This is a genomic window from Hahella chejuensis KCTC 2396, assembly GCF_000012985.1.
Lineage (GTDB): Bacteria > Pseudomonadota > Gammaproteobacteria > Pseudomonadales > Oleiphilaceae > Hahella > Hahella chejuensis.
Window position 1 is genome coordinate 6,890,740 of record NC_007645.1, and the last position, 324,528, is coordinate 7,215,267.

At 53.4% G+C, this 324,528-nt stretch carries 270 protein-coding genes, 1 tRNA gene, 2 pseudogenes and 2 riboswitches (1 of these 275 only partly in view); of the genes and pseudogenes, 116 read left to right on the forward strand and 157 right to left on the reverse strand.

Annotated features, from left to right (window positions below; genetic code table 11):
• The 10 genes in view from HCH_RS30590 to HCH_RS30635 are tightly spaced (at most 14 nt apart) and all read left to right on the forward strand, a layout consistent with a single transcriptional unit that may run on beyond the window.
• A protein-coding gene (locus HCH_RS30590; RefSeq protein ID WP_011400452.1) for a phage tail tape measure protein crosses the window boundary here: on the forward strand, positions 1-257 show its final stretch. Its footprint begins 1,768 nt before the window's first position; 257 of the gene's 2,025 nt are visible here — the last part of the coding sequence; the start codon falls outside the window, past its left edge; it ends in the stop codon at positions 255-257.
• Between the two features lie 3 nt (positions 258-260).
• A complete protein-coding gene (locus HCH_RS30595) occupies positions 261-578 on the forward strand; it encodes a DUF2590 family protein (RefSeq protein WP_011400453.1) in 318 nt (105 codons plus the stop codon).
• Positions 575-1,744 carry a baseplate J/gp47 family protein gene (locus HCH_RS30600; RefSeq protein WP_011400454.1) on the forward strand — a complete coding sequence of 390 codons (1,170 nt, stop codon included), beginning with the start codon at positions 575-577 and terminating at the stop codon, positions 1,742-1,744. The genes HCH_RS30595 and HCH_RS30600 overlap by 4 nt, the downstream gene beginning before the upstream one ends.
• Complete coding sequence (locus tag HCH_RS30605; protein WP_011400455.1) at positions 1,741-2,265, forward strand: phage tail protein; 525 nt, start codon at positions 1,741-1,743, stop codon at positions 2,263-2,265. The genes HCH_RS30600 and HCH_RS30605 overlap by 4 nt, the downstream gene beginning before the upstream one ends.
• A 9-nt stretch (positions 2,266-2,274) precedes the next feature.
• Positions 2,275-3,972, forward strand: a complete 1,698-nt coding sequence (locus HCH_RS32855; protein WP_011400456.1) for a phage tail protein — start codon at positions 2,275-2,277, stop codon at positions 3,970-3,972.
• Between the two features lie 14 nt (positions 3,973-3,986).
• Positions 3,987-4,583, forward strand: coding sequence for a hypothetical protein (locus tag HCH_RS32860; RefSeq protein ID WP_011400457.1), 597 nt, complete (start codon positions 3,987-3,989; stop codon positions 4,581-4,583).
• Entirely contained in the window at positions 4,580-5,482 is a 903-nt protein-coding gene (locus tag HCH_RS30620; RefSeq protein ID WP_011400458.1) for a hypothetical protein, read from the forward strand. The genes HCH_RS32860 and HCH_RS30620 overlap by 4 nt, the downstream gene beginning before the upstream one ends.
• The gene (locus tag HCH_RS30625; RefSeq protein ID WP_011400459.1) at positions 5,479-6,000 is read left to right on the forward strand and encodes a hypothetical protein; all 522 of its coding nucleotides are present in this window, start codon (positions 5,479-5,481) and stop codon (positions 5,998-6,000) included. Before HCH_RS30620 ends, HCH_RS30625 begins: the two co-directional genes overlap by 4 nt.
• Positions 5,997-6,710 carry a hypothetical protein gene (locus tag HCH_RS30630; protein WP_011400460.1) on the forward strand — a complete coding sequence of 238 codons (714 nt, stop codon included), beginning with the start codon at positions 5,997-5,999 and terminating at the stop codon, positions 6,708-6,710. The genes HCH_RS30625 and HCH_RS30630 overlap by 4 nt, the downstream gene beginning before the upstream one ends.
• Complete coding sequence (locus tag HCH_RS30635; protein ID WP_011400461.1) at positions 6,686-7,777, forward strand: hypothetical protein; 1,092 nt, start codon at positions 6,686-6,688, stop codon at positions 7,775-7,777. Before HCH_RS30630 ends, HCH_RS30635 begins: the two co-directional genes overlap by 25 nt.
• A gap of 252 nt (positions 7,778-8,029) precedes the next feature.
• Here the strand turns inward: HCH_RS30635 and HCH_RS30640 are convergent, their stop codons facing one another.
• The 3 genes from HCH_RS30640 to HCH_RS30650 form a co-directional block, all read right to left on the reverse strand.
• The gene (locus tag HCH_RS30640; protein ID WP_011400462.1) at positions 8,030-8,644 is read right to left on the reverse strand and encodes a DUF4124 domain-containing protein; all 615 of its coding nucleotides are present in this window, start codon (positions 8,642-8,644) and stop codon (positions 8,030-8,032) included.
• 83 nt (positions 8,645-8,727) lie between these two features.
• Complete coding sequence (locus HCH_RS30645; RefSeq protein ID WP_011400463.1) at positions 8,728-9,327, reverse strand: hypothetical protein; 600 nt, start codon at positions 9,325-9,327, stop codon at positions 8,728-8,730.
• A gap of 102 nt (positions 9,328-9,429) precedes the next feature.
• The gene (locus HCH_RS30650) at positions 9,430-9,735 is read right to left on the reverse strand and encodes a DUF6804 family protein (RefSeq protein ID WP_049781168.1); all 306 of its coding nucleotides are present in this window, start codon (positions 9,733-9,735) and stop codon (positions 9,430-9,432) included.
• Between the two features lie 805 nt (positions 9,736-10,540).
• Between HCH_RS30650 and HCH_RS30655 the strand changes: the two genes are divergently transcribed.
• Positions 10,541-13,564, forward strand: a complete 3,024-nt coding sequence (locus HCH_RS30655; RefSeq protein WP_202945283.1) for a transglycosylase domain-containing protein — start codon at positions 10,541-10,543, stop codon at positions 13,562-13,564.
• Positions 13,565-13,579: 15 nt separating this feature from the next.
• On the opposite strand, the gene HCH_RS30660 is transcribed toward HCH_RS30655, so the two are convergent.
• Positions 13,580-15,247 carry a glycosyl hydrolase family 8 gene (locus tag HCH_RS30660; protein WP_011400465.1) on the reverse strand — a complete coding sequence of 556 codons (1,668 nt, stop codon included), beginning with the start codon at positions 15,245-15,247 and terminating at the stop codon, positions 13,580-13,582.
• Positions 15,248-15,421: 174 nt separating this feature from the next.
• Positions 15,422-16,216 carry a DUF4349 domain-containing protein gene (locus HCH_RS30665; protein WP_011400466.1) on the reverse strand — a complete coding sequence of 265 codons (795 nt, stop codon included), beginning with the start codon at positions 16,214-16,216 and terminating at the stop codon, positions 15,422-15,424.
• 372 nt (positions 16,217-16,588) lie between these two features.
• On the opposite strand from HCH_RS30665, the gene HCH_RS30675 reads away from it, so the two are divergent.
• Entirely contained in the window at positions 16,589-17,515 is a 927-nt protein-coding gene (locus tag HCH_RS30675; RefSeq protein WP_011400468.1) for an isopenicillin N synthase family dioxygenase, read from the forward strand.
• 3 nt (positions 17,516-17,518) lie between these two features.
• On the opposite strand, the gene HCH_RS30680 is transcribed toward HCH_RS30675, so the two are convergent.
• The gene (locus HCH_RS30680; RefSeq protein WP_011400469.1) at positions 17,519-17,959 is read right to left on the reverse strand and encodes a nuclear transport factor 2 family protein; all 441 of its coding nucleotides are present in this window, start codon (positions 17,957-17,959) and stop codon (positions 17,519-17,521) included.
• A 131-nt stretch (positions 17,960-18,090) separates the two neighbouring features.
• On the opposite strand from HCH_RS30680, the gene HCH_RS30685 reads away from it, so the two are divergent.
• A complete protein-coding gene (locus tag HCH_RS30685) occupies positions 18,091-18,642 on the forward strand; it encodes a TetR/AcrR family transcriptional regulator (RefSeq protein WP_011400470.1) in 552 nt (183 codons plus the stop codon).
• A 19-nt stretch (positions 18,643-18,661) separates the two neighbouring features.
• Here the strand turns inward: HCH_RS30685 and HCH_RS32865 are convergent, their stop codons facing one another.
• From HCH_RS32865 to HCH_RS30700, 3 genes are all read right to left on the reverse strand, one after another.
• Entirely contained in the window at positions 18,662-20,290 is a 1,629-nt protein-coding gene (locus HCH_RS32865) for an NINE protein (protein WP_011400471.1), read from the reverse strand.
• Positions 20,291-20,468: 178 nt separating this feature from the next.
• Positions 20,469-22,241 carry a gamma-glutamyltransferase gene (gene ggt, locus HCH_RS30695; RefSeq protein WP_011400472.1) on the reverse strand — a complete coding sequence of 591 codons (1,773 nt, stop codon included), beginning with the start codon at positions 22,239-22,241 and terminating at the stop codon, positions 20,469-20,471.
• A 72-nt stretch (positions 22,242-22,313) separates the two neighbouring features.
• Complete coding sequence (locus tag HCH_RS30700; protein WP_011400473.1) at positions 22,314-23,297, reverse strand: AraC family transcriptional regulator; 984 nt, start codon at positions 23,295-23,297, stop codon at positions 22,314-22,316.
• A 163-nt stretch (positions 23,298-23,460) separates the two neighbouring features.
• Between HCH_RS30700 and HCH_RS30705 the strand changes: the two genes are divergently transcribed.
• The 3 genes from HCH_RS30705 (at position 23,461) to HCH_RS30715 (ending at position 25,328) form a co-directional block, all read left to right on the forward strand.
• Positions 23,461-24,339 carry a metal-dependent hydrolase gene (locus HCH_RS30705; RefSeq protein ID WP_011400474.1) on the forward strand — a complete coding sequence of 293 codons (879 nt, stop codon included), beginning with the start codon at positions 23,461-23,463 and terminating at the stop codon, positions 24,337-24,339.
• Between the two features lie 68 nt (positions 24,340-24,407).
• Positions 24,408-24,827: a MarR family winged helix-turn-helix transcriptional regulator gene (locus HCH_RS30710; RefSeq protein WP_011400475.1), complete on the forward strand. Its 420-nt coding sequence runs from the start codon at positions 24,408-24,410 to the stop codon at positions 24,825-24,827.
• A 45-nt stretch (positions 24,828-24,872) separates the two neighbouring features.
• On the forward strand, positions 24,873-25,328 hold the full coding sequence (locus HCH_RS30715; RefSeq protein WP_041599043.1) for a hypothetical protein: 456 nt from the start codon (positions 24,873-24,875) through the stop codon (positions 25,326-25,328).
• Here HCH_RS30715 and HCH_RS30720 read toward each other — a convergent pair whose 3' ends face one another.
• Positions 25,329-26,885, reverse strand: a complete 1,557-nt coding sequence (locus HCH_RS30720; RefSeq protein WP_011400477.1) for a cryptochrome/photolyase family protein — start codon at positions 26,883-26,885, stop codon at positions 25,329-25,331.
• A 143-nt stretch (positions 26,886-27,028) separates the two neighbouring features.
• Between HCH_RS30720 and HCH_RS30725 the strand changes: the two genes are divergently transcribed.
• Positions 27,029-27,793: a hypothetical protein gene (locus HCH_RS30725; protein WP_011400478.1), complete on the forward strand. Its 765-nt coding sequence runs from the start codon at positions 27,029-27,031 to the stop codon at positions 27,791-27,793.
• An 8-nt stretch (positions 27,794-27,801) separates the two neighbouring features.
• Here HCH_RS30725 and HCH_RS30730 read toward each other — a convergent pair whose 3' ends face one another.
• Entirely contained in the window at positions 27,802-28,257 is a 456-nt protein-coding gene (locus HCH_RS30730; protein WP_011400479.1) for a GNAT family N-acetyltransferase, read from the reverse strand.
• A gap of 168 nt (positions 28,258-28,425) precedes the next feature.
• On the opposite strand from HCH_RS30730, the gene HCH_RS30735 reads away from it, so the two are divergent.
• Positions 28,426-29,304 carry a substrate-binding periplasmic protein gene (locus HCH_RS30735; protein ID WP_011400480.1) on the forward strand — a complete coding sequence of 293 codons (879 nt, stop codon included), beginning with the start codon at positions 28,426-28,428 and terminating at the stop codon, positions 29,302-29,304.
• Here HCH_RS30735 and HCH_RS30740 read toward each other — a convergent pair.
• Both HCH_RS30740 and HCH_RS30745 read right to left on the reverse strand, forming a co-directional pair.
• Positions 29,298-29,768, reverse strand: a complete 471-nt coding sequence (locus HCH_RS30740) for a hypothetical protein (protein ID WP_011400481.1) — start codon at positions 29,766-29,768, stop codon at positions 29,298-29,300. The two genes, HCH_RS30735 and HCH_RS30740, sit on opposite strands and share 7 nt — an antisense overlap.
• A 34-nt stretch (positions 29,769-29,802) precedes the next feature.
• Entirely contained in the window at positions 29,803-30,723 is a 921-nt protein-coding gene (locus HCH_RS30745) for a LysR substrate-binding domain-containing protein (protein ID WP_011400482.1), read from the reverse strand.
• Positions 30,724-30,827: 104 nt separating this feature from the next.
• Between HCH_RS30745 and HCH_RS30750 the strand changes: the two genes are divergently transcribed.
• The 3 genes from HCH_RS30750 to HCH_RS30760 all read left to right on the forward strand — a co-directional run bounded on the left by HCH_RS30750 (position 30,828) and on the right by HCH_RS30760 (position 33,546).
• Positions 30,828-31,241: a VOC family protein gene (locus HCH_RS30750; RefSeq protein WP_011400483.1), complete on the forward strand. Its 414-nt coding sequence runs from the start codon at positions 30,828-30,830 to the stop codon at positions 31,239-31,241.
• Between the two features lie 30 nt (positions 31,242-31,271).
• Positions 31,272-32,162 (forward strand): NAD(P)-dependent oxidoreductase, encoded by an 891-nt coding sequence (locus HCH_RS30755; RefSeq protein ID WP_011400484.1) that lies wholly within the window; start codon positions 31,272-31,274, stop codon positions 32,160-32,162.
• A 283-nt stretch (positions 32,163-32,445) separates the two neighbouring features.
• Positions 32,446-33,546, forward strand: a complete 1,101-nt coding sequence (locus HCH_RS30760) for an acyltransferase family protein (RefSeq protein WP_011400485.1) — start codon at positions 32,446-32,448, stop codon at positions 33,544-33,546.
• Positions 33,547-33,585: 39 nt separating this feature from the next.
• Here HCH_RS30760 and HCH_RS30765 read toward each other — a convergent pair whose 3' ends face one another.
• The gene (locus HCH_RS30765) at positions 33,586-34,359 is read right to left on the reverse strand and encodes a substrate-binding periplasmic protein (RefSeq protein WP_011400486.1); all 774 of its coding nucleotides are present in this window, start codon (positions 34,357-34,359) and stop codon (positions 33,586-33,588) included.
• Between the two features lie 142 nt (positions 34,360-34,501).
• On the opposite strand from HCH_RS30765, the gene HCH_RS30770 reads away from it, so the two are divergent.
• Both HCH_RS30770 and HCH_RS30775 read left to right on the forward strand, forming a co-directional pair.
• Entirely contained in the window at positions 34,502-35,515 is a 1,014-nt protein-coding gene (locus tag HCH_RS30770) for an NADP-dependent oxidoreductase (RefSeq protein ID WP_011400487.1), read from the forward strand.
• Between the two features lie 11 nt (positions 35,516-35,526).
• The gene (locus HCH_RS30775; protein WP_011400488.1) at positions 35,527-36,288 is read left to right on the forward strand and encodes an SDR family NAD(P)-dependent oxidoreductase; all 762 of its coding nucleotides are present in this window, start codon (positions 35,527-35,529) and stop codon (positions 36,286-36,288) included.
• A 78-nt stretch (positions 36,289-36,366) separates the two neighbouring features.
• Here the strand turns inward: HCH_RS30775 and HCH_RS30780 are convergent, their stop codons facing one another.
• Entirely contained in the window at positions 36,367-36,654 is a 288-nt protein-coding gene (locus tag HCH_RS30780; RefSeq protein ID WP_011400489.1) for a hypothetical protein, read from the reverse strand.
• 186 nt (positions 36,655-36,840) lie between these two features.
• Here HCH_RS30780 and HCH_RS30785 point away from each other — a divergent pair, with 186 nt between their 5' ends.
• The 3 genes from HCH_RS30785 (at position 36,841) to HCH_RS30795 (ending at position 39,966) form a co-directional block, all read left to right on the forward strand.
• On the forward strand, positions 36,841-37,824 hold the full coding sequence (locus HCH_RS30785; RefSeq protein ID WP_011400490.1) for a carbohydrate kinase family protein: 984 nt from the start codon (positions 36,841-36,843) through the stop codon (positions 37,822-37,824).
• 62 nt (positions 37,825-37,886) lie between these two features.
• The gene (locus tag HCH_RS30790) at positions 37,887-38,903 is read left to right on the forward strand and encodes a hypothetical protein (protein ID WP_011400491.1); all 1,017 of its coding nucleotides are present in this window, start codon (positions 37,887-37,889) and stop codon (positions 38,901-38,903) included.
• Positions 38,904-39,009: 106 nt separating this feature from the next.
• Positions 39,010-39,966 (forward strand): ABC transporter substrate-binding protein, encoded by a 957-nt coding sequence (locus tag HCH_RS30795; RefSeq protein WP_011400492.1) that lies wholly within the window; start codon positions 39,010-39,012, stop codon positions 39,964-39,966.
• 1 nt (position 39,967) lies between these two features.
• Here the strand turns inward: HCH_RS30795 and HCH_RS30800 are convergent, their stop codons facing one another.
• The 3 genes from HCH_RS30800 to HCH_RS30810 all read right to left on the reverse strand — a co-directional run bounded on the left by HCH_RS30800 (position 39,968) and on the right by HCH_RS30810 (position 43,664).
• On the reverse strand, positions 39,968-40,174 hold the full coding sequence (locus HCH_RS30800; RefSeq protein ID WP_041599044.1) for a hypothetical protein: 207 nt from the start codon (positions 40,172-40,174) through the stop codon (positions 39,968-39,970).
• Positions 40,175-40,217: 43 nt separating this feature from the next.
• Positions 40,218-41,333: a hypothetical protein gene (locus HCH_RS30805; RefSeq protein ID WP_148212696.1), complete on the reverse strand. Its 1,116-nt coding sequence runs from the start codon at positions 41,331-41,333 to the stop codon at positions 40,218-40,220.
• 99 nt (positions 41,334-41,432) lie between these two features.
• Positions 41,433-43,664 (reverse strand): hypothetical protein, encoded by a 2,232-nt coding sequence (locus HCH_RS30810; protein ID WP_011400495.1) that lies wholly within the window; start codon positions 43,662-43,664, stop codon positions 41,433-41,435.
• Between the two features lie 563 nt (positions 43,665-44,227).
• On the opposite strand from HCH_RS30810, the gene HCH_RS30815 reads away from it, so the two are divergent.
• Positions 44,228-45,598, forward strand: a complete 1,371-nt coding sequence (locus HCH_RS30815) for an MATE family efflux transporter (protein WP_011400497.1) — start codon at positions 44,228-44,230, stop codon at positions 45,596-45,598.
• Positions 45,599-45,710: 112 nt separating this feature from the next.
• On the opposite strand, the gene HCH_RS30820 is transcribed toward HCH_RS30815, so the two are convergent.
• The 6 genes from HCH_RS30820 to HCH_RS30845 all read right to left on the reverse strand — a co-directional run bounded on the left by HCH_RS30820 (position 45,711) and on the right by HCH_RS30845 (position 53,898).
• A complete protein-coding gene (locus HCH_RS30820) occupies positions 45,711-48,881 on the reverse strand; it encodes a glycoside hydrolase family 3 protein (RefSeq protein ID WP_011400498.1) in 3,171 nt (1,056 codons plus the stop codon).
• A 316-nt stretch (positions 48,882-49,197) separates the two neighbouring features.
• Positions 49,198-50,214, reverse strand: coding sequence for a LacI family DNA-binding transcriptional regulator (locus tag HCH_RS30825; protein ID WP_011400499.1), 1,017 nt, complete (start codon positions 50,212-50,214; stop codon positions 49,198-49,200).
• A 175-nt stretch (positions 50,215-50,389) separates the two neighbouring features.
• Positions 50,390-51,187 (reverse strand): energy transducer TonB, encoded by a 798-nt coding sequence (locus tag HCH_RS32870; RefSeq protein ID WP_049781172.1) that lies wholly within the window; start codon positions 51,185-51,187, stop codon positions 50,390-50,392.
• Positions 51,184-51,966, reverse strand: coding sequence for an ABC transporter ATP-binding protein (locus HCH_RS30835; RefSeq protein ID WP_011400501.1), 783 nt, complete (start codon positions 51,964-51,966; stop codon positions 51,184-51,186). Before HCH_RS30835 ends, HCH_RS32870 begins: the two co-directional genes overlap by 4 nt.
• The gene (locus tag HCH_RS30840; protein WP_011400502.1) at positions 51,963-52,934 is read right to left on the reverse strand and encodes a FecCD family ABC transporter permease; all 972 of its coding nucleotides are present in this window, start codon (positions 52,932-52,934) and stop codon (positions 51,963-51,965) included. Before HCH_RS30840 ends, HCH_RS30835 begins: the two co-directional genes overlap by 4 nt.
• Positions 52,924-53,898 (reverse strand): ABC transporter substrate-binding protein, encoded by a 975-nt coding sequence (locus tag HCH_RS30845; RefSeq protein WP_011400503.1) that lies wholly within the window; start codon positions 53,896-53,898, stop codon positions 52,924-52,926. The genes HCH_RS30840 and HCH_RS30845 overlap by 11 nt, the downstream gene beginning before the upstream one ends.
• Positions 53,882-54,157: riboswitch (cobalamin riboswitch) on the reverse strand. It overlaps the preceding gene by 17 nt.
• Before the next feature lie 106 nt (positions 54,158-54,263).
• On the opposite strand from HCH_RS30845, the gene HCH_RS30850 reads away from it, so the two are divergent.
• Complete coding sequence (locus HCH_RS30850) at positions 54,264-54,869, forward strand: hypothetical protein (RefSeq protein WP_011400504.1); 606 nt, start codon at positions 54,264-54,266, stop codon at positions 54,867-54,869.
• 6 nt (positions 54,870-54,875) lie between these two features.
• Here HCH_RS30850 and HCH_RS30855 read toward each other — a convergent pair whose 3' ends face one another.
• Entirely contained in the window at positions 54,876-56,309 is a 1,434-nt protein-coding gene (locus HCH_RS30855; RefSeq protein ID WP_041599045.1) for a PLP-dependent aminotransferase family protein, read from the reverse strand.
• 180 nt (positions 56,310-56,489) lie between these two features.
• On the opposite strand from HCH_RS30855, the gene ilvE reads away from it, so the two are divergent.
• On the forward strand, positions 56,490-57,374 hold the full coding sequence (gene ilvE / locus HCH_RS30860; RefSeq protein WP_011400507.1) for a branched-chain-amino-acid transaminase: 885 nt from the start codon (positions 56,490-56,492) through the stop codon (positions 57,372-57,374).
• Between the two features lies 1 nt (position 57,375).
• Here ilvE and HCH_RS30865 read toward each other — a convergent pair whose 3' ends face one another.
• Positions 57,376-58,380 carry a putative solute-binding protein gene (locus HCH_RS30865; protein ID WP_011400508.1) on the reverse strand — a complete coding sequence of 335 codons (1,005 nt, stop codon included), beginning with the start codon at positions 58,378-58,380 and terminating at the stop codon, positions 57,376-57,378.
• Positions 58,381-58,806: 426 nt separating this feature from the next.
• Here HCH_RS30865 and HCH_RS30870 point away from each other — a divergent pair, with 426 nt between their 5' ends.
• On the forward strand, positions 58,807-60,780 hold the full coding sequence (locus tag HCH_RS30870; RefSeq protein WP_011400509.1) for a ribonuclease R family protein: 1,974 nt from the start codon (positions 58,807-58,809) through the stop codon (positions 60,778-60,780).
• Positions 60,781-60,846: 66 nt separating this feature from the next.
• Here HCH_RS30870 and HCH_RS30875 read toward each other — a convergent pair whose 3' ends face one another.
• A complete protein-coding gene (locus HCH_RS30875) occupies positions 60,847-61,149 on the reverse strand; it encodes a peptidyl-tRNA hydrolase (RefSeq protein ID WP_011400510.1) in 303 nt (100 codons plus the stop codon).
• 5 nt (positions 61,150-61,154) lie between these two features.
• Entirely contained in the window at positions 61,155-63,761 is a 2,607-nt protein-coding gene (locus HCH_RS30880) for a site-2 protease family protein (protein ID WP_148212697.1), read from the reverse strand.
• A gap of 397 nt (positions 63,762-64,158) precedes the next feature.
• On the opposite strand from HCH_RS30880, the gene HCH_RS30885 reads away from it, so the two are divergent.
• Positions 64,159-64,650 (forward strand): DUF2505 domain-containing protein, encoded by a 492-nt coding sequence (locus HCH_RS30885; protein WP_011400512.1) that lies wholly within the window; start codon positions 64,159-64,161, stop codon positions 64,648-64,650.
• A gap of 89 nt (positions 64,651-64,739) precedes the next feature.
• Here HCH_RS30885 and bfr read toward each other — a convergent pair whose 3' ends face one another.
• The 5 genes from bfr to HCH_RS30910 form a co-directional block, all read right to left on the reverse strand.
• Positions 64,740-65,219, reverse strand: coding sequence for a bacterioferritin (gene bfr, locus HCH_RS30890; RefSeq protein ID WP_011400513.1), 480 nt, complete (start codon positions 65,217-65,219; stop codon positions 64,740-64,742).
• Between the two features lie 112 nt (positions 65,220-65,331).
• A complete protein-coding gene (locus HCH_RS30895; RefSeq protein ID WP_041599046.1) occupies positions 65,332-65,562 on the reverse strand; it encodes a (2Fe-2S)-binding protein in 231 nt (76 codons plus the stop codon).
• 143 nt (positions 65,563-65,705) lie between these two features.
• Complete coding sequence (locus HCH_RS30900) at positions 65,706-66,128, reverse strand: hypothetical protein (RefSeq protein WP_148212698.1); 423 nt, start codon at positions 66,126-66,128, stop codon at positions 65,706-65,708.
• 152 nt (positions 66,129-66,280) lie between these two features.
• A complete protein-coding gene (locus HCH_RS30905) occupies positions 66,281-67,528 on the reverse strand; it encodes a peptidyl-prolyl cis-trans isomerase (RefSeq protein ID WP_011400516.1) in 1,248 nt (415 codons plus the stop codon).
• A gap of 2 nt (positions 67,529-67,530) precedes the next feature.
• Positions 67,531-68,553 carry a phospholipase gene (locus tag HCH_RS30910; protein ID WP_011400517.1) on the reverse strand — a complete coding sequence of 341 codons (1,023 nt, stop codon included), beginning with the start codon at positions 68,551-68,553 and terminating at the stop codon, positions 67,531-67,533.
• Between the two features lie 1,243 nt (positions 68,554-69,796).
• Here HCH_RS30910 and HCH_RS30920 point away from each other — a divergent pair.
• Entirely contained in the window at positions 69,797-70,570 is a 774-nt protein-coding gene (locus HCH_RS30920; protein WP_011400519.1) for a fibro-slime domain-containing protein, read from the forward strand.
• 514 nt (positions 70,571-71,084) lie between these two features.
• Positions 71,085-72,050, forward strand: a complete 966-nt coding sequence (locus HCH_RS30925) for a hypothetical protein (RefSeq protein ID WP_148212699.1) — start codon at positions 71,085-71,087, stop codon at positions 72,048-72,050.
• A gap of 222 nt (positions 72,051-72,272) precedes the next feature.
• Here HCH_RS30925 and HCH_RS30930 read toward each other — a convergent pair whose 3' ends face one another.
• The 4 genes from HCH_RS30930 to HCH_RS30945 form a co-directional block, all read right to left on the reverse strand.
• Positions 72,273-72,737: an AAC(3)-I family aminoglycoside N-acetyltransferase gene (locus tag HCH_RS30930; RefSeq protein WP_011400522.1), complete on the reverse strand. Its 465-nt coding sequence runs from the start codon at positions 72,735-72,737 to the stop codon at positions 72,273-72,275.
• A 143-nt stretch (positions 72,738-72,880) separates the two neighbouring features.
• Positions 72,881-73,858 carry a universal stress protein gene (locus HCH_RS30935; protein ID WP_011400523.1) on the reverse strand — a complete coding sequence of 326 codons (978 nt, stop codon included), beginning with the start codon at positions 73,856-73,858 and terminating at the stop codon, positions 72,881-72,883.
• A 9-nt stretch (positions 73,859-73,867) separates the two neighbouring features.
• Positions 73,868-75,583, reverse strand: a complete 1,716-nt coding sequence (locus tag HCH_RS30940) for a cation:proton antiporter (RefSeq protein WP_011400524.1) — start codon at positions 75,581-75,583, stop codon at positions 73,868-73,870.
• On the reverse strand, positions 75,583-78,300 hold the full coding sequence (locus HCH_RS30945; protein WP_011400525.1) for a cation-transporting P-type ATPase: 2,718 nt from the start codon (positions 78,298-78,300) through the stop codon (positions 75,583-75,585). Before HCH_RS30945 ends, HCH_RS30940 begins: the two co-directional genes overlap by 1 nt.
• A 550-nt stretch (positions 78,301-78,850) precedes the next feature.
• Between HCH_RS30945 and ilvG the strand changes: the two genes are divergently transcribed.
• Positions 78,851-80,560, forward strand: coding sequence for an acetolactate synthase 2 catalytic subunit (gene ilvG / locus HCH_RS30950; RefSeq protein ID WP_011400526.1), 1,710 nt, complete (start codon positions 78,851-78,853; stop codon positions 80,558-80,560).
• The gene (locus tag HCH_RS30955) at positions 80,557-80,838 is read left to right on the forward strand and encodes an ACT domain-containing protein (protein WP_011400527.1); all 282 of its coding nucleotides are present in this window, start codon (positions 80,557-80,559) and stop codon (positions 80,836-80,838) included. The genes ilvG and HCH_RS30955 overlap by 4 nt, the downstream gene beginning before the upstream one ends.
• Positions 80,839-80,915: 77 nt before the next feature.
• Here the strand turns inward: HCH_RS30955 and HCH_RS30960 are convergent, their stop codons facing one another.
• Positions 80,916-82,028, reverse strand: coding sequence for an esterase/lipase family protein (locus HCH_RS30960; RefSeq protein ID WP_011400528.1), 1,113 nt, complete (start codon positions 82,026-82,028; stop codon positions 80,916-80,918).
• A 353-nt stretch (positions 82,029-82,381) separates the two neighbouring features.
• Here HCH_RS30960 and HCH_RS30965 point away from each other — a divergent pair, with 353 nt between their 5' ends.
• Complete coding sequence (locus HCH_RS30965; protein ID WP_049781174.1) at positions 82,382-83,371, forward strand: hypothetical protein; 990 nt, start codon at positions 82,382-82,384, stop codon at positions 83,369-83,371.
• 3 nt (positions 83,372-83,374) lie between these two features.
• Here the strand turns inward: HCH_RS30965 and HCH_RS30970 are convergent, their stop codons facing one another.
• Both HCH_RS30970 and HCH_RS30975 read right to left on the reverse strand, forming a co-directional pair.
• Positions 83,375-85,189, reverse strand: a complete 1,815-nt coding sequence (locus HCH_RS30970; RefSeq protein ID WP_011400530.1) for a protein kinase domain-containing protein — start codon at positions 85,187-85,189, stop codon at positions 83,375-83,377.
• A 56-nt stretch (positions 85,190-85,245) separates the two neighbouring features.
• Positions 85,246-86,103 carry a PP2C family protein-serine/threonine phosphatase gene (locus HCH_RS30975; RefSeq protein ID WP_148212700.1) on the reverse strand — a complete coding sequence of 286 codons (858 nt, stop codon included), beginning with the start codon at positions 86,101-86,103 and terminating at the stop codon, positions 85,246-85,248.
• A 179-nt stretch (positions 86,104-86,282) separates the two neighbouring features.
• Here HCH_RS30975 and HCH_RS30980 point away from each other — a divergent pair, with 179 nt between their 5' ends.
• The 10 genes from HCH_RS30980 (at position 86,283) to HCH_RS31030 (ending at position 99,055) form a co-directional block, all read left to right on the forward strand.
• Complete coding sequence (locus HCH_RS30980; RefSeq protein WP_011400532.1) at positions 86,283-87,176, forward strand: FHA domain-containing protein; 894 nt, start codon at positions 86,283-86,285, stop codon at positions 87,174-87,176.
• 105 nt (positions 87,177-87,281) lie between these two features.
• Complete coding sequence (locus HCH_RS30985) at positions 87,282-88,757, forward strand: Wadjet anti-phage system protein JetA family protein (RefSeq protein ID WP_011400533.1); 1,476 nt, start codon at positions 87,282-87,284, stop codon at positions 88,755-88,757.
• The gene (locus tag HCH_RS30990; RefSeq protein ID WP_011400534.1) at positions 88,754-89,425 is read left to right on the forward strand and encodes a DUF4194 domain-containing protein; all 672 of its coding nucleotides are present in this window, start codon (positions 88,754-88,756) and stop codon (positions 89,423-89,425) included. Before HCH_RS30985 ends, HCH_RS30990 begins: the two co-directional genes overlap by 4 nt.
• A 66-nt stretch (positions 89,426-89,491) precedes the next feature.
• Positions 89,492-93,121 (forward strand): ATP-binding protein, encoded by a 3,630-nt coding sequence (locus tag HCH_RS30995; RefSeq protein WP_011400535.1) that lies wholly within the window; start codon positions 89,492-89,494, stop codon positions 93,119-93,121.
• Between the two features lie 177 nt (positions 93,122-93,298).
• Positions 93,299-93,937, forward strand: coding sequence for a hypothetical protein (locus HCH_RS31000; protein ID WP_011400536.1), 639 nt, complete (start codon positions 93,299-93,301; stop codon positions 93,935-93,937).
• Entirely contained in the window at positions 93,937-94,479 is a 543-nt protein-coding gene (locus tag HCH_RS31005) for a hypothetical protein (protein ID WP_011400537.1), read from the forward strand. Before HCH_RS31000 ends, HCH_RS31005 begins: the two co-directional genes overlap by 1 nt.
• Positions 94,480-94,836: 357 nt before the next feature.
• Positions 94,837-95,391 carry a DUF4190 domain-containing protein gene (locus HCH_RS32875; protein WP_011400539.1) on the forward strand — a complete coding sequence of 185 codons (555 nt, stop codon included), beginning with the start codon at positions 94,837-94,839 and terminating at the stop codon, positions 95,389-95,391.
• Positions 95,392-95,549: 158 nt separating this feature from the next.
• Positions 95,550-95,780, forward strand: coding sequence for a DUF2061 domain-containing protein (locus HCH_RS31020; protein WP_011400541.1), 231 nt, complete (start codon positions 95,550-95,552; stop codon positions 95,778-95,780).
• Positions 95,781-95,815: 35 nt separating this feature from the next.
• Complete coding sequence (gene acnA, locus HCH_RS31025; protein WP_011400542.1) at positions 95,816-98,488, forward strand: aconitate hydratase AcnA; 2,673 nt, start codon at positions 95,816-95,818, stop codon at positions 98,486-98,488.
• A 300-nt stretch (positions 98,489-98,788) separates the two neighbouring features.
• Entirely contained in the window at positions 98,789-99,055 is a 267-nt protein-coding gene (locus tag HCH_RS31030) for a hypothetical protein (protein WP_148212701.1), read from the forward strand.
• Positions 99,056-99,192: 137 nt separating this feature from the next.
• Here HCH_RS31030 and HCH_RS31035 read toward each other — a convergent pair whose 3' ends face one another.
• From HCH_RS31035 to HCH_RS31050, 4 genes are all read right to left on the reverse strand, one after another.
• Complete coding sequence (locus HCH_RS31035; protein ID WP_011400544.1) at positions 99,193-99,819, reverse strand: PEP-CTERM sorting domain-containing protein; 627 nt, start codon at positions 99,817-99,819, stop codon at positions 99,193-99,195.
• 604 nt (positions 99,820-100,423) lie between these two features.
• Entirely contained in the window at positions 100,424-101,764 is a 1,341-nt protein-coding gene (locus HCH_RS31040; protein ID WP_011400546.1) for a hypothetical protein, read from the reverse strand.
• A 130-nt stretch (positions 101,765-101,894) separates the two neighbouring features.
• Entirely contained in the window at positions 101,895-102,656 is a 762-nt protein-coding gene (locus tag HCH_RS31045; RefSeq protein ID WP_011400547.1) for a M48 family metallopeptidase, read from the reverse strand.
• Positions 102,657-102,826: 170 nt separating this feature from the next.
• Complete coding sequence (locus HCH_RS31050; protein ID WP_011400548.1) at positions 102,827-103,426, reverse strand: YigZ family protein; 600 nt, start codon at positions 103,424-103,426, stop codon at positions 102,827-102,829.
• A gap of 391 nt (positions 103,427-103,817) precedes the next feature.
• Here HCH_RS31050 and HCH_RS31060 point away from each other — a divergent pair, with 391 nt between their 5' ends.
• Positions 103,818-104,138, forward strand: a complete 321-nt coding sequence (locus HCH_RS31060) for a hypothetical protein (protein WP_011400552.1) — start codon at positions 103,818-103,820, stop codon at positions 104,136-104,138.
• Here HCH_RS31060 and HCH_RS31065 read toward each other — a convergent pair.
• The gene (locus HCH_RS31065; protein ID WP_011400553.1) at positions 104,114-104,734 is read right to left on the reverse strand and encodes a class I SAM-dependent methyltransferase; all 621 of its coding nucleotides are present in this window, start codon (positions 104,732-104,734) and stop codon (positions 104,114-104,116) included. The genes HCH_RS31060 and HCH_RS31065 overlap by 25 nt on opposite strands.
• A 135-nt stretch (positions 104,735-104,869) precedes the next feature.
• Between HCH_RS31065 and HCH_RS31070 the strand changes: the two genes are divergently transcribed.
• Positions 104,870-105,553, forward strand: coding sequence for an SIR2 family NAD-dependent protein deacylase (locus tag HCH_RS31070; protein WP_011400554.1), 684 nt, complete (start codon positions 104,870-104,872; stop codon positions 105,551-105,553).
• 166 nt (positions 105,554-105,719) lie between these two features.
• Positions 105,720-106,487, forward strand: coding sequence for an MBL fold metallo-hydrolase (locus HCH_RS31075; RefSeq protein ID WP_011400555.1), 768 nt, complete (start codon positions 105,720-105,722; stop codon positions 106,485-106,487).
• A gap of 19 nt (positions 106,488-106,506) precedes the next feature.
• Here HCH_RS31075 and HCH_RS31080 read toward each other — a convergent pair whose 3' ends face one another.
• From HCH_RS31080 to HCH_RS31105, 6 genes are all read right to left on the reverse strand, one after another.
• A complete protein-coding gene (locus HCH_RS31080) occupies positions 106,507-107,199 on the reverse strand; it encodes a DUF4336 domain-containing protein (protein ID WP_011400556.1) in 693 nt (230 codons plus the stop codon).
• Between the two features lie 147 nt (positions 107,200-107,346).
• Positions 107,347-108,969, reverse strand: a complete 1,623-nt coding sequence (locus tag HCH_RS31085) for a PEP-CTERM sorting domain-containing protein (RefSeq protein ID WP_011400557.1) — start codon at positions 108,967-108,969, stop codon at positions 107,347-107,349.
• A gap of 402 nt (positions 108,970-109,371) precedes the next feature.
• Positions 109,372-110,859 (reverse strand): PEP-CTERM sorting domain-containing protein, encoded by a 1,488-nt coding sequence (locus tag HCH_RS31090; RefSeq protein WP_083769850.1) that lies wholly within the window; start codon positions 110,857-110,859, stop codon positions 109,372-109,374.
• Positions 110,860-111,257: 398 nt separating this feature from the next.
• Positions 111,258-112,736 carry a PEP-CTERM sorting domain-containing protein gene (locus tag HCH_RS31095; protein WP_011400560.1) on the reverse strand — a complete coding sequence of 493 codons (1,479 nt, stop codon included), beginning with the start codon at positions 112,734-112,736 and terminating at the stop codon, positions 111,258-111,260.
• Positions 112,737-113,178: 442 nt separating this feature from the next.
• Complete coding sequence (locus tag HCH_RS31100; protein WP_011400561.1) at positions 113,179-114,672, reverse strand: PEP-CTERM sorting domain-containing protein; 1,494 nt, start codon at positions 114,670-114,672, stop codon at positions 113,179-113,181.
• A 436-nt stretch (positions 114,673-115,108) separates the two neighbouring features.
• Positions 115,109-116,674, reverse strand: coding sequence for a PEP-CTERM domain protein (locus tag HCH_RS31105; protein ID WP_041599049.1), 1,566 nt, complete (start codon positions 116,672-116,674; stop codon positions 115,109-115,111).
• A gap of 230 nt (positions 116,675-116,904) precedes the next feature.
• On the opposite strand from HCH_RS31105, the gene HCH_RS31110 reads away from it, so the two are divergent.
• Positions 116,905-117,147, forward strand: a complete 243-nt coding sequence (locus tag HCH_RS31110) for a DUF1653 domain-containing protein (protein ID WP_011400563.1) — start codon at positions 116,905-116,907, stop codon at positions 117,145-117,147.
• Here HCH_RS31110 and HCH_RS31115 read toward each other — a convergent pair.
• Entirely contained in the window at positions 117,127-117,870 is a 744-nt protein-coding gene (locus HCH_RS31115; protein ID WP_011400564.1) for a sulfite exporter TauE/SafE family protein, read from the reverse strand. The genes HCH_RS31110 and HCH_RS31115 overlap by 21 nt on opposite strands.
• 122 nt (positions 117,871-117,992) lie before the next feature.
• Between HCH_RS31115 and HCH_RS31120 the strand changes: the two genes are divergently transcribed.
• On the forward strand, positions 117,993-118,598 hold the full coding sequence (locus HCH_RS31120; protein WP_011400566.1) for a DUF1287 domain-containing protein: 606 nt from the start codon (positions 117,993-117,995) through the stop codon (positions 118,596-118,598).
• On the opposite strand, the gene HCH_RS31125 is transcribed toward HCH_RS31120, so the two are convergent.
• The 12 genes from HCH_RS31125 to HCH_RS31180 form a co-directional block, all read right to left on the reverse strand.
• On the reverse strand, positions 118,583-120,277 hold the full coding sequence (locus HCH_RS31125; RefSeq protein WP_011400567.1) for a glycoside hydrolase family 9 protein: 1,695 nt from the start codon (positions 120,275-120,277) through the stop codon (positions 118,583-118,585). The genes HCH_RS31120 and HCH_RS31125 overlap by 16 nt on opposite strands.
• A 20-nt stretch (positions 120,278-120,297) precedes the next feature.
• Complete coding sequence (locus tag HCH_RS31130; RefSeq protein ID WP_011400568.1) at positions 120,298-121,263, reverse strand: ABC transporter ATP-binding protein; 966 nt, start codon at positions 121,261-121,263, stop codon at positions 120,298-120,300.
• Positions 121,260-122,258, reverse strand: a complete 999-nt coding sequence (locus HCH_RS31135) for an ABC transporter ATP-binding protein (protein ID WP_011400569.1) — start codon at positions 122,256-122,258, stop codon at positions 121,260-121,262. Before HCH_RS31135 ends, HCH_RS31130 begins: the two co-directional genes overlap by 4 nt.
• A complete protein-coding gene (locus tag HCH_RS31140) occupies positions 122,251-123,216 on the reverse strand; it encodes an ABC transporter permease (protein WP_011400570.1) in 966 nt (321 codons plus the stop codon). The genes HCH_RS31135 and HCH_RS31140 overlap by 8 nt, the downstream gene beginning before the upstream one ends.
• On the reverse strand, positions 123,213-124,199 hold the full coding sequence (locus HCH_RS31145; RefSeq protein ID WP_011400571.1) for an ABC transporter permease: 987 nt from the start codon (positions 124,197-124,199) through the stop codon (positions 123,213-123,215). The genes HCH_RS31140 and HCH_RS31145 overlap by 4 nt, the downstream gene beginning before the upstream one ends.
• A 22-nt stretch (positions 124,200-124,221) precedes the next feature.
• Positions 124,222-125,943 (reverse strand): ABC transporter substrate-binding protein, encoded by a 1,722-nt coding sequence (locus tag HCH_RS31150; protein ID WP_011400572.1) that lies wholly within the window; start codon positions 125,941-125,943, stop codon positions 124,222-124,224.
• A 41-nt stretch (positions 125,944-125,984) separates the two neighbouring features.
• Positions 125,985-126,989, reverse strand: coding sequence for a LacI family DNA-binding transcriptional regulator (locus HCH_RS31155; protein WP_011400573.1), 1,005 nt, complete (start codon positions 126,987-126,989; stop codon positions 125,985-125,987).
• Positions 126,990-127,352: 363 nt separating this feature from the next.
• Complete coding sequence (locus HCH_RS31160; protein WP_011400574.1) at positions 127,353-128,447, reverse strand: ABC transporter ATP-binding protein; 1,095 nt, start codon at positions 128,445-128,447, stop codon at positions 127,353-127,355.
• 53 nt (positions 128,448-128,500) lie between these two features.
• Positions 128,501-129,817, reverse strand: coding sequence for a GH1 family beta-glucosidase (locus HCH_RS31165; RefSeq protein ID WP_011400575.1), 1,317 nt, complete (start codon positions 129,815-129,817; stop codon positions 128,501-128,503).
• A 38-nt stretch (positions 129,818-129,855) separates the two neighbouring features.
• Entirely contained in the window at positions 129,856-130,695 is an 840-nt protein-coding gene (locus tag HCH_RS31170) for a carbohydrate ABC transporter permease (protein ID WP_011400576.1), read from the reverse strand.
• A gap of 13 nt (positions 130,696-130,708) precedes the next feature.
• Positions 130,709-131,710: a carbohydrate ABC transporter permease gene (locus tag HCH_RS31175; RefSeq protein WP_011400577.1), complete on the reverse strand. Its 1,002-nt coding sequence runs from the start codon at positions 131,708-131,710 to the stop codon at positions 130,709-130,711.
• A 58-nt stretch (positions 131,711-131,768) separates the two neighbouring features.
• Positions 131,769-133,007 (reverse strand): ABC transporter substrate-binding protein, encoded by a 1,239-nt coding sequence (locus HCH_RS31180; RefSeq protein ID WP_011400578.1) that lies wholly within the window; start codon positions 133,005-133,007, stop codon positions 131,769-131,771.
• 320 nt (positions 133,008-133,327) lie between these two features.
• Between HCH_RS31180 and HCH_RS31185 the strand changes: the two genes are divergently transcribed.
• Positions 133,328-134,380 carry a LacI family DNA-binding transcriptional regulator gene (locus HCH_RS31185; protein WP_011400580.1) on the forward strand — a complete coding sequence of 351 codons (1,053 nt, stop codon included), beginning with the start codon at positions 133,328-133,330 and terminating at the stop codon, positions 134,378-134,380.
• Between the two features lie 23 nt (positions 134,381-134,403).
• On the opposite strand, the gene HCH_RS31190 is transcribed toward HCH_RS31185, so the two are convergent.
• Complete coding sequence (locus HCH_RS31190) at positions 134,404-135,408, reverse strand: serine/threonine dehydratase (RefSeq protein ID WP_011400581.1); 1,005 nt, start codon at positions 135,406-135,408, stop codon at positions 134,404-134,406.
• Positions 135,409-135,715: 307 nt separating this feature from the next.
• Here HCH_RS31190 and HCH_RS31195 point away from each other — a divergent pair, with 307 nt between their 5' ends.
• From HCH_RS31195 to HCH_RS31230, 8 genes are all read left to right on the forward strand, one after another.
• Positions 135,716-137,299, forward strand: coding sequence for a serine protease (locus tag HCH_RS31195; protein WP_011400582.1), 1,584 nt, complete (start codon positions 135,716-135,718; stop codon positions 137,297-137,299).
• A gap of 38 nt (positions 137,300-137,337) precedes the next feature.
• Positions 137,338-137,730 carry a hypothetical protein gene (locus HCH_RS31200; RefSeq protein WP_011400583.1) on the forward strand — a complete coding sequence of 131 codons (393 nt, stop codon included), beginning with the start codon at positions 137,338-137,340 and terminating at the stop codon, positions 137,728-137,730.
• A gap of 83 nt (positions 137,731-137,813) precedes the next feature.
• Positions 137,814-138,542 carry a response regulator transcription factor gene (locus tag HCH_RS31205; RefSeq protein WP_011400584.1) on the forward strand — a complete coding sequence of 243 codons (729 nt, stop codon included), beginning with the start codon at positions 137,814-137,816 and terminating at the stop codon, positions 138,540-138,542.
• 2 nt (positions 138,543-138,544) lie between these two features.
• Positions 138,545-139,942: a sensor histidine kinase gene (locus HCH_RS31210; RefSeq protein WP_011400585.1), complete on the forward strand. Its 1,398-nt coding sequence runs from the start codon at positions 138,545-138,547 to the stop codon at positions 139,940-139,942.
• Positions 139,939-141,636 (forward strand): amidohydrolase, encoded by a 1,698-nt coding sequence (locus tag HCH_RS31215; protein ID WP_011400586.1) that lies wholly within the window; start codon positions 139,939-139,941, stop codon positions 141,634-141,636. The genes HCH_RS31210 and HCH_RS31215 overlap by 4 nt, the downstream gene beginning before the upstream one ends.
• Before the next feature lie 111 nt (positions 141,637-141,747).
• Positions 141,748-143,787, forward strand: a complete 2,040-nt coding sequence (locus tag HCH_RS31220; RefSeq protein ID WP_011400587.1) for a DUF3857 domain-containing transglutaminase family protein — start codon at positions 141,748-141,750, stop codon at positions 143,785-143,787.
• Positions 143,784-144,980, forward strand: a complete 1,197-nt coding sequence (locus HCH_RS31225) for a hypothetical protein (RefSeq protein WP_011400588.1) — start codon at positions 143,784-143,786, stop codon at positions 144,978-144,980. The genes HCH_RS31220 and HCH_RS31225 overlap by 4 nt, the downstream gene beginning before the upstream one ends.
• Positions 144,981-145,377: 397 nt before the next feature.
• Complete coding sequence (locus HCH_RS31230; RefSeq protein ID WP_011400589.1) at positions 145,378-147,165, forward strand: PKD domain-containing protein; 1,788 nt, start codon at positions 145,378-145,380, stop codon at positions 147,163-147,165.
• A gap of 109 nt (positions 147,166-147,274) precedes the next feature.
• Here the strand turns inward: HCH_RS31230 and HCH_RS31235 are convergent, their stop codons facing one another.
• Both HCH_RS31235 and HCH_RS31240 read right to left on the reverse strand, forming a co-directional pair.
• A complete protein-coding gene (locus HCH_RS31235; protein WP_011400590.1) occupies positions 147,275-148,189 on the reverse strand; it encodes an AraC family transcriptional regulator in 915 nt (304 codons plus the stop codon).
• 38 nt (positions 148,190-148,227) lie between these two features.
• The gene (locus HCH_RS31240) at positions 148,228-149,073 is read right to left on the reverse strand and encodes an SDR family NAD(P)-dependent oxidoreductase (RefSeq protein ID WP_011400591.1); all 846 of its coding nucleotides are present in this window, start codon (positions 149,071-149,073) and stop codon (positions 148,228-148,230) included.
• Between the two features lie 476 nt (positions 149,074-149,549).
• On the opposite strand from HCH_RS31240, the gene HCH_RS31245 reads away from it, so the two are divergent.
• From HCH_RS31245 to HCH_RS31255, 4 genes are all read left to right on the forward strand, one after another.
• Complete coding sequence (locus HCH_RS31245) at positions 149,550-149,873, forward strand: hypothetical protein (protein ID WP_011400592.1); 324 nt, start codon at positions 149,550-149,552, stop codon at positions 149,871-149,873.
• A 187-nt stretch (positions 149,874-150,060) separates the two neighbouring features.
• Positions 150,061-150,228: a hypothetical protein gene (locus tag HCH_RS34345; protein WP_158305004.1), complete on the forward strand. Its 168-nt coding sequence runs from the start codon at positions 150,061-150,063 to the stop codon at positions 150,226-150,228.
• The gene (locus HCH_RS32880; protein WP_049781178.1) at positions 150,188-150,592 is read left to right on the forward strand and encodes a type II toxin-antitoxin system YafO family toxin; all 405 of its coding nucleotides are present in this window, start codon (positions 150,188-150,190) and stop codon (positions 150,590-150,592) included. The genes HCH_RS34345 and HCH_RS32880 overlap by 41 nt, the downstream gene beginning before the upstream one ends.
• Positions 150,592-150,825, forward strand: coding sequence for a hypothetical protein (locus HCH_RS31255; RefSeq protein ID WP_148212702.1), 234 nt, complete (start codon positions 150,592-150,594; stop codon positions 150,823-150,825). Before HCH_RS32880 ends, HCH_RS31255 begins: the two co-directional genes overlap by 1 nt.
• Before the next feature lie 271 nt (positions 150,826-151,096).
• Here HCH_RS31255 and HCH_RS31260 read toward each other — a convergent pair whose 3' ends face one another.
• The 3 genes from HCH_RS31260 to HCH_RS31270 form a co-directional block, all read right to left on the reverse strand.
• Positions 151,097-152,314 (reverse strand): ribonucleotide-diphosphate reductase subunit beta, encoded by a 1,218-nt coding sequence (locus tag HCH_RS31260; RefSeq protein WP_011400595.1) that lies wholly within the window; start codon positions 152,312-152,314, stop codon positions 151,097-151,099.
• A 28-nt stretch (positions 152,315-152,342) separates the two neighbouring features.
• Positions 152,343-155,204 carry a ribonucleoside-diphosphate reductase subunit alpha gene (locus tag HCH_RS31265; protein WP_011400596.1) on the reverse strand — a complete coding sequence of 954 codons (2,862 nt, stop codon included), beginning with the start codon at positions 155,202-155,204 and terminating at the stop codon, positions 152,343-152,345.
• A gap of 123 nt (positions 155,205-155,327) precedes the next feature.
• A riboswitch (cobalamin riboswitch) is annotated at positions 155,328-155,550 on the reverse strand.
• A 78-nt stretch (positions 155,551-155,628) separates the two neighbouring features.
• A complete protein-coding gene (locus HCH_RS31270) occupies positions 155,629-155,928 on the reverse strand; it encodes a hypothetical protein (RefSeq protein WP_011400597.1) in 300 nt (99 codons plus the stop codon).
• Positions 155,929-156,172: 244 nt separating this feature from the next.
• Here HCH_RS31270 and HCH_RS31275 point away from each other — a divergent pair, with 244 nt between their 5' ends.
• The 3 genes from HCH_RS31275 to HCH_RS31285 are packed head-to-tail and all read left to right on the forward strand — an operon-like array spanning position 156,173 to position 158,638.
• Entirely contained in the window at positions 156,173-157,144 is a 972-nt protein-coding gene (locus HCH_RS31275) for a pilin (protein WP_011400598.1), read from the forward strand.
• Between the two features lie 3 nt (positions 157,145-157,147).
• Complete coding sequence (locus HCH_RS31280) at positions 157,148-158,128, forward strand: type II secretion system F family protein (RefSeq protein ID WP_011400599.1); 981 nt, start codon at positions 157,148-157,150, stop codon at positions 158,126-158,128.
• Positions 158,129-158,152: 24 nt separating this feature from the next.
• Entirely contained in the window at positions 158,153-158,638 is a 486-nt protein-coding gene (locus HCH_RS31285) for a pilin (protein ID WP_011400600.1), read from the forward strand.
• Positions 158,639-158,651: 13 nt separating this feature from the next.
• On the opposite strand, the gene HCH_RS31290 is transcribed toward HCH_RS31285, so the two are convergent.
• The gene (locus HCH_RS31290; RefSeq protein ID WP_011400601.1) at positions 158,652-159,035 is read right to left on the reverse strand and encodes an MmcQ/YjbR family DNA-binding protein; all 384 of its coding nucleotides are present in this window, start codon (positions 159,033-159,035) and stop codon (positions 158,652-158,654) included.
• A gap of 20 nt (positions 159,036-159,055) precedes the next feature.
• Entirely contained in the window at positions 159,056-159,670 is a 615-nt protein-coding gene (locus HCH_RS31295; protein ID WP_011400602.1) for an FMN-binding negative transcriptional regulator, read from the reverse strand.
• A 187-nt stretch (positions 159,671-159,857) separates the two neighbouring features.
• Here HCH_RS31295 and HCH_RS31300 point away from each other — a divergent pair, with 187 nt between their 5' ends.
• A complete protein-coding gene (locus HCH_RS31300) occupies positions 159,858-160,373 on the forward strand; it encodes a GNAT family N-acetyltransferase (protein ID WP_011400603.1) in 516 nt (171 codons plus the stop codon).
• A gap of 528 nt (positions 160,374-160,901) precedes the next feature.
• Here the strand turns inward: HCH_RS31300 and HCH_RS31310 are convergent.
• Positions 160,902-161,657, reverse strand: a complete 756-nt coding sequence (locus HCH_RS31310; protein WP_011400604.1) for a substrate-binding periplasmic protein — start codon at positions 161,655-161,657, stop codon at positions 160,902-160,904.
• 199 nt (positions 161,658-161,856) lie between these two features.
• On the opposite strand from HCH_RS31310, the gene HCH_RS32885 reads away from it, so the two are divergent.
• Both HCH_RS32885 and HCH_RS31320 read left to right on the forward strand, forming a co-directional pair.
• On the forward strand, positions 161,857-162,729 hold the full coding sequence (locus HCH_RS32885; RefSeq protein WP_011400605.1) for a MaoC family dehydratase: 873 nt from the start codon (positions 161,857-161,859) through the stop codon (positions 162,727-162,729).
• Positions 162,730-162,897: 168 nt separating this feature from the next.
• Entirely contained in the window at positions 162,898-163,839 is a 942-nt protein-coding gene (locus HCH_RS31320; RefSeq protein ID WP_011400606.1) for a GGDEF domain-containing protein, read from the forward strand.
• 135 nt (positions 163,840-163,974) lie between these two features.
• Here HCH_RS31320 and HCH_RS31325 read toward each other — a convergent pair whose 3' ends face one another.
• The 3 genes from HCH_RS31325 to HCH_RS31335 are packed head-to-tail and all read right to left on the reverse strand — an operon-like array spanning position 163,975 to position 169,882.
• Complete coding sequence (locus tag HCH_RS31325; protein ID WP_011400607.1) at positions 163,975-165,417, reverse strand: efflux transporter outer membrane subunit; 1,443 nt, start codon at positions 165,415-165,417, stop codon at positions 163,975-163,977.
• Complete coding sequence (locus HCH_RS31330) at positions 165,410-168,583, reverse strand: efflux RND transporter permease subunit (protein ID WP_011400608.1); 3,174 nt, start codon at positions 168,581-168,583, stop codon at positions 165,410-165,412. Before HCH_RS31330 ends, HCH_RS31325 begins: the two co-directional genes overlap by 8 nt.
• Before the next feature lie 12 nt (positions 168,584-168,595).
• The gene (locus HCH_RS31335; RefSeq protein WP_011400609.1) at positions 168,596-169,882 is read right to left on the reverse strand and encodes an efflux RND transporter periplasmic adaptor subunit; all 1,287 of its coding nucleotides are present in this window, start codon (positions 169,880-169,882) and stop codon (positions 168,596-168,598) included.
• 178 nt (positions 169,883-170,060) lie between these two features.
• Between HCH_RS31335 and HCH_RS31340 the strand changes: the two genes are divergently transcribed.
• Complete coding sequence (locus tag HCH_RS31340) at positions 170,061-171,050, forward strand: LysR family transcriptional regulator (RefSeq protein ID WP_011400611.1); 990 nt, start codon at positions 170,061-170,063, stop codon at positions 171,048-171,050.
• A gap of 28 nt (positions 171,051-171,078) precedes the next feature.
• Here HCH_RS31340 and HCH_RS31345 read toward each other — a convergent pair whose 3' ends face one another.
• Together HCH_RS31345 and HCH_RS31350 are read right to left on the reverse strand one after the other, a co-directional pair.
• A complete protein-coding gene (locus tag HCH_RS31345) occupies positions 171,079-171,636 on the reverse strand; it encodes a DUF1439 domain-containing protein (RefSeq protein ID WP_041599053.1) in 558 nt (185 codons plus the stop codon).
• A 93-nt stretch (positions 171,637-171,729) separates the two neighbouring features.
• Positions 171,730-172,170 (reverse strand): GNAT family acetyltransferase, encoded by a 441-nt coding sequence (locus tag HCH_RS31350; RefSeq protein WP_011400613.1) that lies wholly within the window; start codon positions 172,168-172,170, stop codon positions 171,730-171,732.
• A 60-nt stretch (positions 172,171-172,230) separates the two neighbouring features.
• Between HCH_RS31350 and HCH_RS31355 the strand changes: the two genes are divergently transcribed.
• From HCH_RS31355 to HCH_RS31365, 3 genes are all read left to right on the forward strand, one after another.
• Positions 172,231-172,776, forward strand: coding sequence for a DUF1439 domain-containing protein (locus HCH_RS31355; RefSeq protein WP_011400614.1), 546 nt, complete (start codon positions 172,231-172,233; stop codon positions 172,774-172,776).
• A gap of 290 nt (positions 172,777-173,066) precedes the next feature.
• A complete protein-coding gene (locus HCH_RS35085; RefSeq protein ID WP_041599054.1) occupies positions 173,067-174,566 on the forward strand; it encodes a trypsin-like serine protease in 1,500 nt (499 codons plus the stop codon).
• A 360-nt stretch (positions 174,567-174,926) separates the two neighbouring features.
• Positions 174,927-176,174 (forward strand): OmpP1/FadL family transporter, encoded by a 1,248-nt coding sequence (locus tag HCH_RS31365; RefSeq protein ID WP_011400617.1) that lies wholly within the window; start codon positions 174,927-174,929, stop codon positions 176,172-176,174.
• A gap of 54 nt (positions 176,175-176,228) precedes the next feature.
• On the opposite strand, the gene HCH_RS31370 is transcribed toward HCH_RS31365, so the two are convergent.
• From HCH_RS31370 to HCH_RS31390, 5 genes are all read right to left on the reverse strand, one after another.
• Positions 176,229-176,741 carry a M23 family metallopeptidase gene (locus tag HCH_RS31370; RefSeq protein WP_011400618.1) on the reverse strand — a complete coding sequence of 171 codons (513 nt, stop codon included), beginning with the start codon at positions 176,739-176,741 and terminating at the stop codon, positions 176,229-176,231.
• Between the two features lie 168 nt (positions 176,742-176,909).
• Positions 176,910-178,889, reverse strand: coding sequence for an alpha/beta hydrolase family protein (locus HCH_RS31375; RefSeq protein WP_011400619.1), 1,980 nt, complete (start codon positions 178,887-178,889; stop codon positions 176,910-176,912).
• Positions 178,890-179,492: 603 nt separating this feature from the next.
• On the reverse strand, positions 179,493-179,963 hold the full coding sequence (locus HCH_RS31380) for a DUF2269 family protein (protein ID WP_011400621.1): 471 nt from the start codon (positions 179,961-179,963) through the stop codon (positions 179,493-179,495).
• Positions 179,964-179,978: 15 nt separating this feature from the next.
• A complete protein-coding gene (locus HCH_RS31385; RefSeq protein ID WP_011400622.1) occupies positions 179,979-181,289 on the reverse strand; it encodes an NAD(P)H-binding protein in 1,311 nt (436 codons plus the stop codon).
• The gene (locus HCH_RS31390; RefSeq protein WP_011400623.1) at positions 181,286-181,765 is read right to left on the reverse strand and encodes a TetR/AcrR family transcriptional regulator; all 480 of its coding nucleotides are present in this window, start codon (positions 181,763-181,765) and stop codon (positions 181,286-181,288) included. The genes HCH_RS31385 and HCH_RS31390 overlap by 4 nt, the downstream gene beginning before the upstream one ends.
• 97 nt (positions 181,766-181,862) lie before the next feature.
• Here HCH_RS31390 and trpB point away from each other — a divergent pair, with 97 nt between their 5' ends.
• Together trpB and trpA are read left to right on the forward strand one after the other, a co-directional pair.
• Entirely contained in the window at positions 181,863-183,143 is a 1,281-nt protein-coding gene (gene trpB, locus HCH_RS31395) for a tryptophan synthase subunit beta (RefSeq protein WP_011400624.1), read from the forward strand.
• On the forward strand, positions 183,133-183,912 hold the full coding sequence (trpA, locus tag HCH_RS31400; RefSeq protein ID WP_011400625.1) for a tryptophan synthase subunit alpha: 780 nt from the start codon (positions 183,133-183,135) through the stop codon (positions 183,910-183,912). Before trpB ends, trpA begins: the two co-directional genes overlap by 11 nt.
• 12 nt (positions 183,913-183,924) lie before the next feature.
• Here trpA and HCH_RS31405 read toward each other — a convergent pair whose 3' ends face one another.
• Positions 183,925-184,377 carry a YaiI/YqxD family protein gene (locus HCH_RS31405; protein ID WP_011400626.1) on the reverse strand — a complete coding sequence of 151 codons (453 nt, stop codon included), beginning with the start codon at positions 184,375-184,377 and terminating at the stop codon, positions 183,925-183,927.
• Between the two features lie 172 nt (positions 184,378-184,549).
• Between HCH_RS31405 and HCH_RS31410 the strand changes: the two genes are divergently transcribed.
• The 4 genes from HCH_RS31410 to glpK all read left to right on the forward strand — a co-directional run bounded on the left by HCH_RS31410 (position 184,550) and on the right by glpK (position 189,799).
• Entirely contained in the window at positions 184,550-185,353 is an 804-nt protein-coding gene (locus HCH_RS31410) for a flagellin (RefSeq protein WP_011400627.1), read from the forward strand.
• A 101-nt stretch (positions 185,354-185,454) separates the two neighbouring features.
• Positions 185,455-186,231, forward strand: a complete 777-nt coding sequence (locus HCH_RS31415) for a DeoR/GlpR family transcriptional regulator (RefSeq protein WP_011400628.1) — start codon at positions 185,455-185,457, stop codon at positions 186,229-186,231.
• Positions 186,232-186,610: 379 nt separating this feature from the next.
• Entirely contained in the window at positions 186,611-188,140 is a 1,530-nt protein-coding gene (gene glpD / locus HCH_RS31420) for a glycerol-3-phosphate dehydrogenase (RefSeq protein ID WP_011400629.1), read from the forward strand.
• A 153-nt stretch (positions 188,141-188,293) separates the two neighbouring features.
• On the forward strand, positions 188,294-189,799 hold the full coding sequence (gene glpK / locus HCH_RS31425) for a glycerol kinase GlpK (RefSeq protein WP_041599055.1): 1,506 nt from the start codon (positions 188,294-188,296) through the stop codon (positions 189,797-189,799).
• A 65-nt stretch (positions 189,800-189,864) separates the two neighbouring features.
• Here the strand turns inward: glpK and HCH_RS31430 are convergent, their stop codons facing one another.
• Positions 189,865-191,811 carry a sigma-54-dependent Fis family transcriptional regulator gene (locus HCH_RS31430; protein ID WP_011400631.1) on the reverse strand — a complete coding sequence of 649 codons (1,947 nt, stop codon included), beginning with the start codon at positions 191,809-191,811 and terminating at the stop codon, positions 189,865-189,867.
• Between the two features lie 357 nt (positions 191,812-192,168).
• On the opposite strand from HCH_RS31430, the gene HCH_RS31435 reads away from it, so the two are divergent.
• The 6 genes from HCH_RS31435 (at position 192,169) to HCH_RS31460 (ending at position 198,248) form a co-directional block, all read left to right on the forward strand.
• Positions 192,169-193,257 (forward strand): ABC transporter ATP-binding protein, encoded by a 1,089-nt coding sequence (locus HCH_RS31435; RefSeq protein ID WP_011400632.1) that lies wholly within the window; start codon positions 192,169-192,171, stop codon positions 193,255-193,257.
• Between the two features lie 3 nt (positions 193,258-193,260).
• A complete protein-coding gene (locus tag HCH_RS31440) occupies positions 193,261-194,358 on the forward strand; it encodes an ABC transporter ATP-binding protein (protein WP_011400633.1) in 1,098 nt (365 codons plus the stop codon).
• Entirely contained in the window at positions 194,355-195,224 is an 870-nt protein-coding gene (locus HCH_RS31445) for a carbohydrate ABC transporter permease (protein WP_011400634.1), read from the forward strand. Before HCH_RS31440 ends, HCH_RS31445 begins: the two co-directional genes overlap by 4 nt.
• A 103-nt stretch (positions 195,225-195,327) precedes the next feature.
• The gene (locus HCH_RS31450) at positions 195,328-196,128 is read left to right on the forward strand and encodes a carbohydrate ABC transporter permease (protein ID WP_041600129.1); all 801 of its coding nucleotides are present in this window, start codon (positions 195,328-195,330) and stop codon (positions 196,126-196,128) included.
• Positions 196,129-196,140: 12 nt separating this feature from the next.
• A complete protein-coding gene (locus HCH_RS31455; protein WP_041599056.1) occupies positions 196,141-196,413 on the forward strand; it encodes a DUF2160 domain-containing protein in 273 nt (90 codons plus the stop codon).
• 74 nt (positions 196,414-196,487) lie between these two features.
• Positions 196,488-198,248, forward strand: a complete 1,761-nt coding sequence (locus HCH_RS31460; protein ID WP_011400638.1) for an ABC transporter substrate-binding protein — start codon at positions 196,488-196,490, stop codon at positions 198,246-198,248.
• Positions 198,249-198,295: 47 nt separating this feature from the next.
• On the opposite strand, the gene HCH_RS31465 is transcribed toward HCH_RS31460, so the two are convergent.
• The gene (locus HCH_RS31465) at positions 198,296-199,186 is read right to left on the reverse strand and encodes a substrate-binding periplasmic protein (protein ID WP_011400639.1); all 891 of its coding nucleotides are present in this window, start codon (positions 199,184-199,186) and stop codon (positions 198,296-198,298) included.
• Between the two features lie 246 nt (positions 199,187-199,432).
• Between HCH_RS31465 and exbB the strand changes: the two genes are divergently transcribed.
• The 3 genes from exbB to HCH_RS32890 are packed head-to-tail and all read left to right on the forward strand — an operon-like array spanning position 199,433 to position 201,091.
• Entirely contained in the window at positions 199,433-199,870 is a 438-nt protein-coding gene (gene exbB / locus HCH_RS31470) for a TonB-system energizer ExbB (RefSeq protein WP_011400640.1), read from the forward strand.
• Positions 199,871-199,877: 7 nt separating this feature from the next.
• Entirely contained in the window at positions 199,878-200,258 is a 381-nt protein-coding gene (gene exbD, locus HCH_RS31475; protein ID WP_011400641.1) for a TonB system transport protein ExbD, read from the forward strand.
• A complete protein-coding gene (locus tag HCH_RS32890) occupies positions 200,255-201,091 on the forward strand; it encodes an energy transducer TonB (RefSeq protein ID WP_011400642.1) in 837 nt (278 codons plus the stop codon). Before exbD ends, HCH_RS32890 begins: the two co-directional genes overlap by 4 nt.
• Before the next feature lie 84 nt (positions 201,092-201,175).
• On the opposite strand, the gene HCH_RS31485 is transcribed toward HCH_RS32890, so the two are convergent.
• From HCH_RS31485 to HCH_RS31505, 5 genes are all read right to left on the reverse strand, one after another.
• A complete protein-coding gene (locus tag HCH_RS31485) occupies positions 201,176-201,994 on the reverse strand; it encodes a GntR family transcriptional regulator (RefSeq protein ID WP_049781182.1) in 819 nt (272 codons plus the stop codon).
• 82 nt (positions 201,995-202,076) lie between these two features.
• Positions 202,077-203,228: an ABC transporter ATP-binding protein gene (locus tag HCH_RS31490; RefSeq protein ID WP_011400644.1), complete on the reverse strand. Its 1,152-nt coding sequence runs from the start codon at positions 203,226-203,228 to the stop codon at positions 202,077-202,079.
• A gap of 70 nt (positions 203,229-203,298) precedes the next feature.
• Positions 203,299-204,183 carry a carbohydrate ABC transporter permease gene (locus HCH_RS31495; RefSeq protein WP_011400645.1) on the reverse strand — a complete coding sequence of 295 codons (885 nt, stop codon included), beginning with the start codon at positions 204,181-204,183 and terminating at the stop codon, positions 203,299-203,301.
• Positions 204,184-204,197: 14 nt separating this feature from the next.
• Positions 204,198-205,130: a carbohydrate ABC transporter permease gene (locus tag HCH_RS31500; RefSeq protein ID WP_011400646.1), complete on the reverse strand. Its 933-nt coding sequence runs from the start codon at positions 205,128-205,130 to the stop codon at positions 204,198-204,200.
• Between the two features lie 140 nt (positions 205,131-205,270).
• Positions 205,271-206,545 (reverse strand): ABC transporter substrate-binding protein, encoded by a 1,275-nt coding sequence (locus HCH_RS31505; protein ID WP_011400647.1) that lies wholly within the window; start codon positions 206,543-206,545, stop codon positions 205,271-205,273.
• Between the two features lie 292 nt (positions 206,546-206,837).
• Here HCH_RS31505 and nagB point away from each other — a divergent pair, with 292 nt between their 5' ends.
• Genes nagB through nagA form a run of 3 tightly spaced genes read left to right on the forward strand, consistent with a single transcriptional unit; the run spans position 206,838 to position 209,637 of the window.
• On the forward strand, positions 206,838-207,623 hold the full coding sequence (gene nagB, locus HCH_RS31515) for a glucosamine-6-phosphate deaminase (protein ID WP_011400649.1): 786 nt from the start codon (positions 206,838-206,840) through the stop codon (positions 207,621-207,623).
• On the forward strand, positions 207,620-208,504 hold the full coding sequence (locus tag HCH_RS31520) for a BadF/BadG/BcrA/BcrD ATPase family protein (RefSeq protein WP_148212704.1): 885 nt from the start codon (positions 207,620-207,622) through the stop codon (positions 208,502-208,504). The genes nagB and HCH_RS31520 overlap by 4 nt, the downstream gene beginning before the upstream one ends.
• Complete coding sequence (gene nagA, locus HCH_RS31525) at positions 208,498-209,637, forward strand: N-acetylglucosamine-6-phosphate deacetylase (RefSeq protein WP_011400651.1); 1,140 nt, start codon at positions 208,498-208,500, stop codon at positions 209,635-209,637. The genes HCH_RS31520 and nagA overlap by 7 nt, the downstream gene beginning before the upstream one ends.
• A gap of 72 nt (positions 209,638-209,709) precedes the next feature.
• On the opposite strand, the gene HCH_RS31530 is transcribed toward nagA, so the two are convergent.
• The 6 genes from HCH_RS31530 to pnuC all read right to left on the reverse strand — a co-directional run bounded on the left by HCH_RS31530 (position 209,710) and on the right by pnuC (position 217,939).
• Positions 209,710-210,636 carry a glutaminase gene (locus tag HCH_RS31530; RefSeq protein ID WP_011400652.1) on the reverse strand — a complete coding sequence of 309 codons (927 nt, stop codon included), beginning with the start codon at positions 210,634-210,636 and terminating at the stop codon, positions 209,710-209,712.
• Positions 210,637-210,969: 333 nt separating this feature from the next.
• A complete protein-coding gene (fusA, locus tag HCH_RS31535; RefSeq protein ID WP_011400653.1) occupies positions 210,970-213,006 on the reverse strand; it encodes an elongation factor G in 2,037 nt (678 codons plus the stop codon).
• A 637-nt stretch (positions 213,007-213,643) separates the two neighbouring features.
• Entirely contained in the window at positions 213,644-215,023 is a 1,380-nt protein-coding gene (locus tag HCH_RS31545) for a nicotinate phosphoribosyltransferase (protein ID WP_011400657.1), read from the reverse strand.
• Between the two features lie 81 nt (positions 215,024-215,104).
• Entirely contained in the window at positions 215,105-216,178 is a 1,074-nt protein-coding gene (locus HCH_RS31550) for a bifunctional nicotinamide-nucleotide adenylyltransferase/Nudix hydroxylase (RefSeq protein WP_011400658.1), read from the reverse strand.
• A 143-nt stretch (positions 216,179-216,321) separates the two neighbouring features.
• A complete protein-coding gene (locus tag HCH_RS31555) occupies positions 216,322-217,323 on the reverse strand; it encodes an AAA family ATPase (protein WP_011400659.1) in 1,002 nt (333 codons plus the stop codon).
• Positions 217,310-217,939, reverse strand: a complete 630-nt coding sequence (pnuC, locus tag HCH_RS31560) for a nicotinamide riboside transporter PnuC (protein ID WP_011400660.1) — start codon at positions 217,937-217,939, stop codon at positions 217,310-217,312. The genes HCH_RS31555 and pnuC overlap by 14 nt, the downstream gene beginning before the upstream one ends.
• A gap of 123 nt (positions 217,940-218,062) precedes the next feature.
• On the opposite strand from pnuC, the gene HCH_RS31565 reads away from it, so the two are divergent.
• The 8 genes from HCH_RS31565 (at position 218,063) to HCH_RS31600 (ending at position 227,046) form a co-directional block, all read left to right on the forward strand.
• Positions 218,063-218,803, forward strand: coding sequence for an NUDIX hydrolase (locus HCH_RS31565; protein ID WP_011400661.1), 741 nt, complete (start codon positions 218,063-218,065; stop codon positions 218,801-218,803).
• Positions 218,804-218,818: 15 nt separating this feature from the next.
• Positions 218,819-219,298: an NADAR family protein gene (locus tag HCH_RS31570; protein ID WP_011400662.1), complete on the forward strand. Its 480-nt coding sequence runs from the start codon at positions 218,819-218,821 to the stop codon at positions 219,296-219,298.
• Positions 219,276-219,623, forward strand: coding sequence for a hypothetical protein (locus HCH_RS31575; protein ID WP_011400663.1), 348 nt, complete (start codon positions 219,276-219,278; stop codon positions 219,621-219,623). Before HCH_RS31570 ends, HCH_RS31575 begins: the two co-directional genes overlap by 23 nt.
• Positions 219,624-219,710: 87 nt before the next feature.
• Complete coding sequence (locus tag HCH_RS31580; RefSeq protein WP_011400664.1) at positions 219,711-223,031, forward strand: DEAD/DEAH box helicase; 3,321 nt, start codon at positions 219,711-219,713, stop codon at positions 223,029-223,031.
• Between the two features lie 11 nt (positions 223,032-223,042).
• Positions 223,043-223,978 carry an ADP-ribosylglycohydrolase family protein gene (locus HCH_RS31585; RefSeq protein ID WP_011400665.1) on the forward strand — a complete coding sequence of 312 codons (936 nt, stop codon included), beginning with the start codon at positions 223,043-223,045 and terminating at the stop codon, positions 223,976-223,978.
• A gap of 28 nt (positions 223,979-224,006) precedes the next feature.
• Entirely contained in the window at positions 224,007-224,771 is a 765-nt protein-coding gene (locus HCH_RS31590; RefSeq protein ID WP_011400666.1) for a thioesterase II family protein, read from the forward strand.
• A 269-nt stretch (positions 224,772-225,040) separates the two neighbouring features.
• Positions 225,041-225,910, forward strand: a complete 870-nt coding sequence (locus tag HCH_RS31595; protein WP_011400669.1) for an RNA ligase family protein — start codon at positions 225,041-225,043, stop codon at positions 225,908-225,910.
• Complete coding sequence (locus HCH_RS31600) at positions 225,907-227,046, forward strand: AAA family ATPase (protein WP_011400670.1); 1,140 nt, start codon at positions 225,907-225,909, stop codon at positions 227,044-227,046. Before HCH_RS31595 ends, HCH_RS31600 begins: the two co-directional genes overlap by 4 nt.
• Before the next feature lies 1 nt (position 227,047).
• Here HCH_RS31600 and HCH_RS31605 read toward each other — a convergent pair whose 3' ends face one another.
• On the reverse strand, positions 227,048-227,257 hold the full coding sequence (locus HCH_RS31605) for a hypothetical protein (protein WP_011400671.1): 210 nt from the start codon (positions 227,255-227,257) through the stop codon (positions 227,048-227,050).
• 508 nt (positions 227,258-227,765) lie between these two features.
• Between HCH_RS31605 and HCH_RS31615 the strand changes: the two genes are divergently transcribed.
• Positions 227,766-228,089, forward strand: a complete 324-nt coding sequence (locus HCH_RS31615) for a hypothetical protein (protein ID WP_011400672.1) — start codon at positions 227,766-227,768, stop codon at positions 228,087-228,089.
• A gap of 645 nt (positions 228,090-228,734) precedes the next feature.
• On the opposite strand, the gene HCH_RS31625 is transcribed toward HCH_RS31615, so the two are convergent.
• Complete coding sequence (locus HCH_RS31625) at positions 228,735-229,079, reverse strand: helix-turn-helix domain-containing protein (protein WP_011400674.1); 345 nt, start codon at positions 229,077-229,079, stop codon at positions 228,735-228,737.
• 289 nt (positions 229,080-229,368) lie between these two features.
• On the opposite strand from HCH_RS31625, the gene HCH_RS31630 reads away from it, so the two are divergent.
• The gene (locus HCH_RS31630) at positions 229,369-230,301 is read left to right on the forward strand and encodes a hypothetical protein (RefSeq protein WP_011400676.1); all 933 of its coding nucleotides are present in this window, start codon (positions 229,369-229,371) and stop codon (positions 230,299-230,301) included.
• Here the strand turns inward: HCH_RS31630 and HCH_RS31635 are convergent.
• Complete coding sequence (locus HCH_RS31635; protein ID WP_041599060.1) at positions 230,298-232,145, reverse strand: ABC transporter ATP-binding protein; 1,848 nt, start codon at positions 232,143-232,145, stop codon at positions 230,298-230,300. The genes HCH_RS31630 and HCH_RS31635 overlap by 4 nt on opposite strands.
• A 325-nt stretch (positions 232,146-232,470) precedes the next feature.
• Here HCH_RS31635 and HCH_RS31640 point away from each other — a divergent pair.
• Positions 232,471-232,546, forward strand: a tRNA-Phe gene (locus HCH_RS31640).
• 15 nt (positions 232,547-232,561) lie between these two features.
• A complete protein-coding gene (locus HCH_RS31645; protein ID WP_041599061.1) occupies positions 232,562-234,916 on the forward strand; it encodes a hypothetical protein in 2,355 nt (784 codons plus the stop codon).
• 95 nt (positions 234,917-235,011) lie between these two features.
• Here the strand turns inward: HCH_RS31645 and HCH_RS31650 are convergent, their stop codons facing one another.
• Positions 235,012-236,172: an RNA ligase (ATP) gene (locus tag HCH_RS31650; RefSeq protein WP_041599062.1), complete on the reverse strand. Its 1,161-nt coding sequence runs from the start codon at positions 236,170-236,172 to the stop codon at positions 235,012-235,014.
• Positions 236,173-236,440: 268 nt separating this feature from the next.
• Here HCH_RS31650 and pepQ point away from each other — a divergent pair, with 268 nt between their 5' ends.
• The gene (gene pepQ, locus HCH_RS31655; protein ID WP_011400682.1) at positions 236,441-237,757 is read left to right on the forward strand and encodes a Xaa-Pro dipeptidase; all 1,317 of its coding nucleotides are present in this window, start codon (positions 236,441-236,443) and stop codon (positions 237,755-237,757) included.
• 30 nt (positions 237,758-237,787) lie between these two features.
• Here the strand turns inward: pepQ and mddA are convergent, their stop codons facing one another.
• The 3 genes from mddA to HCH_RS31670 form a co-directional block, all read right to left on the reverse strand.
• Entirely contained in the window at positions 237,788-238,549 is a 762-nt protein-coding gene (mddA, locus tag HCH_RS31660) for a methanethiol S-methyltransferase (protein WP_011400683.1), read from the reverse strand.
• 258 nt (positions 238,550-238,807) lie between these two features.
• Positions 238,808-239,338 carry an HD domain-containing protein gene (locus HCH_RS31665; RefSeq protein ID WP_011400684.1) on the reverse strand — a complete coding sequence of 177 codons (531 nt, stop codon included), beginning with the start codon at positions 239,336-239,338 and terminating at the stop codon, positions 238,808-238,810.
• Positions 239,339-239,368: 30 nt separating this feature from the next.
• A complete protein-coding gene (locus HCH_RS31670; protein ID WP_011400685.1) occupies positions 239,369-239,884 on the reverse strand; it encodes a hypothetical protein in 516 nt (171 codons plus the stop codon).
• A 139-nt stretch (positions 239,885-240,023) separates the two neighbouring features.
• Here HCH_RS31670 and HCH_RS31675 point away from each other — a divergent pair, with 139 nt between their 5' ends.
• Positions 240,024-240,908: a LysR family transcriptional regulator gene (locus tag HCH_RS31675; RefSeq protein WP_011400687.1), complete on the forward strand. Its 885-nt coding sequence runs from the start codon at positions 240,024-240,026 to the stop codon at positions 240,906-240,908.
• Here HCH_RS31675 and HCH_RS32895 read toward each other — a convergent pair.
• Both HCH_RS32895 and HCH_RS31690 read right to left on the reverse strand, forming a co-directional pair.
• Positions 240,905-243,220, reverse strand: a complete 2,316-nt coding sequence (locus HCH_RS32895) for a type II CAAX endopeptidase family protein (RefSeq protein ID WP_011400688.1) — start codon at positions 243,218-243,220, stop codon at positions 240,905-240,907. The two genes, HCH_RS31675 and HCH_RS32895, sit on opposite strands and share 4 nt — an antisense overlap.
• A gap of 71 nt (positions 243,221-243,291) precedes the next feature.
• Positions 243,292-244,374, reverse strand: coding sequence for a cyclic nucleotide-binding domain-containing protein (locus tag HCH_RS31690; protein WP_011400689.1), 1,083 nt, complete (start codon positions 244,372-244,374; stop codon positions 243,292-243,294).
• 100 nt (positions 244,375-244,474) lie between these two features.
• On the opposite strand from HCH_RS31690, the gene HCH_RS31695 reads away from it, so the two are divergent.
• The 4 genes from HCH_RS31695 (at position 244,475) to HCH_RS31710 (ending at position 254,532) form a co-directional block, all read left to right on the forward strand.
• Positions 244,475-245,380, forward strand: a complete 906-nt coding sequence (locus HCH_RS31695; RefSeq protein ID WP_083769854.1) for a CPBP family intramembrane glutamic endopeptidase — start codon at positions 244,475-244,477, stop codon at positions 245,378-245,380.
• A 10-nt stretch (positions 245,381-245,390) separates the two neighbouring features.
• On the forward strand, positions 245,391-245,804 hold the full coding sequence (locus tag HCH_RS31700) for a hypothetical protein (RefSeq protein WP_011400691.1): 414 nt from the start codon (positions 245,391-245,393) through the stop codon (positions 245,802-245,804).
• 412 nt (positions 245,805-246,216) lie between these two features.
• Positions 246,217-252,339, forward strand: coding sequence for an alpha-2-macroglobulin family protein (locus tag HCH_RS31705; protein ID WP_011400693.1), 6,123 nt, complete (start codon positions 246,217-246,219; stop codon positions 252,337-252,339).
• A 9-nt stretch (positions 252,340-252,348) separates the two neighbouring features.
• Positions 252,349-254,532: a transglycosylase domain-containing protein gene (locus HCH_RS31710; RefSeq protein WP_011400694.1), complete on the forward strand. Its 2,184-nt coding sequence runs from the start codon at positions 252,349-252,351 to the stop codon at positions 254,530-254,532.
• Between the two features lie 23 nt (positions 254,533-254,555).
• Here the strand turns inward: HCH_RS31710 and HCH_RS31715 are convergent, their stop codons facing one another.
• A complete protein-coding gene (locus tag HCH_RS31715) occupies positions 254,556-255,197 on the reverse strand; it encodes a YopT-type cysteine protease domain-containing protein (protein ID WP_041599063.1) in 642 nt (213 codons plus the stop codon).
• A 161-nt stretch (positions 255,198-255,358) separates the two neighbouring features.
• The gene (locus HCH_RS31720; RefSeq protein WP_011400697.1) at positions 255,359-255,778 is read right to left on the reverse strand and encodes a hypothetical protein; all 420 of its coding nucleotides are present in this window, start codon (positions 255,776-255,778) and stop codon (positions 255,359-255,361) included.
• An 89-nt stretch (positions 255,779-255,867) separates the two neighbouring features.
• Here HCH_RS31720 and HCH_RS31725 point away from each other — a divergent pair, with 89 nt between their 5' ends.
• Positions 255,868-256,194 carry a hypothetical protein gene (locus HCH_RS31725; protein ID WP_041599065.1) on the forward strand — a complete coding sequence of 109 codons (327 nt, stop codon included), beginning with the start codon at positions 255,868-255,870 and terminating at the stop codon, positions 256,192-256,194.
• Between the two features lie 300 nt (positions 256,195-256,494).
• Here HCH_RS31725 and HCH_RS31730 read toward each other — a convergent pair whose 3' ends face one another.
• The 7 genes from HCH_RS31730 to HCH_RS31760 all read right to left on the reverse strand — a co-directional run bounded on the left by HCH_RS31730 (position 256,495) and on the right by HCH_RS31760 (position 269,964).
• A complete protein-coding gene (locus HCH_RS31730) occupies positions 256,495-257,238 on the reverse strand; it encodes an ISAs1 family transposase (protein WP_337998597.1) in 744 nt (247 codons plus the stop codon).
• Positions 257,239-257,540: 302 nt separating this feature from the next.
• A complete protein-coding gene (locus tag HCH_RS31735) occupies positions 257,541-258,242 on the reverse strand; it encodes a hypothetical protein (protein ID WP_011400700.1) in 702 nt (233 codons plus the stop codon).
• A gap of 3 nt (positions 258,243-258,245) precedes the next feature.
• A complete protein-coding gene (locus HCH_RS31740; protein WP_011400701.1) occupies positions 258,246-261,248 on the reverse strand; it encodes an HsdM family class I SAM-dependent methyltransferase in 3,003 nt (1,000 codons plus the stop codon).
• Between the two features lie 1,187 nt (positions 261,249-262,435).
• Entirely contained in the window at positions 262,436-263,890 is a 1,455-nt protein-coding gene (locus HCH_RS31750) for a hypothetical protein (RefSeq protein WP_011400702.1), read from the reverse strand.
• Positions 263,887-268,851, reverse strand: a complete 4,965-nt coding sequence (locus HCH_RS31755) for an AAA domain-containing protein (RefSeq protein WP_011400703.1) — start codon at positions 268,849-268,851, stop codon at positions 263,887-263,889. Before HCH_RS31755 ends, HCH_RS31750 begins: the two co-directional genes overlap by 4 nt.
• Positions 268,852-269,122: 271 nt before the next feature.
• Positions 269,123-269,305, reverse strand: a complete 183-nt coding sequence (locus tag HCH_RS34070) for a hypothetical protein (RefSeq protein WP_011400704.1) — start codon at positions 269,303-269,305, stop codon at positions 269,123-269,125.
• Between the two features lie 221 nt (positions 269,306-269,526).
• Positions 269,527-269,964, reverse strand: a complete 438-nt coding sequence (locus HCH_RS31760; protein ID WP_011400705.1) for a hypothetical protein — start codon at positions 269,962-269,964, stop codon at positions 269,527-269,529.
• A gap of 924 nt (positions 269,965-270,888) precedes the next feature.
• On the opposite strand from HCH_RS31760, the gene dndB reads away from it, so the two are divergent.
• From dndB to dndE, 4 genes are read left to right on the forward strand one after another with little or no spacing between them, the layout of a single operon-like run.
• Positions 270,889-271,989 carry a DNA sulfur modification protein DndB gene (gene dndB, locus HCH_RS31765; RefSeq protein ID WP_011400707.1) on the forward strand — a complete coding sequence of 367 codons (1,101 nt, stop codon included), beginning with the start codon at positions 270,889-270,891 and terminating at the stop codon, positions 271,987-271,989.
• Entirely contained in the window at positions 271,986-273,569 is a 1,584-nt protein-coding gene (gene dndC / locus HCH_RS31770; RefSeq protein ID WP_011400708.1) for a DNA phosphorothioation system sulfurtransferase DndC, read from the forward strand. The genes dndB and dndC overlap by 4 nt, the downstream gene beginning before the upstream one ends.
• Complete coding sequence (gene dndD / locus HCH_RS31775) at positions 273,569-275,560, forward strand: DNA sulfur modification protein DndD (protein WP_011400709.1); 1,992 nt, start codon at positions 273,569-273,571, stop codon at positions 275,558-275,560. The genes dndC and dndD overlap by 1 nt, the downstream gene beginning before the upstream one ends.
• Positions 275,561-275,611: 51 nt before the next feature.
• A complete protein-coding gene (dndE, locus tag HCH_RS31780; protein ID WP_011400710.1) occupies positions 275,612-275,947 on the forward strand; it encodes a DNA sulfur modification protein DndE in 336 nt (111 codons plus the stop codon).
• A gap of 231 nt (positions 275,948-276,178) precedes the next feature.
• Here the strand turns inward: dndE and dptH are convergent, their stop codons facing one another.
• Genes dptH through dptF form a run of 3 tightly spaced genes read right to left on the reverse strand, consistent with a single transcriptional unit; the run spans position 276,179 to position 284,107 of the window.
• A complete protein-coding gene (gene dptH / locus HCH_RS31785; protein WP_011400711.1) occupies positions 276,179-281,212 on the reverse strand; it encodes a DNA phosphorothioation-dependent restriction protein DptH in 5,034 nt (1,677 codons plus the stop codon).
• Positions 281,193-282,539, reverse strand: coding sequence for a DNA phosphorothioation-dependent restriction protein DptG (gene dptG, locus HCH_RS31790; protein WP_011400712.1), 1,347 nt, complete (start codon positions 282,537-282,539; stop codon positions 281,193-281,195). Before dptG ends, dptH begins: the two co-directional genes overlap by 20 nt.
• Entirely contained in the window at positions 282,539-284,107 is a 1,569-nt protein-coding gene (dptF, locus tag HCH_RS31795; RefSeq protein ID WP_041599067.1) for a DNA phosphorothioation-dependent restriction protein DptF, read from the reverse strand. Before dptF ends, dptG begins: the two co-directional genes overlap by 1 nt.
• Positions 284,108-284,423: 316 nt before the next feature.
• Here dptF and HCH_RS35325 point away from each other — a divergent pair.
• Positions 284,424-284,779: pseudogene (locus HCH_RS35325) on the forward strand (transposase); the annotation flags it as partial.
• 74 nt (positions 284,780-284,853) lie between these two features.
• On the opposite strand, the gene HCH_RS31805 reads toward HCH_RS35325, so the two are convergent.
• The 39 genes and pseudogenes from HCH_RS31805 to rpmH all read right to left on the reverse strand — a co-directional run bounded on the left by HCH_RS31805 (position 284,854) and on the right by rpmH (position 324,016).
• Positions 284,854-285,273, reverse strand: coding sequence for a helix-turn-helix domain-containing protein (locus tag HCH_RS31805; RefSeq protein WP_202945284.1), 420 nt, complete (start codon positions 285,271-285,273; stop codon positions 284,854-284,856).
• Positions 285,274-286,150: 877 nt separating this feature from the next.
• Complete coding sequence (locus HCH_RS32900; protein WP_238384948.1) at positions 286,151-286,750, reverse strand: imm11 family protein; 600 nt, start codon at positions 286,748-286,750, stop codon at positions 286,151-286,153.
• 28 nt (positions 286,751-286,778) lie between these two features.
• On the reverse strand, positions 286,779-287,729 hold the full coding sequence (locus HCH_RS31815) for an AHH domain-containing protein (RefSeq protein WP_011400716.1): 951 nt from the start codon (positions 287,727-287,729) through the stop codon (positions 286,779-286,781).
• 30 nt (positions 287,730-287,759) lie between these two features.
• Positions 287,760-288,941 (reverse strand): hypothetical protein, encoded by a 1,182-nt coding sequence (locus HCH_RS31820; protein ID WP_041599068.1) that lies wholly within the window; start codon positions 288,939-288,941, stop codon positions 287,760-287,762.
• 24 nt (positions 288,942-288,965) lie between these two features.
• Complete coding sequence (locus tag HCH_RS31825; protein WP_011400718.1) at positions 288,966-289,760, reverse strand: immunity 49 family protein; 795 nt, start codon at positions 289,758-289,760, stop codon at positions 288,966-288,968.
• A 25-nt stretch (positions 289,761-289,785) separates the two neighbouring features.
• On the reverse strand, positions 289,786-291,144 hold the full coding sequence (locus HCH_RS31830) for a hypothetical protein (protein WP_011400719.1): 1,359 nt from the start codon (positions 291,142-291,144) through the stop codon (positions 289,786-289,788).
• A 5-nt stretch (positions 291,145-291,149) separates the two neighbouring features.
• Entirely contained in the window at positions 291,150-292,214 is a 1,065-nt protein-coding gene (locus tag HCH_RS31835; RefSeq protein ID WP_011400720.1) for a DUF2169 family type VI secretion system accessory protein, read from the reverse strand.
• 36 nt (positions 292,215-292,250) lie between these two features.
• Complete coding sequence (locus HCH_RS31840) at positions 292,251-292,712, reverse strand: DUF4150 domain-containing protein (RefSeq protein WP_011400721.1); 462 nt, start codon at positions 292,710-292,712, stop codon at positions 292,251-292,253.
• Between the two features lie 21 nt (positions 292,713-292,733).
• Positions 292,734-293,201 carry a DUF6484 domain-containing protein gene (locus tag HCH_RS31845; protein WP_011400722.1) on the reverse strand — a complete coding sequence of 156 codons (468 nt, stop codon included), beginning with the start codon at positions 293,199-293,201 and terminating at the stop codon, positions 292,734-292,736.
• A 145-nt stretch (positions 293,202-293,346) separates the two neighbouring features.
• A complete protein-coding gene (locus tag HCH_RS31850) occupies positions 293,347-293,559 on the reverse strand; it encodes a hypothetical protein (protein ID WP_041599069.1) in 213 nt (70 codons plus the stop codon).
• 127 nt (positions 293,560-293,686) lie between these two features.
• Positions 293,687-294,404 (reverse strand): annotated as a pseudogene (locus tag HCH_RS31855) (IS5 family transposase).
• Positions 294,405-294,468: 64 nt separating this feature from the next.
• The gene (locus HCH_RS31860; protein WP_011400725.1) at positions 294,469-296,127 is read right to left on the reverse strand and encodes a hypothetical protein; all 1,659 of its coding nucleotides are present in this window, start codon (positions 296,125-296,127) and stop codon (positions 294,469-294,471) included.
• Between the two features lie 8 nt (positions 296,128-296,135).
• Complete coding sequence (locus HCH_RS31865; RefSeq protein WP_011400726.1) at positions 296,136-297,668, reverse strand: TnsD family Tn7-like transposition protein; 1,533 nt, start codon at positions 297,666-297,668, stop codon at positions 296,136-296,138.
• 1 nt (position 297,669) lies between these two features.
• Entirely contained in the window at positions 297,670-299,319 is a 1,650-nt protein-coding gene (locus HCH_RS31870) for an ATP-binding protein (RefSeq protein WP_011400727.1), read from the reverse strand.
• On the reverse strand, positions 299,312-301,417 hold the full coding sequence (locus HCH_RS31875; protein WP_011400728.1) for a Mu transposase C-terminal domain-containing protein: 2,106 nt from the start codon (positions 301,415-301,417) through the stop codon (positions 299,312-299,314). Before HCH_RS31875 ends, HCH_RS31870 begins: the two co-directional genes overlap by 8 nt.
• Positions 301,404-302,306, reverse strand: a complete 903-nt coding sequence (locus HCH_RS31880; RefSeq protein WP_011400729.1) for a TnsA endonuclease N-terminal domain-containing protein — start codon at positions 302,304-302,306, stop codon at positions 301,404-301,406. The genes HCH_RS31875 and HCH_RS31880 overlap by 14 nt, the downstream gene beginning before the upstream one ends.
• 107 nt (positions 302,307-302,413) lie before the next feature.
• Entirely contained in the window at positions 302,414-304,249 is a 1,836-nt protein-coding gene (gene glmS / locus HCH_RS31885; protein WP_011400730.1) for a glutamine--fructose-6-phosphate transaminase (isomerizing), read from the reverse strand.
• 111 nt (positions 304,250-304,360) lie between these two features.
• Entirely contained in the window at positions 304,361-305,719 is a 1,359-nt protein-coding gene (gene glmU / locus HCH_RS31890; RefSeq protein ID WP_011400731.1) for a bifunctional UDP-N-acetylglucosamine diphosphorylase/glucosamine-1-phosphate N-acetyltransferase GlmU, read from the reverse strand.
• 226 nt (positions 305,720-305,945) lie between these two features.
• Entirely contained in the window at positions 305,946-306,371 is a 426-nt protein-coding gene (locus HCH_RS31895; protein WP_011400732.1) for a F0F1 ATP synthase subunit epsilon, read from the reverse strand.
• Between the two features lie 28 nt (positions 306,372-306,399).
• Positions 306,400-307,779, reverse strand: coding sequence for a F0F1 ATP synthase subunit beta (atpD, locus tag HCH_RS31900; protein WP_011400733.1), 1,380 nt, complete (start codon positions 307,777-307,779; stop codon positions 306,400-306,402).
• A gap of 80 nt (positions 307,780-307,859) precedes the next feature.
• Entirely contained in the window at positions 307,860-308,723 is an 864-nt protein-coding gene (gene atpG / locus HCH_RS31905; RefSeq protein ID WP_011400734.1) for a F0F1 ATP synthase subunit gamma, read from the reverse strand.
• A 75-nt stretch (positions 308,724-308,798) separates the two neighbouring features.
• Positions 308,799-310,343: a F0F1 ATP synthase subunit alpha gene (gene atpA / locus HCH_RS31910; protein WP_011400735.1), complete on the reverse strand. Its 1,545-nt coding sequence runs from the start codon at positions 310,341-310,343 to the stop codon at positions 308,799-308,801.
• Between the two features lie 61 nt (positions 310,344-310,404).
• Positions 310,405-310,941, reverse strand: a complete 537-nt coding sequence (locus HCH_RS31915; protein WP_011400736.1) for a F0F1 ATP synthase subunit delta — start codon at positions 310,939-310,941, stop codon at positions 310,405-310,407.
• A 12-nt stretch (positions 310,942-310,953) separates the two neighbouring features.
• Positions 310,954-311,424, reverse strand: a complete 471-nt coding sequence (locus HCH_RS31920) for a F0F1 ATP synthase subunit B (protein WP_011400737.1) — start codon at positions 311,422-311,424, stop codon at positions 310,954-310,956.
• A gap of 57 nt (positions 311,425-311,481) precedes the next feature.
• Positions 311,482-311,736, reverse strand: coding sequence for a F0F1 ATP synthase subunit C (gene atpE / locus HCH_RS31925; protein ID WP_011400738.1), 255 nt, complete (start codon positions 311,734-311,736; stop codon positions 311,482-311,484).
• Between the two features lie 69 nt (positions 311,737-311,805).
• Positions 311,806-312,636: a F0F1 ATP synthase subunit A gene (gene atpB, locus HCH_RS31930; protein ID WP_011400739.1), complete on the reverse strand. Its 831-nt coding sequence runs from the start codon at positions 312,634-312,636 to the stop codon at positions 311,806-311,808.
• A gap of 29 nt (positions 312,637-312,665) precedes the next feature.
• Positions 312,666-313,061 carry a F0F1 ATP synthase subunit I gene (locus tag HCH_RS31935; RefSeq protein ID WP_011400740.1) on the reverse strand — a complete coding sequence of 132 codons (396 nt, stop codon included), beginning with the start codon at positions 313,059-313,061 and terminating at the stop codon, positions 312,666-312,668.
• Between the two features lie 355 nt (positions 313,062-313,416).
• Positions 313,417-314,292 (reverse strand): ParB/RepB/Spo0J family partition protein, encoded by an 876-nt coding sequence (locus HCH_RS31940; RefSeq protein ID WP_011400742.1) that lies wholly within the window; start codon positions 314,290-314,292, stop codon positions 313,417-313,419.
• 29 nt (positions 314,293-314,321) lie between these two features.
• Positions 314,322-315,113 (reverse strand): ParA family protein, encoded by a 792-nt coding sequence (locus HCH_RS31945; protein WP_011400743.1) that lies wholly within the window; start codon positions 315,111-315,113, stop codon positions 314,322-314,324.
• Entirely contained in the window at positions 315,114-315,767 is a 654-nt protein-coding gene (gene rsmG, locus HCH_RS31950) for a 16S rRNA (guanine(527)-N(7))-methyltransferase RsmG (RefSeq protein ID WP_011400744.1), read from the reverse strand.
• 2 nt (positions 315,768-315,769) lie between these two features.
• Positions 315,770-317,659 (reverse strand): tRNA uridine-5-carboxymethylaminomethyl(34) synthesis enzyme MnmG, encoded by a 1,890-nt coding sequence (mnmG, locus tag HCH_RS31955; protein WP_011400745.1) that lies wholly within the window; start codon positions 317,657-317,659, stop codon positions 315,770-315,772.
• Between the two features lie 514 nt (positions 317,660-318,173).
• The gene (locus HCH_RS31960) at positions 318,174-318,932 is read right to left on the reverse strand and encodes a substrate-binding periplasmic protein (protein ID WP_041599070.1); all 759 of its coding nucleotides are present in this window, start codon (positions 318,930-318,932) and stop codon (positions 318,174-318,176) included.
• Between the two features lie 132 nt (positions 318,933-319,064).
• Positions 319,065-319,409 (reverse strand): DMT family transporter, encoded by a 345-nt coding sequence (locus HCH_RS31965; RefSeq protein ID WP_011400747.1) that lies wholly within the window; start codon positions 319,407-319,409, stop codon positions 319,065-319,067.
• A gap of 5 nt (positions 319,410-319,414) precedes the next feature.
• Entirely contained in the window at positions 319,415-320,779 is a 1,365-nt protein-coding gene (gene mnmE, locus HCH_RS31970) for a tRNA uridine-5-carboxymethylaminomethyl(34) synthesis GTPase MnmE (protein ID WP_011400748.1), read from the reverse strand.
• A gap of 51 nt (positions 320,780-320,830) precedes the next feature.
• The gene (locus HCH_RS33390) at positions 320,831-321,124 is read right to left on the reverse strand and encodes a group II intron maturase-specific domain-containing protein (RefSeq protein ID WP_083769856.1); all 294 of its coding nucleotides are present in this window, start codon (positions 321,122-321,124) and stop codon (positions 320,831-320,833) included.
• A 358-nt stretch (positions 321,125-321,482) separates the two neighbouring features.
• Positions 321,483-323,195, reverse strand: coding sequence for a membrane protein insertase YidC (gene yidC, locus HCH_RS31975; RefSeq protein WP_011400749.1), 1,713 nt, complete (start codon positions 323,193-323,195; stop codon positions 321,483-321,485).
• A gap of 15 nt (positions 323,196-323,210) precedes the next feature.
• Positions 323,211-323,501: a membrane protein insertion efficiency factor YidD gene (gene yidD / locus HCH_RS33395; RefSeq protein WP_083769857.1), complete on the reverse strand. Its 291-nt coding sequence runs from the start codon at positions 323,499-323,501 to the stop codon at positions 323,211-323,213.
• Complete coding sequence (gene rnpA / locus HCH_RS31980) at positions 323,458-323,850, reverse strand: ribonuclease P protein component (RefSeq protein WP_041599071.1); 393 nt, start codon at positions 323,848-323,850, stop codon at positions 323,458-323,460. The genes yidD and rnpA overlap by 44 nt, the downstream gene beginning before the upstream one ends.
• 31 nt (positions 323,851-323,881) lie before the next feature.
• Positions 323,882-324,016: a 50S ribosomal protein L34 gene (gene rpmH, locus HCH_RS33400; RefSeq protein WP_083769858.1), complete on the reverse strand. Its 135-nt coding sequence runs from the start codon at positions 324,014-324,016 to the stop codon at positions 323,882-323,884.
• Between the last annotated feature and the right edge of the window lie 512 nt (positions 324,017-324,528).

A 324,528-nucleotide genomic window follows, 5' to 3' on the forward strand; every position in this document is an offset into this window, starting at 1 on the left:
GCATTGAAATAGGCGACGGCGGCGAGATCCAGCTGTCCGAAAAAGTGCGCCAGGAGCGCGAAAGCATCCAGCGCTTTGCGCCGGCCCTGGACGAAGGCCGGGTGAACCAGACGCCGCCGGGGGGCTTTCTGCAGCAAGTCAGTAACGCCAACACCACCACTCACCGGGGCGTGACTGTGGAGAAACTGGAGGTGAACGCCACGGGACCGGTCAACGGCTTCCTGCTGGCGGATGAACTGAGCATGGCGGCGGGGTAATGCATGGCGGACTTTATCGATCTTTTTATCGTTAACAACGATATCAGCCTGGACGCCATCGGCGTGCCCATGGAGATAAGCGGGCGCGCGTCCATCGCCCAGGATTTGAAACACATGATCCGCGAAAGCGGCCTGCTGGTGGAGCAGATCGGCGAGCGCAACCCGGAAAAAGTGGCGTTAAACCTGAGCCGGATTGAAACCCGCATCGAGAACGATGCGCGAATAAAACCGGGCACGGCCAAGGTCACGCGCACGGACCCGGAAACGGTGTATATCACCGCCAAAACCCTGAAATACGGCCACTTAGAGTTTTATCTATGAACGACCATACAGACGACTTTAGACGCCTGGTCAAAGACGCCGGCATTCCCACCACCGAGGCGGAGTTAAACCGCGCCTGGCGGGAGGAAGTGGCCGCCCAGGGCGTGGCGTTCAGCAACGACAGCGACTATTCGCCCTGGTGGCGCATGGTGTCGGCGCTGGTGACCCAGCCCGTGCTATGGCTGGTGGACCTGCTGATTAGCGGCGTGTTGCCGCAAATGTTTGTGAAGACGGCCAGCGGGGCCGCCCTGGATCTGCTGGCCTGGGGCGTGGCGGTGGAGCGCAAGCAGGCGGCCAGGGCGCGCGGACGCGTGCAGTTCACCCGGGCCGACCTCTCCGGAGAACTGGAGATCGCGGCGGGAACCGGGATTCAAAGCGCGAGCATTAACGGCAAGATCTATAGCTTACGCACCACTGCGCCCCAACGCTTTCACGATGGGGAAGCCACATTACTGGTGGACGTGGAGGCGGTGGACGTGGGCAGCGGTTACAACCTGGCGGCGGGCTATTACGCCGTCTTACAAACTCCCATCCCCGGCGTGACGGTCACCAACCTGGATAACTGGCTGTTGCAGCCGGGTGCAGATCGGGAAACGGACGACGCCCTGCGTCGGCGGGTGCGCAACCAGTTCAGCGCGGTGAACCAATGGCACACCGACGCGGTGTATACGGCGATCATCGCCCGCTTTGACGGCGTCAGCGTGGATAACGTGTTTTTTGAGCATGAAGCGCCGCGCGGTCCCGGCACAGCCAACGCCTTTATTTTGTTTGAAACCGGCGCCCCGGACGCGGCCTTTTTAGCGCGTATTCAGGCGACCATTTCCGACGACGGCAACCACGGCCACGGCGACGACCTGCAGGTGTTCGCCATGCCGGAAACCCAACACGACGTCAGCGCCGATATGTGGGCGGACGACCGCCTGGACGCCACCGCGCGGGAGCAGCTAAGGCAATCGGTCATGCAGTTTATCCGGGCGGCGTTCCGGGAGAATCAGGACTATCAACCCACGCGGACCTTTCCGTTTAGCCGGTTTTCTTTCAGTCGTCTGGCGCAGGAGTTACACGGGGAATTTCCGGCGCTGGCGTCCATTGATTTTAAAACCAGCGATATCACCAGCCAGATGGACATTCCCCGGCTGAAATCGCTCACGGTGACCTTGAAATGATCGAGATTAAATTACCGTTCTGGCTCAGCGGGGAGCAGCTGACCAGGCTGACCCGCGCCGCCCGCCGTTACTGGGAGCGGGTGGAGCATTGGCTGCGCTGGCCGCTGCGTCAGATCGACGCGGAGACCTGCGCCCTGGGCGTGCTGGATCTGCTGGCCTGGCAGCGCAATATCACGCGCTTTACCGGCGAACCGGAACACCTGTACCGGCTGCGGGTGAAGTACGCCTACGCCAACGCGGTGGACGCCGGCAGCGTGGCGGGGGTGAAGCGGATTTTTCAACGCCTGGGCGTGGGTTACCTGGAGGTGGAGGAGCGCACCCCGGGCCGCGACTGGGACGTGATCACGCTGCGGGTGACGGACGGCCAGCTGGCGCAGAACGCCAAGCTGCTGTCCATCATCATCGGCAAATACGGCCGGACCTGCCGGCGCTATCAGTTCGAAGTGATCACCCCGCTGACGGCGGGCGTGGCGCTGACGGAATTCAACAACACCTGGACCACGGACGTGGCGACGCTTTAAGGGGATGACATGCCGGCGATACTCAATACCGGACGCGATCTGATCGCACAGAAACAAGCGGCGGGACAACCGCTGATCATTAACCAGTTTATCCTGGCGGACCTCGACGGACTGGACCCCAGCCAGCCGGTGAACCCCAACGAGGCGACGCCGGCGGCGTCCGCCATCGTGTGGCGCGGCCCCGTCACTAAAAGCGGCTACGTGAGCCCGGATCAGGTGGTTTACAGCCTGCTGCTGGGCGTGAACGTGGGCGACTTTTATTACAATTGGGTGGGCCTGCAGGCGGAAGACGGAACCCTGGTGGCCGCCGCGTACACGGAGCGGCAACCCAAGCGTAAAACCCAGGGCGTGAACCTGGGCAACACGATCACCCGCAATTTTATGATCGCCTTCACCGACGCCCAGGCCGTCACCCAAATCACCGTCAACGCGCAGACCTGGCAGATTGATTTCACCGCGCGCCTGGACGGGATCGACGAGCGCGAGCGCCTGAGCAATTTGGACATTTACGGCGCGCAGGCTTTTTTAGGCGACGGCTTTCTGCTGCGCAAGGAATCCGGCCAGTACACCCTGAAAGCCGGCCAGGGCTATGTGGGCGGCGTCCGCGTGGCGCAGGACACGGACCAGGCGATTAACCCCGGTTCATTACCGAAAAACGTGTGGCTGGACGTGTCCCTGCAGGGGAACGCCACCGACGTGGCGCCCGTGATCAAGGTGGTGTGCAGCAATGCGGATCAAGCGTCCTTCGTGGACGGCGCCAACCGGCTGCACCACCTGGTGAAGGTGGCCAGCATCGCCGGCGATGGCGCGGTGACCGATCACCGCAACCGCCTGGGCGACCCTAAGCCGCTGTATCAGCTGTTTTTGAAAGTGGCGGACGTGGCGGACAACCTGACTACCTCCGCCAGTGATAAGCCGTTGAGCGCGGCCCAGGGCAAGGCGTTAAAGCAATTGGCGGACGCCAAGCTGGGGGCGACGCAAACCGCCGTGAATGCGGACAAATTGGGCGGGCTGACGCCCGCCCATTACAGCAAGGTGGCGGACATCGTTAACAACCTGACCACAAACCTGAGCAATAAGCCGCTAAGCGCGGCCCAGGGCGTGGCGTTAAAGCAACTGGCGGACGCCAAACTGGGGGCGACGCAAACCGCCGTGAACGCGGACAAGCTGGGCGGGCTGACGCCGTCGCACTATCAGAAAACCTCGGACCGGATCGACGCGGCGCGCCTCGTCAACGTGCCGTCGCAGTGGACCGCGCAAGTGGGGCTCTCCAACTCCGTGAGCAGCACCAATCAGTCGGTGGCGGCGTCCAGCTACGCGGTAAAAATCGCCTACGACCTGGCCAATGCGGCGCTACCGCGCAACGGCAAGGCGGCGGACGCGTCGAAGCTGGACGGCCTGCCCTCGTGGACCTTCATACGCCACACGGATCAGACCAGCCATAGCGCGAACAACGGCTATGTGCGGACCTCTACGGGCATCATTATCCAGTGGGGAACGGTCGGCGTGGTCAACGACGGCAGCGTGCCGTTCTCGTTTCCGATTGCGTTCCCGTCCATCTGTTATGTGGTGGTGGGCAACCGCATGGACGCCGGGTCCACCAAGATTCTACCCATTCACACCTGGAACCATACCGCCTTTTATGTGGACCGTTCCGACTCCATCGAGAACGTGACCTATCTGGCGTATGTCGCCATCGGTCGATAACGAGGTAAGCCGCGATGCATTATTTTTACAGCCCCAGCACCCGGGGCTTTTACCTGGAATCCTTACACGCCGCCGGCGGCCTGCCGCTGGATGGGGTGAAGGTGACCGAGGAGGAACGCCAAGCGCTGCTGGACGGTCAGGCGCAAGGTTTAACCATTGAGATCAACGACCAGGGCCGGCCCGTCGCTAAACGCTCCGCCCGGGAGCCGATCCAAGAGCGCCGGGAGCGCGCGAGGCGCGCCATTGACGCCGCCGCCGGCGACGCCCGGGCCGCGTTCGTCAGCGCCGGCCAGCTGGTGGAGGAGGAATACCGTCTGGCGCTGCGCCAGGTGCAGCAATGGCGCGACGCCGGCCAGCCCGCCGACGCCGTGCCGGAGGCCATCCAGCATTGGGCGGACGCGGCGAAATTGTCGGCCTTGGATGCGGCGGACGATATCGAACGCACGGCGGCGCGTTGGCAAGCCGCCTTGCTGCGGATTCGCGGCATTCGTTTACAGGGCAAGGCCGCCATCAATCAAGCCGCCCCCGACGCAGACTTAATGGCGCTGGCGCAGCCCGTTATCGAGCAGCTGGCGGCGTTGCCCGCCTTTGAGGAGCTGGCGGGATCATGAGTTGGCGACTGACCGCGTTCAGCCCCTCAAACACCGAGGCGCAAGCCGTCGCCCTGGCGGCGCCGATCCTGGCCGGCGCGGACGCGTCTTTGGCGGAGGCCAGCGCGCGGATGCAAGGCGTGTCTTTATCCTATGCGCGCAATCCTTTGGCGGCGCAGGCCAACGAAGCGGCGGCAGCGCGGGACGCTTACCTGGCGCTTATGCGCTATGAAGGCCAGACCCTATGCGTGCATCCGTTTCAGGAAGGCGTGGGCGATGGGAGCGGCTTGTATCGCTACTTGTCCGCGCCCAACGCGGCGGCGCGCCTGGCGGCCAAACTGACCGACGCCCAGGACGTAGGCCGCCCCCGGGGCCAGCTGGACGCGGTGGCCGTGCTAATCGTGGCGCGGGATCTGGCGGGCTTCGCCGAGCGCTTGAAATTATTCAACGCGGTATTCCCTGCGCCGGAACTGCAACTGGCGCAGCGACGCGCCGCGCAGCTGGCCACCCTGGAGCAGGAAAAATTCATCCTGCCGGATGCGCCTTTGACGCCGCCTTGGATAGCGCGCGACGGCCTACAGATCCCCCGCCTGGCGCAACACGGGCGCGCGGTCGGGGCGCAGCTGGCCACGGCGCAGGGTTACGCGGCGGAAACGCCAAACCCGATAGTGGAGTTACAAGGCGTCATTGAACGAAAGCGCCAACGCCTGCAACAGCTGCAAAACCATTACACCCAGTTAAAAAGCCAACTGACTGGCCAGGCGGGTTTTGCGCTTTACGCCCAAGGCGATGCGCCAAACGTAGCGGCGCAATTACAAGCACCCGGCGTGCCGGGGCATGAATACGTGCTGACGGCGGGGGCGTTATTCGTCGCCAAAGCGGGCCAGCTGACCTTTTTAAAAGAGATGTTTGGATTATGAGACTCAACGATTTTACCGTCCCCGGGACCGAATTAACGGTGACGGGCAATCTGCGCATCGAGACGGAGGACCTGGGCGGCCAGACCAGCGGCACGGACCGCGCGAACAAGGGCATCAAACCGAAAACCCTGACCGTGTCCCTGCTGATCCTGAAGAAGCACGCCAGGGATTTAACCGACCTGGTTAAAGTGGCGGAAGCGGAGGACGGCGCCGGCAAGCTGCGCGTTTACGACATCGTGGAGGACACAGCGCGAGCCATGAACGTGCGCCAGGTGCAATTCACCGGGGCGTTCGTGTGCAAGGATCTGTCCCCCAGCCAGGCCTGGCGCGTCAGCTTCACCCTGGCGGAATATCTGAGCGTGGCGGAGAAGACCGAACAGCGCCGCGACCTGAGCCAGGCGGAGGCGCAACAGGCCACCGGGGAAACCATCGCCGCCCAGGAAGAGACGCCCGCTGAAGGGGAAGCCCTGACCGGCTTTGAAAGCTTCCTGAGCAAGGTGGACAAGGCGCTGGCATGAAGCTGCATAAATCCCTGAGCGTGGGCGGAACGCCGTTTAAATTGGTGTCTGAAGACGTGCGCCTGGGGTTGTTCAGCCCAGGGCGCGCCGTGTTTACCGTGCAGGCGGACGCGCCCTTGTCGGGCGTGGTCCAGTTCGCCCTGGGCTATGCCCCCAACGCCTTACAGAGTTTTTTTATCGGGTACGTGGAAAGCTGTACGCCCCTGGACAACCAACAACAGCGGGTTTTCTGTCGGGAACTGACCGCCACGTTAAACCGGCGCTTAGCGCTCAATCTGCGCCATGTGTCATTGAATGAAACCCTGGCGGCGATCAGCCAGGACAGCGGGCTGACCTTCGTCACGCCGCCGGAGCCCTACACGACCACCAAAGCGCCGGCTTTTTATTCCTGGAGCGGCGGTTATCACTGCATGGACGCCTTGGCGGAGGTGTACGCCATCCCGCGCATGATCTGGCAACAGCAAGGCGACGGCGCGGTCTACGTGGGCAGCTGGGCGCATAGCTACTGGGCGACCCGGCCCGTAGAGATCCCAACCCATTTACTAAACGGCTTCGGCGTGGCTCACCGCGCCCGCCTGCCAGCGACCCCGAAACTCCGTCCGGGTGTCTGGCTAAACCAAACCCATTACGTCACCCAGGTAAGCCTGGCCGACAACCATATGAATCTGACCTGGAGCGCTGCGCCGTGGACGAAGAGATTAAAAAGATAGTATTACGGATGTTTCCAGAGCTGAGCGGCAATTTGCATTTGCCGCGCCTGGCCAAGGTGGTGGCGATCAGCGACCCACTGCAAAAACCGGAACTCTGCGACCGCTTCCGCCCTCGCTACGCCGTAGACGTGCGCGTGCTGACGCCCCAGGGCGAGGAAGACCCGGAGTTACCGCTTTATCGTTGCGTGCCGTTGCCGGCGTCCTATGGCGGCATCGAGCGCGGCCAGTTTGGATTCCCTGAGCCTGGGACAGTCGTAGAGGTGGCGTTCGCCTATGGCTTACCGGATCAGCCCTTTATCCGCACAGTGCTGGGACAGGGCTTAGGCGCGCCTGGCGTCCAACCCGGTGACCTGGTGTGGCAGCACTCCGAAGCGGTGCGACAGCGTGTGAGCGCCAAAGGCGACTGGTTGCGCGAGACACATGGAGACATAACCGACACCAGCGCCCGCCGGCGTGTGGACGCCCTGGAGAACCAGGAGCGTTACCAGGACAGCCTGACCGAGGTCAGCGAACATAGTGCGGAGCATGTCGGAGGCGTGAAGACGGTGGAAGCCCTGGGGGCGTTAAAACTGCTGAGCGGCGGGCACGCCAACTTGTCGGCGGCGGATAACCTGAACCTGACCACCGCCGCCGATCTTAACCAGGCGATTGCGCGAGATCGGAAAGCATCAATCCAAGGCGACGACAGCGCCACCGTGGGCGGCTCGCGCTCCGTGACGATCAGCGGCAACGACACACAGACCAGCGCCAACAAAACCATCAACGTTCAGGGAAGCCATACCGATATCGCCAGCGCGGCCAGGCAGATTCAAGCGCAAGTTATCGAACTCAAAGCCAGCGCCGCCGTGACCATTCAAGCGCCGGCCATCGCCATGGGCGGCGGTGGCGTAGATGTGTTGCAGGTGATAGCGGATCTAATTGGGGTGGTTCAGGAATTGGCGGCTACGACGGCGAGCCACACCCACGGAGGCGGAGGAAGCGGGGCGCCTTCAAGCAGTGGAAGCCATAGCAGCCAAGCGAGCCGAGCGGGCGCTTTGAAAGGCCAGATTAATGGGGTAATGACCTAGGCTAAAATATTAGCTGATCACCCAAAGCAGAAATTCGTACGAGTGCTATCTTTTTAGAATATGTTGAATGGTAAAAGACAGCTTCCGACCCGAAGCGGACATTGCTCTTGTTGAAATTATTGGTTGAATCTACCAATAGACTTCTAACGACCAAGCTCAGCCGACGAGGGCCTCACCGTGGCCTGAGATCGGGCTGGAGCGCTTTGTTGCGCTTCAAATGAACTCCCGCTCAAATTCTTGATACCGACTCGGCTAATTGTGCGTATCCGGATTTAAAGACGGGTAATTGCCGGAGCAGTCACCGGAGCCCTCGTAGTCTGTTCCCGAGTCTCGAACCTCCCTGAACTTCTGAATGTTACCGCTGGATGGCTCCATGATTAAAAAATCGCGACTGGTATAATACTTGCCGCCTTTTGATAAGCAGAAGCTCAAAATGAAATCCGAGTTTATCTTTTTTAGTGAATATTGCTCGCCGAGAGGAGCGATGTAGACCAAAATCTCGATCGAGCCGCCTTCAGGAAGATCTCCTTTGTAGACCTCAATCATTTTCGCTTTGACGTAATAAGGAGACCAGCCGAAGGGAATGTAATCGTATGTCGGATCTGAAGAGACCACCTTAGTTACCGCGACACTCTTAAACAGGGCTGAGTACCCTGTGTCAACGAAGTTCGGTTCAACCCACATAGAATGATCCGAGCTTTGTGAGCCAGAAGCTCTTGCATCTCGTGTTTCTTTTATTGTTTTTTCTTCATGCCTACAGGGTTTGTCTCTGATGCTGACTCTTCCTGCATCGTCCTTACATTGGTAGACGCTTGCCGCATACGCGTGTGCAGAAAAAAATAGAAAAATGAGGACAATTGTTTTCATGCTGACCCTCTTACGCCGCCAAATGCCACAAATAAGTGGTTATACTTTCTGCATCCGGTGAATTTTCCTTGTTATGTACTGAGTTAGTAAGCAAGTTTTTCATATGTATATTTTTGCATTGAATAGTCGTATGGATATTCTCTAATTGCTTTGTTTTTAGCCCCTTTATTCGATACGCTACCCATGTACATCTTGGCGGATAATTGTTTGTCGTATGTATATTTTTGCATAGAGTAATCATATGGATACTCTCTAATAGTAAATCTCTTTACCTCAATATCGACAACTGTTTGCATATATCGTTTTGCCGCCAGCTGTTTGTCATATGTATATTTTTGCATAAAATAGTCATATGGATACTCTCTAGTAGATAATTCCTTTATTTCAATATTGACAACTGTTTCCATGTATCGTTTTGCGGCCAGTTGTTTGTTATATGTGTACTTCTGCATTGCATAATCATTTGGATATTCCCTTAATGAAAATTCCTTAACTTCCAAATCTTTTACGGTGAGCAAATAGTTGTATGCAGCTACCTGTTTGTTATAGGTGTATTGCTGCATACGAGAGTCATTTGGATACTCCCGAGTTGCAAACTCTCTAATCTCATTTTCTATTGATGAGGCCAAAGCCAAGTTAAATGGCAAAAGCAGAGCAACAACCAGAAACAATAATTTCTCCATAACTCATCCTCCTTTTTTGATCATATACCGCCCAATATAACCGGACCCAAAAGCTGAGCGAGGAGCGAGCGACGCTTCTTGCGATCCGAGTGCATGCGGTTTTTATGTAGGGTCTTGTTCATTGCTTATGAGTTTTTTGCTTACGATAAGCAGAAACAAACCTGAACAGAAATCAACAACCGCCCATAGTTCTTTCGAAAAATGTATTTTTATTAGTGGATTAAACACGATTGCCAAGATGCCAAATACCCACGGCACGACCTCTTCATTTTTTTCATACGTAATAAATGCAGCCCAAGCAAACACGCCGCAGGCAACAATCCTAAGCAGCATGTAATAGCCATATGGCAATGACAATACACCAACAAATAGCATTCCTGCAGCAATGAATATGACAGCTTTTGGCATTATCTGTCTTGCCCACTTGGTCCCGATATTTAATTGGATCTGTATACAGCCTATTAAGCTCCTTAACTTTTCTTATAGAACAAGATGACAAGCCGTGCCAGTGGTATTGGCAAAACGAGCACGATTCTTGATGATCCGTCAATATACTGTAATTACAACCAGCACTTGGCCTCACGTTGAAAGAGGTGAAAGGAAAGCCTAATCAGGGAGTCGGTAAGCAGGAATATCCTGGGTCAGAGTAAAAACTCTTAATGTCCGCTTTTGGCCGAAAGTGGTCTATTGCTATTTGATATTGACTAAAAAGGTAGCACTCCTTCCTAGTGCCTGCTTTCGAGCAAGCACTGTACAGACCTCAAAACCATGCTGTCGTCTGACTTCAGTCCGCAAGCTGTTGTGGAATGAAAGTTCACTCCTCCCCACGCCTGCGGGTTTCGAGAAAAGATTTTCGCCATGAAACTGGATAGCCTAGGGAAGGCGCGCCACTGGCGAGCATGTGAGAGCTAACGATTTTCCTAAATTGAAACTTTCAGCTATGTTTTGAAGTACGGGGGAGCCAAGTTTAAGGAGGAAGCCGCAGCCAGCATCCCGTGGACACCGCTTGCGGCTGTGGACACTTTGTGGACATAATAAATCACATTGATCATTTATTGAACAGCAGTATTATCTATAAGTGATTGATTTAATTATGTTTACGATATTTAAAGCCCGCCAAAATTGGCCAAACAGGCCTGATTCCGAGTCCCAGCCGGATTCTTTGTCCTCTTTTGTCGAAAATGAGCAAGGGGGAGGAATTAAGAGGGTATTGTTGCGTGTTACCGTGGCTTTTCTGGTCGTGGGGATGCTTCTTTTTTACTTTGAAAGCCATACCTCCCGTATCCAGGCGCGGCTGTTTTCGCGTTACGCCGATCAGCTGGATTACAACCTCAACGCGGGCCCGGCTGAAGCCGTGCGTTATCCCCATGAGGGTCCATTCGACCAGCGCCTGGGTTACGTCTCTCTGCCTGATTACTTACAGCAACTGGATAAACAGAACTGGGAGATTAAATCCCAGGCCAGTTTCTCTCCCGCCTTAATGAAGTACGCCTCCCATGGCCTGTTTCCGCCCTACCGGGAAAAATCACAGGCGGGGCTGGATATTCTCGACTGCCGCGGCGACGTGATGTATCGCAACCGTTATCCGCAGCGGATTTACAACGACTTTGAGTCCGTACCGCCGCTGGTGGCGAGCACGCTGCTGTTTATCGAGAACCGCAATCTGCTGGATACGGACCACCCGCTGATCAACCCCGCCGTGGACTGGAGCCGCTTCAGCAAAGCCGCGGTCGTGCGTATCGGCAATACCCTGGGCGGCGACTTCTCCTCAATGGGCGGCAGCACCCTGGCCACCCAAATGGAAAAGTATCGTCATTCCGCCGAGGGGCTCACCGCCTCGCCCCGGGATAAGCTTCGGCAAATGCTGTCCGCCAGCGTTCGCGCCTATCAGACCGGGCCGGAAACCCTGACCGCCCGCAAGCAACTGGTGATGTCCTACCTTAACACCGTGCCGCTGGCCGCTGCGCCGGGCCAAGGAGAGGTGCATGGCGTCGGCGACGGCCTCTGGGTCTGGTTCGGGGCGGATTTCAACGAATCCAATCACTTACTGAGCATGAACGGCGCCGAAGGAGAGCTATTGGAAAAACAGGCTCAGGCGCTGCGTCAGGTTCTGTCGCTGATGATCGCCCACCGGCGCCCCTCCTATTATCTGATGCAAGGCCGCGCCGAACTGGAAAGCCTCACCGACAGCTACCTGCGCCTGATGGCCAACGGCGGTGAAATCGGAGCGCCGCTGCGGGACGCCGCTCTGGCGCAACGCACCCGCTACCGCGATTTCACGGAAGCGCGCGTAGTGACGCCAGTGGACGCGGACAAAGGCGTCAATGTGGCGCGCTTGCGGCTGGCGCGCATGTTCAATCTGTCCCTGTACGACCTGGACCGCACCGACCTCATCGCCTCCTCCACCCTGCAGGGCAGTTTGCAAAGACAGGTATCCGCCTATTTGCGCGGCCTCAGCGATCCGGAATTCGCCAAAGCCACCGGGCTGGTGGGGCCGCGTTTGCTGTCCGAAGGTCAGGCGCGGGACGTGTATTACAGCTTCACCCTGTTCGAACGCTCCGCCACCGGCAACCGGGTGCGGGTGCAGACCGACAACACCGGACAACCCTTCGACATAAACGAGGGCAGCAAGCTGGAGCTGGGCTCCACCGCCAAGCTGCGGGTGCTGGCCAGCTATCTGGAATTGGTCGCCACTTTGCACCTGACTTACGCCGCCGAGGACGAAGACATCCTGCGTCGCAACGCCCAAGCGTCTCATGATCCCATCACCGCCTGGGCGCTGGAGTATCTGATCCAGGCGGAGGACAAATCCCTGCCGCCCATGCTGCAAGCGGCGCTGGAGCGGCGTTATTCCGCCAATCCAGAAGAGATATTCTTCACTGGCGGCGGCGTGCATACCTTCCGTAATTTCAGCAGTCAGGATAACCACCGCTTTCCCACCGTGCGGGAGTCGCTGCGAGAGTCCATCAACCTGCCCTTCGTGCGCCTGTTGCAGGATCTGGTGCGCCATGAAATCAACGCCAACCAGCAAGGCAGCCGGCAATTACTGGGGGACCCCAACGATCCCCGTCGCCATGAATATCTGGCGCGCTTCGCCGACCGCGAGGGTCTGATCTTTCTGCAACGTTTCTGGAGCGTCTATCAGGGTAAAAGCAGCGGGGAACAACTGGATATATTTTTGGACCGTCTGCGCCTGAGTCCGGTGCGGTTGGCGGCGGCGCATCGCTATATCCTCCCCTATTCAGACCTGCGTACTTTCGAGACGTTTCTGACGCAGCAATTAGCCCAGGACAGCATCAGCGACGAACGCATGGAGGAGCTGTTCGTACGTTACGCGCCCGGCGCTTTCAGTCTCCCGGATCAAGCCTATATCGCCGAAGCGCATCCGTTGGAGTTATGGTTGCTGGCGTATCTGCAAAAACATCCGCAGGCGGAGTTCGCCGAACTCTCCGCCGCCAGTCGCGATCGCCGCCAGGAGGTATACGGCTGGTTGTTCCGCACCCGCGCTAAGAATGCGCAGGATTCCCGCATCCGCACCATGCTCGAAGTGGAGGCTTTCGCCAACCTGCACCAGCGCTGGCGCCGTCTGGGTTACCCCTTCGACCATCTGACGCCTTCGCTGGCCTCCGCCCTCGGCAGTTCCGGGGACCGTCCCGCCGCGCTGGCGGAATTAATGGGCGTCATCCTCAACGACGGACTGCGCCAGCCTACCTTCCGTCTGGATCAACTGCATTTCGCCGCGGAAACGCCCTATGAAGTGAAATTGCGGCATCACCGCACCACCGCTGATCGGGTCATGAATCCTTATGTGGCGGCGGCGTTGCGAGAGGCCTTATCAGATGTAGTGGAAGCCGGTACGGCGCGGCGTCTGCAAGGGGGCTTCGTGCTGCCCGACGGGCGCATGCTGGCGCTGGGCGGCAAGACCGGCACCGGCGACAACCGTATTTTCACTATCTCCGATAACGGGCGCCGCAGCGGCGGCACGGCGCTCAATCGCACCGCCACCTTCGTGTTTTACCTGGGCGGCAATCATTTCGGCACGCTCACCGCCTATGTGCCAGGCAAAGCTTCCAGCGACTTCCACTTCACCTCCGCACTGCCGGTGCAGGTATTACGCGGCATGGCGCCGATTCTGGAGCCCTACCTCACTCCTGGCGACGTGACCCTGTGCATCGACACCGTGAAGCCGCATCAGGAACTGGCGCAGGCGGAAGTGGAGATGCTTCCGCCGTTATAGCCTCCGGGAGCTCGCTCAGCGATTGGCGCAGAAACCGAACTCCGTGCTTTCCTGTGGTCCCAGCTCCCGGTTCCAATGCACGCCGGACGCGTTCAGCGCATCGCCCTGCTGGCTCCAGTTCGCGCTCCACACCGTGTAGGCCTGACCTTCGATGGGGACGGACACGGACCAGACCAGATCGCTGTCGCTGGAATTGAAAACACGCACGTTGGCGCAATAGCCGCCGCCCCAGTCATCGGTTTTACTTAGCGTGGTTTGCGCCGGGTTATCCTGATCGCCGCCATCGTCGCTGCCGTCATCTCCGCCGTTGTCGCCATCATCCCCGTCATCGCCTCCATCACCACCGTCATCACCGTCATCACCGCCGCCTTCCACTGGCGACCACCAGTTGCCGGAGATAAACAGCATGGACAACAGGTTGATGGAGTCGGAGTAGTAATCGGAGCGATTGCCGCTGATCAGATCCCAGCCCTGATTGAGGAAGCTCTGATGCCCGGTAACGGAAGCCGCCGCCACCATCGGCGCAGTGAAGGCCATAGCGGAATATCCCACTAAAGGCTCGCCATTGAGCTTGTAACCGGCCATGACGCTCCCCGGGTTACCGCCAGTGGCGTTGATCGCCCATTGCATTAGTTTGTTCATGGCGGCGCTGGCGCGGCTGTCGCCAAAGTGCGCTGCGTCAATGGCGATGCGCAAGGGGTAGCGACAGGCGTTCCAGGAGAAATCGTCGTCCGTGTCCGCTTCCAGGAAGTTGGGCGGCGCCGGCCGGGGATCGCTGTCGATAACGAAGTCCGACATCAGCCCGGTGGCGCTGGCGTAGTTCTTGATCATCTTGTCGATGATCCCATAGGCGGTATCCGCCGCTTCCCCCCAGAAGGCGTCGCCGGTGGCCTGCTGATAGGCGTGCATGTGATCCGTCATCCAGTCCGACGAACGGGTGGTCCACTGATTGTCATCCCAATCCCCCAGCATGGTGCGCTTGGAGGAACGGTGAACGTCATCCCCTTTCAAACCGTTATTGATGATGCGCTTCGCCTGCTGCAGGTAATTAATAGCGCCGTCGGAGCCCCATTGATAATGCGCCAGCAACAGCGCATAGGCGATATCCATATCGCCGTCGGTGGCGGAATCGGAATCCTTGCTTGTATTTTCGCTGGCGTCGATGACCCATGACATCAAATGGTTGTTGAGCGTGGAGCGATGCTTGTCGTACATGTTGTACATGCCGTCGAAATACTGCTTCGCCTCGCTGTCATGTCCAGCCATGAGAGCAAACAGCATCATGCCGTAGCCATGAGCCTCCGAGGTGGTGATCTCGTTGCCGTCGCCGCCAGTACCCTTCATGTTGACGTAATAGCCGCCGCCGGGGGTATTGCCGTTGGACGGCTTCACATAAGCGCTCTTCCAGTAATCATAAAACTGGGCGACCTTCGCATTCATCTGCGTCTGAGAGACATGGTCAGGTTTGATTTTGCCGGCGAACTCCAGCGCCTGCGGGAAAGGCCGCGCCGCCTGGGCCTGCTGCTCAAGCGCCGGCTGACAGACCGCATCCGCCGCAGCGCTGGCTGTTGTCGCCGTCGAGTCCGCGCAACTGGCGAACGCGACCTGCGCCCCCAGGGCTAATCCAGAAAGAAGAATCACCCGCGCCGCCAAAGGCGCGATTCGAAATGTATCAGGCATCATGGTCCGCTTCCTTTACTCGTTGTTTCAGGTTATCGCCCGAGTCTAGGATGGGAATCGTTCCCAAACGATCACCCGAATGGAGTAAATACCGGCGTATTCCGACAGAGGATTTGGAGTAGGCGCTCTTGCAATAAAGAGCGCCAAAATTGCAAAGGACGCTGTTTCTCCGCCCGCTTAAAGCTTACGCAACTTGCGCCAGATAAACCGCAGAGGGAAGAACAGAAGGGTTAGCATCACCAGCCACGGCAGCAGATAGGCGACGGCGGTGATGACCTCGGAGATGGCTTCCGACAGGTCTTCCGAAAACGAGGACAACGAGCGGCTGATGGGTTTCCAGAACGACTCATTGTGCTCTGCGTCGAAGGAGATGTTGAGGATATCCATATTCACCCGCTGCAGCAGGTAGGCGTTGTCGCCCGTGGCCCGTTCCAGTTCCGCCTGGGTTTGCGCCAGTTGTGAGGCGATCTTGATCAAAGAATCAATGTTGTCGGCGGAGCGCTTTTCCAGCTCCAGCAGACGATCGCGATAGCTGGTCAGCATTTCAACCTGCTTTTCCGCATCGACGATGGCCGCCGCCAGATCTTCCACATGGGTATTCACCTGCGTCACTTCGCCCGCTTGCGCCAATAACTCCAGAATCGGCTTCACGCCGGCGGGTTTGATCCGTAAGCGCAGACTGGCGCGTGCGTATTCCCGGTTCAGCTCGGCGTCGAGCAAGGTACACTGGTTTTCCCGGTCCGCCGCGCAGGCGTCCATGATTTGCTGGTGCGCGGCGGCGATCTTATCTTCCTGCAGACGCGCGCGAACGGAATGCTCATAGGCCAGGTAAGGATTGGATTCCCGCTGCGCGGATTCCGCCCGCAATGAAGCGTCCCCTTGCGCCCGGCCGGAGTATTCGGTAGGGCTGCAGGCAGCCAGGGACAACATGAATACCGCCAGCATAAGGCGGCGCACGAATGGTTTCAGCATGGCGCTTATTTCCTTCTGGAACAGAGACGATGGACAAAACTTCCGGCGCCGGATTCAGCAAGGAGGGGCGGCGCACTGCGCAAGTCGAATCCTCCCTGACGATAGAATCTTAACGACCGCCGTCATCTTAAGGACTATTGCTCAGGAAGTGTTAGTAAATCGACAGGCAGGCGCTTAAAATTGCGCCCCCGAATTGTCCGTCGACCCGACGGCCCGGCCGAAAAGTACGGGCGTTTTCACCGCCGCCGCATTCCTGCGCGCCGGGTTTGACGCATCGCAAGTTTTAAGCGGCAGTTTTAAATTTCTTAACCAAATGGTCGAGTTTTCTATTACACTCCCGCTAACAATAACAGTTAAACAGAAGGGTTTTTTATGATACCAGTTCTCGATATTTCCCGGTTTGACTCAGACCGGCAGGCGTTTTTGGCCGATCTAGGGGCTGCATACAAAGAATGGGGCTTTGCGGGAATTACCGGACACGGCGTACCTAAAGAAACTATCTTCAACGCCCTGCGCGCCGCGGAGAAATTCTTCGCATTGCCGGAAGAAGTGAAGAAGAAATACTTCCTGGATAACTACGGCGCACGCGGCTACACCCCGTTCGGCACTGAAATCGCCAAAGACGCCGCCGTGGTGGATCTGAAAGAGTTCTGGCATGTAGGCCGGGAAGTACAAGGCGAACCCCCTTACGAGCAACTGATTCCCAATGTGTGGCCGGAAGAACTGCCGGACTTCAAGTCCGCCATGCTGGAGATGTACCAGGCTCTGGATAACCTGTCCAACCGTATGTTGTCCGCCTTCGCGTTATTCCTGGGCGAGGACGAGAGCTTCTTCCGTGAGAAAATCAATTTCGGCAACAGCATTCTGCGTCCCCTGCACTATCCGCCGATCAATGATGATTCCCTGCCCAACGTGCGCGCCGCCGCTCACGAAGACATCAATCTGATCACCCTGCTGGTCGGTTCCGAGCAGGAAGGTCTGGAAGTGTTGAGCAAAAAAGGCGAATGGACGCCGATCTCCATGATCGAAGGGACCATCATCTGTAACGTCGGCGACATGCTGCAACGCATGACCAATCACGTACTGCCTTCCACCACCCACCGCGTGGTGAATCCCAAAGGCGAGGCGTCCAGACACAGCCGTTATTCGATTCCGTTCTTCGTGCATCCCAACCCGGACGTATGGCTGACCGCTCTGCCGCAGTGCGTTACCGAGGAAAATCCGGTGCGCGACGAACCCATTCTGTCTCACGACTATCTGGTTGAGCGTCTGCGTCAGATCGGTCTGTTGAAGAAGTAACTCTCAGCCGGCCACTGCGTAACGCAGCTCTGAGGGACTGACGGCGTAATCATTGGCGCTCATATCGCGCCGCGCCATCAGTCCCTCTTCGTTGAACTCCCAATGCTCATTACCATGGGTGCGCATCCACTGCCCCGCCTCCGCGTCATACCACTCATATTCAAAGCGCACGGAAATGCGGTTGTCCTGATAACACCATAATTCCTTCATCAGTTTGTAACGGGTTTCACGCTCCCACTTACGGGTCAAGAACTCACGTATGCGCTCACGTCCCTGGAAAAATTCAGCGCGATTACGCCACTCCGAATCCTCCGTATATCCCAATGCAACCACCTCTGGATTACAGGTGTTCCAGGCGTCTTCCGCCATTTTGACCTTGGCGCGGGCGGACGCTTCGGTAAAAGGAGGAACTGGAATCTGCTTGCCGTCTCTTTCAATAAACATAAATTGCCTCTCTGTTTTCATTAAAAAGTAGACTATATTGTCTACTTACGCCGAACAGAGTAGACAATCCAGTCTACCTTTACAATCGAAAAGTAGACAACTTCGTCTACATGATGCTTAAGTGATTGATTATGAAAGTTTCAGCACGTGAAAAAATTATCGAAAGCGCCTACCGCCTGTTTTATAAGCAAGGGCTTCGCGCCACTCAGGTGGATCAGGTGATTCAGGAATCCGAGGTGGCCAAACGCACCTTCTACAAGCATTTCCCCAGCAAGCAGGATGTGGTGATGGACGCCTTGCAGGAGCGTCACACTCGCTGGCTGCAATGGTTTACCGATAAAGTGGAAGCGCTCAACACGCCGGGTAAAGAGCGAGTGCTAGGCATCTTTGACGCTTTACGGGAATGGTTCGACGATCCTGCGTTTCGCGGCTGCGCATTTTTGAATGTGACGGCGGAAATCTATGACGCGCAGGAGCCGGAACGGGAGTTGGCGCGGCGACATAAGCAGGACATGGATGGGAAAGTCGCCCAATGGCTAAAGCAAGCGGGAGTGGAGGATGCGGCGCTGGCGCGACAAATCGGTCTGTTGATCGATGGCGCTATCATTCGCGCCCAGTGTTTTGGCGACCCGGATTACGCTCAGACGGCGCGAGCTTTATGCGCGGCAATATTGCGCGCTTGAGTCGAGAAGTCCGACTGCGTCAGTTGGCCACCGGGCCGCTATTCTTGCGCTCCTTGAAGCTGGCCGCCACGGCTTGCAGCACCTCGCTTTTACTGTCGTAGCGGGACGCCAGCGTCCAGCCCAGCACCTGGTAAAAGTGGGCGTCGCCCATCACTGTGGTGATCAGATAGGTCACTTTGACGCCGCCGGTGGCGCCGGTCAGCGCCACCTGGCGCGCAGGCAGACCATTGATTTCAACCGGACGCCATTCTCCCAGCGTGCGGGGATTTTCCAGAGATTCCTGCATCAGGGACACAATGAGGTCGGAATAGTCCGTCAATGTGTAGCCGTCTTCAAAATCAACGCGGGACTCTTCCAGAATCAGCGCATAGGCGTCATCGAACAAATTGCCGCCCCCCAGAGACGCTTCTTCATTCAGGTCATCCATTTTCTTCCAGCGTCCGGGCACGCTGAGGGACAAACGTCCGTCAGCGCTGCGCAACACCTTGTCCAATGCCTCCGACGCGGCGGAGACGCGCCGGTCTCCGCTGCTGGTGTGGCTTCCGCCCCGACATATAGTCGGGCGGTATTGATCCGGCATAGAACCTTCCATACAGGTCCATTCAATCTGTCCATTCCTTTCTGCGGGAATCCAGTCAATGGTGTTATTTTCGCGCAGGCTTTTGATGTCATATGTCACGACCATGCGGGCGTTTTGTTGCAGCTGAATACTGGCGACTTTATCGCGCAGTTCCTCAGGCAACCCCGCATCCAGGTTCTGGTTGGGATAGAAGCCCGTACGCTGGATAAAAGCGCTGACTTTGTCCTGGTTTTCCTTAACAAACGGCATAGAGGTCTGGACTTGAGACCGCGTCACATAGTCCTGGTAGGCGGGAATCGCTACCGCCGCCAAGATGCCGATAAAGGCCACCATTACAAATAACCCGACAACCGCAGCGGCAACCATAGCCGCGCCGCCGCCGCGAACCTGACCGTATTTTTCCTGCCATCTGTCTTCCGACGACGCAAAAAAAACAATCGCCTCAATCAACGACACCAGGCTGGGAATCCAGGTAAACCAGAACAACATATAGAAAATGCCCCACCATTGGCCCAGATAGAACCGGTGTACGCCCAGCCCGCCCAGGAAAAACGCCAGCAGCCCCGCCGTCACTTTGCTTTTTGAGCTGGTAGGGGTTTGTTTGGCGTGACAATGAGGACACTCCGTCAAGGTCGCGGAAATATGCGCGCCGCACTGGCGGCAGTATACGATTTGATCTCTTACTACCGGCGCCGCAGGCGCACGGTAGGCGTTATTTACGGCGGCATTGGTAGCTGCTTGCGCCGCAGCGGGTTTGGGAGCGACGGGCCTGGGCGCTGCAGATTTAGACGCAGGCGCTGCGCGCATGGGCGGCTCTTTTTGCACCGGCGCCGCCGCGCTCTTGACCAGTTCACACACGCCGCCGGCTTGCTCTATCGCCGTTTTATATTTCTTGGCGGTAGCGCCGTCGACGCCTTTCTTGATCACATGACGGCTTTTCACCATCATTTTTTCCACCTTGTCCACATCCGTCCTGAACAAGGCGGCCAGTTTGTTTATTACATCATCTGGGTTCATGCCCTGTTGGCACTGCCCCAATAAAACAACATCGAATTTTAATTCAGACACGACTATTCCTGTCAGCCTTACAGCCGCTAAGTGATTGATACTACTCTATTATACGACCATCCTGAGTTCGTTCTACGACGTGGTGGTCAAAACTGAGATAGGAGAAGCGTCCGCTTCTCCGTTAAGAAAAAGCGGCGCATAGTACTAGGATGTAAGGATAGTTTAAAAGCCCGAAGGGTCAAAAACCCATGGCGGATGACGTGCTGCGACGAGGGTCGGCGGCGCCGAAAAACACGCCGTGTTCATCAATGAGAATGCTCTGGCTGGCGCCCATGGCCGCCTTTTGGTTCACCGCGTGCCCCATTCCCTCCAGCAGCTTGACGGTGTCGGGGCTGAGCCCTTCTTCCACGCGAATCTCATCCGGCGACCATTGATGGTGTATACGGGGCGCATTCACCGCCGCCTGAATATTCAAGCGATGATCGATGACATTCATGATCACCTGCAAGGTGGTGGTGATAATGCGCGAGCCGCCAGGGCTGCCGGTAATCAGGAAGTTCTTGCCTTTGTTTTTCACGATGGTCGGCGACATGGAGCTGAGCATGCGCTTATTGCCTTCGATCTTGTTAGCCTCGCCGCCCAGCAAACCATAAGCGTTGGGCACGCCCGGCTTGGCGCTGAAGTCATCCATTTCGTTGTTGAGCAGGAAGCCCGCGCCGTCGACCACAATGTGCGATCCGTAGCTGAAGTTAATGGTGTAGGTGGTGGACACCGCATTGCCCTTGTTGTCGGCGACGGAGAAGTGCGTGGTCTCATTGCTTTCATAAGGCAGGGGGTTGTCCGGCGCCAGCGTGGCGCTGGGCGTAGCGCGGTTCATGGGGATGTCTTTGCGCTGCTTCGCCGCGTAGTCTTTGGACATCAGCCCTTTTTGCGGCACTTCCACAAAATCGGGATCGCCCAGGTACTTGGAGCGGTCCGCATAAGCCCGCTTCATAGCTTCCGACATCAGATGAATCGTTTGTGCGGAGTTATGTCCGAGGTAGCCGATTGGATAACCTTCCAGTATGTTCAGAATCTGAATCACATGAATACCGCCGGAACTGGGCGGACTCATGGAATAAATGTCAAAGCCGCGATAAGTACCGTGCACAGGCTCACGCACGACTGGCTGATAGCTCTTCAGGTCTTCCAGCGTAATCAGTCCGCCGCCGCGCTTCATTTCTTCCACAATCAGCTTGGCGGTTTCGCCTTCGTAAAAGCCTTTAACGCCTTGCTCGGAAATGCGTTTCAGGGTCGCCGCCAGATCTTTTTGAATAAAGCGGTCGCCGGGTTCATAAAAAGAACCGTCCTGTTTGAAGAAAATTTTGCGGGAAGAATCCCATTTACGCAGCCTTTCCGCACTGTCTTTCACCCCATGACTGAAACGGGGCGTAACGATAAAGCCCTCATCCGCCAGTCGGATCGCCGGTGCCAAAGCCTCCTGTAACGAGATCGTGCCGTATTTCTCCAGCGCCATGGCCAATCCCGCCACTGTGCCGGGCACGCCTGCGGCTTTGTGTGAGAAGCGGCTCAGATTGCTGTCCGCCTCGCCGTCCTTGTTCAGGTACATATCCCGGGAGGCGGCCGCCGGCGCTTTTTCCCGGTAATCGATGGCGATCACTTCATTGCGGCTCTCCGAGGAGATCAGCATGAAGCCGCCGCCGCCAATATTGCCGGAACGGGGTTGCGTCACCGCCAGGGCGAAGGCGGCGGTTACCGCGGCGTCAATGGCGTTGCCGCCGTTTTTCAGCACTTTCAATGCTTCTTCCGTCGCCAGAGTATGACTGGTGGCCACCATGCCGTGATGCGCCTCCGTAGGGACGCTGCGGTCTCCCTCCAGAATGAATTCGGCGTGGGTCGGCGCCGCGACTGTCAGGGTCAGGGTGAGCAGGAAGGGTTTCGAGAGGATGGATACGAGAGACTTGAAGCCAAAAAGTCGAGCGTCGGTTATTTTTTTTGTTTCGCTTAGCATAACAACATTCCTTATTGGTGAATGGACAATGCCGTTCTTGTACGCCAATAACATGCCAGTAATAACAAGCGCCTACAAGCTTCGCTTGCGAAATTCACTGGGCGTCTCGCCCGTCCAGCCGACGAAGGCGCGGCGGAAATTGGAAGCGTCGCTGAAGCCCAGTAACTGCGCGATTTCATCCACGGTCAGACGACTGTCCCGCAAGTGCTGCAACGCCAGCTCTTTCTTCACTTCCGCCAGCAGCGCTTTGTAGGCGGCGCCCTGCTCCGCCAGTTTACGGTGCAGGGTGCTCACGCTCATGTGCAGTCGTGAAGCAAGTTCGGTTTGACTGGGAAACTCGCCGGCGCCGGCGTACAACATTTCTTTCACCCGCCGGGGCAATTGTTCGTCCCGCTCGTCATGCTGGATGGATTCGCAGCGCTTGGTGAACAGGCTCGCCGCCATGGGGTCCGCCGAGGGCAGCGGCTGCCGCGCCACGCTGAAAGGAATGAGAATGCCGGTGAACGTCTGTCGGAACCGCACCGGGGCCTGAAATATCTCACGATACAATTCCAGGTGGGGCGGCTCCGCATAACTGAGGTGAATTTCCACGCCCTGCATACGCCCGCTCAGCAGAAACTCCGTCGACGTGTAGATGCTGCTGATCAGAAACTCCGTGGTCACCCAAGGCCGCTCCGGCAGGGTGAAACTGGATTCGCAAGCCAGTTCGTAATAGCCGTCGCGCGTCCGCAATTCAAAATACGCCTTGGGCGCCTGCACCCTGTAGTACTTCACCAGCAACTGCAGCGCCTGTTCGTAGCTGGCGCTGGCCATGGCGGCGTACCCCAGGGCGCCATGGGTGTTAACGTTCAGGCGTCGCCCCACCAGCAAACCAATGCCGGTCTCCTGCACCCGCTCCGCCGCCAAACGGGTCACCTGCTCCAGGCGCCGTTGGTCAATCAGGGTGTCCGCATTGAGTTCGTCTTCCTGTAACTGGCAATCCTTTAAAAATTCCGCGCGATCAACGCCCCGCTCCACTAACAAGTCGATCAGCACTGCAACGTAATGACCTCTCATGACAGCTTTATCCGCTCTGGTTTATTGTTGTTGGCGGCGTCCCGCGCCGAGTCTGTCGTTGTGACAAAGAATGACCCGCTAATCGATGGGCCGCAACCTGTTTGCGCGCCGCTCCCGGTTATAGATTGTAATCAGATCACTTGGGTCAACGGGAGACGCCGTCATGACAATGGAAAACACAACCGCCCCACGCCACTCCATCACCGGCGCGAGCGACAGCCGCACGCCGCCGGAAATCAACGTCGAACCACGCAATCTGAGCTTCGATGTGGATGCCGAATTAAGCACGCTGTGGCATGGCGGAGACGCATTTAAAACCGCGTTCTTCAATGCGCTCTCCCTGCAATTTCCCGAGGGCGAGCACCTGTTCATCAAGGCCGTGCGCGACTACCGCAAGCAAGTGAAAGATCCTCAGCTACAGCAGCATATTCGGGGGTTTATCGGGCAGGAAGGCATGCATAGCCGGGAGCACGCCCGCTACAACGACGCTCTGGCGCAACGCGGTTACAACCTGGACAAAATGAACGCCCGCTTTCACAAGCACATGGAGTTTGTCGGCGGATTCAAACGCAGTCGCCGTCTGGCGGGAACCTGCGCCGCCGAGCACTACACTGCCGTCCTGGCTCACGGCGTGCTGAAGAACCCGGACTGGATGGCCGGCGCCAGCCCAACCATGCAGGCGTTATGGCGCTGGCATGCGGTGGAGGAAATCGAGCATAAATCCGTGGCCTTCGATGTGTATCAAAGTCAGGTCGGCCTTTATCGGATGCGCTTCGTGGCGTTCTGGATCGTCACCTTCCAGTTCTTCCGTTTCACTTTCCTCAACACCTGCTCGATGCTGAAAACAGAAGGTAAATTCTGGGACCTGAAAACCTGGCTGCATGGATTTAATTTCCTGTGGGGCAAACCCGGCGTGCTACGCCAATCATTGCCCCAGTTTCTGCGCTATTTACGCCGCGACTTCCATCCCTGGCAAGTAGATGACCGGGAAGAAGTGACGCGCTGGCTCAACAATAATCAGCGCCCAACGGAGGCGGCCTGAGATCTCTGGAAGGCTCAACTTAAACTTCTACTTGCAGAGACATTGTTAGCGCACTAACATACTGCGCCATGAAATTAGATGACAGCCTGGGTTTTCTGCTCAACAAAGCCGCCGGGGAGATGAAATTCGCTCTGGAGACGGCGTTGCGTCCCTATGATCTGACACCAGGGCAGTGGTCAGTGCTGGCCCGATTGCGACAAAACGACGGGCAGAAAATCAGCGAGCTGGGAAAATCGCTGTTTTTCGATCGCCCCACCATGTCCGGCATCATCCGCCGGCTGGACGTAAAGGGGCTGATTCTGAAAGTCCCTGATACAAGCGATCAACGCGCTTATCGAATACATATCAGCGCCAAGGGCGTTGAGTTAATGGGCGAGTTGCCGATTCTGGCCCAGGACATCAATGCGCGGGCGTTGCATACGTTCACCCCCGAAGAAGCTTCCCAATTCAAAGACTACTTGCGGCGCGTTTTGAAAAACATGTCGTAGGGCGTTTTTTTAAGCATATAGTTAGCGCACTAACAAAAAAGGAGTATGTTTGTGAGAACTTTACTAAAAACCATTCATCTACTGGCGATCGCCGTGTTCTTTGGCAGCATCGCCGCGTATATCTTCTTCGGGGCGATCCTGCCTGAAGACGATTTACGCGCTCTGACGCTGAACCGGGAATGGGTGGCCGCCGGCACGGCCTGGCTGACTCTGCCGGCGATGTGGCTCGCTGGCCTCAGCGGCATTCTGTTATCCGGAAAACCCAAAGCGACCTGGCTGTGGATCAAAGTCGCCGGGTTCGTTTTGATCGCGCTGAATGCGCAGTTGATGGTGTATCCGGCTATTCTGCTATCGCTGGAGACCGTCAGCAACGCCAACCAGATCTTCGACGACGCTATGCTGCGAGAAGCCGTGTTCGGCGCGTTCAACCTGCTGCTGATACTGACCCTGGTAGTGGTGGCGGTTAAGAAACCATTCCGCCGCAGCCGGCCCACCGCCTGATCACAGGGCTTCGATCCGCTCCAGATAATCCTCCGCCTGCGCCAGGATCTCACGTCGCTGTTCCTGCGAGAAACGCTCCCAGGACCGGTAAATCATGGCGAGCCGGGGGTTATTCTGGAGCAGCTCGCGATGCCGCTCTATAAAGCGCCAGTACAGGCTGTTGAAGGGACAGGCGTTGGCGCCGGTCCTGGCTTTCACGTCGTAGCGGCAGCCCTTGCAGTAATCGCTCATGCGCTGAATATAGGCGCCGCCGCTGACATAGGGTTTGGTGGCGATCAGTCCGCCGTCGGCGAACTGACTCATGCCTCGGGTGTTGGGGGCTTCCACCCATTCGATGGCGTCCACATAGACACCCAGATACCACTGATCCACTTGGTCTGGATCGATCCCGGTCAGCAGACAGAAATTGCCTGTCACCATTAGACGTTGAATATGATGGGCGTAAGCGTATTGCAGCGACTGCCCCACCACCTTGCTGACGCAGCGCATATGGGTGTCGCCGTCCCAGAAATAATGGGGAAGGCGTCGTCCTGCGTCGAGCGCGTTGCTTTGCATATACTCCGGCATATTCGCCCAATACACGCCACGCACGTATTCACGCCAACCCAGAATCTGCCGCACGAAGCCCTCGATTTGAGGCAGGCTGATGTCGCCCTCAGCCTGTTCATAACGCTCCAGCGCCGCGCGGATCACCTGCATGGGATACAGCATTTTGGTATTCAAAGCGAATGATAACCGGGAGTGATACAAGCTCCATTGCGCCTCCACGGCGTCGGTCATAGCATCCTGAAAGCGGCCGAACTGGGGCAGACATCGTTCGCAGAAGTGTTGCAGCAATTGCAGCGCCTGGCGTCGCGTCACCGGCCACAGCAAGCGCTCATGGGCGACGCCGAAGGTCTTCACCGCATATCGCCGCAAACGTTCGAGAATAACGCTGACATCGTTGTCGAAACACAGGGGGTCGGGAATTTCCGCCAACTGCTCCGCTTTGATTTTGTTGCGATTTTCGCTGTCAAAATTCCACTTTCCCCCCAGCGGCGCCCCATCCTGCATCAGAATGTCGAAGCGCTTGCGCATACGCCGATAGAAGTTCTCCATGGTGAGGTGCTCGCCGCGCACAAAGTGGTCGGATATCTCCGCAAAAGGCAGCAGAAAATGCTCCGTATCGACCTGCGCGATGTCAATTCTCTCCCCTAACTTAAGCTGTTCCATCTGCTGCAACAGGCGGTATTCGTCTGGACGTTGGTATTCGAAGCGGCGCACTTGATGGCGCCCGCACAGATGATTTAATAGCGTCGGCAGGTCGGCGAACTCCTGCGTGTCATCCAGGGTCAGATGTAACACTTCATGACCGGCTTTCCGTATCGCGTCGGCGAACGATTTCATGGCGGCGAAGAATGCGCAGACTTTCTGCACATGATGCACGACATAATCGACTTCCTGAGGCAGCTCCGCGATCACGTAAAGTACGCCCGGATCTGTTTCCCGGAACCAACTGTGGGCGGCGTTGAGCTGATCGCCGAGCAACAGCCTCAGCGTATGAACATGGGCGGGCATGATGCACTCTACTTGTCTTGGACGATAATTCACCTTCGCCAATGTGTTGCGAACGGGCTGTCATGATTACGCCCTGACGCTTGCTTCGGATCTCTGCTGACCTAGAATCACAAAACCTACTTACGAAAAGATCACGCCAGTATATGAAATGTCCCAAATGCGGTTTTGAACAACGGGATAGCAACGTCGACTGCGAAAGCTGCGGCATTGTTTTCGCAAAGTACTTTAAATATCACCCGCCATCGCAGGCCAATGAGAAGCCGCCTCCCGGACAGGAGCTTGAGCAGGACGTAGAAGACATTGAGGAGACAGTGTCCTGGCGGGACATTTTGCTGTATCCCGGCGACGCTTCCCCCGACCCGATTTCTCTGGGCGGACGCGCGCTGCTGCTGGCGGGGCTGGCGATCTGGGGGGTGTGGCTGATGACCTCCTCCATCGCTTCCAATGCGGCGGGAGAATCCTTTCTCCACTTGATTAACCTGCCTTTTCACGAAGCCGGACATGTCATTTTCCGCCCCTTCGGACAATTCATCGCGTCCCTAGGAGGCAGTCTGGGTCAGTTGATCATGCCCGCCATCTGCTTCGGGGTGCTGCTGTTCAAACATCACAACACCTTCGGCGCCGCCGTTTGCGCCTGGTGGTTTGGCGAAAACTTCCTGGATCTGGCGCCTTACATCAACGACGCGCGGGCCGGCCAACTGCCGCTGCTGGGCGGCAACTTCGGCCACTCGTCCCCTTACGGCTTTCATGACTGGGAATATCTGCTGACGGAAACCGGACTGCTGCGCTTCGATCACGGCATCGCTCAGGGCGCGCATCTGCTGGGCAGTGCGATTATGGTCGCAGCGGTGATCTGGGGCGGCGTACTGCTGTACAGTCAGTTCAAGCTAATGCAGGAACAAGGCTAACGCCCTATCTACGTCAATTCGTAGAGCACGTCAGGGCAACGCTCTTCATTGCCGGACCCGTCGCTAAACCGCACGGCGACGAAGCCATGGCGTTCGTAAAAGCGCCGGGCGTCCTGATTCTGCTGAAAACAATGCAGCCTGACCGGCTTCGAGGCCAGCGTCAGCGCATGGGTCAGCAGCTGTGAGCCAATGCCGCATCCGACATAGTCAGGGGCGAGATAAAGCTGAGTGAGCCAGGTCAGGCGGTCGCCTTTGTCCAACGAAAGAAATCCAGCGATGCGATCGTCCGCTACGGCGAGCGTCACCGACTCGCGGGGAAGCAACAGATATCGCACCCAACCGCGGACTTCCCGTTCCGAGTGGGCCATAGGAGCATAAGCCAGAAACTTCTTTCGCGACGCTAACATGATATCAGTCACGGTATCGGCGTCAGCCGCCGTGGCCGGTCGCAATACTACATTCATCGTTTACTACCTCTCAAACAAGCATAGCCTGACCGGACAGCCGCTGCTCGCCGTCCGCTCCTCTGGCGCTGACGCAGACGACAGAAAGCGCCTGTTTTGGCCAAATACGGCGGACTCACCTAAGCTATAGAACGCACCCGTAAATCAAAACATCATAATGGATATCCAATGATACGGCGTTTTCACTGGATACGGCCCTTACCGCCATCAGGATCAGCGCGTCGCACGCTCGCAGTGCTGGCGCTATCGCTCCTGCTGCTTCCATCTTCGTCCATTATGGCGGCGCAACGACCGACGACCATATTGGCCACACTCAACTGGGAGCCTTATGTAGGCGAAGAGATGCGTAATTTTGGATTCGTCTACGAACTGGTGACGGAAGCTTTCAAACGCGGCGGTTATACGCCCCACGTCAAGTTTCTGCCCTGGGCGCGGGCGCTGGACATGACCCAGCGTGGAGAAATGGACGCCTTGTTTCCGGAGTATTACTCCTCCTCCCGCCTGGAGAATTTCGTTTACTCCGATCCCTTCCTCGGCGGCCCGGTAGGTTTCTATATCCGCAACGACAGCGATATCCAGTTCACCGTAGATCCTCGAAGAAATCAGCTTGAGGCGTTGCAGGAGCTGTCTCAGTATAAATTCGGCGTGGTGCGGGGTTATATCAACACTGACACCTTTGACAGCGCGTCCTTCCTGTACAAAGAAGACGTCGTCGACGACCTCACTAACTTGCAGCGCCTCTACTACAATCGGGTGCATCTGATCTTCATCGACAAATTCGTCGCCCGCTACCTGCTGGAAAAAAACTACCCGCAATACCTGCGCGACCTTCGCTTTCTGGAGCCTCCCCTGGAAGTCAAATTCCTGTATGTGGCGTTCTCAAAAAAAGCGCCCGACTATAAAGATCAACTGGCGGCCTTCAACGCCGGCTTGAAAGCCGTGAAAAAAGACGGAACCCTGCAGGAAATCTATACCCGCCATGGCTTCCGGGAAGTACTGGAGTATGAGGGCGAGCTGGAAAGCCGTCGCCTGATTCCCGCTCATTGAGAGGGGTCAGCCGCATTCTCCCGTGACGGCGAACGTGAGCTTTGTCTATATACCCTATACAGCAAATACCAGGAGAACAGGGCTGGCCCACCGCCGACAAGCCAAAACCACAACAATGCTTTAAAGTCACCCACCATCAGCCTGTTAGTCATGGCGTAGACGCCAAGCGGGCCCGGGTCACTGACAACATGAATAAATAACCCATTCCCTGCAATCAACCCCAACCATACCCCTATCTGGATATCTTTCAGAACATAGTCTGAATGCCGCACCCATAGCCAAATTAATGACAGAAGCGCGACAAAGGCCACTGCTAGAAGCACTACCGAACCAAGTGGAGGTAATCGTGCATCCGATATCGAGTTTTCAATGACAAGAGAGACCCCCATTACATAAAACGCCGTCGTTGGCAGAATAAACAATATACCCAATAGCGCATTAAATGCTTTTATCGCGCGCGCCATCATCCCCCCTTTTACTTTCCGGCTTGCATGCCCTTTATAGCGGATTTCCCCTTGCGCCTTCCGTCCGCATCAGCCAGTCCCGGAACGCACGGATTTTATTTTCCTCACTGCGCGCCGGGTGATGCAACAAATAGTAGTTTTCCGGTTGCGGCAACCCACGTTGACTCAACGCCAGCAGCGCGCCGGAGCGGAGTTCCTGCGCCACCAGGACTTCCGGCAACAGGGCGACGCCCAGTCCATGAACCGCCGCCTCAATCACCATGTAGTAATGTTCAAAGCGGGCGCGCCAGGTCGGTGTGGTGAAATCAAACCCTTGCGCGTTGAACCAGTGCGCCCACACATGAGGCCGGGTGGAATGCAACAACAGACGACCAGGATCAGCCTCGCCCCGCGCCAGCGCCTCCAGCTCCTCCCTCAGCGATGGCGCCGCAACCGGCAGCAACCGCTCCGGGAACAGTTTATGCCGTCGCACGCCGGACCAGTCGCCCTGCCCGATATACAACGCCACATCCAGACCATGCTCATTCAGGTCCAACTCGGTGAACGCCTTGGAGAAGTCAGAGGGCGTCGTCTTCACCTCGACGGAAATATTGGGATAACGCAGTTGAAAGTCCTGCAGCTTGGGAATCAGCCAGCGGGAGCCCAACGTCGGCAACGCGCCGATCGTCAACAGGCCGCCCTCGCCCCGATGTTGCAGCAACTCATCCGTACCCAGTGACAGGCGGTCCAGCGCTTGTGTGACATGAAACAGATAGGCGCGGCCGGCGGCGGTGAGTTGCAGACGACGCTTATGCTGACTGAACAACGGCGTCTGCAACCGCTCTTCTAATCCAGCGATGGCGCGACTTACCGCTCCGGGGGTCACGCAGAGTTCTTCCGCGGCTTTAGTGAAACTGAGATGACGGGCGGCGCATTCAAACGTGCGCACCGCGTTTAAGGGGGGCAGCATCCGCATAGTGAGAAAATCTCAACCAAATTGAATTAATATCGCTTTTTAATCGTTAATTTCACAGTGATAATTGCACACAGCTCAATTATCACTTATTTCAGGAGGTATGTATGCGGCCGTTTCATCTGGCCTTTCCCGTGACGAATCTGGACGCCGCCCGCGCTTTTTACGTGGACCGCTTCGGCTGCGCCATCGGTCGCACCTCGGAGCGCTGGATCGATTTTGACTTCTTCGGCCACCAGATCACCGCCCATTTGGTGGAAAGCCCCCAGGAAGACGCCGGTCGCAACGCCGTTGACGGCGATAGCATTCGCGTCCCTCACTTCGGCGTTATTCTGGATAAAAGCGAATGGGAAAAAGTGCGCGATCGCATCACCGAGCGCTGCGACACCTTCCTGCTGGCGCCGAAAATCCGCTTCGTGGGCGAACCGGGAGAGCAAGGCACGTTTTTCGTCAGCGATCCTTCCGGCAACGTCCTGGAGTTCAAATACTTCAACAGCGACGCTGATATTTTCAGAACCTGATTCCGTTTCCAAACGACAACAGAGACCCTCATGAACATCGTATTTCACAGCGGCGCGTTCGACCTGCAGGAATGGCGGCGAGTCGCGCAAACCATCAGCCCGGAATTCCAGCTGCAGGCGCCGGAAGACGTCGCTATCGAAGAGATCGATGTTCTGCTTATCTGGCGCCCCACCCTGACGGACTGGACGCAGGCGCGTAACCTGAAGCTGGTGATCGGTCTGGGGGCAGGCATTGACGGCCTGATTCGACAATTGCGCCTGCCGCCGAATACGCCAGTGGAACGCATGCGGGACGCCGGTATGAGGCAGGCGATGTCCGAATACGCCACTTACGCCGTGCTGCATTTTCAGCGCAATTTCGATCAGTTTCGTCAGGCTCAGCAGGAAAACAACTGGCTGACGCACAGCCCTTATCGCGCCAATCGGGAGACCCGCGTCGGCGTACTGGGACTGGGCAGTCTGGGCGGCGCGGTCGCGCAACGTCTGCATAACCTGGGTTACCCGACGTCAGGTTGGTCGCGCAGTCCTAAAACCCTGTCCGGGGTGGCCGCTTACGCCGGCGAAGACAGATTGAATGAGTTTCTAGGGCAATGCGACATTCTTATCAACATGCTGCCTCATAACGCGGCGACGGAAGGCTTCCTGAACCAGGACCGTCTCTCCCAACTGCCTCCGGGCGCAGCCCTGATTTGCGTTTCCCGCGGCGCGGTCACGGACGAAAACGCCCTTCTGGAACACCTGGACAGCGGCCATTTACGCGGCGCCATGATGGATGTATTCCAACAGGAGCCCTTGCCCGCCGACCATCCGCTATGGAGCCACCCCAAAGTGTGGGTGACGCCCCATCAAAGCGCGCCTACCCAAGTCGAACCGGCTTTGCGGGAGGTTATGGATATATTGAGGGATCGGACCCTCGCCTGATCTCTTTTCATCCCTCCAAAACAGTATTAGGCAATGCTTGTCGCCGCTTTAACGCGGCATCTTTCATGCACTGCATTACTGGGCGCCGCCCCATTTTTCCACGCCATTTCAGCGCTATTTTTAACGCCCAAAACACAACACTCTATCTTGTTAACACATCAAAAAGCGGGCACTTACTCACCTTTTGAGACATGCCATATATGGCTTATATGATGTATAAAAATTTTTTGTTATCTTCCAGGGCCTCTCTTTTTTACCGCCATTTATAAATAAGGGTTACCCCATGGAGAACCAAACTAAAACCAACATCGACTGGATTGATACGGCGAAGGGCGTCTGTATTTTGTTGGTGGTGCTCCACCACGTCATTATTACTTCCTATGCTTTGCCCGGAGTTGAGTTAAACTCCAGCGCCGCCATGTTTGAACATTTTCACCATCTGGTGAGCATCTACTTGGCGCCATTGCGCATGCCCCTGTTTTTCATGATCTCCGGCTTTCTCGTGCACCGCGCCGTCACTCAGTATCGTTGGAGCGATGTGGCGCAGAAGCGCATCTACAATCTGGCCTACCTTTTTGTGCTTTGGGGCGCACTGCAATGGCTGGGCGTCACCCTGGTGAACTGGATTGGCGGCTCGGAAAAACAACTGACGGAAGTCACCAACGCACTGTATTCCTCCAATCCGGCGGAGTTCATCGCCCTGACCCTGACCGGCTCCAGCAGCCTCTGGTATCTCTACGCCCTGCCCTGGTATTTCATTATCTGCAAACTGTTGTCCAGCCGTTGGCCGCTGGCGATCCTGGTATTGTTAACGGGGCATTTTATCGGACAAACCTTTGTCCATGACTGGCCCACCAAAAGCATTATCGCCAATGGCGTGTTTTACGGACTGGGTTGCTTCTACGGCCGCCATCTGTTTTCCCTGCTCAGCCGCATCAGTCTGCGCAGTATTGGTCTGCTGGCGGTGTTCGGGTTGGCGTCGTTGAGCTTGAAATTGCTGCATTGGGAGCACTTCCTGTTCACCAGTCTGCTGCTGGTGGGCGTCTGCGTCATGGGCTTTGCGTTCACACAGTCGATTGCGGATTTCAAAATGCTGCGCTGGATGGGCAAAAACACCCTGCAGATTTACGTGCTGCACCGGATATTTATTGAAATGGCGGGGGTCTGGCTGGCGCCGGCGTTGATCAAAGCCGGCGTCTTCGACAACAGTGCGGCGGTCACTGGCTGGTACGCGCTGTATCCCACTGTGGCGACGCTTGGCGTCACCGCGCTGTCTCTGTTCGTCTGGCGTCTCACCCATCCCGGCCCAGGCGTCTTTCTTTATACCGCGCCGGATTTCCATGTGCGGGCGGCGCGTCTCTCCGCTCTGGTGTTGAAGCGTTAAATGCGGATGGGCCCGGTGCGGCGAACGCATCGGGCCGACTTACAACGCACCTTCCACATATTGGTTCACAATAGCCTGATGACGGCCGTCGCTTTTCAACTTATCCAGCGCCTGCTGAAAACGCTGCACCACTTCATCCGGGGTTTGCAGGCTGAAAGCGAAATACTGATCTGAATCTTTCAGGGTAAAGATCTCTTCGTAATCAGCCGGTTTCAGTTTCATCTGCTTGATGTACCAGGCTGCGCCAAGCCTGCCGTACGCCCAGGCGTCCACCTGCCCAAGGCTCAGCATCGCCAAGGCCACCTGAGGGCTGGAAGTGCGCCGCAACGCGCTGTCGGGTACGCCGTTATTGAGTAACAACTGCTCGCCAATATCGTCGCGTACGGTGGCGATGCGCAGCGTCTTCAAGTCCTGCAGAGAAGCAACGCGCAGGGATTTGTCGCGGCGGGCGGTGATCACGATATGAGAAGGGATAATCGGCCCCACCCATTTGAACAGACCGTCGCGGTGTTCCGTGCGTGTCATGGCGAACAGCACCGCATTGCGGCTTTGCTGGACGTGGGTGTAAGCCCGCGCCCAGGGCATCAACAACATGTCGGCGCGGGTTTGAGAGTAGCCGGCAATTTGCAGCATCTCTTCCATCAGATCCACAGACACGCCTTGCAGGCGACCGTTCTCAGCAAAGTTCAGCGGGGCGTAATCCTCCGTCATCATATTTAAGTCGTCCGCGGCGCGGCAGGCGCCCGCCAAAGCGAAACACAGCAAGGCGAGGCGAACGGAAAGTCTGATCAGTACAGAAATTTTCGTCATCATCAGTGATATCCCTTGTGACTGAAACAACCTATTTTATGTCATATACGCCAGTATTAATCCTCAACGCCATGTGCGACGCTGCAAAATCCAAATGGCTGTCTGAAACACAGTAGACGCAATCAACAATAAAGGTAATACATCCATGAGCGAACTGCTTAATAAGCAATATCGTCTGGCCAAGCGACCAGTGGGCGAACCCGGCGACGATACCTGGGAATTCTGCGAGAAACCTGTCGCGCAGCCGGGCGCTGATGAAGTACTGGTGAAAATTCAATACGTGTCGCTTGATCCCGCCATGCGCGGCTGGCTTAACGAGGGCAAGTCCTACATCGCGCCGGTGCAGATCGGCGACGTTATGCGCGCCGGCGCCGTCGGCGAAGTTATCGCCTCCAACCACGACGGCTTCAGTCCGGGAGACATGGTGGTGGGAACACTGGGCGTCCAGCAATACGCCATTTGCAACGGCAAAGAGCTGCATAAAGTCGATACCCGCATCGCCCCGGCGCCGCGCTATCTGGGCGTGCTCGGCATGCCCGGCATGACCGCCTATTTCGGCCTATTGGACACCGGCAAGCCGCAGGAAGGCGAGACCGTAGTAGTGTCCGGCGCCGCAGGCGCGGTGGGCGGCGTCGTCGGTCAGATAGCGAAGATCAAAGGCTGTCGCGTGGTGGGCATCGCCGGCGGTGCTGAGAAGTGTCGCTATCTGATCGAAGAACTCGGTTTTGACGGCGTGGTGGATTACAAAAACGAAGACGTCATGGCCGGCCTGAAGCGGGAATGTCCCAACGGCGTCGACGTTTTCTTCGATAATGTCGGCGGCGATATCCTGGACGCCGTGCTCGCCCGCATCAATCTGCATGCGCGTATTGTCATTTGCGGCGCCATTTCCCAATACAACAACACCAAGCCGGTGAAAGGCCCTTCCAACTATCTGTCCTTGCTGGTCAACCGCGCCCGCATGGAAGGCATTGTGGTGTTCGACAACAGCAAACACTACGGCAAGGCGGCGATGGAAATGGCTGGCTGGATGGCCGCCGGCAAACTGAAAGCCAAAGAGCATGTGGTGGAAGGCATTGAGAACTTCCCCAACACGCTGATGATGCTGTTCAGCGGCGATAATTTCGGCAAGTTGGTGCTCAAGGTCACAGACAATTAAGGAGTGCGGATATGGCTTACGATCTGCAGGACAAGGTGATTCTGATCACCGGCGCCGCTTCCGGCATTGGTAAGGAAACCGCTCTCTTGCTGGCGCAGTTGGGGGCGGAAGTGGTTCTGTCCGACATTAATGCGGAACAGGGCGACGCCGTCGCTACACTGATTCGCGATCAGGGCGGCCGGGCGCATTTCTGTCCCGCCGATGTGACCCAGGCGGAACAAGTCGCCAATTTGCACGCCTTCGTGATGGAAGTCTGCGGCAGGCTCGACTGCGCCGTAAACAGCGCAGGAGTGGAGCATGTCAACGCCAGGATGGCGGACATTGACGAGGCCACCTGGGATCAGGTGATCGACATTAACCTGAAAGGCGTGTTCCTGTGCATGCGCGAACAGATCAAATGCATGCTGCCGCGCCGCGACGGACGCATCATCAACCTCGCCTCCATCGCCGGTTTACGCAGTGCGCCATCTCTGGCGCCTTACTCCGCCAGCAAATTCGGCGTGGTGGGGTTGAGCAAGTCCGCCGCAGTCGAATACGCCAGTTCCGGCATTCGCATTAATGCGGTCTGCCCCAGCTTCATCAACACCCCCATGGTGCAGCGCGCGCTACAGGCGATGGATGAGAAAAAGGCGCTAAAAGTGGTGCGCGCCAATCCAATGCAGCGATTGGGCGAACCGGAGGAAATAGGACGTATGATCGCCTGGCTGTGTTCAGATGAGTCCAGCTTTATGACAGGGCAGGCGGTGGCGCTGGATGGCGGACTGACCGCCTGACGCCCAGCCTGTTCCGCCATTGATATTCCTGCGTCGTTCCTCAGCGTGAGGAGCGACGCCGGAGGCTGACGAAGGTCGTTACGCCAACCGGCGCGCCGCCTCAAAGAGGGACTCAGAAGGGGTGGCGAACACCAGTCGGGGGCCAACGTTATGCGTCACCGCCGCTTTGATAATCACCGGCGTTACCGCGTCCTGGTAGCGCAGATCAAACTCAATGTCTTCCTCTTCCCCGTCGCCCAGTTGCGCCAGGGCCTCTAACGCCAGCGCAATTTTATCCTGCGCCAGCGGCGCATCCAGTTGTCCGCCCAATGCGTCGAGAAAATCGTTCAGCCCATCGATCCCACACGCCAGTTCAAATTCGTGCATCGCTCCGCTCCTCCGAGGTTAATCCACATGCGAAAATACTATACTCTTTGGTATCACAGGGAGTTTGATCCAAGGCAGGAAAACGATGTCGTCCGCGCACTTGACTTGGGTCAGCAAGATAGCGTTAGCTAGAGCTATCCTAGTAATATTCCGAAACTCCGCTAACAATAACTAAGGATATTGCCTATGACATTTGATGTTGTCACCATCGGCAGCGCCACCGTAGATCACTTCGCTGACACGGATTCCGAGCTGATTCGCATTGATACGCGCACCAGTCATTCCGAGCTCATCGCCTTCCCGTTAGGTAGTAAACTTTTAATCAAAGAACTCCGAACCACCACTGGCGGCGGCGGCACCAATACCGCAGTGGCGTTCTCCAGGCTGGGGCTGAATACCGGCTTCCTGGGTAAAATCGGCGATGACGCCAACGGCGATTTCGTACTCAACAAACTGCATGAAGAACACGTCAGTTTTATTGGCGCCCGGGGCGGACAGACCGGCTTTTCCGTCATCCTCAACAGCATCAAGGATGACCGCTCGATTCTCGCCTACAAAGGAGCTAACGATCATCTTGAGGCGGCGGATATCCAACCCTTTCAGACCCGTTGGGTCTATCTGTCGAGTATGCTGGAGCAGAGTTTCCAGACCGTCTGCGATCTGATCTCCGGCAACGGCTTCAAACTCGCCTTCAATCCCAGCAATTATCAGGCGGAGCTGGGTTACGCCAAGCTGGCGAAGTTGATCGATCGGGTAGAGATTCTGGTCATGAATAAAGAAGAAGCCTGTAAGTTCCTCGGGCTCAACTTTTTCAAGTCGCCATCGGTTCCCGACCTGATTCCGGAGCTGGCGAAGCTGCCGCCGGCCATATTCGCCATCACCGATGGCGCAGAAGGAGCTTATGTCTATGATCGCGAGCATTTGTACTATGCGCGCCCTCTGCCCGACCTGCAGGTGGTAGAGACCACCGGCGCCGGCGACGCCTTCGCCGCGACCTTTACCGCAACCATTATTCTCGGCGAGAATACCGCCACAGCTCTCCACTACGCCATGACTAATTCGGAATCTGTCCTGCAACATAAAGGCGCCAAGGAAAAGCTGTTACCATTAGCGGAGCTACGGGATATTGCAGCCAGAACCCGTAGAGATATTGAAACACTGAATTTATAACTCGCCGGCGACGTCAGAATGACGCGTCCCGCAGCGCACAGCACGACAGTGGAGCCCCTTTAATGCAAAGCACAGAAACGATTCAACTGGAAGTCAAAAACGCGGTTCCCAGCGGCGGCGAACAAGAGACGACGTTGTGCATCGACTTATGGCGTCAGATTGACGGTTTCTTCAAGGATCGCCCCTTTAAAGTGGAAGATCCTTATCGCGGCAAGCTCGGCGAGTACGATATTTCTCTGGATGCGTCGGACATGGTTCGCGCGCTGCAACAAGCCAAAGACAGCTCCGGCAGTTTCAACCACTATCGCCGTAAGCATGCGGAAGACAGCAGCGTCAGCCTGGGCGCGACGCTGAGCCTGAAGGTGGTCGCCCGCAACGACTTAACCGCCCCCTATTCCATTTACCACGCCGCCAGTGTGTTCATTCAACAACTGATGCTGGGCATGAACATCGCTTTGCCGGGATCTTGCCAGCTGTTGGCGACCCAGTTTCTTGGCCAGCAGGCGCACCGCTTCGAAGCGCAGGACTTTGACTCCAAGGCGTTCTACGACGCTAATCAAAGCGCCCTGGATCACGGCTGGCCTCGCATCGGCCAGTTGAGTTTTGAGAAGGTCTGGGACTGGTTCGAAATGTTGGGAACCAGCCACCGCAATACAGCGATTTCCACCGCCAACAAAGTACTGGTGGATATGCTGAAGATCGCCCAGCAGCGTTATCGTTACGGCGCCCGCACCGCTATGCTGGTGGCCAATCAACTGGAAATGCTGATGGGCGCCCGCAGCGACGAGGACATGTTGCATCTGCGCGAGCGGGTCAGTCTGGTCCTGGGCCGCCCCCCTGAATCTGCGGACTGCTTCAAAGAGCTGTATCGCCTGCGCCACGCTCTGTTTCTCGGCGAGCACCCGGTGCGGCGCCCGGCCCTGGGTTATCACGACGCGGACGAAGAAATCAAACAACAGCTGTCCCAACACAACTCCGGCGTGGAGAAAGCCATCGCCGTGGTCCTGGCTCTGGTGCAGGATCTGATTGAAACCCAGTCCCGGGAATACGTCTTTACCGAGCAAATGAATCGGAAATAATTCTATTGGGCGGGCGTTAAGGGCGGCGCTGCCGCCCTTTTTCATTGGCTAATGCCAAAGCCCGTCTAAACTTAAAGTAAATAAGTCCAACAAACCGACCCGATATATGCCTTCCGTACTCCATTCGCCCGGAGCCGTCCGCCGCCTCAGTGTCTGCGCCGCGCTACTGGCGTTAGTGTGGCTTATCGCCAGTCCGTTGTCCCAGGCTGATATCCACCAACCCAAACTTCTGCTTGTGCTCAAAGGCGATAGCAACGCCTATTGGCGACAGGTTTATCTGGGCGCGCAGAAAGCCGCCGACGAAGCTGGCGTCACCCTGCTGCATCGCAGCACCAAGGATGACGGCGATATTGCGGGGCAAATACAGATTCTGTCTTATCACCTTAGCCAGGCGCCGCCGGACGCCCTGATCCTGGCCCCGAATTCCGCTGAGGATCTGACGCCCAGCGTAGCTCAATACCGCGCCAGAAATATTCCCGTGTTGGTGGTGGACTCCGATCTCGCCGGCGACGCCCATCAGGGGCTGGTGGCCACGGACAACTACGCCGCCGGTCAACTGGCCGCCCGCGCCCTGCTCGCCACCCTCGACCTGAGCAAGGAACGCAACATCGCGCTGCTGCGCCTGCGGGCGGGCAACGCCTCGACAGACCAGCGGGAACAAGGGTTTCTGGATGTACTGAGGAAGCACGACAAGATCCGCATTATCGCCGCCCCCTATGCGGGAGATGATCGCGGCGCCGCGCGCAGCGAAATGTTGCGTCTGCTGAAGGAGACGCCGACCATCGACGGCCTGTTCACTCCCAATGAATCCACGACTATCGGCGCATTGGTGGCGATTCGACAGTCGGGCATGTCAAAGCAGTTTGGTTTCATCGGATTCGATCAGACCGAAGAACTGGAAGCGGCCATGTATGCGGGAGAGATCAGCAATCTGGTAGTGCAAAATCCAGAGTACATGGGCTATCTGGCGGTGCAGCGGGCATTGGATCTGGTCAGGGGGAAACCCATCCCGGCGTTTACCGACACTGGGGTCAGACTCTTACAACCGCTACCCAAGCCCTGAGTCAATCGCGATCGCCCTGAAACCAGCGAAACAGGTCCATAGCGAACACCATCAGCAACGAGCAGCCGAAAATATACAGCGTAATCAGCCACCCCGGCGGCGACTGAGTCGTCTCCTCGGGCAGCGCGAGATTGAGTAGATACAATAACAACAGCAACACGCCGCACAGCCTGAGCCGGTAGGCGCGGCTGACCAGTCTGGAAAGCATGACCCGCTCCTGATCAAAACCCGAGGGTCTCATTAAACCCTATTCAGACGCCGCCGAAACGATAACGCCACCACAGACTCAACCCTAAGGTTTTCGCCTGCTTCCACTGCAGTCGATCCATGGTCACGCCGAGATACAGGTCATAAACCTGCAGATTGAGATTGAGGGCCTCAGCGTTGAAATAATAGCGCCCCTCCAGTTTCAACCTCTCATTGAAACGGTAGGCGGCCCCCACGAGCCCCAGATCGGATTCATCGTAACGCCGCCAACCGGCGCCCAGACTCATGCCATCATTCAGACGATATTCGCTCCACAAAAACGCCCGCAACGGCAACTCTTGCACGTGATCGCGATAGCCTTCATTGCCGCTCAGCGCCGGCGACACGTCCAAAGCGCCGTCTTCGTCATACCCAATGGTGTCGGAGCTGGCGCGGGCCACTGTCGCAGTGGCGCGGTCCCAATAGATTCGATTAAACGCATCCTCCAACGCCAGGCTCAACTCCCATTGCGGGTGCGGCCGCCAATAAAGATAAATGTCCGTAGAAAAACCGTCGCCGCTGACGTTTTCCGGCGCTCGGTCCAGCAGATGATCTTCCGTATAGGCGTAATCCAGCTCCAGCTCTCCTGTGGGTGAAGCGTCCGGGGTATCCAGATAGCCGCGCAAATAACCGTCGGTCAGTTCATTCGCACGAAAGTATGAAAGGGCCAATTTGACGTTGAAAGCCTCCGTCAAGGTAAACCGATAGCCCAGCTTAACGCCTTTAGCGCGCAGCTGGTTCGCCGCCAGGTAAAGGTCGTAGTGGGCGTCGCTTTCATGGGGCAGATCGTTGTTGTAGAGGTATATCAATTCCGCTGCGTCGGGACTGAATTCAAGGTAATAGTCGTAGCGCTCGACAAAGGACAGGCTGACGTTGCGATACTCGGCGCCGATCTCGATATGATCATGCGTGTACGCCACATCGCCCCGCGCCACCGGATCGCCTTTCAGATCATGGGCGATCTGATAAATCGGCGCCGCATTGCTGTAAGAGAAGCTTTCCACCTCTGTGAACAATCGCCAGCCGTCATCGCCCGCCGCAACAGCCTCCGCCCCGACCAGCGCCCAGCTTAGCGCGCATAACAGCGCAATACGCCTTACCTGTTTTCCATAATCAGACAAAAGCCAGATTCCGTTTTTAGTGATTCGTTTTGCAAGCGCCATGCGTTAAAAAGGGAGGACAAGCCTCCCTTTACGTTTCCACGCTGTATTCAGCTTAGTTTAAAACGATTCAAAGTCACCATCGCTGAAGCGCACTAACACCACCCCGCTGACTTCAGAAATCGTGGCGTATTGGGTTCCATTGTTGGTGATGGCGCCGGTGGCTTTGCCATCTTCGCCTTCCTCCACGGACAGTGTGACGCCATCTTGGTTGGTGACAGTCAACGTTTCCGCCTCAGAATCCAAACTCGCTTCCAGCGTAGTGCCGTCATAGGACAGACTCACTCCTACCTGTCCGGATTCCAGTCCGGTCCGTTCCGCTGACAAAGTGACGGATATAGCATCGGATACGCCATTAATCTCCGCCATAAACGCCAACCCGATATTCACATCTACGTAGCCATCCTCGCTTTCATCCGTGCAATTTTCAGAGAAGGAGCCGTTCGTCTCATTCCCTTCGCAAGTCAGAGTCAAACCAGTGGCGTCAGCATTAACAGAAAGAGAGGCGCTGAAAGCTTCACCTGTGGTGTTGCTGAACTCACCCGCCAGGGTCATGCTCAATGTTCCCGCTGTAAAGACTTCCGTCCAGGACTCGTCGTAACTGGAGCTGGTTTCCGTATCGGTTTCAGAAATGTCCGCAGTGAAGGACGACAACTGAACGCCCATGCTGCCTGTGAATGAAACGGGGTCGGCAACGCCAACTTCCGACAAGGTCACATTCAAGCCCAACTCCATGTCGTTAACGTCAAAATCTTCTTCCAGCTCAGTAGTAGTGGTGTCGCCAGTAGTCGTTTCATCTTCATTACTATTGAATGAAGCCATGATTTCGACACTACTGCCGTTATTAATGGTGAGCGAAACGGAACTGGACGCGACACTACCAATAATGGAGAAGTCCACATCAGCGGAGATTTCCTGGGTCGTATTGGTTCCCCCTGAAATCGGAGTTTCGACCTCATCGCCGACATTCACGACGGAAGCATCAGTAGCTGTCAATGACACGGCGACGCCTTCAATCGTGGTGTTTACCGTAAATGAAGCGCCATCGCTCAGGATATTGACGGTCACAATCGGAGAGCCGTCGGTGGAGCCGTCTTCTGCAAAGGCCATGTAAGACGCCGCGATTTGCTCCAACGCAATCGCCATGACGTCCAGCACCTCAGCCAGATTCTCATCTGAAGCAAAGGTCGCCGCCGCTATCTGATCCGCAAACGCATCCAACGTAACCCGATCTTCAGCGCTCAACAGCATGCCGGTTCCCAAATTGCGGATATCCTGCACCATGGCCTTGGCCTGGGCCAGTTCCGTCGCGTTGGCGGTATCGCTGGGCTCGCCTTCGGATTCATCAGTGGAGCCGTTGTTCTGGGCGTCACTTTCTTCCGCCGTAATAATGGTGATCAAACCATCCAGATCCAAATCGCCGGACTCGTCCGCCGCGACTGCTGCGTTTAATATATCCAGCGTGCTTTCCAGAATTTCTTCTAGAGTTGTGCCCGCGCCATCAGAATCCGCCGTATCCGCAATGCCGCCATCGGCGAAATCTTCCGCAAAGGCCGCCACCGCTTGTTCAATGCTCAACCCAGGGGAGTCGCCCTGCACCGCCTGCACAATAGCCGCGCTGAGAGTGTTGTATTTGACCCCACCCTGGCCGGCGGCGGCCACCGCCGTCGGATTGGTGATGTCCACTACCGCAATTTTGGTCAGATCCCCCGCCACGCCAAAGCGATTCGCCACTTTCGAGTTAGCCGCCGTCACCGCCGCCTGAATTTCCGACGCGCTCGTAGCGCCGCCCATGGTGATATCTTTCAGCGCCACCTGGGTGGCGACATCGGTTAACACAGTGATATTGACGGAAATGTCGGATGCGCCAGTCGGAACCACCGCATTAAGCGCAAAAGTACTGTCCGTCAGGGCGTAATCCTGTCCAAAGGCCACGCCGCTTCCGCAGCCTCCACTGAGATCGCAACGCATCAGCGTGCCGGCGGTTGGCGTTACGCGCACGACGACGGGTCCGCTGTAGCCGGAGCTTAATGTCAGGTTGTAAGTTCCATCTGATCCCGTGGTGGTTTGCCCCAATACGTTGGAAGTATCCACCGCGCCATTGATCACCGGATAAGCGCGTACGACCCCACCAATGATAATTCCTTTGGACGCGGCGCCGCTCAGCGTAACGCTGGATGGGCCGCTGTCATCGTCGTCGTCATCTCCGCCGCCGCCTCCTCCGCATGCGCTTAAAGCAATCGCCAGCATAAGAGGCGTCAGATTGTTTTTGAACTTATCAAACTTGGACATGCTTTTACTCCTCACGATAGCCGTAGCCTGCGGCCTCAGCTGTGAATAATCGCTTCAGGCCTGTGGATGTTTCGTTCTTATCCGCTGGCGCCGACAGCGGAATCCCCCCTCCTGGATAACGAATCCGGGTCTGTGTTGACCAAAATTCGTACTGGCGCAGTAATTAAGTAAAGCACAGCAGATCTGACGGAAGTCTTAGCGGGCGGGATAAATCGTGACCATTTGTTACCAGTATTTAAGCCCCCTCGTAAGTGCTTAGCGCTATTGGCATTTCTTGATCGCGGGTGTATATTGACCAGCTCTCTTCAACTCCAACCCCAATGGAGGCCTGGCGTCCATGCAAACTATAAACATTCCACTCGTCGCCTGACGAAGAACGCTCCAGGTCGGCTGATATTTATCGCGCTAGAGCGCATTGCGTATAACGCGCGTCATCGGCGACGTCCTTACTGATATTTTCTGACAGAAACAAATAGGTCTTCGGATACTCCCGTCTTTCACCGGGATTGCGCTCTTTCTGCGCCGAAGTCCAGTTGTAGGCTTACAGCCAGGGTACACAATCAATGAACCACGAATTAAGGTCCCACAACCTGTGGGTGCTTTCATGGCCAATCTTTATTGAAGAAATAACCGGCGGACTGGTGTTCCTCGCCGACGCCTATTTCCTCAGCCAAATCTCAGACGAAGTCGCCGCGACGGTCGGCGTGCTGCTGCCAGTTTTGTTGCTGGGGTTCTTCATCATCCCGATGTTCACCACCGCAGGCACCAGCGTCGCCTCGCAATATATGGGCGCGAAGCAAACGCAGCATATCTTGCCGACCTATATGGCGAATATCGGCATCAGCAGTCTGCTCGGATTGCTGATGTTTATCGTCAGCTTCATCTACGCCGACCGCGTCGGTTTGTGGCTGGGCATGACGCCGGAGTTGAACGCGCACTCAGAGACTTATCTGCTGGCGGTGTCGTTCAGCTTCTTCTGCATCGCTGTGCGTTTCTCCTACGCCTCTATTCTGGCGTCCCGGGGCATGACCCACTGGAACATGGCCACTGCGCTGGTCACCAACGCGCTCAATGTGGTTTTGAACGCGGCGTTCTTCCTGGGATGGTTCGGGCTGCCCAAGATGGGGCTGTTAGGCATCGCCATGGCGACGTCGATTTCCTTCGCCGTAGGCGCGCTGCTGGTAATGTGGGTAGTGCATGGCCCAATGAAGATCCGTTTCCGCTTCAAAGGCATGTCCGGCCCGATTCGCCGCGTAATGCGTCCGATTCTGAAGATTGGCGTCCCGTCGGCGATGGAGCCTTTCAGCTATACCGTGCAGCAGATTGTGGTGTCGATGGCGGTAATCAGTCTCGGACTGGAAGCCATGGGCGCCAACACCTATGTATTGCGGGTGCTGGTGGTGGAAATCACCTTCGCTTTCGCCCTCGGGGCCGGCAGCCAGATTCTGATGGCGCATTTCATGGGCGCGGAGAACTTCAAAGAGGTGAATCGCATCTTCTGGAAGTCAGTGGCTTACGCGTCTGGTTTCGCTTTCATCAACATGCTGATGTTTGTATGGATCTACGACAGTCTGCTGACCCTGTTCACGGACAACCCGCAGATTATCGAACTGGGCAAGTGGATGCTGGCGGCCTGCATCATCATGGAGCCGGCGCGCGCAGTGAACATCATTGCCGGCATGGGGTTGAAAGGCGTCGGGGACGCACGTTTCTCCGCTGTCAGCAGCATGATTTTCATGTGGGCGGTGATCCCCTTTGTATTCTGGATCGGACTCGATCTGGGCTACGGTATGCTGGGCGTGTGGATGTGCTTTGTCGTGGATGAATCCCTGCGGGCGGCCATCAACCTGTGGCGCTGGCGCACCGGCAAATGGCGCAGCAAAGGCATCCGCAACGACACCGACGAAGGCGGCTTGGCGGAAGTCCCCGCCTGATGCGCCTCTCTTGATAAAGAAAAGCCCGGAAAACCGGGCTTTTTTCATGGTGCGCGCATCCCTTTCGCGTCCTGCTCAGATAGTCATATCAGACAAACGACAGCGTAGGGTCTTACTTCACCAGCCGCACGTTATCCACCTGGAAATGCACATTGCGCATTTCTGAATCCCACACCGGCAGAATCTCCAGCACCGAGGTCACCTCCGCCGTGTTGAGGCCGTCATAATCCGCAAAGTTGATCTCCACCGGATGCCAGACATTCAGCGCAGCGGTGCTGTCCAGAATGGCGATATCGCCGGTTCCACAGTCCGCGCCGCAGTTCACCTTCGCCATCAGTCCGGTGGACGCAGCGAAGTCAATGACTTTCACATCGAAGGTGAGCTTGCTCAGAGCGGAAACGTTAAGCGGTTTAGCGGACTTAAACAGCACTACGCCTTTCGCTGCATGTTCCGCCGCCGGAGCGCCGTATTGCGCATCCACCACGGTTCCCGCGCCGTCAGCAAGGGCCGCGTCGAGACTCACAAAGCTGGCGTCTTCCTGATAGGGGTCCCAGGAGGAGACCGCCCACACGCCGGGTTGAGCGAACAGTTCCGTATCCGTCACGCCGTCCGTGTAGACCTCCGTGGTTTCCGTCAGCGCGACATTTTCCTGAGCGAAGCTGCTGCAGTCCGGGGTATCCGCAGCGGTATTCGGCTCCCAACGGATATTTTCCAAAGACAGATCCATCGCACCGCCGGAGTAAAGCAGGAACGGCGTATTGACGTTGCTGAAGTCGAGGCCGTCATCCACAAAACACTGGAAGGGAATGCTCACTTCCGTCCATTCGCCCACCGGCAGACCGCGCATAAAGTCGCCAACGGCCACCTCCCCCAGACAGGGGTAGACGCAATGCAGCGACAGGTTAACGTCGCCAGCTGGGGCCTCATTCACTTTGACCCGGAACTTCACTGTGGTTTTTGAGTTGTAATAGGGCGTTAAGTCCTTGCCTTCGCTGTCTTCCGTCGCCTGCATGTAGACTTGGCCCACATCGGTCCATTTCACCCGCTTGGCGCTGAACTGAATGGCGCCGTCTTCAGTGGAGACGCTGACTTCATTGCCTTCCAGCGCCGTGGTCACCGCCGGGTCCATACTGACAGGCGTTCCGCCCCAGTTGGAAGGGCCGCCAATGCGCATAACCCAGTCGCCCTGATTCTGACCGCTGGTGAACAGATCAAGATTCACGTTGGTGGTTCCGCCGTCGCCAGGATCTGTCTGGTCGCACCCAAAGGCCTGGCTTTCTTCACTCAGATCGTCGCCCAGGCTATCGGAGTCCTGATAGCTCAGACCATATCCATAGGCGAACAACGCATCGCTGCCGTCGCCTTTGTTCAACGGCGTATGGCAGGCGGAATTGGGCCAGGAGAAGGACAGCTTGCCAACAAAGTCATGGTTGACGCCACCTTCGGCTTTGGCGAACAGCACGTCCGCCACGCCCTCGCCCTCACTGCCGGGCAACCAGGCGGCGACAAAAGCGTTGGAGCGATTCAATTCTTTGTTGACGTATAAGGGACGACCAGACAGGAATACCGTCACCACCGGCACGCCAGCGTTACGAATACTCTCCAGCACCGCCAGATCCTGCGAATAGTTACGGGCATGCTCCAGCGTCTTGGCGCCTTCCAGGTCGCCCACGCCTTCCGCATAGGGCGTTTCCCCGATCACCACAATCGCCACGTCATGCAGGTTCGGATTGGCGTCAGCCCCGTCAGCGTCATAGGTCACATTTGCGGCAACGTCCTGGATGCCTTTCAGGATGGAGGTCGCGCCGGGGAAGTCCTCCGCTTCATCAAGACCGGTTCCCTGCCAGGAGATAGTCCAGCCGCCGCTTTGGTTGGACAGGCTGTCTGCGGATTTGCCCGCCACCAGAATCCGGGCGTCCCGGCTCAGAGGCAGGATGCCGTCTTTATTCTTCAACAGCACCAGCGACTTACGCACCGCTTCCCGCGCCAACTCCCTGTGCTCGCTGGAGCCCAGTACTTCCACTTTCCCCGCCAGAGCGCGCTGGGAGGGCTTAGGCTTATCGAACAAACCGGCGCGCAGCTTGACCCGCAGAATGCGCGCGACGGCGTCGTTGATACGCTCGATGTCGATAGCGCCGGCGTTAACTGAATCAATCGTGTTTTGATAAAACGCCTTCCAGTCCGCCTTGTAAGGCACCATAAACAAGTCGATACCCGCATTGACCGCCTGCGGACAGTTGCTTTCGGTGCAGCCATCCACCTGACCAATGCCGTTCCAGTCGGACACGATCAGGCCGTCGAAGCCCATCTTGCCTTTCAGCACATCCGTCAGCAGGTCTTTTCTGCCGTGCAGCTTCTCGCCCTGCCAGCTGTTGAACGACGCCATCACGGTCTGGGCGCCGGCGCGCAGGGCGGAGTAGTATCCCTGGCCGTGCAGATTGATCAGCGTATTCTGATCCGCCAGATTGTCGCCCTGGTCATTCCCTTTCTCAGTGCCGCCATCGCCGATGAAATGCTTGGCCGTGGCCACGACGTGTGACTGATCGAAATTCCCTTGCAAACCTTCCACCATGGCTGCGCCATAGTTAAAGATGATCTCGCCATCCTCGGAGTAACCTTCATAGGTGCGCCCCCAGCGATCGTCGCGTACGACGGCGAGGGTCGGCGCGAAGGTCCAGTCGATGCCGGTCACCGCCACTTCTTTCGCCGTCGCCGCGCCGATTCTACGGATCAAATCTGAGTCTCGGGCCGCGCCCAGGCCAATGTTGTGGGGGAATAAGGTCGCGCCGACTACGTTGCTGTGGCCATGCACCGCGTCCGTCCCCCAGATAATGGGGATAGCGGCGGCGCCGTCGCTGTCATCCATGGAGGCTTCCCACAATGCGTCGGCGATATCCAGCCACTCCTGCACCGTCGCGTGTTTTTTGGTTCCCGGCCAGGAGCCGCCGCCGTTCAGCACGGAGCCGATGTGGTACTGCTTTACTTCTTCCGGCGTGAGATGCTGCAGTTCCGGCTGAATCATCTGTCCGACTTTTTCTTCCAGAGACATGGTCGCCATGATCTCGACGATCCTGGCTTCTATCTGCGGGTCTTTGGCGATGGCGCTCTGAATAGCGGGCCAATCGCTGAAGGTATTGATGTAATCAACGCCGGCTACCGGGTCAGGCGTTCCCGGTCCATCGTTGCCGTCGTTATCATTGGAATCACTGCTGCATGCCGTCAGCGCCGCGACAATCATCATGGTCGACAGCGCCTTCAGTTTGAGGCGTCTGGATACGTACATGTGGTCACCTTTTTATATTTAGCGATAGTGGACCGAAACATTATGAAAGCGCTTTCATTTTAGATTTAAAAAATTGGCGGCATACCCTGATACGTCATATTAATCAGACAGACAAATAGCTTCCTTCTATGTGTCTGCAGCGGCAGAGCCTTAACAGCGACCGTTTATTAACGAAAATCAGGGCCTTCGCCAGCTTTATCGGCGCTAAACGGTAAATTCACCGTAAAACAGCTCACGCCGCAATGAAAGCGATTTCATAAATTGCCCTAATTCGGGCGTTATTGTCAATAGAACATAATAACGCCGAAAGGAGGTTTTAAGACGCAGGGGAGGTTTTGGGAGGGGCGACGGAGTCGCGCAACACCAGTTCCGGCTCAAACATAGGCGCCGGCTGCGCCCGGCGTTCGCCCTGAATGGACTGAATCGCCAGGGCCGCAGCGCGTTTACCCATAGCGTTCACCGGCTGACGCACGGTGGTCAGGGCCGGATACAACAACGAGGCGTACTCCACGTCATCGAAACCAACCAGGGAAATCTCTTCAGGTACGCTCAGTTTGGCTTCGCGCAACGCCTTCATTGCGCCTGCGGCCATCTGGTCGTTGCAGGCGAATATGGCGGTGAAGTCGCGACTGCGCTTCAACAGGCGCTGGGTAGCGACGTAGCCGCCTTCAACGGTGAAGTCGCCTTCCACAACCAGGTCCTTGTCATAGCTCAGTCCCAGGTTTTCCATCGAACGACGGTAGCCAGACAGACGCGCGCGTCCTTCCTCGTTTCCTAACGGTCCACTGATACAGGCGATGCGGCTGTGGCCGATGGACGCCAGATAATCCACCGCCAGATGGCTGCCCTGCTCGTTGTCGACGATGACGCACTCGCCAGCCAGTTCAGGCACATAGCGGTTCAGCAGCACCAAGGGCGGCGATTTCTCTTTCAGGGCGATCAGTTCCTCATCCGTCAGGCAGTAGGGAAACAGGATGATGGCGTCACAACGGCGGCCGGCCAACATGTCGATGGTTTCCTTAATTTCCTCGGAAGAGTAATTTTCTACGGAAATGATGAGGTTATAGCCGGATTCCCGCAATGCCCGCTCCAGACTGGAAATCAGCGGGCCGAAAAATACGCCAAGCAAATCCGTCACCACCAGCCCGATATTGTTGGAACGGTTGGTGACCAGTCCCTGAGCGAATGAATTGGGACGATACCCCAGATCCTTCATGGCTTTGAATACCCGTTTACGGGTGCTTTCCTTAACGGGAGCCGTGTTGTTAATTACACGGGAGACTGTGGATATCGAGACCTTCGCGCGGTCGGAGACTTCTTTTATTGTAATCATTCGGAGGACGGGCACCTTGCTTAAGGGGAAACGCTTTCATAGCCGGCCATCATGGGAGAAGCGGGCAATGCATGTCAACTAGGCCATGGCCTAACAAGCTCCCTTGCAGCCCAGGTTCAGGGACATAGCCACAATGGGAGTCTGCAGGAAGTTATGCGCCAGGACGGGAAATTTGTCAATTAAGGCGAAACACTACCGGCACCACGATGGTTTCCTCCCCCCCTCCGCTCACCGCCGCCAGACGCCAGCCGGAGAGGGTTTTCAGCGCCTGTTTATCGAGCACGCTGTAGCCGCTGGAGCGCTTGATGGAGACTTTCAGGGGAACGCCCAGGGCATCCACCAACAGCTCCACCAGGACTGTTCCCTGCCAGCCGCGGCGGGTAGCGAGGCCAGGGTATTCAGGCTTGGGCGTGTTGGCGTCACCCAACTGATATCTGGGTTCCGGCGGCGCAGAAACGGGAGCCGCAGCCATAACTGGCGCGGGCTCCACAGATGGGGGCGCTGGCGTCGGGGTCGACGGAGCAGATTCGCTCACTCTGGGGGCGTCCTGTGGCTTCTTCGCCGGGGTTTGCGGAACGGGTTTGTGCGCCACTTGCTCTGGCTCAACCGTCTTCTCTCTTACGGTTGGCTTGCTGACAGGGGAAGGTTTGGGCCTGGCAACTGGCGTCGCAACCTGCCGGGGCTCCGCTTTGGGTTTCGGGGGAACGGGTTTTGGGACCTCGACAGGTTGGGGCTGCGGAGTGGGCAGGGAAACTGGCGCCGCTGCGGGTCGCGCTGGCGCGGGAGCCGCGGAAACTGGCGCTGGCGCCGCCGGGGCCTGTATGGCCACTGTCATCGTAGTCGATGTGAGTCGATCTCTAACTGGCTGCGGCGAATTGAAATACAACATCAACGTCAGATGCGCCGCCAGAGAAGCGACCAACGCCATCCATAGCAATGGCGGATATTTGCCGTTGACGATGTCAGTGCTCACTTCAAACTCCAGGGCAGCAAATACGGCTGCTCCTCATGACGTCCTCTCACCACTGAGACGCCGAACGCCTGTTGAATACGTTCATCGCTCAATACCTCATTGGCGCCGCCCGCCACCACGGTTCCGTCCGGCATCGCCAGCATCGCCCGCCCACAAAAGCGCAACGCCAAGGTCAGGTCGTGCAACACGACTACGCCGATTCGCCCTTGTCGGGCCCAGTTCTGCAAATGGCTCATCACCTGAATCTGGTGTTGCGGGTCAAGGCCGGCCACCGGCTCATCCGCCATCAATACGGGAGCGTCCACCGCCAGCGCCCGCGCCAGCATCACCCTGGCGCGCTCGCCGCCGGACAAACGGGTGACGGTGCGCTGCGCCAGATGCGTCACATCCGCTTGCCGCATGGCGTTCTGAATCAACGCCTGGTCGTCGGCGCTTAGTTTGCTGCGCTGCGTCTGCGCCGGAAACCGTCCCAGACTGACCAGGGTCTCCACCGTCAATGGCCAATGGCAATCGGTGTCCTGATCCAGATATGAAATATGCTGCGCCCGCTGTTTCGGCGCCATCTCGCACAGATCCTGACCTTGCAGCCGCATAGCGCCGGATAGTTTGGGGATCAGGCCGACTATGGTTTTCAACAGGGTGGACTTGCCTGCGCCGTTGCTGCCCAGTATCGCCGTCAGTTGTCCGGATGGCAGACGAAAACTGACATCGGATAAGACCGGAGCCCCGGGATACCCCACCTGCAATCCGCTTAGTTCCAGACTCAGCGCGTCGCTCATACCAGGGCCTCCGCTTTACGCAGGTGACGCAACAGCCACAGGAAAAACGGCCCGCCCAACAACGCTGTAATGACGCCGACTCGCAACTCCGGTCCCGGCGGCAGACAGCGCACTGCAATATCGGTAAGCAGCATCAGACTGCCGCCCGCCAGTGCGCTGGGCAGCAGCAACCGGCCCGGCCGCCACTCGGTGAACGGCCGCAACATGTGCGGCACCACCAGTCCCACAAACCCGATGACGCCGCTCACCGCCACACTGGCGCCCACCGCCAATGCCACGCCCAGCCCCGCCACCCATTGTACTTTCTGCAGACGCACGCCCATGGAACGGGCGGTATTTTCTCCCAGCGATAAGGCATCCAGGGAGCGCGATACGCTGAACAGCAAGACCATGCCCAATAACGCAGGCGGCGCCGCCAGATAGAAGTGTTGCAAAGTGCGATGTTCAAATGAGCCCATCAGCCAGAACAGAATGTCCTGCACCGCGAAAGGATTTGGCGCCATATTCAAAGCCAGCGCCGTCAGCGCTGAACTGAACGAATTAATCGCGGCCCCGGCGAGAATGATCATCACAATGCCCGCTTCCGACCCCACAATCGCCACCAGCGCCAGCAGTCCCAGCATGGCGCCGATAATGCCCGCCACCGGGGTAAACAGACCGCTGGCGGAAAATCCAAAATAGATGGCGCACACGGAACTCAACGCCGCCGTGGAGGACACTCCCAGTACGCCGGCGTCCGCCAGCGGATTGCGCAACAGCCCCTGCAATACGGCGCCGGACAACGCCAATACGGTTCCGCATAACAGCGCCAACAGCGTCCGCGGCAGACGCACTTCCCATAGAATCAACTGAGTTTCCAGGTCCCATCCCGGCCAGCTCACTCCCGACACCCGGCCGGTGCATAGCGATAGCGCGAACAGGAAAGCCAGCGTCAGACTTAATACCCATAGCAGCCGGTTATAAGTCATCCGCGACCTCCCCTTCGGAGGCCTTACGCTCATGCGCCAGGATATGATCCGCCACCTTTTGAGCCGCGAGGGTCATGGCGGGGGTTCCACAGGACAACCAGTCGGCGGGGATATACAGCGGTTTAAACCGGGAGGGACGGCGTTTCAGCAATGGATGCTCCACCCAGTTAGTGGCCAGCGCCTCACTGTCATAGCTGTTGCTGACCAGCACCAATAAATCCGGACGCCAGCGCACCAGCGTTTCCAGATCTACCTGTCCCCAGCCTTGCACGCCTTGCTCACTCGCCACGTTGATCACGCCGATGGCGTCCAGAAAAGCGTCCTGAAAATTCCCTTCGCCAGCGATCCAGCCATTGGCGTTAAGGACCAGCGCCTTTACCTGTTTATCCGCTATCTTTCCATGAACATCCGCGAAGTAATCGCGCAATCCTCTGACAATGTCCGCCGCCTGCTCAGGCTTACGCACGGCCTCCCCCACCATTCGCCAGCTCGCCTGCAAGTCGTCAAGGGATTGCGGCAGCGGAATCTCAACCCATCGCATATTGAACTTTCCCACCATCGGCTTCAGCGAGGACGCGCCATACTGGCCCGCCATTACGATATCCGGCCTGAGTTCGAGCACCTGCTCGATAAAACCAAAGTTGGCGGGAATGTCGCGCAGGGTCGGCGCAATTGCCAGCTCAGAGGGCTGATGGCTGAGCCAGGTGACCGACACCAGATTTTCCGGGGCGAGATACCCCATCATCTGGTCAACGCACTGGTTGACCGACATGACTGTGGGCTCAGCCGCGCGAACATCGCCCGCGTTGACGGAAAGAGTGAAAGTAAGCGCTGATAGCAATCCCAGGGCCCGAAAAGCCTTAACCAACATGCAGATGCCGCCTTGAATCGATGCGAGGTGCGAATCCGGCGTAAATTCCCCGTTTACGGTCGGATATAACAGGCTCTGAGTGAGAGCGAACAATGGCAGGTCTCCTGGCTTGCGTTTCGCAGCCTAACCCCACCTTCCCGAGCATGGAGACAGTCTCCAGTCAGTGGCTTTGACGGCGTCGCGGTTAGGAGGGGCGACGCTATCCGGGGCAGGCTCTTCGCTCACAGTTGCGGGGACAGCTCCGGTTGATCAGGCCCTGGTATGATTGGGCCCGCCGGATTCCCATTTAATCCTGCTCACATCGAAAATGATCGAACTTTGAGCAACTGGAACCATTGCGGCCCACATTATCGTGAATTGGTCATTTTAAGTCCAGAAAGCCGCTGAGGGGCGCTGGACCTGTCTGCAAGATTGTGTCAGTTTTACGCTCCCGTAATCACCGACAAGAATAAGACTGTATGACCGACGCGCCTCTGTCCCGCCATGGACTCATTCTGAAACGCCTGTTGTTCCTTGTGTTTATATACGCGGGATTAGCCTACGGTTTGAGCCTGCTGGAATATACCGTCTTCAATCTGACCGGTTGGTCGCCGGTGAGCATTGAGCGCAGTGTCGAACTGCGCAGCCGGGAAGAGGTGAAAAAAGAATTCGATCTTTGCGGCGGCCCGCTATTCGCCGCCAACGCCGTAGTCAGCGCCCGTGAAGGCGACCCTCTGCTCGCCCGCTGCGGACGCTTCTGGCCCTTCTATCATTACACCATTGAAGCCACCGCCCACCCGTTGCTGCCGGGCTCCTTCATTCTGTACCCGGATGAAGCGCCGGAGGCCGCAACCGCGCGGGAGAATTTCATTATCAATATGCAGGTGGTTAACGGCGGCTTCGCCTTGGTGGCGTTATTTGTGATTGGCCTGAGCTGTTTCGCCGGCTATCGCTTTCTTATCAGGAAAGACGAAGAAGCAGGCTACAGGACCGCCTTTCATGGCTTTATCAGCAGCTTCCTGATGCTCGCCTGCTATAGCGGCGTCATGTTTCTCATTGACCCCACTTTCAGCTTTGGCTGGTAATCCCGCTTAGCCTGCGCGCAACCAACCCCCCAGCTGGCGGATCGCGTCTTCCGCCTCCGCCGTCCAAGGGGCCGCGCAATTGAGGCGCAGGCAATGCCTGTACTTGTCGCCGTCGCCGCTGAACAGGGTTCCCGGCGCAATGCTCACCCCGGCGGCCAGCGCTTTGCGATACAACGCAACGGTGTCGCGACCTTCCGCCAACTCCACCCACAGCACAAAACCGCCCGCCGGCTGCGATACCCGCACGCCCGGGGGAAAATGCCGCAGCACCGCCGTCGTCATACGCTCCACATGCACCGCGAACTCATGGCGCATGCGTCGCAGATGGCGGTCGAAATCCGCCTGCGCCAGATAATGCGCCACCGCCATCTGCGGCAAGCTTGGGCAGGCCAGGGTGCTGGCGAATTTCAGGTAGCCGACCTGGGGCAGCCAGCGCCCCGGCGCCATCCATCCCACCCGCAAACCGGGGGCGATTGATTTGGAAAACGACGAACAATACAGCACGCCGCCGGCGCGGTCATAGCTCTTCGCCGCTCGCGGCCGCAGACCGGAAAAGCCCAACTCGCCGTAAATATCATTCTCGATCAGAGGAACGCCTCGGACTTCAAGCAAGCGCACCAGCTGCTCCTTGCGCTCATCCGGCATCAGGCATCCCAGGGGGTTGCTAAAATTGGGCATGGCCACACAGGCTTTGACCGGCCACTGCTCCAACGCCAGTTGCAGCGCCTCCAGGCTGAGCCCGCTTTTAGGATCAGCGGGAATTTCCAGCGCCTTTAGTCCCAGCGCATCAATGACTTGCAGCAACCCAAAGTAAGTGGGCGACTCCACCGCCACTACATCTCCCGGCTGCGTCACCGCCCTCAACGCCAGAGTCAGCGCTTCGTGACATCCGTTGGTAATGAGAATATCGTCCGGCTCCAGGTCGCACCAGGCGTCCTTCATGCGCTGCACGATGGCCTCGCGCAAACGCAGCGCGCCAGGAGGAAAGCTGTACGCCTCAATCTCCTCACCAGACTCGCGCAACGCCGCCCGGAACGCCTTTTCCATCGCCGCCGCCGGCAAGAACTGCGTCGCTGGCGCCGCCATGGCGAAATTCATCCCCCGCGGCGACTGAGTCGCCTGCACCAGGCTCATGATGGTCTGCTGGGTGTCCACCAAGGTCGGTGCGCTCTCGAATCCCGTCACCTTGGGCAAGGCCGCGCCCCCTTCGGCTGCCCCTTCCTGGTTACGACGACGCACGTAATAACCGGATCGCGGCCGCGCCTCCACCCAGCCCTGCCGCTCCAGCAGCCGTTGCGCCGCCATGATGGTGGACACGCTGACGCTGAAGTGCTCCACCAGATCGCGGGTCCCTGGTATACGGTCTCCCACGGCGTACATTCCCTGACGGATACGCCCCGCCACGGCTTCCGCCACTTCTTCGTATCGCTTTTTGCTCATACCGGTCGCCGCCTCATTCATACGTAAACAAGCACAGTTCTTCATCGATATATCAGTACAGTGAGCGAAAATTAAAAACTGTATCGATATATATAAATTTTTCTTGGCCTATATCGCAATCCTGCGTCTGTTTATTGTTGATGTTTTTCCCCATCAACCTGACGAAGCAGGAGAAAGACTATGCAAACCGCCGCCGCCCCCACCCCGTATTGCTGGCTGAACGGAGCCATCGTTCCCGCAGCGGAAGCGGCGATTTCCGTCTACGATCATGGTCTGTTGTATGGGGATGGCGTCTTTGAGGGGTTGCGTTTTTATCAGCGCACCCCGTTTCGCGTAGAGCGACATTTACAGCGACTGCCGGACTCCGCCGCCGCTTTGGGGATTGTCCTGCCTTATGACGCCAACGCCTTACGCCAGGGAATCAACGCCTTGATAAGCCGTTATGACGGCGAGAGCGGTTACCTGCGTCTGGTGGTCACCCGCGGCCCCGGCAATCTGGGGTTGAATCCGCGCAACTGTGCGACGCCGAATGTTTTCATTCTGGCGGATCAGCTCAGCATGGCCTCCAGGGAGGCGCAGGAGAAAGGGCTCAAACTGATTATCGCCAGCGTACGCCGCACAGTGGGCGCGGGTCTGGACCCCAGAGTAAAAAGCCTGAATTACCTCACCTCGATCCTGGCGCGCATGGAGGCCAATGTCGCCGGCGCCGACGAAGCCTTGTTGCTGAACGAACGCGGTCAGGTGGCGGAAGCATCCGCAGAGAACCTGTTTATCGTACGCCAAGGACATCTGTTGACGCCCCCCACCAGCGATGGCGCGCTGGCGGGAGTGACTCGCTCGGTGATTATGGATCTGGCTCAGGCGGACAACATACCCGTCAGTGAGCGCACGCTCACCCCTTACGATCTGTATACAGCGGACGAATGCTTCCTGACCGGCAGCGGCGCAGGGCTCCTGCCCGTTGCGGAGGTGGACGGACGCCCCCTCCGCACTTCTCCCGGCGAGGTTCTGCAACGTCTGCGTCAGGCTTTCGCCGCCTTGATTGCGCAGGAGTGCGGCGCTTAACTCACTCGCGCCCGTCAACGCATTCCGCGTTGGCGGGGTCGCTATGGCAACGCACTTTCAGCATTAATTGCAGGGCTTTGGGGTCATAAGCGCCATCCTGCTTCAAGGCGATGCGTACTTCCTTGAGCATATTGCTAAAACCGGCGGTTTCCTCCTGATTGGGGTGTATCCACACCTTCGCCGGTATTTCCGCTTCCGCCTTACGCACCATATCCATCAACTCATCAAAGCGCCCCTGATAATGTTCCCGCGCTTTCTGAGCGAAATCCGCATTAAAGCGATCTTTACGCACCAACATCTGATAGGTCATCTGCGCGAAACTGTATGAATACACGCCGCCATCTGGTTCTACGCCCTTGTATAGCTCCAGAGGCTGATAGGCGATGGCGGGAGCGTAGGCGACATCAACGCTGCCGTTATTGAACTTACCGGCGAAGCTGGAGGGCGTAGCGCCCACCACGGAGCCGCCCACATGACGCACCATGGTCACCGCCGCAGGATCGTAATCGAAAGTGGCGATTTTCTTGCCCTGTATCGTCTGCACACTGTTGACGCGGCGATCCCGCACCAGCACATACACCGCGCCGGCGGGCAGCAGCCCGGCGACTTCATAATCGCCGCTGGCCATCAGTTTAGCGGCTTTCGGCTGCGCCAGCGTCTGCAGAATCGTCTTCAGCTCGTCGTACCCCGGAATCGCGCCCAGCGCCACCAGGGTCCCGGTAAAGCGATTGAAATCACGCGCCCTCACATCGGTCAGTAATACGGCGTCGCACTGACCAGCGCGGAAATCGTCAGCCGCGATTTTTTCATCCGTGTAGGCGTTCAATTCCAGATCATAGCCCCAGTTCAGAGCCTGAATGCGGGTGGCTTTCATCAGGTTATACACAGGGCCGGCGGCCCCGAGAGGATCAAAAACGCAATAGCTGCGTTTCTCAGCCGCTTGCGCGGCCAGTGCGGCGACGCCCAGGAACAGCCCCAGCAACGCACGACGAAGGCATGCTGTCATGGTGTGAATCTCCATTATTGTTATTGGTATTGAGGTTTTCCTTGTAAAACGGTCGTCCATGTTTCAGTCAGCCGAAATGCCCCATCCGCCGCAGCGTCATTGGGTTTCGAATCCGGTCTGACTATCGCGAAATATATGACAAACTAACGCGTCTTAATGCCGTAGAGAGCACGTTTCCACGACATTCAGGGAAAAGGAAAGATTCGCCCCAATTTGGGGCAAGAACCCGTGAGCCGCGTCAAAATTTACTTGTAAAAACGGCCCCAGGCCTTATTCCGCCCGGCTGAATGCATGATTTATGCGCTATCGCCGCTAGAACCACGCGGGCATTCGGGGTAATATGGCCCTCCTTCGATGTAAGCCCGGACAACCAGCGGTAACGATCAGCTTTCCCTTTCAGCAATCATCACGAGTGACCACTTTTCCATGTTAAATTCCGATGCCTTAACCCAATTGAAACAGTTCAAACAAGACCTGCGTATCGCCAATAACCGTTTTGAAGGAACGGTGAAAGGCAGTCCGGGGCGTTTTGGATTTGCTGTGTTGGATGACGGCAGAGAGTGCTTCCTGAACCCGGACGAAATGCAGAAAGTATTTCCGGGCGACCGAATTCTGGTGGAAGTCAGCCAGGACGACAAAGGCCGCGATGTCGCCAAAGTCGTGCAACACATGAGAAGTGAACTAAAGTATTTCGTCGGCCGTTATTTCACTCGCGGCCAAGGGCATTTCGTTGAGCCCGACCTGATGGGCATGAACCGCTGGATTTTCATTCCGCCGAAGAAGCGCCAGCAAGCACACGTCAACGACCTGGTTCTGTGCCGCGTATTGCAGCATCCCTTCCCTGAAGGCAAGCCGCAGGCCGAAGTGGTGAAAATCATCGGCAAGCCCGGCGCATCCGGTCTGGAAGTGAACTACATGCTGGCCAAGTACAATCTGCAGGCGCATAACCGCGCCTCCATCAACGAAGCGGAACTGCAGAAGCAGGTCGCCGCGGAGCTGGAAAAGCGCAAAGACCTGCGGGAAACGCCTTTCGTCACGATCGACGCCGCCAGCACTCAGGATATGGACGACGCTCTGTTCGCCACCGCCAGGCCTGAAGGAGGCTGGGAATTGCTGGCCGCCATCGCCGACCCGTCCACACTGATACCTGAAGGCGGCGATATCGACAAATACGCGCAACGCCTGGGCAGCTCTTTCTACTTCGCCGACCGCACATTGCCTATGTTGCCGGCCAAACTGGCCAACCACTTCTGTTCACTGAAGTCCGGCGAAGATCGTCTGGCCCTGGTTTGCACAATGCAGATCGACGCAGATGGCGCTATTTCCTCTTACAGCATTGAAGAAGCCGCCATTCGCTGCGCCGCCAACCTGACTTACGAAGAAGTCGCAACCGCTTTAGCCTCTGGCGACGCCAGCGCCCATGCCTACGACGCGACTTTGCAGGCCTTGAATGAAGTCAAAGCGGCCCTGGCCAGCCATCGCCGCGCACACGCACTGGTGAATGAAGACCGCCCGGACTATCAGTTAGAACTGGATGAGAACGGCAAGGTCAAAAACATCCATCGCAAGATCAACAGCGTCGCTCACTCCATCGTGGAGGAAGCGATGGTGGCCGCCAACCGTTGCGCGGCGGATTTCCTGAAGCAAAACACCGAGCGCTCTCTGTATACGTCCCACAGTGGATTCCGTCCTGAGCGTCTGGATCAGATCAAGCAAATCGTCTCCGAGCAAATATCCGATTACGATTGCAGCGACCTGCATACGTGGGAAGGCTTCAAGAAATTCATGGACTTCCTGGACGCCAATCCGCCGGAAGTGCCTGTGAAGGCGATCGCCAACCGCCTGCTGGCGCGTGGCGCGTTGTCTGACCAGCCCTGCCCTCATTTCGGCATGGGGCTGCCTCACTACACCACCTTCACGTCTCCGATTCGTAAGTATGTGGACTTGAGCATTCACCGTCAGATCAAAAGCGTACTGAAAAACCAGAAACCGCATACATTGAACGCCAAAGCCATTCTACAGCTGCAGGAATCATTGCGCGCCGGCCGTAGCGCCGTGAACGAGTCCGAGACCTGGCTGAAGTGCGAATATGCCCAAACCCTGATCGGCAAGACCTTCGATGGCGTGGTGCAGCACACCACTGGCTCCGGATTCCAGGCGCGTCTGGACGAGAATGGCATTGAAGGCATGGTGAATTTGGGCGCATTACAGGAGAAGTTCCGCTTCGACGGCACTTACTTCCAGCACACTGGCGAACATCGCCAATTCCGCCTGGAGCAACCAGTGAAAGTGACCATCAGCGCGGTCGATATGGAGAAAAAACTGATTCAGATGGAGCTGGCGGAGCCCGCCCCGGTAGCGCAGCCTGCTGCGGCGGAAGAACCGCAAACCCAGGAATAATCGAACGCCGCCGCGGCGCCTGTCGGCGCTGCGGCGGTTCCCGCCTCACCCGCGCAATACAGCCCCTTATCGGTACAGGGGATAAAACTTAAAGTCCTTTGGCCACTCTTCCCTGGGCTTGAACGCCAGCGCCACTTCTTGTCCCTCCAGAGCGGACTCCGTAATCACCACATGGTCTGTGAAAGATTTGGCTTTCTCGAACTGCTTTTCGTTCACTTTGCAGAGGGTTTTATAGAAAGGCCCTGATAACCACTCTCTTACTTCCTCCGCCTCCTGAAACTTCAAATAGGCGGCCAGCGACGCATGGGCCGCAGCCACCATCGCATATCCAGCAGGAATGGAGTCTTTGATCAAAATATACATTTTCATGGCGATCAGGTTTCCGAAGTGTTATTAGCGCCAAAACTGATTAGCCCCGCCTCCGCCAGTTTGCGGCGGTAACGGCTGCTTTTTGGAATATATTGCAGTTGTTCCCGCAACGAATCGATATAGGCGTCCGGGGCCAGATCCAGCGTGTTTTCCGCAATTTGCTCTATCCAGATGCGAGTGCCGGCGGCCTGCCAGGGGTCATGGGCGCTTTGCACGATATGCAGCAGCTCCAGCGCGGGCAGCAATGATACATCGCCCAAACCGGCGTCGGTCATGTCCACCAGCAACGACCGCAGCGTAATCTCCGCGTCGATATAGCGTTCTTTGCTGTAATAGGCCCAAGCCAGACGCAGATTAAGGTTGTAGCTGATCCCGTCGGTATACCCGGTAAAGGCCTTGGGACCGTATAGGAGAGATTCCAGACGCTTGATGGCGGCGTCGTTGAGGCCTTCATTCAGGTAGAACTCCAATAACCGCAATTCCACCGTACGCTTGAAATCCACGGACTTGGACGCCTTAATGCCCTGAATATAGGCGCGCTCCGCCTCCACCACCCGATGCAGTTCTGAGAGCGCATTGCCCTTCAACATATACAGTTGCGCTACACGCTGCTCGTTACGACGGATATCGCTGTTGGCGAAGGCGCCGTCAATGTTCTTCAGGGCTGACGTATAGTCGGACTGGAATAAATAACACTCTACCAGTAGCTCATAAATATCCGGCAACAGTTCGCCATTCTGGATGCGTTCTTTCTGGTATAACCGCAGCGCTTCCTGCAGGTAAGCGATGGAAACAGATTCTTTATCATTGGTGTTCATGAACAAGGCCTGGGCCAATTGATAAAGAACTTTTATTTTTTCTTCCGGACTGATGCCCTTTCTTTCCGTCTCTTTCAACGCCAGGTCATAGTATTTCTCGGCCATGGCTTCATCGCCGGAATAGAAGTAATAATCCCCTGCGGCGATCAACAGACTCAGACGTTCTCGGGGACTTTTGGCGTTGGCGATCTGCCCATCCCAATTCATGCCTTTCTCCGCCAGCCACGGGGCCACAGTATCCTTCAACGCCTCGCCATAGCGGGTTTGCATCAGAGCTGCCGGCGCGCCGATTACTAACGTCAGATACAGGGTTATGCCAAACAGGATTTCCCAAGCGAAAGGCGGCTTTTCCGTCAGGCGCTGCATCAGGGCGCGGACTTCCTGATAGGCGACTGCGCCGCTCCAGGGGAGCTTGAGTTCTTTTACACTCTCATAAGCAGCCGCTAATCGCGCTGGGCGGTCGTGTTGCGGCAAGTGAGGATATTTACGACGGATATGGGAAAACAATCTGGCCTGACGCCACTGATTCGGCAACAGATACATCCAGAACAGCGCCACTAGTCCAAGTACTATCTCTTGCGACCACCAGGAGAACGCAGCAAACGCCAGAATACTGAGACAAAAGAAGATAAACTGCGCCATCGGCCAACGCCGGAAGAACAGAAGATTCCATAGCTGCCCTCCATCCAGAGGCTGAACCGGCGCCAAATTGAAGTAGTTCAGAACGATCAGCATAAACACCGCCCTGGTCATCCAATCAGGGGCGTCGAGCGGTAAATAGAAACAGAGCGCAATACCAAGAATCAGACCGGGGGCCGGTCCCATCAAGTCAACAATCACTTTCTGCCAAGCCGGAGCCTGGTCCTTATCGCCACGCGCGGCAGCCCCCAGAAATGGGATAAATAAAATCTGCAAATCGCGGAATCCGCAGACTTTCATCGCGAGCAAATGCCCAAACTCATGCAGAAAAAGGACAGCCACCAGGATCAGTAATACAGGGGCGTCCATTCTAAAGCCGAAGCTCAGCATAAAAGCGCCTAAAGAAACCAGTAGCAGCAGCGCTTTGCCTATCCAGCCTGTCCGCTCCTGTCCTGCCAGCCCTGCATCCATTCGCACATGAGAGGCAATCTGATAATCCAGTGAAGGCGCGTGCCTGGGCGCATCCTGAATGATTTTTTGTAGCCGCTTCCCCCCTGTCCGCGCCATTTTTTGGCTACGCAGGGCTCCTGCCAGCGTATATCTGATGCTTTGTTTATCCGGGGAAGCGAACTTGATGACTTTCTGCGCCAGCAGCTCCTGTATGTAGGCCTTATAAAAAGCGACGCCCGACTCTACGACACACTGTGGCGTCTTTTCCACCCGCTCAGCGCTGCTCTGGGCAAGATGGTGCTGGTGAGCTCGCCAATGTTGCGACAGCTCGGCGACATAAGGATCTTCAATGCGATACCCTGTGACGTCGGCCAGAATGCAATGCCTGCCGCCGTTCATAGTTTCAAGGACATCGCCGTCGTCAAGGTAAGTGATAAAAGTCGCTAGCGTCTCGCGGCCAACACCCAGGTCAGATTGAAGGGTCAAGAAAGCGTAGGTCCGCTCGTCGGGGTGATACATCACACAGGCGTATACGCCTTCCTCGTCTCTGCTGAATCCTTCGCTGTAGCGCATCCAACAGAATTTCGCGAAGCCATATTCAGACAGCTCGTCGATATCAGGCGTCAGAACGCGTCGATAGGATTGATCCACCTCCCCTTCATCAACGACGTCGCTGGATACCTCCAGTTTTCCCCTAAATTGCAAAATCCGCCAAATGACAGCCCCGCGAGTAAAAACCTGGATACATATAAGAAATAACAGGAAACCAAACAGATAGGACATTTACCGCAACCGCTACAAAAACTACCAGTACGCTCTCAAGTCGGAAGATGTCGCCAGTAACGCAGAAACGGCAGCGTCTGGCCGATTAAAAATCGCGCAATTATACCCAAATTGACTGCTATTACACTTAAATTCCGTCAATCCGCGGACAAATGTCCAATTTGAGACCCAGGCTACATTCAGCGCCACCGGTTATTGCCAGCTTTTCCGCCATGCTGCTATGGTTTCCGGGCCTTGCCGCGCCCGGCTGCGCGGCTGACGCGATTAACAAAAAAGACAAGACCGACTCTCATAATCATAATCACAACAGGAGCTAGGGATGATCGTAAAAGGGCAGCAGCATTTCCCTTACACAGCAGCCACCGTTTTCAGCGCTATAGGCGCTCCCCGCCACATTGAAGAGAAGCAACGCTTTCTCGGTTCCCGCAACATAGATATCCGACAATGCGAACAGACAGACTCTGGACTGGACTTGGAAATAGTTCGCGAGGTGCCCGCAGAGGCGCCGGCGATGTTGAAAAAGTTCATCTCCGAATGGAACCGGGTGACGCAGGAAGAACACTGGCGTGAGAATGCGGGCGAGTACCGCGCGCAGGTAAAGGTGGATATCCAGGGCGTCCCTGTCTCCATCCACGGCGAAATGCGGTTGTACTCGGAAGGTGAAGGCAGTGTCCATGAAGTCACGCTGAACTTCGAGTGCCGCGTGCCGTTGGTAGGCAAGAAACTGGCGGAGTTTGTCGCCGCAAAATCTCAGGAGTCCATGCAGAACGAATTCGCTTTTGTGGCGGATTATCTACGGGCTAATCTATAACGGATTGAAAAGGGGAGAGAAACAGGGACGTTTGAGGCAGCCGGCCACCCAAGGGCGGCCGGCGCCGGAGCGATGCAAAAGAAGGTCTGTCAGGAATCGGCGTCGGACATCTGCTTCTGCAGATAGTTTTCCATGCCCACACGCTCCATCAGATCCAGCTGAGTCTCCAGCCAGTCGACGTGCTCTTCTTCCGATTCCAGAATATTTTCCAGAACCTCGCGGCTGATGTAATCGCGCACCTGCTCGCAGTATGCAATGGCTTCACGCAAGTCAGGAATGGCTTTCAACTCCAGCTTGAGGTCGCATTCCAGCATTTCTTTCGGGGTCTCGCCGATCATCAGCTTGCCCAGCTTTTGCAGGTTGGGAATGCCGTCCAGAAACAAAATCCGCTCGATCAATTGATCGGCATGCTTCATTTCATCAATGGATTCTTCATATTCTTTCTTGCCCAGAGCCGTCAGGCCCCAGTTTTTATACATGCGCGCATGCAGAAAATACTGATTAATCGCAATCAGTTCATTAGCCAAAATCTGGTTAAGGTGTTCGATAACCTTCTTATCGCCCTTCATCACAGCGCTCCCGTCAGAATGATTCTCAATTACAATAACCCCATAAAAACAAGGGGTTACCAACTCAACCCTTAAGGTTAGTTGTAACGGGAAGGAAAGTACAATCGAATTTTCAGGCGGCGGTCAGGGTAGGAATATCAGCAGCGTAGGCCAGTTGCTCCGCCATGGAGAGATCGAATTGTGATTTAGCCTCGTCAAACACTTCACGAGCGGCTTCCACACAGCGAGCGCAGTCTTTCGCCAATCCCAACGAACGCACGACATCACGCAGATGCTGAGCGCCTTTCGCGACTTCTTCGCGGATGGAGTGGTCGGTAATTCCGTTGCAAAGACATACGTACATGAAAATCTCTCTCATTTATTAGCAGTCTGTGAAGAAAGTTAATGCTAATGAGAATGATTGTCAATAATGTTTTTAATAGTTTCTTTACTGGACTGTAACCAATAAATTCCGGCGTCACGGCGCAGAGCAATCGTTATGAAAAATTATTCCTGATTAATCATATGGATAGCCTCCCAAAGCGCGTCACGCTTGGCTTCCGCCTCTTGTAACAGTTGCGGAGCCACCCCGCGGGCGCGACCTTCAGCGATCAAACGCTCCAATTCAGCCGCCTTGTCCTGGGCGGCGGCGCGAAAGGCGTTGAGCACTCGCTGATGCTGCTGTGCTTCCCTGCGGGCATAGGCTTCATGGTCCGCCAGGGTTTCAGCGTCCGGGGTTTGTTCCAGCGCTCGTCTGCCGATGGGGGGGGCGCGTCGATCCCCGTTGTCAATGGAGACGGAAAACGAAGCCAGGGCCTCAATGTCTGTGGGTAACTCTGGGTAGACTTCCTGTTGCTCTTCCTCAACCATGGCGATGACGTCTTTCTCAGCCGGAATGCGCTTTACCGGGATCACGGCGGGCTTAGTCATGGGTTGCCTCACAGGCGGCGTCATTGCGCCGCCTGAAATAGGCGGAGAAGCCGTTTTCAGCGCGCCTGGGGAAGCGAAAAAGACATATCCCGCTACGACGAGCGCTGCCAAGGCGACCATCGCACCCCAGCCTCGCCGCCGTAACATCCGGCTCATACCTGGCTTTGCAGGTTGGCCTGACGACGCAGCTGGTTGATCAGCTCACTATAGGCCGTCACCGCCAGCTGAATAGCAATCACATCAGTAGCAAGATAGCGCACCGTCTCGCTGTCAGGCGGATAATAGCCATACTCCCGTTGGCTCACTTGCAGGATCACCCAATCGCCTGTAGGAGATCGGATGACTTCGCTGACTTCTCCCGGCGGGGTGGCGAAAGCCAGCGACGCCAGCCAATCCGTTGGTTTGACGGCCTCCTTGCGTAGCCATCCCTCCCCGTCTAACGGCCAGGAAACGGGACGGGAAGGCGTTTTTAAATCCGCCCAGGAGGCGCCTTGCATTAACTGTTGACGAGCGAGTCGCGCTGCGGCTTCATCTCCATATATTGCGCCCCGCGGCTTGACCTTCGCCAGGAAGCGAAAGTCTTCCTGATGCCGTTGATAGTAGCTGTTGATCTGCACCGCGCTGACCTGCTCCCTGAACCTGATGAGTCCGGGATTATCGCCATGATTGCGTTTGACTACGCCCAACGCGTTTAAAATCTTGGGATAAAAGTAATGCGCTTTGATAGTCCGTTGCAGATCATCGATTGCATCCACCTCAACGCCGCCTTCGTGACTTAACCACCACAAACGCAGCTGATGTTGCTTCCAGGACAGCACCTCCATGCCTAACGCTTTGACGTCGCCTTCCATCAGCGCTTTTTTACCCTGTATGGACTGCCCCTCATACACTTCCAGCAATGTCAGCGTCACGTCTTCCTGGTCTGGAAAAGCCATGCGCGCCAATACCAGAGACGCCGCCTTTTCCCGTTGCGCCGGCGTCAGTTGATAGCCCAGAATCGACTTGGCGGCGATCGTCGCCAGCGCTTCCCGCGCCTCTACCCCGGGTTTGGAGTGCTCTTGCATCAACTCCCCCGCCGGCCACTTGGGATACAACTTCGCCAAGGTTTTATCCAACTGGCGGCGAATATGCCACCCGTAGGAATAGCCGATTTCTGCGCCGCGCCATTGCTCCTCAGGCAGTTTTTCCTGCGCCCAGCGGTACACCAGCAACGCATCGATTAATTCATCGGCAAAGGCTTTGCGGTCCAGTTTGCGTAGTTGGCTCGCTTGCTGATGCAATGCGTCGAACGCTTGCCGGGTAAGACTGGTGTCGTCGACCCGCAGATAAACCGCAGCCGAGGCCCCGCCTGCGCATAGCAGGCAAAGCGCCAGCGCCAGGACCTGTAATGTCCCGCGCATGATCAGAAACGGTTCATGGCGTGATTGAGAATGTGCACCGTCATGGCGATAGCGTGAGGCACCACGATTTTCGCCACAGCCAGCCGGTCAGCGTGATCAGTGGAGGACAACACTACACCGCCCATGGAATAGGAAATCTCACCGCCTTTGGTCAGCAGAGGACGTATTTCCGGCGAACTGGCGCTTAAACTGGGGAAGCCCGCCAGCGCCTGCGCCACCAGCGCGTCATCGTTCAGATTCTCCGAGTCGTAGTAATCCCGCACCCAGGCTTCCCAGCCGGTATGGTTCAATGCAGAGGTGGTCCAGGTATGGTGCGGCTGCAATAAGTCGGTGGTGTGCAGGGTGAATCCCAGCGTCTGAATCGTAGGCTGCGCCCAGAATGCGCTGTACCAGTATTGCCCCAGATTATCGATGGGCTGGAAGGGGATATTCTCAAAATCCTTGTACATGCTGTAGGTGGAGTAACCGCCCTGGCGATAGTTGGCCTCGGTGACCTGATAGCTCTCGTATTCGGAGTCCTCCGCGCCGAACCACCCGGTCTGACCGCCTGCGCCGTCATCCAGGTGATCCCCCTTGAGCCAGGACGCCGCCATATTGTCGACGTCTCCTTTCACGCTCAGCTTGGAATAGTCATATCCCCCAATGTCGTTGCCATGCGCGTCCGCGCCGCGGGTGTGGTTCTGGAAGTGCCAGTATGACGTGTAATTGACGATGCTGGAGCCCATGCCCCATACCGGCGCCAGCACACAATCGCCAGTCACCGCGCCGCATAGAAAGGTGTCCTCGAAGTCATCCACGTCATAGGCGCCCTGACCAATCATATCCGCCATCTGGTTCACGCTGATTCCCGCCGCAGCGGCCACCGCCTCCAATTTAGCGTAGTTGGTGATGTCAGGATGCGTCCGCATGAACTCGACGGCGTCGATAACGAAGCGCTTGTGGGTTTCCTGTTTGAAAGCCAGTGCAGGTTGCGCTCCAAGAGAAGCAAGGATAACGCCGGCCAAAATCAGATTTTTATTTCCCATGAACAGTCATCTCCTTATTTTTTATCGTGTTTGTTTAAGGAAACTCTAACTACTGCGTGTTACAGAAAGGTTGTAACGAAAAAGATGAGAGCGCCTTTTCGTAATAGCCCGTCATTCCTGGAATAAGGGACCGACCCGCTTAATCAGGACGTTTTCTGCGGCATTCTCTGAACGTCGTTAGGAGAATAAAATATGACCAGTGTTACAATCCCCCAAACAGGTGAGCTGTACTGAGTTCGCAGGCATCCAAAACCATCAGGAAAACCATTTATTTCATTGATATGAAAGAGATTCTATCCAACATTATCCAAAATAAATAACCCGCATCCGCTTCGAAAGCGTACCTGGAAATTTACCGATACCACTGCGGGGAACTTTATTTTTTAGCTCATGGACTAACGGAGTGCTGAATAAAACTGAGGAGGCAAGGAAGCCTCATCTCTTCCATCCCCCAGTTTTCCCCCTCTCATAACAAAATCCAAAATATGCTCTAAACTTTGATATGTACTGAATAAGTACGCGTTAACGAAATGGCATCTTAGGGGGGGGTTGTTTTTGCAGCCCCCCTTTCTTTCGTCATTCTCGTTAACGAAACAAAGGTTAGGCTTAATCGGCTGAAAATCCTTTGAGATCTGCTCAGGCTGTGGGGGGCAAGGACGCCTCCCCTGCTCAATCTGGAGAGGGAACAGGCTGAAGGTAACTAGTGCGGGTCGTTCGGCCATTCACGCTTAATAACCATATCAAGCTCACGCCAAAGCTCTCGTAACAGCTCCTGTTGCTCTTCTCGCACCCTTTGATCCCTATAACTACGGGGAGGCTGCGATTCCATGGCAAGGGTCAAGCGGTATATATCATCAATTATTGAGGATTGTTCCGACTTCATGACCTTCTCCAAGTGCAGATAGCAATGATCTTTAGTGAGTCTTTCACGAACAGTGTAGCGTTTCTAAACAGCAGCGCCAGTGCTATCAGTAGTATAAATTACACACGCCCCCATTGGCGGACATTAGGTGTCGCAGTGGGTGAATGGGTCTTGGCGCAGTGCCTTTGTTGTTTATCGCCCTATATTTAAAAACGTCGGATTAGTTTACATAATTCTATTGAGCCCCCCTTCCATCAACTAAATAAATAACCGAATTTACAAGCAAAGCGTGATGAAAGGCTCAGTTTATGCTGCTCGTTTTATCGCCTACACAAAACACATAACGCATCTTTTACGCTGACGGTTCGCGGGAGAAAAGTTATGACCAGAAGATTTCCCTCAAAGTTAGTTCTATGCGCTGTTGCGCTAGGCCTGAGCGGAGCGGCTCAAGCCTATATGCTCACAGGAACCATCTACGATCACGTGATTGCCGACGCAGATTTTGAAGACTCCATCTCAGGGCTCGCAACCGGAATGGTGTCGTCTACTTTAGGCGCGGACGGCTTACCCGACTATATCGGCGCAGGCGGTTATGGCGGCGTCGCCAGCGCAGCCAGCTTCGACCACTGGTGGACGGATTCCCATGGCTCCAAAGCCGTCAGCCTGGAGTTGGCGGATATCGGCGGAGGCCTATTTTCTTATAGCGATTCAAGCTTCTTTCCTATTGATGGCGAATTGGCCGGTAATGAAGGTCTCAGCCATAATTATCATTTCGCGATGCACTTGAAAGGCACGACCACATTCAAGTCAACGGACTCATTCAGTTTCACAGGCGACGATGATCTTTGGGTGTATGTGGACGGCAAATTGATGATGGATCTCGGCGGAGTCCATGGCCCGGTCGGCAGTAGCTTCAGCGGAGCCGACCTGCTGGCGATGGGGCTACTGGAAGATGTGGTCTATGATCTGGATATTTTCTTCGCGGAGCGCCACACCTCATTATCTAATTTCCATGTCACCACCAGCTTGCGAATTGAACCACCGCCTCCTCCTCCCCCCGTACCAGAACCAGGAGTTTTGCTCCTTCTTGCGATGGGGCTGGCCGGGCTTACCTTACGGGGAGGTAGGCTTCATCCCGTAGAAACTGAACTCTAGAAGCCGGAAACGATAAGGGGGTGTCTACCCCCTTTGCGCCGTCCATTCATAAAAGGACCTTGAGCAAACTCATTGTTTTGGTGTTTGCGCCCTTCCCTCCAGCACACATTTCTCTCAATACTACTCTGTGACTGTGGAGGGACTGGATTTTGCCAGTATTATTGCCACGTTAATAACATGGTTAGTGTTAGAAAAGTCCTGACGATTATAAAAATAGCTAAACCAGCTTTAACTAAGAGTGAGTTTGGGTTTGTTTAAAAATTATTGTAACCTCCAGTTTTAATAACGTTATTTCATAACGGCTTAACTCATATCTTTCCTTAAGAGAGCAGAAAATAGCGCTGTAGCTCATGTGGTATTGGGAATTCCAATAATCTGCGTCAGCAGGTTGATAAATTGATAGGTTGACAGTATGACGCGACTCCCGCCCTGGGTTTTTCTTTGTTCCTTCGCCGCATATTCCGCTTTTGCTAAATCCTCAGATTTCGATCAATTTCCCAAGCTATACGTGAACATGAAGTTTGCAGCGGAACTGGCCAAGGCGTGTCCCGAGGAGCATGCCATAGAATATCAGAGGTGGCGCGAGCGTAACCGCATTGAGGATCTTGAAACCGTAGTCGCTGCGTTGCTGGCGAAGAATAAGGAACTGCAGGCCAATACCTCTAAAGTGGACAAAGCGACGGAACAAAAAGCCAGAGCCGCAGGCGCCGGGAGTTGCGCTCTGCTGAAACAATTGATAACAAGCACTGAGTATCAGCCAGCGGTTGTTCACAAGGATATGGTTGATAAATTGCTCAGTGCGACGACGCTGACAAGCGCAGCGAAAGAGAAGACGGAAAAAGTACAAAAACAGTCTCCGCCGCTTGATTCTGACGTGATAAAGAAGGACCTTGCCCAAATAGAGCTTGTCATGTTTGACTATGGGGTTTCCCATAGTATGGGAATGGTATCGCATCAAACTCATCCGGTGCTGCTGTTTGAAAACGGCGAAGCCTGCAAAGACATGGGTGCCCTGGTTTTCCCTGGTGGTCTGACAGCACACAAAGCCGAGCACCCCAGCCGTTGGACTCAGTGGCGTAAAAGCTGGGGCGATTATGAGTTGCTGAGAGGGGAGAATTGGAAGAAGCTGCATTTCAACCAGAAATATCCACCTATCGAGAAAGGATTTCGCCTAAACAACACGTTTCATCATCTCGGAAGCTTCAGCACTGGCGACAGCATGACGTCCTTGATAAAAAATTATCAATTCTTCTCCGACGGCAGGTTTGTCAGCGGTGCGCAGGCATACGCCAGTGCGGAAACAGCCAATTCCTCCACAGCCTTCACACATGTGTCGCCGGATCAAAAAGGCCGTTATGAAATTGAGGGATACCTGCTGACGCTTCATTATGAGAATGGCGAAACCCAATACAAAGCGATAGTGCTGGATATGGACGACCCATCGCCAATATGGCTGAATGGGGCCGGGTTTGTGGAGTAAGGCGCGTCAGCATAAGGAGTGTATACGCCAGCTCACTGCGAAGGGCCTCAAAACTGAGCTGTAGCCCAATGCGCAGTTGCAACACAGTTTATGATTCTTTATTTAAAGGCAGTGTTCCTTGTCAACAGCTAATCAAGCCATCACTTGCATCCCGAGACATTTAATCGCTCCAAACATCCTCCATGCAATAAATTGAGTAGACCACTACACCGCATAGTGCAGTTACATTTCATCTTCAGACACAGAAATATCAAAATGCATCACATCTTCCCTAATACCTAATTTCGTATATAACGCAATTGCTGGATCATCTCCATAGTCGGCTTGGACATATATCACACTAGCCTTTTTATCTCTTGCTATAGGCTTGAGATGCTCTATCAATTTCGTTGCAACACCTTGTCTTCTATGCTTTTCGTCAACCGCCAAGTCATATATATATACCTCACTACGTGCTTGTTCAAACTTCTCCAGAACATAGGCTGCTATGGCCCCGACTACCCTCCCTCCATTTAACGCAACCAAAGCAATGAAGGTGTCCCGCCCCAGTAACTCACTTATATAATCGTAATCTGGCCGCTGCCCGTTGTAGGTTTCCAAGTCTTCAAATGCCTTCCCAAAGCAATCCAGCATTTGAAAATAAAATTCGTTATCACCTACAAGCAATTTCTTATACTGATATTCCATAATTTATATTAATGACTCCTTAAGACCAAATACCATATTGGCATACAGCGCCATCCTACATCATTATAATTTATGTTTAGCTTGGCAAGATCAATGGATGAAGTTATGTATTTTTATTTCCATATATCAATATCGACCACCCTTTATTCAACCGGCGATTTAAAACCTATAGGTTTAATAGCTAATACAGAACATTTTGCTTGCTCCAATATGGATTCAGCAGTATTTCCGATGATTAAACCAGCCACCCCCACTCGACCAACAGTCCCCATGACAATCAGGTCAACAGCGCATTTCTCTATCATCATTGGGATTTCTATAGACGGTTTTCCTTTTAACAAACAGGTTCTAGGCTGAATATACTGCCCAGCCGCAGCCCCCAGAATCTCATCAAGTTTTTCTGCGATTTTTGTTAATCTATATGAGCACTCCTGGCGTGTTCGCTCAACATACTGATCAACTTCTTCCTTTGGTATGTGCGAGAAAGCACCATGACGATAGAAATCTTCAGCATAAGCCTCCCAAGCACTACCTATATACAATTCCGACAGTTCTGGCAGGCATACTGTCGCACTATATTCCAGCACTTGATCGTTAAGCTGCGCCTGAACATTTCCATTATCTGACTCGTCGAAATCATAATTTACATCAACTGTCGCCAAAATACTTCGGAAGCTGTCCTTTTGCTCAGGCTTCAGCATTAAAACTGGGCAAGGGCACTTACGCAGTAGATGCATATCCTCACTTCCCAACATACGGTCTATCCAGTCCATATCTTCAGCGCACTTCACGACTAAGTCATGCCCATTCTTGAGAACGCATTTTATGATTTGAATGAATCCTATACCTGACTCGACCAATATGTCTGCTTTCATCGAAGGAGCAATAGTTGAAATTTGGGCTTCTACAGCAGATCGTCTGTTTTCCACTAACTCGGTAATATCCTTGGCGTATCCTATTTTTTCTAGAAAGGTCTTACTTAGTAAAGTGGCATCCCGAATCACTGATATAAATGTAATTTCCGCCTGTTGATCATTGGCTATTCTTATAGATTGGATTATAGCTGTATCGGCAGTTTTCTCAGGGTCAACTACACACAAAATTTTTTTAAACTGTTTCATATACCTACCTCATAGCCTATTCTTTTTAGTATTGGATGTATGTGATACCGCTTTCATTCGTTCAACAGCCTGTTCGGCAGCATCGTGAAATGGGAGCAAGATCAATGTCGCTCCTCTGTCTTTTAATTTCTGCTGATCATGCAAGTGCTGGGTGGATATGGCTATGCCACCGGTATATTGTTGCTGCTTTAACCCCTCAATCAACGATAAACGTGGGTCTTCATGGGTCACTCCAATGTCATGTTGTGGCATGGCGGAGACAACCCATTCAACACCTTGGAGTGGAAGATCACTGACAAATGCAGGGTCACAAGCGTCGCCATACATAGCCATATGCCCTTGGCTCCGCCACCGCCGTACCTCATCAGGATTGAAATCAACGGCCAGAAGACTAAATCCTTCCTTTTGCAGATAATGAGCAATCGCTTTACCGTAACGACCCAGTCCAAAAAGAATAACGTTATAGGGCTGTATCGAGGAAGGTTGCCTTTCCAGCGCCTCTTCCCGGTATGGTTTGCTACGCTCAAAGAAACCCAACCAAGGCTCCAATTGGCTATATAAGCTATGAGAGTATGTAATCATATAAACTGACATAGCGATGGTGATAAGTCCTACCAGCGTGACCAAGCCTAACGCCTTCGCTGGGATATGGCCTAAACTCAGGCCCATCGCCACAATTATGAGTGAAAACTCGCTAATTTGCGCAACAGTCAGCCCGGCTAAAAAGCCAGTGCGCTTCCTATATCCCATATACCCCATAATCGCCATAACAATCAAAGGATTGCCAATCAATACAAAAACGGAGAAAACCAAAGCAGGAATAACTTGTGAGCCAAGCAGGCCGAGGTCAAGCTGCATACCAAGAGCAATAAAGAAGAACAGCAGTAAAAAGTCGCGTAAGGAGGCTAGTCGTGCGACGATTGCTTCTCTAAACGGGGTTGAGGCAAGTGATATGCCCGCAAGTAGTCCACCCAGTTCTTTACTGAAGCCCAAGTGATTTCCGATGGCCGCCAAAAGTGCGGCCCAGCCTATGGCAAAAGTAACCAGCAGTTCTTGTGAGCGTGCGACTCGGCTCACAAGCGGGATAGCCAAGTAACGAATAAACAGCAGAACCAAACACAGCATCATCAGGCCGTATATCAGTACACTGCCTATATGTATTAATGCAGTCTCTCCTGCTCTTGTCTGCGCCCCAATACCAAAAGCAGATAACACCATCATTGCAAGGACTACTACTAGATCCTGGACAATCAAGAAGCCCACAGCAATGCGTCCATGCAAAGAATCGACTTCTCTTTTATCTGAGAGCAATTTGACAATGATAATAGTGCTGGAGAAAGTCAACGCCACTGCGACGTAAAGGGACGTTACGGTATCCAAACCTAAGACTTTCCCAAGCACAAACCCGATGGCTGAAGTAAACGCGACCTGTCCAAGTCCCGTGGCAAGGGCTACCGGCCCGAGCGTTCGAATCAATTTTAGATCAAGCTTTAAGCCAACCAAGAACAACAGCACAGCAATTCCCAGTTCCGCTAGCAACTGTATGTGCTCGTGGGATTGTACGATGTTCAGTGCCGACGGCCCCGCCAACACTCCCACAGCAATGAAACTGACAATCATGGGCTGGCGTAGTAGAACACCGACAAAACCGATAACAGCAGCAATTACAACCAGCGCAGTGAGTTCATAGAAAGGGGACGAGTGGATAATACTTAATCCAGACATCACACTTCCCTCATACGCCGATAGGTAAGTCGCATCTGTTTCTCAAGTTCAATAATCGCGAATAGCGCCGTCCCCACCCCGACAATCAGCAAACCATCCAAAAGAGGGACAGCTTCGGTAGCAAAGACGGCTTGCAGTGGCGGCAGGTAAGTAATCGCGAATTGCGCTACCGTAATAACGACAATGACCACCCACATTACTTTTGTACCGCGCACAGCCTGCCAAGTTAGTGATGTGCTGTAGATGTTGCGGATAAAAAACAAATGGAAAATTTCCATTACGACTAACGTATTTAGTGCAATCGTACGGGCCAACTCTACGGAATAACCTCTATCAATAGCATAATGGTAAATGCCAAATACACCGCAAAGGAACAAAATTGATACCAGTACAACATGCCAGACTAACTCTCCAGTCAACAGCGGCTCGTGACGAGCACGAGGAGGTCGGCGCATGGTGTTTTTTTCGGTTGGCTCAAAGGCTAATGCAACACCCAATGTAATAGCCGTAATAAGATTAATCCAAAGTATCTGTATCGGCGTAACAGGCAGAGTCATCCCCAAAAGCAAAGCTACGACTATTGTCATTGCTTCACCTGCGTTGGTTGGCAGCGTCCAGCTGATAACTTTCTTGAAGTTGTCATACACAGTGCGCCCTTCCCGCACAGCGGCTACGATAGAGGCAAAGTTGTCATCGGCCAACACCAACTCCGCAGCTTCTTTTGCTGCTTCACTGCCTTTTCGTCCCATTGCGATACCTGCATCCGCACGTTTCAGTGCAGGCGCATCGTTGACACCATCTCCAGTCATGGCGACGGTCATACCATGTGATTGTAGAGCCATTACCAGTCGTAGCTTATGTTCTGGGCTAGTACGGGCAAAGATGTCGCAGCCTAATACCGCTTGACGCAATGCTAGATCATCTAAGGCGTCAATTTCAGTCCCAGTCAGTACAGTAGCCGTATTTTCCAGACCGATTTGCTCACCGATAGCCGCTGCGGTTTGGGAGTGATCTCCAGTTATCATTTTTACCCGAATGCCAGCCCCTCGACATTCAGTAATCGCAGTAATTGCCTCGGCGCGTGGAGGGTCAATCATTCCCACCATTCCAAGCATGGTTAGGGACCCCTTTACATCCGAGTGCTCTAAAACCGTGTGTTGCAACGCTACCGTTTTATCCGCAAATGCCAATACTCGTTGACCAAGGGCCGCAATCCTTTCTGCATGTTTAGTCCAATAAGCTATATCCAGCTCCTCCACAGCCCCATTCGCGCCCATCTGGTCAGTACACATGGCCAGGACCTGCTCCGGCGCACCTTTAACGAATATGCAAGCATGTCCATCGTGGTCATGATTCAGCGTTGCCATAAAGCGATGTCTTGCATCAAATGGAATAGAGTCAGTGCGCGTCCAGTTGATTTGCTCTCGCCGGCTATCGACATCAACTTTTTCGCTAAAGGCTAGCAGCGCTCCCTCCATGGGGTCTCCTTCCACAACCCATACACCGCTATGCTCTCGTAACGCGGCATCGTTACAGAGCGCCGCCGCACGGGCTAGCTCTTCCAGAATAGTATGCTCTGAAGGAGACACGTAGGCCTCATCTAGCTTTAAAGCTCCACTTGGGGCATAACCGCTACCTTCCAAAGTAAAGAAGTGTTGATTCGTGATGACAGAAGCCACCATCATTTCATTCCTGGTCAGCGTACCGGTCTTGTCAGTGCAGATCACCGACACAGACCCCAGAGTCTCAATGGCAGGCAAGCGTCGTACAATGGCATTACGCCGCGCCATAGCTTGTACGCCAATTGCCAGGGTAATGGTTAAGACTGCTGGCAGTCCTTCGGGAATCGCCGCCACAGATAGCCCCACGACAGCCATGAACATCTCGGTAAAATCATAGTGCGAAACAAAGTAGCCAAAAACGAGCAATACAGCAGCGATGAACAAAATCATCATTGTCAACCACTTGGCAAATACCCCCATTTGCTCCACTAATGGCGTAGTTAAAGTTTCCACTTCTGATAACAGTCCACTGATCTGCCCGATTTCCGTACCAGCCCCAGTGGCCACAACCACACCTTTGCCCTGACCGCAGGCGACCAATGTGCCAGAGTAGGCCATACAAGAGCGGTCACCCAACGGTGCGCCTTCGTCTACAGCTTGGGTGAATTTCTCAACCGGTACAGACTCCCCAGTCAGAATTGCTTCCTGCACCAAAAGACTATGTGCAGTTAGCAGCTTGAGATCAGCAGGCACTTTGTCGCCAGCTTCAAGCAACACAATATCTCCGGGCGCCAATTGCTCACCATCAATAGTGATACGTTCACCATCGCGTATCACGTTAGCGCGGGGAGCTAACATGTGACGTATAGCGTCCATGGCCTGCTCGGCTTTGCCTTCCTGGATATAGCCAATAATTGCATTGGCGATCACCACAGCTAAAATAACTCCTGAATCCACCCAATGGCTGAGAACCGCTGTTACTACTGCAGAACCAATCAGTACATAGATAAGGATATTGTGAAAGTGCTGAAGGAATCGTATAAGGGAATTGCGGCGGGCGATTTGTGGCAGGCGGTTGGGGCCATATGCTGCAAGACGTAATGAGGCATCGGCTTGAGTTAAACCAGTAGTCGAGGTTTGTAATTGCTCAAGCGTAGAGTCGATGGAGACACTATGCCATTTTACCTCCGAAAACCTGCGTTCTGTATTCTGCATTTCCACTCCTTAGTTACATGCCACAATAGTTTTAGAGTCATTCTAGCTAACTGACTCGACACAAAAACAATCTATATCAATAAACTCCAAATGTTTGGCGAACCTACCTAAATCATTAACATGACAATGATATTGGCATGGTAATAATCAATTTGCTGTCGAACCCTCTACCCTATCTCGGACGGCATACCCAGTCACTGAGTGGGTTCGTAAAGGGTTCAAATGGAGGGATAAAAAATAACTTGTAAAAAGGGGGTTGCCTTCTGAAATGGCAGCGTCTATATTTTTCAGACCTGATCTCCAGGTCAAAAAGCATTCAAGATTTCTGACAACAGTCGAATTTAAAGTACGAATTTAGCAAACTCATGAAGCAAGCCCTGATTCTAATCGTCAACCTAATTGTCGTCGCGGTGGTCGTCGTACCTTCGCGGGGGTTGGCGTTTACGAGTCGGAACTAGCAAAGTAAGACTTCGAAAAACCCCCGCTTCGCAAGAACCGGGGGTTTTTTTATGGCCCCCGCAGCAAGCGGCCACTGACGGGAACAGAGGATATGAACGGCGCACAATGCATTATCGAGAAGCTGACAAAGCACTCCGTTGACACCATTTTCGGATATCCAGGGGGCTGTATCATGCCTCTGTATGACGCACTCCTCGACGCCGATGTCAAACATGTCCTCTGTCGCCACGAACAAGCCGCCGCCCTCGCCGCCGACGGCTACGCCCGCTCCTCAGGCCGACTCGGCGTGTGTCTCGCCACTTCCGGTCCCGGCGCCACCAACCTGATCACTGGCGTCGCCAACGCTTATATGGACTCCATTCCCATGCTGGTGATCACCGGGCAGGTGCCGCGCGCCCTGATCGGCACAGATGCGTTTCAGGAAAGCGATATCCTGGGAATGACACTGGGAGTCGTTAAACACTCCTATCTGGTGGAAAACGCCAACGATCTGCCGCGCATCATGGACGAAGCCATTGCGCTGGCCATGTCCGGACGGCCGGGCCCTGTCTGGCTGGATATCCCCAAAGACGTTCTGCTGGAGGAACTGTCCACTGACCTGACGCCGGAGTCCCTCGCTCCTGAAAGCAACGTATTCGACGCCCAACAATGGGAAAATCCGTTAGGGCAGGCCCGTAAAATGATCAAGGCCGCCAAACGTCCGCTGATTTACAGCGGCGGCGGCGTCATGCTCGCCAAAGCGGTAACCAGCTATCGTCACTTCGCGGACGCCACAGGCATTCCACAAGTGGTGACATTGAAAGGCATCGGCAATCCCGGCAAACGCAATCCGCTCAATCTGGGAATGCTGGGCATGCACGGCTCCAGGGCCGCCAACGAGGCGGTGGAGCAATGCGACCTGCTCATCGTTATCGGCGCCCGCTTTGACGACCGCGCTACGGGCAAGCCGGGAGCCTTCGCGCCCAATGCGCGCATTATTCACATTGACTGCGACCACAGCGAGATCGGCAAAATAAAACGCGCCGACTGCGTGCTGCTGGGCGATATGCGGGAAATTCTGCGCGCGCTGCGTCAGCCTCTGGAGATCGCGGAGTGGCGCGATCAATGTGTGGCGGGCATGACTCTCAACGGATTCGCCGCCGCCTCAAACGAGGACGACCCTGCGCCAATTCAAGGTCCGGATTTTATCGCCACCATGGACAAAGTGACGCCTCCGGAAGCCATCATAAGCTGCGACGTAGGACAACATCAGATGTGGGTGGCGCAGTATTTTGACTTCAATCACCCACGCCAGCATCTGTCCAGCGGCGGACTCGGGACCATGGGTTACGGTCTGCCTGCGGCGATGGGGGCGCAATTCGCGAAGCCCGGCGCGCCGGTCATCAATGTATCCGGAGACGGCTCTTTCATGATGAACATGCAGGAGCTGGCTACGATCCAGCGTTACAGCCTGCCGATCAAACTCATCATTCTGGACAATCAGCGCCTGGGCATGGTGCGTCAGCAACAGGAACTGTTTTACGCCGGGCGTTACAGCGAGGTGGACCTCTCAGACAACCCGGACTTCAGCGCCATCGCCAAAGCGTTTGGCATCCCCGCCCTGACCATCAGCAAGCGTTGTCAGATGCGCCGCAGCATCGAAACCCTGCTCGCCTATCCCGGACCCATGTTGCTGCACGTGCATATCGAAGCAGACACCAACGTTTGGCCGATCGTAAAGCCCGGCGAAGCGAACACCGCCATGCTGGAGAACAGTCCAGCGACCACTACCGCCAATCAGCAAAAAGGAAAAGCCGCATGAACGCCAAACCACATCCGCAGACGATTTTCGAATGCAAAATATCCAGTCAGCCTGGTGCGCTGGAGCGCGTCATGCGAGTGGTGCGCGTACGCGGATTTCAGGTGGAAGACCTGCGTCTGCAGCGGTTGCCGGACGGCTATGAGGCGCAACTGACCGTTTCCGGCTCGCGCCCACCGGAAACCCTGTTGCGACAACTTCAGAAGCTGTTGGATGTGAAGGGGTTAAAAGCGCTCAATCAACCCACTCAGACCTCAACGCCTGAGCTGGCTTGCGCTTAAGCCGTCCCTGCCGGCGATGGGAGGAGTTTCCTACTCCCCCATCGCCGCAGCGTCCCGCCGCTCCTTCCTTTATGAGCTTAATGCCCGCGATCGGCGATGTAGTCCGTGATCGCCGCGTAGAACTCCATTTCATCAAAAGTATCCGGCCCCACGCCGATCACATCGATGTGGTCCTGATTCAGCACATAGGCAAGCGATGTGGACTGCGCCTCAGTGGGACGATTCAAGTCGCTGACATAACCATACGCGGGCTGTGCATAGATGGAGTCCAATGATCCCCAACGCTCGTAATATTGCAGCCGCTCCCCTTGTTGCTGGGAATTGATCCCGACCAGACCATCGTCGTCACGTTGATTTGCGTTACCGTCGCCCTGCCCTGCAGCGCCGTCGTTATTACAGTCGTCCAGACAGTAGCCGTTGCCATCGATGTTAAACAGCCCTTCCGACACCAACCATAACGCCGGGTTCACATTCAGTCCGCTTTGCGCCGTCATCACTGACGCCGCATGCTCGATATAGGCGCCGCTGGCGGGATAGTTCTGATTGAACGCCTGCATCCCAGTAGTGGCGCCATCTGCTTCATAGTCGCTATAAACCAGTTGTTTGGCCGCCGCCACTGCGTCGTTACCCGCAGCGTAAACGACATTACCGTAGAAGTTGGCCAGCACTTCCACAATGGAGTCGCGGAAATTATCGAGTACGAATTTAGCGACGGGAGAGCCCCGGTGCGGAGAGGAAACGCTGACGTGGGTTTTCACCACCCGATAGCCTTTACGTTCGTAGAGCACGCGCGCCGCTTTGCGGCTGTCTACGCCTCCCTGTGAGTGAGACACCAGATTGACATAGCGGTTACCGCTGGTGGCCATATAGCTTTCGATATTATCAGCCAGTTGCTTACCGCGGACTTCGGAGCTATGAAAAGGCTGTACGGCGGAAACGTAGCTTTGTTGGTTGTCGTTGATGTCGCCGTTGCAGGCGATTTCCAGAAATTTATCGCAGGGATCAAGCACATAAGTGCCGAAATCGTCGCCCCAGTAATCCAGTCCCAGGATATTATTGAACCCGGCCATGCCGTGAGCGAAGACGATGGGGTGCTTGGTTTTATCTGCGTCCCAGGCCTGGGCGGCCGGCGCGCAGACCAACGAAGCGCAGACAAGCGCCGCCGGAACGGCCTTGAGCATTGGTTTCATGTTTTCAGTCCTCATTTTGTTTTTGTTGTAACGAGGTAATACGACTCTTTTGATCGTAATTCGGTTTTTATTTTTGTTTTACGCCGGCGCCGATACAGGTTACGTGGAGGAACTCCGCTCAGCGACATAATGAGTAAACCATAATATGAAGCGTAGTTCAGTTGTACCATCCCCCGAATGTGTGATGGCGCCGACAATATTTCCCATTAAAACTTAACCCGCAGTTGTTGCGGCGCCTTCAGGCTTGCATTCGTTCCGAGTAACCAATAACAATCCCAGGCATGACAAAAATAACAAACGCTACTTCACGTCGAAGCGCCGTCTTGATAACTGGCGGATTCGCTTTAACTCTGATGGCCGCCGTGTTTTGGCATGAGCGGCATTCCAGCGACGCCGCGACGCTACAAGCGCCGGCTGCGCCATCGCCAGCCATGACTGCAACGCTTCCGCAATCCACACCTTCCGTTCAGGCCACAAAGCCATCCCAAGACGCTCTCACTCAACGCAACCTGGAAGAAGAGGAGCTGATCGGCTATTTACAACGCACTTTCGGGACGTATATCCAACATCCCAAAGTTCAGGTCCAGGTTCTGGAAAAGCTGATGCGTTTCGTGCAAAGCCGCTATCCGGAAAACTGGCGTGAACAACTGGCTATTCTAGTTAGCGCCGCCTTTCCTGAACTGCAGGATAGGTTGATGCAGACCTTCGCCGCCCTGGAGACCTATACAGAGTGGATGAACAGCGAACGTTACGCCCTGATGTCACTGAGCGACGCAGAAAAGCGTACTCGCCTCTGGCAAAAGCGGGAAGCGCTGTTTGGCGAGCAGGCCTACGAGATATGGAAAGACCAGTGGCAGGCGGAGCAGTTTCAAGATCGTCTGGCGAACCTGGAACTATCATCCGCTCCGGTGGAAGAGAAAATTACGCAATATAAGCAACAAATACTGGCCAGTTTCCCTGATAAGGCCGAGCGTCTCATCGCTAATAAAAAGCAGGAACTGACCGACCGTTTTCTGAGCCTGCCCTCTGTGCAGGAGCAGTTGCGGGATATGCCCCCGGCGCAGCGCTATGCGCAACTACGCCACTTACGCAAAGAACTGGGAATGGATGAGGCGGCGCTGACCCGTTGGGAGGACCTGGATAAAACCCGCGACGAGCGACGGGCGAACGGCGACGCCTACATGGCGCAACGGCAGGCGTTAACGGGGGGTGACGCACAGAACGCCGCGAGCATTCAGGCGTTACAGCGTAAGTACTTCGGCAATGAAGCGGATATCATCGCCGCCGAAGAAGCCAGCGGCTACTTTCGTTTCGAGAACTCACAACAATACGGAATCAATTGAGGCTCACCAATCAATCTGATTGGTTTTGCGCCCCACTTCCTTGGCTTTTTCCGACCACTCGATCCAGGCGTCGGACTCCTGCACCTGCTGCAGATAAGGGTCAAGGTAAGGCTTGAGGTAACGATATCCGTATCCCCAGAAGTACTCCTCCGCCGCAACGCCAATCACCAGCATAAAGAAAACCACTCGTCCCCAGCGAATCGGCGGACGATAGCGGCGTTCTTTCTTGGCGACCTGAGACACATGCTTTTTGATCGCCTCCGTCTGCTTGGCCGCCGTTTGCGCGCGCAGGTTTTTCAACACCCCGCGAATATCCGCCATGGCCACTTCCAGGGAGGGGTAGCGTTTGTCTGGACGCGTCTCCAGCAGACGATTAATCAGCTCCTGCAGCCGGTTAGGAAGCTCGGTAAATCGCTTGCTGCGCACCAGACGCTGTCCGCGAACCACCGGCGGCTGACCGGTCAACGCGTGATAGCAGATAGCTCCCAACGCGAACATGTCGCCCAGAATGCCCTGGGCGTCCGCATTTTCGTACCAGTTCGGCTCGTCAGAATCGGTATAGTGAGCGCGCAAGCCAAAGTCCGTTAGCTTGATGGAGCCATCTTCGTCCAACAACAGGTTACTGGGACGCAAATTGCCATGCACAATCCGATTGCGGTGGGCGAACGCCAGCCCCTCCGCAATTTGCTCCGCCCACTCCACCACTTTCACCGCCGGCAGCGGCGCCAGCATTTGTTCCGCCATAGAGCCGCCAGGAAGATACTCGGTCACGATAACGTAACCTTTATCCACCTTCGATACCGCAAGAATCTTGCAGATATTGGGATGATTGAGCCGCGCCAGCAGCTTGTGCTCCTTGATCCCCGGCGTGTCACCCGGCAGCTTCTTCATGATCAGCAGCTTCTGTTTGCCCTGATCTTCATATAAATAGACGGAGCTATGACGATCTTCCTTCAGCACGTCCAATAGAGAAAACTTGGATTCAATCGCTTCACTGTTGGACAGCGCCCTTTCTTTCTGCGCTTTACTGAGGTGACCGCCTTGAAGAATGTGCAGCAATCCATTCTTCACCTCGTCCGCCGAGGCCGGTCGCTCCGCCGGATCTTTCTCCAGACAGCGCATGACCAGCGAATTCAAGGCTGGCGCCATATCCGGCTCAAATTTGCGCGGCGGCGGGATTTCCCCTTGCGGACAGACTCCAGTGAACAGCTCGTACATGAGAATGCCAAGCGCATAGATATCGCTCTGCACTGAGGCGGCGTCCGCCGACTTGTGCTGTTCCGGCGCCATGTAGGCGGACGTACCCATAATGTTGCTGGTCTGGGTATGCAGGGTTTTCGGTTTGCTGGACGAGTCGTAGAAATGCGCGATGCCAAAATCCAGCACCCGCGCCTGCCAATCATTATCGATAAGGATATTGGAGGGCTTGATGTCGCGGTGGATCACGCCATTTTTATGTGCATAGGCCAACGCCTTGCACAACTGCACCAACACATCCATCTTGCGGGAAAAGTCGAGCTTGCCGCGATTGATGGCGTCCTCAAGGGTCATGCCTTCAACATATTCCATGACGAAATAAGGACGCCCTTTGCCAGTAACGCCCTTATCAATGACATGAATGATGTGAGGGTGGTTCAGTTGCGCGATGATGAGAGATTCTTTTTCGAAGCGCTCCAGAATCTCAGGGTGATCTTTTAAGTTGGCGGATAGTATTTTTATGGCGACAGGACGTTGCAGCGACTCCTGCATGGCTTTGTATACAGTCGCCATGCCGCCCTCGCCCAGCTTGCTGAGAACTTTGTATCCCTGCCACGCCATGTAGTTATCTTTTCCGAATTAGATGCATTAGTCCGTCGCCGGATCTATCCAGGGCGCTAAAGAGCGAACGCCAACGCCAAAAACAGCAATGCGGCCAGTATGCCGCCTAAAGCCATGTAACGCCAAGGCCGTCCCGAAGCGGAGTCGGATGCGTTCGGCTCAGCGAAAGGCGGCATAGGCCGGGTTCTTTCGCCGGAATGGTCACGCCTGGGGGCGGCGTTGCCGTGCGGCGCGCCGTCTTTATCGGTCACTATCAGCACGGTAACGTTGTCATCGGCGCCATTAGTGAGGGCGATTTCCACCAGTTCATCGGCTTTACTCTGTGAATTGCCGCGGCGCGCCAGCACTTCCTGTATCCGCTCCTCGGTTACAACGCCATGCAGACCATCACTGCACATCAACCAAACATCTCCCGCCTGCCGGGGCACACGATAAGCATCCACGTGCAGACCATTCTCACCCGCCGCGCCCACCGCCTGAGTGAGCACATGGCGAATGCGCGCCGCTTCTTCTTCCGATAGACCGGTGCTGCGCTGTGCGACGGAATGGTCTTCCGTCATCTGCATGATGAGGTCGTCCCGCAACAGATACACGCGACTGTCGCCTACCCAGGCCACTTCCATTTCATCAGGATGCGCGTGCAACGCAGCGATGGTGGACGCCGCGTAGCCGCGTTCGCCAGTGATATCGTCGCCTAACAGGGATTGGTGGGCGAGCAGAATCGCCTGCTCCAATGGATGCCCGGCATGCACCGCTCTTTGCATGGACTGACATACGCTCGCACTGGCGACTTCCCCACTGTCGCCCCCTCCAACGCCGTCGGCGACGGCATAGAGACTTGTCGATTCGTCTACTAATCCATTATCCTGATTTTGCTGCCGCCGGCCGGTATGAGTTGCGAAACCTACTTGCATTAAAAGATTTCCAAGTCCCTGATTCATGGGGATTAAAAAAGTATATTTCTTTAGTATAGATGGGTTTTCAGTTTAGTTTCCTTGACTATACTCTAAAGTGTTAAAGCGCCTTCTGACCGGCAGAACCTTAATTCAGTAGTCATTTCCACAAGTGTGAGCGTAACGAGGCCCCTAGCAGCATGCTGAAACTGCAATTCACCGATGGAAGCCGGGAGAGCATCTGGCTGGTAGAACCGCGCCTGAAAATAGGTAAGCATTCTTCCAACAACCTGGTTCTCAACCAGCCGGACATCCAGGACTTTCATGCCGAGATCCGTTTGCAGGAGGAACAGCTGTATCTGCTGAACCTCAGCCCCGATTATGTCGTGGGCGTGAACGGAAAAAAGGTGCAAAAAGCCGTAAAAATCAACGAAAACGATACCATCCAACTGGGAAAAGCCCGCTTTAAAGTGGTGCATCCCGGAGCCGAGCATAAACCGAAACACGAAGCGCCGCAAAGCATCGCCCATAATGAATGGGGCCTGCATACCAACGCCAGTTGGGCCAAACAGTCGTTTTACCCGATTGAAGATACGGTCATCATCGGTCGCGACGAACAGTGTGACATCACCGTGCCGGTCTCCCATTTGTCGCGTCAGCACGCCCAGTTGACTGTGGCGGGAAATTATATGTTGGTCAAGGACTTAGGGTCCACCAACGGTACTTACCTGAACGGCGAGCGTATTACCCAAGGGCGCGCCAAAAGGGGCGATCGCCTGCGTTTTGACGTCGTCACCTTTACCGTGACCGGACCTGAAGATGACGGCGACCGCACCATCGTACGTCCAGACGCCGTCGCGCCAGCGCCATCACCCGCGCCAACCGGTGATGAAACCGTCGCCAATAATCCGCCGCCGCGTCCAGCGCGTCCTGCGGCGCCGCCCAAAGCCGCCAGAAAACCCGCGCAAGAGAAACCCGCTCCCGCTCATGAAGTCGCAGTTAAGGCGGAATCCAAAAGCGGCTATCTGCTTTACACCGTCATCGGCTTCGCCGTGGTGTTCGGCGCGTTGTCAGCCTTCTTCCTGCTCCGGTAAGGATACCGGTCGGGGCATCCCCAGTTACATTTTGCTCATGGGATTTCCTCCACCTTGCCCCTATAATAGGCGGTCGCCCCAGAACAACCTGCACAGCCGTTACTGATGTCTAATCCAGACCGTTTTCAGCAGTTTTTTTCCACAGACTGCCCGCAGTTCTTTCGTCCGCTGACCAGCAAATACCGCGAAATGATCGTGGAGTGTCTGCGTTTGCTGTATCAACGTTTCTACAGCAGCATGGCGGACTACGGACACGCCCTCAAGCGGGAGCAGATGGTGGAGATATTTCAAACCGCCCTGACCCGCGCACCGGAGTTGGAAACCGATGAGGACAGCGAAACCGAGGGCCGTTTCCGCACGGATCGCGACAAGGCTCTGTGGATACTCAATACGCTGATTGATTACGGATGGCTGGAAGTACAGGTGGACGAGGTCACGCTACAGTCCAGCTACCACTTCAGCCGTAAAGGGCGCTTGTTCACGCAGCCGTTTTTGGAGCTTAGCGGCGCCTCGGTGCGCACCCGTCACCGCAATACCCGCAATACCCGTAATGCGCTGCGGGCGTTTATTGAAGCCGGTGAAGTCCACGATCTGCTGGACGCCTATGAATACTCTGAGCGCATCATCAGCGACTTCACTGATATCATCACCGAACTGGAAGACCGTAAACGCCAGCTGGTGAAAGAAATTGAAATCACCGCGCTGATCAAACGAGCCAGCGATGAATTCTTCGACTTCATGGATAAACGCTTCCAGCCGGACTTGTCTGTGCGCCTGTCGGCGGACTCCGTGGAGAAGCATCGGGACGAGATCATGTCCCAGGTGCGTCAGATTCGCAGACTTCCCAAAGAGACCAAGGCGCACGCGGAAAGCGAGTTGCGTCGACTGCTGCCGGACCGAGTGGTGGAAGGGCAATCCCTGCTCTGGCTGTTGCTGGACAATATAGAAATCCGTCTCACCAACGCCTGCGACATCATGTTGCCGGCTCTGCGCAGTGCGCTGCGTAACTTCACACGACGCGCGGACATCATTATTCGTCAAATGAGCTATCTGGCCAGTCAGCGCCATAATGACATGGTGCAGATCTGTCAGGAGCTGACCGAGCTGCCGGCGGAAGAGCAACGGGCGCGTCTGGAGCGCGCAGGAGCCCTGATGGCCAACCTCAATGTCGGCCTTATCGACCCCAAACAGATCAGTCTGCGCGAAGGCCGTCGGAAAATCACCGTGGACAGCCGGGTGCTCAACGACGAACCGCTGGACCAGGGCGCTCGCAAAGAGTTGTTCATACAACACGCGCTGGATCAGGCTTTTGTCATCAATGACGACCGCACCCGTCAATATCTGATTCAGGCGCTACGGGGCGGCCAGCGCATCCAGACCAAACATCTGCCCATTAACGCCGCTCCCGATCTGTTGGCGGCGATGCATGCCGTGGAGCTGGGCTCCGTGTCAGGCCTCTCCAGCGAATACGAGTTCGTGGTAGAGCCGACAGGGGATCTGGTCAGCAATGAATATTTACTGCAGGCGGATGATTTCATCATCGAAGTACGACCGAAAAAAGCGATGCAAGACACCTTATGATTCTGAGTCAATGCCTTGAAAATGAACTGTCCTCCGAAGGACTTCAGTTAACGGACTTCAGCGAACTGGCGCTGCGCCTACTGGATTACAGCATCATCTGCCGCGATGAAAGCCTGATCGAACAAACTTTATATGATCGTTATCTGCGCATCGACAAGCTGGTGGACGATTATCTATCCGTTCTCGGCGTGCGTCTGCTGCACGACCGTCAGTTCCAGTACATCCGCGCGTATCCGCCGGGAGCCGAGGCGCCGGGTCTCGATGACGAGGTGGACCAGCCGTTCAACACCGGTTTGCGCGCGCGTCTGAATCAGCAGGAGATCGCCTTGATCCTGGTGTTGCGCAGCCAATACGACAAAGCCCTGCGCGAAGGTCAGGTGGACGATCAGGGTGGCGTCACGCTCAGCTTTGAAGCGCTCTCTATCGCCATGAAAAACCTGCTGCAACGCACCCTGCCGGAAAACCTGACGGAACGCCGTCAGCTGCTGAAGCGCCTGCGTCAGTTGCGACTGTTGCAATTCAGCCAGGAAGACACGCTGGAGAGCGGCGAAAGCTGGGTCCGCATCCGCCCGCAAATCGTCAACTTCGTCAGCGATGAAGCGCTGTCCGCTTTGCGCGGCGAAGAGGCGGAGCAGGAGGACGCAGCGGCGTCCCCGGAAGAGATCTAACAGGCGGAGTTGGCCCATGGACGGTAAAAACACGGCGGCGTCCACTATCAGTGATTTGAGAACACCATGTTTCTAAAGAAATGCATCTACGTTAACTGGGGCAACATCCCCAACAGCGAATTCGATTTCGGCCCTATCAACCTGCTTTCCGGGGGCAACGGTTCCGGTAAAACCACGTCGGCGGACGCCATTCAAACAGTGATGACCGCCGCCCACGATTACCTGTTCACCTATAACCCGGGCCAGGATGAAACCACCCAACGGGGTCGCGGCGGCAAACAGGTGCGTACGCTGTCTTCTTACGTTTTGGGATGCGACGATGGCAGCTTCGCCCGCCTGGAGCCCACCGAAGGCTACATCGCCGCGTGTTTTCACCCCACCATGGGAGAATCCGCCGAGCCTTTCACCGCCATTATCTGCTGCCGCGCCCACATTGATCAGGCCGGCTCCCAGCGGGTGGCGCGTCAGGACGACCTGTTCTTCCTGATACTGCCGGGAGCGGAAATCAGCCTGTCCGCCCTACAGGGCGAAGACGCCAGCGGCGACAAGTTCGTCATGCCCATGGACAAGATCGTTGCGCGCCTGCGCAAAAATTTCGAGGTGGAGAAATACGACACCAAGAAGGGCTATCTGAAACGTCTTTACGGCATTCTGCGCGGTAAAACCCATGAAGTGCCGGAGCGGGAAGCGATGAACGCCGCGCGCGCATTCTCCCGCTTCATGGCCTACAAGCCAGTAAAAAGCATCAATGATTTCGTCGCCAATGAAATCCTGGAGAAAAAAGACCTGGGCGAAGCGATCCGCTCTGTCTCCGATCTGCTCAAAACTATCCACGGGATGGAGAGCGACGCTTCCCGCCTGAAGAACGCCATTCGCATTCTCAGTGACGCCATGGGCTATGGCGAAAGCTATATTCAACGCTGGATCGATTTGAATGTCTGGCAATACGTCGCCGCGCGCCACCAGTATCTGACGGACCAGGAAGCCTATCTCACCGCCAAGAAGCAACAGAAGTCCTTGCAGGATGAGAAAGTCTCCAACCAGCAGGAGCGCGACACGCTGGAAGCCCGCCACGACCAGATTGAGGGCCGCCTGTTGGAGCTGACCGCCAAGCGTATGGGCCATCAGCCGCTACAGCAGAAAGATGAGCTGGAGAAACTGATCGCCGCCAATGGACGCGCCCTGCATGAACAGGCGCCAGGGCTGCTGGAGCAGAATCATCGCCTGGACGCCATCTTCCAGGCGACTAATAACATCATCAATTTGATGAAAAACCAGAATATTCTGGATGACGCACCCCGTCTGGGCCATAAGGATGTGTGGGCGGGGGCGCTGGAGTTCAGCCAGCTCAAGCAACACGGTCAGGTGGACTTCGCCGCTCTGCTGGGGCGGGATTGGGTGGATATCTCCCCTCTTGAAAACCACCTCGAACAGGCGTTATTAATTCAGCAAAAAGCCAATCAGTGGCAGCGCCAGTGGCACGACGGCGAAATCAGCGCTGACGGCGTCAGTCTGCGCGACCAAGTCAGTCGCGCCCTGCACCGGCGGGAAAGTCTGAACCAGAAGCTGGAGCAACAACGCCACCAGAAACAGGCGGAAATCGAAAGCCTGGAGACGCGTCAGGTTACTTATCCTTACCACGTAAAAACAGCGTTAGAAGCGATTCGCCGGGAATGCCCCGAGGCGGACCCCAGGGTGCTTTGCGATTACGTCGAGATCAAAGACCCTAAATGGCAAAACGCCATTGAAGGCTATGTTGGCGGCGGCCGCTTCTCCATTCTGGTGGAGCCGGAATACGAAGCCCGCGCCACCCGCATCCTGCGCTCGCTGAAAGGAAGCGGACAGGCCCGCGTTATCCAGGGCGAGAAAGCCCGTCGCGACTGCGAACGCATGAACCTGGACAAAGACTCCATCATCCACGTCATGGAGTTCAGCCACGCCACCGCGCGCTACTACATCACCGCCAGCTATGGCAACGTGCTGCGGGTGCGTTCAGAAGAAGAGCTGCGGATGACCCGTCGCGGCGTCACCGCCAATGGCCTGGGCTCCGGCTCTTACAGCATGTTCCGTTGCGACGTGGCCGACAGTGAGCTGGTATTTGGCCAGCAAGCGCGGGAACGCGCCTTGGACGCCAAAAGAGAAGAGCTGCAGCAAATTCGCATTGAGCATCAGCGCGCCAGCGAACAGTGGCAGGAGCTGTCCAATCTGCTGCGCGCCGCGGACCAGATCAAGCCGTTATCCTATGCCGACCGCCTGAAAGCCATGCTGGACATCCACCGGGAACTGCGCGAAGCGGAAGATCGGTTGGCTCATCTGGATCTGGCTGACTTTGAATTGCTGGAACAAGAACTGGAGCAACTCAAGCAGCAGGACAAAGAACTCAAGCAGCGTATTGAGGTTCTTCTTAAGCGGGAAGGCAGTCTGCAGACCGAACTGGCGCAGAAGGCCGACCTCTGTAAAGCGCTCAGCGAACGCAAAGACGCCTCGGAAACCAAGCAGGACGAGAAAGAAGAGTCCCTGCGCTCAATTGCGTCCCTGTGGCCGAATTTCGATAGCGAAGCGCGTCTGCAGGAAGCGGATCAATGTGCGGAAAGTATCCGTTCCGATCAGCTGCATCTGGAGTTGCAAGACACCCAGTCCAACATTGAAAGCCTGGCGCGACAATTCGAAAACAAATTGATCGAGCATAACCAGTCGAGCAATCCTTTGGATCAGATCGCCTATCTGCCTGACTATGACCAGATGCACAACCGCGCCTTCTTCAGCCGCATTTGTGAAGTCAGCCGGGAAATCGACAAAATCCGCAACCGCCTGAAAAACAACATTCTGGTGGAGAAACAAGAGAAGCTGTCGCAGTTGAAACTGGCGTTCAACAACACCTTCGTCACCCACCTCTGCCACGCCATTTATCAGGCCATCAATGACGGCAAGAAGATCCTGGAGGACATGAACCGGGAGCTGGAACACCATCGTTTCGGCGCCGATCGCGAATCCTTCCGTTTCGACTGGACCTGGGTGCCGGAATTCAAGGAATACTGGGATTTCTTCAAGGAAATCATCGCTCTGCCCAATCTCGGCGAAGGCGCGACGCTGTTTGACGCAGAGTTGTCGAAGAAAGCTTCGCAAGTGCGCGATCGCATGATGGCGATGTTACTGTCCGACGACGAGCAAAAGGCGATGCGGGAACTTGAACGCATCTCGGACTATCGCAACTACCGCAATTACGAAATCTACAAGGAGCCGCAGGGCAAACAACCGATTCCGCTGTCTCAATACGGCACCGGCAGCGGCGGACAGTTGGAGACCCCGGCTTACATCATCCGCTCAGCGGCGATCACCTCCGCATTCCGCTTCAACGAAGGCGACAGCCATCTGCGTATGGTGCTGGTGGACGAAGCCTTCTCGAAAATGGACGAAACCCGCTCCCGCGAAGTCATCAACTATCTGACCCAGACGCTGGGTCTGCAACTGGTATTCATTATGCCGACCAGCAAGTCCGGCCCCTTCATGGACCTGATCAGCAACCAATTCGTGTTCACCAAATGCCCCACCACCCGACCAGTGGGAGAACTGCAAACCCGCGTTCTGGTGGACAGACAAAAGTGCAACCAGGAAAAAATCGCCGAACTCTGGGCCAACCACCGCAAACAAATACGCCACCAGTTCGCGCTGGATTTTATGGAGGAATTTGGTTAATCCCCAACAAACCGAGACTATACCATTTGGGAAATTAAACATTTAGAACATGGACGTTACTATCACTAGTTTTAGCTCTCTAGAACTCTAGAACTCTAGAACTCTAGAACTCTAGAACTCTAGAACTCTAGAACTCTAGAGGGGAACAACAGCGAATATAGTTTACAAGGATGAGACATGTCCAAAGTAGAGTTTTTTGTTGGCGGTGGTGGAGATAAAAAGGACTGGATAACAACTATAGCAGCCCCAACCAATTTGATGGAAAGCGTCAAAAATTATCGTCAAAAATCCGCGCCTAATATTACCTGCTATTACTACGGTCACGAAGAAGAAACACTCATCCTGACTAATATTAAGTCTAAGTGGAAATCAGGCGAATACAAAAGCATACGGTTAACAGGCCATAGCTGGGGAGGGCAAGCCGTTATGGACATAGCCCAGCAGCTTTTCAGTCTAAGCATTCCTGTTGACGAACTCATTACTTTAGATCCAGTTTCTTTATGGCCGTTCAGCAAAGTAATGGTTGCCAAATGGGTGAATATCTATATAAAACAGTCACTCATAGATAATACTATCGGAAAAATCCCTTTGGTTGGCAACATTGCCAGTAGCTTACTATCCCTACCTTCTTTAGCTACTCAATCCGGTAGATCCGGCGGCTATATAGCTAATGTAGGAGGACAATTAGGAGAGGAAAATGGCGCTTATAATATTGAGTTGGATGTGACACATGCAGATGCGTTGTTAATGTATAAGAAAGCCCGTGAAGAGATGAGCCATGCTCCTCTAAACCCTAAAGTTATAGGCGTCAAGTAATGATTCGAGTGAAAGATATTTATATGTTACTGCCAGCTCTATCAATTTACGCAGGGCTTAGCGGTTGCGCCAGCGAGCAGGTACTCATTACCGATCCTACTGTTGCAGTTGCCCACATTTCCAAAGGGAATCAAAGCCTGGATTTATTTCCAGGCCGTTATCTCAGTATCGCATTTAGCGCCAATAGTGAGCATATCGATACACGCGATCCACTTTTGCAAGTTCGGGCGGAACTTTTTAAAGATGGCCGCTCGGTGGGCAGTTCAATCGCGATGGGTCCGTATGTCATTAGCAATAATCAAATCGATGAGCGACATTTTAATGGTCAGCGTTATATCGCCTTCGATTTCTCCAATCTAATGGTGGAATCAGACCATGGCGAAATTTCCGTTGCCTTGGCTGAATCCGATTTTGACACAGTTGAGTTCCAACTCCGATATCCTCTCATGGGAACTGGTTTTAAATTCATCAGTAACCCTGTTTCCTTCTCCAAAACAGAAATTCTGAACTCGCTTAAACTGCTCCCAGTCAAGTACGAGTAGCTTAAGCCGTCAATTTCACGGGAATTGCTCCATACTTAGAGACAATACTGGGTTCAATGAGTTTTGGAGACGCACATGGACAGTCGATCTTGGCTCTTTGGGATTCACCTCATCACCGCACTGTCGCTATCCCTGGCCGCTTTTTCGACACAGGCTGCCGGACGCATTTTCGGCATCGCCGGCAAGCCCTGACTATTCAACGCTTTCTCTCTGATTCTATTTGTATTTTTAGATAAGACGACCTAACGCCCCTAGGGTTTGCCCCAGGCTACTTCCGCTGTTTGCGTCCGTTACACTAACCGGCTCCCTATTTTCCAAATGACGCATATAGAGTTCCAGCAGACGTAGGTGACAGATATGGACGGAGTAGTGCTTGATATCAATCATAACAACCGCGAAGGCGTGTTGAGATGTCATCAGGGCAACCGTTACGCCTTCAGTCTGGCTGAGTGGAAAAGTCAGGAAGCGCCACGACGCGGCGACAAAGTAGACTTCCTTCCCTTAGGCACGCTGGCGACAGAAATCTACTTTCTGGAAAGAGCCGCCACGCCGGAACAGCCCTCTGCGCCAAGCGCGGCGGCGCATGCGACAGGGCCTGTTCCCGCCGCGCAAACGGCGCCGCCATCGCAACCAAGACAGCGTCCCAGCGTAAGCTCCTCATCCGGCAAAGCCACGTTTTCCCATACATCTGGCTTGGCCGTCACCAGTTTTATCTTCAGCCTCATCGGTTTGTTCTTCTTTGGCTCCCTGGTGGCGATCATCTGTGGACATATCGCCCTCCACAAAATTCGGGCAAGCGCAGGCGTGCTGACCGGCGCAGGTCTGGCTATCACCGGGTTAGTGTTGGGTTATCTTGGGTTTTTTGGCTCTATTCTGTGGATTGGCTATCAAGCGTATCAACAACAGCTTTGATGCAGCCCTGAGACAGGAATATTCTCTCCCGTTCAGACCTCGCTTCTGATAGAGCATATCAATCGGAAGCATAGTTATGATTATCTTTTACAATAATGAGAATCATTCTAATCTACTCCTGACAGACACGCGGCTACCGTGGTACGGGGGAGTCAGACATGATCAAAACGTTTACCTTCGCCATCATCCATTTCAGCGTCGCCTTCACCGTGGGGTACCTGTTAACCGGCGACCTCATCGTCGGGGGCGCTATCGCATTAGTGGAGCCACTGTGCAACACTGTAGCCTACTTCTTTCATGAAAAGGCCTGGGAACGGTTCGGCCGGTTATCCAAGCCCGCCTCCTCTCCCCATGCAGTAGTACACGGAGCCGGCGCCGCTAGCGGTTAACCTTCCTTTCCAACCAGGCGGATCAAGGAGGCGCCATGAACAGTTTTAACACTCTCTCCGATTTATCCGTCGGAGACCGCAGCTACCGCATCCATCTGTTACCTTCGATGCCCGCGGAATATAAGGTCGAACGGCTGCCTTATTCCATCAAGATCCTGCTGGAAAACCTGCTGCGGCGAGAAGACGGCTATAGCATCACCAAAGATGACATCGCCGCTCTCGCGCAATGGAACGCCAGCGCCCAACCCAGCGCACAGGTTGCGTTCACGCCGGCGCGGGTTGTCTTGCAGGATTTCACCGGCGTTCCAGTAGTGGTGGATCTGGCCGCCATGCGCGACGCCATGATGAACCTCGGCGGCGACCCAAAGTTGATCAATCCTCTCGAACCCGTTGATCTGGTCATCGACCACTCCGTGATGGTCGACTATTTCGGCGACAACAACGCCCTTGCGCGCAACACCCAAATCGAATTCGAGCGCAATGAGGAACGTTACAAATTTCTGCGTTGGGGACAAAAAGCGTTTTCCAATTTCAGAGTAGTCCCTCCCGGCACCGGTATCGTGCATCAAGTGAACCTGGAATATCTGGGACAGGTGGTGATGCAAAAAGAAATCGACGGTGAATGGTTCGCCTACCCTGACACCCTGGTCGGCACTGACTCTCACACCACCATGATCAACGGTCTCGGCATATTGGGTTGGGGTGTGGGCGGTATTGAAGCGGAAGCCGCCATGCTGGGGCAGCCGGTCAGTATGCTGGCGCCGGAAGTTGTAGGCTTCGAGCTCACCGGCAAGCTTGCAGAAGGCGCAACCGCCACAGACCTCGTACTCACTGTCACGCAAATGCTGCGCAAGAGAGGGGTGGTAGGAAAATTCGTCGAGTTTTACGGCGACGGCCTAGACCACCTGCCTTTGGCGGACCGCGCCACTATCGCTAATATGGCTCCGGAATATGGCGCTACCTGCGGCATTTTTCCTGTGGATAAAGAGACGTTGGCCTACCTCAAGCTTTCAGGTAGAGAAGAGAGCCTGATCAAACTGGTGGAAACCTACGCCAAAGCCCAGGGACTGTGGCGGGAAACCGGCTCTATTCCAGCGGAGTACAGCGATACGTTGACGCTCGACCTGGGATCGGTAATACCCAGTCTGGCCGGCCCCAAACGCCCCCAGGATCGCGTCGCGCTTTCCGACGCCAAGACCTCCTTTGAAAGCACCTTACAGGATTATCTGGATCTGAGTTCCGCTCCCGACAGCAAAGGGAGACAGGAGGGCAATGGGGACGCACATCAACTTCAGCATGGCGACGTAGTGATCGCCGCCATTACGTCTTGCACCAATACATCTAATCCGGCAGTAATGCTGGCTGCAGGACTAGTGGCGAGAAATGCGCGACAACGCGGGTTAACCGTCAAACCCTGGGTGAAAACGTCCCTCGCGCCCGGTTCCCAGGTCGTGCCGGCTTATCTCAAGGCGGCGGAGTTGATGGATGATTTGGAGGCGCTCGGCTTTAATCTGGTGGGATTCGGCTGCACCACCTGCATCGGTAATTCCGGTCCACTGCCAGAGCCCATTCAAAACGCCATCCGCAAAGACAAACTCATGGTGGCGTCCGTGCTATCCGGTAACCGTAACTTCGAAGGCCGCATACATCCTGAGGTGCGCGCAAACTACCTGGCCTCGCCGCCACTGGTGGTCGCCTATGCCCTGGCCGGCTCTATGCGTATGGATATATATAAGGACCCCCTTGGCCAGAATAAAAATGGCGAAGATGTATATCTGAAAGATATTTGGCCTTCTCAAAAAGAGGTAGCCGACCTCATCGCCGCCACGGTTTCTTCTGAGCGCTATCGCAGCCAATACGCGGATGTCTTTGCAGGGACTGACGCCTGGCGCGCATTACCGGTTCCAGAAGGAAAAACCTATGATTGGCCCGACTCCAGCTACATCAAGAAACCTCCGTTCTTCAGTGGTATGACCTTGTCACCGCCCCCTCTGCCGAAAATTGGACAGGCGCGGGCCCTGGTGAAGGTGGGCGACTCCATCACCACCGACCACATCTCCCCTGCCGGCTCCATCGCGCCGGATAGCCCCGCCGGCAAATATTTACTCGAATGCGGCGTTGAACAACGGGATTTCAATAGTCTCGGCAGCCGGCGCGGCAATCATGAAGTGATGATGCGCGGGACCTTCGCCAATGTCAGATTACGCAACCAACTGGCGCCCGGTACGGAAGGCGGCTGGACCACCCATTGGCCCAGCGGCGACGTCATCAGTATTTTCGACGCCGCTTCACGCTATCGGGAAGAAGAAACACCCCTGATCGTTATCGCCGGTAAAGAGTATGGTTCAGGTTCAAGTCGCGACTGGGCGGCCAAAGGCGTCAGCCTGCTCGGCGTGCGAGCAGTGTTGGCGGAAAGCTATGAACGCATTCACCGTTCCAATTTGGTTGGCTTCGGCGTTTTACCGCTACAGTTCATGGACGGTGAATCTGCGCAGACATTGGAACTCGATGGAGAGGAAACTTACACCTTCAGTTCTTTGGAAAACTCACCCAAAGCAATCACTGTCACCGCAGTAAATAAAGAAGGCGACAAAAAGACATTCGACATGGTCGTGCGCATTGATACGCCAACTGAGTGGGATTACTACCGTCATGGGGGAATTCTGCAATATGTGGTGCGGGATCTCGCCGGCAAGTCGACTTCCTGAGATAAAGCCACACTCCAATAGCGTTAAGAGCACACCAGGCCGAACGGCTCCGCCGCCACGGCCTGTGTGGGCTTTCGCTTCTCTTACGCGCACCATTTCGAACACTTAATAACCAGTTTAAAAAATATTGATAACTTGATGTTTTTATATCATATTCATACAAGTGTTATTTGCCGCGCCTTTGTGGCCATAGCATTATTCCCTAACGCTGAGACAGGCGGCATGCACGGTTAGGCCCGCCTATTAGGTCCGGGAAGTTTGACTCAAAACCAACACTCAGCATGACCCAGTATGGTGAACATGACCACCAAGAAAACCTCTCCGGAGTTTGAGCGACAGCTGTTTCGCATGGTGCGGGAAGCCAGATGTATAGGGCGCTCTAATGGCGTTTTCAAAGTCGGCCCTGATTTCTCCACTAAACGAATTGAGAATGTCTTGAGCCGGCTGGGATACAGCTTCGCCTCACACCGCTCAGAGAAAGAAGACGGCGTTTACTGGGAGCTTTGTCTGATGGTTCCAGAGATTCTGGAAGAAAGGATCATCCCGGCGCATTTGCGTTCAATGTGACGAGAAGTCGGAAAAGGAGCGAGTACTTCATGGGCGCTAACGCAGCAGCGCACTCTCGCAAAATGGAAAGGGAGTTTTTGAGCTAACTCCTGGTTCAGGCCGACGTCTCCGTCGGCCCACTCCATCGGTAGCGTCGGTTACGCTTGAGAAGATCTCCTGCGCAGCGACAAACCGAGCATGCCCAAACCTAGCAGCGCGAATACTCCCGGCTCGGGAACTTCGCTGGTCTCAGCCGCGTCTTTGTCCTTACCGGCGACTCCTGTGAAAAAGAGTTCGTCCAGACTGTAAGTTTCAAACAGCGCAGCGAAAGAGCCTTCCAGGAATTTGATCGAAGAGAAGCCTTGGTCCAGGGCGAAGCCCCAGAAAGTGCCGCTCAACGTCGGAGCCATTTCTTCGACAACCTTACTGCCGTCCAGCAGCTCAATTTCCATCTTGATGCCGGTCCCCTCTCCTCCGGGGCCGGCCAAGTCCCAAATGCCGCCAAAAGAGCTGGCGCCGCCTTCAAAAGTGAAAACGGTTGGGGAATAGGTGTCGCTAACACGGTCATAGAACTTCCCGCCGCTGACCGTGGAGTGGCTCCATCCTGAAGAAATACTTAGTCCTGAGGTTAACGCGTCCCGGTCGAAACTTTCGACCTCATAGGCTCCTGTTGTTAACGCCCAAGCAGCTTGATCCGTGTAAATGTCTACAATGGCGGCTTGAGCAGACCCTACAAAGGCCACTGCACTACTTGCTAGAAACAATGCATTAATAACCTTGTGCATGGTTACTCCTTATAATTTTGATTTTGGAGTTACCCGAAAGGCACAAAGTATTCCCTGGTATAAAAATATAATAAAAAACATATCGTTATATTTTTAACCAATATAAAAGTATATTTCCTCAGTAAAGTTAATGGACACAGCCTTTAGATATAGGCCTGACAAAATTTAACCAATCTATAATTTCACATTTAAATAACCGCAAAAAAGATATAGGTGTTAAGTAATAGTCCCGATAATTTCGGGAATGGCGCAAATAGACTTTTAGGATTATTTACTAAGGACTATATATAGGAATTTACTCAATCAATCCTTTATAAACGGATAAAAATCCAACAAAGATAATAATATGCCATATATTTTGGCGGAGATTCCCCTCTGTAATACGCCGATTAAACATGCAGTTATTCTCTAATGGGATTTCACGGGAATAGCGAGACAATTATCGTCAACTTTTTTTACACTTGTAGTTTTCACGCTAAAAACAAGTTCCTTTTGTCATTTTACCTGCGATGCTGATCACAAAATCAACACTCAGCCAGGGAAAACCGTTCCGACATTCCCTTCACTGAAGGCCTTGGTGACTGCGACCCGCTGAGAAAACAGATCAGACCATGTCTAGTGCGACTGGGAATCTTCGCAGATTTTCATCCAGCGACTTCATCCGTTCAGGACTGTCGCCCCGGAAATAACAGTAGAGTCTAGGCGTTTTGTCTGCGTTATCTCCGTCCAATTGGTAGGGATTACGCGAAGTTCCCTGGGGGGCGGATAAGTAATCGCTGATAGCGAAAAGATGATGTTGGTTCAGCAGATGTCCCCAAGCGTCGATATCGGTACGCAAATACAGAGGCCCATCGATATTGATAACAGAAGAGTCAAACTCCCGCAGAGGCGAAATGACGCCTAGGCGGGCGACCAGATCATACTGATTGGCGAAGTTTTCAATATAAGGCAGGGCCATTACGCCGCCGCCCATCTCAATGGGCATGTTTACTTTGGCGATGTAAGTCATGGTATTGGCGCAATTAGCGAAGGTGTACACCTCCAATTTCCGGAGCAATTTAATTGCATAAGCGTTAAAGCCTCCCTCATCCATCAGGCCAAACTGATCCGGCGTAAGGTGCGCCAAAGCCAGACGATCAATGAATTCCAAATTCGCCCAGTCATTACATTCCGGGTTGTATTTCAACTTCTGTAGCGCCTTCAGGGCGCGGCTGATCGCCCGCAGAACGTTGGCGGCGATAATGGTTCCCTGAGAGTGGCAGATCAGCACGATGCGCTCCAGCGCAGGATTTTTCATTGCTTCCAGCAATGCTATCGTCGCCTTAACGTCCGGTTCGGTCATGGTCTGCGGAATCTCCAGATCCGGATCGATCTTGAAGCTTTTTCCTACTGCGCATTGAAACAAATCCAAAAGAAACGAGCTGGTCTGGTTATGAATCACCGTCACCGGGCGCTGAAACATCTGACTGATCAGCTGTGAGTTAAGCTCCGCAATGGCCTTGTTGGTCAGAATGCCGTTGAGAAAAAACCAACGCTCGTTGCTGAATGATGTGACGGAATCGAACGGGTCCGCCTGCTGAAAATAGTTACTGGGACGCCAGAATAGATTATTGACGAAGGGCGGAAGAAAGGTGCGCGCCCATTTATTGGGTAAATGTGAATAGGCCGGAACATTGGCGTCCGCCAGAAACCCGAGCGTACGCTTCAAACGCCAAAGGTCGAGGATAGTGTATTCCGACAACTCGCGGTGGGGCGGCGGCCAGCTTGATATCGGGCCAAAAATGGATTGCAGATAGAACGGCGGAAACATCTTCAGCGCACCGCCGACCACCTTCACCAAGTCGCTCCAGGCGTTTTCTTCCGGGAAGGGAATGAAGTTGGGTTCGGTATAGCCGGACTCCTGTTCGGCCTTACTGATTACGGGACTGATCGTTGTCACGGCCATCACACACTCCCTGCGTCTGGTTAAACTGTCTTAAGCGTAGCCCCACTTTGCGGCGGCGCCAAACCGACGCGCGCCGCATTGTCCGCCAACATCCATTATCGGGATCAGAACGGTGATCAGGAATCGCTTATCAAAGACGACTGATCTCTTCCTGGATTTTTTCCAGTCGCTTCTCATTGGACGGATGTGAGCTCAGAAAGCTGGATTCCCCGCCGACTTTCTTCTGCAAAGTCTCGATAGAGCGCTTCATCGCATAGGGATCTTTGCCCAACCGGTGCAGCGATTTCACGGCGTAAGCGTCCGCTTCCAGTTCATCCGACTGGGAAAAGCGCGCATTCACCGCGGCATAAGCGATTTGTCCCAACTGCGACTGGGTCAGTTCACCTACTGTGCCGCCAGCTGAAACCACCGCCTGAAATGCAGCGTCCGTCAGCAGCTTCTCGCGCATCTGTTTGTAGCTGTGTTTGAGTTTGACGTGGCCAATCTCATGTTGCATGACCGCCAGCACCTGGTCGTCGGGCATAACGTCCATCAGGCCGGAGTAGACCCGTACTGTGCCGTCCGCCATGGCGAAAGCGTTGATCTGGTCCGACAGATATACTTTATAGTTGAGCGTCAGTCCGTCCGCGTTTTTAAGATTGCGGGTGATCGCTTCCAGACGCTTGGCGTATTTGCTGCTGGACGGGGCCACTTTATTTTCTTTGTCCATCTTATCCGCCGCCTGCTGGGACACGGATTTCACCTGCTCTTCCGACAGGGTGGTGGCCTGCAGCACGCCCGCTCCCAGCGCCAAAGCGGAATCGGTGTAAGCGCCATTATTGGCGCAACCGGACACCAATCCCAGGCTAAAAATCGGGGCGGCGACTAAAGGCAATAGATGTTTTCGCAACATTCTCAGGCTTCCTCAGCTATGGTTGAACGGACCCGCCGGCAGGCAAGCCCGGAATAAATCATTCGTTCAGATATTCAATTCGTGCGCTAGACGTACATTAGAAGACATGCCGGCGTCGCTGGCAACTTTCCTCTAAGCATCGTCGCCGTGATTTCAGGGTAACTCCCCGATCAATCCGCAACGGTTAAGGTAACTCCCAAACCTGCGGCGAATTCCTGCAGGGCGGACAGCTTGTCCTGCGACAGCTCCGCACTGAGCGTGACGTGTTCGCCATACTGCGCGGTAGCGTTCCGGGCGCCCTGTTGCTCCAGCCATAACCGCAATATCTGCTCATGGCGGAAATCACAGCCCAGACTCACGCTGGCCAGGGTTTCCCGCAGCTGCACCGGCAATTCCTGCATCGCCTGCTGGGCTGCGCCTGAATAGGCTCTCACCAAACCGCCCGCGCCCAGCTTAACGCCGCCGAAATAGCGGATGACGATTACCATGACATCGCCAACGCCCTTATGTTGCAGCACGTTCAAGATCGGCTTTCCCGCCGTGCCGCTGGGTTCGCCATCGTCGGACATGGCCGCGCTCTGGGCGGATTTCGGATTGCCCAACAAATAGGCCCAGCAATGATGGCCGGCGTCGGGATAATCCTGCTTCGCCTGAGCCAGCATCGCCATAGCGGCTTCCCGACTGTCCGCATATCCGGCGCGGGCGATGAAACGGCTTTTTTTCACTTCAGAGACAGTTTCCACTGCCGCCGCCGGGGCAAAGTAAGACATTAATCCTCTCTCGTGTTTTCCAGGTCAGCGCAAATTTCAGGTCAGCGACAAGCCGCCATCGACGGCCAGAGTATGGCCGATCACATAAAGCGAATGGCAATCCGTCAGGTCGCAGGCGTAGCACTCCACGACGTCCCAATTTGGATGCGCGGCCTTGGCGTCTTTTCAGTTGGCGTCGTTTACGCCACAGGCGACCACGCGATTTTCCTCAGGCAACAGTTTTTTCACCACAGCCAGTCCGATACCTTTACTATTAATCAGGCAGCCAAATAGCTTCCTTCTATTTGTCTACAACGCCAGGGCCTGCGCATGTCAGGCCCAGTCTCCCGCAGCTAGCCGCCGCGGCCACTAACGCAATCCGAGCATTCTTTTTATCCATGAGATCATTTCTATGCTGAGTAATAACGAACATCAAGACGCCATTATTGCGCTGCAGGCTGCGATGAAAGAACTCTGGGACGCTTCCTATGCGGAGCTGCTGCAGCGCGCCGGAAGCCATAGCGAAACGGCTGTCACATCGGCTGCCGGAAACCGCTATCTGATAATGATTGATATAGCGCATCCCAATCAACTGGAATGCGCCTTGGAAATCAGCGGATGTCTGGCGATGATGCAAGATGGCGTTGCGGTTAAAAGCCGCACCGGGGCCAGTTTTTACGTCACGCCAGACGACCTCAAAGTCGGCGACTACTTGGTCGCCAACGCGCAGTAGGTGGTCATTTGTCCACGTTTTTCCCGCAACATTTCTATGCAGGAAAAGCCCCCATGGCGCAACAGCGCCATAACGCTATCTTCAGAGTAAAGTGTATTACCATGACGTGAAATCGGCTGTCGGCCCCGCTGTTTCTCCGCACTAAATCCCAACGCAACAGACCCGCCATTGGTCAGTACGCGATATATCTCGCGAATATTCTCTTCAGGGTCCGGCCACCAATCCAGTGTATTGGCGCTGCACACTTTCGTGAACGCCGCGTCATCAAAAGGAATACTTTCTACGGACGCGTTCACCAGCGTCACCCGTCCCGAGGAGATAAGCTTACGATTATGACGCGTCACCTGGGACACCCTGGTCGCCGATGTATCAATGCCAGCGACCCCACCGTTGGTGGTGATATGCGCCATTTCGTGAATGAGTTTTCCAGAGCCGAAGCCAATTTCCAGCACACGATCGGAAGGTCCAATGCACATGGCCTGCTTCATGAACTGATTGAGTTCGTGGTTGGCGTTGTTCATGACGCTGGCGAATATTTCCCCAAGAAATCCCTTCGGATGCCTTAGATGACGGGCGACAAAAGCATCGAAACTCATTGCTTCTCCTTGCGAACGTCCAGCGCTGAATTCGTCTCAGTCCCAGCGGCTATTCCAGGTTGCCTTAGCGGCGGATTGTTTGGCATTCTGACCCACATGCACAATGCAGTTTCCCTATACTGAAGTACGTTTTATATGAAGCATATCGTGGTAATTACAGGCGCCGGAATCAGCGCCGAAAGCGGCATTCAAACTTATCGCGGCGAGAACGGTCTGTGGCGCGAGACTGACTATAACGAAGTCGCCTCGCTGATAGGTTGGCGCAAAGATCGCGAGAAAGTGCTGACCTACTGGAACGCGCAACGCCGCATCATGGCCGCTGCTCAGCCCAACGCGGCGCACTACGCTCTGAGCCGACTGGAGGAATGCTATCTGGTGTCCATCATCACCCAAAATGTGGATGACCTGCACGAGCGCGCCGGTTCCAATCAGGTACTGCATATCCATGGCGAATTGATGAAAAGCCGCAGCTCGGTAAACCCCAAGCTTGTCTATCAGCATGGCGACCGGGACATCAACCTCGGGGACAAGTGTGAAAGAGGCAGCCAGTTACGACCGGACGTAGTCTGGTTTGGCGAACCTGTGCCTCTGTTCTCGCAAGCGCAGAAAATCGTACATAGCGCAGATATCATGCTGGTCGTCGGTACATCCCTGGAGGTGTATCCCGCTGCCTATCTGGTGGAAAAGCGCGTACGCGGCGTCCCTATGTATATTGTCGATCCTAACGCTGATTCAGAGGCGCACGACGCAGAGGTGATAAATGAACCCGCCACCCAGGGCGTAGTCACCTTGGTCGAACAACTACTTGAACAGGCCTGAGCCCCCTATTTTCCTTGATATCCTTATGGTTCAGGTCCTCCTCATCTCTCCATTTTGACCTATATCAGAGCCGCGTCGGACTTGCCACGTACAATACGCCGCTTTCTTGTCAGGCTGTCTTATTTTTGACCGAAGGCGGTCGGCGCCGAATGGCTATGGAGGGAATATGAGCCAAAAAGCAATGAAGTTGTATGATAAAAACGGGCATATCTGCCTTTTCTTGACCGGTCTGGTCGAAGGGGAAGCAATTCCCAGCAATCAATTGGTCATCGTGGACCATGGCGAAGCCGCGCTCTTTGATCCCGGCGGCGAACTGACCTACACGCCGCTTTCCATTGAACTGTCCAAACACATTTCCATCAAGTCGTCCCTGCGTTATGTCTTCGCCTCGCATCAGGACCCGGACATCATCACTTCGTTGCCGCGCTGGCTGATGCATACTGACTGTCAGGTAGTAACCTCACGTCTGTGGGCGCGCTTCCTGCCGCATTTGGTGTCGGAGTTCGTCTCCGGAAAAATGAATAAATCTCTCAGCCACCGTATGGTGGAATTGCCGGACGACGGAGCGCAGATTCCCTTGGGTAAATCCCAGATTCGCGCCGTACCTGCGCACTTTTTACACTCAGTGGGTAACTTTCACTTCTACGATCCGGTCAGCAAAATTTTGTTCTCCGGCGACGTCGGCGCCGCCATGACCCCAGGCTGGGATCATGAACCCGTGCAGGATATGGCCAAGCATATCCCGTTGATGGAAGGCTTCCATAAGCGCTACATGGCTTCCAACAAAGCCTGTCAGGCGTGGGTGAATCAGGTGCGCAAGCTGGATGTGGAAATGATGCTGCCGCAGCACGGCAAACCGTTCTTCGGCAAGGACAAAATCGGCCAGTTCCTGTCCTGGTTCGAAGACCTGAAGTGTGGGGTCGACCTGATGTAGGCGACCCCGCGTCGGCCTGCTATTTCAGCCAGGAAAAAGACCGCGCCAGAAACTCGGAGCCATGGCCGATAACACATTCGCCATGGGCGATGATGATGTTGTCCGGTCGCCACGCCTGCATTTTGCGCAGCGCGGCCCTGGCTTTGGACCTGCCGAATATAAAAGTGAGACGCCAGTCTATCGGCGTCTTGCCGTGAGGCGCGACAATTCCGGTCAGCAAGGCGACCCAGCGTCGCCAACCATGAAAGTGGTCCATCCGAAAGTTTTCGATCAAATCTCCGAGAATCAGTGTGCGGCTGCTGCGGTGAAAGAAAACCGCTTCTTTCATGGCGAAACTGCCGCGAAACAAAGTCTGATCCACGTCCTTTTCCCACCCCGGCTCCGGGTTCTCACCCAGTAAGCCGTCAAAGGAAATATCCTTACGTTTTTCCTGCAAGCCAGGAGTGCCGTAACAGGCCGCGTCAGGAAAGCGCTCCATCCACTGGGGCAAAAACAAATGATGAAGTTTATTCGGCGTCACCAGATATTTGACTGGCCCCAACTCCGCCACTTCCCGCGCCAGTGCGTCATCATAACGAGTGGGTGAGTGAACGAGGATATCGCCGTTGGACAAGCGCACCACTGTCATACGGGTGGTATACGCCAATCCAAAGTAGGGAACCGCTTCGCCGTTGTAGATCCAGAGATTTTCCGCTATTGCAATGAGACTCATGCCTTCCTCCTTGTATGAGCGTTCACATACTGACGTCAGCATATCCTATGCCACTTCCTGGCCAAGACGTCAAAATATTCTAAAAGCATAGCCCGCCCAACTACTTCATTTGAAGAGCGAGCCATACTTAAAGCTGCTTGAGCCTAGTTACGCCGCTTTACGGAAACGTCTCGCGCCAGCGAATCCAGCCAGGCTGATGGTCATTAGAACCAGGGTGTAGGGTTCGGGCGCTCTAATGACTTTTATACTAAAAGTTTCCATCCCTTCAACCACCCGGCTTTTCGAGATCCACTCCAGATAGGGACCGATATCCGGCAGCTCAAAATGGCTGAACATACCGCTGATGTTACTCGCGCTAAATAGTGAAAACTCGTCATTCACTTCAGGTTTGAAAGTTTCCCAGAGGTCGATTTTAAGAATACCATCCAGTCTCGCTTCATCTTCAACATTGACCATAAAGTCGCCAATTGAGCCCCAATCCCCCAACGTCAACTGCAAGGTGGCGCTCTCCTCCTGCCAATACTCCCCTTTGATGGTCAGAGTCCCGCCGTTTTCTCCTGTAGCGACAACGCCGCCGTCATTGTTCCATACAATAGTAGAGTATTCTCCAGGAACGTCTCCCGCTCTGATCACTCCAGAGCCTTGGACCTTGCCGCCTTCCGTTTGCATAATATTCACGTCGACATCGCTGTCTTCCATCACCAGTACGCCACCAGATCTGACAATTAACTCTCTGCTTGAGAGACTTGCTCCGTTTTTAACCGTTGTCGTTCCATCAATGAAGAAATAACTTCCTTCATCAAACTTAGAACCTGCTTCGATGGTTAAACTCTTACCAATTTTGATATAGCTACCCGTCATGGTTGCGCCATTTTGAATTATCAGGTCTTCACCAAAATAAGCTGTATCCCACATGTCCATTGAAGAGTTCTTTCCATCTATCACTACCTTTCCATAGTAGCTACCGAATTCCGCAGAGACCCTGGCGCCGTTAGTTATACTAATAGTCCCTTCTTCCGTCAGATTCATATAATGTGCGCTCAGGCTTGAGTTATCCCCATCCATAAGCACTTTTCCATTAAGTTCCGCTTCCTCTGCAGTCAACCAAGAACCACTATTAATTTCGAGCACCCCGTTTCTTAACTGCACATCTTCGTTTAGGGACATGGTGGACTGATCGTTGAACGCTAACCTGCCGTCCACATGAGTAGAGTATCCGGTAATATGCGTCTTATTTTTCAGCTCTAGCGACCCTTCGCCTCCTCCGCTATCCGTGTCTGAAAAGCCAACATAATATTTCATCCCTAAAAAGGCGCTTCTTCCTGTTTCCATGCCATCAAGAACAAGGCTGCCTTTAGTACCGCTCTCACTTCCTATCAGTATTTTTATTTCTTCGTCCGTGTCGTCTCTATACCGATTGAGTTCACCATTCCTCAGTGTTAAATGTCCGCCTGAATGGCTGTTTACAGAAATACCATCTTGCATTTCCAGGTTATGACCATCGAGGTCAATAACAACCTCGTCGCTCTTCACTGAAACGCCCTGAACATTTACGTCCTCAGACAGTGACGCGGTATAAGCGCTGTCTGCACCCGTATTGAACGAAGCTGAGTCCGATGCGCCGGGAGCCGTCCCTCCCACCCAATTTGCGTCATTATTAAAATCACCGCCGCTTGTATTGTTCCAGTCAATGACTGTTGCCTGTGCAACAGACGCGCAGCTTACAAACACGAATGAAGTTAAAATTCCCAGACCTTGAGTCGTCTTCACTGTTACACCCCTTGTGTATTAGTTCATTTATATGGCGCAGACTCGTTAGCAAGGTGCGGACCAGAATATTTTTATATTTAAAATCAACAATATATAACTTATAAAATATTCAACAAGACAAATATGTAAAATATTTTGACTATATAAATCAACATCTTACAAGCATACTTAACTATTAAGAATACTTGTACTATCAATATATATGTGACAGCAAATCTCATTTTTATAAAGAAGACTTACCATATACAAGAAAAGACAACTAGGTGAGAATTTGTTTTATAAATAAACAAATAAAGTTCAGATACGTATAGATTAAGGCAGATTAAAAGAAGGGAACGTAAAAGCCCGCACTTTGCAATTTAACAAAGTACGGGCGGAATATCTCAATAAACAGGACTGGGCTTACGCCGCTTTACGGAAACGTCTCGCGCCAGCGAATCCCGCCAAACCGATAGTCATCAGCACGATGGTATAAGGCTCTGGCACGCCTTTGACGACCTTCAGGCTAAACGTTTCCAAGCCCGCCACCATGTCGCTTCCCCAGTCCCAGCCCAAGCCAGGAGACAGTTTCGGCAACACAAAGTCGCTGAACATACCATTGATGTTGTCTGCTTTGATCAGGGTGAACACGTCATTCAGCTGGGGTTTAAACGTATCCCAAAGATCAATCTTCAGAATGCCGTCCAGATCAGCGTCACCGTTGATATTCAGCTTGTAGTCGCCAATCGCATCCCAGTCGCCCAAGGTAAGCTCCAGCGTGCTGCCATGCTCCTGCGTATAGTTTCCATCAATATTCAAAGAAGAACCGTTTGCTCCCGTCGCGATAGTCCCTTCATATGTATTTTGGACATCACCGGTTATGTCGCCATTCCCTTGTATTTTACCGCCTTCCGTCATCACTCTTTGCGCGGCGACCTTACCTTCATCCAACAGCAATACGCCTCCTGGTATTGCTGAGATAGCATCTGCGGATTTAAGAAGGCCTCCATTGGTGACAGTCGCGTTTCCGCTTATGGACATCAAATATGTGGTGTTTTCATACTCAGAACCCACTCCATCAATAATCAACTTACCGACGACACTGGTGTTACTGCCATCTCCTGTAGCTCCATCTTGATAGGTCAAAGCGCCACTTATATGACCGATTTCAGAAAAGAATAAACTAGAACCTTCGCCACTCACCAGAGCGTCACCACTGATATCGCCAAAGGAAACACCAACGCTCCCCCCCTCAGAAATGTCAAGTGAAGCGCTATTCTCTAGTGTGAAGTCATTCATCGCAGAAAAACTCGATCCTCCAGTGACCGACATTTCACTGCCCGCTCCAATAAAGGCATCCTGGCCCGAAACTCTCGAATCATTCCTGATCTGCAAAGCGCCCTTCCCAACGGTACCCATAAAGTGGCCGATCTGATATTGCACTCTATGGGTACCGTTGCGGCCGAAGTTAACATTGTCGAATACAAGCGTTCCGTAAGTATCAGCCTGGCTACCAACTGAGATAGAGACACGCTCACCTTCATAACCTTGCTCTTTATTAAAAGCGCCATCCCGCATTACGAGCTTCCCGGCTTTAGCTCCGCCTACCGTTATACCTCTAGCTGTATCCAGGTTATGTCCACTCAAATTGATCACGACGTCGTCATTTATTACTGACACATCATTGACACTGGCGTCCTGCGATAAGGATGCGCTATACGAACCGGCAACATCCGTATTGAATGATGCTGTATCTGCAGCGCCTGGCGCCGAGCCTCCCGCCCAGTTTGCTCCATTGTTAAAGTCACCGCCGCTTACATTGCTCCAGTCAATCACCGCCGCCTGGGAGACGGAAGCACAGCTTACAAATACTAATGAAGTTAAAATTCCTAGACCTTGAGTAGTCTTCATTGTTACACCCCTTGTGTAATAGTTCGTTTTTAGGCGGAGCCGTTTCAGCAAAGTACGAGCCAGAATTATTTTTTATATTAAATTCATGCACTTAAAATGGTTTCCGTAAAATTCGTCACGTTTCATGTAAAATATTTTGACTATATAAATCAATAACTTACAAGAATTCTTCCTTGTTCAGAAAACTTGTATTTTGCATCCATGTACAGCGCTCACACTGAGACCATGAAACGTTGAGGTTATGAATTGTAGGGTCAGAAACGACGATTAATATCGACAGGAGTTAACGGGCGAGGTGTGCAGTAAATGGTCACAGACTGTCAGGAGTAGGAAGGTAAGTCCCGTACTTTGCGATATCACAAAGTACGGGCGGAATATCTCAATAAACAGGACTGGGATTACGCCGCTTTACGAAAACGTCTCGCGCCAGCGAATCCAGCCAGGCCAATAGTCATCAGCACGATGGTGTAAGGCTCTGGCACGCCTTTGACGACCTTCAGGCTAAACGTTTCCAAGCCCGCCACCATGTCGCTTCCCCAATCCCAACCTAAGCCAGGAGACAGTTTCGGCAACACAAAGTCGCTGAACATACCATTGATGTTGTCTGCTTTGATCAGCGTGAACACGTCATTCAGCTGGGGTTTAAACGTATCCCAAAGATCAATCTTCAGAATGCCGTCCAGATCAGCGTCACCGTTGATATTTAGCTTGTAGTCGCCAATCGCATCCCAGTCGCCCAAGGTCAGCTCCAAAGTGCCGCTATGCCCCTGCGTATAGTTTCCATCAATATTCAAAGAAGAACCGTTTGCTCCCGTCGCGACGGTTCCTTTATCCGTGTTCTTAACATTACCGGTAATATCTCCAGCGCCCTGAATACGGCCAGCGAATTCAGTCATTAAAGACGAGGCTTCAATTTGAGCGTTGTCTAAATTCATAACGCCAGTAACCGTAATCAGATCACTGGCCACAAGGCTCCCGCCATTACTGACGACAACATTACCGCCCAAATCCATAGAACCTATAGCCCTAATTTCAGTTCCAGCGCCATCTACAGTAAAACGCCCTCCCGTAGAGATACGGCCGCCCGAACCCGTGGCGCCATTTTGAAAGGTGGTCTCTCCACTAAAATCTCCGAACTCGCCTACACTGAGATCTGAGCCTCTTCCATCCACCAGCGTTTTTCCGGATATATAGGCGCCGGAAGATCCTAGCCCAGCGCCGCCTGTAATCTCCAGAACGCCATCAAGGTCCAACTCGCCAGCCAGGCCCATACTAGAGCCTTCCGAAAGGATCAATTTGCCCCCGATATAAGCAGACTGCCCGGTGACGCCTGACTTATTCTTCAGCTCTAAAACCCCTTCTCTGGTCCCACCCGATGCAGGGGGATAACCCACGTAAAGCTGCATCCTTGAGCCCATTCCTCTCCCGCCGAAATCAACGCCATCCAAAACAAGTCGGCTTTCGGAGGCTGAGGCGCTATCCACCAAGATTTCCACCAGGTCTCCGTATTCATCACCGTTCTGATTAAAGGAGCCATTCCTCAGCGTTAACGTAGCGCCTTTGTCGCCGCTGACAGATATTCCTGTCAGCGTTTCCAAATTCTGGCCATTCAAATCGATCACGACGTGGTCATTTTTTACTGACACATTATCGACATCAGTGTCCTGCGATAGGGATGCAGTATACGAACCGGCAACATCCGTATTGAATGATGCTGTATCTGCAGCGCCCGGCGCCGAGCCTCCCGCCCAGTTTGCTCCATTGTTAAAATCACCGCCGCTTACATTGTTCCAGTCAATCACCGCTGCCTGGGAGACAGAAGCACAGCTTACAAATACTAATGAAGTTAAAATTCCTAGACCTTGAGTAGTCTTCATTGTTACACCCCTTGTGTAATAGTTCGTTTTTAGGCGCAACCTTTTTAGCAAGGTATGAGCCATAATTGTTTTTTTATTTAAAATTCATATAGTTAAAATAATTTCCATAAAGTTCGTCACGTTTCGTGTAAAATATTTTGACTATATAAATCAATAACTTACAAGAATTCTTTCTTGTTCAGAAAACTTGTATTTTGCTCATATGCACAGCGCCCCACACTGTCTGAGTCTTGCTTGTCGCATTAGAAACAATCCGAGGCGCTTCACGCTGAGCCATGAAACATTAAAGTTTTGAATTGTAGGGTCAGAAACGACGGTAAATATCGATTGAAGTTAGCGGGCGGGAGGTGCAAAGAATGGTCACAGACAAGTAGGGAGGTAAATCCCGTACTTTACGTTCCAGCAAAGTACGGGCAAAACATATCAATAAACAGAACTGGGCTTACGCCGCTTTACGAAAACGTCTCGCGCCAGCGAATCCAGCCAGGCCAATAGTCATCAATACAATGGTGTAGGGCTCAGGCACGTTTTTCACAACTTTCAGACTGAAAGTCTCCAAGCCTGCAACCATCACGCTACCCCAGTCCCAGGCTAAACCAGAAGCCAAACTCGGTAATACGAAGTCACTGAACATACCATTGATGTTTTCCGCTTTGATCAGCGTGAATACGTCATTCAGCTCAGGCTTGAAGGTGTCCCAAAGATCGATCTTTAGAATGCCGTCCAGATTAGCGTCGCCAGAAATATTCAGCTCATAGTCGCCAATCGCATCCCAACCACCCAGAGTCAACGCCAGGGTGCTTGAGCTGTCTTGCGAATAGTCGCCAGTAATAGTTAACGCATCGCCATTCTCTCCCGTCGCCACCGTGCCACGGTTAGTATTGCTGACGTTGCCCTTTACTTCACCGGAGCCTTCAATCTTACCGCCTTCTGTTAACACAGCTCCTGCGCTTACTTTTCCGTCATGCAAGGACAACACACCGCCCGGAAGCGCAGAAATTGCGTAATCTGAGCTCAAACTCGCGCCGTGGCTGACAGTAAGCCTGCCACTGACATCTACATTCCCCATGGCTGAGAAGTCAGAACCTGCGCCGTCGATGGTCATGCGGTTACCTACAGCTATATTTCCTCCACTGCCGGTTGCTCCGTTCTGATAAGTTATGTCCCCATCCATGTAGCCATATTCGCCGACATTAAGACTGGAGTGTTCTCCGTCTACCAGAACTTTTCCGGCAAGACTTGCGCCAGATGAGCTAACACCGGTGCCTTCAGATATTTTCAGATATCCACCGCTCTCCATAATCAACTCATTCGCCAGGTTTAACCCGGAGCCGCCGGAGATTAATACTTTACCTTTATCTCCGATAAAGGCAGTTTGGCCCCGAGCCTGGGAGCCATTCTTAAGCTCCAGCGTCCCCTCTCCGCCACCAAAACCAGAGTGGGACTGGCCTATGTAATATTGCATCCTGCCGTAAATTTCAGGACTACCAAATTCAACGCCATCAAGCACCAGGTCGCCTTTGGAGCCTGCTTCGCTGCCGACAAGCACTTTGATCAAATCGCCACTATAATCAGCTTTCTGATTATACTTGCCTCCCCGCAGGGTCAGACGACCGCCCTCTGTCCCGCCAACAGAGATTCCAGAGGCGGTTTCCAGATTGTGGCCATTAAGCTCCATAGTGACGTCATCGTCATTAACAGAGACGTTTTGGGCGTCGGCGTCTTCTGAAAATGTGGTGGTATAGGAGCTTGCAGCGCCTGAATCAAACAACGCTTCGTCAGTTTTTCCTGGCGCGGCCCCACCAGACCAATTAGCGTCATCGCTATAGTTTCCGCCGCCAATATTGTTCCAATTAATTACCGCCGCCTGGGATAGAGAAGCGCAGGTAACAAATACTAATGAAGAAAAAATACGCAGACCTTGAGTAGTCTTCACTATTACACCCCTTGTGCCACAGTTTATTTATATAACGGGTGTCTATGGGCAAGGAGAGGACCAAGTATTTAATTAACTTTTAAAATCATTAGGTTATATTATTAACATTAGTTAACTCATTGATTTTATGTAAAAATATCTGACTCAATAAAATCAATAAGTTACAAGAAAACTACTCAAAAAAAACATGCCGCAGAAACATCTTATCCCCAAAGAATTAGGTCTCATTGTTAGCAAAGCAGTGAGCCGCTCAACTGACCGTTATGACTTGGATATAGCAATTCAATCGCCCGTTGGAATTGACTATTCGCGGGTAGTGAATAAACGCAAGGATCACTCAGAGGTATTCAAATAATGAACTATTCGAAGGGGACAACGCCCCCTGCCATGGCCGGCCAGGGGACAATTTTCAGTTCAGGAAGGAGCCGCTTAAGAGCTATTTGCGAAGAAGTCTGACGCCAGCCATTCCAGCCAGGCTTAACGCCATCAATACGAATACGTATGGTTCGGGAACAGGCTTACTGGATGCGCTGGATACGATTCTTAAGCCAAATGAGTTCACGCCAGCGTAGGAGCGGCGATATCCCCAATCCCAATGCATGCCAAACCCCAAGTCGGGAAGCACAAAATCGCTAAACATCCCGTTTATTTTGTCAGCGTTGATCAGAGTGAAGAAGTCATGCAGTCTGGGTTTAAATTCATCCCACAGATTGATTTGGAGTACCCCGTCCAGGTTCGCCACGCCATCTATATTCAGCTCGTAACCGCCAAGCGTACTCCAATCTCCCAAAGTAATTTCCAGCTTGCTTGACTCATCTTGAGTATAATCGCCTTCCACTCGAATAGAGCCGCCAAACTCGCCCGTCGAAACGACCCCGCCGCGGGTGTTATTCAGGTTACCCTTAATTTCACCAGAACCGCTTAGCGCGCCTCCGTTCATGTCGAGAGAGGAAGTGGAGATTTTACCTTCACCTAATGAGATCTGGCTTTCACGGGATAAGCTCAGGTTGTCAGCGATTAATTCTCCGTGATTTCTGATCTCCAGTTTGCGGACTTCGCTCTCCCCTTCTGAGGTGAATGAACTCCCAGCGCCATCAATAGTCACGTCACCCAGACTGACGCCCCATCCCTGGCCCTTGCCGCCGTTTTGGAATTTTGCAGTACCAAGTGCGCCATTGGGACCCATTTCAAACAATGAACCTTCGCCATCTACAAGCACGTTCGTATTCGCAACCGAAGCGCCCGTAGCAGTCACTCTGGAGCCTTCTTTTATGGCGATGCGGCCCCCGTAACCATAAAGCTCATTCGTCAACGACAATGTAGACCCCCCTGAAAGAGAAAGCTCGCCACTCTTGCCAATCGTTGCTGACTGCCCCCATGCGGATGAACCATTTTCAAACCTGAGCGCACCGGCCCCGTCCTTTCCAATCTCATACTGTAAGGAGCCTTGGTTCACAAAGTTATCGCCAAAGCTGACGTTATCAAAAACTAACGAGCTGTTTGTTACGTCATCATTACCTACCGCGATTATTTTGGGCGGTCCGCTATCTCCTACAGTCTCATTGAACTTGCCATTCTTGATCGTGAGCTGGCTTTTTACAGTGACGCCCCGCTCCGCATCCAGATTATTTTCGTTCAGGTCCACAGTGACAGCGCCCTCAGCCGCCGATAACTCACCGATACTCGCATTATCAGAGAGCACAGCATGACTGCCGTCTGTTGAGAATTTCGCCGTATCTGTGACGCTGGGCGTCGCGCCGCCAGACCAATTCGCGCCATTGTTAAAGTCGCTCCCCTCAGACCCATTCCACTCAATTAAGGCCGCTTGCGATGTTGAAGCACACGCCACAAATACAATGGAAGAAAATAGTAAGGAATTATTTGAAGTCTTCACTTTTACACCCCCTGTGTGAAAGTTCTTAAAAAAATAAGCTCTCAAAAATGAGCCGTTAGCAAACTTGTGTTTGCCTTTATAAATCACAGAATTAATAAAAATCAACATCCATAATCAAAAAAACCATGTAAAATCAAAAGGCTTATAACTTATGCATGAATACTTGCCAGCTTTGTAAACTCTACAAATTGTCTCTCTTTTCAAATACAACATTAAAACCCATAGAAATGATTTCATGGCGCATAAACTATTAAACACAGAACCCCCGACCCTTTTCAAAATAACCATAGCATCACACTATGATGCCTCAGGTTATATCGACTAAATAGAGGTTTACCATGCACTTACCCAAAGGCATCTACCAGCATTACAAAGGACCGCGTTATCAGTTATTGGAGGTGGCGCGGCATTCGGAGACGGAGGAGTGGTTTGTGGTGTATCGCGCGTTGTACGGCGATTATGGCGTGTGGGTGCGGCCGTTGTCGATGTTTGATGAAACCATCGAGAAAGACGGGGTCAAAGTAAAACGTTTCGCCTATATTGGTCCGGCGGAAGCGGACTCAGAACGCCCGCAGCAGTAGCCATAATCCCGCTACGCCAGTCATGATCAGGGCGATGCGGTTGAACCACTGCTGTGGTATCCAGACCAGAAAGCGGCGTCCTGCGTAGGCGCCGAGCAACACCAGGGGAACTGTCGCCAGATAGCTCAGCAGGTAATAATCCTTGAGCACGCCCAGATAGGCGTAGACCGGAACCTTAGTCAGGTTGACGATTAGAAAGAATACCGCCGCCGTACCGATAAAACCGTGCTTATCGATCTTCAGCAGCAAAAAATACAGGGTGAGAATAGGGCCGGCGGCGTTGCCGATGGTGGTGGCGATACCCGCCATGATCCCCGAGGAATAGCGCACCGCGTTCAGCCGCCGCATCGCCCAGGCGGTGATATAAGGCCGCAACGGCTCCATCGCCACCAGGAACAGAATCAAGGCGCCAATGACAGGCCCCAGACTCTCGTTGTCCAGAAACTGCAACGCCAGAGCGCCAAGCCCGATGCCGATAAAAATGGACGGCAGCATCTTGCCCAGCTCACTCCAATGCGCCTGCCGCCAATACAGGCTGACAGCCACCACATCCCCCGCCAGCAGATACAGCAAGGTAATTCCCAAGGCGTCTTTGGGAGGAAACACCAACGCCATCGCGGCGGAAATCAAACCGCCCAACGCCGGTACGCCCGCTTTGACGAAACCAGTGAATATCGCCACAGCGGCGAGAAAAGCCAATATGCCAGGATCGAGAAGCGTCATTGAAAAAGGCGAGTCCGGAAGGCGTAAAAAAGAATCGAATTATTCGCTGAAGTCTAATGGTTTTCCATAGCACTTTCCGCCATGCTGACAGGAGTATCGATCAGTAAGCAGATGTTACGTATATGCGTTGTATTTTCCTTTTCAAAGCACGTTTTTCCGCGATCACCGTCATCGCGTTATTTTCCACATTGGCGATGGCCGATGGTGAATTTTCGCAACGTTTGTCCGTCGCCGCCCTGGAGCGAACGAACCACCAGGTGGTTTATGACGGCAGTTATCGCACCATTCCCTACCCCAACGGAGACGTGCCGGCGAACACCGGCGTCTGCACCGATGTGGTGATACGCGCCTATCGCCAGTTAGGCGTGGATCTGCAAAAGGAAGTACACGAGGACATGCGTCAGCATTTTTCGCTGTATCCGAAAAACTGGGGGCTGAAAAAGCCGGACGCCAATATTGACCACCGCCGCGTTCCCAATCTGCAGACCTACTTTTCCCGTCACGGCCAGTCGCTTCCCGTCACCGACAAGGCGGAGGATTATCAGCCTGGCGATCTGGTGACCTGGATGCTGCCGGGAAATCTGCCTCATATCGGCATCGTTGTGGATAAAAAGCACTGGCTCAGCGGTCGCCCGATGATCGTTCACAACATAGGACGCGGTCCCAAATTGGAAGACATGCTGTTCGACTATCCCATCACCGGGCATTATCGTTACGAAACACCTTGATCCTCCAGGGAAAAAGCGAGCAACCACCAGGCGGCGTGGGGCAGCCATTGCTCGCTCCAGCGCCAACTGTGCAACGGGTCGTCCGTCTCCATCATGGCGATGTCCATTTCATCATGCAGGCTGGAGGTAACGCCGTTGCAAATCCCGCCTTTGGATGCGGGATAGAGTTCGCTGTATTGCGGATTATTGTGGCCGACGCCTTCCAGCATGCAGCAATTGAACGGATTGACTCCCAATAACCAGTTCTGCAAATTCTGTTCGAATCCACGCAGCTCCGCCTGCAGGCGTTCGGGAACCTCGTTCTGCCGTCGATACCAGCGCGACGCCGCCGTCAGTGAGCCCAGCCGCGCATTCTCCCCCTGCCACCAATAGCCGGATTCATTGTTGTGAGGAAAGAAAAACTGCGCTCTCGGGCGTTGTTTGAGCGGTTTCACCAACTGCCGGGGATAGCCAAAGGGATTGTCCACGTCACGGCTGATAGCGAGATAAAACTCCAGCGCGCGACGCACGAAAAACTGTAGAGGAATGTCGCCCTCCATCACTTCCTGCGCCCTCAACAAAGCAATGATAGGCAATCCCTCATCGGAGGCATGGAAGAAGGGTCTGTCATTGTCTTCCTCCACCCGCCACCAGCCTTCGTAGCCATGACCGCAACTCTGCTTATTGACCAGATTGCGGATGCGCGCCGTGGCGTACTGGCTGTAACGCTCCAACCCGGTTAGCTGATACAGCTCCACCGCCGCCAGCAAGGCGCAATAGTCATCGATGATGTTTTCCTTGCCGTTATCCAGATAGGCGAGATTGTTTTCCTGCAGATGCGCGAAGGCGCGCTCAGCGATGCGCCGATAGGGCTTGTCATATACGCCAAGCGCCACGCTATACTGCGCCGCAGCGGCCAATGCGGCGATGGCCATGCCGCCGCCCTGACGCAGGCTGGCCTCCCAGCGCTCGCTCTTGTAGCCTTTCTGCGTGGCGTAGTTGCAGATATTGCGCTGCTCGGGGTCCTTGCTCCAGCGGTCAAATACGATCTGATAAAAATATCCCTCGTCCTCGTCGAACATCCGGCATAGAAAGTCCGCGCCATATAACGCTTCTTCCCCCGCCTGAGCCTGAACAGCCTTGGGCAGACGCGCCGCCGCCGACAGCAGACTCCACACCACCAGCGGCGTCTGTTGCGGAGCCATGTAGTTGGCGTAAGAAAGATGACTCAAATATTTGCTGACATCTCCGGATGCGTCGTACCAACCGCCGCTGACATCGACGCGGCCGGATTTACGCTGACCGAAGAAGGGCAGGTTACGGTCATAGTCGTCATAGCGTCCCTGACACCGCACCAGCCGGAAGTACTCCGTTATCATCGGCGTCAGACGCCGCCCGATAGTGGGGGCGATATCGAACCAGTGGGAACGCGTGCGGTCGCCGTTCAGTTCACAACCGTCCATTTCAAAATAGTAGCGGCCCGTTTCCGACACCTGACTGAAATCCACTACATAACAATCGCCCGTATGCCAGCTGGCGACGCGCATGGGTTCGCCCAGGGCGAACCTGGCCATGATCTCGCCGTCCTCACTAAGCAATTGCGCCGTCGAGCCGGTCAATCTTTCCCGGCTTTGGACGATGCAACGTTTCACGGCGTCACAGGAATAACCAAGATGGTTCACTAGCAAGCTGGTCGACATAAAAGGATTCCGAAAGTGGTTCAGTAAAGATGGCAACGAATGGAGTGGGAGTCCGACAACCGACGCAACGCCGGCGCACTCTCCCGGCATTCGGGAATGGCCTGCGGACAACGATGCGCGAAGGGACATCCCTTGGCGTCCGGACGGCGCAACGAGGCGTCCGTTTCCGGTGGCGCAGACACAGCGCCGGAGCCCGCGCCGGGAATGGAGTTCAGCAGCAACCGCGTATAAGGGTGCTGCGGATTCTGCGTGATGACGTCGCTATCACCCTGCTCCACCAGAGAGCCGCCGTAGAGAACCGCGATGTCGTCGGCGAAATAGCGGGCGGAAGCCAGATCATGAGTGATGAACAGAAACGAAATACCCTGTTCCTGCTTCAAGTCCAACAGCAAATTCAAAATGCCGATGCGCACGGAGACATCCAGCATGGACGTGGGTTCGTCCGCCAGGATCACTTCCGGCTGCACCGCCAGCGCCCTGGCGATAGCGACCCGTTGACGCTGACCGCCGCTTAACTCATGGGGACGCTTGGCGGCGGTTTCTTCGGCGGGATGCAAGCCGACGCGCTCCAACAAGATGCGGGCTTGCCCGGCGGCTTCGGCGGCGCTGTCGACAATGCCGTTGGCCAGCAGAGGGCGTTCGATCTGATAACCGACGGACAACGCCGGATTAAGAGAACTGAACGGGTCTTGAAAGATCATTTGCACGCAACGGCGATACGCGGAGATCTCCTTGGATTTACGCGTCGCCAGGCCCACGCCTCGCCAAAAGATATCCCCTTCTGTCGGCTGATGCAGCCCGCTCAACAATCGCGCGCAGGTGCTTTTGCCGCTGCCGGATTCACCCACCAACGCCAGCGCTTTGCCTGGCTGCAGAGACAGGCTGACGTCACGCAAGGCGCGCAACGTCGATCGGCGTCCCCATGCGCCGCTTTTAAAATCCAGCGACACGTTATCCATTCGCAACAAGGCGGATTCCGCCATCATGAGGCCTCCAGTGTCTGAGCCGCCGCAATGACCGGACGGGAAACCCTGGCGCAGGCGACGAGGCGTCCTTCCGATACCGGCGCCAGACTTTGCGCCTGAGTGAAGCACGCCGACTCGGACGACTCGCAACGGGGCGCAAAGCCGCAGCCTGCGATGGTTTCCGTCAAACGCGGCGGCGCGCCGGGGATGCCCTGCAAGCGCCTGCGGGGGCCGTTCAAAGAGGGAAAGGAGCGTAACAGCGCCTGCGTATAAGGGTGCGCCGGTTGCTCTCCCACCTGCCGCGCCGTTCCGGCTTCCACCAGTTTGCCGGCGTACATGACCCCGATGCGGTCGCAGAACTCCAGCATCAATCCCAGATCGTGGGAAATAAACAGCACAGAGAAGCCAAACTCCCGCTGCAATGCGGAAATCTTGCCGATGATGTCGCGCTGCACCACCACATCCAACGCCGTGGTCGGCTCATCCATGATGATCAGCCGCGGTCGCAACGCCAGCGCCATGGCGATGCAGATGCGCTGGCGCATGCCGCCGCTGAATTGATGGGGGTAATCATCCAGCCTGGCCGGATCAATACCGACCAGGGCAAACAGCTCACGGGTTCGCGCGCGCGCCTGATCCTGACTAAAGCGCTGATGGGCGCGAATGGCGTCGCAGACCTGCTCCGACACCCGGATCACCGGGTTCAGCGCGTTCATAGCGCTTTGTAAGACAACACTGGTCTGCGCCCAGCGAAACGCCCGCAGCCGTCTTGCGTCCATGCGCAGCACGTCCTGTCCGTCAAACAGCACTTCGCCATCGGAAACAAAACCCGGCATGCGGATCAATCGGGCGATAGCGAAAGCAGTCGTGCTCTTGCCGCAGCCGGACTCCCCCGCCAGACCGAATACCTCGCCTGCGCGAATATCGAAACTGATATCGTCTACGGCGCGGGCGACGCCGGCGTCCGTCAGGTAATCCACACAGAGGTTGCGAATGCTCAATAAGGCGTCAGTCATTGACAGGCAATCCCTTCTTGCGCAGGTAGGCGATGACCGCTTTTTCTCCGCGCCGCTTGCGCAGCAACGGATTGGCGATTTCATCCACGGTGAAGTTAATCAGCACCAGCGCCGCGCCGGTAAGCATGATGGCGAAGCAGGCGGGCAGAATTTCCCACCAGGCGCCGACCTGCAGCGCCGAGTTCTGCTGGCCCCAGAATAAAATGGTTCCCCAGGTCACGGCGCTGGGATCGCCCAGGCCGATAAACTCCAGGCCCGCCTCCGCCAGAATGGCGTAGATAGTGGTCAGCACGAAGCCGCTCACCACTAGAGACAGCATGTTGGGCAGGATATGCGCCGCCAGAATGCGCCACCAGGGCTCGTTCAACAGTTGCGCCGCCAGAATGAAGTCTTTATGGCGGATTTGCAGGGTCTGCGCGCGGATAATACGGGCGGTCCAGCCCCAGCCGGTGGCCGCCAGCACCAGTCCGATCACCATGGGGCTGGCGCTGTCGACAAAGCTGGCGATCACGATAATCAGCGGCAGCGCGGGAACCACCAGCGCCACGTTGACGATGAAACTGATGACGTCATCCAGGCGACCGCCGAAATAGCCGGCGCACATGCCCACGAACACGCCGATCACGGTCGCCAACAGTCCAGCCAGCAACCCTACCGTCAAACTGGCGCGGGCGCCGTACAGCAATTGCGCGAATACGTCCTTGCCCATGCGCGTGGTTCCCAGCCAATGCTCGCCGTCCGGCGGCAGATGCGGCATGGCGCTCATGCGATCCGGGGGAAACTCCGTCAACCAGGGCGCGCCCAGAGCAGCCGCCGCCAGCAACAGTAAAATCACCAGACCCGCGACGCCGCGCTTATCCGCCAGAAATATGCGCAACGGCGCCGGCGCCCGGCTCAGCAGCCCTCCCGTCTTTACCTTGTCCAGGCCCAGTTCGACCTGTAGATCATGCAGTTTCATGCTAATTCACTCCTGTCGCGCAAGCGGGGGTCCAACAGCAGATTCAGCAGGTCCGCAATCAGGTTCGCCAACAGCACCGTGACAGTGAGAAACAGCAGTTGTCCCTGAATGAAGGCGTAATCTCTTTTTTCGATCGCCGCGAGGGTGAACTTGCCCAAACCGGGATAGTTGAACACCACCTCTGTGATTAACGCGCCTCCCAGTACAAATCCGAAGGTCAGCGCCAGTGACGTGATCTGCGGCAGCATGGCGTTGCGGGCGGCGTAGCGGAACAGAATGCGGCGGCCGCTAAGCCCCTTAGCCCGCGCCAGGGTGATGTAATCTTCGTTGAGCAGGTTGATCATGGTGTTGCGCATGCTCAGATGCCAGCCGCCGATGGCGATGATCACCAGGGACGCCAGCGGCAGCACGCTGTGATACAAGACGCTGCCCATGAAGACCATATTCAGTCCCGGCTCCAGGTCGATGTCGTAAGCGCGTCCCAAAGGAAACCATTGCAGTTGCAGGGCGAAACCGTACAGCAGCAGTAAAGCCACTACAGCCGGGGTGAAGGCGTTGAGCATGACATTTACTGGCGTAAACAGCGTGTCGAAGAAGGAGCCGCGCCGCCAGGCCGCGAACATTCCGAATAAAATGCCCACGGCAAAACTCAACAAGGTCGCAACGCCCACCAGAAACAGAGTCCAGCCTGCGGCGTATAACAGCATTTCTGAGGCCGGCTGAGGAAAATTAACCGTGGAGACGCCCAGATCGCCATGCAACAGCCTGATCACATAGGCGACGAACTGATCCCACAGACTGCCGTCAAACCCATAGGCGGCGCGCATGGCGTCCAGACTTTGTTGCGACATGCGCCCACGCAGACTGACGAACAATGTCGACGCCGGGTCGCCCGGCATCAGACGGGGAATAAAAAAGTTGAGGGTCAACGCCACCGCAAAGGCGGCGCAATAAAACCCCAGACGGCGCAGAATAAAGCGCATTAGCACATCTCCCTGGCGGACGCTATTGTCGCGCCACTTGCGCCGCCGCTTCTTTACGCAGAGACAGATTCAACACATGCACGCCCCGCTCCGGCACCCCCAGGTGCAACATCGGCCGCACATAAGGATTGTCCTGAGTCACCCAGCCCTGAAAACGGGAGTCGTTGTACTGATACCAGTCCGGATTGGCGAACAGAGTGATGACCGGCAGTTTCTCCGCCACCTGTTTGTGCACCTGCGTCAGCCATTTTTTCTGTTCCACCCTGTCCTGGGTCTGCGCGAAGCGATCCAGCGCCTGATTGATTTCTGGAATGACCATGCCGTGCATGTTCTGCTCCAACCGCCGCCCTTCCGCCAACCCATCTGTAATGAACATCAGGCTATAGGTTCCATGAGGCGTCGCGGAAGGCTTGGTCCACATGATGTAAACGTCAAAGTCGCCCTGGGTGGTCCCCGCAAACCAGGTGCTTTCGTCCTGGGTGCTGAGATGGGCGTTGACCCCGATATCGCGCAGATTCTCGGACACCGTCATCATGGTGTTAACCCAGTCCGACCAGCCGGAAGGCACCGCCAGCTTGAACTCAATGGGGGAACCGTCCGGGTTGTCGCGCCAGCCGTCGCCGTCGCGATCAACGAAGCCGTTCTCATCCAACAGGGCCTTGGCGCGCTTGGGGTTGTATTCCATCAGATAACGGTATGGCTGCAAGGCCTGCGCGTCATACCATTCCCTGTACAGCTCGCCGGTGCCGATGGGAAATTGGGTTTCCGTGGTCAGGCCGAAGGTGGCTACATCCAGAATAAAGCGGCGGTTGAGCGCCATGCTGAACGCCTGCCGGAACGGCAAACTGTTGAACGGCGCTTTACGGGTGTTCAAATGCAAATTGGCGTTAGCCCCGGCGGGAAACCAGTATTTGTTGTGCTTGTCGCCGTTGACGTAGGTTTTTTCCGGGTCCGACATGCCGTCTCCCAGCCAGTCGATTTTGCCGGCCCGCGCCGCCAGCATGGTCTGATCATTGCCGGAATACTGAGGGAACTTCAGACAGTCGATGTAGGGCTTGCCGGCGTCCCAGTATTTCTCGTTTCTGCACACCTTGAACTGGGACATGCTGAAAGAACGCACCTCGGTAAAGGGCCCGGTGGCCACCGGTTCCGGATTGGCGAAAGTGGTCGGGTCCTGCACGTCTTTCCAGATGTGACCCGGCAAGGGATACATCACGCCGATATGTTCGTGGGCCAACGCGCTGGGTTTGCTTAGACGCGCCACCACAGTGAGATCGTCGATCTTTTCCATGTTGACGATCAGGCCATTGGGATTGCTGTCGGACTGGATGTCCAGTCCGACTGGAAAAGCCGGGTGGGATTTCGCCAGTTCGAACGTAAAGACCACATCGTCAGCGCTAAAGGGCTGGCCATCTGACCACTTTACGCCCGGGCGCAGATGATAGGTGACGGAGCGCAAATCGTCCGCAGTTTCATAGGAGAGGGCGAGACGGGGAAAGTCCTGGCCGGGATGGGCGATGTTGTAAATCCACAGGGGCTCGTAAATGAAATCCTGGGCGTAGAACGCGCCGACAGAGAAGTTGTAAGGGTTGAAGTTACGCACATGGGCGTTGGTCTGAGTCGGAGCCAGCACCAGTTCGCCGCCATGAATCCTGTTCGGGTCCGCCTCCGCCGCCTGCACCGAAGCCGTCAGCACCAGGCAAACCGCTAAAGACCGCGTTTTTATTTTTGTCGTCGCTTTCATTCGCCTTCCTATTTCCTGTTGTAAGTTGACCCCCTCGCGACTCAGTTCAGATCTCTCACTGAATCCCGTTCAATCAGCTTGGGCTCCAACACGACGTGCTTCTCCGCCATGGTCGGATTCTCCAAGCGCTCGATGAGCAGTTTTACCGCCGCTTCACCCATCTCCATCACGTCCTGCCTGACAGTAGTCAATGCGGGACACATTAATTTGGCGTGGAAGTTGTCGTCATACCCCACCACCGAGATTTGCTCCGGCACGCTGACGCCACGCTCGCGCAGGGCTTGATAGACCCCTGCCGCCATATCGTCATCGCCGGCGCAAATAGCAGTGAACCGGGCGCCGCCGTCCAGCAGCCGCAGGGTCGCCTGATAACCAAATGTCTCTTCGTAGGGGCCGGACAGAATCAGGTAATCGCGCTCGCTCAGGCCCTGTTCCGCCATAGCGCGCAGGAAGCCGTCTCGGCGCAGGCGGGCGTCCAGATAGCTCTCCGGCCCCATCAGATGCGCGATGCGCCGGTGCCCTTTCTCCAATAAATAACGCGCCGCCAGATAGCCGCCATGCAGGTTGTCCACCCGCGCCGACCATTTGGAAATACCGGGCAACATGCGTCCCATGGTCACAATGGGATAATTGCCGGGATGCACGCCGGCCAGACGCTCCAACGGCACCTCGTTTTCCACGTACAGCAACAGCCCATCACAGCGGCGATCCAGCAGCGAATTAATAACGGCGACTTCCCGATCCAGATCGCCATAGCCGCTGGTGACCACCAGATGCTTGTCGGAACCGGAGATGTAATCCTGTACGCCGCTCAGCATCTGCGCATAGAAGGGGCTGGCGAGGTTCACCACCACCACGCCGATAATGTCGGACTTATTGCTTTTCAAGCCCCGCGCAAAGTGATTGGGGCGGTAGCCCAGCTTGCGAATGGCGTCCTCCACCCGCTTACGCGCAGCGGGAGAGACAGACCCTTTGTTGGACACCACCCGGCTGACCGTGGATTTCGACACGTGGGCCAGTTCCGATACATCGATAATTGTTGGCATGACAGGCTTCTACCGTTGGGAACGTCCCCAAAATCATGTTGCAGGGGGGTTATTAGGGTCAAGGCTGCGGCGGCTTAGTTATGGCGTTATAACGCGACAACCTGTCACCCCAAGATAAAACCCTGCTTACGCCAGAAGCCCGCCACAACAATTCATCTCATTGAAATTACTAATATTTTTTGATGAGAAAGAGCACTTTTACCGAGATTGAAAGCAAGAAAGGCGACGATTCCCAATTTGTTCCCAAATTGACAACCGCCGCCAAGACGGGCATTTCAAGCCGCGTCGATACGCAAATCGCCCCCAAAGCTCTCTGCGTACTTCGGGCTGTTCCCTGGCCCCGCAATCGCGTTGGAAACAGATTCAGCCCAAAGACAGGTTAACCCCTTGTTGATTGAACAGATGGCAGCACTCCAGCTCCGCCGCGACGCCCACCTGTCCGCCTTCATAAAAGCCCGTGGCGGAGGAAGGCGTCTTCACCACCAGATGTTTTTCCAGGCCCGGCACATGCAGATAAGCCACGGCGACGTCGCCCATTTCCTCGATGATGTCCACCCGCGCCGGAATGCCTTGCTCCGGCGCCGTCAGACGCACATGCTCAGGTCGCACGCCCAGACACACCGGCTCACCGGCGATGCGGCCTGACGGGGCGGGAATCTGTAACGGACGCGGCGACGAACCGATCTGCACCGTCGCGCCCAATTCACTGCTGGCCTGCACGCGACAGGGTATGAAGTTCATCTTCGGCGAGCCGATAAAGCCCGCCACAAATTGATTGCCGGGCCGCTCATATAACTCCATGGGGCGGCCGGTCTGTTCGATATGGCCGCCATTGAGCACGACGATGCGGTCTCCCAGGGTCATGGCTTCGGTCTGATCATGAGTCACATAGACCATGGTGGTTCCCAGTTGCTTGTGGAGCTTGGCCAGCTCCAGCCGCATCTGGGCGCGCAGCGCAGCGTCCAGGTTTGAAAGGGGTTCATCAAACAGGAAGATGCTGGGCTCGCGCACAATCGCCCGCCCGATGGCCACGCGCTGGCGTTGACCGCCAGACAGCGCCTTGGGTTTGCGCTGCAACAGGTGAGTGATTTGCAGCACTTCCGCCGCCCGCTCCACCGCCTGCGCCACCTGGGGTTTCGGCAGACCCGCCATCTTGAGAGAGAAGCCCATGTTTTCCGCCACAGTCATATGGGGATACAGGGCGTAACTCTGAAACACCATGGCCACGCCGCGTTCTGACGGCGGCAGCCCCTCCGCGCGCTTGTCGCCGATCAGTATATGACCGGCGCTGACCTCCTCCAGGCCCGCGATCATGCGCAGCAGGGTGGATTTCCCACAGCCGGAGGGGCCCACCAACACCACAAACTCGCCGTCCTCTACAAACAGATCCAGCTTTTTGATGATGTCCGCGCCGCCTTTATAGCTCTTTTCAACGCCAAGCAATTGTAAGGACGCCATGCTGTTCTCCCCTCGTCCCGCGTTAGTGTTTCACCCGGTTTCTCCCGCCGCCGCTAGGCGCGCTGGCGGGCAATAAAATCCCGATACCAGTGGCCGCTGGCTTTCAGCGTGCGTTGCTGGGTGGCGTAATCCACGTAGGTCAGCCCGAAGCGCTTGCTGTAACCCCAGTTCCACTCGTAGTTGTCCGCCAGACTCCAATAGAAATAGCCGCGAATGTCCGCGCCCAACTCCATGGCCTGACGCAGCGCCTGCAGGTGTGTCTCCAGATAGTGAATACGCGCCGGGTCCTGCACTTCCCCTTTCTCCATACGGTCAGGAAAGGCGGCGCCGTTCTCGGTGATGTAAATCGGCGGCGGCAGGTAGTCGCGGGTGATTCTCACCAGATGCTGCGCCAGACCTTGCGGATAGACTTCCCAGCCCATGTCCGTCAGCCCCATGGCCGCCGGCGCCGGGATTTGCGGATTGGCCTGGCTGAAGTAGCCGCGGGTGTAGTAGTTCACTCCCAGGAAATCCAGCGGCTGCCTAATGATCGCCATATCGCCGTCAGCGACCTTGGGCGCTTTATCGCCCAGATACGCCAGTACATCCTGGGGATAGGCGCCGCGGAAAATCGGGTCCATGTACCAGCGGATGTTTGTTCCGTCGTCCAGACGCGCCAGTTGGCGATCCGCTTCCGATTCTGGATTGGCCGGATAAGTGGGCGTATGGTTGAGCACGATGCCCACCGGCGTCTCGCTGTTCAGCGCACGCATGCTCTGCAGCGCCAAACCGTGCGACAACAGCAGGTGATGGGACACCTGATAGGCCATCGCCTCGTCCTGATAACCCGGTGCGAACTGGCCGGTGGCGTGTCCCAGGGTGGCGGTGCACCAGGGCTCGTTATGGGTGGAAATCGTTTTCACACTATCGCCGTAGCGACGCATGAACTCCGCCGCGTAGTCGGCGAATCGATGGCAGGTGTCGCGATTACGCCAGCCGCCTTCATCCTCCAACGCCTGCGGCAGGTCCCAGTGATACAGGGTGACGTAGGGTTGCAACCCCTTGACCAGCAGCGCGTCGATCAGGCGGCTGTAAAAGTCGAAGCCGGCTTCATTCCAGGCGCCTTTGCCCTCCGGCTGCACCCGCGGCCAGGCGATGGAGAAACGGTAAGCGTCCACACCTAATCCAGCAATAAGATCCACATCTTCCTGGTAGCGATGATAGTGATCGCAGGCGACGTCGCCGGTCTCGCCATTCACCGTCTTACCCGGCGTATGGGAGAAGGTGTCCCAGATGGAAGGCCCCCTGCCGCCTTCATTGGCGGCGCCTTCAATCTGGTACGCGCTGGTGGCCACGCCCCAGGTAAAATCCTTTGCAAATTTCTGATTCATACAATACAAGCCTCTTATTGCTTTCTAGATCGCCGCGTCTATCCCTTCAGCGCGCCGGCTGTCATCCCTTCGATCAGCCTCCGCGACGCCAGTATGAATATGACGAGAAGCGGCGCCACGGCGATGGAGGAGCCCGCGCAAATGGCGCCCCAGGGCACTTGCCCGGAGCCCTGCAACGCGCGCAGCGCCAACGGAACCGTGTACATTTCCATGTCCCGCATGACCACCAGAGGGGTCATGAAGTTGTTCCAGGATGTGATAAAAGTGATCAGCCCCAGGGTACCCATGGCAGGCCCTGTCAGCGGCAGCACGATGTGACGGAAGGTGGCGAATTCGCCGCAGCCGTCCATGCGCGCCGCCTCCAGCAATTCCCGTGGAATCGCCGAGCTGATGTACTGACGCATCAAAAACACGCCCAGGGCGCTGCAAGCCATGGGCAGATACAGCGCCCGCGGCTCATTCATCCACCCGAACAGCGTCATGATCAGGGTGGTGGGTATCATGCCGAGAAACGGCGGGATAAGTAGCGTGCTCATGACAATCATGAACAGCAGGTTCTTGAAGCGGAATTCATAAGTGGCGAAGGCGTAGCCCGCCAAGGAGCAGAAGAACAGGTTCAACGCCGTGGTGATGATCGCCACGTAAAAACTCACTCCCAGGTTATTCCAGAAGTAGGGCAGCCTCTCCAGCAGCACCTGCACGTTCGTCATGAACTGACCGCCGAACCACACCGGCGGCGGCACGGAAAGAATATCCGTGTTGCTGTGAGTGGCGAATACAAACATGAAGTAAAAGGGCCCCAGCATGATCATGGCGCCAAGGGCCACCACCATGAATGCGATCCACTGACCGGGGTCCAGGATGTTGCGTTTTTCCATTGCCTGCTCCCGCCTAGGACTTTTCTTTGAAGGCTTTGTTGTTGGCCCAGGTCATCATCGCAATGATCAGGAACAACAGCCAGGCGACTGCGGACGCCGTGCCGAAATCGCTTTCGATATAGGCGGTGGCGTACATGTGCATCGCCGCCGTCTTACCCGCCTGATCGGGCCCGCCGATACTGGTTCCGCCCGGTCCCAGACCGCCGGTGAGAATAAAGGGCTCTTCAAACAACTGCAGGTTGCCGATGATGCTGAGGGTAATCGCCAGAAACATCATGGGCCGCAGCAACGGCACGGTGATATGCCAGAACTGCTGGCGGCGACTGGCGCCGTCGATGCTCGCGGCTTCATACAGATCTTTGGGAATGGTCTGCAGTGCGGACAGATACAACACCGTGTTCCAGCCCACGTAACGCCACCAGACCACGAATGAGATCACCCACTTGGTGTAACCGGGGTCGTTCCAGTCGATGTTCTCCGTTGGAAACACCCAGCTCAGAGGCCTGAGGCCGGCGACTTCCCACTGCCCCATTTGAGTCAGCAGCACATTGATCAGCCCATAGTCGCGAGAGAATAGCGACGTAAACACCAGGGAAATGGCCACCGTGGAGGTGATAAACGGCAGGAAGTACAACCCGACTACCGCATTGCGCCAGCGCGACAACCGGGTGTGCAGGAAAAACGCCAGCGGTATCGCCGCGAGGTGTTGGGGAACCCCACTCACCAGCGCGATCCAGAAGGTGTTGTAGAGCGACTTGTGAAACCAGTCGTCCGTGAGCACGAACGTGAAGTTCTCGAAGCCGACCCATTTCATGCCGCCCAAACCCGTGGACGGGTCCCAGTAATGAAAAGACAGATAGATCGTAAACAGCAACGGAAACAATCCGAACACTGCGAACAGAATGAAAAACGGACTGATAAACACATAAGGCGCCGTTTTACGGGTCAACCAACTGCGTCTGGCTTTGACTGGCGCCGCCGCTGGCGTCTCCCGCCGCTCCATAACCGCCGACATTACCGGGCCTCCACTAAGTCTGATAGGGACTCTCGTTGTTCGCGTATCTCAGGTCCGCTTAATAGCGGACCCGGCGTTTGATGAGCTTATGCGCATCCGCCAGCGCTTCCTTGATATCCTTGTCGTGCAGCAGCACCTTATCCAACTCGGCGTTGACGATCTCATCGGCGATCGTGTCGTACTTGTTCACCGTAATGGCGGGAATGCGATCCGCCGCTTCTTTCCACTGAACGCGGGCCTTTTGTCCGCCCAGAAACTCAATGGGCTGCTGCAGAAACTGATCATTCTGCGCCGTGACCAGGGCGGGAAACGCGTCCAGCTTGTGGAACGCCTCCAACTGCATGCTTTTGTTCAAAGCCAGGAAGCGGATAAATTCCCACGCCTCTTCTTTGTGCTGCGCTTTGGCGGGGATGGCGTAAAAGGAGCCGCCCCAACTGGCGTAGACATTGTCGGGCAGTTGCTTGCTGCGCCACAGCCCGGCGGATTCCGGCGCAATCCAGTTGGCGAGATGCCCCGCCACCCAGGACCCCATCATCTGCGTGGCGATCCGGCCCCGTCGCAGCCCTTCGGTCCACTCACTGGTCCAGGCTTTGACCTTGGCGTCGATGCCGGCGTCACGCGCCGCTTTCGCCACCTTGAACGCTTTCTCGAAGCGCGGACTGGTCACCAGTGAGTGGTTGTCCTTGTCAAAAAAAACGCCTTCGCCGTCCTCAAGGTCCGAACGGATGATGATGTCTTTCAGGTCGCCGGCGTGCGCCACCATGTACGCGCCGGTTTTTTCCTTCACTTTTTTACCGGCGTCGATAAAGGCCTCCCAATTTTTTGAGAAAGCGCTTTCATCCACTTCCGCCTTTTGTAGCAGGTCCTGACGATAAAACAAAGCGCCCGGTCCGATATCCACGGGAATCGCCGCCAGATTGCCGCCTCCGCCGGTGGCCTGCGGAAGGGTGAACTTGGCGAACTGATCCTGATATTGCATGGCGTTGTAGGGGGGCTTGGACAAATCCTCAATGCCGCCGGAAGCAGCGAATTTGCCGATGAATCCGACTTCCACCGCCATAACGTCAGGCAGGTTGGAGCCGGTGGCGAGAGAGGTGGTCATCGCACTGTGGTGATCGCCGAACGCCAGACTGACCAGCTTGATCTCCACGTCGGGATGCGCTTCCTGGAATAAGGGGATGGCGGCTTTAACGCCTCTGTCCAGATCTGGAAATGAAGCCACTTCCAGAGTCACGGTTTGCGCGGCGACGCTTCCCGACATGGCCGCGCTCAACAGAAGAGCATGCATGATCTTCATCTTATTATTCTCCTGGGCCGGAGCCCTTACATCGAGGTTGGTTTTTGTGCTTATTCTATTCATCAATGCGCTGTGTTATTTTGACAAAAACGTAATGAAAACGTTTTCAAACACAGCAATTTTATAACGTCGCGCAAATACGCTTGTCAATAAAAAAATGAAAATATCCGGAAATTTCATTTATTATCAGAACCGTACGAGCACACGCCGGGAACGAATCCGTTCTTATACGATTCAGCGGCCGCATGCGAAGTGAAGAGTGGCGTATGCGCATATCTTCCAGGGGATGACAGGATTTCGACGGGCTATGGGAGTTTAGCTTGGAACAGACAATCAGAAAAAACGCAGTAAAGAAGAAGCGACTCGGCGCACAGCCGGCGGCCTCCACCGTCACCGAAGTGGCGAAACGGGCGGGGGTATCCGTCAGCACCGTTTCCCGTATTCTCAATGGCACGGCCCGGGTGTCCGACGACAAACGCAGATCCGTGGAGCGGGCGATTGAAGACCTGAACTTCAAGCCTAACGTCCTGGCGCAGAGCCTCAAGAGCGGCCAGTCGATGACCATTGGCGTCATTACCCAGGCGGTGGAAAGCCCGTTCTTCAACGAGTTGCTCAAAGGCATCGAAGAAGGCCTGCAAGGCTCCGGCTACGCGTCTCTGATGGCCAGCGGCCACTGGAACAGCCAGAGCGAGATCGAGCGCATCCGTCTGCTGATTGCGCGCCGGGTGGACGGCATCATTCTGCTGACCGGCAATCTCAATAACGAACAGATACTGGACCTCGCCACACAAACCCCTATTGTCGCCGTCGGCCATAACGCGCATTCGGAAAACGCCGCCTCCATCTTTATCGACAGTCGCATGGGCGGTTATCTGGCGACCAAACATCTTATTTCGCTCGGCCATCGCAGAATCGCTCATATCCAGGGTCCGCAGGAACAAAACGACGCCAGCAACCGACTGCATGGCTATAAGATGGCGCTGGAAGAAGCCGGCATCGCCTTTGATGAGGATTTGCTGGCGCAAGGCGACTTTATCGAGCCCGGCGGCCTGATGGCGATGAACCGGCTGCTCGACAAAGGGGTTTCTTTCAGCGCCGTCTTCTGCGCCAATGACCAGACCGCCTACGGCGCCCGACTGGCGCTGTATCGCCGCGGCCTTCGCGTGCCTGAAGATATGTCTCTGATCGGTTTCGACGATCTGCCCATGTCGTCTTACACCACCCCTCCCCTCACCACGATCCGGCAACCGGTCTACGAAGTCGGGCAAACAGCGGCGAAGCGCCTGCTGCGCCTGATTCGCGGCGAAGGAGCGGAGTCCGTCAATCTGAATGTGGAGCTGGTGATAAGAGAGTCCACGCGTCGCCTGGGCTAAAACCAAAGCGACGCGTGATGGCGTTACAGCTCGAACTCATTAAGATAATTGTCCCGCCACAGCGCCGACATCATCCCTTGATCGACATTGCCGCCGGTCAGGATCACCAACAGGCGCTTCTTGCCGCTGCGGCCTTTCAGCCACTGGCGCACCGCGTCCATGGTCATGGCGCTGGTGGGTTCGATATGCAGCTTGAGCAAATGGGTCAACCATTGTGTCCAGAACGCAATGCGTTGCTCTTCTACTTCATACAGGGCGTCCAGGCGCCGAATATATTCAAAGGTGATGTCCCCCACCGCCAGGGTTCTGGCGCCGTCGGCCAGAGTATCCGGAGTGGCGCTCAGGCAGTGAATCCTGTTTTCCCGCAGAGAAATCGCCGCATCATTGGCCTGTAGCGGCTCCGCCGCGATCATCTCCGCCTTGGGCGCCAGCGCGCGCGTCGCAATCAATGTGCCGGAAACCAGTCCGCCGCCGCCGCAGGGCGCAAACACCGCGTCCACTTCCCCCAGTTCATGTAACGCCTCATAGGCCGCTGTGCCCTGGCCGCAAATGACCTGCTCATGGTTGTAGGGGGGAATCCAGTACACGCCGGGGTCCTTGGCCGCTTCCAGCACTCGCTCATCCACTTCCGCACGGGTCGCGCACAAGACGACTTCCGCGCCGTAGGACTCGGTGGCGCGAGCCTTAACGCGGGACACGTTCTCCGGCATAAAAATGGTTGAGGGGATATCAAACAAGCTCGACGCCCAGGCCACCGCCTGAGCATGGTTGCCGGAGCTGTTGGCGATGATGCGCTCCGGTCTGCGACCGTTCTCCAGCAGCCAGCGCACCGTGTTGCAGCCGCCGCGGGCTTTGAATGCGCCCACTTTCTGCAGGCATTCAGCTTTGAAATAAACCTCATGTCCCAGCCACTGGTTCAGCAAAGACGAGCTGACTAACGGCGTTTCCAGGGTATACCCGTGTATTCTGCGTTTGGCCTGCGCAATGTCTGCGATACCCAAAGTTCGATCATGCTCTAACGTCGTCACTATCCAGTCCACCCTAAATCAGCATTACTGTTTATTCCTATTAATCAGGCAGACAAATAGCTTCCTTCTATTTGTCTGCAACGACAGGGCCGGCACAGGTCAGGCCCTGTTTCCCGCGGCTGGCCGCCGCGCAGGCGCATCCATGCGCCTGGTTCCGGTTTGTACGTTCTGATACAAAACCGAGACAGAGCTCTACATGGCCAGCCACTTAAATAGCCCCGCCGGCGGGCGCCAGCATCCGCTGTCGCCCCATCAAATTAGCTTACGCCGGGAAAAGCGTAAATCTGTTTTTATAGTGGAGTTTGCTATGAGTCCTCAAAGAGTTCTAACTCTGAGCGCAACGCTTGGGCTAATCGCCCTGTCCCATAACGCAATCGCAATCGATCCTGTCACGTCCCGAATTATCGGCGGAGATCAGTCCCCAAACGGCTACCCTTGGATGCTATCCATGCAATCCCAAGATGAAGGCGACCATTTCTGCGGCGCCAGTCTGATAGCAGAGCGCTGGGCCCTGTCCGCGGCGCATTGTATTGAAGACGAGCCCGCCGATTCCGTTTTCGTCGTCGCCGGCGATTTCGACCTTAATAAGCAAGACGCAGGACAGCAACGGGTGGGCGTAAAGCGCTTTGTTCACGCTGTGGGCGAACCTTATGGCGATTTGATGCTGCTGGAACTGAAAGAGTCGATCAAGCATCCAACTCTTCCTCTGGCGGATGAAGACGCCATGGCCACACTGGCTCCCAATACTCCTTTTAAAGTCATGGGCTGGGGCAATATGTCCGCCGATGGTTTTGACTACCCTGAAAGATTGCAGCAGACAGAAGTGCCTTTTTATGATCAAGCCGATTGCGCCAGCGCCTATAACGCCATCGGTATAGACATCGACAACACCATGATGTGCGCCGGTTACCCGCTGGGGGGAAAAGACACCTGCGACGGCGACAGCGGCGGTCCAATGCTCTGGAACAACAATGGCGTACTGACCCAGGTTGGCGTGGTCAGTTTTGGCGAAGGCTGCGCACAGCCTGGCTTCCCAGGCGTTTATGCCCGCGTCGCCACCTTTAACGAATGGATTAAAGAACAAATGGCGCAGGCGGAAGGACTTTCCATCAGCCAGACAGACTTCAAATTGATCAGCGCCGACTACAAGATGCAGCGTCCGCTCACGCTGACCAATAACAGTAAGCAAGACATGGTAGTGCAAGGCTTGGCGCTGACTGGCGACAGCGGCTACCAGATCGACGCTGCCTCCTGTGACAACGCTCTGTTGAAACCCGGCGCCTCCTGTACTTTGAACCTGACGGCGCAGTTCGCGGAAACAGGACGAAAAACAGCAACCCTGACAGCCAGCAGCACGGATAGCAGCCACCCGAACTGGATCTACGTGTTTTCAGTCCAAGCCATCAATAAAGCTGACTTCACATTAGGCCAGAACACTGAGTTCGCCTGGGGTCAGGCTGCAGATGGCGAGTGGACGCAACGCGTCGACGGCGGCAAAAAGAGCCTGAGCGCAGAATTAGGCGTTGATAAAGATAACGCCGTTCTACTGACGCAGTTCAGCGGAAAAGGCGTTTTCAGCTTCGAATGGAAGATTGATAATGGCGAAGCGGACGACCTCTATCTCTACATTGATGGTAAACGCATCTTTGACGCCAAAGCCGGCGGCGAATTCAAGAAGTTCAAATATAAACTGGGAGAAGGTCAACATAGTGTTTACTGGGTGCTTCAGGACAACTCCGATGGCGTCGACGGCAAGTTTAAGCGCGCTCACGTTCGCTCTGTCGCCCTGAACGCCAAAGCTGAGAAAAAGGACAACGGCGGAGGCGGCGCATTCGGCTTCCTGTTACCAGTTCTGGGCCTACTGTGGTTGGCGCGTCGTCGCCTGGGCTGAAATCAAAAATATCCCGGTTAATGCAGGAGGTCGCCGCAATGAGCGATTACACTAATCACCTTAGATCCAATGCGCGCAACAGTGGGCTCGCCCTGGGACTGGCGCTGTGCCTGACATCCACACAGGGACATGCTGAGAACGCGGAGACGCCGCAAGTGAGCGTCCCTCTCAGTCGCCCCGCTGTGCTGCAATCCGTGTCAATTCAGCAGGACCAGCTGACTTTCTCAGTCAAGAGCACCGGCTGTACCCGACGCGACGATTTCAGGCTGCTGTGGGACGGTCCCGACCTCACGGTAATACGCCTGAAACCGGACTTGTGCCGTAAAAAAGCCCATTGGGCGACCTTTTCCCTCCCTTTGACTGACCCGAGGCTGCGGGAATGGGAAACCCTGTATATCAATAACCCACTGGTGGTTAAGTCCGGGAACTGACCCGGCTGGAGCGCGCCACAGTCCGAGGCGCTCCGGACCTTCCCCCCAAGTCGCTGATGTAAATGGAAAATACGAGGCTGAAGATGACTGAACGGCTATTGCTGGTGGATGACGACAAAGGCTTAACCCGGCTAATCAAGCAATTTCTGGAGCAGAATGGCTATCCCGTGAAAGTCATTCACGATGGAGAATCCGCCGTCTCCTGGCTGGAGCGAAACCAACCGCAGTTAATTATTTTGGATGTAATGCTTCCAGGTATGGATGGCCTGTCTGTCTGTCGTGAAGTCAGAAAACACTATAAAGGCCCGATCATCATGCTCACGTCGTTGGACGATGACATCGACGAAGTCGCCGGACTGGAAGTCGGCGCTGACGATTATCTGGCCAAGCCGGTCAAATCCAGAGTACTGCTGGCGCATATCCGTGCGCAGCTACGCCGGGTGGAAACCTACTCCGCCAATGACAGCGACGCCCCCGCTACTCAGGAAAACGGGGTTATTCGTATCGGAGAACTGGTTATCAACTCCAACGCCCGTACGGTCGTCAAAGCCGGAGTCGCGATTGACTTCACCACGGCGGAATTCAATCTTCTGTATTACCTCGCTCGTCAGGCAGGTTCAGTCATTTCCCGGGACCTGGTGTATCGGGAGATTTTCAATCTGGAATATGACGGTCTCGACCGCTCCATCGATCTGCGCGTTTCGCGCATTCGCAAACGCCTGGGCGACGACCCCAAGCAGCCGCGCCTTATCAAAACTATCCGGGGTGAAGGCTATTTGTTTGTAGACAATGCTGACAACGGGGAGACTTGAGCATGTTTTTACGCTTTTACGCCTCCCTGGCGTTGTTGTTTTGCGTTTGTTTCATCGCCTATGACTGGGCCTACCCCCTGCTATGGTGGGAAAACGCGCTTTCTGCGGAAGAGTCACGCCGCCATTCCGGGGAAGGGATGCGGGAAATCGCCGTGGAGCTGTCAGAAATGAAGGCGACGAACGCAGGAGACCGTTTGCTGGCCGCCGCTTCGGACCTGCTGGAAAGTGCCGACATAGCGCTGCAGCCCTCTTATGAGCTGATCGAATACTCGATTCTGGAGAATAAAGATATGAGCCTGTCCCTTGATCAGCGCCGTCGTCTGACGGCGGGCGAGTATCTGTTGACGGAGCGCAGTTCCCCGGACTCCTGGAGCGTGCAAGCCGCTATCCCCAATAAGGACATGACGCTGGAAGCAGTGTTCAAGGAACAGGGAGATGGAGGATCTTTTTATACCTGGCTGGCGGGATACGTCATTCTTTATCTGAGTTTGCTGGCGGTGGTTCTGCATTTACTGCTCGCCAACGTAAAGCGGCCGTTGCGGGAGTCCATATCGCAAGTCAGCGCCGCATTGCGTCGCATCAATAGTCTGTTCGATGGCCCCACCGGCCCCGTTCAGTCCGCCGTGGCTCCCGCGGAATTGCTCCAGCAGGCGTCAACCGTAGAACGCCATATCGCACGTGAAAAAGAAAGCCGCGCCCGCCACTATGACGACCTACGGGACCTGTTGCATGGCGTCGCTCATGAGTTCCGCAGTCCTATGGCGCGCATCAGCTTTGCGCTGGACCTGGCGGATGACGAAACCGACAAGCCCGCCCCGGACCCAGGAAACATTCGCGCACTGCATCAGGAAATCAGCGGCGCCTTGGACGAGCTGAGCGGTCTGGTGAAAGAAGTACTCAGCTACTCCCGCCTGGAGCATGGTCGCGACGAACTGCAATGGGAGCCGGTCGCGGTCATGGATGTGGTGGAAGAGATCCTGGCGAAACAACGCAAACTGCATCCGCAGGTGGAGTTTGTTACCCCTGCGGAGCCGGCCATACAGGAAATCCAGGTATGGGTGGACCGGCGTTTATTCTCCCGCGCATTGGTGAATCTGATCAGGAACGCCGCCCGTTTCGCCGATCACAGCGTCAGAATCAGTTGGCTGCTGACCGACGCCCATTTCGAACTCCAGGTGGATGATGATGGTCCCGGCGTGCCTCCTGGCAAACGTCAACGCGTCTTCGAGCCATTCACCCGTCTTGACCCCAGCCGCTCCCGGGATTCCGGCGGCGCCGGTCTGGGCCTGGCGATTGTAAAAAGTATTTCCACATTGCATGGCGGAACCGTAAGCGTCACCGACAGCCGTCAGGGCGGCGCCTGCTTCACCCTGTGCTGGCCCAAGGAGCCGACTCAATGAACCATACTAATGTATGCGCTGCGATTCTGCTGACCCTTCCCTTGAGCGCGCCAAATATTGAAGCGGCGGCTCCCAATGATAACAGCGCCGATCTGGCCTTTATCAACGCCGTGGTTTACACCGCCGATGCGCAAAATCCGACGGCGCAGGCTGTGGCGGCGCGCGACGGCGTCATTATCGCAGTGGGAGACATTGCGGATATTGAGTTGTTAATGGATGAAAACACTCAGGTTATTGATGTAAAAGGCGGGTTATTGTTACCAGGCTTTATCGACAACCATAATCATGTCTTTGAGGCCGCTTCCTCCGCTGGCGGCGATTGCGAACTCGCCCCGGACCTGACTCCCAGCGAACAGCTGCCTTACTTACACCAGTGTCGTGAAGCCTCGCAACCGGACCAGTGGGTGATCGGCTGGGGCCACACTATCGACGCCACCTTGAGCGGAGCAGGCCCCACGCCCCTGCAAGTTATCGACAGCGTGTTCCCGGATCGCCCGGTGGTGATCATGGAGCAGACTTCGCACTCCATGTGGGTTAATTCCGTCGCCCTGCGACTCGCCGGAATCAATTCAGATACGCCGGACCCGCAGGGAGGCAAAATCATGAGAGATCCCAAAACCGGCGCGCTCAACGGCGTCCTTGTGGATAACGCCGGCGATATCATCATGGAGCAGGCCTGGAATAGTCTGCGTAATAAGTTCGAGGTCAGCTACGACGGCCTGTTGAACGGGCTGGCGGAAGCTGCGCGCAACGGCGTCACCACCATTGGCGACGGGCGTCTGTACTGGAAACGCGGATGGTATGACGTGTGGCGCGCTGTGGCGGCGGATGGCGAGCTGACCGCCCGCGTCTCCCTGCGACCCTGGATTTATCCTCATGTACCGCAGCAAGAGCAGTTGGACTTTCTGAATGCGATTTACAATCCAGACCCAAACGGGCTGTTGATCGTCAATCAGGTGAAGATGTACAGCGACGGCATTCTCATCAATGGCACGGCGAAAGTCCTGCAGCCTTATGATTTCACCTATTTTCCGCAATCGCCCTATGGCCTTAACTACCTGCCCCAGGCGGTCATGCAGGATTGGCTGATTAAGCTGGACCGCCTCGGTTATGGCGCGCATATCCACGCCATTGGCGACGGCGGAGTGCGCGAAAGTCTCAACGCGATCGCCGCCGCCCGCCAGGGCGGCTCACAGCGCCGCTACAACATGACGCATCTGGAGCTGGTGGATGCGGGTGACCTGGGCCGATTCAAAACACTGCAAGTGGATGCGGATTTTCAGGTGGGTTCCGACTATATCGGCGCGGCGGACCATAGCTGGGCCGAGCCGCTGATTGGCGAAGAGCGGGCGCATCGGCTTATCCCTCTGGCGGAGGTATACGCCAGCGGCGCCAATGTCACCCTCAGCAGCGATTGGAACGTGAACCCCATCAGTCCAATGGCCGCCATCGCCAACGCCGTGCAACTCAAAGAGCGCGGCCTGCCCAACGTACGCGCCGCGCTCAACGCCTACACCATCAACGCGGCGACAGCCCTGGGACTGGAGGCGATCACCGGCTCGATCCGCGTCGGTAAGTCTGCGGATATTGTGGTGCTGGACAGAAATATCCTCGACGCCGCCCCCCAACACATTCGTCAGGCCAGGGTCTTAATGACCTGGCTGCGGGGAAAAGAAGTTTACGCCGCGGAATAACGCGGCGACATTCTTAATTTGTTTACAATTTGACCACTCACAAGCCACCGGGTACGTGATAAACTGCGCCGCCTACCCTTTTTTTGATTGATGTACTCACAAGGAAGACGAATGAATCGCTTCTCCGGCAGACTTTATGGTCTTATCGCCACGTTGAGCGTTATGCTCGCCTGCCAGGCCAACGGCCAAACGTTTAAATCCAATGGTTACGCCTACGACATCTCCGCCGCCCCGAAATGGGTGGAGTCCGTACAGGCGCCCGCCGCCCCCGGGCACGACAACGGAGCGGTCGAGTATTTGCTGGTGGACCGCCAGACCAGCGCCGCCACGCGCTCGCCGCAATACTTCTATCATTTTGTCGAACGCGCCAACAATCTGGACGGCCTGGAGGAAATTTCCCACCTCAAAGTCACCTTTAATCCAGACTTCCAGCAATTGATCTGGCATAAGCTGAACGTTATCCGCGACGGCAAGGTCATTGATCGTCTGGACCCGCAAAGCATCACTCTGATCAGAGAAGAAACCGAGCTGAACCAGGAAATGTTCAGCGGCTATGTGACCAGCGTGGTGTTCGTCAAAGGCACCCGAGTGGGCGACGTCGTGGACTTCAGCTACTCCATCGTTGGCCGTAACCCGGTGTTCGGCGACCATTACTTCCAGGGCCTCTCCATGTCCTGGCAGGCGCCAGTGCATCGTCTATATACCCGCGTTATTGCGCCGCCCAACCGCGAGTTGCGCATCTCCGCCGTGAAATACGACGCCCAACCCACCATCAGCGCTTACGGTAAATCCAAGGTCTACGTGTGGGATGACGCCAATGTGGCCGCCTACTACAACGAGGGCAATTATCCCCTGGATTATGAACCTGGCAGTTTTATCAGCCTGACGGACTTCCCGGACTGGGATGGCGTGATTCGCTGGGCGGAGCCTCTGTACGCGGTGCGCCCCATCAAATCCAAAGAACTGCGCGACCTGCGGGATGAGCTGAAAAGCATGCCCAAGGAGCAGGCGGTAATCACCGCGCTGCAGTTCGCACAGGAACAAATCCGTTATCTGGGCATCGAACTGGGTCAGAACTCTCACCTGCCCCGGGCGCCGGATATGGTCATCGAAAACCGCTACGGCGACTGCAAAGACAAAACCCTGCTGCTGGTGTCCCTGCTCAGAAGCATTGGCATAGACGCCTACCCTGCCCTGGTGTCCTGGGAGATCGCCTCCGGCGTCGATAAGATCGCGCCCTCGCCCGGCGGTTTCGACCATGTCATCACCCTGGTGGAGCTGGATGGCCAGCGTTACTGGCTGGACCCCACCCGTCGCTACCAGAAAGGCTCTTTGAACACCTTGGGATACTACGATTACGGCAAAGCGCTGATTATCGGCCATCCCAGTGAGCGGGAACTGGTCAAAGTCGGTCTGCCGGAGGTGGCGGGCGTCCCCAGTATGATTACGCGCGAACGCTTCAAAGTGATTGATTACAGCGCGCCTGTGGAGCACTTCATCACCACGGAATACACCGGTATTGAAGCGGACCGCATGCGTCAGCGCCTGGCCAATAAATCCATACGCGAATTCAGCCAGGATATGTTGAATTACATGCAGAAACTGTATCCGGGCGCAGAGCAACTGGAGCCGGTCCAGATCACCGACGACGGCGCTAACAATCGCTTTATTATCGACGAGCATTACCGCATCAATGATTTTTATGCGCCCGTGGACAACGTGCAGGCTACCCGCTTCTACGCCTATTCGCTGTTTGAGTATGTAAAAAGTCCGGCGGTGACGCGGCGCTCAGGGCCTCTGACGCTGCCAGGGCCAATCAGGGTGGTGCACGATATTTCCCTGGAATATCCCTCCAGTCTCAAATTTACCGATCAGGCCGCCAAAGTCAGCCAGAGTAACGACTATTTCAATTATTTCTATCAGGAAGACTATCTGGGCCGCACGCTGAACCTGCACCATGAGCTAGAGTTCAAACGCGCAGCGATGCCTGCGGAGGCGACTCAGTCATTTTTGGATCTGAAGAAACAGATCAATAATTCCGGTGAGCACTACTATCAGGTGACGCGCAACGAGGAAACGGATAAGTCCCGCTTCGGAGATTTCATCTCGTCAATTCAGTCAGTGGTGTATGGTTTGGAGGCGCCGCAATGATCCTATCCGCTAAATGGCTAATCAAACACTGCTCGACACTTGGCGTCTTGACGCTTTCACTCTTCGTCGTCGGCTGCGCCACGCAATCCGCGTCCACGAATAGCGCCACCGCCGAGACAGACATCGCAGGAGAGTACCCTTCCCGGCCCATCAATGAGTTCGCTAAGCAATTGCGGGATCTTCTTAACCTGCGCAACACCGACAAGATCGTCGACATGGTGGACATGAAGGAGCTGCTGGACAAAGCCGTGGATCGCTCCGATCTGCCCGTCGCGTTTCGCCCCAGCGCCAAGAGCCGCCTCATTGAGACACAATTACCCAACTATCGCGCCATCGTCGCCGGCAGTCTCCTCAATATGCAGACGGAAGCGGGTTATTACGAGATCGCCAGCATCGCCCCTGAGCAGTCTCAAATTACCTATCGATTGGATGACGAAGCCTTAGGGTATCTGACGGTTTACTATCGCAGAGACGCGTCCGGGGAATACCGGATTACCGATTTGCACAACTGGCTGTCGGTCTATGACCTGAGCTACCGCATCGCGCAAGGACTTTCCTTGAGCTATCGCATCAACCTACAAGGAAATCGGGCCAAACAAGCGCTACTCCTGCAGCTTGGCAAAGTCTCCAAGTCTGACGATGTCGCAGAGATTCATCGCGTCTTCGAAGGCCTCGCGGACGAGCGCCGCAACGATGACTACCTACAGTTGCTCTATGCAGAATCGCTTCTCAATGCAGGCGATTTGGCGGGATTCGTAGAGCAAACCGCCGTACTGAATGAGCGCCTGGGAACCTCTCCCAACTATCAGTGGCTGCTTTATTACCGCAACCTGAACCTGGAAAACTACCAGGCGGCGGCTGAGCACTTGCAAGCGCAGATCGAACAGACCGGACTGAAGGATGCAGGCGTTCTGGATGAGCTGGCGCGCATCAAGCTGCTCAGTGAACAGTACGACGAGGCGATCCGTCTCTCCTACGAGGCGATTCTCAGCGATTCTTACTATGAGCCCAGCTATTCCACGTTGACCTTCGCCCTCATCAAAACCGACCGGCTCGATACCGCCTGGGAAACCTTGAAAGTCTTGAAGGAACGCTTCAGCTATGAATTTGATGAGGCCGCCCTGCGTGAAAACGGCCGCTTTGGCCCCCTACTGGAGCGGGAAGATTTCCGTAACTGGCTGAAGCAAAGCTAAGGGCCTCACGCGCTCGTCTTGCCCCATGACGAAGGTGCGTTTCGCGCCTTAGCTTAAAACGCCGGCCGCTTGCATGAGCGGCCGGCGTTTTTGTATTCAGCGTTAGTATCAGCAGCCCGGCGGAAGCCTGAAACCGGCCCCCATTCCATGTCGCCTTCGACAGATAGTTGAGGCTGCGGCTCATTCCTTTCGAGAATAAATCTCTCGCCCTTTAGACTAAATTGTAGAAATTTTCACTTCTTTTCTAACTGCTCGAATAAGTTGGCTATCCTGTACCATTAGAATACCAATAACTATAAATATTCCGTTTGAGTATATCCATTCATGTAAGAGGTAGGGTTAACACCGCCGCTAAGGCTAGGAAAATGGAATTAACTATCTAATGTGAGAGGACCTTATGAAAACAAAAATAGCTTGGGTCGCCGGGCTTGCTTTGTCCTTAACACTATCCGCCAACTTGCAGGCCGCGTCAGACGACGCCGTCGCAGTCCCCCAACCACCCATCACCATCGCTTCGGAAACTCAATTCAAAGGGTTACTGACGGATGAACGCCAACTAAGGAGTGAAAGCACAAGCGCCTATCAGGCGATCAGCGATCGTCGCATAACAATCCATAGAGAGAATGCCAGTTTCATCAAAGTACACTTTTCCAGGTTCGAAATACCTGAAGGCGGCTACGTCGTGGTCCGTAACGCTCAGGGAGATATCGCGCATCGCTACGGCGGCGCCAACCCATCACTGCATACCTTGCGCGAGGGCGATGATGGAACAACGTCTTTCGCCGCGCTTTCCGTCATTGGGTCAACCGCTATCGTGGAGTATTTTCCCGGCGCCAGCGGCCAAGCGTCGTACAAGATTGAAGTCGATTCCGTCATGGAGGGCTTTCCCCAGGAAGAGATCGACGAGCTGATGAGTCAGCAGGCGAGCGGCTTCTCCACCTGCGGCGTCAATGAAAGACGCGACGTGCAGTGCTGGGCGGACAGCCACCCGGAAGAATATGAACGCTCCCGCCCAGTGGCGCGCATACTCGTCAATGGCTCCAGCCTCTGCACCGCCTGGCGCGTCGGCCCTGACAACCGGGTTTTCACCAACAACCATTGCGTCTCGTCCCAGTCCGGCGTAGCCAATACGGAAGTCTGGTTCAACTATCAGCGCACCAGCTGCGGCAGCGGTTCACTGGCGGGAACGAAAGTAGTCACCGGCGCCGCCATGCTGGCCACCAATTATGAGCTGGACTACACCCTGTTCACCGTCAACAACTTCTCCTCCATACAGTCATTCGGCTACTTTGGCCTGGATGTGCGCCCCGCCACCAATCAGGAGCGCATCTACATCCCCCAGCACGGCAGCGGCAATCCTAAGGAGCTTTCCATTGAAAGCGACCAGAACAGCGGCGGCTTATGTCGGGTGGACAGACCTTCCGCCAATGGACGAGGAACCGGCACCGATATGGGCTATAACTGCGACACTATCGGCGGCAGCTCCGGATCGCCCGTTCTCGCCGCGCAAACGAATCGCGTCATCGCACTGCATCACTTCGGCGGCTGCCCCAACCAAGGCGTGCTGATTCATAAAATCTGGCCGCAGGTCGCCGGCTATTTCAATAACCAGATTCCCCCTGGCGATAACGAAACTCCCAATGGCGATCCTGTCGCGGACTTCGCCTTCGCAGTCGACAGACTGGAGGTTCGCTTCAGCGACGAAAGCTCCGACAGCGACGGCGAAATCGTCAGCTGGCAATGGGATTTCGGCGACGGCAACTCGTCCATCTCACGCAACCCGACCCACACTTACGCCAGCACAGGCGGGTATAGCGTCAGCCTCAAGGTCACCGATAACGACGGCAACAGCGCCAGTAAAACGCAAACCGTCAGCGTAGGCGACGCGCCGCGTATCGAAGAGAACAACCTCTCCGACAACACCGGCGACTGGAAGCACTACAAGATGACCGTTTCCTCCGGAATGAGCAAACTCACCGCCACCATCTCCGGCGGTTCCGGCGACGCTGACCTGTACGTGCGCCAAGGCGCCCAACCTACCACCTCCCAATACAACTGCCGACCCTACACCAACGGCAACAACGAAGTCTGCACCCTCAACAACCCCGCCGCCGGCGACTGGTACATCAGCATCCGCGCCTACCGCGATTACTCAGGGGTGGATCTGGTGGGCGAACTGGAGTGAACCACCAGCCCTCATCTACTACTCAGTAACCTGACACAACAGGCCTGAAGTACTAAAAAGCCGATCGTCGTTGCGCGGTCGGCTTTTTCGTGACAGCCAAATTCGCCAGCTAAGGCAGCCAGTATTCGGAGGAGCCGGCGTTCTTGATTCGCGCCAGGTCTTTGGAGGGTGGGAGGCCAAACAACCGGGCGTATTCACGGCTGAATTGCGAGGGGCTGTCGTAACCGACGCCATAGCCGATGTTGCAGATGTCCTGCTCGCCTAAAAACAGGCGTCGGCGCGCTTCCAGCAGCCGCAATTGCTTCTGATACTGTAGCGGCGTCATGTGGGTGGCGGTTCTGAAGTGATGGAAAAACGAGGAGGCGCTCATGCAGGTGAGTTTCAGTAGTTCATCCATATCAAAAGGCTGATCGAAGGTGGTTTTGATATGTTGAATAGCTTTGCTTATTTGCCGTATGCGGCTGTCGCCGTTTGTGATTTCACGCAGTATGCCGCCCTGATCGCCATTCGCCAGCCAGTATAGAATCTCTTTTTCCGCCAGCGGCGCCAAAACGGCGATATCCTTGGGGTTGTCATTCAGTAAAGCGACCAACCTGATCACGGCCTCCAAGAGACGGGGCGTCACGAGACTGACGCCAACGCTTTGATGCGGCGCGCTGTTATCGACGCTTCCTTCGTCCAAAATCAGCTCACTGAGAATAGTAAGGTCCAAATCCAGCCGCACGCACAAATAAGGCTGTTCAGGCGACGCCTGCATCACTTGTCCGGCGATGGGAAGATCCACCGACACCACCAGATAATGGGCGGCGTCGTATTTGAATAACTGTTCCCCTGATATCACTTTCTTCGCGCCTTGCGCCACAATGCATACGGCGGGCTGATGAACCGCGAGCACCGGTTCCGTGGGTGATGAGGAGCGGATAAACGAGAGCCTGGGAATGTCGCTTTCACGCACGCCGTCCGTGGGGCAATGCCGTTGAATCAGGCGCGCCAATTCCTTAATCCGATCAAAGATTTCCGACATACCCAGCATCCCGTTTTATCTGCGCGCTTACGCGTCAGTTATTCCTGTATATCTGTCGTTACCGATAACGACGCCCACTTATCCACTTCTTCCTGCCGTGCGCTGTATGCAGCGCCGAGGTACTGAACTGCGTCAGAGCCCGCAGCGAACCTTAATGGACAGTTTTCCTCTCGAGACAGCTTCACCAGCGCCTCGCCCAGCTTGGCCGGATCGCCCGCCTGCTGATGGTTACGGCTCCGGTAGCCTCCCAAAACAGCGGAGGAATACTGTTCGTAGTCGCTCACTCTCAGGTCACCATAACTGATCGAGCTGTCGTCCAGGAAATCCGTACGGAAAAAGCCGGGTTGAACAATGGTGACGCCAATGCCGAACTGTTTCACCTCCGCAGCCAGACATTCAGAAAATCCTTCCACCGCGAACTTGGTGGCGCAATACGCTGAGGCGCCCTCAAAGCCTATCGCTCCTCCGATTGAGGAAATGTTGAATATACGTCCCTGACGCTGTTCCCGCATGTAGGGCAATATTGCACGGGTAACGCCCATCAATCCAAATACATTGGTCTCAAACTGAGCGGAAATTTTGTCAGCCGCCACCTCCTCAAAGACGCCCAACTGACCATATCCAGCGTTATTCACCAGGATATCGACGCCGCCAAAATGCGCCGCCGCCTGTTTCGCACAATCCTCCGCCTGGGAATGACTGCATACATCCAGCGCCAGCAGCAATAAACGCTCATCAGGCTTATATACCTTACGCAGCGCATCCAGGTTACGCCCGGTCGCCACCACATTTTCCCCCGCCGCCAACGCCGCGACAGCAATCTCATATCCCAACCCGCGAGAAGTCCCGGTAATAAACCAGGTTTTGTTTTTTCTATCAGACATGCTCAACCTCCAAGATGTAATTGACTGTAGAAAGCGAGTACCAGAATGCAGGCTGCAGTGACCAGAGGGTTAGCAAGATTCTCTTAACTCTTTGCACAATACTCCATACTTGTTAAAAAGCGGAAAACAGCATGACGCAGCACATAAAAGTACGATTCAAGAAGTTGGCATAAAAAGCGCTCCTCGACACTACGCGAATAAAGCGCGGAGTTCCTTTCAAAATCACAGCCTTTTAGGCCTCTTGAAACCATACCGTTTGAGCCAAGAAAATTTGGATGAACTGGATTCAATAAGCCTGGTGGATACATTCGCAATACTCAATGAACATAGCGATTTCTGGAGCCCCATACTGAGCCCTGTTAGGGACAAAGGCCGATAGCCGATAAGCAAGCTGATGATATAATGGTTGCCATAGCGCCCCTGAGATGAAGATCAATGTCTTATATAAGAGTTTTAAAGAGATAATGTAAAACTGTATGAGCAAAGAAATATTATCAACATTTACCTCTTCGTTAGAGGACTTCAAAGAAAAGTTCGCAACGCTTTTAGAAGAGGCGGATGCGGAACCTGTCGCTGTTGTTGATGACAATAATGACGTTCTATTCTATGCCGTTTCACCATACTTATTTGAAGAAATGATGGAGTATATAGAATATAGCCAGAGAGGCAGCACAAAGCTTATATCGCCAGAAGAGAGCAGCCTCGGTATTACCAAAGAAGATCTGGTAGACATATCAGAAAACGCAATGAAAGATATAGAAGAGCTAAAGAAAAAAGGACGTATAGATAAATGGAAATAAAGTTCATTGTAAATAAAAGCATTAATCAGGCAGAAAAGATATAAAATCTCCTACAATATACGAAGCGCGATTTCCCTGCTGTATAGGCGCCCCGATTACAGTGTGTATGTCATTTTGGCTATTTTCTGGCCGGTTTAATATTTGTAGAATAACTTTTCTGTGAAGTTTAATAATGGGGAGAGGTCCAATGAGTAAGAGCAAAAACTCCAGTGTAGATAGGCCACTTACAGCTAACGAGAAAGAAGAGCTGAAGAAAGCCATGAAAAGGGGGAGCGAAGATGCTAAACGAATTCCGAAAGGGACTTTTGTAGAATATGTCAGTTCAAATTCATCTGTCACGATTTCTAAAAAATGAGCAAAATAACCCAGCATTCAAGCGCGTAGCTGATGCATTTATAGAATATAAGACAACAGGAGATCCTGGAAAACTGTTCGGCCGAGATAAAGTCACTGATCGCCCCCGTCTCGCCCTACAAGAGAAAATGAAACACCTCCATATCCTAGATGAAAAGACATTTAAGCTAAATAAGCTTTATTTGAAGTCTCAGGATTATCGTCACAGCGATACAATGTTATTCTATTGCAGCGGAGCTATATTCGATGATCACTACCTGCTCATTGGGATAGTGTGGGAAAATGCGCATGATTTTATGGAAAACGAACACACTATCTTATGGAATTATGCACTCGAAGCAGAAGAGTTCAGGATGAAATGGTAATGCTAAAAGACATTAAGTGGACCAAGGGGGATACCCCCAAAGAGCAAGGCGTGTACATTATTGCGGTGGAAACATTCAGTATCGCATCCAGTAGCGCATCTTATTGGAGCCCTGTTGAAGGTTGGACTAATATTGCGCCGGATGACAAGGTGAGAGGCTTTATCCCCCTGCATGATGTCATTATGCAATTACCCTATTTCTGGGAAGATGATGAGTCGACGGGAACTCCCTGACTCTCACTTCTGAAGAAGCTTAAAAGCCGCTTGTAGCGGCTGTTTCTGCGCTCGGCCCAATGTCGCTGAGGCAAAGTGTATCCAGTTGAGGAACTTTCCACTTGGATTCTGAAGACTACCTTTCACATCGAGAATCATTAAATATCTAAACAGTGAAAAAAATACCAGTAACGAGAGTTTTAGCCTCGCCAAGTTGACGAGGCTGCCCCTTATTCAACAAACGCAACGGGGACTGCAAGGGTAGCTGTCGTCGTACGCTTGATGCTCACACTCACCACTGCAACGACGCCCCAGTCTGGTACTCCGTTACGCGAGTCTCAAAGAAATTTTTCTCTTTGCGCATGCTGGCCTGTTCGTCCAGCCAGGGCAGTGCGTTGCCCGCGCCGGGGAATGGCTCGTCCAATTTCAGCTGCTTGGCGCGGCGGTTGGCGATGAAGCGGAACTGTTCGATGTGGTCTTCTGCGGTATAGCCCAGGATCGGTTCTTTCAGCAGGAAATGGGCGTAGCCAGTCTCCGCTGCTTCGGCTTCTTCCCACAGCGTTTTGATCGCTTTGGGATCAAGGGTGACGCCTTCTTCCTTGATGATCTGTTTCACCACGCGGATACCGAAGGCGCAGTGCATGACTTCATCGCGCATGATGTATTGCAGCTGTTCGCCAGTGCCTTTCATCAGACCGCGACGCTGCAAGGCGAAGATGGGACTGAAACCGTTATAGAACCAGCAGCCTTCGAAAATACCGGCGAAGAAAATATACGCCATCACGAAGGTTTCCAGGTCGTCCCGGTTACGCAGATTAATATCCGGACGCAGCAACGCGCTGATGCGCTCGTTGCCCATCTTGATCTTGCGATAGATCGCTGGCGTGACGCGGTAACGGTTATAGATCTCGCTCTGGTCCAGACCGATAGTTTCGATACAGTGCTGATAAGTCCAGGTATGCAGAGATTCTTCGTACACCTGCCGCGCCTGATAGATTTGTAATTCCGGCGCGCTCATTTTCTCCATCACCGCCAGACCGATATTGCGCATGGCCAGAATGTCGGACGTGGTCAGGTACGCCAGCACGTTTTCATACACATGCTTCTCTTCCAAGGTCAGCTTGTGGTGATAGTCGTACACGTCCTGGGACATGTTGATATCCAGCGGCGTCCAATGGTTCTTGTTGGCGTTGAGGAAAAATTCCCACGCCCAGGGATACTTGAACGGCGCCAGCTGGTTGATGTCAGTCATGCCGTTCACCACCCGCTTGTCGTCAGGGTTGACCGGGTCCAGTTTCTGCGGAACTTCCTCTGGAACCGGCTCCGCCACGGGAGCGGGCTTGGCCGCGCTGTCAGGGGCTCCCCCGGCGGCGGGGGCCGCAGCGGGAGAGGTGGAAACGGGTGACTGCGGAGAAACAGCAGAGGATGTGGACACAGCAGGAATCGCCACCGCCAGAGGATCGTCCCAGTCCGACAGGGTCGCAGTCTGCTTCATCAGTTCGGTATTCATGGTCATAGCTCCTGGTTGTTATCGTCGCTTACTGACAGGCTTCGCAGTCCGGGTCGAGAATCGAGCAGAACTTCGGTTGCGGTTCCTGATTCTCAGTGTCGTCAACATCAGGTTTGGCGTTGTCGCTCTGGGACGCGCCGGAAGAAATTTTCTCCATTTGCGTGGCGCCGAGAGAGCGCAGGTAATAAGTGGTTTTCAGTCCTCGGGACCAGGCCAGTTTGTACAGGTTGTCCAGCTTTTTACCGGAAGGCTCCGCCATGTACAGGTTGAGGCTCTGCCCCTGATCAATCCATTTCTGGCGACGGGAGGCCGCTTCCACCAACCAGCGAGGATCGATCTCAAACGCGGTCAGGAACAGCTGCTTCACGTCTTCTGGAATACGATCGATCTGCGCGACGGAACCATCGAAGTACTTGAGGTCGTTGACCATGACGGAATCCCACAAATCCCGCGCTTTCAATTCCTGCACCAACCAGGGGTTGATCACGGTGAACTCGCCGGACAGGTTGGATTTGACGAACAGGTTCTGATAAGTCGGTTCAATGGACTGGGATACGCCGACAATGTTGGAAATCGTCGCCGTGGGCGCGATCGCCATCACGTTGGAGTTACGCATGCCCTGCTTTTTCACCAGCTCGCGCACCGGCGCCCAGTCCAGACTGTGACCGCGATCCAGCGTACAGAATTCCGCGCCGCGTTCCTGCTCCAGACGATCCAGAGAATCGATAGGCAGGACGCCCTGATCCCACAAGGAACCTTCGTAGGTTTCATAGCGGCCGCGCTCTTTGGCCAGATTGGAAGAAGCGGTAATCGCAAAATAACTGATCAGCTCCATGGACTGATCAGCGAAACGCACCGCTTCTACGCTGCTGTAAGGCAGGCCAAGCTTGTACAGCGCATCCTGAAAGCCCATCAGGCCCATGCCCACCGGACGATGACGCAGGTTGGCGTTGCGCGCCTGGGGCACTGCGTAATAGTTAATGTCGATAACGTTATCCAGCATGCGCACTGCGGTATAAACCGTGTTGCGCAAACGATCGTGATCGATTTCGCCATTGCGAATGTGGTTGACCAGGTTGACCGAGCCCAGGTTGCACACCGCGATTTCGTCCTGGCTGGTGTTCAGTGTGATCTCCGTACACAGGTTCGAGGAGTGCACCACGCCAACGTGTTGCTGCGGCGAACGCAGGTTGCAGGGGTCTTTGAAGGTCACCCAGGGATGACCGGTTTCGAACAACATGGAGAGCATCTTGCGCCACAGATTCTGCGCAGGCACTTTCTTGAACAGGGTGATGGCGCCGCTTTCCACAAGGGATTCGTAATGGGTATAGCGCGCTTCAAAAGCAGAGCCGTACAAATCATGCAGATCCGGCGCATCGCTGGGTGAGAACAGGGTCCACTCTTTGTCCTCGAATACCCGCTTCATGAACAGGTCAGGAATCCAGTTAGCGGAGTTCATGTCATGGGTGCGGCGGCGCTCGTCGCCGGTGTTCTTACGCAGCTCCAGGAACTCTTCGATATCCAGGTGCCAGGACTCCAGATAAGCGCACACCGCGCCTTTACGCTTGCCGCCCTGGTTCACCGCCACCGCCGTGTCGTTCACGACTTTCAGAAACGGCACTACGCCCTGAGACTTACCGTTAGTGCCTTTGATATGGGAGCCCAGAGAGCGCACTGGCGTCCAGTCGTTGCCCAGACCGCCCGCCCATTTGGACAGCAGCGCATTATCCTTGATCGCGCCGTAGATGCCTTCCAGATCGTCCGGCACTGTGGTGAGGTAGCAGGACGACAACTGCGGACGATTGGTTCCCGCATTAAACAGGGTCGGCGTAGAGCACATGTAATCAAAAGAGGACAACAGATCATAGAACTCAATCGCACGGGCATTGGGATCGTCTTCCTGCACCGACAATCCCATGGCGACGCGCATGAAAAACGCCTGCGGCAGTTCCAGACGGGTTTCGCGCCAGTGAATAAAGTAGCGGTCATAAAGGGTCTGTAATCCCAGGTAGGTGAGCTGACGATCACGTTCCGGCTTAAGCGCGGCGCCCAGACGCTCCAGATCGAATTTCAGCAGTTCTGGCGACAGCAATTCATGCTCTACGCAGCGCTCAACAATCGCGCGGAATGCGGTGGGATAAAGCTCCGCCATTTCGCCCTCGGTCGCGGACGCTGCGATGTTCAGATAGCTCAGAGACTCTTCGCGCAGACCATCCAGCAACAAGCGGGCGCACACATAGGAGTAGTTGGGTTCTTCTTCGATCAGCGGACGCGCCGCCATGACCAAGGCAGCGTTGACGTCTTTATGCTTGACGCCGTTGTACAGGTTTTTCAGTGCGCCCTGCAGCACTTTTTCCTCACTGACGCCGTCCAGGTCCGCGCAGGCATCGCTGATCACTGTACGTAGACGTCCCATGTTCAAAGGCGCTTCCGAGCCATCAGCGAATTTCACATTGATATCGGGATGCGTCTCCCCTGACTGTTCGCTTGGCGCCGGCGCGCGCTGACGGGCATGCTCTTCACGATACAGCACATAGGCGCGGGCCACTTTATGAAAGCCCCCGCGCATCAGGCCCAATTCCACCAGATCCTGGATTTCCTCGATGTGCACCGAACCGCCTTCCGGGCTGCGGCGACGCAGACGCGCCACGATATCTTTAACCAGTTTTTCTACGGAATCCCGCACACGGGGCGAGCCGGACGCGGACTGTCCTTCCACCGCCAAAAACGCCTTGGTCACCGCCATAGCGATTTTGCGGTCGTCAAACGGCGCAGCCTGACCGGTGCGTTTGATCACCTGCAGCAGGGCGTTATGAGTGTGTGACTCGGATGAAACAGATGGGGAGCTGGAGGCGCGCGCCTCACTGGGGGACGAAAAACTGCCGGTCATGGGATTGTCCTCTATCGCGTGTTCTGGCCGAACCTCCGCGAACCGGGACATAAAGCGACGCACAGACAGGACGAAAATCGCCTCGCTTAGAGCGGCGCTTTATCATTACCCTGAGTCGCGAAGGCATGAAAACTTCAGCATGGCAGGTCTTCGGACTCGGGGGCGTTTACACGTTTTTTAGAACCTACGGCGACCGCTTCCCATCCACTTTCAGGACAGTGCGTGGGCGTTTTCACCCGCGTCGCTTTCGTTCCCCCACACCGCTGCGCGTCAGTACCGGACTCTCACCGGATTCCCTCTTAGCACAACCTGTGAACAGGCGTGAACCATAGCTGGAGCACAATATATGGTTTTAGATATTAAAAGTAAATACTAGATGTAGCGTAAAGGCGATGCAGCAAAGCCGCAGGCAAACTGGATGAAATCAGGCAAGAATGACGGCGAATAAGAACTTTTTCAGTAGCGCTTGGACGCCCACGCCGATGATGGTAAGAATAAAAATCTCTGAATAGGCATCCGCTTTGGTGATTAACTTCAACGCCACCAAATAAAACCCCAGCGCGAGAAGAAAGCCAAGAAGACCATAGACAAAGTGTACAATCAAAGCCGCCGTAAGAACGATCAAGAACGCTTCAATAAACGCCAGCGAGACTTTCAGCAGTTTGGCCGCGGCGAACAGGCAAGCACTCTCGATCAAGACGCCAATGATTAGATTCAAATCCATGAGAATTCCCAAAAGGCGGCCATTCTAAACAGTAAACCGACGCAGTCAATACAGCGAAACCACACTGATGTCCCTAACGTCAACCTTCACATATCCAAGATTTTCATGGCGACCTAACAGGCGAATTTTGCCCAACCTCATTGTCATCCCAAAAATAAACGGGTAATTACCTGAATCCAAAGTAATCCAGGATGCAAATCAGCTAAACTGCTAATAATTTTCTTTTTCGCATTAAGGATTGGCTTTGCCTGAACGCCGCCGCTTTTTCAAAGAAAAACTGACGCCCTATTTTGCGCCGCCTATGTGGTTGCACTGTCTTTTGTATGTGTTAACGCTGGGCGTGTACGAACTGTTCTGGCATTACATGAATTGGCGCAAGTATCGGCTAATATCTGGAGATCCCATCTGGCCGCCGCTGCGTGGCCTGTTGTTTTACTTTTTCATTCCTTCTCTGATTGGCAATCTCGCACGCAGTTCCTCCTTGGCGGGCCGTTCTGACCCTCTACTAGGTCCATGGTCCAGCGCGCTTTACATTGCAGCCGTGATAGCGGCCTCTACTCTCGCGCAAGCATTGCATCCTTTGTTTATTCTGTCCGCCTTTCCTTTTCTGACCTATTTGAACTGGCGGGCGCGGTGGATCAATCAGCAGTTCATAGCTGTTCCAGCCCAGTCGAGCGCCGGCGTCTCTGCACTCGAAGTCAGCCCGCCGCCGCAATCTGGAGGCGCGCCCCTCGCTTTAAAACCCTCTTTTCAGACTGCCGAAAGCTTTCGTTGGCTGGAGATACTCACCTGCATCGCCGTTGTTTGTATCGCTTTGACGTTTGCATTGAACGCCGGACGTAACGGGATCATCAAATCCCGCCTGACCGAAGCTTTTGGCTTATTGGAGGGGACCAGACTGGACATAGCGGAAGCGTACGCTTACTCCGGCGTCTGGCCTGACAGAGAAGGGCTGCACGCTTTGAGTAATGTCGAGCCGACTTATTTCCAGCATATTGAACTAGATCCAAACGGCGCCTTGCACTTCACCCTTTCCCCTCGCGCGGGAGAAGCGCCAAGGACCATCAGCTTTCGACCGGTCGTCAGCAATCCTGATGGCGCATTGCGCACCCTGGGCTGGACATGCGCATCAGCGCACTCGGGTCCACGCAAAGTCTACGGCGACGACAAAAGCTCGCTGCCTCCGGAGCAACTCCCCTATATCTGTAGAGGTTAAATCGTGATCCTTATTTCTTCGCCAAACTCGAATCTGAGCCAATTGTTGCGACATTTGAACCATCAGGTTCAACAGGGGCTTTCTCTGGAACAGGCGCTGGCCAGACTGGAGCCTCTCCTGCCGGCTCACGCACAGCCTCAGGTTGAGCAACTGAAAAAAGTATTACAGGGTGACGTCAGCTTACATGCGACGCCTTATCAGGACAGTCCCTTCTACGACTTAAGTCGACTCGCCGCCATTGTGCGCGCCAAAGGCGGCTCGCTATCCGGCTTTCTGGAACGTTATATCTCCCACTCTCACGCCATGGAAGTCTCCTGGCGGGGCGTCTGGGACGGAGTGCAAAGTCTGCTTGGCTACGTCTTCGCCCTGTTAATGGTCGCCATCATTGTTTTCAGCGTCCTGCTCATCAAGGTGTTACCTGGATTTCAGGCGTTCTACAGTGAAATGAACATGGAACTGCCAGCATTTACGCTGACTCTGATATCCGGCATGGAGACTTTTCAGTCGGTTTGGATCTTCGTCTTGATCGGTTTGATTCCGCTATTTTGGATTGGGTTCAAGACGGTCGATTGTATTCGACGGTTGAGGCCCATGCCGGACTTCATGCAACGCCTCCCAGGCTTGTCCTCTATCGCCAAAGCCCATCTGCGTTATATCTGGCTCGCCAACGCCTACCTGCTTAACCGCTCCGGTCTGGATGCGGAAACCTCCTTACGTGAAGCATTGCAGCTCTGTTCCAGCGCCAGCCCGGAAGAGAAGTTCTCGCAGCCGGAATACCTGGATCTGATGATCGCCCTGAAAACTGACGCGCTGGAACAGGAGTTGGCGTATCAGTTCGAGCGTCTCAATGTCGCGTACTCTGCGGCGCTGGCTTCCTTCAAAACCAAATTCGTCGCAGGCGTCAGCACCCTGGTCACCATAGTGGTGGGAGCGGCCATCATCGCCGTCTACCTCCCGTTATTCGGCTTAGGCTCCGCTTTTTAACCGTTATTCATCAAAGGCAGAATTATGACTAACACAGCGCAAAACGGCTTCACCCTCATCGAATTAATGATCGTGGTCGCCATCATTGGCATCCTGGCGTCCATCGCCCTGCCCAGTTATCAGGTCTACGTCACTCGGGCGCAAGTCACTGAGGCGGTCACTATCGTGGGCGAACTGCGAGATCAGGTGAAAGAGTATTACAAATACAAAGGCGATTTTCCGACCGATAACGCCGCCGCAGGTATTCCTGCGCCCAACAAGTTATTAGGCAACTTTGTGCAGAACATTACCTTGGAGAACGGCGCCTTTCATGTTCAGTTGGGCAACAAGGTGAATGCAAGTCTGCAGGACAAATATCTCACCATCCGTCCCGCCATTGTGACTGGCAGCCCCGCCAGCCCGATGACCTGGCTGTGCGGGCATAGTCCCGCGGTTGAGGGGATGGAGGCCATCGGCGCCAACAAGACGGATATTGAACCGGCTTACTTGCCGTCCAACTGCCGGTTCTGAATGCCGAAAACGCTCAGGCGGGGAACAGGGTTTCCCTGCCGTAGCGCAGCTCAAGGGCCAGCCGGTCCGCCTTGGTGAGGCCTTTGACCACCAGCGCGTAGGAGTTATCGATCATCCGTTCGATTTCTCCAGGCGGCACCCCGCCATCCAGCGCCAGTGTATTCCAGTGCTTTTTATTCATGTGATAACCCGGCGTTACAGAGGGGAAGATATCCCGCAACGCCAACGCCTCTACGGGATCGCACTTCAGGTTCATGCGCCCTTCGCCGTCTTCCACGCCAAGGGTCGCGAACATTTTTCCCCTGACCTTGAACACCGCCACCTCGGGCCCGAACGGAAAATCTTCAATGGCTTCAGGTTTACTTAAAAGCGTCTGTCTGGCCGCCGCGTAGTCCATGTTATCGCCTCTGATTGTCGTTAGTCTTTCTGCAGCAACTGCATCCGCTGCGCGATTAACCGGGAGTTCTCGTCCGGCTGCGTCAACAGCCCCGCAATCACGCCAGCCCGGTCCTGCGGATTACGATTCTGGCTGAGTTTGAACTTGCCGTTCAAGGTTTCGATATCAATGCTGAAGCCAACAATGGCTTTCATCATCGCCTCCAGTCTGGCGGGAGGAACTTTGCTCATTTTCCAGGGTTCATCGAAGGCGGCTTCGTGTTTGTCGCTCAACTGCTCCAACAGCCAGGGCAGGCGTTCAGGGGGCAATAATTCTGAGCGTCCCCGCACTTCCACGCTCATAAAGTTCCAGGTAGGGACCATTCCTGCGCTTTCATACCAGTCCGGCGACACATACGCATGAGGTCCCTGAAACAGCACTCGAGTTTCATCGGCGCCGTCCAGCTCTTTCCATTGGTCGTTCTGGCGGGCCAGATGCCCGTACAAACGGTTATTCTCTCGATCCAGTATAAAAGGAACTTGATTGACCTCCAGCACTCCAGCCTTCAGCGTCATCAAAACGCCAAAACTCCAACGGTCAATAAAATCCAACATGGCGGAGCGGTCCTCCACCTTGAATGAAGCAGGCATGTACATAGTCGAAATATCCCTGACTGCAAGGACTGTGGGTAAAACGTCGCGCCTGATGGCGTCTAACGCATCGGGTTGAATAATATAGCGTTTTTACCCCGCGCTGACAGGGTTTGCCAGCGGGCTTTTCGATAATAAAGTTTTACGCTATAACGGCTGAGCGTTTCACAACTCTCATGGTTAAGGACATCACATGCTTAACGCCGTCTTTGAGGATTTCCAGTTACGTCCCGCCCAAGAGGCAGACCTGCAAGCCGTTGTCGATATCTATAATTCCACGGTCGCGTCGAGGCAAGTCACGGCGGATACGGAAAAAGTGAGCGCAGCGAGTCGCCGGGACTGGTTTTTGCGGCATACCGATGAACGCCCCTTGTTAGTGGCGGAACAAGCGGACCATATCCTGGGCTGGATCAGCTTCGAACCCTATCATTCTCGTCCAGCATATCGGCACACCGCAGAGTTGAGCATCTATCTGGCGCCTGAGCAGCGAGGCAAAGGGCTGGGCGCCCGCCTGTTAGGTCACGCGATAGCGTTAGCGCCGCGGCTTGGCGTGACGGCGCTTGTCGGGGTGATTTTCTCCCACAATGCGCCCAGTCTCGCCTTGTTTCGCAAGCACGGCTTCCAATGCTGGGGAGAGCTGCCCAACGTAGCGGAAATGGATAATGCGCTCTACAGCGTGACAATCATGGGCTTGTCGCTACCGCGCTAATCCCGGCGAAAATATTTTCTTCATCGGGATTTGACTTAAGCCTACCTTAAGCTTCGCCCCTTAATCTGCTCCTTGTCGTTAAACAAGACATTCACACAAGGAACAGATTCATGAAATCAACCTCAATCGCCTTACTCACGCCACCCTAGCCGCCACACTAGCCGCCGCCCTGAGTCTATCCGCGGCCTCTGCGTTCGCCGCCCCGACCTGCGCTACGGAACCAAAGTCCGCCTGGCAGGATCAAGGAGTCTCCCATGCAAACCATTCGTGTCTGGGACCCTCTGGTCCGCTTATTTCACTGGACGTTAGCCACAGCGTGCATTCTTAATCTGTGGATACTGGAGGACGGAAGTTCCTGGCGCGAATGGGTCGGTTATTACGCCGGGGGCGCGATTGCGATCAGAGTCTTATGGGGTTTTTGTAGGGACGCCCTACGCGCGCTTCCGATCTTTTTCCCCACGCCGCCATGGTCACAGGAAGAAACAAATCCGTAAGCCGGAATGAACGCCAGGCGACATGATTCCAGGATTATTGGTACTTCTTCAGAAAAGCGGCGTAAGCGCCGTCTTCCAGCATACGCTGTAAAGTGTCTTCCATTTGCCGCAGTATTTCCGGGTCTTTGGCCAACGGCGACTTTCGGGAAATAATCAGATGGGCGGGGATATCCAGGGATACTTTCGTCGGCAACGCCACTATTTTCCCTTCCAGCCCCAGTTCCCGCGCCATGTAATCCACTTCCAACTCATTGCCAATCACGGCGTCAATGCGCTGCGCGGCAAGCAGACGCAGGTTATGGCTCATGCTCTTCTCGACCACCTCGAAGCGTCCCCGTTTTTGCGCATGATCGAACTCCGAATTGATGGAAAAGCCCAGATTTTTGCCCAGTACCTTGCCGTCTAAATCCTCCAGACTGTAAAAAACGATAGGCCGCTCCGGGTTAACAAACACGCAATAGGTGCTCAGATGCACGGGGGGATCGAGAAAAATCGCATACTCTTCCCGCTCCCGTGTGCGAAAGGCGGAAAAGCCGCCATCAACGGACCCCGCCGCGATCTCATGCAGCACTCTTTTCCAGGGATATAGCTTGATTTCGATCTTCCAGCCCAGACGGCGCCCCATTTCCCGGACAATATCCACGTCCAGTCCTTTGACCTGGTCGCCATCACGCCATTCGTACGGCTTGAAATCCTCCTGTGACGCCAGCACGAGCGAAATCTCCGCCGCTGACGAATACGTCACCAGCAGCGTGAGCAGCCCACTAAGCACCCATACTGACAGTCTCATTTGGCCTTTCCTCCGCAATGATAATAGCGTCTTATCATCCTTTCGGCCGACCCCACCAACCCAAAAGCCTATTGTAGCTGATTCTTTTTTAATCTATTTATATAGCAACTTTACAAATGGTTACATATTTACAACAGACAACCGGAATGTCACGAATGCTCGCATTCGACCACCGGCCCGGCGGCGAGAAGAGAATATTATGCACGTAGTAAGCTACACCGAACCCCAACTCCCTGACCTGCTGACGCTTTACGCCAAGACATTGCTAAAGCGGGAGCTGACCTACACTCACCTGCCCGAGTTATGCGTTGAGGTTTTCGATATCACTCTTTGTCGCAGCCACCTGGAAAAATATCTGCGTTTCTTTGAGTTTAGTCCGCAATACCGCCAAACTGAACGCGCGCCCCTGCCGTTTCTGTATGTTTTTACCCAAAAACCCCAGTTGACCCTGCTGACCCGACCGGAGTTTCCGCTCAAACTGTTGGGCTTGGTGCATCTGGGCGTCAAATTCATTCAACGCTTTCCGATAAACGCCCAGGACCGATTGACTGTACGCGCTTATTTATCCGGGCAGGAAGAATGCGCACATGGGCAAAGCTTCACCATCACCACGGAAATCTGGACCCGCGGCCAGGTAGCGGTGGAAATGGTCAACCATTACCTCAGCAAGCGTCCCGGCAATCATCGTCCCACCCGTAACGGACCGCGCACGCCGTTTTCCGACGCAGCCCCGGAGACAACTTTCTATTTCGGCAGCGCCGATATTCGTCGTTATGCGCGGTTGTCCGGCGACTTCAATCCGATCCACCTGTACCAGTGGAGCGCGCGCCTGTGCGGCATGAAGCGTCCGATTGTGCATGGCATGTATTCGGTTGGAAAAATCATGGGCTATCTGAGCAATCAAAGTGAGCGGGAAATTCGCCAGGCGTCCTTTAAGTTCACCCGTCCCGTCTACGTGCCCAATGACTTATCATTATGGACCCACGCTTTCGACAATCGCACAATGGTGACGCTGGGCAGTCGATCCAACGCCCCCAGCGTCTCCGCCGAGATCGAATACAAACTGGGCTGAACCTGCTCCGCCGCGTCCTGCGGCGGAATTATCCTGAAAAGTATGCTACTTAATTAATAAGCGTCATTTTGTGGCGCCGCATTACGCCGCCATCGGGGTAAGCGGCGTAATGCGCGTAATGCCTTATTATTACTATTTATTTTTGCACCCGCCGTGGAGCCTTTATTCATGTCCAGCGAAGTCAACGATCTGGAGCATACGCTGTTCGCTTTTATAGAAAGCAGCGATGAAGCTTACGCCCTCTTCAACGATCAGGACCTTCTAGTTTACTGCAATGCCGCTTTCGCCCGGCTTTTCAATGCTGAGAGCGACTTTCTCGCCGGTTTCAGCTTTCGCCGTCTGGCCGAGCGTTGCTACAACACCCGGCAAGGCATTCACATTGAGTCCGACGATCTTGAAGGCTGGCTGCGGTACGCTGAGGAATTACGCCGCACGCGGCAATTTCGCAGCTATGAGGTGGAGATCAGCGGCGGGCGCTGGTTCTTGTTCTCGGAGCAGATCGACAAACAAGGCCGGATGCTGGTGCGCGCCCGCGACCTCACTGCACAGAAACAATTGGAAGGCCGCATCAATCACGCCAACCAGAAGTTACGCCATATGGCGATGACGGACGAACTGACCCATGTCGCCAACTATCGCGGTTTTTTCGAGGCGGCGGAGGCGGAGGCGAATCGCTGCTGGCGCACCGGCGCGCCCATGACGCTGATGCTGCTCGACATGGACCATTTCAAAAAGGTCAACGACAGCCATGGCTACCCGGTGGGGGACGAAATATTGCGCCGCATCGCGGAGATGACACGGGACGCGTTGCGTGAATACGATGTGTTCGGACGTATCGCCGGCGAAGAGTTCGCGATTTTCCTCAGTCAGGCTAATGATGAAGTCGGCATACAGATCGCCGCACGCCTCATCGAATCAATTGCCGCCATGGTTTTCACCGGTTCCGCCGATGGCGATCCGGAAGTGCGCGTCACTGCCTCTATCGGTCTCTGTATAGGGGAATGCGACACGCCGTTCGAGCAGCTTTTCAAACAAGCGGAAGTGGCCTTGCAGCAGGCCAAAGACCAAGGCAGGAATCGTGTGGAGGTTTTCCACATGAAAAAAGACTGACGGGATTCTCCCAAAATTAGAAAAAGGATCTGCGACCATCCGCCGTCAGTGTCGTACGCCTTTGCGCTTGTCATGAGATCGCAAAAAGGACCGCAAAGCGCGCGACGACGTCAGATGGCCGCAGAAAACAGGGGGCTAGCCTCGTGTGAACGCCTCCGGCCCGGTTGCGGCGACGTTGCCCGCCGACGCTTCCCAGCCGCCGCCCAGTGAGCGGTATATTTCCACAACGCCTTTCATGATATCCGTCTCCGCCTGCATGGCGGCGTCTTCCGCCGCCAGACGGGTGCGCTCTGTATCCAGCAACACCAGCAGATCGATGAAGCCTTCCTTATACTGCGCCTGCGCGATTTCCTGGGCGCGGGCGCTGCTTTCCACTTGCGCCTGCAAATGCAGATACCGCAGCTGACTCTGGTGATAGTTAACAAAACTGAGCTGTGCGTCTTCTAACGCCCGCAAGACGGTCTGTTGATAATCTTCCAGAGCCGCCTCGTTGTGCGCTTCCGCAACACGCACCCGCGCCTTCAAAGACGCCCAGTCGAACACCGCCCAGTTGAGGGTGGGGGCCACAGACCAGGCGCCGGAAGAAGACTTCAGCAGCTCACTGCCGGAGCCGGAAATAAAGCCCAGGAAACCCGTCATTTCAACTTTGGGAAACAAATCCGCCGTAGCCACGCCAATCCTGGCGCTTGCCGACGCCAGACGACGCTCCGCGACGCGCACGTCGGGACGACGACGCAATAACGCAGCGGGGTCGCCAATCGCAAGCGTCGTCGCCACCTGCGGGATAGGCTGATAGCTCAGATCCACCGCCAGCTTGCCCGGCTCGGCGCCGGTCAGCACAGCCAGCCGATATTCATCGCGGGCGATGCGCGCCTGCAACGGGGCCAGCGTGGCCTGCGCTCCGGCATACTGCGCCTTACTGCGCACCACATCCAGCTCAGCGCCGACGCCAGACTTATACTTCGCTTCCGTCAGATCCACGACGGATTTCAGATTCTCCAGGTTGCGCTGCGCCACCTGAACCTGCGCCTGGGCGCCGCGCAAATCCGCATAGACGCGCACGACTTCGGCAATGATCTCCACCTGTACATTGCGTAACGCCGCGTCGCTGGACAACGCTTCCGCTTCGGCGGCTTCGATCAGCCGCGTCACGCGACCGAAGAAGTCCAGGTTCCAGCTCAGGTTGCCTCCGGCGGAATACTGCTCCACCTTGGCGGCGTCAGAGAAAGTCGGCGCCGACTTGGCGCGCGAGGCGCTGTACTCGGCCCCCACGCCGCCTTTCGGAAAGCGGTCGTCGCGACTGTCGTCAAACGCAGCGTAGGCCGCCTTCACATTGGCCCGCGCCTTGGCGATGTCGTGATTGTCGGCAAGGGCGAGATCCACCAGTTTCTCAATACGGGGATCGTTGAACTGCCCCCACCAGTTTTCCTCCATTCGCTGGAAGTCGAACTGCTGTTGATTAAACGTCTGCAGCTGCGCCGCAGGTGCTTCCGGAGCCTGATAATCAGGCCCCACTGTCATGCATCCCGCCATAGCAAGGGTCAACGAGGAGACCAGGAAAAACTTCGTCTTACGCATGAGCCGCCTCCCCTTGCGCCTCGTCCTGCGGATCGCGCTTTTTCACCCAGCGACGAATCAGGTGATAGAACAACGGCGTCAGCAACAGTCCGAATATCGTCACTCCGATCATGCCGGAGAACACCGCAACGCCCATGGCGTGACGCATCTCCGCGCCGGCGCCGCTGGAGTACACCAATGGGGCGACGCCCATGATGAACGCCAGAGACGTCATCAGAATCGGACGCAAACGCAGGCGGCAGGCTTCCAGGATCGCATCCATCAGACTCAGGCCCGCGTCCTGACGCTCCTTGGCGAACTCCACAATCAGAATCGCGTTTTTGGTCGCCAGTCCCACCAGTACGATGAGACCAATCTGGGTAAAGATATTGTTGTCGCCGCCGGACAGAATCACTCCGGTCATGGCCGACAACAACGTCATCGGCACGATCAGAATGATCGCCAATGGCAACGACCAGCTTTCGTACTGCGCCGCCAGCACCAGGAAGACCAGCAGAACAACCAGCGGGAAGACGAATACCGCTGTGTTGCCCGCCAGAATCTGCTGATAAGTCAGCTCGGTCCACTCGAAGGTCATGCCGTTGGGCAGTTCGTCGTTGAGCAACTTCTCGATCGCCGCCTGCGCCTGACCGGAGCTGTAGCCTGGAGCCGGCGCGCCGTTTATTTCCGCAGTGGGGTAACCGTTATAGTGCATGACCCGGTCCGGTCCCGCCGTATGGGTCACGTTCACGAAGGAGCCAATCGGAATCATGTCGCCCTGGCCGTTGCGCACTTTCAGACGGCTGATCTGGTCCGCCTCCTGACGAAAATCGTCCTCCGCCTGCACGTTCACCTGATAGGTTCGGCCAAATTGGTTGTAGTCGTTCACATACAGCGAGCCCATGTAGACCTGCATGGTTTCAAATACGTCGTTCAGAGACACGTTGTGAGACTTCGCCTTCTCCCGGTCCACGTCCACGTCGATCTGCGGCACGTTGACCTGGAAGCTGCTGAACAAACCGGTCAGACCAGGAGTCGCCCAGGCTTTCTGCACGATGTTCTGGGTTTGCGCATACAGCTCGTTGTAGCCCATGCTGGCGCGATCTTCGACCTGCAGACGGAAACCGCCGATGGTGCCCAGCCCCATGACAGGCGGCGGCGGGAAAATCGCCACAAAGGCTTCCTTGATAGCGCTGTACTCGCCATTCAACTGTCCTGCGATAGCGCCAGCGGACAGAGAGGGATCTTTACGTTCCTCAAAAGGCTTCAGGGTCACGAACACGATGCCGCTGTTAGGGGCGTTCACAAAGCCGTTCACGGACAAACCAGGGAAGGCTACAGCGGATTCCACGCCGGGATGCTTCAGCGCGATGGCGGACATTTCCCGGATCACGTCTTCCGTACGATCCAGCGAGGCCGCGTCCGGCAACTGCGCGAAGGACACCAGATACTGCTTGTCCTGCTGCGGCACGAAGCCCACCGGGGTGGCCTGGAACTGATGATAGGTCAGGCCGATCAGGCCGCCGTACACCACCAGAATCACCAGACCGCCGCGAATGATGCGTTTCACGCCCCAGGTATAGGCATTGGATGCCTTCGCAAAGAACTTGTTGAAAGGCGCGAACAACCAGCGACCGAACAGGCCGTCGATAATGCGGCTCAACAGATCTTTCTTGGCGCTATGCGGTTTCAACAGCACAGCGGACAGAGCCGGACTCAGGGTCAGTGAGTTGATCGTCGAAATGATCGTGGAGATCGCAATGGTCAACGCAAACTGTTTATAAAACTGGCCGGTCAGACCAGAAATAAACGCAGTCGGAATAAATACCGCACTCAGCACCAGAGAGGTCGCGATAATCGGACCGGTCACTTCTTTCATGGCCTGCTTGGTGGCTTCCACCGGCGTCATACCCAACTCGATATTACGCTCGACGTTTTCCACCACCACGATGGCGTCGTCAACCACGATGCCGATAGCCAACACCAGTCCAAACAGCGACAACGCGTTCAGCGAGAAACCGAACAGATACATCACCGCGAAGGTACCCACCAGGGAGACCGGCACCGCCACCAATGGGATAATTGAGGCGCGCCAGGTCTGCAGGAACAACACCACAACGATGACGACCAGCAGAATGGCTTCCAGCAGAGTTTGCACTACCGCTTTGATGGAGCCTTTTACGAAAACCGTAGGGTCATAAACGATGGAGTAGTCCACGCCTTCCGGGAACGTCTTCTTCAATTCCGCCATAGTGGCGCGCACGTTGTCGGAAATTTCAATGGCGTTGGAGCCGGGACGCTGGAAGATCGGCAACGCCGCCGCAGGCTTGTTATTCAACAAAGAGCGCAAAGCATAAGTGCTGGAGCCCAGTTCCACGCGACCGACGTCTTTCAGGCGGGTCATTTCCCCATTCGGACCGACGCGCACAATAATGTTTTCAAACTCTTCCGTGGATTCCAGACGGCCTTTCACGTTGATCAGCAACTGAAAGTCGCTGGCGCTGGGAGACGGCGGCGCCGCCAGGGTACCCGCCGCCACCGCGCGGTTCTGTTCACGGATGGCATGCAGCACGTCGCTGGTGGTCAGATTCAACGCAGCCACTTTTTCCGGGTCCAGCCAGATGCGCAGAGAGTAATCCCCGGCGCCGAACACACGCACGGCGCCAACGCCTTCAATACGCGACAGCGCGTCTTTCACGTTCAAGGTGGCGTAGTTCGCCAGGTAAAGGGTGTCGTAACGGTTATCCGGCGACACCATGTGCACAACCATGGTCAGGTCCGGCGAGGATTTCTCCGTCGTAACGCCTAATCGCTGCACTTCATTGGGCAGGCGCGGCAAAGCGCGGCTGACGCGGTTCTGCACGTCCACCTGAGCTTCGTCGAGATCCGTTCCCAGGGCGAAGGTCACCGTCAACGCCATGCGGCCGTCGGAAGAAGCCTGGGAAGACATATACAGCATGTTCTCCACGCCGTTGATCTCTTGCTCCAACGGCGAGGCGACAGTTTCAGCGATAACCTTGGGGTTGGCGCCGGGATAGGTGGCGTTCACCACCACCGTGGGCGGAACCACTTCGGGGTATTCCGTAATAGGCAGCTCGAACACCGCCAATGCGCCGGCGATAAATATCATTATCGACAGCACGCCGGCCAATATCGGCCGATGAATGAAATATTGCGACAGATTCATAACTGCTTACCTTTAGCCGCGAGGCTGTTCCAGTGCGGCGTTGGGAGAAACCTTGGCTGGTGCAGCCGCTTGCGCCGCCTCCAGACGGGCCTGCTCCGTCAAATACTGTTCCACGATCCGTTGTTGCGCGTAGAAACGCTCCAGCGCAGCTGGCTCCGCCATGGCGGTTTCCTGCGGCGTCACTTCAGAGCCGGGACGCACCCGTTGCAGACCATTCACCACGATTTTCTCGCCGGACTGCAGCCCCTTGCGAATCAGACGCAGGCCATCCACTTTCGGACCCAGCTCTACCGGGCGGTAGGTCACCTTGTTATCTTCGCCGAGCACCAGCACGAACTTGTTGCTCAGATCCGTATTGATGGCGCGGTCGTTGATCAAGATGCCTTCATGGCGGCCGCTGGCGATAATTCTGACGCGGGCGAACAGGCCGGGGGTGAACTCGTCGCTCTGGTTGTCAAACACCGCCCGACCGCGAATGGTGCCGGTTTCCGGATTCACCCGGTTATCCAGGAAGTCGATGTAGCCGGTATGAGAATAGTCCTGCTCGTCCGCCAGACTCATCAGCGCAGGATTATCCCCGTCGCGGGCGCTGGGACGGTCACCCCGGGCTACCTGATCACGGTATTTCAGATAGGTGCGCTCGTCGGCGTCGAAATAGGCGTAGACCTTGTCCGTGGACACCAGCGTGGTGAGCAGACTCTGACCGGCCTGCACATAGTTGCCTTCAGTGATAACAGCGCGGGAGACGCGACCGGAAATGGGCGCCGTTACTTTGGTGAAGCTCAGGTTCAGCTTGGCCGACTCAAGCGCCGCCCGAGTGGACTGCACCTGGGCGCGAGCCTGACTCAGTTGGCTCTCACGGCTGTCTACCTGTTCCACCGAAATGGCGTTCTGCTTTTTCAGGCTTTGCGCCCGCTTCATATCGCGCTCAGCAAGATCTAAACGCGCCTCAGCGCTGGTCAGATCCGCGTTCAAGCGATTCACTTCCGCCTGAAAAGAACGAGGATCGATTTCAAACAGCAGATCGCCTTTGTTTACACGAGCGCCTTCTTCGAAGGTCACTTGATCGATGTAACCGGATACGCGCGGGCGTAACTCGACAGTTTGCGGCGCCTCCAGGCGACCGGTGAATTCATCCCATTCCGTAACGGGCTCGCTTAGCACAGTCGCGACGTCCACCATTGGCGGCGCCATGGCGTGGCCTTGCTGTTGCGGAGGTTCAGCGGGTTGGCAGGCGCTTAACAGGACTGCCGTCGACACTGCCGCTCCGTATAGAATGAGAGATCTGGAAAATTTCATGACAAGCTCCTTTGACTGACAGGCGCACAATAACCGGCCTCTACTGACAACCTGCTGTCAGTAGCTCCGTTAGCGCCTCAGGTTTTTTGCGATACTTGCATTCTGTTCGCAATCATTGATATCGTCTAATTTATATTTGATATTCGATACATCATTAATTTTTATATGAAGGCTCGATATGCGTAACATAGATTTGAATTTGCTCGTTATTTTCGACGCCATCATGACCGAGAGCTCCATTAGCGGCGCGGCGGAGCGGCTTTCCATGACCCAGCCCGCGGTCTCCAATGCAGTGGCGCGCATGCGCCAGGTCTGGAACGACCCCTTGTTCGTAAAAAACGGGCGCGGCATCCAGCCCACCACCCACGCGCTCAGTCTATGGCACCAGGTGAGCGGCCCATTGATTCAACTGAAGGACGCAGTCAACCCGCAAGACTTCGACCCATCGACCACCCGCAGACGCTTCCGCGTGGGCATGAGCGATATCACGACGGACCTGATCTGGCTGCCCATGCGCAGAATGGTGGAGACGGAAGCGCCTAACATCGATCTGCATGCCGTGCCCGCCAATGGCAATAACTCGGAAAGCATCCTGACCAACGGTGAAGTGGACCTTATCGTGGGAGTGATGCAGGAGTTCCGCACCTCGTTCCGCAACGACTTTCTGTTCGAAAGCGATTATGTTTGCGCCATGCGGAAAGACCATCCATTGGCCGCGGAACCGCTGACGCTGGAGAAATATCTAAAGGCGGACCATTTGTTGGTGTCCCTTACTGGAGAAGCCACCGGCTTCGTTGATATTACGCTCAGCCAGCAAGGGTTGAGTCGTCGTGTGGCGATGACGGTGAATCATTTCGCTTCCGTGCCGGCGTTGCTGGAAGGTAGCGACCTGATTTCCATCGTTCCCAACATGGTGATCGCCAAAGGCGCCAAATGCGGTTCACTGCACGTCACCAAACCGCCTCTGGAAATACGTCCAACGCCGGTGTCCATGATCTGGCACGCCCGCCACGACCGCGATCCCGGGGTATTATGGCTCAGGGAAAAGATCAAGTTTTTCACTATCGCCGAGTGGCTTAAATACCTGCCAAGCTGTTGTCCGCAGGTGTGTCATTTACATCAATGGGATGATGTAGCGGCGGAAGGGGAAGAAGTCATCATGGACTGACCGCCATAAGCGGCCAGTCCGAGGGAAATTATTTGTCGGAAGGCACGAACACCAGTTTACCCGGCGCTACTTTGAGATCCATATTGGTCAGAGACATGAACTGTCCCGCCAGATTGGCGTCATCCAGGCGGTACACTGGCATGGTTTCCAGCATCTGCGCCAGGAAGCGCATGGCGTTGTCCGTCACGGGCTTGAAATCGCCGTTGAAGTAAGGGGAGTCGATACGGCTGTCCAACAGGCGCAAACGGCGGATATACACGGCTTTTTCCTGGCTGTTGTAATAGGGCGCGCCCTCTACTTTCAGGAAAACGCCAACCGGCAGTTTCGCCATCAGCGCGTTGACCGCGACTTTTCCGTTCAGCTCCAACACTGCAACATCACGACCTTCCGGCCCCAGGGTGACATCCACTTTATCCAGCGCCAATGACAATGGCGACCCGGACTCCAGTTGCAGGCGGTCATAGCGACTCACCTGCTCCTGCATGTAACTCTCCAGGGTGGCCTCGCTAATGCTGAAAGGCGACAGCGCCGCACAACCGCTCAACAGAGACATCAAAACCAAAATCGGTAAAAACAGTTTTTTCATGTGGATTATTTCCAGAGTTCTTTGTCGTCCATCCTGCAATATGCCGACGCGAGGGGCAATAGCGTATATCCGCGTCATCCGCAGGGAGATGAATCAGTCCGGGATCAAGCGCTTGCCCATGCTGAGGGACTGATCCTCCAAATAGCCCAGGGCAGTATAAAACCCGATGGCGGCCAGATTATCCTTACGGATCTGTAAGTTTATTTTCGGGCACCCCAACGCCAGCAGACGCCTCTGCAGCTCGTCCATTAATGCGCGCCCCCAGCCCGATCCCTGATATTGAGGGTCCACCGCCAGATAGTTCACCCAGCCGCGATGTCCCTCATAACCTCCCATCACAGTCGCCGCCGGATGTCCGCGCCACTCTCCCACTAGAAACAAATCGACGCCGACCTCAAGTTTACGGTGAATGTCTTTGCGCGGGTCGTTCCAGGGACGCACCAAGCCGCATTTTTCCCATAAAACGACGACCTGATCTTCATCTTGCCGCTGGAAAGTTCTTATTATCAGTTCAGACTCATTAGTGGTTACCATGATCAAACGTCTCCGCCAGGAATTGAACAGGACGCATAAAACAACACAATAAAGAGCGGTATGCAAAACTTAAGGCTTGCGTGGACTTACAAAATCAGTCGCAGCATCGTCAGGGCGCTGGCTTACAGGCTGGCCCTGACCGAACTCGACCTGCAGCGCTATCTCTCCGCGCATTTCCCCATTGAAACCAAAAGGTACCTGTTGGGCGTACGTTTGCATGATCCCTGGGTGCGCCTGGACGACGCCCGCAACCGCATCGCGGTCGGAGCAAGGGTGGAATTGCAGCTTCCCGGCGGCTTTATCTCCACCGGCGTCGTTGAGATGGAGGGCGTTCTCTCCTACTCACAGCAGGACGGCGCATTCTATCTCTTCGACCCGCAAATCACTGACTTGCAATTACATCCCATCCCCAGCCGCTATCTCAAACCGGCGCGCGCCGCCGTGCGTATTGCGCTATCCCGTTATGTCGCCGGCGCCCCTGTTTTCCAGTTCCGCATGGACAGCCTGCGCCATCGTCTGGCGCGCAGTCTGGTGAAGAACGTGGAAGTCCGTCGCGGCAAGCTGCGGGTGTGTTTTCGCTCCTCACAACAAAACTGTGAGACCTGAGCCGACAGCGCCTAGGCTGTACAGGTGATACATAATCTCAGCTTCACCGCTATATTGGTTTGCCGGTAAGGCCGGACAACCCCATACGTAGGCCCCTGTTCCTAAGACATTCGACCGAATTGAAGGCATTCGGAGGTGGATGTATGGTTTATAATCTGAACACCAATAAATATAAAGGAGTCGCGGGAGCGCAGTCCCCTCTCGCCTTGGTGCACAGCCGACGGGGAGCAATCGGTACAACTAAGAAAAAGCTCTCTCTAATAAAACAATCTCATGCAATGGAACCAACAATGAAACTGTGCAAAAAACCCCTGCTTATAGGGATGATGACCGGACTGACGTTCACCGCCGCCAATGTCTACGCCAACGGTCCCGACAATATTGATACCTACCGCAGCATCACTGCGAAAATCGTGGGCGGAGAAGAAGCGTCTGAAGGCGAATTCCCGTTCATGGTGTACCTGCAGTACAACGGTGGCCAGTGGTGCGGCGCTTCCGTGGTCAGCGACTATTATGTGCTCACCGCCGCGCACTGTACTTCCGGACGCTCCGCCAGCAGCTTCAAGGCGGTTGTAGGTCTACATCGTCAAAACGATATGAGCGACGCCCAGGTCATTCAGGTGACGGAAGTCATCAACCACCCGGGCTACAACTCCAACACCATGCAAAACGATATTGCGTTGTTGAAAGTCGCTCAGAAAATCGACGAAAAATACACCCGCATCACTCTGGGCGGATCTAACGATATCTATGACGGCCTCACGACCACAGTCATCGGCTGGGGGGATACGTCCGAAGGCGGCAACTCTCCCAACGCGCTGCAAAAAGTAGACGTGCCAGTCGTGTCTCTGGATGAATGCCGCAGCGCTTACGGCAGCAGCAACATCCACAACCATAACGTCTGCGCCGGCCTCAAGCAGGGCGGTAAAGATTCATGTCAGGGCGACTCCGGCGGCCCATTGTTCATCAACCAGGCGGGGGAGTTCCGTCAATTGGGCGTGGTGAGCTGGGGCGACGGCTGCGCGCGGCCTAACAAGTACGGCGTCTATACAGCGGTGCCCAGCTTCACCAGCTGGATCAATTCCCATACCGGCGGAGATGATGGTGGAGACGACGGCGGGGATGATGGCGGCGACAACGGCGACGCCACCAGCCTGAGCAACGGCAAAGCCCTGACCGATCTGAGCGGGGCCGCCGGCAGCTCGAAATACTATGTGCTGGATGTTCCCGCTGGCGCCAGCGGCCTTTCCTTCAAGATTGCAGGCGGCTCCGGCGACGCCGACCTGTACGTGAAGGCGGGCGAGAAGCCGACTTCTTCCAGCTATGACTGCCGCCCCTATAAAAACGGCAACACCGAGTCCTGCGCGGACCTTCCCGTGAAGCCTGGCAAGTACTACGTCATGCTGCAGGGTTACAGCGCTTACAGCGGCCTGAGCCTGACCGGTTCTTACAGCGGCGGCGATGATGGCGGTGACAACGGCGACGGCAGCGAAGGCAACGGCGTTGAAAGCGGTCTGAGCGGCGGTTCTGGCGAGTGGCTGCATTTCAGCGACGTTATTCCAGAAGGCGTATCCACACTGACCGTTAAGATTTCCGGCGGCAGCGGCGACGCAGACCTGTACGTGCGTCAGGGCAGACAGCCCAGCGGCAGCCGGTTCCAGTGTCGTCCTTATAAAGACGGCAACAACGAGTCCTGCGTCATTCCTAACCCTTCAGCCGGCGAGTGGTTTATGAGCCTGCGCGGCTATAGCGCTTTCAGTGGCGTCACTCTGGAGTGGACGTCTCAGTAAGTCCTTTCAGGCGGCGCGAAAGCGCCGCCCTCTCCCCCATCTCCTCACTGAATTCCTCGCTTTCTCCTGCTTTCACCACACGCAAGTTTGTGGAGTGATGAACGCCTCCGCCCCCTAAACATCACGTTTTTGGTAGTTCAAAAGGCGTAGTTAATAAAAATTAACAAAATTAATGTTTTAGCGAAATCCAGCAACCACGCGCCCTCTCAGGCAGGGCGCCTAAAAATCGAACAATCACAGTAATTTACGCCAATTGGCGGAAGCGGGCCTCACGCCTACCCTGTATCCTCTCTTTTCAAGAGACGGGTATTTAGCCCGTTACACGACACCGTAAAAAATCTAAAAAAAGCGTGGAAATTGATGAAGCACTTTCAAGATAAAGTAGTAAGATCTCTAGTGACTGGCGCAGCGCTGGCGCTGAGTAATTCCGCCCTGGCGGCAGGTTTCCAACTTGTGGAGCACAGCGCGTCAGGAATGGGCCGGGCCTACGCCGGCGAAGCCGCAATCGCCGATGACGCCAGCGTGCTGGCGGCCAACCCGGCTGCGATGTCGCTGATCGATAAAAGCACGTTCAGCGGCGCATTGAGTTTTATAGACCCTAACGTCGAGGTTGACGGCACTCGCAACATAGGTCCTTTGCCCAATCTGGATGCGGGTAAAGACAGCGCCGCCCCAAGCGCGCTGGTTCCCGCTGTTTATTATGTACACCCCTTAAATGATCAGGTAACCGTCGGCATTGGCGCATTTTCCAACTTTGGTCTGGAAACTGACTACGGCAATGACTACGGCGCAAGCGACATCGCCAACAAAACCAGCATTACAACCGTCAATATCAATCCCAGCATCGCTTATAAGTTAAGCGACCAGTTCAGCGTGGGCTTTGGTATCAACTATGTAAAGGCGGAAGCAGAGCTTTTATCCACAATGCCTGATGGCACTGGCCCTCTGGCCAGAGCCAAGAATGTCGATCTTTCCGGCGACGGCGATACCTGGGGCTGGAATGCAGGCGTACTTTGGAACCTAAGCCAGGACACCCGCTTGGGCCTGTCCTACCGCTCCAAGCTATCCATTAAGCTGGAAGGCGATATCAAGTCGGACACCGTGGCCGCATTTAACGACAGCGGTTCATTAACGGTAGATCTGCCGGACATTACCGAGCTGTCTCTGTTCCAACGTATAAACGATCAGCTTGCCGTACACGCCAGCGTCACTTACATGGGCTGGGAAAACTTCGACAATCTGGAAGTTAAACTGAACAGCGGTCTTGATCAGGTGCTGAAAGAGGAAAACTGGGACGATTCCATCCGTTACGCGATTGGCGCAACCTATAATGTCGACGATAACCTGACTTTGAGAGCAGGTCTGGCGCTGGACGAAACGCCTGTTGCGGAAGAAAACCGCAGCCTGAGCATCCCTGACGCGGACCGTATGTGGTACAGCATTGGCGCCACCTATAAAGTTAACGCCAACATCAGTGTCGATGCAGGTTATACCCATTTGAACGGCGACAAGGTTTACCTGTCTGAAGAGTCTACTTTGGGTAGATTCAACGGCTCCTCCGAAGGCGACGCCAATCTGTACTCCGTACAGTTGAACTGGGTAATGTAATCCCCTCAAAGCGCCTGCCTCCCAGGCGCTTTATTTCTTTCGGGCTCGACAGCCTCACTTCACGCCCAATACTTCGTTGGGATCGAGAAAGAACATTTTCTTCCAGCCTTGCGTAGCGTCATCCGCCCGCCATGGGTAAGGCAGCAATGTCACGGCTGAGTAATGCAAATGAGGCGGCTTGCCTTTGGCGTTGCCAGTGTCTCCCACGGTTCCTAGCGGCGTTCCCGTTCGCACCAGATAGCCTGGATATACCGAATGATCCTTAAGATGCGCGAAGTAATGTATGCGCCACTTTGGCCCCAGCACCGCCACCACTTTTCCGCCCAAACCGAGCTCGCCGCGAAACACCACGACGCCATAAGTAGGAGACACAACCGGCGTTCCCGCATCAGCGAAGATATCTATTCCTTTGTGCACCCCGGACTTCCCCCAGGGTTCATACCAAAATGTATTGGCGTTCCAGTCTTTGCTGGTCGCTCCCTGCACCGGTATGGTCGGAGACTCCGGCGCCACCGTCCATACGATGATTATTCCCAGTAAAATAAGCAGCGCACGTTTCTTTTTCACAAGTCTGTCCCAGCTCTATTTCGATCGTCGCACTGGCGATAAGTCAGTCCGCGATAAGAAGATTAAAGCGCCGACCTTACAAAGTACTCAGACTCTGCGCAACCGGAGATGAAGAACAGGCGGGTTAACGCCGCCAGAATGCGGCGGCGTCAAAACAAAAAAAAGAGTCTAATGGTTCATGCCGTCTTCCGCCTTACCAAGGAGCAGGGTAACGCCGGCGTCTCTGACCTGCAGCCCTTCGATTGTGATCAGGCCGTTAGGGTCGGCTTTCGCCAGCCCGCTCTGGTAGATCTCGGAGGGGTTTTCCGGGTTGGTCGCTTTATATAGATAAACGCCTTTCGGCTCCACGACGAAACTCTGTAGACCACGCAAGCTGACATCCGCCGTCACAACATCTGAGGACGCATGGGCTCTGCCCATCTGCAGGCACTCCCTTTCCGGGTTGAAGCGTACGCACTTACGCAGACTACGCAGCTTTAGCGTCATGCGAAAACGCACTGGCGTGTCGATAACCGTATGCATGTCCCATGTCAGATAGCCGTTGAGGACACCCACTGCATCGCCGTCCATTGGCGAGCCGGCGCCGGGATCATCCGCGCCTTGTACATTGGTGAACACCGGATAACTTTGATTTTTGCGGTAAGCGTAAATCGTGGAGAAATCGATCATGGGGTCCCACTCGCCGCCCACTGGCGTATGGGCTTTACCGCCCTTAACGCGCTGGTCCCAAAAGAAATAACCCAACTGCTTATTGGCTTCCATGGTGTGGTAGAACTCCGGTTTTTCATCCCAGCTGACGACATTGTCGTTCTTACCGTTGATGACATACATAATCGGTAAGTCAGCCCGGGCGTGATCCACCAGGTAACTCAGGTTCAGGCGGTCATAGATCCATACGCCTTCTGTGTCTACAAACACCGTACTGGACGGTATATCGCCCCATAAATGATCTCCGTAGCAGCGCTCAGTTTCGCCTATATCCCATTGATCGCTCTGTTCGCTATAAGACGCGGCGAAGTTGAATTTAGGCGCGCTGGCCATAACCGCCGCGAAGATTTCCGGCGACGCCACCGCAGTGAATAGTGCGCCGATGCCGCCCATGGAATAGCCCCCGGCATATACCCGATTGGGATCAATGACCGGTTTCAACTCCTCACCCTCCTTGATCAGCCGTCCCTTCAACCAGCTGATGATATGCAGCACCCGTTGTCGGCTGTAATCGCGGATAATCACTTGTCCGTTGCTATTACGGGGCAGCTCTTTGGCGCTGCAATTACGAATGCCCAGACGATCCGGATAGCCATACCAGAAGTCATTCACAAACTCCACCGGCCCTCTTTCACAGGAAGGTTGGGTTGCGTCTCCGCCGCAGGCGTCGAGCAGATTGGTGTTGAAGTTTTCCGGGTAGTAAACGATCTCGTCTTCGGCGGGGTTGTCGAAAGCGCCGGGTTTCACCTCAAACTCAGGCGTCTTGGCCGGGTCTGCGCGTCGTGGATGAAAGCCGACAAACAAGGGTTGGTCTGGCTTGCTGAGATCGCCCTCTATGCCAAAAGTGAACGGATAACTGGGCGTGTTGGAGAAGGCTTTCTGCACGGCGGTGTCATAATGCGCGCCCCAATGAGTGAAATAGTGCACGCCGCCTGCATTCTCCTGCAGAAAAGGGACGGTTTTCGCGACTCTTTCATTGCTGACCTCGCAGCCGAAAGCGACCTCCTCTACGGATTCAAGTCGCTGACCGCCCCGGTTGGGGAACACGGCGTAATAGGCAGTGGCGGTATACTGCCTGATGGTATGCGCATACAGACCTTCGCCTTTGGTCATCGGAAAGAACGGCGTCAGAAACGGCCGTCCCGATCTTCGTTTATTCAGCCCAGAGCCGAATTCAGCGTCGCCGAGCAGCTCCGCATCACCCACCAATACGGTCTGTGAAGCCTCATTCACCTGAAAAGGCTGCGTTCCCCGATATATCTGGTAGCGTACAGTGGGGTCGTTAATTTCATTCCATTTGAGAAAAGTCTGGCCATCGCCATAGGAACAGACTAGGTCTGCGGCGAACGCCGGTGCGGATATCATGGCGGTGATAAAAAAAACGCTGACGACTTTCCTCAAAGCCAGACAAGCGCCTGGCTTCTCCTGATCCATGTTCATAAATCATTCCCTTCTTGTTGTGATGTGACATCATCGGTAAGGCGCGCCGGAGTTATCCAACCGCCTGCAAAGGGAACGTAAACCGCAGACTGCGAACATCTAACCTGGACCGGGTCGTCGCATCCATTACTGCGTTAACAACTCATTCGTCACTGCTCAGTGGGCGATCACAATAATGCGCACGCATCCCACAAGGAGAGATTTCCTTTCTCCCCGGTCTCCGGGCCGTCGCCGTTCGCGTCCCCATCTGACCGACATCATGTTTCATTAACCAGGCAGACAAATAGCCTCCTTCTATTTGTCTGCAACGACAGGACCTGCACATGTCAGGTCCTGTCTCCCGCGGCTAAGCGCCGCGCAGGCGCATCCATGCGCCTCACTATTAACAAGAAGCTGACTGCTGGAACCGTTCCTTCACGCCATCCTCAACTATTGGAAGATGTCCCCAGCCTCATCGCAATTGTAACGGGGTAAAACGATAATTCCACTCTTTTCAAAAGCTTAGCAAAGATCAGACCGATGTTTAGGCGCTCCGTATTATTTACCCAGGCGGATGGCCGCAATAGCGCCTTTCTTATTACGTCCCAACCCGCAAACGCCTTGTCACCAGCCTTGTTTGGTCACCATCAGATAGAAAATTCCAATAACGGCGAAAAACGCCGGCCAGCCCAGCGCATACCAGATCCGCATGTAGGCGCGATGGGGGTAATTGAAGCCTGTTCCTTCCCGTAGCGCCGTTTCCGCCCCACGGGCCACCTGTATCTGCAGCCAGACCACTGGCAGCCAGCACAGTCCCACCAGGATGAACAACGCCAGGCTCATCCATATCCAGGGCGTGCTGTAGGGAATGTTGAGCCAATGCAGCATCAGGAAGCCAGTCAGCGGCTGGATAATCACCGCCGGGGTGGTGAACAGCCAGTCCGCCAGCACCACGTTGCGAGCCACTACGGCGATAACCCGCACATCACCGCTACAATCCGCCCGCCACATGTAAAACGCCGTTCCCAGTCCCGTACCAAACAGCAAGGTGGAGGAAAGGATGTGAATCAGTTTGACCAGGGGATACCACTCCATACGACAACGCCTCTCTTAACGCAGCTTTTCCACAACCAGAAACAGGCCCAACAAACACAGCAATGGCAGGTTCTTCAGCAGTCCGCCCAAAGGCTCCAGCCACAACGCCGGCGCCAACGCACCTAAAGTCAGCGTATATCCCAACACGCACAGGAGCATCCATTGTCCAACCAGCGCCATATGGCGGCGACTCAACAAGAGCGCTCCGAGAACGATATCCAGTATGCTGGTGAACCACACCATGGGCCGCCAAAGAGTCTCAGGCAGACTTATCGCCTTCAGAACAGGCTCGAACGCCTCAGGTCGCGCAGCGAATCCGGCGACGCCAGACAACAGCCACACTACAACCAGCGTGAGCCAGACGGGCTCGCGCAACAGGTAAAGTCGGGCGTGCCAGCGGTCTTGTACAAAGCTGGCGGAAGTTTGTAAATACCCCTTCACTGAGCGCGGCGCATAGTCAAATTTCTCACAAGCCTGCTCATAAGCGCCCGGCTCAGCATAGCTTCCCCGCTTCAGCATGCCCCATACCGTATCATTAAGAGGGCCCGCTCCCAGCCGCTGCCCTATCCAGGCCACCAGGCCGATTAACGATATGGGAACAGCAACCAGTTTCGCAGCGGGAAACTTCAACCATCGCCGCATCAGCGTGAGATATTCCCGCAATGTGATGACTTCCGGCCCCACGGTATAAGCCACGCCACTGGAGCGCGCCAAGCTTTGCGCATCATCCGTCCGCGTGGCTGCTTGCGCTACGACGCTCGCCAAATCCTCCAGCAGAATCGGTTGGATCTTCTGATCGCCGGAACCGGGGATGAACAGCAGGTAAGGCAAAGCCGCCAGGGCCCGTAGCAAAGAAGTGCCGCCATAAGAGCCTCTTTCTGACAACACTACCGAAGGACGCAGCACCACTGCGGTGGGCAGTGCCCGCATGAGGTAATCGTCAAACTTGTGTTTGGACGTGATAAAACCGCCGTCCTGCTCCGTCCCCAACGCCGAAATCTGCACAAAACGCTCAACGCCGTTCTGCAGGCAGGCTTCCACCAATGCTTTCGGCGCCTGAAAATGCACCAGATCAAAGTCGCCTTTACGCGACTCCCGCAAAATGCCGGCGCAATTAATCACAGCATCGACGCCGCGCAGCATAGGGGACCAATCTTCCATGCGGGTGAGGTGTTGCAGATCCGCCTGAATGAAGGTGACGGAATCTGAGACGGGGATATTCGCTCGCCGTCTCGCCACCGCCACCACCTGACAGCCCTGTTCCAACAGCTTCTCCAGAACGACGCTGGCGATAAACCCGCCTGCGCCAGTCAGCAGTATTTTCATGAGCCTTCTCCTCCGTGACTGAGTCTTGTCCACAGCTCATGGCTGACTCTGGCCTGTAACAAAGCAATGTCATCTGCAGATAACTGATGATTTTTCCCGTATTTATCTACAATTTCTCGCCATTTAGCATCATATTCTTGCCAGAACCGCTGCGCGGTCGTCTCAAAACGCCAGCCCTCACCGATAATCAAACGATACATAGCGACACTCTCGCCACGCCACCACTCTCGCTTTAACTCCCGCCACAGGGCCGCCTCATCATTGCATTCCGGCATGATCGGGCGTTGCGCAACGAGCCAAGCGTCGATAACGGCGTCAATTAGCTGGGATTTGTCGGGAAAATGGTTGTATACCGTCGGCTTCGATACTTTGCAGGCATTGACCACCATATCAATCGATGTCCCCTTGAAGCCCTGCTCCAGAAAAATCCCTGTCGCCGTCTCAATAATAAAATCTCGCTTCGATGCTCTTGCCATGCTCAGAATTTCGCTTTATTTTAACTAAACAGTTTAGTTTAAATTGAACTGCTCTCATTATGCCTCATGGGCTCGAATAATACAGGAGAAAATCGCCATGATCCGCAGCAACAACGGTATGTTCGGCAGCTTTGGCGGCCGTTACGCCCCGGAAATACTGACGCCAGCTCTAATAGAGCTGGAACGCCTATTTTTCAGTTTGCGCGACGATCCTGACTTCTGGCGAGAATATCAGACCCTGGCGCAGCAATTCAGCGGCAGACCCACTCCTCTCACACCCTGCGAGCGTCTGTCCCGGGAAATTGGCGGCGCGCAGATCTGGTTGAAACGGGAAGACCTCAACCACTCCGGCGCCCACAAAGTGAATAACGTACTGGGACAAGGTTTGCTGGTGCGCCGCATGGGCAAACGCAGAGTGATCGCCGAAACCGGCGCCGGACAGCATGGACTCGCCACTGCGATCATGGCTGCCCGTTTGGGCCTTGAGTGTCGTATTTACATGGGCGAGGACGACATTGAGCGTCAGTACGGCAATGTGTTCTGGATGCGCCGCCTGGGCGCGGAAGTCATTCCCGTCGCCACCGGCGCACGCACTTTGAAAGAAGCCATGGACGAGGCGTTGCGCGATTGGGCCGCCAGTTTTGAAGACACCCACTACGTGCTCGGCACCGCCTGCGGACCTGCGCCTTTCCCGGAGCTGGTAGCTTATTTCCAGAGCATTATCGGCAAGGAGTTACAGCAACAGGCGCTGTCTCAAATCGGTCGTAATCCGGACAGCGTCGTGGCCTGTGTCGGCGGCGGCAGCAACGCCCTGGGCGCATTCGCGCCCTTTATTGAGCGGCACGATGTCGAATTGGTAGGCGTGGAAGCCGGCGGACGCAGTCGCGAGGAGGGTCAGCACTCTATTCGCCTGCAAGAAGGAACCGGCGAAGACGGCATCGCCCAAGGCTTCAAAACGCTGTTTTTACAGGACGCCGACGGACAGCTTGGACACACGCACAGCGTGGCGGCGGGACTGGATTACGTCGGCGTATCGCCAATCCTGGCCGACCTCACCCAACGCGGGCGATTAACGCCAGATTCCGCAACCGACGAGGAAGCATTGGCGGCGTTTGAAACGTTATTGCGATATGAGGGCATCATCCCGGCGCTGGAATCCTCCCACGCACTGGCGGGCGGGTTCCGCCGCGCAGCGCAAATGTCCCCGCAGCAGCATATGGTGATAAACCTGAGCGGACGCGGCGACAAGGACATTTTCAACGTGGCCCGCGCCTTCCCTCATCCAGATTGGTCCGCCTTCCTGCAACGCGAGTTGGCGCGTCAGCCTGACTTCACAACGCAAACAACTCAAGGGGAGAGCGCCACCGATGTTGCCTGAAAGAAAACCAGAAGAGCTGTTAGTGATGTCCCACGCGGTGGTGGGCTACCCCTCTCTTGAGGCCAACCTGCCGGCGATTGATGCATTGGTCGTCGCCGGGGTGAAAATGATCGAACTGCAAATTCCGTTCAGCGACCCGGTGGCGGACGGCCCGACACTGGCTCACGCCTGCCATGTCGCCCTCAAGAATGGAGGCGGCGTTAAACAGGCGCTGGCGTTAGCGGCGCAAGTGTCACGACGTCACCCACAGGTGAGCTTTCTGTTAATGAGCTACCTCAACCCTCTCTACCGTTACGGTCTTGATCGCTTATTCACCGATGCGGCCGAAGCTGGCGTGAAAGGGCTGATCATACCGGACCTGCCTGTGGAAGCGCTGGAGCCGCATTTACCCCTGCTGGATAAGCTTGGGCTAGCGCCAATCATGATGGTGACGCCCGTTACCCCCCCGGAACGTCTGCAACGCATTAGCAACGCCGCGCGGGGCATGCTCTACGTGGTTGCCCGCACCGGCGTCACCGGCTCCCAAACCCGCTGGGACGCTGAGTTCGATGAATATATTGCGCGACTCAGAGGCTATACCACTCTGCCTCTCGCAGTTGGCTTTGGTGTGCGTAGCGCTGAGGATTTGCGTCAACTGAGAGGACGGGTAGAAGTAGCGGCGGTCTGTTCCCGTTACATCGAGTGGCAAGGCGAACTCGGGGGAGAGGCTGCCGCTGAGCGTATGGCGGAATTATGCGAAGCGGCGGGCGCCATTCCAGCGATGGCGTAACCCGGCGCTATCTCAGGATTTGCTCGTTTTCGCCAGAAAGCGATCCAGTTGATTGGCGAACTCCATGCGGTCGCCGTGGTTGAACGCTGCGGGACCGCCAGTGTGTTCGCCGCTGCTGCGCATGGTTTCCATGAAGTCGCGCATCATCAGACGCTGACGAATATTTTCCTTGCTGTAAAACTCGCCCCTGGGATTCAACGCATGGGCGCCTTTGTCTATAACCTCCGCCGCCAGGGGAATATCGGCTGTGATCACCAACTCGCCGGGTTCAACATTCTGCACAATATGGTTATCCGCCACGTCAAATCCCGGCGCTACCTGCAAACTGCGGATATATTGCGACGGCGGCGTCTTAAGAGGCTGATTAGCCACCAGAATCAAGGGCGTTTTCACCCTTTCCGCCGCCCGGAACAGGATCTCTTTGATGACGTTCGGGCATGCATCGGCGTCTACCCATATACGCATGGTTATTTCTCTTCAGTAAAACGTTAAAACACAGAGTCTAAGCGATGACGCCCGGAAACGGAAAAGAAAGCTGCGCGCGGATGGAGACGGCGCTTCTGGTGATATAAGAGTATCGCACATGATCATTTATTGATCTAAAATGGCCTGAGGCTATGGATTATAGGGGTACTTCATGGCGGTCACTATTAATGGTCCGGCGCTCCCTTCGCCGAACGATGCGCAAATTCAGCGGAGCTTCGCCCGCATCAGTTCCGGTTCGCGTATTAACAGCGCGGCGGACGACCCCGCCGGTCTGTCTATCGCCACCCGCATCAGCAGTCGCATCAACGGCTTCTCCACCGCTATTCGCAACGCTGGCGACGGCATTTCCCTCTCCCAGACAGCTCAAGGTTCATTAGGCCAGGTTACCGAAAATCTGCAGCGCATCCGCCAACTCGCCCTTCAAGCCAGCAACGGGATTTACAACGACAGCGACCGCGCCGCCTTGCAACGGGAAGCCGCGCAAATTCTGGAAAGCACCCGACAATTGATGAAGCAGTCCAGCTTTAACGGCGTCAATCTGTTCGATTCGAGTGAAGAACACCGCTTTCAGGCTGGCGCTGAGGGCGGGGAACAGATCGTTCTGGAAGGCCGTAATCTGGTGCAGGAGTTGAGCGACTTCGGTTTGGACAGCCTGGATATTTCCAGCCAGCAGGGCGCAATCAGCGCAGTATCCGTCATTGACGACAGTCTACAGGCGACCGTCGATCGAGCAGCGCAATTCGGCGCTTTGTCCAACCGTTTCGAAGCCGGCATACGCGAACTGGAAACCGCACGCCTTAACGCCACAGAAGCGCGCAGCCGCATCGCCGATACGGATATCGCTGCGGAAAGCGCCAATCTGGCGACGCAAAAAATACTCACGCAAGCCCAGATCGCCATTCGCGCCCAAGCCAACGCGCAGGCGAGATTTGTCCTTAACCTCTTGTCCGGATAGGAAATCCCGCCCTTTCGAGGGACGTATTATTACTGGTTTCACCTTGGGTAATTTTCTACTAACATTTCGTTTTATCATTTGCGCACGAAAATAAAACGAACATGTCCGCTGACAAGCCTTTAAATGCGCGGCAAACCGCGATTCTCAAGCTCATCGAAAAGAACGGCGTCGCCACCATAGACGAACTGGTGGAGGCCTTCGACGTCACGCCACAAACGCTGCGACGGGACCTCAACCTGCTGGCGGATTACAACCTGATCCAACGCTTTCACGGCGGCGCCACCTCCATCACGTCCACGGAAAACCTGTCCTATCAGGACCGCCAAATCCGCAATCTGGAAGAAAAGGAAGCCATCGCCCGTGAAATTGCGCTGCATGTGCCTGATCACAGCAGCATGTTCATCAATATCGGCACCACCACCGAAACCATCGCCAGAGCCCTGATGAACCACAAGGGCTTGCAGGTAGTGACCAACAATCTGCATGTCGCCAGTATGATGAGTCAAAAAGAAGACTTTCGCGTGATCGTCACTTCCGGCGAGGTTCGCGCGCGGGACGGCGGCATTGTGGGCGAAGCCACCATGGACTTCGTACAACAGTTTCGTCTGGACTTCGGCATTATCGGCATCAGCGCCATTGACGAAGACGGCGCATTGCTGGATTACGACTACCGCGAAGTTCGCGTCGCCCAGGCGATCATTCAACAAAGCCGTCATGTGTTTCTGGCGGCGGACCATTCCAAGTTCGGTCGCAGAGCCATGGTGCGCCTTGGCAGCATCACCCAGGCCAACATGTTCTTCACCGATCAACGTCCCAGTGAAGAAATAGAAACCATGATGAAGAACCACGACGTGCGCCTGCATATCTGTACGCCCTAAGCAGCAGCTTATTCTGGGAACGGGCCAGGGAACGCCCGCTCGCCGTCACTGCTTTTACCTCTCACAGACCCATCTTCGTTTTTTTTCTTTTCTCTCCTCATCGCGTCTATTCCGCCGCTACAGGGCAATTAATCTACTTCCGACTATCGACCTGACGTTTTGTTTTTTCTTCCTCGAAGCAATTCGTAGTCTGTTTTTCAGGCCACCGCTAACTTGCTGAATTTAATAATTTATTTTCATTTCACTTCATAGCGGCGCTCTAAAAAGTAGAAAATATTTAGAAACCGTCACAAAATAATTCGTAAATTTTCCTTTTATTTTCTTTTTTCTTTCGTTTAAACTTTAGTCAATTTTTAACCGCATGGAAAGGTTCCGAATAATGAATGAGAAAATTTACGATCTTCTCGTGATCGGCGGAGGCATCAATGGCGTCGGCGTCGCCGTAGACGCCCAGGGCCGCGGATTGCAAACCGCCTTAGTGGAAATGCGCGATCTCGCATGGGCCACCTCTTCCGCCAGCAGTAAATTGATTCACGGCGGCCTGCGTTATCTCGAGCATTATGAATTCAGATTGGTGAAAGAAGCGCTGAACGAGCGCGAAACGGTTTATCGCAAGGCCCCCCATATCGTGAAGCCCATGCGTTTCCGTCTTCCTCATCGCCCTCATCTGCGTCCCGCCTGGATGATCCGGGTCGGACTTTTTCTGTATGACATGTTAGGCAAACGCGACATCCTTCCAGGCAGTAAATTCATTCGTTTTAATCAACCCGGCGCCGCCTTGAAGCAGGAAATCACCAAAGGCTTCGAATACTCCGACTGCTGGGTGGACGACGCGCGTCTGGTGGTGCTGAACGCGATGCAATTCCGTTCACTGGGCGGAGATGTTTTCGTGCAGACCAAGTGTGTGGGCGTATCCCAGGAAAAAGGCTTGTGGCATGTTCAATTGCGCAACGAAGTCACTGGCGAAGAACACACCATGAAAGCCAAAGGGCTGGTCAACGCCGCCGGCCCCTGGGTTAAGACACTGCTGACCAAAGAAATGCATCGCAGCAGTCCACGCGGCATTCGCCTGATCAAAGGCAGCCATATGGTGGTTCCAAAGCTGCACGATGAAGATGAAGCCTACATTCTGCAGAACGAAGACGGGCGCATCGTGTTCGTGATTCCTTATCTGGATGAGTTTTCCATTGTCGGCACCACAGATGTGGAGCACAAAGACGCGCCGGAAACTGTCGCCATTTCAAACGAAGAAATAGATTACCTTTGCGATGTAGTGAATGCTCACTTCAAGAAACAAATTTCCCCGGCCGACGTCGTGTGGACCTATGCGGGCGTACGTCCCCTGTGCGACGATGAGTCCGATTCCGCCCAGGCGATCACTCGCGATTACACCGTCGAGCTGGAAACCGAAGGCGAACTGCCGCTGCTCTCCATTTTCGGCGGTAAGCTGACCACGTATCGAAAACTGGCGGAATCAGCGCTGAGAACTCTCAAGCCGTTTTACCCACAAATGGGCGCGCCCTGGACTGCAGACAGCGTACTGCCTGGCGGCGACTTACCCGGCACTGTGGTTAATTACAGCCAGGGGCTGCAGAATCGCTATCCGTTCCTGACCGCCCGCACCGCAAAACGCTTCGCCACAACTTACGGCAGTCGCTGCGAATTGTTCCTGAAAGACGCGCAATCGGAAGCGGATATGGGTCAAAAGTTCGGGGAAGGCTTTTTCCAAAAAGAGGTGGACTATCTGCTAGAGTATGAGTTTGCGATGAACGCTGACGATATCCTGTGGCGCCGTACCAAAATGGGTCTGTTCCTCAATGAAGATCAACAGGCCGCCCTGGCGGAATACCTCGCGGGTAAGCACCCTCGGGCCGCTGAGCCTTATCAGCCCATGCAAGCGAGCGCATGAGCGGGAGGACAAAACAGAGCGGATAAACGGAACTGACGGAAAGTAACGCAAGCGACCGAAAGGGTATTGAACAATAATAAGCAGACCGTGGCGGCCGGATGTTAGTTTCCAGACTGGCTTGCGTCGCCGTGGCCAAACATGAGAACGACGACTGTGAGCAAGTATATATTAGCAATCGATCAAGGCACGACAAGCAGCCGCGCCATTCTGTTTACCCGTGAAGGCCTGCCCGCATTCAGCGTGCAACAAGAGTTCGCCCAGCATTTTCCCAATGATGGCTGGGTTGAACACAATCCCCATGATTTATGGGACACCGTCAAACGCGTTTGTAGCGCCGTTATGAAAGAGGCCGGCATCTCCGGCCGAGACATCACCTGCATCGGCATCACCAACCAGCGGGAAACCACCGTGGTGTGGGACCGTCATACCGGCGAACCTATCTATAACGCCATTGTCTGGCAGGACCGCCGCACTTCCGCTTTCTGCGCCGAGCTGTATGAAAACGGCCGCGAGCCCATGGTGCGTGAAAAAACCGGCCTGTTGCTCGATCCTTATTTCTCCGGCACCAAGATTCGCTGGATTCTCGACAATGTGGACGGCGCGCGAGAAAAGGCCGAGCGCGGCGATCTTCTGTTTGGCACTGTCGACAGTTTCCTTATCTGGAAGATGACGGGGGGAGCTGTACACGCCACCGACGCCACCAATGCTTCCCGGACGCTTCTTTTCAATATTCACAGCCAGCAATGGGATGAAGAGCTGTTGGATATGCTCAACGTGCCCAGCAGTATGCTGCCGGTTGTGAAAGACAGTTCCGACGATTTCGGCGTGACCGAGCACCGCTTCCTGGGATCGGAAGTCCCCATCACTGGCGTCGCTGGCGACCAGCAGGCGGCCCTGTTCGGACAAGCGTGCTTCACGCCGGGCATGTGCAAAAGCACTTACGGCACCGGTTGTTTCATGATCATGAACACCGGCGATACCCCTCTGGAGTCCAACAATAAGTTGCTCACTACGGTTGGTTATCGGCTTAATGGCAAACCCACCTACGCCATTGAAGGCAGCATTTTCATGGCCGGCGCCACCATGCAATGGCTACGCGATGGCATCAGTCTGTTGAAAAGCGCCGGAGAAAGTTTGGGACATGCGGAGCAAGTCGGCCCTGACCACTCGGTGTATCTGGTTCCCGCCTTTACCGGTTTGGGAGCGCCCTATTGGGAGCCCAACGCCCGCGGCGCTATCGTCGGCCTGACCCGGGATACCGGCATTGCCGAGATCGTCACCGCAGGACTTCAGTCCGTCGCCTATCAGACCCGCGATCTCCTGGAGGCCATGAAGTCGGATGGCGTGGAAAGCCTGGCTGCATTGCGCGTAGATGGAGGCATGGTCGTCAATGATTGGGCCATGCAGTTCCTCGCGGATATCTTGGACGTACGCGTGGATCGCCCCTTCGTCACCGAGACGACCGCTTTGGGCGCAGCATTTCTGGCGGGCCTGAAAGCTGGCGTTTATTCGTCACTGGAAGAAGTGCAGGAACTCTGGCAATGCGAGAAGACGTTCCCGCCGAGCATGGAAGAAGCCGTGGCGGACAGGCTCTACAAAGGCTGGCTCAACTCCGTGGAAGGCGTGCGCAATATGGCCAAGGCCGCGCACAAAAAATAATTCCTTCATCAGGAGCTGCTGACGCTTTTGCCAGCAGCTCCTCATCATCCGCTGAGCGCCAAAGCCTAGCGGATATATTTATACACTGTGTTGCGACTAACGCCCGCCGCCTTGGCGGTCTGGCTGACGTTGCCGCCGTATTCTCTATATAACCTTACGATTTTCGCTTCCAGCTCCTCTTTCGGATTACGCAGTATGGGGCCGTCGTTGTGATGGTCGACATAGTCCATTCCCTCGCTCAACCCATCGCCATTGTGCTCCGCCAAGCCCAACCCATTGAGATCATCATAAAAATCATCTGGAATGTGCCAGTCTTCTATAGGATCGCCATCAGCCATGGCCAGCGCCACGCTAAGGATGCTTATTAACTGGCGCACATTGCCGGGCCAGGGATGATCCACCAGCATATTGAGCACGTCCAGGCTCAAGGGATGGTAGGTTTCCCCTGCGCTGCGAGTCAGTCTGCCGTGCACGTATTCAATCAGTTTGGCTTTGTCGGCGCGCTCCCGTAAAGGCGGCAACTCAAGATTAAGCCCGGAAATACGATAGTACAGATCTTCGCGAAACGCGCCCCGTTTGACTTCCTCTTTCAGCACCCGGTTGGTGGCGGAAATCAACTTGATATCCACAGGGAAAGTTTCCGTAGAGCCCAATGGCGTTACGCAGCGTTCCTGCAGCACCCGCAACAGGCGCGCTTGCACTTTGAGGGGCATTTCACCGATTTCGTCCAGAAACAACGTGCCTCGATGCGCTTTACGGATCAGGCCAATGGAGCCCTTGTTGCTGGCGCCGGTGAATGCGCCTTTTTCGTAGCCGAACAACTCTGATTCCACCAACTCCGCCGGAATAGCTGCGCAGTTTACCGCCACCAGCGGAAACGCCTTGCGAGAGCTGTGGTAGTGCAGTGAGCGAACGAAAATCTCTTTGCCGCTGCCAGTCTCGCCGTGAATCAGAATAGGAATATCTTTCTCCATGATGCGGTTGGCCTGTTTCGCCATGCGCGCCACCCGCTCGTCGCCGTGCTCCAGTTCATGGAAGGGAATCACGTCATCCGGCAGTTCTTCCTCCACTATTACCGGCGCAGGCTTTTCTTTCTTGCGGTAATCCGGGGCGATAATCGCCGCCTGGGGGGGACGTTTGATCATCAGGTGCATGCGGTATTTGCCCAACGCGGAAACCTCCATCGGCATTCCCTCTGGATGATGCCGCAGTTCCCTCAGCTTGCAATTGAAGATGTCTTCGATATTGGCCAGCGCCAGATCATGCGCCAACATGACTTCCGCGCGACGATTGGCGGAAATGATGCGTCCTTCCACATCGATCACCACCAATCCCGACCAGGGGCTTTCCAGCGCCGCGATATTCGTATTGAAAGTGATCAACAGGTGTTCACGCTGGAAGGCATTGTGGATCAATCGATTCTCCACGCTCAGGGTCATCAGTTTGACCATACCCAGCGTGTGGTCCTGAGGCAGGTATGCGTCAGAGGAAATATCCAGAACGCCGACCATTTCTTTCTGTGTGTTGAATATCGGAGCGGCGGAGCCGACCATAAAACGATTGGCGCGCAGAAAATGTTCGTCCCGCCCCACTTGTACGGCTGCGCCAGTGGCTATCGCCGTGCCTATGGCGTTAGTTCCCGCCCCCATTTCCGTCCAGCGATTGCCCACCACCAGGCCATGGGCGCACTCCAATGGCGTGAAGCGTTGTTCGCCCCAGGTGTTCAAAACATGGCCGCGACGATCCGCCAGCACAATTAAACAGTTGGAGTTGGACAGAATATGGTCGTAGTAAGGCAACACCTCTTTCTGTGTGGTGTTCACCAACAACTGATGTTCTTCCAACAGCGCTGAGACGCCCCCTCTTCCCAGCACGCCATATTGAGGAACGCTGTTATGAGTCAGCCCGTACTCCTTGCAACGGCGCCAGGAATCTTCGATCAATTCCTTATGACTGCGCGTCGTTCCCTCAGCGGCGAAGACCGATGCTTTTTTATTTTCATCTGAGTCCATAGGACCCTCGTCTCTCTGTATGGTGAGCTCGCATGAGTGTTCAAATCGGTGTTCAGGACAGTGTTCAACTGTTCACAAAACAGCCAACCTGTTCAAACATTGTTGTTAAGTGTGAACAGTTGTCAACACTTTTCGAAATGGAAAATTGTTGTTCAAGCGTTACCCTTTCTTCTCAGTGGCGACGTTCGCCTGTGCAACGCATTGTTATATATATCTAATTTTATCAAACAGCGACAAACGACCGATTTGCAAAAAAGTTGGCCCGATGTTTGTATATATACCTACTCGAAAAAAACAAATTGTTCAAAAGAACATTTACGAACATATTCAAACAAGAACAAAGGTGGGATTAGCAAGATGTCCCTTGAGCTTAGAAATGTCAGTCGTATTGTTGACGGCGAGACCTGGATTAACGATGTGAACCTCACATTGAAGCCCGGCTCCTTCAACGTACTCCTAGGCCGCACCCTCGCCGGTAAAACCACCCTCATGCGTTTGATGGCGGGGTTGGATAAACCCAGCAGCGGCAAAATCCTCATGAACGGCGTAGACGTTACCGGCGTGCCGGTAAAAGATCGCAATATCTCCATGGTCTACCAGCAGTTCATCAACTATCCCAACCTGACCGTCTTTGAAAACATTGCGTCTCCTTTACGCCTCGCCAATATGAGCGAAGCCAAGATCAAGGAGCGGGTGCGCGAGACGGCGTCGATGCTGCACATTGAGCCCTACCTGGACCGGCTGCCTCTGGCGCTCTCCGGCGGTCAGCAGCAACGCACGGCGATGGCCCGCGCACTGGTCAAGGACGCCACCATGGTTCTGTTCGACGAACCTTTGGTGAACCTGGACTATAAGCTGCGTGAAGAGCTGCGTCAGGAGTTACGGGAGCTGTTCAAAGAACGCAACACCATCGCTATTTACGCCACGACAGAGCCCAACGAAGCCCTGGCTCTGGGCGGCACGACGACGGTTATTCATGAAGGGCGTGTTCTCCAACACGGTCCGACCGCAGAAGTTTACCACCGTCCGCAGGATATTCTCACTGCCGAAATGTTCAGCGAGCCGCCTATCAACGTGGTGGAAGGCCTGGTTACCGACGAAGAAGTCACCTTCGACGAAACCGTACACTTTCCGCTGAACCAGGATTTGCGCGCACTGAAACCAGGGCGCTACAAATTCGGCGTCCGGGCGTCTCACATCGGCCTGGTGCCGCAGAATGACGACGATCTGGAGCTGTCCGTCAACGTCGATCTGGCGGAAATCAGCGGTTCCGAGACCTTCCTGCACGTTCGCAACGATCATATGAGTCTGGTGATGCACCTGTCCGGCGTACACGCCTACGACGTGGATGAAAGCATCAATATCTATTTCCCTACTCATAAACTGTATGCGTTCGATATGAGTGGACATCTGGTGCAAGCGCCGGTAAGACGCGTTGGAGTTTAAGCCATGGCAGAAATCAGACTATCTCAGCTGGCGCACTCCTATGCGCCAGCGCCCCAAAGCGATGAAGACTACGCCATCCGCAGGATGGACCACATCTGGGAACAGGGAGGCGCTTTCGCCCTGCTAGGCCCATCCGGCTGCGGCAAGAGCACCTTGTTGAACATCATTTCCGGACTGCTGGCGCCTTCTGATGGAGACGTGCTGTTCGACGGCAAACGCGTGAATACGCTGCCGCCGGAAGCCCGCAACATCGCCCAGGTTTTCCAGTTTCCGGTAATCTACGACACCATGACTGTGTTCGATAACCTGGCGTTTCCTCTGCGCAACGTGAAAACGCCGGAACACAAAGTCAAAAGCAAAGTTCATGAAATTGCTTCCATTCTGGATCTGACCCCGCTGCTGGACAAAAAAGCCAAGGGGTTGACCGCGGACGAAAAGCAGAAAGTCTCCATGGGCCGCGGCCTGGTGCGGGACGATGTTTCCGCCATCCTGTTCGACGAGCCGCTGACGGTTATTGACCCGCATCTGAAGTGGAAACTGCGCCGCAAGCTGAAACAGATCCATGAGCAGTTCAATATCACCATGGTTTACGTCACCCACGACCAGCTGGAGGCGTCCACATTCGCCGACAAAATCGCGGTGATGTATGAAGGCCAGATCGTGCAGTTCGGCACGCCCCGCGACCTGTTCGAAGCGCCAAACCACACCTTTGTCGGCTTTTTTATAGGGAGCCCGGGCATGAATCTGGTCAGCGTTGAGCTGACGGAACACGGCGCCACGTTCGGCGGCGTGGAGCTGCCCCTGCGGCCCAAGCTGCTGGAGCGTCTGAAACAGGTCCGCAGCAGCAATATCAAGCTCGGCATCCGCCCCGAATTCGTTCACGTCTGGGATGAAGCCAACGACGAGGCCATGCAGGTCAACGTCAGGTTTGTGGAAGATCTGGGCACCTACAAAATCATGACCTTCTACCTCGGCGGCGTGGAAATGAAAGCGCGCCTGCAGGAAGACCAGAAAGTGCCGCAAGGCGTCGCTTTCATCAGCTTCCCGGATCAATGGCTCAAGGTCTATGTGGATGAATTCCTGCTGGAGGGCGATCAATGAACAAGGTAGAAAACAATAAGGCCTGGTTCCTGGTATTACCGGTATTCCTGATTGTAGCTTTCTCCGCCATCATTCCTTTGATGACGGTGGTCAACTATTCCGTGCAGGATATTTTTGACCAGAACACGGCTTATTTCGTCGGCGTCGAATGGTTCAAACAAATGATGAACGACGCTCGTCTGCATGACGCGCTGGTGCGTCAGTTCCTGTTTTCCTTCGCTGTACTGTTGATTGAAATCCCACTGGGCGTGGGCGTAGCGCTGCTGATGCCGACTAAAGGCAAAGCCGCTTCTCTGAGCTTAATCCTGATCGCCCTGCCCCTGTTGATTCCCTGGAACGTGGTAGGCACCATCTGGCAGATCTTCGGTCGCGCCGATATCGGTCTGTTCGGCTGGGGCATTAACGCCATGGGTATCGACTATAACTACGCCGGCGACCCTGTGGACGCATGGTTGACGGTATTGCTGATGGATGTCTGGCACTGGACCCCGCTGGTGGCGCTGCTGTGCTACTCCGGTCTGCGCGCCATTCCCGAAGTGTATTATCAGGCGGCGCGCATCGACCGCGCCTCGCGCTGGGCGGTGTTCCGCTTCATTCAGTTGCCGAAGCTCACCAACGTACTGATTATCGGCGTGCTGTTGCGGTTCATGGATTCCTTCATGATTTACACCGAGCCGTTCGTATTGACCGGCGGCGGCCCCGGCAACGCCACCACCTTCCTGAGTCAGTCATTGACCAAGATGGCGGTAGGGCAGTTTGACCTGGGACCTGCAGCAGCCTTCTCCCTGATCTACTTCCTCATCATCCTGCTGGTTTGCTGGTTGTTCTACACCACCATCATGCACATCAGCCGCGACGACCGCTAATGAGGAGTTGGAAATGAGTCAACAAAACGTAAACCTGGCGGCCAATGTGGCCGCCGACACGGGCGCAAAGGACTCCGCCAAAGCAAGCAAAGGGGTAATGTCTATGTTCAGTCGCAGCAAATTCGGATTGGTGGCCTACATCGCCTTCGTGCTGCTGCCGATCTACTGGCTTCTCAATATGTCTCTCAAGACCAATGCGGAAATTCTGGGTGGTCTGAGCCTGTTTCCACAGGACATCACTTTTGACAACTACGTCAAAATCTTCACTGATCCAAGCTGGTACATGGGATACGTAAACTCCATTACCTATGTGTCCCTGAACATGATCATGAGCCTGTTGATCGCGCTGCCGGCGGCGTACGCCTTCAGCCGCTACAAGTTCATCGGCGACAAGCACATGTTCTTTTGGCTGCTTTCCAACCGGATGGCGCCGCCCGCCGTATTCCTGCTGCCTTTCTTCCAGCTGTATTCTTCTGTCGGCCTTTTCGACACCCACCTCGCCGTCGCATTGGCGCACTGTTTGTTCAACGTGCCGCTGGCGGTGTGGATTCTGGAAGGTTTCATGAGCGGCGTGCCTCGCGAAATCGACGAAACCGCCTATATTGATGGGTACAGTTTTCCGAAATTCTTCATCAAAATCTTCATCCCCATGATCCGTTCCGGCATTGGCGTCACAGCATTCTTCTGCTTCATGTTCTCATGGGTGGAGCTGCTTCTGGCGCGGACATTGACATCCGTGGACGCCAAACCCATCGCAGCCGTCATGACGCGGACCGTCTCCGCATCCGGCATCGACTGGGGCGTGCTCGCAGCCGCAGGCGTTCTCACTATTGTTCCTGGCGTATTGGTGATCTGGTTCGTTCGTAACCATGTCGCCAAAGGCTTTGCTCTGGGTCGTGTGTAAGGGGGGTTTTGTATGAACTGGATGGCGTGGACTGTACCAACGGCAAGTTTCTTTACCACTATCGTGCTCATTCTGATTGCGATGACGGTTTGGGAGCTGAAGTCACCAAGTATTGAACGTAGAGGTTTTCTGCCGCTTCTGACCACCCGTGGCGACCGTCTCTTTATCGGTTTGCTCGGCAGCGCCTATATCCACCTGGCCTTTGTGGGCTTCACCAGCATGGCGGTGTGGATAGCAACGATCATTTCCCTTCTTTGGATGGGAATTGTAATGAGGTGGGGGTAAACCGCCCCCTGCGTCATAGGGATTCAGATGGATTTTGCATGGAAGCCAACCAACTAACAATTAGAGAGGTAGACATGAAAAAAAATAATAAGGTTAAACTGCCCACCGGACCAATGAAGCTACGGCTGGCCAGCTTAGCTGCGGCAGTGGCGATGGTCTCAAGTAGTGCGAGCTGGGCGGACCAGTATAGTGACGCAGCGAAGAAATGGGTGGAGAGCGAATTCACCGCTTCAACGCTGTCGAAAGAAGAACAAATGAAAGAAATGGCGTGGTTCACCGAGGCGGCGAAGCGTTTCCGTGGTATGGAAATCAACGTGGCTTCCGAAACCATCACCACCCATGAGTACGAATCCAAAGTACTCGCCAAAGCCTTTTATGAAATCACCGGCATCAAGATTAACCACGACCTGATTCAGGAAGGCGACGTGGTCGAGAAGCTGCAGACTCAGATGCAGTCCGGCCGCAACATCTATGATGGTTACATCAACGATTCCGACTTGATCGGCACCCACTTCCGTTACGGAAAAGTTGTTCCCATCTCCGACATGATGGAAGGCGACGGCAAAGACCTGACCCTGCCGACACTGGACTTGCAGGACTTCATCGGCCTGTCCTTCACCACCGGGCCGGACGGCAAGATCTATCAGCTGCCGGACCAGCAGTTCGCGAACCTTTACTGGTTCCGCTATGACTGGTTCCAGCGCGACGACCTGAAGAAAAAGTTCAAGGAAATCTATGGCTATGAGCTGGGGGTTCCCAAGAACTGGTCGGCCTACGAGGACATCGCTGAGTTCTTCACCGACAAGGTCAAAAACATCGACGGTCAGCGCGTTTACGGCCACATGGATTACGGCAAGAAAGACCCCTCCCTGGGCTGGCGTTTCACTGACGCCTGGTTCTCCATGGCGGGCGCAGGCGATAAAGGTCTGCCAAACGGCGTACCCGTTGACGAATGGGGTATTCGCGTCGACGGTTGTCGCCCAGTGGGCTCCAGCGTAGAGCGCGGCGGCGCCACCAACGGCCCGGCGGCGGTATACGCCACCACCAAATACGTGGACTGGCTGCGTAAGTACGCGCCGCCTGAAGCACAGGGCATGACTTTCTCTGAAGCCGGCCCGGTTCCTGCGCAAGGCAACGTCGCACAACAGATCTTCTGGTACACCGCATTTACTGCGGACATGACCAAGCCTGGTCTGCCGGTAGTCAACGCGGACGGCACGCCGAAGTGGCGGATGGCGCCCTCTCCCAGAGGACCTTACTGGGAAGACGGCATGAAGCTGGGCTATCAGGACACCGGCTCCTGGACTTTCCTGAAGTCCACTCCGGATGACCGTCGTCTGGCGGCATGGTTGTATGCGCAGTTCACTGTAGCCAAAACCGTTTCTCTGAAGAAAACGCTGGTGGGTCTGACTCCTATCCGCGAGTCCGACATTCTGTCTGAAGACATGACGACTGTAGCGCCAAAACTGGGTGGTCTGATTGAGTTCTACCGCAGCCCGGCCCGTACTCAGTGGACGCCTACCGGCACCAACGTGCCTGACTATCCGAAGCTGGCGCAGTTGTGGTGGCAGTTTATCGCGGAGGCCGCCAATGGCGAGAAGACTCCGCAGCAAGCCTTGGACGGTTTGGCGGAAGCACAAGACCGTGTACTGCAGCGCCTCGAGCGCGCCAATGTACAGGGCGAGTGCGGTCCCAAGCTGAACGAGAAGAAGGACCCGAGCTACTGGCTGAGTCAGCCTGGTTCTCCGAAAGCCAAACTGGCTAATGAGAAACCCCAAGGCGAGACCGTCAGCTACGACGCTCTGATCAAGTCCTGGGAGGACGCACGCAAGTAATTGAAACCTGCCCTCAGCGTTTCAATATCCTGGGAGTTTGCCGCTTCTCACTTTGAGAAGCGGCTTTTTTTCATTCTAAGGGAGGAAACTTCTGATATGTCGAGGGCTGTGGCCTGTTTACGCCATAACGTCATATAACGTTCCACCAGACTTTCCGGCGCTTTTTTATCCACCAGCTCACGCAACCGTTTATTGAGGAAGTCGATCAACTCCTGATTATGGCAAGGGGATTTTTTCGACACGGTGTAATAAAGCCCCTCTGAGCTGATAGGCGTGGGCAAGTGTTCAATCTCGCCTTTGAAGCCTCTGACCTCACCGATGGCGTACCCCTGATACAACTCATAAATTACGTAATCGGTACGCCCCAGTAGCAAGCGCTCAAACGCAAACTCAATTGAACGGACTTCTTCAATATTCAATTGGCGTTCAGCGAATTCGTCGAACTCCTGACCAAAACTGTTGTTGATCAGGGTGTCGCCATGGCGATTCTTCAAGTCCAGCCAGCTGCTCATCGGAAAAGCTTTGCCTTTTTTTACAAAGATAACGTTCGGCATGACCATCATGGGCGGCTTGATGTAGTCCATATAAGTCTGCCGCTCTTCAGTAATGAAAGCGCCGGTGAGCATATCTATCCGCCCCAATTGCGCCTCCACCTGGGCCCGTGACCAGGGACCGACATAGCGCGATTCAACTTTAATATTTTCTGGTTCCAGCGCGATTTCCAGCAACCGCACCGCTACTCCGATGAGCAGCTCAGGATTGTCGCGATCCCGCCATAAGAACGGCGGATACTCGGGGTTGCCGGTTACATTCAGCGTATCGCACACTCCAATCGAGGCGGCGGACGCGGAAGTGGCGGACAACAGCAGCGCTAACGCCAGCCCGGCAAGGCGACGAGGCGTACGGCTATCGCGGTGAAAACGAGGTGGTGCGCCCATAATTCCCCAGATAAAGCCTTGATGATTTACTTAAATAGTAGTCGATAAATTCCATTCCCGCGTCGGCCCTGGTTGGACCCGCCAGAAGGTCATTATTACAATGCCGTCGACTCAGCTACTTATTGATAATCATTTTCATTTGTGTATGATTATTGTCTTTCGTCATTGATCCCCAAATTAGTCTTGCAGCCCGGCGATCCACTCCATCGCAACAGCGTTTCAGCGCCGGACGCAAAGGGAGGCGTAGTGGAACTTCTTTCTGAATATCTTGATCTCACCATTTTCAGCATCCTGGGCCTGATGAGCTTCGTTGTCGTATGGCTGTCCATCGAACGCTGGCTGTTCATGCGCGCGCTGTCGCTACCGGACTACCAGAACTTTGACCGGCTCACCGTCGATCTGACCAAGCACCTCACCACCATCTCCAGCATCGGCGCCAACGCCCCTTACGTTGGCCTGTTGGGCACCGTCGCCGGCATTCTGCTGACCTTTTATCAGATCGGCCAAAGCGGCAATGTGGAAGTGGGCGCCATCATGAGCGGCCTGGCGCTGGCGCTGAAAGCGACCGCCCTCGGCCTGTTGGTGGCGATTCCCACCCTGATGATTTACAACGCGCTGTCCCGCAAAGTGGAAGTCACACAGGCGTTGTGGCGCGCCGATAGAGAGACCCGCCAGGGGAGCTAGGCCTGCGATGAAAAAGTTCGATCAGATCAATGTCATTCCGTTTATTGACATCATGCTGGTGCTGCTGGCCATCGTATTGACCACAGCCACCTTTGTGGTGCAGGGAAAAATCCCCATTGAATTGCCAAGCGCGGAAAACGTCTCCAACAAGTCTGCGCCGGAGCATGCGGTCAATATCGTCATAGACAAGGAAAACCTGTTCTATTACCAGGATGAAGCCGCATCACTGGAACAGTTGGAAAGCCGCCTGAAAAGCCTGGAGAAATCCAGTCCGATTACCCTCAAAGTGGACAGCCAGGCGGACTTCAAAAGCTTCGTAGCGGTCGCTGATCTGCTGCAAAAATATTCACTGACTAATTTTTCCGTACTCGCCAGTCGTAACCAATGAAACGCCATATCATCGGAATCACCGTCGCCCTGTGCCTGCATATATCGCTCGCGGCTTGGCTGACTTCCGGCGTCTCAACGCCAGCGCCAGCCCCAATCGCCGCCGCGCCGGTATCTCTGGTTCTGTCGCAAATGCGCATCGTCGAGCAACAGGTTGAAGCGAAACAAGCGGAAGCTGAACCCGCACCGGAAGTGGAAGAGGTGGTGGAAGCCGAGCAGCCGGTCATAGAAGAACCTGAGCCGGAGGTTGTGCAGGAAACGCCCAAGCCGGTGGAGACGCCTCCAGAGCCCAAACCGGAAGTCGCCAAAGTAGAAAAGCCGAAAGAGCCCAAGAAGCCGGTCAAGAAACAGCCCGAACCCAAAAAAATCGTCGAAAAGGTGAGAAAGCCGCAGCCGACGAAGAAAGAGGAAGTCGCCAAAGTCGACCCTGAACCCAATAAAAAGCTGGCGGAAAACCCCATACCGTCCCCTGACCCACACACGGATATCTCCACGGCTCCAGCCATTGCGGAGCAGCCGCAGTTAAGCTCAGCGCAGATCGTCAGTATTGAGCAGGCTTATATCAATGCGCTGCAATTGGCTTTGGAAAAGAACAAACGGTATCCCCTGAGCGCCAAGCGCCGTCGCCAGGAAGGCACCAGCACGGTGGAGTTCACCATTATGAAAAGCGGCGACATCGCGGAAGTGCGCCTGCTCGACAGCTCTGGCATTTCCCGTCTGGACGAGGCCGCCGTCAAGGCGCTGGTCACCCTGGCGCAGTTTCATCCCATTCCGGATGAGCTCGACCGCAACCACTGGAAAATGTCAGTGCCGATCCGATTTCAGTTGAACTGATTTCACTCCATAAAAAACAAGGGGAGCCGACTATGCCGAGCTCCCCTTTGTTCATAAATGGTTTACTTAAGACCGCCGCCGCGCTCAGCCTTCGTCTTCTTCCTCAGCCCCATCCGACTTATGAAATCCCACTGGCGCAAAGTGAGACACATTGCGAATCTCCGCGACGAAATCATAAGCGTCGCCAGGGAAGTAAGAACGCGTGAACTCAATGGGAACGCCGTCTTCCAACAAGCCTAAGCGTTCGATATAAAGCACAGCGCTGTCCACCGGAATATCCAGCAGTTTGGCGCGGGTTTCGTCAATGGAGATGGCGCGCAGACGCTGTAACGCCTTAACAGGACGCAACCCCTTTTCCGCCAGCGCTTCGTATAAAGAACCCGTGACTTCAAACGGATTGTCCAGAAACTGCCGGGGAATCGTCGCCACTTCCAACCCCATGGGTTTATCATCCGCCAAACGCAGACGATGGAAACGCACCACTTCACTATCCACCGCCAGTTTCAGCGCCACGCGTTCGTCCTCATGAGGCACGCCGACAGAGCGGTCCAGCCAGCGGGAGCCCGGCTTTTTGCCGCGCTCCTGCATGATCTCAGAGAAGCTCTTGAGATAGTTCAGCGGCTGCTCCACACGCTCGGTCACGAACGTGCCCGCGCCCTGACGCTGGGTCAGCAGGCCTTCTTCCACCAGATCGTCGATAGCGCGTCTCACTGTGACGCGGGAAACTTTCATAGCGGCGGCGATTTCACGCTCCGCGGGCACCACATCGCCGGCGCGCAATACGCCGGCGTCCACCGCCTCACGGATCTTGGTCTGCAATTGCAGATACAAAGGAGCGGAGTGCCGCGAGATTTGCTCCGGGATTCCGAAGATTTTGGTAATCAGACTGTCTGGTTTGCTCATAGCGTCTTGACGTAGGTTCTTAGCAGTAGATTTGCTTTTAGAGCTGCGAGAAGACGCTAGCATAGCAGAAACTTGAATAAAGTCAGGTATTTCCACCGGCTGCCTGCCTAATCATGGCGGCCGCCGGCGCATCGGCTTCCGCTGCCGTTAATCGTTTGAAAGCCAGTCCCTGCGCATTGAATACATGAACATTCTGCGGCTGATACTCGGCGTATATCTCCTCGCCCACCTTCACTTCCGTTTCACCGTCGCCACGCACGACAACTTCAGATCCGTCCGTCAATGTCATGTATATATAACTGACTTCACCCAAATGCTCGACCAGGTTAATTTTTCCTTTTAACCGGCCTTCGCCGTGAAGGCTTTCCTGCAAATGTTCGGGCCTCACGCCCACCGTCACTTCCTCGCCAACGGCAATGTCGCCGCTTTCCACCCGGGCTTCCACTTCAACGCCGTCCGCCAGCTTCACATGAATGGAGCCCTCCGCTTTTACGGAGACTTTGCCCTTCATGAAGTTCATTTTTGGCGAGCCGATGAAACCTGCGACAAACTGCGTGCGAGGATGACGATACAGCTCCAGAGGCGAGCCGCATTGCTCAACTCTGCCCTTGTTCATCACCACGATCTTATCGCCAAGGGTCATGGCCTCGACCTGATCGTGGGTAACGTAGATGATGGTTGCGTCCAAGTCTTTATGCAGCTTGCCGATCTCTACCCGGGTCTGCACCCGTAGCGCGGCGTCCAGATTGGAGAGCGGTTCGTCGAACAGAAACACATTGGGGTCGCGCACGATCGCGCGCCCTATCGCCACCCGTTGGCGCTGTCCGCCGGACAGCTCCCGCGGCAAACGCTCCAGCAAATGATCGATCTGCAGGATCTTGGCGGCGTGCTCCACTTTTTCCCGCACGTAGTTCTTGTCCTTGCCGGAGATTTTCAGGCCAAAAGCCATGTTCTTGAACACCGACATGTGCGGGTACAGAGCGTAGGACTGGAACACCATGGCGATGCCGCGCTTGGCGGGCGGCTGGTGATTCACCACTTTGTTGTCGATCAGCAGTTCGCCGCCGCTAATGTCCTCTAAACCGGCGATCAGACGCAGCAAGGTGGACTTGCCGCATCCAGACGCGCCCACCAGCACCACAAACTCGCCGTGCTTGATGTCCAGATCTATGCCGTGCAGGACATTGACCTGGCCGTAACTCTTCTTGATCTGTTTAAGTTGTACGTCAGCCATTATTCACCTCTTGTCCGACATAGCCCCGCCGGTGCGCCGGAACGCAGGCCACGAATATAGATTACGCCGCTCATTTCACCGCTCCCGCCGTCAGGCCGCGAATCAATTGGCGGGAAAAAACCAGATACAGCACCAGCACCGGCGCAATCGCCAGCGTGAGAGAGGACAATACCGCATTCCAGTCCGTCACGAACTGGCCAATGAACTGCTGCACGCCCAGGGTAATGGTCTGCGTGCTTTCGCCCGGCGCCAGAATCAGTGGGAACCACAGGTCGTTCCAGATAGGAATCATGGTGAACACCGCCACCGTGGCCATCGCCGGACGGATCAGCGGCAACACGATCTGGAAAAAGATCTTGTACTCGCTGACGTTGTCGCAACGAGCCGCTTCTTTCAGCTCTTTCGGAATGGTGCGGATGAACTCCGACAAGATATACACCGCCAGCGGCAACCCCTGGGCGATATACACCAGCACCAGGGACGTGCGCGTATTGACCAGATCCAGGTCCACCATCAATTGCAGAATGCTCACCGTGCCCAGGCGAATGGGAATCATGATCCCCATGGCGAATAACGCCGCAATGAACAGCGCCCCGCGAAAACGGTATTCAGTCAACGCCCAGGCCGCCATGGCGCCGAACAGCAATACGAAGAACAGCGACAACACCGTCACAATCAGGCTGTTGAAGAAGAACACGTCGAACGAGGAGCGCGCCAGCACTTCCTCGAAACCGACCAATGTGAAGCTGCTCGCATCCGGCAGCCCCAGAGGATCATTGAAAATCGCCTTACGGGTTTTAAAGGAGTTGATCAGGATCACCAGAATAGGAAACAGCGCGACCACCGTATAGGTCAGCAATACGGCGTGCACCATCAACTTTTTACCGAGATCCGGCTTTAACGTCAGTTTATTCATACCGCTCCGGGGCATCGCCAGCGCCATCTTGTTTAACATAGTTCGCCTCCGCGTTACAGTTGGAAGCGCTGGATGCGCCGTTGTACGAAGAACAGATAAATCGCCACGCCGATAAGAATGATCAGAAACATCAACGTCGCCACCGCTGCGCCCATGGTGGGGCTACCCTGCTGCAGCTGGAAGCCGAAGAAGGTGCGGTAGAACAGAGTGCCCATGATGTCCGAGGAAAAATTGGGGCCTGCCAGCGCGCCTTTCACGGCGTAGATCAATTCAAAGGCGTTGAAGTTAGCGACGAAAGTCAGTATCGACACCATGCTGATGGTAGGCAGCAGCAACGGCAGTTTGATATTCCAGAAGATCTGCCAACTGTTGGCGCCGTCCACCACGCCGGCGTCATTGAGGTCTTCGGGAATATTCAGCAATGCGGCGTAGATCAGCATCATGGGGATGCCGACAAACTGCCAAACGGAAATCAGCGACAGCGTGACTAACGCCGTGCCTTCTTTCCCCAGCCAAGCGTCGAAATAGTCGCCCAGCCCGATGTTGTACATGAAGTCTTCGGAAATGCCCCACAGCGGGCTCAACAATAACTGCCACACGAAGCCGACAATCACCACCGACAGCATGGTCGGCATGAACAGCAAGGTGCGGTAGGTTCCACTCAGGCGCAGCCGCGGAGAGCTCAGTAACAGCGCCAGCAGCAGACCGATTGGGTTCTGCAGCAGCATGTGGATAACGAAGAACATTAAATTGTTCTTCAGAGCGTTCCAGAACGGTTCCGACCATACCTCGCTGAACAGGAGATTGGCGTAGTTCTGCATACCGACAAAAAAGGTGGCGCCGCTTTTGTCTTCACTGAAAAAGCCCAGCCTTAGCGTATCCAGCAACGGGTATACGCTGACGGTCAGATAAATCAGCAGTCCCGGCGCTAAAAAGACCAGGATATGCCAGGGAAAAGGTTTGCGTATATCAGAGTGAGTCATCATAGCTACACCAAGCCGGTTAGAGACGGAAGTCCGCCCCGGTTTGCCTTTGCACAGGCGATAAAGCGTCTGCGGCTGTGTTTATTATGCGCCCGGCGCTCGTTGTGTCGGAGCGCCGGGACGGGATCTTCACTGGTGGAAGATTACATGTGCGGCTGATACCAGGTCTTCAGGCCTTTTTCGACTTCTTCCGCCGCCGCTTTAGGCTCCATGGAGCCGTTCAGCACTTGCACGGTCACGTTCCAAAGCTGGTTTTCCATGTTGGGCGTGCCACGAGACAGGATCTGGTAGGAGTTGCGAATAGTCTGTTCGCACTGGCCGCGCCAGCTCAGGAATTCGCTCGCCACTGGATCTTTGATAGAAATCTTGTGATTACCCAGCGGGAAGAAGCCTGGCAGCTGGTTAGCATACAGCTCTGCGAACTCCGAACCCGCCATCCAGGATAGGAAAATACGGGCTTCCTTTTTGTTGGCGGACGCAGCATTCAGGCCAATGCCGATGTCAGTATGATCGCTGATGTAGCAGGTTTTCTGACCATCGGGCGTTGGCGGAGGAAAGGCGCCGAATTGGAAATCGGCCTGCTCATTGAAGGTGGTGATATCCCAGGAACCGGCTGGGTAAATCGCGCCGCGGCCCAGGGTGAACAGATTCTGCGAATCCGCATATTTCTGAGCCTGGTAGCCGCGCCCAAGGAAAGGTTTCCACTTGGCCAGATGTTCCCACACCTTCACGTACTCAGGATCGGTCAGCTTTTCTTTGCCGTCGATCAGAGCCTTGGGTCCTTCTTCTCCTTTCCAGTAATTAGGGCCGACATTCTGGAAGCCCATGGTGGCGGCTTCCCACTGGTCCGCAGTACCCATGACCAGCGGTGTGTAACGGGATTCATCCTTGATCTTTTCCAATACTTTGAAGAAGTCGGATTCCGTTTTCGGTACGGACAAGCCAAGTTCTTTGAAGATTTCCTTGTTATAGATATAGCCATGAATGACCGAGGCCATCGGCAAGCAGAATACATCTTTACCGTCATCGGTGGACCATGCGGTTTTGGCCACATCGGGGAAATTATTCATGCCTTCGAGATCGTTCAACTTCTCCAGATTGCCCTTCTGGTAAAGCGCCAGAGAGACGTCAAACGGACGACAGGTGATCAGATCGCCAGCCGTACCCGCCTGAAGCTTAGCCTGTAGAGCCGAGTTGTAATCTGCGGGAGGTGTCGGGGAAAAGGTGACTTTGATATCGGGGTGACTTTTGTTGAAGGCGGGAATGATAACATCGTTCCAGACTTTGGCGTCGTCGTTGCGCCAGCTTTCGATGACCAGCTTGTCGCCGGCCTCCGCGGTTAATGTCGCCAGGGCGAATACGCCGACCCCGATTTTCGCCATATGGCGAAACGCACCCTTTATTGTTAAAAAGCTCATCGCTTGTTTCTCCCATAGAGGTTGTTAGTGATTCAACAGCTCGTACTCAATACCGGAGAATAATTGGTATTTTTATTTGACAATACCAATATAAACCCATTGCAAAGCGGTAATCAAGCCTTCCTGGCGCTGAAATTTAATACCTTTGTCCAAAAACAGCGCCTTTATCTGAATTTGGGGCTGTTATTCGTCCGCATGTGCGCTTATTATATTAATGGTATTAAAAAGGTATTGTTTCGATCAAACGTCCTGGATGCTTGCCTCAGAGGGCGTTGAGTCAGCAGGAGATCTTATGCGCGTCATCATCGCAGATTCCCCGGAAGCAGTGGCCCGTATGGGCGCAGAACAGTGCATTCGTTTATTACAGGACAAACCGGCTGCGGTCCTGGGTCTCGCCACTGGCAGCACGCCCATTGCATTGTATGCACACTTGATTCAGCGGCGCCAGCAGGGAGAGGTGAGCTTCCATCAGGTACGCACCTTTAATCTGGACGAGTACATTGGTATTGCCCCGCAGCATCCGCAGAGCTACCGTAGCTTCATGCAGAAGCAGTTATTCGATCACATTGACGTTCTTCCTGAGAACACACATATTCCCAACGGCATGGGCGATCCCATTGCGGAGTCCCGCGCCTATGAAGATAAAATCCATAGCGCCGGCGGCATTGATCTGCAGATACTGGGGCTTGGCCGTAATGGTCATATCGGTTTTAATGAGCCCACTTCCAGTCTGAGCTCCCGCACCCGCGCCAAAACCCTGACCCAGGAAACCATTCGGGACAACAGTCGCTTCTTTTCCGCCGACGAAGAACAGCCGCATCTGGCCATCACCATGGGCATTGGCACGATTCTCGACGCCCGCAAGATCATGCTACTGGCCGCTGGCGCAGCCAAGGCGGACGCCGTCAAAGCAATGGTGGAAGGACCGATCAGCGCTATGCATCCCGCTTCCGCCTTGCAGATGCACCCTTCCGCATTGGTGATCGTGGATACGGACGCCGCGTCCAAACTGGAGTTGATCGACTATTATCGTTGGGTGCAAAGCGAAACGTTACGCGTACAGGGGGCCTATTTGTGACGCAGCAACCTATGTACCTCGGCGTCGACGGCGGCGGCACCTCCTGTCGGGCGCGTCTTTGCGACGCTGACGGCCGCGTGCTTGGCGAAGGTTTTGCGGGTGGCGCCAATCCGCGTCTGGGCCTTGACTTCGCCTACGCCAACATTATGCTGGCCACCCGTCAGGCATTAGCCGCGGCGAATCTGGACGACAGCGCGTTGCCCTGTATTCACGCTGGTTTTGGCCTGGCTGGCGTCGCACAGAAAAAAGAGCGGGAACTGGTATTGAACCACCCTCACCCGTTCGCGGATCTGGCCTTGCTGACCGACGCCCATACCGCCTGTCTGGGCGCCTTCAAGGGCGGTAACGGCGGCATATTGATCATGGGCACCGGCTCCTGCGCAGTGGCCACCATAGATCATGAGTTTCATTTGTTGGGCGGCTGGGGTTTCCCGGTCTCGGACTGCGGCAGCGGAGCCTGGCTCGGTTTGAATGCGCTTCGTTACTCTCTGCTGGCGTTCGAAAGGCTGCAACCAGCTTCGGCTCTCACTGATGCGGTCATGCAACGCTTCGACAACAACCAGGAAAATGTCGTGGCCTGGATGGATCAGGCTAAACCCAGAGATTACGCCGCTTTCGTTCCATTGGTATTCGAGCATGCCCGCCAGGATGACCCCGTCGCCACGCAGTTATTAGCGAAAACCGCCGATGAAGCGGCGTTGATGATTCGCGGCCTGATCAACCTCGGCGCGCCAGCCGTCTGCATCATGGGCGGCCTGAGCGAAGTCATTGATCCCTGGTTGCCACAGGACATCAAGCCCTTTCTGACATCGCCACAAGGGGACGCAATGGACGGAGCCATTCTACTGATTAAACAGAAGTCTGAGATAAGCGAATGTTAACAGCCTTAACTGATGGCCGGATTTTTACCGGCGAGTCCCTACTCTCGCAACAAGCGTTAATCATCGAAGGCGGACGCATTCACAGCATCACGCCCGAACATCAAATTCCCGCCGGCGCCGCGCGCATTTCACTCAATGGGATGCTGCTGGCGCCTGGCTATATCGACGTCCAGGTCAACGGCGGCGGCGGCGCACTGTTCAACGACAACCCCAGCCCGGCGGTTCTGCGCGAAATGGGCGCAGCGCACCGTCGCTACGGCACCACTGCTTTCATGCCCACCTTAATCACCGACACCCGCGACAAAATGGAAGCGGCGGTCAGCGCGGTGGAGGCGGCCTTGCGGGAAGGCGCGCCAGGAGTACTGGGCATTCACCTGGAAGGGCCGTACCTGAACGTCGCCCGCAAAGGCGTCCATAGAGAGTCCATCATTCGAGAACCGGAAGCTGACGCCCTGCAACTGCTCAGCAGCCTGGGGGATATAGGTAAAACCATTGTCACCCTGGCGCCGGAGAAGGTGCCGGAAGGCTTTGTGCGCAAGCTGCGGGAGCGTGGCGTCCATGTCTGTCTGGGACATACCGCCGCCAGTTATGAACAGGTGCATCAGGCGCTGGCGGAAGGCGCCACCGGTTTTACCCATCTGTTCAACGCCATGACGCCCCTGCGTAATCGCGATCCGGGCGTCGTCGGCGCTGCGTTAGACGACGCCGACAGCTGGTGCGGACTGATCGCGGACAATCATCATGTGCATCCCGCCACCATGCGGATTGCGATTCGCGCCAAATCCCGCGGTAAAATCATGCTGGTCACTGACGCCATGCATTCCGTCGGCATGCCGGGCGAGGAATTCGAACTGTTAGGCGAAAAACTGGTGCGCTTTAACGGTCGATTAGCGACGGAGCAAGGCGTATTGGCGGGCTCCGACCTGGATATGGCCACTGCGGTGCGCAATTCCGTCAGCGCCATTGGCCTGGATGTGGAGGAAGCGCTACGTATGGCGTCACTGTATCCTGCGCAATTCCTGGGTATTGATGACAAGTACGGCCGTATCGCGCCGGGATATCGCGCCGATCTGGTATTGTTGAATGACCAATTGGAAGTCGAGGGAACCTGGATCGAAGGGGTAAGAAACTAAATGGGTTGGAGCGCTCCGCGGACGCCCCATACCAATTATGCGCACACCCTGACTCACCCTCGCCGAAGGACGTCAGAAGATAGAACTGCTGGTGTAATGAGTGAGTAATTCCAGCGCCTTCTGACCCAGCACCGAGTTGCCGTAACTGTCCAATTCCGGCGACCAGACCGCCACGGAGAAATAGCCAGGCAACACCGCCACAATGCCTCCTCCCACACCGCTCTTGGCAGGCAATCCCACCTGATATGCAAAGTTACCGGCGGCGTCGTACAGCCCACAGGTCAGCATCAGTGCGTTGACGCGCTTGTCCATGCGTTCGCCATGGAACTGGGTGCGGAAGCTGGATTTGCCTTTATTGGCCAGACTCTCAGTGGCGCGCGCCAGATCCAGGCAGCTCATGGTCATGGAGCATTGTTTGTAGTAGCTGTCGAGCACCACATCCACTTCGCCTTCCAAGTTGCCCAACGCCTTGAGCAAGTTGGCGATGGCGGCGTTGCGATAGCCGGTGCGCGCTTCCGCCACATAGACTTCCGGGTCATAGCGGTTGAACACATTACCGGAGAGCGACGCCATGAATTGCTCCAGACGTTTCACCGGCGACGCGCTGTGATTAACGATGGTGTCGGTCACCACAATGGCGCCGGCGTTGATGAAAGGATTGCGCGGAATGCCGTTTTCATTCTCCAACTGCAACAGCGAGTTGAAGCGCATGCCGGAAGGTTCGCGCCCCACCCGCTTCCACAAATCATCGCCGACAATATCCAGGGCCAGCATAAGGGCGAACAGTTTGGAGATACTCTGAATGGAAAAAGGCGTCGAGGCTTGGCCCACGGTAAATTCATCGCCATCGACAAAGCGGATCGCCATGCCGAACTGGCGCGGATTCACCCTCGACAGCGGTGGAATATAATCCGCCGTCTTACCTACGCCATACAAAGGCGTCACCTCAGAATAAATACGCTCAAGCAATGCAGGGAGTTCGGACTTCTGTAACTTCATGGACTCAGCAATGTCTGGTTAATGTGCCGGGCCGAAAAATATAGGCGCCGCCGCCAGCCCGGACAATGCGCGGATGTACGCAGTGCCGGGCGTTTAACTTATGCTAGGTCCCGGGATGAGTCATTGCCAGTCTTGACTGCAAATCGAGTCGGTTAACCCCTTCAGCTCTCTTTACATTGCGGGTTTTTGGGCTTCTTCTCGGACAGTTAATCGCAGCACCTGTAACTTGAAACTCGCTGACAAACAAACAGAAGGGAAAGTAAAAACAAGGAGCCCGGAATGACACCGGGCCCCTTTTGAGTGTTGAACACAGTTCGCACTGGGTTGTTAAGATCAATCGGCGTTAAGTACCGCGTCGGCGACTCCCTGTGGCGTTTCCGCATAGTGCGAGAACGTCATGGAGAAGCTGGCTCGCCCTGCCGTCATCGTACGCAGGTCGCCGATATAGCCGAACATTTCCGCCAGCGGCGCTTCCGCGTTGATGACGCAGGCGTCGCCCCGGTCCAACTGGTTGAGGATCGAACCGCGACGTCGCATCAGGTCGCCAATGCAGTCGCCGACATGATCGCGAGGCGTCACAATTTCAACCGCCATCACTGGCTCCAACAGTCTGGGCGTCGCTTGCGCCATGGCTTCCTTGAAGGCTTCCCGTCCTGCCACGCTGAACGCCAATTGCGACGAGTCCTGCGCATGATAGGCGCCATCCAGCAACACCGCTTTGAAGCCGCCGCAGGGATAACCGCCCAATACGCCGGAGCGCGCAGCCTGTCTGACGCCATCTTCCACAGCGGGAATATACTCCCGTGGAATGGCTGCGCCGACGATTTGGCTTTCAAACTCAATGCCGTCGCCAGCGATGGGTTCAAAGCGCATGCGCACTTCCGCGAACTGACCGGGTCCGCCTTTTTGCTTCTTGTAGACATAGTCCACCGCAGCCGATTGAGTGATGGTCTCCCGGTACGCCACTTGCGGACGTCCCACAGTCACAGCGATGTCAAAGTCCGTTTGTAACCGATCCACAACTATTTCCAGGTGCAGTTCGCCCATGCCTGACACCAGCGTTTCTCCTGCTGCGCCTGTACTCAATCGCAGGCTGGGATCTTCGCCGACAATGGCGCGCAAAGCTTCACCCAGACGATCCTGGTCCTGCCGCGACTTCGGCTCGATCACGATGTCCATGACCGGTTCCGGCGCATTGATGCGCTCAAGCACCAGAGGCGCTTCCGGGGCGCACAACGTATCTCCGGTCTGCGTGTGCTTCATGCCCACCAGCGCGACAATGTCGCCAGCGCCGATGCGGTCTCGCGCCACTTTACGGTCGGCGTGCATTTCATATATCCGGCCTATACGTTCATACTGGCCAACATTCGTATTGAGTACGCGCGAACCGGATTGCAACGTTCCTCGATAAACACGCACATAGGTCAGCGCCCCATGCTTGTCGTTCACCACTTTGAAGGCCAGCGCGGCGAAAGCTCCATCAACATCCGCATCCACAATTTGAGCGCCGTCGACGGTTTCCATGCCTTTCACCTCCTGCGGCGAAGGCAGATAGTCGACCACCGCGTCTAACACCATCTGTACGCCTTTGTTCTTGAATGCAGATGCACACAACACAGGAACGAATGCGCCGCTGACAACGCCCTGACGAATCAGTCGCTTCAGATCATCAGCCTGCAAAGTGGCGCCATTGAACCAGCCTTCCAGGAGTTCATCATCCAGCTCAACCAGTGTTTCTTCCAGTTGCGCCCGATATTGCGCAGCCTGTTCCTGGTACTCAGGCGTAATCTCTTCGGACGAATATTTCCAGCCGTCATCAGCGTTCCAGCGATGCAGAGACATAGTTGTCAAGTCGATTAACCCGACATAGGTTTCCTCGACGAAGACAGGCAGATGAACCACCAGAGGCTGCGCGCCAAGACGCTCGCGAATCATTGCTACAACGCGTAGATAATCGGCGCCGATGCGGTCCATCTTGTTGACCAGACATATCCGCGGCACGCCGTATTGATCCGCCAATCGCCAGTTGGTTTCCGATTGCGGCTCAACGCCGGCGACGGAGTCGAAAACCACCACCGCGCCGTCCAGTACGCGCAACGAGCGATTCACTTCGATGTTGAAATCGATGTGACCAGGCGTATCAATAATATTGATGCGATGATCCCGCCAGCCCACTGTAACCGCCGCGCTGGCGATAGTGATGCCTCGTTGGCGTTCCTGAACCATGTGATCGGTGACGGTTCCGCCATGATGTACTTCGCCCATGCTGTGCAGGGCGCCAGTGAAGTGCAGCAACCTTTCGGTCAGGGTGGTTTTGCCTGCGTCAACGTGAGCGATGATGCCGATATTTCTTAACTTTTGAAGTTTCATAACAAACCTCTGAAAACCTGAAATCCTTCTTCCGGACAGGCTTTTCTGAGTACGCCCGGAAGTGTTTACTCCCAGGGCGCAAGAGGCGTCATGGGAGCGTTAAGTTGTTTCCCGGTCTTTTGGCGTTCCACGCTTACCCTGAAGAGAAGCAGGATAAACAAGCGTGGAAAAAGTGGAAGCACCAAGGGTTAGGCGCGAGAACTCCGGCCCTTGGGCTGGGACTATTGCTGCGATGTACTTGTCGTAAGTTCTCATAACGAAACCGTTTCTTGGCGATGTTGAATAAGCGTCCGAACTTTTTCGGAACCGAAAACGAAAAAACCCCGGGAGGCGGTGGCCTACCGGGGTTTTTTCATACTGCAACCGGAGGCCTATACGCCTCCGCCAGCTATAGCGAAGGCTATGACTTCAATACCAAAATGCACGCGCTGTCGCGAACGATGGTGATCGCTCCGACGCGGCCGCTGAGGTTGGTAGTGGTGAGTGTCATAACCTTGCTCTTCAGATAAATTCGTTCAGTGGGCGCGGATATTAACAAGCCTTTGGTCAGTATTCAATCGGCTTTTAACGAGAATATTGCAGCGCCCAGAAACACAAAAAGCGGAGTCGGGAGACCGACTCCGCCGTAACGATAAGCTTATTGCGCCGCGTTGGCTCTGACTTCATCGAAAGTCCATTCCTTCATCAGATCGCCATTACGGAAGACGGTAACCAATTGGTCCTCCCGATTACCCAGGTCCTGCCGGCGCACTGTCTGAAAGCCGCCATCCAAGTCTTTAACCAGCGCCAGAAGTCCTTTCTTGGAACGTTTGCCCTGATCGGTGATGGGGTCTTTATAGACATCTCTCCAGATGCCTTTTACGCATATCGCAGAAGCCTTCATGGCGAATTTCAACGTATCCCGGTTCACCTTCTGCAGCAGTTCTCCCCCCATGCCGAAAGCAATGTTTTCAGCGCTTTGCTTGCGCGCTTTCATCGCCGCCAGAATGGCTTCGATCGTGTGCAAAGAGATGCCGTCGCCTTGAATCACCCGGATGCACGCCGGCAATACCCGATATCCTTTGCTGTTGACGGTGAAGCCGAATTTCCGCATCAGTCGTTCGATGGTTTCGGTCACGATCGCTACAGGATCGCCACTGTCAGGACGCACCACCAAGGTGCCGCCGCTGCGCTCGATTTTGGTTTTCAGCGCTTCGCCCCAGAGGTTGTCGATAGCGTTCCACAAGTCATAAGAGTCGCTGACCACCGCCACCAGTTTGCCGGGCTCGGCGAACTGGTCCAGCATGTTGGCGTAGGCGTCCACTTCCGCTTCCTTGCCCCAGCTGGTAATGGTGCTGTGCTCCGCTGCTGGGATTGAAAAGCCCGCCATATCAGCGCCGTAGTAGCGTCTCGCCGCCATGATGCCGCTAACAGTGTCAGTGCCCATAAAGTTCACCAAGTGAGCGGCCCCGCCAATCGCTGCGGTTTCTTCAGAACTGGCGCCGCGAGCGCCGAAGTCGTGCAGTTTGAATGGCAATCCTTCGATAGTGTCCGCCGTTTCTTCCAGGTAACGCTTGATGATGTTGCGGCAGCTCCAGGATACGGTGGCGACCGTAGTCGGATACCAGACCGCTCTCAACAACGCCGTTTCCACATAGCTGGTCAACCAGGCGCAATTACGGTCGGTGTTGATGACCTGCACCATCACGTTTTTCACATCCATGACGGTTCCTTCCGGCGCAGCCTGGATTTCTATCGGCAGATAACCCTCGTGCTTCTCCAGAATATAGCGCCAGCCTTCTTCATTGAAGGGCACGCCGTGGGCTTGATAAACCAGCTTGGCTTCTTCGATATCGTCCGCGGTAATCGGTTTGGTCAGGTACTCTTTGATGAACATCTGCAGACCGAAGAACACCGCTTTCTCAAAAGCGCCGCCCCGTGATTCGATGTAGCTGGAAACCTGCGTGGCGCCAGCCGGATACTGCAGGTAGTGAGAGGTTTTGTAAGAATCTACGTTTAAGATAATGCTGTTTTTCATGACGGAAATCCTCCGGTCAATGTTTGGGTTAAGGGTGTTGCGGTCTATCCGCGGCCCTCGTTTTTCTTAATCTTTTTCCGGCTAAATACCGGTCATTTCCTGAATGATGAAGTAGTGATCTTCATATAATTTTCCTGGGTCCAGTTCCGCCAGCGGCACCCACATGGCCTGTCTGGCGTCATCGCCGCCTTTCACTTTCGGCAGCTCGCTGCTTGGCTCCAGTTCAATGTGAAACGCATGAGTGATAGTGCGTCCTCGGGCTGAACGATGCGGATCATCGAACACCTGCTGCGCCTTGATTGAGCCTCTCAATACTGGCGCTGGCACTTTCAATCTGGTTTCTTCCCGCAATTCCCGCAGGCACGCATCCAAAAGTTTCTCATTCTGATCGACGAAGCCGCCCGGCAACGCTAACAGGCCTTTACCGGGACGCGCCTTACGCTCCACCAGCAGTACATGTCCGCTTTGCACTACCACGGCGTCGACGGTCACGAAGGTCGGCGCATAAGGCGCAGCGCTCCAGGCGCGTTTGTACTTGGCGATGAAATCATGTTCGTATTTGATTTCCTCGTAGTCTTCGCTGAGACAGAACTTCGCCAGCTTCTCCCGTACCGCCGCTGGCAACGCCAGATCCGCGTCACTGCTTTCCAGATAATGCATACCGCCGCGACGATCCGTCTGATTAACGCCGAAAATCGCTTCTCTTACCGGTGTGGCGCTAATGCCGTCCACGTTCTCTACTTCAACGCTTCCCCACTGTGGAAACAACTTCAGGTAGAAAGAGCTGTGGTCCTTACTGTGACCAATCAAACCCACCTTGGCGGATTTGTGCGGCATGCCGTGATGAGCGGTTACCAGTCCCTGAACAGTGGACTGTACGTTTCTGACCCAGATCTCATCGTTGTAGACAATGTCCATCAGCGGCGCGATATGCACGCGTTGATTATCTGCTTTGCTGAGGGCGCTGCGCACCATATCTTCGCGTTCGCTGACACTCCAGGGGTTGCGTGTGGAGCGGGGCTGATGCGCAGAACCACACAAGACAATCATTTGACGCGCTTTGCGCAGCCCCTGTTCAATCACCGCAAGGTGACCGCGATGAAAAGGCTGGAAACGTCCAATAAATACTAAAAAGTCGTATTCGAAATTTTGCATACCAGCAATCTCCTTGCTGTGGTTGACGGGAACCCGGTCTTTCCAGGTCCGCTTAAACTTTTTCTCCGGGGATTCATGAGTCCCATGAACCCTGTCGATGGGCATATAGTGGCATAATGACACTAAGTGGTCAAGCGCTATTTTCAGGCTCCCTCTAAAACATTTCTAACCTGCCTGATACGCGCCTCAACGTCACCCCTCAGCAGCACATACTCTATGTTTCTGCGCTCAAGCTCCGCGATGATCTCCTGTTGGAAGTCCGCGCGGTTCACTTCCCCTGAACGATCCCAGGTATCCTCATAGGGGATGTCGTCAGCGCACAGAAACACATGGTCATAGCGCTGGGTCGCCGCATCCGCCAGACGCTCCAGTTCCGGCAACGCGAAGCCATGATAATAATGAGCGAAATGCCGCGTCGTCAGCGCATTGGTGTCCACGAACAAGTATCGATCGCTATCCAGCAGAAGTTTTTCTTCGCGCTGCAGATGGCCTTGTGCGATTTCCACCAGCTGCTCGGGAACCAGACGTCGCTCAATCTGGTTTTCCTCCCAGTACTCCCGTCCGTACTCCGGCATCCATTGCGTATTAAAGCGCGCCGCCATCGCCTCCGCCAACGTGGTTTTACCAGTAGACGGCGCTCCCAGGAACACCACTTTCTTTACCAAGTCCCTGTACACCAGCGGATGCACCCAATCTCTGGCGGCGAAGGGATTTTTGCGCACCTGAGTAGCGGAGATGGGTACGATCTTTCTGGCTTCATCCACTCGACAGTCCTGCGCATTGAGATAACGGCTGACATGATCGCCGTAGAATTCACTGCAAAAAAAATGAGTCACCTGTCTGCCCGCCAGACACTGCCCGATGTATTCCTCCTGCTTCCGACATATCTCCGGCGTATCCCCCACTTCCTGCGGCCCATCTGGCGCCAGAATCACCTCAGCGTCCGGGTACAGCGCTTTAATCCAGGACGCCCGCCGCTCCAGTGGAACCTCTATTACATCCGGGCAACCGTAGATCATCACCAGCAAGTGATCCACCTGCTCCAGCGCCTGTTCGATCAGATATTGATGACCTTTATGCAGCGGCGCGAACTTCCCTAACGTCAGACCAATCTTGCGCTGCGCATCATACTCAGGCTTTTGCATAGTCCGCCTTCATCTCCAGCGATTGGGTTTGATAACGACGCAGCCAGACAAGCAGACCCGCACTCGCCATGACCAGGAATGTCGCATACAAAACGGTGGTGGGATACAGGCCTTTCTGCCAATACACGCCAATGGCGACGATGTCTACGGCAATCCAGAAGCCCCAATTGATCAACTGCCGCCTGGACAGCAGCCATTGCGCCACCAGACTGGCGACCGTGGTGAAAGCATCCGGATAAGGCAATGAGGCGTCGGTATAGGTGGACATGACATAACCCAGACCAAAGCTGCCGATAATGGCGACCGCCACCCATAACAACGTCATCGTAGGCGGGGTGGGCAGCACCACCAAATCATCGTCGCGCCCCTTACCCTGCAGCCAATACCACCAGCCATAAAACTGCATCGCCACATAAACGCCATGAAGTATGAAATCGGAATACAGCTTGGCGTCGTAAAACACGATCATGTACAGCGCCACTTGCACCAACCCGATGGGCCAGCACCAGATATTGCGGCGGATGATCAGGAAAACACAGATGAAGCCCGCCAGGGAGGCGATGATTTCTATAGCGGAGCCGCCGAAAAAGCCGACCAAAAAGGATTGTATGTCCATGGTATTACTCTGGAGTTTGGATATGCTTTTATGGGTAGATTGACGGTGTCTGTTTTGACACCTTTATTCAAGGTCGCTAATATTAGTGGCCTAATGCCACTAATATAGTACGTTTTTCAGGTTATGCAAGATTACGCCTCAGAAAAAGACTTTCTCGCCGCCTACAACGTTCACGATTACGAAGTGCCTCTCACTTCCGTGGATATGGCCATATTCAAGCTCAGGGAACAGCAGCTCGAAGTGTTGCTGGTGAAGCGCTCGCAACATCCCTCCAGGGACAAGTGGGCGCTGCCGGGTGGGTTTATTGACCTGAAGAAAGACAGAGTCCTCGAAGACACCGCTCATCGGAAGCTGGTGGAAAAAACCGGGGTAAAAAGCCCCTATCTGGAGCAGGTCGCCACCTTTGGCGGTAAGCAAAGAGACCCCCGTGGCTGGTCAGTGACGGTGGTGTACTTCGCCTTAGTCGCCCATGAGGAAGTTGATGTTGATCCCAAAGGCGCCAAAGAAGAAACGCGCTGGGTTCCGGTTACCGAAGCATTACGTGACTATAAACTGGCGTTTGATCACAACGAAATTCTGCGCCTGTGTCGCGAACGACTGACCAGCAAGGTGCAATATACCGCGCTGCCGATTCACTTGTTGCCGGAAGAATTCACGCTGACCGAGCTACAGAAGGTGTTTGAAGTGATTCTCGGCAATGAGGTGGAAAAGAAGTCCTTCCGTCGCCGTATCCTGGATGCGGATATTCTGGAGGAAAGCGGCGCCATGCGCACCGGCAGCAACCGGCCTGCGAAACTGTATCGACTCAAGCGCGGCGTGGAGAATCATTTCTTCCCCAGAACGATCGAAGGACCGCGCAGTTAATATCGGAGAGTGGTAATGACTGAGAAAAAAACGATTAATTTTTATCTGGCTAACGGCGAGTACGGATGCTTTTCCAATTTCTCCCGCGATCCGGTATACCTGAAAGACAAACGCTGGCCCACGTCCGAGCATTATTTTCAGGCGCAAAAATTCGCCGGCACAGAGCATGAAGAAGCCGTACGCATGGCGTCAAAACCCATGGAGGCCGCTAATATGGGACGTGAGCGCACGCGCCCTCTGCGGCCGGATTGGGAAGCCGTCAAAGACGACATCATGCGCGAAGCGGTTATGGCCAAATTCGTCCAGCATGAAAAACTTACTTCCATACTGTTGGGAACCGGCGACGCTGAATTGGTCGAGCATACCGCCAACGACCGTTATTGGGCGGACGGCGGCGATGGGAGCGGCCTGAATATGCTGGGTAAAATTCTGATGGAAGTGCGCGAAGCGATTCAACAAGGTAAAAGCAAATATGAAAACGGTCACTTTATTTAGACCCACAGGACCGAACGAGCTGGCGCTGGTGGAAGAAAGCGGTTTTAAGCGCTGGCCGCCGCGTCTATCGGAGCAACCCATTTTCTACCCGGTCTGCAACGAAGACTACGCCCGACAGATCGCCAGGGACTGGAACGTCAAAGATTCAGGCGTAGGCTATGTGACGCGCTTCGCCGTGGATGCGGATTACCTGAGCCGGTTCGATGTCAAGGTCGTCGGCGGTAGGGAACATGCCGAATACTGGATTCCGGCGGAGCAATTGGAAGAGTTCAACGATCATATTATTGGCGGTATTGAAGTCATCGCTACTTATAGAGAGAAATAGACAAAAAACTTATCATGCGAATCCACTACGGGTGTTCTGGTAGGCTCGTCACTTCGTATTAATGCTTGATAAAGGTAGTGAGTTCGCATGTTGGTAAAGGAAAGCCTGATAGCTAAAGAGCTTGGCCACACCTATTTTGAACGGGGCGTAAAATATTTCAAACAGAAGCGCGTTACTGTGGTGGAATATGGTGAGGATCACGCCTCAGCGACAGTGCGGGGTTCTGGCGACAGTGCTTACCAGGTCTTGGTAACACTTGAAAATGGCGCCTATGGCCTGAGAATAGAAGGGGAATGCTCATGCCCTATTGGCTATAACTGTAAACACGTTGCAGCCACCCTGCTCGCCGTGAATGAAAGAAGCCCGGTTGCAGCGCAAAAGGATACCAGGTCTGACCATATCCCGTCTCACCACCCAGATGAAACGCTGGACCATCACGTCCGGCGTTGGCTTGACCAATTGGTCGACACCACAACAGAGAAGGCGACTCCCGATAGCGCCACTCAAGTTAGCGTGCTCTTTTTGCTGACGCGCAACCAAATGAACGGTAATGTCTGCGTCAACGTTATCCAGGCGCGCATTCTAAAGTCCGGCGCATACTCCACAAGAACCCAGCGTTACAATATCAGCGCCGCCTTTAACCAGAGTAAGCCAGCCGCCTTCCTGACCAAAGCTGACCTGGCGATCTTTAAGCGCCTGCTATGGTCGCAATGGGGCTCTGACCTACCGTTAACGGAAGAAAGCGGAGCAGAAGCCCTTCAGCGCATACTGGCGACTGAACGCGCGTACTGGGAAACTCCACAAGGGCCAAAGTTATTCAAAGGCGCGCCAGCGCAGGCGGAGTTTGAGTGGCGAGTGGATAGGGAGGGCGGACAAACACTGGAAATGGTCCCATCACATCTGATAATGGTCGCCACTGATCCGATCTACTATATCAATACCCACACTGGAGAATGTGGCCAGCTGCATAGTGAGCTGCCGCCGTCCATGCTGATGACGCTTAATCGCGCGCCCAGGTTATCCCCAGTGCAGGCGGGACAAGTACGCTCGCTTCTGGAGCAACGACTCCCCGGCGCACGACTTCCCAAACCCAAAGAGATAGCCGTCGAGAAGGACACCAAAGTCAAGCCGCAGGTTCATCTCACCCTTGGAGCGGCAAGCCCTTCTCAAGCTGGCTATTTTCCCTATAGAACGAGTCAAGCCGATATTCCCTACGCCAGGCTAGAGTTTTCCTATCGCGATATCCGCGTATCTTATGACTCCGATATTCAGCAAGTGACAACGGTCAAAGACAATACCCATCTCATCATTCCCCGGGATTTTCTTGTTGAAGAGACAGCCCTGCGCAAACTAAGAACTCTGGATATGCGCCCGCTCAATACTATCGAAACCTATCCGCTCGTCGATGAGGCGCATCAAATGGACCTGAGCTTTCCAAGCTTCGGAGAGTGGCACGGGTTCGCCCAGTACGGCATCCCCCTGTTAGAGAAACAAGGATGGCATATTACCATTGAGGAAGATTTTCCCTTCCAGTACATCAATACAGATGTGGAAGAACTCTCCTGGTATTCCAGTCTGGATGAAAGCGACAGCGACTGGTTCGATTTCGACCTCGGCGTGGAAGTCGACGGCGAGCGCATTAACCTGCTACCCGTTCTGTGCAACCTGATTAAAGACGCGCCGGAGGAGTGGGAGCTTCAGACACTGGCCGATTATCCTGGAGATAGCGATGTTCTGCTCCAGGTCGCCCCTGGCCGGTGGATCAAGCTGGATGTCGAGAGAGTCAGAAACCTGTTAGGCAGTCTCATTGAGCTGTACGACCATGATCCTCTGGTGAACGATAAATTCCGCCTGAAACGGGGACAGGTTGGCCAGCTTCTGGCGCTCAACGAGGCCATGGCTTCAGTCAGCCTGCGCTGGCTGGGCGCTGATAAACTGACACGCTTGATTGTTCGACTGAAGCAGCAGGAGCAAATGAGCCATGTCTTCCCCCCCGACTGGTTCAACGCCACCCTCAGAGACTACCAACAAGAGGGACTGAACTGGCTTGGCTTCCTTAGAGAAATCGAAATGGGCGGCATCCTGGCTGACGACATGGGGTTGGGGAAAACCATTCAGACCCTCGCCCTGCTCTCGGTGGAAAAAGCCCAGGGGCGGATGGATCGGCCCTGCCTGATCGTCGCGCCCACCAGCTTAATGAGCAACTGGCGTAAGGAAGCGGAAAAGTTCGCGCCTGGACTGAAAGTGCTCGTTCTGCACGGCTCCCAACGCGCCGAGCGCTTTGAACGCATAGCCGACAACGACCTGGTTTTGACGACCTATCCGCTACTGCCGCGCGACAGCGAATATCTGCTAAAGCAGGATTACCATTATCTTATTTTGGATGAAGCGCAAACCATCAAGAATCCAAAGGCGCAGGCCACCCAACTGGTACACAGGCTTGAAGCCCGCCATCGGCTGTGTCTGACTGGAACGCCGATGGAAAATCATCTGGGCGAGCTGTGGTCGTTGTTTAATTTCCTTACGCCGGGCCTGCTCGGGGACGATAGAAAGTTCAAAACCCTGTTCCGCACCCCTATCGAAAAACAGGGCGACCTTGAACGGCAACGCTTGTTATCTAGACGCATCAAGCCGTTTATGTTGCGCCGCACTAAACAAGAGGTCGCAACGGAGCTGCCGGAGAAAACAGAAATACAACGTACTGTCTTGCTGGAAGGAAAGCAGCGGGATCTTTATGAAAGTATTCGCGTCGCCATGGATAAAAAGATTCGCGACGCTATCGCCAAGAAAGGCGTTAAACGTTCTCATATAGAAATTCTGGACGCATTGCTGAAGCTGCGCCAAGTATGTTGCGATCCATCGCTGCTGAAACTGGACAGTGCGCGTAAAGTGAAAAGCAGCGCCAAACTGGATACGCTGATGTCCATGTTGCCCAGTCTGCTTGAGGAAGGCCGCAAAATACTGTTGTTTTCCCAGTTCACTTCTATGCTTGGATTGATTGAAGCGCAATTAGACAAAGCCGGTATCGAGTACGTAAAACTGACAGGCGCGACGAAAGACAGAGATACGCCTGTCAATCGGTTTCAAAACGGAGAGGTCTCTTTGTTTCTGATTAGCCTTAAAGCAGGCGGCGTGGGCTTAAATCTAACCGCGGCGGACACCGTCATCCATTACGACCCCTGGTGGAATCCCGCCGTTGAAAACCAGGCGACCGACCGCGCCTATCGCATCGGCCAGGATAAGCCGGTGTTCGTTTACAAGTTGATCACAGAAGGAACCGTGGAAGAAAAAATCGTCGAATTACAAAAGCAGAAACAAGCGCTGGCGGATAATCTACTTGCAGACAAAGCTGAAAAGTTCACCTTCGATGAAGAAGAGCTGCGTAAGTTATTCGCCCCGGTTGAATAGGGTATAAGTACATGACTGGACAACCAGATAGAAACAACCTCGACAAATACCAGGGCTGCCTGCTTGGTCTTGCGGTGGGCGACGCCGTGGGCACGACGTTGGAGTTTCGCCCGCGCGGCTCATTCGAGCCTATCGACGATATGGTCGGCGGCGGCCCATTCGGGCTGCTGGCGGGACAGTGGACTGACGACACCTCCATGGCGTTATGTCTGGCGGAGTCCCTGCTGACCAGACAGGGCTTTGACGCGGCGGACCAGATGACCCGCTATTGCAACTGGTGGCAGTGGGGCTATTTCAGCAGCACCGGAAACTGCTTTGATATCGGCAACACAGTGCGCGGCGCTCTCCAGCGCTTTCTGGACAGCGGCGAGCCTTACTCCGGCTCACTGGACGCGCATAGCGCCGGCAATGGCTCCATTATGCGTCTGGCGCCGGTCGCCATGTATTACAGCCCTCGTATCGAGCAGGTCGTGCAATACTGCGGCGAAAGCTCACGCACCACTCACGGCGCCAATGAATGCGTGGACGCCTGCCGTTTGATGGGCGTTATCCTGCATCAGTTGCTGACTGGCGACGCCAAAGAGGATGTGCTGGAAGATCCCATGTATGTGCCCTACACCGACAAGGTCGCACAGATCTCCATGGGGGATTACCTGAATAAAAGCGAAAGCGAAGTGCGCGGTACCGGCTACGTGATTGACGCTCTCGAAGCCGCCCTGTGGTGTTTCGCCCATACGGACAACTTTCAGGACGCAGTGCTGAAAGCGGCGAACCTTGGCGACGACGCCGACACCACCGCCGCCATCGTCGGCCAGATCGCCGGGGCCTACTATGGCGTCAACGGCATTCGCCAGGACTGGCTGGATAAACTGCATATACGCGACGACATCGCCGCCATGGCGGAACAGTTACACGCAGCGCAGCCGGTGAAAGAACCGCAGGCATAACGTCCGACGCCTATACAAGGAGTTTAGAATGCCACATCGTATGCAGGAACGCTGGTTCATGCCCGCGCCCCAGGCAGGCAAATCGATCAGACTATTCTGCTTTCCCTACGCCGGCGGCAGCCCCAATGCATTCCGAAGCTGGGTAAAGCGCTTTCCAGACGACATGGATGTGGTCGTGGTGCGCCTGCCCGGCCGCGAAAACCGCATCAGCGAAGCGCCTTTCAGCGAATGGCCGCCATTAGTGGAGTCGGTGTTACAAGCAATCGTCCCCTACCTGAATCAACCTTTCGCCTTCTTCGGGCACAGCTTCGGCGGCCGCGTTATCTTCGAGTTGACCCGACGCCTGCAATCCTATGGCGGACCATTACCGGAACATGTGTTTATTTCCGGCTGTCGCTGTCCTCATCTGAGCAGTCACCAGCCGTTCATCCACCAGCTGCCAATGGAAGGGCTGATAGAAAGAATCCGCCAAATGAACGGCGCCCCGGAGGCGGCGCTACAGGACCAGCAACTGATGGCGTTGATGGAGCCCATGCTGCGTGCGGATTTCAAACTTTCAGAATGCTGGAGCGGCGACAAGTCACAGACATTACGGGTTCCCATCACCGCTCTAAGCGGGCAGGACGACCCTATCGACGCGTCCGCGCGCATGCAGGAGTGGGAAGATTACACCAGCGGCGGATTTCAATTGCGCACGTTCCCCGGGGACCACTTTTTCATCCGCAGCAGCGAACAGGAAGTCACCGCCTTTATCAGCCAGACGCTTTTGGAAAACGCATTGCTTCCGGCTTAAGGCTGGGCGCATGCGTCAGTCCCTACTGGAAACTTTGACTCATCGCCGCTAAACTTTTGCGTTTTCCACTTCAGGTCTACCCAGTTCACATCGGATACGGTCATGTAATGGCGATCGCACCCTCAATTTCAGCTTCTGCTAAGGCGTCTTAACTGACGACGCTATTGTTTCGCCTCGTCTTCAGCGCATAGCAAGCTGACTCTTTTGAATCTCCGCAGGACGTTTTCCTGTAGAGGAATCAATACGGATTTTGTTTTTGAGGAGGCGGTATGTTTATCCGCAAATATCCCCGCACGCCCCACCTGCAAGGGTCGCGGCTACAGCCGGGGGACAGCGCATCGGATCAGATTCCCTTTGCGCAACTGACCGGGCGCTATCTGGTCATCGAAGAAAAACTCGACGGAGCCAACGCCGGCGTCAGTTTCGACGCATCCGGCGCACTGCGCCTGCAAAGTCGGGGGCATGTGCTGACCGGCGGCGGGCGCGAGTCGCAATTCGCGCAGTTTAAGTCCTGGGCCACGGTGCATCAGGAGCGTTTGTTCGAAATTCTGGGAACCCGTTACACCCTGTACGGGGAATGGATGGCGTCGAAGCACACGGTATTTTATGACCGCTTGCCGCATCTATTCGCTGAATTCGATATTCTCGACACCGAGACCGGTGAGTTTCTCTCCACCTCCGCGCGTCGACGCATGTTAAAGGATTCACCGGTGCTTTCCGTTCCGGTTTTATATGCCGGCCTGGCGCCCAGGCGCTTGGCGGAACTGCAAAAACTGGTGCGCCCGTCGCTGGCGAAAACCGCACAATGGCGCAACAGCCTGGAGCGGGTCGCCCATCAGGAAGCGCTGGATTTCGATCTGGTCAAACGACAGACCGACAACTCGGATTTGTCCGAAGGCCTGTATATCAAAATAGAAGAAGAGGGTCGTACGGTCGGCCGCTTGAAGTGGGTGCGCCATGATTTTATTCAGGCCATTCTGGACAGCGGCAGCCACCATCTTAACCGGCCGATTTTCCCCAACCAGCTGGCGCAGGGCGTGGATATGTACGCCTCTCAGCTTACCTTGAAATGGGAGGATCTCGGCCACGATGAGCCGGAGTCACAGGAACCGAGCGCAGCAGAGGAGAAAAGCTCATGATCGACTATCAGCAACTCCAAAACTGGATGCCCGCCAATAACGACGAGCCGGATTGGCGAGCGTTGTGGGAGGGGTTGCCAGATCTGCAGCCCTTGGCGACTACGCCCCAGGACCCCTACTACCATGCGGAAGGAGACGTGTGGACGCACACCAAAATGGTGGTGAACGAGCTGTTGGCGGGGGAAACTTATCAACAGGCGGATGCGGAGCAGCGCTTTGTGCTGTTCTACGCCGCCTTGTTGCACGATATCGCCAAACCGGCCACCACCATCGTGAAACCAGATGGCGGCGTCGGCAGCCCCAGACACTCCCGGCGCGGCGCGGTGGACGCCCGGATTCTGCTATGGCGGGCCGGCGTTCCTTTTGCTTTGCGGGAGCGCATTTGTCGCATTATCGCCCAGCATCAGGTTCCGTTTTTCATCTTCGACGACCGGGCGCAACGACGTCCCGAGTTTCTGGCGCATCGCATGTCCTGGGAAGTGAGCCTGCAGGAGCTTTATGCGGTGGCGCTGGCGGATATGAGCGGCAGAACCTATGAGAAAAAAGCGGATAGCATTGCAGACATCGCGCTGTTCCGTGAGCTTGCGCTGCAAGAGTCCTGCTGGGAGCAACCCCGCGGCTTTCCCGATGAAGTAGTGCGTCAGCAATACTTTCGCTCCGAGGGCGCCACAGCGGCGGATTATGGATACCAGCAACCGGAAGGCTCCGAGGTAGTTTTGTTATGCGGGCTACCCGCCTCAGGCAAGAATACCTGGGCGAGCCGACATCGACCTGACTGGCCTACCGTTTCCTATGACGACGCGCGTGGGGAGATGGGCCTCAAATATGGTCAGAATGAAGGTAAGGTCGCCCACCACGCCATCGATATGGCCAAAGAGCATTTGCGACGCAAGCAGCCCTTTGTGTGGAACGCCACGCACCTGTCGCAGGAAATGCGCAGCAACGCCCTGGACCTGTTGTACGCCTACCATGCGAAAATCCGCATCGTCTATCTGGAAGCTGCAGAGAAAACCTTGCGCGCCCGCAATCGCAAACGGGATAGCACGGTCACCGACAAAGTGATCGACCGCCTGCTATATCGCTGGGAAATTCCATTGCCGAGCGAGGCGCATTGGGTGGAGTACGTGGTGGAGTAGGTTATGCCCTCTTCTTACTGTTATCATCACTACTGTGAACCAAGCGAGGCTTCCTCTCCTCGGGACGATACTCCTCGATTTCGTCAGGAAACGCTTCAGCATCACTGGAATTTAAAGACTTTTCTCCGCCGAATATAACACCGCGTTCATCGAAATCAGCAGGACCGTGCTTGAACATATCGTCAACAACGGACTGGGTTTCTTTGCGCACCCATTCCTCAAGCTCTTTCGTTCCCGGTTTCGGACGGCCTCTTTCAGAGGGTTCACCCCCCGTATCTCTAGGCCCATTGGATTAGACGATTTTCACGGTATTGCTTCCTTACCACTTTGATTAGAACCTTTGCCTTTATTGGAAGACATCTGACCACAGCATTACCGAAGCAGGATCGGAAAATGAGTTATAAGGATTTATTCGTAAAATACCTTTTTTACACAACCGCAAGTCCCGATGATTTCTGGCTTGAGATGATGCCATCTCACATCTATAGGGCAAGCAAAAGCGGCAGCCAACCAAAATTTCTGACAAGAGATAGGTTAAGGACTGCCGACTTCAAAATGGCCTTTGACCCACTCGTAGACAACGCACTTCTGATTCCTTCCCCCAACAAAGGGCTATCATTCGCCGACTCGATAGTGAATCCGAGTTTATTGCGAAGATAAATTCTCTTGTGCAGCAGAAACGATATATTTGCACCAAGGTAAAAATTTAGGGTCAAAATATGGATTCAAAATTAATTGAGTTTCCGCGAGATCTTTTTAAAGAAGTTCGCAGGATAGCCGCCAGAGAAAGCTTTCCTTTAGCACTGGCTATTTTAGATCGTTACGATAACGACACCCAATCGATAGCAGTTAATCAAGAGGAAGCTCAACACTTGGTTGACGTTGTAGGTTATGAAGCAACCAGAGTCAGCCTTAAATGTCCTTATACCGATGAGCATCCCGACTATGATGACGAATTAGCAGAAGAGTGGGACGAAGTTTGTCAAAGCATCCACCCGCATACCGTCAACTGCTTCAAGCAGCACTTTGAGATAGACGAATAGGTTGCTTCTAATGACAACAGGGAAAGTACAAGGACCTGACAATGACAAATAGTAAAAGACCCGATCCTGACTCCATAAGCATCGAAGATGTCATACAGTACATGAAAGGGAGAGTTGACGAAATTTTCAGCCACCCTCCCATGGAAAACCAGCCCGATATGCCATTCGGTTCCCCCGATCTGCTTTTTAAGTCAGACGCAGAGCCCATTGGTTCCTAGATAACAGACATGACCAATTGCGCGCATATGGGAAAGAAGCGGAAGACTTCAGGAATGCAAACTAATGCCTAAGCATACACACCCACCAGAATGGATAAAGTCTTCAAAGCCTGACAAGGCTGGACAATACCTTGTTGCCATTGAGTATCCTATGGGCATGGGGATCATAGCTTGTTACTACTACTCTCTTGTTGAGGGGTGGTCGCATCAGGACCCCAATGAGACTATCGTCGCATATATGAGGCTTGATGACGCAATAGACGCTCTGCCCTCGCCCTGGGATGATGAGTCATAGAAAACTAGACACCATCACCGCCAATGAATAACGGGCGTTATCGCCCATTTTCTTATTCTCTGCCGCCAGCGCTCGGGCGAAAATCATCCACTAGCCTCGCCAGACGCTTAACGAAGCCCACGTCCATTGTCATCAGCATGCGGACCAGGTATTGAAAATCTCCGTCGCTGTTCCAGCGCGCAAACAGGTCACATCCTGCAGCAACTGCTGCCCCTTGTGCCTGCTCGGCCCCTGGACTCCCGCAAGAAACCAGATCGGCCACTGCTGATAAAGCACGCACAACTTGGTCAGCTCCCCTAAGCCCGGCAGCTCTGACCGCTCCGTCAGCACCCACTTTGCATATTTTGATCGCTGCACACCAATGGCGTCGGGGACTTGTTGTTGTGTGTATCCATAGTATTCCTGCGCCTGGCGCAGCCTCAGTTTGAACCCCTCCCTGTCGAACTGAACGTCATCATGAAACAGTTCAGGGATCATTTTTTTTAACCCAATGTTATAGATCAGTACATTTTCATGGTACGACCACCGGAATTGTTAGGCCACGGAACATCCTCGGGGTTTGCAAAAATTTGAAATACCGTATAACAACGTTTACGAACCAAGGGTCCGAGACGGTCCCTTGACTCTTGATAGGCTGTCGCCAGAAAATCTACCAACTTTACAGTTCAGTCATGTGTCTGTATCACTTGGTAGAAATGATGCCTGCCGCTGCGGAAGCGGTAAAAGGTACAAAAACTGTTTTCTCAACACATCTAATGAGCCAGGAATGAAAGAAAAAAGTCAGAATCCCTTCGAGAAGTTACTCGGGTTAAAAGATCTGCCGCCCTTTCAATCCCCAGAGGAATTGCAAAGGCATGTGGAACGAGCCATTTATGCAAGGAATTCACAACCTTTAGAGGACTTAGCAGGCCTGTCCGCAGCGCAGATGTACGACCTGCTGTACCACCCCTATGATTCGCCTGAAATCGTCCGCTTTCCGGAAATCCCTGACGCAGACGTCGACGCGCCGATCATCACGCTATTCCTGTTGCTGGCCGAGCAGATCGGGGAACAAGGAATAAAGCCTACCGCTAAAGGCAATTTACCTCGCAAACTATGCCAGGAAACAGCGCTGGCTTATTGGGGCGAGGAGCTTTATCTGGAGGACAGGAAGTACGGGGCCATCAACCAGGAAGAGCAATTTTTTGAGCTGCATCTTACGAAATTGATCGCCGAGCTGGCGGGCCTGATTCGCAAATATAAAGGCAAGTTGATACTGAGCCGGAAGTGCCGGGATTGGTTGGGCCGGAACAACAAGGGGAAGATTTATCACGAGTTGCTCAGAGCCTATACCGAGAAGTCTAACTGGGCGTACGTAGACGGCTATCCAGAGCTTTATATCATCCAGCGGTCATTTGTTTTTACCCTGTACTTACTTAAGAAGTACTCTAATGAAAAAAGGGGGAGTACATTTTATGAAGACTGCTTCATAAAAGCCTACCCCGACGCCCTGAAAGAATTACCAAATAACCCGATGCTGGGACCGAACCATAGAGACCACACTTTGAGAAGCGCATACAGTAATCGAGCGTTGTTCCGCTTCGCGCACTTTTTTGGTCTGGTGACTGTTGAGCGCGTCAGTACAGGTTATATGACCAGCGAGCTGCTAATCCAAGGACTTCCATTGTTGGACAGGGCTGTTCAATTCCCGCCAGGCTAGGTAACGAGTTCACCCTCTTCAATCCCCAAAAACCCGCCGGTCTGATGCGCCCATAACTGGGCGTAAATTCCGCCGTTATTGATCAAATCCTGGTGTGAGCCCTGTTCGATGATAGCGCCGTCATCAAGCACGATCAGGCGATCCATAGCAGCTATTGTGGAAAGACGATGCGCAATGGCGATAACGGTTTTACCTTCCATCAGTTCATACAGGCTGCGCTGAATCGCCGCTTCCGCTTCGGAATCCAGCGCGGAAGTGGCCTCATCCAGAATCAGAATCGGCGCATCTTTCAACAGAACGCGAGCGATGGCGATACGTTGACGCTGTCCGCCTGAGAGTTTCACTCCGCGCTCGCCGACCTGGGCGTCGTAGCCTCTCCTTCCCTGTGGATCAGACAAAGTCTGAATAAAATCATGCGCCTCCGCCTTTTTCGCGGCGGCGATCATCTCTTCTTCCGTGGCGTCAGGGCGACCGTAAAGAATGTTATCCCGTACAGACCGGTGCAGCAGCGAGGTATCCTGGGTCACCATACCGATATGCTCACGCAGACTCTCCTGGCTGACTTCGCTGATATCCTGGCCATCAATGAGAATACGTCCCTGCTCCAGGTCGTAAAAGCGCAGCAGCAGATTCACCAGGGTGGATTTACCGGCGCCGGAACGCCCCACCAGGCCGACTTTCTCGCCGGGCTTGATATCCAGGGTTAGTTGTTCGATGACGCCCTCGCCTTTGCCATAGTGAAAGCCGATTTTATCGAACCTGATATGCCCCTTAGTCGCCTGCAGTCGACGCGCATCGGGTCGGTCCGTCACTTCCTGCGGTTTGGACAAGGTATTGATGCCATCCGCCACGGTGCCGATATTTTCAAACAACGCGCTGACTTCCCACATGATCCACTGCGCCATGCCGTTCAGGCGCAAAGTCAGACTCACGGCGATAGCTATCGCGCCTACCGTGATAGCGCTCTGCGTCCACAACCAGATCGCCAGCCCCGTTATGACGAAAGTCAGTAGATAATTCAAGGTATGCACACTGACGTTGACGCCCGTCACCAGTCGCATTTGCCGTCTGACTGTCTTTAGAAACCCCTCCATACTCTCTTGCGCATAATCCGCTTCCCGCTGGGTATGGGAAAACAGTTTCACAGTAGTGATGTTGGTGTAACTATCAACGATACGACCCGTCATTGCTGCGCGAGCATCCGCGTTTTTCATCGAGTTACGCTTGAGCTTGGGAACAAAGTAAAGCTGCAGACAGACATAAGCGCCCAGCCAAACCATCATGGGAATCAACAAGCGCGAATCCGCATTGCCGATCATCACCAGCATGGTGCTAAAATACACCAGCACATACACCATAATGTCCAACAACTTCATCACGGTTTCCCGCACCGCTAGAGAGGTTTGCAGCACCTTGGTGGCGATGCGGCCGGCGAAATCATTCTGATAGAAAGACACGCTCTGTTTAAGCAAATAACGATGCGCCTTCCAGCGAATCTGCATAGGATAATTCGCCAGCAATGTCTGATGAATCAACAGCGCCCGGAATAAGACGCCAATAGGCAGGCCCACCAGGACCACCAATGTCATGATCAGTAAACGGCCGCCCTCCTCCTGAAACAACGTCTCAGGATTCTTGTCCACCAGCCAGTCCACCAACTGCCCCATAAATCCAAACAATGAAACTTCCAATAACGCCAGAAACGCAGACGTCAGCGACATCAGGAATAACGGAACTTCCATCCCCCGCGTGTAATAACGGCAAAACGCGAACAACCCAGTAGGCGGCTGCTCCGGTTCCTCAGGCGGAAAGGGCTTAATAAACTTTTCAAATAAACTCAGCATAGAAACAATCCACATCCATCGGATCAAACAACAGGGTTAGCAGTGTGCAAAGCAGCGAAGAACAAAGAGCGATCGGCGCAAGCATGGCGCCCGGAAAGCGTGACGTAAAGCCAGAGACAAATCAGAGTAACCAAGGATTGAGGGAAATGTAAGGCGGGTTATTGCTTAATGAAATTCTAAATTCAGGCCTTACGGCCGCTGGCCACTTCTCTCAATGCTGGGTCTACCTTCACCAGATTGGTAATGAGTTGATTACACGCTATAAAAAGAATAGAAGTAATCGTTATACTCTAGCCTCAATGACACGGACGCAATGAAGAACTGTTCCGGGGTAGCTCAGTATGGAGAGCGCTCGGCTGAATTCCGAGAGGGCGCTGGTGCAAATCCAGCCCCCGGACCCATCCATAAGACTGGATATGCCAAGTAATAAAAAGCCTGAAAAAGACAAAATCACCATTGATGCTGCTTACCCTGAATTTCAGCTATCAAAGGCTCTGCAAAATAATCTTAGCAATCCGTCCCACAGCTCAGGGCAGAAAGTGGCGCGATGGGAGAACATTCTCGCGAGCATGTATTCTGGCGAGTTGAGTATAGGCTCTCGAACTCCCGTCTCCAATACGCCTGCATGGGTGACATTGGAAGTTGCGACTGGCGGATTTGCGACTGGGACTTTCTTAGCCGGAGGGCCGTTAACGGAGGACGAGATTGCCTTTGCGAAAAGGCTAACGCTTCCAATAAATACAGCAACAAGGGCCGCCCTGAACAGTTACTTTTTAAGCGAAGAAGGCGTAAAGCTCCTAAATCAACATATCTCTGAGGGCCGGTTTTCCATCAGCGTTCCAGAGGAAGGAGCCCTGGCAATTGTTGCTTGGCTGCTTGAACACGGAGATGTGTCAGGCGCTAAATCGATTCTTGCAGAAATACTTCCTTTTTTCTCCGAACTAAAGTTCTATCCCAATCTTTCCGGTCAGTTTACTGCAAGTAATGGATTTGTATTTCTACAACCTGTCAGATCAGCCATAGAAAAGCTTAACAACGTCGAAGCAAATAAGCGCATCACCGCACAAGAAGAAGCAATCCGAATTTGGATTCCTTTATATGACCAACTCGTCGGACTGCTCATTGAAACCGTGGAAGGTGAATTGCCTTCAGTTAGGGTGAATGATTCAGGAAAGCCAGTACGAGACCACCTCGGCCACTATGACCTAAAAGGTGGGTTTCCTGGTAAGAGATTTCCCGCGGGTTGGACTGAACGCGCTACATCCTTATCCGGGCGCCATGAACAAATGGCTTCGCAACATACTTTAGGCAGTCGAAGATTGAAAGCCGGTTCAGTCCATGCGCGAATGCTGGCTTTTCTTAAACAATGTATTGATAGCCCAACAACACTGCATAAACGGGATCGCGGATATGTTCGTTTACACTTGGCGCGCTATATCGCCAAACGAGGCGCGCCAGGAGAGGATAAGCAACTTGTGTCACGACTCAGGCAGTCTCAGCAGTGTAGACCAGAAAAGTACCATGAAATTGCAAAAATCCTGGTACAGCGATTAATACCTCTTCCTCAGAATAAAGGACTTGAATATGTCGGGCGCGCCATTGCCCCCATCACTTCGGATGAATCGACGCACAACGCTCCTGCTGGATCATTGATCCCCCGACATTTAGCCAAGAAAGTGGAACGCACCCAAATCGCCACTATCGACCAGCTTATACAGCAAGGCTATATCACCTCTGCGGATGCTATTGCTAACGTATTACCGCAATTGACTGCAAATATAAGAGCTTCCTGCTTTGACGATTCTGGGCTGAAGAATATTTACTCAAGTATTTATCAGGCTTTTCGGCAACGCCGCTCTTTGCTGCTTATTAACTTACAAAACCAAGTTCAGCTGACTGAACTTCCGTGGATTTCAAAGGTAGAAAAGTACCGTAATACCAAACCAAGAAACCAAGAGTTAGCGATAACTATTCTGTCGGATATAGTTATCTTGGCGCTTGTAAATTTTCCTTATTCTATTCTTCCAAATAAGCTGCTTCAGGAAATTAGAAGCTTGGCTGACCAGGCAAAGCTCAAAGTTCCTATTGTCGATGAAATAGCCGCCGATATTTTCATGGGCGAGTTCACTCAGAAGTATGCGAATGCCTGTGAGTACGCCGCCGAACTGCTTCAGGACACACTATATGCAAGGTACTACAACGTAGACGGCCCATCTTCTATTAAGAAAACGTTGTTTGGCGGCAGAAGCATGACTGCCAAAAACTTTTCCAGCTTATGTTCAAAACGCGCTGGCGCTCCTGGGAAGGGTTGGAGTGTAGCCAGCAACGCCATCGTTATTGAGCAACAACAGATATTAACCACACAGAACCTGGCGGTACTGTTTCAGGTTTTGGGGTTAAAGACTAAGTTGGGAGAAAATCTATCACTCATGGTGAAAGACTGTTTCAAGTGGGTATGTAGACGCCAGCAGTTAAAAATGGATAGTAGCCATACTGGGCTTAACATAATGAAAAAAAGCGCCTATGCGTGGCGACAAATGATTTTTTTCCTAACACAGCTGCCACCGGAAGAGCATCATGATCACGTATCCTGGATGCAATCGCATTTGTCGGAGCAAGCGCCTGAGTTCAGGAGGCGGTTCGCTCCCGTAATGACAGGTCTTCAGTTAGCTGTGAACGGTCAGCGCCTGCAAAAGACAGATTCAGAGGCAATACAGTTTTTAGGTTGGGCGGTAGGGAAACATCCTTTAATGCCATCAAACATCCCCTGACTCGGTTTACTTTCAAGCTTAACAGAGCGGAGGCGGCAGTCTCCCGATCCGCCTCATCGCCTTTACAGGGCTCAATTCGCACCGTCTCAAAAAAATCAACTAAACTCCGTCCCACCCTTCCGGCACAGGTACGCTGCGCTCACGGACTTCAAACACACGCGGCCGAGTTCCGGGTCGCGTCTTTCTTTGGTCGGGGTGATGACGATGCCTTCGCGGATGTGGTCGGCGTCGAGTTTGGTGGCGCCGTCGGTATGTTCTCTCATGACTTCCTGTGAGAAGGGGCCGCGGTAGAGAATGGGGACGGTTTGGACGCCGAGTTGTTCCGCCATCGCCTGCAGCGCGTCGAAGTCGTGGTAGCGTTGGGCGCCGCGGTAGCCGCTGGCGAGGGCGAACAGGCGGAAGCCTAGATCTTTGCCATACGCCAGATCCTGAACGCCAGGGCCGAATGTCTCGCCCAGAATGAACAAGGGCTCATCCTCCACTCGCAATTCCCCGCTCGCCAACAAAGCGTCGATCACCGCCACCATGCCGGTGGTGGCGCGTACGTAGACATTCGCGCTGTTGCCGTCGGTATTCGCAAGCACCAGGCCTTTGGCGCCGAGACCTTTGGAAAAGATCAACACATTGCGTTTAACGCCGAACGCCTCTTGGTGAGCGTCTTTTTCTGGCAAGATAGCGACGCCGGTAAATGTGCCGTGCAGCTTTTCGGTGAACACGACTTCTTCGCCGTCCTGCAGAATATCCGGATAGGACTTCCAGTTTTCCACATCAAAATGGACCGTCAAGCGCTGTCCGGCGTTAAAAATGTCGCCCGCCATGGAAGTCGGAATGGGCGGCTCATATTTTTCTACACCCAACAGTTCAGCGACACATTGCCCTTCTTCCACCGGGCTTGAGCGCATCAGTTCGGAATCCCCGTCGCTGTGTTCAATCACGGCGGTGTCGCCGTCCATACGCACGGGATAGCAGACGCCCTGGCTCAGTTCACCGCGCAGTTTGATGGCGGTAATGCGATTGCCGTCTTTGCCGTTCAGGCGTCCAACGCCTTTCTCGGCGTTCCAGAAATTCAGTTTTTTCAATAGCCACTGAGGCAGCAGCGAGGCCTCTGGGATGTAAGCGATCAAGTCCCCGGATTGGAACTCGCCTTTTTTGACGATAGAGCGATAGCCGTCAATCACGGCGAACTCAATCGCGTCTGCATTCGGATGCGGCTCAATTTGACGTATACGTTTTATAGGTACAGAAAATTTAGACATAAAAAATAAGCGTGCCTGCTTCATTCCCGGCGAACAGCACAAACGGCGGGATACTAAAAATCGAAAAGGGGGTGTGCTTTTGCAGCGCAATGTGTAATTGCGCTCAGCATTGTATGCGTTACGCCAGAAATCTTCTAACTAATACTGTGACAGGCTGTTCGATTCCGACAGGAAAATACAACCTGGGCAAGTCGGACGCCCCACTTTCATGCACGCCGCCAACAGGAGTAGACTTGTTCCTTTTGGGGATCAGGCAGAGGCTTTTTCAATGAGTGATTCGGCATATCAAAACCATTTATCCATCCTGCGTAAACGCTTTGATCAGGCTCTGCTTGAGACGGACTTCGACGGCGTCATCCTGGCGTCAGGCCGATTGACCTATTATTTCGGCGACGACCACTCCCACCCTTTTCATCCCTACGCCATGGCGCAGCAGTGGGCCCCGTTCGACTTGATGCCGGATGTGTTTATCCATATTCAGCGTGGCGAAACGCCGCGGTTATTGTGGCCGGCGAAGCAGGACTTCTGGCATGTGGTCTACCCCATTCCAGAGGGTGGCTGGTGCGATCAGTGGCGCGTAGAGCCGGTAAGCTCCTTACAGGAATGGCTGCCGCAGATCAGCGGCAAAACCGCCTGGATCGGCCCGGAATATAACGAAGCGCCAGGGCTCAATCCGAATCTGAGCGTCAACCCGGAAGCGCTGCTGCACAGACTGAATTATCAGCGCGCCTATAAAACCGAGTTTGAAATAGACTGTTTGTGGCGCGCCAACCAGGCCGGCGCAGCGGGACACAAAGCGGCGCAGGCCGCGTTCCTGACGGGGAAAAGCGAGTGCGACGTCTATCGCGACTTTCTCGCCGCCAGCGGCCAGTTGTCCAACCAGGAGCCCTATCCCGGCATCGTGGCGCTGAATGAAAACGCGGCAGTGCTGCATTACGAGAAGAAAAACCCTCTAAAACCTGACGCCATGCGCACGCTATTGATCGACGCCGGCGCCGCATATGGCGGCTACGCCAGCGACATCACCCGCACTTACACGGCGGGTAGCGGCTTGTTCGCCGAGCTGATCGAGCGCGTCAACACGCTGCAACTGTCCATCGCCGCTCAGGCCGTGCATGGCAAAGCCTTCAGCGAATTGCATCAGGCCACGCTGGCGGGCGTCGCCAATATCCTGCATGAGACTCGCATTTGTTCTTTAAGCGTTGAAGCGCAGTTGGACAAGCGCATCCCACAGGTGTTTTTCCCTCATGGTCTGGGACATCTGCTGGGATTGCAGGTGCATGACGTGGGCGGCCATCAGCAGGATAAAACAGGGACTCTGCGCAAGCCGGACGAGTCCGCGCCTTTCCTGCGTCTGACCCGCACATTGGAAAAAGACATGGTGATCACCATCGAGCCGGGCCTGTATTTCATTCCCATGCTGCTCGACAACATGGTGAAAAATATCGCCGGCCACGGCTGCGACCTAGATCTGATAGAGACACTGAAGCCCTATGGCGGCATTCGCATCGAAGACAATGTGGTGGTGCAGGAGGGACGCAGCCGCAACCTGACTCGCGAGGCGTTCTCCGCACTTCTGGCTTAACGCCCCATCCGCTGACGCATTCGTCAGCGCTCAACGCGCGTCGGTTTTCTCCCGCTTCGGCAAGGGGAATAACATACCGACGCGCCGCCTGTAATCCAGATAGGTCCGCCCGAATTCGCGAACCAGATCCCGCTCTTCAAAGTACAGTCCAATCAAGATATAGAGCGTCATGCCGCCGGCGAAAACACAGTGCCCCAGCGTAGCGACCGAGGTGGACCACATGCCCACCAGGATGCCGCTTTGAATAGGGTGGCGCACCACGCGATAAAACTGGCTGACGCGAAATTCAGTGGGCGGCGTCGATTGTCCGCGAAATTTGCGCCAGGGCTGGCGCAGTCCAAACAATTCAAAATGGTCGAGCATAAAGGTGGCGAGAAACATCACGCCCCAACCGGCGAAGGCCAGAGTCAGGAAAAATACGTTGGCCGGCTCCCCGTCTATCGACCACACGACAGTGGGCAATGGCGCCCAGAAATAGAAAACCGCCGCAAAAACCAGCGTGGTGGCCAAACAATAAGTCGCGCGCTCAATGGCGGGAGAAATACGACGCGTCAGCCAGCTTTTGAATGACCGCCGCGCCATCAGACTGTGTTGAACTCCAAACAGCGCCATCAGACCTATATCAATAAACAGCGCAGTCGGGGTATCCAGCAAGGGACCGTCATTGATCGCTTTCGGAACCGGCAGCCCATTGACGAAGCCGATGAAATAGAGCATCGCCCCCACGGCGGCAAGATAGCAAACGGAGGCGTACGCCAGCTCCGCCATGACGATGATGCGAGCGTTTTTCATAACGGACCTGGCTCCCTGGCGCGTTTGGTTTAGATATGTGTGCGCCGACTATTGTGACTGGCGCGAGACGCAGGAAACAGGGCGAGAATTACCGGTAAGCTGACTTCCCCTCCTACTATTAATCAGGCAGACAAATAGCTTCCTTCTATTTGTCTGCAACGACAGGGCCTGCACATGTCAGGCCCTGTCTCCCGCGGCTTAACGCCGCGCAGGCGCATCCATGCGCCTGATGATTAACATGCCAATATCATTGCCATGTTAATCATGCATCAGAGCCGGCGAGTAATACCCTCGCTCCGCCGCTTCCTGCAGAAACCACGTCAGCGCTTTATTGGCGGTCCAGCCGCCGGGACAATCCACACGATCGGCGATCATGAACAGACACAGCAATTGCATGTTCACCTTCGACGCCATCTTCCGCCAGGCTTTGTCGCTGGGCGGCTGTCCTTTGGTTTTGGAAATATACCAGGGCAAATTAATGTCATGGTACTTCACCAGATTCACGAAGCTGTCTTCAAACTCACCGTAAAAGGCCAGGTTTTTCAGCGACTCCTCCGGATTGGCGGAGCCGTTGATCTTGCCAATATCGTGCACTCTGGCCAGGGCCTCCAGGATATGTTTCTCCGTCTCCGTGCAGCCATTCAGATCCGCCAGCTGCAAGGCCCGGGACGCCACCATTTCACAGTGGACCAATGCGTTATCCGCCGTATGCCTTTCAGGATTAAGCGTCACATTGGCCAGTTGTGCGTAGTCTCGCTGGAACGCGTGGGTATTCAACGCCGCAAACATTTGATGTCTCCTCTTGTTCTTTTAAACCAGTTAATCCAGTGACTTAGAAATCGCAGAAAGCGCTTCTCGCCAATTCAACGTAGATTCAACCCAATCAGGCGCAGGCTGTGATTTAAGCTGCTCGCCGAACAGGTACAGATGCGGCGCCAGCCCATGCAGATGTCGCAGGACATCCAGTCGGTCATCCACAAAATGGGTCAGTCCCAGATCCGCGCAATGCCCTGCTTTTTCATGCCGTTTAAAGCAAAACCGCAAGTGGTGGCCAGGTATGCCGGTTCGTTCAAAAAACTGGTGATGCGCCAACCACAAGCGGGTTTTGTGTTGTGTGTTCTTACCCGCTTTGGACACCAGCCAGACCCGCCCCTCAAACAGGTCGACCAAACGGGCCAGGTTTTCAATCGCCCCTTCCGCCGGCGGCGTCCGCAACGCTTGCTCAATGCCTCCCGATAGAAACGCCGTGTCGGACTTCCCATCTTTCACTGGAGAGATAATTACTCGGCCGATATCGACCCCTAATTTGTGTATATGTTCTATTCTCGTATTCATGTGGAAATCATATCGGCGCAGGCTCTAGACAAGAACTATTGTTTATATAGCGACTATAAAAATAAGTTATAGTTAGCCATTTACTCCAAACCCTAACGCCAGCCACATCAATGAGCGGCGCCCTGCATAAAATGGAACTATGAAAAGCGACTGGATTGAGTCTTTTTTAGTGTTTAGTGAGTGCATGAACTTCACTCACGCCGCCGAACGTCTGCATATCTCCCAGCCTGCGCTGCATGTGAAAATAAAGAAGTTGTCCGAGCAATTGCAGACGCCGCTCTATCGCAAGTCCGGCAAGGAGCTGGTGCTGACGGAGGAAGGCAAAAAAGTACAGACCTTCGCCAGAGAAATGCGCGACCGCTCCAGCACTTTCTTCGAAGAGTTACGCCATGGCGGCTCTGCGCAGCCCGTTGTGCTCGCCGCCGGGGAAGGCGCGTTTCTGTATCTGCTGGGTATGGCTATTCAGGGCTTCAAAAATGAAAGTGAACACCCACTACGCCTGATTACTGCGGACAAAGCGGCCACCATCAGCGCTGTAGAGGACGGCTCGGCGCATCTTGGCGTAGCAGCGTTGAGCGCCATTCCTGAAGGATTGGAGCTGACCTTGTTGACAGAGGTGGAACAATCGCTGGCGGTGCCCACCTCGCACCGACTGGCGAAACGACGCCATCTCAGCCTCAAGGACCTGAATGGCGAGAAACTGATTCTGCCGCCGCCGGGCATGCCGCAACGCATGGCGGTGGAGCAGGCGCTGATGAGCAACGGCGTCAACTGGACGCCATCCGTAGAAGCACGCGGGTGGGAACTGATGCTGCATTTCGTGAAGCTGGGCGTGGGCGTCAGCATCGTCAACGGCTGCTGCAACATCCCCTCCGCCCTGACCGCCATTACCATCCAGGACTTACCCAAAATCTCCTACTACATCATCGAACGCAAAGGCCGCTGGAAAACCACCGGCGCGCAAGAGTTAAAAAACTGCCTGTTAAAGCACAAGGGGGACTGGCGGGAGCGGCGTGGGGGTTAGAGCGTTACCTCATGAACGATTGGTTTTCCTTCACGATAAAGCTGTAACTGCTTTTCCATATTTTCGAGGACATCTTTCGCATCGGAATTGTCTTCCTTAAGCTTTTCTATAGCCGATTTCTGCAAAGATACCGCCGATTCATAACGTCCATCACTGGCATAGGCGGCGGCTAACGTATCAAGCACCGAACTATTTCGCATTTCACTTGGAATACCTTCCGCTATGGCGATCGCCCGCTTTCCATCGCGGATGGATGAATTACTCGACGTCGCCAGCAGCCACGCAAGATTATTTCGAATACGCTCATCCCCTCCTTCCAGAGCGCGTTCATACCACGAATAGGACTCTTGAACGTTTCTAACAACAAATGTTTCCGTGAGATATAAGTCCGCAACGTAGCCTTGCGCTTCGGCGTCACCTTGCAGCGCGGCAGGTAAACAGCTTAAAAACGCCTTTTCATGCTGCGCATTCTGCACGCCTTGTTCACATTCCAGCAGCGCCTGAGATTTGACGCCGTTATCAGCAACTACGCCGACAACCAATGTTGTCACAGCAATAAAATTAACAGCCATATGCATCAGAATTGGCGCATAGAGACCTCCAATGTAGCGATACAAGATCGCAGCGATAAACCCTAAAACAAAGTAATACGGATAGAGGCTTTGGTTACTATGCATAGACATAAAAATCGCGGCCTGGATTATGTTGGCGAACCAAAAGCCGACATAACGCTGGGTAGCGTTGAGGATCACTCCCCGACAAAGAATTTCTTCATATATTGGAACCATGACGCCGAACAGCAGCAGGCTGACGGCTAATCCATAGGCCTCATAAGTGGACTTGATATAGTCGTCGACATCTGCGATCACGATTAATTTCAGATCAGGAAGACACAGTATCGGCGTCATAAACAACAGCCCTACCGCTAACGCTAAGGGCGTCACAGTTCCAAGTAAAACGTGGCGATAACTATGGAATATTCCTCTGCGTAAAGTTCTCCCCGTCACACAAATGACACTGACAAACATAACCAGAACAAAGATCACCATATAATTCGGGCCATTGCCGCTAGGCGCCTGCATCACATTCTTTTGGCTGGTCGCTCCGGGATAGAAGTGCTCATATAAAACGCTGGAAACCACTAATACCAGTCCCAGTAAAAACCACGCCTGACCCATGCCCCACCCACTAAATATTGGCTCATTCGGTGAGTTTAGGAACTTGTTCCTGCGCATCCGCCATAGCCCTATGTAGTGCACTGGTAAGAATATGCACAACGGCGCTAAAGCCAGAGCCATGTAACGACAAAGGCTATATAAAAGTACTTGAGGATTTTCGACGAATAGTTGTGCGGCCGCCCCAGGATACTTTGTCGCCAGGTCGAACCAATACAGCAAAAAGGGGTCTCTCGAGTAATGGCCGACCGCAAAGGCGCGATAGGCTTTGACAGCATTCTCTTCATCGCCGGATTCAAGCTCATAATCGAGCCAAATAGCGCTAAGTTCGGGACTCTTACTGTGGTAGGCGCTATCGAGTTTCTCTTGCATCAACTCACGTAACGCGCCACTTTCCTTGAGGTGCGCCAACAATCTGGCGTGCGATAAGGTGTGTAGATTTCCTCGCTTTTCTTCATCAAGAATAGAGAATATTTTCGCGGCTTCTTCGAGCAAGCCGGCTTTAACGAAAATTTTAATCGCCAATGTTCTTTCTTCTTCAGAAAAGCTCATCGGTATGATTTTTTCCGCAAAAAGCTTTGCATGCTCTACTTCATTGTTCTTTGCATAATAATCAACGATCACCTCCGCCAGCCGTACAGTGGGCTTTTTTTGAAAGGCGGACACAGCATAAACAACTGATTGAGCCTTATATTCCTTGTCATAACGAAGGGAGTACGCCAGTTGCTCATACAGCTTGGCGATATCCGTAGCATCCCAATCTTCAAGCGCAATTCTGTTTAGCTCCACAGCCTTATCCAATAGAGATTCGCCATACTCGCTTTCCAATAGATACAACTGAGTGACGGGCTCCGAAGAGTATCGAGACGATAGTTCATCCAGGCACTTGGAGTAATCTTCCTCCGCGGGCTCAATGTAGAGGTCTTCAAGGTAGGTCGCGTTTTCTATGAACTGGCAAAGCGCAATCAAGTCCTCTGCGCGCTTAAACGTAGAAGTATCAAGACTGGTTAAAGACGCCACCTCTTTCTGATAAAGACGCGTTACTTCCTTTTCAAAATCTGCAAAGTCGGGAGTCGCGCCAAAGGCGGAGCCGGCGTAGAAGAACACGCCCAGCAGCAGGGAGAGAACAACTTTCATGGGATAGACTGCGTTGGTTCAAGGAACCGGCAATCTACCCCAGCGCAGTGAGGGAAACCAGCTTGTTTGTGTTACTCGTCCCTGATGACGAAAGCCTGAATCCCGTTTTGATAGAGAATATGCGCGGCGACGTCGTTGCGACGGCCGCCTTCCTGCGACAGGTAGTAGATAGCGGACTTATCCAGCCCGGAAATCTTGTCGCGCAAATCCGCCAGGGGCACATGCAGGCACTTGGGTAGAGGGGAGTGTTCAAACTCCGCGGTGGAGCGAATGTCCAGCAGGGTGGATTTGGAGTCTTCCGCCGCCCGCTTGCGAAACTCGGCCAGAGACACGTAATTCACCAGCGGGTCATGCAGCAGGCTTTGAAAAGATTTCTTATCCAGGCGCGCCAATACGCCGTCCTCGCTCATGATAATCGTGGCGGAGCGCACTGTATCGGAGACCAGGGCTTCCTCCCCGAAATATGAGCCCTTACTGACGCGGATGGGCTTGCTTTCATCCCCGCCAATGACCACCCGCGCGCTGCCGTCGATGAGCAGGTAGAAATAATCGCCCTCATCCCCTTCCTCAATAATGACCTGGCCTTTCTTGACCTCTATCCTTTCAAAGCGGGCAAATACTTTCTCCACATTGGCGGGCGGCAGGTTGAAGAACAAAGGGAATTCCAGCAGGCTGGCCATCCAGTCGAAGTAGGCTTCGTCAAAATCTCCGCTGATCTCTTCAACAACTTCCGCTTCTTCCTGTAGTTGTTCTCTCGCCGCCTCGTCTTCCTGATCCTGCTTCGCTTCCGCTTCCGTCCATGCCAAAGCGCGGTCTAAAAAGACGCCGTCCACCGCCAGCATATGCCCCGGCTCTTGCGCGGTCACCGTCACGCCTTCGGGCATTTTTCCGTTCAAAGGAAACAGGCAATCCGGGTCAGTGCTGTCGATGGTTGTGGAGGAAAGGATGTTTTTCTTTATCTTCAAAGCGCCTTTGAGCAGGTAATAGGTGTCGGTGCGCTTGGCGGACTTATCGAAGACCACTTCTCCACCGCCAAAGGTCATGACCTTGCTGCGTTTGATCACTTGATTCAGGTATTTCCTGGATAGTTGGCTCAACGGAGAGTAACGGGACATCAACTGATCAGTGATGTTCAAACTGGCGTGTAGCGACATGGGGACTACTCGATTGAAAGGTGAATCTAAGTTGCCTACAGAATTAAAAATAGCATCAATCTCGGACAACCGTTAACCTCCATTTTTCGCGCCCCGCCTTATGATGGAGATATTCACCGACATGGTTTCGTTCACCCTGACGCCGGCAGTCATCTGGGTATTCAGCCTCTACGCCCTGGCGTTGATCGCTTTGATCCTGGCGCGCTCCAGACAGATCCCCGCCTACGCCTGGACGCTTCCCGCGTCCGCGTCGCTGGGAGCTGCGTTTTATTTCGATCTCGCCGCCTGGATTGCGCTTTTGCCCTTGGCGGCGTTATGGGCTGCAGGGCTCGCCATGGTGAAGCTGTCCGGGTGGAAGAAGGCCCTCGCTTGGCTGGCGACGACAGCGCTGTCACTCGCATTAGCGCTACACTTGGCGCCGGGATTCACGCATCAGACCGTGATTCCCACTCTTCACCTCGGCGCCGCCACTTTGCCGTTCGCTCTGAGCGCCAAACTGGACAAAGCGCTGGCCGGACTGCTATTAGTCGCCCTTTTTCTTCCCTATCTCCCCACATTACGACAAACCGGCGCTGACCTGCGTCGCCATTGGCCTCTACTGGTCGCTTCACTGGGAGTTATTTTCGGGGTCGGCGCACTACTGGGGGTTGATCTGGACCCCAAGACCGGAAGTTATATCCTGGTCTTCGCATTCTTTAATCTTTTGGTGACCTGCATCGCCGAAGAGACTTTTTTCAGACTGTTAGTGCAACGCAGTTTTGTCTCCTGCTTTCCCAATCTGAACAAAGTCGGACTTTGGGGCGTGTGGGTGGCGGGAACGCTGTTTGGGCTGGCCCACTTCCATACAGGCCCGGACGCAGCGCTACGTATGGCGCTGATTACCCTGGCGGGTTATTGCTACGCCTGGGTTTACTACAAAACTCAAAATTTCTGGCTGTCGGTGTTACTGCACTTCCTGGTGAATGTCATTCACCTCTGTCTGTTCGTTTACCCAGCGGATTTCTAGGAGAAACGTTATGTCCCCGCGCCGGTATCCCGTCTTAACGGCTTTGGCTCTCGGATTGTCGGCCTGCGTCGCCGACCCGGGCATACCCCATCCAGACAGTGGTCTGGTTTTCTCCCACCTGCGCCTGCAGCCGGAAATCACCGACCTGAATGGATTCCGGTGTCAGCCTGTAAATAAGACGGATTTGAACCACATACTGCAAACTGGCGAATTCGTCAGCCACCGCCAGATTCACGATGAATACTCCATCTCCGGTTGTTCCGTAACGGGGACCCTGAGCATCAATGGGAGCGCAACGCCATTCAGCTTTGACTACAGCGGCATTTTCTATTTTGCGGACGGGCGCATACTGGCCTGCGGCGAAGCCTGCTGCGACGCGGGTTTCGAGCATTGCGGCTGGTATGATCCAGAGGCGCAGGAGTAGAGATAAGCATTTGGATTTGAAGCAAAAAAACAACAAATTTCCACGCCATAATTCGCCATTTTTCTGCCATAATGCGCCCCCTTTCATTTTGAAATGCAGGTTATACTCATTATTAACATGGCAATGATATTGGCCTGTTAATAATCAGGCGCAGGGATGCGCCTGCGCGGCGGCTAGCTGCGGAAGACAGGGCCTGACATAGGCGGGACCTGTCGTTGCAGACAAATAGAAGGAAGCTGTTTGTCCGCCTGGTTGATAGTTCATAGGGTCATTTAACGCCTGCAGCTAATATTCCGGCGCTTCATCCGTAGTACGTTTTCAAATCGTCTACGCCTCAATACGACTGAAGGGCTGGGAGGCTCGGCACACCTAACATTGTCGCTCACGCGTCTTCCGGGGGTTTTACAAGGACATGACAAGCGCAAGATCCGGTTTCCTATTTCTACTCGCTATTAGCGGCAGCGGCCTGTCCTGGGCCGGCCAACCCAGCTTCGATTGCGCCAAGGCGTCGCAGCAGGTGGAACATATTATCTGCGACTCGGAGCCCCTGGCCGCTCAAGACGCCAAGCTCGCCAAGCTGTACGGCAATGTCATGAAAAGCCTGGAGCAGAGCGCCAAAGACAAACTGAAGTCCGAACAAAGGGAGTGGCTAAGAAACCGCAACCGGGATTGCGACTTGAATGGCGACGCTGGCGAATCCTGCCTGCTTGGCCGTTATCGCCAGCGCAACGCAGAATTGTCGGCGATGCTGGCTTTTGACTCGTCCAACCAACCCGAAGACGGCGAACTCCGCATCATGCGCATCACGCCCAGCGGCGCGGATGTGCCCGCCGCGCAGCAACTGGTGTTTCAGTTCGACCGCCCAGTGGTTCCCATCGGCCGCATGGAGCGGGACAGCAAAGATATTCCCGTCACCATCACCCCCGCGCTCAAGTGCGAATGGCGTTGGCTCAATACCAGCGCGCTGGCCTGCCAACTGCGTAATGAAGACAAAATGCAGCAGGCGACCTACTACGAAATCACCATGCGCCCCGGCATCAAAACCGTTACCGGCGCGCAGCTGAAACAACCTGTGGAGCACAGCTTCACCACCGCTCGCCCCAAAGTCACCTACGAGCGGTTCGTCAACTGGCTGTCGCCGGGCGCACCGATGATTCAGGTCACGTTCAACCAGCCGGTCACCAAGTCGTCCGTGGAAAAGACCCTGACCATGAGCGCAGAAAACACCGGCCTGCCGCCCGTTAACGTCATCGCCTATCCGGATAACCTTCCCCGCCAACAACCCTGGTGGATGGCGATCGCCAACGACGAAGAGCAGCCCAAGGTCAACGACCAACTCACTCAGTTAGACGGCGACGAAGCCCGTTCCGTCTGGGTCATTGAACCGAAAAAAGAATTGCCGCTGGATCAGAACATCACCTTGCAGATCAAGCCTGGCCTGGTTTCCAGCGAAGGTTCTGAGCCGGGTGCGGAAAACCGAATACTGGAACGGTTCGACACCTATCCGGATTTCCGTTTCGTCGGCATTCGCTGCACCCCCAAGGGCGCGAACGAAGCAATGGACATAGAACTGGATCTCTTGCTCTCCATGCGAGAAGGCTATGAGGAGTTTATCCAGTGCGCCCCACTGCGCTCAGTGGCGCTGCTGTTCACATCTCCAGTGACGAATTCCATGGTGCGGGATCAGGTGACTTTCGAGCCGCCTCTGAACGGCGGACGCAAGGACTATGATCCTTGGGAAAATACTCAGGACTGGACTCACCTGACCTCTCCCCATCGCAACGGACGTTTTTATCAGGTCTGGTTGCCGGAACTACTCAAGGCGGATCAAAAGTATGCTGTCAATCTGGATATCAACGACCTGACCGACGAGTTCGGACGCAAGCTGAAAAACACAGTCAGCTTCAACTTCTTCACCGGTCACCGGGAACCCAGACTGGAAGTCGCCCACGACGTGGCGGTATTGGAAAAAGGCGTGGAAAGCGACGTGCCTTTGTACGTCACCAACCTTAACAAAATCGACATTGCTTACAATTCCCTGGGCGCTAACCAATCCGGACGCAATCAGAGAAAAGTGATTTCCGTCGCCCCGGCGGAAGACATTTCCTACGCCACTCCCATGGGCGTCAGGGATCTTCTGGGCGACGCCAGCGGCGTGTTGTTCGGCTCGCTCACTCCCAGCCCGACGCCGCCAGACTGGTACTACGATCCCAAGATCTTTGCGGAAGTCACCCCTTATCAGGTGCACTTCAAACTCGGCCACTTCAACTCTATGGCCTGGGTGACTTCGTTCAGCAGCGGCGAGCCAGTGGTTGACGCCAACGTCTCTTTGTGGTTCGGCTCATATGAAAACCTGCCAGGACTGCGCAACCTGAACATCACCGCCAAAACCGACGCCAGCGGCATGGCGTCAATGCCCGGTCTGGAGCAGATTGACCCGCAACTGGAAAGCATCTACGGCGGCAGAAGCGCGGACCGGGAAGGCTTCTTTGTCAAAGTGGAGCAGGCCGGCGATATCGCCATTGTGCCGCTGAACAGTAATTTTTCCGTGTGGGATCGGGATCTGTATCCCAGTCTGCAGCGTAAAGGCGGCCACGCTCACGCTTGGGGAACCACGGCCCAGGGCGTTTACAAACTGGGCGACAAAGTGCAGTTCAAAATCTATGTGCGCGAGCAAAGCAACAAGCACTGGGTTGAGCCTTACGAGTCAAATTACTCCCTGAAAGTGTTCGATCCTCAGAACAAAGTCGTCTACGAACGCAACAACATCGGCCTGAACAAGTTTGGCGCCTTTGACGGCGAGTTCACCTTGCCGGAACAGGGCGCCGTCGGCTGGCACCAGTTCCAGCTGACCCTGAACGCGCCTTCCGGCAGTGAAGTGCAGGAAACGTCCTGGACGCCTGTGACTGTGTTGGTCAGCGACTTTACGCCTTCGCCCTTCAAGGTGAAGACCGAACTGAATGGTAATCTGTTCCGCGCCAACGATTCGGTGCAGGTCACGTCATTGGCCACACTGCACTCCGGCGGCCCCTATACGGAAGCGGAAGTGCGTCTGACCGCAAAACTGACGCCGAAAGAATTCTCCACCAACAATCCCGTCGCCAAAGGCTTTACATTTGGCGGCGACAATAACGCCGGCGGCGAAAGCAACTTGCTGGATATTCGTCGTCAGCTGGATGACGCCGGTCAGTATGTGGAAGCCTTCACCCTGCCGGACAGCGGCGTCTTCTACGGCAGCCTGATGGTGGAAGCGGCGGTGAAGGATGAGCGCGGCAAGTTCGTGGCCTCCTCCACGACGGCGGATTACGCAGGCAGAACCCGCTACGTGGGCCTGCGCAATACCCAGTGGTTGTATAAAAAGGGCGAGCCTGCGCGTCTGGAAACCTTAGTGGTGGACCAAAGCGGCGCTTCGATCGCCGGCGAGCCCGTGCGCATCGCCATTAACCATCGCGAGTACAAGGCTTCACGGGTGAAAGGCCCCGGCAACGCCTATCTGACGCAAAACATCATGGAATGGGTGGAAGAAACCCAATGCGAGCTGAAGAGCGATAAAACCGCCGCCACCTGCGAATTCAAACCGCAGAAGCTGGGGTATTATCAGTTCGTCGCCACCGTCAAAGACACGGAGAACCGGGATCACAGCACCACCTTATACGGCTGGGTGACCGGCAGTGGTTCCGTGGTGTGGGATCAGAGCAATGACGCCACCCTGCAGATTGTTCCCGAGCAGACCAAATTCAAAATCGGCGATACCGCCCGTTACCTGATCAAAAACCCCTTCCCCGGCGCCCAAGCGCTCATATCAATAGAGCGTTACGGCATTCTCGATAGCTGGGTGCAAACCCTGGACTCCAGCACGCCAGTCATCGAAGTGCCAGTGAAGGCGGACTATCTGCCCGGATTTTATCTGTCCGTCGTCGTGGTGTCGCCACGCGTGGAGAAACCACTGGGGCCGGGCCATGTGGATCTGGGCAAACCCAGCTATCGCATGGGCTACGTCGCCGCCAAGGTAGTAGACCCATTGAAAGAGCTGGATATCAGCGTCGCCACGGATAAAGAGGTGTATAAGCCTCGTGAGCAGGTGAAGGCGAAAATTCGCATCAACCGCAAGAAAACCGATCCCGCCGAGGGCTACGAAATTGCGGTGGCGGTTATCGACGAATCCGTTCTGGCGCTCAACCGCAGCGGCGACAACTATTACGATCCCTATGCCGGGTTTAACCGCCTTGATCAGCCTGATGTGTACAACTACAACCTGATCAGCCGACTGGTGGGCCGTCAGAAATTCGAGAAAAAAGGCGCCAACCCGGGCGGCGGCGGCGCGGCTTCAGCGCAACTGCGTAACGAATTCAAGTTTGTGAGTTATTGGAATCCGGCCATTGAGCCTGATGACAACGGCGAAGCGGAAATCGAGTTCAAAGTGCCCGATAACCTCACTGGCTGGCGCATCTTCGCCTTTGCGGTGACCAAGGAGGATCGCATGGGACTGGGCGACGTCACCTTTAAAGTGAATCGTCCGACGGAGATCCGACCGGTCATGCCTAATCAGGTCATTGAGGGCGACCGCTTCAAAGCGGGCTTCAACGTGATGAACCGGACCGACAAAGAACGCACCATCAAAATGGATGTGCGCGTCAAAGGCCCTCTGGCGGAAGGCGCGGAACACGCGTTCACCCGCGAGCTGAAAATCGGTCCGTACAAGCGGGAAAATATCTGGCTGCCCATCGACACCAAAGGCGGCGGCGAGCTGGTTTTCATCGCCAAAGGCGGTGATCAGCTGGATACGGATGCGCTGGAGCACAAGACCATCGTCAACAAACGTCGCTCACTGGAAACGGCGGCCACCTATGGAACCACCACGGCGGCCAGCGTCAGCGAAAACGTCCAGGTTCCGGAAGGTATTTTTGAAGACGTTGGTTATATCGGCGCCGTCCTGTCGCCCTCCGTCATCGGCAATCTCGATGGCGCATTCGCCTATATCAGAGACTACCCCTATATGTGCTGGGAACAGCGGCTGACCAAAGCCGCCGTGGCGCGCTCCTATCTGGAGCTGAAGGAGTATCTGGCCGAGGACACGCAGTGGCCGGACGCACAGAAAGATATCGACAGCGCCATGAACGCCGCCGCCAACTTCCAGGCGCCGAATGGCGGTATGGCTTACTGGGTCGCCTCCAATGCTTACGTCAGCCCTTACTTGTCCGCTTACACCGCCATGGCGTTCAACTGGATGCGCGCCAGCGGTCACGAGGCGCCCGCCGGCGTGGAGCAACGGCTGCATGAGTATCTGTTGACCTTGCTGCGTCAGGACAGTTTCCCCACGTTCTACAGCAAAGGCATGTCTTCTTCCGTGCGGGCAGTGGCCCTGGCGGCGTTGGCGGAAGCCGGCAAAATCGACCAGAGCGACGTCAGCCGCTACGAGCGTCACACACCGGAAATGGACCTGTTCGGCAAAGCCCACTTCCTCCAGGCGGCGGTGCGCACTGAGCATGTTCCGCAAACGGTGATCAGCAAGTCCATGGACGATATTCTCAGTCACGCCAGCCAGAGTGGCGGCAAGTTCCAGTTCAATGAGGCATGGGACGACAGCTACAGCTATATTCTGGCGACGCCGCTGCGCTCCAATTGCGCGGTCCTGAGCAGCCTGCTGGGAGCGCAAACGGAAGCGGGTATGGGATCAACCATCGGCGACATTCCGTTCAAGCTGGTCAGAAGCATCACTCAGAGCCGCGGCTCCAGAGATCACTGGGAAAACACCCAGGAGAACGTGTTCTGTCTGAACGCGCTGGTCAATTACGCGTCGATTTATGAGAAGGAAGACCCGGCCATGAAAATCTCCGTCAGCTTTGACGGTAAGAATCTGGGATCAGCGTCTTTCAATAAGAAGTCGGACCCGATGACGACCGTCAGTCGTCCTCTGACCGCCGCCGATCCGGGCAAAGCCGCCACCCTCACGATTGAAAAAGAAGGGGAAGGCAGGCTGTACTACTCCGCCCGCATCGCTTACGACCTGAAGGAAGACAACGCCGCGCGCATCAATTCCGGCATCGAAATTCGCCGAGAATATTCCGTTGAACGCAACGGCAAGTTCGAGCTGCTGAAGAGCCCCATGCAGATCCGCCGGGGTGAGCTGGTGAAAGTGGACCTGTTCGTTTCCCTTCCCACCGCCCGTCACTTTGTAGTGGTGAATGACCCGATTCCCGGAGGTCTGGAGCCTGTTAACGCCGACCTGGCCACTGCATCGCAAGTGGATGCGGATAAAGGCGAGTTCAAAGCTGCGGAAGGCTCCTGGTTCTACACCTTCTCAGACTGGTCCTACTACGGGCGCTATTTCTGGAGCTTCTATCACAAAGAGCTGCGCCATGACTCGGCCCGCTTCTACGCGGATTACCTGCCGGCGGGCAACTACTTTCTCTCCTACACGGCCCAGGCTATCGCGGAAGGCGAATTCAGCGTCATGCCCGTGCATGCAGAAGAGATGTACGACCCCGATGTTTACGGCAAGGGGCTGCCGGCCACGTTGAATGTAGGGGAGTAGTTCGCGCCTATGCTGAGAAAACTGATGCGCGCCAGGAAAAAGCTGGCGGCCGGCGTCGCAGTGACAGTCACCCTGTCCTGCGCCGCTCTGGCCGGGGCCACCTATTTCGCCATCAAACCTCTGCCGGAAGATCTTTCCGCCGTTATCTCAAGCGCCAGCAAGAACACCTATCTGGACCGGCGCGGCAAGCGTTTGAACATCACTTACGAGAACGAGTGGAATATCTACGACGTCAACGATTTCCACAATATTCCCGAGTTCCTGCGGCGGGCGTTCATCCTGTCGGAGGACAAGCGCTTTTACTCCCACGGCGGCGTGGACTGGCTGGCGCGGCTCAACGCTGCCCGCCAGAACGTCATGTCCGGGGGCGTGGTGCGCGGCGCCAGCACCATCAGCGAACAGGTCGTGCGGATGCTGCATCCGCGTCCGCGCACGCCCTGGTCGCGCTGGATCGAAGGGTTTGAAGCCGCCAATCTGGAAGCTCAATTTTCCAAGGTCGAAATCCTTGAGTTTTACCTGAACCAGGTTCCCTACTCCGCTCGCCGCCGCGGCGTCATACAGGCGGCGCAGTATTATTTCGGCCGTGATCTCTCTACTCTTAACTACAAAGAGATGCTGGCGCTGGCGGTATTGGTCAGGTCACCGCGCTGGCTGGACCCACAGCGGCAGCTGCGCAATTTGAATCGCGCTATCGACAACCTGCTGGACCGGCTGGACCTTGACGACGACGAACGCGCCGCCATCGCAGCGCAGACCCTGGAGCTGCAGAAAACGGACATCCATTATGATTTGTCTCACTTCATCCGGTTCGCAGAAAACCGCCTGAATGCGCAGAATCTGGAAAACGGCGCCGTCTACACCACCATTGATACGGAACTGCAGACCAAGATCCAGCAAACCCTGGACAATCGTCTGGATAATCTGGCGTCTTACCGGGTGCAAAACGGCGCTGTCCTGGTGATTGATCACGAGAACAACGAGATATTGTCCTGGGTGGTGGGTTACGCCGGTCGCGACGATAAGCCCTTCAACCGCATCGACGCCATTACTACCCCCCGCCAACCCGGCTCAACGCTAAAGCCCCTGTTGTACGCCAACGCCATCCGCAAAGGCTGGACCGCCGCCACCATGCTGGACGATTCGCCGTTGCAGGAAAGCGTCGGTCTGGGCATGCACACCTATCACAATTACAGCCGTGGCTACTACGGCCTGATTTCATTGCGGGAAGCCCTGGGCAACTCCCTCAATATTCCCGCCGTCCTGGCCGTCCAATACGTGGGGCCGGGTGAGTTTCTAAACTTCCTGCACGATCTCGGCGTAGACAGCCTGTCCGGACATCCCAATGTTTACGGCGATGGCTTAGCTCTGGGCAATGGAGAAATGACGCTTTACGAGTTGGTGCAGGCGTACTCGGTGATGGCCCGCATGGGCGACTTCAGACCTTTATCCTTCACCGAGGGCGGTCGCAGCTATCAGGGCCATCGCGTTCTGTCCGAGGATATCTCCAGTCTGGTGGCCGATATCATGTCCGACCCGGCGGCGAGAGAAAAAGAGTTTGGCTGGGATTCCGTATTGAATTTCCCTCATCAGACCGCCGTCAAAACCGGCACCTCCAGCGATTATCGGGATGCCTGGTCGGTAGGCTTCAACGACAAGTACACTGTAGGCGTCTGGATGGGCAACCTGGATTATGCGGAGATGAACAAAGTCACCGGCTCCATGGGACCAGCTTATGTATTGCGCTCGGTATTCAATGAGCTGAATAAAAACCGGGAAGTGAAACCCCTTTATCTCAGCAATAATCTGCAGAAGCTGCCTGTCTGCATCACTACGGGAGAACTGGCCGCTAATGGTTGTGAATCACGGGATGAATGGTTTTTACCCGGAACCGTACCCGGAGGGGCCAGTAAAAGTATAGATGAAGTAAGGATTCGCAAACCCAGCAAGGGCCTGCTGATGGCGATGGACCCTCGCATACCGGATGAATCCGAATACTTCGAATTCGCACTGACAGAGGCGGATAACATCGAAAGCGTGAAGTGGTTCATCAATGGCGCACTGGTCGCCACCACCAATAAACCCACCTACAACTGGAAGCTCTCCAAAGGCGATTTTTCCACCAGAGCGGAAATCGCCTTTACGGACGGAGCCCAGCCTGTCATCACAGAAGAAATTCAATATCGAGTAAATTAAGCGGCGTAGACACGCCGCCCTCTTCATCCAACGTGGTGAAACTGTACTTCTTTAAATGTGATATCGATAGCCACGCCACCGGAAGACACGTAGGTGTGGTACTGGGCCGTCAGCTGCTTGAAGAAGTCGAGGCGCTTGCCTGTCGTACAACGATACTCGCCAGAGTTGGGATCGAAGAACTTCATGCCGTCAGCATCCACGTATAACGCGCAAACGTGGTTTGTGGAAATACCCTTGCCGCTCAAAACCATCATGACAATGTGATGACCAGGGTTGTTGCTCAGATGCTGAAGCGCCGAGCCATAGGTATCGTAGTTCTTTTCGATAACGACCCCGCCATGACGCATTCCCAAAGACGTCGGCGCCACAGAGGCGATACGGTCGGCATACGAATGATGCTTGGTGTTATTGAAGTAACCGGCGAAATAATCTGTATTTTTCCAGGCGATATCCGTGTTCAGGTAATCAATACGATTGGCGGGAGTTTCACCGCGCTGACGCTGATGACGCTGCACCCAGGAAAATGACAGGCCAGTACAGCCGCCAACCTGAATATTCTTCATCTGCTGCAAAAGCGGACGCGTCATAATCTGGCGACGCTGTTTGAACTTAGCCACACGAAACTGTTTCAGCGCGGAAATGGTCTTCCAGGAAGTAAAGGACATTGGGACTCTCTCATCAGATAAACAAAAAGCCGGAACGTCCATTTCCGATGAAAGTAAAAAACTAACGGGCGTTCTACCCGACGAATCAGGTAAGCGCCGAGCTGATCAAAGCGCCGTCAGCTTTATGTGTAAAGTTTTGTAAAATGGAAGAGAAATTGTGGCTAAATGTAGTCAATTGAGTGGAAATTCAAAGTATTACAGAGTTTTTCCCTGTTGAAGCGGACTGTCTCGATTTCCTCACCCATAGCAGGATTGGACCTTATGGTTTGAATGATCAGTTCATTGTGTAGGACATCATTCCCTGATGTTCTGAGCACCTCGATGATTCGGTTTTCACCGGCGCTCCAAAATGTCTCCTTTACTTCCAGCCGTTCTGATCCAGTTTCGTCCGCCACTTGCAAAAGCGTGTGCTCTACTTCCTCTCTGGAATGATCTAAATATTCTTCTGCGTGCATATTATGGGGAACAGAGTCCACCTCAGGAACTTCTCCTTCTTCTAAATCAAAATATTCAATAACAGATAAATTTTTACAATGCCATTGCGCTTCAGATCTAAGTTTATATTGCAGCTGGATTACCAACGTCCGTCGCCTCATCTACTGTTAATGGATAGCATTTATTCTATTGACTTACCCGGCGGGAAAATCATTTATCTCTTACGGAGAGCATATTGAATAGTCTCAGGTTATGGATAGTCCAGTCGAAACAAACCAATCCAAGCGACTTTTATGTGAGGGTAGAGAACTCTGAGTTTTACAGCGCCTACTGGATAGCCCGTTCATCCTCGACACAAAGGGCGGAGGCACTGGTTCTGGAGACGGCTGAAGAATTAGCGTTGGGCGATACAGAGATTATTAAAACTCAACCCTATGACCCGGAAGCGCTGATTAAGGATGCAATGGTAACGGCAAAGATTAGGAGTATGTCGACGAAACTACGTGGCCAAGAAGACGCCCAATTGGCGGCCTGGATTTCATCAGAAGGACGGCTTTGGTAGTCATTGATACAACATCCCAAACAAGGACGGCATCATATTAGCCGCCTGAGCCGACCCGGTTTCAGGTCAGCTCAGATGGCGTTCAGTTAACAACTTTATTACTCCGCCACAGTGACTTGTAGAAACACAAAAAAGTATCATACTTAATAGATTATAACCCATTGATTCTATTATGGTGACCGTTTAACCAGAATCTAAAAGTATCATACTTAATCGAAGCCCTTTACTTGCAAAGCCAAAATTCCCATACAAAAAAGTATCATACTTTTCCATTTGCCATTTAAATTCAGCTAGTTATAACTACTCTCGCGAATCAATAATCAGCCCTGCATTGGAATTATACCTGTACACCTCAGCTACCCAGAGGCTGTTAGGACGAGTTTTGTCCGCCAAAGCGCCAAGCCCTGAGAACCGATGGGTTACCCGACAATGCAGCTTGTCTATGCGGCCATGCTTATCGCCCTCTTCGGTGACGCTGTCCGTGAAATCCTCGGTAAAACCTTTCGCTTCCGCTTCAATGTAAAGGTCATGAATGCCTTCGTGTAGCGTGTGCTGATTGTGTTTCACGACCAATAAGTAGTCAGCGTTCTTGTCGACAATCTGTTTAGCTATATCACGTTGACGCCCAATGGCGTCAATTGTTACCGGACAATCTTCCAGCGCGAGGAGCGTGAACAACTTGGGAATGGCGGTGAATTCGTTGGATTTCTCCTCCGTTTTCAGCTGCCCCAGCACCAACTCGTTGGCGGTCGACCAAGCGCTAACCATATGGATTGCGGCTTTGGATGAGGCGCGATCATAAGAGCCGCGCAGCGTCTTGCCATCGACTGCGATAATATCGCCAGGGATGCGGGCGGCCAAAGAAGCCGCCCAAGAGCTGAAGCTTTGCTGAAAAGCTTCCGGATCAATTTTGGCGAAGACATCGTTGAAAGTGTCATGGGAGGGAATGCCATGTGGAAGCTCTAGAAAAGAATCAAACCATTCCCGTTTGGCGTCGCCAAAACGGGCGACGGCGACGCGGGTCGGGCAGGTCAGTAAAATGATGCTTGAGGCTTTCCCATTACAGTCCTTGGAGTGAGAAGAAAGAGTTGCGTAAGCTACCGGCTATCCGTTTAACTTTCAATCAGATAGAGCGATTTCCCTGGACATGTCGGTGTCTAACACTGAGACCTAGCTCTACACCGATGCGGCCAAACACAACTGGGCAATTACATCATTATTGGTGAGTTTCTTATCAATAAACTCGCAAAAATTTAATAATACAAGTGGTGGTTATGAAGCCAGCTCCACATCATCTATAGTTAATGCCTGTATGAAATCTATGGAGACTCAGTGCTCCTTTCAAGTCAGAAAAGCCATAAATGACGCAAGTCGATCATAGGTAATTTTTTTCGCTTATGCCGTGTCAGCGCAACATCCGCCACATTTACACCTAGTGCATCAAACACTTTGCTTGGTTGTTCCTCACACCCGACTAGCTCCGCAATGGGAACGCCATCCAAAAGACGACTGAAGTAGCTCTGCAAAGACGAAACAGGACAAGTATTCCTTCTCTCAAAAACATACGCAATCATGCCTGCATGCGGCATCGCCCAAGCGTACCGGCCATCAAGAAATCTATCTATGCCATCCTTTCTATACCTGTCGAGGTTTCGTTTACCATCTAACACCTTGCACTCATAGAACAACGCATCCTGAGTTTCATCAGTCACCACCTCACGAGGATTTGCGGGATAGATCGTGATATCTGGCATCTGGTCGATTGAGTCGCCGTTGAGTGATTCAACTTTCGAGTCACGCGTCGGCACACTAAAGATTTCAGGTATAAAACGGGCTATGTCGCCGTTCTTACGAACCCGTCTAAGCTCTTTTAAAAGTTCATTGGTAATTCGATCTTCGTCCTTGGCTTCAATTACCGAATCAGACTGCTCCTTCAAGCGTGTCCATGCCAAGTATATAGCAGCTTCCGTCGCTTCCAGTAAGGTTCTATGCCATCTTGGATTACACTGCAGGGCTACAGGCGCTTTTCCTAAGCTTGAGAATGCCACCCCTTAAACCTCCTGTTCTGCCACTTCGGCGCACTGCCGCAACCACTCTAAAGCCTGAATACGCGCTTCAGTTTTTGTCCAGTACCGCATCTGATCAATTCGGCCCAGAATCTCAATGCCATCTGCAACGTGGTACCGCAGCTGAGATGCCCAGTAGCTATCACCAGTCACACACAGTCTCTCCAGCTCTTTGAACATCGTAAATAAGTCTTCGCGATTTTGGTTACCACCAATCTGAATGAATGACCACCCTCGATGCTTGCCAAGCGGCATAGCAACAGCGTGCTCCGAGTTGGAGAATGGACCCGCAATACGATTGAAGGCATCCGTGAAGGCAATCAGATCCGTTTCAGACACACTTTGGTTTGCAAAGTGCCTTGCCCCCACAAACGGAAGCTCTACACTCAAAGTGTCCTTTATCAATTGTTGGTCAGCGTGAGATAGTTCGTAAATATCAGCTACGATTTCGTCTACTTCCTTCCAGCACGGATCTCCAGCGCTGAGTTTCGACGCTACTTTTCGTACCCGATGATTCATCTCTCTGTCCAGACTTTCCCAGTCCACCAGTGGGAAGTTTTCAAGATCACACTGAAGAGACGAGTCCCGCTCGACACCAAACTTGGCGCTTGTTAGCAACTGGTAGTAAATGAGAAGATCACTGTAGGAGAGGATATACAACAGATCCATAAGACTGCGGTACTGAACCTTACCGCGAAATGACAATCCAAAGAAGCTCTCGCTAAAGGCTGTCTTAGTCTCACTCACCAGAGCCCCGCGAACCGCCCGGTCAAGCTTAGGAGATTCTCGAAATAACAACAGTGGCCCTTCATAGATGTCAGGAGTTCGAGGCCATTGCAACGTTTCTATATCAAAAGTTTCAGCAAATCTCTCATCAACACGATAACACATGTTCAAATCTGCAGTAGGGCAGCCAACAAGATGTTGAGCGCTACGAATCCGATTCTCCACCTTTCCTAACTGATAACCACTTTTGAATTTAAGGTTCAGTTGATCAAGCTGTGTTTTGACACTGTGGCGATTCTCATGCTGTATTCGAGAGATAAGCTCGAAGCCTAATGGACCACCTTTATAGAGCGCTTTGAAGGCATCGAGATGCTTGCATGGCACTTGACAGGAAACAGGTATAGCTGCAGATGGATCAACGCGGAACTGTCCCACTGCCGCAAGCTGAGGCTCCTGCCGAGGACTAATGAAATAAAATCTGTCAGACTGCTTCGGTTGTGAATTTTCAGCCACCAACAGAATGAACTGCGCATCGTTGGTAGGCCATAACCGCTTGTCTTGCCTCAATGCAGCAAAATTCATTATGCCGGTCACCCGAAGGACACTGAAAACGTGGCGGCGCAGTGCATAGGCATCCTTCTGAAACAAAAACCGGCCATGAAGCGCAAGTGCAATCGCACCTTCAGGTTTTGTCCATAACCTGGCAGCCAAGAGGAATGCGATATCTGGAGAACCATAGCGCGCCACCACGCCGTCGGCCTCAGACTTGGCAACTGTCGTATCGGCCTCATGACGTATAAGCTGCGCCAATGTCTCGTTAAGTGACTTTGCGGCGCCCCCCTTAAAGCCTGTCCAAGGTGGATTACCGACGACTATATCGTAGTGGTTCTCAATACCCTGAATTATTGGCTGCGATAGGCTGCCAAGGTCAGTTTTTGTTCCCAGGGACTCATTGTCCACGAGCCGTAGCACAGAGCCAATAAGCTTCTTAAATTTCAAGTCAGTCAATGGGCTTGGCTTGGGGTCTAACTCAAGTGCCGCCAAATACAGACTTAACGCAGCAATATTGAGTGCGTCAAGGTTGATGTCAAAGCCCGATAACTGATTTGCCAATACCTGACGAATAACTTGTCGGGTCGGTCTCACACCAGTGTGTAGCCAATGCTCTGCCACAAGCCGACGTAACGCCAGCACTAAAAACACACCCGCACCGGCGGAAGGATCCAATACCCGAGCTTCATGTGGCAGCGCAGATTTAACAGCACTAAAAGCGCCCTCAATAACCACCTCTGCAATCTGTCTAGGTGTAAAATGTACACTGGTCTTACGGGCAAGATCCGGGACAAATTGATGCGCAAAGTCTTCATAGACCTGACTCAAGACATCCACTGGTACGTGTTGAAACTTGATCCACCCCCAATCTAGTTGAAGTTGACCGTTAGCCGCATGATGTTGAATATTCGAGAGGCTCCAGCAGACTTTCTCAATGTTATCGTCAATATGGCGAAATATTCGCTGGTAACCATTGTCTTCAAGCGATAACAGATCGCCATTGAAAGTCTTGTCTAACCAAAGACAAGTGTCTTCCATGGCTTGAGGTGTGCTGAATAGCTCAGACAGGCTTTCAGCCTTTTGAGAGATCGATGGAAGATCAGTCTCTTTCACGATGTTTCGATCTACAAGAAATCGGAAAAACAACGAACGTCCAACGAGAGACAATACTTGCCGGGCAGTGAGATCTGAACATGCAGCCTTGATATCTGTCGCGGCTGCGACAAGTAATTTGAAGAGCAGGTTTTCAATCCAGTGATAATTCGCTTTTAACCCGGGACTCGTTTGCCGTGAGAATTCAACTCCACCTAACAGAGACCGCCACAGAGCAGCAGGCTCCTCACGATCAGTGATTAGCGGCTGAGGGACGCTGGTAAACACCCCAACAGGATAAACATCAAGGCCACCGTGTTGCACCACCACCAGAAACCGCGCATCCGAGCGACATCCCAACACACGTATCAATTCAAAAAGTGCCTGCCTGCTTCTACCCTGAGAGCCTCCGAGACGATCTTGTCTAACAACATAGACCTGCGGCTGCCCGCCTGACTCGACAACGACATCCGGCCCCATAGCATCAACCTTAGGGCATTCCTTCAGTAGATCAAGATAGCGAAGATGACGAGGGGTCGCCTGCTGATCAAGTCGCACAATGCTGGTCTCAGCGACTCCCGCTGATATTAGTTGGCCAACTAAATCGTCCGTATTCATCAGCCATCTCCTGATGTGCTACTTGGAGCAACCACATGTGACTCTATCGACCTGACGCTATATAGCCTTTGGCGATCAAACGCAAAAAATGAGTGCTGTTTGATATACGAGTCGATTCGCTCAAAAATGTCGCCTAGAGGCACTATCAACCCTAGAGCAACCTTGACGTTTTCCAATTCACTGAAATAGGTCACAGACTGTGGCTGAATCTGAAGGTGGAGGCAAGCCCCTTCATCGAGATTCTTTAAGCGAGACAAGCAATTCTGGATGCCATCAGACACTGAGCCGATCACCTTACGGCGTAGTCCGAAGGATTCTTCAAGCTCACAACAAATCACTATTACCAGCAACTCTAATGCAGAGTACTCACGCGCAACTCGCGCTTTCTCGACACCACCTCTCAATTTTGGAAGCTCACGCAAAAGCCCCCGAAGCCTATGCCTAGTAAATCCTGTTATCTCACAAATATCTGCGACGGTAATTGATGACGAAATCATATGTAAATCTTATGTTCAAATCTGAGTCATTTTAAACTTAATTTGAATATAATTCACTCTGTTTTGAGTTAGTTTCACTCTAATCTGCGTCATTGTGACTCAGACTAATATGACGCACTTTCATGACAGCAGCGATGCCCGTAGTAGCGGCCGATAGCGAAAAGGCACTGCAGGCAAATGTTTGGTATGGAGCTGTCGTGGCGTATATAAGCGAGGAGCACGGCAAGGCACATCAAACGTGCCTCTGGAGGAGTGTCGTTAGCCTAACGAAAGGCTATTCCTGAAGTCCTGCCGGTAAAAGCGTTGGATTTAGCCACTTTTGACGGCTAGGCTTCTTCCTGAACGTTGACCAACTGAAACTGAAGAGGCTCAATACAACCATTCGATTCGAGCCAAAGTGGAGAGTAGAGTCCAATTTAAAATGTTATAGAGTCAGCGCATCCTTGGTTATCTCAAAAGGGGCCTTCAAATCCAACTGCTCTTGTTCCACGCAGCTAACTAAGTCAGTTTCATCTTTGAGGGCATCTAAAGATTTAACCAGTCCCTTAATATATGGTGAGCTTGCGCCAGCAAGGACGGAGAGTAGTGCTTGTACTGGAGTTTTTTTATAACTGTTACTAGACGCAGATTCTGTTGGAGAGCAATAAAGTTGTTAGCTATCTTATGGAAGCCTGCATTAATAGAGAACTGCTAGGTGACTCCGCGCCATTTACTGCCTTTAGCTATCGAAGAAATAGCTCCACAGTCATTTGGTTTATCAAAAGCAGAGCTACCTTTGACATAGTCATTGACCAGTTTTCCAAGCTTCGTAACCAACTTTTTGTTCTTTGTTATAAAGCCCAAAGGCATTGTTACCGGTAAGGTTTCTGGTTGAGTGAAATGGTAAATCACAACAGCCACTTCATCCTCAAGGAGAAGTATCTCAACATTGCCGTCCAAGAAACCTTCCGCAAGTCCTCTTGCATGATCATGAAACTGCCCAAGTTCATGCTTCCACTGCCTAGCTACTCTGAAATCCTTATCATCGGATACGGGTACATACAGTATGGGGTCATATAGCTTCTTCTCCTTTGTGCTAGACCTTCGAATGAAATCGCTTAAGCTAGAACTAAAGCGACCGTTCTTCGCCCAGTATGGATCCGAAGGCGCAATCCAAATAAATCGGCTGACGCCCGTATCAACTTTGCTTTTAATACGTTTATTGATCAGTGGAGCCAGAGCCTTCTGCAGCTTCTCCCAATTGCTTTTTGAGTATATCGGGCCAAGGAAAGTCGTTCTTCCGGAATCAGCATGTTCCTCCAAAGCCTGCATATCTTCTACATACTTCGGATTGATCAGGTTTGTCCTGGAATCAAATAGCTTCAGGGTCTCTTCATCGCTTAACGACACCATGGACTTAAAGATACTCATAGTATTGTTCGACGTTGTTAACCGAGATAGCTCTATGGCTATTAGTTCATGAACACACTCCGAGCTATTTAGCTCTTCATAGTCTTCACGCTCGACAGCCTTGCCATCGTTATCCATCTGAAACTCTGTAGCCAAACGCAACGGCAACTGTCGCAGTTTATTGACAGAGTTCACCGTGTAGACAGTGGGTTGCTCTTTTCCATCTTGAGCCAGCAACTGAGATAGATAGCCCTTATCCAGAATCTGGTTGAATTGGCGCTGAAAGTGCTTCTCTACCAACCTTTCGCTTTGAGAAGCGTTGTTATCATCAATCTTGAGAGATATACCGGTTTTCCACTTATCTTGGACATCCTGGTTGCTGAAACAGCTAAAAGTGGCAAGATCAAATGACAAGTTTACTCCACTATCTTGTACTGCAGAAAGCTGTGGGATTTCCCCAATTTGAGAGAAATAACCATTTGATTTTTCAGTCAAGGTCAGGCGACCTTCGGGTGAGAGAGTCAGTTCACCACGCTGAACCAAGTCTGAAATCGCTTCGTCTGTCTCACGGCGGCTAAGGCCAAAATAGGTCGAAATTTGTGCTTTGCTCATTGGCGCGACATGCACAAGCCTCAGCACAAACTCTCTGATAAATGGCAACCCTCTCTGAGAGACATATGAAAACTGAATGTTAAACCTCTGCGCGGGCAGCAGGAAGTCAACCTCGTGATAAGTTACTTTGTTATCAGACATCATTTCTGTTTCCCATCCTGCTTAGCTGAGATAAATGTGTACCCAGCTTCCTGACCACGCTCAGTCATATAGCGAACAACGGAGCCTAATGGCAGCTCTTTGTTGTTCCCCTTCCAAATATCCGCATTACCAACAATCAACAAACGATCCATTGCACGAGACATCGCAACGTTGATCCGATTTGGCGCTCGCAGGAATCCGGGGCTATGCTGCTTATCAGAACGCGTCAAGGACAAAATGATGATCCTATTTTCTTTACCTTGATAGCTGTCTACAGTGTCAATTTTGACAATATCCTTGAAGCCATCACTCCAGATTTCCTGATTGAATTTCTGGCGAAGCAACCGCTTTTGCTCGGCATACATGCAAATCACACCTATTGCAGCTTCATCTTCGCTAGTGAGCTTCGATAGCTCCGCTACAAATTCAGCATCTTCAGACACCTGTTTGAGCACAGATATAATCTGATCGGCTTCGCTGCGGTTGTAGATACTTCTCCCACGATCTTCCGAGTGATGCGCCCGCTGGCCCAAGCTAGAGGTATCTAGCCAGGTCACCATGCTGCGCAAAGCTCGCGGGGCATGCTGATAGACGTCCGGAATTGCTCGCTCGCCATTTCGAAGCTTACCTTCATAGAAGGTCTTCGATACCAGATCACCAATAGGCGGGGCCATACGATACTGCGTCAGCAATGCAGCGCTAGCTTGATCACCATAGGTAGAGTTGAATGCGCGAGCAAAGTCACTTCGCAACACTTCATCGATCTCAGTGCGCGAACTGTGGATACCCAACTTCCTTGCCAAAGCAGCCTTATGCGCATCGGAGTACAACGGAGGAAGCTGCAGGTGGTCTCCCACTAGCAAGACACGACTAGCAGACTGCATCGCAATGGCTAGTTCACTCGCAATTGAGCGTGCAGCCTCGTCGATGATCACCCAGTCGTAGATGTTCTCCTGAATGCCAATGTGGCCCTGCCCAATACCGACACATGTTCCAGCCACCAACTGTCTGGAGCGCGCATAAAACTCGTCAACGTTGACCCGCTCTCCAGACAAAGCTTCCTGCATATCCCGCGATATTTTTGCTAGCGCTTTGACTCGACGTGCCTCATCAGGTCTGACGCCATACTCCCTACATAGCTTGGAAATCAGAATATCTTTTGCTTCTGAGACCCTCGCTCCTGCATCCAGGCTAATGCCGTACTCTGTGCTTAGCTTGGAACGGATTGAAAGATCCAGTTTTACTGATATCTCTTTCAGCTCCTTTATGTCTTTCTCATCGCTTAAGTCATTGACTTGATATAGCAATGTCTCAAGGTGATCAATTTGCTTGAACAGCTTAAGCTCGGCCAGCACAACACTGGAAATGAACTCAGGCTCCAAGCCAATGGCCTCACTCAACGCTTCAACGCGATACTTACTCTCAGCGTTGAAAAGTTCACGCTTCTCCGTTGTGATTGCGTTCGAATAGACATCTTTTAGCCCTGGAGAAACAGCCCCTTCGCGGTTACTAAACCTTACGACTTCCAGATCCGTATTTAGTCGAGCACAGTGCTTCCTGATCCGCTCAGCAGCTGTATTTACAGCCTCATGTGACTGGCTAACCAACAAGATGCGTTTGGTGTTCTGCATCTCAACCAAATAATGCACAAAGGCCGCAATAAACTCAGTTTTACCCGTCCCCGGAGGGCCCTGTAGCAAGGAAAGCGGTCCATTGTTGACCAACTTGGCGAACGCCTCTCGCTGCTGTTCATTTAGGCTGATCTTGTTTCCGTGGTGGTCTTCACGATCATACCTGGCGAAGTCAGCATCACTTAACGAAATGCCATAGTTGAGGGCAGCTTTTTCGCAAGATGGGTCAAAGAGATCCATCAGTTCTGGCATCACACCTTCTCGATCGAGTAGTCGCTCCAAAGCTCGTTTACGTTTGCGATACGAAGCACGATCCTGTTTGGTGCGGAAGAAGACAATATCAGTGTCGGTCAACTTGTATGCTGCCGCACGAGATTTGACCAGCCGGATCTCCTTAAGCGCTGACTTCTTAAGTGACACCTCGCCAATAAACCTCTCTACCCCTTCCTTATCAACCAATAATGCTTCGACTTCATCACTACTGCTGAATCCACCTAGAGGATCTACATCAGCAGAGTAAGGTATCAGAAGCTCTCCATGAGCGTCTGCTACAGGAATAGTTTCACCACTGACTTCAATATTGGGATACGACTCGGTCTCAGTATCTAGGATTGCCCGCCACAGTTTCGCAGTCGGTATTTCCAACGTCTTTGCTGAAGCTGGCTCCACAGCCTGCTTATCTAGCCTTGAGAAGGCTTCCTTCAACTGAAGAGTTAGTGTGTCTTCTTCTGGCTTTTCTTCAGGTGCTGTTGCCAGCTCAATCGCACGTGCAAAAGACTCATCTTCATTGAGCAGCTTAGTCAAAGCAGACATTTCTTGCGTGCGACCAGGAATAACCCGTATGCCAATGCCAATTTCAAAATGGCTATCGTCAATATCCTGCTTGCGAATAGATGACCGTGGCCATGGCTTAAAGCCAACAAGCAGAGCTTGCTGCTGTTTGCAGAACATTGCAGAAAAGCTGCCGCCAATCCCAATGAAGGTTACTTTGACTTCAGTTGGCTCCTTATGGTTCGGCTCAATTTTGACATACAGATGCCCGTTATCGGGCAGGATAGTGATAGCTTCATCGGCATTGCCTGCCGTAATCTCAATCAGGCTTTGCTCTGATGATGCATTACCGCTATCTATCGCCTTTTTGAAGCGGCCTAAATCCTTAAACCCAAAATGAGGATCTTCTAACTCAGCTCGAATCGCATCTGCCAAGGCTGGGTAAGTTTCAGACTCATGCCCCCAAGACAAACCTAGCAACTCGCAGGACATCTTCATCACTGCAAAGTTGTCACGCTCAAAAGAGGTACAACCATCGATATATTCAGGACTGTAGCTGTGGTTCTTGAGCTCCTCCCCTGCCGGTGAAAAGTCTGGGATATCGATTAAGTAAAGAGAGCGACTTTCAGTCTCCAGCATTACATTGCCAGGATGGATATCGCCGTGAGCAACGCCAAGGCCGTGTAAGTGCTCTACAGCTGCAACAAACTTACCAATTAGCTCTATTTTCTCATCGTCTGCAATCAGCGCCTTGTCCCAAGTAGCTCCTTGCACTTGATCTGTAACCATGTACAGACTCGATGACTTAGAAGCAATACCAAACTCACGGATTTCCGGTAGGTAAGTCGGTTTAACTGAAGAAAGCTTATCTAGCAGTTTCAGAAACTTAAGAATCTGGAAGTTTGCCGCTGAGTCATCTCCTTGTCCGCCAGCATTCAACCAGGCTTTTACGAGTCTTCCGCCTGAGACATAGACCTCTTTTTCAGCGGTCTCTACCAGAAAGTCATCATCTTCCCGATACTGACGTGAGTGGTTGATAGCATGCCGGTAAGGATCAAGCTCAGCATCGTCAAATGTTGGAATAGCCTCGCCTGCAGGTTCGGCTTGCTTCAACGCATCAAAGAACTCTGTAGCAGTGGCGAACTTTGCAGCAACAGCATCCAACAATGCTTCTGAAAACCATTGACCACTGTTTAACATGTCATCCTGAACTGTTTCCAGGCTCTTAGGAGACATACGCTTCCCGCTAAGCAAGTGCCAGGCAACAAGACCCAAGGCATGAACATCCTGCTGAAAAGGCGTCAATTCGCCCCCATCTAGCATGTCTTGTGCTTCAACAGCACCCACTGACAGACTCTTGCGATAATCTCCAACGGTACCAATAGGTTGATGATAAGCCGAGATAAAGTTTGAAAGCGCGACCTCTTTTGATGGTGAGATCCAAAGACTATGATCAGCGATATCCCTGTGAGCAATTTTCATCTCGTGTAGGTCGCCAAACTTAGCAATTAGCAGCTTAGTGACATTCAAGCGGTCTAGTTCTGAGAAAGCCTTGCCATACTTTCCGATAAACTCGTTAAACCGAACATGGCCAGGAGGAAGTTCGTATACCTCGCTGTACTCTGCTGTCACCTCGTCTTTTTGGAAACTCGTCAGTGACCGCAAGCAGTGGTTATATAAATCCCGGTTTTGGTGATTAATATGCTGTAACACTTCACGCTCACGGGAAACAATCTCTGCTCTTCCTTCAGGAGTGTATGCCTTGTTACCTTCGACATTCTTGAACTTCCATACCCGAAGCAAAGCCTCTGTGTTGGTCGAGATCTCTGACTTGGCAATATACTCTTTGTATACTTTCTTCGGGTGTTCGAAAATCTTATCTTTGGCTTCGTAACCATCTACCCGTAGAGCTTTAGGTCCAGTCTGAGGCCCTATGAACAAGTTATCAAAAATGGGAAAATCTTGGTTCAGAACCTGTGCGTTGGGGTGTGGCCTGAAGTGCTTGTTAAAGGTATTGCGATCAGCAAACTTAAGGAAATCGGTTAACGAGATCGTATGGTGAAGCTGATCTTCAGGCAACTGACTGAAGTCTGCATTTCCAGTCATGACAACGAAGAAGTGAACAAAAGGGGGATAGCCTTTGTTCGTGAAACGTTGAGCCAGCCGCTTTAGCTTGTTGTCTAGTGTGAATTTTTTGCCGCGAGTTACACTGACTGGAGAGCGCCCCATGTTCTGGTCGCCCTTATACCAGGTGTCGCCACGTGCGGTAACAGGCTGATGGTTCCAGTCTTTCAATTCAACGATGATAACGTTGCAGTGCGTTACAATGACTAAATCGAATTCGCCTTCTTTTTTTGCCTCAACGAAACGAAAACCTGCATAGCCTTTCCAAGGGAGCATAACTTTGTTGTTGCCATAACTGCTTTGCAGCTGATCGCGCAGAGATCCTCCACGAACGGGAGCCTTAGGTGCATTAACTGAATCTGAAAAGGCAGCCTTTATTTTCTCGATGGCTGCAACTTCCTGTTCTTGTAAGCCTCCATCCCAAATTTCTACTTCCATGCTTTCTTCCTAAATAAGAATTCAATATGTCTGAGGATCAACTCTTTTATAAAGTCCTCTTCAACTCTGGAACCAACTCTTCATATCTATACTTGACACTTGCATTTACCGGTAACGCCCTTTTTATTAAGCTTACGTTCCGTTTATCATTCGTAATTCATTCTCACATTACTTTTATTATAGTGACCCCAGAATCTCCAACCGCATTTCAAGCGGAATTTTGATCGATGCGTCGCCCCTTTCCCCCTGCTAAGCTGGCGCTCAATAGGACTTAAAGTTCAAATAACGTAGCATTTGGCGCAAGTTTCTGGATGTCAGATAGGTTCCACCCGCCATCTACCGGAATAGCAACATGATCTCCCACCAATACAGCATATGCGGTGTTCAAAGAAAAAGTTGGGGCATCAATATGTGCTCGACCAGCTTGCTCCATATTAAAAACTTCTTCAGCCAAAACCTGCGGGTTCGCATTGTTCTCAATGGGATAGGGTAAATCAGATTTCTGTGTGTTCTAACTGCCGACCAAGCTAAGATAAATAGGAGGGCATAGCATACCCTGCGCAAACGCACTGAAAACTACACGATCATTTGAAAATGGGTATCAATTGTGGTGACTGAGGCATGCAAGGTCGTCGAATACCGATACTCACGCCTCATCCGTGATCCGCTTGCGAATTAGTGCTGAACTGGGATAGCCTCAAATAAGCAGAAATTTACACTATCTGCAGCGATACTGAACATGTTTGTATCGTCGAAATTACTAAACGTATAACCACAAGTGACGACCATCAGGCTACTATCATTCGATACTGTCACTAAATCAAGGGGATACACGATCACATAGTCCTCTCCCTTCATAGAAAAGTCACTGGCGGAGAGGGGAATGTCGTAATCTTCCTGCAACGTTCGACGCAACTCGTCATGCTTCTTCCTCTCCGTTTCCTTGTAGGGGGCGAATAGGTCATCAGCGCAAGCCCCCTGAAACAGGCCTTCGCTTTGGGCTTGCAATATCAACTCCCGCGCTTCTGCACTCTTTAGTGACCGCCGTGAGAAGGCTCCTTCAGGGAAATTGTCCAGCTGAACATGCCAAAAAGATAAAAATAACTTTGTCATGGTTATAGCCTGAGTAAAGCTTTATTGCTTGACCTACGGGAAGGCAAAGAGGCCTTCACAGTATTCTAGCGCCAATTGTTGGAGTTTTCCCACAAACCAGACCTAATCTACAGGACAAGGCTAGTTGGGAAAGTAACTTTTAGCCACATACGAAACCTTCCGTTTGCATGCAGGCAAAGAACTCCGAACCGTCAGTTCTAGCCACATCCACGCTCCCTTCGGTTTTATCTTCAACTTCCCTTTGTCCTATAGTGACACGAGTTTCTCCAACCACCTGTTGGAGATTTAGACCACCCTCAAGGTGCTGCACTTATTGGTTGAATCCAAGACTGATTCGGATTGCTGACAAACGCAACGCCCAGCTGTAGAAGAACAAAAAAGAATCATACTTTGTAACAATAGATAGCTTTGAAAAGAGAGAGAGATAGATACCCTACCCAACAACCACAGGGCCCTCACGGCACGTCTCCAGCCCTAGAATTGAGAGGCTGACGAGTGACTCTTAAAACTCTGGACTAAGCACCTATCAAATGGCTAGGCGAGACTTACTCAACAGAGCCATCACCACTCGTAACCCAATAGGGTGCTTTTTGAGCAGTTTTTCAAGATCACTGTACGTCAGTAAATCAACTTTAGAGGCCTTAGCCGCGCTGCGCACTTTATCGTTGTAGCCTTTTGCGTTGGTGGGGCAATCAAGTGGTTAAATTTTTTTCAACATTTTTTCTTCGTACAGTAGCTTTGCCCGGTAAACCTACCCCTTTTATGTGCCCGTATAGTCTTTAAAAAATAGCTAGGCCATGTAAATCGAAGGCATACATAGGATAAGAGGGATTTACCTTATTTAGCAGGAAAGCTTGCATTTGGTAAAAACAACAAACAAAATACCGCTTGTTCGTAAAAAATAACGTACAGACATGAGTAATAATGGTTTCATCTCTACTCAACGAATATACCCACAAATTCCCAGCGGTCCGAGGCATGCAAGCAGGCAGGCCATGCTACATAGCGATGTGCCCGATGAGGCTTATACCCAAATTATTTGTCTTCGACGAAGATGTTGTACCCCCGGAGCTTCGCGCCCAACGTCGCCTAAACGAAAGCCGTGTACCCGATATTACTCATTATCTCGTCGAAAATCCTGATTCATATACGCTCTCTGCGATCACGGCATCTATCGACGGCTCCGTTATTTTCGAGCCTGTGGCGGACACTGGGCCTGCAATTAACTTAGGCATGCTCTCCATTGGTATGGATACCCAGATTCTGGTGAATGATGGTCAGCACCGTCGTAAAGCCATCGAGCAAGCTGTAAAGGAAGCCCATGAGTTAGGGCACGATAATATTCCTGTATTGTTCTTCGTTGATGAGGGCCTCACGCGAAGCCAGCAAATGTTTGCCGACCTTAATAAGCACGCAGTGCGACCTTCAGATTCACTCAGTACGCTCTACGACCATAGAGATGGCGGCTCCAAACTAGCCAGATATGTATTTGAATGCGTGCCCTGCTTTAAGTCCCTAACCGATCTCGAAAGTAGTAGTCTCTCTAAGCGAAGCAGCAAGCTCTTTACCTTGAGCTCTCTAAAACAGGCCTCAAAAGCTCTCCTAGGTAAACGCGGGAAAGATCCAATATCAGAACCCGAAATGCAATTAGCCTGTGAGTACTGGGAAGCTGTCTGTAGTAACATGCCCCACTGGCATGATGCCCTAGAACGCAATATCTCCACCTCCGATCTTCGAGAACAATACATCCATGCTCACGGGATTGGATTGGGAGCACTGGGAGAAGCCGGATCTGACTTGCTGAGACAATTTCCGAATAATTGGAAAGATAAACTCACACACCTATCGGAGATCGACTGGAGTCGCTCAAATATTAAACAGTGGCGAGGCCGAGCCATGGACAATCACGGCAAGATCAGTAAGACACGCAGTAGCACCGTACTCACAGCAAATATCATCCGTCATGCACTTGGAGTATCCCTGGGTGCAGAACAACAACACATCGAAGACCAGCTGACCTCATGAGCCAAAGAAAAACACTATACCCCAGCATGGATAAGATGCTGGAGGCGTCTGCATTCGCCGGCCGTCCGGCGCTCGATCTGATTCTGGAAATACAGAGCCTCTACCTGGAGAATGACAAACCATGGGTTATCGGCTTTAGTGGCGGCAAAGATAGTACAACAGTTTTATCTCTCATCTATGTAGCTCTTACTGGCCTCCCAGAAGCAAAGCGCCACAAACATATCTATGTGATCTCATCAGACACCCTGGTCGAAACGCCTATGGTCGTCGATATGATCAACGATTCGATTGAGGCCATTAACAGAAATGCGCAGGACAAGAAGCTGCCTATTTCGGCCCACGTTGTTTACCCCGCATGGAACGAAACCTTTTGGGTAAACCTCTTGGGTAAAGGCTACCCCGCACCGACTCAAAACTTCCGTTGGTGTACTGAGCGGATGAAAATCGATCCAGTCAGCACCTTTATCAAAGATAAAATTGCTCGCTTTGGTGAAGTCATCGTTGTCTTAGGCGCTCGTAGTCAAGAAAGCTCTTCCCGCGCTCAGGTCATTGCAAAACATAAGATCGAAGGTTCTTCACTATCCCGTCACTCATCGTTACCTGGCGCCTTTACCTATATGCCAATTGAGGACTGGACCTTCGATGAAGTTTGGATGTACCTCTTAGGTGCCCCTGCCCCCTGGGGTGGTGACCACTTCGAACTGTTCGAGCTTTACAAAGACTCAAGTGCGGGTGAGTGCCCCTTGGTGATAGATACCAACACACCCTCCTGTGGTAACTCCCGGTTTGGCTGCTGGACTTGCACGGTCGTCACAAAAGACAGAGCCATTGAAGGACTTATTGATTCAGGGGAAGTGTGGCTGAAGAAGCTTAAAAGCTTTCGCAACAAGCTCTTTAAAACTACGCTTCCAGAAAATAAGAACGAGTACCGTAACTTTAAGCGTCGTACCGGACGAATTCAGTATGCACGCGGCGCAATTGACAATGACAATATCGCCGAAATCAAAACGATTCCTGGGCCTTACCTGCTCGAATACAGAAAGCAATGGCTGAAAGAACTACTTACTATTGAGAAAAACCTCATAGAGGAAGGGCGAAAAATTCAGCTTATTCACCCAGAAGAGCTTCATGCCATTCGAAAAGAGTGGATGTTCGATCCCAATGAGCCAGACTGGTCAGACGAACTGCCCAAAATCTACCACAGTGTCTATGGCGAAGACTTAGACTGGGTCGAGCACGATAGTGGAGCCTTCTCACAGGCAGACGCCGACCTCATTGCCGAGCTTTCGGCCGAGAATGGTGTACCCGCAGAATTGGTCATGAAGCTTTTAGAGCTTGAGCTCTCCATGGACGGCCTTAGTCGCCGCAAAGGGTTATTTAACAAGATTGAGAACTTGCTCAAGAACGACTGGGGAAGCAAGGAAGATATTCAAGCGGCCAAAGCAGCAGCGACCCACACGTCAGACTTTAAAAACAAACTGAAAACTGAGCTCAACACCGAAAGCTCAGATCTACACCTGAAGTCTGTCTATGACGAACAACTCAAAGCTCTGACAAAAGAGTATGAGGCCCTAAGCTAATGATTTTGAAAAGCCTCTACTTACAAAATTTTGGTGTTTTCCAAGGCAGTTTTGACGACAACCATGTCGACCTGGAACCACGAGTAAAGTACAACCGCAAGCGGCCGATCATTCTTTTCGGTGGCCTGAATGGTGCTGGTAAAACAACAACGCTTACCGCTATAAGACTTGCACTCTATGGCAAGCAGAGTCTCGGACGTTCAGTGTCTGTTCAGATCTACCACCAATTTTTAGTTGATGCCATCCATAAACCTAAGGGAAAGGTTCTCGCACCTAATACTGCCGGCATAAAGCTAGACTTCAACTTTGGGCGCCAGGGTGAGGTCATCGACTACACCGTCGAGCGCGTCTGGACAGTGCGCGGCAAGAGCGTTTTTGAAAATGTCGAGATCTACCAGAACGACGAACACCTCAAAAGTCTTACTGACCATCAAAAGCAGGCCTTCCTCAATGAGCTGATTCCAATTGGTGTGGCAGATCTGTTTTTCTTCGATGGAGAGAAGATCGCCGACCTCGCCGAAGATAACAACAACAGTGCATTGGCTGATGCCATCAATCGTCTTTTAGGCTTGGACATAATTGATCGGCTAAAGGCAGATCTTGGTGTTTACTTGCGTGATCGGAAACGAGATAAGCTACCCTCTGCCATTCAAAAGGAGATGGAAGCCCTCGAGAACAGCTACAAATCTCTTTACTCCAAATATCAGTCTCAACTAGCCGATATCGAAGCTCTAAGGATTGAATCGACCGAGCTCGAGACGACTAAAGAACGCTTGAACCAAATTATCAATGATCTGGGAGGTGCCTGGGCCAGCAATAGACAAGAGGCCGAAACTAAAGAAAAAATGCTGAGAGCCAAGCGGAATGAATTACAAGTGCAAATCAGGAATTTGATTGCAGATGCGGCTCCTCTAGCATTGGCGACAAATCAAATAGCCGCTCTGCTAAAGCAGCTGACTGACGAACAACAGTCTAAACGCCAACTGGTTCTCCAGGTTGAGCTACGTAAGCAGCTAAACAAAATTCAGAGCGCACTAATCAAGTCACTCGGAAAAGAGCACAAAAAGGCCATTGAAACCTCTATTGAAGAAAGCTTACCCGCTGCGACCTCCATTGATACGAACATTATCCACGATATCTCTGATAGCGAATTCAACCGCCTGAATCACCTAATTACCAAAGTTGTGCCAGAACAACAAGCCAAAGTGAAGGCGCTCTCTAGTGAACTTGAAGAAGTCGAAGAAGAACTAGCTCATGTTGGCCTCAATATTTCACGCGCTCCAGATGAGCGTCGGATTTCTAACTTTGTTTCCGAACTGGGCGAAATCGAAAACTCCCTTGGACAGCGCCAAGTTGAAATCAAACAAAGGACTGAAGCAGCCAAAGCCACTCTGCGCGAGGCCATGGATAGCTTGCGCAAACTTCGAGAAAAAGAGAAGGAGTTCGGTAACGTAACAAATCTGGATCAAGCGGTCACTTTAGCTGACCGTACTCGAGGACTATTGGAAAGCTTCTCCAGCAAAAGTCGCGAAACCAGGATCAATACCCTTGAGCAAGAGTTTATTAAATCTTTTGCCAAACTAGCCCGTAAAGACGATCTGATGATTACCGCTAAAATTGACCCCGAAACCTTCAGCGTCTCGCTAATCGACGGTACAGGTCATATCATCGATAAGAAGAAACTATCCGCAGGTGAGAAGCAGATCTACGCTATTGCCATGCTGGAAGCCCTTGGACGGACCTCTGGTCGCAACCTGCCAATCATTATTGATACGCCACTGGGCCGACTAGACTCCCACCACCGCGAGAATCTGGTTAAAAACTACTTCCCAACCGCAAGTCATCAAGTATTAATCTTATCGACGGATACCGAAGTCGATGAAGACTTCTATAAAGAACTGTCGCCAGAGATATCGCACGCTTTCGAGGTCGCTTACGACCCAGAAGCTGGAAGTTCCGTATACTACGAAGGCTACTTCTGGCGTCACTGAGCCAGAAAAATTCGAGAGATGGGAAAGCAACATAACATTACGAGAAATACCATGCTGCCACAAAAAATGAAAATCTCAGAAAAGGCCTTTACCTCACTACGCCGGCTGCAGAATAACACAGGTTTAACAGTGAATATCGGTGCTCGCCTGGCGTTCTTTGCTTCGATTGAACGTGGCTTCACATGGAATGGCGATGACATCCAACTTACGCAACGTGAACTGGATAAGTATAGTTGGCTGGGTGACCACGGCGATATTATTGAGATGCTACTGAAACAGAAATACCCAAACCTTGACAACAAAGACTACTACAAGGCTTGGGCCATCCATGTGGATGATGGTGCAATAGTGATAGAGAACAAAAGCTCATTAGAGAGCTTGATGTAGCTAAGTATCTAAATAAAATTAATCTGGAATAGTTTCAATTTGATCTGACACTTCTTCTTTAAAAAGAGAGGGTTGAATCGCCCCGGTTTTGATGGAGGTTACTGTCAGATCAGATCTGAACTTCTACAAATTACACCATCACACTTTATTCAAGCACATAAATATAAACTCAAATGTCACAACACAAAGACTGTCATCTAGACCTGACAAAAGAAAAAACGTCTCAAGGTGTTAAGGCAGCTCCCAAAACGCCAAATCCTTAAGTTTGGCCACTTTCTTCTTGCCATCCACAAACAAGCTATAATGTTTCTCGAGTTTGCGAATCTGTCCCATAAAATACTCTTCATCATTCTTGGTCTGGGTATTGAAGATCGCTTTGATCTCCTGCGACTTGATGTTCGCCACTTGGTGAATTACCCACGACAAAATCAGAGTCGAATAGTCGTTATCCCCAGTCTTGAAGTGGGTCAACTCTTGCGTTGACAGAATCGTACCCACCCCGAACTCACGTCCTTCTTTCAGAATCTTTTTCAAACTCTCGAAATCTTGTGACATAAAATTGTCGGCCTCATCGACCAAAATCATCTTAGAGATCTGGCGGAAATCGCCTTCCAGCTTCGAGCTGCCCTGCTGATGCATCTGTGTATAAAAGAGGTCTAACGTAAGAGCGACCACCAAATTCTGAATACTTGGGTCGTACCCTGACAGGTTGATAACAGTTACACCGTCTACCAAATCATATAATGACTTTGTCTTACTACTGTCAGGTTCAAATATTTCAAAGCTGATAAGGTCATCGAGTGCTGCATATAACGAATCCTGCTCGATCTTGTCTTGTGCCTGGAACTCTGCCCAAACATCTGCCAAAGTCGGCGGCAGCCGCCCCCAGGTATTTTTATCGTGAGATCTGATACCTGCCGCTTCGTAGGCATCTATAACCAGTGTTCGGACTTTGTTCTGCTGCTTGGTACCTAGCCCGAATGCTTTAGCTGTCGTTGTCTTAAACAAGTTGGCTGTATGCATCGGCTGCATTGGCCTGTCACCAAAAATAGCCAATGGGTTAAACGGCAAACGGAACAGGTCGAAAACCTTAGCACCCGTTGCTTCGACAAAATCTGGTTTTACGTAATCCGCCTTATAATCGAAGATCAGGATACCAATGGGCAAGCCGCCTACATTGTTATGCTGATTACGCACCAATTGAGTGATTATTGACTTGGTAAACTGGGTTTTACCGGTTCCCATGGTACCGATAATGCCGGTATTGGTATTAAACAGCTTTTCGGTATTTGTAGGCTCCCATAGTACTGGCTGAGTAGTGGATATATCAGTACCGAATTGAATGACCAGTGGTTCTATCGGCCCAGGTGGCTCTATTAACGTATTAGGCACGTATTCAGTATGTGTAGCTGGAGGTTCTGCTACATCACCCAGAATATACTTATCCGGCACGGCTAGTAGGCGACCAGCCAGAAGCTCCTCTTTCAACCTTTCGTATGGCTGATGCACTAAGCTCGCGAGCTTGCTCATTGGGATATCAACTTCAAGGATCCCGTCGATCTCTTCGTAACGCTCGGTGACACAAGAATCTGTATTCAGATGCGCTACGACTATTCCCGCAGGGTAGCTTTTCAGCTGAGCTAATTCGTAAGTGCCTTCTAGCCACTCTTCCCTTGCGGATAACAATGAGTCAAAGTAGCCATCGCTGAATACTTTATAGAGCTGATACTTCTCCACTTGCAGGAGTACCTGCCGTATAAACAAACCACGATACAACCGGCCTGCTAGGTTTTTCTGTCCGAGCAACCCTTCCATATACTCTTTCAGCTCACGAGTCTGGTTTCGGGCTTTTTCAAAGTTCGGGCGTGCACCCGCTTTAGACTCGACCGGCAGCAGGTATAACTTACCGTCTTTAAAGCCAGCAAACAGAACATCGTCAGAAATCGCGCCCTGTTTAATACCGAAATTATGCCGGGAGAAGTCTGAGTCGCTCATTGCCAGGCCAATATTACCTGCAACCCGGATCATCTCGGCTACTGACAATGGTGCCCAGCAGATATCGGACTGGGACAGCATCGCAGAAACAGCTTTGTACGAAGCAATAACGCCTTCTTTACCGAGCTTCTCTTTGTCTAGATCGTTCACCATTTGCAAGAGCCACTCACCGTTGAAGGCGTTGAATTCACGAATCAGGCTCTCACCCGACGCGCCAAGCACACTGCGATACAGCTGTGATTGCTTAGTTACGGTAATAGCGTCATACCCAGCTGAACTGGTGTATTGATCTGAGTAATGAATCAAGATGACATCTTCTGTATTAGAGAAGAAGTCCAAGGTCACTTTAGGATCAACGATAGTGACCCACACGGAGCTATCGTACGATTTGTCCAGGAGTCGTTTAACAGAGTCACTAACCGCAAGGCTTATGGCTGAGTGCTCGTGAAAGGAATCGCTACTCAAGTGCGAAGGTCGCCACATCGCCCCAAATATCCGCGCAATCTTGAGATGGGGCTTGTTTGAATAATCAACCCCCTTCAGACCAAACGCGGTAAAGTAAGCATCGTTCTCGCTTCTGGATGATTCACCATTCAACAAGCCCCCACATGCAACGCCAGAAAGGTGCTCATCGATATTGTTATCACGTGCGTCCACAACCTGATTGTTCTTAAAGAATGTGAGATGTGCGTAGACTTGCTGCTCACTCTTACCATTGGGAAACTTGCTGAAGGTCAGGCGGGTACGTAGGACGTCGACAATAGTATCGGTATTGCGCTTGGCCTTACCTTTATCGAGATCGTATCTGTCTTTGATATCGTCATAGGTCGCCATCTCGGCGAAGAGATCGAATTCTGTTTCGATCTCTTCGTCGTCATACAGGTTTACATGAATGTAACGACCTTCTTCCAGGTGCTCCATGTAGTAGGCCAGAAGGCCCCGAAATAGCTCGTGATTCTCAGCATTGTTAACAGAATTAATGAGTATCGGCGCTGAAGACACGGTATCGAAAAGTCGCGAGAAGGTCTCCGTAAACTCTTCGATTTTATGTCGTACTAATTTGCTGATGTAATCAAAGCTACTGTCTTCACGAGGTACTATTTCTAGCCAGAACGCATTTTCATCAACTGATTGCGTGTAGCTGTATTTCTGCTCTTTATCAAACAGATGCGGGATCAAACCACGAGGGTTAAGCCGTTTGAGAGTCACATCAGGAAGGGAGCGGAAGCTGAATTCATCACCGTCGGCCTGTATACTCTCAATGAGGTAGAGATAATAAGACAGTATCAGGGGATGGAACGGAGTCAGATAGTTCTTAACTCGATTATCTTCAGTATCACGAATACTCGCAGTCCCCAGCCTCATCACAAACTTAGTACAGGGCGATAAGGTCTTGCCCCGCTCGACTGATTCAAGATATGCGAGATAATTCTCCACGTAATTCCTGGCAAGCCCGACAAGCGTGGGGCCCCAGCCTTCGAGTGAAGGCAATGTACGGCGGCTAGCTGCTTTAAAGTGCTGGAGAAACGCTATGTAGCTCTGGTGCAGATTTTTAAGTTCAGGGAATTCTGTCAATCCAGAAGCTGGTAAACCTTTCTCTTGGGATGCATCCCAGAAAACTAATTCTGATGCGATGATTTCCCACTCAGCATCGAGAAGCTGTTTTCTCAAGAATAATTGCATGACCTCCTGATTTTCTACGACAACTATACCTTTCGACTCTTTATAGACACCATAGTAACCATCATCGAACATATAACGTGTGCGACTTGTATCCATAAGGAGCGGTAGCGTAAGCGACTCTTTTGCCGATTCTCCTTCTATTTGTATAGGAAGTTCAGTCTCTCCATTTTTCAGAATGAATCGGACCTCATCAGATTCATCGTAGATCTGCTGATAATCGAGGTTTCCAATTTCATTAACATCGATAATTTCATCGTTATCTTTCAATGTAATCGATGTGTCTAAGTTGGGGTTGGTCTCCAATATTTGGACGTCTGACTGAATAATGAGTGATTGGCCACGACCAGTCGCTTTAATCAGATATTTGTTAATAATATCGTCGAAGCAGAACTTCCCCTCCGGCAGCACAAGGCATTGGAATTTGAACAGCTCGCTGGAAATCTCTCGCCTTGTCCTTACAGAGAAGAATAACGGTTCCAGGGTCAGCTCACCTGTAATCGTAAGGGTTGTATTGTTACCACGGGGTTTGTGGCTTAGCTCTAACAGCTTGGCAGCCTTCCTAGGTTGTATCTCGAACTCGCTCTTTTCGGTTCTAGCACCCGTAAACCTAAGATTAATCTGGAAGGTACTTTGATCTGTAGGAACCTCCAAGAGGATGTTCTGATCACGCTGTCCGGCTGCAGTTTCTTTCTTACTTCGGCGCTGAAGGTTTCCGCTAGCAGTATCAACATCGATAAATTCTAATGCTTGTTTTTTCTGCTTTTGGATTTCAGTGATAAACTCATCATAGGTTCGATTCTTCCAGTCATCACTGTCTATAAAGTTATCCTTTACGAACTTTCCACCAAACTTGCTTAAGCGATCTTCCAACTCGGTTGGATAATGCTCAAGTTCAAATTCGATTTCAGACCTGAGTTTCCTGTTTTCTTCCAATCGCCGTTCAATCTGTCGCTGATTCGGAGCGGTCGTTGCGCCTCCCCATAAACCCGTGAGGTGTGGGTCGTTAAACAACCCTAACTCATCAAATCGAAGATCTCCGTCAATGATAGACTCGTAAAGACTGCGATAACCGAAAATACTGGAGCCATCAGACGCGACAATTTTGGCTTGCAAATCGAGCAGACACTTGGACGTTTGTCTGTTGGTCATGCTGTCGTCAATCAGACCTTCAAGAAGTTCTCTGATCTTAGAAACTGACCAAATGGCTCCTGTTTGTGCCAGGTCGAATGTACTGTTCGTAATAGTATCGAGCGTACTGTTGTGCACCATGATCAGAGCGCAATCATCATCTACGACACCATCTCTGAGCTTCGCTAAATAATTGTCTGTATAACAACCATACTCTACTTTTCTTTCCTCTGCATGCCCAGCGATTAACACCTGGATGCCGTTTACGTTCAGATAACTGAGTGGTGTCTCTTCGTCTTGGACGGAACCATCGGAGGCGTCACGCAATGCAGCCAGTAAGCGCACGGTGTTAACTGGGTCTGTTGATCGAAACTGAAAACGATCACCGGGTTTGAGTCTTTCCGCCAACCAAGTTTTCAAGTGGTTTACGAGAAAACCTTCAAATTGTTTTTCGGACATATACTGCATCCCCACTGTCGCTCATCCGCTCGAGATTTCCTACTCGCTCGTAAAATTCTATTAATGCTTGTTGAGACTGCTGATCAAACCAGACACCTCGGCGCTTAAACTCTTCAATTAACTGCTGATACTGAAGCTTTTCCTTGTTCCCCACGGCCAAATTTGTCAGTAGTAACAGGTAGTCCTGATTCATAATCAATACTCGTCCGCCACGCTTACGGTTCTGGATAAAATGGCGAGCCACTTCAGTTTCGAATGAAGCAACTACTTTTCTGTTTACCGTTAATTGACTAGAACGTGCTTGGCTAAATATTTCTGTCGCTGTTGAGACTATGGCCTTGAATACATCTTCCGGCGTGCTCAGTTCACCACCCCAGGGTTCCCGCCCTCGAGTCGTGCGATAGCTTTCAAGAAAACACTTTAATCCCTGGTGGAGTTCATACTTCTCTTCATCTGGCAGCTTTTCAATATATTGAAAATGCTTCCATAACGGAAAACGAGTTGCTTCCTTGTTATCCGGTTGATTGAGGTACTCAAGCGCAGACAAAACAGGGAAAAGGTCTCCTACGTAACCGAGAAGAGCGTTCAAAGCCTCACGAACGTAGGTGCGCTCGCTACTGGCTCGCTCAGTATCCATGATGAAATATAGTGGCTTGCTGGTGGGCTCAGTGCGCCAGCTATGAAGATTCATCGCCAATTGGGCGCTATACAGAAAATTGTATAAACCTACAAAAGCCTTCAGATTCTGCATCATGTAACCTGGGTAGCTACACAGCAGAGACAAGTCTTCAGCGAAAACTTCGCCCATAAATGGTAGATAGTCTTCCGTTGCATCCGGCGGAGATAGCTCACTAACACAGGATTGGAACTCGTCGAGTAGCTCGGCTTCAAGAAAGTTCATATTTTCAGAAGAGACAGGTGCTACCTCTGGCCTGGAAAGGAGCATGTTGCCTAATACAGTACCTACATGCCGGGTATTCCCTGACGATGCACTACCCGCCTTGAACAACATGAACTCGGGCGAAACCTGGAAGAGGCCTTTGGCATCATCATCGAAGTACATATGCTGCAACACGCTTTCAAACTCTTCATCTGCGATCTTCTTTGATAATCTCGTCATGCTCGCTTCAGTGAACTTACCAAGTGAGGTCCCTTTCTTTAACGATTTGCGCCAAGCAATAGAAAGCAACTCACCGGCAACCGCCATAACGTCGGGATCACTAATCTTCTCTCCACGTTGCTGACGAAACGTCAGGAAATGATTCACGAAATTTCGGTCTTTAATCTCTACAGAAGCTGCCGCCTGTAAATTTTCCTTCAAACTCATTAGTAGGTCTCCGCTACAAATTCATCATCTTCAAACTGCAGAGACCAGTCACCGCCATCTTTGTGAAAGTATAAAGCTTTACTTTTTGAAGCGATTTTGGTTATTTTTTCGACGACCTCTTCAAGAATAACCACTGTATTTTTATCATGCCTATTAGGCCTGTAACCTGCCAAGATTCGTTCAGTCAGCTCCAGAAATGAGACCGTTATAGGAAATGGCTCTATAGATTTATCTTCAACTTTGAGAGCAGCTTTAAAACAATGTATCTGACCAGAGTTTGACTCTTCGAGCGCTTTGGAATCCATACCGATACTCACTGTTGCCGATATCGTTACTCCGTTCCGTTCAGCGAGATAAAGACCATCGCCAACCAGTTTTGGAACTAGCCGGTTCGCAAATTTAGTAAGGCTTGCGATAAGTGTTTTATTGTAAAACCCTCTTAGCTTTTTCTTGTCCGATAATGAATGATGTAACTGCCAGATATTGATGTAGTCTTCGAAAATAATATTCTCGAAGTCTAAGGAGAACTTCTGATGATAATTATTTCCTAAATCAATGTACCGAAGAAGATAGAATGCTCTTATCCAACTTCTAGGCGACATTTCTACAGCGCCATAACGCGCCTGATACTCGATTTTGAAATATTCAAATTCCCTATCACTAATATTGAGCGAACGCTGTACAACAAATTCATCTATTTTCTGGGTACGCCGCAAACACGGATCAAGATGGGACAAGCTTTCAGACAGCTCACCAGAGCTGGAAGAAAATAGATTATCAAACAGTATTGAATCGCCAGCAATTAGATTATGAATAAAATCCATAATGGCGCGCGCGGAAAAAAATTGGTCGTACTTTAAACGAACATAAAGCAATGTTTTTACTATAAGTTTTTGGACACTCTCTTCCTGAAGTATCCGGTAGTTCTGATACTCGAGTTTGTGATGATTTTTCTCATCACAAAGGTAAGCGGCGTATAAAGGATTTTCACTGCTACTAGCGGTGACCTTGGCCAGAAGCTTGGAAATGAAATCTGACCCTACCTTGCCTTCTTCCAAACTGAACTTCGGATAGTCCTCAAAACTCAGAAAACGATAACGGCCCACATCACGATCACCTTTAATAAACCTACCTATTGCCTCCTTGATTGCGGCATGACGGTCAGCGCCAGTATTTTGGAAGTTGAACATCATTCCGATATTAATACCTACTATAAGGGGCTTATTGGAGGCATTGTGTTCATCGAATAGTTGATCAAGTGCTTCTACTGCATTTTGATCCGGTTTAAAGCTGTGTGTTGCATCAAGGTAGAAACGGTTATCCACGGAGAATTTATCGTAGTGGCGACGTAATATCTCCGATTTTCCATCACCGCTAGAGCCGCATAAAAATAATATTGTACCTATGGGTAAGCGCTGGTTTAGTGCATCTACAAATCGCGTTTCTATCTCAGTTTTTACATATAGATAGGAGCGTAATGCCTCAATGTCGGGAGAATGTTTTTTGAGCGTGGATACTGCTTGGGCAGAAGACTTTGCCAGTGTTCCTAAGAGAGCATGAAAATTCATATAACGTCCATGATGCCGCCATATTGGCATGATAATGTCTTGAAAATGTTCTCTTTCTAGAGCACAGCTAACGCTGCACCAGGTGTTTTTGCATAATTATCAATCAAAAAATCTTATGGAGCTATATTGAAACGGCTTGTTAATCGCATATCTGTGTTACCTGAAGCTATATGATTAAGCACACTAACATAACTTTACTCGAGGATGCCCTATATGTCACAGGGGTTCTACCCCTTTATTACGGACTCATCCGCAAAGAGTCAGTTGGATATTTAGACCCCCCTCAAGGTGCTGCACTTATTGGTTGAGTCAACGACTGATCCAGATTGCTGACAAACGCAACGCCCAGCCAAGCGCCATGATCCTCGACAACCAGACTTTGCAGTCGACACCAGAGGCGGGGCGCGTGCCGGTTAGCAAGACGCCAAGCGCCGCAAAGGTTCTAAACTGTATCTGGTGGCCGATTCGCTGGAGCAGTTGCTGGCATTGTAGATCACACCTGCTAACGAGCAAGACTGGGCTCAGGTGGCGGCCCTGGCTGAGCAGGTGCAGAAAGTGACGGGCGAGTTAGCGGATCAGCATGGCATTCGGTTAGAGGTGGTCAAGCACACCGAGGCGAAGAAGGGCTTTATTTTGCTACTGCGGCGTTGGATGGTGGAACGCAGCTTTGGCTAAATAGCGCGCTTTCAGCGGTTGAGCCGAGATTATCAGGGGTGTCTATGAATTGAGCGGGTTAATAACAGCCTCTAGTCCTCCCCCAATAAGTTTTTCCAAGGGTCAGCAGACAGGTCTGCGCCATCATTATCGTCTATAGGGCTTCGCGGTTTAGAAAGCTCTTCGTTAACAGCAGATGGCTCTCTCTCAAGCACAGCCAAAACAGTTTGGAGTTTTTCTTGAGGGATCAGCATAAGTTCGCTATTAAGCCCTTTCGCAATGAGTTCCAGGGTATCCAGTCTGGGGTTTCCTCTGGACTCTAAGCGCTGATATTGCTGGCGGGAGACGCCTACGCGGAACATCATATCGCCCTGCTTTAGACCGAGCGTCAGTCGCCGCTTTTTTAACTGTTTGAGTAGTGAGCTCATCTTTGTAAACATATATGTTGCATTTGAGGTAATAAGAAACATATTAGATGCTTTTTCTATGCGCCAGCAACTTATGCGTTGCATTCGCATGAATCACAAGAGCAACTATCCCTGTTGGTTGTAGTGCTTCGCCCCCATTTCCAGAAGCTTGGCCATATAGACGATGGTGATACCATGAGTCGACTCTATGCATTAGAGGGATTATTGTGAGTAAAAAAACAGCAACCTCAGGATGCACCTAATTCGGCGTTCGGACGAGAAAACAAGGAAGCTGAATACCTTGCTCAGAAGCTGGAATCTCCAATAGGGGCGCAAAAGCTTGGGGATAAAGCCTACGAAACAGCAAAGAACCACTTGGTCAATTCTCCCCTTGAGCTGCCAAGGTATGAGGCATACACTCTTAAACAGAAGGCTGATTAGCCTTCTGAGTTATGATTTTGTAGTTTGTGGACTAAAGGTTGAAATATGAAAGAGACTCTAATCCAGGAACCAAAACCTAGTGACACTGGCGAAACTACAGTGGAGGCGGACTTTTTTGAAATACTTTTTGAGCGTATCAGGTCACCGCAATCCCGCGCGGCAGCTGACATGTTATTCGTAGTTAGCTCAGAACAGCTAAGGGATACATATCAGCCACAGTGAGTCAGGAAAAGCTGAAGCTGACTGAATCCAAGCTCGCACCTCGTCTATGACCCGCTTGCAAACCTATTGCGCGAATAGGGCATCGGCGCATACGCGAATACATCCGCTGTATGCGACCAAAAATTCCGAAATGTCCGTTCTTAGGCACATCCACCCTCATTTGGGTTTTATCTTCAACTTCCCTTTGCCCTAAGTGACACGAATTTCTCCAACCACCGGTTGGAGATTTAGACCACCCTCAAAGAGGGGCTGAAAAACAGTCCTCAATTCTTCTGCTGACCAACAGGGCTAGTATTCAGTTCCTGGCCAGCTCTTGCCGTCACTCAACATCCTCATGTATCTCTATTTTCTCCACCACCAGATTCACGGGGGCAGGATTCATGGCCTGTAGCGCCTCGAGCATTCTCTGGCTGATGACATAGGCTTTGGGCCATTCCTTTATCCGGAAAATATCCGGCAAATTTGGTTGGTTAAGTTTTTTGCGGCTCAGCACATACCAATCAACGCTTATTACCTTTTCTGAGTCTTCGTAATAGTCCACACCCGACTTGTTAAGGTCTAGCACATCGTATGCTCCCAGCGGATTGACGTAAAAGTAGTCCTTGGACTCCAAGCGAGACTTATGGTTGTAGATCCAGAGCGGTAAAAACTCGATCGGGCCCTGGTTGACCTTTTCCATGGTTTTTTTCACGGCCTTACTAACAATTAAACACAGCTCGACATTCGCAATAAAGTCAGTCAGAACACGGCCTGGATACTCATTGCTCATCGTGACGCCGATATCTTCAGGGTAGATCTCCTCCATAGGCTCCCCTTTCTTCAGCCTCCAAGATTGGAGGTGTATTTCCTTCGGCGGAAAATCGATAAAGCAATAGTCCTTGTCTAAGCGTTCATATTCATCAATAAAGTAGTAATCCAAAATAACTTTCCTCAATAAATGGTAAAGATCAGGAGCCAGACATCCTTCTATGGGCTTGCTGATCCAAGGGCGAGCCAGGAGTCATACCTAAGATAAGTCTTAACAGTTTCTCAGACAGCTTTTCAAGTTTCGATTTATCCAGGTTCACATCAGGTATCGGATGCCCATCCGGGTAGTCTTTTACTGGATCGCATAACTCCCGGTACCCATCCAAAATTTCTCTTAAGCCTTTCTTGGTTTCCCTCACCAGACGATCATATACGGGGTGCGAAGTACACTGTTTACTGACCTCTTGCTGGTCTTCCTCTTTGAGAACCAAATGCCGGGGCAACCCTAGTATCTGAGCCACCTCCTTGTCCTGCGGCATCAACAGCACATTTTTCTTATGGTGAATATTGTATTTCGCCGTCAGTAGCGCCTTCTGGATGATATTACTTATTTTGGGCCCTTCATTAAGGATCATGTTCTTGAAGGTGCCTTTGGATATCAGGTGGTGAGCGTTGTTCCAGTAGGGCCAAGTTTCCCTGGTGAAGTTATGGCCTTTCTTGATCGTTGTGGTCGATCGACCATTATACTTCAGGCGGGTGATATCTCTGTCAGGGCCGCCAACATCCCAATCCCCTTTATTGGGGAAGTTCAAGTCTATGCAATAAGCGCCTGGTTTCATTCCTCCGCTATCTGTCTCATACGCGGAGGTGACAATATGTCCCCGGTCTTTTATGGCTTTGCTGCGCTCATGTTCAATCCCGGTCATGTAACCGTGCAAGGTGTTCTTGATGGCGGTATGGCTTTTCGCTTGCTCATATCCCTGATAACGATAATTGCAGGTAAATTTATTCCTGAATTCAATGAAAGTGGCCGAGCCATGGAAAACCAGACAGGCTCCGTTTTCCGTAGTGCCTTGCAAACGTTCGTGAAGATCATCAAGCAAGGCATCTCCAAAATGCCCTTCTGGTTCATCTTTTTTCTTTTTCGCCATAATTCTCTCTCCTCGACCAGATTGTTACAGTCAGCGACCCTTACTCACCACCATGGCGCCCACATCCCCATTTTCAGAGATCGAACATATCAACGTGTAAGGACCAGACGCGTACTGACGCGTATAGCTTCTTGAAGCGATGCAAAGCCCCGCCACTCCAGCTGCTGCGCCAATATCCCCCCAACTGCTCATAGGGACAATCTCATTACTGGCCTCCCAATTTATCCCGGAAGGACCCGCCAGCCGCGACTTTGCCGTTCCCCAAGCCATAGAGCGCCAATTTTCCCCGTTAACGTCGATAACGACATCGCCATGGAAGGACGAGACGCCAGCGGAAGCGATGGCTTCCGTGACCGCCTCCGCCAACAACATTCCCATTTCGCCGGCTTTGGTCATACGCCAGACGGCTGGCGTCGTCACTTCTCCTTCCGTTCCCTCCCCATTCTCGCCTTCAGGCTCAAACTTATTCGGGAACGGTTTAAATGACGCGCCAATGATTTTTAATTCAGGCGAACTTGCGCGCGTTTGAACGCTTCGACTGGTTTCGACCAACACACAGGCTGCCGCTTCTCCTGGGATCATGCCGGCCGCATTTTCTGCCGTCAGCAAACGCGCCTCTTCATCCAGCTGCGTCACACACAGATAGTCCAGGTAAGAGTCAACGCCCAACAGAATGGCGCGTTCATAAGGGCTGGTTTCCAGAGAACGCTGAATAATCCTCATTGCATGCGCCGCCCCCGCATGGCCAATACGAACAAACCCTTGCGCGGGCGTAGACAGAGGCAAGTCCAGGCTTTCGCAGAGCGGCTTCAGGCAGTATTCCCGCAAGAGGTTGTCTACCTGATCCTCGGGCCAATTAAATCTCTCGTAAGTTATTTCGGGCAGAATCCAGATGAGCGCCGTTTGCCGCCAAAATGCATGGTCCCGGGTTGGCAGCTTTGCATAGGCGATCAAGTCTTTCATCGCGATGCGCGCCAACCTCAACCATGCCGCGTTTTGGACATATCCCTGCGTTAGGGTATGCGCCGGCGCCCCCGGAATAGGCGCGCTCATCTCATCGGAATCGTAGGTTGAAAAACCTGGTACGGAACCAAACCTGGAGATTCCGCAGCGCACGGAGGCGCAACTGTTCTTTACGCCGTACCCCACGCAGGACATCATCCCCAGGCCCGTGACCCAGAGTGGAGCAAGCTGATCGTGATTCTGACTCATTGACACCTTCTCAGTACCGCTTTATCAGGTCAGCGACCGGTAACGGGCGACCACTTTCCACTCCTCTTTTTGAGGCAACTCCGCCAAGCGAAGGAGTCTGGCGGTGGACGGAGCCAAGCTGACTTCTTCCGAAGTCGTCAGCCCCTGCCGCTCAGCCAGGATGAGCCACGCCAGCACTTCGGTAGAGACATGCGCGGTTGTCGCGGCCTCGGCGGATACATAGGGATCCATGCTGTCGGCGTCAATCTTCTCTATATCGTCCAGCCGCTTTTGAATGCACTCCTTCAATGCCTCGTCGAAAGCATCCTGATCTTTATCCAGCAACGCCTGGCATAGTGCATAATGTGGGTCGTAATTATCGTCGCTATAACCAGAAAACTCCTCCAGCCTTTCCTCAATCTTTTTCGGATCAGTCTGCAGGTAGAAGTGCTCCATCAAAATGCGAGTGTAAAGAAACTCTTCCTCATATTCCTTTCGCGGATTGAGCTTGTTCGTACTCAATTTCGCAATGCGTCGGGCACCGTCTTCATATCCACAAGCGATCGCATCGAAAAAGGGCAAGGCTAAGGAAACGGCTTGCTCCTCTTCCGGAGCCCTCTCCAGGAAGTAGATAAAAGCGTTTGCGCTATGGCAGAGTTGCTTGTAGAAGGGCTTGGGGTTATCGGTAATCAGCAGCTCTCCCGCCGCCAGGCGACGAAATAGCGTACACGTGTATGTGTAGTACTGCAGCTTGGGCTCTTCCTTGGGGAGATGCGGAACGATATCTTCCAGCGACATCCCCGTATTTTTTATCGCGATGGGAAGGTAGTTTGCTGACATGGCAGGCTTCCTGTTCGTTAAATATTCACGCCCATGTGGGGGCGACTGATTGCTCTCTCACCCACCCGGATAGATCGCGTAGCTGTTTCGATTGACGTAACACGGGGTCATTGATATTGAGCTTATGACGCAAACCAAACTGAATGCCAAGCTCATCCATCAACCACTGTCGCACCTGAGGGGGCGTTCGGCGATGGCAGAGTCCGCTCCAAACGGCTTGCGCACTATATGGTTGTCCCCCTCGGTATCGCAAAGACGGATCAAACCGGCTTTCATTCTGTACCAGCCATTCGCGCCACTGGGCCGGATCTTGACATAGCTGATCGACAGTGACGCCGAACTCCCGTCCCTCTGGGTGTTGTGGCGACTTACCTTCTCGAAAAGCCTCAAGCTCGTGTTCAAATAAGTCTTCTTTCGCGAACTGTTCAGGCACAAACGTTTCCTGATAAAGGGCCGCCCCTAGCATCAACTCCAATGCCAGCGCCGCATCCGGCGCAAAGGGTTTATCGCCCAGCTCACGTAACAGGAGGTTTACGGAGGTTAAATCACCCGCCAGTCCTAATGCGATCAAGGTAGTGGATGAGACCTGGCCGTCACGAACGAGTTGCTGTAACTGGGCCGCCTGTTTCTTCACTCCAGCCAATGCAATAGGAATAGCTAACGCAGCAGTTTTGCCGTTAACGGAAGTCACTGTCTGCCGCTGCCCTAATCGCAGTAAAGCAATTCCCGCCGCCTCTGCAACCTGATTGTTCTCGTGCTGTAGATAGGACTTTAAAAGCGCTGCATGTCCCGCATCGCCGTTATCGGCGACAATTCGGATTGCGCGAGGCAAGAGCTCCGGACCGGACGTCGACAGCAAGTTCTCCGCTCCCTGACGAGTAATGCCTCCCGCTTGTGCGATGGCGGGCGCCACGATGGGGAATAACTTTTGGTGCTCAGACTCCAGCAAGGCGGCGGCGCGTTGACGCCATGCCATCGGGTAATAAACTCGCAGCGCTTCCGCGACCGATACAATCTTGTCGATAGCATCCTGGTCCGCTTCGTCTTCCTCCTCTTCCGGAGGATAATCCAGGATATCGATCAACGTGCGCCATAATCCCGTCAATGCCGCTCCATCCTGGAGTTTGCACAGGTAGCTGGTTAACGCATATAGCTCGCCTACATCGGCTTCTTTTATGCGACTCAGACAGAGCGCCTTCGCTTCCTCTTCGCCATCAATTAAGGCTTCAATATGCGCATCCAACCGGCTTTCCAGGTCAAGGGTGTCCACCCAGGATAATTCCCGGTCATCTCGCCACGCCAAACGAGACGAGTACAGAAAGGACGCCTCTTCCAGATGCTCCAGGAACAACTCTCGATGAAAATCAGCTTTCGTCAGACTCATAGTTATCAGACTTCCCCTTTTGAGAGCCGTTGACCGGCCAGGACGTCAACCCTGGGCAACCATAGGCTCACTCCAGCGACATGCTGATGCCCCTCGGGGACAACGGCGTAAGCGCGCCAGATCAAAAACACCTGGTGCTCGTCCGTATTAATAATCAGGGTGTCGAGCCGGCATTCCATTTCCACATGGTTGGCGTCATGGAAGGACAGCTTACAACGGGGCGCCGCCAATCCCGGCAACGCAAACCGTAAAGCGCCCCTCTCCGATGCGTTGATCACGACGACGTCTTCGCCGCCACTCAGGTATTCCGCTGCGACTAACCCTGGTGAGCCCGCGTTGAAGAAACGGCGATCAAAGTCCGATGGATAAAGCGGCGCTCTGGTTCTCTGCCATTCTTCGTCGTAGGTTCCCGCCAATGGCGTACGCGGAAGCCAATGCGGACTAATGAAACCAAACCCCGCTGGCGAAGGCTGATCCCGCCAAGATTGAATCAACTGTCTGGGGTCTTCCAGATTAGGTAGCGGCATTCCCACCAAACAGTCTTGCCCGGGCGCCATATAGCCTTTTCCGACCGGGTTAGAGGTGCTCATATACTGCGGCTCCCCCTCGGGAACACGTGGATCCCGCCCACCGAAGGCGTGCTCATAGTTTAAGGGAATGCGTTCTATTGGCTGAGGCGGCGTGGGTTGAAATGTATCCCCCACCTTGTCCCAAAGACGATTACCGTACACCTGCACAATCTTACTGACAGGACCGACTTTAACGCCGACTTTTACCGCAGAATCGCCCTCTTTTTCAGGGACGGCATGACCGACCAGCACGACATCCGTGGTCAACTTTAGAGGGACGGCTTCGGGCTCATACTTATAGCTCGCCGTTTCGGGGGCGCCCCAGTACTCACCCGCTAAACACAGAGGAGCCTGTTGCTCGCTGAAGCGTAAGTGATGCGTTCCGACAATGTCACAGCTCGCTTTGACTGCGACAGTGACAATGGGGACATTCCGCTCATCGTAGAAAAACAAGGGCTCTACGACAAATGGGGTGTGATTTACGATGTTTGGCTGCGCCATTTACGTCTGCTTCCTGATGATGCGCCAACCCAAGCCTTACAGTGGTTTACCGCAAATAATGCAATCGATATCCGTTTTGATCGGCAGTGCGATGATCATCTTTTGAATGACCGGAAAAGGCGGCGTGTTCTTGCTGTTATGCAGCATCAAGTCAAAAGCGCGAGGCACATTCTTACCTTCCACCTTCACGTTGGGGCTGTAACTGACAAATTCGGCTTTGGACGTCAGTGTTCCTGAAATAATCCCGCCGCCGGCGGTGCCAGGATTGTCGCCAACGCTTTGGGAAAAATTCGAATCTTTCACGCACACCGGATTGCCGTCGCACTTAACGGTCTTGGCGCACTTGGCGCTATCCGTTGACTTCGCCACGTTTGGATATGGAATAGGAATCGGTCCCGCGCCGGTCGGCGTTTTACACACATCGGGAAAGCACGGCGTCATTCCCCCACTGCCCTTATGCACAACAGACCGGTTATTAACGCCAACAGTAACGCCCATGATGAGTTCCCTAGATGAGGATTAGTTACAAAGAATGCTTGAGCCTTTGATCTTGTTAGCGCCGGAAGCGCGACTCAGGATATTTTTTCCTTTAATCACCACTTTTCCGTCCGCACGCAATAAGATGCTGCTCTGCCCGCACACAAGATAAATCTCTTCCTGGGCGTCAAAGCGGACTTTTTTACCATCCACCACGGCATGACCGGGACGGTCGGAAGAGAAGGAATGCTCTTCATCGGAGACGAGTCTTTCGTTCACAACGCCAACGACGATTGGCCGGGAGTAATCATTTTCCTCAAACAAAAGCAGCAACTTTTGACCAGCCACCGCTATCGTCGGAGGTAAAGTAATTATCGTTTTTGCAGCGACCGGACCTGACGTATTACCGGGATAATCAACGACCGCGCGGCCATCAGTCAGCTGAACCAAATGGCCCACCACAGGCGCAGCATCGCCACTGAAGAAGGGGTTCTTTAAAGGGGATTCCACAAGCGTTATTCCTTAAATCAGGGACAATCCACAAAACTCGGATAGCTTGGCATTTTAAGCAGTTATTAGATTGGCGCAATCAGCAATATGCCTTGTCAGAATAGTCCGTTTGGATGATTGGATCTTTGCCTGCAGCAGGGTGCAGTTACGCCGAGACGGGCTTCTTCGACAACGCAGGGACTAGCTCAATACTTTCAAACTCATAGATGTCAGACGTTTCTTGAGCAACCATTGGGAGAGGCTCTCCCTCCACTTCAGATACAACATCCACCAGCCAGTCGGCGCCGAAGGGTGTAATGTGCTCAGAGACGCGAAGGATTTCGATCACTTCCAACAACTTCCTGCGCTGCTTTTCCATAACAGGGCTACCAAAATAACTACTAGATTTATCGGCAAAGATGCAAAGGATAGAAGTGTACTGATAAGTTTCAGGCTCGTTAATAGCTAGGAGCGTATTGTTTTGTGAGATATCTCTTAGAACGTGTTCACGATCTTCTGAGTAACAAGACCAAGCACGCCAAATGGACGAACTGCAGACTGGTGTTAAGCCAGCGCTCGCAGTTTTTCCACAGCCGCCGATTTTTGTCGAGCCAGGCAAAGCTGCGCTCTACGATCCAGCGCTTGGGCATGACTTTGAAGGTGTGTAATTCACTGCGTTTGGCGATTTGCACTGTGACATGCTCACCCAGTATGTCTCGTACTCCCTGGGCGAGGGGTTCCCCTGTGTAGCCGCTGTCACACAACAGACTTTGCACGCGGTTCAGACCCGGTTTGCAGCGCTCGAGCGCCTGCAACGCCCCCTTGCGGTCGGTCACATCGGCCGTACTGATCGCGACGACATGCGGCAGGCCTTACGTATCAACCGCAATGTGGCGCCTGATCCCCGAAACCTTCTTGCCTGCGTCATAGCCTTTGACGGTTGTCGTGTCCGTGTTCTTCACGCTCTGTGCGTCCACGATCAAGAGCGTGCTGCAGGCGTTGCGCTCCCGTTTCTCGCGGGCCGCGCCAACCTGATTTTTTAACGCCCGCTCAAGCAGGTTCACTCCATTTGGCAAAGTACGAATGCACCGTGCGCTACCTGGGGAAGTCGCTGGGCAGGACCCTCCACTGGCAACCGGTGCGCAGCAGATACAGCACCTCGCAAAACACCTCATACAAATCTATCGTTCGGGGCTTGGTTTTGCGCCGCGCCTGCTCCAGCATAGGCTACAAACAGGTGCAGATGATGCATTATCTGTAGACAATTAATTCCGCGTCAAACTTATGATTACATACCTAACACTTTCTCAGCAGCTCTCGCCACCCAAGATTCCAAAGCATCCTGCTCACTTTTAATTTTGTTATCAGGATGACCAAGATATTCACAAACGGCGGTTTTTTGGGAGTTAAACTTACGCTTCCAACTCATAGCCTTAAGCCCTTCATCTTTATAGCTTGTCATGAGTTCATCAAGAATTCTCAAATATGTAGTTGTGGTGTCAGAAGCACGAAAGAACAGGGTGGAAAGACTCTCCGGCTCTACATCTCCATTTTTATTAGTTTTGCTCGTTAATTCAATTTCAAGTATTTGGATCGTAGTTGACTTATCACGTGTAATTTGTGCGTGACAATAACGTCGAAAGCGATCACCGACCAAGTGCAGGCTTCGGCAACGCTTTTTGGGGACATCACCTAATTGGCTTTCAATTTTCCAATTATAAGTATCTTCCAGCTTCTGTAGCATCGCCTGAAAGAACACTAACTTTTCAGGTGCATCAATGAGATCTGGCGGATCAAGATTATCAACATCTGCTCGAGGACCCTTTCCATGATCATTTCCCTCCTGCATGCTCGCCAGCTCTTCTGGTGGCTGCTCCTCCAGTTCATCTAGCTCTGGTTCAACACCGGGAGGAAGTGCTTTGACATGCCTCGGATTTCGTCTGGTATCAGGTTCAACATCAAAATTCAGACCGCTTCTGCCAAGTTTTACTTGGTACCTACGCTTGCTGGCTTTTGGTTTGTTTTCTGGATCAAGCTCTTTGATGTTTACTGGCGGAAGATTCTTTTTTGGTGGCTTGCCGTCTTGCTTCTCCTCGGACTCTTTTTCAAGAAGGATGTCATCATCAGGGTGTGAAAAATAAACTATATCCAAATCAGGTGATCTCAAACCCGAAATGGATCTGATTTCTCGGATGTAGACGTGGTTCCATTCATGCTCGCTACCAGTAAACCCGGCAATCGAGATTTCACAATTGCTAAGGTCTGGGGGAATGAAATCAAATGTCCAACGTTCTGCACCTTCAATATCAATTGCATTACGATTAATGGTTTGAAATATCGAGCAGAAGCTACCTTCCACCTCTGAAACAAAAAATAGCCAGGCAAAAAATTTTCTATACTGCAAGCTATTCATATATCTGACAGGAATGTTCGAGGAGAGCTCAATTTCACCCACCCAATCTTCCTCCTGAGCTTTACCTAATTGCCAAATATTGCCTTGGTATATGGCGGCACGAGTCACTTCGGAAGAATGGAAAAACAATATACGTGCTAGCTCGCTAACGGGTAACCAGTATGTCTTCTCACCACTGCATATCCGATAGATAAAACAGTTCTCAAACTGTTCAGAGAGTTCCTGAGAACGTTTTAGAGATTCTGGCAAATCCCTAAAATGTAATTTTTGCCACTCTAACCGCTCTGGCAATCTAATGGTTTCCGTCCAGCCCTGTACTTTGTTCTCTGTGGATGATCTTGGAAAGTGAGTCCCAGCAACCAGGGTCGGCAATAAATCTATGGGAAGCGCTTTACGAAAGTTTCCCTTCTCCTGCTTGTGGAAATAGCATACGACTCGCCAATCCTGTCCCGGCCTGCGATACCAATCGCCAAGGTGCAAAAGTTTCGACTCTTTCGGTATCCCTCGAATTCCAATTTCATCCACTTCACTCATAGGTCGTTCTATTTTCCCTGGTGTTCCAGATATTGAATTTCCTGTTCAATCCTTGGCGTGATCAATTCCTTGCGAATATTCGCAAGCCTTAGTAACCGCCACCGCTTTACTTCCAGATTTTGCTCTATGGTTTTTTGATAAGCCGACTTCAAGCGCAGCAGTTGGTAATCTTCCACTAATTCGGAATGCAATGCCAACCACTGTCTGGTCAATGGCAAATCGTTTAGATGTTTCTCAATTGAGTTTGCCCGGGTCAGGGTTTTGATAAAAAACGTCCGAGTCAGGCGTGGTCGTTCTGTCTGGCTTTTTAAACTTTCAAGTGTGCCTTCTAAGCCTACAATATTGCGATCATCCCAAGCTGAGTAATCCACGTGATAGCGTGGCTTACTCGTTGATTCATTTTTTGGTCTATTATTCATCAACCATTTATAGTCATTTCGGTACAACCAAGCGTATAACGGGCCACCTTCTGATAGAGTCCTCAATCCCTTTACTCCCAATAATGGAAACTTCAATAGCAGTTCACACCACAATCTTCGGTGTATTTCTATTACCTGTTTTGAAGCTTTTGTCGAGATCGAGCAAACGACGGAAGTCTGGGGCGCAACGGGAAGCCTCCTTACACTATGCAGAACCTCCGATATACTATTCTTCGGGACCAATACTGATAGCACCATCAAATGCCGGAGTGGATGGAACGATTTCCTGTGTTTTCTGAAGAGATTAACAAGCCAATTATCGTCAGCTGATCCTGGCAAGTATTTTTCGAAGGACGATCCATTCCATTTCTGCTGTAGATAGTAATAAATATCGCGATGTTGAACCCGGCTCTTTTTAATAAAGCCAAGTTCATTAGCTAGATTTTGGTAAAAAAGCATCCATCGGTTTGGGCCAAGCCCTTCGAGGTATGGTTTTTCCAGAAGCTCGGCATACATGCTGTACAATTTTCGATCTTGAGAATTTATTACAGCATTACTACCTGATCTGGCTCCACATTCTAAAGATGCGCTATGAAAAAAATGCTTTTCTCTTGGATGAAAGTTCACCGACGAAATTTCCAAGGCACAACTATGGCGGACACAGTACTCCAAGCCGGGCAATTGATGGATTCTCGGCCAGTACATTTCACCTAACTCGGAGAGCTGCTCCTTAGCGCACTTTGGACAATAGCGAAAGAAGTCAGGCTGTTTGACGGAACTGGCAGAAATTCCAGTTCTAGTGTGAATGTTACCTCCGGCTTCAGATGCCATTGAATGGCATACCTTGTCCGCCTGTGACTTTGAAAGAAAAGGAAGATAAATGGGGGCCAGGGTGTGCTTTCCGATAAGCTCATTAACGTTAGTTGACCAAATTGAGCTTAGGTTTTGAACTAAGTTATTCAGGTGGCTAGGCAGATCAGGAATGGCCACGGCCGTTTGGGTGGTAAATACATCACGAATAACAGCTTTCTGATTGTTTTCCTGACCAGTGTGCTGTGCGTATCGTGCGATGCAGCTATAGAGCAATTCATCGTTGTAGGGAACTGGAAAGTAACCGAGCATTTCACCCCGCCAGTAACTCCTGAATTGGATAGCCGATACCTTTTTCCTGAATAACCTCATACATTGACCCTGATTTGTCAGCATGCATCTTTCTAAGGTCATTTGAAGAGAGTTGTGCCCAGCTACTTCTACTTGTGTACACCGGCTTGGAATCAGGTTTGTCCCTGGCTTCAGGTTTCTCTTCCGTGTCCGTTAGAGCTGTTGTCGCTAGCTGAATAATCTGGATCAGCTTGAGGTTTGGATCTTTCGCAAGAGCATCTGCAACCAAAGGCTGAGCAATGTCTTCTGCAATGCCCATTGACACTATTGTTTTAATTGCCGTATTTGCGATATTTGTCTCCATTGGCTCACCAAGCTCTACCTTTTTGGTATGTCCTAATGGCTTGGTTACGAGCTGGTTGACAGCATTGATCATATTGCTTTCAAATTTGGGGAATATTAGGTCGTTACATTCTTCGATTTTATGGCGATTTCCAAAACGAAGGGCTTCAAGCATTGGTTTCACTATCGAAAATTCATCCTCGAAAACCTGCTCTATAAGTTCCGATGAAAGCCTTTCTTCTTCAGGTGTCCCAGCCAACAATATGGCACGAAACTGAGCGAGGCAGAAAAGCTTCACTACTATGTCTGGTACACCCTGGCTCAACTCGTACAGCTTGTTTGTAAGCTGTTCGTCTCGCTCAACCTTGTGTTTCAACCATTGATACGGCCAAAGCTCTGTGAGGAAATCTTCCCAGCTTTCATCGAAGGGTAAGCGGTCCCACACCACACTGCCATCGCCACTGGCACGACGCGCTTGCCGGAATTCACTGGCAAAAAGCCGCAACGCTTTAGGCGTACCGATTAAAACAACAGAGACCTCCACAACGTTAACCAAAGTCACTAAGAAGTTGATCATCTTCTTCTCGCCACCACTTTTAGCGAGACTCATATGCTGGAATTCATCGATAACGATCAAACCAATTGCATGGATAAGACAGAGGTCTGCAACATCTGCCATCATTTTACCAATTGTAGGCCTGCCGGAAGCGTACTTGGCGCGGTAGTCAATATTTAACCTTCGGCCTAAAGCAATGAAGAAGCTCAAGCAAAAGTCCGAAAGTGAGCCATCATGCGGACAGTCGACTTTCAACCATGGCACTTGCAGCATGTGAAATTCAGGGTGGTAAATCACGCGTGGATAGGTGTTGAGAACTAAATTTGTTGTTGTTGATTTGCCGGCGCCTGAGATTCCAGCGATCGTCATCGATGAAGCGGGAGAGTCGACTTCATCATGAATGTAGGCCGTTAAGTCCTCTTTCTGAACCAGGTCCCGAACCGAATTAAGTTTCCGTTTAAATGTCGCGGTTTTGGGATTTCTATTTAGATAACTACAGCGAATGAGTTTGGAAAGTTTCTGTTCTATAACAATATGGTTGGTTTGCGGAACAAAAAAATCGCGAGTTAAACGATGAATAGCATGAGTTCTAATGTGGCAGGGTAAATTTAGCTCCTCTGCCTGAAAATGTGGCCTTTTAGCCAGCGCCCTTGCAACAGCTACTGGACTCATTATGGTCGGTAAAGCTGAAATTAGAGGGTTTTCGTTATATTCTGGTAACCCTTGGTTTTTGTATTCCGCTTCAGGAAAACGAGAGTCTTTTGAGTCACTCATCCGCGTCATCCTCCTTAAGCAGGTCCTTTAGGCGCGTCGGTAACTTGAAGCCTTTTTGCCCTGATGTACCTCCATGGATAGGTGTGACTGTCGCTGTATGGTTATCAACAGGAGCTTTCCTATCTGCAGTTTTCTTGCTCCGTTCGTACTGCCTTTCGTTTCGTTTATTATCATTGATTCCTTTTACTCTTTTCGCTTTCTCTGCTTTTGAATATGTGGGCTGCTGCTGTTTTGATTCGTCCTTAATTTGTTGTAAATCACTGACTAAGTTCACTGAACCAGAACGCTGCTTCAGTTTCGACGTAGCAGCCACGTCACGCCGCATATCTTGGGCGATCCATAGCTCCCAAACAGTGATATCTGCATAGGCTCGGCTGCGTGCAGTTAAATTTGCGGGAATAAATTCAAGGTAGGAATCGGAGGGCCTGAGATAAATCACGTTTGTGCTATACAAATCATAAGCTACCGTAACTGTTTTCGGACCACGATAGTTTTCTTCGAACCAGCCCCAATCCAGTGCTTGCTTGCAGCTATAGTAACAACCAAACAGCTTTAAGCCGTACTCTGTTACTGTTGCGTTTGTGTGCGGCAACAAGTTTATCTTTACTAATTGAGGGTCAGGTCTTCTCAAAAGGCCAGTTCTGTACTCTATACCCCAATTCCAAAGTATAAGTGGATTTGCTGGTAGGCTTTTGGGGACGTCAGAATCGATGTCGTAAGTACTCACCACATGATCATTGTTGTAATGCAGAACGATCTTTATGATCATCTTTGTGAATTCTTTTAAGGTCAGCATTCCATCCTGGCGATAGTCGTTCCCATGACGCTTTTTGCCAATAGGATCCTTGGTTACGTAACCTTCAACAAACGGCTTCATTTTGGTCTGAATGGTTCGGAAATATCTCTCTACGATTCCTTTCCAGTCAGCTCTAAATGCCGGTGTATTCTGAATATCTACATGGAACGACTTACTTAATACCTCTACATGTCGACCAAGCATTTCGCCTCTGTCGCCAATTATATTCTCGGGTAAACCTTCCATCGGCCAAAGGTCTGAGGTGATTTCGACACCGTACTCTGCACAGTAGGCAACTTTATCCGCCATTGCATTACCAAGGGCCTCCATCGCACTCACCCAGGATGCATTTTCAAGGCCTACATACATTCCTACAATTGCTCGGCTGAAGACATCTACCACGAAATACATCGTTGGGCGGCCAATAATTTCTGCACGATCATGTTCGGAAGTAAGATATACGTCAGCAATGGTGGCATCGATTTGATACAAATAACCAGGGCCTGGTACTTCTGCAGTTGAGGTACCGAGACTTGGACTGAAGTCCTTCAGGTAGTTGATTTCACCTTCTCGTTTCTTGGTAACTTCAATAGAAGTGTATTCTTTTTGGTAGAAATACTTAAACTGACGTTCTGTGGGCACATTAATCAAATCTTCTGGAGTAGATGGGATTTTCACGCCATAAGAGATAAGCAATTGGTTGTAGGCATAATCGAATTCGTATTTACCTTCGTTTAACAGACACTTTTCTATGACGATCCTGAATAGTGACTTAATCCCGTCGGTAATGGGAACACCTTCACCAGGGCTCCGAGTACGCATCCGGCCATTTCGTTTGCTCTCGAAGCTCTTAGGCTTACCCACCCCACCACAAAGGTCATAACGACCATTTAAAGCGTTTTTACACATACCGAACTGCCAGTATCGGCGCAGCCACCTGTAAACCGTTTGCTTTGTTGTCCCCGTTTCCCCTAAAACTCGATTTAATAGCTCACCGCGAGTTTTTCGTTGATAGATTTCAGGTTCAGCCTTTACTGCATCTTTAATTGCAGCCCATGCTTTTTCTTGTACAGCTTCTGCTTTTGATCCACTTTTGGAGGGAGTCATACTGACATTTAGATATGGATCGGTGATCGCCTTAAGATCAGCCCTAGCTAATAGGTGTTCGAGATCAGATTTTGAGGCAATTTGTGGTAGTGCCCCTTCATCATCAATATCGATCCAGAAAACGGCTTGTCGGTTACTCCACAGGATTCTTATTCGCCTCTGATCCCACGAATATACATCGTTAGGCATGAACATATTCAATATCCTTAGCTAGCCAATAACCTGAGATTGTAATGTCCTTCGCTTTCAAGCTTGTATGCAGTTGATTGTGGATATCCCATTGAAATGCGTTTTGTGCAGCTAGATGCCTGAAATACTGAAGGTTTGATCCGGGCTTTAAGCCTAACTTGGCATCTAACTCTTTGAGCGGTACTGGGAGTCTTTCTTCAGGGTTCGCATCCAGTACCTGAACAATACTTTCGAAAGCCTGGTTTCTCTCCCTTTCTTCGAGGTCATAACTGTGCATGTGAGGGGCAAGCCAGCGAATGTTTTTTACTGATATAACAGGAACCTCATGTTCCGTAAAAATATACCATTCGATTCCTTCCCCCTCCCAATAACGCCGCTCTATCTCTAGCTTCTCTATCGTGCGCTCGTCTTCTAAATCTTGTGCATACTTTACGGAAATTGCTTGGCTGGAATGCTGATTCTTTATTTGAAAATCTACCAATAAATCAGTCGTCATCACTTGAAGGACACCTTTATAAGCAGGATGCTTAACGCCCAGTCTCCTCGCGATATTTATCGTGGCTTCTGGATTAAGAGGAAACTGTTCGCGAATATCCATGACAGCTGATTGCCAATCAAAGAGAAGGAATACAGCGAGTTCTAGATCAGACAGTAAATGGACCACACGATTGTTAGTTAATGCAGGCCTGCGATGTATACGCCCTTTGCTTGGCACATCTCTAACAGTGAGGAAAGGCTTATAATCTTTACCAAATCCTTGGCCTCGTTTTTCTTTTTGTAAGCGCCTAAGGATGGCAGGCTCTAGAAGCCCTATGACTTCCCGTGGATAGGGACATAGAAATGAAGAGGTTCGACTCATTTGGAGTGCCCAAGCTACGCCAGTTTTACCTAGCATAGCTTAGAAGCTCCAAAGTATGATAGTTTTTTGTCTAGTATGATACTTTTTTGTAAGTATGATACTTTTTTGTCAATCTACATGACTACCGCAGAAGAGCAACTAAATTATTCGACCGTAACGCTCTTGGCCAGGTTGCGCGGCTGGTCTACGTCAGTGCCTTTGAGTACAGCGACGTGGTAGGACAGCAACTGCAACGGCACGGTGTAAACGATGGGGGCCAGGATGTCGTGAACGGCGGGGATGGGGATGACGTGTACGCCCGGTTCTTCTTCCAGCGCCACTTCCGCATCTGCGAATACATATAACTCGCCGCCGCGCGCGCGAACTTCCTGCAGGTTGGACTTCAGTTTCTCTAACAGCTCGTTGTTGGGAGCGACGGTGATTACCGGCATATCCTTATCCACAAGCGCCAGAGGGCCGTGTTTCAACTCGCCAGCGGGATAGGCTTCGGCGTGAATGTAAGAGATTTCCTTCAGCTTCAGCGCCCCTTCCATCGCCACGGGATACATGGAGCCGCGTCCCAAAAACAGAGAATGGTGCTTCTCTGCGAAAGCTTCTGAGGTTTTATTGATGACGTCATCCAGATCCAGCACTTTCTGAATCAGACCTGGCAGAGCTTTGAGACCTTCCACCAATTCCGCTTCTTTCTCTTTGGTCAGACCATGACGTCTTCCCAGCGCGATTGTCAGGATCAACAGAGCGACCAGCTGCGTGGTAAACGCCTTGGTGGATGCGACTCCAATTTCCGGGCCCGCCTGGGTCATTACAGTCAGATCGGATTCGCGCACCAGCGAGCTACCGGGCACGTTACAAATCGCCAGCGCAGATTTAAAGCCAGCCTTTTTAGCCTGACGCAACGCGGCCAGCGTGTCAGCGGTTTCACCAGATTGTGAGATGGTGACAAACAGCATGTCCGGCTGCACGACATGTTTGCGATAACGATACTCGCTGGCGACTTCTACTTGACAGGGAATGCCGACCAGTTCCTCGATCCAGTATCTGGCGACAAGGCCTGAGTGATAGCTGGTGCCGCACGCTACGATCTGTACTGAGCCGACGCCATCAAACACATTGGCCGCGTCCGCGCCCAGTACCTGCTCCAGAATATGATCACCGCTGATACGACCTTCCAGAGTCGCCTTGATCACTTTAGGCTGCTCGTAGATTTCCTTCATCATGTAGTGGCGGTATTCGCCTTTTTCCACACTGTCGAGTCCGCCATGCTCAAACCGTACGACAGGACGCTCTACTTTAGCGCCAGAGCCGTCCCAAATGGTGATCTGTTCCAAAGTAACTTCAGTGATATCGCCTTCTTCCAGGTAGATAAAACGGTCTGTAACCTGCAATAGCGCTAAAGCGTCGGAAGCCAGGAAGTTTTCGCCGATACCTACGCCCACAACCAGAGGACTGCCTTCGCGAGCCGCCAGGATACGGTTAGGCTCAGAAGAGTGCACCACCGCCAACGCATAAGCGCCGTGCAGTTGCGCAATCGTCTTCCTGAACGCTTGCAGCATATCGCCGGTTTCCTGATACATGCTGTCGATCAGATGCGCCACCACTTCCGTATCCGTCTCGGAGGTGAACTCATAGCCTTTGTCACGCAGGTCCTGGCGCAGGGCTTCGTAGTTCTCAATAATGCCGTTGTGTACGATAGCGAGGTTTTCGCCAGACATATGTGGGTGAGCGTTGGTGACGCTAGGCTTGCCATGAGTCGCCCACCGAGTATGCGCAATACCGGTGCGCCCAGGCAGTGGGTATTTGGTGATGGCTTCTTCAAGCGCAGCGACTTTACCCACTTCACGCTGACGCTGAATTTTATTCGCCGCTTCGACAACGGCCATACCTGCGGAATCATATCCGCGGTACTCAAGACGTTTCAGGCCTTCTAGCAGGATCGCGGATACGTCCCGCTGGGCAATCGCCCCAACTATGCCACACATATGTTTTCCTTGTTTCGGATTGGATTAACTCAATAAACGAATCTTAGTACGTTTTATGTTTTTTTTGAAAACGAAGCGACTAAGCCTCGCTTAACGTTATTTGTGCTCGGGCTACTTCTTCACCGGCCGCGTCCAGCCATCAATATTACGCTGCTGCGCGCGCGCGACGGCGAGCTGTTTGTCGGAAACATCCTTGGTGACAGTAGAGCCGGCTCCGATCGTGGCCCCTTTACCCAGAGTCACTGGCGCAACCAGCGCCGTATTGGAGCCAACGAAAACATCGTCCTCTATAAGCGTCTTAAATTTATTGGCGCCGTCATAGTTACAGGTGATGGTTCCTGCGCCAATATTGACGTTAGAGCCTACCGTAGCATCGCCGACATAGCTGAGGTGATTTACCTTGCTGCCAGGACCAATATCAGCTTTCTTAATCTCTACAAAGTTTCCGACCTTGGCTTTCTCAAACAAGTGAGCGCCTGGACGCAGTCGCGCAAACGGTCCAACCGTGGCGAAAGCGTCAATACGAGCGTCTTCTATGATACTGCTGGCTTCGATCGTTACGTCATTAGCGATGACCGCATTTCGTATCACACAATTCGGACCGATTTTAACCCTGTCTCCCAAGGTGACGTCGCCTTCGAAGACAGCATTCACATCAATTTCCACGTCACGGCCGACATTAAGCACGCCTCGCACATCGACGCGTGCGGGATCTCGCAGGGTCGCGCCGGCCAACATCAGCTCTTCGGCAACCTGTTGTTGGTATGCTCTCTCCAGTGCGGCCAATTGAATTCTGTTATTTACGCCTTCAACTTCATGGAGGAAGCTTGGCTGCGCCGTGACAATATCCACGCCGCTTTCAACAGCGAGTGCGACAATATCCGTCAGATAATATTCACCTTGAGCGTTGCTGTTGGAAAGCTTAGGTAACCATTCTTTCAATCGACTCACCGGCACAGCCATAATACCAGTGTTAATTTCATTGATTGCTTTCTGCGCTTCAGTCGCATCTTTTTGTTCAACGATAGAAATCACCGATCCAGCATCATTGCGTACGATACGGCCATAGCCGGTGGGGTTGTCCAACGTCACGGTCAACACACCTAATTTACCCTGACTGACGGCGAGAAAATTCTTTAATGTAGCGGCGGAAGTGAGCGGCACATCTCCATATAAAATCAGCGCCTGGCCATCGTCTGATAAGTTCTGCAGCCCTTGAGCTACGGCATGTCCCGTGCCGAGCTGCTCCGCCTGATGCGCCCATAGTAAGCCCGGGCCGGATACTCCGGCCTGAACCACATCGCCTTTGTGGCCATATACGACTGTAATGTTTTCCGGCTCCAAACGACGTGCAGTGTCGATGACGTGCTGAACCAGGGGTTTGCCGGCGACGCAATGCATCACTTTCGGCAACTCGGATTTCATTCGCGTGCCTTGGCCGGCTGCGAGAATGATGATGTGCAGACTCATATCGGTCTCCGAAGCATGGATAAAGTAGTTAAGCCGGTAACAGCTTGGCTGTTAATAGAATTTGTAATAATGGACACTTTAAGGGATTAGGAAAAAAATTTCCTGCCGTCCAGATAGACTAGTAAAGCCACGCGCGGGCGCCAAATTTTGGTCCTTCAGGGCGCCATTCAAATACAAAAAAGGGGAAGACTGTGCTTCCCCTTGTTCGATCTTGCAATCTTTACTGTTAGCGCTTCAACTTATTACGCATTTGCTGAATGGTGCGGAGTCTTGCAGCCGCCTCGGCCAACTGCGATGCAGCTCTGGAGTACTCGAAGTCTCCGCCGCGATTGGCCAGGGCCTTCTCAGCTTCTTTCTTCGCTTCCAGAGCAGCGGCTTCGTCCATATCGCCCGCACGTTGCGCGCTATCCGATAGGATGGTCACCATGTTCGGCTGTACTTCGAGGAATCCGCCAGTAACGAAAAATACTTCCTCTTCACCGCCTTGCTTGATGATCCTAACCGGACCGGGGTTTAGCGCAGTTAGCAGGGGGGTATGACCCGGCGTAATGCCCAGGTCGCCTTCGCTGCCGGCGGCGATAACCATCTCCACCAGACCTGAGAAGATCTCCTGTTCCGCACTAACGATATCGCAATGCACACTTATACCCATTTGGTTAGGCCTCTATCCTATTCGGATATTATTTAGTCTTCTTGGCTTTCTCAACCGCCTCATCGATACCGCCGACCATGTAGAACGCTTGTTCCGGCAGGTGGTCGAATTCGCCATCGAGAATCCCCTTAAAGCCGCGGATAGTGTCTTTCAGAGACACGTACTTGCCCGGAGAACCGGTAAATACTTCCGCAACGTGGAAAGGCTGAGACAAGAAACGCTCGATTTTACGCGCACGGGATACGATCTGCTTGTCTTCTTCAGACAGCTCGTCCATACCCAGAATCGCAATAATGTCTTTCAGCTCTTTGTAACGCTGCAGTACGGTCTGTACGCCGCGCGCCACGTCATAATGTTCCTGACCGATAACCAGCGGGTCCAACTGACGGCTGGTGGAATCCAATGGATCGATCGCAGGGTAGATACCTTTTGCGGCGATATCCCGGCTCAGTACAACTGTCGCATCCAAGTGCGAGAACGTGGTTGCTGGAGAGGGGTCAGTCAAGTCATCCGCAGGTACGTATACGGCCTGAACGGAAGTGATGGAGCCTACTTTCGTGGAAGTGATACGTTCCTGCAGAACGCCCATTTCCTCCGCCAGAGTCGGCTGATAACCTACTGCGGAAGGCATACGACCCAGCAGAGCCGATACTTCGGTTCCCGCCAAGGTGTAACGGTAGATGTTGTCAACGAACAACAGAACGTCACGGCCTTCGTCACGGAACTTCTCCGCCATGGTCAGACCGGTCAAAGCAACACGCAGACGGTTTCCTGGGGGCTCATTCATCTGCCCGTATACCATCGCTACTTTGTCCAGTACTTTGGACTCTTCCATCTCGTAGTAGAAGTCGTTACCTTCACGAGTCCGCTCACCAACACCCGCGAATACGGAAAGACCTGAGTGCTCTTTCGCGATGTTGTTGATCAGCTCCATCATGTTAACGGTCTTACCTACGCCCGCGCCGCCGAACAGGCCGACTTTACCGCCCTTCGCGAAAGGACATACCAAGTCGATAACCTTGATGCCGGTTTCCAACAGGTCGCGAGAAGAAGACTGATCTGCGTAACCAGGAGCGGTACGGTGAATGGGCATACGCTCTTCTTCACCGATAGGACCTTTCTCATCAATCGGGTTACCCAGTACGTCCATGATACGGCCCAGAGTCTGGGTTCCGACTGGTACTGAGATAGGAGCGTTGGTGTTTTCCACTTGAAGACCGCGGCGTAGACCTTCGGTGCTTCCCATGGCGATTGTGCGCACGATACCGTCGCCCAGCTGCTGCTGAACTTCCAGTGTTGTGGCTCCGCCTTCAACTTTTAAAGCATCATAGACTTTGGGCACTGTATCGCGCGGAAATTCGACGTCGATAACCGCCCCGATAATCTGCACTATTTGTCCGCTACTCATTGTCAGTTCCTCACTGAATCTTAAATCTGTTCTGCCTGACTCCGCCGCATTTAAAGCGGCGCGTCCAAATACCAAGAAACCTATACCGCCGCTGCGCCGCTCACGATCTCAGAGATCTCTTGAGTGATCGCCGCCTGACGAGCTTTGTTGTACGCCAACTCCAGCTCGTTAATGATTCCGCCAGCGTTGTCGGTCGCGCTCTTCATAGCGATCATCCGCGCGGCCTGCTCACAGGCGTTATTTTCCACGACAGCTTGATATACCTGGGACTCAATAAAGCGGGTCAGCAACCCGTCCAACAAGCCTTTAGCGTCAGGCTCGTAAATGTAGTCCCAATGGCGACGTATCATTTCATCATCTTCCGCAGGGGGAAGAGGCAACAGCTGCGCCACAGTAGGCTTCTGCGTCATAGTGTTTACGAAGCGGTTATGGACCAAGTACAAACGGTCGATCTTGCCTTCAGCATATGCGTCCAGCATGACCTTAACGGAGCCCACGATCTTGGTAAGGGATGGGTCATCCCCCAAGTGGCTCAATGCAGCGACAACGTTACCGCCATAGTTACGGAAAAAGCTGATCGCCTTTTGCCCTACAGCGCACAAATCGACTTCCGCGCCTTTATCGCGCCATTCTTTCATGGAGCGCATCATTTCGCGGAAAGCGTTAACGTTCAAACCGCCACAGAGTCCGCGGTCAGTTGAGACCACAATATAGCCAACTCTTTTAGCTTCGCGTTCTTGCAGATACAGATGTCGATATTCTGGATTCGCAGTAGCGATATGGCTTATGACGCTGCGTATGCGATCAGCATAAGGCCGACCCGCCGCCATTCGCTGTTGAGCCTTACGCATTTTACTGGCGGCGACAAGCTGCATCGCGCTGGTAATTTTCTGCGTGCTCTTAATACTTGCGATTTGGGTTTTAATCTCTTTTCCGACGGCCATATTTACCTGCCTTTCGTTAATCCTGAACCTGTTGAACAACCAGTCGCCGCAGAAGCGGCGACGGTTAGAAGTTCATTACCAGGTTTGAGTGGATTTGAACTTCTCGATACAAGATTTCAGGCCGGCGGCGATTTCGTCGTTGTAATCGCCTGCTTCGTTGATCTTCGCCAGAAGATCGCCGAATTCGCTCTTGGCGTAAGAAAGCAGAGCCGCTTCGAAGGGAACTACTTTCTTGGCGTCGACATCGTCCAGGAAACCTTCGTTTGCAGCGAACAGAACCAAGCCCATTTCAGCAACGGTCATCGGCGCGAACTGCTTTTGCTTCATCAGTTCGGTAACACGCTGACCGTGCTCCAGCTGCTTACGAGTCGCTTCGTCAAGGTCAGAAGCGAACTGAGCGAACGCAGCCAGTTCACGATACTGAGCCAGGGCCAGACGGATACCGCCACCCAGCTTTTTCATGATCTTGGTCTGTGCGGCGCCACCTACCCGGGATACAGAGATACCGGCGTTCATCGCAGGACGGATACCCGCATTGAACAGGCTTGTCTCAAGGAAGATCTGGCCGTCAGTAATAGAAATTACGTTAGTAGGAACGAACGCAGATACGTCACCGGCTTGAGTTTCGATGATAGGCAGAGCGGTCAAAGAACCGGTTTTGCCTTTCACTTCACCGTTGGTGTACTTCTCAACGTATTCCTCGTTAACGCGGGACGCACGCTCCAGCAAACGGGAGTGCAGGTAAAATACGTCACCGGGGTATGCTTCGCGTCCGGGCGGACGACGCAGCAACAGGGAGATCTGACGATACGCCCAGGCTTGCTTGGTCAAGTCGTCGTAAATGATCAGTGCGTCTTCACCACGGTCACGGAAATACTCGCCCATGGTGCAGCCAGAGTACGGAGCCAGGAACTGCATGGACGCAGGGTCCGCAGCGCCTGCGGCGACAACGATGGTGTGATCCATTGCGCCGTGCTCTTCCAGCTTACGCACAACGTTGGCGATAGAAGACTGCTTCTGACCGATTGCAACGTAGATACACTTGATGCCAGTGCCTTTCTGGTTGATGATCGCATCGATCGCCAGAGCGGTTTTACCAGTCTGACGGTCGCCGATAACCAGCTCACGCTGACCGCGACCGATGGGCACCATGGTGTCTACCGACTTATAACCAGTCTGCATTGGCTGACCAACGGATTTACGTGCGATAACGCCCGGCGCGACTTTCTCAACCGGCTCAGTCAGAGTCGTTTCCAGAGCGCCTTTACCGTCAATCGGATTACCCAGTCCGTCAACGACGCGACCAAGCAATTGTTCGCCTACGGGCACTTCCAAGATACGGCCGGTTACTCTTACCTTTTGACCTTCCGCTAAATCTTTGTAGTCGCCCAATACAACGGCGCCCACGGAATCGCGCTCTAAGTTAAGAGCCAGACCGTATACGCCGCCTTCAAATTCAATCATCTCACCGTACATTACGTCGGCAAGACCATGGATCAGTACGATACCATCAGAAACGCTTACGATAGTGCCTTCTGTTTTCGCTTCAGAAGAAATATCCAGCTTCTCAATGCGCTTCTTGATGATTTCACTGATCTCAGATGGATTCAGTTGCTGCATGCCTTTATCCTCAAAAACCCTTCAGTTACCTTTCTGCGGAAATTCAGCCGCAGGCGCCAGTTCAGGAATTCACTGCCTCGGCCAGCTTAGCCAGACGACCGCGTACGGACGCGTCAATCACTAAGTCACCCGCGCGCACGACTATGCCCCCGATCAGCTCTTTATTAAGCTGGGAGCGCAAATTGACGTTGCGAGATAGTTTCTTTTGCAGAGCTTGAGCAAGCTTGTTTTCCTGCTCGTCATTCATTTCGAATGCGCTCTCAATAGTGACTTCGATTGTGGCTTCTTGCTGCGCCTTTAACTGCTCGAACAGTGCCGCGATTTCCGGCAGCAGGACCAGACGGTTGTTTTCAGCGAGAACTCTAACAAAGTTAGCGCCCGCTTCATTGAGTTTGCCTTCGCAAACGTCAAGGAACGTCTGACCTTTCTGAGCGCTGGTCAATGCTGGGTGATTTAACACCTTGTGCATATTGCTGTCTCCAGCAACAGCGGCGGTCAGCGCTAATAACGCTGACCACTCCGACAATTGACCCGCATCCCGAGCTAATTCAAAGGCCGCTTTCGCATATGGCCGGGCGAGTGTAGTGCTTTCCGCCATAATGCAAACCTCTTATAGTTCCGCAGCTAGTTTATCTAGCATGTTGCTGTGCGCACCTGCGTCCACAGAGGTTTCCAGGATCTTCTCAGCACCCGCCAACGCCAGCGCAGCGACTTCAGCACGCAGCGATTCTTTAGCACGGTTCTTTTCCTGGTCGATTTCAGCTTTGGCTGCAGTGATCAAACGCTCGCCTTCAGTACGCGCCTGATCTTTTGCTTCTTCCAGCATCTGATTGGCGCGCTTGTTAGCTTGTTCGATAATTTCAGCCGCTTGCTGTTTGGCTTCACGCAACTGCTTGGCAACTTTTTCTTGGGCTAGCTCAAGATCCTTTTGCGCGTGCTCAGCAGCCTGCAAACCATCGGCAATCTTTTTCTCGCGTTCCCGCAGAGCCTGTATGACCGGCGGCCATACATACTTCATGCAGAATACGACAAAGATAAAGAAAGCAATCGCCTGCCCTATCATTGTCAGGTTGATGTTCACGTTGACACCCCTCGCTTATCAGTCGAATAAAATGACTCGTTTGCCTAAAAGGTGTAATTACTGAACCAAAGCAATGAACGGGTTAGCGAAAGTGAAGAACAGAGCGATACCAACGCCGATCATGGTTACGGCGTCAAGCAGACCGGCCACGATGAACATTTTAACCTGCAGCATGGGCACCATTTCTGGTTGACGCGCAGCGCCTTCCAAAAATTTACCGCCCAGCAAACCGAAACCAATTGCAGTACCTAACGCGCCCATGCCGATCAAAAGAGCTACAGCAATCGCGGTCATACCAACTACAGTTTCCATTGTCTCTCCTAAATTTATCAATTAGTTAGTGGATAGAAAGTTTTTAGTTTTGATGGAAATATTTACTTCTTAGTGATCTTCATGCGCCATGCTCAGATACACGATGGTCAACATCATGAATATGAACGCCTGCAGCACAATGACCAGAATATGGAAAATGGCCCAGGGCACTGATAGCGCCCATTGCGCCCAAAACGGCATCAACGCTATCAGGATGAAGAGCAGCTCGCCTGCGTACAGGTTACCGAATAGACGCAGTGCAAGAGAAATAGGTTTGGCGATCAAGCCCACGCCTTCCAGGAGCAGGTTGAATGGCAGCATCCACTTGCCGAATGGCTGCAGGGTCAGTTCACCCAGGAAACCGCCCACGCCTTTGACTTTAATACTGTAATAAATGATCAGGAAGAAGACAGACAACGACATTCCCAGAGTCACGTTAACATCCGTGGTGGGAACGACTTTAAAGTATGCGTGATCGTCGCCGGTAATGACTTGGAACAGTCTCGGTAGAAAGTCTACAGGAACCAAGTCCATCAAATTCATCAGGAAAATCCAGCAGAAGACTGTCAGCGCCAAAGGGGCGATGACCGCATTTTTGCCGTGGAAAGTTTCCTTTACGCTCTTGTCGACGAAGTCGACCATAATCTCAACAAAGTTCTGCAGTCCGCTTGGCACGCCACTGGTCGCTTTCACCGCAGCTTTGCGGAATAACCAGACAAACAAGGCGCCCAAGGCGATTGACCAACCCAGACTGTCAACATGGACGGCCCAGAAGCCCATTTCTTTGGCTTCCTGCGCAGTATGCGCAAAACTCCAGCCATGCTCTGGGTGGTTACCAAAGGTCAGGTTTTGAAGATGGTGCTGAATGTACTCCGACGCTGTAGGATTTTCGCCTGCCATGTTTCACTCTTAATCGATTGTTGCAATTGTTATTTACGCTGCCGTCTTCCGACAATCAGCGGCGCGAACCAATGCACTGACTGCACACCTAGAAAAGCCAGAAATAAACTTGCTGGCTCCAAAGGCTGGATAAACTTAAAAGCCAGGCCAAAAAAAATGGCCGTTAATCCTAGCTTAACCGCCTCTGCTTTATAAATAGATTGTACGATTTGCCTGGCTGCTTGAGCCCCTTGATAGAGAAAGGCGCGGTGGGCGAAATACATGTTTGGAACAGCGCAGATCAGTCCCCCGGCCAAAGCCGAGTACGCATGCACGCTGCTCCATCTCCACGCGATTAAAGATATGAGGGCTGTGGCTATTAATTGTAATCCCACAATCCTAAAGACTGGCGGCCGCTTAATAAGCGAGCGAGCTGCACTATTCAAATCACGTTTCTGCCTAGTTCTTGTTACCCCCGCCCTCGCACTACAGAGACCCGTAGCTTTAGGCGCAGGTGATTATATTGTGTCGATGTAACGCATTCAACCGCCATGAAAACAAAACTGTATAATTTCCATACACATGGAAGCGTTAAAAATTTTTAACCAAATCAACATCTGGTACTAAATATGCTGAATTGATATTACAGGCGCCAAATATTGTGCTTGGGTTATTTTTATACGCTGCATGGGCGCTATGCAGTTTTAGTGATCCTGGCCTAAAAAAGAATCAAACCTACAGAAGGGAAAGCGCCGATGTGTTCAGCAACCAGGCACATCGGCGTAAAGACAAAAAGAGGCTTTAATTAATATGAGCAAGAATGCCGTCTAATTCATCCAATGAGTTGTATTTGATGACAAGTTTGCCCTTGCCCTTACTGTTGTAGTCAATTGTGACGGGAGAACCCAGTCTTTCAGCCAGGCTTTCCTGTAACTTGCGTACATCCGCATCCAGCACTTTTTTGATTTTTTCCTTAGGATTCTCTTTTTCCTGCAGCAGCTTTCGCACGAGGGCTTCTGTTTGTCTGACTGACAAGCCTTTCTCAACGATAGCGTTCGCCGCCGCCAACTGTGTCGATTCATCCAAAGGCAACAACGCTCTGGCGTGCCCCATTTCCATATCGCCGCGCTCCAGCATAGTTTTCACGTCAGCATGGAGGGCGAGGAGGCGTAGTAGATTCGCTATAGCCGGGCGAGACTTTCCAACCGCTTCCGCCACCTGAGTTTGATTCAGGCGAAACTCATCCTGCAATCGCTGCAGCGCCATGGCCTCTTCTATTGGGTTCAGGTTCTCTCTCTGGATGTTCTCAATCAACGCCATTGCAATGGCGGCTTCATCGGGGACATCGCGAATGATGACGGGGATCTTGTCCTTGCCCGCAATTTGAGTTGCGCGCCAGCGCCGTTCGCCAGCGATAATTTCATAGCGATTCGGGCTAATCTCACGAACTACGATAGGCTGCATGACGCCCTGTTGGCGTATGGATTGCGCCAGTTCCTCCAGCGATTCGGGGTCCATATCCCGACGAGGTTGATATTGCCCACGCTGGATCAGCTCGACTGGAAGTTCTTTTAAAACGCCATCCTGTTTGACGTTTTCTTCTTCCTCATTAGTGCGTGTGCGCGACCCGGCCAGCAGTGCGTTCAGTCCGCGATCGCCTAAACCTCGTTTCTTCATTATTCAGGTAGTTCCCCAAAATCGCTTAATCAGGCCAGCACAGCTTCTTTCGCCGCCTTCCTGTCTTTGCGAATAATTTCTCCCGCCAATGCCAGATAAGCAATGGCGCCTCTTGAGCTTTTATCGTATTTCAATGCTGGCACGCCATATGAAGGCGCTTCCGCTAGCCTTACGTTACGCGGAATAATTGAGCGGTATACTTTTTCGCCAAAATAATCCGTGATTTGCCGTGAAACATCCAACGTCAGGCTGTTGCGAGGATCGTACATCGTCCGCAGTAAGCCCTCTATTTCCAGACTAGGGTTAACCGTTTCGCGGATTTGTTCAATCGTATTCATTAGCGCCGCCAACCCTTCCAAAGCGTAGTATTCACATTGCATTGGAATCAAAACGCCATTGGCCGCCACCAGTGCGTTTACGGTTAACAAATTCAACGCCGGCGGGCAATCGAGCAACACGTAATCATAGTTGACCGCCACTTCTTTAATGGCGTTGCGCAAACGGTACTCTCGACCAATTTCATTCATCAACTCGACTTCAGCCGCGGTGACATCGCCATTGGCCGGCATTACGTCATACCCCGCCGCTTCAGACGTCTTCACTACCTGAGCAGCGTTCGCCTTTTTGGTAAGTACATCGTAAACGGTGTGTTCTATCGAGTTTTTATCGATACCGCTCCCCATCGTCGCATTGCCTTGTGGGTCAATATCCACCAGTAACACTTTGCGCCGGGTCGCGGCTAGAGAGGCTGCCAGATTGACGCAGGTCGTGGTTTTGCCGACACCGCCTTTTTGGTTGGTTACAGCCAATATTCGCGCCATTTATGAGCCTCCGGTATTTCCACTACGCGCAATAATAAGCAAATGACGTTCCCCATCACAACCGGGAACCTCCAGCTTATGCCATTCCACAACTTCAAAGTCCGCCGGCATGGCTTCAATCTCATCATGGGGATAAAGGCCTTTCAACGCATAAATGCGCGTCTCGGAAAGAATTAGATCGCGGCATCCTGCAATCATATCGCCAATCGTTGCGAAGGCTCTGGATATTATTCCGTCAAATTTGACGTCAGGACTGAATGCTTCAATGCGAGTGTGTTCAACCCGAAGATTCGGCAATCCCATATCCATACGGCATTGATCCATGAACCGGGTTTTTTTGCCGTTGCTATCCAACAATGTCCAGTGGGATTCCGGCAACGCAATAGAAAGAGGGATTCCCGGTAGCCCTGCGCCTGCGCCCACATCCAGAAACTGGACGCCTTTTAAATAGGGGAGCGCCGCCAGAGAATCAAGTATATGACGGCTTACATGCAATACAGGATCGCGCACTGCTGTGAGATTGTACGCCTTGTTCCATTTATGCAGCAGTTCCAGATAACGCAGAATTTTAGCTTGCTGCACCTCAGCCAACTTCACTCCCATCGCCTTTAAGCCAGACGTCAGCTGCTCGGTTTGATTCAACACCAACGTCATATTCAAGCGCTCTTCCGCTGAAGTGAGCCGCGCTTCTTCAGATGCACCAACAATAGAGAAACCGCCGCCGGAGTAACGCCGGGAATCCGGGAGGCCTGTGCCAGGGTTTCCGGTCTCACTTCAGTCAGCTTTTGCTTGATCTCATTGGACAAGCCCTGAATTCCGCTATAGTCGAGATCCGCAGGCAAGGCCATATTCTCATTGCGACGCAAACGCTCAATTTCTTCCTGCTGGCGATCAATGTATCCAGCGTATTTGACTTGTATCTCCAGCTGCTCAGCCACTTCATATGGCGTCGCCGCAACATCCGCATCAAGCAGGGACAATTTTTCCCACGTCATTTCCGGACGTTTCAGCAAGTCGTGCAGCGAATACTCTCGCGTCAACTCCGTTTCCAGCAATTCCGCCGCTTTCCGGGCTTTTTCCGTCGCAGGTTGAATCCAGATGGACTTCAAACGCTGCTGCTCGCGGGCTATTGCTTCCCGCTTCTCACAGAAAACACGCCAACGTTCATCGTCTATCATGCCAAGCTCGCGGCCTTTTTCAGTCAACCGCAGATCCGCATTGTCTTCTCGCAGAAGGAGCCTGTATTCAGCGCGGCTGGTGAACATACGGTACGGCTCCCGTGTGCCCATCGTGATCAGGTCATCGACTAATACGCCAATATACGCCTCATCCCGGCGCGGACTCCACGCCTCTTTCTCCTGCGCGCGCAGGGCGGCGTTCATACCCGCCAATAGACCTTGCGCCGCCGCTTCTTCATAGCCGGTTGTGCCGTTTATCTGACCCGCGAAAAACAAGCTGCCGACAAACTTGGTTTCCAGAGAGTGCTTCAAATCCTGGGGATTAAAGAAATCATACTCAATGGCGTAACCGGGTCTGGTGATATGCGCGTTCTCCATGCCCTGGATCGAGTGCACCAACTGCAATTGCACGTCAAAAGGCAAACTGGTGGAGATGCCGTTGGGATAGAGCTCGTGAGTGCTTAATCCTTCAGGCTCAATGAAAACCTGATGAGAATCCTTGTCGGAAAAACGATTCACTTTGTCTTCTATGGAGGGGCAGTAGCGAGGCCCAACGCCCTCAATCACTCCCGTATACATGGGAGAGCGGTCCATCCCTCCGCGAATGATCTCGTGAGTGCGTTCATTAGTGCGAGTGATAAAGCAGTTGACCTGATGTGGATGCAGATCCACTGAGCCCATAAATGACATTACCGGAATTGGGGTATCCCCAGGCTGCGCCTCCATCACTGAAAAATCCACGGAACGCGCATCAATTCGCGGAGGCGTTCCTGTTTTCAATCGCCCAACGCGAAACGGCATTTCCCGTAGTCGTTTCGCCAAAGCGATGGAGGGAGGATCACCTGCGCGGCCGCCGGAATGGTTTTCCAAGCCAATATGGATCACGCCGCCAAGGAAAGTGCCGGTCGTGAGTACGACAGTCTTACTATGAAAACGCAGACCCATTTGCGTCACGACGCCAGCGACATGATCCCCCTGCATGATGAGATCGTCGGCAGCCTGCTGAAAAATGGTGAGATTAGGCTGATTTTCTAAAATTTCACGAATAGCCGCTTTGTAAAGCGCCCTATCCGCCTGAGCGCGGGTTGCGCGCACAGCTGGTCCTTTTCTGGAGTTGAGCACACGAAACTGAATCCCCGCCCTGTCCGTCGCCAACGCCATGGCGCCGCCAAGCGCATCCACTTCTTTCACCAAGTGGCTTTTACCGATGCCTCCAATTGCGGGGTTACAGGACATCTGTCCAAGGGTTTCGATGTTATGAGTCAGCAGCAGAGTCTGGCTCCCCATACGCGCCGCCGCCAATGCAGCCTCGGTTCCGGCATGCCCACCGCCTATAACTATGACGTCAAAACTTTTTGGAAAGTCCATAGACTTTTACACCCTCATCGGTAACGGACTTGAAACGAACCGCGTATTTTACTATGCGGGCAGGTCAAAAATAAGAGCGCCCTATAAAAAATGTTTAAAAAACACTCAAAACATCCCTTCTCAGGCGTCTTCTGACATGCCTCTGTCATACAGATTAAAAAATAGCCTAGCCTTTTCAGAGGGTTAGCCAAATTATTTTAGACAAGTTATTAATAAACTTATCCACAAGCAAAACCATTGCCTGACTAAAATTATCAACTAGCAACTCATTGTTTTATAAAAACAAAAAAAATCCATCCCAAACAGGTTGACATATAGCCCATAAAGTTATCCACAGCGCGTCGAAGTTATTGACAGTGGATAACTTCACTAAAAGTCAGGGACAAAAGTGCGCTTCGGTAGTAGCTCTGGAGGTGAAATATTAAGGAGGTTTTCTGTGTCCATATGAGCGAGATCTGTGTTTGGGGCCGAATATCAGACCTCAACGTAATTGGCGCTGGATATCCAAAACTGCTTAAGGAGCAGTGAACTCTCCTCGATAAAAGGCTTCCCATATCTCATTAAGACGCCCACTCTGCTTCAACTCATTCAGACCTGCGTTAAAGATTTCCCTATAGTGGGGACCAGCATTGGACTTGCGCGAAAAAATCATATGATACGGCCAGCTTTCCACCGGAGCTGTATGGCCTATTTTTTCTCTTTCCTGAGCAGAAAATTGCGACTGCAAATTAAATAACCCAACTGCCTTATTTTCATCCAAGGCGTCAAAGCGACCTGCAAGCAGTTTTTTGAACACGAGGATATGGTCAACCCCAACATCGTAACTGACTACACCTTCCTTTTCGGCTTCCTCTAACGGTTTAGCCTTGGCGCTCCCGAGAGGAAGGCCAATAGTAAGTCCTTGAATGTCCTTTTTCGCACCAGTCCACACAACGGGATTACTTTTTAGATAAAACAGCACAATCTCCCCCGTATAGACCGCATCGGAAAAATAGCAATCCGCTTCTCTTTCCGGCGTCTTTCCCCAGATCGCTGAAGCATGCCATTCGCCTCTTTGCACCAAAATGTAGGAGCGCTTCCAAGGGAAAAAACCATAGACTACCTTTACTCCCGCTTTTTGATAGATCTCCGAAATAATATGAGGAACAACACCATAGTCAGGATAAGACTCACTCATGAAAGGAGCCCACTCGCCGATAGCGACCATAATTTCTTCCTGAGCCACAGCATCAGCTGCTCGATAGAGCAAAAAAATAACAATGATACTGTGCATGAGTCTGTTTTTTAGCACTCAGACACCTTCCTATCAGGTTAAACTCGCTGGCGCCTTTCAGTTAAGGGGAAAAGAAACCTGTATGCCTGAATTGTCAGTTTAGTAGATAGGAACGGAAAGCGTCGCAACAGATCAGTGGTTAATGGAGTTAGAAAATACGTTGACGATAATGACGCCAACGATGATAAAACCTAAGCCGATCATTGCCGGGAGATCCAAAGTTTGTCGAAACAGGAAATATCCTATAGCTGATATCAATACAATGCCAAGGCCACTCCAAATGGCATAAGCCAAGCCAACAGGAATTGTTTTAAGGCTATAAGACAAAAAGTAAAAAGCGCCCAGATAACACAACGCCATAAGTATTGTTGGCGTCAGTTTACTGAACTGTTCTGACTTTTGCAGAAAAGTGGTGCCAATCACCTCCAGCAAAATAGCAGCGGCCAAGGCTGCGTAGGTAGACCAAATTGACTTCATAGCGGCTACTTTCCGATACAAAACGACGAAAAGATACGTCCTAATAAATCATCGGAAGTAAAAGCGCCAGTAATTTCCGATAGCGCATTCTGCGCAACCCGCAGATCTTCCGCCACTAATTCTCCGGCGTTGGCGCTCAGCAGTTGTTGCTTGGCTAACTGAATATGCTTTTCCGCAACAGTAAGGGCCTCAAGGTGGCGACGTCTCGCCATAAACCCACCTTCTGCATGGCTTTCAAAACCAACACAGGCTTTCAAATGCTCCCGCAACACGTCAATGCCATTTCCGGCTTTAGCTGACAAGCGAATGACCGGATGTGAAAGCGACAGGTCGATACCTTGTGCTTCCTCGCTCAAGTCTATTTTGTTACGAACGACAGTGATGTGGTCGTGATGTTCGATGCGAGCATAGAACTCTGGCCAAATTCGCTCGGGAGACACTTCATTTGTTTGCGTCGCATCCACCAGAAAGAGAATACGATCTGCCTGGTCAATTTCTTTCCAGGCGCGTTCGATGCCGATTTTTTCCACAACGTCGTCGCTATCCCGTAATCCCGCGGTATCCACAATGTGTAATGGCATTCCATCGATATGAATATGCTCTCTTAATACGTCGCGAGTAGTGCCTTCAATCTCCGTCACGATGGCGCTCTCTCTACCCGCCAAAGCATTCAGCAAACTGGACTTACCGGCATTGGGGCGACCAGCGATAACCACTGTCATTCCTTCACGCATCAAGGCGCCTTGCTTGGCGCTGGCGAAAACGGACTGTGTCTGACTGAGAAGGGTATCCAAATCATTTAACACCTTGCCATCAGAGAGAAAGTCTATTTCCTCTTCTGGAAAATCGATCGCTGCTTCGACGTATATACGCAGCTGGATAAGACTCTCAATCAAGTTTTCGATTTCTTTGGAAAACTGTCCTTGCAAGGAACGCATTGCGCTATGCGCAGCTTGTTCAGAAGTTGCCTCGATCAGATCCGCAATGGCTTCCGCTTGTACCAGATCCAGCTTGTCATTCATGAAGGCTCTTTCAGAGAACTCACCAGGCCGAGCCAATCTCGCGCCAAGGGAGACTATGCGTTTTACCAGGATATCAAGCACAACGGGACCGCCGTGCCCCTGAAACTCAACGACGTCTTCGCCTGTGAAACTATTGGGAGCAATAAAGAGCAAAGCGATACCGCTGTCGAGAGTATCGCCTTCTTCGTTGAAAAATGGACTGTAGTGGGCATGTCTGGGTTTGGGGTCATACCCCAAAACTTCATGAGCAATAGCCCTCGCTTTGGGGCCCGATACTCTAACAACGCCAACGCCGCCTTTCCCTGGCGGGGTGGCGATTGCGACTATAGTGTCATTCTCAGCGTACATGAAAATTCTCGCTTAAATCGAGTCGGAGGAGGCCTCACGGCCTCCGTCCTCTCACGCCACCGGGCATACGGTTCCGTACCACGGCGGTTCATAGGTTACATTTGATGGGCCACGCCCATTGGTCGTACTCAGCGCGGCTCGTTTCTCATCGATACCTAAACGCCTCAACATCCGCGCACGAGTGAGCCCGCGCTTCCATTGTCGCCAGAGTATCTTCCTCAGGTGGCGGCGTAGCCAACCATCGAGTTCGTTGAAGATGCCTTTGGTGTCTGCATGGTGGAAGTAATTTATCCAGCCTCTGCCTATGCGACAGATCTCCCAGGGTAATGCGCGTGACCTTCCCACTTATACCCGCCGCATTTACGTCCATCGCTTCCGTGTAAGTATTGGGCTTTGGCAGTATGGGCTACCTCACCCGCTATGGCCGCCTCCTATGCGATTCCTGTTCGTCGGGCCAGTGGTTTGCCTTCGGTTTCCTTCAGATTTCACCTCGCGGTGAACACCCTTGCCGTTCGGCTAGTGGTTCCCCTTACCGGGCCCACAGGGGACTTGCACCCTCAAGTCATCCGGCCAGCACCACCTGTACCGGAACAGCGCCGGTCAAGGCGCTACACGCCATGCCTGGCGCACCCATAAAAAAGCCCGTTATTAAAACGGGCTTTTGTTAAAAGTAGCCCAGGCTACCACTGGCTGACAAACCTATCTAGGAGGCTATTTTTTTGGCAGCCAGCCCCCCGTTTTCGATCTTCTTAGTGATATACCACTGTTGGGCGATGGAAAGAATATTGTTGACCAACCAATACAGTACCAGACCTGCTGGGAACCACAGGAAAAAGACGGTAAAGATAATTGGCATCATCTTCATAACACGCGCCTGAATCGGATCTGGAGGCGTTGGATTCAAAGACGTTTGCAAGAACATTGCAGCGCCCATCAGCAACGGCAATACGAAATACGGGTCTTTAATGGACAGATCCTGAATCCAGAAAAAGAACGGCGCCTGGCGCAATTGCACGCTTTCCAACAGCACCCAGTAAAGAGAGATGAACACAGGCATTTGCACCAACATGGGTAAACATCCGCCTAGTGGATTGATTTTCTCTTTCTTGTATAACTCCATCATGGCTTGCGACATGCGTTGTCTGTCATCGCCATATTGTTCACGAATTCTCTGCATCTCCGGGGTCACTCTGCGCATGTTCGCCATGGATCGGTAGCTGGTTGCAGACAAGTGGAAGAACAAAGCCTTGATCAAAACTGTCAGCAGAATAATAGCAATACCCCAATTGCCGACATAATCGTGAATAAACTCAAGCACCAAATAAAGCGGTTTGGCTATTAACCATAACCAACCGAAATCCACGGTCAGGTCCAGGTTGGGAGCTACCTCTTTGAGGGTTTCCATAATCTTGGGACCAGCATACAGTTTGGCGCCTACATTATGGGTCTGGCCTGGCTCGACAGTGAACTCAGGATCGACAAAGCCCATCAGGTACAAACCGTTTCTCAAACGAGTTTGATAGGTATGAGTGTCATTGGATAAGGGAATCCATGCGCTGACGAAGTAATGTTGTATAAAAGCTATCCAACCATTGGAGGAGTTAACTTTAACGCCGGAAGGTCCACTTTCTTCCATGTCCGAAAAGTCAATTTTCTCATAAGGTTTCTCTGGCGTTGAAACTACAGCGCCTAAGAAAGACGCTGCGCCAAATCCCCCTGAGAATGTAGGATCTGGAGACTTGTCACGAACTAATTTTGCAGAAAAATTCGCTTTCCAGGGAGCGTCTGACTGGTTGTTGATTTGGAAATTGACATTAATGGAATAGCTGGACTTCTCAAACTCATAGCGCTTAACGATAGTGACGCCATCACGTTCGGTTCTGAGATCTACGCTTAATTTATCTTGGCCTTCTTGTAATGAGTAGGAGTTCTTTTCAGCAATATAAATGGGATTTCCCCCATTTTTTGAATCATCAAAGCCGTTAGCGCCAATCAAGCTGCTTGCAGCAACGTAGTAAACGCCATTGTTCTTCTGCATGAGATCCAATGGTGTGGGATTTTTTAGAGAAATAGGATATTGAAGCAATGAGGCTTCAACGACATTACCGCCATTTAAGTCAATTTCTACGCGAAGAACATCGGTGATGACGGTAATAATCTTACCGCTGGATGCCGTAGAGGAAATATTTGAATCCTCTGCAGTAGCCGGTTTTGATGCAGTTTCAGGTGTATCCAGCTCGCCTGTGTTAGGGGAGTTCAAGAGAGCTGAGGAGTCGGCCCCGTTACTGTCTATAGTGACAGAGGGAGTTTGGGCGACTGGCTGCTGCTGGGGGGACATATCCTCATTCCATTCCAATACCAAAAGGTAGGAAACAACCAACAAACCGACTATGAGAGAGGTTCTTAAAAAGTCCATAAACTATTCAAACTTTTATTCGGATGATGAATGAGGGCAGCGTTTGTGAGACAGGCTTTCTGGCACTGGATCAATACCCCCTGTTGACCAAGGGTGGCATCTTAGCAGACGACGGACGGTAAGATAACTCCCTCGCAGGAATCCATACTTGGAAATTGCTTCATACCCATAACTGGAGCAACTTGGGTAGAAGCGGCAGTGCTGTCCTAATAACGGGCTGATTGCATACTTGTACGCTTTTATCAAACCTAAAAGTAAGTATTTAGGTAGCTGAGGAAGAGTTTGCTTTAGCGAGCGCATTGGCATGTTGCTGACCAATTCGTGAATACAACTTGGTTAGACACTGAAAAACTTCTTCATTATTCATGTCTGCAACAGCTTTGCGGGCCAGAACGACAATATCGACGCTTGGTATGTTTGCTTGCTGAAGACGAAATGCTTCCCTAATTAGCCTTCTGACTCTGTTTCTTCCCGTCGCTAACTTTATGTTTTTCTTAGCAATGACAAGTCCTACACGAGGATGAGATAGTTGATTAGGTATAGCAAGAAGGAGCAAACCAGGATGGCTTGCTTTAAAGCGAGCATCGTTAAATACGTTACGGAAATCCCCCGGCTTCAAAAGTCGAAGTGAACGGGGGAATTCGTAACCAGCCATCTATAGGTTGCTTTTAAACAACAGACGACAATTAAGCTGAAATACGCTTACGACCTTTAGCGCGACGGCTGGCCAGAACTTTACGGCCGTTTGCGGTAGCCATGCGGGCACGGAAACCGTGGGTGCGTTTACGCTTAAGGACGCTAGGTTGGAATGTGCGTTTCATATCCGACTCTTTAGCAAATAACTGGTTGAAATTCGTTCTAGAAAACAGGGAGCAGAATTGTAGGGAATTTATAAGTAAATAGCAAATGGGAGTTGCGGAAATTTTCAGTGGAGGCCGTCGCAGTCTTATTTACCGCATTCTGTGGATCAATGTGGGTAACTTTTCCTGGTTGTTGTCGACCTGTGAGTTCGTGTGGAAAAGGTGACCGTTCAAATTATAGGCGATTGGTCCGTTTTCAGGCGGATAAAGGAGCTCATTCGCCTGTTATTAAATATTAGGTTTTAAGAAAGGATAGTTATGAAGAATTATGATTAGTCAGCCTTTGTTCTGTGGATAAGTGTGGAAAAGTTTTGAATATCATTCTATTAGAAAATGTAAAAGTACTTGGCAAGCTAGGGATTACCCTTTGAAAAACTGCTGAGAACATGGGGAGGAAAGTGCGAGTTTTCCACAGCCTGAAATTGTCTTCAGGTCTACAACAAGTTATCCACAGGGAATCACAAGGGTTTTGG

Coding starts and splice junctions, on each gene's coding strand:
- HCH_RS30595 (WP_011400453.1), top strand. CDS start 261: ATGGCGGACTTTATCGATCTTTTTATCGTTAACAACGATATCAGCCTG.
- HCH_RS30600 (WP_011400454.1), top strand. CDS start 575: ATGAACGACCATACAGACGACTTTAGACGCCTGGTCAAAGACGCCGGC.
- HCH_RS30605 (WP_011400455.1), top strand. CDS start 1,741: ATGATCGAGATTAAATTACCGTTCTGGCTCAGCGGGGAGCAGCTGACC.
- HCH_RS32855 (WP_011400456.1), top strand. CDS start 2,275: ATGCCGGCGATACTCAATACCGGACGCGATCTGATCGCACAGAAACAA.
- HCH_RS32860 (WP_011400457.1), top strand. CDS start 3,987: ATGCATTATTTTTACAGCCCCAGCACCCGGGGCTTTTACCTGGAATCC.
- HCH_RS30620 (WP_011400458.1), top strand. CDS start 4,580: ATGAGTTGGCGACTGACCGCGTTCAGCCCCTCAAACACCGAGGCGCAA.
- HCH_RS30625 (WP_011400459.1), top strand. CDS start 5,479: ATGAGACTCAACGATTTTACCGTCCCCGGGACCGAATTAACGGTGACG.
- HCH_RS30630 (WP_011400460.1), top strand. CDS start 5,997: ATGAAGCTGCATAAATCCCTGAGCGTGGGCGGAACGCCGTTTAAATTG.
- HCH_RS30640 (WP_011400462.1), bottom strand. CDS start 8,644: ATGAAAACAATTGTCCTCATTTTTCTATTTTTTTCTGCACACGCGTAT.
- HCH_RS30645 (WP_011400463.1), bottom strand. CDS start 9,327: ATGGAGAAATTATTGTTTCTGGTTGTTGCTCTGCTTTTGCCATTTAAC.
- HCH_RS30650 (WP_049781168.1), bottom strand. CDS start 9,735: ATGCCAAAAGCTGTCATATTCATTGCTGCAGGAATGCTATTTGTTGGT.
- HCH_RS30660 (WP_011400465.1), bottom strand. CDS start 15,247: ATGATGCCTGATACATTTCGAATCGCGCCTTTGGCGGCGCGGGTGATT.
- HCH_RS30665 (WP_011400466.1), bottom strand. CDS start 16,216: ATGCTGAAACCATTCGTGCGCCGCCTTATGCTGGCGGTATTCATGTTG.
- HCH_RS30675 (WP_011400468.1), top strand. CDS start 16,589: ATGATACCAGTTCTCGATATTTCCCGGTTTGACTCAGACCGGCAGGCG.
- HCH_RS30680 (WP_011400469.1), bottom strand. CDS start 17,959: ATGTTTATTGAAAGAGACGGCAAGCAGATTCCAGTTCCTCCTTTTACC.
- HCH_RS30685 (WP_011400470.1), top strand. CDS start 18,091: ATGAAAGTTTCAGCACGTGAAAAAATTATCGAAAGCGCCTACCGCCTG.
- ggt (WP_011400472.1), bottom strand. CDS start 22,241: ATGCTAAGCGAAACAAAAAAAATAACCGACGCTCGACTTTTTGGCTTC.
- HCH_RS30700 (WP_011400473.1), bottom strand. CDS start 23,297: ATGAGAGGTCATTACGTTGCAGTGCTGATCGACTTGTTAGTGGAGCGG.
- HCH_RS30705 (WP_011400474.1), top strand. CDS start 23,461: ATGACAATGGAAAACACAACCGCCCCACGCCACTCCATCACCGGCGCG.
- HCH_RS30710 (WP_011400475.1), top strand. CDS start 24,408: ATGAAATTAGATGACAGCCTGGGTTTTCTGCTCAACAAAGCCGCCGGG.
- HCH_RS30715 (WP_041599043.1), top strand. CDS start 24,873: ATGTTTGTGAGAACTTTACTAAAAACCATTCATCTACTGGCGATCGCC.
- HCH_RS30720 (WP_011400477.1), bottom strand. CDS start 26,885: ATGCCCGCCCATGTTCATACGCTGAGGCTGTTGCTCGGCGATCAGCTC.
- HCH_RS30725 (WP_011400478.1), top strand. CDS start 27,029: ATGAAATGTCCCAAATGCGGTTTTGAACAACGGGATAGCAACGTCGAC.
- HCH_RS30730 (WP_011400479.1), bottom strand. CDS start 28,257: ATGAATGTAGTATTGCGACCGGCCACGGCGGCTGACGCCGATACCGTG.
- HCH_RS30735 (WP_011400480.1), top strand. CDS start 28,426: ATGATACGGCGTTTTCACTGGATACGGCCCTTACCGCCATCAGGATCA.
- HCH_RS30740 (WP_011400481.1), bottom strand. CDS start 29,768: ATGGCGCGCGCGATAAAAGCATTTAATGCGCTATTGGGTATATTGTTT.
- HCH_RS30745 (WP_011400482.1), bottom strand. CDS start 30,723: ATGCGGATGCTGCCCCCCTTAAACGCGGTGCGCACGTTTGAATGCGCC.
- HCH_RS30750 (WP_011400483.1), top strand. CDS start 30,828: ATGCGGCCGTTTCATCTGGCCTTTCCCGTGACGAATCTGGACGCCGCC.
- HCH_RS30755 (WP_011400484.1), top strand. CDS start 31,272: ATGAACATCGTATTTCACAGCGGCGCGTTCGACCTGCAGGAATGGCGG.
- HCH_RS30760 (WP_011400485.1), top strand. CDS start 32,446: ATGGAGAACCAAACTAAAACCAACATCGACTGGATTGATACGGCGAAG.
- HCH_RS30765 (WP_011400486.1), bottom strand. CDS start 34,359: ATGATGACGAAAATTTCTGTACTGATCAGACTTTCCGTTCGCCTCGCC.
- HCH_RS30770 (WP_011400487.1), top strand. CDS start 34,502: ATGAGCGAACTGCTTAATAAGCAATATCGTCTGGCCAAGCGACCAGTG.
- HCH_RS30775 (WP_011400488.1), top strand. CDS start 35,527: ATGGCTTACGATCTGCAGGACAAGGTGATTCTGATCACCGGCGCCGCT.
- HCH_RS30780 (WP_011400489.1), bottom strand. CDS start 36,654: ATGCACGAATTTGAACTGGCGTGTGGGATCGATGGGCTGAACGATTTT.
- HCH_RS30785 (WP_011400490.1), top strand. CDS start 36,841: ATGACATTTGATGTTGTCACCATCGGCAGCGCCACCGTAGATCACTTC.
- HCH_RS30790 (WP_011400491.1), top strand. CDS start 37,887: ATGCAAAGCACAGAAACGATTCAACTGGAAGTCAAAAACGCGGTTCCC.
- HCH_RS30795 (WP_011400492.1), top strand. CDS start 39,010: ATGCCTTCCGTACTCCATTCGCCCGGAGCCGTCCGCCGCCTCAGTGTC.
- HCH_RS30800 (WP_041599044.1), bottom strand. CDS start 40,174: ATGCTTTCCAGACTGGTCAGCCGCGCCTACCGGCTCAGGCTGTGCGGC.
- HCH_RS30810 (WP_011400495.1), bottom strand. CDS start 43,664: ATGTCCAAGTTTGATAAGTTCAAAAACAATCTGACGCCTCTTATGCTG.
- HCH_RS30815 (WP_011400497.1), top strand. CDS start 44,228: ATGAACCACGAATTAAGGTCCCACAACCTGTGGGTGCTTTCATGGCCA.
- HCH_RS30820 (WP_011400498.1), bottom strand. CDS start 48,881: ATGTACGTATCCAGACGCCTCAAACTGAAGGCGCTGTCGACCATGATG.
- HCH_RS30825 (WP_011400499.1), bottom strand. CDS start 50,214: ATGATTACAATAAAAGAAGTCTCCGACCGCGCGAAGGTCTCGATATCC.
- HCH_RS30835 (WP_011400501.1), bottom strand. CDS start 51,966: ATGAGCGACGCGCTGAGTCTGGAACTAAGCGGATTGCAGGTGGGGTAT.
- HCH_RS30840 (WP_011400502.1), bottom strand. CDS start 52,934: ATGACTTATAACCGGCTGCTATGGGTATTAAGTCTGACGCTGGCTTTC.
- HCH_RS30850 (WP_011400504.1), top strand. CDS start 54,264: ATGACCGACGCGCCTCTGTCCCGCCATGGACTCATTCTGAAACGCCTG.
- HCH_RS30855 (WP_041599045.1), bottom strand. CDS start 56,309: ATGAGCAAAAAGCGATACGAAGAAGTGGCGGAAGCCGTGGCGGGGCGT.
- ilvE (WP_011400507.1), top strand. CDS start 56,490: ATGCAAACCGCCGCCGCCCCCACCCCGTATTGCTGGCTGAACGGAGCC.
- HCH_RS30865 (WP_011400508.1), bottom strand. CDS start 58,380: ATGACAGCATGCCTTCGTCGTGCGTTGCTGGGGCTGTTCCTGGGCGTC.
- HCH_RS30870 (WP_011400509.1), top strand. CDS start 58,807: ATGTTAAATTCCGATGCCTTAACCCAATTGAAACAGTTCAAACAAGAC.
- HCH_RS30875 (WP_011400510.1), bottom strand. CDS start 61,149: ATGAAAATGTATATTTTGATCAAAGACTCCATTCCTGCTGGATATGCG.
- HCH_RS30885 (WP_011400512.1), top strand. CDS start 64,159: ATGATCGTAAAAGGGCAGCAGCATTTCCCTTACACAGCAGCCACCGTT.
- bfr (WP_011400513.1), bottom strand. CDS start 65,219: ATGAAGGGCGATAAGAAGGTTATCGAACACCTTAACCAGATTTTGGCT.
- HCH_RS30895 (WP_041599046.1), bottom strand. CDS start 65,562: ATGTACGTATGTCTTTGCAACGGAATTACCGACCACTCCATCCGCGAA.
- HCH_RS30900 (WP_148212698.1), bottom strand. CDS start 66,128: ATGACTAAGCCCGCCGTGATCCCGGTAAAGCGCATTCCGGCTGAGAAA.
- HCH_RS30905 (WP_011400516.1), bottom strand. CDS start 67,528: ATGCGCGGGACATTACAGGTCCTGGCGCTGGCGCTTTGCCTGCTATGC.
- HCH_RS30910 (WP_011400517.1), bottom strand. CDS start 68,553: ATGGGAAATAAAAATCTGATTTTGGCCGGCGTTATCCTTGCTTCTCTT.
- HCH_RS30920 (WP_011400519.1), top strand. CDS start 69,797: ATGACCAGAAGATTTCCCTCAAAGTTAGTTCTATGCGCTGTTGCGCTA.
- HCH_RS30925 (WP_148212699.1), top strand. CDS start 71,085: ATGAAGTTTGCAGCGGAACTGGCCAAGGCGTGTCCCGAGGAGCATGCC.
- HCH_RS30930 (WP_011400522.1), bottom strand. CDS start 72,737: ATGGAATATCAGTATAAGAAATTGCTTGTAGGTGATAACGAATTTTAT.
- HCH_RS30935 (WP_011400523.1), bottom strand. CDS start 73,858: ATGAAACAGTTTAAAAAAATTTTGTGTGTAGTTGACCCTGAGAAAACT.
- HCH_RS30940 (WP_011400524.1), bottom strand. CDS start 75,583: ATGTCTGGATTAAGTATTATCCACTCGTCCCCTTTCTATGAACTCACT.
- HCH_RS30945 (WP_011400525.1), bottom strand. CDS start 78,300: ATGCAGAATACAGAACGCAGGTTTTCGGAGGTAAAATGGCATAGTGTC.
- ilvG (WP_011400526.1), top strand. CDS start 78,851: ATGAACGGCGCACAATGCATTATCGAGAAGCTGACAAAGCACTCCGTT.
- HCH_RS30955 (WP_011400527.1), top strand. CDS start 80,557: ATGAACGCCAAACCACATCCGCAGACGATTTTCGAATGCAAAATATCC.
- HCH_RS30960 (WP_011400528.1), bottom strand. CDS start 82,028: ATGAAACCAATGCTCAAGGCCGTTCCGGCGGCGCTTGTCTGCGCTTCG.
- HCH_RS30965 (WP_049781174.1), top strand. CDS start 82,382: ATGGCCGCCGTGTTTTGGCATGAGCGGCATTCCAGCGACGCCGCGACG.
- HCH_RS30970 (WP_011400530.1), bottom strand. CDS start 85,189: ATGGCGTGGCAGGGATACAAAGTTCTCAGCAAGCTGGGCGAGGGCGGC.
- HCH_RS30975 (WP_148212700.1), bottom strand. CDS start 86,103: ATGCAAGTAGGTTTCGCAACTCATACCGGCCGGCGGCAGCAAAATCAG.
- HCH_RS30980 (WP_011400532.1), top strand. CDS start 86,283: ATGCTGAAACTGCAATTCACCGATGGAAGCCGGGAGAGCATCTGGCTG.
- HCH_RS30985 (WP_011400533.1), top strand. CDS start 87,282: ATGTCTAATCCAGACCGTTTTCAGCAGTTTTTTTCCACAGACTGCCCG.
- HCH_RS30990 (WP_011400534.1), top strand. CDS start 88,754: ATGATTCTGAGTCAATGCCTTGAAAATGAACTGTCCTCCGAAGGACTT.
- HCH_RS30995 (WP_011400535.1), top strand. CDS start 89,492: ATGTTTCTAAAGAAATGCATCTACGTTAACTGGGGCAACATCCCCAAC.
- HCH_RS31000 (WP_011400536.1), top strand. CDS start 93,299: ATGTCCAAAGTAGAGTTTTTTGTTGGCGGTGGTGGAGATAAAAAGGAC.
- HCH_RS31005 (WP_011400537.1), top strand. CDS start 93,937: ATGATTCGAGTGAAAGATATTTATATGTTACTGCCAGCTCTATCAATT.
- HCH_RS32875 (WP_011400539.1), top strand. CDS start 94,837: ATGGACGGAGTAGTGCTTGATATCAATCATAACAACCGCGAAGGCGTG.
- HCH_RS31020 (WP_011400541.1), top strand. CDS start 95,550: ATGATCAAAACGTTTACCTTCGCCATCATCCATTTCAGCGTCGCCTTC.
- acnA (WP_011400542.1), top strand. CDS start 95,816: ATGAACAGTTTTAACACTCTCTCCGATTTATCCGTCGGAGACCGCAGC.
- HCH_RS31030 (WP_148212701.1), top strand. CDS start 98,789: ATGACCACCAAGAAAACCTCTCCGGAGTTTGAGCGACAGCTGTTTCGC.
- HCH_RS31035 (WP_011400544.1), bottom strand. CDS start 99,819: ATGCACAAGGTTATTAATGCATTGTTTCTAGCAAGTAGTGCAGTGGCC.
- HCH_RS31040 (WP_011400546.1), bottom strand. CDS start 101,764: ATGGCCGTGACAACGATCAGTCCCGTAATCAGTAAGGCCGAACAGGAG.
- HCH_RS31045 (WP_011400547.1), bottom strand. CDS start 102,656: ATGTTGCGAAAACATCTATTGCCTTTAGTCGCCGCCCCGATTTTTAGC.
- HCH_RS31050 (WP_011400548.1), bottom strand. CDS start 103,426: ATGTCTTACTTTGCCCCGGCGGCGGCAGTGGAAACTGTCTCTGAAGTG.
- HCH_RS31060 (WP_011400552.1), top strand. CDS start 103,818: ATGCTGAGTAATAACGAACATCAAGACGCCATTATTGCGCTGCAGGCT.
- HCH_RS31065 (WP_011400553.1), bottom strand. CDS start 104,734: ATGAGTTTCGATGCTTTTGTCGCCCGTCATCTAAGGCATCCGAAGGGA.
- HCH_RS31070 (WP_011400554.1), top strand. CDS start 104,870: ATGAAGCATATCGTGGTAATTACAGGCGCCGGAATCAGCGCCGAAAGC.
- HCH_RS31075 (WP_011400555.1), top strand. CDS start 105,720: ATGAGCCAAAAAGCAATGAAGTTGTATGATAAAAACGGGCATATCTGC.
- HCH_RS31080 (WP_011400556.1), bottom strand. CDS start 107,199: ATGAGTCTCATTGCAATAGCGGAAAATCTCTGGATCTACAACGGCGAA.
- HCH_RS31090 (WP_083769850.1), bottom strand. CDS start 110,859: ATGAAGACTACTCAAGGTCTAGGAATTTTAACTTCATTAGTATTTGTA.
- HCH_RS31095 (WP_011400560.1), bottom strand. CDS start 112,736: ATGAAGACTACTCAAGGTCTAGGAATTTTAACTTCATTAGTATTTGTA.
- HCH_RS31105 (WP_041599049.1), bottom strand. CDS start 116,674: ATGTTGATTTTTATTAATTCTGTGATTTATAAAGGCAAACACAAGTTT.
- HCH_RS31110 (WP_011400563.1), top strand. CDS start 116,905: ATGCACTTACCCAAAGGCATCTACCAGCATTACAAAGGACCGCGTTAT.
- HCH_RS31115 (WP_011400564.1), bottom strand. CDS start 117,870: ATGACGCTTCTCGATCCTGGCATATTGGCTTTTCTCGCCGCTGTGGCG.
- HCH_RS31120 (WP_011400566.1), top strand. CDS start 117,993: ATGCGTTGTATTTTCCTTTTCAAAGCACGTTTTTCCGCGATCACCGTC.
- HCH_RS31125 (WP_011400567.1), bottom strand. CDS start 120,277: ATGTCGACCAGCTTGCTAGTGAACCATCTTGGTTATTCCTGTGACGCC.
- HCH_RS31130 (WP_011400568.1), bottom strand. CDS start 121,263: ATGATGGCGGAATCCGCCTTGTTGCGAATGGATAACGTGTCGCTGGAT.
- HCH_RS31135 (WP_011400569.1), bottom strand. CDS start 122,258: ATGACTGACGCCTTATTGAGCATTCGCAACCTCTGTGTGGATTACCTG.
- HCH_RS31140 (WP_011400570.1), bottom strand. CDS start 123,216: ATGAAACTGCATGATCTACAGGTCGAACTGGGCCTGGACAAGGTAAAG.
- HCH_RS31145 (WP_011400571.1), bottom strand. CDS start 124,199: ATGCGCTTTATTCTGCGCCGTCTGGGGTTTTATTGCGCCGCCTTTGCG.
- HCH_RS31150 (WP_011400572.1), bottom strand. CDS start 125,943: ATGAAAGCGACGACAAAAATAAAAACGCGGTCTTTAGCGGTTTGCCTG.
- HCH_RS31155 (WP_011400573.1), bottom strand. CDS start 126,989: ATGCCAACAATTATCGATGTATCGGAACTGGCCCACGTGTCGAAATCC.
- HCH_RS31160 (WP_011400574.1), bottom strand. CDS start 128,447: ATGGCGTCCTTACAATTGCTTGGCGTTGAAAAGAGCTATAAAGGCGGC.
- HCH_RS31165 (WP_011400575.1), bottom strand. CDS start 129,817: ATGAATCAGAAATTTGCAAAGGATTTTACCTGGGGCGTGGCCACCAGC.
- HCH_RS31170 (WP_011400576.1), bottom strand. CDS start 130,695: ATGGAAAAACGCAACATCCTGGACCCCGGTCAGTGGATCGCATTCATG.
- HCH_RS31175 (WP_011400577.1), bottom strand. CDS start 131,710: ATGTCGGCGGTTATGGAGCGGCGGGAGACGCCAGCGGCGGCGCCAGTC.
- HCH_RS31180 (WP_011400578.1), bottom strand. CDS start 133,007: ATGAAGATCATGCATGCTCTTCTGTTGAGCGCGGCCATGTCGGGAAGC.
- HCH_RS31195 (WP_011400582.1), top strand. CDS start 135,716: ATGAGTCCTCAAAGAGTTCTAACTCTGAGCGCAACGCTTGGGCTAATC.
- HCH_RS31200 (WP_011400583.1), top strand. CDS start 137,338: ATGAGCGATTACACTAATCACCTTAGATCCAATGCGCGCAACAGTGGG.
- HCH_RS31205 (WP_011400584.1), top strand. CDS start 137,814: ATGACTGAACGGCTATTGCTGGTGGATGACGACAAAGGCTTAACCCGG.
- HCH_RS31210 (WP_011400585.1), top strand. CDS start 138,545: ATGTTTTTACGCTTTTACGCCTCCCTGGCGTTGTTGTTTTGCGTTTGT.
- HCH_RS31215 (WP_011400586.1), top strand. CDS start 139,939: ATGAACCATACTAATGTATGCGCTGCGATTCTGCTGACCCTTCCCTTG.
- HCH_RS31220 (WP_011400587.1), top strand. CDS start 141,748: ATGAATCGCTTCTCCGGCAGACTTTATGGTCTTATCGCCACGTTGAGC.
- HCH_RS31225 (WP_011400588.1), top strand. CDS start 143,784: ATGATCCTATCCGCTAAATGGCTAATCAAACACTGCTCGACACTTGGC.
- HCH_RS31230 (WP_011400589.1), top strand. CDS start 145,378: ATGAAAACAAAAATAGCTTGGGTCGCCGGGCTTGCTTTGTCCTTAACA.
- HCH_RS31235 (WP_011400590.1), bottom strand. CDS start 148,189: ATGTCGGAAATCTTTGATCGGATTAAGGAATTGGCGCGCCTGATTCAA.
- HCH_RS31240 (WP_011400591.1), bottom strand. CDS start 149,073: ATGTCTGATAGAAAAAACAAAACCTGGTTTATTACCGGGACTTCTCGC.
- HCH_RS31245 (WP_011400592.1), top strand. CDS start 149,550: ATGAGCAAAGAAATATTATCAACATTTACCTCTTCGTTAGAGGACTTC.
- HCH_RS34345 (WP_158305004.1), top strand. CDS start 150,061: ATGAGTAAGAGCAAAAACTCCAGTGTAGATAGGCCACTTACAGCTAAC.
- HCH_RS32880 (WP_049781178.1), top strand. CDS start 150,188: ATGTCAGTTCAAATTCATCTGTCACGATTTCTAAAAAATGAGCAAAAT.
- HCH_RS31255 (WP_148212702.1), top strand. CDS start 150,592: ATGCTAAAAGACATTAAGTGGACCAAGGGGGATACCCCCAAAGAGCAA.
- HCH_RS31260 (WP_011400595.1), bottom strand. CDS start 152,314: ATGAATACCGAACTGATGAAGCAGACTGCGACCCTGTCGGACTGGGAC.
- HCH_RS31265 (WP_011400596.1), bottom strand. CDS start 155,204: ATGACCGGCAGTTTTTCGTCCCCCAGTGAGGCGCGCGCCTCCAGCTCC.
- HCH_RS31270 (WP_011400597.1), bottom strand. CDS start 155,928: ATGGATTTGAATCTAATCATTGGCGTCTTGATCGAGAGTGCTTGCCTG.
- HCH_RS31285 (WP_011400600.1), top strand. CDS start 158,153: ATGACTAACACAGCGCAAAACGGCTTCACCCTCATCGAATTAATGATC.
- HCH_RS31290 (WP_011400601.1), bottom strand. CDS start 159,035: ATGGACTACGCGGCGGCCAGACAGACGCTTTTAAGTAAACCTGAAGCC.
- HCH_RS31295 (WP_011400602.1), bottom strand. CDS start 159,670: ATGTACATGCCTGCTTCATTCAAGGTGGAGGACCGCTCCGCCATGTTG.
- HCH_RS31300 (WP_011400603.1), top strand. CDS start 159,858: ATGCTTAACGCCGTCTTTGAGGATTTCCAGTTACGTCCCGCCCAAGAG.
- HCH_RS31310 (WP_011400604.1), bottom strand. CDS start 161,657: ATGAGACTGTCAGTATGGGTGCTTAGTGGGCTGCTCACGCTGCTGGTG.
- HCH_RS32885 (WP_011400605.1), top strand. CDS start 161,857: ATGCACGTAGTAAGCTACACCGAACCCCAACTCCCTGACCTGCTGACG.
- HCH_RS31320 (WP_011400606.1), top strand. CDS start 162,898: ATGTCCAGCGAAGTCAACGATCTGGAGCATACGCTGTTCGCTTTTATA.
- HCH_RS31325 (WP_011400607.1), bottom strand. CDS start 165,417: ATGCGTAAGACGAAGTTTTTCCTGGTCTCCTCGTTGACCCTTGCTATG.
- HCH_RS31330 (WP_011400608.1), bottom strand. CDS start 168,583: ATGAATCTGTCGCAATATTTCATTCATCGGCCGATATTGGCCGGCGTG.
- HCH_RS31335 (WP_011400609.1), bottom strand. CDS start 169,882: ATGAAATTTTCCAGATCTCTCATTCTATACGGAGCGGCAGTGTCGACG.
- HCH_RS31340 (WP_011400611.1), top strand. CDS start 170,061: ATGCGTAACATAGATTTGAATTTGCTCGTTATTTTCGACGCCATCATG.
- HCH_RS31345 (WP_041599053.1), bottom strand. CDS start 171,636: ATGAAAAAACTGTTTTTACCGATTTTGGTTTTGATGTCTCTGTTGAGC.
- HCH_RS31350 (WP_011400613.1), bottom strand. CDS start 172,170: ATGGTAACCACTAATGAGTCTGAACTGATAATAAGAACTTTCCAGCGG.
- HCH_RS31355 (WP_011400614.1), top strand. CDS start 172,231: ATGCAAAACTTAAGGCTTGCGTGGACTTACAAAATCAGTCGCAGCATC.
- HCH_RS35085 (WP_041599054.1), top strand. CDS start 173,067: ATGAAACTGTGCAAAAAACCCCTGCTTATAGGGATGATGACCGGACTG.
- HCH_RS31365 (WP_011400617.1), top strand. CDS start 174,927: ATGAAGCACTTTCAAGATAAAGTAGTAAGATCTCTAGTGACTGGCGCA.
- HCH_RS31375 (WP_011400619.1), bottom strand. CDS start 178,889: ATGAACATGGATCAGGAGAAGCCAGGCGCTTGTCTGGCTTTGAGGAAA.
- HCH_RS31380 (WP_011400621.1), bottom strand. CDS start 179,963: ATGGAGTGGTATCCCCTGGTCAAACTGATTCACATCCTTTCCTCCACC.
- HCH_RS31385 (WP_011400622.1), bottom strand. CDS start 181,289: ATGAAAATACTGCTGACTGGCGCAGGCGGGTTTATCGCCAGCGTCGTT.
- HCH_RS31390 (WP_011400623.1), bottom strand. CDS start 181,765: ATGGCAAGAGCATCGAAGCGAGATTTTATTATTGAGACGGCGACAGGG.
- trpB (WP_011400624.1), top strand. CDS start 181,863: ATGATCCGCAGCAACAACGGTATGTTCGGCAGCTTTGGCGGCCGTTAC.
- trpA (WP_011400625.1), top strand. CDS start 183,133: ATGTTGCCTGAAAGAAAACCAGAAGAGCTGTTAGTGATGTCCCACGCG.
- HCH_RS31405 (WP_011400626.1), bottom strand. CDS start 184,377: ATGCGTATATGGGTAGACGCCGATGCATGCCCGAACGTCATCAAAGAG.
- HCH_RS31410 (WP_011400627.1), top strand. CDS start 184,550: ATGGCGGTCACTATTAATGGTCCGGCGCTCCCTTCGCCGAACGATGCG.
- HCH_RS31415 (WP_011400628.1), top strand. CDS start 185,455: ATGTCCGCTGACAAGCCTTTAAATGCGCGGCAAACCGCGATTCTCAAG.
- glpD (WP_011400629.1), top strand. CDS start 186,611: ATGAATGAGAAAATTTACGATCTTCTCGTGATCGGCGGAGGCATCAAT.
- HCH_RS31430 (WP_011400631.1), bottom strand. CDS start 191,811: ATGGACTCAGATGAAAATAAAAAAGCATCGGTCTTCGCCGCTGAGGGA.
- HCH_RS31435 (WP_011400632.1), top strand. CDS start 192,169: ATGTCCCTTGAGCTTAGAAATGTCAGTCGTATTGTTGACGGCGAGACC.
- HCH_RS31440 (WP_011400633.1), top strand. CDS start 193,261: ATGGCAGAAATCAGACTATCTCAGCTGGCGCACTCCTATGCGCCAGCG.
- HCH_RS31445 (WP_011400634.1), top strand. CDS start 194,355: ATGAACAAGGTAGAAAACAATAAGGCCTGGTTCCTGGTATTACCGGTA.
- HCH_RS31450 (WP_041600129.1), top strand. CDS start 195,328: ATGTTCAGTCGCAGCAAATTCGGATTGGTGGCCTACATCGCCTTCGTG.
- HCH_RS31455 (WP_041599056.1), top strand. CDS start 196,141: ATGAACTGGATGGCGTGGACTGTACCAACGGCAAGTTTCTTTACCACT.
- HCH_RS31460 (WP_011400638.1), top strand. CDS start 196,488: ATGAAAAAAAATAATAAGGTTAAACTGCCCACCGGACCAATGAAGCTA.
- HCH_RS31465 (WP_011400639.1), bottom strand. CDS start 199,186: ATGGGCGCACCACCTCGTTTTCACCGCGATAGCCGTACGCCTCGTCGC.
- exbD (WP_011400641.1), top strand. CDS start 199,878: ATGAAAAAGTTCGATCAGATCAATGTCATTCCGTTTATTGACATCATG.
- HCH_RS32890 (WP_011400642.1), top strand. CDS start 200,255: ATGAAACGCCATATCATCGGAATCACCGTCGCCCTGTGCCTGCATATA.
- HCH_RS31485 (WP_049781182.1), bottom strand. CDS start 201,994: ATGAGCAAACCAGACAGTCTGATTACCAAAATCTTCGGAATCCCGGAG.
- HCH_RS31490 (WP_011400644.1), bottom strand. CDS start 203,228: ATGGCTGACGTACAACTTAAACAGATCAAGAAGAGTTACGGCCAGGTC.
- HCH_RS31495 (WP_011400645.1), bottom strand. CDS start 204,183: ATGTTAAACAAGATGGCGCTGGCGATGCCCCGGAGCGGTATGAATAAA.
- HCH_RS31500 (WP_011400646.1), bottom strand. CDS start 205,130: ATGATGACTCACTCTGATATACGCAAACCTTTTCCCTGGCATATCCTG.
- HCH_RS31505 (WP_011400647.1), bottom strand. CDS start 206,545: ATGAGCTTTTTAACAATAAAGGGTGCGTTTCGCCATATGGCGAAAATC.
- nagB (WP_011400649.1), top strand. CDS start 206,838: ATGCGCGTCATCATCGCAGATTCCCCGGAAGCAGTGGCCCGTATGGGC.
- nagA (WP_011400651.1), top strand. CDS start 208,498: ATGTTAACAGCCTTAACTGATGGCCGGATTTTTACCGGCGAGTCCCTA.
- HCH_RS31530 (WP_011400652.1), bottom strand. CDS start 210,636: ATGAAGTTACAGAAGTCCGAACTCCCTGCATTGCTTGAGCGTATTTAT.
- fusA (WP_011400653.1), bottom strand. CDS start 213,006: ATGAAACTTCAAAAGTTAAGAAATATCGGCATCATCGCTCACGTTGAC.
- HCH_RS31545 (WP_011400657.1), bottom strand. CDS start 215,023: ATGAAAAACAGCATTATCTTAAACGTAGATTCTTACAAAACCTCTCAC.
- HCH_RS31550 (WP_011400658.1), bottom strand. CDS start 216,178: ATGCAAAATTTCGAATACGACTTTTTAGTATTTATTGGACGTTTCCAG.
- HCH_RS31555 (WP_011400659.1), bottom strand. CDS start 217,323: ATGCAAAAGCCTGAGTATGATGCGCAGCGCAAGATTGGTCTGACGTTA.
- pnuC (WP_011400660.1), bottom strand. CDS start 217,939: ATGGACATACAATCCTTTTTGGTCGGCTTTTTCGGCGGCTCCGCTATA.
- HCH_RS31565 (WP_011400661.1), top strand. CDS start 218,063: ATGCAAGATTACGCCTCAGAAAAAGACTTTCTCGCCGCCTACAACGTT.
- HCH_RS31570 (WP_011400662.1), top strand. CDS start 218,819: ATGACTGAGAAAAAAACGATTAATTTTTATCTGGCTAACGGCGAGTAC.
- HCH_RS31575 (WP_011400663.1), top strand. CDS start 219,276: ATGAAAACGGTCACTTTATTTAGACCCACAGGACCGAACGAGCTGGCG.
- HCH_RS31580 (WP_011400664.1), top strand. CDS start 219,711: ATGTTGGTAAAGGAAAGCCTGATAGCTAAAGAGCTTGGCCACACCTAT.
- HCH_RS31585 (WP_011400665.1), top strand. CDS start 223,043: ATGACTGGACAACCAGATAGAAACAACCTCGACAAATACCAGGGCTGC.
- HCH_RS31590 (WP_011400666.1), top strand. CDS start 224,007: ATGCCACATCGTATGCAGGAACGCTGGTTCATGCCCGCGCCCCAGGCA.
- HCH_RS31595 (WP_011400669.1), top strand. CDS start 225,041: ATGTTTATCCGCAAATATCCCCGCACGCCCCACCTGCAAGGGTCGCGG.
- HCH_RS31600 (WP_011400670.1), top strand. CDS start 225,907: ATGATCGACTATCAGCAACTCCAAAACTGGATGCCCGCCAATAACGAC.
- HCH_RS31615 (WP_011400672.1), top strand. CDS start 227,766: ATGGATTCAAAATTAATTGAGTTTCCGCGAGATCTTTTTAAAGAAGTT.
- HCH_RS31625 (WP_011400674.1), bottom strand. CDS start 229,079: ATGATCCCTGAACTGTTTCATGATGACGTTCAGTTCGACAGGGAGGGG.
- HCH_RS31630 (WP_011400676.1), top strand. CDS start 229,369: ATGAAAGAAAAAAGTCAGAATCCCTTCGAGAAGTTACTCGGGTTAAAA.
- HCH_RS31635 (WP_041599060.1), bottom strand. CDS start 232,145: ATGCTGAGTTTATTTGAAAAGTTTATTAAGCCCTTTCCGCCTGAGGAA.
- HCH_RS31645 (WP_041599061.1), top strand. CDS start 232,562: ATGCCAAGTAATAAAAAGCCTGAAAAAGACAAAATCACCATTGATGCT.
- HCH_RS31650 (WP_041599062.1), bottom strand. CDS start 236,172: ATGTCTAAATTTTCTGTACCTATAAAACGTATACGTCAAATTGAGCCG.
- pepQ (WP_011400682.1), top strand. CDS start 236,441: ATGAGTGATTCGGCATATCAAAACCATTTATCCATCCTGCGTAAACGC.
- mddA (WP_011400683.1), bottom strand. CDS start 238,549: ATGAAAAACGCTCGCATCATCGTCATGGCGGAGCTGGCGTACGCCTCC.
- HCH_RS31665 (WP_011400684.1), bottom strand. CDS start 239,338: ATGTTTGCGGCGTTGAATACCCACGCGTTCCAGCGAGACTACGCACAA.
- HCH_RS31670 (WP_011400685.1), bottom strand. CDS start 239,884: ATGAATACGAGAATAGAACATATACACAAATTAGGGGTCGATATCGGC.
- HCH_RS31675 (WP_011400687.1), top strand. CDS start 240,024: ATGAAAAGCGACTGGATTGAGTCTTTTTTAGTGTTTAGTGAGTGCATG.
- HCH_RS32895 (WP_011400688.1), bottom strand. CDS start 243,220: ATGAAAGTTGTTCTCTCCCTGCTGCTGGGCGTGTTCTTCTACGCCGGC.
- HCH_RS31690 (WP_011400689.1), bottom strand. CDS start 244,374: ATGTCGCTACACGCCAGTTTGAACATCACTGATCAGTTGATGTCCCGT.
- HCH_RS31695 (WP_083769854.1), top strand. CDS start 244,475: ATGATGGAGATATTCACCGACATGGTTTCGTTCACCCTGACGCCGGCA.
- HCH_RS31700 (WP_011400691.1), top strand. CDS start 245,391: ATGTCCCCGCGCCGGTATCCCGTCTTAACGGCTTTGGCTCTCGGATTG.
- HCH_RS31705 (WP_011400693.1), top strand. CDS start 246,217: ATGACAAGCGCAAGATCCGGTTTCCTATTTCTACTCGCTATTAGCGGC.
- HCH_RS31710 (WP_011400694.1), top strand. CDS start 252,349: ATGCTGAGAAAACTGATGCGCGCCAGGAAAAAGCTGGCGGCCGGCGTC.
- HCH_RS31715 (WP_041599063.1), bottom strand. CDS start 255,197: ATGTCCTTTACTTCCTGGAAGACCATTTCCGCGCTGAAACAGTTTCGT.
- HCH_RS31740 (WP_011400701.1), bottom strand. CDS start 261,248: ATGAATACGGACGATTTAGTTGGCCAACTAATATCAGCGGGAGTCGCT.
- HCH_RS31750 (WP_011400702.1), bottom strand. CDS start 263,890: ATGATGTCTGATAACAAAGTAACTTATCACGAGGTTGACTTCCTGCTG.
- HCH_RS31755 (WP_011400703.1), bottom strand. CDS start 268,851: ATGGAAGTAGAAATTTGGGATGGAGGCTTACAAGAACAGGAAGTTGCA.
- HCH_RS31760 (WP_011400705.1), bottom strand. CDS start 269,964: ATGACAAAGTTATTTTTATCTTTTTGGCATGTTCAGCTGGACAATTTC.
- dndB (WP_011400707.1), top strand. CDS start 270,889: ATGGTTTCATCTCTACTCAACGAATATACCCACAAATTCCCAGCGGTC.
- dndC (WP_011400708.1), top strand. CDS start 271,986: ATGAGCCAAAGAAAAACACTATACCCCAGCATGGATAAGATGCTGGAG.
- dndD (WP_011400709.1), top strand. CDS start 273,569: ATGATTTTGAAAAGCCTCTACTTACAAAATTTTGGTGTTTTCCAAGGC.
- dndE (WP_011400710.1), top strand. CDS start 275,612: ATGCTGCCACAAAAAATGAAAATCTCAGAAAAGGCCTTTACCTCACTA.
- dptH (WP_011400711.1), bottom strand. CDS start 281,212: ATGTCCGAAAAACAATTTGAAGGTTTTCTCGTAAACCACTTGAAAACT.
- dptG (WP_011400712.1), bottom strand. CDS start 282,539: ATGAGTTTGAAGGAAAATTTACAGGCGGCAGCTTCTGTAGAGATTAAA.
- dptF (WP_041599067.1), bottom strand. CDS start 284,107: ATGAATTTTCATGCTCTCTTAGGAACACTGGCAAAGTCTTCTGCCCAA.
- HCH_RS31805 (WP_202945284.1), bottom strand. CDS start 285,273: ATGCAACGCATAAGTTGCTGGCGCATAGAAAAAGCATCTAATATGTTT.
- HCH_RS31815 (WP_011400716.1), bottom strand. CDS start 287,729: ATGGCGAAAAAGAAAAAAGATGAACCAGAAGGGCATTTTGGAGATGCC.
- HCH_RS31820 (WP_041599068.1), bottom strand. CDS start 288,941: ATGAGTCAGAATCACGATCAGCTTGCTCCACTCTGGGTCACGGGCCTG.
- HCH_RS31825 (WP_011400718.1), bottom strand. CDS start 289,760: ATGTCAGCAAACTACCTTCCCATCGCGATAAAAAATACGGGGATGTCG.
- HCH_RS31830 (WP_011400719.1), bottom strand. CDS start 291,144: ATGAGTCTGACGAAAGCTGATTTTCATCGAGAGTTGTTCCTGGAGCAT.
- HCH_RS31835 (WP_011400720.1), bottom strand. CDS start 292,214: ATGGCGCAGCCAAACATCGTAAATCACACCCCATTTGTCGTAGAGCCC.
- HCH_RS31840 (WP_011400721.1), bottom strand. CDS start 292,712: ATGGGCGTTACTGTTGGCGTTAATAACCGGTCTGTTGTGCATAAGGGC.
- HCH_RS31850 (WP_041599069.1), bottom strand. CDS start 293,559: ATGGAAAAGCAGCGCAGGAAGTTGTTGGAAGTGATCGAAATCCTTCGC.
- HCH_RS31860 (WP_011400725.1), bottom strand. CDS start 296,127: ATGAGTGAAGTGGATGAAATTGGAATTCGAGGGATACCGAAAGAGTCG.
- HCH_RS31865 (WP_011400726.1), bottom strand. CDS start 297,668: ATGCTCGGTTACTTTCCAGTTCCCTACAACGATGAATTGCTCTATAGC.
- HCH_RS31870 (WP_011400727.1), bottom strand. CDS start 299,319: ATGAGTGACTCAAAAGACTCTCGTTTTCCTGAAGCGGAATACAAAAAC.
- HCH_RS31875 (WP_011400728.1), bottom strand. CDS start 301,417: ATGTTCATGCCTAACGATGTATATTCGTGGGATCAGAGGCGAATAAGA.
- HCH_RS31880 (WP_011400729.1), bottom strand. CDS start 302,306: ATGCTAGGTAAAACTGGCGTAGCTTGGGCACTCCAAATGAGTCGAACC.
- glmS (WP_011400730.1), bottom strand. CDS start 304,249: ATGTGTGGCATAGTTGGGGCGATTGCCCAGCGGGACGTATCCGCGATC.
- glmU (WP_011400731.1), bottom strand. CDS start 305,719: ATGAGTCTGCACATCATCATTCTCGCAGCCGGCCAAGGCACGCGAATG.
- HCH_RS31895 (WP_011400732.1), bottom strand. CDS start 306,371: ATGGGTATAAGTGTGCATTGCGATATCGTTAGTGCGGAACAGGAGATC.
- atpD (WP_011400733.1), bottom strand. CDS start 307,779: ATGAGTAGCGGACAAATAGTGCAGATTATCGGGGCGGTTATCGACGTC.
- atpG (WP_011400734.1), bottom strand. CDS start 308,723: ATGGCCGTCGGAAAAGAGATTAAAACCCAAATCGCAAGTATTAAGAGC.
- atpA (WP_011400735.1), bottom strand. CDS start 310,343: ATGCAGCAACTGAATCCATCTGAGATCAGTGAAATCATCAAGAAGCGC.
- HCH_RS31915 (WP_011400736.1), bottom strand. CDS start 310,941: ATGGCGGAAAGCACTACACTCGCCCGGCCATATGCGAAAGCGGCCTTT.
- atpE (WP_011400738.1), bottom strand. CDS start 311,736: ATGGAAACTGTAGTTGGTATGACCGCGATTGCTGTAGCTCTTTTGATC.
- atpB (WP_011400739.1), bottom strand. CDS start 312,636: ATGGCAGGCGAAAATCCTACAGCGTCGGAGTACATTCAGCACCATCTT.
- HCH_RS31940 (WP_011400742.1), bottom strand. CDS start 314,292: ATGAAGAAACGAGGTTTAGGCGATCGCGGACTGAACGCACTGCTGGCC.
- HCH_RS31945 (WP_011400743.1), bottom strand. CDS start 315,113: ATGGCGCGAATATTGGCTGTAACCAACCAAAAAGGCGGTGTCGGCAAA.
- rsmG (WP_011400744.1), bottom strand. CDS start 315,767: ATGACGTTGGTGTTGAATCAAACCGAGCAGCTGACGTCTGGCTTAAAG.
- mnmG (WP_011400745.1), bottom strand. CDS start 317,659: ATGGACTTTCCAAAAAGTTTTGACGTCATAGTTATAGGCGGTGGGCAT.
- HCH_RS31960 (WP_041599070.1), bottom strand. CDS start 318,932: ATGCACAGTATCATTGTTATTTTTTTGCTCTATCGAGCAGCTGATGCT.
- HCH_RS31965 (WP_011400747.1), bottom strand. CDS start 319,409: ATGAAGTCAATTTGGTCTACCTACGCAGCCTTGGCCGCTGCTATTTTG.
- mnmE (WP_011400748.1), bottom strand. CDS start 320,779: ATGTACGCTGAGAATGACACTATAGTCGCAATCGCCACCCCGCCAGGG.
- yidC (WP_011400749.1), bottom strand. CDS start 323,195: ATGGACTTTTTAAGAACCTCTCTCATAGTCGGTTTGTTGGTTGTTTCC.
- yidD (WP_083769857.1), bottom strand. CDS start 323,501: ATGCCAATGCGCTCGCTAAAGCAAACTCTTCCTCAGCTACCTAAATAC.
- rnpA (WP_041599071.1), bottom strand. CDS start 323,850: ATGGCTGGTTACGAATTCCCCCGTTCACTTCGACTTTTGAAGCCGGGG.
- rpmH (WP_083769858.1), bottom strand. CDS start 324,016: ATGAAACGCACATTCCAACCTAGCGTCCTTAAGCGTAAACGCACCCAC.